The 449,665-nt window shown below is 66.7% G+C and carries 390 protein-coding genes, 5 tRNA genes and 1 pseudogene (1 of these 396 only partly in view); 177 read left to right on the forward strand and 219 right to left on the reverse strand.

The window, feature by feature from the left end:
• Positions 1 to 758: the end of a sodium:solute symporter family protein gene (locus VVD47_RS17185; protein WP_327604740.1), read on the forward strand. It extends 1,030 nt beyond the left edge of the window; the window shows 758 of its 1,788 coding nt (coding positions 1,031-1,788); its start codon lies off the left edge, out of view; the stop codon is at positions 756 to 758.
• A 154-nt stretch (positions 759 to 912) separates the two neighbouring features.
• Here the strand turns inward: VVD47_RS17185 and VVD47_RS17190 are convergent, their stop codons facing one another.
• From VVD47_RS17190 to VVD47_RS17200, 3 genes are all read right to left on the reverse strand, one after another.
• A complete protein-coding gene (locus VVD47_RS17190) occupies positions 913 to 1,692 on the reverse strand; it encodes a DUF3750 domain-containing protein (RefSeq protein WP_327604741.1) in 780 nt (259 codons plus the stop codon).
• Between the two features lie 512 nt (positions 1,693 to 2,204).
• A complete protein-coding gene (gene leuS / locus VVD47_RS17195) occupies positions 2,205 to 4,835 on the reverse strand; it encodes a leucine--tRNA ligase (protein ID WP_327605124.1) in 2,631 nt (876 codons plus the stop codon).
• A gap of 219 nt (positions 4,836 to 5,054) precedes the next feature.
• The gene (locus VVD47_RS17200) at positions 5,055 to 8,378 is read right to left on the reverse strand and encodes a PAS domain-containing hybrid sensor histidine kinase/response regulator (RefSeq protein WP_327604742.1); all 3,324 of its coding nucleotides are present in this window, start codon (positions 8,376 to 8,378) and stop codon (positions 5,055 to 5,057) included.
• Positions 8,379 to 8,575: 197 nt separating this feature from the next.
• On the opposite strand from VVD47_RS17200, the gene VVD47_RS17205 reads away from it, so the two are divergent.
• The 3 genes from VVD47_RS17205 (at position 8,576) to VVD47_RS17215 (ending at position 12,096) form a co-directional block, all read left to right on the forward strand.
• Complete coding sequence (locus VVD47_RS17205; protein WP_327604743.1) at positions 8,576 to 10,813, forward strand: 3'-5' exonuclease; 2,238 nt, start codon at positions 8,576 to 8,578, stop codon at positions 10,811 to 10,813.
• 124 nt (positions 10,814 to 10,937) lie between these two features.
• Positions 10,938 to 11,402 carry a DUF6644 family protein gene (locus tag VVD47_RS17210; protein ID WP_327604744.1) on the forward strand — a complete coding sequence of 155 codons (465 nt, stop codon included), beginning with the start codon at positions 10,938 to 10,940 and terminating at the stop codon, positions 11,400 to 11,402.
• A gap of 214 nt (positions 11,403 to 11,616) precedes the next feature.
• Positions 11,617 to 12,096, forward strand: coding sequence for a DUF6152 family protein (locus VVD47_RS17215; protein ID WP_327604745.1), 480 nt, complete (start codon positions 11,617 to 11,619; stop codon positions 12,094 to 12,096).
• A gap of 21 nt (positions 12,097 to 12,117) precedes the next feature.
• Here VVD47_RS17215 and VVD47_RS17220 read toward each other — a convergent pair whose 3' ends face one another.
• Complete coding sequence (locus tag VVD47_RS17220) at positions 12,118 to 13,314, reverse strand: hypothetical protein (RefSeq protein ID WP_327604746.1); 1,197 nt, start codon at positions 13,312 to 13,314, stop codon at positions 12,118 to 12,120.
• 201 nt (positions 13,315 to 13,515) lie between these two features.
• Here VVD47_RS17220 and glnE point away from each other — a divergent pair, with 201 nt between their 5' ends.
• The 7 genes from glnE (at position 13,516) to VVD47_RS17255 (ending at position 23,452) form a co-directional block, all read left to right on the forward strand.
• Entirely contained in the window at positions 13,516 to 16,185 is a 2,670-nt protein-coding gene (glnE, locus tag VVD47_RS17225; protein WP_327604747.1) for a bifunctional [glutamate--ammonia ligase]-adenylyl-L-tyrosine phosphorylase/[glutamate--ammonia-ligase] adenylyltransferase, read from the forward strand.
• Between the two features lie 2 nt (positions 16,186 to 16,187).
• Positions 16,188 to 16,481 carry a hypothetical protein gene (locus VVD47_RS17230; RefSeq protein ID WP_327604748.1) on the forward strand — a complete coding sequence of 98 codons (294 nt, stop codon included), beginning with the start codon at positions 16,188 to 16,190 and terminating at the stop codon, positions 16,479 to 16,481.
• 35 nt (positions 16,482 to 16,516) lie between these two features.
• Positions 16,517 to 17,134: a CatB-related O-acetyltransferase gene (locus tag VVD47_RS17235; RefSeq protein ID WP_327604749.1), complete on the forward strand. Its 618-nt coding sequence runs from the start codon at positions 16,517 to 16,519 to the stop codon at positions 17,132 to 17,134.
• 258 nt (positions 17,135 to 17,392) lie between these two features.
• The gene (gene nirB, locus VVD47_RS17240) at positions 17,393 to 19,846 is read left to right on the forward strand and encodes a nitrite reductase large subunit NirB (RefSeq protein ID WP_327604750.1); all 2,454 of its coding nucleotides are present in this window, start codon (positions 17,393 to 17,395) and stop codon (positions 19,844 to 19,846) included.
• Between the two features lie 143 nt (positions 19,847 to 19,989).
• Positions 19,990 to 20,301 carry a nitrite reductase small subunit NirD gene (gene nirD / locus VVD47_RS17245; RefSeq protein WP_327604751.1) on the forward strand — a complete coding sequence of 104 codons (312 nt, stop codon included), beginning with the start codon at positions 19,990 to 19,992 and terminating at the stop codon, positions 20,299 to 20,301.
• A 157-nt stretch (positions 20,302 to 20,458) separates the two neighbouring features.
• Positions 20,459 to 21,673, forward strand: coding sequence for a nitrate/nitrite transporter (locus VVD47_RS17250; RefSeq protein ID WP_327604752.1), 1,215 nt, complete (start codon positions 20,459 to 20,461; stop codon positions 21,671 to 21,673).
• Positions 21,674 to 21,733: 60 nt separating this feature from the next.
• A complete protein-coding gene (locus tag VVD47_RS17255) occupies positions 21,734 to 23,452 on the forward strand; it encodes a bifunctional protein-serine/threonine kinase/phosphatase (RefSeq protein WP_327604753.1) in 1,719 nt (572 codons plus the stop codon).
• 21 nt (positions 23,453 to 23,473) lie between these two features.
• Here the strand turns inward: VVD47_RS17255 and VVD47_RS17260 are convergent, their stop codons facing one another.
• On the reverse strand, positions 23,474 to 24,190 hold the full coding sequence (locus VVD47_RS17260; RefSeq protein WP_327604754.1) for an META domain-containing protein: 717 nt from the start codon (positions 24,188 to 24,190) through the stop codon (positions 23,474 to 23,476).
• A 203-nt stretch (positions 24,191 to 24,393) separates the two neighbouring features.
• Between VVD47_RS17260 and VVD47_RS17265 the strand changes: the two genes are divergently transcribed.
• Positions 24,394 to 24,597, forward strand: coding sequence for a (2Fe-2S)-binding protein (locus VVD47_RS17265; protein WP_327604755.1), 204 nt, complete (start codon positions 24,394 to 24,396; stop codon positions 24,595 to 24,597).
• A 78-nt stretch (positions 24,598 to 24,675) separates the two neighbouring features.
• On the opposite strand, the gene VVD47_RS17270 is transcribed toward VVD47_RS17265, so the two are convergent.
• Positions 24,676 to 26,295 (reverse strand): methyl-accepting chemotaxis protein, encoded by a 1,620-nt coding sequence (locus tag VVD47_RS17270; protein ID WP_327604756.1) that lies wholly within the window; start codon positions 26,293 to 26,295, stop codon positions 24,676 to 24,678.
• Positions 26,296 to 26,436: 141 nt separating this feature from the next.
• On the opposite strand from VVD47_RS17270, the gene bfr reads away from it, so the two are divergent.
• Complete coding sequence (bfr, locus tag VVD47_RS17275) at positions 26,437 to 26,916, forward strand: bacterioferritin (protein ID WP_327604757.1); 480 nt, start codon at positions 26,437 to 26,439, stop codon at positions 26,914 to 26,916.
• A 382-nt stretch (positions 26,917 to 27,298) separates the two neighbouring features.
• On the opposite strand, the gene VVD47_RS17280 is transcribed toward bfr, so the two are convergent.
• The 5 genes from VVD47_RS17280 to VVD47_RS17300 all read right to left on the reverse strand — a co-directional run bounded on the left by VVD47_RS17280 (position 27,299) and on the right by VVD47_RS17300 (position 29,992).
• Entirely contained in the window at positions 27,299 to 27,562 is a 264-nt protein-coding gene (locus tag VVD47_RS17280; protein ID WP_327604758.1) for a hypothetical protein, read from the reverse strand.
• A gap of 13 nt (positions 27,563 to 27,575) precedes the next feature.
• A complete protein-coding gene (rpsD, locus tag VVD47_RS17285; RefSeq protein ID WP_327604759.1) occupies positions 27,576 to 28,187 on the reverse strand; it encodes a 30S ribosomal protein S4 in 612 nt (203 codons plus the stop codon).
• 20 nt (positions 28,188 to 28,207) lie between these two features.
• Complete coding sequence (locus VVD47_RS17290; RefSeq protein ID WP_327604760.1) at positions 28,208 to 28,483, reverse strand: hypothetical protein; 276 nt, start codon at positions 28,481 to 28,483, stop codon at positions 28,208 to 28,210.
• A gap of 16 nt (positions 28,484 to 28,499) precedes the next feature.
• A complete protein-coding gene (locus tag VVD47_RS17295; RefSeq protein ID WP_327604761.1) occupies positions 28,500 to 28,685 on the reverse strand; it encodes a hypothetical protein in 186 nt (61 codons plus the stop codon).
• 386 nt (positions 28,686 to 29,071) lie between these two features.
• Complete coding sequence (locus VVD47_RS17300; RefSeq protein ID WP_327604762.1) at positions 29,072 to 29,992, reverse strand: helix-turn-helix transcriptional regulator; 921 nt, start codon at positions 29,990 to 29,992, stop codon at positions 29,072 to 29,074.
• Between the two features lie 265 nt (positions 29,993 to 30,257).
• Here VVD47_RS17300 and VVD47_RS17305 point away from each other — a divergent pair, with 265 nt between their 5' ends.
• Positions 30,258 to 30,545, forward strand: a complete 288-nt coding sequence (locus VVD47_RS17305; RefSeq protein ID WP_327604763.1) for a DUF2218 domain-containing protein — start codon at positions 30,258 to 30,260, stop codon at positions 30,543 to 30,545.
• Between the two features lie 2 nt (positions 30,546 to 30,547).
• On the opposite strand, the gene VVD47_RS17310 is transcribed toward VVD47_RS17305, so the two are convergent.
• The 13 genes from VVD47_RS17310 to VVD47_RS17370 form a co-directional block, all read right to left on the reverse strand.
• Positions 30,548 to 31,642 (reverse strand): DUF1513 domain-containing protein, encoded by a 1,095-nt coding sequence (locus VVD47_RS17310; protein WP_327604764.1) that lies wholly within the window; start codon positions 31,640 to 31,642, stop codon positions 30,548 to 30,550.
• A gap of 152 nt (positions 31,643 to 31,794) precedes the next feature.
• Entirely contained in the window at positions 31,795 to 32,889 is a 1,095-nt protein-coding gene (locus VVD47_RS17315; protein WP_327604765.1) for an imelysin family protein, read from the reverse strand.
• Complete coding sequence (locus tag VVD47_RS17320) at positions 32,886 to 34,358, reverse strand: di-heme oxidoreductase family protein (protein ID WP_327604766.1); 1,473 nt, start codon at positions 34,356 to 34,358, stop codon at positions 32,886 to 32,888. The genes VVD47_RS17315 and VVD47_RS17320 overlap by 4 nt, the downstream gene beginning before the upstream one ends.
• Before the next feature lie 93 nt (positions 34,359 to 34,451).
• On the reverse strand, positions 34,452 to 35,594 hold the full coding sequence (locus VVD47_RS17325) for an imelysin family protein (RefSeq protein WP_327604767.1): 1,143 nt from the start codon (positions 35,592 to 35,594) through the stop codon (positions 34,452 to 34,454).
• A 182-nt stretch (positions 35,595 to 35,776) separates the two neighbouring features.
• Positions 35,777 to 36,133, reverse strand: a complete 357-nt coding sequence (locus VVD47_RS17330; RefSeq protein WP_327604768.1) for a GNAT family N-acetyltransferase — start codon at positions 36,131 to 36,133, stop codon at positions 35,777 to 35,779.
• Between the two features lie 33 nt (positions 36,134 to 36,166).
• Positions 36,167 to 36,847, reverse strand: a complete 681-nt coding sequence (locus tag VVD47_RS17335; protein ID WP_327604769.1) for a Fe2+-dependent dioxygenase — start codon at positions 36,845 to 36,847, stop codon at positions 36,167 to 36,169.
• Positions 36,848 to 36,976: 129 nt separating this feature from the next.
• Positions 36,977 to 39,280 carry a catecholate siderophore receptor Fiu gene (locus VVD47_RS17340; RefSeq protein WP_327604770.1) on the reverse strand — a complete coding sequence of 768 codons (2,304 nt, stop codon included), beginning with the start codon at positions 39,278 to 39,280 and terminating at the stop codon, positions 36,977 to 36,979.
• A 645-nt stretch (positions 39,281 to 39,925) separates the two neighbouring features.
• Positions 39,926 to 41,332: an efflux transporter outer membrane subunit gene (locus VVD47_RS17345; RefSeq protein WP_327604771.1), complete on the reverse strand. Its 1,407-nt coding sequence runs from the start codon at positions 41,330 to 41,332 to the stop codon at positions 39,926 to 39,928.
• A 72-nt stretch (positions 41,333 to 41,404) separates the two neighbouring features.
• Positions 41,405 to 43,414 carry a MacB family efflux pump subunit gene (locus VVD47_RS17350; protein WP_327604772.1) on the reverse strand — a complete coding sequence of 670 codons (2,010 nt, stop codon included), beginning with the start codon at positions 43,412 to 43,414 and terminating at the stop codon, positions 41,405 to 41,407.
• Positions 43,411 to 45,252 carry an efflux RND transporter periplasmic adaptor subunit gene (locus VVD47_RS17355; protein WP_327604773.1) on the reverse strand — a complete coding sequence of 614 codons (1,842 nt, stop codon included), beginning with the start codon at positions 45,250 to 45,252 and terminating at the stop codon, positions 43,411 to 43,413. The genes VVD47_RS17350 and VVD47_RS17355 overlap by 4 nt, the downstream gene beginning before the upstream one ends.
• Positions 45,253 to 45,469: 217 nt before the next feature.
• Positions 45,470 to 45,886, reverse strand: a complete 417-nt coding sequence (locus VVD47_RS17360) for an ExbD/TolR family protein (protein WP_327604774.1) — start codon at positions 45,884 to 45,886, stop codon at positions 45,470 to 45,472.
• 26 nt (positions 45,887 to 45,912) lie between these two features.
• Complete coding sequence (locus tag VVD47_RS17365) at positions 45,913 to 46,650, reverse strand: MotA/TolQ/ExbB proton channel family protein (RefSeq protein WP_327604775.1); 738 nt, start codon at positions 46,648 to 46,650, stop codon at positions 45,913 to 45,915.
• A 16-nt stretch (positions 46,651 to 46,666) separates the two neighbouring features.
• Positions 46,667 to 47,353 carry an energy transducer TonB gene (locus tag VVD47_RS17370; protein ID WP_327604776.1) on the reverse strand — a complete coding sequence of 229 codons (687 nt, stop codon included), beginning with the start codon at positions 47,351 to 47,353 and terminating at the stop codon, positions 46,667 to 46,669.
• Positions 47,354 to 47,581: 228 nt separating this feature from the next.
• On the opposite strand from VVD47_RS17370, the gene VVD47_RS17375 reads away from it, so the two are divergent.
• Entirely contained in the window at positions 47,582 to 47,728 is a 147-nt protein-coding gene (locus tag VVD47_RS17375) for a hypothetical protein (protein WP_327604777.1), read from the forward strand.
• Positions 47,729 to 47,809: 81 nt separating this feature from the next.
• Here VVD47_RS17375 and VVD47_RS17380 read toward each other — a convergent pair whose 3' ends face one another.
• Entirely contained in the window at positions 47,810 to 48,454 is a 645-nt protein-coding gene (locus VVD47_RS17380) for a c-type cytochrome (protein ID WP_327604778.1), read from the reverse strand.
• A 92-nt stretch (positions 48,455 to 48,546) separates the two neighbouring features.
• On the opposite strand from VVD47_RS17380, the gene yihA reads away from it, so the two are divergent.
• Both yihA and hemB read left to right on the forward strand, forming a co-directional pair.
• Complete coding sequence (gene yihA, locus VVD47_RS17385; protein ID WP_327604779.1) at positions 48,547 to 49,272, forward strand: ribosome biogenesis GTP-binding protein YihA/YsxC; 726 nt, start codon at positions 48,547 to 48,549, stop codon at positions 49,270 to 49,272.
• A 182-nt stretch (positions 49,273 to 49,454) separates the two neighbouring features.
• The gene (gene hemB, locus VVD47_RS17390; RefSeq protein WP_327604780.1) at positions 49,455 to 50,474 is read left to right on the forward strand and encodes a porphobilinogen synthase; all 1,020 of its coding nucleotides are present in this window, start codon (positions 49,455 to 49,457) and stop codon (positions 50,472 to 50,474) included.
• Positions 50,475 to 50,495: 21 nt separating this feature from the next.
• On the opposite strand, the gene VVD47_RS17395 is transcribed toward hemB, so the two are convergent.
• Positions 50,496 to 50,828, reverse strand: a complete 333-nt coding sequence (locus VVD47_RS17395; RefSeq protein WP_327604781.1) for a TfoX/Sxy family protein — start codon at positions 50,826 to 50,828, stop codon at positions 50,496 to 50,498.
• Positions 50,829 to 50,847: 19 nt separating this feature from the next.
• Positions 50,848 to 52,110, reverse strand: a complete 1,263-nt coding sequence (locus VVD47_RS17400) for a D-amino acid dehydrogenase (RefSeq protein WP_327604782.1) — start codon at positions 52,108 to 52,110, stop codon at positions 50,848 to 50,850.
• Between the two features lie 291 nt (positions 52,111 to 52,401).
• On the opposite strand from VVD47_RS17400, the gene VVD47_RS17405 reads away from it, so the two are divergent.
• The 3 genes from VVD47_RS17405 (at position 52,402) to VVD47_RS17415 (ending at position 56,448) form a co-directional block, all read left to right on the forward strand.
• Positions 52,402 to 53,415 (forward strand): class 1 fructose-bisphosphatase, encoded by a 1,014-nt coding sequence (locus tag VVD47_RS17405; protein ID WP_327604783.1) that lies wholly within the window; start codon positions 52,402 to 52,404, stop codon positions 53,413 to 53,415.
• A gap of 17 nt (positions 53,416 to 53,432) precedes the next feature.
• Complete coding sequence (locus VVD47_RS17410; protein ID WP_327604784.1) at positions 53,433 to 55,166, forward strand: autotransporter assembly complex protein TamA; 1,734 nt, start codon at positions 53,433 to 53,435, stop codon at positions 55,164 to 55,166.
• Positions 55,167 to 55,395: 229 nt separating this feature from the next.
• Complete coding sequence (locus VVD47_RS17415) at positions 55,396 to 56,448, forward strand: porin (protein ID WP_327604785.1); 1,053 nt, start codon at positions 55,396 to 55,398, stop codon at positions 56,446 to 56,448.
• A 114-nt stretch (positions 56,449 to 56,562) separates the two neighbouring features.
• Here the strand turns inward: VVD47_RS17415 and VVD47_RS17420 are convergent, their stop codons facing one another.
• The 5 genes from VVD47_RS17420 to rplU all read right to left on the reverse strand — a co-directional run bounded on the left by VVD47_RS17420 (position 56,563) and on the right by rplU (position 60,741).
• A complete protein-coding gene (locus VVD47_RS17420; protein ID WP_327604786.1) occupies positions 56,563 to 57,735 on the reverse strand; it encodes a glycosyltransferase family 4 protein in 1,173 nt (390 codons plus the stop codon).
• A 32-nt stretch (positions 57,736 to 57,767) separates the two neighbouring features.
• On the reverse strand, positions 57,768 to 58,898 hold the full coding sequence (proB, locus tag VVD47_RS17425) for a glutamate 5-kinase (protein ID WP_443080995.1): 1,131 nt from the start codon (positions 58,896 to 58,898) through the stop codon (positions 57,768 to 57,770).
• Complete coding sequence (gene cgtA, locus VVD47_RS17430) at positions 58,888 to 60,042, reverse strand: Obg family GTPase CgtA (protein ID WP_327604787.1); 1,155 nt, start codon at positions 60,040 to 60,042, stop codon at positions 58,888 to 58,890. Before cgtA ends, proB begins: the two co-directional genes overlap by 11 nt.
• A 96-nt stretch (positions 60,043 to 60,138) precedes the next feature.
• Positions 60,139 to 60,408 carry a 50S ribosomal protein L27 gene (gene rpmA / locus VVD47_RS17435; RefSeq protein ID WP_327604788.1) on the reverse strand — a complete coding sequence of 90 codons (270 nt, stop codon included), beginning with the start codon at positions 60,406 to 60,408 and terminating at the stop codon, positions 60,139 to 60,141.
• A 21-nt stretch (positions 60,409 to 60,429) separates the two neighbouring features.
• A complete protein-coding gene (rplU, locus tag VVD47_RS17440; protein WP_327604789.1) occupies positions 60,430 to 60,741 on the reverse strand; it encodes a 50S ribosomal protein L21 in 312 nt (103 codons plus the stop codon).
• Positions 60,742 to 60,894: 153 nt separating this feature from the next.
• Between rplU and ispB the strand changes: the two genes are divergently transcribed.
• Both ispB and VVD47_RS17450 read left to right on the forward strand, forming a co-directional pair.
• The gene (gene ispB / locus VVD47_RS17445) at positions 60,895 to 61,863 is read left to right on the forward strand and encodes an octaprenyl diphosphate synthase (protein WP_327604790.1); all 969 of its coding nucleotides are present in this window, start codon (positions 60,895 to 60,897) and stop codon (positions 61,861 to 61,863) included.
• A gap of 24 nt (positions 61,864 to 61,887) precedes the next feature.
• A tRNA-Pro gene (locus VVD47_RS17450) sits at positions 61,888 to 61,964 on the forward strand.
• 93 nt (positions 61,965 to 62,057) lie between these two features.
• Here the strand turns inward: VVD47_RS17450 and VVD47_RS17455 are convergent.
• Positions 62,058 to 62,948 (reverse strand): LysR substrate-binding domain-containing protein, encoded by an 891-nt coding sequence (locus VVD47_RS17455; RefSeq protein WP_327604791.1) that lies wholly within the window; start codon positions 62,946 to 62,948, stop codon positions 62,058 to 62,060.
• A 160-nt stretch (positions 62,949 to 63,108) separates the two neighbouring features.
• Between VVD47_RS17455 and VVD47_RS17460 the strand changes: the two genes are divergently transcribed.
• The 8 genes from VVD47_RS17460 (at position 63,109) to VVD47_RS17495 (ending at position 70,902) form a co-directional block, all read left to right on the forward strand.
• A complete protein-coding gene (locus tag VVD47_RS17460) occupies positions 63,109 to 63,771 on the forward strand; it encodes an FMN-dependent NADH-azoreductase (protein ID WP_327604792.1) in 663 nt (220 codons plus the stop codon).
• A 131-nt stretch (positions 63,772 to 63,902) separates the two neighbouring features.
• Positions 63,903 to 64,604, forward strand: a complete 702-nt coding sequence (locus VVD47_RS17465) for a pirin family protein (protein ID WP_327604793.1) — start codon at positions 63,903 to 63,905, stop codon at positions 64,602 to 64,604.
• A gap of 258 nt (positions 64,605 to 64,862) precedes the next feature.
• Entirely contained in the window at positions 64,863 to 65,120 is a 258-nt protein-coding gene (gene grxC / locus VVD47_RS17470) for a glutaredoxin 3 (RefSeq protein ID WP_327604794.1), read from the forward strand.
• A 37-nt stretch (positions 65,121 to 65,157) separates the two neighbouring features.
• Complete coding sequence (gene ribA, locus VVD47_RS17475) at positions 65,158 to 65,808, forward strand: GTP cyclohydrolase II (RefSeq protein ID WP_327604795.1); 651 nt, start codon at positions 65,158 to 65,160, stop codon at positions 65,806 to 65,808.
• Between the two features lie 275 nt (positions 65,809 to 66,083).
• A complete protein-coding gene (locus VVD47_RS17480) occupies positions 66,084 to 66,737 on the forward strand; it encodes a hydrolase (protein WP_327604796.1) in 654 nt (217 codons plus the stop codon).
• Between the two features lie 114 nt (positions 66,738 to 66,851).
• Positions 66,852 to 68,732, forward strand: coding sequence for an amidohydrolase (locus VVD47_RS17485; RefSeq protein ID WP_327604797.1), 1,881 nt, complete (start codon positions 66,852 to 66,854; stop codon positions 68,730 to 68,732).
• 63 nt (positions 68,733 to 68,795) lie between these two features.
• Positions 68,796 to 69,221: a DoxX family membrane protein gene (locus VVD47_RS17490; protein ID WP_327604798.1), complete on the forward strand. Its 426-nt coding sequence runs from the start codon at positions 68,796 to 68,798 to the stop codon at positions 69,219 to 69,221.
• Positions 69,222 to 69,252: 31 nt separating this feature from the next.
• A complete protein-coding gene (locus VVD47_RS17495) occupies positions 69,253 to 70,902 on the forward strand; it encodes an MFS transporter (RefSeq protein ID WP_327604799.1) in 1,650 nt (549 codons plus the stop codon).
• Positions 70,903 to 70,944: 42 nt separating this feature from the next.
• On the opposite strand, the gene VVD47_RS17500 is transcribed toward VVD47_RS17495, so the two are convergent.
• Positions 70,945 to 71,343, reverse strand: coding sequence for an OsmC family protein (locus VVD47_RS17500; protein WP_327604800.1), 399 nt, complete (start codon positions 71,341 to 71,343; stop codon positions 70,945 to 70,947).
• Positions 71,344 to 71,712: 369 nt separating this feature from the next.
• Between VVD47_RS17500 and VVD47_RS17505 the strand changes: the two genes are divergently transcribed.
• From VVD47_RS17505 to VVD47_RS17515, 3 genes are all read left to right on the forward strand, one after another.
• Positions 71,713 to 72,333 (forward strand): polysaccharide lyase family 7 protein, encoded by a 621-nt coding sequence (locus VVD47_RS17505; RefSeq protein WP_327604801.1) that lies wholly within the window; start codon positions 71,713 to 71,715, stop codon positions 72,331 to 72,333.
• Positions 72,334 to 72,467: 134 nt separating this feature from the next.
• Positions 72,468 to 73,556, forward strand: a complete 1,089-nt coding sequence (locus VVD47_RS17510; protein WP_327604802.1) for an NAD(P)H-dependent flavin oxidoreductase — start codon at positions 72,468 to 72,470, stop codon at positions 73,554 to 73,556.
• A complete protein-coding gene (locus tag VVD47_RS17515; protein ID WP_327604803.1) occupies positions 73,553 to 73,933 on the forward strand; it encodes a hypothetical protein in 381 nt (126 codons plus the stop codon). Before VVD47_RS17510 ends, VVD47_RS17515 begins: the two co-directional genes overlap by 4 nt.
• 36 nt (positions 73,934 to 73,969) lie before the next feature.
• Here the strand turns inward: VVD47_RS17515 and VVD47_RS17520 are convergent, their stop codons facing one another.
• A complete protein-coding gene (locus VVD47_RS17520) occupies positions 73,970 to 74,158 on the reverse strand; it encodes a hypothetical protein (protein WP_327604804.1) in 189 nt (62 codons plus the stop codon).
• Positions 74,159 to 74,472: 314 nt separating this feature from the next.
• On the opposite strand from VVD47_RS17520, the gene egtB reads away from it, so the two are divergent.
• Positions 74,473 to 75,879, forward strand: a complete 1,407-nt coding sequence (egtB, locus tag VVD47_RS17525; protein WP_327604805.1) for an ergothioneine biosynthesis protein EgtB — start codon at positions 74,473 to 74,475, stop codon at positions 75,877 to 75,879.
• 11 nt (positions 75,880 to 75,890) lie between these two features.
• Positions 75,891 to 76,961 (forward strand): L-histidine N(alpha)-methyltransferase, encoded by a 1,071-nt coding sequence (gene egtD, locus VVD47_RS17530; protein WP_327604806.1) that lies wholly within the window; start codon positions 75,891 to 75,893, stop codon positions 76,959 to 76,961.
• 54 nt (positions 76,962 to 77,015) lie between these two features.
• Here the strand turns inward: egtD and VVD47_RS17535 are convergent, their stop codons facing one another.
• Positions 77,016 to 77,453: an OsmC family peroxiredoxin gene (locus VVD47_RS17535; RefSeq protein WP_327604807.1), complete on the reverse strand. Its 438-nt coding sequence runs from the start codon at positions 77,451 to 77,453 to the stop codon at positions 77,016 to 77,018.
• A gap of 70 nt (positions 77,454 to 77,523) precedes the next feature.
• Entirely contained in the window at positions 77,524 to 78,621 is a 1,098-nt protein-coding gene (locus tag VVD47_RS17540) for a flavodoxin family protein (RefSeq protein ID WP_327604808.1), read from the reverse strand.
• 186 nt (positions 78,622 to 78,807) lie between these two features.
• Between VVD47_RS17540 and VVD47_RS17545 the strand changes: the two genes are divergently transcribed.
• Positions 78,808 to 79,290 carry an iron chaperone gene (locus VVD47_RS17545; RefSeq protein WP_327604809.1) on the forward strand — a complete coding sequence of 161 codons (483 nt, stop codon included), beginning with the start codon at positions 78,808 to 78,810 and terminating at the stop codon, positions 79,288 to 79,290.
• Between the two features lie 63 nt (positions 79,291 to 79,353).
• On the opposite strand, the gene VVD47_RS17550 is transcribed toward VVD47_RS17545, so the two are convergent.
• The 4 genes from VVD47_RS17550 to VVD47_RS17565 form a co-directional block, all read right to left on the reverse strand.
• Complete coding sequence (locus VVD47_RS17550) at positions 79,354 to 80,553, reverse strand: lipid A deacylase LpxR family protein (protein ID WP_327604810.1); 1,200 nt, start codon at positions 80,551 to 80,553, stop codon at positions 79,354 to 79,356.
• 210 nt (positions 80,554 to 80,763) lie between these two features.
• Positions 80,764 to 82,893, reverse strand: coding sequence for an elongation factor G (fusA, locus tag VVD47_RS17555; RefSeq protein WP_327604811.1), 2,130 nt, complete (start codon positions 82,891 to 82,893; stop codon positions 80,764 to 80,766).
• Between the two features lie 131 nt (positions 82,894 to 83,024).
• Positions 83,025 to 83,756 (reverse strand): MOSC domain-containing protein, encoded by a 732-nt coding sequence (locus VVD47_RS17560; RefSeq protein WP_327604812.1) that lies wholly within the window; start codon positions 83,754 to 83,756, stop codon positions 83,025 to 83,027.
• A gap of 4 nt (positions 83,757 to 83,760) precedes the next feature.
• Positions 83,761 to 84,456, reverse strand: a complete 696-nt coding sequence (locus VVD47_RS17565) for a glutamine amidotransferase (RefSeq protein WP_327604813.1) — start codon at positions 84,454 to 84,456, stop codon at positions 83,761 to 83,763.
• Positions 84,457 to 84,770: 314 nt separating this feature from the next.
• On the opposite strand from VVD47_RS17565, the gene VVD47_RS17570 reads away from it, so the two are divergent.
• The 11 genes from VVD47_RS17570 (at position 84,771) to VVD47_RS17620 (ending at position 101,032) form a co-directional block, all read left to right on the forward strand.
• Positions 84,771 to 87,242 carry an NAD-dependent epimerase/dehydratase family protein gene (locus tag VVD47_RS17570; protein ID WP_327604814.1) on the forward strand — a complete coding sequence of 824 codons (2,472 nt, stop codon included), beginning with the start codon at positions 84,771 to 84,773 and terminating at the stop codon, positions 87,240 to 87,242.
• A 77-nt stretch (positions 87,243 to 87,319) separates the two neighbouring features.
• On the forward strand, positions 87,320 to 87,871 hold the full coding sequence (locus VVD47_RS17575; RefSeq protein ID WP_327604815.1) for a DUF924 family protein: 552 nt from the start codon (positions 87,320 to 87,322) through the stop codon (positions 87,869 to 87,871).
• 165 nt (positions 87,872 to 88,036) lie between these two features.
• Positions 88,037 to 88,255, forward strand: a complete 219-nt coding sequence (locus tag VVD47_RS17580) for a hypothetical protein (RefSeq protein WP_327604816.1) — start codon at positions 88,037 to 88,039, stop codon at positions 88,253 to 88,255.
• Between the two features lie 491 nt (positions 88,256 to 88,746).
• Positions 88,747 to 91,539 carry an aconitate hydratase AcnA gene (acnA, locus tag VVD47_RS17585; protein ID WP_327604817.1) on the forward strand — a complete coding sequence of 931 codons (2,793 nt, stop codon included), beginning with the start codon at positions 88,747 to 88,749 and terminating at the stop codon, positions 91,537 to 91,539.
• Between the two features lie 256 nt (positions 91,540 to 91,795).
• A complete protein-coding gene (locus VVD47_RS17590) occupies positions 91,796 to 93,115 on the forward strand; it encodes an alginate lyase family protein (protein ID WP_327604818.1) in 1,320 nt (439 codons plus the stop codon).
• A 107-nt stretch (positions 93,116 to 93,222) separates the two neighbouring features.
• A complete protein-coding gene (locus VVD47_RS17595; RefSeq protein ID WP_327604819.1) occupies positions 93,223 to 95,325 on the forward strand; it encodes a heparinase II/III domain-containing protein in 2,103 nt (700 codons plus the stop codon).
• Between the two features lie 88 nt (positions 95,326 to 95,413).
• Positions 95,414 to 96,883: a tetratricopeptide repeat protein gene (locus VVD47_RS17600; RefSeq protein ID WP_327604820.1), complete on the forward strand. Its 1,470-nt coding sequence runs from the start codon at positions 95,414 to 95,416 to the stop codon at positions 96,881 to 96,883.
• A 180-nt stretch (positions 96,884 to 97,063) separates the two neighbouring features.
• Complete coding sequence (locus VVD47_RS17605) at positions 97,064 to 97,651, forward strand: ANTAR domain-containing response regulator (RefSeq protein ID WP_327604821.1); 588 nt, start codon at positions 97,064 to 97,066, stop codon at positions 97,649 to 97,651.
• A 272-nt stretch (positions 97,652 to 97,923) separates the two neighbouring features.
• Positions 97,924 to 99,174 carry an ABC transporter substrate-binding protein gene (locus tag VVD47_RS17610; RefSeq protein ID WP_327604822.1) on the forward strand — a complete coding sequence of 417 codons (1,251 nt, stop codon included), beginning with the start codon at positions 97,924 to 97,926 and terminating at the stop codon, positions 99,172 to 99,174.
• A 77-nt stretch (positions 99,175 to 99,251) separates the two neighbouring features.
• Positions 99,252 to 100,196 (forward strand): nitrate ABC transporter permease, encoded by a 945-nt coding sequence (ntrB, locus tag VVD47_RS17615; RefSeq protein ID WP_327604823.1) that lies wholly within the window; start codon positions 99,252 to 99,254, stop codon positions 100,194 to 100,196.
• Positions 100,197 to 100,228: 32 nt separating this feature from the next.
• Positions 100,229 to 101,032 carry an ABC transporter ATP-binding protein gene (locus VVD47_RS17620; RefSeq protein WP_327604824.1) on the forward strand — a complete coding sequence of 268 codons (804 nt, stop codon included), beginning with the start codon at positions 100,229 to 100,231 and terminating at the stop codon, positions 101,030 to 101,032.
• A gap of 106 nt (positions 101,033 to 101,138) precedes the next feature.
• Here the strand turns inward: VVD47_RS17620 and VVD47_RS17625 are convergent, their stop codons facing one another.
• Both VVD47_RS17625 and VVD47_RS17630 read right to left on the reverse strand, forming a co-directional pair.
• Complete coding sequence (locus VVD47_RS17625) at positions 101,139 to 101,468, reverse strand: hypothetical protein (protein WP_327604825.1); 330 nt, start codon at positions 101,466 to 101,468, stop codon at positions 101,139 to 101,141.
• A 192-nt stretch (positions 101,469 to 101,660) separates the two neighbouring features.
• The gene (locus tag VVD47_RS17630; protein ID WP_327604826.1) at positions 101,661 to 101,993 is read right to left on the reverse strand and encodes a hypothetical protein; all 333 of its coding nucleotides are present in this window, start codon (positions 101,991 to 101,993) and stop codon (positions 101,661 to 101,663) included.
• A gap of 417 nt (positions 101,994 to 102,410) precedes the next feature.
• Between VVD47_RS17630 and dnaX the strand changes: the two genes are divergently transcribed.
• From dnaX to VVD47_RS17660, 6 genes are all read left to right on the forward strand, one after another.
• The gene (gene dnaX / locus VVD47_RS17635) at positions 102,411 to 104,282 is read left to right on the forward strand and encodes a DNA polymerase III subunit gamma/tau (RefSeq protein ID WP_327604827.1); all 1,872 of its coding nucleotides are present in this window, start codon (positions 102,411 to 102,413) and stop codon (positions 104,280 to 104,282) included.
• A complete protein-coding gene (locus VVD47_RS17640; protein ID WP_327604828.1) occupies positions 104,279 to 104,602 on the forward strand; it encodes a YbaB/EbfC family nucleoid-associated protein in 324 nt (107 codons plus the stop codon). Before dnaX ends, VVD47_RS17640 begins: the two co-directional genes overlap by 4 nt.
• 33 nt (positions 104,603 to 104,635) lie before the next feature.
• Positions 104,636 to 105,151 carry a hypothetical protein gene (locus tag VVD47_RS17645; RefSeq protein ID WP_327604829.1) on the forward strand — a complete coding sequence of 172 codons (516 nt, stop codon included), beginning with the start codon at positions 104,636 to 104,638 and terminating at the stop codon, positions 105,149 to 105,151.
• 51 nt (positions 105,152 to 105,202) lie between these two features.
• Positions 105,203 to 105,793 (forward strand): recombination mediator RecR, encoded by a 591-nt coding sequence (gene recR / locus VVD47_RS17650; RefSeq protein ID WP_327604830.1) that lies wholly within the window; start codon positions 105,203 to 105,205, stop codon positions 105,791 to 105,793.
• A 268-nt stretch (positions 105,794 to 106,061) separates the two neighbouring features.
• Complete coding sequence (locus VVD47_RS17655) at positions 106,062 to 107,834, forward strand: ABC transporter ATP-binding protein (protein ID WP_327604831.1); 1,773 nt, start codon at positions 106,062 to 106,064, stop codon at positions 107,832 to 107,834.
• A 161-nt stretch (positions 107,835 to 107,995) separates the two neighbouring features.
• The gene (locus VVD47_RS17660; protein ID WP_327604832.1) at positions 107,996 to 108,556 is read left to right on the forward strand and encodes a dihydrofolate reductase family protein; all 561 of its coding nucleotides are present in this window, start codon (positions 107,996 to 107,998) and stop codon (positions 108,554 to 108,556) included.
• Between the two features lie 89 nt (positions 108,557 to 108,645).
• On the opposite strand, the gene VVD47_RS17665 is transcribed toward VVD47_RS17660, so the two are convergent.
• The 4 genes from VVD47_RS17665 to ubiU all read right to left on the reverse strand — a co-directional run bounded on the left by VVD47_RS17665 (position 108,646) and on the right by ubiU (position 111,922).
• Positions 108,646 to 109,365, reverse strand: a complete 720-nt coding sequence (locus VVD47_RS17665) for a pseudouridine synthase (protein WP_327604833.1) — start codon at positions 109,363 to 109,365, stop codon at positions 108,646 to 108,648.
• A gap of 140 nt (positions 109,366 to 109,505) precedes the next feature.
• Positions 109,506 to 109,931, reverse strand: coding sequence for a ubiquinone anaerobic biosynthesis accessory factor UbiT (ubiT, locus tag VVD47_RS17670; RefSeq protein WP_327604834.1), 426 nt, complete (start codon positions 109,929 to 109,931; stop codon positions 109,506 to 109,508).
• A complete protein-coding gene (locus tag VVD47_RS17675; RefSeq protein ID WP_327604835.1) occupies positions 109,918 to 110,850 on the reverse strand; it encodes a U32 family peptidase in 933 nt (310 codons plus the stop codon). Before VVD47_RS17675 ends, ubiT begins: the two co-directional genes overlap by 14 nt.
• 34 nt (positions 110,851 to 110,884) lie before the next feature.
• Positions 110,885 to 111,922, reverse strand: a complete 1,038-nt coding sequence (gene ubiU / locus VVD47_RS17680; RefSeq protein ID WP_327604836.1) for a ubiquinone anaerobic biosynthesis protein UbiU — start codon at positions 111,920 to 111,922, stop codon at positions 110,885 to 110,887.
• A gap of 241 nt (positions 111,923 to 112,163) precedes the next feature.
• On the opposite strand from ubiU, the gene VVD47_RS17685 reads away from it, so the two are divergent.
• On the forward strand, positions 112,164 to 113,327 hold the full coding sequence (locus tag VVD47_RS17685; protein WP_327604837.1) for an oligogalacturonate lyase family protein: 1,164 nt from the start codon (positions 112,164 to 112,166) through the stop codon (positions 113,325 to 113,327).
• 83 nt (positions 113,328 to 113,410) lie between these two features.
• Positions 113,411 to 114,118: a DsbA family protein gene (locus VVD47_RS17690; RefSeq protein ID WP_327604838.1), complete on the forward strand. Its 708-nt coding sequence runs from the start codon at positions 113,411 to 113,413 to the stop codon at positions 114,116 to 114,118.
• A gap of 27 nt (positions 114,119 to 114,145) precedes the next feature.
• On the opposite strand, the gene VVD47_RS17695 is transcribed toward VVD47_RS17690, so the two are convergent.
• Genes VVD47_RS17695 through VVD47_RS17710 form a run of 4 tightly spaced genes read right to left on the reverse strand, consistent with a single transcriptional unit; the run spans position 114,146 to position 117,431 of the window.
• Positions 114,146 to 114,925, reverse strand: coding sequence for a fumarylacetoacetate hydrolase family protein (locus VVD47_RS17695; RefSeq protein ID WP_327604839.1), 780 nt, complete (start codon positions 114,923 to 114,925; stop codon positions 114,146 to 114,148).
• A gap of 11 nt (positions 114,926 to 114,936) precedes the next feature.
• The gene (locus VVD47_RS17700; protein WP_327604840.1) at positions 114,937 to 115,851 is read right to left on the reverse strand and encodes a polysaccharide deacetylase family protein; all 915 of its coding nucleotides are present in this window, start codon (positions 115,849 to 115,851) and stop codon (positions 114,937 to 114,939) included.
• Positions 115,848 to 116,597: an aspartate/glutamate racemase family protein gene (locus tag VVD47_RS17705; protein WP_327604841.1), complete on the reverse strand. Its 750-nt coding sequence runs from the start codon at positions 116,595 to 116,597 to the stop codon at positions 115,848 to 115,850. Before VVD47_RS17705 ends, VVD47_RS17700 begins: the two co-directional genes overlap by 4 nt.
• Positions 116,598 to 116,642: 45 nt before the next feature.
• Positions 116,643 to 117,431: a GntR family transcriptional regulator gene (locus VVD47_RS17710; protein ID WP_327604842.1), complete on the reverse strand. Its 789-nt coding sequence runs from the start codon at positions 117,429 to 117,431 to the stop codon at positions 116,643 to 116,645.
• Between the two features lie 444 nt (positions 117,432 to 117,875).
• On the opposite strand from VVD47_RS17710, the gene VVD47_RS17715 reads away from it, so the two are divergent.
• From VVD47_RS17715 to VVD47_RS17745, 7 genes are all read left to right on the forward strand, one after another.
• The gene (locus VVD47_RS17715) at positions 117,876 to 118,895 is read left to right on the forward strand and encodes a TRAP transporter substrate-binding protein (protein ID WP_327604843.1); all 1,020 of its coding nucleotides are present in this window, start codon (positions 117,876 to 117,878) and stop codon (positions 118,893 to 118,895) included.
• 46 nt (positions 118,896 to 118,941) lie between these two features.
• Positions 118,942 to 119,493, forward strand: coding sequence for a TRAP transporter small permease (locus VVD47_RS17720; RefSeq protein ID WP_327604844.1), 552 nt, complete (start codon positions 118,942 to 118,944; stop codon positions 119,491 to 119,493).
• Positions 119,490 to 120,770, forward strand: a complete 1,281-nt coding sequence (locus VVD47_RS17725; RefSeq protein ID WP_327604845.1) for a TRAP transporter large permease — start codon at positions 119,490 to 119,492, stop codon at positions 120,768 to 120,770. Before VVD47_RS17720 ends, VVD47_RS17725 begins: the two co-directional genes overlap by 4 nt.
• The gene (locus VVD47_RS17730) at positions 120,770 to 121,567 is read left to right on the forward strand and encodes a maleate cis-trans isomerase family protein (protein ID WP_327604846.1); all 798 of its coding nucleotides are present in this window, start codon (positions 120,770 to 120,772) and stop codon (positions 121,565 to 121,567) included. The genes VVD47_RS17725 and VVD47_RS17730 overlap by 1 nt, the downstream gene beginning before the upstream one ends.
• Before the next feature lie 203 nt (positions 121,568 to 121,770).
• Entirely contained in the window at positions 121,771 to 122,817 is a 1,047-nt protein-coding gene (locus VVD47_RS17735; RefSeq protein ID WP_327604847.1) for a TRAP transporter substrate-binding protein, read from the forward strand.
• Between the two features lie 125 nt (positions 122,818 to 122,942).
• The gene (locus VVD47_RS17740) at positions 122,943 to 123,593 is read left to right on the forward strand and encodes a TRAP transporter small permease subunit (protein ID WP_327604848.1); all 651 of its coding nucleotides are present in this window, start codon (positions 122,943 to 122,945) and stop codon (positions 123,591 to 123,593) included.
• Positions 123,590 to 124,894, forward strand: coding sequence for a TRAP transporter large permease (locus VVD47_RS17745; RefSeq protein ID WP_327604849.1), 1,305 nt, complete (start codon positions 123,590 to 123,592; stop codon positions 124,892 to 124,894). The genes VVD47_RS17740 and VVD47_RS17745 overlap by 4 nt, the downstream gene beginning before the upstream one ends.
• 85 nt (positions 124,895 to 124,979) lie before the next feature.
• On the opposite strand, the gene VVD47_RS17750 is transcribed toward VVD47_RS17745, so the two are convergent.
• The 3 genes from VVD47_RS17750 to VVD47_RS17760 form a co-directional block, all read right to left on the reverse strand.
• Complete coding sequence (locus tag VVD47_RS17750) at positions 124,980 to 125,438, reverse strand: MaoC/PaaZ C-terminal domain-containing protein (RefSeq protein WP_327604850.1); 459 nt, start codon at positions 125,436 to 125,438, stop codon at positions 124,980 to 124,982.
• A gap of 27 nt (positions 125,439 to 125,465) precedes the next feature.
• Positions 125,466 to 126,230: an enoyl-ACP reductase FabI gene (gene fabI, locus VVD47_RS17755; protein WP_327604851.1), complete on the reverse strand. Its 765-nt coding sequence runs from the start codon at positions 126,228 to 126,230 to the stop codon at positions 125,466 to 125,468.
• A 97-nt stretch (positions 126,231 to 126,327) separates the two neighbouring features.
• Positions 126,328 to 126,978 (reverse strand): DnaJ domain-containing protein, encoded by a 651-nt coding sequence (locus tag VVD47_RS17760; protein WP_327604852.1) that lies wholly within the window; start codon positions 126,976 to 126,978, stop codon positions 126,328 to 126,330.
• 145 nt (positions 126,979 to 127,123) lie between these two features.
• On the opposite strand from VVD47_RS17760, the gene VVD47_RS17765 reads away from it, so the two are divergent.
• Positions 127,124 to 127,783, forward strand: a complete 660-nt coding sequence (locus VVD47_RS17765; RefSeq protein WP_327604853.1) for a hypothetical protein — start codon at positions 127,124 to 127,126, stop codon at positions 127,781 to 127,783.
• Positions 127,784 to 127,825: 42 nt separating this feature from the next.
• On the opposite strand, the gene VVD47_RS17770 is transcribed toward VVD47_RS17765, so the two are convergent.
• Positions 127,826 to 128,626 carry an HAD-IIA family hydrolase gene (locus VVD47_RS17770; protein WP_327604854.1) on the reverse strand — a complete coding sequence of 267 codons (801 nt, stop codon included), beginning with the start codon at positions 128,624 to 128,626 and terminating at the stop codon, positions 127,826 to 127,828.
• A gap of 347 nt (positions 128,627 to 128,973) precedes the next feature.
• On the opposite strand from VVD47_RS17770, the gene VVD47_RS17775 reads away from it, so the two are divergent.
• From VVD47_RS17775 to VVD47_RS17805, 7 genes are all read left to right on the forward strand, one after another.
• Positions 128,974 to 132,540, forward strand: a complete 3,567-nt coding sequence (locus tag VVD47_RS17775) for a PAS domain S-box protein (protein WP_327604855.1) — start codon at positions 128,974 to 128,976, stop codon at positions 132,538 to 132,540.
• Position 132,541: 1 nt separating this feature from the next.
• Positions 132,542 to 132,994: a response regulator gene (locus VVD47_RS17780; protein ID WP_327604856.1), complete on the forward strand. Its 453-nt coding sequence runs from the start codon at positions 132,542 to 132,544 to the stop codon at positions 132,992 to 132,994.
• Positions 132,995 to 133,163: 169 nt separating this feature from the next.
• The gene (petA, locus tag VVD47_RS17785) at positions 133,164 to 133,796 is read left to right on the forward strand and encodes a ubiquinol-cytochrome c reductase iron-sulfur subunit (RefSeq protein ID WP_327604857.1); all 633 of its coding nucleotides are present in this window, start codon (positions 133,164 to 133,166) and stop codon (positions 133,794 to 133,796) included.
• 3 nt (positions 133,797 to 133,799) lie between these two features.
• Positions 133,800 to 135,188 carry a cytochrome b gene (locus tag VVD47_RS17790; protein WP_327604858.1) on the forward strand — a complete coding sequence of 463 codons (1,389 nt, stop codon included), beginning with the start codon at positions 133,800 to 133,802 and terminating at the stop codon, positions 135,186 to 135,188.
• Positions 135,185 to 135,955, forward strand: coding sequence for a cytochrome c1 (locus VVD47_RS17795; RefSeq protein ID WP_327605126.1), 771 nt, complete (start codon positions 135,185 to 135,187; stop codon positions 135,953 to 135,955). Before VVD47_RS17790 ends, VVD47_RS17795 begins: the two co-directional genes overlap by 4 nt.
• A gap of 101 nt (positions 135,956 to 136,056) precedes the next feature.
• Positions 136,057 to 136,653, forward strand: coding sequence for a glutathione S-transferase N-terminal domain-containing protein (locus tag VVD47_RS17800; RefSeq protein ID WP_327604859.1), 597 nt, complete (start codon positions 136,057 to 136,059; stop codon positions 136,651 to 136,653).
• A gap of 80 nt (positions 136,654 to 136,733) precedes the next feature.
• On the forward strand, positions 136,734 to 137,201 hold the full coding sequence (locus VVD47_RS17805; protein ID WP_327604860.1) for a ClpXP protease specificity-enhancing factor: 468 nt from the start codon (positions 136,734 to 136,736) through the stop codon (positions 137,199 to 137,201).
• Positions 137,202 to 137,244: 43 nt separating this feature from the next.
• On the opposite strand, the gene VVD47_RS17810 is transcribed toward VVD47_RS17805, so the two are convergent.
• The 6 genes from VVD47_RS17810 to rpmB form a co-directional block, all read right to left on the reverse strand.
• Positions 137,245 to 138,450, reverse strand: coding sequence for a glycosyltransferase (locus VVD47_RS17810; RefSeq protein WP_327604861.1), 1,206 nt, complete (start codon positions 138,448 to 138,450; stop codon positions 137,245 to 137,247).
• Positions 138,451 to 138,513: 63 nt separating this feature from the next.
• Entirely contained in the window at positions 138,514 to 139,602 is a 1,089-nt protein-coding gene (gene hisC, locus VVD47_RS17815; protein WP_327604862.1) for a histidinol-phosphate transaminase, read from the reverse strand.
• 19 nt (positions 139,603 to 139,621) lie between these two features.
• Positions 139,622 to 140,860, reverse strand: a complete 1,239-nt coding sequence (locus tag VVD47_RS17820) for a DUF1015 domain-containing protein (protein WP_327604863.1) — start codon at positions 140,858 to 140,860, stop codon at positions 139,622 to 139,624.
• 37 nt (positions 140,861 to 140,897) lie between these two features.
• On the reverse strand, positions 140,898 to 141,971 hold the full coding sequence (locus VVD47_RS17825) for a 3-deoxy-7-phosphoheptulonate synthase (RefSeq protein ID WP_327604864.1): 1,074 nt from the start codon (positions 141,969 to 141,971) through the stop codon (positions 140,898 to 140,900).
• A gap of 161 nt (positions 141,972 to 142,132) precedes the next feature.
• Positions 142,133 to 142,300, reverse strand: coding sequence for a 50S ribosomal protein L33 (gene rpmG / locus VVD47_RS17830; protein ID WP_327604865.1), 168 nt, complete (start codon positions 142,298 to 142,300; stop codon positions 142,133 to 142,135).
• Between the two features lie 24 nt (positions 142,301 to 142,324).
• Positions 142,325 to 142,561 carry a 50S ribosomal protein L28 gene (gene rpmB / locus VVD47_RS17835; protein ID WP_327604866.1) on the reverse strand — a complete coding sequence of 79 codons (237 nt, stop codon included), beginning with the start codon at positions 142,559 to 142,561 and terminating at the stop codon, positions 142,325 to 142,327.
• Between the two features lie 103 nt (positions 142,562 to 142,664).
• On the opposite strand from rpmB, the gene tsaD reads away from it, so the two are divergent.
• Positions 142,665 to 143,705: a tRNA (adenosine(37)-N6)-threonylcarbamoyltransferase complex transferase subunit TsaD gene (gene tsaD / locus VVD47_RS17840; RefSeq protein ID WP_327604867.1), complete on the forward strand. Its 1,041-nt coding sequence runs from the start codon at positions 142,665 to 142,667 to the stop codon at positions 143,703 to 143,705.
• Positions 143,706 to 143,740: 35 nt separating this feature from the next.
• On the opposite strand, the gene VVD47_RS17845 is transcribed toward tsaD, so the two are convergent.
• The 3 genes from VVD47_RS17845 to plsY all read right to left on the reverse strand — a co-directional run bounded on the left by VVD47_RS17845 (position 143,741) and on the right by plsY (position 145,767).
• Complete coding sequence (locus tag VVD47_RS17845) at positions 143,741 to 144,394, reverse strand: 3-oxoacid CoA-transferase subunit B (protein ID WP_327604868.1); 654 nt, start codon at positions 144,392 to 144,394, stop codon at positions 143,741 to 143,743.
• A gap of 4 nt (positions 144,395 to 144,398) precedes the next feature.
• Positions 144,399 to 145,046, reverse strand: coding sequence for a CoA transferase subunit A (locus VVD47_RS17850; protein WP_327604869.1), 648 nt, complete (start codon positions 145,044 to 145,046; stop codon positions 144,399 to 144,401).
• Between the two features lie 109 nt (positions 145,047 to 145,155).
• Positions 145,156 to 145,767 carry a glycerol-3-phosphate 1-O-acyltransferase PlsY gene (gene plsY, locus VVD47_RS17855; protein WP_327604870.1) on the reverse strand — a complete coding sequence of 204 codons (612 nt, stop codon included), beginning with the start codon at positions 145,765 to 145,767 and terminating at the stop codon, positions 145,156 to 145,158.
• Positions 145,768 to 145,868: 101 nt separating this feature from the next.
• Between plsY and VVD47_RS17860 the strand changes: the two genes are divergently transcribed.
• Complete coding sequence (locus tag VVD47_RS17860; RefSeq protein WP_327604871.1) at positions 145,869 to 146,279, forward strand: dihydroneopterin aldolase; 411 nt, start codon at positions 145,869 to 145,871, stop codon at positions 146,277 to 146,279.
• 60 nt (positions 146,280 to 146,339) lie between these two features.
• On the opposite strand, the gene VVD47_RS17865 is transcribed toward VVD47_RS17860, so the two are convergent.
• The 7 genes from VVD47_RS17865 to radC form a co-directional block, all read right to left on the reverse strand.
• The gene (locus VVD47_RS17865; protein WP_327604872.1) at positions 146,340 to 146,699 is read right to left on the reverse strand and encodes an H-NS histone family protein; all 360 of its coding nucleotides are present in this window, start codon (positions 146,697 to 146,699) and stop codon (positions 146,340 to 146,342) included.
• 117 nt (positions 146,700 to 146,816) lie between these two features.
• Positions 146,817 to 147,722 (reverse strand): site-specific tyrosine recombinase XerD, encoded by a 906-nt coding sequence (gene xerD, locus VVD47_RS17870; protein WP_327604873.1) that lies wholly within the window; start codon positions 147,720 to 147,722, stop codon positions 146,817 to 146,819.
• Entirely contained in the window at positions 147,719 to 148,186 is a 468-nt protein-coding gene (locus VVD47_RS17875) for a methylated-DNA--[protein]-cysteine S-methyltransferase (RefSeq protein ID WP_327604874.1), read from the reverse strand. Before VVD47_RS17875 ends, xerD begins: the two co-directional genes overlap by 4 nt.
• 214 nt (positions 148,187 to 148,400) lie before the next feature.
• Complete coding sequence (locus VVD47_RS17880) at positions 148,401 to 149,030, reverse strand: chalcone isomerase family protein (RefSeq protein ID WP_327604875.1); 630 nt, start codon at positions 149,028 to 149,030, stop codon at positions 148,401 to 148,403.
• A 163-nt stretch (positions 149,031 to 149,193) separates the two neighbouring features.
• A complete protein-coding gene (locus VVD47_RS17885) occupies positions 149,194 to 149,403 on the reverse strand; it encodes a hypothetical protein (protein ID WP_327604876.1) in 210 nt (69 codons plus the stop codon).
• Positions 149,404 to 149,411: 8 nt separating this feature from the next.
• On the reverse strand, positions 149,412 to 150,689 hold the full coding sequence (locus tag VVD47_RS17890; protein ID WP_327604877.1) for a glutamate-5-semialdehyde dehydrogenase: 1,278 nt from the start codon (positions 150,687 to 150,689) through the stop codon (positions 149,412 to 149,414).
• A 106-nt stretch (positions 150,690 to 150,795) separates the two neighbouring features.
• Positions 150,796 to 151,470 carry a RadC family protein gene (gene radC, locus VVD47_RS17895; protein ID WP_327604878.1) on the reverse strand — a complete coding sequence of 225 codons (675 nt, stop codon included), beginning with the start codon at positions 151,468 to 151,470 and terminating at the stop codon, positions 150,796 to 150,798.
• 55 nt (positions 151,471 to 151,525) lie between these two features.
• Here radC and coaBC point away from each other — a divergent pair, with 55 nt between their 5' ends.
• Together coaBC and dut are read left to right on the forward strand one after the other, a co-directional pair.
• The gene (coaBC, locus tag VVD47_RS17900; RefSeq protein ID WP_327604879.1) at positions 151,526 to 152,719 is read left to right on the forward strand and encodes a bifunctional phosphopantothenoylcysteine decarboxylase/phosphopantothenate--cysteine ligase CoaBC; all 1,194 of its coding nucleotides are present in this window, start codon (positions 151,526 to 151,528) and stop codon (positions 152,717 to 152,719) included.
• 73 nt (positions 152,720 to 152,792) lie between these two features.
• Complete coding sequence (gene dut / locus VVD47_RS17905) at positions 152,793 to 153,242, forward strand: dUTP diphosphatase (protein ID WP_327604880.1); 450 nt, start codon at positions 152,793 to 152,795, stop codon at positions 153,240 to 153,242.
• A gap of 18 nt (positions 153,243 to 153,260) precedes the next feature.
• Here dut and VVD47_RS17910 read toward each other — a convergent pair whose 3' ends face one another.
• From VVD47_RS17910 to sodC, 3 genes are all read right to left on the reverse strand, one after another.
• The gene (locus tag VVD47_RS17910; RefSeq protein ID WP_327604881.1) at positions 153,261 to 155,246 is read right to left on the reverse strand and encodes a site-specific recombinase; all 1,986 of its coding nucleotides are present in this window, start codon (positions 155,244 to 155,246) and stop codon (positions 153,261 to 153,263) included.
• Positions 155,247 to 155,428: 182 nt separating this feature from the next.
• Positions 155,429 to 156,112, reverse strand: coding sequence for a hypothetical protein (locus tag VVD47_RS17915; RefSeq protein WP_327604882.1), 684 nt, complete (start codon positions 156,110 to 156,112; stop codon positions 155,429 to 155,431).
• The gene (sodC, locus tag VVD47_RS17920; protein WP_327604883.1) at positions 156,112 to 156,651 is read right to left on the reverse strand and encodes a superoxide dismutase [Cu-Zn] SodC; all 540 of its coding nucleotides are present in this window, start codon (positions 156,649 to 156,651) and stop codon (positions 156,112 to 156,114) included. Before sodC ends, VVD47_RS17915 begins: the two co-directional genes overlap by 1 nt.
• 294 nt (positions 156,652 to 156,945) lie before the next feature.
• On the opposite strand from sodC, the gene VVD47_RS17925 reads away from it, so the two are divergent.
• Positions 156,946 to 159,165 (forward strand): NADP-dependent isocitrate dehydrogenase, encoded by a 2,220-nt coding sequence (locus tag VVD47_RS17925; protein ID WP_327604884.1) that lies wholly within the window; start codon positions 156,946 to 156,948, stop codon positions 159,163 to 159,165.
• A gap of 65 nt (positions 159,166 to 159,230) precedes the next feature.
• On the opposite strand, the gene VVD47_RS17930 is transcribed toward VVD47_RS17925, so the two are convergent.
• The 9 genes from VVD47_RS17930 to VVD47_RS17970 form a co-directional block, all read right to left on the reverse strand.
• Positions 159,231 to 159,806: a hypothetical protein gene (locus VVD47_RS17930; protein WP_327604885.1), complete on the reverse strand. Its 576-nt coding sequence runs from the start codon at positions 159,804 to 159,806 to the stop codon at positions 159,231 to 159,233.
• A 98-nt stretch (positions 159,807 to 159,904) separates the two neighbouring features.
• The gene (locus VVD47_RS17935; protein WP_327604886.1) at positions 159,905 to 160,570 is read right to left on the reverse strand and encodes a hypothetical protein; all 666 of its coding nucleotides are present in this window, start codon (positions 160,568 to 160,570) and stop codon (positions 159,905 to 159,907) included.
• A gap of 286 nt (positions 160,571 to 160,856) precedes the next feature.
• Positions 160,857 to 161,783 (reverse strand): helix-turn-helix domain-containing protein, encoded by a 927-nt coding sequence (locus VVD47_RS17940; protein WP_327604887.1) that lies wholly within the window; start codon positions 161,781 to 161,783, stop codon positions 160,857 to 160,859.
• A 340-nt stretch (positions 161,784 to 162,123) separates the two neighbouring features.
• Positions 162,124 to 163,626, reverse strand: a complete 1,503-nt coding sequence (locus VVD47_RS17945) for a tripartite tricarboxylate transporter permease (protein WP_327604888.1) — start codon at positions 163,624 to 163,626, stop codon at positions 162,124 to 162,126.
• Positions 163,627 to 163,639: 13 nt separating this feature from the next.
• Complete coding sequence (locus VVD47_RS17950; RefSeq protein WP_327604889.1) at positions 163,640 to 164,119, reverse strand: tripartite tricarboxylate transporter TctB family protein; 480 nt, start codon at positions 164,117 to 164,119, stop codon at positions 163,640 to 163,642.
• Positions 164,116 to 165,090: a Bug family tripartite tricarboxylate transporter substrate binding protein gene (locus tag VVD47_RS17955; RefSeq protein ID WP_327604890.1), complete on the reverse strand. Its 975-nt coding sequence runs from the start codon at positions 165,088 to 165,090 to the stop codon at positions 164,116 to 164,118. The genes VVD47_RS17950 and VVD47_RS17955 overlap by 4 nt, the downstream gene beginning before the upstream one ends.
• Positions 165,091 to 165,160: 70 nt before the next feature.
• A complete protein-coding gene (locus tag VVD47_RS17960; RefSeq protein WP_327604891.1) occupies positions 165,161 to 166,345 on the reverse strand; it encodes a CaiB/BaiF CoA transferase family protein in 1,185 nt (394 codons plus the stop codon).
• Positions 166,342 to 167,286 carry a hydroxymethylglutaryl-CoA lyase gene (locus VVD47_RS17965; protein ID WP_327604892.1) on the reverse strand — a complete coding sequence of 315 codons (945 nt, stop codon included), beginning with the start codon at positions 167,284 to 167,286 and terminating at the stop codon, positions 166,342 to 166,344. The genes VVD47_RS17960 and VVD47_RS17965 overlap by 4 nt, the downstream gene beginning before the upstream one ends.
• On the reverse strand, positions 167,283 to 167,990 hold the full coding sequence (locus tag VVD47_RS17970) for an IclR family transcriptional regulator (RefSeq protein ID WP_327604893.1): 708 nt from the start codon (positions 167,988 to 167,990) through the stop codon (positions 167,283 to 167,285). The genes VVD47_RS17965 and VVD47_RS17970 overlap by 4 nt, the downstream gene beginning before the upstream one ends.
• A 137-nt stretch (positions 167,991 to 168,127) precedes the next feature.
• Here VVD47_RS17970 and VVD47_RS17975 point away from each other — a divergent pair, with 137 nt between their 5' ends.
• Entirely contained in the window at positions 168,128 to 168,772 is a 645-nt protein-coding gene (locus VVD47_RS17975; protein ID WP_327604894.1) for a MarC family protein, read from the forward strand.
• A 154-nt stretch (positions 168,773 to 168,926) separates the two neighbouring features.
• Here VVD47_RS17975 and aceB read toward each other — a convergent pair whose 3' ends face one another.
• Positions 168,927 to 170,522 carry a malate synthase A gene (gene aceB / locus VVD47_RS17980; protein ID WP_327604895.1) on the reverse strand — a complete coding sequence of 532 codons (1,596 nt, stop codon included), beginning with the start codon at positions 170,520 to 170,522 and terminating at the stop codon, positions 168,927 to 168,929.
• Positions 170,523 to 170,637: 115 nt separating this feature from the next.
• On the opposite strand from aceB, the gene VVD47_RS17985 reads away from it, so the two are divergent.
• Positions 170,638 to 171,348: a hypothetical protein gene (locus VVD47_RS17985; RefSeq protein ID WP_327604896.1), complete on the forward strand. Its 711-nt coding sequence runs from the start codon at positions 170,638 to 170,640 to the stop codon at positions 171,346 to 171,348.
• On the opposite strand, the gene VVD47_RS17990 is transcribed toward VVD47_RS17985, so the two are convergent.
• Genes VVD47_RS17990 through VVD47_RS18015 form a run of 6 tightly spaced genes read right to left on the reverse strand, consistent with a single transcriptional unit; the run spans position 171,349 to position 178,348 of the window.
• Positions 171,349 to 175,131: a pilus assembly protein gene (locus VVD47_RS17990; RefSeq protein WP_327604897.1), complete on the reverse strand. Its 3,783-nt coding sequence runs from the start codon at positions 175,129 to 175,131 to the stop codon at positions 171,349 to 171,351. It lies immediately after the preceding gene.
• A gap of 12 nt (positions 175,132 to 175,143) precedes the next feature.
• Entirely contained in the window at positions 175,144 to 175,692 is a 549-nt protein-coding gene (locus VVD47_RS17995; protein ID WP_327604898.1) for a hypothetical protein, read from the reverse strand.
• Positions 175,689 to 176,834, reverse strand: coding sequence for a prepilin-type N-terminal cleavage/methylation domain-containing protein (locus tag VVD47_RS18000; protein WP_327604899.1), 1,146 nt, complete (start codon positions 176,832 to 176,834; stop codon positions 175,689 to 175,691). The genes VVD47_RS17995 and VVD47_RS18000 overlap by 4 nt, the downstream gene beginning before the upstream one ends.
• Positions 176,835 to 176,844: 10 nt before the next feature.
• Positions 176,845 to 177,312, reverse strand: coding sequence for a prepilin-type N-terminal cleavage/methylation domain-containing protein (locus tag VVD47_RS18005; protein WP_327604900.1), 468 nt, complete (start codon positions 177,310 to 177,312; stop codon positions 176,845 to 176,847).
• A complete protein-coding gene (locus VVD47_RS18010; RefSeq protein ID WP_327604901.1) occupies positions 177,312 to 177,887 on the reverse strand; it encodes a GspH/FimT family pseudopilin in 576 nt (191 codons plus the stop codon). The genes VVD47_RS18005 and VVD47_RS18010 overlap by 1 nt, the downstream gene beginning before the upstream one ends.
• Complete coding sequence (locus VVD47_RS18015; RefSeq protein ID WP_327604902.1) at positions 177,887 to 178,348, reverse strand: type IV pilin protein; 462 nt, start codon at positions 178,346 to 178,348, stop codon at positions 177,887 to 177,889. The genes VVD47_RS18010 and VVD47_RS18015 overlap by 1 nt, the downstream gene beginning before the upstream one ends.
• Positions 178,349 to 178,703: 355 nt before the next feature.
• Between VVD47_RS18015 and VVD47_RS18020 the strand changes: the two genes are divergently transcribed.
• The 3 genes from VVD47_RS18020 to VVD47_RS18030 all read left to right on the forward strand — a co-directional run bounded on the left by VVD47_RS18020 (position 178,704) and on the right by VVD47_RS18030 (position 179,031).
• A tRNA-Ala gene (locus VVD47_RS18020) sits at positions 178,704 to 178,779 on the forward strand.
• A gap of 20 nt (positions 178,780 to 178,799) precedes the next feature.
• Positions 178,800 to 178,875 (forward strand) — tRNA-Glu (locus VVD47_RS18025).
• 79 nt (positions 178,876 to 178,954) lie between these two features.
• A tRNA-Asp gene (locus tag VVD47_RS18030) sits at positions 178,955 to 179,031 on the forward strand.
• Between the two features lie 76 nt (positions 179,032 to 179,107).
• Here the strand turns inward: VVD47_RS18030 and moaC are convergent.
• Positions 179,108 to 179,608, reverse strand: a complete 501-nt coding sequence (moaC, locus tag VVD47_RS18035; RefSeq protein ID WP_327604903.1) for a cyclic pyranopterin monophosphate synthase MoaC — start codon at positions 179,606 to 179,608, stop codon at positions 179,108 to 179,110.
• A gap of 60 nt (positions 179,609 to 179,668) precedes the next feature.
• Here moaC and VVD47_RS18040 point away from each other — a divergent pair, with 60 nt between their 5' ends.
• The 3 genes from VVD47_RS18040 to VVD47_RS18050 are packed head-to-tail and all read left to right on the forward strand — an operon-like array spanning position 179,669 to position 181,909.
• On the forward strand, positions 179,669 to 181,132 hold the full coding sequence (locus VVD47_RS18040; protein ID WP_327604904.1) for a M48 family metalloprotease: 1,464 nt from the start codon (positions 179,669 to 179,671) through the stop codon (positions 181,130 to 181,132).
• A gap of 10 nt (positions 181,133 to 181,142) precedes the next feature.
• Positions 181,143 to 181,373, forward strand: coding sequence for a sulfurtransferase TusA family protein (locus VVD47_RS18045; RefSeq protein ID WP_327604905.1), 231 nt, complete (start codon positions 181,143 to 181,145; stop codon positions 181,371 to 181,373).
• A gap of 2 nt (positions 181,374 to 181,375) precedes the next feature.
• A complete protein-coding gene (locus tag VVD47_RS18050; protein WP_327604906.1) occupies positions 181,376 to 181,909 on the forward strand; it encodes a YaeQ family protein in 534 nt (177 codons plus the stop codon).
• A 77-nt stretch (positions 181,910 to 181,986) separates the two neighbouring features.
• Here the strand turns inward: VVD47_RS18050 and VVD47_RS18055 are convergent, their stop codons facing one another.
• Together VVD47_RS18055 and VVD47_RS18060 are read right to left on the reverse strand one after the other, a co-directional pair.
• Positions 181,987 to 183,039 carry a hypothetical protein gene (locus VVD47_RS18055; protein ID WP_327604907.1) on the reverse strand — a complete coding sequence of 351 codons (1,053 nt, stop codon included), beginning with the start codon at positions 183,037 to 183,039 and terminating at the stop codon, positions 181,987 to 181,989.
• A gap of 2 nt (positions 183,040 to 183,041) precedes the next feature.
• A complete protein-coding gene (locus tag VVD47_RS18060) occupies positions 183,042 to 183,836 on the reverse strand; it encodes a caspase family protein (RefSeq protein WP_327604908.1) in 795 nt (264 codons plus the stop codon).
• Between the two features lie 255 nt (positions 183,837 to 184,091).
• On the opposite strand from VVD47_RS18060, the gene VVD47_RS18065 reads away from it, so the two are divergent.
• Complete coding sequence (locus VVD47_RS18065; RefSeq protein ID WP_327604909.1) at positions 184,092 to 185,432, forward strand: DNA recombination protein RmuC; 1,341 nt, start codon at positions 184,092 to 184,094, stop codon at positions 185,430 to 185,432.
• A 97-nt stretch (positions 185,433 to 185,529) separates the two neighbouring features.
• Positions 185,530 to 186,768: an MFS transporter gene (locus VVD47_RS18070; RefSeq protein ID WP_327604910.1), complete on the forward strand. Its 1,239-nt coding sequence runs from the start codon at positions 185,530 to 185,532 to the stop codon at positions 186,766 to 186,768.
• A 66-nt stretch (positions 186,769 to 186,834) separates the two neighbouring features.
• On the opposite strand, the gene VVD47_RS18075 is transcribed toward VVD47_RS18070, so the two are convergent.
• The 5 genes from VVD47_RS18075 to VVD47_RS18095 all read right to left on the reverse strand — a co-directional run bounded on the left by VVD47_RS18075 (position 186,835) and on the right by VVD47_RS18095 (position 191,227).
• On the reverse strand, positions 186,835 to 187,551 hold the full coding sequence (locus VVD47_RS18075) for a UDP-2,3-diacylglucosamine diphosphatase (RefSeq protein ID WP_327604911.1): 717 nt from the start codon (positions 187,549 to 187,551) through the stop codon (positions 186,835 to 186,837).
• Between the two features lie 173 nt (positions 187,552 to 187,724).
• Positions 187,725 to 188,225 (reverse strand): peptidylprolyl isomerase, encoded by a 501-nt coding sequence (locus VVD47_RS18080; protein WP_327604912.1) that lies wholly within the window; start codon positions 188,223 to 188,225, stop codon positions 187,725 to 187,727.
• Positions 188,226 to 188,315: 90 nt separating this feature from the next.
• On the reverse strand, positions 188,316 to 188,948 hold the full coding sequence (locus VVD47_RS18085; RefSeq protein WP_443080996.1) for a peptidylprolyl isomerase: 633 nt from the start codon (positions 188,946 to 188,948) through the stop codon (positions 188,316 to 188,318).
• The gene (locus VVD47_RS18090) at positions 188,945 to 190,156 is read right to left on the reverse strand and encodes a L,D-transpeptidase family protein (RefSeq protein ID WP_327604913.1); all 1,212 of its coding nucleotides are present in this window, start codon (positions 190,154 to 190,156) and stop codon (positions 188,945 to 188,947) included. The genes VVD47_RS18085 and VVD47_RS18090 overlap by 4 nt, the downstream gene beginning before the upstream one ends.
• A 9-nt stretch (positions 190,157 to 190,165) precedes the next feature.
• Positions 190,166 to 191,227 (reverse strand): YybH family protein, encoded by a 1,062-nt coding sequence (locus VVD47_RS18095; protein ID WP_327604914.1) that lies wholly within the window; start codon positions 191,225 to 191,227, stop codon positions 190,166 to 190,168.
• A 227-nt stretch (positions 191,228 to 191,454) separates the two neighbouring features.
• Between VVD47_RS18095 and cysS the strand changes: the two genes are divergently transcribed.
• The 7 genes from cysS to VVD47_RS18130 all read left to right on the forward strand — a co-directional run bounded on the left by cysS (position 191,455) and on the right by VVD47_RS18130 (position 198,496).
• Positions 191,455 to 192,846 (forward strand): cysteine--tRNA ligase, encoded by a 1,392-nt coding sequence (gene cysS, locus VVD47_RS18100; RefSeq protein ID WP_327604915.1) that lies wholly within the window; start codon positions 191,455 to 191,457, stop codon positions 192,844 to 192,846.
• Positions 192,847 to 193,029: 183 nt separating this feature from the next.
• Positions 193,030 to 193,650, forward strand: coding sequence for a ParA family protein (locus VVD47_RS18105; protein ID WP_327604916.1), 621 nt, complete (start codon positions 193,030 to 193,032; stop codon positions 193,648 to 193,650).
• A gap of 57 nt (positions 193,651 to 193,707) precedes the next feature.
• A complete protein-coding gene (locus VVD47_RS18110) occupies positions 193,708 to 194,229 on the forward strand; it encodes a GNAT family N-acetyltransferase (protein ID WP_327604917.1) in 522 nt (173 codons plus the stop codon).
• A 252-nt stretch (positions 194,230 to 194,481) separates the two neighbouring features.
• A complete protein-coding gene (locus tag VVD47_RS18115) occupies positions 194,482 to 195,873 on the forward strand; it encodes a circularly permuted type 2 ATP-grasp protein (protein ID WP_327605128.1) in 1,392 nt (463 codons plus the stop codon).
• A gap of 1 nt (position 195,874) precedes the next feature.
• Positions 195,875 to 196,819, forward strand: coding sequence for an alpha-E domain-containing protein (locus VVD47_RS18120; protein WP_327604918.1), 945 nt, complete (start codon positions 195,875 to 195,877; stop codon positions 196,817 to 196,819).
• Between the two features lie 39 nt (positions 196,820 to 196,858).
• Positions 196,859 to 197,650 (forward strand): transglutaminase family protein, encoded by a 792-nt coding sequence (locus VVD47_RS18125; RefSeq protein ID WP_327604919.1) that lies wholly within the window; start codon positions 196,859 to 196,861, stop codon positions 197,648 to 197,650.
• Positions 197,651 to 197,764: 114 nt separating this feature from the next.
• The gene (locus VVD47_RS18130) at positions 197,765 to 198,496 is read left to right on the forward strand and encodes a proteasome-type protease (protein WP_327604920.1); all 732 of its coding nucleotides are present in this window, start codon (positions 197,765 to 197,767) and stop codon (positions 198,494 to 198,496) included.
• Positions 198,497 to 198,537: 41 nt separating this feature from the next.
• On the opposite strand, the gene VVD47_RS18135 is transcribed toward VVD47_RS18130, so the two are convergent.
• From VVD47_RS18135 to VVD47_RS18145, 3 genes are all read right to left on the reverse strand, one after another.
• Positions 198,538 to 199,185: a hypothetical protein gene (locus VVD47_RS18135; RefSeq protein ID WP_327604921.1), complete on the reverse strand. Its 648-nt coding sequence runs from the start codon at positions 199,183 to 199,185 to the stop codon at positions 198,538 to 198,540.
• A 247-nt stretch (positions 199,186 to 199,432) separates the two neighbouring features.
• The gene (locus VVD47_RS18140; RefSeq protein ID WP_327604922.1) at positions 199,433 to 200,278 is read right to left on the reverse strand and encodes a sulfurtransferase; all 846 of its coding nucleotides are present in this window, start codon (positions 200,276 to 200,278) and stop codon (positions 199,433 to 199,435) included.
• 20 nt (positions 200,279 to 200,298) lie between these two features.
• Positions 200,299 to 201,249, reverse strand: coding sequence for a transglutaminase family protein (locus tag VVD47_RS18145; RefSeq protein ID WP_327604923.1), 951 nt, complete (start codon positions 201,247 to 201,249; stop codon positions 200,299 to 200,301).
• Positions 201,250 to 201,506: 257 nt separating this feature from the next.
• Here VVD47_RS18145 and VVD47_RS18150 point away from each other — a divergent pair, with 257 nt between their 5' ends.
• Positions 201,507 to 203,132, forward strand: a complete 1,626-nt coding sequence (locus tag VVD47_RS18150) for a methyl-accepting chemotaxis protein (protein WP_327604924.1) — start codon at positions 201,507 to 201,509, stop codon at positions 203,130 to 203,132.
• A gap of 42 nt (positions 203,133 to 203,174) precedes the next feature.
• Here the strand turns inward: VVD47_RS18150 and VVD47_RS18155 are convergent, their stop codons facing one another.
• The 4 genes from VVD47_RS18155 to VVD47_RS18170 all read right to left on the reverse strand — a co-directional run bounded on the left by VVD47_RS18155 (position 203,175) and on the right by VVD47_RS18170 (position 212,413).
• Entirely contained in the window at positions 203,175 to 205,634 is a 2,460-nt protein-coding gene (locus VVD47_RS18155) for a circularly permuted type 2 ATP-grasp protein (RefSeq protein WP_327604925.1), read from the reverse strand.
• 171 nt (positions 205,635 to 205,805) lie between these two features.
• On the reverse strand, positions 205,806 to 209,243 hold the full coding sequence (locus VVD47_RS18160) for a transglutaminase family protein (protein ID WP_327604926.1): 3,438 nt from the start codon (positions 209,241 to 209,243) through the stop codon (positions 205,806 to 205,808).
• Positions 209,244 to 209,475: 232 nt separating this feature from the next.
• Positions 209,476 to 210,591 (reverse strand): DUF6607 family protein, encoded by a 1,116-nt coding sequence (locus VVD47_RS18165; protein ID WP_327604927.1) that lies wholly within the window; start codon positions 210,589 to 210,591, stop codon positions 209,476 to 209,478.
• Between the two features lie 295 nt (positions 210,592 to 210,886).
• Positions 210,887 to 212,413, reverse strand: a complete 1,527-nt coding sequence (locus VVD47_RS18170) for a DegQ family serine endoprotease (RefSeq protein ID WP_327604928.1) — start codon at positions 212,411 to 212,413, stop codon at positions 210,887 to 210,889.
• Positions 212,414 to 212,759: 346 nt separating this feature from the next.
• Here VVD47_RS18170 and VVD47_RS18175 point away from each other — a divergent pair, with 346 nt between their 5' ends.
• The gene (locus VVD47_RS18175) at positions 212,760 to 213,371 is read left to right on the forward strand and encodes a DUF4136 domain-containing protein (RefSeq protein ID WP_327604929.1); all 612 of its coding nucleotides are present in this window, start codon (positions 212,760 to 212,762) and stop codon (positions 213,369 to 213,371) included.
• 71 nt (positions 213,372 to 213,442) lie between these two features.
• On the opposite strand, the gene VVD47_RS18180 is transcribed toward VVD47_RS18175, so the two are convergent.
• The 8 genes from VVD47_RS18180 to VVD47_RS18215 all read right to left on the reverse strand — a co-directional run bounded on the left by VVD47_RS18180 (position 213,443) and on the right by VVD47_RS18215 (position 223,556).
• Positions 213,443 to 214,894, reverse strand: a complete 1,452-nt coding sequence (locus tag VVD47_RS18180) for an ATP-binding protein (RefSeq protein WP_327604930.1) — start codon at positions 214,892 to 214,894, stop codon at positions 213,443 to 213,445.
• Positions 214,891 to 215,550 (reverse strand): response regulator, encoded by a 660-nt coding sequence (locus VVD47_RS18185; protein ID WP_327604931.1) that lies wholly within the window; start codon positions 215,548 to 215,550, stop codon positions 214,891 to 214,893. Before VVD47_RS18185 ends, VVD47_RS18180 begins: the two co-directional genes overlap by 4 nt.
• A 188-nt stretch (positions 215,551 to 215,738) precedes the next feature.
• Positions 215,739 to 216,047 (reverse strand): hypothetical protein, encoded by a 309-nt coding sequence (locus VVD47_RS18190; RefSeq protein WP_327604932.1) that lies wholly within the window; start codon positions 216,045 to 216,047, stop codon positions 215,739 to 215,741.
• Between the two features lie 243 nt (positions 216,048 to 216,290).
• Positions 216,291 to 217,352: a VWA domain-containing protein gene (locus tag VVD47_RS18195; RefSeq protein WP_327604933.1), complete on the reverse strand. Its 1,062-nt coding sequence runs from the start codon at positions 217,350 to 217,352 to the stop codon at positions 216,291 to 216,293.
• Positions 217,349 to 218,311 carry a DUF58 domain-containing protein gene (locus VVD47_RS18200; protein ID WP_327604934.1) on the reverse strand — a complete coding sequence of 321 codons (963 nt, stop codon included), beginning with the start codon at positions 218,309 to 218,311 and terminating at the stop codon, positions 217,349 to 217,351. Before VVD47_RS18200 ends, VVD47_RS18195 begins: the two co-directional genes overlap by 4 nt.
• Positions 218,295 to 219,305: an AAA family ATPase gene (locus tag VVD47_RS18205; protein WP_327604935.1), complete on the reverse strand. Its 1,011-nt coding sequence runs from the start codon at positions 219,303 to 219,305 to the stop codon at positions 218,295 to 218,297. Before VVD47_RS18205 ends, VVD47_RS18200 begins: the two co-directional genes overlap by 17 nt.
• Positions 219,306 to 219,388: 83 nt before the next feature.
• Positions 219,389 to 220,432 (reverse strand): S1C family serine protease, encoded by a 1,044-nt coding sequence (locus VVD47_RS18210; RefSeq protein ID WP_327604936.1) that lies wholly within the window; start codon positions 220,430 to 220,432, stop codon positions 219,389 to 219,391.
• 460 nt (positions 220,433 to 220,892) lie between these two features.
• Positions 220,893 to 223,556, reverse strand: a complete 2,664-nt coding sequence (locus VVD47_RS18215) for a chemotaxis protein CheW (protein WP_327604937.1) — start codon at positions 223,554 to 223,556, stop codon at positions 220,893 to 220,895.
• A gap of 432 nt (positions 223,557 to 223,988) precedes the next feature.
• Between VVD47_RS18215 and VVD47_RS18220 the strand changes: the two are divergent.
• Positions 223,989 to 226,034: pseudogene (locus VVD47_RS18220) on the forward strand (DEAD/DEAH box helicase); the annotation flags it as partial.
• A 748-nt stretch (positions 226,035 to 226,782) separates the two neighbouring features.
• Here the strand turns inward: VVD47_RS18220 and VVD47_RS18225 are convergent.
• The 11 genes from VVD47_RS18225 to grpE form a co-directional block, all read right to left on the reverse strand.
• A complete protein-coding gene (locus VVD47_RS18225; protein WP_327604938.1) occupies positions 226,783 to 228,279 on the reverse strand; it encodes a methyl-accepting chemotaxis protein in 1,497 nt (498 codons plus the stop codon).
• Positions 228,280 to 228,319: 40 nt separating this feature from the next.
• Positions 228,320 to 228,463 carry a hypothetical protein gene (locus VVD47_RS18230; RefSeq protein WP_327604939.1) on the reverse strand — a complete coding sequence of 48 codons (144 nt, stop codon included), beginning with the start codon at positions 228,461 to 228,463 and terminating at the stop codon, positions 228,320 to 228,322.
• 292 nt (positions 228,464 to 228,755) lie between these two features.
• Positions 228,756 to 231,326, reverse strand: coding sequence for a pectinesterase family protein (locus tag VVD47_RS18235; protein WP_327604940.1), 2,571 nt, complete (start codon positions 231,324 to 231,326; stop codon positions 228,756 to 228,758).
• Positions 231,327 to 231,735: 409 nt separating this feature from the next.
• A complete protein-coding gene (locus tag VVD47_RS18240) occupies positions 231,736 to 232,851 on the reverse strand; it encodes a beta-ketoacyl-ACP synthase III (RefSeq protein ID WP_327604941.1) in 1,116 nt (371 codons plus the stop codon).
• A 166-nt stretch (positions 232,852 to 233,017) separates the two neighbouring features.
• Positions 233,018 to 233,902 (reverse strand): DUF2950 domain-containing protein, encoded by an 885-nt coding sequence (locus VVD47_RS18245; RefSeq protein ID WP_327604942.1) that lies wholly within the window; start codon positions 233,900 to 233,902, stop codon positions 233,018 to 233,020.
• An 11-nt stretch (positions 233,903 to 233,913) separates the two neighbouring features.
• Positions 233,914 to 235,275, reverse strand: a complete 1,362-nt coding sequence (locus VVD47_RS18250) for a DUF3300 domain-containing protein (RefSeq protein WP_327604943.1) — start codon at positions 235,273 to 235,275, stop codon at positions 233,914 to 233,916.
• Between the two features lie 298 nt (positions 235,276 to 235,573).
• Positions 235,574 to 236,773, reverse strand: a complete 1,200-nt coding sequence (locus VVD47_RS18255; RefSeq protein ID WP_327604944.1) for an MFS transporter — start codon at positions 236,771 to 236,773, stop codon at positions 235,574 to 235,576.
• Between the two features lie 153 nt (positions 236,774 to 236,926).
• Positions 236,927 to 238,060, reverse strand: coding sequence for a molecular chaperone DnaJ (gene dnaJ, locus VVD47_RS18260; protein ID WP_327604945.1), 1,134 nt, complete (start codon positions 238,058 to 238,060; stop codon positions 236,927 to 236,929).
• Positions 238,061 to 238,093: 33 nt separating this feature from the next.
• Positions 238,094 to 238,456, reverse strand: a complete 363-nt coding sequence (locus VVD47_RS18265) for a four helix bundle protein (RefSeq protein WP_327604946.1) — start codon at positions 238,454 to 238,456, stop codon at positions 238,094 to 238,096.
• A gap of 17 nt (positions 238,457 to 238,473) precedes the next feature.
• Positions 238,474 to 240,402: a molecular chaperone DnaK gene (dnaK, locus tag VVD47_RS18270; protein ID WP_327604947.1), complete on the reverse strand. Its 1,929-nt coding sequence runs from the start codon at positions 240,400 to 240,402 to the stop codon at positions 238,474 to 238,476.
• 114 nt (positions 240,403 to 240,516) lie between these two features.
• A complete protein-coding gene (gene grpE, locus VVD47_RS18275) occupies positions 240,517 to 241,077 on the reverse strand; it encodes a nucleotide exchange factor GrpE (RefSeq protein ID WP_327604948.1) in 561 nt (186 codons plus the stop codon).
• A gap of 208 nt (positions 241,078 to 241,285) precedes the next feature.
• On the opposite strand from grpE, the gene VVD47_RS18280 reads away from it, so the two are divergent.
• Positions 241,286 to 242,650: a serine/threonine-protein kinase gene (locus VVD47_RS18280; protein ID WP_327604949.1), complete on the forward strand. Its 1,365-nt coding sequence runs from the start codon at positions 241,286 to 241,288 to the stop codon at positions 242,648 to 242,650.
• A gap of 190 nt (positions 242,651 to 242,840) precedes the next feature.
• Here the strand turns inward: VVD47_RS18280 and VVD47_RS18285 are convergent, their stop codons facing one another.
• Positions 242,841 to 243,854: a VCBS repeat-containing protein gene (locus tag VVD47_RS18285; protein WP_327604950.1), complete on the reverse strand. Its 1,014-nt coding sequence runs from the start codon at positions 243,852 to 243,854 to the stop codon at positions 242,841 to 242,843.
• A gap of 287 nt (positions 243,855 to 244,141) precedes the next feature.
• Here VVD47_RS18285 and VVD47_RS18290 point away from each other — a divergent pair, with 287 nt between their 5' ends.
• Positions 244,142 to 244,621 carry an AP2 domain-containing protein gene (locus VVD47_RS18290; protein WP_327604951.1) on the forward strand — a complete coding sequence of 160 codons (480 nt, stop codon included), beginning with the start codon at positions 244,142 to 244,144 and terminating at the stop codon, positions 244,619 to 244,621.
• A gap of 111 nt (positions 244,622 to 244,732) precedes the next feature.
• On the opposite strand, the gene VVD47_RS18295 is transcribed toward VVD47_RS18290, so the two are convergent.
• The 4 genes from VVD47_RS18295 to VVD47_RS18310 all read right to left on the reverse strand — a co-directional run bounded on the left by VVD47_RS18295 (position 244,733) and on the right by VVD47_RS18310 (position 256,694).
• Positions 244,733 to 247,507, reverse strand: coding sequence for a hypothetical protein (locus tag VVD47_RS18295; RefSeq protein WP_327604952.1), 2,775 nt, complete (start codon positions 247,505 to 247,507; stop codon positions 244,733 to 244,735).
• Positions 247,508 to 247,515: 8 nt separating this feature from the next.
• Positions 247,516 to 253,437, reverse strand: a complete 5,922-nt coding sequence (locus tag VVD47_RS18300; RefSeq protein WP_327604953.1) for a porin — start codon at positions 253,435 to 253,437, stop codon at positions 247,516 to 247,518.
• A gap of 87 nt (positions 253,438 to 253,524) precedes the next feature.
• On the reverse strand, positions 253,525 to 256,170 hold the full coding sequence (locus VVD47_RS18305) for a beta strand repeat-containing protein (protein WP_327604954.1): 2,646 nt from the start codon (positions 256,168 to 256,170) through the stop codon (positions 253,525 to 253,527).
• On the reverse strand, positions 256,167 to 256,694 hold the full coding sequence (locus VVD47_RS18310; RefSeq protein WP_327604955.1) for a hypothetical protein: 528 nt from the start codon (positions 256,692 to 256,694) through the stop codon (positions 256,167 to 256,169). Before VVD47_RS18310 ends, VVD47_RS18305 begins: the two co-directional genes overlap by 4 nt.
• 313 nt (positions 256,695 to 257,007) lie before the next feature.
• On the opposite strand from VVD47_RS18310, the gene VVD47_RS18315 reads away from it, so the two are divergent.
• Complete coding sequence (locus VVD47_RS18315; RefSeq protein ID WP_327604956.1) at positions 257,008 to 257,754, forward strand: HesA/MoeB/ThiF family protein; 747 nt, start codon at positions 257,008 to 257,010, stop codon at positions 257,752 to 257,754.
• Positions 257,755 to 257,864: 110 nt separating this feature from the next.
• Here VVD47_RS18315 and ribD read toward each other — a convergent pair whose 3' ends face one another.
• The 4 genes from ribD to glyA form a co-directional block, all read right to left on the reverse strand.
• Complete coding sequence (gene ribD, locus VVD47_RS18320; RefSeq protein ID WP_327604957.1) at positions 257,865 to 258,962, reverse strand: bifunctional diaminohydroxyphosphoribosylaminopyrimidine deaminase/5-amino-6-(5-phosphoribosylamino)uracil reductase RibD; 1,098 nt, start codon at positions 258,960 to 258,962, stop codon at positions 257,865 to 257,867.
• Between the two features lie 13 nt (positions 258,963 to 258,975).
• Positions 258,976 to 259,368, reverse strand: coding sequence for a YkvA family protein (locus VVD47_RS18325; RefSeq protein ID WP_327604958.1), 393 nt, complete (start codon positions 259,366 to 259,368; stop codon positions 258,976 to 258,978).
• A gap of 14 nt (positions 259,369 to 259,382) precedes the next feature.
• A complete protein-coding gene (gene nrdR, locus VVD47_RS18330) occupies positions 259,383 to 259,862 on the reverse strand; it encodes a transcriptional regulator NrdR (protein ID WP_327604959.1) in 480 nt (159 codons plus the stop codon).
• Between the two features lie 133 nt (positions 259,863 to 259,995).
• Positions 259,996 to 261,246: a serine hydroxymethyltransferase gene (glyA, locus tag VVD47_RS18335; protein WP_327604960.1), complete on the reverse strand. Its 1,251-nt coding sequence runs from the start codon at positions 261,244 to 261,246 to the stop codon at positions 259,996 to 259,998.
• Positions 261,247 to 261,847: 601 nt separating this feature from the next.
• Here glyA and VVD47_RS18340 point away from each other — a divergent pair.
• From VVD47_RS18340 to VVD47_RS18350, 3 genes are all read left to right on the forward strand, one after another.
• Positions 261,848 to 263,329: a vWA domain-containing protein gene (locus VVD47_RS18340; protein WP_327604961.1), complete on the forward strand. Its 1,482-nt coding sequence runs from the start codon at positions 261,848 to 261,850 to the stop codon at positions 263,327 to 263,329.
• A gap of 153 nt (positions 263,330 to 263,482) precedes the next feature.
• On the forward strand, positions 263,483 to 264,082 hold the full coding sequence (locus tag VVD47_RS18345) for a sigma-70 family RNA polymerase sigma factor (RefSeq protein WP_327604962.1): 600 nt from the start codon (positions 263,483 to 263,485) through the stop codon (positions 264,080 to 264,082).
• Positions 264,079 to 265,383, forward strand: a complete 1,305-nt coding sequence (locus tag VVD47_RS18350; RefSeq protein WP_327604963.1) for a hypothetical protein — start codon at positions 264,079 to 264,081, stop codon at positions 265,381 to 265,383. Before VVD47_RS18345 ends, VVD47_RS18350 begins: the two co-directional genes overlap by 4 nt.
• A gap of 87 nt (positions 265,384 to 265,470) precedes the next feature.
• On the opposite strand, the gene VVD47_RS18355 is transcribed toward VVD47_RS18350, so the two are convergent.
• Positions 265,471 to 266,949 carry a pectinesterase family protein gene (locus VVD47_RS18355; protein WP_327604964.1) on the reverse strand — a complete coding sequence of 493 codons (1,479 nt, stop codon included), beginning with the start codon at positions 266,947 to 266,949 and terminating at the stop codon, positions 265,471 to 265,473.
• A gap of 370 nt (positions 266,950 to 267,319) precedes the next feature.
• Here VVD47_RS18355 and VVD47_RS18360 point away from each other — a divergent pair, with 370 nt between their 5' ends.
• Positions 267,320 to 269,320, forward strand: coding sequence for a DEAD/DEAH box helicase (locus VVD47_RS18360; protein ID WP_327604965.1), 2,001 nt, complete (start codon positions 267,320 to 267,322; stop codon positions 269,318 to 269,320).
• 833 nt (positions 269,321 to 270,153) lie between these two features.
• Complete coding sequence (locus VVD47_RS18365) at positions 270,154 to 271,206, forward strand: aromatic ring-hydroxylating dioxygenase subunit alpha (RefSeq protein WP_327604966.1); 1,053 nt, start codon at positions 270,154 to 270,156, stop codon at positions 271,204 to 271,206.
• A gap of 58 nt (positions 271,207 to 271,264) precedes the next feature.
• On the opposite strand, the gene VVD47_RS18370 is transcribed toward VVD47_RS18365, so the two are convergent.
• The 5 genes from VVD47_RS18370 to VVD47_RS18390 form a co-directional block, all read right to left on the reverse strand.
• Positions 271,265 to 271,642: a VOC family protein gene (locus VVD47_RS18370; protein ID WP_327604967.1), complete on the reverse strand. Its 378-nt coding sequence runs from the start codon at positions 271,640 to 271,642 to the stop codon at positions 271,265 to 271,267.
• Between the two features lie 34 nt (positions 271,643 to 271,676).
• On the reverse strand, positions 271,677 to 272,150 hold the full coding sequence (locus tag VVD47_RS18375) for a DM13 domain-containing protein (protein ID WP_327604968.1): 474 nt from the start codon (positions 272,148 to 272,150) through the stop codon (positions 271,677 to 271,679).
• 122 nt (positions 272,151 to 272,272) lie between these two features.
• Positions 272,273 to 275,965: an ATP-binding protein gene (locus tag VVD47_RS18380; RefSeq protein ID WP_327604969.1), complete on the reverse strand. Its 3,693-nt coding sequence runs from the start codon at positions 275,963 to 275,965 to the stop codon at positions 272,273 to 272,275.
• Between the two features lie 342 nt (positions 275,966 to 276,307).
• On the reverse strand, positions 276,308 to 277,060 hold the full coding sequence (locus VVD47_RS18385) for a hypothetical protein (RefSeq protein ID WP_327604970.1): 753 nt from the start codon (positions 277,058 to 277,060) through the stop codon (positions 276,308 to 276,310).
• 141 nt (positions 277,061 to 277,201) lie between these two features.
• The gene (locus VVD47_RS18390) at positions 277,202 to 278,296 is read right to left on the reverse strand and encodes a LacI family DNA-binding transcriptional regulator (RefSeq protein WP_327604971.1); all 1,095 of its coding nucleotides are present in this window, start codon (positions 278,294 to 278,296) and stop codon (positions 277,202 to 277,204) included.
• A 341-nt stretch (positions 278,297 to 278,637) separates the two neighbouring features.
• Between VVD47_RS18390 and VVD47_RS18395 the strand changes: the two genes are divergently transcribed.
• The 3 genes from VVD47_RS18395 to VVD47_RS18405 all read left to right on the forward strand — a co-directional run bounded on the left by VVD47_RS18395 (position 278,638) and on the right by VVD47_RS18405 (position 284,443).
• Positions 278,638 to 281,088 carry a DUF4962 domain-containing protein gene (locus VVD47_RS18395; RefSeq protein WP_327604972.1) on the forward strand — a complete coding sequence of 817 codons (2,451 nt, stop codon included), beginning with the start codon at positions 278,638 to 278,640 and terminating at the stop codon, positions 281,086 to 281,088.
• 50 nt (positions 281,089 to 281,138) lie between these two features.
• Entirely contained in the window at positions 281,139 to 283,058 is a 1,920-nt protein-coding gene (locus tag VVD47_RS18400; RefSeq protein ID WP_327604973.1) for an ABC transporter substrate-binding protein, read from the forward strand.
• Positions 283,059 to 283,264: 206 nt separating this feature from the next.
• Positions 283,265 to 284,443 carry an alginate lyase family protein gene (locus VVD47_RS18405; protein WP_327604974.1) on the forward strand — a complete coding sequence of 393 codons (1,179 nt, stop codon included), beginning with the start codon at positions 283,265 to 283,267 and terminating at the stop codon, positions 284,441 to 284,443.
• On the opposite strand, the gene VVD47_RS18410 is transcribed toward VVD47_RS18405, so the two are convergent.
• Positions 284,440 to 284,985: a hypothetical protein gene (locus tag VVD47_RS18410; RefSeq protein ID WP_327604975.1), complete on the reverse strand. Its 546-nt coding sequence runs from the start codon at positions 284,983 to 284,985 to the stop codon at positions 284,440 to 284,442. The two genes, VVD47_RS18405 and VVD47_RS18410, sit on opposite strands and share 4 nt — an antisense overlap.
• A 176-nt stretch (positions 284,986 to 285,161) precedes the next feature.
• Here VVD47_RS18410 and VVD47_RS18415 point away from each other — a divergent pair, with 176 nt between their 5' ends.
• Positions 285,162 to 285,494 carry a hypothetical protein gene (locus VVD47_RS18415; RefSeq protein WP_327604976.1) on the forward strand — a complete coding sequence of 111 codons (333 nt, stop codon included), beginning with the start codon at positions 285,162 to 285,164 and terminating at the stop codon, positions 285,492 to 285,494.
• A 69-nt stretch (positions 285,495 to 285,563) separates the two neighbouring features.
• Here the strand turns inward: VVD47_RS18415 and VVD47_RS18420 are convergent, their stop codons facing one another.
• The 10 genes from VVD47_RS18420 to VVD47_RS18465 form a co-directional block, all read right to left on the reverse strand.
• Entirely contained in the window at positions 285,564 to 287,783 is a 2,220-nt protein-coding gene (locus tag VVD47_RS18420) for an EAL domain-containing protein (protein WP_327604977.1), read from the reverse strand.
• A 414-nt stretch (positions 287,784 to 288,197) separates the two neighbouring features.
• Positions 288,198 to 288,506 (reverse strand): hypothetical protein, encoded by a 309-nt coding sequence (locus VVD47_RS18425; RefSeq protein WP_327604978.1) that lies wholly within the window; start codon positions 288,504 to 288,506, stop codon positions 288,198 to 288,200.
• Positions 288,507 to 288,632: 126 nt separating this feature from the next.
• Positions 288,633 to 289,904, reverse strand: a complete 1,272-nt coding sequence (locus tag VVD47_RS18430) for an MSMEG_0569 family flavin-dependent oxidoreductase (protein WP_327604979.1) — start codon at positions 289,902 to 289,904, stop codon at positions 288,633 to 288,635.
• Between the two features lie 495 nt (positions 289,905 to 290,399).
• Entirely contained in the window at positions 290,400 to 290,684 is a 285-nt protein-coding gene (locus VVD47_RS18435) for an MSMEG_0570 family nitrogen starvation response protein (RefSeq protein WP_327604980.1), read from the reverse strand.
• Positions 290,685 to 290,951: 267 nt separating this feature from the next.
• Entirely contained in the window at positions 290,952 to 292,172 is a 1,221-nt protein-coding gene (locus VVD47_RS18440; protein WP_327604981.1) for an MSMEG_0565 family glycosyltransferase, read from the reverse strand.
• Positions 292,162 to 293,163: a sll0787 family AIR synthase-like protein gene (locus tag VVD47_RS18445; RefSeq protein ID WP_327604982.1), complete on the reverse strand. Its 1,002-nt coding sequence runs from the start codon at positions 293,161 to 293,163 to the stop codon at positions 292,162 to 292,164. The genes VVD47_RS18440 and VVD47_RS18445 overlap by 11 nt, the downstream gene beginning before the upstream one ends.
• Before the next feature lie 19 nt (positions 293,164 to 293,182).
• Positions 293,183 to 293,809 (reverse strand): MSMEG_0567/Sll0786 family nitrogen starvation N-acetyltransferase, encoded by a 627-nt coding sequence (locus VVD47_RS18450; protein WP_327604983.1) that lies wholly within the window; start codon positions 293,807 to 293,809, stop codon positions 293,183 to 293,185.
• Positions 293,810 to 293,819: 10 nt separating this feature from the next.
• Entirely contained in the window at positions 293,820 to 294,893 is a 1,074-nt protein-coding gene (locus VVD47_RS18455; RefSeq protein WP_327605129.1) for an MSMEG_0568 family radical SAM protein, read from the reverse strand.
• The gene (locus VVD47_RS18460) at positions 294,856 to 295,977 is read right to left on the reverse strand and encodes a Nit6803 family nitrilase (RefSeq protein ID WP_327604984.1); all 1,122 of its coding nucleotides are present in this window, start codon (positions 295,975 to 295,977) and stop codon (positions 294,856 to 294,858) included. Before VVD47_RS18460 ends, VVD47_RS18455 begins: the two co-directional genes overlap by 38 nt.
• 1 nt (position 295,978) lies before the next feature.
• On the reverse strand, positions 295,979 to 296,461 hold the full coding sequence (locus tag VVD47_RS18465) for an MSMEG_0572/Sll0783 family nitrogen starvation response protein (RefSeq protein WP_327604985.1): 483 nt from the start codon (positions 296,459 to 296,461) through the stop codon (positions 295,979 to 295,981).
• 391 nt (positions 296,462 to 296,852) lie between these two features.
• On the opposite strand from VVD47_RS18465, the gene VVD47_RS18470 reads away from it, so the two are divergent.
• The 9 genes from VVD47_RS18470 (at position 296,853) to VVD47_RS18510 (ending at position 303,376) form a co-directional block, all read left to right on the forward strand.
• Complete coding sequence (locus VVD47_RS18470; protein ID WP_327604986.1) at positions 296,853 to 298,244, forward strand: aminotransferase-like domain-containing protein; 1,392 nt, start codon at positions 296,853 to 296,855, stop codon at positions 298,242 to 298,244.
• A 123-nt stretch (positions 298,245 to 298,367) separates the two neighbouring features.
• The gene (locus VVD47_RS18475; RefSeq protein WP_327604987.1) at positions 298,368 to 299,354 is read left to right on the forward strand and encodes an SDH family Clp fold serine proteinase; all 987 of its coding nucleotides are present in this window, start codon (positions 298,368 to 298,370) and stop codon (positions 299,352 to 299,354) included.
• Positions 299,355 to 299,426: 72 nt separating this feature from the next.
• Complete coding sequence (locus VVD47_RS18480; protein WP_327604988.1) at positions 299,427 to 299,957, forward strand: REP-associated tyrosine transposase; 531 nt, start codon at positions 299,427 to 299,429, stop codon at positions 299,955 to 299,957.
• A gap of 58 nt (positions 299,958 to 300,015) precedes the next feature.
• Positions 300,016 to 300,459 (forward strand): HIT family protein, encoded by a 444-nt coding sequence (locus tag VVD47_RS18485; RefSeq protein WP_327604989.1) that lies wholly within the window; start codon positions 300,016 to 300,018, stop codon positions 300,457 to 300,459.
• A gap of 32 nt (positions 300,460 to 300,491) precedes the next feature.
• A complete protein-coding gene (locus VVD47_RS18490; RefSeq protein WP_327604990.1) occupies positions 300,492 to 301,073 on the forward strand; it encodes a YdeI/OmpD-associated family protein in 582 nt (193 codons plus the stop codon).
• A 130-nt stretch (positions 301,074 to 301,203) separates the two neighbouring features.
• Positions 301,204 to 301,662 carry a GNAT family N-acetyltransferase gene (locus VVD47_RS18495; RefSeq protein WP_327604991.1) on the forward strand — a complete coding sequence of 153 codons (459 nt, stop codon included), beginning with the start codon at positions 301,204 to 301,206 and terminating at the stop codon, positions 301,660 to 301,662.
• A gap of 79 nt (positions 301,663 to 301,741) precedes the next feature.
• Positions 301,742 to 302,377, forward strand: a complete 636-nt coding sequence (locus VVD47_RS18500) for a hypothetical protein (protein WP_327604992.1) — start codon at positions 301,742 to 301,744, stop codon at positions 302,375 to 302,377.
• 76 nt (positions 302,378 to 302,453) lie between these two features.
• Positions 302,454 to 302,801: a DUF2200 domain-containing protein gene (locus tag VVD47_RS18505; protein ID WP_327604993.1), complete on the forward strand. Its 348-nt coding sequence runs from the start codon at positions 302,454 to 302,456 to the stop codon at positions 302,799 to 302,801.
• A gap of 143 nt (positions 302,802 to 302,944) precedes the next feature.
• The gene (locus VVD47_RS18510) at positions 302,945 to 303,376 is read left to right on the forward strand and encodes a DUF1579 family protein (protein ID WP_327604994.1); all 432 of its coding nucleotides are present in this window, start codon (positions 302,945 to 302,947) and stop codon (positions 303,374 to 303,376) included.
• A gap of 7 nt (positions 303,377 to 303,383) precedes the next feature.
• On the opposite strand, the gene VVD47_RS18515 is transcribed toward VVD47_RS18510, so the two are convergent.
• Positions 303,384 to 304,220 carry a phosphatase PAP2 family protein gene (locus VVD47_RS18515; protein WP_327604995.1) on the reverse strand — a complete coding sequence of 279 codons (837 nt, stop codon included), beginning with the start codon at positions 304,218 to 304,220 and terminating at the stop codon, positions 303,384 to 303,386.
• Between the two features lie 399 nt (positions 304,221 to 304,619).
• Between VVD47_RS18515 and VVD47_RS18520 the strand changes: the two genes are divergently transcribed.
• The 9 genes from VVD47_RS18520 to VVD47_RS18560 all read left to right on the forward strand — a co-directional run bounded on the left by VVD47_RS18520 (position 304,620) and on the right by VVD47_RS18560 (position 314,507).
• On the forward strand, positions 304,620 to 304,778 hold the full coding sequence (locus VVD47_RS18520) for a DUF3309 family protein (RefSeq protein ID WP_327604996.1): 159 nt from the start codon (positions 304,620 to 304,622) through the stop codon (positions 304,776 to 304,778).
• A gap of 585 nt (positions 304,779 to 305,363) precedes the next feature.
• A complete protein-coding gene (locus VVD47_RS18525) occupies positions 305,364 to 306,380 on the forward strand; it encodes an ABC transporter substrate-binding protein (RefSeq protein ID WP_327604997.1) in 1,017 nt (338 codons plus the stop codon).
• A gap of 400 nt (positions 306,381 to 306,780) precedes the next feature.
• Positions 306,781 to 307,791, forward strand: a complete 1,011-nt coding sequence (locus VVD47_RS18530) for an ABC transporter substrate-binding protein (RefSeq protein ID WP_327604998.1) — start codon at positions 306,781 to 306,783, stop codon at positions 307,789 to 307,791.
• 56 nt (positions 307,792 to 307,847) lie between these two features.
• Positions 307,848 to 308,870, forward strand: a complete 1,023-nt coding sequence (locus tag VVD47_RS18535) for an aromatic ring-hydroxylating dioxygenase subunit alpha (protein ID WP_327604999.1) — start codon at positions 307,848 to 307,850, stop codon at positions 308,868 to 308,870.
• Between the two features lie 201 nt (positions 308,871 to 309,071).
• Positions 309,072 to 310,112 (forward strand): aromatic ring-hydroxylating dioxygenase subunit alpha, encoded by a 1,041-nt coding sequence (locus VVD47_RS18540; protein ID WP_327605000.1) that lies wholly within the window; start codon positions 309,072 to 309,074, stop codon positions 310,110 to 310,112.
• Between the two features lie 76 nt (positions 310,113 to 310,188).
• Positions 310,189 to 311,031 carry an ABC transporter ATP-binding protein gene (locus tag VVD47_RS18545; protein ID WP_327605001.1) on the forward strand — a complete coding sequence of 281 codons (843 nt, stop codon included), beginning with the start codon at positions 310,189 to 310,191 and terminating at the stop codon, positions 311,029 to 311,031.
• Positions 311,032 to 311,042: 11 nt separating this feature from the next.
• Positions 311,043 to 311,837 carry an ABC transporter permease gene (locus VVD47_RS18550; RefSeq protein ID WP_327605002.1) on the forward strand — a complete coding sequence of 265 codons (795 nt, stop codon included), beginning with the start codon at positions 311,043 to 311,045 and terminating at the stop codon, positions 311,835 to 311,837.
• A gap of 280 nt (positions 311,838 to 312,117) precedes the next feature.
• Positions 312,118 to 313,545, forward strand: a complete 1,428-nt coding sequence (locus VVD47_RS18555; protein ID WP_327605003.1) for an amidohydrolase family protein — start codon at positions 312,118 to 312,120, stop codon at positions 313,543 to 313,545.
• Entirely contained in the window at positions 313,545 to 314,507 is a 963-nt protein-coding gene (locus VVD47_RS18560) for a PDR/VanB family oxidoreductase (protein ID WP_327605004.1), read from the forward strand. The genes VVD47_RS18555 and VVD47_RS18560 overlap by 1 nt, the downstream gene beginning before the upstream one ends.
• 12 nt (positions 314,508 to 314,519) lie before the next feature.
• On the opposite strand, the gene VVD47_RS18565 is transcribed toward VVD47_RS18560, so the two are convergent.
• On the reverse strand, positions 314,520 to 315,401 hold the full coding sequence (locus VVD47_RS18565; protein WP_327605005.1) for a LysR family transcriptional regulator: 882 nt from the start codon (positions 315,399 to 315,401) through the stop codon (positions 314,520 to 314,522).
• 111 nt (positions 315,402 to 315,512) lie between these two features.
• Here VVD47_RS18565 and VVD47_RS18570 point away from each other — a divergent pair, with 111 nt between their 5' ends.
• The 4 genes from VVD47_RS18570 to VVD47_RS18585 all read left to right on the forward strand — a co-directional run bounded on the left by VVD47_RS18570 (position 315,513) and on the right by VVD47_RS18585 (position 318,792).
• Positions 315,513 to 315,923, forward strand: a complete 411-nt coding sequence (locus VVD47_RS18570) for a hypothetical protein (protein ID WP_327605006.1) — start codon at positions 315,513 to 315,515, stop codon at positions 315,921 to 315,923.
• A 90-nt stretch (positions 315,924 to 316,013) separates the two neighbouring features.
• Positions 316,014 to 317,003 (forward strand): TerC family protein, encoded by a 990-nt coding sequence (locus VVD47_RS18575; protein WP_327605007.1) that lies wholly within the window; start codon positions 316,014 to 316,016, stop codon positions 317,001 to 317,003.
• Positions 317,004 to 317,307: 304 nt separating this feature from the next.
• Complete coding sequence (locus VVD47_RS18580) at positions 317,308 to 318,102, forward strand: hypothetical protein (protein WP_327605008.1); 795 nt, start codon at positions 317,308 to 317,310, stop codon at positions 318,100 to 318,102.
• A 171-nt stretch (positions 318,103 to 318,273) separates the two neighbouring features.
• A complete protein-coding gene (locus VVD47_RS18585) occupies positions 318,274 to 318,792 on the forward strand; it encodes a YciE/YciF ferroxidase family protein (RefSeq protein ID WP_327605009.1) in 519 nt (172 codons plus the stop codon).
• Between the two features lie 160 nt (positions 318,793 to 318,952).
• Here the strand turns inward: VVD47_RS18585 and VVD47_RS18590 are convergent, their stop codons facing one another.
• The 5 genes from VVD47_RS18590 to VVD47_RS18610 all read right to left on the reverse strand — a co-directional run bounded on the left by VVD47_RS18590 (position 318,953) and on the right by VVD47_RS18610 (position 322,560).
• Positions 318,953 to 319,453, reverse strand: coding sequence for a CinA family protein (locus tag VVD47_RS18590; protein ID WP_327605010.1), 501 nt, complete (start codon positions 319,451 to 319,453; stop codon positions 318,953 to 318,955).
• Between the two features lie 71 nt (positions 319,454 to 319,524).
• Complete coding sequence (locus tag VVD47_RS18595; RefSeq protein ID WP_327605011.1) at positions 319,525 to 320,259, reverse strand: glycosyltransferase; 735 nt, start codon at positions 320,257 to 320,259, stop codon at positions 319,525 to 319,527.
• Positions 320,214 to 320,885: a class I SAM-dependent methyltransferase gene (locus VVD47_RS18600; RefSeq protein WP_327605012.1), complete on the reverse strand. Its 672-nt coding sequence runs from the start codon at positions 320,883 to 320,885 to the stop codon at positions 320,214 to 320,216. The genes VVD47_RS18595 and VVD47_RS18600 overlap by 46 nt, the downstream gene beginning before the upstream one ends.
• Positions 320,882 to 321,613 carry a PIG-L deacetylase family protein gene (locus VVD47_RS18605; RefSeq protein ID WP_327605013.1) on the reverse strand — a complete coding sequence of 244 codons (732 nt, stop codon included), beginning with the start codon at positions 321,611 to 321,613 and terminating at the stop codon, positions 320,882 to 320,884. Before VVD47_RS18605 ends, VVD47_RS18600 begins: the two co-directional genes overlap by 4 nt.
• Positions 321,601 to 322,560, reverse strand: coding sequence for an acyl-CoA dehydrogenase (locus tag VVD47_RS18610; RefSeq protein WP_327605014.1), 960 nt, complete (start codon positions 322,558 to 322,560; stop codon positions 321,601 to 321,603). Before VVD47_RS18610 ends, VVD47_RS18605 begins: the two co-directional genes overlap by 13 nt.
• A gap of 24 nt (positions 322,561 to 322,584) precedes the next feature.
• Here VVD47_RS18610 and VVD47_RS18615 point away from each other — a divergent pair, with 24 nt between their 5' ends.
• Positions 322,585 to 323,037, forward strand: a complete 453-nt coding sequence (locus VVD47_RS18615; protein ID WP_327605015.1) for a hypothetical protein — start codon at positions 322,585 to 322,587, stop codon at positions 323,035 to 323,037.
• Positions 323,038 to 323,114: 77 nt separating this feature from the next.
• Here VVD47_RS18615 and VVD47_RS18620 read toward each other — a convergent pair whose 3' ends face one another.
• A complete protein-coding gene (locus VVD47_RS18620) occupies positions 323,115 to 325,643 on the reverse strand; it encodes a hypothetical protein (RefSeq protein WP_327605016.1) in 2,529 nt (842 codons plus the stop codon).
• Between the two features lie 338 nt (positions 325,644 to 325,981).
• Between VVD47_RS18620 and VVD47_RS18625 the strand changes: the two genes are divergently transcribed.
• Positions 325,982 to 327,730 carry an ABC transporter ATP-binding protein gene (locus tag VVD47_RS18625; protein WP_327605017.1) on the forward strand — a complete coding sequence of 583 codons (1,749 nt, stop codon included), beginning with the start codon at positions 325,982 to 325,984 and terminating at the stop codon, positions 327,728 to 327,730.
• Positions 327,731 to 327,752: 22 nt separating this feature from the next.
• On the opposite strand, the gene VVD47_RS18630 is transcribed toward VVD47_RS18625, so the two are convergent.
• From VVD47_RS18630 to VVD47_RS18655, 6 genes are all read right to left on the reverse strand, one after another.
• Complete coding sequence (locus tag VVD47_RS18630; RefSeq protein WP_327605018.1) at positions 327,753 to 329,570, reverse strand: ATP-binding response regulator; 1,818 nt, start codon at positions 329,568 to 329,570, stop codon at positions 327,753 to 327,755.
• A gap of 4 nt (positions 329,571 to 329,574) precedes the next feature.
• The gene (locus VVD47_RS18635) at positions 329,575 to 330,294 is read right to left on the reverse strand and encodes a response regulator transcription factor (protein ID WP_327605019.1); all 720 of its coding nucleotides are present in this window, start codon (positions 330,292 to 330,294) and stop codon (positions 329,575 to 329,577) included.
• Between the two features lie 96 nt (positions 330,295 to 330,390).
• Entirely contained in the window at positions 330,391 to 331,167 is a 777-nt protein-coding gene (gene pdeM / locus VVD47_RS18640) for a ligase-associated DNA damage response endonuclease PdeM (RefSeq protein WP_327605020.1), read from the reverse strand.
• The gene (locus VVD47_RS18645) at positions 331,164 to 333,905 is read right to left on the reverse strand and encodes a ligase-associated DNA damage response DEXH box helicase (RefSeq protein WP_327605021.1); all 2,742 of its coding nucleotides are present in this window, start codon (positions 333,903 to 333,905) and stop codon (positions 331,164 to 331,166) included. The genes pdeM and VVD47_RS18645 overlap by 4 nt, the downstream gene beginning before the upstream one ends.
• A gap of 5 nt (positions 333,906 to 333,910) precedes the next feature.
• The gene (locus VVD47_RS18650) at positions 333,911 to 335,623 is read right to left on the reverse strand and encodes an ATP-dependent DNA ligase (RefSeq protein WP_327605022.1); all 1,713 of its coding nucleotides are present in this window, start codon (positions 335,621 to 335,623) and stop codon (positions 333,911 to 333,913) included.
• Positions 335,620 to 336,753 carry a ligase-associated DNA damage response exonuclease gene (locus tag VVD47_RS18655; RefSeq protein WP_327605023.1) on the reverse strand — a complete coding sequence of 378 codons (1,134 nt, stop codon included), beginning with the start codon at positions 336,751 to 336,753 and terminating at the stop codon, positions 335,620 to 335,622. The genes VVD47_RS18650 and VVD47_RS18655 overlap by 4 nt, the downstream gene beginning before the upstream one ends.
• Before the next feature lie 492 nt (positions 336,754 to 337,245).
• Between VVD47_RS18655 and VVD47_RS18660 the strand changes: the two genes are divergently transcribed.
• From VVD47_RS18660 to VVD47_RS18675, 4 genes are all read left to right on the forward strand, one after another.
• On the forward strand, positions 337,246 to 338,082 hold the full coding sequence (locus tag VVD47_RS18660; protein ID WP_327605024.1) for a hypothetical protein: 837 nt from the start codon (positions 337,246 to 337,248) through the stop codon (positions 338,080 to 338,082).
• Between the two features lie 321 nt (positions 338,083 to 338,403).
• Positions 338,404 to 339,441: a pectate lyase gene (locus VVD47_RS18665; RefSeq protein ID WP_327605025.1), complete on the forward strand. Its 1,038-nt coding sequence runs from the start codon at positions 338,404 to 338,406 to the stop codon at positions 339,439 to 339,441.
• Positions 339,442 to 339,841: 400 nt separating this feature from the next.
• A complete protein-coding gene (locus VVD47_RS18670) occupies positions 339,842 to 340,252 on the forward strand; it encodes a DUF4124 domain-containing protein (protein ID WP_327605026.1) in 411 nt (136 codons plus the stop codon).
• 186 nt (positions 340,253 to 340,438) lie between these two features.
• Positions 340,439 to 340,873 (forward strand): hypothetical protein, encoded by a 435-nt coding sequence (locus VVD47_RS18675; RefSeq protein WP_327605027.1) that lies wholly within the window; start codon positions 340,439 to 340,441, stop codon positions 340,871 to 340,873.
• Between the two features lie 70 nt (positions 340,874 to 340,943).
• Here the strand turns inward: VVD47_RS18675 and VVD47_RS18680 are convergent, their stop codons facing one another.
• Positions 340,944 to 341,831: a DUF2272 domain-containing protein gene (locus VVD47_RS18680; RefSeq protein ID WP_327605028.1), complete on the reverse strand. Its 888-nt coding sequence runs from the start codon at positions 341,829 to 341,831 to the stop codon at positions 340,944 to 340,946.
• On the opposite strand from VVD47_RS18680, the gene VVD47_RS18685 reads away from it, so the two are divergent.
• Positions 341,830 to 342,075 carry a hypothetical protein gene (locus tag VVD47_RS18685; protein WP_327605029.1) on the forward strand — a complete coding sequence of 82 codons (246 nt, stop codon included), beginning with the start codon at positions 341,830 to 341,832 and terminating at the stop codon, positions 342,073 to 342,075. The genes VVD47_RS18680 and VVD47_RS18685 overlap by 2 nt on opposite strands.
• Positions 342,044 to 342,496, forward strand: coding sequence for an NAD(+)--rifampin ADP-ribosyltransferase (arr, locus tag VVD47_RS18690; protein ID WP_327605030.1), 453 nt, complete (start codon positions 342,044 to 342,046; stop codon positions 342,494 to 342,496). The genes VVD47_RS18685 and arr overlap by 32 nt, the downstream gene beginning before the upstream one ends.
• Positions 342,497 to 342,581: 85 nt before the next feature.
• On the opposite strand, the gene VVD47_RS18695 is transcribed toward arr, so the two are convergent.
• Positions 342,582 to 342,707, reverse strand: a complete 126-nt coding sequence (locus VVD47_RS18695) for a hypothetical protein (RefSeq protein WP_443080998.1) — start codon at positions 342,705 to 342,707, stop codon at positions 342,582 to 342,584.
• Positions 342,708 to 342,985: 278 nt separating this feature from the next.
• Here VVD47_RS18695 and VVD47_RS18700 point away from each other — a divergent pair, with 278 nt between their 5' ends.
• From VVD47_RS18700 to VVD47_RS18710, 3 genes are all read left to right on the forward strand, one after another.
• A complete protein-coding gene (locus VVD47_RS18700; RefSeq protein ID WP_327605031.1) occupies positions 342,986 to 344,026 on the forward strand; it encodes a DUF262 domain-containing protein in 1,041 nt (346 codons plus the stop codon).
• A gap of 10 nt (positions 344,027 to 344,036) precedes the next feature.
• On the forward strand, positions 344,037 to 344,660 hold the full coding sequence (locus VVD47_RS18705) for a hypothetical protein (RefSeq protein WP_327605032.1): 624 nt from the start codon (positions 344,037 to 344,039) through the stop codon (positions 344,658 to 344,660).
• Positions 344,661 to 344,738: 78 nt separating this feature from the next.
• Positions 344,739 to 345,119, forward strand: coding sequence for a hypothetical protein (locus tag VVD47_RS18710; protein ID WP_327605033.1), 381 nt, complete (start codon positions 344,739 to 344,741; stop codon positions 345,117 to 345,119).
• 118 nt (positions 345,120 to 345,237) lie between these two features.
• Here VVD47_RS18710 and VVD47_RS18715 read toward each other — a convergent pair whose 3' ends face one another.
• From VVD47_RS18715 to VVD47_RS18725, 3 genes are read right to left on the reverse strand one after another with little or no spacing between them, the layout of a single operon-like run.
• Positions 345,238 to 346,035: a metallophosphoesterase family protein gene (locus VVD47_RS18715; protein WP_327605034.1), complete on the reverse strand. Its 798-nt coding sequence runs from the start codon at positions 346,033 to 346,035 to the stop codon at positions 345,238 to 345,240.
• The gene (locus VVD47_RS18720; RefSeq protein ID WP_327605035.1) at positions 346,032 to 347,039 is read right to left on the reverse strand and encodes a diacylglycerol/lipid kinase family protein; all 1,008 of its coding nucleotides are present in this window, start codon (positions 347,037 to 347,039) and stop codon (positions 346,032 to 346,034) included. Before VVD47_RS18720 ends, VVD47_RS18715 begins: the two co-directional genes overlap by 4 nt.
• Positions 347,040 to 347,075: 36 nt before the next feature.
• Complete coding sequence (locus tag VVD47_RS18725; RefSeq protein WP_327605036.1) at positions 347,076 to 348,188, reverse strand: DUF3616 domain-containing protein; 1,113 nt, start codon at positions 348,186 to 348,188, stop codon at positions 347,076 to 347,078.
• Between the two features lie 224 nt (positions 348,189 to 348,412).
• On the opposite strand from VVD47_RS18725, the gene VVD47_RS18730 reads away from it, so the two are divergent.
• Both VVD47_RS18730 and VVD47_RS18735 read left to right on the forward strand, forming a co-directional pair.
• On the forward strand, positions 348,413 to 348,604 hold the full coding sequence (locus VVD47_RS18730) for a hypothetical protein (protein ID WP_327605037.1): 192 nt from the start codon (positions 348,413 to 348,415) through the stop codon (positions 348,602 to 348,604).
• Positions 348,601 to 349,200: a lipocalin family protein gene (locus VVD47_RS18735; RefSeq protein WP_327605038.1), complete on the forward strand. Its 600-nt coding sequence runs from the start codon at positions 348,601 to 348,603 to the stop codon at positions 349,198 to 349,200. The genes VVD47_RS18730 and VVD47_RS18735 overlap by 4 nt, the downstream gene beginning before the upstream one ends.
• An 85-nt stretch (positions 349,201 to 349,285) precedes the next feature.
• Here the strand turns inward: VVD47_RS18735 and VVD47_RS18740 are convergent, their stop codons facing one another.
• From VVD47_RS18740 to VVD47_RS18780, 9 genes are all read right to left on the reverse strand, one after another.
• Positions 349,286 to 349,879: a PEP-CTERM sorting domain-containing protein gene (locus VVD47_RS18740; RefSeq protein ID WP_327605039.1), complete on the reverse strand. Its 594-nt coding sequence runs from the start codon at positions 349,877 to 349,879 to the stop codon at positions 349,286 to 349,288.
• A 251-nt stretch (positions 349,880 to 350,130) separates the two neighbouring features.
• The gene (locus VVD47_RS18745) at positions 350,131 to 351,183 is read right to left on the reverse strand and encodes an adenosine deaminase (protein ID WP_327605040.1); all 1,053 of its coding nucleotides are present in this window, start codon (positions 351,181 to 351,183) and stop codon (positions 350,131 to 350,133) included.
• A gap of 40 nt (positions 351,184 to 351,223) precedes the next feature.
• Positions 351,224 to 352,150, reverse strand: a complete 927-nt coding sequence (locus VVD47_RS18750) for an ABC transporter permease (protein WP_327605041.1) — start codon at positions 352,148 to 352,150, stop codon at positions 351,224 to 351,226.
• On the reverse strand, positions 352,147 to 353,253 hold the full coding sequence (locus tag VVD47_RS18755) for an ABC transporter permease (RefSeq protein WP_327605042.1): 1,107 nt from the start codon (positions 353,251 to 353,253) through the stop codon (positions 352,147 to 352,149). The genes VVD47_RS18750 and VVD47_RS18755 overlap by 4 nt, the downstream gene beginning before the upstream one ends.
• Positions 353,240 to 354,823, reverse strand: a complete 1,584-nt coding sequence (locus VVD47_RS18760) for an ABC transporter ATP-binding protein (RefSeq protein WP_327605043.1) — start codon at positions 354,821 to 354,823, stop codon at positions 353,240 to 353,242. The genes VVD47_RS18755 and VVD47_RS18760 overlap by 14 nt, the downstream gene beginning before the upstream one ends.
• Positions 354,817 to 355,806: a xanthine dehydrogenase accessory protein XdhC gene (xdhC, locus tag VVD47_RS18765; protein WP_327605044.1), complete on the reverse strand. Its 990-nt coding sequence runs from the start codon at positions 355,804 to 355,806 to the stop codon at positions 354,817 to 354,819. Before xdhC ends, VVD47_RS18760 begins: the two co-directional genes overlap by 7 nt.
• Positions 355,807 to 356,251: 445 nt before the next feature.
• On the reverse strand, positions 356,252 to 358,579 hold the full coding sequence (gene xdhB / locus VVD47_RS18770; protein WP_327605045.1) for a xanthine dehydrogenase molybdopterin binding subunit: 2,328 nt from the start codon (positions 358,577 to 358,579) through the stop codon (positions 356,252 to 356,254).
• A 14-nt stretch (positions 358,580 to 358,593) separates the two neighbouring features.
• Entirely contained in the window at positions 358,594 to 360,075 is a 1,482-nt protein-coding gene (gene xdhA / locus VVD47_RS18775) for a xanthine dehydrogenase small subunit (RefSeq protein WP_327605046.1), read from the reverse strand.
• Between the two features lie 81 nt (positions 360,076 to 360,156).
• On the reverse strand, positions 360,157 to 360,696 hold the full coding sequence (locus tag VVD47_RS18780) for a nucleoside deaminase (RefSeq protein ID WP_327605047.1): 540 nt from the start codon (positions 360,694 to 360,696) through the stop codon (positions 360,157 to 360,159).
• Positions 360,697 to 361,001: 305 nt separating this feature from the next.
• Here VVD47_RS18780 and VVD47_RS18785 point away from each other — a divergent pair, with 305 nt between their 5' ends.
• The 5 genes from VVD47_RS18785 to VVD47_RS18805 all read left to right on the forward strand — a co-directional run bounded on the left by VVD47_RS18785 (position 361,002) and on the right by VVD47_RS18805 (position 366,920).
• Positions 361,002 to 362,087: a BMP family ABC transporter substrate-binding protein gene (locus VVD47_RS18785; protein ID WP_327605048.1), complete on the forward strand. Its 1,086-nt coding sequence runs from the start codon at positions 361,002 to 361,004 to the stop codon at positions 362,085 to 362,087.
• 318 nt (positions 362,088 to 362,405) lie between these two features.
• Positions 362,406 to 363,770: an 8-oxoguanine deaminase gene (locus VVD47_RS18790; RefSeq protein WP_327605049.1), complete on the forward strand. Its 1,365-nt coding sequence runs from the start codon at positions 362,406 to 362,408 to the stop codon at positions 363,768 to 363,770.
• Between the two features lie 171 nt (positions 363,771 to 363,941).
• Entirely contained in the window at positions 363,942 to 364,442 is a 501-nt protein-coding gene (locus VVD47_RS18795) for an REP-associated tyrosine transposase (RefSeq protein WP_327605050.1), read from the forward strand.
• Positions 364,443 to 364,631: 189 nt separating this feature from the next.
• On the forward strand, positions 364,632 to 365,963 hold the full coding sequence (guaD, locus tag VVD47_RS18800; protein WP_327605051.1) for a guanine deaminase: 1,332 nt from the start codon (positions 364,632 to 364,634) through the stop codon (positions 365,961 to 365,963).
• A 54-nt stretch (positions 365,964 to 366,017) separates the two neighbouring features.
• The gene (locus VVD47_RS18805; protein WP_327605052.1) at positions 366,018 to 366,920 is read left to right on the forward strand and encodes an alpha/beta hydrolase; all 903 of its coding nucleotides are present in this window, start codon (positions 366,018 to 366,020) and stop codon (positions 366,918 to 366,920) included.
• Between the two features lies 1 nt (position 366,921).
• Here the strand turns inward: VVD47_RS18805 and VVD47_RS18810 are convergent, their stop codons facing one another.
• The 8 genes from VVD47_RS18810 to VVD47_RS18845 all read right to left on the reverse strand — a co-directional run bounded on the left by VVD47_RS18810 (position 366,922) and on the right by VVD47_RS18845 (position 374,216).
• The gene (locus VVD47_RS18810) at positions 366,922 to 367,239 is read right to left on the reverse strand and encodes a DUF5710 domain-containing protein (RefSeq protein WP_327605053.1); all 318 of its coding nucleotides are present in this window, start codon (positions 367,237 to 367,239) and stop codon (positions 366,922 to 366,924) included.
• A 318-nt stretch (positions 367,240 to 367,557) separates the two neighbouring features.
• Entirely contained in the window at positions 367,558 to 367,863 is a 306-nt protein-coding gene (locus tag VVD47_RS18815) for a TFIIB-type zinc ribbon-containing protein (RefSeq protein WP_327605054.1), read from the reverse strand.
• 384 nt (positions 367,864 to 368,247) lie between these two features.
• On the reverse strand, positions 368,248 to 369,234 hold the full coding sequence (locus VVD47_RS18820; protein ID WP_327605055.1) for an isopenicillin N synthase family dioxygenase: 987 nt from the start codon (positions 369,232 to 369,234) through the stop codon (positions 368,248 to 368,250).
• 31 nt (positions 369,235 to 369,265) lie between these two features.
• Positions 369,266 to 370,246: an ABC transporter substrate-binding protein gene (locus tag VVD47_RS18825; RefSeq protein WP_327605056.1), complete on the reverse strand. Its 981-nt coding sequence runs from the start codon at positions 370,244 to 370,246 to the stop codon at positions 369,266 to 369,268.
• Between the two features lie 139 nt (positions 370,247 to 370,385).
• A complete protein-coding gene (locus VVD47_RS18830; protein WP_327605057.1) occupies positions 370,386 to 371,279 on the reverse strand; it encodes an ABC transporter permease in 894 nt (297 codons plus the stop codon).
• Between the two features lie 14 nt (positions 371,280 to 371,293).
• Entirely contained in the window at positions 371,294 to 372,073 is a 780-nt protein-coding gene (locus tag VVD47_RS18835) for an ABC transporter ATP-binding protein (RefSeq protein WP_327605058.1), read from the reverse strand.
• Positions 372,074 to 372,090: 17 nt separating this feature from the next.
• Positions 372,091 to 373,122 (reverse strand): ABC transporter substrate-binding protein, encoded by a 1,032-nt coding sequence (locus VVD47_RS18840; protein WP_327605059.1) that lies wholly within the window; start codon positions 373,120 to 373,122, stop codon positions 372,091 to 372,093.
• Between the two features lie 257 nt (positions 373,123 to 373,379).
• The gene (locus tag VVD47_RS18845) at positions 373,380 to 374,216 is read right to left on the reverse strand and encodes an SIR2 family NAD-dependent protein deacylase (protein WP_327605060.1); all 837 of its coding nucleotides are present in this window, start codon (positions 374,214 to 374,216) and stop codon (positions 373,380 to 373,382) included.
• Between the two features lie 425 nt (positions 374,217 to 374,641).
• Between VVD47_RS18845 and VVD47_RS18850 the strand changes: the two genes are divergently transcribed.
• On the forward strand, positions 374,642 to 376,027 hold the full coding sequence (locus tag VVD47_RS18850) for a hypothetical protein (protein ID WP_327605061.1): 1,386 nt from the start codon (positions 374,642 to 374,644) through the stop codon (positions 376,025 to 376,027).
• A gap of 121 nt (positions 376,028 to 376,148) precedes the next feature.
• Here the strand turns inward: VVD47_RS18850 and VVD47_RS18855 are convergent, their stop codons facing one another.
• Positions 376,149 to 379,157 (reverse strand): ATP-binding protein, encoded by a 3,009-nt coding sequence (locus VVD47_RS18855; RefSeq protein WP_327605062.1) that lies wholly within the window; start codon positions 379,155 to 379,157, stop codon positions 376,149 to 376,151.
• Positions 379,158 to 379,513: 356 nt separating this feature from the next.
• Between VVD47_RS18855 and VVD47_RS18860 the strand changes: the two genes are divergently transcribed.
• Positions 379,514 to 381,856, forward strand: a complete 2,343-nt coding sequence (locus VVD47_RS18860) for an SLC26A/SulP transporter family protein (protein WP_327605063.1) — start codon at positions 379,514 to 379,516, stop codon at positions 381,854 to 381,856.
• A 90-nt stretch (positions 381,857 to 381,946) separates the two neighbouring features.
• Here VVD47_RS18860 and VVD47_RS18865 read toward each other — a convergent pair whose 3' ends face one another.
• From VVD47_RS18865 to tsaE, 5 genes are all read right to left on the reverse strand, one after another.
• Positions 381,947 to 383,089, reverse strand: a complete 1,143-nt coding sequence (locus VVD47_RS18865; RefSeq protein ID WP_327605064.1) for a M14 family metallopeptidase — start codon at positions 383,087 to 383,089, stop codon at positions 381,947 to 381,949.
• Positions 383,090 to 383,093: 4 nt separating this feature from the next.
• Complete coding sequence (locus VVD47_RS18870) at positions 383,094 to 384,044, reverse strand: alpha/beta hydrolase family protein (RefSeq protein WP_327605065.1); 951 nt, start codon at positions 384,042 to 384,044, stop codon at positions 383,094 to 383,096.
• A gap of 118 nt (positions 384,045 to 384,162) precedes the next feature.
• Positions 384,163 to 385,392 carry a dienelactone hydrolase family protein gene (locus VVD47_RS18875; protein WP_327605066.1) on the reverse strand — a complete coding sequence of 410 codons (1,230 nt, stop codon included), beginning with the start codon at positions 385,390 to 385,392 and terminating at the stop codon, positions 384,163 to 384,165.
• 10 nt (positions 385,393 to 385,402) lie between these two features.
• Positions 385,403 to 386,788, reverse strand: a complete 1,386-nt coding sequence (locus tag VVD47_RS18880; protein WP_327605067.1) for an N-acetylmuramoyl-L-alanine amidase — start codon at positions 386,786 to 386,788, stop codon at positions 385,403 to 385,405.
• Positions 386,764 to 387,312 (reverse strand): tRNA (adenosine(37)-N6)-threonylcarbamoyltransferase complex ATPase subunit type 1 TsaE, encoded by a 549-nt coding sequence (tsaE, locus tag VVD47_RS18885; protein WP_327605068.1) that lies wholly within the window; start codon positions 387,310 to 387,312, stop codon positions 386,764 to 386,766. Before tsaE ends, VVD47_RS18880 begins: the two co-directional genes overlap by 25 nt.
• A 3-nt stretch (positions 387,313 to 387,315) precedes the next feature.
• Between tsaE and queG the strand changes: the two genes are divergently transcribed.
• From queG to VVD47_RS18905, 4 genes are all read left to right on the forward strand, one after another.
• On the forward strand, positions 387,316 to 388,395 hold the full coding sequence (queG, locus tag VVD47_RS18890) for a tRNA epoxyqueuosine(34) reductase QueG (protein ID WP_327605069.1): 1,080 nt from the start codon (positions 387,316 to 387,318) through the stop codon (positions 388,393 to 388,395).
• Between the two features lie 142 nt (positions 388,396 to 388,537).
• Positions 388,538 to 388,867, forward strand: a complete 330-nt coding sequence (locus VVD47_RS18895) for a DUF2322 family protein (protein WP_327605070.1) — start codon at positions 388,538 to 388,540, stop codon at positions 388,865 to 388,867.
• Between the two features lie 68 nt (positions 388,868 to 388,935).
• Positions 388,936 to 389,397, forward strand: a complete 462-nt coding sequence (locus VVD47_RS18900; RefSeq protein WP_327605071.1) for a c-type cytochrome — start codon at positions 388,936 to 388,938, stop codon at positions 389,395 to 389,397.
• A 320-nt stretch (positions 389,398 to 389,717) separates the two neighbouring features.
• Positions 389,718 to 391,649 carry an ABC transporter substrate-binding protein gene (locus VVD47_RS18905; RefSeq protein WP_327605072.1) on the forward strand — a complete coding sequence of 644 codons (1,932 nt, stop codon included), beginning with the start codon at positions 389,718 to 389,720 and terminating at the stop codon, positions 391,647 to 391,649.
• Positions 391,650 to 391,739: 90 nt separating this feature from the next.
• On the opposite strand, the gene VVD47_RS18910 is transcribed toward VVD47_RS18905, so the two are convergent.
• From VVD47_RS18910 to tgt, 5 genes are all read right to left on the reverse strand, one after another.
• The gene (locus VVD47_RS18910) at positions 391,740 to 392,435 is read right to left on the reverse strand and encodes a cytochrome b/b6 domain-containing protein (protein ID WP_327605073.1); all 696 of its coding nucleotides are present in this window, start codon (positions 392,433 to 392,435) and stop codon (positions 391,740 to 391,742) included.
• 178 nt (positions 392,436 to 392,613) lie between these two features.
• Positions 392,614 to 393,552, reverse strand: a complete 939-nt coding sequence (gene secF / locus VVD47_RS18915; RefSeq protein WP_327605074.1) for a protein translocase subunit SecF — start codon at positions 393,550 to 393,552, stop codon at positions 392,614 to 392,616.
• A gap of 21 nt (positions 393,553 to 393,573) precedes the next feature.
• Positions 393,574 to 395,418: a protein translocase subunit SecD gene (gene secD / locus VVD47_RS18920; RefSeq protein ID WP_327605075.1), complete on the reverse strand. Its 1,845-nt coding sequence runs from the start codon at positions 395,416 to 395,418 to the stop codon at positions 393,574 to 393,576.
• A gap of 89 nt (positions 395,419 to 395,507) precedes the next feature.
• Positions 395,508 to 395,840, reverse strand: a complete 333-nt coding sequence (gene yajC, locus VVD47_RS18925; protein ID WP_327605076.1) for a preprotein translocase subunit YajC — start codon at positions 395,838 to 395,840, stop codon at positions 395,508 to 395,510.
• Positions 395,841 to 395,915: 75 nt separating this feature from the next.
• Complete coding sequence (gene tgt / locus VVD47_RS18930; RefSeq protein ID WP_327605077.1) at positions 395,916 to 397,025, reverse strand: tRNA guanosine(34) transglycosylase Tgt; 1,110 nt, start codon at positions 397,023 to 397,025, stop codon at positions 395,916 to 395,918.
• A gap of 313 nt (positions 397,026 to 397,338) precedes the next feature.
• Here tgt and VVD47_RS18935 point away from each other — a divergent pair, with 313 nt between their 5' ends.
• Genes VVD47_RS18935 through VVD47_RS18945 form a run of 3 tightly spaced genes read left to right on the forward strand, consistent with a single transcriptional unit; the run spans position 397,339 to position 400,532 of the window.
• Positions 397,339 to 397,839 (forward strand): DUF3302 domain-containing protein, encoded by a 501-nt coding sequence (locus VVD47_RS18935; RefSeq protein WP_327605078.1) that lies wholly within the window; start codon positions 397,339 to 397,341, stop codon positions 397,837 to 397,839.
• A 1-nt stretch (position 397,840) separates the two neighbouring features.
• The gene (locus VVD47_RS18940) at positions 397,841 to 399,064 is read left to right on the forward strand and encodes an HlyD family secretion protein (RefSeq protein WP_327605079.1); all 1,224 of its coding nucleotides are present in this window, start codon (positions 397,841 to 397,843) and stop codon (positions 399,062 to 399,064) included.
• Positions 399,065 to 399,077: 13 nt separating this feature from the next.
• Positions 399,078 to 400,532, forward strand: a complete 1,455-nt coding sequence (locus VVD47_RS18945) for a TolC family protein (protein WP_327605080.1) — start codon at positions 399,078 to 399,080, stop codon at positions 400,530 to 400,532.
• A 4-nt stretch (positions 400,533 to 400,536) separates the two neighbouring features.
• Here the strand turns inward: VVD47_RS18945 and VVD47_RS18950 are convergent, their stop codons facing one another.
• The gene (locus VVD47_RS18950) at positions 400,537 to 400,884 is read right to left on the reverse strand and encodes a potassium channel family protein (RefSeq protein WP_327605081.1); all 348 of its coding nucleotides are present in this window, start codon (positions 400,882 to 400,884) and stop codon (positions 400,537 to 400,539) included.
• Positions 400,885 to 400,899: 15 nt separating this feature from the next.
• A complete protein-coding gene (gene queA / locus VVD47_RS18955) occupies positions 400,900 to 401,925 on the reverse strand; it encodes a tRNA preQ1(34) S-adenosylmethionine ribosyltransferase-isomerase QueA (RefSeq protein ID WP_327605082.1) in 1,026 nt (341 codons plus the stop codon).
• A gap of 87 nt (positions 401,926 to 402,012) precedes the next feature.
• Here queA and VVD47_RS18960 point away from each other — a divergent pair.
• From VVD47_RS18960 to queF, 3 genes are all read left to right on the forward strand, one after another.
• Positions 402,013 to 402,097: transfer RNA gene (locus VVD47_RS18960), tRNA-Leu, on the forward strand.
• Positions 402,098 to 402,235: 138 nt separating this feature from the next.
• On the forward strand, positions 402,236 to 403,198 hold the full coding sequence (locus tag VVD47_RS18965; protein ID WP_327605083.1) for an alpha/beta hydrolase: 963 nt from the start codon (positions 402,236 to 402,238) through the stop codon (positions 403,196 to 403,198).
• 11 nt (positions 403,199 to 403,209) lie between these two features.
• A complete protein-coding gene (gene queF, locus VVD47_RS18970) occupies positions 403,210 to 404,061 on the forward strand; it encodes an NADPH-dependent 7-cyano-7-deazaguanine reductase QueF (protein ID WP_443081000.1) in 852 nt (283 codons plus the stop codon).
• Positions 404,062 to 404,082: 21 nt separating this feature from the next.
• On the opposite strand, the gene cobA is transcribed toward queF, so the two are convergent.
• Positions 404,083 to 404,853, reverse strand: a complete 771-nt coding sequence (gene cobA, locus VVD47_RS18975; RefSeq protein WP_327605085.1) for a uroporphyrinogen-III C-methyltransferase — start codon at positions 404,851 to 404,853, stop codon at positions 404,083 to 404,085.
• A 533-nt stretch (positions 404,854 to 405,386) separates the two neighbouring features.
• On the opposite strand from cobA, the gene VVD47_RS18980 reads away from it, so the two are divergent.
• The 10 genes from VVD47_RS18980 (at position 405,387) to VVD47_RS19025 (ending at position 419,206) form a co-directional block, all read left to right on the forward strand.
• Complete coding sequence (locus VVD47_RS18980; RefSeq protein ID WP_327605086.1) at positions 405,387 to 406,769, forward strand: TIGR03013 family XrtA/PEP-CTERM system glycosyltransferase; 1,383 nt, start codon at positions 405,387 to 405,389, stop codon at positions 406,767 to 406,769.
• A gap of 59 nt (positions 406,770 to 406,828) precedes the next feature.
• Positions 406,829 to 408,898: an XrtA/PEP-CTERM system histidine kinase PrsK gene (gene prsK / locus VVD47_RS18985; RefSeq protein ID WP_327605087.1), complete on the forward strand. Its 2,070-nt coding sequence runs from the start codon at positions 406,829 to 406,831 to the stop codon at positions 408,896 to 408,898.
• A gap of 4 nt (positions 408,899 to 408,902) precedes the next feature.
• A complete protein-coding gene (gene prsR / locus VVD47_RS18990; RefSeq protein ID WP_327605088.1) occupies positions 408,903 to 410,288 on the forward strand; it encodes a PEP-CTERM-box response regulator transcription factor in 1,386 nt (461 codons plus the stop codon).
• A 60-nt stretch (positions 410,289 to 410,348) separates the two neighbouring features.
• On the forward strand, positions 410,349 to 413,135 hold the full coding sequence (gene prsT, locus VVD47_RS18995) for an XrtA/PEP-CTERM system TPR-repeat protein PrsT (protein ID WP_327605089.1): 2,787 nt from the start codon (positions 410,349 to 410,351) through the stop codon (positions 413,133 to 413,135).
• Positions 413,136 to 413,186: 51 nt separating this feature from the next.
• Positions 413,187 to 414,467 carry a nucleotide sugar dehydrogenase gene (locus VVD47_RS19000; protein WP_327605090.1) on the forward strand — a complete coding sequence of 427 codons (1,281 nt, stop codon included), beginning with the start codon at positions 413,187 to 413,189 and terminating at the stop codon, positions 414,465 to 414,467.
• A gap of 25 nt (positions 414,468 to 414,492) precedes the next feature.
• Complete coding sequence (locus VVD47_RS19005; protein WP_327605091.1) at positions 414,493 to 415,449, forward strand: lytic transglycosylase domain-containing protein; 957 nt, start codon at positions 414,493 to 414,495, stop codon at positions 415,447 to 415,449.
• Positions 415,450 to 415,520: 71 nt separating this feature from the next.
• Positions 415,521 to 416,282, forward strand: a complete 762-nt coding sequence (locus VVD47_RS19010) for a S1 family peptidase (RefSeq protein WP_327605092.1) — start codon at positions 415,521 to 415,523, stop codon at positions 416,280 to 416,282.
• A gap of 97 nt (positions 416,283 to 416,379) precedes the next feature.
• A complete protein-coding gene (locus VVD47_RS19015; RefSeq protein WP_327605093.1) occupies positions 416,380 to 416,631 on the forward strand; it encodes a hypothetical protein in 252 nt (83 codons plus the stop codon).
• Between the two features lie 68 nt (positions 416,632 to 416,699).
• Complete coding sequence (locus VVD47_RS19020) at positions 416,700 to 418,160, forward strand: NAD(P)H-hydrate dehydratase (RefSeq protein WP_327605094.1); 1,461 nt, start codon at positions 416,700 to 416,702, stop codon at positions 418,158 to 418,160.
• Positions 418,161 to 418,303: 143 nt separating this feature from the next.
• Entirely contained in the window at positions 418,304 to 419,206 is a 903-nt protein-coding gene (locus tag VVD47_RS19025) for a DMT family transporter (RefSeq protein WP_327605095.1), read from the forward strand.
• A 13-nt stretch (positions 419,207 to 419,219) separates the two neighbouring features.
• Here VVD47_RS19025 and VVD47_RS19030 read toward each other — a convergent pair whose 3' ends face one another.
• A complete protein-coding gene (locus VVD47_RS19030) occupies positions 419,220 to 420,695 on the reverse strand; it encodes an FMN-binding glutamate synthase family protein (protein ID WP_327605096.1) in 1,476 nt (491 codons plus the stop codon).
• A gap of 108 nt (positions 420,696 to 420,803) precedes the next feature.
• On the opposite strand from VVD47_RS19030, the gene nadC reads away from it, so the two are divergent.
• Positions 420,804 to 421,652, forward strand: a complete 849-nt coding sequence (gene nadC, locus VVD47_RS19035; RefSeq protein WP_327605097.1) for a carboxylating nicotinate-nucleotide diphosphorylase — start codon at positions 420,804 to 420,806, stop codon at positions 421,650 to 421,652.
• Between the two features lie 118 nt (positions 421,653 to 421,770).
• Entirely contained in the window at positions 421,771 to 421,908 is a 138-nt protein-coding gene (locus tag VVD47_RS19040) for a hypothetical protein (protein ID WP_327605098.1), read from the forward strand.
• A 110-nt stretch (positions 421,909 to 422,018) separates the two neighbouring features.
• Here VVD47_RS19040 and VVD47_RS19045 read toward each other — a convergent pair whose 3' ends face one another.
• A complete protein-coding gene (locus VVD47_RS19045; RefSeq protein WP_327605099.1) occupies positions 422,019 to 422,600 on the reverse strand; it encodes a superoxide dismutase in 582 nt (193 codons plus the stop codon).
• Positions 422,601 to 422,749: 149 nt separating this feature from the next.
• Positions 422,750 to 423,967, reverse strand: coding sequence for a pectinesterase family protein (locus VVD47_RS19050; RefSeq protein ID WP_327605100.1), 1,218 nt, complete (start codon positions 423,965 to 423,967; stop codon positions 422,750 to 422,752).
• 227 nt (positions 423,968 to 424,194) lie between these two features.
• On the opposite strand from VVD47_RS19050, the gene VVD47_RS19055 reads away from it, so the two are divergent.
• From VVD47_RS19055 to VVD47_RS19065, 3 genes are read left to right on the forward strand one after another with little or no spacing between them, the layout of a single operon-like run.
• Positions 424,195 to 426,711 carry an ABC transporter permease gene (locus tag VVD47_RS19055; RefSeq protein ID WP_327605101.1) on the forward strand — a complete coding sequence of 839 codons (2,517 nt, stop codon included), beginning with the start codon at positions 424,195 to 424,197 and terminating at the stop codon, positions 426,709 to 426,711.
• Positions 426,712 to 426,763: 52 nt separating this feature from the next.
• On the forward strand, positions 426,764 to 427,495 hold the full coding sequence (locus VVD47_RS19060) for an EI24 domain-containing protein (RefSeq protein ID WP_327605102.1): 732 nt from the start codon (positions 426,764 to 426,766) through the stop codon (positions 427,493 to 427,495).
• Between the two features lie 7 nt (positions 427,496 to 427,502).
• Positions 427,503 to 428,264 (forward strand): competence/damage-inducible protein A, encoded by a 762-nt coding sequence (locus VVD47_RS19065; protein ID WP_327605103.1) that lies wholly within the window; start codon positions 427,503 to 427,505, stop codon positions 428,262 to 428,264.
• A gap of 88 nt (positions 428,265 to 428,352) precedes the next feature.
• On the opposite strand, the gene VVD47_RS19070 is transcribed toward VVD47_RS19065, so the two are convergent.
• From VVD47_RS19070 to VVD47_RS19090, 5 genes are all read right to left on the reverse strand, one after another.
• The gene (locus tag VVD47_RS19070) at positions 428,353 to 428,913 is read right to left on the reverse strand and encodes a phasin family protein (protein WP_327605104.1); all 561 of its coding nucleotides are present in this window, start codon (positions 428,911 to 428,913) and stop codon (positions 428,353 to 428,355) included.
• Positions 428,914 to 429,223: 310 nt separating this feature from the next.
• Positions 429,224 to 429,784 carry a lipopolysaccharide transport periplasmic protein LptA gene (gene lptA / locus VVD47_RS19075; RefSeq protein ID WP_327605105.1) on the reverse strand — a complete coding sequence of 187 codons (561 nt, stop codon included), beginning with the start codon at positions 429,782 to 429,784 and terminating at the stop codon, positions 429,224 to 429,226.
• Positions 429,781 to 430,350: an LPS export ABC transporter periplasmic protein LptC gene (gene lptC, locus VVD47_RS19080; protein WP_327605106.1), complete on the reverse strand. Its 570-nt coding sequence runs from the start codon at positions 430,348 to 430,350 to the stop codon at positions 429,781 to 429,783. Before lptC ends, lptA begins: the two co-directional genes overlap by 4 nt.
• A complete protein-coding gene (locus VVD47_RS19085; RefSeq protein WP_327605107.1) occupies positions 430,347 to 430,868 on the reverse strand; it encodes a KdsC family phosphatase in 522 nt (173 codons plus the stop codon). The genes lptC and VVD47_RS19085 overlap by 4 nt, the downstream gene beginning before the upstream one ends.
• Positions 430,868 to 431,899: a KpsF/GutQ family sugar-phosphate isomerase gene (locus VVD47_RS19090; protein WP_327605108.1), complete on the reverse strand. Its 1,032-nt coding sequence runs from the start codon at positions 431,897 to 431,899 to the stop codon at positions 430,868 to 430,870. Before VVD47_RS19090 ends, VVD47_RS19085 begins: the two co-directional genes overlap by 1 nt.
• A gap of 115 nt (positions 431,900 to 432,014) precedes the next feature.
• Here VVD47_RS19090 and VVD47_RS19095 point away from each other — a divergent pair, with 115 nt between their 5' ends.
• Positions 432,015 to 433,982, forward strand: a complete 1,968-nt coding sequence (locus VVD47_RS19095; protein WP_327605109.1) for a cation:proton antiporter domain-containing protein — start codon at positions 432,015 to 432,017, stop codon at positions 433,980 to 433,982.
• A gap of 33 nt (positions 433,983 to 434,015) precedes the next feature.
• Here VVD47_RS19095 and VVD47_RS19100 read toward each other — a convergent pair whose 3' ends face one another.
• Positions 434,016 to 434,651 (reverse strand): prepilin-type N-terminal cleavage/methylation domain-containing protein, encoded by a 636-nt coding sequence (locus tag VVD47_RS19100; RefSeq protein ID WP_327605110.1) that lies wholly within the window; start codon positions 434,649 to 434,651, stop codon positions 434,016 to 434,018.
• Between the two features lie 207 nt (positions 434,652 to 434,858).
• Between VVD47_RS19100 and VVD47_RS19105 the strand changes: the two genes are divergently transcribed.
• Positions 434,859 to 436,610: an ATP-binding protein gene (locus VVD47_RS19105; RefSeq protein WP_327605111.1), complete on the forward strand. Its 1,752-nt coding sequence runs from the start codon at positions 434,859 to 434,861 to the stop codon at positions 436,608 to 436,610.
• Here the strand turns inward: VVD47_RS19105 and VVD47_RS19110 are convergent.
• Genes VVD47_RS19110 through mshL form a run of 10 tightly spaced genes read right to left on the reverse strand, consistent with a single transcriptional unit; the run spans position 436,576 to position 448,197 of the window.
• Positions 436,576 to 437,886, reverse strand: a complete 1,311-nt coding sequence (locus VVD47_RS19110) for an adenylate/guanylate cyclase domain-containing protein (RefSeq protein WP_327605112.1) — start codon at positions 437,884 to 437,886, stop codon at positions 436,576 to 436,578. The genes VVD47_RS19105 and VVD47_RS19110 overlap by 35 nt on opposite strands.
• A gap of 55 nt (positions 437,887 to 437,941) precedes the next feature.
• Positions 437,942 to 438,571 (reverse strand): type II secretion system protein, encoded by a 630-nt coding sequence (locus VVD47_RS19115; protein WP_327605113.1) that lies wholly within the window; start codon positions 438,569 to 438,571, stop codon positions 437,942 to 437,944.
• A complete protein-coding gene (locus tag VVD47_RS19120; RefSeq protein ID WP_327605114.1) occupies positions 438,564 to 439,592 on the reverse strand; it encodes a hypothetical protein in 1,029 nt (342 codons plus the stop codon). Before VVD47_RS19120 ends, VVD47_RS19115 begins: the two co-directional genes overlap by 8 nt.
• 47 nt (positions 439,593 to 439,639) lie before the next feature.
• Positions 439,640 to 440,011 (reverse strand): hypothetical protein, encoded by a 372-nt coding sequence (locus VVD47_RS19125; RefSeq protein WP_327605115.1) that lies wholly within the window; start codon positions 440,009 to 440,011, stop codon positions 439,640 to 439,642.
• A 17-nt stretch (positions 440,012 to 440,028) separates the two neighbouring features.
• Complete coding sequence (locus tag VVD47_RS19130) at positions 440,029 to 440,655, reverse strand: hypothetical protein (protein ID WP_327605116.1); 627 nt, start codon at positions 440,653 to 440,655, stop codon at positions 440,029 to 440,031.
• Positions 440,652 to 442,223 (reverse strand): hypothetical protein, encoded by a 1,572-nt coding sequence (locus VVD47_RS19135; protein WP_327605117.1) that lies wholly within the window; start codon positions 442,221 to 442,223, stop codon positions 440,652 to 440,654. The genes VVD47_RS19130 and VVD47_RS19135 overlap by 4 nt, the downstream gene beginning before the upstream one ends.
• Positions 442,224 to 442,235: 12 nt before the next feature.
• Positions 442,236 to 443,435: a type II secretion system F family protein gene (locus VVD47_RS19140; protein ID WP_327605118.1), complete on the reverse strand. Its 1,200-nt coding sequence runs from the start codon at positions 443,433 to 443,435 to the stop codon at positions 442,236 to 442,238.
• Positions 443,436 to 443,448: 13 nt separating this feature from the next.
• Positions 443,449 to 445,167 carry a GspE/PulE family protein gene (locus tag VVD47_RS19145; RefSeq protein ID WP_327605119.1) on the reverse strand — a complete coding sequence of 573 codons (1,719 nt, stop codon included), beginning with the start codon at positions 445,165 to 445,167 and terminating at the stop codon, positions 443,449 to 443,451.
• A 13-nt stretch (positions 445,168 to 445,180) separates the two neighbouring features.
• Positions 445,181 to 446,368 (reverse strand): tetratricopeptide repeat protein, encoded by a 1,188-nt coding sequence (locus VVD47_RS19150; protein ID WP_327605120.1) that lies wholly within the window; start codon positions 446,366 to 446,368, stop codon positions 445,181 to 445,183.
• Positions 446,365 to 448,197, reverse strand: coding sequence for a pilus (MSHA type) biogenesis protein MshL (gene mshL / locus VVD47_RS19155; RefSeq protein WP_327605121.1), 1,833 nt, complete (start codon positions 448,195 to 448,197; stop codon positions 446,365 to 446,367). Before mshL ends, VVD47_RS19150 begins: the two co-directional genes overlap by 4 nt.
• Before the next feature lie 244 nt (positions 448,198 to 448,441).
• On the opposite strand from mshL, the gene VVD47_RS19160 reads away from it, so the two are divergent.
• Positions 448,442 to 449,458: a Fe(3+) ABC transporter substrate-binding protein gene (locus tag VVD47_RS19160; protein ID WP_327605122.1), complete on the forward strand. Its 1,017-nt coding sequence runs from the start codon at positions 448,442 to 448,444 to the stop codon at positions 449,456 to 449,458.
• Positions 449,459 to 449,665: the final 207 nt, after the last annotated feature.

Below are 449,665 nucleotides of genomic sequence, written 5' to 3' on the forward strand. Positions count from 1 at the left end.
ACGCCGGCATCTTCGTGCGCAGCTTCTACAAGCCTATCCTCGCGAAGAACCGCGATGTGTCGGACAAGACGCTGCTGCAGATCGGTGGCGTGGTGACGGTCGTCAATGGGCTGCTGGTCATCCTGATGGCGCAGTTCTTCCAGTCGCTGAAGGGCTTCTCGCTGTTCGACCTGATGATGCAGGTGGCGACGCTGCTGCAATCGCCGATCCTGGTGCCGCTGTTCTTCGGCATGTTCATCCGTCGCACGCCGAAGTGGGCGCCGTGGGCCACCGTGGTGTTCGGCCTGGCGGTGTCGTGGATGCTCGTCACCTGGCTGAAGCCGGCGCTGTTCGCCGACCTGCTGGGCATCACGCTGAGCAAGCGCGAGACCGGCGACTTCTCGGTGATCATCAACATCGCCGCGCACCTGGTGCTGACCGGTGGCTTCTTCTGCCTCACCACGCTGTTCTACAAGCGTGAGGAGAGCGCCATCCAGCAGGAGACCGATGCCTTCTTCGCCGACATGGAGCGTCCGGTGGTGACCGACGACAGGCCGACGGCGTCCGACCTGGAGCAACGCGCCAAGCTGGGCTGGATCGTGACCGCCGGTGGCGCCGGCATGCTGGCGATGATGCTGATCCCCAACCCGATGTGGGGCCGGCTGCTGTTCGGTGCCTGTGCGCTGGTGATCCTGGCGATAGGCCTGCTGTTGTGGCGCAGCTCGCGCCACGACCCGGTGGATGACGAGGCCACGCTTCTCGCGCCTGCAGCGCGCTGAGGCCAGGGACTCCGGGACAGGACCCGGGCTTCGACAACCATCGGTGGAGACGGGGAGCCTGCGGGCTCCCCGCTTTCTGTGCGTCGCGTTCTTCTGTTGCGTCTTTCCTTGCGACCCAGTGCCGCGGCGTTGGTGTTGCGTGCCGGCGCAGGGCTCAGTCGTGTTCCGTGTAGCGCGTGTCGCTCATGCCCAGGCGGCCGATGAAGGGCAGGCGCAGGGCAGGGCGGTTGAAGTCGATGCCGAAATCCAGGCCCAGCAGGTTCAGCTCGATGCCCTCCTCGACGCCGACGTTCATGCCCAGCAGGCCCAGCAGCGACAACTGCACGCCGCTGCCGGAGGGGCTCAGGCCGACCGGGCGGGTCAGCGGCCGGTAGTCCTTGCCGATGGCATTCGCCGGCAGGTCCAGGCGCAGGTCCGGCACCTCGCGGCCGATGTGGGCGACGAAGGTATTGCTGTTCGGGCCCGGGTAGGCGTCGTAGGTGCTGCCGTAGGGGTAGCTCGCCACCGCGGCCTCGATCTGCTCGATCATCTTTCCCACGCCCGGTCCGCGATGGTCCACCAGCAGCTGCGGATGCGCGCCGAACCACAGGCCGTCGGGCACGGCGTAGTTGCGCTGCACCGCGTCGCTGGCGCGCCAGCCGATGACGTCGTAGCGCGTGTAGGCAGTGTCACCGGCGCGCTTGTAGATGATCCAGGAGTGCACCGCGAAGCGCCCGCGCCAGCCCCAGGTGGAGGCGGCATACACCTGCACGATGGCGGTGTCGGCAATCTGCTCAGGGTCCGGCGCGAGGCCGGCGGAATGGCTGGGGGCGTCGAACCAGCTGAAGCGGGGGCGGCTGTCGTCGCTGAGGGCGCTCCTGGCGAAGCTCAGGCCGAGGGAGACGACCGCCACCGACAGCACGGTGGCGCCGGCGCGTTTGAGGTGTTTCTTCATGCTTGCGATCCTGCGGGGCGGGCGACGACAGGTGCCTGCGTCGTGCAGGATGGTAACGGCGGGCGTGGCCGGATGTTTACGGGGTTGCGTATATCGACATGCCGGCTACGACACGGAACGCTGGCGATCGATGCCTGTCGCGCGGGGCTGGGAGTCACGCCATGACGTAGGTCGGGTTAATCGCAGCGACTGGTGCTGGGCCTGCCGAAGAAAGCCCGACACCCACCGACACCTGGCTCGAACCCATGCGCAGATGGAGTGCGACCACCCTCGCTCCGTCGCTCCTGCCCGGTCCCCGAGCTTGTCGAGGGGCAGGGACGACGAGGCGGGGGCTTTGCGCTTGCGAGTGGCATGTGCCCATGGCGATGCGCGAGATGTTGGGCTTGCTTCGACGGTGCTCAGCGCAAGTCGCGGCACTCAACCCAACCTACCCCTCGATGTGAGTGTCTGCGTGAACGACGAAGGCGCCCGCGGGCGCCTTCGTCGTCATCGATGCGTGAAAGGCCGAGGCATTAGCAGACGATGTTCACCAGCCGGCCCGGCACCACGATGACCTTCTTCGCAGGCTTGCCTTCCATGAACTTCTGCGCGGCTTCCGAGGCGATGGCGATCGCCTCGATGGCCTTGTTGTCGGCGCCGGCCGGCACCTTCACCGAGCCGCGGGTCTTGCCCAGCACCTGCAGCACCAGTTCGATCTCGTCCTGCACCAGCGCGGCGTCCAGCGGCTGTGGCCAGTCGGCGGCGAGGATGTCCTTGCCGTAACCGAGTGCATCCCACAGGTAGTGGGTGATGTGCGGGGTGATGGGGGAGAGCGCGCGCAGCAGGATGCCAAAGGCTTCCTCGATGACTTCTGCGGCTATTGCAGAGTCACGCGGTGCCTTCTCCAGCGCGTTCAGCATCTTCATGCACGCGGAGGCGACGGTGTTGAACTGCTGCTTGCCGAGGTCGTAGTTGGCCTGCTTCAGCAGCAGGTGGATGTCGCGACGCAGGGTGGCGAGGTTCTCCGGCAGCTTGGCGCTCGCCAGTTCGCGCGTGGTGGGCAGCTTGCCGCGCAGTTCGCTGGCGAAGACGTTGCCGAAATTCCACACGCGCTTGAGGAAGCGGTACGAGCCTTCGATGCCCGCATCGCTCCACTCCAGCGTCTGCTCGGGCGGGGCGGTGAACATCATGAAGAAGCGCGAGGTGTCGGCACCGTACTGCTCGATCATCGCGTTGGGGTCCACGCCGTTACGCTTGCTCTTCGACATGGTGCCGTAGCCGCCGTACTCGACCGGCTGGCCGTCGCGCTTGGCGGTGGCGCCGGTGACGCGGCCGGAGGCGTCGTGGGTCAGGTCGACTTCTTCCGGCGCAAACCACTCGATGCCGGTCTTGTCGCTGCGGCGCGAGAACAGGTGGTTCAGCACCATGCCCTGCGTCAGCAGGCGCTTGAAGGGCTCGCGGTATTTCACCAGACCCAGGTCGCCCATCACTTTCGTCCAGAAGCGCGAGTACAGCAGGTGCAGGATGGCGTGCTCGATGCCGCCGATGTACTGGTCGACCGGCATCCAGTAGTCGACGCGCTGGTCGACCATCGCGGCGTCGTTGCCCGGCGTGGCGAAGCGCGCGTAGTACCAGGACGAATCCACGAAGGTGTCCATGGTGTCCGTCTCGCGGCGCGCGGCCTTGCCGCACTTCGGGCAGGCGCAGTTGAGGAAGTCCGGGCGCTTGTGCAGCGGGTTGCCGGAGCCGTCCGGCACGCAGTCTTCCGGCAGCACGACGGGCAACTGATCGTCCGGCACCGGCACCGAGCCGCAGTCATCGCAATGGATGATGGGGATCGGGCAGCCCCAGTAGCGCTGGCGCGAGATGCCCCAGTCGCGCAGGCGCCACTGGGTCTTCTTTTCGCCGATGCCTTTGGCGACGAGGTCTTCGGCAATGGCGTCGACGGCGGCGGCGTAGCCGAGGCCGTCGTACTTGCCGGAGTTGATCGTGACGCCGTGTTCCTTGTCGCCGTACCACTCCTGCCAGGCGTCGGCGGAGAATGACTTGTCGCCGACCTTGATGACTTCCTTGATCGGCAGCTCGTACTTCTTCGCGAAGCCGAAATCGCGCTCGTCATGCGCCGGTACGGCCATCACGGCGCCATCGCCGTAGCTCATCAGCACGTAATTGCCGACCCACACCGGCACCTGTTCGCCGGTCAGCGGATGGGTGACGAAGAGGCCGGTGGGCAGGCCTTCCTTCTCCATGGTCGCCATGTCGGCTTCCATGACCGAGCCGCTCTTGCACTTCTCGATGAAGGCAGCGAGTTGCGGGTTGTTCTTTGCGGCGTGCGTGGCGATGGGATGCTCGGCAGCGACGGCGCAGAAGGTGACGCCCATGATGGTGTCGGCGCGGGTGGTGAACACCCACAGCTTGCCGTCGTTGATGAGCGATCCGCTGTCATCCTTGATGTCGTGCGGGAAGGCGAAGCGCACGCCGGTGCTCTTGCCGATCCAGTTGGCCTGCATCAGGCGCACGCGCTCGGGCCACTGGTCCAGTGTGTCGAGGTCGTTCAGCAGTTCATCCGCATATTGCGTGATGGCCAGGTAGTAGCCGGGAATCTCGCGCTTCTCCACCACCGCGCCGGTGCGCCAGCCGCGACCGTCGATGACCTGCTCGTTGGCCAGCACGGTCTGGTCGACCGGGTCCCAGTTCACGACCTGGGTCTTCTTGTAGGCGACGCCTTTTTCCAGCATGCGCAGGAACAGCCACTGGTTCCACTTGTAGTAGTCGGGCTTGCAGGTGGCGAGCTCGCGGCTCCAGTCGATGGCGAAGCCCAGCGACTTGAGCTGGCCCTTCATGTACTCGATGTTCGAATACGTCCACTGCGCGGGTGGCACCTTGTTGGCGATCGCCGCGTTTTCCGCCGGCAGGCCGAAGGCGTCCCAGCCCATGGGCTGCATGACGTTGTAGCCCTGCATCTTGTGGAAGCGGGTCAGCACGTCGCCGATGGTGTAGTTGCGCACGTGGCCCATGTGCAGCTTGCCGGACGGGTAGGGGAACATCGACAGGCAGTAGTACTTGGGCTTGCTGGTGTCGTCCGGCGCCAGGAAGGACTGGTGGTCGTTCCAGAATTGCTGGGCGGATTGCTCGACCGCGGTGTGGTCGTACTTATCGGACATCTGCGACATGGTGGGTGCGGGAGGTGAAGGTCGGCCGAGACGGGGCGCCCGTCGCGGCTAAACGATTGAATTTGCGAAGCCCGCCATTGTAATTCAGGCAGGGGGCGTGGACCGAGGCGCCAGGCCTGCCGGGCCGGCGAGGGTTCCGGTGCGCAAGGGGTGCATGGGTACGCGAAGCCCACGCCTGCCGGGCTGCCCGGGGAGCTCAGCCCGCCGGGGTCAGCCCAGTGAATCCGCCGTGATCAGCGCCAGCAGTTCCTCGCGCAGCAACGGCGCCAGCGCGGCGATGCGCGCCTGCTCGCCGCGGTCGGCGGCTTCTTCCAGCGTGGTGGACAGGCTCAGCACCCGGTCCACCCCCATGAAGCCGGCACTGCCGCGCAGGCTGTGGAAGAGCTGGGCGAGCGCCTGGTGGTCGTGCGCGGCCAGGCCGGCGTCCAGTTCGCTCACCCGCTGCGGCAGGCTGTCGATGAACAGGCGCTGCACCCGCTCCGACACGGGGATGCGTTGCGGCTTCGCTGCGTCGCTGGCGTCCTGTGCCGGCGGGGCCGGCATGGGCGGGAGCGTCACGCCGCGCTGGCGCTGGCGGGTGATGGCCATCGCCAGGGTGACGTGCAGGCGGCTCTCGTCGATGGGCTTGGCGATGTAGTCGTCCATGCCGGCTTCCAGGCTGGCGGTCTGGTCGTCCGCGCTGGCGTTTGCCGTCAGCGCGACGATCAGCGTGTCGCGACGGCGCACAGGCGCGTCCGGCAGGCCACCGGCACGGATCGCGCGGGTGGCCTCCAGGCCGTCCATGTCCGGCATGCGGCCGTCCATGAGCACCAGGTCGTAGTCGTGCTGGGCCAGCGCATGCACGGCGGCGCGGCCGGACTCGACCATGGTCACCTTGTGTCCCATGCGCTCCAGCACCGTGCGGATGATGAACTGGTTGACCGGGGTGTCCTCGGCGCACAGCACGTCGAGCTGGTGCGTGTGGCGCGCCTGTGGCGCGACTTCCTTGGTCTGCGGCGCCTCGCCGAGCGAGAAGGGCAGGCAGAACTCGAAGGTGCTGCCGACATCCACCTGGCTGCTGACGCTGATGCTGCCGCCCATGGCTTCCACCAGTTCGCGGCAGATCGCCAGGCCCAGGCCGGTGCCGCCGTAGCGGCGGGTGGTGGAGCTGTCGGCCTGCTGGAACTTCTGGAACAGGCGTGGCAGGGCTTCGGCGGGAATGCCGATGCCGGTGTCCTCGACCCGGATGCGCAGGCGGCAGCGGTCCTCGCCGGCGTCGTCGCCGAAATCGTGCGTCAAGGGCACCACCCGCACGGCGACGCTGCCCTGGTGGGTGAACTTCAGCGCATTGCTGGTGAGGTTGAGCAGCACCTGGCGCAGGCGCGTGGGGTCGCCGCACAGGTAGCGTGGCAGCGTGGGATCGAGGTCGACGGTCAGCTTGATCGGCCGGTTGACGAGTTGCTCGTCGAAGCCGCGCAGGGCGTTGCGCACCAGCGCCGGCAGGTCGAAGTCGATGTGCTCCAGCGTCATCTGGCCGGCCTCGATCTTCGAGAAGTCCAGGATGTCGTTGATGATGGTGAGCAGCGACTCGGCGTTGGACAACGCGGTGGCGGCCTGCTCGCGCGGCGCGCCCTGCAGGCTGCGTTCGCGCAGGGCGATGCGCAGGGTGCCGATGACGCCGGACAGCGGCGTGCGGATCTCGTGGCTCATGCTGGCCAGGAATTCCGACTTGGCGACGCTGGCATCCTCCGCCGTCTTCTTGGCCTGGGCGAGGTGGGCCTCGGTCTCGCGCAGCGAGGTGATGTCGGTCAGCACCGCCACGCGCACCGGCTGGCCTTCCATGCCACGGCCGGCAGCGGCACGCAGCACGAAGTAGCGGCTGGGCGCCGACGAGCCGGGGGGCGGCGCAATGGTGATCTCGCTCTCGTACGGTTCGCCCTCGCGCAGCAGGGTCATGGCGTGCTGCTGCGCGTCCAGCACGTCGGACAGGCCGGCGATGCGCAGGTCGCGCGGGCTGTGGCCGAGGATGGCGTCGATGCGCCGGCCGCACAGCGCGGCGAAGGCGCGGTTGGCCATCAGCAACTGGTGGTTGCTGTCCTGCACGAAGAGCGGCGTGGGCAGCATGTCGAACAGCGACTGCAGGAACTCGCGCAGGCGCGACTGGCTGGCCAGCATGGTCTGCAGCTCGCGCTCGGCCAGGCGCAGGCTGGTGACGTCCACGTTGGCCACCACGATGACCGGGCGCCCTTCGGCATCCAGGCAGCGGCCCTTGGAGACGATGCGGTAGCGATCCTTGCCGGTCAGCTTGTGCGGCTTGTACTCCTCCTTGAAGACGTACTTGCCGGCCAGGGTGGCGGCGTCCTCGTCCAGCACCTGCTTCAGCTCCACCGGGTCGTCGATGATCTCGTGCGGCCCCTTGCCCAGCAGGTCGGCGGCGGTGACGTTGCGCTCGCGCTCCAGCGCCTTGTTGATCATCAGGTAGCGGCTGTGCGCGTCCTTCACGTACACCGGGTTGGGCATCACGTCGATGAGGCGCTGCATGTAGGCCTGCACGCGCAGGCGCATGGCGGTCTCGCGCTCCAGCGTGACCTGCAGCTCGCGCTCGGCGATCTTCCACTTGGTGAGGTCGAAGTGCGCGCCGACGATGACCGGGCGGTCGTCGGCGTCGTGGCACAGGCGCTTGGAGACGATGCGGAACACCTCGTGCCCGCTGATCGGGTGGCGGGTGTGCTGTTCCTTCAGCACTTCGCCGCCGGACAGCACGTGGCGGTCCTCGGTGGCGACAAGCTCCTTGGCGGCCTCGTCGGCGGTGATGTCGAAGGAGGTCATGCCCACCATCTGGCTGGCCTGCATGCCGCGTTCGCGGGCGAACGCCTCGTTCACCAGCAGAAAGCGGCTGTTGGCGTCCTTCACGTACACCGGGTCGGGAATCACGTCGATGAGGCGCTGCACGAACACCTGGGTGCGCTGGCGTAGCGCCGTCTGGTGGGCCAGCGCCGCGTGCAGCTCGCGCTCCGCCAGGTGCCAGCGGGTGACGTCGAAGTGCGTGCCCACCACGATGGCGCTGCCGTCGGGTGTCAGGCAGCGGCGCTTGGACACGATGCGCCAGCAGGGGCGGCCCGACAGCGGGTCGAACGCTTCCTCCTCCTTCATCACCGGCGTGCCGGCCAGCACGTGCAGGTCCTCGTCCAGCACGCGGTCGACGTGTTCCTGCGCCGGGAAGAGTTCATGCGTGGTCTGGCCCAGCATGCTCTCGACGGTCATCTTGCGTTCCTGCGCGAAGGCATTGTTGGCCAGCAGGTAGCGCCCCTGGCGATCCTTCAGGTACACCGGGTGGGGAATGACGTCGATCAGCGAGCGCAGGAAGTCCAGCTGGTCCGCCAGCGGCATCGGCCGGCCGGGGCGCAGCAGGTGCAGCAGCGGCAGCACCAGGCTGGCGGCGGCCACGAACAGGGCCTCGGCCAGGGTCGGGAAGCTCAGCATCTCGGCCAATGCCACGGCCAGGCCGGAAACGAGCGGCCACAGGATGAGCATGCGAAGCGTGTAACGGGACATTTGGAACTGCCTTTTCCGGTCTTGTGTCGTGTGGCAGGCCTGGCGGCCGGTGCCTCCTCCGTCAGGCAAGCCTACGCGTTTCAGGGCCGGCGTAAAATGGGCGTCTTTACGCCATCCGTGCAGGATGAGCGTTGTTGCGCCGCACACATGCCGTGCCTCTCCACAATTGCCTACCTGCGGCTTCCGCTTTTTCCTACATGCCTGCCTTGCTCGACTCGCTGAACCCCGAACAACTCGCCGCCGTGACGCTGCCGGCGCAGTCCGCGTTGATCCTTGCCGGTGCCGGCTCGGGCAAGACACGGGTGCTCACCACCCGCATCGCCTGGCTGCTGCAGAACGGCGTAGTAGGGCAGAGCGGCATCCTTGGCGTGACCTTTACCAACAAAGCAGCAAAAGAAATGCTGACGCGCCTGTCAGCCATGCTGCCAATAAATACCCGCGGCATGTGGATCGGCACCTTCCACGGCCTGTGCAACCGCATGCTGCGCGCGCATTACCGCGAGGCCGGCCTGCCGCAGACCTTCCAGATCCTCGACAGCGGCGACCAGCTGGCGGCCATAAAGCGGCTGCTGAAGGCGCTGAACGTCGACGACGAGAAATTCCCGCCACGCGAGCTGCAGCACTTCATCAACGGTAACAAGGACGCCGGCCTGCGCGCACCGCAGGTGGAGGCCTGGGATGAGTTCACCCGTCGCAAGGTGGAGCTGTACGCCGAGTACGACGCGCAATGCCAGCGCGAGGGCGTGGTGGACTTTGCCGAGCTGCTGTTGCGCAGCCATGAACTGCTGGCGCGCAACGAGCCGATCCGTCGCCACTACCAGTCGCGCTTCCGCCACGTGCTGGTGGACGAATTCCAGGACACCAATCGCCTGCAGTACCTGTGGCTGAAGCTGCTGGCCGGCCACGGCACGGCGGAACAGGCGGCGGTGTTCGCGGTGGGCGACGACGACCAGAGCATCTACGCCTTCCGTGGCGCGGAGGTCGGCAACATGCGCGACTTCGAGCGCGAGTTCAGCGTGAAGAACGTGATCCGCCTGGAGCAGAACTACCGCTCGCAGGGCAACATCCTCGATGCCGCCAACGCGCTGATCGCCAACAACACGCGCCGCCTCGGCAAGAACCTGTGGACCGACGCCGGCCACGGCGAGCCGATCCGCATCTACGAGGCCGGCACCGACATGGACGAGGCGCGCTGGGTGGTGGAGGAAATCCAGTCCCTGGTGCGCGATGGGTCATCGCGCAGCGACATCGCGCTGCTCTACCGCAGCAACGCGCAGTCGCGCCTGCTGGAGCACCAGCTGTTCGCCGCCGGCATTCCGTACCGCGTGTATGGCGGCCTGCGCTTCTTCGAACGGCAGGAAATCAAGCACGCGCTGGCTTACCTCCGCCTGCTGGCGAATGCCGACGACGACACGGCCTTCGCCCGCGTGGTGAACTTTCCCACCCGCGGCATCGGCGCACGTTCGGTGGAGACGCTGCAGGACACCGCGCGGATGTTCAACACCAGCCTCTATGCCACCGTGCCGCACCTGTCGGGCAAGCCGGCGGCCAGCATCGGTGGCTTCGTGCGGCTGGTCGAAGAGATGCGCCGCGACACCCGCGGCCTGCCGCTGCCGGAGATCATCGAGCATGTGCTCGACAAGTCCGGCCTGCGCACCCACTACAAGAACGAGAAGGAAGGCGAGGAACGCCTCGCCAACCTGGACGAGCTGATCAACGCCGGCATGAACTTCCAGGCCGAGAACGGCGAGGGCCCGACGCTTGATGCCGACACCGGCGAAGTGAGCGTCAGCGAGAACGTGCTGGCCGACTTCCTGGCGCATGCCTCGCTGGAGGCGGGCGAGCACCAGGCCGACGCCGGCCAGGAGGCCATCCAGCTGATGACGGTGCACGCCGCCAAGGGCCTGGAGTTCGACGTGGTGTTCGTCACCGGGCTGGAGGAGGGGCTGTTCCCGCACGAGAACAGCATCACCGCCGAGGACGGCCTGGAAGAAGAACGACGCCTGATGTACGTGGCCATCACCCGTGCCCGCAAGCGCCTCAACTTCACGCTGGCGCAAAGCCGCATGCTGCACGGCCAGACGCGTTACGCGCTGAAGAGCCGCTTCCTCGACGAGGTGCCGGAGGCGCTGCTGAAGTGGCTGACGCCGCCGCGCACGCAGGGCGGCTACGGTGGCTTCGGTGGCCACTGGACGCCCAGCCATGCGCGCCCGCAGGCCTTGCCGGAAGAATCCCGCGCCGTGTCGCCACGCCTCAACGGCCGCGACCTGGGCGGCTTCCGCATCGGCCAGAGCGTACGCCACGCGCGCTTCGGCGAGGGCATCATCGTGTCCGCCGAAGGCAGCGGCGCGGACGCCAAGGTGCAGATCAACTTCGGCTCCGGTGGCGGCATGAAGTGGCTGATGCTGTCGATGGCCAAGCTGGAGCACGTGTGAGGTTGTTTTCGAGCCTCCGGCGTGCTGGCTTCGACGGGCTCAGCCAGCGGTCGCGGTGGTCGCAAGGCTCGTTGGCTGAGCCCGTCGAAGCCAACCCCTCGCTAGCGCCCAGATTCCGCAGCGCATGACCACCCCCATACCCATCCTCGACGCCCTGCACCAGATGCCCCTGGCTGTCTGGCTGCGCACCTCGGGCTGGGTCTATCCCGCGCTGGAGGCGGTGCACATCGTCGCCATCGCCCTGGTGTTCGGCACACTGTGGATCGTCGACCTGCGCCTGCTCGGCGCCATGCGCCGCATCGACCTGCAACTGCTCGCCCGCCACGTCATTCCGTGGACCCTGGCCGGTTTCGCGCTGGCCGTGTGCAGCGGCCTGCTGATGTTCATCACGCAAGCAGGCGATCTCGTCGGCAACCGCGCCTTCGTCATCAAGATGTGCCTGCTCTTCGCCGCCGGCACCAACGCGGCGCTGCTGCACAGCCGTGGACCGCTGGATGATGGCGACCGGCTGACGCATGTGCAGGCAATCGCCTCGCTTCTGATCTGGCTAGCGGTCATTGCATGTGGTCGCTGGATCGCCTACGTGTAAAGCGCGGCAAGCGTAGCGCCGCGCTCTTGCCGTACCGTCGTTCCGGCGGAGTCGATCCCAGAGCCCCGTCGCTCCTTCGCAGGCAGGAGCCCAGCGTCGTTCATCTTTACGTTCGCCGACGCACCGACGCCCGAACCCGCTACCGCTTCACGCTGTCTCACCACCGCCCGGCCACGCGCGGGCGCTCACCGCAAACGACTCGAAGGGGATTGCCATGAACCGACGCAGCTTCGTCCTGGCCCTGCCGGCCACCTGTGCAGTACTCACCCTGCCACGCGCCTTCGCCCACCACGGCTGGAGCAGCTTCGATGACAACCGGCCGATCTACCTGGAAGGCACGGTGAAGAAAGCCAGCTGGCAGAACCCGCACGTCGAACTGATCCTGGAAACCCCCGCCGACCTGAAGCTCCCCGCCGACCTCGCCAAACGCAGCGTCCCCGCCCAGAGCACCAGCCTCGATGCCGCCGGCATCCTCGGCAAGACCACCGTGCCGCGTCGCAAGGACCGCACCTGGGAAATCGAGCTCGCCCCGCTGACCCGCATGAACCAGTGGAAGGTCCCCGAGATCAAGGCCGGAGAGCAGATCGCGCTGGTGGGCTACACCTTCAAGGATGAGCAGGGCGAGGCGATCCTGCGGGCGGAATACCTGTTCCGTGGGAATAGCGTTACGCCGCTACGGTCGGGGCCGGTGTAGGTGTCGCGCACAAAACGAGCTCTAAATCGCCCCTAGTAAAAGCCTGGTCCAATCCGGTCTGCCGTTGCAGATCAACTTCTTCAGAGCTCTTTCCGCGATCCGACAGTACTTTGGGAAGGACTGCTGAACTGCTTGAATCTTGTCGCGCCTCCCGCCGCAGAGAATTCCGCTGTGCGCGACCTGGCTTCTATAGCTGTACATGAGATTGACGTCGTCATGAATGGAAACCCGCTCGTCCGGCGTCTCCGCAATGAGCCAACTCCCACGCAGACGAAGACTTTGCGCGAGCTGTTGGCTACTCTTGTTGTCGTCGAGCAGCGCCATTTCTAGCGCAATGCCGAGATCCAGAATTTTGTCTTCAATCTGATGACGTCTTTTTGATTGACATAGGCGCGAAAGGGCTCGGCCAAGCCTAGACTTTTCTGTTTCTTGGAGCGTTAGGAATGCGCACAGCAGTGTATTTATTTCATCAACGCTGCTTTCCGTTAGGGCTGATGTCGCGTGGCCCGCTACGTCATAGATCGGGACCCCGCCACCTGATGCTCCGAACGGACCCAAAGGAGTGCCTGGCAGGTTGTACGAGGTGTGGAAATGTGGAGTGCATGAGATGTCTTCCACCGCGTTCAGCACCAGTGCAAGGTCATTGATGAGCTTGGATGAAGCAACCAATTCGTCGTCCCACACCACATTCCAATCGCTACGAGACCGGCTAATCGTCGCCAAATGAGTGATTGCAGCTTTGGGTCTTGGGGACTGATGCAGGCTGAAGTTCATCGGATGCATCAAGTACTGCTCCTTCTCGCGGGAGTCCGGCATGTCTTCCACTGGCGTTATGCGCAATCCATGAGTCAGCTTGATCGGGTTTTTAGGTTCTAGGCCCAATACCCACAATGTGTTGATGATCGTTATCTCTTCGGTATTGAGAAATGCCTCCAATCCTCTCTCTGCCGCATCTTGCCCAATCTCGTTGGCTGCCCATAGGAACCACATGGCTAGTGTGGTTGGATCGAAGCGTCTTGCGGACGATCCCTTGAGAATCATTTGACCCTCAAGATCGGCAACCCGAGGGTCGGCCTCTAGGGCCGACAGGATTGCCTTGCCCTGTGCCGTTGAGCTAATGATTTCGTGGTACTGCACGAAGAGTCGCGTCTCGATGTCGGGGATGTAAGAGAACTGCTCAAGTGCGGGCTTCGGTATCTTCAAGTGGCCGAGTTCCATTCCTGTCCCTGTTCCTCTTCTGGTGGTTGCTAGAAGGCAATAATTGCCCATTGTGACGGGCTTGGCGCCGTGCAATGCATGGCACGACTCCGGCAGGACGTTTCCAGAAAGGCAGGAGGTTTGACAAGTGGCTTTGGGAGGCCTTAGTGGTTGTCGACGTTGGCAACGCGGTTGGCGCATGCCCACTGGTATCCTGCCGCCATGCTTGACATCGACCGCCACCTTTCCCTCGCCGCCGCGCACAGCCGTTACCTGAGCCGCCAGTTTTCCGCGCGGCCGGAGCTCGTGCCGATGCTGGCGGCGTCCATCGACCGTGCGCTGACGCGCCAGGATCTGGAAACCTTCCTGTCCGTTTCGCCGCTGGATGACAACACCCTGGGGCCGCGCCTGCGTGGTTTGCGGGCCTGGGTGTATGCGCATGCGATGGTGCGCGACCTGGCCGGGCTGGCGCCCTTGCCGGAAGTCACCGGGGCGATGACCCTGCTGGCCGAGGTGGCGGTGGAGACGGCGCAGCGCGTGCTGACCGCCCAGCTCGCGACCCGCCACGGCCTGCCGCGCAATGCGGCGGGCGAGGTCATCGAGATGGTGGTGGTGGGCATGGGCAAGCTCGGCGGCGGGGAGCTGAACGTGTCCTCCGACATCGACCTGATCTTCCTGTATCCGGAGGACGGCGAGACCGATGGTGCGCGGCCGGTCGGCGCCTTCGAGTTCTTCACGCGGCTGGGGCGCGCGATGATCGCGGCGCTGTCCGAGCTGACGGCGGAGGGCTTCGTGTTCCGCGTGGACATGCGCTTGCGCCCGAATGGCGACTCCGGCCCGCTGGTGGCCAGCTACGACATGCTGGAGCAGTACTTCATCGCCCAGGGTCGGGAGTGGGAGCGCTACGCCTGGATCAAGGCGCGTGCGCTGACAGGCGTACGCCACGACGAGCTGGCGCAGATCGCGCGGCCCTTCGTGTTCCGCAAGTACCTGGACTTCGGTGCCATCAACGCGATGCGCGGACTGCATGCGCAGATCCGCCAGGAGGTGGCGCGCCGCGAGATGGCGGAGAACATCAAGCTGGGGCCGGGTGGCATCCGCGAGATCGAGTTCATCGCCCAGGTGTTCCAGCTGATCCGTGGCGGGCGCGACCCCGGCCTGCAGATCCGCCCGACCGTGCAGGTGCTGAACGCGCTGGAGGCGCGCGGCCTGTTGCCGAGCGCGACGGTGGACGAGCTGTGCGCCGCCTACGATTTCCTGCGCCGGCTGGAGCACCGCATCCAGTACTTCGAGGACGCGCAGACCCACAACATTCCGTCCGATGCCTCCGACCGCTCGATGCTGGCCGCCGGCATGGGCTTCGATACCTTCGAATCGATGATGGTGGTGCTGGACCGTCACCGTGCGCAGGTCGGCCGCCATTTCGACGACGTGTTCTCCGACCCGAACGCGGACGAACACGAACTGGACGCCGTGTGGCAAGGCCCGCCGGATGCGGAGCAACTGCGCGACCGCCTGGAGGCGCTGGGTTTCGCACAGCCGGAAGCCTGCACCGAGCGCCTGAACGCCTTCCGCCAGGGTAGCCGTTACCGCAGCCTGGGTGACGACGCGCGCAGCCGCTTGCGCGCGCTGATGCCGCGCGCGCTGGAGCTCTGCGCGGCCTGCCCGAACCCGGACGAGACCCTGCAGCGCGTGCTCGACCTAATCGAGGCCATCTGCCGCCGCGCGGCCTATCTGGCCCTGCTGCAACAGTACCCGGCGGCGCTGGGGCGCGTGGTGGCGCTGATGTCCGCATCGAGCTGGGCGTCGAAGTACCTGACCCGCCATCCCTTGTTGCTCGACGAGCTGCTGGACGCGCGCCTGCTGGAGCAGATGCAGGACCGCAACGTCTTCGCCGCCGAACTGGCCGCGCGCATGGATGCGCTGGGTGACGACACCGAGCGGCAGATGGACGTGATGCGCGAGATGCACCACGCCCAGGTGTTCCGTCTGCTCAACCAGGACCTCGCCGGCGTACTGACCCTGGAGCGCGTGTCGGATCACCTGTCCGACCTGGCCGACATCATGCTGGCCGAAACCTTGCGCCAGTGCTGGCGGCGTCTGCCCAAACGTCATGTCGAGGTGCCGCGTTTCGCGGTCATCGGCTACGGCAAGCTGGGCGGCAAGGAGCTGGGCTACGCCTCGGACCTCGACCTGGTGTTCATTTACGACGACGACCACGAGGACGCGCAGCCCAACTACGCACGGCTGGCGCAACGCATCAGCACCTGGCTGTCCAGCCAGACGCCGTCCGGCATCCTCTTCGAGACCGACCTGCGCCTGCGGCCGAACGGCGACTCCGGTTTGTTGGTGTCCTCGCTGGAAGCCTTCCAGCAGTACCAGCGCGAGTCTGCGTGGGTGTGGGAGCACCAGGCGCTGACCCGGGCGCGGTTCTGCGCGGGCGACGCGAAGGTGGGCAGCGCCTTCGAAGGCATCCGCCACGAATTGCTGACCGAGCCGCGCGACGTGGCGAAGCTGCGCGCGGAGGTGCTGGCGATGCGCGTCAAGATGCGCGAGGCCTTCGCCAACAAGAACGAAGGCTTCCACGTGAAGCACGACGCCGGCGGCCTGGTGGACGTGGAGTTCATCGTGCAGTACCTGGTGCTGGCGCACGCGCCGACCTGGCCGGAGCTGACCGGCAACATCGGCAACATCGCGCTGCTGCGCCTTGCCGGCAACATCGGCCTGATTCCCGCCGACACCGCGCACGAAGCGGCGGACGCCTACCGGGCCCTGCGTCGTGCCCAGCACCTGCAGCGCCTCAACGAGCAGAAGAACGTGGTGGACGAAAGCGCCCTGCAGGAGGCGCGCGAGGTGGTGATCCGGCTGTGGAAGCTGGTGTTCGGGGAATAGGTATGGCTCGTCTGCGGCGATACACCATCCACGTAGAGCACGATGGCGGCTCGTACATCAGCCAGGTCACTGCAGAAGATGAGGATCAGGCCATCGCGGAGTGGTGTTTGTCCGTGAAGCGGTTGCGCGTGTATGAACGTGGAAGCAAGGGGATGGCGAAGGCCGTTGCACTGGGCGTGGCAAACACTGGACTCACCGAAGTGGAGACCACGCACAAGGTCTGGTGCTTTACGGCTATGCATGCCGACAAGCTTGTGCTTGGATATGTGATCTACTCAGGCGCCGCGAAGAAATGAGCGTTGGCGCGTTGGCGCGGTGAGGTTTGAGAGAGATGCTGCGCCGGTTCATCAAGACTCACTACGACCGTTGGCTGATCGCCCGTCGCAAGACGCTGGCGCAGCGCTACCCGCAGCACTGCTTCGGCACCGGCAGCTACGCCGACGATGACTTCGAGGTGCGTGCCTGGGGCGAAGGTGCACGGCTGGTGGTGGGCAACTACTGCTCGATCGCCGCCGGGGTGCGCATCCTGCTCGGGGGCAACCACCGCACGGACTGGGTGAGTACGTTTCCCTTCGCGGAAAAGTGGGCGGGCGTGCCGCGGCCGGTGGGCTACCCGGCGACGCGGGGCGATGTGCTGATCGGCCACGATGTATGGATCGGCGCCGATGCGCTGATCCTGTCCGGCGTCACGGTGGGTGATGGCGCGGTGATCGGCGCGCGTGCGGTGGTCAGTCGTGATGTTCCGGCCTATGCTGTAGTGGTGGGCAACCCGGCGCGCGTAGTGCGGCATCGCTTCGACGAGGCCACCATCGCGCGACTGCTCGCAGTGCAGTGGTGGCATTGGGACGAGGCGCGCCTGCGCGCGCATCTGCCACTACTGCTTTCCGACCGCATCGAGGACTTCCTGCAAGTTGTCGAAAGCCCAGCGGAGGCCGCTACCGGCCCCTGACCGCGGGCCTTATGCGTTTGCGCCAATAAAGTTCATACGTGCTTTCTTATGGTGCGCAATGCACCGCGCCGACGCTTTGTCGCGTTCTGGCCTAAGTGTTTGTTCTGCATAGGGGTTGCCCCGTATCCGGAGCGGGTGCCCGTCACGCTACGCAATGCCTTTCCCGGCGTAAATCAATGTCTTTCAATGATTTGCGTCTAATGGCACGGACGCTGCTTTTGACTGGCCCATGAGCGTACTTCGCCAGGGTGCCCGGAAATGAAGAAACTGAAACTCGTGATGGTCGGCAACGGGATGGCCGGCGTCCGCACGCTCGAAGAGTTGCGCAAGATCGCGCCGGACATGTACGACATCACCGTGTTCGGCGCCGAGCCGCACCCGAATTACAACCGCATCCTGCTGTCGCCGGTGCTGGCCGGCGAGATGACCATCCAGGACATCATCCTGAATGACCTGGCCTGGTACAGCGACAACGGCATCAACCTGCACACCGGCAAGAAGATCGTCACCATCGATCGCAAGGCCCGCAAGGTCATCGCGGAAGACGGCACGGAAGCCGAGTACGACCGCCTGCTGCTGTCGACCGGCTCCAACCCCTTCATCCTGCCGGTGCCCGGCAAGGAGCTGAAGGGCGTCATTTCCTATCGCGACATCGCCGACACGGACGCGATGATCGACGCCGCTGCCAAGTACAAGCACGCAGTGGTCATCGGTGCCGGCCTTCTGGGCCTGGAGGCCGCCAACGGCCTGGCCCTGCGTGGCATGGACGTGACGGTGGTGCACATCGGCAACTGGATCATGGAGCGCCAGCTCGACAAGACCGCCGGCACCATGCTGCAGAAGGCGCTGGAAGCCAAGGGCATGAAGTTCCTGCTGCCCAAGCAGACGGCAGAGCTGATGGGGGACGAGGGCGGTCGCGTCACCCACGTGAAGTTCAAGGATGGCGACATCGTGCCGGCCGACCTGGTGGTGATGGCCGCCGGCATCCGCCCCAACACGGAGCTGGCCGAGAAGGCCGGCCTGCACTGCAACCGCGGCATCGTGGTGAACGACACCTTGCAGACCTACGACCCGCGCATCTACGCCGTGGGTGAGTGTGCGAACCACCGCGGCATCGCCTACGGCCTGGTGGCGCCGCTGTTCGAGCAGGCCAAGGTCTGCGCCAACCACCTGGCGATGTACGGCATCGGCCGCTATCAGGGTTCGGTGACGTCCACCAAGCTGAAGGTCACCGGCATCGACGTGTTCTCGGCCGGCGATTTCAGCGGCGGCGAGGGCACCGAGGACATCGTGTTCTCCGACCCCGGCATCGGCGTATACAAGCGCGTGGTGATCCGCGACGACAAGATCGTCGGCGCCGTGATGTACGGCGACACGGCGGACGGCTCCTGGTACTTCCAGATGCTGCGCGACGGCCAGAACGTCGCCGACATCCGCGACCACCTGCTGTTCGGCAAGAGCCACCTCGGCGATGCCGGCCACAAGGGCCAGAACATCGCGGCCAGCATGCCGGACAGCGCCGAGGTCTGCGGCTGCAACGGCGTGTGTAAGGGCACCATCGTCAAGAGCATCAAGGAGAACGGCCTCTTCACGCTGGATGACGTGCGCAAGCACACCAAGGCGTCCAGCTCCTGCGGTTCCTGCACCGGCTTGGTCGAGCAGATCCTGGCTTCCACCATCGGTGGCGCCTACACGCCGGCGGACTCCAACAACAAGCCGGTGTGCGCCTGTACCGACCACTCGCATGGCGAAGTGCGCAAGGCCATCGTCGACCTCAAGCTGAAGTCGATTCCGGAAGTGATGCACGCCATGGAGTGGAAGACGCCCAACGGCTGCGCGAGCTGCCGCCCGGCGCTGAACTACTACCTCATCTCCTCCTGGCCGCACGAGGCCCAGGACGATCCGCAATCGCGCTTCATCAACGAGCGCGCCCACGCCAACATCCAGAAGGACGGTACCTACTCGGTGGTGCCGCGCATGTGGGGTGGCCTCACCACGCCGAACGAACTGCGTGCCATTGCCGACGCTGCCGAGAAGTACAAGGTGCCCACCGTGAAGGTGACCGGCGGCCAGCGCATCGACCTGCTGGGCGTGAAGAAGGAAGACCTGCCGAAGATGTGGGCGGACTTCGCGGACGCCGGCATGGTGTCCGGCCACGCGTATGGCAAGAGCATCCGCACCGTGAAGACCTGCGTCGGTGCCGAGCATTGCCGCTTCGGCACGCAGCGCTCCATGGACCTCGGCGTGAAGCTGGAGAAGATGCTGTTCGGCATGTGGAGCCCGCACAAGGTGAAGCTGGCCGTTTCTGGCTGTCCGCGCAACTGCGCCGAGGCCGGCATCAAGGACGTCGGTGTCATCGGCGTGGATTCCGGCTACGAGCTGTATGTCGCGGGCAACGGCGGCATCAAGACCGAAGTCGCGGAGTTCTTCTGCAAGGCGAAGGACGACGACGAAGTGATGGAGTACTCCGGTGCCTTCCTGCAGTTGTACCGCGAAGAGGCCTTCTACCTGGAGCGCACGGTGCACTGGGTGCAGCGCGTCGGGCTGGAGTACGTGAAGAGCAAGGTCGTCGACGACGCGGACAACCGCAAGGCCCTCTACGAGCGCCTGCTCTACGCCCTGCAGGACTACAAGGACCCGTGGCTGGAGCGTGCGTCACGCGGCGGTGAGGCCGGTCTGCGGCAGGCCTTCGAGGACATCACCATCCAATAGAAAACGACCGGACACAAAGACGTGGGGAGGCAGGTGGAGAAACCTGGCCTCTGCCTGCAGCCCCGCGCTCTTTGTGTCTTTGGCTCCAGAACAACAAGCTCTAACAAGCCGTACAACACGCTTCGCGAATCAGGGTTGCAACCATGGCCGACTGGAAAAAGATCTGTGCGCTGACCGACATTCCTTCACTGGGATCGCGCGTCGTGAAGAGCGAGCAGCATGGCGACATCGCCGTCTTCCGCACCTCCGACGACGAAGTGTTCGCGCTGCACGACAAGTGCCCGCACAAGGGTGGCCCGCTGTCGCAGGGCATCGTGCATGGCAGGCAGGTGACCTGCCCGCTGCACAGCTGGAAGATCCAGTTCGAGTCTGGTGAGGCGGTGGCGCCCGACGTCGGCTGCACGAAACCCTTCGCCGTGAAGGTGGAGGAGGGCACGGTGTTCCTGTCCGTCTAGCCGTTCAGTTTCTCTCTCCTCCGCCTTGTCGGAGGAGGGCCAAGGGGCCAGGTCGCGCATGCCAGGGCCCTGCGGATTCCGATGGCGCGCCGGCGATGAAGCCGGGGTTGCCGATCAGCGTCGAACCGACGCGCAATCTCCAACGATGGAGCGTTTCATGGACAGAAAGTCCTTCCTGCAGGCTGGCCACACTCCCACGCTGCTGGCCGCATTCCTCTACTTCGACCTGGCCTTCATGGTGTGGGTGCTGCTCGGCCCGCTGGGCGTGCAGATCGCCGCCGACCTCGGCCTCACGCCCGCGCAGAAGGGCCTGATGGTCGCGACGCCGCTGCTCACCGGCGCGCTGCTGCGCATCGTCATGGGCGTGCTGGTCGATCAGTTGAAGCCGAAGCTCGCCGGTGCCATCGGCCAGGTGATCGTGATGGCCGCACTGTTCTTCGCCTGGCACTTCGGCATCCACAGCTTCAACGAAGTGCTGGTGCTGGCAGCCTTCCTCGGCGTGGCCGGTTCGTCCTTCGCCGTCGCGCTGCCGCTGGCCTCGCGCTGGTATCCGCCGGAGCACCAGGGCACCGCGCTGGGCATCGCCGGGGCCGGCAACTCAGGCACCGTGCTGGCCGCGCTGTTCGCACCCAGCCTCGCCATGGCCTTCGGCTGGGGCAATGTGTTCGGCCTCGCGCTGATTCCGCTGGGCATCGTCTTCGTGTTCTACCTCATCGTCGCCAAGGATGCGCCCGACTGCCCGCCGCCGAAGCCGATGTCGGACTACTTCAAGATCCTCAAGGATCGTGACGCCTGGTGGTTCATGTTCTTCTACTCGGTGACCTTCGGCGGCTTCTCCGGCCTGGCCTCGTCGCTGACCATCTACTTCAACGCGCAGTACGGGCTGGACGCCAAGACCGCCGGCTTCTTCACCGCCGCCTGCGTGTTCGCCGGCAGCATGGTTCGTCCGATCGGCGGCAACCTGGCCGACCGCGTAGGTGGCATCAAGAGCCTGTCGCTGATGTACGCGCTGGCTGCCACCTTCCTGGTCATCGTCAGCTTCGGTATGCCGACGGTATGGGCGGCAGCGGGTGTGTTCGTGTGCGCAATGCTGGCACTCGGCATGGGCAATGGCGCAGTGTTCCAGCTGGTGCCGCAACGCTTCCGCAAGGAGATCGGCGTGATGACCGGCCTGGTCGGCATGGCCGGCGGCATCGGCGGTTTCTACCTGGCCTCCAGCCTGGGTTACTCCAAGCAGGTGACCGGCAGCTACCAGACCGGCTTCCTGATCTTCGCGGCGCTCGCCGTGCTGGCCCTGATCGGCCTTACCGGCGTGAAGACGCGCTGGCGCACCACCTGGGGTGCCGCGCACCTCACCGCCGCCAAGATCTGACCGGTTTTTCCATCCGCCTGATGGCCCTGCTTCTTGCGAAGCAGGGCCTTTTCACATGAAATGCCTGCCACCGAAATGCCCGCCACCATGACCAACGCCCTGATCGCCCACTTCGGCCATGCCTCGCTGACGGGACCGCGCGCGCGCAACGAGGACTTCCTGGGTGCCGTCACGCCGGAAGGTGCGGAGCTCGACAACAAGGGCCTGCTGGCGGTGGTGGCCGACGGTGTCGGCGGGCATGCCGATGGCCGCGAAGCCGCCGAGTTCACCGTGCGCAGCCTGCTGTCCGACTACTACGCCACGCCCGACACCTGGGCCGTGCCGCAGGCGCTTGACAAGGTGATCGGCGCGGCCAACCGCTGGCTGTTCTCGCAATCGCAGAAGCGGCAGCAGGCCGCCGGTATGGCCACCACGCTGACCGCATTGGTGCTGCGCGGCCGTCGCTGGTACGCCGCCCACGTCGGCGACTCCCGCTTGTATCTGTTGCGCGATGGCCAGCTCAAGCGCCTGTCGCAGGACCACGTGTGGGAACACCCGGAACTCGACACCGTGCTGTCGCGCGCGGTGGGGCTGGATGCGCGGCTGAGCATCGACTTCATGGAAGGCGAGCTGGTGGAAGGTGACGCCTTCATCCTGCTCACCGACGGCGTGTGGGCGACACTGCGCGATGCGCGCATCCAGGCTATCGTCGAGCGTTTCACCGACGCGCAGGAGGCTGCCTTCGCACTGGCCGACACCGCGGTGGCCTCCGGCAGCCAGGACAACAGCAGCGCGCTGGTGCTGCGCGTGGCGCAACTGCCGAAGGACTCCCTGCGTGACGCGCTGGCCCGTGTGAGCGAGTTGCCGCTGCCGCCGTTGCTGAAACCAGGGCAGGAGATGGACGGCCTGACGGTGGTGGACAGCCTGCACGAGTCGCGGGTGACGATGCTCTACCGGGTGCGCGCGGCGGATGGCGCGTTGCATGTCATGAAGACCCTGAGGCCCGAGGCGGATGCGCAGGACATCGCGGCGCTGGCGCACGAGGAGTGGCTGACGCGACGGGTCGTCGATGCCGCATTTCCGCAGGTCATCACCTGGCCGCAGCGCGCGCACCTGTACTACCTGATGAGCTGGCACGAGGGCGAGACGCTGAAAGCGCGGCTGGCACGCGGCCATCGCTTCTCGGTGGCGGAGATCGGGGATCTCGGTGCGCGACTGCTCAAAGGGCTGGCGGCGCTGCATCGCCTGTCCATCGTCCACCGCGACATCAAGCCCGACAACATCCACCTGGGTGCCGACGGGCGCCTGCGCATCCTCGATCTCGGCGTCGCGGCGTCGGACTCCGGTGCCGACGAGCAATTCAACGAGATCAACAATCCGGGGACGCCGAGCTACATGGCGCCGGAGCTGTTCAACGGCGGCAAGTGCAACGAGGCCAGCGACCTCTATGCGGTGGGTGTGACGCTATATGAGCTGGCCACGCGCAAATACCCCTATGGCGAGGTGGAGCCCTTCCAGCGTCCGCGCTTCGGCGACCCGGTGCCCCCCACGCGTTACCGGCCGGATCTGCCGGAGTGGCTGGAGTCGGTGCTGCTGAAGGCCTGCGCGCGCGATACGGCGCGGCGGTTCGAGACGGCGGAGGAATTCCTGCTGGCGCTGGAACACGGCGCCCATCGGCCGCTGCAGGTGCCGCGCAAGCGTCCGCTGATGGAACGCGACCCGCAGTTCGGGCTGAAGCTGCTGGCCGCGTTGTCCCTGTTGCTCAACCTCGTGCTGGCCGCGCTGCTGTTCCTGCGCTGAGCTGCGGTCGACGAAGCTGCCTCAGCGCGGATCGCCAACCTGCCGGCAATCGCTGAAGACCTTGACGCCGTTGCGCTCCACGAAGGCGTCGCGCCCCTTGCTGTGGAACGCCGTGCCGCCATTGACGAAAAGCTCACCCGAGGCGGCGGGACTGCGCGTCAGTATTTCGAAGCCTTCCGCGGACCACAGGCGCAGCGTGTCGCCGTTGATCAACGCGACCGGAAGGTCAGCCGTACCGGCGCAGCGGTACACCGCCATGCGGGTTTTCGGGTCGCGCGAAAAGTAACTGACATTGCCGATCTGTGTTTGCTCGACACGCATCACCGGTCCACGGACTTCGGCCTGAGCCAGCAACTCCAGATCGTTGAGGTAACGCGCGTCCTGTGAGCCGGGTGGGCACATGGCGCGGCTGAGTGCGATCTTCTCGATCCAGATACGGCCCTCGTGGCTGGTGTCGGATTTGCCGGTGCCGCGGTTGCAGTCGGCACGGATCTGGGCCTCCGTTCTCATCAGGACGCGGCTGCCCGTCAGTTCGAGGGAGTAGAGACTGGGATCGGCAATCGTCACGGAGTTGGCCAGGGTGGCGCTCCCCAGCCAATACCAGACGGTATTGGTGGTGATGATGCCCGGCGCGTCCGGATCCACAGGATTGCTGGCGCAGGCGCTCAGCAGCGCCAGGGCGCTCGTCAGCAGGCCGATACGGGCGGCCAGACGGGAAAGCAGGGCAGAAGCAGGCATGGGGAAGGAAACCGGGCTGGCGGAGCAGGCATTCTCTCAGCCTTGGACGGCCTTGCACTGGCGCGCGGACGGATGGACAGCGAGGTCCGGTGGGGCAAGATTTAACGTTCCACCCGACCCGTGGACTTGATTTTATCAATGCGAATTATTATCGTTACCGTACTTGATCGCCGTACGGGCTGATCCGTACCAGGGTTCGACAAATGATTGTCTGTGTCTGCAAACGAGTTTCCGACCGCCAGCTGCGCGCCTTGGCACGCGATGGGGTGACGTCCGTCTGCGAGATGCAGCTCGAAACCGGCTGCGGTACCTGCTGCGGCAAGTGCCTGCCGATGGTGCGCGAGATCGCCGACGAGGCCCAGCAGCGCGAGATGGCCGGTTTCGGCATGGGCATGCTGGCGGCCTGAGCGCCCCGGAGACTCCAGGAAAAAGGCCCCATCCGGGGCCTTTTGCTTTTTGTGGGTCTGGTGCGGGCAGCCGCCTGTTCAGATCCTGAACTTGCCGACCGACTTCGCAAGGCTGTTGGCTGCGACACTGGCACGATCCACCAGCGTACCGACCTGACGCGCCGCATCCGCGTTGCTGTGCGATGCCTCGCTCATGCGTTCTATGACGCCGCCGATGGCGCGCGCGCTGTCGCGCTGTACGGCGAGCGCATCGCGGATCTCCTGCATGCCTGCCACCACCTCGGCTGCCGCCGCCGGAATCGCCGCCACCGCGTCGGCCGACGCACCTGCTGTGCGCACGTTCTCCTCCACGCGGGCGACGTTGCGCTCCATGGTGGCGACGGCGGACGCACTCTGCTGGCGGATGCTGTCGATGACGGCGAAGACTTCTTCGGTGGACTTGGTGGTGCGTTCGGCCAGCTTGCGTACTTCGTCGGCCACCACCGCGAAGCCGCGGCCCTGCTCGCCGGCGCGCGCGGCTTCGATCGCTGCATTCAGCGCCAGCAGGTTGGTCTGGTCGGCAATCTCCTTGATGGAGATCACCACGCTGGAGATGCGGTTGGCTTCCTCGGCCAGCGAGCTGATGACCTGGGCCAGTTCATGCACCGACTCGTTGAGCCCGTTGAGTTCCCCCACGGCCTGGCGCACGGACTCCGCGCTGGTGGTCGAGCGCGTGCCGGCGTCCTGCGCTGCGGTCACTGCGCGCTCGGCGTTGCCGGCCACCACCTCCACCTGTGCACTGACGCCAGCAAAGCCTTCACGTGCCTGTTCGGCGAGTTGATCCTGGCGTACCGCCTCGGCACTCACGCTCTGGCTCAGCGCGTGCAGGGCGCCGACGTCGCGCTGCACGCTGTCGGCAGCCTCATGTGCCTGGGCGACGATGGCCCGCTGGGCTTCGAGAAGGCGGCGGAAGGCGTCGGCCACCTCGGCGACCTCTCGGCTACCGGTGCTGGCGACGGCGCGAGTGAGATCTCCGGAGCGGGCGATCTCGCTGGCCTCGTGCGCCAGGGTGCGTAGCGGAGGCACCGTCTGGCGCATCACGATCACGGTGGCTACCAGCAACAGCAGGGCGCCGGCGATACCGGTCAGCAAGGTGATCTGCATGCTGCGCCGGGCGTTCGCGGTGGCGGTCTCGCTCAGCTGGCGAGCATCGTCCTGCAGGGCGTCGGTGAGCTTCTCCAGCTCTTCTTCCAGGGTGTCGAAATCTGCATCGAAACTGGCCTTGCGCGCCAGGATGTCTCCCGGCTCGCGCCCGATGATGGCCTGTGCCGAGGCGATATAGCGCTCGGTGAGCTTCTCTGCCGCAGTCGCGGCGGTTCGCGCGCTTTCCGGTATCCCGGCGCGGTTGGCGGCAATCTGGCTGCGCATGCGTTCGGCATGTTCCGCGAACTGCTTGCTGGCGGCCTCCGCCTGTTCGGCATTGGCGTTGCTCATCGCCATCATCGAAGCCAGCACGTCGCCCCGGATACCGTCGTGCATCATGTCGATGTCCGCCTGCACCCGCACCCGTCCCTGCGCTTCCAGCACCTGGTGATCGACGCTCACCAGCCGCTCGATGTTGAACACCGCGAGCGCGGAAATGATCGCCACCGTGGCGACCCCGATACCAGCCAACACCATCATCATGGCGTTGAAGGACATTGCTGAACGCGAGCGCATCTCGATCTCCTTTGGAGAATGCGAATGAACACCGGGTTAACGACTGCAGGATACGTCTCTTCAGTCGGGTTTTTCTCGCATGTCCTGCATCGGGCGGCCATAATCGGAGCGTCTTTCACCGACAAGAACAGGAGTTCCGCCATGAAGGGTGACGTACAAGTCATCGCTCACCTCAACGCCCAGCTCAAGAATGAACTGACCGCCATCAACCAGTACTTCCTGCATGCACGCATTGCCGGCCACTGGGGCCTCAAGGCGTTGGGCAAGAAGGAGTACGAGGAGTCGATCGGCGAGATGAAGCATGCCGACAAGCTGATCGAGCGCATCCTGTCGCTGGATGGTCTGCCCAACCTGCAGGACCTGGGCAAGATCAACGTGGGCGAGGATGTCAGCGAGATACTCAATGCCGACCTGAAGCTGGAGTACGGCGCACAGTCGACCATCAAGGATGGCATCGCGCATTGCGAGAGCGTGCGTGACTACGTGTCACGCGACCTGCTGCAAGCCATTCTGGATGACACTGAAGAGCACATCGACTGGCTGGAAACGCAGATCGACCTGCTTGCCCGCGTCGGCATCCAGAACTACCAGCAGAGTCTGATCGGCGAGCTGGAAGCCTGATTGCTGTTTCGCAGTTCACCCGCGCGCTGAGGCGTGCGTCACTCCACCGCCCATGGCGGTGCGTCCCAGAGTATTAATACGAATCATTTTCAGCAAGTTTCCCGGCACGATTGCGGAAGTTTTGTTGTGTCGGATCGACACTTGCGGTTCGCGATCGGGAAATACGCGGCTACAATGGCGCCGCGGTGACGACCCCTATGCAGCCTTGCGCTGTGGGCGGGGTGGTGCCGAAGAAAAGGGCGCCGCGCAATCGCCGGATCGCGCGGCCGGAACCAAGCCGCTCCTTGAGCTTCGCCATTCCTTCCAAGGTGGCGGTTCCGAAACGGGCGCTGTGAACGCCCTCAGCCTAAAACCAAAAAACCTGTTGCGAGGCGGCCACGTACTAGTGCGTGGTCGCCGTCGCATGGGCCTTGCGCATCCGCATGGCCCAGTGGTCGGCAAGCTCCAGGCAGGTTTCGCGCGATACGTTGCCGAGTTCGCCCCGTTCGCCCAGTTCCTGGAAGTGCGCGCAGATCGCGTCGGAAAGACGCTCCTCGCAATTCGCACAGTGCTCACCAACAAAATACAGATGCAGCATGCACAGCAGGTTGGCCAGCGCCTGATCGGTAGAACAGTCCTGACATTCCGGCGGGCGTACATGCTGCATGCTTGCTCCGCTATCAGCCGCGGGTCGCGTAATACTCGACGACCTTCTGCATTTCCAGCGGGAACGGCTGGGCATCACCCGGGGGCACGTGTGCCAGGGTGGCGCGCTTCTGCGTACCGTCGAAGGCGATCCACTCCGGACGGGCCAGTGCGGGTTCAGCCAGGCTCTCGACCACGGCCGGAACCTTCTCTGCCTTGGAGCCCAGCGACAGGACGTCGCCCGGACGGACGCGCTGTGCCGGCATGGTGACGCGGCGGCCGTTCACCTGGATGTGGCCGTGACGCACCAGTTGGCGTGCGCAGGGAATGCTGGGGGCGAAACCGGCACGGAAGACGACGTTGTCGAGACGACGCTCCAGCAGCTCAATCAGCTTTTCGCCGGTCGGGTTCTTGCCCTTCTTGGCTTCCTTCATCAGCGTGCGCAGTTGCACTTCGCTGACGCCATAGTGGTAGCGCAGCTTCTGCTTTTCGATCAGCTGCTGACCGAATTCGGACTTGCGCTGCTGCTTGCCGCCGTGTTGACCGGGCGGTTGCGTGCGGTTGTTCGGGGTCTTGCGGGTCAGACCGGGAAGGTCCGTGCCCAGGGCGCGCAGGACGCGCACGCGGGGGCCAGTGTAACGAGCCATTTCAGAGATACTCCGATTTATTAGTGGTGAAATGCCGATCCGGGCACTGCCGAAGCAGGGCACAGATGGCTGGCGTGTCCTTGCCATCGCTGGGCAAGGGCATGAGCGATCTCCCGGATGAGAGGATCGCTACGCTCGTCCTCGGCAACGGTCTCCAGGTGTTGAATGACCTGGGCGGCCGTGTCGGGGTCGGGCGATTCGGCGAAGCGCGTCATCATGGACAACGCCGACGCGGCCAGCATCGCGGGGCTGGCTTCGTTGTCGGTGCTCTGCAGGGGCAGATCGTGCGTGTTCATGAGTTCTCGCTGTAATTCAGTGTCCGGCTTCCCGTCGGCTCTGCGCATTGCGGGCGACGATCCAGTCGCGCCAGCGCAGGGCCAGCTGGTTGCTGATGTCACGTAGCTGCGCATCTGCAGCTGCATGTTCGGCCAAGCAATCAAGATGGCGTGCCACGAGGGCTGCCAGTTCGTTGCTCGGCGCTTCGGCAAATCGGGTCATCGCACACAGTGCTGCGCTAGTCAGTCGCGGGGCGCTGCCCTGCGGGGTGACGTTTGACGCGTCGTGCATGCGTTTCTCCCTTGCCGATGTCACTGTGACGTCAGGCTATAGCAAATGGGAATGATTCGCAATAAATTTTTGCTGCTCTGCCAAAAGGCGGGCGCGAATTTTAGCTGGAAATCGGGCCAAGCGCGAGAGGGGCCGGATTGTCAAGTGTGACTTGTGATGGCAGCCAGCTGGCACGCGGTTTCCGGGGGGGGGGGGGCGTGCGGTGCCCGAGGCTCCGGTTGCGCGTCGCTTGATCGCGGCTCAGGCCCGAATCTGTGTCGTGTTCTTGTGCCGTGTGAGAGGTGATTAGGCCCCTCGCGGCAATGAAGCCCGACCGCTCAGTTTCGTGGCTGAGCCTGGCGTGGAGTGAGGCCGAAGCGGCGACGGAACGCGGTGGCAAAGTTCGCCGTACTGCCGTAGCCCGCCTGCCAGGCGGCCTGCGCGATGCTGACAGCCTGCGTTTCGAGCGTCAGTCGTGCGACGTCGAGGCGGCGATTGCGCTGGTACTCGAAGATGGTACTGCCGAAGGCGGCGCGGAACTGCTGTTGCAGGCTGTGAGCATTCAGACCGGCGTGGCGGGCGATCTGGTCGAGATTCAGCGTATCCGCGGCGCCGCTGTCCAGCCATTCGCGCAGCGCGTTCAGACGCGTGCGGCTGCGCGTGTCCAGCGCAGTCGTATGTCGTGATGGTGCATCGACGAAGCGTCCCATTGCGTCCGCGACGAGTTCGAGGGCACGACTCTCCAGGTACAGGCTTTCCAGGCCGTTGGCATACACGGGCGGGCGGATCATCTGGCTGGCGATGTTCTGGGCGCGAACGGATGGCTTCCATTGCGCGATGGAAAGGTGCTCACGGCGGAACCTGTCGAGTGCGGCGCAGGCGATTCCGCTGTCTGCGAACCATTCCGGCTTCAGCGTGACGCCGACCTTCCGTTCATAGCGGCCACGCTGCGAGCGGCGGACAAAGCGCTCGGGCTCGGCCAAGGAGATCAGCGCGGCATCGGCGCCGCCGTCACGGGTGCCGATGCGCACCTGACGGTCGCCGAAGCGGGCTTCGGCATGCCCGTTCAACAGCACCACGAGGCTGAGGCATTCGCCCAGCTCCGCCTCGGTGGTCATGTCGTGCAGGTCGCGCAGTTCGGTGCATTTGATCTGCAGGCCGCTACGCGGGCTGACGACGGCAAGGTGGCCGGCCAGTACGGGCGCCTCGGTCGCGACGTCCGGCCTGAGCACGCGGTACTCGCGCGTGCATTGACCCATGCGTGCGACCAGTTGTCCTCGATCCACCCAAGCTTGCGAGCCCTCATCCCGGCTTGCCATGTCCATGCCCGACTCCCGTCAACGCGACCCGAATGCCGGATGTCCGCAAACAAGTTTCTTGCTTGCGCAAAACCCTGCCGGAGATCGATGGCGCATATTAGCGCCGCACCGCGCAGACGAAAACCATTCTCATTGAGCCGCCCGACTGACTCTGCCGTAGCGCGGGCCTTGCGCCTTTGGCCGGCATTCCTACGAGGAGAACCGCATGATCGTGCAGGAGGCACGCTTCGCCACCGCCCTGCCTGGACGCTTGATCCTCAAGCTGTGCAAGCACTTCCGCCACAAGGTGCCGGCCGAGTTCGACGAGCAGCATGGTCGCGTCGAGTTCCAGCCGGGACTGTGCTTCCTCACCGCGGAAGCGGGTGCGCTACACATCCGCATAGAGGGAGCGGACGATGGGCAGATCGACCGCATGCATTACATTCTGGAAGATCACATCCGGCGCATGCAGCGGCTGGAGACGCTGCAACTCGGCTGGCAAGTGGCTGGCTGAAGTCAGGTGCGCAGCAGGCGGGCGTGGTTGTCCCAGGCGACATTGCCCGGCCTTGCTTCCCGCAGCTGGGCGGTCGTGTCCAGTAGCCAGCGCCGACCGTTGTCGGCCGTGAGCTGCCAGCCGTCGTGCATGGGTGTCAGCGCGCATACGCGGGGCGTGGATGAGTCACCGATGACTTCGCCGCGGCTGTTCCACACGGCGGCGCTACCTGCGCTGGTGCAGCTCACCACGAAGACGTTGCCTTGCACCGCAATGTCGCCGGCATAGGTGCCGCCGCGCTTCAGCATGGCGTCGTCGGCTTCCGCGTAGCGCAGGGTCTGGCCGTCGAACAACGAGAGTAGTGGGCGCAAGTCGGCGCCTTCGTTCTGCATGGCAATGCCCAGTGTGCCGTCGGGGGCTTCGGCGATGTGGCGGATGCTCATGCCGGGGTCGGGCAGGCGGTACTGGCCGAGCAGCCTGCCGTCGGCGGCGGGGTCGAGCAGCACGAGTGACGGATCCATGCTGCCGAGGTTGCGCTTGACGCGGCCGGTCTCGGGCACGATCAGGATGCCGCCGTTGGCCACCGCGAGACGGCCATCGCGCAGCCACAGCAGCGCATGCGCACCGACGCCGTGCGACGGCCAGGTGGCGACCTTCTCCAGCGTTCGGGTGTCATACACGCCGACCTGGCTCTGGTCGGTGGTGAGGTCGGTCTCGGTCGCGAAGAGGCGACGGCCTTCCGGGTCCAGCGTGATGTGGCCTTCATAGCGGGTGGCCTCGTCCGCCTCCACGCGCGCGACCACCTGGCCGCGAGCAGGGCGGAAGGCGACGAGGAACTGGCCGGGACGACGTGCGGCGACGTAGGCGAGGTCGCGCTCGCGTGGGTGCCACTGCACGTCATGGCCGCGCGCCGGCAGGCTGATTGCGCGTTGCGGATGCGCGCTGAGGCCGGCGAAGTGCGCACGCGGACGGTCAGCCCTGTCGCTCCAGCAGGTGAGCAGCTCGGGGGGCTCGACAGGCTTGTCCGAGGCGGCGCCTGCCGGGGCGACGAGCCCGATTGCGGCGAGGCCGGCGCTGCCTAGCAGCAGGCGACGGCGCGAAGGATCGTGGTCATGCATGGTGGTGTCCTGCCCGGTCCTCAATGTGCGTCGAGGTGCCTGGAGGCATGGCGTCAACGGCGCTGGGTTCCCGCTGTGCGAGCTTTCGGTACTCGCCGAAATGCCTGCTTGCCCCTCTGCGCGGGAATGACGAGTTCAAGGATGGGGCCGGCTTAATCACCGTCGGTTTCGCCGAAGCCGACAGATACCCGCATGGCATCGGCGACGTCTTCCGCAAGCAAGGTCTTCAGCTTGCCGATCTGGTTCGCTGCCTGCTTTACGGCGGCGCGTCCTTTGGCGTTCGACAGGTCGGTAGGCAGCGCATCGAGCGCGCGCTGTCCGTGTGCGGTGGCGTCGTCGATACGCTTCGCGAGGTCCAGCATGCCCTGGCCGCGCAGCATGCCGGTGAGGCCGGTGCCGAACACGCTGCCGGTCGGGCCCCCTTGCAGGCCGTAGCGGAGGCCTTCGTAGTAGGCGCGCAGATGGGCGCGACTCTCGCCGCTGCGCCAGGCATCGAAGGCGGGCTTGCTGCCGGCCGCAGGCTTGGCCATGTACTTCAGCAGCAGGCCGTCGGTGGCGCCGATCAGGATGTTGAGCGCGTCGGCCATGATCTGGTCCTGCGCTTCGCCGTCGGCACTGGCCAGTGTGTCGCGCCAGGGTTGCCACGCCGGCGTCAGCGCGGCGGCCTCCTTCGCGGCCTGCGTGGCAATTCCTTTCGCATAGGTGCAGGCGCGTTCGTCGCGCGTCAGCGGCGTGCGTGCCTTGTCGAACAACAGGTACTCCAGCGCCGGCAGGCCGCGGGCGGTGACGCCGATGGCCTCCATCGAGGCCGGTGGTCTGGCGATGGTGCTGTCGATCTGCGGCGGGCGCGTCGGCCAGAAATCGATCTGGCGGAAAGTGCGCTGTTCCAGCAGCGGGCCGAAGGGCAGGGCGCTGATGTGGCGCAGCGCCAGCGCGCTGCGTTTCCACTGCGCGCGCGCATCGTCCAGCGCGGCCGGCGTGCGTGCGCTGCACAGCGTGTCGAGGCGGGTGACCAGCGTGGCGAGTTCTTCGTTGAGTTTCGCGCTGCCGGGCACCAGGCGGTCCTGCGCGAGACGCTCCAGCCATACGTTGGGATTGAGCACGGGCGCGGGGTTGTCGACATCCTGCGCGGCGACTCCGCCTACCCCGAGCAGCAGACAGAGACTGGCTGCCTGCAGCGAGACCCTGCGTACTGCACGCGCGGCGATGTGCCGCCTGCCGGCCCCGCCAGCCTTGGCATCGTTCATAGCGACTCCAGGAACTTGATGAGCGCGGCGCGCTCGGCCTTGTCGAATTTCAGCACCTTCTGCTTGCTGGCTTCCGCTTCGCCACCGTGCCACAGCACCGCTTCCATGAGGTTGCGGGCGCGGCCATCGTGCAGGAAGAAGCTGTGGCTGTTCACCGTCGGGACGAGGCCCAGCCCCCACAGTGGTGGCGTGCGCCATTCGCGGCCATCGGCCTGGAAGTCCGGGCGGCCGTCGGCGAGGCCTTCGCCCATGTCGTGCAGCAGCAGGTCGGTGTAGGGGAAGATGGTCTGCTTCGACAACTCCGGCAGGCCGGCGAGATCGCCGGTCACGTACTTCGGCGTGTGGCAGCTGGCGCAGCCGGCGTCGTTGAACAGGCCCTTGCCGCGCAGCACGGTGGCGTCCTGCGGGTTGCGGCGCGCCGGCACCGCCAGCGTGCGGGTGTAGAACACCACGTTGGCCAGCGTGCGGTCGTCGATGTCGTGCGGCGAGGCTTCGCGGGCCTTCGACTTCGCGCGCCATTCCGCTTCCTGTCGCTGGCGGGCGATGCAGTCGGCCTGCGAGGGCATGCACTCCTCGTTGTGGAACAGCGAAGACGTGATGCCGATGTCGCCGTTGAACGCCGCTGCGGTCTGGTGGGCGATGGTGGCGACGTTGGCCTTCCAGCCGAAGCGCCCCAGCATCCATTGCTGGCTCGGCGTATCCCACACGCGGTTCGGCCTGCCGCTGATGCCCTGAGCCTCGGCCTCCTGCCGCGTCGCGTTGGCGAGGATGTCCTCTTCGCGGATCGCTTCCAGCAGGCCCAGGCCGATGACCTGCGGGCCGACGCGCGGCGAGACCTGCACCTGCGGATGCAGCGGGCCGTAGGCGGGCTGGGTGATGCGGTAGGTGGGCGCGCGCAGGCTGTACGGCGTGCCGTCGGCGAAGCGGCCGCGGACTTCCTTGTAGCGGATTGACACCTTCGCCTCCGGCCTCACGCCGGTGACGGCGAAGTTGTCGAGCTGACCGCCATAGGTCGGCTCCGCCACGATGCCGTCCTTGCCGCCATCGCCGGGAATGGACAGGCGCAGCAGCAGGCCGACCGGCTGCTCGATGCTCTGGCCGTTGCGGGTCTTGGGTGGCGCGCCGCGTCCGTCCAGCGCGTGGCAGCCGGCGCAGGAGCGCGTGATGAAGTGGGGGCCCAGGCCGTCGCGGCCGGTGGTGGAGGCGGGTGACTCCACCCAGTTCTTCTTGAAGAACGAGTTGCCGATGAAGAACGGCGTCTGCCGGTCCACCGACAGGTTGGCTGCCGGCATGGAGAAGGCGTTGACGCCGTCGTCCGGGATGGTGGTGTCGCCGCCGGGCAGGGCTTCGGCGGGATCGAACGCGGCGGACGTGGATTGCGCGAGCGAGGCCAGCGTGGCGCCGCCGGTGGAGATCAACAGCGTGGCGAGCAGTGCGAGCAACTGGGCCTTGTGGCTCGGGCGGATCATGCGGTGTTCCTGTGCATCGGGTGCCTGGAAGGCACAAGGCGGATACCGCTCGGTATCCGCCTCTGGGTGAAGCATGAAGCTGCGTGGCGCCGATTATTCCGGCAGCGCGGTGTTCAGGCGCTTGATGCCGAGCACGCCAGCGGCTTCGACCAGGCCGGTGGCCTGCGTCTTCAGCGCGCTGACCACGGCTTCCACCTTCGGGCGGTTGGCGTTGCCCTTCAGGATGGCCTGGTCGAACGGTGCCGGCACCGCCTCGGCGGCCTTCACGGTGGCGTCCATCTGGCCGTCCACCTTGCTGGCGACGGCGGCGTCCTTGGCATTCACCAGATCGCGCAGGCTGGGGCCGGTCAGCGTGCTGCCGTCGGCGCGTTTGTATTCGCCACGCCACACGTTACGGATGCCGACAGCATTGGCGACGACGTCGCGATGCGTGTTGTCGGCGAAGCAGGAGTGCTCGTCTTCCTGGCTCTGCGAATCCAGCGCCACTTCGATGCGCTCGCCGGCCAGTTCGCCGCGGGTCAGGATGCCGATGGCGGAGATCATCTTGGTGAGGTTGGCCTGGTTGCGCACGAAGTTCGCGCGGTAATTCCTGGCCTTCGGCGCCCAGGCCTTGGTGACGCTGCCGATGTCGTCGACCAGCAGGTCGGTGACGACCTTCAGGTACTGGCGGCGACGGTCGGCGTTCGGTGCCTGGCCATCCACGAAATCGGTGTAGGCGCGCTTGCCCGGGCCGTTGGCGTCCAGGTCCTGGCCCCACAGCAGGAATTCGATGGCGTGCCAGCCGGTGGCGATGTTCTCTTCGCCGTCCTTCTCGTTCAGCGCGGCCAGCGACTTCTTGCTGATGCCCAGCTTGCGGTTGTTGATGATGCCGGCGCCGGCCTTGCCGTCCACGCTGTCGACATAGGCTTCATCCATCGGCCAGGCGTTGATCTGGCCCTCCGGGCCGTTCTTGCCGTCGATGGGACCGCCGTAGAAGCGGAAGGCCTCGGTCTGGCCGTACCACTCGCGGGCGTCCAGCCAGGCCTTGCGGGCAGCCTGCAGGCCCGCGTCGGAGGGGGCGGCGACGAAGTCGTTGACGGCTTTCTGCAAGGCCTGTGCGCCGCTCAGGGCGTCGCTGTAGTTGGCGTACACCAGGTCGCCATAGTGGTTCAGCACTTCCGATGTCTTGACCTGGGCCGAGGCGGTGGTGAGGCAGCCGAGGGCTGCGAGCGTGACGAGCAGGGACTTGATACGCATGCATGAACTCCGGATTCGAGGGGCGGCCGGGTGTGCGCCATGCGGCAGGAGAAACCTGCCGCGAGCCGAGCCGCATTGGCGTGAGGATGCGGAAATATAGTTGATAACCGTTCTCAACAACAGGCTTGCGCCTGTCCCGCAGGTGTGCGGGGCGCCGTCACTGGCTTGCGATAGGGCGGCGGCTACTGGCCGTCGGCGCCCGGTTCCGTGAAACGGAAGTCCGGTGCGAGCAGGTCCTGTGTTTCCGGGTGCTTGCGCATGAAGGCAGCGAACACCGCGCACTGTGGCACTACCTTGAGCGCGCGTTGGCGGGCAGCTGCCAGCCCGGCGTTCACCACGCTGCCGGCGAGCCCGCGGCCACGCAGCGCTTCCGGCACGACGGTGTGGGTGAAGGTGATGACACTGCCATCCGCGGACAACTCGTAGCGCGCCACGGCAACCAGGCCGTCCACCTGCAACTCGAAGCGGCTCCTGGCCGGGTTGTCATGGACTTCGGGCGGAGAAGTGTCGGAAGAGGTGCTGGAAGAGGTCTCGGACATGGAGGGGCTCCCGTCTGTGGCGGTGCTACCGGGTCACAGCTCCGCCCACTGACGCAGCAGGTTGTGATAATGACCGGTCAGCGCGATCACTTCTTCGGTATCACCTATACGTGCCCTTAGCTTCTGGATATTTACGTCCAGTTCGAAGAGCAGACCACGGCGCGTATCGTCACGCACGATGCTCTGCGTCCAGAAGAAAGAACCGAATCGCACGCCACGGGTTACTGGTTCGACGCGATGCAGGCTGCTGCTTGGATAGAGGATCATGTCACCGGCAGGTAGCTTTACTTCATGCATGCCGTAGGTATCCACCACGACCAGCTCACCGCCGTCGTACTCCTCCGGGTCAGAGAAAAATAGCGTAGAGGACAGGTCGGTGCGGATGCGGTCCAGGCTGCCGGGAATCGGGCGGATCGCGTTGTCGATGTGCAGGCCGAAATGCTCTCCGCCTTCGTAACGGTTGAACAACGGCGGCACGCTCTGGTGCGGGAGCGCTGCAGACAGAAAGGTGGCGTTACGCGCCAGGGCCATGGCGATGACTTTCCCCAGTTCCCGCGTGACCGCCGCCTCCAGCGGCAACTGGCGATTGCGTTTGGCCTGTGCCGCCTGCGGGCCGGAGGTTGCATTGCCATCCTCCCAGTCGGCGGCTTCGAGGACGCGGCGGCAGTGTGCGACTTGTTCGCGGGTCAGGACGTTGGGGACGTGAAGCATCATGGCGGCGAATCTCTGAGGCGTAGTGACCGGAGGAGCATTGTGCGCGCCCCCGTGAAAAAGCAAAAAGCCTCCCCTTGCGGGGAGGCCGGTCTTTCCACGCCGTGCCCGGCGCGGGTGAGGAGACCCGGATCAGAAACGGATGTTGGCGGTCAGCTGTGCCGAACGCGGAGTACCCGGGGTGTAACGGGAACCGGCGTTGTTCAGCGAAGCCATGTACTCCTTGTCGAACAGGTTGTAGATGTTCAGTTGCAGGTCGAAGTTCTTGTTGACCGCGTAGTTGACCATCGCGTCGGCTACCCAGTAGCTGGGCATTTCCGGCGTGTTGGCGAACTGTGTCGTATTAGCGGTCGTAGAGCGCTTGACCATGTCGACATAGCGGACGCCGCCACCGACCGTCAGGTTGAACGGCAGCTTGTAAGTGGTCCACAGGTTGGCAGTCAGCTCCGGCGACCACTGGATGATGGCGCCAGCCGTGCCCGGGGCCGCTTCCAGCACCTTGGTCTTCATGGTGGCCAGACCGGCGGTCACCGCCCAGTTGCTGGTGATGTTGCCGACTGCGGACAGCTCGATACCTTCGACGCGGCGCTTGCCGTACTGGGCGTAGGTGTTGCTGGCGGAATCGATCAGCACCGGCTCGTTCTTGTTCTCGCTGCGATAGAGGGCAGCGTTGAACAGCAGGGCATTGTTGAAGAACTCCCACTTGGTGCCCAGCTCGATGTTCGTCGCTTCCTGCGGATCAAGGGCGGCGTTGTTCGTGTTGCCGGCCGAGTTCGACAGGCTGAAGTTCTCGTTGCCGGGGGGGCGCTCGGAGGTCGAGTAACCGGCATAGATGCTGCCGTTCTCCACTGGCTTGAACACCGCACCGGTCTTCCAGCTGAACAGGTTGCCGTTGGCGTTGAGGGAGGTGGCGGGGGTCGTGGTAGTCGACATGTAGTCCGTGCTGTAGTGCTCCAGTCGACCGCCGAGGTTCATCAGCCATTGCTTGGTGATTTCCACGGTGTCGAACAGGTAGATCGCCGCGGTGGTGGTTTCACCGCGGGTAGAGGTGCCTGTGGGCCCGACGTTGATCGGTGTCGTCAGCACCGGATAGCCCGGGTGCGGGTTGTACAGGTTGTTGCCGGCCGCTGCGGCACCGAAGCCGCCGTAGGTCGGGGTGAACTGTTCTTCGTAGATGAACTCGACACCGCCGGACATGGAGTGCTTGAGCGCACCGGTTGCGAAGTCGGAGGTCACGTTGGTCTGGTTGGTCAGGATCTCGTTCTCCTGGAACAGACCCTGGCGCGACATTGCAACGGTCCACGACGACGGGTTGTTGATCGCAGCACCCGTCGGCGTGTTGACGTTACCGACGCCGGTGAGGACGCGCTCGATGCTCGACTTGCCGTAGCGCGACAGGTTGCGGATCGTCGTACCGGGCATCAGGTCATGTTCCAGGCGCACGGTGAGCATGTCCGCGCTCTGGTTTTCGTAGTCGCTGTCCAGACCGTAGTAGTTGGACGCGTCGACCTTGGCTGCGTTGTTCAGTGCAACTTCGCCGGGCGTCTGGACACCAGCGTTGGTGCCTCGGTAGTAGCCATCCCAACCGATAGTGGGGACGCCGCCGTCCGGGCGACGGTTGTTGTGGCGGATGATCTGCGCGTAGGCATAAGCACGGGTGCTGGTGCCGAGGCCCAAGGCCAGCGCGGGCGCGAAGCCCCAGCCTTCTTTCTTCACGTCGTCACGGCCAGCGACGCCACCGTTCTGCCCCATTGCGTTGAGGCGGATGGCGTTGCCGGAATCACCCAGGCGTTCGTTGTAGTCAGCGGTGATACGGGCCAGGCCGCCGCTGTTGTAGCTCAGGCTGCCGCTGGAAAAATCCTCGGCGTAGGGCACCTTGCTCGACAGGTTGATGTAGCCGGAAGTCGCGCCACGGCCGACGTCGGCGCCGGAGGGGCCCTTCACCACTTCGATCTGTTCAGTGTTGAACACGTCGCGGGTAATGCCGCCGAGGTCGCGCACGCCGTCCACGAAGATGCTGCTGGTGGCCGAGAAGCCGCGCATGAAGAAGGTGTCGCCAGCCGAGGTGTTGCCGTTCTCACCCAGCTGCATGGTGATGCCCGGGGTGTTGCGCAGCGCTTCGGTCAGCGTGCTGGCGCCTTGTTGCTGCAGCACTTCCTTGGGGATGATCGTGATGGTCTGCGGCGTGTTCACCAGGGGTTCGGTGAACTTGGGCGAGGACATCTGTTCGACCTTGATCTCGCTTTCCTGCTTGCCCGTGACAGTGACCGGAGCCAGTTGTTGCTCGGCGGCCTTCGGTGCGGTAGCCGGGGTGGCCGGCGCGGTGTTCTGGGCCAGGGCTGCGGCGGGCAGCGCGGCGATCATCAGACCGAGGGCGGCGTTCTTCAGTTGGGGGGCAGCCGCGACGGCGTGCTTGCGGCTGGTAATGTGAGCCATGTTCTTATCTCTCCGTAAACTACTGATAAATCTGCTTTTTGCCTGTGAGGACGCCAGCAGGAGCCATAGATTCTACGAAGGGCAATGATAATTATTCTCATTTTTGACGGCAATCAATTCTTACAACTGAATGAGAATCTTTACGTTTGTAAAGACTCGATTGTTGCGGTAAAGCAACACATGCGATGGGAAAGACCCTTACGCCCAAAGTCGTAAGGGATGAAGCCCGGGGGACGGGACAGGTCGAAGGGGCCGCCCTTGGTAACGATGAGGCCGGCCGCAGTGAAGGGACGCGATAGCGCTACCAGGCGTAACGCAGGCTCACCACGGCCTTGCGACACGCGCAGTACAGCAGGTGCCACGTGACGGGCAGGTGGCCATGTACTTCTCGTCGTGAGGTCGCTGATGTCGAGCGCGGCGCGCCAGGCGGCGAACTGGAGGCCATCGCGGGGCGAGCAGCGCATCGGACGGGACTCGATGGATCGGCGCCGTCGCTGGTCTTGCCGGCATAGCGCAGATCCACGCCGGTTTTCAGCGTCGGCAGATCAGGGGCGACGAACCGGCAGCTGGGTCTGTCGTTCTCCCTGGCCTCCGCCGGGGTTGTTGCCGACGAAGTCCCAGGTGTCTGCGCAGCCCCGCAGGCGGCTACTGCGTCTGCGTCGGCGCTACCGAGCCATCCCAGCCCCCACCCAGGGCCTTGTAGAGGTCGACGGCCGTGGTCAGGCGCGACTGGCGCAGCTGGGCGAGGCTGTCTTGGGCCTGGAACAGGCTGCGTTGCGATTCCAGCACCGACAGCAGGTCGTCCGCGCCTTCCTTGTAGCGCAGCAGGCCCAGTTCCAGTGCGCGGGCGGAACGCTGGCGGGACTGCTCCTGCAGCGCTTCCTGTCGCGCCGTGCGGTCCACGCTGCCCAGGGCGTCCTCGACTTCCTTCAAGGCGGTGAGAATGGCCTTGCGATAGTTCTCCACCAGTTCGATGCGACGCGATTCGGTGATCGACACCTGGTTGCGCAGCCGGCCACCGTCGAAGATCGACTGGGCGAGGCCCAGCCCCAGGCCCACGCTGCCGGCCGGGCTGGCTAGCGACAGCAGGTTGCCGGTGGAGATGCCGGCCGAGCCGGTCAGCGACAGCGACGGCAGCAGGGCGGCGCGCGCCGCCGTGATGTTGGCGTCGGCCGCACGCAGGCTGGCTTCCTGGCTGGCGAGGTCCGGGCGTCGCGTCAGCAGCTCGGCAGGCAGGCCGGCGCCTACTTGCGGCACGGTCAGCGGCATCAGCTCGCGTGCGCCGATCTGCACGGTGCCGGGGGTGCGGCCAAGCAGCAGGGCCAGCGCGGTGAGGGCCTGGCGTTCCTGTTGTTCCAGCGGCAGCAGGGCGGCGCGCGCGGAGATGACGGCGTTCTCCTGGCGGGCGACGTCCAGCGACGAGGCCACGCCGTTGCGGTAGCGCGCATCGACGACGGTCATCACCCGCTCTGCGATCGCCAGGCTCTCGCGCGTGTAGGCGATGCGCGTACGCAGGCCGACTACCTGGAAGTAGGCGTTGGCGACGCTGGACGCGAGGGTGAGGCGGGCGGTCTGCTGGTCGAAGCGGCTGGCGTCGAAGTTGGCGCTTGCCGCGTCGGATTGGGCGGCCAGGCGTCCCCACAGGTCCACCTCGTAGCTCGCGCCCAGGCTCAGCGAAGTGCCCTCGCTGTCGGTGCCGCCCCCGCCGCCGGACGGGAAGTTGCGGCGCCAGTTGGTGCCGCCGGTGGCGTTGACGGAGGGCAGTTGCGCCGCGCCGGCGTTGTTCATGGCGAGCTCGGCCTGCCGCACACGCTGGATCGACACCTTGATGTCCGGGCTGTTGCTCAGGGCTTCGCGCACCAGTTCGCTCAGTTCGCCGGAGCCGAAGTTCTGCCACCAGCCCGGGTCGATCGCCCGCGCGGCGGCCTGCTGGCCCTGGTCGCTCCATTGCGCAGGCATGTCGACCTGCGGGCGCAGCGGGGCAGTGGTGGTGCAGGCACTGAGGGCCAGCGCGATGGCGATGCCCAGCGGTTTGATGAATGTCGGATGCATGCTGCGTCGGATCTTGCGTGTGCTCATTTCGTTGCGGCCTTCATGTGCCTTCATCGGGCCTTTATCGGGACTTCACTCCGCCGCGAGGGCGACCACCGGGTCCAGGCCGGCGGCCTTGCGGGCGGGCAGGAAGCCGAAGATCAGGCCGGTGGCGAAGGCGCAGCCGAAGGCCAGCAGCACCGGGGCGAGGGTGTACTTGATGGGCGTGCCGAAGCTGGCGATCAGCGCCGCGACACCGAGACCACCTGCCACGCCGATGGCGCCACCGATGGCGGACACCACCACGGCCTCGATGAGGAACTGGTGCAGGATGTTGCCGCGGCGCGCGCCAGTGGCCATGCGGATGCCGATCTCGCGGGTGCGCTCGGTCACCGACACCAGCATGATGTTCATGACGCCGATGCCACCCACCAGCAGCGAGATGGCGGCGATGGAGCCGAGCAGGATGGTCATCGTGTTCTGCGTCTCCGACGCGGTCTCGATGATCGAAGCCATGTTGCGGATCTGGAAATCCACCGTGCCATGTCGCTCGGTCAGCAGCTTCTCCACCTCTGCCTGGGTGTCGTCGATGCGGCTGACGTCCTGCACGGCGACGGTCACGTTGCGCAGGAAGCGCTGGCCGAACAGCCGCATGCTGCCGGTGGAATAGGGCACGAAGATGATGTCGTCCTGGTCGCGGCCGAACATGGCTGCGCCCTGCGCACGCATCACGCCGGTGACCTTGAACATCGCGTTGTTCAGCACGATGTGCTGGCCCACCGGGTCCTCGTCGCCGAACAGGGCTTTCGCCACAGTCTGGCCGAGGACTGCAACGGGCGCGTACTCCACTTCGTCGATGCTGGTGAAGAAGGCGCCGCGCTCCACCGGCCAGTCGCGCGCCAGCACGTACTCCGCGCTGGTGGCGTTGATCTCGGTGCGATGGTCGTTGCCGCCATAGCGGGCGGTGACGTTGCTGCTCTGTTCCGGCACGGCGGTGATGACGTTGTCCAGCGTGCGGATCGCGTCCACGTCGGCCGGCACCAGCGTCGCCGGCGTGTCGCGGCCGCGCGTGTTCGGCGCGCCGGGGCGCACCGTCAGCAGGTTGCTGCCCATCGCCGAGATGCGGTCGATCACCACCTGCTTGGCGCCATCGCCGATGGCCAGCATGGAGATCACCGAGCCGACGCCGATGACGATGCCGAGCAGGGTCAGCACCGTGCGCAGCAGGTTGGCGCGCAGGGCACGCAGGGCGGTGCGGGTCGCCTCGAAGAGATCGGCCAGGGGCGAAGTGCGGTCGCGGCTCGGTTGGAAGTCGGGCGTGGCGTGGTCCGGCAGGCGCGGGCCCGGGTCGGCCAGGATGTCGCCGTCCTTGATCTCGATGAGGCGGTGCGCGTTGGCGCCGACTTCGGCCGAGTGGGTGATGAGGATCACCGTGTGGCCTTGTTCGGACAGCTCGTGCAGTAGCTTCATCAGCGCCTCGCCGCTCTTGCTGTCCAGCGCGCCGGTCGGTTCGTCGGCGAGGATGACGTTGCCGCCGTTCATCAAGGCGCGGGCAATCGACACGCGTTGCTGCTGGCCGCCGGAGAGCTGGTTGGGGCGGTGCTCCATGCGCTCGGCGAGGCCCAGCGTGGTGAGCAGTTGCTCGGCGCGCACGCGGCGTTCTGCCTGCGGCATGCCGGCGTAGACCGCCGGTACTTCCACGTTCTCGCGTGCGTTGGCGGTGGCGATCAGGTTGTAGCTCTGGAACACGAAGCCGAAGGCCTCGCGGCGCAGGGCAGCCAGTTCATCGGCCTCGAACTGCGACACGTCGCGGCCGGCGAACAGGTAGCGGCCGGTGGTCGGGCGGTCCAGGCAGCCGAGGATGTTCATCAGCGTGGACTTGCCGGAACCGGAGGCGCCCATGATGGCGACGAACTCGCCGCGATAGATCTTCAGGTCGATGCCGTGCAACACCTCGACTGCCATCTCGCCGTTGCGGTAGGTCTTGGTGACCCCTTGCAGCTCGATCAGCGGCACCGCGGCGCTTTTCGCCTGAGTGGTCGCCTGGGCGACCTGCGGCGTGGCGGTTGCGGCGGCGACGCCGCTGCGGTCCGGGGCGTTCATAGGCGCGGCATGCCCATCGGCGGGCCGGACGGACGATTCTGTCCGCCCTGCTGGCCCTGGCCTTGTTGTCCGCCACGGTTGGCGGCCGGGTCGGCACGCTTGCCGGCGATGACCTTCTCGCCCTCCTGCAGGCCGGAAAGCACGACGGCCTGGATGCGGTTGGTGGCGCCGATGGTGACTTCGCGGTCTTCGATCTTGCCGGTGGCCTCGTCGATGACGCGCACCGTCGCCTTGCGGATGCGCGGCTGCTCCGGCATCGCGCTGCCCGGCGCACCACCTGCGTTGGCATTCGTCGCGTTGCGGCGGCGGGCGGGGGCGGTGCTGTCGCCCTGGCGTGGTTCGCCGTTGCGTGCACCAGCCTGTGCCGTGCGGGCCGGGGCAGGACGTTCGCCCGTCGTGGCACCTGCTGCATTGCCTTCGCCTTCACGGCCACGTTCGGCCATGCGTTGCTGCCAGGCGGCACGGCGTGCCTGCATTTCCTCCGGGGTGAGGTCGCCACGTGGCTCGCGGCTCATGCGCTCGCCACTGCCCGGCGTGCCTTCCGGTGCGCTCTGTCCATCGCGGATGCGGCGACGCGGGCGCTCTTCGCCGCTGCCGTTTTCCTCGCTGGCTGTCGTGGGCGTGTTGGCGCCGGCGATCCGTTCGCGGCCTGGCCCGCCAGCCTGCTCGTCGCGTGCAGTGCGCGGACGCTCGGCGTTCGCCGCCGCGCTGCCCTCGTTCTTGCGTGGCGCATTGTCCGCGCCGGTGTTGCGCGCGACGGCCTCGGCGCTGCGGGGCGTGGCGGCGGACTGTTCGCTGGCGGGGGCGGATTGCTCGGCATGCGAATCGGCGCCCTGGCGGCGGCGCGGCACCGTCTTGATGGCGCCGGTCGGGATCAGCAGCGCATCGCGTGCCGACGCGACGACGAAGTAGACCTGCGCGGTCATCTGCGTCATCAGCGCCTGGTTGGGGTTGGGGACGTCGAACAGCGCGTTGTACAGCACCACGTTGTTGGTCACCGTGGGGGTCGGCTCCACCTTGGTCAGCGTGCCGTAGAAGCGGCGCTGCGGATTGCCCAGCGTCGTGAAGTAGGCCTGCATGCCGTTGCGCAGGCGGTTCACGTCGGCTTCCGACACCTGGGTCTGCACCGTCATGGTGTTGAGGTCGGCAATGCGCAGGATGACCGGTGCCGACTGGTTGGCGTTCAGGGTGGCGCCTTGTCGCGCGGTGATGGACACCACGGTGCCGGCGATCGGCGCGTAGATCTGTGCGTAGTTGAGGTTGGCTTCGTCCGAGCGCAGGTTGGATTCGGTCTGCTCGATCTGCGCGCGCAGCGACTCCAGCTGGGCGCGGGCGGAGCGCAGTTCGGCTTCCGCCTGCTGCACAGACTCGGTGGTGGTGGCCTCGGCCTGGATCAGGTTCTGCTGGCGCTTGTACTGCAGCTCGGCCAGCGACAGCTTGGCGCGGCGCTCTTCCAGCTGGGCCTGCTGGTTCTTCAACTGGGCACGGCTGGCATCGACCTTGGCGCGATACACCGTGGGATCGATCTCCGCCAGCAGGTCGCCGACTTCCACCTGGCTGCCGATCTCGACGTGGAATTTCTTGAGCTGGCCGGACACCTGCGCGCCCACGTCAACGTAGTTCTTGGGTTGCAGGGTGCCGGTGGCGGTGACGGAGTCCTCCAGGTCACCGCGCTGCACGGCGACGATGACGAATTCGTCCTGCGGCGTCTTCTTGTTGGCGAACTTCTTCCAGCCCCAGTAGCCGCCTGCGGCCAGGACGAGCACCAGCGCGGCGATGACGGCGGGGTGGAATACAAGACGGCGCTTGCGGCGGGACGGAGTGGGAGTCGTGTTCATTTGGGGCGAAGCGGATGAGCGGACGTGATCCGGTCTGGATCGGTGTTCCGGATTTTGTTATGTAGCGCGCTGGAGCAGAAGGCAAGGCCGCGTAAATGCGCGTAAAGCCGGTACAGGGAAATGTAACAACTTGAAAGCCTGCCGTGCCGGGCGTCCGTAAAACAAAGAAGGGGCGGACGGCATGTGCCATCCACCCCTTCTCGTCGAGCGATGTTGCTTACTGGTCGGGCTGGCTGACGAAGCCCACCTTGGTGAGGCCGCCCTTGGAGGCGTCGGCCAGCACTTCGGCGACGTACTTGTAGGGGGCCTCGCGGTCGGCGCGCAGGTGCACTTCCGGTTGCGGCTGCTTGGTGCCTTCGGCAGCGAAACGTTGTTGTGCGGTCGCGCGGTCCACCGGCTCGCCGTTCCAGTACAGCGTACCGGTGGCGTCGATCGCGAATTCGATCTTCTCGGCCTTCTGCTGGTTCACCTGCGAGCTGACCTGCGGCAGGTCCAGCTTTACCGAATGGGTGAGCAGCGGAGCGGTGACGATGAAGATCACCAGCAGCACCAGCATCACGTCGATGAGCGGAACCATGTTGATTTCCGCCATCGGCGCGCCAGCGCTCTTGTTGTCGAAACTACCGAATGCCATGTGAATGCTCCGTCCGGGCGCGCCGCTCAGTGGTTGGCGGTGCGCGGCACCATCGGCTGCACGTTGTTGTCGGTCTTGGCCATCGGCTGGCCCAGCGACAGGAAGGTGAAGAGGTCGTAGGCGAAAGCGTCCAGCTTGGCCAGCAGCACGCGGTTGCTGCGGGTCAGCCAGTTGTAGCCCATCACGGCGGGGATCGCCACGGCCAGGCCGATGCCGGTCATGATCAGCGCTTCGCCCACCGGGCCGGCAACCTTGTCCAGTGTGCCGGCGCCGCTCATGCCGATGGCGATCAGCGCGTGATAGACGCCCCATACCGTGCCGAACAGGCCCACGAACGGTGCGGTCGCACCGATGGTGGCCAGCATGGTCAGGCCGTTCTCGACGCGGGCGGTTTCCTCGTCGATGACCTTGCGCATGGTGCGGGTCAGGAATTCCTGCGGCGAGCCGGCTTCTTCCAGCTTGGCGGCGCCGTAGCGGGCGTGGTGACGACGGGCGTGCAGGGCGTGCGAGGTCAGGTGCGAGAACGGATCGCGCGCGCCATGCGTGGTGATCTCGTCACCCACTGCGTCCAGCGAGGTGGCGTTCCAGAAGAAGCCGAGGAATTCGTCGCTGCGGCGCTTGCGCAGGTACAGCGTGATGCCCTTCATGATGATCAGCGTCCAGGAGATGGCGGACATGATCACGAGGATGGCCAGCAGGCCCTTGCCCACGACATCGCTCTGCGCGATGAAATGGCCGAAGCCCATGGCGGTTGTTTCATTCATGACGAATTCCTAAAGACTAGTCGAGGTTGAAATCGAAGGGAGCGACCACCCACACCGGGATGGCCTGGCCGTTTTCTTCGTACGGATAGAACGACGCGCGACGGATGCCGGCGATCACCGCGTCGTCCAGGCGGCTGAAGCCGGAGGACTTGGAAACGACCACCTGCTGCGGGTTGCCGTTGGTGCCGATGAGGATCCGCACCAGGACGCGGCCTTGTTCGTTAAGGCGGCGCGACTGGGCCGGGTACTGGATGCTCGGTTGCACGCGATAGCGCACTTCGGAAGCCGACACTGTCTTGGGCTGGGCGGCGACCGCCGGCGCGGGCGAGGGCGGGGCGAGGTTCACCACCGGCTCCACCGGTTGCGGCACGGGCTCGGGCGGCGGAGGCGGCGCGACGAATGCGGGCGCGGCATCCGGCTTCGGCGCCGCGGCGATGACGGGCGGCGGCTCGGTGATCTTCTTGATCTTCGGGGGAGGCGGCTTGGGCGGCTCCACGACCGGCTTGGGCGGCTCCGGCGGGGCGACCCAGGACACGAACAGCGGGCCAAGCTCCTTCGCCTTTTCGGGCGTGATCACCAGATGCATGAGGCCCCAGCCAGCCAGCAGGTGCAGCGCCACCGCGACGAGACCGATGCCCAGTTTTGCCGGCAGGGGCAAGGCCTGCCCATCGGCGTGGAAGTGGAGTGCGGGACTGGACTGCATGGCGGAAGCGGAAAAGGAGCAGAAGAACAGGAAGAGCGAAAGACCGGCGCAAGGAAAGCAAAAGCACGTTAATGGGAATTGTTATCATTTATGGCCGATGTGTCAAGTCTTCATGCAACATTGTTGCGTTTTTCGCGCAAGGACTTGCGCGACCGCACGCCATGTGGAAAATGCACAAATCAAACAAGAATCATTTGCGTTTGTGGGGTGCATAGGGAGATGCCGAATATGGCCACACATGAGGTCGCGACAAGGGGATCAGGGCTCCAGCGCAGGGCGGCGTGGCCGCGCGAGGTGTGGCACTTGCAGCTCGGCATCGTCGTGGTGCTGGCGCTTTGCGCGATGCCCTTCGTCTATTTCGCGCGGGTGATGTGACGCTTGAGGCGAATCCGGCGTTCGGAAACGCAACAGGGCAGCCGAAGCTGCCCTGTCGTGATGTTTCGCGAAGCCTGTTGATCAGCGCAGGCCGGCTGCGTAGTCCGCGACGGCCTTGATTTCGGCATCGGTCATCTTGACGGCGATCATGCGCATCATGCTGGCCGGGTCGTTGGCGCGATCGCTGAGGCGGAAGGCCTTCAGCTGCGTTTCGGTGTAGTCGGCAAACTGGCCCTGGATACGCGGGTACTGCGTGGGCAGGCCGGCGCCGGCAGGGCCATGGCAGGCGGCACAGGCAGGCAGGCCGCGGCTGGGGTCGCCGGCGCGCCAGAGCTTCTGGCCACGGTCCAGCGTGGCCTTGTTCTTGGCAACTTCCGGCTTCAGCTTCTGCTCGCCGTAATACACGGCCAGGGCGCGGAGTTCGTCGTTGGACAGCGGTGCGACCATGCCGCCCATGACGGCGTTGTTGCGTTCGGCCGGCTTGCCGCCTTGTGGCTTGAAGTTCAGCAACTGCTTGTAGAGATAGTCCACGTGCTGACCGGCCAGTTTGGGATTGGCCGAAATCTGGCTGTTGCCATCCAGGCCATGGCAGGCAGCACATACGTTTTCGGCGGTCTGCTTGGCCTTGGCCATGTCGAGCTGCGGTGAGGGTTTGTCCGCCGCGATGGCGGTACCGGCAGCGACGGCGAGGGACAGCAAGGTTGCGCGCGAAATCTGGGTCAGCATCGATTCACCTTTGGGGCTGGGCTTGCTCAAACCTGATATTCTATAACAGCCCCGCCGTGCGCCGCACTCCAAGCTTTGCGGCGCTTCTCCAGATGCCTTCCGACACTTCCCGCCCCGCTTCCTCCTCGACGCCCGCCAAGGTTTCGACGAAGGTCTCGATCTTCCGTCACGCCCAGTTCGAGATCTCGATTGCGCGTCCGCAGGACCTGCCTCCGGCCCGCACCCCCGAGATTGCCTTCGCGGGTCGTTCCAATGCCGGCAAATCGAGCGCGATCAACGCGCTGGTCGGCCATACGCGGCTGGCCTACGTCAGCAAGACGCCCGGCCGCACGCAACTGATCAACGTCTTCCGCATGCGCAACGGCGCGGCGCTGATCGACCTGCCTGGCTACGGCTATGCCCAGGTGCCGGAAGCGGTGCGCAAGCAATGGGTGAAGTTGCTGGAAAACTACCTGACGCGACGCGAGAGCCTGCTGGGGCTCATCCTCATCATGGATTCGCGTCATCCACTGACGCCGCTGGACCGCCAGATGCTGGACTGGTTTGCGCCGTCCGGCCGGCCTGTGCATGTGCTGCTGACCAAGAGCGACAAGCTGACGCGCAGTGCGGCCGCGCAGGTGCTGGCTGCGGTGCGGCGCGAACTCCCGCAGTGGGGCGAGCGCGTCAGTGTGCAACTGTTCTCCAGTCTCAAGAAGAGTGGGCTGGAGGATGTCGAACTGGCGGTGGCTGGCTGGCTGGACGAGGTGGCCGATGCAACGGCGCCCGCAGATCCGGACGGAGATGAAAAACCGGAAGCACAAAAAAATTCCCCGGCGTAAGTTACGCCGGGGCTGAAACGCCGGTGACGCCGGGGGAGGCAAACACCGGTTCCCGCTCAGGGAGGTGAAGCGGGGGATGGTGGGGCCATCCGTGCATTGAGAGTGCCGGGCTTCGCGAACAGTTCCCCGGCGATGTGGATTTTTGTCAGATCGCTTTCCAGACAGAGCAGACAGAGGATCGAATGAGCGCACAACTGCCCCCGTCCCGCTTTCCGATGACCCGCATGCGTCGCATGCGTCGCGACGACTTCTCGCGTCGCCTGATGCGCGAGTCGCGTTTGTCGGCGGACGATCTGATCCTGCCGGTGTTCGTGCTGGACGGTCAGGGCCGCAGCGAAGCAGTGGCTTCGATGCCGGGCGTGTCGCGCTTGTCGATCGACAAGCTGTTGCAGGTCGCCGAGCAGGCGCAGATGCTGGGCGTGTCCGCGGTGGCGCTGTTTCCGGTCATCGAGTCGGGCAAGAGCGACGACGCCTCCGAGGCGTGGAATCCGCAGGGCCTCGCGCCGCGTGCCGTGCAGGCACTCAAACAGCATTTTCCGGAGCTGGGGGTGATCACCGACGTGGCGCTGGATCCTTACACCAGCCACGGCCAGGATGGCTTGATCGCCGCTGGCGATCCGCATGCGTACGTGCTGAACGACGAAACCCTGGTCGCGCTCGAACGACAGGCCCTGTGCCATGCGCAGGCAGGGGCCGACGTGGTGGCGCCTTCCGACATGATGGACGGCCGCATCGGCCACATACGCCGCGCGCTGGAAGCAGCGGGCTACATCCACACGCGCATCCTCGCCTACTCGGCCAAGTACGCCTCGGCCTTCTACGGCCCTTTCCGTGATGCGGTCGGGTCGGCCGGGAATCTCGGCAAGGGCAACAAGTACAGCTACCAGATGGATCCCGCCAACAGCGACGAGGCGATTCGCGAGGTGGCGCTCGACATCGCCGAGGGCGCCGACATGGTGATGGTGAAGCCGGGCATGCCGTACCTGGACATCGTGCGGCGCGTGAAGCAGGAACTCGCAGTGCCCACGTTCGCGTACCAGGTCAGTGGCGAATACGCGATGCTGAAGGCTGCGGCGCAGAACGGCTGGCTCGACGAGCGCTCCAGCGTGCTGGAGTCCCTGCTGGCGTTCAGGCGCGCCGGCGCCGATGGCGTGTTGACCTATTTCGCACTGGATGCCGCACGCTGGTTGCGCGAGGGCTGAGCCAGCGCACCAGCGCGTGGATTACTTGCGGCTGCGCAGCGCCGCAGCCAGCGCCCCGCGTGCCCAGTCACGCATCAGCGCGGGTGACTCAAGCGTTTCATCGGGAGCCCGGCTGTAGCTCATGCGTGTTGTCTTGCCGCGCGCCGTGTAGGTGAATGGTTCCAGCCCCGCTGCTTCGAAATCCGCCCGATTGCCGTCGTCGGTCTTCAGGTACAGCACGTCGTCGGCGACGAGCGCGATCATGACTTCTCCGCAATAGATGCCGGCGCCGCCGAACATCCGCTTGACGCGCACTTGTCCCAGCGGGGCGAACAGCTCGGCGATGTGATCGAGGAACTCGCGCGAGGCGGCCATGCGGGGAATCGGCGCTCGTTCAGACGCCGTTGCGCAGGAAAGGGAAGTCCGGTTCCGGCGGACGGCCGTCGATGATGTCCGCGAGTGCCTGCGCGGTACCGCAGGCCAGTGTCCAGCCCAGCGTTCCATGCCCGGTGTTGTAGAGCAGGTTGTCGATGCGGCTGCGGCCAACCAGCGGCAGGTTGCTCGGCGTCGTCGGACGCAGGCCGGCCCAGAAGTGCGGGCTGGACAGGTCGCAGGCGCCCGGGAACATGTCTTCGGTCCAGTCGAGCAGGGCCTGGCAGCGGACCGGGTCCAGGCTGAGATCGAAGCCGTTGAGTTCGGCCGTGCCGGCAACCCGTAGCTGGTTGCCGAAGCGGGAGCAGACGATGCGTCGCGACTCGTCGGTGAGGCTGGTCTGCGGCACGCGTTCCGGCCGGCGCAGGTTGAGGGTCGCGGAGTAGCCCTTCACCGGATAGATCGGCAGCTTTTCGCCCAGCGGCGCCACGAGCGCACCGCTGTAGCTGCCGGCAGCCATGACGAAGGCATCGCCACCGAGGGCGCCCGTGCGACCGCCCGCGTCGGTGATGTCCACCGCGCCGATGCGCTTGCCGCTGAGGACCAGCCGGTCGGCCCGGCAACCGAAATGGAACTGGACACCGGCAGCGGCGGCCTTTTGCGTCAGCGCCTGGGTGAAGGTATAGGCGTCACCGCTTTCGTCCTCCATCCCGAGCATCGCGCCGTGCAAGCGGCCGCGTAGTTGGGCGAGGGAGGGTTCGATGCCGATGCATTCATCGACGCTGAGCATGCGTGCGCCGATGCCATGCTTTTCCAGCAGGCGTTGCTGCTGGCGCCCATGCCTCAGTTCGGCCGGTGAAAAGTAGAGGTGCAGGATGCCGCGACTGGACTCGTCGTAATGAAGGTCCAGCGTGCGTCGCAAGTCGCGCAGTCTGCGTGCGCTGTAGGTGGCCATCCGCGCAATCGCGCGCGTGTTGCGGCGGGTGCGGCCGGGCATGCATTCACGCAGGAACGACAGGCCCCAGCGGATGCGCGCGGCTTCGGCCGGGAAGCGGAACAGCAACGGCGCGTCGCGGCGGCCCAGCCAGCGCAACAGAAGCAAGGGGGCGCCCGGGTTGGCCCAGGGCTCGGGATGACTGACGGAAATCTGGCCGCCGTTGGCAAAACTGGTTTCCAGGCCAGCGGCCTCGCGGCGCTCCACCACGCTCACCGCGTGGCCAGCCTCGCGCAGGCTCCACGCGGCAGTGACGCCCGCAAGGCCTGCGCCGATGACAACTATATGCATCTAGGTTCGAACTTTCTTTTCTCGCTTTCGCGGTTCCATCGCCGCCACGTCGGGGAAGGACGACGTAGCGACGACGCAAGGCTACACGTTCCCTACCGGGGCCGCTTGAGCAATTGCGGCAGGTTTGAGGCGCATTCAGATCTGTCGCTGAGTTGCGACGTCGTGCGGATGTGACTGGTCCCGAAGGGCAGGAGTTTCAGCTTTCCACCTGAAACGTCGGCAATCCGTGAGAAACGGCGCGATAATCGCGGCCAGCATCGGCAGGCATAGCCGTTACCTCAGGAAATCACGATGGCCCGCGTCACTCTTACCCAGTTCCTCATCGAACAGCAGCGCTCCGCGCAGCACATTCCCGCCGACCTGCGTCTGCTCATCGAAGTGGTGGCGCGCGCGGTGAAAGTCATCAGTGTTCACGTCGGCAAGGGAGCGGTCGCTGGCCTGCTGGGCTCGGCAGATAGCGAGAACGTCCAGGGCGAAGTACAGAAAAAGCTGGACGTCATCACCAACGAGCTGCTGCTGCAGGCCAACGAATGGGGCGGCCACCTGGCGGCGATGGCGTCGGAGGAAATGGAAGAGCCTTTCCCGATTCCGAACCGCTACCCCAAGGGCGAATACCTGCTGGTGTTCGATCCGCTGGACGGCTCCTCCAACATCGACGTCAATGTCTCCGTCGGCACCATCTTCTCGGTGCTGCATTGCCCCGAGGGCGTGACCGATCCGACCGCAGAGGCCTTCCTGCAGCCGGGGAGCCGGCAAGTGGCGGCGGGTTATGCGATCTATGGTCCTGCGACCAACCTGGTGCTGACCGTTGGCACCGGCGTGCATGGCTTTACGCTGGATCGTGAATTCGGTGCCTGGGTGTTGACCCACAGCGACATCCGCATTCCCGAGGACACCAAGGAATTCGCCATCAACGCTTCGCGCTCCCGCTTCTGGGAAGCGCCGGTCAAGCGTTACGTGGATGAACTGATGGCGGGTCGCGATGGTCCGCGCGAGCAGGACTTCAACATGCGCTGGGTGGCGTCGATGGTGGCGGACGTACACCGCATCCTGGCGCGTGGCGGCATCTTCATGTACCCGATGGACGAGAAGAACCGCGCCAACGGTGGCCACCTGCGCCTGCTGTACGAAGCCAATCCGATGGCTTTCATCGTCGAGCAGGCGGGCGGCGCTGCGTCCACCGGGCACCAGCGCATCCTGGACGTGCAGCCCAAGGGCCTGCACCAGCGCGTGCCGGTGGTGCTGGGTTCGAAGAACGAAGTCGAGCGCGTGGTGCGCTACCACGCGGAGCCCGCCGCACGCTGACGTCGCGCTGACTCCGCGTGCGCGTTCCGCGTCTCCTGCTGGCGCTGGCCCTGCTGGGTCTGACCGGGCTGCCGGCGGTGGCGCAGGAGCGCTGGCGCCTGCAGGCCCCGGACGAGGTTGCGCCACTGCTGCGCCGCTTTCTTCCGGACCCGGAGGTGGCCAGCGAGCAGCCGGACCGCGCAGCGCGCCTGTTCCTGGCGCGCCGCCTGCGTAGCGAAGCGACCGATCTGCTCGCCACCGAAGGCTATTTCACGCCCGAACTGAACACGGACGTCGATGACGGCGTGGTGGTGCTGGACGTCCAGCCTGGCCGGCGCACCGAGGTGCGCAGTGTGGAGATCACCTTCACCGGTGCGATCGCGTCGGATCCCGCCTATGCCGCACGGATGGCGGCATTGCGCGAAGCCTGGGCGCTGCCGGCTGGCCGTCCGTTTCGCCAGCAGGACTGGACGAGTGCCAAGGAACGCCTGTTGCAGGAGTTGTCGGCGCAGGACTTCGCGATCGCCAGCCTGCGGGAGAGCGTGGCGGATATCGACACCGAAGCCTCCGCGGCCCATCTCCGGCTTACGGTGGATAGCGGCCCTCCTTTCCTGCTGGGGCCTTTGCAGATCGAGGGGCTGGATCGCTACGAAACGGATCTCGTGCAGCGCTACAACCCGCTACGGGTGGGTGAGCCCTACAGCCGTGAGCGTTTGCTGACCCTGCAAAGCGCCTTGCAGAACACCGCCTACTTTTCGGCGGTGGAGATCGACCTGCAGCCAGGTGCAGACCCTGCGCAGCCCGTCCCGGTCCGGGTTCGCCTGACCGAGAACAAGCCCCGGCGCGGCAGCCTGGGCGTCGGTTACAGCAGCAATACCGGTGCCCGCGTGGAGGTGGGCTACCGTGATGCCGACCTCTTCAACAAGGCATGGCAGCTCAACTCCGGCGTGCGCGTCGAACAACGCCGGCAGTCGGCCTTTGCGGATGTTTACTTTCCGCGCGGCGAAGAGGGGCAGCGCTACGGCGTGGGCGGGCTGATCAACAACGAGAAGATCGAAGGCTTGCAGATCTTCAAGCAGCAGATCGGCGCCGTACGCAGCCGTACTCGCGGCAACATCGACCAGACCATAGGCTTGAGCTACCAGCGCGAGAAGAGCCATCCGGATGGTGCGGACGAGGCCGTCAAGACAGCTCTGGCGCTCAACTGGGGGTGGACCCATCGCAAGGTCGACAACCTGCTGGACCCGCGCAAGGGCTATGTGATGCAGGTGCAGATCGGGGGGGGCGCGCAGGTGCTGCTGTCCGACGGCAACTTCCTGCGCAACTACGGACGGCTGCACGGCTGGTGGCCGCTGAGCCCCCGCGACGTGTTGCTGGGTCGTGTCGAGGGCGGCTACACGATCGCCAAGACCCGCGACTTCGTTCCGGAGGACTTCCTGTTCCGGACCGGCGGATCGCAGACCGTGCGCGGCTACGACTACCTCAGCCTGGGGGTCAAGGAAGGGACTGCCACGGTCGGCGGGCGCTACATGGCCATCGGCTCGGTGGAATACAACCACTGGTTTGCGCCCTCCTGGGCCGGGGCGGTGTTCATGGACGCCGGCAACGCCGCGGATGAGCTGGAGGGCTTCACCGTGCGTTACGGCTACGGGCTGGGCGCCCGCTGGAAGAGCCCGGCCGGCAACATCGCCTTCGACGTCGCCTATGGCCAGGGTGGCGGGCAGGACGAATCGGGCGTCAAAGCCCATATTTCCATCGCCTTCGCCTTCTGAGCCGGGCGCGGCGCATTGGTCGGGTTTCGGGAAGTGTTTGCCTCATTGCTGCGAGCTTGTTGCACGCACGCAACAGTTGTCAGCGGAATCCCATACTCGTTTGGGCGTTGGCTTGCCCCTGTAAAAGCCGCTTTGCCAGAATCGCCTTCAACTTCTCGATTCGAGAGGTAGGCAGGGTTCGCGGTGCTCCTGATCGCCCGCACCCTTGTTCAACTGTGAGGAGAAACCTATGCAGAAGAAACTGATCGCCGCGGCGATTGCTGGCCTGGTTGCAGCACCGGCCTTCGCTCAATCCAACGTGACCATCTACGGTCGTATCGACCTGTCGGTCGTGGCCGCCAACGGCGAATCGCAAGTCGACGGCATCGGCCTGCGTCAAGCCGAAGGTTCCAGCAGCCGTTGGGGCCTGATGGGCGAAGAAGACCTGGGCAATGGCTGGTCGGCATTCTTCCAGCTGGAAAACCGCTTCTACCCGGGCACCGGCAACATCAACAGCAACAGCTCCGGCACCGCCATGTGGAAGGACAAGTCCTGGATGGGTCTGGCGAGCAAGCAGTTCGGCTCGATCAAGATCGGCCGTCCTGACACCTCGTTCGACACCACCCACGGTGGCAGCAACACCGAAATCTGGGGCGGCGACACCATCGGTGCCAACCCGAGCCGTCGTGCTCGCGCTGCGACCCGTTTCGACCAAGGTCTGCGTTACGACACCCCGACCTGGGGCTTCTTCAAGGCCTACGCCGCTACCCGTCTGGAAGGCGGCGACGGTTCGACGTCCGTTCAGGGCGCGACCAGCACCACCGCTCCGACCGAACAGCGTAGCGCATACGACGTCGGTACCGAGCTGAGCTTCGGTTTCGTGAAGTTCACCGGTGCTTACCAGAAGGACTACGGCACGGGTTACGAAACCTGGGGTATCGGCACCCGTATCGTTCCGATCGCTCCGCTGACCATCCTGCTGTCGTGGGCTGACTCGAAGGGCTTCGACGCCGAAGGTGGTGTCAACCCGACCGGTGACAGCAAGCAGAAGGCCGGTGGTATCGGCGTTGGCTACAAGCTGGGCAATGCTGAACTGCGCGCCAACTACGGCCGCGTGTGGACCAACGTTGTCGGCGGCACTGCTGCTGCCAACGGTGACGTGACCCACATCGCCGGCGGCGTGTGGTACAGCCTGTCCAAGCGCACCCAGCCGTTCCTGGTGCTGGCTCGCGACAAGGGTTCGTACGCTGCTACCGAGCGCACGATCAATGCCGTGCAGCTGGGCGTGCGTCACAACTTCTAATCGCGAAAGTATCCGCGCTTAGTAAAACGGGCAGCTTCGGCTGCCCGTTTTGTTTCATGCGCTAGGGAGGCGGATCGCCTTATCCAAAGGCCGGCTTCCGTGTGGTGAGTTTGATCAGGCGAGCGAGAGTATCCAGTCCTGCAGTTCACGGGCGTGGGTTTGCCAGTTCCGGCCGCGCTCGATGAGTGATGTGCGGCTGCGTGCGCCGATGCCGGCGGCAGTCGCGCGCTGGGTATAAGCAAACTCGAGCGCGCTGATGATTTCGTCCACGTCGCTCTCTCCCCAGCCTTCTGTCTGCCCGTAACCTGCGGGCAGGGTGACCAGGTTTTGCTGCGTCAACAGGATGCAGTTGTCGTCCTGGAGCAAATCGTGCATGCCGGTGTTCGCACCGGCGATAACCGGAACGGCGCAGGCCATTGCCTCCTTGGCAGGCATGTTGGTACACGCTTCGGCTCGGGAAGGTTGCAATGCGACATCCATCTCGCGCAGGATCGGCGCCATCAACGGGTTCTGTACCGGACCGAGATCGATGAACTGCGACGGATTGATGCCGTTGTCACGCGTCCACTTCGCAACATCCAGGTTCCCTTGTGGCGTCAGCGTCAAGGCGTGGTCCAGCTTGCCTTTGAAGCCGGCGGCCATGCGTGGCCAGGGAGAGTGCCAGGCGGCAACCAGTACGGCATCCGGATGGCGTGCGGCGAACGTCCTGAAGGCCAGCAGGACAAGATCCTGCGCCTTGCGGAACTCGATCTTCCCGCCGGTGAAGACGTAGAACCGATCCGGATCGAGCAGGCCCGAGCGCGGGCCGGGGCAGAAGAGCGAGGTGTCCACGCCTTCGAAGATGATCTTCGCCTTGCGGCCTGTTGCAGCCTCCAGCAGCTGTGCGTTCCAGTGCGAGGCCGTGAGCAGCTCGTCGTACTTGCCCAGCTTGTCCAGCCGGCCCTTCAGCGATGTCTCCTCGAAGATGTAGCGGCCGACATTGCATTGGCCGATCAGCTCATGCTGCGGGAAGTAGGCGCCCGGCGCATCGATCACCACACCCTTGATCTTCACCCGGCCCTGCGCGTCCGGTTGCAGCCGGCTCATGAACTCATTGGATTCGGTCATGGCCGCGCGCGCCGCATGCAGCCGCAGCGGATCGGTCATGAAGACCTGTTCATTCTTGATGGCGGCCCCCATCAGGGGCCGTATCCCGGGCTGATTGGCCCAGTGCATGAAGACGTTGAGGCCCAGTAGCCCCCATCCGAAATTGTTGCCCAACTGCCAGTTCAGACAAATGTTGCGCATGTTTCACCGAAGGGAGTGAACGGGGGAGGGGGTCAGCGAATCACCAGGTTGTCGCGATGGATCAGTTCGGGCTCGTCGACGTAGCCGAGGAGCGCCTCGATTTCCGCCGAGGGCCGGCGCGCGATGCGGCGTGCTTCGGAGCCGGAATAATTGACCAGGCCGCGAGCCACTTCGGCTCCTTGAGAATCACGGCAAGCGATGACGGCGCCGCGTTCGAATTCGCCTTCCACCTGGGTGACGCCGATCGGCAGCAGGCTGGCGCCACCGCGAAGGGCGCGGATGGCGCCATCGTCCAGGATCAGCGCGCCCGCCATCTGCAGGTGATCGGCCAGCCATTGCTTGCGGGCGGCCAGCGGGGTGCTGGAGGCGTGCAGCAGGGTGCCCAGCGCTTCGCCGGCGGCCACGCGCAGCACGGCATCCGTCTCACGGCCACTGGCGATGATGGTGTGGGCGCCGCTGCGCGCTGCGCGCTGGGCGGCGCGGATCTTGGTGATCATTCCACCGCGCGAGATGCCGCTGCCGGCGCCGCCTGCCATGGCTTCCAGCGAGGTGTCCTCGGCGCGCGCACTGGAGATCAGCGTCGCCGTCGGGTCCTTGCGCGGGTCTGCCGTATAGACGCCTTTCTGGTCGGTGAGGATCAGCAGGGCGTCGGCTTCGATCAGGTTGGCGACGAGCGCGCCCAGCGTGTCGTTGTCGCCGAACTTGATCTCGTCGGTCACGACGGTGTCGTTCTCGTTGATGATCGGTACGACGCCGAGTTGCAGCAGCGTGGCCAGCGTGCTGCGTGCGTTCAGGTAGCGCAGGCGGTCGGCGAGATCCGCGTGGGTCAGCAGGATCTGCGCGGTCCGCAGCCCGTACTGGCTGAACGCGCCCTCGTACACTTGCGCGAGGCCCATCTGGCCGACGGCGGCCGCGGCCTGCAGCGAATGCGTTTCGTTCGGACGGGTGGTCCAGCCCAGTCGCTGCATGCCGGCAGCGATGGCGCCACTCGACACCATCACGATCTCCCGTCCTTCAGCGCGCAGCGCCGCGATCTGGCGCCCCCAGTCGGCGATGGCCGCGGTGTCGAGGCCCGCACCGTTGTTGGTCACCAACGCGCTGCCCACCTTCACGACCAGGCGGCGCGCGGTGCGCAAGGTGTCGCGCAGGCCCTCAGCGGGCATAGATGATCTCGCCTTCGAAATCGTCGTCATCGTCATCTTCGTCGTCGCTGTCGGCACTCTCACCGATCTCTTCGCGCGGTTGTTCAGCCGGTCCGCCGGCGATGGCTGCCAGTTTTTCTTCGTCACTCAGGCGCGGTTGTGCGTCCAGATAGTCCTGGATGGCGAAACACAGCTCGCGACAGCCCTGGCCCTGGATGCCGGAGATGGCGAAGTGTTTTTCCGGCTCGCCGTAAGCGTCGAGGAAGGCGCGCACGCGTTCCGCGCGTTCTTCTTCGGGAATCAGGTCCAGCTTGTTCAATACCAGCCAGCGCGGCTTCTGCCACAGCAGCTCGTCGTACTTGCGCAGCTCTTCGACGATGGCGCGGGCTTCGTATACGGGATCGGTGTCGGGATCGAACGGCGCCAGATCGACCAGGTGCAACAGCAGGTGCGTGCGCTGCAGGTGGCGCAGGAAGCGGTGTCCCAAGCCTGCGCCCTCGGCAGCGCCTTCGATCAGGCCGGGGATGTCGGCGATGACGAAGCTGCGGCCTTCATCGGTTCGCACGACGCCCAGGTTCGGCGCCAGCGTCGTGAAGGGGTAATCGGCAACCTTCGGTTTGGCGGCGGATACGGAACGGATGAAGGTGGATTTGCCGGCGTTCGGCATGCCGAGCAGGCCGACGTCGGCCAGTACCTTCAGCTCCAGGCTCAGTGTGAAGCGTTCGCCGGGCGTGCCGGGCGTGTGCTGGCGCGGAGCACGGTTGGTACTGGACTTGAAATGCAGGTTGCCCAGTCCGCCAATGCCGCCCTTGGCGATGACGACCTGTTTGCCGTCGAAATCCATGTCGGCGACGATCTCGCCGGTTTCATGATTCTTGATGAGCGTGCCGACCGGCATGCGCAGCGTCTTGTCGTCGCCGCCCTTGCCGTAACGGTCGCTGCTGCCGCCGCGCTCACCGTTCTGGGCATGGAAGGTGCGGGTGTAGCGGAAGTCGACCAGCGTATTGAGGTTGCGGTCGGCCACGGCGATCACGCTGCCACCACGGCCGCCGTCGCCGCCGTCCGGCCCGCCCTTGGGGATGTACTTCTCACGGCGGAAAGTAGCCGCACCGACACCGCCGTCGCCGGCGATCACGTCGATGCGCGCTTCGTCAAAGAATTTCATGATGAGGGTTCCTCACTCCGCCGGCGCAGCCATGGCTGCAGAAACAAAAAAGCCCCATCCGCGAGGACAGGGCTTTTTTCGACCCGCGGCGGAGCGTCAGGCTTGTTGCTCGACCGGGACGATGTTCACGGTGCGGCGGTTCTTGACGCCCTTCACGGTGAATTCGACGCGACCTTCGATCAGCGCGAACAGGGTGTGATCCTTGCCGATGCCGACGTTGTTGCCCGGGTGGTACTCGGTGCCACGCTGGCGAACGATGATGTTGCCGGCTGCAACCAGCTGACCACCGTAGCGCTTGACGCCAAGTCGTTTCGATTCCGAGTCGCGGCCGTTACGCGAACTGCCGCCTGCTTTTTTGTGTGCCATGTTGCTTGACTCCTGTCCTGCTTACGCCGAGATGGTCTCGATGCGCAGCTCGGTGTAGTTCTGACGGTGACCTTGATGCTTCTGGTAGTGCTTGCGACGACGCATCTTGAAGATCTTCACCTTGTCGTGACGACCTTGGGACAGCACCGTGGCCTTGACACTCGCACCTGCCACCAGCGGCGCGCCCACTTTCACGGACTCGCCTTCGCCGACCAGCAGGACCTGGTCGATGGTGATTTCAGTGCCAACGTCCGCCGGTATCTGTTCTACTTTGATTTTTTCGCCAGCGGCAACGCGATACTGCTTGCCACCGGTTTTTATGACCGCGTACATGTTGAACCTCTTGTTTACAAAGAGCTGGAAAAGCGCGCGATTATGCAAGCCTTCCGCGGACAGGTCAAGTCCCGGGCTCGCTTGACGCTGTCAGGGGCGGCCCCTACCATCGCCGCTTCCGCTGAGTAGCTCCCACCTTTTCCCGTTCCCATCTTGTCGCTCGACCAGCTCTACGCGCCCATCGCGTCCGACATGGAGGCGGTCAATCGCGTCATCCGCGCCCGCCTGCATTCCGACATCGTCCTCATCCGCCAGGTGGCCGAATACATCATCGGTGCGGGGGGCAAGCGCCTGCGCCCGGTGCTGCTGCTGCTGGTGGCACGCGCGCTGGGCTACGAAGGCAAGTCGCATCACGAACTGGCCGCGGTGGTGGAGTTCATCCATACCGCCACCCTGCTGCATGACGACGTGGTGGACGAGTCCTCGCTGCGGCGCGGCCGCAGCACCGCCAACGCGATGTTCGGCAACGCTGCCGCCGTGCTGGTCGGCGACTTCCTGTATTCGCGCTCCTTCCAGATGATGGTGGAAGTGGACGACATGCGCGTGCAGCGCGTGCTGGCGGATGCCACCAACGTCATCGCCGAGGGCGAGGTCCTGCAGCTGCTCAACATCCACAACGCGGACGTGAGCGTCGACCAGTACCTGCAGGTCATCAACTTCAAGACTGCCAAGCTCTTTGAAGCCGCCGCCCGGCTGGGGGCGATCCTCGGCGGGCTGGACGAAACCGGGCAGGCGCAGCTGGCGGCATTCGGCCGGCACATCGGCACCGCGTTCCAGCTGATCGACGACGTGCTGGATTACTCCGGCGACGAAGAGGCGACCGGTAAGCATCTCGGCGACGATCTGGCCGAAGGCAAGCCGACACTTCCGTTGATCCACGTCATGCAGCATGGATCGGCCGAGCAGTCGGCGTGCGTCCGCCAAGCCATCGAGCAGGGCGGCCGCGACGAGTTTGCCGCGGTCATCGCGGCGGTGCGTGCGACCGGTGCGCTGGAAGTGACGCGCAGCCATGCCGAGCGCGAGGCGAAGCTCGCGAAAGATGCGCTCTCCATCCTTCCGGCTTCCCAATTCAAGGAAACGCTGCTAGAATTATCGTCCTTCGCAGTGACCCGGGACTTCTAGCGGTCGTTGCGAAAGCAGGAAAAACGGGGTGTAGCTTAGCCTGGTAGAGCGCTACGTTCGGGACGTAGAGGCCGGAGGTTCGAATCCTCTCACCCCGACCAGGATCCAGAAAAGGCCGTGCAGCGATGCACGGCCTTTTTGCTTTTCTCCCGCGTGTTTTTCGCGGCCGCCAGGTCCGGCGGCCAACTCCTGACTCAATTGACGCCTTTGCTCGCAAAGCCTTCGACCAGCGCGTCGATCAGGCTGCGCACGGCCGGCACCATGCCGCGTCGCGACGGAAACACCACGTGCACCAGGCCCTCGGCAAGGCTGAAGTCGGGCAAGACGTGTTGCAGGTCGCCGCTATCCACCGCATTTCCGCAGTTCAGGCTGGGCAGGTAGGCGATGCCCACGCCGGCGCGTGCCGCTTGCAGTAGCGCCTTGAAGTCGTCGGTGATGAGTCGCGGGAAATGTTCGATCTCCAGCGCCTCGCCGGCCTCGTCACGGAACAGCCACGTGTAGCGGTTGCGGCCCGGCGCGGTGAAGGCCAGCGTGGGCAGTACGGACAGCTCGGACGGATGCTTCGGCCGCCCGATGCGGTCGAGCAGGGCGGGGCTGGCGACCAGCATCGAGCGGCTGGTGCCCAGCATGCGCATCGCGAGATCACTGGGCGCCAATGGCGGCATGCGCACGCGCAGCGCGAGATCGAAGCCTTCTTCCACCACGTCGACGCGACGGTTGATGGCCTCCATATGCACCTGTACGCCGGGGTTGTCGGCGAGGTAGCGCGCCAGGATGGCGCCGACGTGGCTTTCCACCAACCCCACCGGACAGGCCACATGCACCAGCCCCTGCGGCGCGGCGCGGGTGCGGTCGATGGTGTCCTGCGCGGCGCGGGCCTCTTCTTCCAGCGCGACGCAGTGGCGGTAATAGGCCTGGCCGATCTCGGTGACCGACACCGCGCGCGTCGTCCGCTGCAGCAGGCGCACGCCCAGATGCTCTTCGAGCTGCTGGATGCGCCGGGACAGGCGCGAGGTCTGCATGTTCAGCACCCGGGCGGCGGCGCTGTAGCCGCCATGTTCCACCACCTTGGCGAACAGCAGCATGTCGTTGAGGTCCTGTATGGCGACTCCTGATGGAAAGGTGATTGTTCTATTAATGGAATGGTAATTGATATTTTTGGCTATTTTTATCTGATTGTTGCGTTCATACACTTCAGTCATCGCAGTGAGTTGCACTGCGGCAACGAACAGAAGGAAGACCGCCATGAACATCCTCCACATCGATTCCAGCGCCCTGGGCGGCGCCTCGGTTTCCCGCCAGATCACCGCCGAAGTGGTGCGTGCCATCCAGGCCCGCAGTGGCGAAGCCAGCGTGCAGTACCGTGACCTGTCGGCGAAGCCGTTGTCGCACCTGAGTGGCGAGTTGCTGGCCGGTCTGCGTCCCGCACCGGGCACCAGCGCCGCCCCCAGCGAAGAGATCCGCGCCGAACTGGCCGAAGCCGAGGAAGTGCTGACCGAGTTCCTGGCCGCCGACGTCATCGTGGTGGGCGCGCCGATGTACAACTTCAGCGTGCCGTCGCAACTGAAGTCGTGGATCGACCGCATCGCCCAGGCCGGCCGCACGTTCCGCTACACCGCCAACGGCCCGGAAGGTCTGGCAGGTGGCCGCAAGGTGATCGTGGTGTCCTCGCGTGGCGGCATCCTCGCCGGCCAGGCACATGAAGCGGCGCTGGATCATCAGGAGGCCTACCTGCGCACGGTATTCAACTTCATCGGCATCACCGACGTGTCGGTGGTGCGGGCGGAAGGCATCGGCTACGGGCCGGAAGCGCGCGACGCGGCAATCGCCAAGGCGCTGGAGCGCGCCCAGTTCGTCGGCGAGGAAGTGTCCGAGGAGTGTGCAGGCAAGGCAGCCGTCGCGGCTTGAAGCCGCCGGTAAGCAGGAATGACGGAATGCGCGCCGCGAGGCGCGCAGCGACTGCCCGGTGTCGGGCGCCGCAGGCAAGCCGTGACGGCACATCGCCCTCACGCAGCAACGTAAACGAAAGGAGCAGCAAAATGATTGACCGCAGACCCTTTGAATCGCTCGGTGGCGCAGACCACGGATGGCTGCGCGCCAAGCATCACTTCTCCTTCGCCGACTACTACGACCGCAGCCGCATGGGCTTTGGCGCGCTGGTGGTGTGGAACGACGACGAGATCGCGCCGGGTACCGGCTTCCCGCCGCACGGCCACGCCGACATGGAGATCATCACCTACGTGCGCGAAGGCGCCATCACCCACCAGGACAACCTGGGCAACCAGGGTCGTACCGAAGCGGGTGACGTGCAGGTGATGAGCGCCGGCACCGGCATCCGCCACGCCGAGTACAACCGCGAGCCGGGTGCGACCCGCATCTTCCAGATCTGGATCCAGCCCGACCAGGAGCGCGGCAAGCCGTCCTGGGGCGCCAAGCCCTTCCCGAAGGGCGACCGCTCCGGGCAGTTCGCGGTGCTGGCCAGCGGCATGAAGGGTGACGAGGACGTGCTGCCGATCCGCGCCAACGCGCGGGTGCTGGGCGTGACCCTGAAGGCGGGCGAGCGCGCGGAGTACACGCTCGGCGCCGGTCGCAAGGCCTACCTCGTGCCTGCCGTGGGCGAGGTGGAGGTGAATGGCGTCGTCATCCAGGCCCGTGACGGGGCGGCCGTGCAGGACGAATCACGCATCGTCGTGACCGCCCGCGCGGATGCCGAAGTCGTGCTGGTCGACGTCAATCCGTGACGCGCGATGCCGGCGGAGCTGAAACGTCGGCGGCGGCGCTCATGGCCAGAGCGTCATAGGCAGAGGGTACGGGGGCGATAGTTGTCTCAGGACTTGTCCCCGCTATCTTTGGCCCGCATATGGCTGACATGCGGTGGCGCGGCATAAGGGTATGCCGGCCTGCCGCTTTCCCGCCCGCCAGCGGCGCGGGACAATGCAGGAGCTGGACATGGACAGCAACATCAGCAGCAAGACGAGCGACGAAGTCGGGGGCGCAACATGAGCAAGGTCAGGATGTACAGCAGCCGGGTGTGCCCGTACTGCGTCCGTGCCGAGCAGTTGCTGACCCGCAAGGGCGTGACGGAGATCGAGAAGATCAACGTCGACGTCGACCCCACGCAACGCGAGGCGATGATGACTCTGACCGGTCGCCGTACCGTGCCGCAGATCTTCATCGGTGAGCGCCACGTGGGCGGCTTCGACGACCTCGCTGCGCTGGAACGCGCGGGTGAGCTCGACGCCCTGCTCGCGGCGTGAGGCCGTTGCCATGCAAGCATCGAAGACAGGAACCGACATGAACGACCGCATCGTCAAGATTGCACAGGCCCGCCTGCCCACGAAGCACGGCGAATTCGAATCGCATGCCTTCCGCAACGCGCAGACCGGCGTGGAGCACCTGGTGCTGACGAAGGGTGATGTCACCGGTGCCCCGGTGCTTGCCCGCCTGCATTCGGAATGCCTGACCGGCGACGTGTTCGGCTCCCTGCGTTGCGACTGCGGCGAGCAGCTGGAGCTCGCGCTACAACGTATCGCCACCGAGAAGCGTGGCGTGCTGGTCTACCTGCGTGGGCAGGAAGGACGCGGCATCGGCCTGGCCAACAAGATCCGCGCCTACCAGCTGCAGGATGTCGGCCTGGACACCGTGGATGCCAACCTTGCGCTGGACCTGCCGGTGGATGCACGCAGCTACAAGGATGCCGTCGACATGCTGCGCATGCTGGGCGTGCAGGAGGTGCGCCTGATGAGCAACAACCCGGAGAAGGCGGCCTCGCTGGAAACCGGTGGCATCCGCGTGGTGGAGCGCGTCGCCCACTACCTGCCGGTGACGGTGGAGAACCATCGCTACATGGAGACCAAGCGCACCCGCATGGGCCACGCCCTTTCGCGCAGCGAGCTGCCGGCGTCGGCGGGCGCGGTGAGCGAGGACGGGCTGATCGGCGCCTGAACACGGGGACGCGTGACCACGACGCTGATCGTGGTCGAGGCAGCAAGAATGGCGCGGTGACACCGCGCCATTTTTTTCGCCCGTCGCAACCGTGTCCGCGCCGGCCGGCGGATCGCCGCGGAGGGCTGTCCGGCGTGCGCGTCTCTGCCTTTGGAGAGAGGACCGGCAGGTACTTACAGGAGTGTTTCCCCGGGGCCCCGGCAGCGAGACTGTCGCCACACCATCGCGTTGCCGCGAGGTTGCAACCCCGACCCCTGAATTCCCTGGAGACCACCATGGCCAAGGCGACCGCCGTACCCGGCAAGAAACTGCTTTTCCCCCAGGATCACACGCTGATCATGATCGACCACCAGTCGCAGATGGCATTCGCCACCAAGTCGATCGACGCGGTGCTGCTGCGTAACAACGCCGGGCTGGTGGCCAGCGCGGCGAAGGTCTTCAACGTATCCACCATCGTCACCAGCGTGGCCGAGAAGAGCTTCTCCGGCCCGGTGTTCGACGAGATCAAGGATGTCTTCCCGAAGGCCGAAGTCATCGACCGCACCACGATGAACTCCTGGGAAGACCCCAACATCGTCGCCGCGGTGAATGCCATCGGCAAGTCGCGCATCGTGCTGGCCGGTTTGTGGACCTCCGTGTGCATCGTCGGCCCCGCACTGTCGGCGCTGGACCAGGGCTTCGAGGTCTTCGTGATTGCGGACGCCTGCGGCGACGTGTCCGACGAGGCACACAAGCTGGCGATGGACCGCATGATCGCGGCTGGCGCACAACCCATGACCTCGCTGCAGTACCTGCTGGAACTGCAGCGTGACTGGGCGCGTGGCGAGACCTACGATGCCACGGTGGCCGCCTCGGTGAAGCATGGCGGTGCCTACGGCCTCGGGCTGATCTACGCCAAGAGCATGTTCAACGCCCAGGAAGGGCACTGAGCACGCAGCCACCCGCAGGGGCGGGAGACGCCTGTCTTCCGCCTTCAACGAGTTTCAATCACGCTCAACCACCTTCGACCGCTTCCATTTCGGAGCCCCCGCCTGGAGAACACCATGCAGCCCAGCGTCGCTGATCGTCCAAGCCCTGCCGACAGCCTGTTCCACAACGGTCGCATCACTACGCTGGACCGCAGCCGGCCCGAGGTGCAGGCCCTGGCGGTGAAGGACGGCAAGGTGCTTGCTGCCGGCAGCATGGAAGACCTGCAGCCCTACGTCGGGCCCGCGACGCGTCGTATCGACCTGCGAGGGCGACGCGTCATCCCCGGGCTGAACGACAGCCACACCCACCTGATCCGCGCCGGCCTCAACTACAACATGGAGCTGCGCTGGGACGGCGTGCCTTCGCTGGCCGACGCGCTGCGCATGCTGCGCGAACAGGCGCAGCGCACGCCGGCGCCGCAATGGGTGCGCGTGGTCGGTGGTTTCAGCGAATGGCAGTTCGCCGAGAAGCGCCTGCCCACGCTGCAGGAAATCAACGAGGCGGCACCGGACACGCCGGTGTTCATCCTCCACCTGTATGACCGTGCCTTGCTGAACGCCGCGGCCCTGCGCGCGGTGGGTTACACGAAGGACACGCCCAACCCGCCCGGTGGCGAGATCCAGCGCGATGCGCGTGGCGAGCCTACCGGCCTGCTGGTGGCGAAGCCCAATGCGATGATCCTCTACGCCACGCTCGCCAAGGGGCCGCGCCTGTCGCCGGAGGACCAGGAGAACTCCACCCGCCTGTACATGCGCGAGCTGAACCGGCTCGGCATCACCTCGGTGATCGATGCGGGTGGTGGCTTCCAGAACTACCCGGATGACTACGGCATCATCCGCAAGCTGGCGAATGCGGGCGAGCTGACCGTGCGCGTCGCGTACAACCTGTTTACCCAGCGGCCGAAGCAGGAGAAGGACGACTTCCTGCAGTGGGCACGGCTGGTCCGCCCCGGCGACGGCGAGCGGGAGACGGCGGGCTTCTTCCGCCACAACGGCGCGGGCGAGATGCTGGTGTTCTCCGCCGCCGACTTCGAAGACTTCCGCGAGCCGCGCCCGGACCTGTCCACAACGATGGAGCAGGAGCTCGTCGAGGTGACGCGCGTGCTGGCCGCCAACCGCTGGCCGTTCCGCATCCATGCCACCTACGACGAATCGATCACCCGCGTGCTGGACGTGTTCGAGCGCGTGAATGCCGAGGTGCCGCTGACCGGCCTCAACTGGATCATCGACCACGCCGAGACCATCAGCGAACGCAACATCGAGCGCATCCGCGCGCTGGGCGGCGGCATCGCCATCCAGCACCGCATGGCCTACCAGGGCGAATACTTCCAGGAGCGCTACGGCCGTGCCGCCACCGAGCGCACCCCGCCGGTGAAGAAGATGCTGGAGGCCGGCGTGCCGGTGGGCATGGGTACCGACGCCACCCGCGTGGCCAGCTACAACCCCTGGGTGGGGCTGCAATGGCTGGTCACCGGCGAGACGGTCGGCGGTACGAAGCTCTATCCGCAGGCCAGCCTGCTGGACCGCGAGACCGCGCTGCGCCTCTACACCGAAGGCAGCGCCTGGTTCTCCACCGAGCAGGGGCGCAAGGGCGCGCTGATCGCCGGGCAATACGCGGACTTCGTGGCCCTGAGTGCAGACTACTTCGCGATTCCACAAAGTGACATCAAGGGCCTGTCCAGCGTGCTCACCGTCGTCGGCGGCAAGGTCGTGCACGGCAGCGACGGCTTCGACGAGCTGGCGCCGCCCTTGCCGACGCCCAGCCCGGACTGGTCACCGGTGCGCTACCGCGAGTTGCAAGCGCCGCGCGCCACGGCAGCCGTCGCGCGCACGGCATGTTGTGCCACGCCGTGTGGCGTCCATGGCCATCGCCATATGTTCGCCAGCCAGGCGGCCGTGCCGGCCAGCGACCGCAATGCATTCTGGGGGGCCCTGGGCTGCGGCTGTGCGTGGTGACATGCCCCACGACCCCTGCGAGCCGCGCGACCGCCGCCTGCCTCCCGACGCACGAGGACTGCCATGCCAGTCGGCGACGCACTGAGCCATGCCGTGCAGGCAGGGTTGGCGCCGGACATCGTCGCGCGCCTGCTCATCGCAGGTCTGTGCCTGCCGTTCCTCATCAGCGGCGTGGTGAAGAGCTTGCGCTTCGCGGGCGCGGTGGAGGAGTTTTCCAGCCTGGGCTTTCCACGGCCGGCGCTGTTCGCGGCGCTGACGATCGCGCTGCATCTGTGCGCATCGCTGTCGGTCATCGTCCTCGCGGGCTGGCCGGCCGCGCTGGGCGCGCTGGCGCTCGCCGCATTCACGCTGGTCGCGTCGCTGATGGCGCACGCATTCTGGAAGAAGCGGGGCGTCGCACGCTTCCAGCAGACCAACATCTTCGTCGAGCACGTGGCCCTTACCTGCGGTCTCCTGTTCGTGGCGTACTGGCACCTGCACCGGGTGTGAGCGGCAGGCATCCCGTGAAGGAGACCCAGGCATGAACGACACTTCGCTCGCCACCACGGCGGCGCCGGCCACCTCATCGCCCTGGGCGCCATTCCGCCAGCGTGTGTTCACCGTCATGTGGTTCGCCATGCTGGTCGGCAACATGGGCACCTGGATGCGCGACGTGGGGGCCGGCTGGCTGATGACCACCTTGTCGCCGTCGGCCACGGCGGTGGCGATGGTGCAGGTCGCCACGACGCTGCCCATCTTCCTGCTGTCGCTGCCGGCCGGTGCGCTGGCCGACATCGTGGACCGCCGTCGCCTGCTCATCGGCATCAACGTCGCGCTGGGCGTCGTCGCGGCAGCCCTGGGGGTGGTGACGCATCTCGGCGCGATGACGCCGGTCCTGCTGATCCTCGGCCTGATGTGCGCCGGCATCGGCGTCGCCCTGACCCAGCCGGTGCAGCAGTCGCTGACGCCCCTGCTGGTGGCGCGCCCGCTGCTGCGCTCGGCGGTCGCGCTCAACAGCATGGGGCTCAACGTTTCGCGCGCCATCGGGCCGGCGCTGGGCGGGGTGGTGGTGGCGAGCCTGGGCGTCGCGGCGACCTTCTACCTGGATGCGGCGAGCTATCTCGCCGTCATCGGCGCGCTGTGGTGGTGGAAGGGGGCCAGTGCCCCGGCCGCGGCGGGCACGCCGGAGCAGATCGGCGCCGCCATGCGCGCCGGCCTGCGCTACGCCTGGCACGCACCGGCATTGCAGCGCGTGCTGTTGCGCGCCGGCAGCTTCTTCATCTTCGCGAGCGCGTGGTGGGCCTTGCTGCCGATCATCGCCCGCCGCGAGCTGGGCGGCGGGCCGGGCTACTACGGGGTGCTGCTGAGTTGCGTGGGCGCGGGTGCGGTGGCGGGCGCCATCCTGCTGCCCACGCTGCGCGCGCGCTGGTCTGCCGAGACGAGCCTGCGCGGTGGCCTGGCCGCCACGGTGCTGGTGCTGGTGCTGCTCGCCGCCGTGCGCGAGCAGGTGGCGGCGGCAGCGGTGATGGTGCTCGCCGGCGGGGCATGGATCGTCGTGCTGACCATCGCCAACGTCACCGCGCAGACGCAGTTGCCGAACTGGGTGCGCGGGCGCGGCCTCGCGCTGTACCTCAGCGTCTTCTACGGCGCCATGGCGCTGGGCAGTTTCCTGTGGGGGCAGCTCGCCGACCTGGCGGGAGTTCCGGCGGCGCTAGGGTGCGCCGCAGGCGTCGGCGCCCTGTCCTGTCTGTTGGCCTGGCGGCGTCCGCTGCCGGAAGGCGAGCCCGACCTCAGCCCGTCCGGTCATTGGCCGCTACCGGTGCTGGCGCCGGAAATGGCCCACCGGCTGGATGGCGAGCAGGCGGAGCGGGATATCGGCCCGGTGCTGATCACCGTCGAGTACCAGGTGCGGCCGCAGGATGTCGCAGGCTTCCTGCGGGCCTTGCACGCGTTCTCGCCACAGCGGCTGCGTGACGGCGCGTGGCAATGGGGCATCTACGAAGATCTCGCGCGTCCCGGCATCTTCGTCGAGCACTTCCTCGTCGCGTCCTGGGCGGAGCATCAGCGCCAGCACCACCGCGTATCGGTGGCGGATGCCGACCTGCAGGCGCATGTGCGCGCCTTCCACGCCGGCAGCGAGCCGCCGCAGGTCAGGCACCTGATCGCAGCGAACCCGCCGACGCGACCCTAGGCGGCAGGCCGCCCGGGTCGCGTCAGGTCGCATCGGCCGTATTCAGGCCGCGTTCAGCGCGGTGGCAGTGTTGATCGTGATGTCGCCGACGAGCGTCTTATGCACCGGGCAGGCGTTGGCGATGCGCAGGATGGACGCCTGCTGCTCCTCGTCCAGGTTGCCCGTCACGTGGATCGTGCGGGTCATCGTGAAGCCGGCCTCGGTCTTGCCGTGCGTCACCTCCACGCGCAGGACCTGTATGTCGTAGCCCTTGCGTTTGACATACAGCTCTAGCGTCAGCGCCGTGCAGGCCGCCAGCGCGCCGTCCAGCAGATCGTGTGCCGAAGGGTGGGGGCCGCCGCCGGCTTCCGCATCGAGATCCACTTCGATGCCGCCGTGATCGAAGCTCACGTCGCAGGCGGTCTTGCCGCTGGCGGTCGTCCAGAGGGCTTGTGTCGTCATCAGGTTCTCCTGTGTTCGGTCAGCTGTGTGGCGCCACACCTTAGCCGAGGCCGCGCCGGCCGTCATGCCCCCTGCGAGAGGGGCGGGGCCGGCGAAGGGTGTCTCACGTGGCAGGCATTGGCGGTGGTGGACCCGCACTGCACCAAGACGACTGCACGGCTTGTCAGACGAAACGAATTTCCCGTTGTCAATCGTTTAACCTGATGTCGGCTCCTGCTCGGCAGGGCAAGACTGTGTAGCGACGCAATCCCGGTCCGGATGACGGGAGTCCCCGGCAGTAGCGACGGGGAAAGGAGTGCGTCGCGGACCGCCGGCTCGAACCGGTGGCCCATAAATCGAACACAGACAAAACCACACAAGGAGCCAAACATGAACAAGCCGACATCTGGCACAACCCGCCTCGCCTTGCCCGTCCTGGCGGTATCGCTGTGCCTCGCCAGCACGCTGGCGATGGCCTCGACCAACGCGCAGCACACCGACATCCGCAACGGCGGGTCGATCAACTCCGGCGATGATCCGAACGCGGATTCGCCGATCTTCTCGATCGTGAACCAGTCCGCCAGCCGCGCGGAGTTCCGCTTCCGCACCTACACCAGCGGCACGCACACGCTGGAGGGCACCTTCAAGCTGCTGGCCCGCTCCGGCGGCAACACCAGCATCGCGCAGACCTTCTCCGAGACCGGCGGCAACCCGATCAGCCAGCTGGCCATCGATACCAACGGCTACTTCTACGAAGTGCAGCGCAGTACCGGCGACAGCAGCAGTGCGCGCAGCTGCAACCTGCCGAAGATCAACGTCGGCAGCAGCGTGAAGATCCGCATCGTCTACAACGCGGACAACGGCACCAGTACGTCGTACATCAACGGCGCCAAGTGCAAGACCATCACCAAGTCCGGCTGGCGCAACCTCTACACCAAGATCGGCGCGTACCACACCGCCAGCGGTTCCGGCAGCATGAGGGTGCAGTGGACCAGCTTCACCGTGCAGTAAGCGAAGGCACCTGTCACAGCCCGCAATGGCCGCCGGCAGGCGGCCATTTTTCATGGGCAAACCAGTGGGCGCGGCCTCGCTGCGCTGCGCCGGCTGGCGTACAGTGCGGGCATCTTTTCCCGCGGAGTGCCGTCATGTCTTCCTGGCCAGACACACGCATCCTCGATCTGTTCGGCATAGGGCTTCCGATCCTGCAGGCGCCGATGGCCGGCCCCAACCTGCACGAGCTGGCCGTGGCCGTCGCGCAGGCCGGCGGGCTTGGCGCGCTTCCCTGCGCGTTGCTGACTGCGGAGACCGTGCGTGAGCAGGTGGCGTTGTTCCGCCAGCAGCTGCGCGCGCCGCTGAACCTCAACTTCTTCTGCCACCACCCACCCGTGCCGGACCCCGCCCGCGAGGCGGCCTGGCGGGCGCGCCTCGCGCCGTACTACGTGGAGCTGGGCCTGGACCCGGCGATGCCGGCACCGGCCGGAACGCGCGCGCCTTTCGACGATGCCTTCTGCCGTGTCGTCGAGGAGCTGCGGCCGGAGGTGGTGAGCTTTCACTTCGGTCTGCCCGAGCCCACCTTGTTGGCGCGGGTGCGGGCCGCCGGCGCGAAAGTCATTTCATCCGCCACGACGGTGGCCGAGGCGCGTTGGCTGGCGGAGCGCGGTTGCGACGCGATCATCGCGCAAGGCTTCGAGGCAGGCGGCCACCGCGGTGTGTTCCTGCAGGGTGAGGACATCAGCACGCAGGTCGGTACCTTCGCGCTGGTGCCACAGGTCGTCGATGCGGTGGATGTGCCGGTGATCGCTGCCGGCGGCATCGCGGATGCCCGTGGCATCGCCGCGGCTTTCGCACTCGGTGCTGCGGCCGTACAGATCGGCACGGCCTACCTCTTCTGCCCCGAGGCGCGTGTGCCGGCACCGCACCGTGCGGCGCTGGCCAGCCTGCAGGCCGAGGACACGGCGCTGACCAACCTGTTCACCGGCCGCCCCGCGCGCGGCATCGTCAACCGCCTGATGCGCGAGCAGGGGCCGATGTCCGCGTCGGCACCCGCCTTCCCGCTCGCGGGCGGGGCGCTAGCACCGTTGCGCGCAGCCAGCGAGCCGGAAGGCTCCGGTGACTTCATGTCGCTGTGGGCGGGGCAGGCAGCGCGACTCGGTCGCCCCATGCCGGCCGGCGAACTGACGCGGACGCTGGCGGCCGAGGCGCTGGCACGCATGCAGGGCGGAGGCGCGGCATGAGCATCGAGCTGGACCACAGCATCGTGTCCTCGCGCGACAAGGCTGCCGGCGCGCGCCGGCTGGCAGAGATCCTCGGCGTGGCGAGCGGTCCCGCCCGCTTCGGCCCCTTCCACGCGGTGTATGTGAACGAGGGCCTGACGCTGGACTTCATCGATACGGACGAGGACTTCCCGGTGCAGCATTTCTGCTTCCGTGTCACACCGGCGGACTTCGAGACCATCCGCGTCCGCCTCGACGCGATGGGCATCCCCTGGCGCGGCACCGTGTCCGGGCCGATGGACAGGAAGGTCGGCGCGCACTTCGGCAACATCTACTGGAACGAACCCGACGGCCATCAATGGGAGTTGCTGACCGTCAGCTACGCGCGCGCTTCCTGATCGCGTGGCGCGCCGGGCTGCTTGCGGCAGGGCGGGTCAGCAGCGCGATTTCCACTCGCGGAGTTCCTTTTCGAGCAGGCGACGACCCGCTTCGTGGGCACGTGCGATCAGCGCATCGACGTTGCCGTCGTTCACGTGCTCGTGTCCGAAACCGCGCTTGAGTTCATCGAACACCTGATCGAGGTCGTCCGGGTCTATCGGGCTGGAGGGGTTCTGCAAAGACATGACGATCTCCTTCTCTTGAGGATCGGGGTACGTCGAGTCTCACCCGCTGTTGCCGGTCGGGCGTGAGCGGGGAGTGGGTCACTCCATTCAAGCGATTTCCGGCGGCCCGGTGACTCCTCAAGCTTCCCGACCGCATGTAGGAAGCCTCCCGCGCGCCGCGAACGTGCTGCCATGCGGGCTGGCGACGGCGTAGTCCTCCTCCCACGCCGGCTTCAGCGGATACCGACGAAGGGGCGTCCGGCGCGGGTCGTAATGTCTGCATTCCGCCGCGCCGCTCCATCGACTGCGGCCGGGCGATAGCGGGGGCATCGGACATGGGCGTCGTGACGGATGTGCAGCGGGCTGGGCGGCGGGGCGTGGCGGTGGAAGAGATGCCGGAAGAGATGCCGGAAGACGTGCCGGAACGTGGATCGCCCCGTGACGTGGCCACCCGCTTAGACGCGGTGCGCAGCCGCAGCCTCGCGCTGGCGGCGCCCCTCTCCGCGGAAGACCTGTGTGTGCAATCGATGCCGGATGCCAGTCCGGGCAAGTGGCACCTGGCCCACAGCACCTGGTTCTTCGAGACCCTGGTGCTGGCGACACACTGCGGTGGCTACGAAGAATTCCATCCGCATTTCCGCTTCCTGTTCAATTCCTACTACGAGTCCCTAGGCGCGCGCCACGCACGCAACGAGCGCGGCCTGTTGACGCGGCCGGCGCTCGCCAGCGTGCTGGACTACCGTCGTCACGTCGACGCGGCCGTTGCCGGACTGATCCACGACGCCGACGAAGACACCTGGCGGCGCGTCGCACCGCTGCTCGAACTGGGCCTGCATCACGAACAGCAGCACCAGGAACTGCTGCTCACCGACATCAAGCATCTGCTGTCGTGCAACCCCTTGTTGCCGGCCTATGTCGACGATGTCCTGCCTGCAGGCGGTACGGGACATGCGGCCGTATCCCTGCAATGGCTGGCCTGTGCGGGCGGCGAGGCCGAGGTCGGCCACGCCGATGCGGCGGGCTTTGCCTTCGACAACGAGATGCCGCGCCACCGCGTGCTGCTGCAGCCCTTCCACATCGCCAACCGCTGCGTGACTTGCGGCGAATACCTGGCCTTCATGGAGGACGGCGGCTATCGACGACCCGAGTTCTGGTTGTCGGACGGCTGGGCCCTGGTCAAGGCGCAGGAATGGCGGGCGCCGATGTACTGGCACGACGCGGACAGCCTGGCCGCGCGCGGCTGGCCATCCGGTGCGGGGCAGGGCAGCTGGCAGGTGTTCAGCCTGTACGGACTGCGGTCGCTGGACCATGCCGGGCCCGTGTGCCACCTGAGCTTCCACGAGGCGGTGGCGTATGCCAACTGGGCAGGCGCGCGCCTGCCCACGGAGTTCGAATGGGAAGCGGCGGTGACGGCGCACGGCGTGCAACCGTCTTTCGCCGCGCGTGACGGGGTGGGGTTTCTGCATCCGCGCGCCGCCTCGCATGGCGGTGGTGGGGACCTGCTGCAGGCCTTCGGCGACGTCTGGACGTGGACGCGATCGTCCTACGAGCCCTATCCACGTTACCGCCCCTTGCGCGGGGCGGTCGGCGAATACAACGGCAAGTTCATGGTCGGCCAGGTCGTCCTGCGCGGCAGCAGTTGCGCCACGCCGCCAGGGCATGCCCGCACCACCTACCGCAACTTCTTTCCTCCCGGCGCGCGCTGGCAGTTCTCGGGCATCCGCCTCGCGCAGGACTTCTGAAAGGCTCGCTCATGTTCCTTGCACCTTCCGTCGCCGACAACGCGCAGGTCCTCCGTGACATCGGCATGCCAGGGCTTCATCCGCCCACGACGCCTCCTGTCGTGGAGGAAGCGGCTGGTGTGGCCGCTTTCCGTGCCGACCTGCTCCGCGGGCTGGCGGCCACGCCGCGCTCGGTGTCGCCCAAGTACTTCTACGACGCGGCGGGCTCCGCGCTGTTCGAGCGCATCTGCGAACTGCCGGAGTACTACCCGACGCGCGTGGAGCTCGGCATCCTGCGACGGCACGCGGCGGACATGGCTGCCTGCATCGGGCCGGACGCGGAGATCATCGAGTTCGGCGCCGGGGCCAGCGTGAAGATCCGCGTCTTGCTGGATGCGCTCGCCCAGCCACGCCGCTTCGTGCCGATCGACATTTCCGGCGAGCATCTCCATGACGCGGCCGCCCAGCTCGGGCAGGACTACCCGTGGCTGGACATCGCGCCGATCGCCGCCGACTTCACCGATGCCGCGTTTCACGCACGCCTGGGAATGCACATCGACGCGGCGGGTAGCGGCGAAGAAGCACGGGGAAGGCGTGTGGGCTTCTTCCCCGGCTCCAGCATCGGCAACTTCGATCCGGCCGAGGCGCGCAACTTCCTGACGCTGGCGCGACGGTCGCTGCGCGGCGGCGGCCTGCTGATCGGCTACGACCTGGTGAAGGACCCCGCCGTCCTGCACGCTGCCTACAACGACGCAGCCGGCGTCACCGCGGCCTTCAACCGCAACCTGCTGGTGCGCGCCAATAGCGAGCTGGATGCCGACTTCCAGCCGCAATGCTTTGACCACTATGCGTTCTACAACCCGGTGCGCCAGCGCGTGGAGATGCACCTGGTGAGCAGCGTGCCGCAGCTTGTCCGCATCGGCGGTGAGTGTGGTGGGGACGTCGAGTTCGCGGAAGGCGATTCGATCCACACCGAGAACTCGCACAAGTTCACCGTCGAGTCCTTCTCCGCGCTCGCGCAGGCCGCGGGGTTCATTCCCGGTCCTGTCTGGCACGATCCGTCGCGCTGGTTCTGCGTGCAGTGGCTGCGCGCGCCGGAATGAGAAGAGGGGCGTGCCGTCCGGCCGGACGGCACCCCCTCGTGACGCAAGCCGGATTCAGTTGGTCAGGTGCGCTTCCAGGCTGATGTCCTGGACGCTCGCCAGGGCCTTCGACAGCGGGCATTCGCGTTTCGCGGTCAGCGCGATGTCCTGGAAGCGGGCTTCATCCAGTCCCGGCACGCGTGCATCCAGATGCAGGGTGATGCGGTCGATGGCGAAGCCTTCGCCCTGCTTGACGAGATTCACCCTGGCGCGCGTCTCGACCTTCTCGGTCGCGAAGCCGGCCTTGTCGCACGCGAACGAGAACGCCATGGTGAAGCAGGCGGCGTGGGCGGCGGCGAGCAGCTCCTCCGGGTTGGTGCCCTTGCGGTCGTCGCCGAAGCGGCTGGCGAAGCCGTAGGGGTAGGCGCGCAGTGCCTCCGTCTCGGTACTGATCTCGCCGCGGCCTTCCTTGCCACGGCCCTGCCACTGGATCTGTGCAGTCTTTTCACTCATGGTCGTACTCCTTCATCGGTGGGTGAGTGGAACCTGGGGGATTGCTGAAACCGGTCGCGTTGCCGCTGGCTCACTTCGGGCGCGGGGGCCGGACATGCGTATCGGGCGGCAGCAGGCGGCCGCTGCGCAGGTCCTTGATCGCATAGGCCAGCGCGCGGCCGACGTTGCGCACCTCCTCCTGCAGCGCCTCGTCGGCGTCCAGCGTGTCGTGGCTGTTGTAGTAGGGCTCGTAGTAGCCGACGTAGCGGTCGAGCCGCGCGGCGGCACCTGCGTCGATCAGGCCCATCCAGTCCAGCCAGTCGGTGAGGTTGCGCCGCAGTGACTCCACGCCGGCCACGTCGCCGTGCACGACCACGCCATAGGCGCGACCGGCGAGGTGCTTGGGGTAATGCCAGCCGTTGGCTTCGATGACCTTGGCTTCCAGCGCTTTCTTGCCGTGGGTGCTGGTGGGATCGGGATTGCCACCGTCCGCGCAGACCAGCCGGTCGATCATCGCCTTCAGCGGGCCGGGCGCCTGGTACCAGTAGGTAGGCGTCACGATGACGATGCCATGTGCCGCCACCCAGCGTTCGTAGATCTCCGCCATCCAGTCGTCCGCCTGGTCCAGCGCGTGGTTCGGGTAGCAACTGCAGGGCCAGTGGCACAGCGGCATCGCGGTCGCCACGCAGCCCTTGCACGGATGGATCGCGCGGCCGTACTCGGATGTCACGCGGCTGAGGTCGAGGATGTCCACCTCGATGCCGAGCGCTCGCGCCGATTCTTCTACCAGCCCGGCCATCCGCCAGGTCTTCGACACTTCCCCGGGGCAGGAGCCTTCGTTGCGTGCGCCACCGGCGATCACCAGCAGGCGATCCGGCGTCTGCGGGTCGGCCCAGCGTTCCTGTGCGACGCGCAGGCGCTCACGCGTCGCCAGCCAGTCCACCGAGAGGTCGTACTCCGGGGCTTCGAATTCCGGGCCGGCCTTGCGGGTCACGGGGGCCTTGCGGCCATCCTGGTAGGCCTGCCACGCGATGTCTTCCAGCCGTTCGATGGCGTCGCGCTCGACGGCGAAGGCCGGGTCCGCGAACCGTTCGTGGAAGCGGATGCGGAACGTGCCGCGGTCCAGCTTGCTGGACGGCTGGCCGTGGCGGACCTCGATGTCGGCGGCGATGTCGGCGTACTTCGGCATGGGTGCACGAACTGCAGGCGGGAACATCGACTATGCGCCGTCCCCGAACGAACATTAGTGGGAGCCGTCCCCGCCGACGCGCGGGAGATGTCCTACGCGTCGTCGCAGCGACGCCCGTGGCCTGTACGCGTGCGCGGCAGCGGGCTAAGCTGCTCGCGCCTGCAACGCCATGCGAGGAGTGCCGGAATGAACGCCACCAGGGCTGCCAACGCCACAGGAGCCACCAAGGCCACAGAAGCCACGAAGGCCACCCGGGCCGACACGCCGGACGCCTACATCGCGGCATGTGCGCCGGAGGTGCAGGGCATCCTCCAGCGCATCCGCGAGATCGTCCGCAGGCTCGCGCCGGATGCGCAGGAGAAGATCAGCTACCGGATGCCGGCGTTCACGCTGGATGGCGACCTGATCTACTACGCGGCCTTCAGGAAGCACATCGGCATCTATCCGCCGGTGCAGGGCGACGCTGCGTTGCGCCGCGATCTGGCGCCTTATCGCAACGAGCGTGGCAACCTCGCTTTTCCGCTGGATGCCGCCATTCCCTACGAGCTGATCGAGCGCGTGGCCGCGGCGCGGCTGCAGGAGCATCGCGCGCTGCTCGCGGCGAAGGCGGGAAAGCAAGCGGCGAAGAAAGCGGCGCAGAAGAAAGAGAAGCGGGCACGCGCGAAGTGAGGTGACGAGACCGCCGCTGCGCGTGCCCGCTCCCGGGAGCACGGCCGCGCGCGGGCTGGCTGATCAGAACTTGTAGCTGGCGGTGAAGTTGCCGTAAACCGGCGTCTCTTCCTGGCCGTCGAATTCGCGGCTGCGGTGATAGCGGGCCAGCTTGAAACTCCACAGGCCGTGGGTGACCACGAAGCCATAGCCCACGTCGCCGACGAAGGGCCGTTTGTCCACGCCGTGGCTGTCGCGGAAGCTGTTGCCGTCCAGCGTGATGTCGTGCGCCACGAAGCGGCCGTCCAGGCCCACGAAGAAATGCATGTTCCAGCCGGCCGGCGGGGTGGTCAGGGTCGGCGTGGTGCCGATGTCATTACCGGCGAAGGTCAGGCTGCCGAAGTCGTCGGGCAGGTAGCTGCCGATGCGCCATTCGAAGCCGCCGTTCAGGTAGGTGCTGAAGTTGCCCAGCGCACCGCCCCAGTGGCCGACGGTTTCGTGCTGCCACCTGCCCAGCATGCGACGGGGCGTCAGCTTGCGGACGTGCACGTAGTAGGCCTGCAGGACCGGTTCGTCATGCAGCTGGTTGTCCCAGCCTTCCGCGGTGCCGGTGCCGATCAGCGTGTGCGTGCCGTTCTGGACGGGCTCGCCCAGTGCGGACGGGCCGACCATGCCGGCGGCCAGGCCGAAGCGATGCAGGCGATCATTGTTGCGCACGTTGTAGAACATGCCGGCCATCACTACGCCGGCATAAGGCCTGTCCTGCGGGTCCAGGTCCTGGCGCGTCAGATCCTTGGGTGTGTACAGGCCGTGCGTGAGCCACCAGGTGGTGTTCTGCAGGCTGTCCTCCGCGATGCGCCCGCCGATGCCCTGGTCGAGCGCCTTCTCGAAGCCGGACAGGCAGCCGCCGTCGCTGCGCCGGAAGGTCGGCGTCGTGTAGTTGAGGATCACGCCGCTGGTATAGCCCTGGTCCTGCGAGTAACCGCCGAGGAAGTCGTTGTCGACGCGCAGGGCCATCTGGCCCAGCCGGTTGTCCGCCGGGTCTTCGGTGCAGGCCTGCGCGGCCGCGGTGGAACCGTAGAAACCGGCACCGACGCAGATGAGCGCGGCGAGGACGGTGCGGCGAGGCGTATGGCGGGGACGTACGGTGCTGCGGGTCGTGCCGTGGATCGCACTGCGGGTTTCGCCGCGCGTGGTGTCGACTTGCGTGGTGCCGGCTTGCGCGACCGTCTTGTTGGTGTTGCCGGCAGTGTTGCCTGCGGCAGGATGGCTGGCGTTTCGCATGATGCGGTCCGGTTTTCAGGAGTTGTTATTCCTGCTGGACTCGCCGTGAATTTCACGGGTTCCGGAGTTTCCGGCAAAACGGAATGCGCCTACAACCCGCGTCGGAGCTGGCTGACAGGGCCAAAAGAAAGCGGCGCGCGCCCGGGGTTGCCGGGACGCGCGCCGCTGTCAGTCAGCGCGTAGCGGAATTACTTCCGCTACTCGTGGCTGTTACTTCGCTTCCTTTTCCATCAGCTTGTCGACCATGCTGGCCGGCACTTCATCGTAGTGATCGAACTCCATCGTGAAGGTGCCGCGGCCGCTGGTGGCGGAGCGCAGGAAGTTGATGTAGCCGAACATTTCGGCCAGCGGCACGAAGCCCTGGACGTAAGCGCTCGGGCCACGCTGGCCCTGGTCGGTGACCTGGCCGCGACGACGGTTCATGTCGCCGATGACATCGCCGAGGTAGTCCGGCTCGGTCACGACTTCGATCTTCATCGCCGGCTCCAGCAGCTTCGGACGGCTCATCTTGTGCGCTTCACGGAAGCAGGCGCGACCGGCGATTTCGAAGGCGAGGGCGGACGAGTCCACATCGTGGAACTTGCCGTCGATCAGGCGTGCCTTGAAGTCGACCACTTCGTAGCCAGCGATCTGGCCCTTCAGCGACTCGGTGCGGATGGCGTGTTCAACGGCCGGGATGAACTCGCGCGGCACGCGGCCACCGGTCACTTCGTCCGAGAACTGCACGCCGGCGCCGACTTCCAGCGGCTCGAAGATCATCTTCACTTCGGCGAACTGACCCGAACCACCCGACTGCTTCTTGTGGGTGTAGGTGTGTTCCACCGGGCCACCGAAGGCTTCGCGGAAGCTGACCTTGGGCTTGCCCATGTTGGCTTCCACGCCCAGCTCGGTACGCATGCGGTCGATGGTGATTTCCAGGTGGAGTTCACCCATGCCGCGCAGCACGGTCTGGCCGGTTTCCTTGTCGACTTCCAGGCGCAGGGACGGGTCGGCCTTCACCATCTTGTAGAGCGCGGTGGACATCTTGTCGATGTCGTTGCGCGACTTCGGCTCGACCGACACGCTGATCACGGGGTCGGGGAAGCGCATGCGCTCCAGCAGCACCGGGCTGGCCGGATCGCACAGCGAGTCACCGGTCTCGGTGTCCTTCATCGACACGAAGGCGCAGATGTCGCCGGCGCGCACTTCTTCGATGTCCTTCATGACGTTGGCCTGCACTTCCACGATGCGGCCGATACGTTCCTTCTTGTCGCGCGTCACGTTCATCAGCGTGTCGCCCTTCTTGATCACGCCGGAGTAGACGCGCACGAAGGTCAGCGTGCCGAACTGGTCGTTGATGACCTTGAAGGCCAGGGCGCGGGCGGGAGCGTCGTCGGTGACTTCCTGCACGCCGATGTTGTTACCGTCCACGTCCACCAGCGAGATGCCGCCGTTTTCGCCCGGGAAGGGCATGTAGTCGACGACGGCGTCCAGCAGGTGCTGCACGCCCTTGTTCTTGAAGGACGAGCCGCAGAACACGGGGACCAGCTTGCCGCTCACGGTACCCTTGCGGATCAGGCCCTTCAGTTGAGTCGGGTCGTACTCGCCGGTCTCGACGAAGTGCATGAAGATGTCATCGTCCATGGCCAGCGCGGTTTCCAGCGCTTCCTGGCGCAGTTCCGGCAGGCGGTCGATCCAGTCGTTGTCGGCGGAAGCCTGGAAGTTGAAGCGTGCGCGCAGAGACTCCAGCGGCACGGTTTCCCACGGGCTGTCCTTGTCTTCTTCCTTCCAGATGTAGGCCTGGTTGGCGATCAGGTCGGCCATGCCGCAGAACTCGCCGTAGCTGCCCAGGGGGATCTGGCACAGGATGACGTTGGCGCCCAGGCGCTCCTTGATGCCCTTCACGCAGTGGGCGAAGTTGGCGCCCATGCGGTCCATCTTGTTCACGTAGCACATACGCGGAACGTTGTACTGGTTGGCCAGGCGCCAGTTCGTTTCGGTCTGCGGTTCCACGCCGGCCACGCCGTCGAACACCACGATGGCGCCGTCGAGTACGCGCAGCGAACGGTTCACTTCGATGGTGAAGTCAACGTGTCCCGGGGTGTCGATCACGTTGATCTGGTAACCCTTCCACTCGGTGGAAACAGCCGCGCTCTGGATGGTGATCCCGCGCTTCTTTTCCTGCTCCATGTAGTCGGTGGTGGTGGAGCTCTTGCCGTCCTTGGTGTCATGGACGTCGATGATCTGGTGCTTCTTGCCGGTGTAGTACAGCACCCGCTCGGTGGTCGTGGTCTTGCCCGCGTCGATGTGCGCGATGATCCCGATGTTGCGGTAGAGCTTGAGTTCCTTCTGCCTTGCCATGATTTCGTTCCGATTGGGTGGTGATGTGGGGGCCGGCCACAAGACCGACAGCCCGCCATTATGAAGGGGAAACGTGAAGGTTCAAACCCTTGACGGGGTGGCCGGGCTCCCGGATCCGGGGCGGGCGGGTTTCAGGGCTGGCGGCCCACCATGCGGGAAGCCCAGTCTTCCACGGTTCCGGACTCGAGGCGCCGGCTGAAAAGCCTTTGCCAGGAAGGCGGCAGCGGCAGGCGCAGGACCGCTGCCAGCGTGCTGGCGTCGGTGTCCCGGTCGCGGATCAGCCCCAGCAGCCGGGCGATGCTCCAGTCGGGATGCAGGCGTTCCAGCAGGGCCCAGGTATCACCTGCCTGAACGTCACCCGGGGCCAGTACCCGCATGTACCAGCCGGCCATCAGGCTGTCCTGCACCCGCCGGGCCATGTCCGGCACGCCGAAGCGCTGGTTGAGCTTCCAGCACGGCTGGCGGCCCTGTGAGACTTCCATCACGGAATGGCCGATCTGCCAGCGGTCGCCGATGCAGACGCCGTGCTCGTCCAGGCCCTCCACGCTCAGGTTCTCGCCGAAGGCGCCCGGCGCCTGCAGCAGGGCCAGCGCCGCGTCGGAGGCGGCCAGCGCCTGTCGCCAGCGCGCGTAGTGCTGCCAGGCATAGCAATGCACGGCCTTGTCGGGGCCGCCATGGACGCGCAGGTCGCCCTGTTCGTCCCCCGTGAGCCCCAGCTCGCCGGCCATCACGGGCCCGGCGACTGGCTGCTTGGCAATGCCGCTGCGCACGCCGGGGCGGCCGAACGCCACCGCGCGGCCGACCAGTACGGCATGGTTGCGGCCGTTCGCCGGGGTGTGCGGGCGCTCGCTGGCTTCTTCCATGCGTCTATTCCAGTGCGCCCAGCCAGTCGTCCATCAGGGCCTGCAGGGCCGGCTCCAGCAGCGGGCCGCAGCGTTGCGCCTCGGCACGCAGGGCGGCGATGTCGATGCCGGCCTGGCCGAGTTCGCCGGTGTGGCCGATCAGCCATTGCTCGATGCGTCGCCAGTCCGCTTCGGCGTGGAACTGCAGGCCCAGGCCGTGGCGCCCCACCATGAAGGCCTGGTGCGGGCAGACGCCGGTGGCGGCCAGGCTGGGCGAGCCCTCGGGCAGGCCGAACTGGTCGCCGTGCCAATGCAGTACCGCGACGCCCTGCAGGTGGCGCAAGGGCGTGGCAAGGCCGGCCGCGGTGATCTCCACCGGGGCGAAGCCGATCTCCTTCACGCCCATAGGGCGTACGGGTGCGCCCAGCGCGCTGGCCATCAGTTGCGCGCCCAGGCAGATGCCCAGCGTCGGGCGGCCGGCGTCGAGGCGGGCGCGGATCACCGCGCGTTCGCGGGTCAGGAAGGGGTAGAGGGCATCGTCCTCGGCGCCGATCGGGCCACCGAGGACGACCATCAGGCTGTCGGCGAGCGGCTCGACGGCGGCGAGGTCGTCCACGCCGAGGTCGTGATAGCGCAGCGCGTAGCCGCGGGCAGTAAGCAGCGGGGCGAGGAGGCCAAGGTCTTCGAAGGCCAGGTGACGCAGGACGAGAGCGGTTTTCATGGCGAGGAGGTGAGCGAGGACGGAAGCGAGGACGGAAGCAAGGGTGGAAGCGTGTGGCGCGAAGCCGGCAGTGTGGGCCGAAACCGCGTCGGCGCGCATCTATCGCAAGGATAGGTACCGGGGCGGCCGCACGCGGAGGAACGATGCGGACATCCCGTTGAGGGCGTCGCCACGGACATCGCCAAGTGGCCGAGAAAGTCTCCGCTTCCGGACATTCCCTACATGTCTCCCAGTCGCCGGACTACAGCGGCGGTGGGCTGCGGCCGGGTATTACTTGCGGGGTGATCGCAGTCGCCACGCGGAGGAAGCCCGGCATGCCAGCCAGCAAACCAATTGTCATCATCACCGGCGCGGCGGGAGACATCGGCAGCGCGCTGAGCGCCGCGCTGGCTGCGTCCTTCCAGGTGGTCGGGCTGGACCGCAAGACCGACACGGGGATCGTGGCGGTGGACCTGGCGGCGGCCGACTCGGTGACGGCGGCGCTGGCCGGCATCCGCGCCGGGCACGGCAAGCGCATCGCGGCCGTGGTCCATCTGGCGGCCTTCTTCGACTTCACCGGCGAGGACAACCCGCTGTACGAGCAGGTGAACGTGCAGGGCACCCGCCATATGCTCGACGCCCTGCAGGGTTTCGAAGTCGAGCGCTTCATCTACGCCAGCACCATGCTGGTCCATCGCGCAGGCGAGCCGGGCGACGTGATCCGCGAGGACACGCCGATCGAACCCGGCTGGGCCTACCCGGCCTCCAAGGCCAGGGCGGAGGAGGCGGTGCGCGTGCATCACGGCCGCATCCCGTACGTGATCCTGCGGCTGGCCGGCCTGTACGACGACACCACGGCGGTGCCGACGCTCGCCAACCAGATCGCGCGCATCTACGAGCGGGATTTCCAGAGCCACCTGTATCCCGGCGACAAGCGCGCCGGCCAGGCCTTCCTGCATCGCGACGACATGATCGACGCCTTCCTGCGCGTGATCGACCGTCGCGACACGCTGCCGCCTGCCGCCGCCATCCTCGTCGGCGAGCCGGAGGCGATGAGCTTCGAGGCGCTGCAGGACCGGATCGGCAAACTGATACATGGCGAGAAGGAATGGGGCACGCTGCGCATTCCCGCGCCGGTCGCCCAGGCGGGGGCGTGGCTGCAGCAGAAGGCGGAGCCGGTGGTGCCGGATGCGCTGGATGCCGGCGAGCTGCCCTTCATCCGTCCGTTCATGGTGCGCATGGCCGAGGACCACTACGCCATCGACATCACGCTTGCGCAGCGACTGCTTGGCTGGGCGCCGCGCCACGACATCCGCCGCGGCTTGGGGGCGCTGGTCGCCTCGCTGAAGGCCGGGCCGGGGGACTGGTACCGCCGCAACAAGGTGTCGCCGCCGCAATGGCTGGCCGCCGCCGAGCAGGCCGACACGGACCCCGAGCAACTGCGGCGGCGCCACGAGCGTTGGCAGACGCACGCGCATGGCAGTCACCGCTGGACGCACTGGGCCAACATCGCACTCGCCGGCTGGCTCATCGCGTCGCCGCCGGCACTTGGCTACCAGTCCGGCTGGCTGCAGTTCAGCGACGTGGCGAGCGGCCTGCTGCTGGGGCTGTTCGCCAGCCTGTCGCTGCATCCGCGCGCGGGCTGGGCGCGCTGGGCCTGCGCGGCCATCGGCTGCTGGCTGATGCTGGCCCCGCTGGTGCTGTGGACGCAGGACGCATCGGCCTACCTGAACGGCACCCTGGTCGGCATGCTGGTGGTGGCCTTCGCGCTGCTGTGGCCGCCGACGCCGGGCGTCAGCCCGCTGGCGGAGATGCACGGGCCCACCACGCCACCCGGCTGGGACTTCTCGCCCTCGTCATGGGGGCAGCGACTGCCCATCGTGGTGCTGGCCTTCGTCGGCTTCTACATCTCGCGCTACCTCGCCGCCTACCAGCTGGGACACATCGACGGCGCCTGGGACCCGTTCTTCGACGGCGGGCCGGACCCGAAGAACGGCAGCGAGGAGATCGTCACCTCGTACGTGTCCGAAGCCTTCCCGATTCCCGACGCCGGGCTGGGCGCGCTGACCTACGCGCTGGAGATCCTCACCGGCCTGCTTGGCTCCGCGCGGCGCTGGCGCACGCAGCCCTGGCTGGTCGTGTTGTTCGGCATGATGATCGTGCCGCTGGGCGTGGTGTCCATCGGCTTCATCATCATCCAGCCCATCCTGCTCGGCACCTGGTGTGCGCTGTGCCTGGTGGGCGCGGCGGCGATGCTGGTGCAGATTCCGTATTCGCTGGACGAGCTGGTGGCGACTGGCCAGTTCCTGTTACGCCGCCAGCGCGCCGGCCAGCCGGTGCTGCGGGTGTTCTTCACCGGCGATACCGACGTGGTGGAAGGCGCCGATGCCAAACGCGACGCGGCCGACCGCGTGGCCGCCAGCGACCTGTCTGCCACCGCGCTCGCAGACAGCCTGCGTGGCGGTGTCGGCCTGCCGTGGAACCTGGTCCTGTGTCTTGCCATCGGCATATGGCTGATGTGCACCCGCCTGACCCTGGGGGCCGAGGGCGCGATGGCCAACGCCGATCATGTCATCGGCGCGCTGGTGCTCACGGTGACGGTGACCGCACTGGCCGAGGTGGGGCGCATCGTGCGCTGGGGCAACGCCGTGCTGGGCGTAGCGCTGGTTGTCACCTCGCTGATGCTGGGCGAGGATGCGGTGGGTATCGGCGCCGGAATCGCCTGTGGCGTGGCGCTGGTCGCGCTGAGCTTCCCGCGTGGCGCCATCCGTGGCCGCTACGGCAACTGGCAGGCTTTCATCCGCTGAGCCCTGCCGATGTGCGGCGACGGGCGTGCGCCACCGACTTTCTACCTGACTCTGCCACTTTGACTCTGGAGCAAAGGATGACCCAGGAATCTTCTTCCACCGCCGCCGAGATCGTGGCGTTCTGGCGCGAGGCCGGCCCCGATCGCTGGTTCAAGAAGGACGAGGCCTTCGACCGCCGCTTCCGCGAGCGCTTCCTCGTCGCCCACGAGGTGGCCGCCGCCGGCCAGCTTGCGCACTGGCAGGGCGAGCCGGACGGCGCGCTGGCCTTGCTGCTGTTGCTCGACCAGTTTCCGCGCAACGCCTTCCGCGACACGCCGCGCATGTACGCCACCGACCCACTGGCTCGCGACGTCGCCCACGTGGTGCTGGCCGCCGGTATCGACCAGCGCGTCGCCGCGGATCTGCGGCTGTTCTGCTACCTGCCGTTCTCGCACGCCGAGGATCTGGCCGAGCAGGACCTGGCGGTGCGCCTGCAGACGCCACTGGGCGAGGAATACCTGAAGCACGCCGAAGGGCACCGCGACATCATCCGGCGCTTCGGCCGCTTCCCGCATCGCAACCGCACCCTGGGGCGCACGAGCACGCCGGAAGAGCAGGCCTTCCTGGACGCCGGCGGTTTCGGCGGCTGATCGACCCGCGGGCGTCGTGCGTCGCCCGTCGTTGTAGGCATGTGCTGTCACGCGAATCGGTGCCGTCCGCCACGTGGGTTTGCGGGCAGCCGCGACACTGTCCGCAAGCCGACCGTCCTGCATGAGACGGCCTCCAGCCACATACCGATCGCGGAGGAAACAACGATGACACCCCCAAGCTCCTTCCTGCGTACCCGCACGCGCAAGCGCCACAAGCACGACCAGCCTGCCCACGTTTCCGACGACGATGTCTTCGAGGACGGCACCGCGCCCGGCGGTGGCGGCGTGGAACTGTCCCCGCCGGGTAAGGATCTCGGCGACCAGGACGAACCGGGAACCGGCTTCAGTAACGTGCCGGGTGCGGGGCCCAACCCGACCCGCTGAACCAGCTCGCCCGGTTTGATCTCGCAATCCCCCGTGAATCGCGCAGGGGATTGCGTGCGCGGGCGGATGGAGGATGAAGATCGTCGTCATCAGCTTCATCGGCTTACCCGCACCACCTTTCGGCAGTCCAGTACCCACTGCGGCGTGTTCATTCCCGGCATGGAGGCCTTCAGGGCCACTAGCCGAAGCCGGTGCCGGTGGTCAGGTGCCTTCCCGACGCTGAAGCCGCCAGCGGCCGGCTGGCCCCATCCCGCTTGCGCGGCCGCCGGCGCCGTTTTCTCCCGGAACTATCTCCAAAGACAGAGTCTGTGTTCACAGTGCTCGGATAGGCTCGCGGCCTGAGGTCCTGACGGGCCGTCGAACGCGGGCGCGGGCCGTTGTCTGGCATGTGGCTTGCATTCCGTCCGTGATGGCCGAAGATAGCGTTCCGGTCATCGAGTCGGCCGCGCCAGAGCCGAACCCGTCCCTTCGCCACGGATCACGGAGTCCCCATGCCGCACAACCTGTTCGACAGCCTGAAAACCCTTGAACTGCCGTCGGGGAAGCTCCTCGACTACTACAGCCTGCCGGCGCTGGAAGCGGCCGGGGTGGGGCCGGTGGGCAAGCTGCCGGTATCGATCCGCCTGGTACTGGAATCGGTGCTGCGCAACTGCGACGGCAAGAAGGTCAGCGAGGCGCACGTCCGCCAGTTGGCCAACTGGGCGCCGGATGCGCTGCGCACCGACGAGATCCCCTTCGTGGTGGCCCGCGTGGTGCTGCAGGACTTCACCGGCGTGCCGCTGCTGGCCGACCTCGCGGCGATGCGCAACGTTGCCGACAAGCTCGGCAGGAACCCCAAGACCATCGAGCCGCTGGTGCCGGTGGACCTGGTGGTCGACCACTCGGTCATGATCGACCACTACGGCACGCAACTGGCGCTGCGCCAGAACATGGAGCTGGAGTTCCAGCGCAACCAGGAGCGCTACCAGTTCATGAAGTGGGGCATGCAGGCCTTCGACACCTTCAAGGTGGTGCCGCCGGGCATCGGCATCGTGCACCAGGTGAACCTGGAGTATCTGTTCCGCGGCGTGCAGATCCGCAACGGCGTGGTGTTCCCGGACACCCTGGTCGGCACCGACAGCCACACCACGATGATCAACGGCGTGGGCGTGGTGGGTTGGGGCGTGGGCGGCATCGAGGCGGAAGCCGGCATGCTCGGCCAGCCGGTGTATTTCCTGACGCCGGACGTGGTGGGCGTGGAGCTGCAGGGCGCGCTGCGCGACGGCATCACCGCCACCGACCTGGTGCTCACCGTCACCGAGCTGCTGCGCAAGGAGAAGGTAGTCGGCAAGTTCGTCGAGTTCTTCGGCGAGGGTGCGGCCAGCCTGACGGTGGTGGACCGGGCGACGATCGGCAACATGGCGCCGGAGTACGGCGCGACGATGGGCTTCTTCCCGGTCGACGACAAGACCGTCGACTACCTGCGCGGCACCGGCCGCACGCTGGAGGAGATCGACGCCTTCGTCGCCTACTTCAAGGCGCAGGGCCTGTTCGGCATGCCGCTGGCCGGCGACATCCAGTACAGCAAGACGCTGACGCTGGACCTCGCCACCGTGGTGCCCAGCCTGGCGGGCCCCAAGCGCCCGCAGGACCGCATTCCGCTGCCGGGCATGCGTACGACTTTCGAGAAACTGTTTTCCGCGCCGGTCGCCGACAACGGTTTCGGCAAGCCCGCCGCCGCGCTGGGCGAGCGCTTCGCGACGCGTCGCACCGCGGTGACCGATGTGCCGCCGCTGCGCCAGAGCACGCCGGACCTGCACGTGGTGGAGATGCTGGACCACGCCACCGCGGCCGGCAGCGACACCAACGGCATCGATCTGGGCCACGGCGACGTGCTGATCGCCGCCATCACCAGTTGCACCAACACCTCCAACCCCGGCGTGCTGCTGGCGGCGGGCCTGCTCGCCAAGAAGGCGGTGCAGAAGGGCCTGGGCGTGCACCCGCGCATCAAGACCAGCTTCGGCCCCGGCTCGCGCGTCGTCACCGAGTACCTGCGCGAGACCGGCCTGCAACCCTGGCTGGATGCGCTGGGTTTCAACATCGCCGCCTATGGTTGCACCACCTGCATCGGCAACGCGGGCGACCTCGCGCCGGAGTTCAACGAGACCATTGTCGCCAACGACCTGGTGTGCGCGGCGGTGCTGTCGGGCAACCGCAATTTCGAGGCACGCATCCACCCCAACCTGCGTGCCAACTTCCTCGCCAGCCCGCCGCTGGTGGTGGCCTTCGCGCTGGCCGGGCGCGCCAACATCGACATGGAAACCGAGCCGCTGGGCATCGGCAGCGATGGCGCGCCGGTGTACCTGCGCGACATCTGGCCGAGCAGCGACGAGGTGTACGAGCTGATGCACTACGCCATGAATCCGGCGGTGTTCCGCGAGCTGTATGGCGATTTCACGCGCGACCACGACCTGTGGAACGCGATTCCGGCGCCGACTGGCCAGGTGTATAGCTGGCCGGCCTCCACCTACATCGCGCGGCCGCCGTTCTTCGAGGACTTCTCGATGCAGCCGGGCAGCTTCGGCGAGATCCACGGTGCGAAGGCACTGCTGATCCTCGGTGACTCGGTGACCACCGACCACATCAGCCCGGCCGGGTCGTTCAAGGAAAGCACGCCGGCGGGCCAGTACCTGATCGAACACGGCGTGCAGAAGGCGGACTTCAACAGCTACGGCAGCCGCCGCGGCAACCACGACGTGATGATTCGCGGCACCTTCGCCAACGTGCGGGTCAAGAACCTGATGCTGCCGCCGCGTGCGGACGGCACGCGCATCGAAGGTGGTTTCACCCTGCTGGATGGCAAGCAGACCACGGTGTACGAGGCGGCGATGGAACACATCCGTCGCGGCACGCCCACCGTGGTGCTGGCGGGCGAGGAGTACGGCACCGGCTCCAGCCGCGACTGGGCCGCCAAGGGCACCCAGTTGCTGGGCGTGAAGGCGGTGGTGGCGCGCAGTTTCGAGCGCATCCACCGTTCCAACCTCGTCGGCATGGGCGTGTTGCCGCTGCAGTTCAAGAGCAGCGACAGTGCGGTCGCCCTGGGCCTGGACGGCAGCGAGACCTACGCGGTGCTGGGCGTCACCGACGACCTGCGCCCGCAGCAGGACCTCGTCTTGCGGATCACCCGCGCTGACGGCCGCGTGCAGGACATCGGCGTGCTGTGCCGCATCGACACGCCGATCGAGGTGGATTACTACCGGCACGGCGGCATCCTGCCCTTCGTGCTGCGTGAGCTGATGGCCTGACGCCAGGCGCCTGATCTGCATAGGAGCGGGGCCGGAGATTATCCGGCCGCTCCCGCTGTGCTTCCCGCGCCGGTCCCGCCGCCGCCGGGTGGCTGCCGACAACAAATTTCCGTCAGTAAACGATATCTTCCCCGTGGAAAGAAATTTTCCAGGATTAAGTAGTTTCCATAAGGTAAACGATTTACTGCTATCCTATACTCGCTTGGCCAGTATCCGGGCAAGGCTGTCCGGATCGTTCCACCAAGGAGATTCAAGGATGTTCAAGAACAGCATGTTCAAGACGGCTGCGCTGGGGCTGGCGGCCCTGTCGCTGCCTTTCATGGCCGGTTGTGCCGCCCAGGCCACGCGTCCTGCCGTCAGCAGCGCACCGGCAAAGGTCGTGACGCTGGACGATCGCTATCTCGCCGTCGCCAAACAACGTGTCGCCGCCAGCGATGCCGCACTGAAGCCGGCCTACGACGCGCTGATCGCCTCGGCCAACAAGGCCCTGGCTGCGCCGCTGGAAACGGTGACCGCCAAGGACATGACGCCGCTGTCCGGTGACAAGCGCGACTACATGAGCATGGGGCCGTACTGGTGGCCCAACCCCAACACCCCGAACAAGCTGCCCTACGTGCGCCGCGACGGCCAGACCAACCCGGAAGTGCGCGGCAACGGTCTGGATTCGGCGCGCATGCAGCGCATGAACACCAACGTGCGCGACCTGGCGCTGGCCTACTACTTCACCGGCGACAAGAAGTACGCCGACCGCGTGGCCGCGCAGCTGCGCATGTGGTTCATCGATCCGAAGACGCGCATGAACCCGAGCCTGCGTTTCGCGCAGGCGATCCCGGGCGTCGTGGATGGTCGTGGCATCGGCCTGATCGACACCCGCAACATGTGGATGGTGATCGACGGCGCCGCGCTGATCGCACCCAGCGGCAGCTTCAGCGCCGCCGAGCTGCAGTCGCTGCGTGGCTGGTTCGCCGAGTTCGCCGACTGGATGGTCAACAGCGAGACCGGCCACGAGGAAGACGTCTGGCACAACAACCACGGCATGTTCTACGACGCCCAGCTGGTGAACTACCTGCTGTTCGTCGGTGACGTGGACGGCGCCGCCCGCCGCACCTTCGACGCGCAGATGCGCCGCATCGCCTCGCAGATCGCCAGGGATGGCCGCCAGCACATGGAACTGGAGCGCACCCGCCCGTTCCACTACAGCGCCTTCAACCTGGAGGCCGCACTGCGCATCGCCCGCTACGGCGAGCAGGTGTCGGTGCCCGGCATGTCCCTGAAGGCGGATGACCCCCGCTGCGTGCACCCGCAGTACCGCTGCGCCATCGACGTGTGGAATTTCGAGATCGACGAGCGCTCGCTGAAGCGCGGCATCGACTTCCTGGCCAATGCCACTGCGAATCCTTCGTCCTGGACGCTGGCGACCAAGGAAGAGCCGAAGCTGAACTTCGAGCCGGTGGTGCCGGTGCTGCTGATGGCCGAGCGCGCCTACAAGACCGGTGGCTACGCGAAGATCGCCGCCGGCCTGCCGGCGGAAACGAAGAGCAGCCTCGACAACCTGCTATGGCCGGTCATCAAGTAAATCCCTGACGTATGCGGGACGCGCCCCGTGGGCGTGTCCCGTTTCCCTGAATCGAACCCGGATATAGTTTCTTTCCCATGTTTGGCGCCTACACCCCGGAAATCCTCATGGCCGATCCGCAGCAACCGGAAAGCCCGCGCAGCACGAGTGCGGAGCAGGGGCCTGCCGCAGTCTTCCTGACGCAGACCGAAGCGAAGGCGCTGCGCGCGCAGGCCGAGGCGGACAGCCTCATCGGCCGCAGCATCCGCGCGGAGCGCGCCCAGGTGGACGCCTGGCTGCGCTCACCGGTGAGCGTGCCGGGCAGCGGCGCTGGTGGCGGGGTGGAGCATGAGCAGCACAAGCGCAACTACCTGATGATCTTCGCGGCCGGTCGCCAGCATCTCATCTGGCAACAGCCGGAGTATGCGAAGCGGATAGCCGAGGTGCTTTCGGTGTACGCCGAGCGCTACACCACGCTGCCCTTTGCCAAGCCGTATTCGCACAATCCGCCGGGACGGCTGTTCCACCAGATCCTCAACGAGCACATGTGGCTGCTGTTCGCCGCGGCCGGCTACAGCTGCGTGCGTCCCGGCCTGCCGGAGGCGCTGCGCCAGCGCATCGACGAAGGGGTGTTCGCGCCGATGGTGGAGATGTTCACCCGGACCTATCGCCACCACTTCGACATCATCCACAACCACGGCATGTGGGCCTGCGCCGCGGTCGGCGTGGCCGGCATCGCCTGCGAGCGGCGCGACTGGCTGGAGCTTGCCGTGCGCGGCCAGTTCGGCGACAGCGAGACGGCCGGCTTCCTGGCGCAACTCGCCAACCTGTTCTCGCCCTCCGGCTACTACGAGGAAGGCCCGTACTACCAGCGCTTCGCCATCCAGCCGATGCTGTTCTTCGCCGAGGCGATCGAGCGCGCCTGGCCGGAGCTGGGCATCTATCGCCACCACGACGAAGTGGTGCGGCGCGGCTTCTACGCGGCCTTCCTGCCGTCCTTCCCGAACGGTGCGCTGGTGCCGTTGAACGACGCCATCAAGCCGATGAACATCAAGAGCCTCGGCTTCGTGCTGGGGGCGAGCTTCATGTACCGCCGCTACGAGGCGGATGCGCGCCTGCTGTGGCTGGCCAACCTGCATGGACAGGTGTGGCCGGATGCGGCCGGTGTGGCGCTGTCCGACGCGGTGCACACGGCGGGGGCTGAAGCCCTGCATTGCGAGCTGCCCAGCGTCGAGCTGCTGTGTGGCCCCAAGGGTGACAAGGGTGCGGTCGGCATCCTGCGTGCCGAGGGCCGCCATCACGAGCAGGCGGTGCTCACGTTCGACGCCGGTTCGCACGGGCTGGCCGAGCATGCGCACTTCGATGCGCTGACCCTCGGCTACTTTGCGCGCGGCCAGGAAGTGCTGCGCGACTACGGCTGCGTGCGCTGGATCAACATCGAGCCCAAGGGCGGCGGTGCCTACCTGCCGGAGAACGTCAGCTTCGCCAAGCAGACCATCGCGCACAACACGGTGAGCGTGGACGGCCGTTGCCAGCACGAGGCGGACGCCGAACTGGCGGTGGCCAACCCGTCGCACCGACTGGCCTTCCACGGCAGCGGTGATGCGCAGTGGATGCGGGGCGAGACGGTGGGTGCCTACCCCGGCGTGGCGATGCGTCGCACCGTCGCGCTGCTGCGCCATGCGGACTTCGAGCATCCGCTGCTGGTCGACCTGTTCGCCATCGAGGCGGATGCCGACCACGTCTACGACTACGCGCTGTACTACGACGGCCAGGTGGTCCGCACCGACTTCGACTACGCCGTTTCGCGCAACCTGTCGCCGCTGGGCACGGACGCGGGCTACCAGCACCTGTGGCGCGTCGGCGCGGCCAACCTGCCGGCGGGGCGCGGCCTGTTCTCATGGCTGCAGAAGAGCTGCTATCACTCGCTGAGCTTCGCGACCAGCGGCCCCAGCGAGTTCATCTTCACCCGCATCGGCGCCAATGATCCGAAGTTCAACCTGCGTGCGGAGCCAGGCCTGATGTTGCGACAGGCCGGACGGGACGTGGTGTTCGCCAGCGTGCTGGAGACGCACGGCGACTTCGACGAGTCGCGCGAGTTTTCGCAGGGCGCGCGCGGCCGCCTGCTGGCGCTGGAGATCGAAGACGGCGGCGCACGCCTGCGCCTGCACGGCACGGATGCCGACTGGGTGGTCGAGCTGGGCGACAACGTGGCCCTCCGCCGCATCTAGGCGCCCGGCCGGCACGGCCCGCACAAGGACTGCCGGGCGCAAGTAGAATCCGGCCCTTTGGTTCCTTCGGGCCCGGCCCGGATTCGACATGGACGCCTACGCCAAGGCGGAAACGCTCTACAACCAGGCGCTGGAAAGCCTGCAGGCCGGACAGCCCGGCGCGGCCGAGAAGAAGCTGCGCAAGGCGCTCGCGCTGCTGCCGGAGCATGTCGCCATCCTGATGCAGCTGGCCGGCGTGCTGTTCCAGCAGCGCCGCTTCGCCGACAGCGAGAAGCTGCTGCGCCAGGTCATCCGCCTGGAGCCCCACAACCCCGAGCCGCGTTTCAACCTGGCGCTGTCGCTGGAAGAGCGCGGCGAGCGCAATGCCGCGCTGGAACACTACACGCGCTACCTCGAGGCCTGCCCCGACGACGCTCGCGCGCACAACAATCGCGGCAGCCTGCTGGCTGATCTCAAACGCCCCGACGAAGCCCTGCCGAACCTGGAGCGCGCCTGTCTGCTGGCGCCGGGCGACGCCAGGGCGCAAGCCAATCGCGCCCGCGTCCTGCAGGCCCTGCACCGCGATGAAGAGGCGTTGTCCGCCTACGAGCGCGCCCTGGTGCTGAACCCCACGCTGGACAAGCTGGAGTTCGAGTGGAGCCAGCTCAACATGGCGCTGGGCCACTATCGCAAGGGCTGGCCCGGTTTCGCGCGTCGCTGGGGCGTGGAGCGGGGCGCCGTACGCCACGGCGATGCATTGTGGCTGGGCCACGAGGACGTAGCCGGCAAGACGGTGTTGCTCATCTCGGGCCTCATTGGCTTCGGCGACACAATCCAGTTCTCGCGCTTCGCGCCGATGGTCGCGGCGCGCGGTGCGCGCGTGGTGCTGCAGGTGCAGCCGCCGCTGCAACGCCTGATGCAAAGCCTCCCCGGCGTCGACCAGGTGGTCACGCGGCCGGAGGAGGCGGGTGGTCACGACTGCTATTCGCACATCCTCTACGGCCTGCCCATCGCGTTCGACATCGAGCTGGACAGCGTGCCGACGCCCATTCCCTACCTGCGTGCTCCCGCCGAAGCGTCTGCCCGCTGGAAGGAGCGGTTGGATGTCTTCCAGGGCCTGCGCATCGGCCTGTCCTGGTCGGCCCACCACGACGAGGAGAACGTCCGCTCGATTCCGCTGCAGGCCCTGCAGGCGCTGTTCGACAGCGGCGCCACCTTCTTCACCCTGCAGAAGGAAGTGCGGGCGGCGGACAAACCGGTGTTCGACGCGCTGGTGGCGCGCGGGGTGTTGCAGGACGTGCGCGAGGAGCTGCACGACTTCGCGGACACCGCGGCGCTGGTCGATGGCCTCGACCTCGTGATCTCCTGCGATACGGTGGCGGTGCACGTGGCCGGCGCGCTCGGCCGGCGGGTGTGGGCGGCGCTCAACCACTACGCCGACTGGCGCTGGCTCAGAGGGCGGCAGGATTCGCCCTGGTACCCGGATGCGCGCCTGTTCCGCCAGCCCCGTCCCGGCGACTGGGCCGGCCTGGCGCAGGCAATGGCTGGCGAACTCGTCGGTCAGGCCAGGCGTAGCTGAGCAACGAGCCGTAGCTGGGCACCACGCACCGTGCCGGGCGCGCGGCTACCCAGGTGGCGCCCGGCATATTGCAGCGCGACGCCACAAAAACCTTTCGGGTCAAAGCCATTCCCTGCCACGCCAGAAAGGCGGTACGGCTGGCACAGCCTTTGCTGCATTGCAGGGCAAAGGAGAGTAATGATGCTCAAGGTACTCGTAATCGACGAGTTGGGTTCGCGGGCAAGGGAGCTCTGCGAGGGTCTGGCCGAAGCGGGCTATGGCGTGTCGGCGATATTGCGTGACATGGCCTCGGTGGCGGATTCGATCCGCGACCATGATGCGGACCTGATCCTGGTGCATACCGACAGCCCCCGGCCCGACGGCCTGGCGCAACTGGCCACCCTGCAACACGCCACGCCGCGGCCGGTGCTGATGTTTGCCACTGACAGTTCGGAAACGGCGATCCGCGCCGCCATGCGGTCAGGCGTTTCGGCCTACATCGTCGACGGGCTCTACGTCGAGCGTCTGGCCGTGCTGGTGCGGGTGTCGATGGCCCGTTTCGACGAATACCAGACCCTCAAGCGCGAGCGGGACGACGCCGCGCGCAAGCTCTCCGAGCGGGTGACCATCGAGCGTGCCAAGGGCGTGCTGATGAAGGCCCGCGGCCTGGACGAGGACGAGGCCTACCACTCCCTGCGCCGGCTGGCGATGGAGCGGGGCAAGCGCTTGGGCGACGTGGCCAACGACGTACTGGCCACCGCCGACCTGTTGCTGGGCCGCGCGACCTGAGGGTTGTGCGGTCGTGGTGCGCGGCAGGTGCCCGGCGCACCGCTGCAGTGCCAGGTGTTGTATGGCGGAAGACGAATAATCGTTAGTTTTAGGTGTTTATGGAAACTGGCATGGACTGTGCATAAGAGAGGCTGAGTCCGGGCAACGGCGCCCGGAACAGACAGAGGCGTCGAACGAGGTCTGCGCATTGCGCGGCACTTCGTTCCGACGCCTTTTTGTTTTTCCAGCTTCGCTGTCCGCCCCCACTCAACATGCCATTAACGGAGATGCACATGAGCGACAAACCTGCCCCCAACACCTTGCGTCGTGACTTCCTGAAGCGCAGCGCCGCGCTCGGAAGTGCCGGCGCATTGAGCGCACTGCCTTTCGGAGGCGTGTGGGCACAGGGCTCGGACAAACCGGAACTGGCCGAGGTGAACATCGGCTTCATTCCGCTGACCGATTGTTCGTCCGTCGTCATGGCCAGCGTGATGGGCTTCGACAAGAAGTACGGCATCAAGATCACCCCCACCAAGGAAGCCTCCTGGGCGGCGGTGCGCGACAAGCTGGTGAATGGCGAGCTGCACGCGGCGCACGTGCTCTACGGCCTCATCTACGGTGTGCACCTGGGCATCGGCGGGCCGAAGAAGGACATGGCCAACCTGATGACGCTGAACAACAACGGCCAGGCCATCACCCTGTCGAAGGAGCTCAACGGCAAGGGCGTGACCGATGGCGCATCGCTCGCCAAGGTGATCGCCAAGAAGGACAAGGAATACACCTTCGCGCAGACCTTCCCGACCGGCACGCACGCCATGTGGCTGTACTACTGGCTGGCGACCTACGGCGTGGATCCGTTCAAGGACGTGAAGACCATCGTCGTGCCGCCGCCGCAGATGGTCGCCAACATGCGCGTGGGCAACATGGACGGCTACTGCGTGGGCGAGCCCTGGGGCCAGCGCGCGATCGTCGACAAGATCGGCTTCACTGGCGTCACCACGCAGGACATCTGGCCCGACCACCCGGAGAAGATCCTCGGCACCACGGCCGAGTTCGTGCAGAAGTACCCGAACACGGCGCGCGCCATGATCTGCGCGATCCTCGAAGCCTCGATGTGGATCGACGCCAGCCCGATGAACCGCAGCAAGACCGCCGACGTCGTGTCCTCGCGCGCCTACGTCAACACCGATGCGGACGTGATCCGCGGCCGCATGATCGGCCAGTACGACAACGGCATCGGCAAGAGCTGGTCGGAGAAGAACTACATGAAGTTCTACAACGACGGCGCGGTGAACTTCCCCTGGCTGTCCGACGGCATGTGGTTCCTGACCCAGCACCGCCGCTGGGGCCTGCTGAAGGAAGACGTCGACTACGTGGCGGTGGCGAAGCAGGTCAACAGGATCGACCTCTACAAGCAGGCCGCCGGCATCGTCAAAGCCAGTGTGCCGAAGACCGACATGCGTACGTCGAAACTCATCGACGGCACGGTGTGGGACGGCAAGGACCCGAAGAAGTACGCCACCAGTTTCAAGATCAAGGCCTGAGCAGAGATTCCCTCCCCGGGTAGTCGACAACTCGCGCTTCGTGATGAAGCGGAGCGCGGGCAAGAAAGGAAGCAAGCATGAGCGCAGCAGCCAGCATGACCCCGGCCTCCATCGCGGAGACCACCAGCACGACGGTGAAGAACGTGAGCGCCGTCGCCACCGAGATCGCCAAGACCGACGCCATGAACGATGCGACGCCGGCCGCAGCGGCAGCCCCCGTCGCGACGGCACGCTACAGCGTGGCGGAGATCGCCGCGGGCATCCTGAAGAAGGTGCTGCCGCCGGTCATCGGCTTCGCCGTGCTGATCGGCATCTGGGCCATCGTCGCCATGAAGGCCCAGGGCTTCCCCGGCCCGGTGGAGGTCTGGCACGCCGCGGTGGAGATCTTCTCCGACCCGTTCTACAAGAACGGCCCGAATGACCAGGGCATCGGCTGGAACATCCTCAGCTCGCTGCAGCGCGTCGGCATCGGCTTCGGCTTCGCGGCGCTGGTGGGGATTCCGCTGGGCTTCGCAATCGGCCGCTTCGACTTCCTCAACCGCGCGCTGGACCCGATCATTTCGCTGCTGCGTCCGGTGTCGCCGCTGGCCTGGCTGCCGATCGGCCTGCTGGTGTTCAAGAAGGCCGACCCGGCCGCCACCTGGACGATCTTCATCTGCTCCATCTGGCCGATGATCATCAACACCGCGGTGGGCGTCACCCGCGTGCCGCAGGACTACATGAACGTGGCCCGTGTGCTGAACCTCAGCGAGTTCAAGATCATCACCAAGATCCTGTTCCCGGCCGTGCTGCCCTACATGCTGACCGGCATCCGCCTGTCCATCGGCACCGCCTGGCTGGTGATCGTGGCGGCAGAGATGCTCACCGGCGGCGTCGGCATCGGCTTCTGGGTGTGGGACGAGTGGAACAACCTGAAGGTGGAGCACATCGTCATCGCCATCTTCGTCATCGGCATCGTCGGCCTGCTGCTCGAACAGGCGCTACTGCTCATCGCGAAGAAATTCAGTTACGGCAACACCTGAGCCACGTCCGGCACACGACAAGGAACCTGAACATGACGAACACCAGCAAACCCATCGTCAAGGTCGAAGACGTCGGCATGAGCTTCGACACCAAGAGCGGCAAGTTCATCGCGCTGCGCGACATCAACCTCAACATCCACGAGGGCGAGGTCATCACCCTGATCGGCCACTCCGGCTGTGGCAAGAGCACGCTGCTGAACCTGATCGCCGGCCTCACGCTGCCGAGTTCGGGCGTGATGATCTGCAATGGTCGCGAGATTTCGGGCCCCGGCCCGGAGCGGGCGGTGGTCTTCCAGAACCATTCGCTGCTGCCCTGGCTGACCTGTTTCGACAACGTCATGCTGGCGGTCGAGCGGGTGTTCGGCCAGAAGGAGGGCCGCGAGAAGCTGAAGGCGCGTACCAAGGCGGCGCTGGAGATGGTCCACATGGATCACGCCATGCACAAATACCCGCATGAGATCTCCGGCGGCATGAAGCAGCGCGTCGGCATCGCCCGCGCCTTCGCCATGGAGCCGAAGATCCTGCTGATGGATGAACCCTTCGGCGCCCTGGATGCGCTGACCCGCGCCAGCCTGCAGGACGAGCTGATCGGCGTGATGGCCAAGACCGGTGCCACCGTGGTGATGGTGACCCACGATGTCGACGAGGCCGTGCTGCTGTCCGACCGCGTGGTGATGATGACCAACGGCCCGGCCGCCACCATCGGCGAGATCCTGGAAGTGAAGCTGGAGAAGCCGCGCAACCGCCTGCAGCTGGCGCACGACCCGCGCTTCGCGGCCTATCGCGCGTCCATCCTCGAGTTCCTCTACCAGAAGCAACTCAAGAAGGCTGCCTGAGTCGGGTTGGCAGGCTGGAAAGACAGAGGGCCGCAAATGCGGCCCTCTGTCTTTTTCATTGCGGGTGTTGCGGGGTGTGTCCTGCCCGGAGTCGTCCCGCGACGGCTCAGGCGCCGGTCGGCCGCGTACGCGCCGGTGCCAGCGAGCCCCAGCCGATGGTCTCCAGCAACTGGGCCATCATGCTGCTGGCTTCCTGGGTGCTGCAGCCTCCCGGAATGCTGAAGTCACCCGGGCCGGCCAGTTGTTCCCGTTCGGGGGCGCGGTCCCCGGCGTGACGAAAGATGTAGAGGCCGCGGCCTTCCTCGTCCGTACCGACGATGCCGTAGCGGCCGGCCTCGTCCACCCCGCGCAACCACCAGGTCCAGCGCGGTGCCACGCCACTGGGGCAATGGCCTACGGATTCAATGAGGTAAACATTGCTGCGGCGTGTTTCCATGACTGCGAATCTATACCGAAAGTCGTATATACGGATAGGCGACCGCCTTGATCTGACGGCGTTCTCCGCGAAAAAAATCACTCATCCGGGCACGCGCAGCAGCGATCGGAGCAAATTTGTCCGGAAAAAGAAGGAAAACGATTTCCTGTGCTGCAGCGATCCAGGGCGCCCACCGGAACGCGCTGCAGGACGTCAGTTGGCCGTGCCCAGCGGCCTCGGGCAAAGTGCCTCGCTCGCAATCCGTCCGAGATTGCCCCAACCCAAGCCCTGCAGCACCGGGGCCAGACGCAGGCAGGCCTCGCGCTTGCTGATGCCGCCCGGCATGGCGAAGGACTCCGGTCCCAGCAGGCGCAGGCGTTCCGGCGCGCGGTCGCCCGCATGGCGGAAGAGGTAGAGGCCGCGGCCGTCCTCATCCGTCCCGAGGATGCCGAAGCGCTGTGTCCTGGCGATGCCTTGCAGCCACCAGGACCAACGCGGTGACAGGCCGTTGTCGCAGTAAGTGGCTGATTCGATGTGAAACAGCATGATGCTCGAAGAATATATTTCAGCTCGTCGAATTGTCAGGGAAAACCCCTATTCGTTCAACTATTTTGTTGAATTTGAAGAATTTATCGGATGAACGGGTGTCGCCGTCACCGCTGGGCGAGGGGGCCTTGCCTTGGTCTGCGAACGTGACCCGCGAAGGCCGGAGTGCTTACGGAAACTCCGCAAAAGAACGCGGGAACGTGTGGGCCGATCAACCCGAGGGCGCCGATCCATCGGCAATCGGTCCGCGCCAGACAGGACGACTGAGCAGAGGCGATCAAAGCAATCCGGAATCCGCCGGCGTGGCGGGCGGCAGCCGGTCTTCACGATGCCGGGGCTCCGGTGTCGGACTCGAAGAGCCTCCGGTTCGACCCACCACCGGCATGCCGCCAGCCCATCCCGGCTACAATTCGGGCCATGAGCTATCAGGTCCTCGCCCGCAAGTGGCGCCCACGCAGTTTCGAGACCCTCGTGGGCCAGGATCACGTGGTGCGTGCCCTGTCGCATGCGCTGCAGACACAGCGCCTGCACCACGCCTACCTCTTCACCGGCACCCGCGGGGTGGGCAAGACCACCATTTCGCGCATCCTCGCCAAGAGCCTGAACTGCGAGACCGGCATCACCGCCACGCCCTGCGGCCAGTGCGTCGCCTGCCTGGAGATCGACGCCGGCCGCTTCACCGACTACGTGGAGATGGACGCCGCCTCCAACCGCGGCGTGGACGACATGGCCTCCCTGCTGGAGAAGGCTGCCTACGCGCCGGCCCGTGGCCGCTACAAGGTCTACATGATCGACGAAGTGCACATGCTGACCGGGCATGCCTTCAACGCCATGCTGAAGACCCTGGAAGAGCCGCCGGAGCACATGAAATTCATCCTGGCGACCACTGATCCGCAGAAGATCCCGGTCACCGTGCTGTCGCGCTGCCTGCAGTTCAACCTCAAGCAGATGCCGCAGACCCACATCGTCGACCACCTCACCCGCCTGCTGCAGGCCGAGGCCGTGCCCTTCGAGCCGCATGCGCTGCGCCACATCGCCAAGGGTGCCAATGGCTCCATGCGTGATGCGCTGTCGCTGCTGGACCAGGCCATCGCCCACGGCGCCGGCAAGGTGGAGGAGGAGGGCGTGCGCGACATGCTCGGCACGGTGGGCGAAGACCATCTGTACGAGCTGCTCGACGCCTTGCGCGCGCAGGACATCGCCGCCCTGCTGGCGGTGGCCGACGGCATGGAAGCGCGCAGCCTGAGCTTCGACTCCGCGTTGCAGGAGTTCGCCGTGCTGCTGCACCGCGTGGCGCTGGCGCAGTTCGCCCCGCAGGCCGTGGCCGATCCGCTGGAGCGCGAGCGCCTGCAGCCTTACGCAGAAGCCTTCGACCCCGAATTCCTGCAGCTCGCCTACCAGATCGTCACGCACAGCCGCGAGGAACTGGCGATCGCCCCGGACGAGTACACCGGCTTCACCATGGCGCTGCTGCGCCTGCATGCCTTCCGCCCCGAAGTGCCGGGTGCGGGTGGTGGTGCCCGGGCAGCGGGCGGCGGTGGCGGACAGGCGCGTGGCCTGCCGGCTGCATCGCGCCCGGTCGCTGCCGCGCCGGTGTCGCAGGCTTCCGCCGCTTCCGCCCCCGCTGCGCCCGCCACGGCGGCCGCTGCCATCGCTGTGCCGGCTCCCGTGGCGCCTGCCGCGCCGGTTGTCGTGAAACCTGCCGCAAGCGCGCCACCTCCCGCGAGCCGGGCTCCGGCTGCGCAGCAGCAGGACGAGCCACCCGCCTACGAGGCCGAGCAACCGCCGCTGGCCGCCTATGCCGACGAGCCCGGCATGTCGGCCGGCTACGCTGGCGAGCCACCGTCTGCCCAGCGCGACCTCGCCCCCATTGCTGCCACCCCTGCCGCGGACGACGTGACCGACTGGCACGAACTCATCCACCGCATGAGGCTGGGCGGCATGGTGCGCGAGCTGGCGCAGAACTGCGAACTGCTGCGCATGGATGGCGCTGCGATGCAGCTGCGTCTCGCCCCCGAGCACCGTCACCTCGCCGCCATGGCGATCAACACCCAGAAACTGCAGGAAGCGGTGACGCAGCACTTCGGCCGCCCCATGCGGGTCAACATCGAGATCGGCGCCGTGCAGAGCGAGACGCTCGCCCAGCGCAACGACGCCGACAAACGCCAGCGCCATGCCGAGGCGGTCGCTTCGCTGGAAGCCGACCCCTTCGTGCAGGAACTCATAGAACGCTTCGACGCCACGCTGATCGAAGCCTCCGTCAAACCTTTGCAAGGAGCAGCACCATGATGAAAGGCGGCCTCGCGGGCCTGATGAAACAGGCCCAGCAGATGCAGGACAACATGAAGAAGATGCAGGACAGCCTCGCCGACATCGAAGTCGAAGGCTCGGCCGGCGCCGGCATGGTCAAGCTGACCATGACCTGCAAGTACGACGTGCGCCGCGTCAGCATCGACCCCGGCGTGATGGACGACAAGGACATGCTGGAAGACCTCGTCGCCGCCGCGATGAACGATGCCGTGCGCAAGGTGGAAGCCACCACGCAGGAAAAGATGGCGGGCTTCACGTCCGGCCTGAACCTGCCGCCCGGCTTCAAGATGCCGTTCTGATCGCGGCGCAGGCCCGCCACGCAGGCACCTCCCGTGTTCCCCACCACCCGGCGTCTTGCGCTCTGCACACTGCTGCTCGCCCTCGCCGGGTGTGCCGGCCTGCAGGGCGTGCCGGGGCTGGGGCCGGACGTCAGCCTGCGTGAAGTCGGCGCGGCCTCGCCCGAGATCAGGAAGTACAAGCAGCTCACCGTCTTCGTCAGTGGAGCGGCGATGGCCATGCGCTCGTCCGGCTGGTCGGGCACTTCGACCGCGCTGGAAAAAGCCTTTGTGGCCGATGTGCGCAGCAGTGGTCGCTTCAACGTGGCGGAAGACGGCATGCGCCCGCAGCAACTGGTGGCGCAACTGAACGTCGACAGCCTGCGCTATGTGGCCAGCGGCAAGCCGGGCGCGCCCACGCTGAAGGTCACGATGACGCTGAAGGATCGCCAGAATGGCCGCGTGCTGGGCACGGTGTCCGCCAGTGCCGGGGACGGCAAGAGCGAGGGCAGTACCGAAGCTCAGGTCGACGCCGTCGCGTCCGGACTGGCCGACTATCTCGCGGCGCGTTGAGCGCTGCACCCTTCGTCCCATTCCTGGTCACATCTCTTCCCCTCTGATTCCATGAGCATGCCGCTGGATTCCCTCATCGCCGCGCTGCGGGCCCTGCCCGGCGTCGGCCCGAAGTCGGCCCAGCGCATGGCTTACCACCTGTTGCAGCGCGACCGCGGCGGCGCGCAGCGGCTGGCGCAGGCACTCGCCGACGCGCTGCTGAAGGTGCGCCATTGCCGCCGTTGCAATACCTTCACCGAAGAGGACGTCTGCGCGCTGTGTGCCAATCCGCGCCGTGACGCCACGCAGCTCTGCGTGGTGGAGATGCCCTCCGACCTGTCGATCATGGAGCAGACCCAGAGCTACACGGGCCTGTACTACGTGCTGATGGGCCGCGTGTCGCCGCTGGATGGCATCGGCGCGCGCGAGCTCGGCTTCGACAAGCTGCTGGCCCGCGCCACGGACGACGTGGTGAGCGAAGTGATCCTCGCCACCAACTTCACCAACGAGGGTGAGGCCACTGCGCACTATGTCGGCGAGATGCTGCGTGCCCGCGGCCTCAAGGTGAGCCGCATCGCGCGCGGCGTGCCGGTGGGCGGCGAGCTGGAGCACGTCGACCTGGGCACCATCGCCCAGGCCATGGTCGAGCGCCGCGGCCTCTGAGAAGGCGTCACAACCCGCTTGTGGCGTCGTTGCGTCGCCTTGCCGTATTTGCATGCACCGTCGGTGTCGGTGTGCCTGGGCCGGAACCGTTCTGTGAAAGTTTCCAGAGCCGGATTCGCAGAATGCATCGTGTCCCCGCCTTCGTCGTGCCGACAAAGACTTGTCATCCGAATCGGAGGATAATCGTTTGACTCTGTAGCACCCCCGCGCGCAGTACCTTGCCAGGCCGACCTCACCGGCTTTCCGGCATGCCTCCACAGAGACCTCCATGACCGCCGCAAACCGCACCGACAGCAAGTTCACCTTCCTCGATCTGCCCCGCGCCATCTGGTTCTTCCTGGCGGAGGAACGCTGGAAGTTCCTGGGCTTCCTCGGCGTGCTGATCATGGTGCTGTTCTACAACATGGTGCCGCCGCTGATCATCGGCAAGATCGCCGACTTCCTGGTGCGCCAGGGGCAGGGCGAGGGGCAACCGCTGGCGCAGCTTTACACACTGATCGGCGTGCTGGTGGTGAGCTTCGTGGTGGTGTCCATCGTGCGCCTGTCGTCCAAGCGCATGCTCGGCAAGATCAGCCTCAACGCGCGCTACCGCGCCAAGGTGTGGGGCTTCGAGCGCCTGCTGGATTCCTCGCTGGCCTGGCACCAGACCGAGAGCACCGGCAACAAGGCGCAACGCGTGCTGACCGGCAGCGAGTCGATCCGCGAATGGACCGGCGACCTCATCAACAACATCTTCCCGGCGCTGACCGCCTTCATCGGTTCGGCCATCGCCTGCATGTACCTGCACCCGGCCTTCGGGTTGTTCTTCGTGTATTACCTCGGCGGCCTGCTGGGCGTGGAGTTCTTCTTCGACCACCGCATCTCGAAGATATCCGACCGCATCAACAAGTCCATCGAGAACGCCAGCGGTACTTTCGTGGAGAGCGCGTCCAACATCCTCGCCGTGAAGGCCATGGGTGCCGCCGGTGGCATGGCTGGCACGGTGGCGGCGCGTGAGGAGATGGCGCGCACCCTGGCCTACGAGCGCCTGCGCCTGACCAACACCAAGTGGATGTGCTTCCAGATCCACAACGGCATCGCCTGGGGCATCTACATCCTGGCCATCGCCTACATGGTGCTGCACGACGTGCTGGCCGTCGGCTTCGTGCTGACCTACGCGACCTACTACAACCAGTTGCGCGAATCGGCCACGCAGTTCACCGACCAGATCCAGATGATGATCGAGCGCAAGAGCAACCTCGGTCGCATGATGCCGATCTTCTGGCAGGACAACCGCCTGCATTCCGGCGATGCGCCGTTCCCGACGGACTGGGACGGCATCCATGCCGAGGACGCGCGCTTCCGCTACGGCGGCGACGCAGCCGGCGAAGTGGGGCCGTTCAACTTCGACATCCGTCGTGGCGAGAAGATCGGCGTGGCCGGTCACTCCGGCTCCGGCAAGAGCACCCTCATCAAGCTGATGTTGGGCCTGTACCACATCGAGAAGGGCGTGCTGCGCGTCGGCGCGACACCGGTCAGCGACATCCGCCACGAGGCACTCACCGGCAACGTCGCGGTGGTGCTGCAGGAAACCGAGATGTTCAACTTCTCGCTGAAGGAGAACCTCACGATGATGCGCGACGTGGAGCCGTCACTGCTGGCCAAGGCGCTGCGTATCGCCTGCCTGGAGGACGTGGTGGCGCGCCTGCCGGACGGACTGGAGACGGTCGTCGGCGAGAAGGGCCACTCCCTGTCGGGTGGCGAGCGTCAGCGCGTGGGCATCGCCCGCGCCATCTGCCGCAATGCGCCCATCATGCTGCTGGACGAAGCGACTTCCGCACTGGACTCCACCACCGAGCAGAAGGTCATGGAAGGCCTGATGCACGAGTTCGCCGAAGACCGCACGATGATCATCGTCGCGCACCGCATCAGCACATTGAAGGAAGTGGATCGCGTGTTCGTCTTCGAGCGCGGCCTGCTGGTGGAAGAGGGCAGCTTCGACGCGCTGGCGGCGGACCCGGCGACGCGCTTTGGCCAGATGTACGCGATCCAGGCGGCGTGACACGCGGCAGAAATGATTCTGGCGTCGTTGCGCCGGCTTGCCGTACCAGCGCGTACTGTCTGCGGCGGCGCGCCTAGCCAGAACCGCTTCGCTTCATTTCTGCCGCGTTTCAGTCGCGCGAGCGCCAGCGGTCCCCGCCCGCCCGAAGGAGATTCATCCTCATGGGAATCCTGACCTTCAGCCTCAACCTCACCCTGGACGGTTGCGTCGACCACCAGGAAGGAATCGCCGACGACGAGACGCACGCCTTCTTCACCGGGCTCATGGATGCGCACGGGGCGATGCTGTGGGGCCGCGTCACCTACGAGATGATGGAGGACTACTGGCCGGCGGTCGCCCGCGGCGACGTGGAGGCGCCGGCAGCAGTGCGCGAGTGGGCGGTCAGGCTGGAGTCCAAGCCGAAGTACGTGGTGTCCTCGACGCGAAAAGACTTCCCCTGGACCAACAGCCACCACATCGCCGGTGATCTGCGTGCGGGCGTGCAGCGGCTCAAGGACGCGACCCCGGCCGGCGTGCTCCTCGGTAGCGGCAAGCTCGCGACCGAGCTGGACCGGCTGGATCTGATCGACGAGTACAGGTTCCTGGTCCACCCCAGGATCGCCGGCCACGGCCCGACGCTGTACGAGAGCGGGCTACCCGGCACGCGAAGGCTCGAACTGGTCTCGGCGAGGCCACTCGGCAACGGCGCCGTGGTCATGCACTACCGGCGCGGGCGGGGCTGACCCGCTCGCAGCGGACGCTCCGCTGCGCGGCCCCTCTGTGCAGCCCCTCTGTGCAGCGCCTCGTTTTCCTTCGCGCCTGCCACGACGGGTCAGGCGCGTCCCAGGTCCATCGCTTCACACACGCGCCGGAAATCTCCGGCAGGCGGACAGTCGATCACCAGTTCCCCGACCTCGTGCGGATGCCGCAGGCGTAGTTGCGTGCATGCCAGCATGAGGCGACGTTCGCCACTCAGCGCCGCGATGGCGCGGTTGTGCATGCCCTTGCCGTAGGTGGCGTCGCCGACGATCGGATGTGCGATGTGCTTGAGGTGGCGGCGCAACTGGTGACGTCGTCCGGTCACCGGCGTCAGCGACAGCAGCGCGTAGCGGCTGGTCGGGTAGCGGTCGATGGCCAGCGGCAGCTCACAGCGGGCAAGGCTGCGGTAACGGGTCTGCGCAGGTTGCGGCGTTTCGTTGGCGGAAACCGGGCGCTGTTCCGCAGTGTCGCGGATGCGTGCAAGGGGATGGTCGATGAAGCCTTCGTCGGCCGGCCAGCCGCGCACCACGGCGACGTACTCCTTGCCGACCGAGCCTTCTTCGAACTGTGCCGCGCAGGCTGCCAGCGTCTGCACGTCCAGCGCGAACAGCAGCACGCCGGAGGTGCCACGGTCCAGCCGATGCACCGGCCAGACCGGCTGGCCGATCTGGTCGCGCAGCAACTGCACGGCGAAGCGCGTTTCGTGGCGGTCCAGCTCGCTGCGGTGGACCAGCAGGCCGGCGGGCTTGTGGATGGCGACGAGATGCGGATCGCGATGGAGCACTTCCAGCATGGGCGCAGCGAAGATGGACGGCGGGGCGGGGCTGCGATTCTACGCGCAGGCCGGGCTGTCCCATGAGGACCGTCCCCGCATGCCGTCCCGTTGCTGGCGGCCGCTGCGGGAGGGCTTCCCGCGTCGCGATGAGCCCGCGTTCAACCGCCCAGCAGGCGCAGCAACCAGGCGGGCGGTTCGATGCTGTCGAGCTGGTTCTTCAGCGTCAGCCCCAGTTCGGTGTCGCCCTCGATGCGCAGGCGGCGCTGGAAGAACAGGGTGTCCGGGTCTTCGCGCCGGGTCAGCAAGGCCAGCAGGTTGGCGGCGGTGGCGCGGAAGCAGACGTCGCCCTCGCTGCCTGCCGGCCGGAAACTGCCTTGCTGCACGCGAATGCTGGCGCTGGCGCCGAGGTCTTCCACCACCACGCGCAGGCTGCGGCCTTCCAGGTAGTCCAGGTCGATATCCAGCGCGCCTTGTCGGCGTGCCAAGGTGAGGGCGAGGCACAGCGCGACCGACAGCGGCTGCTGCGGCAGTCGCGTGCCGATGCGGGCCAGCACGGCGGGGAAACGGAAATCAGCAGGGAGCATGGAATTCTCCGGTCAGGGCGCCACGCGATGCCTCGCGCAGCAGCTGGATGCCAGGCTGACCATGCCAGTAGCCGTCGCACAACGCCGTCGGCGCGAGATCGGCCAGCGCCGCCAGCGCCACCTCCTCGCCATCGAGCGCGGCGCGGTGCAGGGCCACGATGCGCTGGGTGTGCACCGACTGCGGGCTGATGCGCAGGGCGCTGACGCCGAGTGCGGCCAGCGATGCATGCTGCGGCAGCAGGCACTGGGTGGCGGCCGACTGCGTCTGGATGCCGTTGATGACCAGGAAGGGCGTGTCCTCGCGTGTGCGCAGCGTCATGCCGTCGGGATCCTCCAGGCAGCGGAAGCGGCAGTCGTCCTTCTTCAGGTTGTGGTGGCGTGCCGTGAAGCAGCGCGACGAAAAGGCCAGCGGCAGCCGGCCCCAGGCGAACACCTCGGTGTGCACCGGCGGTGCGCCCAGCTGCGCGTACTCGTTCAGCAGGGTGGCCAGCGCGCGGCCGGACATCTCCAGCGGCGGCATCCAGCGCACGGCGCCCAGCTCGGCGAACATCGCCAGCGTGCTGGCGTTGTAGATGTTGAGGTGCGGTCCGGCCATCCAGCGGCCGCCGCGCAGCAGGCGTACGGCCGACAGGTCGTTGGCCTCGACGAGGAAGCGGCCGTTGCCGGTGATGCGGCGCAGGGTGCGCAGCTCGCTCTCCGACTCCAGCAGTGCCTGGCAGGACATCACGACTTCCTTGCCGGCGTCGGCGAGATCACGCGCCATCGCCAGCCAGTCGTCGGTGCGCAACTGGTGACGGCGGCTGCAGACCACCTCGCCGAGATGCACGGTGTCCACCGGCCACTCCATCGCGTCGGCGTAGAAGGCCTGGACATGCTCGCGCGGCCAGAAGTAGAGCAGGGGGCCAAGGGAGAGCTTCATGTTCGATGCCATATCGGGTGCCGTCCGCGCGGCTTCACTTCCACGGGCGCGAGTACGCGCCCAGCGTGACCTGCTGCCCTTCGGACAGTTTTCCCAGTGCCTGCTGCCAGGCCGGCTGCACGTGGAAGCGCTGCGGTTGCGCGCAGGCATGGTCCAGCGCCTCGCGCAGCACGCGGGTCACCTCGCGCACGTAGGCGGGGCTGCGCTGGCGGCCCTCGACCTTGATGGCGGCCACGCCGATGCGCAGCAGCTCCGGCAGCATGCCCACCACGTTGAGGCTGGTCGGTTCCTCCAGCGCGTAGTAGGTGTCCTCGCCGACGGCGAAGCGCCCTTTGCACAGCGTGGGGTAGCCGGCATTTTCCTCGGGGGCGTAGCGATCGATGAGGATGCCCGCCAGCCGCGCCTCGGTGCCCTGCTCGGTCTCGTGCCAGCGCACCGCGCGCGCCGGGGAGCACACGCCCGCGCCGTTGGGCGAATCGCCGGTGGCGTAGCTGGACAGCTGGCAGCGGCCTTCCACCATCACGCACAGGCTGCCGAAGCCGAAGACCTCGATCTCCACGCTGGTGTGCTGGATGACGTGTTCCACCTGAGCCAGGGTCAGCACCCGTGGCAGCACCGCACGGCTGATGCCGAAGGCCTCGCGGCAGAACTCGATGGCCTCATAGCTGGTGGCGGAGCCCTGCACCGACAGGTGGCGCCGCATGTGCGGATGGGTCTTCGCCGCGTACCGCAGCAGCCCGGGGTCGGCGAGGATCACCGCGTCGACGCCGATGTCGGCCGCCGTGTCGATGGCCGCACGCCAGCGGGCCTCGTGGCCGGGCTGGGGGTGGGTGTTGATGGCCATCAGCAGCTTGCGGCCATTGCGGAGCGTGAATTGGGCGGCTTCCCTGGCGCTGGCCAGGTCGAAGTTCATGCCGCCGAAGTTGCGCGCGTTGGTCTCGTCCTTGAGACCGATGTACACCGTGTCGGCACCGGCCTCGACGGCTGCGCGCAGCGCCGGCAGGCTGCCGGCCGGGCAGACCAGCTCGGGGCGGCGCGAGGCGCCGCTTGCAGGGGTGGCGTGATCGCTCATGCCGCGCAGTCTAGGCGGCGGGCTGTGGCCGGTTCTTGCCCTGCATCAAGTTGGCGGCCGCGGCGCCGTAAAAATGGACATCCGTGCTGCAGGACAGCATGTGAGCTTCGTCAAGCCGGGCCGCCGCAGGAACGGGCCGCCGGTGCACTTGTCGTACAATTAGCCCCTGCGGCAGCCCACGGGAAGGGCGCGCGGCACGACGAACATACATACATAGATCATCCCGAGAGGACTCTCCAAAATGGCAAAAGGCGACATCGTCCAGCTCAAGTTCGAGGACTTCAAGGACCCGTCGACCGGTGCACGCGTCACGCGACTGACCCCCACCGACGTGACCTGTCATCGCAACTATTTCTACCAGAAGTGCTTCACCAACGACGGCAGCAAGCTGTTGTTCGGTGCGCTCTTCGACAACGAGAGCTGGAACTGCTACCTGCTGGATCTGAAGACCCAGCAGGCCCGCCAGCTCACCGACGGCCCGGGCAAGATCGACAACACCTTCGGCTGCTTCCTGTCGCCGGATGACAAGTGGCTGTACTACACCAAGGCCGGCCGGGAACTGCGCCGTGTCGACCTGGCGAGCCTGGAAGAGCACGTGATCTACACCGTGCCCGCCGGCTTCAAGGGCTACGGCACCTGGGTGGCCAACTCCGAATGCACCAAGCTGGTGGGTATCGAAGTCGTCGACGGCGACCTGATGCCGCTGACCAGCTGGGAACAGTTTGCCGAGCAGTACCACCGCAATCCGCGCTGCCGCCTGATCGTCATCGACATCGCTTCCGGCACCAGCAAGGTCATCTACCAGCAGGCCAAGTGGATGGGCCACCCGCTGTACCGCCCCTTCGACGACAACACCGTGGCCTTCTGCCACGAAGGCCCGCACGACCTGGTCGATGCCCGCATGTGGCTGATCGACGAAGACGGCAGCAACGTCCGCAAGGTGAAGGAACACGAGGAAGGCGAGAGCTGCACCCACGAGTTCTTCGTGCCGGACGGCTCGAAGATGATGTACGTGTCGTACAAGAAGGGCAGCACCGAACGCTGGATCTGCGCCGCCGACCCGGTGACGCTGGAGAACGAAGCGCTGCTGACCATGCCGCCGTGCTCGCACCTGTACAGCAACTACAACGGCACCCTGGCCGTCGGTGACGGCTGCGACACCCCGCCGGACGTGCAGGACACGGCAGCGCACACCCACGAGAACGATCCCTTCATGTACCTGTTCGACCTCAAGAACAAGACGACGAAGAAGATCTGCGAACACCGCACCTCGTGGAAGGTCTACCGCAATGACCGCCAGGTGACGCACCCGCACCCGTCCTTCACACCGGACGACAAGCGCGTGCTGTTCACTTCCGACTTCGAAGGCGAGCCGGCGATCTACCTCGCCGATTTGCCTGCCTGAGTTCGGGGTGCTGTAATGCAAAAGCGGGCTGCGGCCCGCTTTTCTTTTTTGTCGTACTTACTGTTTCGCCGAAGGAGCCCGTCATGGCCGCCACCCTGCATTACATCTACGACCCGCTGTGCGGCTGGTGCTATGCCGCTGCGCCCTTGATCGAAGCCGCGGCCGCGCTACCCGGCCTGCGTATCGACATGCATGCAGGCGGCATGATGGCGGGCAGCGCGCGGCGACCGGTGACGGAAGGTTTGCGCAACTACGTGCTGCCGCACGACGAACGCATCACGAAGATGACCGGCCAGCCCTTCGGCGACGCTTATCGTGATGGCTTGCTGCGCGACACCACCGCGGTGCTGGATTCGGAGCCGCCAATCACCGGCATCCTCGCTGCGGAACGGCTGGTCGCCGGTGGTGGCTTGCGCATGCTTCATCGCGTGCAGCAGGCGCATTACGTGGAGGGACAACGCATCGCGGATGCGGCTGTTCTCGAAGCCTGCGCGAAGGACATTGGCCTGGATACGACAGCATTCTCGCAGGCCTGTGCGGAGCAGGCCGGCGCGAAAACCCAGGCGCATATCGATGCCAGCCGACGCATGCTGGACGAGGTGGGTGGCTCCGGCTTTCCCACGGTGGTGCTGCAGACGAGCGAAGGGGTGGGGCGTGTGGAGCTGGGTGAATTCCTGGGCCAGCCGCAGGTCTTCGCGGAGAAGCTCGGCGAATGGCTGGACAGCCTGCCGGCCAGCGAGATCACCGTGGCGGACGGACCTGCCTGCGACCTGGATGGTCGAAACTGCTGAGGCGCCTCTGGTCCCGGCGTTGCAGGGTCAGCGATACAACCGGACGCGCGTGCTGCCGACACCTTCGAAGCTGACCGCGACGGTGACACCGCTCGCATCCGGTTCCACCCACTGCATGCCGCACCAGCTGCCGGTCGTCACCATGCATCCCTTGCGGGCGACGCCTGCCTGCGTGGCGACGTGACGCAGCCAGTACGGCAGCACCCAGGTGGGCCGGCTGCAGGGATGGCCGCCGCGTTGCGCGACGATCCCGTGTTCGCCGGCGGTGACGCGCAGGGCGATCGCCTGCCAGTCGTGCGCGGAGTTCGCCACCCAGTCGCCGATCACCAGGCCGCCATGCGACTGGTGGTCGGCAAGCTTGAAGGCCTCCGGTGCGTCCATGCCGATGCGCCAGCGTGAATCCACCAGCTCGATGCTGACGCACAGCGCGTCGAACGCGGCCAGTACCGCGGCATCGTCCATCGCCGCCGCCTCGGCTGCGCTCACGTCGCGGCCAAGGCGAAAGCAGATTTCCGTCTCGACGCCGACCCGCGGCAACAGGCCGCGCCGGTAGCTGCCGTTCTGGGTGCGTACCGCCGTTTCCGGCAGCGGGATGCAGACCGGGCTGCCGTCGCTGATAGCACCGGCCTTCCATACGGTGGCAGTGCTGCGCGGCGCCCAGCCCAGCTCCGCCGACAAGGCATCCTGGATGGCAGCGATCTGCTCGCCGTCGGCGGGCGCGACCAGGCCGGTCAACTCGGCACCGGCGTGCTGGTGACGTGCCCTCAGCAAGGTCTGCAGGACGGCGTGGCTGTCAGCGTCGAGCATCGTGTGTCTGCTCATCGCGTGGCCGGCACCTGTTGCGCGAAATGCGCGGCGATCTGCTCCGCCGTCGTGACCCAGCAGGCCTCGCGGTGCTGTGCGATATGCGCCAGCGCGCGACGCAGGTGGCGCAGGCGGAAGGGCTGGCCGATGATCATGGCATGCAGGGCGATGCCCATCGTCAGTGGTTGCTCGGCGGACTGCGCGAGCAGCTCGTCGAACTGGTCGACGATCATGTCGGCGAACTCGCTGGCGCTCACCTGGCGGCCCATGATGGCGGCGCTGTCGTTGATCTCCTGCGGGTAGGGCAAGGCCAGCAGCGGACCATTGTGGGTGCGCAGCCACACCGGCTGATCGTCCATGCACCAGTCCATGATGTAGCGATAGCCGGCCTGCTGCAGCAGTTCCGGCGTGCGCAGCGTCTCGGCGATCCACGGGCTCAACCAACCACGTGGTGCCACGCCTTCGTGCAGTGCGATGGTGTGGGTTACTTCCTCGATCAGCTCGCGTTCTTCGCCTTCGCTGAAGTCGGCCTGGTGTTCGGAGTTGGTGCGGCCATGCGCGGCGATCTCCGCACCATAGTCGCGGAAAGCGGTGACCAGTTGCGGGCAGGCCGCGTACAGCTCGGAGTTCACCAGCAGCGACACCGGCAACTGGTGCGCGCGCAGCACGTCAAGCAGGCGCCAGGCGCCCACGCGGTTGCCGTACTCGCGCCAGGAGTGGTTCAGCACGTCCGGGCTGGGCATGTTGGGCACCAGGTCCTCGCGCATGCCTTCGTCGAAGGCGTAGTGCTCCAGGTTCAGCGCGATGTACACCGCCAGTCGCTTGCCGTTGGGCCAGTTGAAGTCCGGCCGCTCGACGATGGGCGAGTAGGGATAGCGGCCGTGTTCGCGCAGCGGGAAGTTGAGGCGGGGGGAGCGGGGGGCGGTCATGCCTGGCCTCCGTCGAAGTAGCGGGACAGTTCAGGGCCGAGGCCGACGACCTCACGCCTGGGCAGTGCAGAGAGGCTGCCCGTGCGGGCCTTCGGCTTGGCCAGCCGCACCAGTGTTTCCGCCTGCGGCACCGCGCAGGACACACCATCGAGCAGCGGCACCGGGACCTGATCCTGCAGGCGCAAAGGCACGCCGGCCATCACCGCGCCAGCGAGGATGACGACCTCGGCGTAGTCGCGTTCCACCAGCTCCTTCGCGGCGGCGACGGTGAGGCGGTCGGCCTCCGCCTGGTCGCCCTGGCCGTAGGGCGAACTGCTGTCCACCACGCGCCAGCCGGCCACGCGTGCATCCATGCCGTGCAGGCTGACGACCTCCTGATACAGCGGCAGCACGCGGCTGCCGAACACCACGATGCCGACGCGGCTGCCCAGCATGCAGGCGGTGAGCAGGGCCGCCTCGGTGATGCCGACCACCGGGATGTCCAGCATCTCGCGCGCGGCACGCAGCGCGCTGTCGTAGGACACGGCGATGACGACCGCGTCGCAGCCATCCGCATGCTGCGCCAGTGCATCCAACGTGGCGTGCTCGCCGATCGCCACCTCGCTGCGGGTGGTCATCACCCGCGCGCCGAAGCGGCCGGTGGCGGGAACGATCTCGGTGTCCGGTCGCGCCACGCGGCGCGCTTCGGCCGCCACCTTGTCGGTGACGAACTGCGAGGTATTGGAGTTCAGCAACAGCAGGCGCATGGCGGTTCCAGTGAGGGAGCGTTCGGGTGGAGTTCTTCGGGGCGTTCAGTTGAAGATGTCTTCGAGCGCCACCGGCTTGTCGTCGGTGGGGCCGAGTCGTACGGAATGCTCGATGTGTTCCAGGTGATGCAGCATCAGGCGCACGGCACGTTCCTCGTCGTGCGCGGCGATGGCATCCACCAGCTGGGCGTGGTCGTCGTCGGGGCAGGCGTCGCTGTAGGGCGCGCTGAACAGGATGATGATCAGCACGGTGAGCATCTCCAGCTCGCGGATGGTGCGGGCGAGGATGCTGTTGCCGGACATGTCCGCCATCAGCAGGTGGAACTCGCCGGTCAGCGGGATGATCGCGTGCGGGTTGTCGCTGTGGCGTGCGGCTTCCTCGCGCCGGACGTGGGCCCGCAGCGTTTCGATCTGCGCCGGCGTCACCGTGCGCGCCAGTTCGCGGATCAATGCCGGTTCGATCAGCCGGCGCGCAGCGAACACTTCGCGCGCCTGCTCCGGCGTGGGGCTGGCCACGAAGGCGCCGCGATTCGGGATGTTGATGGCGATGCAGTCATGCACCAGCCGGCCGATGGCTTCGCGCACCTTGGTGCGGCTCACCTTGAAGATGTTGGCCAGGCGCTCCTCGATGAGTTGCGTCCCCGGCGGCAGCTTGTGCTCCATGATCGCCAGCAGGATGCGGTCGAAGATCTCGTCGGAACTGAGCGCGCGCGTCCTGGCGGTCGCCGTTCTCGAACGCGGTGTACGTGTTGCCGCAGCGCGCGTCGATGCCGCATCCGCCGTCGCAGGTTTCGTGCTCCGTCTGTCTCCGGACTTGCCTGTGTTCTTTGTCACGGGTGTCGCTCCTCTCGTCGTTCATGCAGCGCCATGAAGGCCGCTGTCGCCGATGCGCCGTTGCACTGTCGCGGTGCCATCACGTCGTCGTCGCTGTGCGCTCGCCGCATTCCGCGCAACACCCGGCAGATGCTGGGCGCGCTCCGTTCTGGACGCCTGCCGCAGGGCAGATGGCGCGTATACGACAAACCAACTGATTGCATGCAATCCGCACCATCGTGTTGCGTCGACGCATGTCAATGCACCGAATTGGTGTTGATAACATATTGAATATTAACTGAAAAATTGCTTGACGCGTCGCATGCAATGTTTATAGTGGATTGCATACAACGACACAAGGCCGTGTCGCGCATTGCCGGCAGAGCCGCTGGAAGCCAGTTTCCCGGTCCGGGTATTTCACCGGGCCTCCTCATCTTCCAACGTGCCTTCAACGGAGTCCGAGTCATGCGTGCTGTCGTTCGTACTACTGCTGTCCGTACCACCCTCTCCGCGCTCGTCCTGGCGCTCGGCGTTTCCTTCGCCGGCGGCGTGTCCGCCCAGACGCGCCTGCGCATCGCCGGCAACTTCGCGTCCGACCACTCTTCGTCGGTCGCGATGCAGCAGTTCAAGAAGGAAGTCGAGTCCGCGTCCAAGGGCGCGCTGGTCATCGACGTCTTCGACAACCAGCAACTCGGCGGCGCGCAGGAGAACGTCACGCAGACGCGCGCCGGCACCATCGACATGACCTGGGTGGGCATGGCCTTCCTGTCGCGCACCGTGCCGGAGCTGGAGGCAGTGAGCCTGCCCTTCATGTTCCCGACCCGCGAGATCGCCTACAAGGTGATGGACGGCCCGGTGGTCGACCTCATCGAAACCAAGATGGCCGACAAGGGCTTCACCTCGCTGGGCTTCATGGAGCTGGGCCTGCGCCAGGTGACCAACAGCCAGAAGCCGGTGAAGGGCATGGCGGACCTGAAGGGCATGAAGATCCGCATGCAACCGATCGAGACCCACCTCGCCACCTTCCGCGCGCTGGGTGCCAACCCGATCGCGATGGACATCAAGGAGGTGTACTCCGCGCTCGACCAGAAGGTGATCGACGGCCAGGACAACCCCTTCGCGCTGATCCTCGCCAGCCGCTTCTTCGAGGTGCAGAAGCACGTCAGCAACACCGGCCATTTCTTCGACTTCATCGCGGTGGCCGCCAACAAGAAGAAGTTCGAGGCGCTGCCGGCCGACCAGCAGAAGATCCTGCGCACCGCCATGAGCAATGCCATCGCCTGGCAGCGCAGCGTGTCGGCGAAGGCGGATGCCGACGCGCTGGTCGAGCTGCAGAAGAAGGGCATGACCTACACCGAGATTCCTGCCAGTGAGCGCGACGCCATGAAGAAAGCGACCGCGCACGTGGTGGACGACGTGAAGAAGCGCCTCGGCGCCCCCTTCGTCGATCAGGTGCTGGCCGAAGTGAAGAAGGCAGGCGGCTGAGCGCTCCTCACATCCCGATGATCGAGCGAGGCAGGGAGGCCGAGCGATGACCACCGATACACGAACCGCCGTGGCGGACCTGCCGACGAGCGTGGCGCACTACTGGTTGCGCCAGCTGACGGTGCTGCTGGACGTGCTTCACCGCATCAACTACTGGACGCTCGCCGGCCTCACCGCACTCATGGTGCTGCTGGTGTTCGCCCAGGTGGTGGCGCGCTACGTGTTCAACAGTTCCTTCGACTGGGCGGATGAACTCTCGCGCCTCGCCTTCGTGTGGTCGGTGTTCCTCGCCATCGCCATGGCGGTGCGCGAGCGCCTGCACATCGGCATGGAGATCCTCACCTCGCGCATTCCCGAACCCTGGCGCCACCAGCTCGCACGGCTGATGGACGGCGTCGCGGCCGGGCTGATGATCCTGGTGTGCTACCAGTCGGCCAAGCTGGCCTACGAACAGTGGGACGAGAAGCTGGCGTCGATGGACGCGAGCGGCGCCTGGTTCGTGATGGCCATCGTCGTCGGCGCCGGCCTGTCGGCGCTGGAGCTGATTCGTCTCGCCATGCTGGGCCAGCCGGCCAGCGGAGAGGTGGTGATCGAATGAGCGGCCTGATGACCTGGGGCTTCGTGCTCTTCGCCCTGCTGGGTATGCCGCTGTCCTTCGCCATCGGCATGGCGGCGCTGGGTGGGCTGGCGGCCAGCGACATCGACTTCAACATGCTGCCTTCGCGCATGGTGGCGTCGCTGGACTCCTTCCCGCTGCTGTCGATCCCGCTGTTCATGGCGGCTGGCGAGCTGATGATCAAGGCCGGCCTGATGGAGCAGATGATCGCCTTCGCCAACGCCTTCATCGGCCGCGTGCGCGGTGGCCTGGCCCAGGTGGCGATGCTGGCCGGCGCCATCCTGTCGGCGGTGTCCGGCAGCGCGGTGTCGGACGCCAGTGCGCTGGCCTCCACCATGCACCCGTCGCTGAAGAAGAATTACGACGAGCGCTTCTCCACCGCGGTGATCGCCGCTTCCGCCAACCTCGGGCCGATCATCCCGCCCTCCGGCGCGATGATCGTTTACGCCTTCATGGCCGGGCCCAGCGTGTCGGTGGGAGGCCTGTTCATGGCTGGCACCATCCCCGGCATCCTGCTGACCGCGATCTTCATGTTCCAGTGCTGGTACATCGCCAAGAAGCGTAACTACCCCCTGACTGGCGAGCCGGTGTCGGTGAAGAACATCGTGGTGCAGACGCGGCGTTCCTTCATCACCCTGCTGATGCCCATCGTGTGCATCGGCGGCATCGTCGGCGGCGTGTTCACCGCCACCGAGGGCGCCGGCATCGGCGTGGTGTTCGCGCTGTGCATCGGTTTCTTCGTCACCCGCACGCTGAAGATGAAGGACCTGCCGGAAGTCTTCGTGCGCGCCGCACTGATGACGGCGGTGGTCGGCGCGATGATCGCCTTCGCCTCTACCGTCACCTTCCTGATGACGGTGGACATGGTGCCGCAGCAGCTGTCGGCGTGGATGAAGAGCGTCACCACCGACCCGCTGATGTTCAACCTGCTGGTGGCCGTCGTGCTGCTGCTGGTGGGCACCGCGATGGAGTCGAACGCGGCCTACATCATGCTGGTGCCGCTGCTGCATCCGCTGGCCTTGCAGTACGGCATCGACCCGCTGCTGTTCGGCTTCCTGTTCGTCTACAACCTGGTCATCGGCATGCTGACGCCGCCGGTGGGCGTGGTGCTGTTCGTGGTGTCCGGTGTCACCAAGGTGAAGATGGGCGAGATCACCTGGGCGGTGCTGCCCTTCATCGCGTCGCAGTACGCGCTGCTGCTGGCCTGCATGCTGTACCCGCCGATCGTCACCTGGTTGCCGAAGGCGATGGGCTACTGATGGCGGGGGCGCTGGCGAGCCACGCACCAGTGCTGTCGGGCGGCGACGTGTACGCCGCGATGAAGGCCTACAGCCATCAGTACAGCTTCATCGGCGTCATCACGCCCTCCGGCAACTCGGTGGTGGAGCGCATCACGCTGGGCGTGGTGCGCCACCTGCCGCAGGTGTCGGTGCATTTCTCGCGCACGCCGGTGTACGGCAGCAGCGATCCGTCGCCGGACAGCTACGCGATGGACGGGCCGCTCGCCGCGGCGAGGCTGCTGGCCCACGCGGCGCCGCAGGTGCTGGTGTGGAACGGCAGCAAGGGCGGCACCATCGGCTTCTCCCACGACCGCCAGCTCGCGACCGCCATCACGCAGGAGACGGGCATCGCCGCGACGACGTCGATCCTCGGCCTGGAGTCGGTGCTGCGCGAGCGCGACATCCGCCGCATCGCCGTGGTGACGCCCTATGGCGATGCCGGCCAGGCGAAGACGGTGGCCTGCCTGCAGGCCGAGGGCTACGAGGTGGTGGCGGAGGCGCACGCCGGCTACAGCGACAACCTGTCCTATGCCAGCGTGCCGTTCTCGCTGATCACCGACATGGCGCGGCAGGTCGCGCTGGCGCGACCGCAGGCCATCGTGTCCCTGTGCACCAACTTTCCGGCCGCGGTGCTGGCGGCGCCGCTGGAGGCCGAGCTGGGCATTCCCTTCTTCGACACCACTGCGCTGGGCGTGTGGCGTGCGCTGACGCTGTGCGGCGTCTCGACATCGCCCGCCGCGGCGCAGTGGGGCTCGCTGTTCGCGGGGCCGGCATGATGGTTATGCCTGTCCGCTACCTGTCTTCAACCGCATTCGCCGTAAGGTCAAAACCTGAAAAATGCGGGCAACGAAGTTACGCATCCCCATCCGGCCGACCGCGCCTTGCGGCCTGGTCGGCCGGGCTTCACCACGCCGTGCGGCAGCCCGTGCCGTCCGGCATCGATCCCGAATCCCGATCCTTAGTTTCCAGGAGTTGCACCATGAAATCCGCCCTCCCGCTGGTGTTCGCCGCCGCCATCGCCACCGCTTCGACCGCAGCGTTCGCCGAGCCGACCTCGATGCGCATCGCCGGCAACTTCTCGTCGAACACCAAGCACGTCGACAACATCGAGCGCCCGTTCTTCACCAACATCCCGAAGATCCTCGGCGCGCCGATGTCCATCAACTACAACCCGATGGATGCGGTGGGCGTGCAGGCCGCCGATGCGCTGCGCATGCTGCGCTCCGGCACCTTCGACGTGATGAGCGTGCAGATCGGCATGGCCTCGCGCGACGACCCCTTCTTCGAAGGCGTGGATCTCATCGGCGTGTCGACCAACATGAAGGACCTGCGTGCCGCGGTGGATGCCTACCGCAAGGTCTTCGACGAGCGCCTGCAGAAACGCTTCAACGCCAAGGTGATGACGCTGTGGCCCTTCGGCCCGCAGGTCTTCTACTGCAACAAGCCGATCAAGACGCTGGATGATCTCAAGGGCCTCAAGGTGCGCAGCTTCACGCCGTCGATGGCGGCGCTGATCCAGAGCCTGGGCGCCACGCCGGTGACGCTGCAGTTCTCCGAGGTGTATCCGGCGCTGCAACGCGGCGTCGCGGATTGCGGCGTGACGTCGCCGACTTCCGGCAACGCCGGCAAGTGGCCGGAGGTGACCAGCTACTTCCTGCCGCTGTCGGTGTCGGGCTCGGTGCAGGGCCACTTCATGAACCTGGACTACTGGAACAAGATGTCGCCGGCCATGCAGCAGAAGACCCTGGCCGCCTTCAAGAACATGGAGGACCAGATGTGGCAGCTCGCCGAGACGGCGAATACCGACGCGATGAACTGCAACGTCGGCGCCGAGCCCTGCACCCAGGGTACGAAGTTCAAGATGAACCTGGTGAGCGTCACGCCGGCCGATGACAAGAAGGTGAAGGACGCCGTCGGTGCGGTGGTGCTGCCGCTGTGGAAGGAGAGCTGCAACAAGGTCGATCCGACCTGCACGGCGACCTGGAACGCCACCGTCGGCAAGGCGCGCGGCTACGTCATCAAGTAAGCCGGCGCCGTAGTACGAACTGCGGCGAGGCTGCACGAAGCCGCACGAAGTCACGCCAAGCCGCCCGAAGCCGTACGTCCATGTGCGCCGCGTTCCCCGGGAACGCGGCGCATGCAGGTGACACCATGCACTCCAATCTCCCGCCCAATCCCTTTTCCGGCTTGCTGAACCGGCTGGTCGACCTGCTGGTGATCATCACCGGCTGGTGGCTGGTCGCGCTGTCCATCCTGACCTGCGTCGAGATGGTGGGGCGCAAGCTGTTCAGCTTCAGCTTCCAGGGGATCGACGAGGTCGGCGGCTACACGCTGGCGATCACCGCAGCCATCGGCTTCAGCTACACGCTGATCACGCGCGGCCATACCCGCATCGACTTCCTGGTCGGCAAGCTGCCGGAGAAGGCGCGCTCGGCCATCAATGTGCTGGCGATGCTGACGCTGGCCGGCATGGCGGTGTTCGCGATCTGGCGCGCTTGGGTGGTGCTGTCGGAATCCATCGAGTTCCAGAGCCATTCGACGACGCCGCTGCAGACGCCGATGTGGATTCCGCAGTCGCTGTGGTTCATGGGCTGGGCGTTGTTCACGCTGGTCTGCGTGTACCTCGCGGGGCATGCGCTGGTGCTGTGGCTGCGTGGTGATCACGCGGCGGTGAACAAGGCCTACGGTCCGCAGACGCTGGAAGAGGAAATCGAGAGCGAGGCCGGCGAGGTGCTGGAGCAGGTGAAGATGGAGCAGCGGCTGGCGCAGCAGCGGCAACAGGCGAAGGAGGGCGCCGCATGATCGGCGCGACCGAAATCGGCATCGGCTTCCTCATCATGCTGGTGCTCATGTTCCTGGGCCTGCACGTGGCCACTACGATGCTCCTCACCGCCATCCTCGGTGCGGTGCTGTACCTCGGCATGCCGGCGGTGAACGCCGTCGGCAACCAGCTGTGGGCGGCCAACGAGGACTACGTGCTGCTGTCGATTCCGCTGTACATCCTGCTCGGCGAGATCCTCGTGCGCGCCGGCACCACCGACAAGATGTACAAGTCGCTGTCGGACTGGCTCAACTTCCTGCCCGGCGGCCTGTTGCACACCAACATCGGTTCGTCGGCGTTGTTCTCCGCGGTGTCGGGGTCGTCGGTCGCCACGGCTGCGACCATCTCCACCGTGGCGCTGCCCACCTTCAAGACGCGGCGCTACGACCAGCGCCTGGTGCTGGGTTCGATTGCTGCCGGTGCCAGCCTGGGCAACCTGATTCCGCCGGGCATCGCCTTCCTGGTGTACGGCGCGATGACCAATACCTCGGCAGGCCGCCTGTATGCCGCCGGGGTGATTCCCGGCGCCATCATGACCCTGCTGTTCATGGGCTGCATCCTCGCTATCTGCCTGTACAAACCGGGACTGGCCGGCGCGAAGGAAGCCGAGCCGCCGCTGCGCGAGAAGCTCGGCCGCCTGAAACACCTGCTGGCGCCGCTGGTCGTGTTCGGCGTGGTGATGGGCTGCATCTACACCGGCTGGGCGACGGTGACCGAGAGTGCCGCGCTGGGCGTCGTCGTCGCGCTGCCGATCGCCTGGGCCTACGGCAATCTCAGCGTGGCGATGATGCACGACGCCTTCCGCGCCACGCTGCGCCTCACCGCGATGAGCCTGCTGATCCTCACCGCGGCCTTCTACCTAAACTTCGTGATGGGCCTGCTCGGCATCACCCAGACGCTGTCCGCGCTGGTGCAGGGGCTGGACGTCAGCCCGGTGCAACTACTGTGGGTGCTGGCGGTGTTCTACCTGTTGCTGGGCATTTTCTTCGAGACGCTGCCGATGCTGGTGGGCACGGTGCCGCTGGTGTTCCCGGTGATCACCGCGGCGGGGATCGATCCGGTGTTCTTCGGCGTGTTCATCGTGCTGATGTGCGAGATCTCGCTGATCAGCCCACCGGTGGGCATGACGCTCTACGTGATCCAGGGGGTGCGTGGCGAGGGCACGATTGCCGAGGTGTTCCAGGGCACGGTGCCGTTCTTCCTGACCATGATCGTGATGACCGCGATCCTCATCCACTTTCCGCAGATCGCCTTGTGGTTGCCGAAGCTGAGCTTCGGATAGCGCGACTGCCCTAAAGAGATAAAGACAAAGGGCGCCGCGAGGCGCCCTTTTTTTGTGTGCATCCGCCTTCACGGCGGCAAGGCCGTCAGATCGTGGCCTTGGGTACCCGCATCTTTTCGGTTGGCGCGACCACCTCCGCCTCGCCGACGGCGACTTTCTTGCCGTCCTGGTTCACGGCTGCGCAATCGAGGATCACGCGCTTCTTCTCGTCCTGCTTATCGCGGCAGGTCAGGGTCACCGTCAGCGTGTCACCGGGTCGTACCGGCCGCGTGAACTTCAGCGTCTGGCTGACATAGATGGTGCCCGGCCCGGGCAGCTGGGTGCCGAGCACGGTGGAGATCAGCGCGCCGGTGAACATGCCATGCGCGATCACGCCGCCGAAGGGCGTGCCGGCCGCGTATTCCGGGTCGAGGTGGGCGGGGTTGAAGTCACCGGACACCTGCGCGAAGCGGTTGATGTCCTCGTGCGTGACGGTGCGGGTAAGGACGGCCGTCTCGCCGATGGCGATGTCGTCGTAGGGCCGGTTTTCGATCCATTCAGTCATGTCGGTTCTTCTTTGCAGAGGCGTCGTTCAGGCCAGGATGTTGTAGCCCGCGTCGATGTGGAGGGTGCTGCCGGTCAGCGAGCGGGCGCCATCGCTGACCAGGAAGGCGCACAGCGCGCCGACGTCGGAGATGTCCACCAGCTTCTGCAGCGGCGAACGCTGCACGGCGTCGTACATCAGCTCGTCGAAATCCTTGATGCCGGAGGCGGCACGGGTGGCCAGCGGGCCGGGCGACACCGCATGGACGCGGATGCCCTGCGGGCCGAGTTCGGAGGCGAGGTAGCGCGACACCGACTGCAGCGCGGCTTTCACCGGCCCCATGATGCCGTAGTTGTTGACCACCTCGTCGGCGCCCAGGTAGCTCATGGTCAGCAGGGTGCCGCCGTCCTTCATCAACGGCTCGGCCAGTTTCGCCATGCGGATGAAGGAATGGCAGGACACGTCCATCGCGCGGGAAAAGCCCTCGCGGGAGCAGTCGGTGACGCGGCCGTGCAGGTCGTCGCGTGGCGCGAAGGCAATGGAGTGCAGCAGGAAGTCCAGCCGGCCCCATTTGTCCTGGATGGCCTTGAAGACCTCCTCCAGCGCGCCTTCCTGGTCGACGTCCAGGGGCAGGATGAGGGGCGACTGTACTTTCTCCGCCAGCGGCCGGACGTGGGGCTCGGCCTTGGCGTTCAGGTAAGTGATCGCGAGACTGGCGCCGGCCTCATGAAATGCGCGGGCGCAGCCCCAGGCAATGCTGTGTTCGTTGGCGACACCGACAACTAGACCGACCTTCCCTTGCAGACTGAACATGGCAACGTTCTCCCCGGGTTGGATTGTGCATGTGCACAATTATGGGTGAGGACTATTCGCCATTCCATGTTTCAGCGCAAGCTCGGCCGCAAGAGGCTCAGGGCGACAGCCCCAGCCGCTCGCGGGCACGGCGCCGTTCGGCGTCGCGGGCGGCCTCTTCCATGGCGGCCTGGTGGCGGGCCATGCGTTCGTCGGATTCGCGCTGGATGATGCGGCGTTCGGCGTCGCGGTCCAGTTCGCGGCGTACACGTTCCAGCTCGGCCTGCCGCTTCTGCTCTTCGCGCTCCTGCGCCCAGCTTTCGTCGCGGGCTTGCCGTTTGGCGGCTTCCGCCTCGCGCGCTGCCTCTTCCTCGGCGTGGCGGGCGAGCAGGCGCTCGCGGTCGATTTCGGCCTGGCGCTGCAGCTCCGCGTCGCGCTTCGCCTGCATGCGCTGGTAGGTCGTCAGGCTGCCCGCGAAGATCAGCGCGGCCAGCACCAGGAGCACCCACTTCAGCATGCCGCCGCCACCACGCGTCACCGTGGCACGGGGCTCCGGCTGCAGGGAGTTGTCGTAGCGCGCGCGCTGGGTGCGGTCGCCGAGTACGGCATAGGCCTCCTTCAGCGCCTTGCTGCGGATCTCGGCATCTTCCCGGCTGAGGGCACCGGCTTCTTTCGCGAGGCGGGCCACCTGCTGCCGGTAGGCGCGCTCGATGGCGTTGTCATCGGCGTCTGAGGTTACGGACAGCACGTCGTAAAGCGTCTTTCTCATCGGAGTTCGGCCTCGTGGCGGTGAGGAGGTCCGGCATTCTGGCAGAGGCCCGCAGTGTGCGTGACGCCCGGTCGGGCAGGCGCCAGCACAGCTCCGATCTGCGGCTAACATGCGGCCTCCAAACAAGAAAACGGGGGAGGATGGTATGCAGCAAAACTTCTGGCGCCTGGCTTTGTGTCTGATGGTGTCGGCCGGCGCCGTGCTCATTGCCGGCGTGGCGAAAGCGAGCGAGCCGGGCAAGTACGGCAAGACCCTGCTGGCGACCGTGGTGCTCGATGACAAGGACGTACAGCGCTTCCGCGACCACAAGCCGTCGCTGCGCGACGCGCACGAGGCGCCGGTGGTGGCGGCGCTGATGGCCGACAGCGAGGACTGGACCGGCAAGCTGGAGCCCTGGGTGGTCCGCAACAATCCCCACACCCTGGTGGTGAAACTAACCGGCCGTGCGCTGAACGATGGTGCAGCCAGCAGCATGTGGCTGTCGGGCTGGCACCTGGAGGCGGACGAGAACGGCCAGGAGCAATCCACCATGCAGCCACTGGCCGGCCTGACGGAACTGAAAGGGAAGGCGGGTCAGCCATTCCGCATCGAGGCCACGTCCGGCCCGGTGACCTTCAGCCGCGACCGCATGGCGGCGCCGGCGCTGTCCTTCGTCAATTCCAGCAACATGCAGATCGACAAGGTGGAAGTCGAGGTGTGGGGTGGCATGGCGGAGACGCCGACCCACAAGCTCTTCCTGTCCGCGCCCTGGCTATGGATGGGCGGGATCCTGCTGCTGGTGTTCTGGTGGTGGCGCCGCAACTGAGAGCCGGACCGGAACGATCCAGCGTCGTCGCGGCGCCGTGTCTCAGAGCTTGTCGAGCTCGATCTCGCCGACGTTGTTGAAGACGTGGTCGGGCCGATAGGGGAAGTGCGCCATGATCTCCGGCGTGGTGACACCGGAGAGCACCAGCGCAGTCTTCATGCCGGCCTCCAGGCCGCCGACCACGTCGGTGTCCATGCGGTCGCCCACCATGACGGCTTCTTCCGGGTGCAGGCCCAGCTTGCGGGCGGCCAGCATCATCATCAGCGAGTTGGGCTTGCCGACGATGTAGGGCCGCTTGCCGGTGGCCGCCGAGATGGCGGCCAGCAGCGTCCCGGCGGCGGGTTCCAGGCCACCTTCCACCGGGTCGATCATGTCCGGGTTGGTGCCGATGAACTTGGCGCCCTGGTCGATCAGGCGCACCGCGCGGCGCAACTGCTCGAAGTTGAAGCTGGTGGACTTGGCGACCACCACGTAGTCCGGGTTCGATTCGGTGATGGAGAAGCCGACCTTGTACAGCTCCGCCATCAGGCCGCCGCCGCCCACCACATAGGCCGTGCCATGGGGTTTCTGGTTGCGCAGGAACATGGCCGTGGCCATGGCGGCGGTGATGAAGTTGTCTTCGGTCAGGCCGCCGATGCCCAGGTGCTCGAGCTTGAGTTTGAGGTCGAGGGGCGTCTGTTCCGCGTTGTTGGTGAGGAACAGGAAGGGGGTCTTGTTGGCCAGCAGGCGCTGCACGAAATCCAGCGCGCCCGGGATGAGCTGCTTGCCACGGTAGATGACGCCATCCATGTCGCAGATGACGCCTTTGACATTGACCTTGCCGTCGAGCTCGGGGGTACCCATGTTCTGCCTGCTTGTGTTGTTGTTGCGGGAAAGACAGCATATCAGTCCCCGCCGAAGACCTTTGCGCCCGGCCCGTGCGGTTCAAGAAAACCGCGTGCCGGGCCGTGAATCCGGGGGCGGTCTGTCGGCCGTCAAGGTTGGTAGTCAACAATTCCCGTTCCGTATCACGCGAGAAGCCGTAACAAAATGATGCAGCGCCCGTTGCACCATCCTGTCTCCGCTGGCTGTAGTGTTGGCGGCTTCCGGGCTGGCTCGCCCGCTTGCCGCCCTTTCCAGTTCCCGCCATCCATGCTCCAGTTCCCGTCTTTCCGCACCGGTGCCGCCGCTGCAATCTGCCAGGAGACGGCATGACCCGGCCGCCGGTTGCGCTGCGTTATCTGCTGGGCCTGCTCCTGCTGGTGCTGGCCTACCTGGTCAGTGGTCGTCTCGGCCTGATGCTGGCGACGCCGCCGGACTACGCCACGGCCGTCTTCCCCGCCGCCGGCATCGCGCTTGGCGTGCTGCTCGTCGGTGGCTGGCGCCTGTGGCCCGGCGTGTGGCTGGGCGCCGTGTTCCTGCAGACGATGGCCTTGCCGGTTGCCGGGGAGACGAGTTCATGGGGCGTGGCGTCGCTGATCGCCACCGGCGCGACGCTGCAGGCCCTGGCCGGGCAGTGGCTGGTCCGCCGCTTCAGTGGCTATCCGCAGCCGCTCCAGCGTGGCTGGGCGATCTTCCTCATGCTGTTGCTGGGCGGCCCGGTGAGCTGCCTGCTCTCGTCCAGCATCGGCGTGGTCGTGCTGGCCAGGATGGACATCCTGCCCGTCGATGCCCTGCTGTGGAACTGGCTGACCTGGTGGGCCGGCGACAGCCTGGGCGTGCTGACCTTCATGCCGCTGGTGCTGTGCCTGGGCGGGAAGCCCGTCGAGGAGTGGCACCGCCGCCGGTGGACGGTCGGCCTGCCCGTGCTGGCGAGTTTCTGCCTGGCGGTGATGGTGTTCCTGTGGGTCGATGGCGCCGAACGGCAACGCATCGCGCTGGAATTCCAGACCGAGACCGCTGCGTATGCCCAGGTGATGCAGGCCGAGGTCAGCCAGACCATCGACATCACCGAGGCGCTGGCCAGTCACGGTGGCGTCGGCGGTGGCCCGAGCCGTGGCGATTTCGCGCGCATGTACCAGCGCAACCTGCGCAGCCTCGACAGCATCCAGGCGCTGGCCTGGGTGCCGAGGGTGCCGGCGGATCAGCGCGCCGCATTCGAGCGTGCAGCGCGTGCCGAAGGGCTCGCGAGCCAGGACCCGAGAGTGGTCGAGGCGATGCGGGACTATGCCATCCGGGTGGTGCCGGACTCGCCGGCCACGGGCTTGCGCGACGAGGGCGAACACGAACACTACCCCTACCTGTTTCTCGAACCGCTGGCGAGCTACCCGAACGCGCTGGGCCTGGATCTGGCGGCCAGCGCCGAACGGCGCGACACGGTGCTGGCGGCGCGCGATCGCGGCCAGACGATGATGAGCCCGCCGCTGAACTTCCGCGTTGGCGACGGCAGGAGCCAGGGTGTGCTGATCGTCAGCCCGGTGTATAGCGGGGACACCGTGCCGGCCAGCCTGGCCGGGCGTCGCCGCGACCTGGCGGGCGTGATCGTGAGCGTGGTGCGTATCGATCGCGTGGTCAGCAACGCATTGCCCAGCCTGCAGGTGCGCGGCGTCGGGCTGGAGATCCTCGACGAGGCCGGGGGGACGCCGCTGCACAGTTTCTTCACCGCTCATCCGCCGGTACCGGTGACCGGCGAATTGCGCAGCGTGGTGGGGCGCCCGCGCACCGAACACCACATCGATCTCGGTGGCCGCACCTGGCGCTTGCGTTTCGAGGCCTCCGCGCAGTACGTGCTGGCACGCCAGGGGCCGGTGCCGATGCTGACCCTGCTGGCCGGCATGCTCATCACCGCGCTGGTGGGTGGCGTGATGATGTTCGTCACCGGGCGCATGTTCCGCACCGAGGCGCTGGCCGGGGAGCTGGTGCTGTCGGGTGCCGAAGTCAGTCGGCAGGCCATCGAGCTGAGCGAGGAGGTCGAACAGCGCAGCAAGACCGAGGAGGCGCTGCGCCGTAGCGAAACGCAGCTGCGCCTGCTGACGGACTCCATCCCGGCGCTGATCGCCTACCTGGACAGCGATCTGCACTACCGCTTCATCAACGCCACCTACGAGCGCTGGTGCGGCATACCGCAGTCGGAGATCCTCGGCATGAGCTTGCCGGCGCTGCGCGCCGAAGGCTATGCACGCCTGCGCCCGTATGTCGAACGGGTGCTGGCTGGCGAACGGGTGATGTTCAATACCCGCTTCCACGACCACTCGCGCGGCGTCGACATCGACGTGGAGGTCAGCTACGTGCCACACCGGCAGGTGGACGGCGTGGTGGTCGGCTTCTTCGCGATGGGTGTGGATACCACCGACCGCCTGCGCGCGCAGAACAACCAGCAACTGGCGATGATCGTCGAGAGCTCGTCGGACGCCATCATCGGCATCGACGCGGACGGCCTCATCACCGCCTGGAACCCTGCCGCCGAGCGGCTCTACCGCTACACCGCCGGCGAGGCGGCCGGCCAGCCGCTCGGCATGCTGATGTCGGAGGCGCGCCGCAAGGCGTTCGAGACCTCGCTGGCGGCCGTCCGTGCCGGCCAGCGGGTCGACCAGAGCGAAGCCCAGCATCGCCGCAGTGACGGCCACCTGGTCGAAGTGGCGCTGTCCATGTCGCCGATGGTCGATGAAATCGGCCGGGTGACCGGCGCGGCCCTGGTGATCCGGGACATCGCCGAGCAGAAGCGTGCCCAGGCCCTGCTAGTGCAGGCGATCCTGGCCGCTCCGTATGCCACCCTCATGACCGACGAACAGGGCAAGGTTCAGCTCGCCAACCGCGAGGCCGAGCGCCTGTTCGGCTACAGCCGCGACGATTTCGTCGGGATGCAGGTTGAAGAACTGGTGCCAGAAGCCCAGCGCGGTGCCCACGCCGAGTTGCGTGGCGGCTACACGCAGAGTCCGCGTGGGCGGGCCATGGTCGGGCGTGAGCTCAAGGCCCGTCACCGGGATGGGACAGAGATTCCGGTGGAGATCGGATTGAGTCCCATCGATCGCCCGGAGGGCCGTGTTTTCGTCGCTGCGTTGATCGACACCACGACGCGCAGGCTTGCCGAGCAGGCCCTGGCGGAGCGTTCGGCTGCGCTGGAGCGGGTGAATGCCGAACTGGCGCGCAGCAACCGCGATCTCGACGACTTCGCCTACGTGGCCTCGCACGACCTCAAGGCACCGCTGCGCGCAGTGGACAACCTGTCCTCGTGGATCGAGAAGGACGCCGCCGGGCTGCTACCGGAAAAGTCGAGCCGCCATCTGCAGTTGCTGCGTAGTCGCGTGCGGCGCATGGACCACCTGCTCGACGATCTGCTGCAGTACGCGCGCGCCGGCCAGCCCGAGGGCGCGGCAGAGGAGGTGGACCTGCGCGAGATGGTGCGTGAGCTGCGCGACCTGCTGGGGCCGCCGCCGGGTTTCCGGCTCGACGTGGTGGGCGAATTGCCGAGCCTGCAGGCCTATCGTGTGCCGCTGCGGCTCGTCCTGCTCAACCTCGTCAGCAATGCCTTCAAGCACCACGACCGCGAACAGGGCTGCGTGGAGATCAGTGCGCGCGACCAGGGCAGCCATATCGAGGTGGATGTCTGCGACGACGGCCCCGGCGTGGCACCGGAACATCACGAACGCATCTTCGGCATGTTCCAGACCTTGCGTCCGCGCGATGAAGTGGAAGGCAGCGGCATGGGGCTGGCGATCGTCAAGCGGACCGTGGAGTCACATGGGGGCAGCGTGCGGGTCGACTCCTGGTCCGGCCGGGGCGCCTGTTTCCGCTTCACCTGGCGCAAGCTGGCGCCCTCGCGTGCGGAGGAGGGCTGACATGAGTCCGTCACGACGCCCCGCGCTGCGCCTCCTGCTGGTGGAGGACGATGAGGTCGACCGCGAGGCCGTCGAGCGCGCCGTCGAGGAGGCGGCGCAGCTCGGGCTGGAAGAAGGTTTCGCCTGCCAGGTCCATCATGCCCGTGACGGCGACGAGGCCCTGGCCCTGCTGCGCGGAGGATCCCAGGCGCCGCTGCCGCATCCCTGCCTGATCCTCCTCGACATCAAGCTGCCGCGCATGGGCGGGCTGGAGTTCCTGGCCTGCCTGCGGGCGGATCCGGACCTGACGGATTGCGTGGTCTTCGTGCTGACCACTTCCGAAAAACCCGAGGACCGCGCCGGCGCCTATCGCAGCCATGTCGCAGGCTACGTCAGCAAGCGGCGCGTGTCCGAAGCGCCGGGCGCGCTGGCCGGCCTCTTGCTGGCCTACTGGCGCCTCGTCGACCTTCCCTGAGCGTTTTTCACGCCTTTCCGACCCCGGGGCGTCTGTCCGTCTTTCCGCGCAAACCCAATGGCAGTGCGGCTTTGAGGGGGGCAGACGCAGTCAAGGCTTTAATCTGGTGGGGCGATCTCGCTATAATCCGGCAGTTTTTCGATAACAAGTAACCTTCTCGGGGTAACCGATGAGCGACGCCAAACTTGACGCACCCGGCGAACACGCTGGCTGCGCCTGCAGTCTTGATGCCTCTCGCCGTAACCTGATCGCGGCGACAGCCGTGGTTGGCGGCGCAGCAGGTCTGGGTGCAGCTGTACCCTTTGCAGTTAGCTTTGCGCCATCCGAGCGTGCCAAGGCCGCTGGTGCTCCGGTGGAAGTGGACATCGGTGGCATGCTGCCCGGTGAGTTGAAAACCGTTGAGTGGCAAGGCAAGCCGGTGTGGATCCTGCGCCGAACGCCGGAGATGCTGGCTTCGCTGAAAAAGACCGACGATCTGGTCGCCGATCCCGAGTCGCTACGTGCGAAGCAGCCTGCCTATATCAAGGGTGAGGCTCGTGCGATCAAGGATGAGTTTTTTGTCTGTGAAGGTATCTGTACGCACCTGGGCTGCTCCCCGACTGCCAAGATGGCGTTGGGTTCCGAGAGCGGCATCAGCGACAGCTGGCAGGGGGGGTTCCTGTGCCCCTGCCATGGCTCGCTGTTCGATCTGGCTGGTCGCGTCTACAAGAGCATGCCCGCACCGGACAACCTAGTGGTGCCGAAGCATACTTATCTCTCCGACACCCGCCTGCTGATCGGCGAAGACAGCAAGGAGTCCTGATCCATGCAGAAGCAAGCCCAACAACTGCTGGACTGGGTCGACGCCCGCTTCCCCCTGACCTTCCTGTGGGAGAGCCAGTGGGGCAAGTACGTCGCGCCGAAGAATTTCAACTTCTGGTACATCTTCGGCTCGCTGGCGATGCTGGTGCTGGTGATTCAGATCGTCACCGGCATTTTCCTGGTGATGCACTACAAGCCGGATGCCTCGTTGAATGCGGCGGGCGTGCCGGTGGCCTTCGCCAGCGTCGAATACATCATGCGCGACGTGCCCGGTGGCTGGATCATCCGCTACCTGCACTCGACCGGGGCCTCGGCGTTCTTCGTCGTCGTGTACCTGCACATGTTCCGCGGTCTCATGTACGGCTCGTACCGCAAGCCGCGCGAGCTGGTGTGGCTGTTCGGCGTGGCGATCTTCCTGTGCCTGATGGCCGAGGCTTTCTTCGGCTATCTGCTGCCCTGGGGACAGATGTCCTTCTGGGGGGCGCAGGTGATCGTGAACCTCTTTGGTTCTGTTCCGCTGATCGGTGAGTACTTGTCACTCTTGATCCGCGGCGATTACGTGGTGAGCGACGCGACGCTGAACCGCTTCTTCAGCTTCCACGTCATCGCCATCCCGCTGGTGCTGATCGGCCTGGTGGCGGCCCACCTCACCGCGCTGCACGAGGTCGGCTCGAACAACCCGGACGGCGTGGAAATCAAGAAGCAGCCCAAGGATGCGAACGGCATTCCGCTGGACGGCATCTACAGCCACCCGTACTACACGATCAAGGACATCTTCGGTGCCGTGGTCTTCCTGTTCGTGTTCGCGGCGGTGGTGTTCTTCATGCCCGAGGGCGGTGGCTACTTCCTGGAGTTCAACAACTTCATCCCGGCCGATCCGCTGAAGACGCCGCCGCACATTGCGCCGGTCTGGTACTTCACGCCGTATTACTCGATCCTGCGTGCCACGACCTCCGACTTCATGCTGTGGCTGGGAGTCTTCGTGCTGATCGTCGGTGGCCTGAGCTTCTTCTCGCTGCGCCACAAGCTGGCGAAGCTGGCCGCTGTCGGCGTCACCGGTGTGCTGGTGCTGGGCTTCATCTTCCTGGACGCCAAGTTCTGGGGCGTGGTGCTGATGGGCGTGTCGGTGCTGCTGTTCGCGCTGCTGCCCTGGCTGGACCGCAGCCCGGTGAAGTCGATCCGCTACAAGGGCTCGCTCTACAAGGCCGTCCTGGCGGTGTTCGTCGTGTGCTTCGTGGTGCTGGGCTACCTCGGCATCCTGCCGCCGACGCCGGTGGGCACCATCGTGTCGCAGATCTGCTCGATTCTCTATCTGGGCTTCTTTGCGTTCATGCCGTGGTACACGGCGATGGACAGGACGCAGCCCGAACCGGAAAGGGTCACTTGGCAATGAGCTTCAAGAACAAGATCCTTCGCGCACTGATCGCGACGGTTGCCTTCGCCACGGCCGCGGCCACCCATGCCGCCGGCCCCGAACTGCGCCTCGACAAGGCGCCCCTGCAGTTCGACAACGCTTCGCTGCAGCACGGCGCCAAGTTGTTCATCAACTACTGCCTGAACTGCCACAGCGCCAGCTACCTGCGCTACAACCGCCTGCAGGAAATCGGCCTGAGCGACCAGCAGATCAAGGACAACCTGCTGTTCACGGCCGACAAGGTGGGTGACCTGATGACGGTGGGCATGCGTCCGGCCGAAGCCAAGCAATGGTTCGGCGCAGCCCCGCCCGACCTGACCGTCATCGCCCGCTCGCGTGCCTCGCACTACGGCAGCGGCGCCGACTGGCTGTACACCTACCTGCGCCAGTTCTACCGCGACACCAACCGGCCGACCGGCTGGAACAACGTCGTGTTCGAGAACGTCGGCATGCCGCACGCGCTGTGGGATCTGCAGGGCGAACAGGTGGCCCATTTCGTCGAGCGCGAAGACGGCCATGGCGGCAAGGCCAAGCATCTGGAGCGCCTGGAGATCGTCAAGGCCGGCAAGATGCCGAAGGAAGAGTATGACGAGGCTGTCGCCGATCTCGTCTCCTTCATCACCTGGATGGGTGAGCCGTCCCAACACAACCGCAAGTTGATCGGCGGGTGGGTGCTGGCCATTCTGGCCGTTCTGGGTGTCCTGACCTACCTGCTGAAGCGTTCCATCTGGAAAGACCTGCATTGAACGGGTGTGTCACTGAAATGTTAGTTTCCCGTCGTGAGCACGATGTGGCGCCTACGCGCCGTATCGTGCGTGATTCCGAGTATTCCTGGAGTAACTCCGCAATGATGAATCTCTATTCCGGTACAACGGACCCCCTTAGCCACCGTTGCCGGATTGTGCTCTTCGAGAAGGGCATGGACTTTCAGGTCATCGATGTTGACCTGTTCAACAAGCCCGAAGACATCGCCGTCATCAACCCGTACAACCGCGTGCCGGTGCTGGTTGATCGCGATCTCGTGCTGTACGAGCCGAACATCATCAACGAGTACATCGACGAGCGCTTCCCGCATCCGCAGTTGATGCCCGCCGACCCGATCATGCGCGCCCGTGCCCGCCAGCTGCTGCACTCGCTGGAGCAAGAGCTGTTCGTGCACATCGAGGCCCTGGAGAAGAACCAGAAGGGCGTCGAGAAGGTGCGTGCCCATGTGCGCGACCAGTTGCTGCAACTGGCGCCGATGTTCACCAAGCAGAAGTTCATGCTGGGTGACGAGTTCTCCATGCTGGACGTGGCCATCGCGCCGCTGCTGTGGCGCCTGGAGCACTACGGCATCGAGCTGGGCAAGAATGCCGCCCCGCTGATGAAGTATGCCGAGCGCATCTTCACCCGCCAGGGCTTCATCGATGCCCTGACGCCGTCCGAACGGGCGATGCGTCGCTAAGCTTCCCGCGCGGCACCTCGGTGCCGCGTGGCGTATTTGCCGTCATCCAACACCGATCCACCCGCGATCCGTTTCCGGTCATGTCAGCGCCCGCTTCCTCCAAGCCCTACCTGATCCGTGCCATCTTCGACTGGTGCGTGGACAACGGCTTCACGCCGCACGTGGTCGTCATCGTCGACACGACCACGCGCGTGCCCAATGCCTACGTGAAGGACGGGCAGATCGTGTTGAACATCGCGCCTTACGCGACCAACGGGCTCACCATCTCCAACGACGACATCACCTGCCAGGCCCGCTTTGGCGGTGTCGCGCACAGCCTCTTCGTGCCGATCTCGAACGTAGTGGCTATCTACGCCCGCGAGAACGGGCAGGGCATGGCTTTCGAGCTCGGCAATGCGGCTGGCAGCGGTGGCATCGAGCTGGACGGCTCGTCGGAGGCTTCACCGCAGCAGGTGGAGCTGGATTCGCCCGCTGCTGGTGAGGATGGCGATGCGGACGACAAGCCGCCGACCCCGCCGGCGCGCGGTCACCTGCGCGTCATCAAGTAGCTTCAGGCCATCCGCCCGCGCGAGCTCGCAGCGCGGCTCGCCATCAGGCGGCGGCGCGCTGGGCGCCCGCCACCTCCAGGCTTGCCGATGGCTTGCCCGCACAGACGTTGTCGTACAGCCGCGCCACCCGCTCGGCCATCGCACGGGCTTCCCACTGGCGTGCGTAGCTGCGGGCTTCTTCGCCCAGTTGCGCCAGGCGCGCCGGGTTCTTCAGCAGCGCAACGGCCTGGTTGGCGAAGGCGGAGGCGTCTTCCGGCGCGGTCATCTCGCGCGGGGCGGGCTCCAGGATGTCGCGTGTTCCCATGATCGACAGCGCCAGTGCCGGCGTCCCCAGCGCCATGGCTTCCAGCAGGACGAGTCCCTGCGTTTCCGTTCGCGAAGCGAATACGAAGAGATCCGCTGCGCGATAGCAATCGAGCAGTTCGTGGCGGCGATCCAGGTAGCCGAGGAAGCGCACGTTGTCGTCCAGGCCCATGCTGCGGGTGCGCTCGCGCAGATCGGCCAGGGCCGGACCCTCGCCGGTCACCAGCAGCAGGACGTCGGGAATCTGCTGGCGGATGCGGGCCGTGACCTCGAACAGGAAGGGAATGTTCTTCTCGAAGGCGACTCGTCCCACGAAAAGCAGCAAGGGGCGATCCTTCGGGATCTGGTAGCGGTTGCGGAAGTAGTCGCCATCGCCTCCCTGGTAGCGGTCGGCTGGCAGCCCGGTCGGCAGGATGTGCATGGGCGAGGTGACGCCGTAGCCACGCAGGGTGTCGGCCATGGCGCGCGAGGGCACGATCAGCGCGTCGAGCGCATTGCACTGGCCGCGCGAAAACCTGCGTGCCAGCCCGCGCAGCCATTCGCGCCGCAGGAAGGGAATGTAGTGGTACAGGTACTCTTCGAAATAGGTGTGGTAGCTGGCGATCACCGGCAGCTTGAGCATGCGTGCGATCTCGATGCCCATGTAATGAGCAACGAAGGGCGTCTGGATATGTACGAGATCGAAGGCAGGGCCGCGGTAGTCGCGTAGCCAGGCGCGGATCGCCGCACGCTTCATCATGCGGTCCTCCGGGTCCATCGGCAGGTAGCGCGCGGGAATGCGGACGATGCCGTCCTCCCGGCTGTCATCCTCGCGTTGTGGATACTCGGGAGCGATCAGTGTGCTGCGCACGCCGATGGCATGCAGGTCACTGCGGAAGGTTTCGATCGACGTCGATACCCCGTTGATGCGGGGGAAGTAGACGTCGGAGATCATCAGGACGTTCATGCGATGCCGTCAGTGGCCTGGATGGCCCACTGTAGCGGCGTGCAATGAACGTTTTGTTGCAGCTCAGGCCGTGGTGATGGCGGCCAGCGCGTCCACCAGCAGGCCGCACTGCGTTTCGGTACCCACAGTGATGCGCAGGAACCGGGCGATACGCTCCGGTTGCCGGAAGTGGCGCACGATGATGCTGCGCTCGCGCAGCGCTGCAGCCAGTCCGGCAGCGTCGTGACCAGGATGATGTGCGAAAACGAAGTTCGCGGCCGAGGGCTGCACCTCGAAACCGAGCCCGGTCAGTGCCGAGACCAGCGCCTCGCGGCTGCGAACGACCCGCGCGCAACAGTCGCGAAACCAGGCATCGTCCTCGATCGCGGCAACGCCGCCGACGATGGCAAGCCGGTCGAGCGGATATGAGTTGAAGCTGTTCTTGACCCGCTCCAGCGCCTCGACCAAGGCGGGATGGCCCAGCGCGAAGCCGACCCGGAGGCCCGCCAGCGCACGCGACTTGGAGAAGGTCTGCACGACAAGCAGGTTGTCGTGCTCGGCCACCAGCGAGGCTGCGCTTTCGGCACCGAAGTCGACATAGGCCTCGTCCACCACCACGACGCAATCAGGTCGTGCCTGCAGCAGGCGACGGATCTCGGCCAGCGGCAGGGCGCGGCCGGTCGGTGCGTTGGGGTTCGGGAAGATGATGCCGCCGGCATCCCCTGCTACGTCCGGCAGGTAGTCATCGATCCGGATGCCAAAGCCATCATCCAGCGGCACGACGCGCGGCTCGATGCCGTACAGCCCGGCATACACCGGGTAGAAGCTGTAGCTGATGTCCGGGAACAGCAGCGGCGCGTCGTGCTGCAGCAGGCCCATGAAAGCGTGCGCCAGTACTTCGTCCGAGCCGTTGCCGACGAACACCTGCGTAGCCTGCATGCCGAAATGTCGGGCGATGGCCTGCTTCAGCAGATCGGCATTCGGGTCCGGGTAGAGACGCAGACGCTCGCCATCGCCCGCGGCGAGTTCGGCCTGGATCGCCGCAGCGACGCGGGGCGAAGGGCCGTAGGGGCTTTCGTTGGTGTTCAGCTTGACGAGGTTCGGCAGCTTCGGCTGCTCGCCCGGCACATAGGGGGTCAGGCGGTGGACCAGCGGGCTCCACAGGCGGCTCATGCGGCGATTGCTTTCCTGCTCAGTCGAGAACGTGCGACACCATGCCGTCGGCCAGCTTCGGTTCGAACCAGGTCGACTTCGGCGGCATGATCTGGTCGGCGTCCGCGACGGCCATCAGATCGCTCATGGTGGTGGCATACATCGCGAAAGCCACGGCCATCTCGCCGCTGTTCACGCGCTTCTCCAGTTCCGGCAGGCCGCGGATGCCGCCGACGAAATCGATACGCTTGTCGCGACGCAGGTCGGCGACGCCGAGGATGGGGTCGAGGATGTGCGTGGTCAGCAGGCTGACGTCCAGGCGGGCGACCGGGTCCTCAGGCACCAGGGCCGGCTTGATCGACAGCTTGTGCCACTTGCCGGCGACGTATACGCCGACCTCGCCGTGGCGCGACGGCTTCACCGGCGTGCTGCTCGGCTCGACGGAGTAGGACTCACCGACGCGCGCCAGGAAGTCCTCGACGCTCAGGCCGTGCAGGTCGGTGACCACGCGGTTGTAATCGAGGATCTTCAACTGGTGGTCGGGGAAGATCACTGACAGGAAGTAGTTGTAGCTTTCATCGCCGGTGTGCGCAGGGTTAGCCGCCTTGCGCGCCGCGCAGACGCGCGAGGCTGCTGCGGAGCGGTGATGGCCGTCGGCGATGTACAGCGCCGGCATGGCGTCGAAGGTGGTGCTGATCTTGGCAATGGTCTCTGCATCGCGGATCGCCCACAGCGTGTGGCGGATGCCGTCGTCGGCGGTGGCATCCGCGTCCGGCGTCAGGGCCGTGGTCTTCTGCAGGATCGTGTCGATGTCCGCGGCGTTGGTATAGGCCAGGAACACCGGGCCGGTCTGCGCGTTCAGCGCTTCGATCTGGCGTACGCGGTCGTCTTCCTTGTCCGGGCGGGTCAGTTCGTGGCGGCGGATGCGGTTGGTGTCGTAGTCCTTGCAGGATGCAGCAGCGACCAGACCGGTCTGAACGTGGCTGCCCATGACGATGCGATACACGTAGTAGCAGGCCGTTGCGTCCTGGGCGATCACGCCGGCGGCGAGCATTGCGTCCAGGTTCTCGCGGGCCTTGGCATACACCTCGGCGCTGTAGAGATCGGTGCCCAGCGGCAGGTCGATTTCCGGCTTGGAGATGTGCAGGAAGCTCCAGGGCTTGCCGGCCACGCGCTGGCGCGCCTCGTCGCTGGACAGCACGTCGTAGGGCGGAGCGATGATGTCGGCGGCACGGCCAGCGGCGGGGCGCAGGCCTTTGAAGGGCTGGATCAGGGGCATCGTTGTTCCTTGTTCTGGATTCGGTTCGGCAGGGGGCTCAGGCTTTGCGGGCGGCAATGACCGGACGCAGCACCTCGCGCGCCTGGCGCAGCATCTCTTCGGTCGTGTTCCAGCCCACGCAGGCATCGGTGACCGAGCACCCGTACTTCAGTTGCGACAGATCGGCGGGAATCGGCTGGTTGCCGGCTTCGAGATGACTTTCGATCATCACGCCGACGATGGAACGGTTGCCGTCGCGGATCTGGTGCACCACGTCCTTCATCACCAGCGGTTGCAGCTCCGGCTTCTTCCAGGAGTTGGCGTGCGAACAGTCGATGACGACGTTCTGCGGCAGCCTGGCCTTGGCCAGGGCCTGTTCGGCGAGCGACACGGACACGGTGTCGTAGTTCGGGCGGCCACCGCCGCCACGCAGCACGAGGTGGCCGTGCTTGTTGCCGCGGGTGCGGATGACGGCCGTCGAGCCCTGCTCGTTGATGCCCAGGAAACTGTGTGGCGCGGCGGCTGACAGGATGCCGTTGGTGGCGGCGTCCAGCGAACCATCGGTGCCGTTCTTGAAGCCGACCGGTGTCGACAGGCCGGAAGCCATCTCGCGGTGGGTCTGCGATTCCGAGGTGCGCGCGCCGATGGCGGTCCAGCTCACCAGATCGCCGTAGTACTGCGGGGCGATGGGGTCGAGGGCCTCGGTCGCGGCCGGCAGGCCGATTTCCGCCACGTCGTGCAGGAAGCGGCGGCCGCGCTCCATGCCTTCCTCGATGTGAAAGGAGTCGTCCATGCGCGGATCGTTGATGAAGCCCTTCCAGCCCGTGGAGGTGCGCGGCTTCTCGAAATACACGCGCATCACCACGTACAGGGTGTCGGCGACTTCCTCGGCCAGTGCCTTCAGGCGACGCGCGTAGTCCAGCCCGGCTTCCGGGTCGTGGATGGAACAGGGGCCGACGATCACGAAGGGGCGCTGGTCGGCGCGGTCGAGGATGCGGCCCAGCGTAGTGCGGCCAGCCAGCACGGTGGCGGCGGCCTTGTCGGACAGCGGCACGCGATCCTTGATCTCGGCCGGCGAGGGCATGCGGTCGAAGGATGCGACGTTGAGGTTTTCGGTGCTCGGATGGCTCATCACCAGCTCCTTGCAAAGGTTCGGATCGAGGAACAGTTCAGAGGCCGAATGCGTGTCGGCCTGAAAACACAAAGGCCCGCGTGCAGCGGGCCTTTGTGTTCGGGCGTGAGCCCGTGGGAACCAGCAACTCGGCAACGGGCTGCGCCGTTACCGGGTGGGCATCACTTCAGCTTGGTTTCCTTGTAGACCACGTGCTTGCGGGCAACCGGGTCGTACTTGGTGAACTCCAGCTTTTCAGGAGTGGTGCGCTTGTTCTTGTTGGTCGTGTAGAAGTGGCCGGTGCCCGCAGAGGACTCCAGCTTGATCTTTTCGCGTCCGCCTTTAGCCATGATGTTCTTCCTTGTCGCTCAGGCTCAGACGCGTTCGCCACGAGCACGCAGCTCGCTCAGCACGACGTCGATGCCCTTCTTGTCGATCAGGCGCAGACCGGCGTTCGAGACGCGCAGGCTGACCCAGCGGTTTTCGTTTTCAAGCCAGAAGCGGCGGTTCTGCAGGTTCGGCAGAAAACGACGCTTGGTCTTGTTGTTGGCGTGGGAAACGTTGTTCCCCACCATCGGGCCCTTGCCCGTAACTTGACACACTCGAGACATATCTCGCTCCAGATGCTGGTTCCGTGAAGCCCGCGATTCTATACCATTTTTCGTTCACAGCTCAAGCGCCCCGGCTGCCCGATCCGGTAAACTGGCGCTCATCATGACGTTCCCCGCTGTAAACAAGCTGGTCCTGGGCATCGAAAGCTCATGCGACGAGACCGGCATCGGCCTGTGCCATACCGAGCACGGCCTGCTGGCCCACCGGGTATTTTCCCAGATAGACCTGCATGCGGCCTACGGCGGCGTGGTGCCGGAGCTGGCTTCCCGCGACCATATCCGCCGCATCGTGCCGCTGTTGCGCGAGACTGCGGCCGCTGCGGGGCATCGCCTGCAGGATGTCGACGCCATCGGCTACACAGCAGGTCCCGGGTTGGCCGGCGCATTGCTGGTCGGTGCCAGTGTCGCGGAAGCCCTGGCGCTGGCGCTGGACGTGCCGGCCTATCCGATCCATCACCTCGAAGGCCACCTGCTGTCGCCGATGCTGGCGCCGGAGCGCCCTGAATTTCCCTTCGTCGCCCTGTTGGTCTCCGGCGGACACACCCAGTTGATGCGCGTCGGCGGCGTCGGTGATTACCGGTTGCTGGGTGAAAGCGTGGACGACGCGGCCGGCGAAGCCTTCGACAAGACGGCCAAGCTGATGGGGCTGGGCTACCCCGGCGGGCCGGCGCTGGCGAAGCTGGCGGAGCAAGGGGAGGCGGGGCGTTTCAGGCTGCCACGGCCGATGATCAACTCGGGCGACCTGGATTTCAGCTTCAGCGGCCTCAAGACCGCCGTGCTGACGGCCATGAAGCAACCGGCCTACGACGAAAGCCAGGCTTCCGATCTGGCTGCCGAGTTCCAGGCTGCCGTCGTCGATGTGCTCGCGAGCAAGGCGCTCGACGCGGTGAAGCGGGCCGGCCTGAAGCAACTGGTGGTCGCTGGCGGCGTTGGCGCTAACCTGGCATTGCGTGAGCGCCTGCATACCGCCATGCAGCGGCGCGGCGGCCAGGTGTTCTTCCCGCCGCTGGAATTCTGTTCGGACAATGGCGCGATGATCGCTTTTGCCTGTGCGCTGCGGGTGGCGCACGCGCAGTTGCCGGCTAACGGAGGGGGTTTCCGCATCCGGCCACGCTGGCCGCTGAGCGAACTGGCTGAGGCCTGAACGCGCAGTCGGCGGGTGGCGGCTAGGGTGTGGCCTTATTGCACGGCCATCGTGGGCACTGCGTCCGGGATGTCCAGTTCGGCCTCGGTCGCCGCCACCACTTCCGCCACGCTGACACCGGGCGCTGTTTCCAGTAGGCGCGCGCGCCCGCCTCCGAAGCCAATGACGGCCATGTCGGTGACCAGCAGGTCGATGGTTCTCACCGAGGTCAGTGGCAGGCTGCATTGGCGCACGATCTTCGGCTTGCCCTTCGCGGTGTGCTGCATCGCGACCACTACGCGGCGTGCCCCGGTCACCAGATCCATCGCTCCACCCATGCCGGGCACCATCTTGCCGGGGATCATCCAGTTGGCCAGGCGGCCGGCGGCGTCTACCTGCAGGCCACCCAGTACCGTCATGTCCAGGTGTCCGCCACGGATCAGCGCGAAGGACATCGCACTGTCGAAGGCGCAGGCGCCGGGCAAGGCGCTGACCGGGCGACCGCCGGCGTCGGTGAGGCGCGACTGGACCATGCCGGGTTCCGGCACCGGGCCGGTGCCGATGAGGCCATTCTCCGACTGGAAGAACACATTCACCCCGGCCGGTACGTGATTGGCGACCTGGGTGGGAATGCCGATGCCCAGGTTCACCAGCATGCCGTTGCGCAGTTCCAGCGCAATCCGTTTGGCGATCAGTTGCTGTGCGTCCATGGGCTCACTCGTGTCCGATCAGGTAGTCCACCAGCACGCCGGGCGTCATGACGTGATCCGGTGCAATGACGCCGGTGGGGACGATGTTCTCAGCGTCGACGATGACGGTGTCGGCGGCCATCGCGCACAGCGGATTGAAATTGCGGGAAGTCAGCGCGTAGGTAAGGTTGCCGAGGTAATCGGCGAGGAAGGCGCCAACGAATGCGAAGTCGGCCCGCAGTGCGACTTCCAGTAGGTAGTCGCGACCGTTGACGGCGATCTTCTGCTTTCCTTCTTCCACGATGGTGCCGACGCCGGTAGGGGTCAGCACGCCGCCCAGGCCACAACCACCCGAGCGGATGCGTTCGATCAGCGTGCCTTGTGGCACCAGTTCGCATTCGATCTCGCCTGCGATCAACTGTTGCTGCGTCACCGGATTGAGCCCGATGTGGCTGGCAATCACCTTGCTGACGAGGCGCGCATCGATGAGCTTGCCGATGCCCTGTCCGGGGGTGCAGGTGTCGTTGCCGATGATGGTGAGTCCGCGCTTGCCCTGGCGGACCAGTTCATCGATGAGGCAGTTGGGCGTGCCCACGCCCATGAAGCCCCCCACCATGATGCTTGCCCCGTCGGGAATCATGGCCACCGCGTTGGCGGCAGAGACGATCTGCATGCAGCCCCCTTGTCTGTCCGGCGCATGTGCGACTGCCGGATCGTCCGCAGGCTACGCGCTGTGCATCAAGCTTAGATGACAACGGCAAGCATGGGGCAGGCGTTGCGGTTCAGGAGGGTTTTTTCTTGCCGAGGCGGCCCTCGGTGCCGGCCAGCAGGCGGCGGATATTGTCCTGGTGGCGCCAGATCAGCACGGCGCTCATGAGCGCCACGGCCACCGTCCACGCGCCGCCCAGGCCGAACAGGTGCGCGAGAATCGGCGCGGCCACGGCAGCGACGATGGCTGCGAGCGAGGAGTAGCGGCTGATGGCCGCCGTGGCGATCCACAACACCAGCACGCTGCAGCCCAGTGCCCAGTGGATGCCGAGCAGAACCCCGGCTGCCGTGGCGACGCCCTTGCCGCCTTTGAAGCGCAGGAAGATCGAAAACACGTGTCCGAGGAAAACGGCCAACGCCACTGCCGCGATATGGGCAGTTTCCAGGCCCGCCTGGTCGCCGAAATGGCGGGCCAGCACGACGACGATCCAGCCCTTGGCCGCATCGCCGATCAGCGTGAGCAGTGCGGCCAGCTTGCTGCCGCTGCGCAGGACATTGGTCGCCCCCGGATTGCCGGAGCCAAAACTGCGAGGGTCCTGCAGTCCCATCGCGCGGCTCACCACGACCGCGAAGGGAATGGATCCGATCAGATAGGCAAGGACAAGTGCGGCTAGAATCGTCAGCATGGTTTGCAATCGGCGGGATTCAATGTGGCTGGATTGGTGAAGGGCATTCGTGACCGGGCACGCGCTCCGGGTGTGAAAGGCGTGACGGGAGTGGCCCGGACATGAGCGACAGCGATCATATATTCATTGAGGGGCTGCGCGTCGAGGCGCAGGTCGGTATCTATCCCCGTGAGCGGGTGCTGAAACAGCCGCTGGAGATCGATCTTCGCCTGGGCATGGCAGCGCATGCCGGGCGGCGCGACGATATTGCCGACACCATCGATTACGACAAGACGGTGCAGCGCATCCGCCAGGTGCTGGCAGAGCGGCAGTTCAATCTGCTGGAAGCGCTGGCCGAGTTTCTCGCCGGCATGCTCATCGAGGAATTCGGAGCGCGCTGGGTGCGGCTGGCAATTGCCAAGCCCGGCGTCATCCGCGGTGTGAGGCGGATCGGCGTCAATATCGAACGTTATGCGGTCGAACGTCATGCGGTCGAACGCCACGCCGATTCGGTAACTCAGGCGCGCCCCTGAAATCATTCAAGCTGCCGGCCGGGACCTGCCGGCAGCTTCATTACGCCTGATCAGTCTTGCTCAGCTGATCAGCAGGCCATCCAGCGGCTTGCCGTTGGCGAGCCATGCAGCCACCCATTGCGGCTTGCGGCCGCGGCCGGTCCAGGTCTGGTTGGCGTCGTTGGGATTGCGGTATTTGGGCTTGACCTTGCCACGCGAACCGCCAGCGGCTTTCTTGGGCGCCTTGCTGCCGCTGCTACGGGCGGGGCTGGCAGGCTTGCTTCCCAGCAGATCATTCAGGGATACGCCGGCTTCGCTGGCCAGTTTCTGGACCTTCTTCAGCAGCGTCTTGCGGGTGGTGTCGTCACGGCGGGCGATTTCCGCGTCGACGCGGGTTTTCAGGCGCTTGAGTTCGGTGACGGAAAGCTTGCTCAGTTCCATATCTCGATTATCCCTATGGTTGTAATGCGGCAACCGGTTGCCTGTTTCAACAAATACGCAATCAGCCGAAACAAGTCAAGAAAATAACCGGATAAACAATGTTTAATCTCGTGTGATTCAACCGCGCGGATGGTGATGGGCGTGCAGTTGTTTCAATCGTTCGCGCGCGACATGGGTATAGATCTGTGTCGTCGATATATCGGCATGGCCCAGCAGCAATTGCACGACCCGCAGGTCGGCGCCGTGATTGAGCAGATGGGTGGCGAAGGCGTGGCGCAGGGTATGCGGCGAAATGCGCGCCGAGGCAATGCCGGCCTGCACCGCGTGCTGCTTGATGATGCGCCAGAACATCTGGCGGCTCATGCCATTGCCGAAACGGTTCAGGAAGAGGGTGTCATCGCGTGCGGACGTCGCCAGTATTGCGCGCGACCCGGAAATGTATTTCCTGATCCATTCGAGCGCCCATTCGCCGAGTGGGATCAGCCGTTCCTTGGAGCCCTTGCCCATGACCTTGACGACACCTGCCGTGAGGTCGATTTCGAACATCCTGAGGCTCACCAGTTCGCTGACGCGCAAGCCGGTGGCGTAAAGGGTCTCGATCATTGCGCGATCGCGCAGCCCGAACGGTGTGTGGATATCCGGCGCAGCCAGCAGGGCTTCGACTTCCTTCTCACTGAGCGTCTTCGGAAACCGCGTCGGCATGATGGCCGTGTCGATATTCAGGCTGGGGTCGACGGCAATATGACTTTCGGCCAATGCCCAACGGAAAAAGCGGCGCATCGAGGAAATGGCACGGCGCTGGCTGCTGGCCTTGCTGCGCTGGCTCAGGTCGCGAACATAGGCGTCGAGCCTGGCTTTGTCGCAATGCGCGAGATCGCCCCCTTGGCTGGTCAGCCAGGCGCTCAGGCCCTTGAGGTCGTTGCGATAGGCGTCCAGCGTGTTGCGCGACAAACCGTCTTCCAGCCATACCGTGTCGATAAAGGCATCGACCAGCGCGATATCGGTGGCTGCCGCCTGGCTCATAAAGCCCGTTCGTGGTGCAGCAGCCAGCGCTTGGCGTCCAGCAACCAGCCGTCGCGCGCATGCGCGAACCCGCCCAGGCCGGTGCGCGCGACGACGCGGTGGCAAGGCACGACGAGAGGATAGGGGTTGTTGCCGCAGGCCTGTCCGACGGCGCGCGCGGCGCTGCCCAGTTCGTCCGCCAGTTCGCCATAACTGCGCGTACGGCCACTGGGAATGGCAGCAATGCCTTGCCAGACGCGGTTCTGGAAGGCCGTGCCCTGGGGCGCGAGAGGCAGGCACGGCAGATTGCGGGCATCGGCCAGGTAGCGTTCGATCTCGGCCACGAAGACCTCGGCCAATGCGTCCTGCGCGGGTTTCAGTGCAGTGTCCGGCGGCAGGTAGACGATGCTGCGGAATTCGTCGGCCGCGTATCGGGCACCGAGCTTGCCGAAGGGCGTGGCGATGACGACATCGCAGGCAATCATGGGCTCATGCGGAGAGGGGTGACGAGCGGATTATGCCGGGCATCGCCCGTCATGGGCGGCAGGCGATCGGAAACAGGAGGCCGGAAATAGGAGGGCCGGCAGTACTTGCGCACTGCCGGCCCGTCGCTCTACCCCAAGAGCGAAGAAACGCTGAATTCGATTAAACGATAACGTCAGTTGGCGATTTTGGCAAATTATTTTGCGTTGCAACCAACTACTGTGGCTTGCCGAGCAGTGCAGCGCGCAGGTCTTCCTGCGCCGGCTGGGCTCCCAGCCAGATGCGTAGTAGCGCCTGGTAGAACTCGGCGCCCGGAATGTCCTCACCACGCTGCGTCTCCGCCACGGTGAGGCGGGTGCCGCGTTCTGGCAGATAGTCCAGCCGGATGACCGTCTTCTCCGGCGCCTTGCCAACCGCCAGCATCGTCTTGCGGAAGCTCTCGATCCGGCTGCCCAGGGCTTCCAGCTCCGGCTTCGAGAGGTTCTTCTGCAGGCTTTCGACGAGGCTGTCGGCGAGTTGCTCGCCCGACAACTCGCGCAAGGTCACGATCTGTACGCGTCGGGGCGGGTTGCCAGCCAGTGCGGTCGAGGCGCTGTCCGTCTTCACCGGCAGGTAAAGACCGATCACGTAGACCTTGAACATGAGCCGGGTGCGCAGGCCGGCACCGTTGAGCACCAGCTCCTGGCCAGCCACGCTGACCTTGTCGTCGAGCTTGACGCCCCCCACCTCTGTCGCCTGGCTGTTCTGCACCAGCAGGATCGCGATGGCAACGAGCAGGACGGACGAGGCCCGCAGGAGTTTGCTGATACCGGTGCGGGCGGCGTTGCGGGCAGCGACAGTGCGCATGGAGGCCTCCGTTGGCGACGATTCCCTACGCTAGCGTATGGATTGAGGTTGCGAAAGGAGGGCTTGCCCTTAGGGCCAGGATGAACGCCCGGATGAAAAAAGCCCCCGCAAGCGGGGGCCCTGGATGCGTATCGCCTGCCAGCCGAAGCGGGCCGCAGAGCGATCAAGACCAGCGCATGAACACCCCAGCCAGCGCGACGACGATACCCAGCCACCACAGCAACACGCCCAGTGGCTGCAGGTATTCATGCACTCGCGTGGCCGGCGCGAACTGGGCGAAGGGCACACCGGGCTTGCGGAAGACGGTCCAGCCAATCAGCGGCAGGGCGATGCCGACGAGGATGCACAGCGTGATGAGGTTTTCCTGGCTCATGTCTGGTCTTATTTCCGCACTTCGCCGTTGCCGAACACCACCCATTTCTGGGAGGTCAGGCCTTCCAGTCCGACCGGGCCACGGGCGTGGAACTTGTCGGTGGAGATGCCGATCTCCGCGCCGAGGCCGTACTCGAAACCGTCGGCGAAGCGGGTAGAGGCGTTGATCATCACCGAGGCGGAATCCACCTCGCGCAGGAAGCGCATGGCGTGCGTGTAGTTCTCGCTGATGATCGCGTCCGTGTGCTGCGAGCTGTAGCGGTTGATGTGCGCGATGGCCTCATCCACGTCCGCCACCAGTTTCACCGAGATGACGGGCGCGAGGTACTCCTCGCTCCAGTCCTGCTCGGTGGCCTCGCGCAGCTTGTCGGCGGGGACGCCGGCTTCGCGCAGGATGGCCAGCGATTCCGGGCAGGCGCGCAGCTCCACACCCTTGCCGGCCAGCATCTGGCCGACGGCGGGCAGGTGGATGTCGGCCACGTCGCGCGACACCAGCAGCGACTCGGCGGTGTTGCAGGTGCCGTAGCGCTGGGTCTTGGCGTTCTCGACGATGGGCAGCACCTTGGCGGGATCGGCCTCGTCGTCGATGTACACGTGGCAGTTGCCGTCCAGGTGCTTGATGACCGGCACGCGGGCGTCCTTGCTGATGCGCTCGATCAGCCCCTTGCCACCGCGCGGCACGATGACATCCACGTATTGCGGCATGGTGATCAGGGTGCCGACGGCGGCGCGGTCGGTGGTCTCCACGACCTGCACCGCGGTGGCCGGCAGGGCTGCGGCGGACAGGCCGTCGCGCACGCAACGGGCGATCACCTGGTTGGCGTTGATGGCTTCCTTGCCGCCGCGCAGGATGGACGCGTTGCCGCTCTTGATGCACAGGCCGGCAGCGTCCGCCGTCACGTTGGGACGCGCTTCGTAGATGATGCCCACGACGCCCAGCGGCACGCGCATGTGCCCGACCTGGATGCCGCTCGGGCGGCGCTTCATGTTGGTGATCTCGCCGATCGGGTCGGGCAGGGCGGCGACCTGCTCCAGGCCGGCAGCCATCGACTCGATGGTCTTCTCGGTGAGCGTCAGGCGGTCGATCATCGCCGGCTCCAGGCCGTCGGCGCGGGCCTGTTCGAGGTCGCGCCCATTGGCGGCAAGCAGCTCGGCGCGGCGTTCGCGGATCAGGCGGGCGATGTGGCCGAGGGCGTTGTTCTTGGCGTCGGTCGAGGCGGCAGCCATGGCGCGCGAGGCGTCACGGGCGGCGCGGCCCAGATCGAGCATGTATTGCTGGACGTCCATGATGACTTTCTGTGTCTGCAAGGCACGGCGGCCGTGGCTGCCGGAGACCCGACAGATTACCGCGAGCGGGTAGCCCGGGCCAAGCTATCAGGCCCCCTGCCTTGCGCTATAGCAGGCCGCGCTCAGCGAAAGACACCACGCTGTTGCCGCCCACGACGAAGTGGTCCAGCACCTTGATATCCACCAGCCCCAGTGCCTCGCGCAGCGTGGCGGTGAGCAGCTCGTCGGCGCGGCTGGGTTCGGCCAGGCCGGAGGGATGGTTGTGGGCGAAGATCACCGCCGCGGCGTTGTGGGACAGCGCCAGTTTCACCACCTCGCGCGGGTAGACGCTGGTCTGCGTCAAGGTGCCCTCGAACAGGTCCGCGCTGTGCAGCAGGCGGTTCTGGTTGTCGAGCAGCAGCACGACGAAGACTTCGCGCGGGCGGCGGGCGAGATGCAGGCGCAGCCAGTCACGCACCGCGCCGGGAGAGTCGAACAGATCGCGCTCGCGCAGCGTCTCGCCCAGCGCGCGGCGCGCCATTTCCACCACCGCCTGCAGCTGCGCGAACTTGGCTTCTCCCATGCCGGGGAAAGCCTTGAACTCCTGCACCGTGGCGGAGAAGAGGCGGGACAGGCTGCCGAAATGGCCGATCAGGTCGCGGGCGAGGTCCACCGCGCTCTTGCCGCGCACTCCGACGCGCAGGAAGATCGCCAGCAGTTCCGCGTCCGACAGCACGCCGGCGCCTTGCGCCAGCAGGCGTTCGCGCGGGCGCTCGTCTGCCGGCCAGTCTGTGATTGCCACGGTATGATCCCCACCTTCATGTTTTCCGCGATTCTGTTGCAAACGGGGCGTTGCCATGACTGAACTCACGGGCAAGAAGATCGTCGTCGGCGTGACCGGTGGCGTGGCGGCGTACAAGGCTGCCGAACTGGTGCGCCTGCTGGTGAAGGCGGGCGCCGAGGTGCACGTGGCGATGACAGAAGCCGGCGCACGTTTCGTCACGCCGGTGACCTTCCAGGCGCTGTCCGGCCGCACGGTGTGGGTGGATGCCTGGGACGCGCGCATGCCCAACAACATGGCGCACATCGACCTCACGCGTGGCGCCGCGGCGCTGATCATCGCGCCTGCAAGTGCCGACTTCATGGCCAAGCTGGCGCACGGCATGGCTGACGATCTGCTGTCCACGCTGTGCCTCGCGCGCGACTGCCCCCTGCTGGTGGCACCGGCGATGAACCGCCAGATGTGGCAGAGCCCACCGACCCAGCGCAATGCGGCGCAACTGCGCGCGGATGGCGTCGCCGTGCTCGGCCCTGCCGCCGGCGAGCAGGCCTGCGGTGAAACCGGTGACGGCCGCATGCTGGAGGCCGAAGAGCTGTTTGCCGCATTGCTCGCCCACGTCACGCCCAAGCGGCTGGCGGGCCGTCGCGTGCTGATGACGGCCGGCCCAACCTTCGAGGCGCTGGACCCGGTACGCGGCCTCACCAACATCAGTTCGGGCAAGATGGGCTACGCACTGGCAGCCGCCTGCGCGAATGCCGGCGCGGAAGTCACGCTGGTGAGCGGCCCCGTGTCGCAGCCCACGCCCTGGGGCGTACAGCGCATCGACGTACGCAGCGCGGCCGACATGCACCGCGCGGTGATGCAGCACCTGGCCAGGCAGGACATTTTCATCGGCGTGGCGGCGGTGGCGGATTTCCGCCCGGCGCGCGTGGCCGGCGACAAGATCAAGAAGACCGCGGGTGCGCCGCCGACCATCGAGCTGCTGGAGAACCCCGACATCCTCGCCGACGTGGCGGCCCAGCCGGTGCCGCCCTTCTGCGTCGGCTTCGCGGCGGAAAGCTGCGAGCTGGACACCTACGCCACCGACAAGCTGCGTCGCAAGCGCCTCAAGCTGGTGGTGGGCAACCTCGTGCAGGACGGCATGGGCGGCGATGACAACGTCGTCGTACTGTACGACGCGACGGGGCGCCATCCGCTGCCACCGGGGCCGAAGGCCGCGGTCGCGCGAGGCATCGTCGATCACCTCGCGGCACTGTTGCCGCCCGCCTGAAACCGTTTCCGATTCCTGCGTCGCGCAGCTTCGCCGCGCGACGCCTCTTCATTGCCGACAGAAAGAACCGCTCATGCATCGCATCGACGTCAAGATCCTCGACCCCCGCCTGCACGACACGCCCCCGCAGTACGCCACGCCCGGCGCTGCCGGCCTGGACCTGCGTGCCTGCCTGGATGCACCGCTGGTCCTGCAGCCGGGCCAGACGCATCTGATCCCGACGGGCATGGCGATCCATCTCGCCGATCCGGGGCTGGCCGCCATCATCCTGCCGCGCTCGGGCCTTGGCCATAAGCACGGCATCGTGCTGGGCAACCTCGTCGGGCTGATTGACTCCGACTACCAGGGGCAGTTGTTCGTGTCGACCTGGAACCGCGGCCAGACCGCCTTCACCGTCGAACCGATGGAGCGCATCGCGCAACTCGTGGTGGTGCCGGTGGTGCAGGTGGCGTTCAACATCGTCGAGGACTTCGATGCCAGCGAACGCGGCGCTGGCGGCTTCGGCAGCACTGGCAAGCAGTAGGGCCGGCGGAGGTCTGCGTCAGGCCTTCGGTGCACCCGGTGGCCACAGGAAGTCCGCGGGGCGGCGACGGAAGCGTCGCCACAGCTTGCCGATGAAGGCCATCTTGTTGATGCGTTCGGCATTGCGCGCGCGCAGTGCCACGTTCAGGGCCAGGCCGAAGCTCACCGCCAGGTTGGTGAAGCCGATGGCCGCAATGCCCGTGGCGCTGATCAGCAGCACGTGGGCCGACAGTTCGCGCCCGAACTCGCTCCAGGCGTAGGCGAAGTTGGCCGCGGCGAAGGTGACGTGGCGGATGTCCAGCGGCAGGCCCAGCAGGAAGCCGATGGTGCCGGTGCAGCCCAGCATGCAGCCGAACAGGAAGTTGCCCGCCAGTGCGCCCAGGTTGTGCTCGATGTAGCCGGCCAGCCGCACCTGTGCGCGCCCGCCGATCACCCGTCGCAGCCATTTCAGCTCGCGGATGCGTTCCGGGATCTGGTGGTAGATGGCCTTGTTGTCGTAGTAACCGGTGATCAGGCCTGACAGGAAGAGATACACGCCGGCAATCGCGGCGTGGAAGATGCCGTAGCCGAAGATCGGCCGCAGGTCCTGCAGCATGTGGCGCGCCTTCTCCTCGCCGACCGGCCGCCATTCCAGCAGGTGCATGCAGGCCATGGCGATCGCGAACGAGGTGGCCATCGCCAGCAGCACGTTGCCGGCGATGGCGACGATCTGGGTCCGGCAGACGCGTGCGGTGAGATCCACCAGGGTGTTGATCTTGTCGGCCTCGCTCTGCTTGCCGTCCAGCGCCGCGGCCAGGGTGGCGGCCGTCATCGCGGGCTGCTTGGTGGCGATGGTGAAGTGCAGCAGGTGCACCAGCACGAAACCGAGGCCGTAGTTCAGGCTGAAGGCCACGGCCTCCCAGATCAAGGGCAGGTGCAGCTTGCCGATCAGCACCTTGAAGAGTGCCATGAAGCCGATGATCACCCCGGCGCCGGCCGCGGCACGGAACATCTGCGCGTACTCGCTGCGGCTGTCGGTGACGTAGTGTTCGCCGGTGCGGCTGGCATGCTCGGTGACCTGGCGCGCCAGCAGGTTGGTGGAGGCGCGCAGCAGTTCGCTGACGCTCTTTTCGCGTTCCACCTCCAGCATCAGCAGGCGGATGAAGTCGAGGGCGTGGCCGGTCCAGATCGCGCCGCGCTCGACGACCAGCAACTGCATCAGCACCTGCATGCGTTCGATGATCTGCGTCATGCGGGTGAGTTGGTAGGTCAGGCCCACGCTGGCACCGGCCTCCTGCGACTTGCGGCGGATGCGCTCGATGTAGCCCAGGCACTGCGACAGCAACACCTCGATCTGGCGCTTGTCGTGCTCCGTCGCCGTGTTTCCCTCGTTGTGCAGGCTCTTCACGAACTGCAGCACCTCCGCGCTCTGGGCGAGGAAGGGCGAGTCGTACTCGGTGAGCTCGGGGAAGTAATAGACCAGCTCGCGCTCGATCCCCAGCGCGGCGAGCCGGTGCGACAGCATGCGCAGGGCCTCCTGCGTTTCCGCCCAGATGTGCCGGCGTGCCGGCGCGAAGTGTTCGCCCTTCAGGCCGACGGCATCGCGCAGGGCATGCAGGTCTTCCTCGTCGATGCTGCTCAGCCAGTGGGCATCGCGGCCGCCATCGAAGACGCGCTCGAAGAAGTCGTGCAGGAAGGCCTCGTTGTAGGCCGGTGGCAGGATGCGGGCGCCCACCCGGCGTGTCAGCGCGCTGCCGAAACTCTCGCTGCCAAGGATGCCGGCGTCGGCGTAGAACGTGCTGTGGCTGCGCGCGCCGAGCAGGTCGGAGAGGTAGCGCGCCAGTGCTTCGGCCAAGTCCGGGTGCGCGCGCAAGCTGTCGACCAGGCCGCGCACGCGGGCTGCCGCAGCGCCATAGGTGTCGTTCCGCCTCGGCCGCAGCGAGGCCATCAGCTGTTCGAGCAGTTCGATGTTCTGGCAGGGCTGGTTGCGGGCGATGCTTTCGAGAACCTGCTTGGCGGAGCGCATGGCAGACCTGGGCGTGGGGACCGGTCGATTCTAGCGACTCGGCGCACCGGCTGCCGGACGGCATAACCGTCGTGAGGTGGTGCTCAGTGGTGGAGAGCGGTCGGCAGCAGGGCGACTGGTGGGTGCGCGGGACGCGATGGCGCACCGCCGCCAGCAGCGCAGGGTCGCGCAACTGTCGCTGACTATCTGCGCACGACCGATGACTGCGTCGACGCGGGGGACAGCCACTCGTCGTCATCGCGACGGGGCTTGGCCGGCGGGGTGTCGCCGACGTGTCGGTGGCCCTGGCGCCGCCAGCGCAGGCGCACGATGAGGCCGCAGGTCACGGCGCACATGAGGGTGTTGAGCGCGGTCACCGCCACCAGCATGCTGTGCATCTGCGCGCCCTGTTCCAGCAGCATCAGCGCGAAGGCCAGGTGACTGAGCGTCCACACGACCCAGGTCAGCAGGGAGTAGTCATCACCCCGCGCGTGCTTGCGCAGCAGCAGGCGCAAGGTCGGCAGGTAGGCACAGATGCGCAGGTAGCTGAGGGCTGCGAAGCACCACTCCAGCACGAGGGTATAGAGGGTGTGGGGATCCACGGTGTCGTCGAGCGGGGGCGTGTGCGGGAGTGGCGCGGGGCGGCCGTTCAGCGCGGGCCGTCGTCGGGACGCTGCATGCGACGTGGCGGTAGCCGGCAGCACGAAGACCAGGATCGCCACGCCCAGCACCATGGGGCCGCGCAACAACGCGTAGGTGGTGCCAAGATGCAGCGCCCACGCCAGCAATTCAAGGCCGAGGATGGCGGCCGCGCAGACGAGCGCACGGATCGCGAAGGGACGGACTGCGAAGGGCCGGGCGCGCCGCGGCATGGTGCGGGCCGGCATCAGTCGATGACGCCGCAGGCGATTCGCGTGCCGCCACCGCCGGCAGGCGCGGGATGGTCCGCGTGGTTGTCGCCGTTGGCGTGGATGACCAGCGCGCGCCGCCGCAGGTCGGCCAGGCTGAGGCGGGGGGCCAGCACCGGGCGGGTGGCGCGACCCGTGCCGTCCGCCTGCAGCGGGGGCAGGTCGCCAAGGTGGCCGTCACCGTCGGGCTGGCCGTGGCGCTTGCTGCCGAACGGGTCGTAGTGCGCGCCAGCGGCCATCGCGGGCACCGCACGGCCATCCTGTGAAGCCGGCGCGCAGCTCGGATTCTCGTGGACGTGGAACCCGTGCAGCCCCGGGCTCAGGCCGCTCAATGCCGGTGTCAGCAACAGGCCGCGCGGTGTCTCGGTGACCGCGATGCTGCCGATGGCGCGGCCGATGCCCTGGCCATCGACCTCGTACATCGTCACCGCCATGTCCTGGGCCTGCACTGCGGCGTAGGGCCACAAGGTGGCCAGCAGCAGGATGGCGGGGAAGGCGGAACGCGTTGTCGTGTCCATGAATGACGGCCTCCGGGCGGACGGGCAGGCACCCAGCCTAATGCGGGATGGCATCCGCCATTCCCCCCGCCAAGGGGGGAGGTGAGCTGTCTTGCTTTTCCGGGCAGGGGCAGTCGATGCGGCGCTGCGGCATCTGCCGCCGTTCGCGTTGCGCTGCGTGGCACGCGCATCCCGGGAGACCCCCGCAGCAGGGTGTTTGCCCGAAGCGCTTGATATACTTCTGGTTTCCCCTCATCGGGACGCGCCAGGCACCGTCCCTCCCACGATTCCGGAAAGAAACAGGAAAGAACAGCAATGAGCGAAGCGAAGATCATCTACACCCTGACCGACGAAGCACCGGCACTGGCCACCTATTCTTTCCTGCCCATCGTCCAGGCGTTCACCAATTCCGCCGGCATCAAGGTCGAGACCCGCGACATCTCCGTGGCCGGCCGCATCCTGGCGAATTTCCCCGAATTCCTGAAGCCGGAGCAGCGCGTAGCCGACGCCCTGTCCGAGCTGGGCGAACTGGCCAAGACGCCGGAAGCCAACATCATCAAGCTGCCGAACATCAGCGCTTCCGTGCCGCAACTGAAGGCCGCCATCAAGGAACTGCAGGCCCAGGGCTACGCCGTGCCGGACTTCCCGGAAAACCCCGCCAACGAGGAAGAGCAGAAGATCAAGGCGCGTTACGCCAAGGTGTCCGGCAGCGCGGTGAACCCCGTGCTGCGCGAAGGCAACTCGGACCGTCGCGTCGCCAACGCGGTGAAGCAGTACGCCAAGAAGCACCCGCACTCCATGGGCAAGTGGAGCGCCGACTCCAAGTCGCACGTGTCCAGCATGGCTAGCGGTGACTTCTACGCCAACGAGCAATCTGCCGTGGTGCCCGCGGCCGGCACGCTGAAGATCGAATTCACCGACAAGGCCGGCGCCACGAAGCTGCTGAAGGAAGTGAAGGTCAAGGACAACGAAGTCATCAGCGCCACCTTCATGGATGTGGGCGCACTGCAGGCCTTTTATGCCGCACAGGTGGCGGACGCCAAGGCCCAGGGCGTGCTGTTCTCGCTGCACCTGAAGGCCACCATGATGAAGGTGTCCGACCCCATTCTGTTCGGCTACGCCGTCAGCGCCTACTACAAGGACGTGTTCGCCAAGCATGCCGACGCGTTCGCCAAACTGGGCGTGAACGTGCGCAACGGCATCGGCGACGCCTACGCCAAGATCGCCTCGCTGCCGGAAGCCGACAAGGCCGCCATCGAAGCCGACCTGCGCGCCGCCGAGAAGGCCGTCGCCGTCGCGATGGTGGATTCCGACAAGGGCATCACCAACCTGCACGTGCCCAGCGACGTGATCGTCGATGCCTCCATGCCCGCCGCCATCCGCAGCTCCGGCTGCATGTGGAATGCCGAAGGCAAGCTGCAGGACACCAAGTTCGTCATCCCCGACCGTTGCTACGCCGGCATCTACCAGGCCGTCATCGACGACTGCAAGAAGCACGGCGCCTACGACGTCACCACCATGGGCACCGTGCCCAACGTCGGCCTGATGGCCCAGGCGGCCGAAGAGTACGGCTCACACGACAAGACCTTCGAGATCCCCGCCGACGGCGTGGTGAAGGTGCTGGCCGCCGACGGCAAGGTGCTGACCGAGCATGCCGTGAAGCAGGGCGACATCTGGCGCATGTGCCAGACCAAGGACATCGCGATTGCCGACTGGGTGAAGCTGGCTGTCGGCCGCGCCCGCGCCACCGGCGCCACCGCCATCTTCTGGCTGGACGAAGCGCGCGCCTACGACCGCAACCTGATCGCCAAGGTCAATGCCTACCTGAAGGACCACGACACCGCCGGCCTCGACATCCGCGTGCTGTCGCCGGTCGAAGCCACCAAGGCTTCTCTGGAGCGTATCCGCAAGGGCCAGGACACCATCTCGGTGACCGGCAACGTGCTGCGCGACTACAACACCGACCTGTTCCCGATCCTGGAACTCGGCACCTCCGCCAAGATGCTGTCCATCGTGCCGCTGCTGGCCGGTGGTGGCATGTACGAGACGGGTGCCGGCGGCTCCGCGCCGAAGCACGTGCAACAGTTCCTGGAAGAAAACTACCTGCGCTGGGACTCGCTGGGCGAATTCCTCGCGCTGCAGGTCTCCATCGAGGAGCTGGCCGCCAAGACCGGCAACAAGGCCGCCGCCGTGCTGGCCGAAGCGCTGGACGCCGCCAACGCCAAGTTCCTGGAAAACGACAAGTCGCCCGCCCGCAAGGTCGGCCAGATCGACAACCGCGGCAGCCACTTCTACCTCGCGCTGTACTGGGCCCAGGCCCTGGCCGCGCAGACCAAGGACGCCGCGCTGGCAGCCGTGTTCAAGCCGCTGGCCGAATCGCTGACGGCCGACGAAGCGAAGATCGTCGGTGAGCTGATCGGTGCGCAGGGCAAGGCGGTCGACATCGGCGGCTACTACCACCCGGCACCGGAGAAGTGCTCGGCCTCGATGCGCCCGAGCACGACGCTGAACGCGGCGCTGGCGTCGATCAAGTAAGCACTGGTCGCAGCCCGACAAAAAGCCCCGCAGTTGCGGGGCTTTTTGTTTGGAGCCGGTTTGTGTCAGGGCAGGGTCTGCACATAGCAGCGGGCACAGTTGTTATTGCCGTCGTTGCCGCTGTAGCTGTAGATCGAACAGGACAGGCCGTTCTCGGCTGTTTCGGCCGGGAACGTGGTGCCCAGGGTTGTGTACATGCTCCCTTGGTACACCGTGTGACGATCGCTCCTGACGATCTGGCGTGTTCCGGTGAACCGGCAATAGCCGCCGCTCAATGCGCAGAACTCATAGCCAGCAGGGGGGCTACTGCACGTCACACGATAACCACCGCTCGACGAACTGCTCGAAGAGCTTGATGAACTGGACGAACTCGACGAGACCACCGATTTGAGTACCGAGCATTCATTGACTCCGCCTGGCACGCGTTGCCCCAGGTAGGCCTCTGTGCAGACGAAATTGCCGGTAATGGTGCGGTAGTGGAACTGGCCGGCGCGCCCGAACGCCACGGTGGTTCTCGTTGGCACGTTGCAGGTCTTGCCTTCGTTGCAGATGGTCACGTATCCGTCAGGCCGGTTGCCGGCCTGTGCGCCAAAGGATGCCGCCCCCAGCGCAAGTGCTGCGATGATGATCCTGAAATTCATTGCTTGTCTCCAGAGTTGCTGCGTTGTTATAGGTGTGTCGGCGACACACCGGCACTGCAAAGCTGTCGGTGGGCTTGTGGCCTGTTGGCGGCATGCAGCTAGGCCCGGAGCGGTAAGGATGCGTGACCAGCGGATCCCAGCTCGGGAATCGGCAGCGCATAGCAACGATCCGTTCTTGCCGTGACGCCGAAGTCGCGCGCGTTGGGAAAGTTGGCCATGGCGCAGTCCACGCCGTTGGTGAATTGCATGGGCGCGGAGGTGTGGCACTGGCGTACCCATTCCGTGATGCTGCCCACGCGGTAGCAGCCACCGATCACCACGGTGCGGGTGCCGATGAAGCTGCAGCGCTGGCCCTGCAGGGCGCATTCCAGGTAGGTGCTCTTCGAGCCGGTGTCGTAGGGCGGGGTCGGGCCTTCCTGTGGCCTGGGTTCGGGATCGTCCGTGGCACTCGACGTGGCGGGGGCGCTGGCTGCGGGGGGCGGCCTGGTTGCGACCACGATCTTCGGCACCGAGCATTCGTTGATGCCGCCCGGGGTTCGTCCGCCGAAGGTGGCTTCATCGCAGACGAAGGCTTCTGACAGCTGGCGGTAATGGAACTTGTTGGCCCGCCCGAAGGCCACGAGGGCGCCACCTGGCGGCTTGCAGGCTTTGTCTTCCTTGCAGTAGGTGACGTAACTCTTTGGCTGGTCGGCGGCGTGGCCAGGAGGCGCGGCGACGATGGCAAACGCGAAGAGGGGGCCGACAAGTGCGGTGGGTCTGTGCATCGTGGCTCCTTTCTGCGGGCGGGGTGCAGCGGTGCGACGGATTGCGCGGGCGTGGAACGGTAGTCCGCTACGTTACCCGCGCGGCGGGAGACGAAGTTGTGCCGCGGCTTGCTCCAGTGGTTCCGGGAGGACGTGGGCCTGCATGACTTGTCTCCATGTTCTTGTGTGGCCGACTTGTCGGCGGCCTGTCGGCAGACTACTGCCAAGCCTGTTGCGTTCGCGTGCGTCGGCTTGTCTGGTGATGCAGGTGCCTGTCTGTGCGTGCAGCGTTTGCGGCGCCCGGCGTTCAGGTTTGCCAGCGCGACGGCGGCACGCCGAAGCGCTCGCGGAAGCGGCGCGAGAAGTGCGCGGCCGAGCGGAAGCCGCAGCGCCGCGCCAGTTGCTCTACCGAGAGTTCGGTGGCGCTGGCCTGCAACAGGTGCCGCGCGAGCGTCAGGCGCAATTCCATCAGCGCATTCATCACGCTGCAGCCACTCGCCGCGAAGGCCGCGTGCAGTGCGCGGGTGGACACGCCCAGGCGGCGGGCCAGTTCCTGCGGGGCGAGGTCGACCTCGCTGATCCGCTCGCGCATCAGTACCCGTGCGCGTTCGACCAGTGAGCCGTTGTGCCGCAGGGCGATGTCGTCGTCGGGCAGCCACATGGCCTGTGCCAGATCCAGCAGGACCTGGCTGCAGCGCGCCTGCTGGGTGGTGCTCATGCAGTCCAGGCTCCCGGCCAGACTGTGCAGGCTGGCGGTCAGTACCCGCGCCACCGGCAAGGTCTCGTTGAGGTGGGTCGCGCTGGCGGCCTCGATACGGCTGCGCGCGTCGGCCAGCATGTGCAGCGGCATCTGCAGGCACAGGGCCTGGGTGTGCCGGCTGAAGCGCAGCGAGAGCGGGGCGAGGCTGTCGAAACAGCCGAGCTGGCCGACGTCGTGGCTGGCCGAACGCCCGCGTTGCTCGATGCCGAGTTTGCCGCCCAGGGGGAGTGTCAGGAATGCGCTGGGCAGGTCGCTGATGCCCAGTTCCGCCTCGCCGCGCGACAGCAGGTGGGCATCGACACGAAGGTCATGCAGGCGCAGGCCGAACAACTGGCGTGTCGTGAGCGTGGCGTCGAATGCAGCCGGGTTCATCGGGGCCACCGTCATCGGCTGGATGGCCTGGGATACCGCGTCCTGCCAGAAGGCGGCCTGGCGGGCGGGGGGCAGCAGCGTCGTGCTCCATCGGCGAATCATGTCGCTCTCCAGCGGGCGCTCGCAGCCTGGGCTGCGCGGCCGGGCATGCCTGACGGCATTCTGCAAATGGTGCTGCGTGGATGCTACGTGGCGATGCGTGGGTGCTGCCTCTCCTGCGTGTGCTGCTGCGGGGACACTACCAAACCACGCAGGGGTTCGTGGCCGTCCCGAAGGGCAAGCCGGGCTCCGGCAGATGAGCGGTGCAGCAGGCGATGCAGCGAGCGCTGAAGGAAAGCACCGCCATGGTCGACGGGCTGCGATGGAGGGGAGTTGAAGCGACGCGTCCGGCACATGGCACGGCGCCCTCGGCGGGGCGCCGTGCCATGTGTCCGGCGACGGGTCAGCCGACGCGTACGCGGGCGCGCTTGCGCAGTTGTGCGATGGTCTTGGGCAAGACCATCAGGGTGATGGCGATGACCAGCACGGTGGCCGAGATGGGACGGGTGAAGAAGGTGCTCCAGTCGCCCTGGCTGATGACCAGCGCCTGGCGCAGGGACTGCTCCAGCAGCGGGCCGAGGATCAGGCCGACGATGACCGGCGCGGTCGGGAAGTCCAGCCGGCGCATGGCGAAGCCGACCAGGCCGAAGACGAACAACAGGCCGACATCGAACAGCGAATTGCTGGCGCCGTAGACCGCCACGGTGGAGATGACGAGGATGCTGGCGTACAGCCAGTGCGGCGGGATCTTCAGCAGCTGCACCCACAGCTTCACCAGCGGCAGGTTGAGCAGCAGCAGGATGACGTTGCCGATGTACAGGCTGGCGATCAGCGTCCACACCAGGCTGCTCTGCGTGGTGAACAGCAGCGGGCCGGGCTGGATGCCGTAGCTCTGGAAGGCGGACAGGATGACCGCCGCGGTGGCGGAGGTCGGAATGCCCAGCGTCAGCAGCGGCATCAGCACGCCCGCCGCGGCGGCGTTGTTGGCCGCCTCCGGTCCCGCCACCCCTTCGATGGCGCCGTTGCCGAATTCCTCGGGGTGGTCGGAGAGCTTCTTCTCCGTGTAGTACGACAGCAGGGTCGGCAGCTCTGCCCCGCCAGCGGGCAGGGCGCCGATCGGGAAGCCGTAGGCGCTGCCACGCAGCCAGGGCTTCCAGCTGCGCTTCCAGTCCTGCTTCGACATCCACAGGCTGCCGCTCATCTTCATCACCTCGCCTTCGCCGAAGCGTCCCTGCCAGGCGAGGAACAGCGCTTCGCCGACGGCAAAGATGCCGACGAGCATGACGGTCACCTCGATGCCATCCATCAGTTCGGCGTGGCCGAAGGTGAAGCGCGGTTGCCCGCTCTGCAGGTCGATGCCGACGAAGCCCAGCAGCAGGCCGACCGCCAGGGCGATGAGGCCGCGCAACTCCGAGTTGCCGAGCACCGATGACACGGCGACCAGCGCCAGCACCATCAGCGCAGCGTATTCCGCCGGGCCGAAGGCCAGCGCCACGTCGACGATCATCGGCGAGAAGAAGGTCAGCGCGATGGTGCCGATGGTGCCGGCGATGAAACTGCCGATCGCGGCGGTGGCCAGCGCCTGCCCGGCACGCCCGCGCCGCGCCATGCGGTTGCCTTCCAGCGACGTGACGACCGACGCGGATTCGCCGGGCGTGTTGAGCAGGATAGTGGTGGTGGAGCCGCCGTACATCGCGCCGTAGTAGATGCCCGCGAACAGCACGAACATGGCTTCCGCCGGCACCTTGAAGGTCAGTGGCAGAAGCAGGGCGACGGTCAGCGCCGGGCCGATGCCGGGCAGGACGCCCACCAGGGTGCCGATGAAGCAACCGGCCAGGCCGTACAACAGGATGGACGGTTGCAGTGCGGAGGCGAATCCGGCGAGCAGTGCGTCGAAGGTACCCATGGGTTCGGGAGCCTCAGAGTAACTTGATGAAGGGGCCGAGCTGCACGCCCAGCAACTTGTCGAACAGCGCCCACACCGCCAGCGTCAGCAGCGCCCCCACGATCAGGTCGTTGAGCGGCTTGCGGCTGTTGAAGGCACGCGCGAACAACACGAAGGCGAGAGTGGCCGCCGCGCCGATGCCCGCCAGCGGAATCAGTACGAGCAGCACCAGCAGCCCGGCGATCAACCAGGCGCTGCGCCCCAGGTTGCCGGACAGCGGCGCGTCGTCCTCGTCGTTGGCGACGTCGGGACAGCGGTCCTGCCAGGCGGCCTGCGTGTAACCCATGGCAAGGATCAGCAGCAGGCCGCACAAGGCCGCCGGCATCAGCCGTGGGCCCAATGCGTCCTGCATGATCGGCGCCGGGATCAGGCTGGACTGCACGCCCATCAACGCCGTGAAGGCGAACAGCAGCAGCCCGGCGATGACGGCGAAGCGCCTGGAGGGCAGGTTCATGCCAGCCCCAGTTCCTTCATGACGGCCTCGGTGTCGGCGATGTCCTCGGCAACGTCCTTCACGAAGGCGTCACCTGCGAGGAACACGTCGACCCACTTGCGCTGCTCGAGCTGTTCCTTCCACTGCGCGGAGTTGCGCATCGCCGTCATCAGGTCGCCCAGCGCCTTCACCTGTGCGGGGGAGATGCCGGGCGCACCGAACACGCCGCGCCAGTTGGCGGTCGCCACCGGGGTGCCCATCTCCTTCAGGGTGGGGACGTCGACACCCGGGATGCGCGCGTTGCCGGACACCGCGATGGCACGCAGGCGGCCGGACTTGATGTGCTCGGCGAACTCGGAATAGCCGGAAATGCCGGCAGCCACCTGGCCACCGATCACGGCAGCCACCGCCGCGCCGCCGCCGGCGAAGGCGACGTAGGCGGCATCCTTCGGGTTGGCGCCGAGGTTCTTCAGCAGCATGCCGAGCAACAGGTGGTCGGTGCCGCCGGCGCTGCCGCCGGCGACGCTGGTGCCCTTCGGATTGGCCTTCAGTGCGGCGGCGAAGTCCTTCCAGGTTTTATGCGGGCTGTTGGCGGGCACGACAATGACGCCTGCCTCTTCGGTGAGACGCGCGATGGGCACGACGTCCTTGATGGTGATCGGGCTCTTGTTGGCGATGCCGGCGCCGACCATCACGGAGCCGCCGACCAGCAGCGCATTGCCCTGGCCTTTGCGCTGGCCGACGAACTTCGGCAAACCGACCATCCCGCCGGCGCCGCCGACATTCTCGAACTGGAAGCCACTGACCAGCCCGGCCGCGCGGCACACCTGCTCGATGACGCGGCCCGTGGTGTCCCAGCCACCGCCTGGCGCAGCGGGGATGAACATGTTGATGGACTCGAACTGCGGTGCAGCGCTGGCCCAGCGCGGCAAGCCGGCAGCGAGCGGGGCGAGGCCGGCAGCGATGGCGAAACGACGACGGTTCATGTTCATGGTGGGCTCCTCCTGAGTGTGGCGATGTGTGGCGGCGGTGCTGGCGCGACGATGCACCTGGCATCGTCGTTCATGGGCCCGCAAGCTTGCCAGCGTCGGCAAGTTCGTCGATGCGGGAATCTGCGTAGCCCAGCTCGCGCAGGATCGCGCGGCTGTGCTGGCCTACGGCGGGCAGGTCGCGGCGGGTGCCGAAGCGTGTGCCGTCCATGACCAGCGGCAGGCGGGGTACCGGGGTGGTGTGATGGCCTTCCAGGGTGATGTCGGTGAAGCCCTCCGAGGCCAGCAGGTGCGGGTCATCGAAGAGATCCTGCGGGCGCGTGATCGGCGCGAAGGGAAGGCCCGCCGCCTCGCAGCGACGCATCACCTCTGCCTTGCCCAGGCGGGCCATGCACTCGCGGATGCGCGGCATGAAGCGCTCGCGCGCGGCGACACGCTGGTTGTTGGTGGCGAGCAGGGCGTCCGCTGCGAGGTCGTGCAGCTCGAAGGCGTCGACGAACTTTCGCCACTGCGCGTCGCTCACTGCCCCGACGAAGACCTGTTCTCCGCCAGCGCATCCGAACACGTCGTACACCGCCCACGCCGAGAGGCGGTTGGGCATGGGCGAAGCCGGCTTGCCGGTGACCGCATGCTGCATCATGTGCTGGGCGACGAGGAACACGTTGTTCTCGAACAGGCCCGATTGCACGAGTTGCCCCTGGCCGCTACGCTGGCGCTCGACCACGGCGGCGAGGATGCCGATGGCCGCGAACATGCCGCCCATGACATCGTTGACCGAGGCGCCGGCGCGCAGCGGGCGTCCTTCGGGGCCGGTCATGTAGGCGAGGCCCCCCATCATCTGCACTACTTCGTCCAGCGCCGGGCGCTGCTCGTACGGACCGGGCAGGAAGCCCTTCATGGAGCAGTAGATGATGTCGGCGCGCAGGACACGCACCGCGTCGTAACCCAGGCCCAGCTTCTCCATGGCGCCGGGGCGGAAGTTCTCGGTGACGATGTCCGCCGTGGCAAGCAGGGCGCGCACGGCCTCGATGCCCTCGCCGGATTTCAGGTCGATGGCGAGGCTCTGCTTGTTGCGGTTGTAGGTCGGCCAGTAGCCGGCTCCCGATCCGGTGAGGTGGCGGGTGCTGTCGCCTTCCACGCCCTCGACCTTGATCACCTCGGCGCCGAGGTCGGCGAGGATCAGGCCGCAGGCCGGGCCCATCACCATGTGGACGAACTCGACGACGCGCAGGCCGGCCAGCGGAAGCGGCTTGGTCATGGGCGTGCTCCACTTGCGTCGCGTGCGTAGTGGAAGCCCTTGGTCAGGCCCGCTTCCGGCAGGTGGCCGTAGAGCGGTTCGTCGGGCAGGGCTTCGGCGACGATCCGTCGCGCGGCGATCAGCGCTTCCAGGTCGATGCCGGTATCCAGCCCCATGCTCTCCAGCAGGAAGACCAGATCCTCGGTCACGATGTTGCCGCTGGCACCCGGCGCATAGGGGCAGCCACCGAGGCCGCCCTGGGAGGCGTCGAAGGTGCTGACGCCGACGTCCAGCGCCGCCACGACGTTGGCCAGGCCCTGGCCGCGGGTGTTGTGGAGATGGGCGCCGCCGGCCTTGTCGCCGAGCTCTGCATGCAACTGGCGGAACAGGCGCCGCACCTGCGCCGGGTTGGCGTAGCCGGTGGTGTCCGACAGGCCCACGGAATCGACGCCGGCCTCTGCCAGCATCACGGCCAGACGGATCACCCACTGCTCGTCGATGGCGCCTTCCATCGTGCAACCGAAGGCGGTGGAGATGCCGATCTCGATGCCGAATGAACGGGGGCTGTCCTGCCGCAGGGCAACGACGCGGCGGACTTCTTCGACGGCCTCCTCGGGTGTCTTGCGGAGATTGCTCTGGCTATGCGCGCGCGAGGCGGACACCGGCAGGGTGAGCTTGTGCGCGCCGGCCGCGACGGCGGCCTCGGCGCCACGCAGGTTCGGCACCAGTGCCAGCACCGTGATGCTGGGTATGCGGATTGCATCCGCCACCACGTCGGCGGCGTCGGCCATCTGCGGCAGCAGTTTCGGGGGGACGAATGAGGCGACCTCGATCTCGCGTAGCCCGGCCGATGCCAGCGCGCGTATCCAGCCTTGCTTGGCTGTGGTGGGCATGGTGCGCGTGATGCTCTGCAAGCCGTCGCGCGGCCCCACTTCGCTGATCAGTACGACGGGATCGGTCATGAACGTGCGGCGGGTTGCTCGCCACCGATCTGGCGGGTGAGGGTGCTGGCGGCTTCACGCAGCAGCGGCGCGCAGCGGGCGACCTGTTCGTCCGTGAAGCGTTCGCGTGGACCGGACAAGGCCAGTGCGCCTTGCAGCGTGTTACCCGGACCGAATACCGGCGCAGACATGGAGGCCGCTGCCGGGTCGCGGTCGCCCAGCGTGCAGGCCCAGCCGTCGTTGCGCACCTGCTCGAGATCGGCCCCCGTTTCGTTGGCGAAGGCGCGCAGCACCTTGCCGGCGGAGCCGCGGTCGATCGGCAGGCGGTCACCTTCGCGCAGGGCGATGACGATGCTGCGCGGCGACTCCACGCGACGCAGGCAGATGCGGGTATCGCCGTCGCGCACGAAGAAGGACGCGGTCTCGCCGCTGGCGTGGGCGAGTGCCCGCAGGGCAGGGCGTAGCACTTCGTCCAGGCTGAAGCCTTCCTGGTAGGCACGGGCCAGTTTCAGGGGGGCTGCCCCGGCGGCGTAGTGTCCGTCCGGCATGCGACGGGCATAGCCGGCGCGTTCCAGCGAGGCCAGCAGTCGCAGGATGGTGCTCTTGTACAAGCCGGTCTGGCGGGACAGGTCGGCGAGCGAAACACCTTCGGGATGCTCGGCGACACGGGAAAGGATGAGGAGGGCGCGGTCAACGGCGGCCACACCGGTCTGGCTGCTGCTCATGTTGTTCTATCCAGTGAAATGCTATTTCATTATGATAGTTCCTGGTCATGAATTCAGCTTGAGGGCTTCCCTGATGCGGTTGTCCCGTTGACACGGCACATCGGAGCCCCGCCCCTTGTTTCAGCCACAATGACGCCATGCTTGCCGAGATATTCAAGAACACCGTGGCCCTGCTGGCCATCGTCGAGCCGCTGGGCGTGATCCCGCTCTACCTGCAGGCGACCGTCGGCTACAGCGATACCGAGAAGCGCGCGTATGCGCGTTTCCTCGGCATGGTGGTCATCGTTGCGCTGGTGATTGCGGGTCTGGCCGGCGACGAGCTGCTGCAGGCACTGTCCATTTCGCTGGGCGCCATGCGCGTGGGTGGCGGGGTCATCGTGCTGATGGTGGCGATTGCCATGGTGCTGGGGCAGCAGAACGCCGTGAAGCGGACGCCGGTGGAGGCCGAGGCCGCCGAGGAGGCCGCAGGCCGCGGCCTGGTGCCACTGGGCATCCCGCTGCTGGTGGGGCCGGCGGCGTTTTCCTTCATGCTGGCGCATAGCCAGTGGCACTGGCAGGCCCCGTTGAGCCTCGTCACCGTATTGCTGCCGCCGATCATCGTCGGTCTGCTGGTGTGGCTGACCTTTGCGTTTGCAGGGCGACTGCAGGCGAGGCTGACGCCGGCGATGATGGTGGTGATCGAGCGGATCGCCGGCTTCCTGCTGGCGGGTATTGCCGTGGAGTTGATGGCGGGTGGCCTGCGGGAGCTCTTCCCCTTGCTGGCGTCGCCGGTCGTGCCGTAGGTGACTGCGGGAATGCGTGCATCATGTTGCGACCACGGTGTGCGCCACGCAGCTTGAGCTGAGCGAAACCCTGCATCCTGCCGGCCGATCTGGTCCCAGCCACAAAGAAAAGGCGCCCTCGCAGGGCGCCTTTTCTTTGGACCGTCGACGCCCCTTACTGCAAGGCTTCGTACAGCGGCAGGGTCAGGAACTCCGCAAAGTCGTCCGCCGTGCTCATCGTCTCGAAGATGCCGGCGGCCTGCTCATAGCTGGCCGTTGCCTCGCCGGCAGCGGTCACGGTCGCCTTGACCTTGGCAAGCTCTTCCGGAATCAGCGCGCGCACCAGTTCAGCCGTGACCTTGCGGCCATCCTCCAGCTTGCCCTTGGGCGAGCGGATCCACTGCCACACCTGCGAGCGGGAGATCTCCGCGGTGGCAGCATCTTCCATCAGGTTGTGGATCGGCACGCAGCCGTTGCCGGCCAGCCAGGAACCGAGGTAGTGGATGCCGACGTTGATGTTGTTGCGCAGGCCGGCCTCGGTGATGGGGGCCTCCGGTACGAAGTTCAGCCAGTCCTTCGGCGCGAACACTTCGTCACGTTGCTTCTCCCACTGGTTGGGCCTGTCGCCTAGTACAGCCTTGAACTCTTCCATCGCCACCGACACCAGTCCCGGGTGCGCCACCCAGCCGCCATCGAAGCCATCGTTGGCATCGCGCTTCTTGTCGTGGCGGATGCCGGCGATGGCCTTCTCGTTGGCGACGGGGTCGCTCTTGATCGGGATCAGCGCGCTCATGCCACCGATCGCGGGTGCGCCGCGCTTGTGGCAGGCCTGCACCAGTGCCAGTGCGTAGCTGCGCATGAAGGGCACTTCCATCGTGATCTTGCTGCGCTCGGCCAGGCAGAAATCGCTGTTGCGCTTGAACTTCTTGATGCACGAGAAGATGTAATCCCAGCGCCCGGCGTTCAGGCCGGCACTGTGGTCGCGCAGTTCGTAGAGGATCTCTTCCATCTCGAACGTGGCCAGCACGGTTTCCACCAGCACGGTCGCCTTGATCGTGCCGCGCGGGATGCCCAGCGCGTCCTGCGCCATCACGAAGATGTCATTCCACAGGCGCGCCTCCAGATGACTCTCCATCTTCGGCAGGTAGAAGTAGGGCCCTGCTCCGCGCGCCAGTTGCTCCTTCGCGTTGTGGAAGAAAAACAGCGCGAAGTCGAAAATGCCGCCCGACACCCGCTGGCCGTCGACCAGCACATGCTTCTCATCCAGATGCCAGCCGCGCGGCCGCACCAGCAGCGTCGCCACCTTGTCGTTCAGCTTGTACGACTTGCCTTTCTGCTCCAGCGAAATCGTGCCGCGCACCGCCTCGAACAGATTGATCTGCCCTTGGATCTGGTTGAACCAGTTCGGCGTATTCGAGTCCTCGAAGTCGGACATGTACGAGTCCGCTCCCGAGTTCAGCGCATTGATGATCATCTTGCGCTCCACCGGCCCGGTGATCTCCGCACGCCGGCAGTGCAGCGCGGCCGGCAGCGGCGCAATCTTCCAGTCGCCATCGCGGACCTGCTTCGTCTCCGGCAAAAAGTCCGGCATCTCGCCAGCATCGATCTTCGCCTGACGCGCGACACGCGTCTTCAGCAGCTCCTGCCGACGCGACTCGAAAGCCCGATGCAGCTTGGCCACCAGGGCCAGCGCTTCAGGGCTGAGAATCTCTTCAAAGCCCGGGGCGAGCGGGGCGCGGATGTCCAGGCCGGACGGAAGGGTGAGGCTCATGTTCTCTCCTGGTTTGCGCGAATTATTGCGATGCAGTATAGCCCGCACAGTCTGGCGGACAGCGTGGGTCGGCAAAGATACGCGTGTCCGCCGCGTCACTCAGTAAGATTCCGTTATGAAGGAAATTGTTGAACGGAGTGGGGCGTCGAGTGTTCGTCCAGGCTGTGTTGCGCTGGCTCGCGAGAGAGGGGCGGTGCGCGGTGGTCTGCTGGTGGCACTGGGCGTATCGCTTGGCCTGCACGGGTTGCTCCTGGGCTGGCCCGACGGAACGGCATCCCAGCCGGAGCCGGTGGTGGGCTGGAAGCTCTCCGGCGTCAGTACTCCGCTCGCGGTCCGGTTTCACGCTGTGGCGGAGCCAGTTCCCGTGCCCCGCCTCCCGCCTCCCGCCGTATCGCTGCACGGCGACGTCGCGCCTACGGCTCCGCTGCCGCTTGAACCGGACCAAGTTACGCAGGAGAGATCGCATCCTCGGCAAGAGGAACCCGCGCGGCCTGCTGCGCTGATCGTGGAAGAGCCACCGCGATTGCTCACGCCAGTTTACGTCGATACCGTGATCGGCCCCGATACCGCGGGTTTCGTGATCCGCTTTCGGATTCACGTGAGCGCCGTCGGCCGGGCGGAGCAAGTGGAAATACTCGACAACTGGCTTGATGCTGCTGCCACCAATCAGTTGAGCCAATCCCTGATGGATGCCGACTACCAACCTGCGCGGCGCGCAGGCATGGCGGTGGCGGGCATCCTTGAAGGCGGATTGGCGATAGAGGCACCAGACAAAAAAGAAGGGCCGGCAATTGCCGACCCTTTTTCCATTATTCCGCCGCGCTGATCAGCGGTAGATTTCTCGCCAGCCGTAGCGCTGGAGGTCGCCGCCGGATACGACTTCAGGCGGTGGAACCGCAATCACGATCGATTGGCCATCCGCGCCTGATGTGCCGATCGGAACACCACCCATTACGGGTGCCGAGTTGGCCCCACCAGAGGTGATGACACCCGAACCGGTGAGTTGGCTTGCCTCTACGCCTTTCATGCCCACCGTGGCGATGAACTTGCCGTCCGGAAGAATCGCAATGACCGGCTCCGTGGCAATTCCGAAGCCCATGTTGACCCGGCTGGTGGCGCCCAGGGCGCCGCCCTTGTCTGCGCCCATGACGTACATCGCGCTATAGGCGGCTTCGCAGGTGCCGGCTGCCGTATGGCGGGAGTCAGTTTTCATCGTCGTAGTGAAAGTGACGGCGCCGTTGATGAACACCGGCTTGCCGATTACGCGCTCGCCACCGGTTTCAGAGAAACGGACGTACCAGCCGCGCTTGACGCGTTGTACGCCGTTCAGGTTGAAGGAGTGCTGGTCGGCCACCCACCACTTGGTCAGGCTTGCGTTGGAAGGGGAACTCCAGTTGTTGAGGCCAAGGCTTGCGGATGTTTGCCCAAGACCGACCTGGACCAGACAGCCCAGGCTGGCACAGCCATCGGCACCGATTACAAGGTTGTCGTCGGCATCCTCGATGGCATAGAAGCCGTTATTCCGGTCATCGGTGCTGAAGTCACTACCGTGCAGCAGCTTGCCGTTACCCACGAACACCATGAGCCGGCTTGTCTTGGTGTCGGCTGAGTTCTGGTAGGCAGGGAAGGGGCCGGGGGTCGAGATGATGCCGACGGCAGGTGCTGCAGTGATAGCCGTAGCGCCTGCCGTGCCATTGATGTTCAGGTTGGCGGCCAGCAACTTGGACGACCAGTTGTTGCTGTCCGCATCGCCCAGGTTGAAGCGCCACAGGTTGCCGTTGAGGTCGCCGCCATAAACGTACTTGACGGTTGCGCCACGCTGCGGGGCTGCCTGGTCAGCCGTGTCGATGGTGGCGGTAACTTCTGCCAGACCGACCTGCGAGTACGCACCAGCGGTGAGGTTGACCGTAAGCTTCTTTACTAGCTGGCCGGTCTGGATGCTGACCACGTACAGGTGGCCATTGCCGGTGTTGTTGTAACCGGAAGGAAGCAGGGCAACCCAGCCGTAAGACTTGGTCTTGACGATCTGCGGCTTGCCGTAGCTCAGGCCCATATCGGCGTCCGTGAACTCCCACAGTACCTTGCTGGCAAGTGCCGTTTCGCTGGCGGCCTCGGGGGATGTGACGTCGATGGCGTAGTAACCCTTGCCACCACCACGCAGCCCACCGATCAGCACCGTTTTCCAGGTCGTAGTTGCGGTACTTCCAGACCCGGAGGTGAACTCCACGTCCCAAGCGGTCAGTTTGCCGTCGACGGTGAACTGGTTGGTATAGGCGGGCTGCGCCAGTGCATTGAGCTTGTTGTGCACCAGTCCGGGAACGTATGCCCACAGTTCTGCACCGGTGTCGGCACGGAAGGCATGCAGCATCCCGTCGTTGGCACCGACATAAACAACGTCAGTTCGCGTCCTCACGCTTTCAGCGAATGCCGAGTAGCCCGCATAGCCGTACTTTGCGAATGCTTCATTCACGTAAGCAGGTGAGGAGTTGACGATTGCGCCGAGCAGGTGACCGCGCTTGCGGTAGCGCGTGCTCTCGAGGCTTCGATCACCGCGCAGCCAAGCCACCACGTCCGCACCATCGTTGGCCGCGCCTGTATTGAACAGGTCCAGTCGTCCGGCACCGGTGAGCGCTGCGCTTGTAAAAGGAATGCCTGCACTCGTGGTCGGGTTCCAGGTGGCGATGATGCGACTGGCGGCAGTACGCGAATCCAGTTGGCCCTGCGCAGACCACTTCAGGTTGGAGTAGTTGATCAGGCCGTTAGCAGGGAAGACACCATAGGCCCGCAGTTCGCCACTCCAGTCACCAGAGTTGTAGTTCGCTTGCAGCGCGGTTGTCCCGCTATCGATGTAGGGGTCGTCCAGGCTGATGTTCGAACCGGTGCCGGAGTTGAACATGTCCGTGATGATCTGGTTGATCTTGGTGTCCAGTTCGGTCGGGTTGGTCGCTGACAGCAGCGTGCCCTTAGAGTACTTAGTGGCTCGCCACAAGTCATCGATGGCGGTCGGTTGACCACCCGCGGGTGTGGGCCACGGGTTCGGGTCCGCAGCGTTCGCATCACCTTGGTACGCCTGGCCTAGCGCCCCTAGCGTGATCCCGTAGGTATTCATCGTCTTGCCGATGTTGCCGCTCGTGGGGTTCCACCAGCGCAGATTGTCGTAGTACGTCTTTGCGGTGCTGTAGATGGTGTTCGTGCCGTCATACACCGTCGCGTACCCGTCTGTCAGGACGAATGCGGTATTCGCGGAACAGCGAAGTGCCGCTTGGGCGGTGGTTTCGTCGGTGATGCTGTCCGTGGAGCTGCGACTGGTCAGGTAGTTATTGAACGGGCCACTATAGCCGTAGGTTTCGCCCGCGCGATTCAGTGCTGCCACGGTGGGCGTGCCACCAGCCGTACGCATCTTGTACAGATGGCCGATGAGGGGTAGGCCGTTTACCGCATTGTCATTCTTGGTGAAGTCGTACAGCGTGGGGGATGTGTTCGACAGCGTTGGCAGCGAGTGCATAAACACCGGAGCAGCCGAGAACTGACGGAAATTCTTCTGCACGCTCGAGAGGCTGGTGCCCATGCTGGACGCCATCATCAGCTTGCGCTTGCGGTAGTACGTAAACCAGTTAGCGAAATTCTGCAGTTCCTGCGCTTTCGTTCTGGAGATGACCGTGCCGTCGGGCAGCGTGTAGCTGGAGCCCGTCATGGCATTGATGTCGTACAGCCGGTAGTTTGTGCTGCCGGGCCCCGTCCCGCAGGCGGGCCATGCGGCAGTACACGTGGCGTCCCTCATGAAGAACGTCGCAGGTCGATACGGAATTGCAACTTCAAGATCGCGCTGTACGACCCCTGCTGCATTGATGTCGGCGCTATTCCCAGACGTGTTCGTCGCTTGCCACGCGACGGTGGACGTCATGTTCCAGCGGCGATAGCAGGTGCTCGCATCTCTCGGCAGGGTCATGCCCTGAAAAACCCTGAACGTCCAGTTGCGGTTGTCGGTATTTGCTGTCGTCGCCATGGCAGCACAGTTAGCGGGCGACGTGGTATTGGGGCCGTAGTAGGTCGCAGTCAGGTTCACTACGGTGGCCGTGCCCGTATTACCCCAGGTGCCACCCGAAGTCAGGTACGGGTGGCTACGGGCCGCTGCGGGCGGTGCGTCGGCAAACGTGACCATATTTCCGTCAACGACAGCGCTAGGCCACGGCGTGTAGGTGATGCGCGGGTTGTAATAGATAGGGTTGTAATCGGCGCTGCGCAGGTATGCGTACTCGGCCAGGTAGGGAACGGCGTAGTGGTCCGCAAGGTTCATGTCCCCGACAAAGAAACCTGACCCGTTGCCGTCCCAACCCAAGGGGAAGAGGAACGGGCTCTTGGACCCGCTGCCAGTTCCGTTGTAGGAGCCATTGTTCCAGTACAACACGCCGTCACTGTTGGCGCTCAGGATCATCTCGAAATCCATCGAGCCGGAGTCGTCGATCACCATGACGCTGTTGGCCTGGTTGAGCGCGACGTCGAGCGGAACCGTGGAGATCGGAATGTCTGCAGCATGGAGCGCCGTGCCGCCAAGAAGTGCTGCGATGCTGACGGGAAGCAGAGCCCGGCGAGGAGAGAACTTGTTCATGGGTAACTCCGCTTACTTGCCGTAGATGGCTTGAACGTAACTGGTCGTACCACGTGGGGCCGTGATCTGAACGGTGATACGGTACATGTCGATGAATGCAGACAAGGGGGTGGGGCTCTGGTCATTGACTTCGATCGATGTGTTGCCCGAGCCGCCACCGATGACTGCTCTGGCGCAGACCGCGCCGGTGCCCGTGCCGGAGCACAGCTTCTCGATCAGGTAGGTGTAGCTGTAGCCGTTTTCAGCACTGGTGCTTGCGCTCCACGTCGCACCATTGGGCGGCGTGCTTGGGGGGATGCCGTACTCGTCGAGCGTCAGCGCGGTGGGTGAGTAGCCCGCGCCACTCGGACTTCCCGTGTCCACCCGGGTCTGGGCCACCACAAGGCCGACATTGCCGGCCTGTGATGCAGCCTGTTTGATCGCGGCATTACCGGCGATCAAACCGGCCGTGTCGGCCGATCGGAAAAGCGCCATGCCTGCAAGGAGCATGATGGTCAGCAGGATGAGGACCGTCAGCAGGGCGAAGCCGCGCGGTCCGCGACTGTTGATGCCGCGCTTCATGCGCCGCCTCCGGTAAAGAGATAGTTCTTGAGGGGGATGGTGATTGTCGAGGTGCGGTATTCGAAGCAGCGGGCTTCGCCGGGGCTGGCGACGCCTACGTTCAGACCCCGGGCGGTATCGTCAACGCCGGTTACGGACGTCCATGGCAGCGCAGGGTTGACGGTTGTAGTGAGGCAGGCGCCGGTACTGGCACCGGTGTCGGTATTCTGAAGGCTTGCTTGCGGCGAACGGGTCACCACGGCAATGCGGATCGCACGCAGCCGATTAGCCGTGGCTTCGGCGTTGCCTGGATTGACCCACTTGCTGATCCCCAGGTCGGCAGGCGTTGCGCTGATACCGTATTGCGCACGCAGGATGAGGGCGTTCTCCGCGATTACGGTGGTGCTGCCATTCCGGTCAGGGTCGCCATCCGGATCGGAAACGAGATTCACCGTTTCGAAGTTGCCGTTGACTACCCGATACAGCGCACTGCGCACAGGCCCGAAGCTGTAGACCAGGCTGTTCGCGGCGTAGTTGTAGTTGGGGGTTGCACCTGCTTGCAAGGCGGCGATGGTTACGTCAGACCCGGCGATGGTCGTGACCTTTCCGAGGAAGCACTCGCCAGCGGTGCCAGAAGGCGGTGCGATTGCAAGGACGTCGCCGACGATGATCTCGCTTGTTGATTGAACCTTTAGCGTCGTTGTTGTGGCGGGGTGGGTCAGAGTGGTCGGTACGCCGACCAAGCGGCTCAATCCATTAACGGTGATTGAATCAGATGTGGCTTCGTCCGTTATTGACGCTGCAGTGATGATGGCTGGCGGGCCGATGTGTCCTTCGGTCGAAGTCGCGACCGCAGTTTCCCAAGCGCCGCTGCCGCTCGATCCACCGGCGTTATAGGTCCAGATGGACGGGCAGGGGCCATTGACTCCCCACAGCCCGGCAGACTGGACTTCGCGCTGGATGTCGAAGGCAACGGCGATTCCGTTTTCCAGTGCGCTGTTGTTACCGATGGTGGCGCGTCGGCTGCGTTCGAACAGTGCCGCACCGCTGGTGGCGGCCAAGAGAACCAGAATGGCGACTACCATCGTGACCATCAGTTCAACGAGGGTGACGCCAGTCTGGTGCTTCGCGCGGGGCTCTGGTTTGATGGGGGTGCGGTACATTGTTAGCGGCCTATGAGCCAATGAGGTTCAGGTCTGACCTGGTCTTGTAAATCGGTGTTTCACCGGTGCTGGCGCCCGGCATTCCTTTCCAGGGGATGGACACGTCCATGACACCCGCCGTGACAGTTACCGTAATGCTTGAGCCGGATTGCGCCGGCAGATCCCTCTGCACGCGGGTCACCCAATCAGTGCAGGCCGCCCAGGAGGCGTCTACACACACTGAGTTGGTAACTGCGTATTTGGCGCGATTGCCCGTGTCGGCGAGGGCAGCGCTGATGAGCTCTTCCGCGTAATAGCTGGCAATGACCCGGTACCGGGATTGCTGGCCGTTCTGCATGGCGGTCAACATGAAGGCGGCTTGCCCCAACATGCCCAAGGCAAACACAACAACCGCCACGAGAACTTCCACGAGGGAAACGCCTTGTTGCTTGCGGGAGGTGGCTCGGCGCTTGTGCGATTTCATTGTGCTGCGTTCCATCAAGTAGGTCCGCCAGAGGACGAAGATGCTCCGCCGGAAGAGGACGCAGAGGCGGATGCGGTACAGGCCTGCGGGCCGCTGGTAATGTTCTGACTGCAGTTCCTGATCATGCCGCCGGCGGAAACTTCTACACGCATGGAGACGCAGTCGTCACCACAGGTACCGCTCCAGCCGACATCCAGCGTTGTCAAAGTAGTGCCTGCAGCCGCTGCGGCTCGTCGCCCGGTGCCACTGAATGTCACGGTCAGCGAAGTTGGAGACAGCGTCACGCTACTTGCGTCACTCGCGCTGGCGGGGCGGCTGCGCAGGGACGTTCCTCCGGTGCAGCTCGTGCCTGTGAGCACATCCCAGCCGGTACCGGTCGCCGCTGCCATGCAGAAGGTAACGCTTTCATTGCGGCGAATGGCTTCCATGCGTGCGTACTGAAGGCCGTCATGCACTTCGCTGGCGACCGCTCTGACCCTGCTGTTGTTCAGGTACTCCCTGAAGTTGGGCAGGGCCGCTGCCAGCAGGAGCGCCAGGACAGTGACCGTCACCATCAGCTCGATAAGCGAGAAGCCGCGGGCGGTGCGCATCAGCACGTACCACTTTTACGGGATTGCCAGCAGGTGGCTGCCGTGACGCCACCATTGGCAAAAGCCGTGGTTGCGCGAGCCCCGTTACCGTTGATGGTGTATGTGTAGCCGTTCACTCTGCTCTGGCCTGTTGCGGTTGCCACGTATCCCACTGTGGCATCAGTCGCACATGTGATTGCGAAGTCGGCGGTGTCGTACCGCGTATCCGGATTGACCCCGCAGCTACCTCCGCTCGCGTAGCTGTTGTGGTTCTGGAAGTACTGCTCCATTGCCAATGCATACGTGGACAGGATTTTCTGGCCGTCGGTGAGCCGCCCTCGTGTGACATAGTCTGAATACGCCGGCAGTGCGATGCCAGCCAGGATGCCGATGATGGCGACGGTGATCATCAGCTCGATCAGCGTGAAGCCTTTGGATTTCTGTTTCGATTGGCTGTGTTGGTGCGTGCGTGTGCCGGTCATGGTGCGGATTCCGTCAGTCATACAGTGTGCAAGAGGCAATACACCGCAATCTATTTGCTTAGGGTGGCGAAGCGGGTATTGGTTTTCAATATACGTGCGACAGAGGGGCAAGCGTCTGGGATGGGCGGGACGCACTTGGCACTGTGTCACGCTCGGTCAGTCTTGAGGTTTTCGTTAGGAGAGGCGGGCCATGAAGGATGGGCTCTTAATCGCGTAGCGACACTTATCGGCAGTAGCTGAAAGTATCTGAATGCTATGCGACGAATCCTTGCCAGAGGCGACATTTTCGAGAGTTGTCGCTTGTCGATGTTGACGAGCGGTGAGTTGTCTTCTATAGTGCGGGTCTTCGCTGTTCGGGGGTATAGCTCAGCTGGGAGAGCGCTTGCATGGCATGCAAGAGGTCAGCGGTTCGATCCCGCTTACCTCCACCAACACGAAGAAGTTGTTCAGGGTCCCCATCGTCTAGAGGCCTAGGACACCGCCCTTTCACGGCGATAACCGGGGTTCGAATCCCCGTGGGGACGCCAGAGTTCCGGGAGTTGCATCGCAGCTTCCAAAATTCTCTGGTGTATGAGACTTGCGACTGAACGGGTCTTGTACAGAGAAGGAGTGGTAGTTCAGTCGGTTAGAATACCGGCCTGTCACGCCGGGGGTCGCGGGTTCGAGTCCCGTCCACTCCGCCAAACTCGCAAAAAGCCGCCTTGTGCGGCTTTTTGTCTTTCTGCGCCCGCCGCTGCCGCTTGGCCTGAGTCTGCGCTGTCAGACGGCTTGCCAGTGGCCGGATTTCCCGCCCAGTTTCTCGACCAGGCGCACACCCTCGATGCGCATGCCCCGGTCGACGGCCTTGCACATGTCGTAAATGGTCAGCAGGGCGACGCTGACAGCGGTCATCGCTTCCATCTCGATGCCGGTGCGGCCGACGGTTTCGGCGCTGACGCTGCATTCGATGGCGTTGTCGGGCTCGATGAGCCGGAACTCGACGCTGACGCTGGTCAGCGGGATCGGGTGGCACAACGGGATGAGCTCGCCGGTTCGCTTGGCGGCCTGTATCCCCGCGATGCGCGCCACGCCAAGAACGTCGCCCTTGCGCGCGTCGCCGTCGCGGATCAGCGCGAGCGTTTCCGCCTGCATGACGATGCGGCCGCGTGCCGTGGCGCGCCGGTGCGTTTCCGGTTTGGCGCCGACATCCACCATGTGGGCTTGGCCCTGCGCATCGAAGTGGGTGAGCGGTGAAGGCGGGCTGTCGTGCGGTGTGCTCATGCGGGTGTAAGCAGGTGTAAGCGCCGGGAACGGCGCGATGGAGCCAAGTATCATAGCGCGATGCGTTTCCGTCGCACTTTCCGTCACGCCACGCTGCTGTCGCTGGTGACCGCGCTTGCGGTGCCGCCGGCGCCGGCCCAGCTGGTCTCCAACCTGCCGGACCTGGGGGATTCCTCACAGGCCGAGCTGTCGCCTGCCATGGAGCGGCGTGCGGGCGAGCAGGTCATGCGGGAGATCCGTTTCCGCGAACGTAGCTACGTGGATGATCCGGAGCTCGAGAACTACCTGAACGCGGTGGGCGCGCGTCTGGTCATCGCGGCCGGTGCCTCGCCGCAGGACTTCACTTTCTTTGCGCTGCGTGACAGCACCATCAACGCGTTTGCCATGCCTGGCGGGCTGATCGGTGTGCACACGGGCTTGTTGCTGACCACCCAGACCGAATCGGAACTGGCCTCCGTGCTGGGCCACGAAATCGGCCACATCCAGCAGCGTCACATTGCCCGCATGCTGGCGCAGCAGGGCAACACGTCCATCCTGGTGGTGGCATCGCTGATCGCGGCAATCCTGGCGGCCCGTTCGAATTCCAACGTTCCGGTCGCGCTGGCTTCGGCTGGTCAGGCGGCCGCGATCCAGCAGCAACTGAGCTTCTCGCGCGATGCGGAAATGGAGGCCGATCGCGTCGGCTTCAACATCCTGCAGGCAGGTGGTTTCGATGTGCAGGGCATGCCGAGCTTCTTCGAGCGCATGCAGCGTGCCAATCGTTTCAACGAAGGCAATGCGCCGAACTATCTGCGCACCCACCCGCTGACCAGCGACCGGATTGCCGATACCGCGGCACGTGCTCATGACGCGCGCCACCGGCAGGTGACCGATACGCCGGAGTTCGCATTGTTGCGCGCCAAGCTGGATGCCGAGCGGGGGAACTCCAGTGATGCGCTGGTGCGTTTCCAGAGCCAGGGCGGCACGAGCCTGAGCGAGCAGGCAGCGCGCTGGTACGGGCTGACAAGGGTGCATATCCGCGACCGCCAGTTCGACGAGGCGGCCACGTCGTTGGCGAAACTGCGCGAGTTGCGCTACCCGAGCTACATGGTCGAAACCTTGAATGCCGACCTGCTGCGGGCGCAGGGCAAGCACGCGGAGGCCGCACGCGTCTGTCACGATGCCCGCACCCGCTGGCCGGCACAGTCTGCGCTGATGTACTGCGAGACGCAGGCCTGGCTGGCAGCCAATGAACCGCAGAAGGCGCTGGATGCCACGGGTGGGCGTATCCTGCCGGACAGCCAGGACTACCGCCGCTACGCACTGCAGGCGCAGGCCTACGAGGCGATGGGCAAGCCGGCCCTGCAGCACCGTGCGCAAGCCGAGCTGTACGTCCTGCAAGGTGCGCTGCCCGCCGCCATCGACCAGCTGCAGATGGCGCAGAAGGGGGGCAGTGGCGATTTCTACGAGCAGTCGATCATCGACGCGCGCCTGCGCGAACTGCGTGGCCGCCTGCGTGAAGACATGGAGCGCAACCGGCGCTGACGGAAAGAAAATGGACTACGACGACGAACTGGACGTGCGCGGACTCAAGTGCCCGCTGCCCATCCTGCGCACCAAGAAGGCCCTGGCGGGAATGGACACCGGCAAGGTGTTGCGCGTGGTGGCGACCGACCCGAGCACGGTGAAGGACTTCGAGGCCTTCGCGCGCCAGACCGGGCACGACTTGCTGTCGCGCAGCGAGCCGCCGGCTGACGAGTTCGTCTTCCTGATCCGTCGCAAGTAGCCGTGGCGCTGCGTTCCACGGTTTACCGCGCCGAGTTGGGCGTGGCGGATATCGACCGGTCCTACTACGCCGAGCACTCGCTGACGCTGGCGCGGCATCCTTCCGAGACCGACGAGCGCATGATGGTGCGCCTGCTGGCCTTCGCGCTGTTCGCAGCCGAGCGCCTGGAGTTCGGCCGCGGCCTGTCCTCGGAAGACGAGGCAGACTTGTGGGAGAGGGATCTGACCGGTGCGGTCACCCACTGGATCGACGTCGGCCTGCCGGACCCGCGTGACGTGCGCAGGGCCTGCAGCAAGGCCGGCCGCGTCACCGTGCTGGCCTATGGCCGGACGGCATCGATGTGGTGGGACAAGGCTGCCGGCGATCTGCAGCGCTTCGATCACCTGGAGGTGTGGCAGCTGTCCGCGGAAGATGGCGCTGCGCTGGCGGCGCAGGCCGCAAAGACGATGGCGTTGCGCTGCACGATCCAGGAGGGCGTGCTGTACTGGTCGGGCGGCGATGCCGATCTGCAGATCCAGCTCCAGCGCCTGAAGTAGCGCGGCGGCGGAATCCCCTGAACGAAGAGCCCCGTCGCGACGGGGCTCTCTTCGTTCAGCAGGCCGGAATCGCAGGTTCAGCTGCGGAAGTTGAACATCGGATCGAGCTGCACGCTCTTCATCTGTACCCGGAACACCGCGTAGGTCAGCGCATTGAGCGGGTTGTCGCGGCCGAGGTTGGCAACGTCGCGCACATCCAGCCTGGCCGGCGCCAGCAGGCCGAAGGTGGGATAGAACACGGCGTCGGCCGCCGCCAGTGCGGCATGGTCGCGTCCCCGCGCCAGGATGCAGTAGCCGGGGTTCAGCGCGCCCAGGCGGATGCGCGGATTGCCGCCGGTGAACTCGCCGTGCGCGCGCTGCGTCAGCGCCAGGCGCATCGGTGCGCTCCTGAACAACACCTCGTGATCGTCGTCGGCCAGGCGGCCCAGCAACTCGTCGATGAGGCCGATGGCTGTCGTGGTGACGGCCGGAAACCCGAGTACCGAGGTCAGTGCCGTCCCGGCGCCGCTGCCCAGGAAGCCGAACAGCCGTTTCCACCATGCCGGTTCTTCGTGCTTCACCACCTCGAAGCTCAGGTTGCCGAGGCCGCCCGGAATCTCGATCGGCCGGTTGCCGAAGGCGCGGTTCAGGTCGGCCTGCAGTTCCTTGGTCTGCGCCGGGCGGGCCGACTGCTCGTCGTACAGCTTGAGTCCGGCCGCGACGGCCCAGAAGGCCGTGTCGAAGTAGCGGTCGATCGACTCCGGGTCCTTGCCGAAGTTGATGCGCATCGTGGCGCGGGTGCCGGGCTCCACGTCCTCGCCGGCACCGAGGTGGAAGGCCGTCAGCGACAGGCGGGTGACGATGTCCGGCGCGGCATCGCTGCCGGCGAGCTGGGGGGCGACGGATTCCGCGGACAGGATGGCCGGGCCGGCCGGGTCGTTGCCGAGCTGGAAGACGACGAACTGGTTGGCCAGGTCGTCATCGGACGGGCGCGCGCCGTCGTCGCGGCGGAAGGGCAATTCCTCGGCCGGGTTGCCGTCGTCACCGCTACCGAAGCGCGGGCTGCGTGCGCCGCGCGCAACCGGTGCGCTGCCCGTGTCGGCAATGCCGGTGAGCGTCTGGTCCAGGCGGTGTGAAAACAGTGCCGTCATGATCAGTCCAGCACCTTGAACTTGCGTGCGCCGCGCGAGCCGTAGATCTGCGGGTTCTGCGGCAGGCTGGTGGAGGGCAGGTAGCTGCGGACTTCCTTGAACCACGCTTCGTACGTGGCCGGCTTGCGCTCGGCCAGCACCTTCAGCGCGTAGTAGGTGAAGGCGCCGTTGGGGCGGCCGCGGAAGCTGGTGTCCCAGCTGAACTCCACGTCGGTACAGCCGGACAGCAGCAGGTCGCCACCGGTACGGCTCATGCCGCCGCTCAGGAGCGAGGGCTTCACCGGTTTCAGCAGCGTGACCTGCGCGGGCTTCATCCATGCGGCAGGCGGGGCGAAGCGTGCCTTCGGGGCGCCGGCATCCACGTCGCTGTCGTCGCCACGCGTGACGGAGCCGGAATGGCAGCTGTCCGAGATCAGCACGATGCGCACGCCTGCCGCGCGGGTGCCGAAGATGGCGTGGATCTCGTCGTCCAGCAGGGCGCCCGCCGTCATCAGGTCGTGTGGGCACCAGCCTTCGTCGCGTGCGTCGGTCTCGTCGCCGGATTCGTCAGGCACCCAGGTGCCGTGACCGGAATAGGTGATGACGACGGTGTCCCCTTTCTTTGCGCTGCCGATCAGGCTGGACAGCCCGTCGACCAGTGCGGCGCGGGTGGCCTGTGCATCCAGCAGGGTCTTCACCGCGAAGCCGCGGCCGGAGAGCATGGCCGACCAGTCGTGCGCGTCATTGACGCAGCCGGCCAGCTTGCCGACGGCGGAGGGATAGTCGTTGATGCCGATGCACAGTGCGCTGCGGGCCATGGTTGTCTCCTGGAGGACGCGTGGACGTTGCGTGGAAGGGATGCGCTATTGATAGCCAGCCGGGCATCCGGCGTCAAAGACCTTAAGGGCAGGAGCGGTGCAGTAACGAGGCGGGAGCACGAGGCGGGGGCGAGACTGAGCAGGGCAGCGACTGCGCTATCAATGGGCGGGGAAAGGGTGGGCAAAGGGCGGGCTGCCCTGATGGCTGCTGCGTGGGGCACGTATACTGCGGGCCTGCCAATCCGGGAGCAGGGTGTGGAGCTGTCTGTCGTTGCTGTGTTGGGCCTGGTGGCCGTCGGTCTGGTGTGGCTCATCGTGCTGGGCCTGCTGGCGGGGAGGCGTGCGCAGGCGCAGGCTGAAGCGCTCGGGCGTCGGGTCGAGGAATTGCTGGCACAGGGGCATCGCGCGATGCTGTCCGACCTGCATGCCGGCCTGGACCGCCAGGGCGATCGCATCACCGCGGCGCAGACCGACAACGCGGAGCGCCTGCGCGCGCTGGTGGGCGAGGAGCTGCGCGCGACCCGCGAAGGCATGGCCGGCCTGCAGCTCAACCTGACCCGCCAGCAGGAAGCGCTGAAGACCGCGATGATCGGCCAGACCATGGAGAAGCTGGGCGAGGTGTCGCGCGCCGATCGCGAACTGCTGCAGGATGGCCTGCGGCAGGCTTCCATGCAGCTCGGCGCCAGCGTGGAAGTGCTGACGCGCACGCTCAACGAGCGCCTGGACACCATCTCCGGCGTGGTGCACGAGCGGCTGGACGAAGGCTTCAAGAAGACCAACGAAACCTTTGCCAGTGTCATGGCGCGGCTGGCGACCATCGACGAGGCGCAGAAGAAGATCGGCGACCTCACCACCAACGTGGTCAGCCTGCAGGAGTTGCTCGGCGACAAGCGCTCGCGTGGCGCCTTCGGCGAGGTGCAGCTGGAAGCGCTGATCCGCAACGTGCTGCCGCCGGATGCGTTCAGCTTCCAGTACACCCTGTCCAACGCGGCACGCGCCGACTGCGTGCTGCGTCTGCCTGAGCCGACCGGCATGGTCGCGGTGGATGCCAAGTTCCCGCTGGAGAACTACCACCGCATGTTCGACCAGGGGCTCGCCGAGTCCGACCGGAAGGCGGCGCAGGGCGCCTTCAAGGCCGACGTCAGGCGCCATGTCGATGCGATTGCCAACAAGTACATCATTGCCGGCGAGACCTCCGATGGCGCGGTGATGTTCCTGCCGGCCGAGGCCGTGTTCGCCGAGGTGCATGCGTATCACGCGGACCTGGTGAGCCATGCGCAGGGAAAGCGCGTGTGGATCGTCTCGCCCACCACCCTGATGGCGGTGCTGAACACGGCGCGCGCGGTGTTGAAGGACGTGGAGACGCGCAAGCAGATCCACCTCATCAAAGATGCGCTGGGCAAGCTGTCGAAGGATTTTTCGCGCTTCGACGACCGCATGGCGGCGCTGGCGCGGCACATCGAGCAGGCCCACAAGGACGTGCAGGATGTGCACGTATCCAGCCGCAAGATTTCCAGCCATTTCACGCGCATCGAATCCGTGCAGCTCGAAGACGTGCCGCAGGCGCTGGCAGCGCCGGACGAACCTGTGTCCTGACACTGCGCTGTAACAACCCTGGCGTGATTGCCGATTGCATGGTGGTCGCTGCGCGATCATGCTGTCCGCCAACATCGCGCAGGGCGGGAGGCCCGACATGAACGCTCAGTCCAGCACACGCTCCGGCCAACCCGCTTCCGTATGGCTGTGGCTCACGCTTGCCGCGGCCGCCATCATGGTGGTGACCATGGGCTCGCGGCAGTCGCTGGGGCTCTTCCTGTCGCCGCTCAACACCGCGACCGGGCTGGGCATCGCCAGCATCAGCCTCGCGATGGCGGTAGGGCAGTTCATGTGGGGGGCGGTGCAGCCGGTGGCCGGTGCGCTGTCGGAGCGTTACGGGCCGGCGCCGGTGCTGGTCGGCGGGCTGGTGGTGCTGGCTCTCGGCAATGCGCTGACACCGTTCATGGATTCCACCTGGGGGCTATGCCTGAGCATCGGCGTGCTGACTGCCGCGGGTTCCGGCGCCGGCAGTTTCTCGGTGCTGATCGGTGCCGTGGCGCAGCGCATCCCGGCGGAACGCCGCGGCATGGCCTCCGGCATCATCAATGCGGGGGGCTCCTTCGGCCAGTTCATCTTCGCGCCGATCCTGCAGGGCCTGATCCTGGCCGTCGGCTGGATGGGCGCCATGTGGTCGCTGGCGCTGGTGTCGCTGGCAGCACTGCCCCTGATCCGGGTGCTGAAGCCGGGCGTTCCCGCTGCGCAGGCCGCGGCGCAGACCCCCGCTCCGCCGGGCGGGCTGCGCGCCGCCGTGCGCGAGGCGCTGCGCGACCGCAGCTATCTGCTGCTGCATGCCGGCTTCTTCACCTGCGGCTTCCACATCGCTTTCCTGGTGACCCACCTGCCGGGAGAAGTGGACCTGTGTGGCTTGCCTGCCACCGTCGCCAGCTGGTCGCTGGCGATCATCGGCGCGGCCAACATCTTCGGCAGTCTGCTGGCGGGATGGTGGGTGCAGCGTTACCGCAGCAAGATGGTGCTGTTCTGGATGTACGCCTCGCGCGCCGTGCTGGTGCTGATCTACCTTGCGGCACCGAAGACGGAACTGACCTTCTACCTGTTCGCGGCCGGACTCGGATTCACCTGGCTGGCAACGGTGCCGCCCACCGCGGGCGTGGTCGGCAAGCTGTTCGGCACGCGCTACCTTGCCACGCTGTTCGGGCTGACCCTGTTGTCGCACCAGATCGGTGGTTTCCTCGGGGCCTGGCTTGGCGGCATCGCCATCACAGAGCTGGGCAGCTACGACGCGATGTGGTGGATCGACGCCGGCCTGGCGGCCGTCGCCGCGCTGTGCAACCTGCCGATCCGCGAGGAGAAGATCGTCAGGGTTGCGACCGCCTGAGGGCGGCCCGCCAGGATGCCTGCCGAGACGGTTCCATGGCCCCGGCGTCGCGCCGGGTGTGACAGCTCAGGCCTCGCGCGCCTGTAGCGCCTGGCCGTTCCACTCCAGCCACGTCGCCTTGTCGTGCCAGTCCGCCAGTACCCAGCGCACCCGTGCCTGGCCGTCCACCACCAGATCGTGGCGGGCGGGGCGGTGAGTGTGGCCGTGGATCATCCAGCTGGCGCCGCTGTCCCGGAACACCTGCGCGATGGCGTCGTCATTGACGTCCATGATGCGCATTTCCTTGAGTTGCTTGGCGTTGCCGATCTGGTTGCGCACGCCGCGGGTGATCTTCAGGCGTAGCCAGAACGGCAGCCGGCAGAACACGAACTGCCGCCAGGGCGAGCGGACTTTGGCGCGGAATCGCTGGTAGGACACGTCGTCCGTGCACTGGGCGTCGCCATGCAGGAGCACCGTCCGGTGCCCGCCGAGGTCGATCTGTGCCGGCTCGTCGACGATCTGCAAGCCGCATCGTTTCGCGAATTGCCGGCCGAGCAGGAAGTCGCGATTGCCGATCACGAGCTTGATGTCGACGCCGGCGCCGCGCAGGGCCGACAGCGCGTCGGCAATCCGGCGGTTGAAAGGCGTGTCCACCTCTTCGTCACCGGTCCAGAACTCGAAGAGATCTCCCAGTATCCACAGCGCCTGCCCCTGGCGTACCGGCCCTGCGAGGAAGTCCAGGAACGCCTGGGCCGTGGCGGGGCGCGATTCGTCGAGGTGCAGGTCGGAGATGAAGTAGATCACGACAGGTCTGGTCCAGATGCGTGTGGCGCGGCGCGCCGACATCGGGGAAGGGGCCGGGAGAAACGCGGCCGGAAAAAGGGGCCGGGAGGAACGGGGCCGGGGGCCCCGGTAACAGCAACGCCGGCACTGGGCCGGCGTCCGGGGCAATGCGACAAGCCTTGTCGGCAGTCGCGTCAGGCGACCACTTCGGCCTTCTCGATGACGACCGCTTCGGCGGGTACGTCCTGGTGGAAGCCGCTGCGGCCGGTCTTCACGCCCTTGATCTTGTTCATGACGTCCAGGCCTTCGGTGACCTTGCCGAACACGCAGTAACCCCAGCCTTGCACGCTCTCGTTGCGGAAGTTCAGGAAGTCGTTGTCGGCCACGTTGATGAAGAACTGCGCAGTGGCGGAGTGCGGGTCGCTGGTGCGCGCCATGGCGACGGTGCCGATGTCGTTCTTCAGCCCGTTGCTGGCTTCGTTCTTGATCGGGTCCTGGGTGGACTTCTGCTCCATGTCGGGCGTGAAGCCGCCGCCCTGGATCATGAAGCCGGCGATGACGCGGTGGAAGATGGTGCCGTCATAGTGGCCGGACTCGACGTAGGACAGGAAGTTCTTGACTGTTTCGGGTGCCTTCTCGGCGTCCAGTGCGATGACGATGTCGCCGTGGTTGGTGGTGAGCTTGACGGTGGACATTGGGGTTCTCCTGTCGATCTGTGAAAAAAGCTGAGGGCCGCTGATGCGGCCCGGGGGCAATCAAGGATAGGCGCAGATGCGTGTCTGCGCTCAGCGTTTCTGTGGCGCGTCTTTCCCGGCTGCGGCGGCATCAGGCAGCACGCGCGCGGTGGTGACGATGATCGGCGTGCGCGGTACGTCGCCCATGCCGCCCGCGTTGCCGGTGGGCACCGTGGCCATCTTGTTCACCACGTCCATGCCGTCCACCACCTTGCCGAACACGGCGTAGCCGTGGCCGTCCGGTTGCGGGTGGTTGAGCATGCCGTTGTTGTTCAGGTTGATGTAGAACTGCGACGTCGCCGAATTGGGGTCGCCGGTACGCGCCATGGCAAGGGTGCCGGTGTCGTTCTTCAGGCCGTTCTTCGATTCCAGCGCGATGGGCTTGCGCACCGGCTTCTGGTTCATGCCCTTGTCGAAGCCGCCACCCTGGGCGACGAAGCCCGGGATCACGCGGTGGAACACCGTGCCGTCGTAATGCTTGTCGTCCACGTACTGCAGGAAGTTGGCGACCGACAGCGGCGCCTTCTCCGGGTACAGCTCCACCGTGAAGCTGCCCAGCGTGGTCTCGAACTTCACGCGCGGGTCGGCGGCGTGGGCGACGAAACTGGCAAAGGCAGTGGCACAGGCGGCTGCAGCGCACAGCAGGTGCGCAGCGAAGCGTTTGGTCACGTGGGACAGGCTCAAGAGGCGACTCCTTCGTAGATGATTTTCCAGGCGCTGCCTTCGCGCACCCAGTACTGGCGCTTGCGGGCAACGTTGCTCAGGTTGTTGCTGCGGTAGTCCTGCTCGAAGGCGACGACCACCATGTCCTTGCCGGGGTTGCGGAACATGCTCATCGCGCGCAGATCGACCTCGATGAAATCCTTGCCCGCATTGACCTGCTGCTTCTGCTTCGACCACGCCGCGAAGTCCTGGTTGCCGCTCTTGAACTCCTTCGAGTAGTGGCTGAGGTAGCGCGCGGTGTCGCGGCTTTCCCAGTCCTTGCGCCATTGCTCGATGGTGGCGTTGAGCGACGTGCGCTCGCTCTTCCAGTCGTCCAGCGACAGCCATTCCACGCCGTCGCTGATGATGAAGGGGGTGCGGCCGGCCTGCATGTAGCCGGAGATGGCGCGGAAGTCCTGGTTGGAGATCACCACGCAGCCTTCGGACGCCAGCGGCGGGCGGGCATAGGTGTCGGACGGCACGCCGTGCAACCAGATGCCATAGCCGGTCTTGCCTTCGCGCTTGTCCCATTCGTTGGGATAGTTGATCGGGAAGGCGCCGGCCCCGTAGAAGTCGCCGATCTTCTCGCGCGGGATGAAACCGGTGACGTGATAGACGCCCAGCGGCGTCTTGTTGTCACCTTCGCGCATCTTGTTGGAGCCGGCCTTGCCCTGGCTGGCGTAGTAGTCCGCCACGAACACCGGGCGGCCGTTCTCGTTGCGGTAGATGTACAGGCGCGAGCGCTGGGTATCCACCACCACGGCGTATTTCTGGTCCGCTTCCATCTGCAGCAGGTAGCGCGGCACCTGGGTGTCGGCCGGGCGGTTGCGGTACCCTTTGAGGCGGGCGATCGCTTCCAGCCGCAGGTCGCGCAGGCGGTCACCGCCTTCCGGGACGTTGCCGAAGGTGGTCAGCGGGCGGGCGCGGGCCAGCAGCAGGTCGCCCTGGATCAGCCAGCCGAGGCGGAAATTGGGGTAGGCCTTCAACAGCGCGTTGGTGCGGTCCAGGGCCACGTCCAGCTTGTTGTTGTCGATGTCGCGCAGGATCAGCGTCAGCGTGGCGTCGGGGCCGGCGTCGGAGACGCCGGCGCGCAGGCCGGTCGGTGCGCCGGTGGGGCCGGCGACGAGCAAGGCAAGGCAACCCAGCACCATCGGCAGCAGCCGGCGCAGGGATGGGGTGATGCGGCTCATGCGTTGCAATTAGTTCACGCGTTCCTGCTGGATCTGCCAGCGTCCGTTGCGGCGCACCAGCTCCAGCGTCTTGTTGCTGTTGGCGTTCAGGCCGGGGGCGCTGTACGCCTGGCGGAACTGGGCGGTGGCCCGGTCGCCATCCACCTTGATACGGAGATTCGACAGGCCGACTTTAATCGTGCCGGGCTTGTCGATACGCGTGCGGCGCTCTTTTTCCCAGTCGGCGCGGCTGGTCTTGCCGGGCACGGCGAAGTCCCGCGCATAGAACGCCAGGTAGTCCTTGACGTCCTTGCGCGACCAGGCGTCGGCCCAGGATTGCACCATCTTGCGGGCGTCGTCTTCGGCGTCGGCCGTTGCCACGGCTGGCTTTTCGGCCGGTGCCGGGGCGGGTGTGGCGATCGGCCTGGTGGCCGGCGCAGGGGCAGCAGCAGGGGGCGGCGGAGGCACCGGAACCGGCTTGGCAGCCGGCGCCGGAGCGGCGGGAGTGGGGGCGGGCGGTGCAGCCGGCGTCGGCGCGGCGGCGACAACCGGCGGCCTGGCCGGTTGAACGGCAGCTGCCGGCGGGGTGGCGGCTGCCGGTGCACCCGGCTTGGTGCCCACCGAGATGATTTCGCGGATCAGGCCCAGCTTGGCCTGGGTGCTGGGGTTGGCGGCGTCCAGTTGCAGGGCGCGGTCATAGGCCTGGCGCGCCATCTTGGTGTACAGGTCGCCGAGGTTCTCGTGGGCGATGGAATACGACGGATGGGTGCGGATCGCCATTTCCAGCGCGGCCTTGGCCTTGTCGTACTGCTTCTGCTGGGCGTAGATCACCGCCAGGTTGTTGTAGGGCTCGGGCAGCTCGGGCGCTTCCTCGGTCAGCTTGAGGAAGACCTGGGCGGCTTCGTCCAGCCGGTTCAGCTCGGTCAGCGCGACGCCTTTCAGGAAGCGGGTCTTGCGATCCTTGGGGTTCGCCACCAGGTCGCGGTCGGCGCGGTCCAGTGCCTGGGTGAACTGGCCTTGCTTGATCAGGTTCTGGACGTCTTCCGGCGCGGCCGCGACAGGCGATGCAGACAGGGCTACGGAAATGACCACGAAAAGGGCCGGGAGGCAGGCTGCAACAGGCTTGTAGCGGCGGCTGGTCATTGAGCGCATTGTGGTAGAGTCGGTCGCAGGTTGCCGGGAGGCTGTCCCGGCAAATGGCGCGATTCTACTGTAGTCGCGGGGGCGCGCCCATCGGCGCTTGCCACCCTGCCGACACTCCGGGCGCCGGTGTGCGCCTCGCGCAACACGGCGGTCGGGAAGACACAACACCGATAAAAATGCTGCGCATCTACAACACGCTCAAGCGCGAAAAGCAGGACTTCACTCCTCTGGAACCCGGCAAGGTCCGCATGTATGTCTGCGGCCTGACCGTCTACGACTACTTCCACGTCGGCAACGCCCGCACCCTGACCGTCTTCGACATGGTCTTCCGCTGGCTGCGCGCCACCGGCTACGACGTGAAGTACGTGCGCAACATCACCGACGTCGATGACAAGATCATCGAGCGCGCCAACAGGAATGGCGAGTCCATCGAGGCGCTGACCGAGCGTATGGTCGCCGCCATGCACGAGGACTGCGACCGCCTCGGCATGCTGCGCCCGAGCGCCGAGCCGCGCGCCACGGCGCACATCGACAACATGCTGGGCATCATCGGCGAGCTGGTGGAGAAGAAGCGCGCCTACCCGGCCGACAATGGCGACGTGTATTACGCGGTGCGCGAATTTCCCGGCTACGGCAAGCTTTCCGGCAAGTCCATCGACGACCTGCGCGCCGGTGAACGCGTGGCGGTCGACGGCCACAAGCGCGATCCGCTGGACTTCGTGCTGTGGAAGGCCGCCAAGCCGCAGGAGCCGCACTGGTGCTCGCACTACGGCAACGGCCGTCCCGGCTGGCATATCGAGTGCTCGGCGATGAGCCGCGCCGAGCTGGGCGACACCCTGGACATCCACGGCGGTGGCTGGGACCTGCAGTTCCCCCACCACGAGAACGAGATCGCCCAGAGCGAAGGCGCCAGCGGCAAACCCTTCGTGAATTACTGGATGCACGCGGCCTTCCTCAACATGGACAACGAGAAGATGTCCAAGTCGCTGGGCAACGTGTTTACCACCCGCGAGATCCTCAACAAGCTGGACCCGGTGCAGGGCGGCGAGGTGCTGCGCTACTTCCTGCTGCGCGGCCACTACCGCAGCGAGATCAACTACACCTGGGACACGCTGCAGGACGCCCGCGCCTCGCTGCTGGCCTTCTACAACACGCTGCGCGAAGTGCCGCCGGCCGCCGCCGGTCCGGATGGCGTCATCGACTGGAGCCTGCCGCAGGCCAGGGCCTTCCGCGACGCGATGGACGACGATTTCCACACCGCCCAGGCCTTCGCCGTGCTGCACGAGCTGCGCGGCGAGGTGAACCGCACGCGATCGCCGGAACTCGCCGGCCTGCTGCGCGCGCTGGGCGGCACCGTCGGCCTGTTGCAGCAGGATGCCACCCGCTTCGTGCAGGGCGGCGCCGCGCAGGGGGACGATGCGGCCGAGATCGACGCGCTGATCGCCGCGCGCAACGACGCCAAGAAGAACCGCAATTTCGCCGAGGCCGACCGCATCCGCGACGAGATCAAGGCGCGCGGCATCGTGCTGGAAGACAGTCCGCAGGGCACGACCTGGCGACGTGCCTGAAGCCTGACGATCCGGCGTGCGGTGCGTGCGCTGGAGCAAGCCGGAATGCCGTAGCGCCCGGCCACGCTTCATTTCGCCAGGCTGCGGCCGCTAACTCCGGGACACTGCATCGCGGTGTTCCGACCCTGCGCAGGGTGGTGGATCAGGTGTACTTGTCGCTGTCATCTTCGGGAGAACGTGGGCATGCAAGTGATTCTGGTGGCGAACCCCAAGGGGGGCGTGGGCAAGAGCACCCTGGCAACCAACCTCGCCGGCATGCTGGCGCATCGCGGGGAGGATGTCCGCGTCATGCTGGGCGACACCGACCGCCAGCAATCCACCCGGTATTGGCTGGCGCGCCGTCCCAAGGCCCTGCCCACCATCTCCAGCTGGGACATCGAGGCCGGCCAGCCGGCCAAGCCGCCGAAGGGCACGACCCACGCCGTCCTGGATACGCCGGCCGCCCTGCATGGCGGGGCGTTGAAGGATCTGCTGAAGCGCGCCGATCGTCTGGTGGTGCCGCTGCAGCCATCGATGTTCGACATCCTGGCGACCCGCGACTTCCTGAACGAGCTTGCCGAGTTCAAGGCCTCGCACGGGCTGCCGATCGGGCTGGTCGGCATGCGCCTGGATCCGCGCACCCGTTCGGCCGAGCAGTTCCTGCGCTTCGTGCAGACCACCGGCCTGCCGCTGGTCTCCGCATTGCGCGACACGCAGAACTATGTCCACCTGGCGGCCTACGGCATGACGGTCTTCGACGTCGGCACCGTCCGTGTCGAGAAGGATCGCGAGCAATGGCAGGCCATCGATCACTGGGTGCCCTAGCCCGCATGACGCATCAGCTGTTCTCCTGACTGACTTCCGGACCGCCACGCCCCCTTCATGCAGTTCGTCCCCTGTTCGCTGGACACCCACGGTGCGGCCATCCTGGCCATCTTCAACGAAGCCATCGTCACCTCCACCGCGCTCTACGACTACCAGCCACGGCCGCCCGAAAGCATGGTCGGCTGGTTCAAGGCCAAGGAAGCCGGGCACTTTCCGGTCATTGGCGCTGTCGATGAATCAGGAGCCTTGCTGGGTTTCGCCAGCTACGGGAGTTTCCGCGCCTGGCCGGCCTACAAGTATTCGGTCGAGCACTCCGTGTATGTGCACCACGCGCATCGCGGAAAGGGCATTGGCCGGGCCTTGTTGCAGGAACTGATCAAGGCGGCTGTCATGCAGCAGTATCACGTGATGGTCGGCGGCATCGACATGGAGAACCGCGGCAGCATCGCCTTGCATGAGTCGCTGGGTTTCACGCATGCGGGCACCATCCGGCAGGCGGGTTTCAAGTTCGGCAGGTGGCTGGACCTCGGCTTCTACCAGTTGTTGCTGGAGACACCGGCCCGGCCGGTAGACGGCTGAACGACAGCACCGACGCCCGCCAGTACCAGCGGCCATGCACCGTTCTGGTCGGTCTTGCCATCGGTGGCTCCCTGCGATGGTGCGGTAACACGGTGGTTCCGCAAGTCCTGCACCGGAAACGGCAGGTGGATTGCTTGGCACAGTTCTCGCTGTTACAAAGCCAGATGTGCAGCGCAGCATGAGGAGGAGTCCTTGAGCCCCACGGCAAACCGCAAGGAGGCGTCCGCCTCCTATTCGAAGTTCTACGACGAGATGCACCTGCCGGATGGCAGCGTCCGTCCGTACTACGCCGGCTACCAGAAATGGCTCGACGGCGTATCTGCCGAGCGTATGGCCCGCAAGCGCCAGGAAGCGGATGCGCTGTTCCACCGCTTCGGCATCACCTTTGCCGTCTATGGCGAGGAGGAGGGGGCCGAGCGCCTGATCCCCTTCGACGTGATCCCCCGCATCATTCCCGCGGACGAGTGGCAGAAGCTCGCCGCCGGCCTGCGTCAGCGCATCAAGGCGCTCAACGCCTTCATCGCCGATATCTACCACGACCAGGAAATCATCAAGGCCGGCAAGATCCCGCCCGAGCAGGTGCTGTCCAATGCGCAGTACCGGCCGGAGATGCAGGGGGTCGATGTACCCAATGGCATTTACGCGGCCATCGCCGGGGTGGACATCGTGCGCGCCGGCGCCGGCGAGTTCTACGTGCTGGAAGACAACCTGCGGGTGCCTTCCGGCGTCAGCTACATGATCGAGGACCGCCGCATGATGATGCGGTTGTTCCCGGAGCTCTTCAATCGCCACCGCGTCGCACCGGTGGAGCACTACCCGGACCTGCTGCTCGACACGCTGCGCAGCGTCGCGCCCAAGGGCGTGCCGGACCCGAACGTCGTGGTGCTGACCCCGGGCAGCTACAACAGCGCCTACTTCGAGCACGCCTTCCTCGCGCAGCAGATGGGCGTGGAGCTGGTGGAAGGGCAGGACCTCTTCGTGCGCGACGGCCAGGTCTTCATGCGTACCACCCAGGGCCCGCAGCGCGTGGATGTCATCTACCGCCGCATCGACGACGACTTCCTCGACCCGCTCGCCTTCCGTCCGGACTCCATGCTCGGCGTGCCCGGCCTGCTCAACGCCTACCGCGAAGGCGGCGTGACGCTGGCCAACGCCATCGGCACCGGCGTGGCGGACGACAAGTCCATCTATCCCTACGTGCCGGACATGGTGCGCTTCTACCTGGGCGAGGAGCCGCTGCTCAACAACGTGCCCACCTACATGCTGCGCAAACCGGACGACCTGGCCTACGTGCTGGAACACCTGCCGGAACTGGTGGTCAAGGAAGTACACGGTGCCGGCGGCTACGGCATGCTGGTCGGCCCGGCCTCCACCAAGGCGGAGATCGAGGCCTTCCGCGAACGCATCATCGCCTCGCCGGAAAAGTACATCGCCCAGCCGACGCTGGCGCTGTCTACCTGCCCGACCTTCGTCGATGCGGGCATCGCGCCGCGCCACATCGACCTGCGGCCCTTCGTGCTGTCCGGCAACGAGGTGCGCTTCGTGCCCGGCGGGCTCACCCGCGTGGCGCTGAAGGATGGTTCGCTGGTGGTGAATTCCTCGCAGGGCGGGGGTACCAAGGACACCTGGGTTCTGGAGGCCTGACATGCTGAGCCGCACCGCCGACCACCTGTACTGGATGTCCCGCTACGTCGAACGCGCCGAGAACCTCGCGCGTCTGCTCGACGTGAACAACCGCATGTCGCTGATGCCGCAGAGCGAGCGCGAAGTCGAGCGCATGTGGATCGCCACGCTCGACTCCATCGGCCTGCTGGACGCCTATCACCAGCGCCACGAAGAAGTCACGCCCAACGACGTGCTGCGCTTCATGACGCTGGACCGCGACAATCCCGGCAGCATCTTCAGCTGCCTACGCAGCGCGCGCGAGAATGCGCATGCCGTGCGCGGCACCCTGACCAGCGAGCTGTGGGAGATCACCAACGCCACCTGGCTGAAGCTGCGCAGCTACTCGCTGGACCAGATGGACGTGGATGGCGCCGAGCAGTTCTTCGAATGGGTGAAGATGCGCTCGCACCAGTCGCGCGGTTGCACCTTCGGTACCATGATGCGCGACGACTCCACCAGCTTCCTGCGCCTCGGTACCTTCGTGGAGCGTGCCGACAACACCGCGCGCCTGCTTGATGTGAAGTACCGCTTCATCAGCGAGGCGCCGCGCCGCGACGAGGCCGGCGAGTACTACCAGTGGAGCGCGCTGCTGCACTGCGTGTCGGCCTTCGAGATCTACCGCCGCGTCTATCGCGACCAGATCACCCCCACCCGTGTGGCCGAGCTGCTGGTGCTGCGGCAGGACATGCCGCGCTCGCTGGCCTACTGCATGGACGAAGCCTACGGCTGGCTGCAACGCGTGGCCAACCAGCGCTCGCGCGAGACCGAAAGACGCGTCGGCGAGCTGGCCTCCCAATTGCGCTTCGGCCGCGTCGAGGACGTCTTCAAGGGCGGCCTGCACAGTTTCCTGACGACCTTCATCACCCGCGTCAACGATCTGGGCAACCGGATCGCCAGCGACTTCCTCGTTCCGATCACGAGTTGAAACGAGTACCGAACGACGACTGCCAGAAGGAGAGTAACGATGCTCTACCAGATCCGTCACGAAACCCGCTGCCGCTTCGACAGCCCCGCCAGCTACAGCATCCACAAGCTTCGCGTGACGCCGCGTGAGGACGCCGGGCAGCGTCTCAAGCGCAGCCAGATCATCGCGCCGGCGCGCTGTAGCAAGAGCCACGATGTGTGGGGCAACACCGCCCACCTGATGACGCTGACCGCGCCGCATGACGAGATCGACGTCATCTCCCTGTCCACGCTGGAGACGGTGGACGCCGGCCCGCAGCTCGCGGCGCATGGCGGCCTGGCGCCATTGGCCTTCCTGGCAGAGACGCCGCTGACCGCGCCGGACGAAGCCCTGCGCGAGTTCGCCATGCAACACCTGGGGGGCGGGAGCAGCAACCGCCTCGGCGCCGTGCGTGAATTCCTGTCCGCCGTGACCGAGCGTGTGCCGTTGGCCGCAGTGCCCTGCGAGGGGGCCCGTCCGGCCTTCTCGCGCGGCAACGGCGCGGCCTGCGACCAGACCCATGTCTTCCTGGCGGCCTGTCGTACCGCCAGCATCCCGGCGCGTTTCGTCAGTGGCTACCTGCTGTCGGAACTGGACCACGCCACCGGCCATGCCTGGGCGGACGTGTGGCTGGGCGTCGACTACGGATGGATCAGTTTCGACGTCAGCAACGCGCGCCTGGCCGACGGCAATCTCGTCCGCCTCGCTGTCGGGCGTGACCGGCTGGAAGCCTGCTCGCTGCGCGGCTCGCACCAGGGCGGCGGCGTGGAGGCTGTCGAAGAGCGCATCAGCGTGACGCGGGTACGCAACTAGACCGCAGCGTTACGGACTAAGCTTCCATGCAGGATGACGGGGCGCCGCAGCAGGTGCCCCGTGTTTTTGTAGACGCCCGTTGCGCGATGGGCGCTTCGACGAGAGAGGCCAAGGATGACCTACTGCGTGGGCATGAACCTGGATGCGGGGCTGGTGTTCCTGTCGGACTCCCGCACCAACGCGGGTGTCGACAACATCAACACCTTCCGCAAGATGAACGTGTTCGAGCGGCCGGGCGAGCGGGTCATGCTGTTGATGACTTCCGGCAACCTCGCCATCACCCAGACGGTGGTGTCGCTGCTCAAGGAGCAGATGGCCTCGCACGATGCGAATCTCAGCCTGTGGAACGTGCCCAACATGTTCGAGGCCGCGCGAGTGGTGGGCGATGCGATGCGCGAGGTGTACCGCCGCGACGCGGAGGCCCTGCAGCACTTCGGTGTCGACTTCTCCGCCAACGTCGTGCTGGGCGGGCAGATATTCGGCGAGCCGCCACGCCTGTTCCAGGTCTATTCCGCGGGCAACTTCATCGAGTCCACCGAGGAGACGCCGTACTTCCAGATCGGCGAGACGAAGTACGGCAAGCCCATCATCGACCGGGTGTTGCGTCGTGAAACGCCGCTGCCCGTGGCGGCCAAGTGCGCGCTGATCTCGATGGATTCGACGATCCGTTCCAACCTCTCGGTCGGCCTGCCGCTGGACCTGGTGGTGGTGCGCACCAACGAATGCAAGGTGTCGATCCACCAGAAGATCGTGGCCGAGGACCCTTACTTCCGCATGATCCGCAACCACTGGGGCGAGGCCTTGCGCGAGGCCTTCGTCCACCTGCCGGAGCCGGACTGGCAGTAACGCCAGCACTTGCCCCGCAAGTGCTGGCGTGACGAGCGGCCTCAGCCGAGCACCAGCACGCCGACGAGGATCAGCACGCCGCTGAGCATCATGTAGGTCGGCGCGCGGTTCACCGGCTTGCGGGGCTTGGCGGCGCGAACCCGCGCCTGCTTTTCCATCTGTTCCTTCAGCGAACGCTGGCGCTTGCCCTTGGGCGTCGGTGCTTCGTCCGGCACGACCTCGGTCGGCGGGGCGGTGGTCACCGAGGCCGGCACGGATCTCACGAAGGAGGTGACCGGTTCCGGCGCGGGCGCGGCGGCGGCCAGCTCGGCGCTGTTGTAGGCCGCGGCGTAGAAGGACAGCGCGTGGTCGAGCTGGGTCGGCGTGTACATGTCCGCCTTGTCCGGATCGAAGCCCGAGTCGGACAGTGCGCGCGGTGCCGGCGGGGCGGCGACCGGCGTGGAGGGCGGTGCGCTGACTGCTTCCGGCTCGCGCTCGATGCGCACATGCAGGCCGATGGTCAGCAGTTCCTTCACATAGGATTTCGTTTCATCGGCCGGCAGGTTGCGCTTCAGGTACAGCGTGCGGCCCGAGAAGAGCTGGTCGACCTGCGTCGGGGCCAGCCCGAGGCGCGAAGATGCGCGCGTGCGGACGAGTGCCGGCCGCCGTCCGGGCAGGATATCGCCCCGGAATACGATTCTGTAAAGCACGGTCATGGTGGTCTTTGTTGTTGTAGTGGTCTGCGCAAGGCTCCGATCGCGTTGCCTGACGATCCCCCCTTCGCCTTGCGCGAACAGAGTCTGCCACCACCCATGACGACTCTGCGAGTCACGCTGATCAGCGGATGCAATCTGTCACATTGTGTTGCCGCCGGTCCCCGGAAGCCGACCGCACGCCGCTGGAAGTGTTTGTGGAAAGCCTTGCTGGCAGGGCTTTACGGCCAGTCCGGCGAGTTGCCTAGGCGCGTTCCACCGGACGCGAAGGCTCGCTGCACCATTCGCTCCACGACCCCGGATAGAGCATGCCGCCAGCCAGCCCGGCGACCTCCAGTGCCAGCAGGTTGTGGCAGGCCGTGACCCCCGAGCCGCACTGGTGCACCGCCTCGGTGGGCGGCGTGGCGCCGAGCACCTGCTGCCACTCCTCGCGCAGTTGCGCGGCGGACTTGAAGCGGCCGTCACCCTCCAGGTTGTCCTTGAAGAAGCGGTTGCGCGCACCGGGAATATGGCCACCGACCGGGTCGAGCGTCTCGTTCTCGCCACGGAAGCGATCGGCTGCGCGTGCATCGACGATGAGCTGCGTGGCATCGCCGAGTCGCGCCAGTATTTCGTCGGCATGACGAACGGGTACGCGGGAGGGGGCCTCGTACTGCGTGGCGGCGCTGCGAGGCGCCGGGGCATCCGTGTCCAGCGCGTGGCCGGCGCCGGTCCATGCGGGCAGGCCGCCGTCCAGGACCGCGACGGCTTCGTGGCCCAGCCAGCGCAGCATCCACCATAGCCGCGCGGCGAACATGCCACCCTGGGCGTCGTAGGCGACGACCTGCGTGGCGGGGGTGAGCCCGAGCGCGGCCATGCGGGCGGCAAAGTCCGCGCGGGCGGGCAAGGGGTGGCGTCCGTTGCGGCCGTTCTTCGCGCCGGACAGGTCGCGGTCAAGATGGAGGAAGAACGCGCCGGGGATGTGCCCTTGCGCATAGGCTTGCTCGCCTGCCGTCGGGTTCGCGAGGTCATGGCGCACGTCGAGCAGCAGCCAGTCTGCGCGCGGATCGCGCGTGGCCAGCGTGTCGGCGGAAACCAGTCGGGTGTGCATGTTCGTTCAGTCCGTTTCCGTCACGCCGCTTCGGACTCGGCGGCTTCCTGCCGGTCCCGCACTTCTTCGATCAGGGAGTCCAGCGAACGCAATTCCGCCGGCATGACGGTGACTTCCACGTCCACCTCGTGGTCGGAGCCGCCGAGGATCACGCCACGCATCGGCGTCACGTCGGTGAAGTCGCGGCCCCAGCCGAGCACGATGTGCTCGTCCTGCGGCTGGCAGTCGTTGGTGGGGTCGAATTCCACCCAGCCCTGGCCGGGGCACCACAGGGCGATCCAGGCGTGCGAGGCGTCGGCGCCGATCATGCGCGGCTTGCCGGGGGGCGGCGTGGTCAGCAGGTAGCCGCTCATGTAGCGCGCTGCCAGACCCAGCGAGCGCAGGGCGCCCAGCATGAGGTGGGTGAAGTCCTGGCAGACGCCGCGCTTCTGCTGCAGCACCTGCAGGACCGAGGTGCCGACCGTGGTGGCCTTCGGGTCGAAGGTGAACTCGTCGAAAAGGCGGCTGTTCAGCTCCCTTGTCGCTTCCAGCAAGGGGCGGCCCGCGGTGAAGCTGGGGCCGGCCCACGCCCGGAGCGCGTCCGCGGTGGGCACCAGGGGCGAGGCCTGCGTGCATTCCACGGCATCCAGCGGCGCGTCGCCCGGATACCGCGCCAGTTCGGCCACGACTTCTTCCCAGGCCGGGCCGGGCGCCTCCCGGTGGGCGGCCGGGCGTCCCTGCAGTTCCACCGTGCTGGCGGCCAACACGCGCAGGGTGTCGTGCGGTTCGCTCAGCGTGACATGGACTTCCTCGGTACCGAACCAGTTCTGCCGCACGCGCCGCTCGGCCGGTGCGGGGCTGATCGCCAACTGGTGGTGGAGTACGCGCTGTTGTTCCGTCTCGCGCGGGACGAGGTGCAGCAGGTGCTGGGCCAGCGAGACGAACGCGCCGTAGCGGTAACGCGTGTCGTGGAGGACGTGGTAACAGGGCATGCCGCTACTTTACGCGAGGGCGTGCGTGGCCGCCTACGGGTGTTCTGGCGGGCGCTACGCTGCACGGCACCGTACGGTGGCGTCTGGCTCTGCAACTGTCAAACAGCGTGAGAAAACGTTGTTTCCGGGCCCCGGGCCGGGGTGATGGCTCAAGTATGACAAAGCGGTGTCGTTGTGCTTCCGGGCAGGCGGGACAGGCGCCGGCTGCGGGCAATGCAGCCCGCGGCGCGCGGTTCTGCCAGATCGGGGAGGCAGTCATGTGGTTCGATCATCTGAGTTTTCGTAGCAAGCTGGGCCTGAATTTCCTGCTGGGCAGCGGCACCCTCGTCATGGCGTTGCTGTTCTGCATCTACGAGATCGGCACCATCAACGCAACGGTCGACGAGCTCGGCGAGGACTCGGTGCAGTCCCTGCGCTCCGCGTCGATGGTCTCCCAGCTGCGCCTGCGCTACCGCGTGCGCAGCTTGGAGGTGATGACGGCTGCATCGGACGCCGAGCGCGAGAAGCTGGCAACCTCGATGCGCGAGCTGGACGCGCAGCTCAAGAAGGAGCTGGAGGCGCAGCGCGCACTGGCCGACGACGACAACGACCGTGCCCTGGTCGGCAAGATCGACGAAGCCGCCGCCGCCTATGCGGCAGCGGTGGAGCGGGGCACTTCCCTGTTGCAGGCGGGCAACCGCGACCAGGCCCTTGCCGTCGCGCTGGGAGAGTGGCCGAAGCTGGCCAACGCAACGCGAGACGCCACCGATGCGCTGGAGAAGTTCAAGCAGGAGGAAGCCCTGCAGCGCGCCGCCCTGGCGCGTGCCGCGGGCAAGTCCGCGCAGACCTGGGGCTGGGCGGCACTGCTGCTGTCCACGTTGATCGCGGTGGGCTTCTCCATGTGGTTCTCCGCAAGGGTTTCGCGGCGCCTGACCGGCGTGGTGCAGGTGACGCGACAGATCGCCGACGGCGACCTGTCGGTGGATGTGCGCGAGGGCGGAAGGGATGAGATCGGCCACCTGACCCAGGCGATGCGCGCGATGCGTGACGCGCTGCGGACCTCGGTGGCCGAGACCCGCAGGCAGGCGGACGAAGTGGCGGAGGCCTCGCAACTGCTGACCAGCAACGTCGGACAGATGGAAGTGAACAGCCATGCGCAGAGCTCGGCGGCATCGGCGATCGCTGCCAACATCGAGGAACTGACCGTTTCGATCACCCACGTGTCGGACAACACCAACGATGCCAGCGCGCTGGCGGCGAATGCCGACCAGAAGGCGGCCGACGGCGCCAGGACCATCGCGCGCGTGGTGTCGGAGATCCAGAACCTGGCCCAAGTCGTGACGGCGGCGGCCACGCGGATCGCGGACCTCGAAGGGCAGTCCGCGCGCATCTCCAACATCATCGTGGTCATCCGCGAGATTGCCGACCAGACCAATCTGCTGGCCTTGAACGCCGCCATCGAAGCCGCCCGCGCCGGTGAGCAGGGCCGAGGCTTCGCCGTGGTGGCCGACGAAGTGCGCAAGCTGGCCGAGCGGACTGCGATGTCCACCTCGGAGATCAGCCAGATGATCGGCAACATCCAGACGACCACCCGCGAGGCGGTGACCGAGATCCAGCACGGCGTGCGCTCGGTGGACCAGGGTGTGGGCCATGCCAACTCGGCGGGCAGCGCGGTGGAAGAACTGCGCACGATCGCCCGGCAGGTTGCCGATCTCGTCGCCGAGATTGCCACCGGCCTGCGCGAGCAGTCGGCGGCGTCGACGGACGTGGCGACGAAGGTGGAGCAGATCGCGGTGCATGCGGAGGAGATCAGCGCCGGTACCGGCTCCACCAGCGAGGCCGCCCAGCGTCTGAGCAGCGTGGCGCAGAGCATGCAGAGCACTATCAGCCGCTTCCGCGTCTGAGCGGAGCACAGCCCGGGCGACCCGCGACCCGGGAGGTTCGCTTCAGGCGCTGATGCGCGTGCTGCGCACGTGGCTGAAGAAACGCAGCGACAGTTCGTCCGACAGGTTGGAGGTGGCGTCGCGCATGCTGTCCAGCAGGCTGGCCAGGGCCGATGAACCGTGTTGCAGGTCGAGGTCCGGGTCCAGTCCGAGCAGGGCCTTGTGGGCCTCGACGAGCGGCCTGCCCGGCATGGGGCCGAGGCTGCCCGCCAGGCGGCTGAGGTATTCGGTGAGCCCCAGGCTCTGGAACACCAGCGCCCGCGGATTGGACTCGTCGCGCACCAGCAGGTCCAGCACGGCCAGCCATTCCGGCTGGGCGAGGTAGCGCGAACGGTAGGTCACGATGCTGTCGGACACTTCCAGCAGCCATTCGGGGCTGGCGTCCGCGCTGCCGGCGAAAGCGCTTTCGATGGCCAGCGACTGGAACTGCAGGCGCTCGATGCGCCGGCCCAGCGACAGGAAACGCCAGCCGTGGTCGCGGGTCATGCCGTCCAGCGCGAAGCCGGACAGCGTCATGAAGCGGTTGATCAGGTCGTCCAGCATCGCCAGCGCCTCGAACACGCCCATCTGGTTGTGCGGTTTGCGGGCGATCCGCGCCGTCAGTGCATTGAGGGTGCGCCAGTTGTCCAGCGACAGGCGCTCGCGCAGCGAGAAGCCCACGCGCGACAGGTACTGCACGTGGCAGGCCAGGCCGGCCGCCATCTCCACGTCGGTCACCGCGCGCACCAGCTGGCGCGGCACGGCCCAGCGGCTGGTGGTCTCGGCATCGATGATGCCCATGCGCTTGCCCAGGGTGTCGATTCCTTGCCAGGTGGCGGAGCCCTCGCTGTCATCCACCACGCGGGCGAGGGCGACGCGCAGGTAGCGGGCGAGGTTGTCGCAGCGCTCCGTGTAGCGCCCGAACCAGAACAGGTTCTCGACCACGCGGCTGGACAGGCCGGCACCGCTGCGCACCAGGTCGGTCGCGCGGACCGGCCGGTGCAGCAATGACAACTGGGTGGGCGGCTCGTCGCCCAGCACCCACACGTCCTTGCTGCCGCCGCCGCGCTGGCTGGACAGGATGCGCAGGTCGTCTTGCGACGACGTGCGGGCCAATCCACCCGGCATCACCACGTAGCCCTGCGGCGTGGCCACCGCGAACACGCGCAGGCCGACCGAGCGGGGCAACAGGCGGCGGCCGTGCTCGCGGTCGAGCACCGGTGCGCGCGACAGCTGCACCAGTTCCTGCGCCACCATGTCCTGCGGCGCGCTGCGTACGCGGCGTGCCAGGTCATCCATGCGGCCGGCATCCAGCTTGTCGCCGAAGACCGGGCCGAAGGGCCGCTGCGGCATGGCGCCCTTGAAGACCAGGTGGTCGGCCTGCTGCAGGGCGTCTTCCATCGCGGCGTTTTCGCCACACCACCAGGTGGCGACGTTGGGAATCGCCAGCGATTCGCCCAGCAGGTGTTCGCACAGGCCGGGCATGAAGCCGTTGAGCGCGCCGGACTCCAGCACGCTGGTGCCCAGCGCGTTGGCGACCATCACGTTGCCACGGCGGATCGCCTCCACGAGGCCGGGAATGCCCAGCGCGGAATCCGCGCGCAGTTCCAGCGGGTCGCAGTAGTCGTCGTCCAGGCGGCGGATGATGGCGTGCACCCGCTGCAGGCCGGACAGTGTCTTGAGCCACACGCAGCCCTCGCGCACCGTCAGGTCGTGCCCTTCCACCAGCGGGAAGCCGAGGTAGCGCGCCAGGTAGGCGTGCTCGAAATAGGTCTCGTTGTACGGCCCCGGCGTCAGCAGCACCGTGCGGCAGGGCTCGCCGTTGCGCGGCGCCAGCTGCTCGAAGCTGTCGCGCATGGCGGCGAAGTAGCCGGCCAGGCGGCGCACCTTGAGGTCCTGGAACAGGTCTGGCAGCAGGCGCGAGACGATCAGCCGGTTCTCCAGCGCGTAGCCGGCGCCGGACGGTGCCTGCGTCCGGTCGCCGATGACCCACCAGTGGCCGTCCGGCGAACGCGCCAGGTCCACCGCATAGGTGTGCAGGAAGATGCCGCCGGCCGGTTCGATGCCGTGCATCGGCCGCAGGTAGCCCGGGTGGCCCAGCAGCAGCGAGGGCGGCAGGCGGCCTTCGCGCAGCAGGTCCTGCGGGCCGTAGAGATCGGCCAGCACCCGGTTGAACAAGGTGGCGCGCTGGGTCACGCCGCGTTCGATCTCGCGCCATTCCGCGGCCGGGATGATCAGTGGCAGCGGGTCCAGGTTCCACGGGCGGTCCGCACCCTGCGCGTCGCCGTAGACGTTGTAGGTGACGCCGTTGTCGCGGATCTGGCGGTCCACCTCGCCGAACAGCGAACGCAGTTGCGGCGGCGTCTGCGCCAGCAGGCGCTCGTACAGGCGCTGGTAGTGGCCACGCGCGCTGCCGGCGGCCGCGAACATCTCGTCGTGGCGGTCATCGTCGGGAGGGTAGTGCGCGAGCAACTGCTGGGGCATGGCGGCGAAAGGTCTTTTGCAGCGGCGCTCTTGTCGCGAAGGGCTGCAGGGCCTTCTGCGGGGCGCACATCGGGAGCACGCAGGCTAGCACGGCCTTCCGCCGGGCCAATACGCAAGAATACGCAGGCGGCTGCAATTTGCGGCCGCCTGGCGCCCCGGGTGCCAGCCTGGCTAGCCGGGCACTGCCCGCCGCAGGTCCAGCGTGAACGGGAAGTCCGGGTTGCGTGGTTCCTCGCTGACCTGCACCTTGCCCGGCGTGTGGCCCATGCGGAAGAAGCGGTTGAGGCGGCGGGCCTCGGCTTCGAAGGCGTTGATCGGGAAGGTGACGTAGTTGCGGCCGCCGGGGTGGGCGACGTGGTACTGGCAGCCGCCCAGCGAGCGGTCCATCCAGGTGTCGACCAGGTCGAAGGTCAGCGGGACGTGCACGCCGATGGTGGGGTGCAGCGAGCTGCTGGGCCACCAGGCGCGGTAACGCACGCCAGCGACATATTCGCCGACGTTGCCGGTGGGTTGCAGCGGCACGATGCGGCCGTTGCAGCTCAGCACGTGGCGGTCGCCGACCAGGCCGTCCACCTTCACCTGCAGGCGCTCGACAGAGGAGTCGACGTAGCGCACGGTGCCGCCGGGTGCGCCTTCTTCGCCCATCACGTGCCAGGGCTCCAGTGCCATGCGCAGCTGGACGTCGACGCTCTTGGCGGCGAAGTCGCCCAGCTTGGGGAAGCGGAATTCCAGGTGCGGGGCGAACCAGTCGGACTGCAGCGGGTAGCCGAAGTCCTGCAGTTCGGTCATGACGTCCTGCAGGTCTTCCCATACGAAGTGCGGCAGCATGAAACGGTCATGCAGCTCGGTGCCCCAGCGCTTGATGCGCGGCGGCTGGTAGGGGTGCTGCCAGAAGCGGCTGACCAGTGCGCGCATCAGCAGTTGTTGGGTGAGGCTCATCTGCGCGTGCGGCGGCATTTCGAAGGCACGCATCTCCAGCAGGCCGAGGCGGCCGCTGGACGAATCCGGCGAGTACAGCTTGTCGATGCAGAACTCGGCGCGGTGCGTGTTGCCGGTCACGTCGATGAGCAGGTTGCGCAGCAGGCGGTCGACCTGCCAGGGCGGCGCGGCACCGGCCCATTGCTGCGACAGGCGCTGCATTTCCCGGAAGGCGATCTCGATCTCGTACACCGAGTCGTTGCGTGCCTCGTCGATGCGCGGCGCCTGGCTGGTCGGGCCGATGAACATGCCGGAGAACAGGTAGGACAGCGCCGGGTGGTTGTGCCAGTAGGCGATCATGCTGGCCAGCACGTCGGGCCGGCGCAGGAAGGGCGAGTCGGCCGGGGTGGCACCGCCCAGCACGAAGTGGTTGCCGCCCCCGGTGCCGCTGTGGCGGCCGTCGAGCATGAACTTCTCGGTCGACAGGCGCGTGTGGTGGGCGGCGTCGTAGAGGTGGGTGGTCTGGTCGACCAGCTCGGTCCACGAGGATGCCGGGTGGATGTTCACCTCGATGACACCCGGGTCTGGCGTCACGCGCAGGGTGGTGAGGCGCGGATCCTTCGGGGGTTCATAGCCTTCGAGGACGACCGGCAGGGCCAGTTCGTCGGCAGTCGCCTCGATGGCGCTGACGATCTCCAGGTAGTCCTCCAGCGCGGCGGTCGGCGGCATGAAGAGGTAGAGCTTGCCGTCGCGTGGCTCCGCGCACATGGCGGTGCGGGTGATCCAGCCGGCGGACCGGAAGGCGGCCGGTGCGGCATCGGGCGAAATGTTGCTGCGGCTGCGCAGGCGGTCCGCCTCGCGACGCTTCAAGCCGGCCACGCCCCCCACGCCTCCGAGGCCCTGGGGGTCATCCAGCTCTGCGTACGGGTCGTGCTGCAAGGCGTTCCAGGCTGCGCCGTTGGCGTCCTCCGCACGGTTCAGCGTGCGCAGGCGGCGGTAGGGCGGCAGCGGCGGGAAGCTCTGGGTCGGGTCCGGCTGGTGGATCCACGGGTAGTCGCCCTGCTTGGCCCAGGGCTGCGAGTCCAGCGGCAGGCGGTAGCCGAGCGCGGAGTCGCCGGGAGTCAGGTAGCAACGTTCCTCGCGCAGGAACCACGGACCGGTCTGCCAGCGATCGGGGGCGGTGTGGCTGCGCGCGATCGGCAGCACCCAGCCGACGGTCTTGTCCAGCCCTTCGGTGAACACCTTGCGCAGGCGCTCGCGCTCCAGCGGGTCGGCCAGGCGGGCGTCGAAGGGGTCGACGTTGGTGGGGAGGCGGCGCTCGCGCCACAGGTAGTACCAGACGTCCTCGAAGGCGGGGAAGACGTATTTCGATTCCAGCCCGAGTTTTTCGCTGAGGGCACGCAGGAAGCCGGCGGCCTGTGCCTCGGTGACGCCGTAGTCCTTCTTCTCGTCGGCGAAGAGTTCCGGCTTGCTCCACACCGGCTCGCCGTCCTTGCGCCAGAACAGGTTGAGCGACCAGCGCGGCAACTGCTCGCCGGGGTACCACTTGCCCTGGCCGTAGTGCAGCAGGCCTTCCGGCGCGTACCTGGCCTTGAGCTTGGCCAGCAGCTCGGCGGACAGGCCGCGCTTGGTCGGGCCCAGCGCGTCGGTATTCCACTCGGCGCCGTCACGGTCATCCACCGACACGAAGGTGGGTTCGCCGCCCTGCGTGAGACGCACGTCGTGGAGGTTCAGGTCGCTGTCGATGCGCAGGCCCAGTTCGCTGATGTCCGCCCACTGTTCGTCCGTGTAGGGTTTGGTCACCCTTGGCGCTTCCCAGATGCGGTCCACGCGCATGTGGTGTTCGAACTCCACTTCGGCCTGCTCCAGCACGCCGGTGATGGGCGCGGCGGAGGAGGGCTCCGGCGAGCACGCTAGCGGGATGTGGCCTTCGCCGGCCAGCAGGCCGGAGGTGGGGTCGAAGCCGATCCAGCCGGCACCGGGCAGGTATACCTCGCACCAGGCGTGCAGGTCGGTGAAGTCGACCTCGGTGCCGGAGGGGCCGTCCAGCGACTTCACGTCGGGCTTCAGCTGGATCAGGTAGCCGGACACGAAACGCGCGGCCAGGCCGAGGTGGCGCAGCAACTGCACCAGCAACCAGCCGGAATCGCGGCAGGAGCCGAGCGCCTTGTCCAGCGTCTGCTCCGGCGTCTGCACGCCTGGCTCCATGCGGATGGTGTAGGCGATGTCCTTCTGGATCATCTGGTTCACCGCCACCAGGAAGTCGATGGTGTGCTGCTCGGTCTTCGGCACCTTGTCGAGGTAGGCGGCGAACTTCGGCGTCAGCGGTGCCTTGACGAGGTAGGGCGCCAGCTCGGTCGCCAGCGATTCGTCGTACTTGAAGGGGAAGTTGGTGGCGCCGGGTTCCAGGAAGAAGTCAAAGGGGTTCAGCACCGCCATCTCGACCACCAGGTCGATCTCCACGCGGAACTCGGTGGTCTTCTCCGGGAAGACCAGGCGCGCCAGGTAATTGCTCTGCGGGTCCTGTTGCCAGTTGATGAAGTGCTTCTCGGGCGTCACCCGCATGGAATAGCTGAGCACCCGCGTGCGCGAATGCGGCGCAGGGCGCAGGCGTACGACCTGGGGGCCGAGCTGGATCGGCCGGTCGTACTTGTAATGGGTGATGTGATTGAGCGCGACGTGGATCGACATGGACTCTTCTCCGGGAGACTGCCTGGTACGTAGCAATTAGCGTGCACAGCGACGATGCCCCGGCTCGCGACGCTGGCACCGGCTTCTGGCACCAAAGCGAGGCCGGGTATCCGGGCCTGGGGGGATTGTGCACTGCAATGAGGCAGAGCGTGCGCCCCGGCTGTTACGGCCGTGGCGGGCGAGGGGGCGGGCAACGAGTCGGAACGTGGTGGCTGGCGCCTGCACCGGGCTTTCAGCCGGCACCGCTGCCGAGGAAGGGCGCGATGATCGCCCGCACCTTTGCCTCCGCCGCGACGGCGTCGAAGGCCTTGCCCTCGTTGTAGGCGTCGGCCTCGGCGAACAGCGGCTCGAACAGCGCCTGCTGGCCGATCCGGTCGTGCAGTACCAGCCGGTCATGCCTGGCCTGCAACTCGCGGAACACCCGGCGCACCACCGCCCAGTAGGCGGCGGTGTTGCGCCAGTATTCGTCGCCGGCCGCCAGGCTGGGCGCGGTGATGCGCTCGTAGCGGTCCAGCCCGAGTTCCTCGGCGATGTAGCGCGGCTCGCCCGCCGCCGGGCCGGCCACCCGCTTGCGGTTCTCCTGCTGGTGCAGCCAGCCGGCACTGGTGAGGATGATGCGGTGCTCGCCTTCCATCACCGTGTAGTCCTTGCGCGTGGTGTGTTCGCGACGTGGCAGCGGACGCAGTTCGCGCGAGCCCGTCCATTGCGACAGGTTGCCGCGGTGCTCCCATTTCCCGTAGGCCTCGTAGCGTGGCGAATCGTCCACCTGCGACACCGCTTGCGACCAGGTGCCGGCCGCCTCGCCGGCGGCCAGCTTGCGGCGTACCCAGGTGTCATCGCCGTTGTAGACGTGCAGGTCGGTGTCCTCGAAGGTCCAGTCCTGTCGCCAGTGCTTCATCACCATCGGCCCGGCGACCGTGCCGTCGGGCTGGCGGAAGTACATCACCAGCATGTGCTGCAGGCTGATGAAACGGCCGGTGTCCTCGATGACCCGCACCTGTTCCGTCGCCCAGGAGTGGTAGGGCCGCGCGAGCTTGAAATCCTGCGTGAGGCCCAGGGTCTCCATGAAATGAAAGCTGGTCTTGTAGTCACCGGCCAGCGACAGGATGGCGGCACGGTCGCGCTCGAACGGTGTCTTCGCTGCGGCGATTTCGGCCAGCGGCAGCGCGCGGGGTGGCGCCAGCGTCACCGGCGTGCCATGCGTCATGCCGCCACCGGGCCGGGCCTGTGCCACGGGCAGTTCGCCCCAGCCGAACAGGAAATCGGTGGTGGGCGCAGGCGTGGTCTGCGCGGGCGTGGCCGGTGCTGGTGAGGATTGCCCGGTGCCCGGGTTGGCGACAGCCTGCATGGCATGTGCGAGCAACGCAGCGCTGACGAGCAGGGCGGGAATCCGAGTGGAAATCAGGGAGGGAGTTCGACGTGCGGCCATGATGCGACAGCCAGAAGCGGGAGGACCGTCAGTGTCGCGCGGAAGCGCATCCAGGCCAAGCCTGCAGGACCGCCGCGCCCGCCCTGTGCCGCGGATGGCCGGGCAAGTCGGGGGGCAATGTGAGGGGCAAGGCGAGGGGGCGGCGCCCGAAGATCGCCGCCCCGCCTGCCACAAGGCTTGAAGGCCTGCCCGGCACGTGGCCGGGCTGCCGGCATCAGCCGATGCGCACCGGCACGAAGATGCGTGCGTCGCCGCGCTGGATCAGCAGCGCCACCGACTTGCCGGCGTCGGCCACGATGTTGCGCACCTGCTCGGCGCTGCGTACCGGCGCGCCGTTCACCGACAGCAGCACGTCGCCCGGTTCGATACCCGCGCGTGCTGCGGCTCCGCTGACGTTCTCCACCACCAGGCCGCCGCTCTGGCCGTCCTGGCGTTCGTCCGGCTGCAGGGGCCGCAGGGCCAGCCCGAGGCGGCCCTTCTGCGGCTCGGCGGCGGCCTGCTTCGCGGCCTTGCCTTCGTCGAGCGCCGCCAGGGTGGCGTCCAGCTTCATGGCTTTGCCGTCGCGCCAGACATCCAGCGTCACCTTCTGGCCGGGCGAGGACGCGCCGATCAGTGCCGGCAGGTCGCCGGAGCCGACGATGGGCTGCCCGTTCACGCTGCGGATGACGTCGCCTTCCTTAAGGCCGGCTTTGGCTGCCGGGCCCTTGGCGTCGACCCCGGACACCAGCGCACCGGCCGGCCGGTCGAGCTTGAAGGAATCGGCCAGCGACTGGTTGACCTCCTGCACCGAGACGCCCAGGCGTGCATGCGTGGCGTGTCCGCTGGCGACGATCTGCTGCTGCACCCGCATGGCGACGTCGACGGGGATCGCGAAGGACAGGCCCTGGTAGCCGCCCGAGCGCGAATAGATCTGCGAGTTGATGCCCACCACCTCGCCACGGCCGTTGAACAGCGGCCCGCCGGAGTTGCCGGGGTTCACCGCCACGTCGGTCTGGATGAAAGGCACGTAGTTCTCGTCCGGCAGGCTGCGGCCCTTGGCGCTGATGACGCCCGCGCTCACGCTGTTCTCGAAGCCGAAGGGCGAGCCGATGGCCAGCACCCATTCACCCACGCGCAGGTCGTCGGCGGCAGCCAGCTTCACGGTGGGCAGGTCCTTCGCGTCGATGCGGATCACCGCCACGTCGGTCTTCGGGTCGGAGCCCAGAACTTTGGCGCGGAACTCGCGACGGTCGGTCAGCTTCACCGTCACCTCGGTGGCATTGCGCACCACGTGGGCGTTGGTCAGGATCAGCCCGTCACTGCTGATGATGAAGCCGGAGCCCAGCCCGTGCTGTGGCATCTCCGCCTGCGGATCGCGCGGGCGCCCGTCCGGCGTCATGAAGCGGCGGAAGTACTCGAAGAACGGGTCGTTGCCGAAGGGGTCCTGCGGGGTCGCGACAGCGGGCGCGTCGTCCTCGTCGTCCTGTTGTGCCATCTGTGCCTTGCTGGTCACGGTGATGTTCACCACGGCCGGGCCGTAGCGCTGCACCACGCCGGCGAAATCGGGCGCGCCGGCAAGCGGTGCGTTGCTGGCCGCCTGGTTCGCAGCGGGTGCGGCCGGTGCAGGCATTGTCGCCGCCGCGGCAGGGGTGATCGGCGAGGCGTCCACCGAGTGGTAGGCGACCATGCCACCGGAGACCACCAGGCCGGTGACCAGCAGGGCGACGAGTGTCTTGCGGGGTGTGACGGTTGCGGCGTTCATGTGAGTCTGCTCCTTGTGTCCGTGTCGATTCAACAAGCCCGGCGTCTTCTCGCATCGGGCATGGGGTGAGTCTGGCGGAGCAGACTTAGGCGGAGCTTAGGAGCGCATCAGGAACACCTCAGGAACCCGGTGGGGGCGCCAGCGAACCGTCCGCGAGCAATGCCGCTGCACGCCATCACGTTTCGCACGGGAATGTCCATGGCATCGGAAGGGGCATGGCGAGCGGTGAATTCACCTATCATCAACAACGGGGTTTCGCCGGGATCTCCACAGTCGTTTCCACGGCAGGGCGCAGGGTTTCCCGCCGCTTCTGCCATCGTTCCTGAACCAGCCTTTGGAGTTGAGCATGAATGTACGCAGGAAGATTCTGGTCACCGCGATGGTCCTGGCCGGGGGCCTGACCCTCGGCGCCTGTTCCACCTTCAGCCTCGGCAATGCCTGGCGCGCGCCGGACTTTGCCGGCCCGCCCATGAAGAACGTCCTCGTCCTGGGCGTCAGCAACAGCGATGCCAGCCGCCGCATCTTCGAGGACGGCATGAGCCAGGCCCTGAAAGCGGCCGGCGTCGGTGCCACGCATGCGTACGCCACGCTGCCGGAGGGCGGCAGGATCGCCGATGAAAAAATCAAGGCCGCGGTTGCCCAGACCAAGGCGGACAGCGTGCTGATCACGCGCCTGCTGCGCGTGGACCAGAAAGCCGAAGTGACGCAACCCGTGGTGGCCGGCGGCTACTACCGCGCGGGCTTCTATGGCTGGTACGGCTCGGCCTGGGGTGGCATGCCGGCAAGCGTGAGTACCTACAACGTGCTGACGCTGGAGACCACCTTGTGGGACACCCGCAAGGAATCGCTGATCTGGAGCGCGACGACGGAGGCGATCCAGCCTTCCGACATTGCGAAGGCCACGCAGGACATGGCCAAGGTGCTGATCGAGCGGATGAAGAAGGACGGCGTGATCTGACGTCACGACAGGGCGCAGGCGTCCGGCCGGGGGGCTTCTCCTCGCCCGGCTTCCTGCGCGCTGACCCCCGTCTACTGCTGTCCGGCAGGCACCGCCTCCAGGCGCAAGCTCGCGCGCAGCCCGCCGAGGCGGGGCGAGCGATCCAGCACGACGCGGCTGCCATGCCGCTCGGCGATGGCCTGCACGATGGACAGCCCCAGCCCGCTGCCGGCGATGCCGGGGTTGTCGCCGCGGTGGAAGCGGCTGAACACGCGGCCGCGCTGGTCCTCCGGGATGCCCGGGCCGCTGTCCTCCACCTGCAGCAGGGCCGCGTCCTGTCGCCCGCCTTGTGGCAGATCTCCGCCCGTGGGGGCCGGGCGCAGCGACACGTCCACCACGCCGCCTTCGGGCGTGTACTTCACGGCGTTTTCCATCAGGTTGCGCAACAGGATGCGCAGGGCTTCCGCGTTACCGGTCGTCGCCAGCGGTGTGTTCTCACTGACGCCCAGGTCGATGCCGCGTGCCTGGGCCTGCGGCAGCACGTCACCGAGTGCGAGCTGCAACACCTGGCGCAGGTCGACCTGCGTCACCTCGCCGTCGGCGGCCTCCGCGCGCGCCAAGGCCAGCATCTGCTCCACCAGCCGCGTGCTGCGGTCGATGCCTGCCAGCAGGCGCTCACCGGCGACGCGCCGCGCCTCGTCGTCCGGCGCACGTTGCAGTCCTTGCGCCTGCAGGCGCAGCGCGGCCAGCGGCGAGCGCAGCTCGTGAGCGGCATCGGCAACGAAGGCCTGCTGGGCGTCCAGGCTGGCGCGCACGCGGCCGAACAGGGTGTTGATCTCGTCCACGAACGGCAACAGCTCCTCCGGCAGGCCCGTGGTCGGCAGCGGACGCAAGTCGCTGGCGCTGCGACGCGCCACCTGTTCGCGCGCCTGCGCGATGGGCGTGGTGGCGTGGCTGATCAGCCACCACACGCCGAGCAACAGCAGGGGGACGACGATCAGAAGGGGCGTCACCGTGCGCAGGGCGAGCTGGCGCGCCTGGCCATCGCGTGCGGCCATGTCGTGCGCCACCTGGATCACGTGGCCGTCGCCCTGCAGGGACAGCACGCGGAAACTGCGGCCGTTCGCCTGCACGGTGGAGAAGCCGAGCACCGCCTGCTGCGGCAGGATGCCGCTGGCGGCGGAGCCGAAGATGCGCACGCCGTCGTCAGACCAGGCCTGGATGAACAGGTCGAAGCCGGCACCGTTGCTGCGCGGGCTGAGGTCCTGCGGAGCCGGCGGCAGCGGCTGGCCGCTGCGGATGGACAGCGCGATCTGCTGCATGTGGTAGTCGGAAATCCGGTCCACCTCGGTCAGCGCCATGCGGTACACCACGGCCGCCTGCACCAGCGTCGCCGCCGCGATGGCGGCGAAGAGCAGCCATAGCAGGCGGCGGCGCAGGGAATAGGCCGGCAAGGCCTGGCCCGTCGTCGCGCTGGCGGGCAGCACGGGCCCTTCCGCGGTTGTTGGCAGGTCGTTCGGGCGATCGTTCGTGTGGTCGTTCATTCGCGGGGTGTCAGGTAGCCGAGTCCGCGCACATTCTGGATCAGGTCGGCGCCCAGTTTCTTGCGCAGGCCGTGGATGTAGACCTCCACCGCGTTGCTGCTGATCTCGTCCTTCCAGCTGAACAGCTTCTCCTCCAGCTGGGCGCGCGACAGGATCATTCCCGGGCGGGCGATCAGGGCTTCGAGGATGGCCCATTCGCGTGCCGACAGCGGCACCGCCTCGCCGTCGCGCAGCACTTCCTTGGTGCCGGGGTTGATGCTCAGGTTGCGGTAGGCGTAGACCGGCTCCGCCCGGCCGGCGCTGCGGCGGATCAGTGCGCGGATGCGGGCGAGCAGCTCGTCGATGTCATAGGGCTTGACGATGTAATCGTCGGCACCGGCGTCCAGACCGGCGATGCGTTCGGCCACCGCATCGCGCGCGGTGGCGATCAGTACCGGCATGCGCTGGCGGCGGGCGCGCAGGCCACGCAACACGTCCAGCCCGTCACGACGCGGCAGGCCCAGGTCCAGCAGCACCAGGTCGTACTGCTGGCTGCCGAGGGCCGTGTCGGCCATGACGCCGTCGCGCACCCAGTCCACCGCGTAGCCCGCGGCGCGCAGCTGGTCGAGTACGGCTTCGCCGATCATGCCGTCGTCTTCCACGAGCAGCAGTCGCATGGTCCGGGCGTCCTTGGTGAGGGTTGATGCGATCCGACGCGGTCGTCGACCGCCACGGCCGTGGCGATCGACATGCAGGCGGGATGCTGGGCCATGTTGGCGTCGGCGTCCATGCCTCCGCATGAGGCCTCGCACAGGCGGCGACGCAGGCAGTGAAGCGTGACCGCCCGTGCGGGGAGGGCTTCACCTCATGACTTCTGCGGGGTCGGGCTGCGGTGTGCCTGGGCCTTCGTCGCCCTGACGTGGGACTTCTGCGCCTTGGTCGCGCTCGCGTGCGGCGATGCCTTGGACTTGGCGTGGGGCGCAGCGGTCTTCTTGTGTTGCGTCTTGCCCGGGTGGGATCTGGCGGGCTTGCCTGAGACCGCGGGAGCTGCCGTGGGAGCTGCACTGGGCGAAGTGGCGCTGGCCTGCGCGGGCATGTCGGCAGCCATGGCGCTGGCGCCAGCGACGGACATGCCAAGGGCGAGGAGCAGGGCGGAAAGGCTCGTGTATTTCATGGCGACCTCCAGGTGTCAGGTGACGGCAGCGATGTGCTGCCGTTGATGTGACTCTGGGCCGCCAGACTTAAGCGAATCTTAGAAACCATCACAGAGCTGTTCTGGCTTTGTTTGTTCTGGCGTTGTTGCATCTCCTTGCCGTACCACGTGCACTGTCTGCGTCGATGCGCCTGGCCAGAACAGTTCCGTGAAGGCTTCTTGAAGTGAGGGGCAAGAACGCACACCCACGGAAGGGCTGCTCCGTCACATCACCCGCCCGTACCACCACAGCGAAAGCGCCGCAGCCAGCGTTGCCAGCAGGGCGGCGGCGGCGGCGAACAGGGCGCTGACCTCGGTGTTGCGCTTCTCCAGGGTCAGGCGCGAGTTCAGCGTCTGGTACACCTTCTTCAGGTCCACCGCGCTGCCGGCGTAGAAGTACTCGCCGCGGGTCATCTCGGCGATGCCCTTGAGGCTTTCCTCGTCCAGGCGCACGCGCATCGACCAGCCTTCGAAGCCGATGGTGTCGCCGTCCTTGGTGCCGATGCCCACGGTGAACACGCGCACGCCACGGTCTGCGGCCATCTTGGCGGCTTCCAGCGGGTCGGGCCCGGTGGTGCGTGCGCCGTCGGACAGCAGGATGACGGCGGCCGAGGAGTAGGAACCCGGCGGCACCGGCTTGAACTCCTCCTTCGCTTCGCCGTTCTGGCCACCGATCGGGCGGTTCTCGTTGTCCCTTTCGCGGCGCGGGTCGTCGCGGCCGTAGATCAGGCTGCTGATGTCGATGCCGGCGCGCGGGAACAGTGTGGCCAGCGACACCACGATGCCGCTGCCGGTGGCCGTGCCGCGTTGCAGCTGGAAGCGGTCGATCGCGGAGATCAGGTCCTCGCGGTTGGTGGTCGGTGCCTGCACGACGGACGCCGTGGCAGCGAAGGCGACGATACCCACCTTGGTGTAGGTGGGCAGGTCTTCCAGGAAGGCCTTGGCAGCGGCCTGCGCGGCTTCCAGCCGGTTGGGCTCGACGTCGGCCGCGCGCATGCTGCCGGACACGTCCATCGCGAGGATGATCGTCTCCTGCTGCATGGGCAGCGTGATGGTCGCCACCGGGCGGGCGACGGCGACCAGCATGGCGGTCAGCGCGCCCAGGAACAGCAACGGGGGCACGTGGCGCCGCCAGCGCTGGCCGCGGCCCAGCGCCTCGCGCACCAGGCCGAGCTGGGCGAAGGGCAGCACGCTCTTCTTCTTGCGGCGCATCAGCAGCACGTAGAACAGGATCAGCAGTGGCAACAGCAGCAACAGCCACAGCATGTGGGGCCAGTTGAAGGTCATGTGCGCGCCTCCAGGTGAGCAGTCACGTCGCTTTTGGGTTTCGAGACAGCGCCACCGGACAGCCGGCTGCGGCTGCGGCGCAGGTCGGCGAAGCGGCTGATCGCTTCGGCCAGGTCGTCGTCGGTCGCCAGTTCCAGCGTGTCCACGCCGGCGGCGGCGAGGCCTTCGCGCAGGGCATCCTCGCGTTCGGCGGCGAGCTTCGCGTAGCGGCGGCGGAAGCCCTTGTCGTGCGTGTCGACGAAGAGCTGTTCGCCGGTCTCCGGGTCCTGCATCCACATCAGGCCGATGTCGGGCAGCTCCATCTCCAGCGGGTCGTAGAGCCGCACGGCAATCACCTCATGCCGTTGCGTCAGCCGTCCCAGTGCGGCTTCCCAGCCGGGCTGGGTGATGAAGTCGGAGATGACGAACACCAGCCCGCGGCGCGGCATGCTGCGGTTGGCTTCGTTGATCAGCGTCGCCAGGTCGGTGGCGCCGGCCTGCGGTGGTGGCCGGTTCATCAGCAGGTGCATCAGGTGCAGCACATGCTGGCGGCTGCTTTTCGGCGGCAGCACGGTGTCCACCCGGTTGCCGTACAGCAGGGCACCGACGCGGTTGCCGTGGCGGGTGAGCAGGCGCGACAGCACGGTGACGAAGGCGGTGGCGACCGACAGCTTCTGCACCTGGGAGCCGAAGGTCTGCGAGGCGGACAGGTCGAGCAGGAACCAGGCGGTGAGGTCGCGATCCTCGTTGTACTCGCGCACGTAGGGCGTCTGCAGCCGCGCGGTGACGTTCCAGTCGATGTGGCGCACGTCGTCCTGGTACTGATACTCGCGCAGGTCGGCGAGGTCCAGCCCCGGGCCACGGAACAGGGTGCGGTAGTCGCCGTGCAGCAGCCCGTCCAGACGGCGGATCACCGTCCATTCGAGCTGGTGCAGCAGCTGCGCTGCGTCCCCTGGGACCACGTCAGGAGGTGGTGGCATCGGGCTGGCGCTCCAGGGGTTTGTCGGGCAGCGGCACGTGCTGCATGAACTTCTGGATCAGCGCGTCCGGCGTGATGCCTTCGGCCAGCGCCTGGTAGGACAGCACGATGCGATGGCGGAACACGTCCGGCACCAGCTCGCGTACATCGGCCGGCAGCGCGTAGTTGCGACCGCGGATGAAGGCCAGCGCACGCGCGGCCTCGATGAGGTGGATCGGCGCGCGCGGGCTGGCACCGAAGGTCAGGTAGGGCGCAAGGTCCTTCAGGCCGTGCTTCGCCGGGTCGCGCGTCACGGCGGCGAGCTTCACCGCGTACTGCATCAGCGCCGGTTCCACGAAGCCCTTGCGGCATTCGCGCTGGAGTTCGGCCAGCTCGTCCGTGCTGCACACCTCCGACACGCCGGGCAGGGTGCTGGTCACGCGCTCGACGATGACGAACTCTTCTTCCTCGCTCGGGTAGCCGACGATCACCTTCATCATGAAACGGTCGACCTGCGCTTCCGGCAACGGGTAGGTGCCTTCGGTCTCGATCGGGTTCTGCGTCGCCATCACGAGGAAAGGCGCGGGCAGTTTGTGCGTCTCGCCGGCGATGGTCACCTGGCGTTCCTGCATCACTTCCAGTAATGCGCTCTGCACCTTGGCCGGCGCGCGGTTGATTTCGTCGGCCAGCACGAGGTTGGCGAACACCGGGCCCAGCGTGGTGGCGAACTCGCTGGTCTTCTGGTTGTAGATGCGGTTGCCGACCAGGTCCGCCGGCACCAGGTCGGGCGTGAACTGGATGCGCTTGTGGCTGCCGCGCAGCGTGCTGGCCAGCGTCTTGACCGTCAGCGTCTTGGCCAGGCCGGGCACGCCTTCCACCAGCAGGTGGCCGCCGGCCAGCATGGCGACCAGCACGCGTTCCAGGAAGATGTCCTGCCCCACGATCACCTTCTTCACTTCATACAGAATGCGTTCCATCAGCGAGGCGACGTCGGCGGCTTGGTTTTCGCGTGTCATGAAATCTCCTTCAGTGAGTCCTTGAAGTGGCGGGACGGATCGGAAGACGGGCTACATGGGACCGGGATGCAGTATCGGCAGGATCAGAACGGCGGCACGCCGATGGCGCCCGCCGCGTTTTCGATGGGCACCGCGAAGCCGACGCCGGCGAACACACGGGCGCCGCTGGGATTCACGATGGCGGTGACGATGCCGACCACTTCGCCTTCCATGGTCACCAGCGGGCCGCCGGAGTTGCCGGGGTTGGCGGCAGCGTCGAACTGGATGAGGTTGGTCAGCAGCTTCTCGCCCTTGGGCGAGCGGAATTCCCGCTTGAGGCCGGACACCACGCCGCTGGACACCGAGGGGCCGAAGCCGAAGGGGAAGCCGACCGCGATGACCTCGTCGCCCGGCGCGAGGTCGCCCGTGGAGCGCAAGGTCGCCGGCTGCAGGTCGTCCGGCAGCTTGGTGGCGCGCAGCACGGCGAGGTCATGCTCCGGTTCCATCGCTACCACGTACGCACCGGCCTCGGTGCCGTCGGCGAAGGTCAGGGTGATGCGCCGGGAGCCGGCCACCACGTGCAGGTTGGTCAGGATGTCGCCGCGTTCGGTGATCACCACGCCGGTGCCGATGGCGGTGTTCTCCTCGGTTTCGGACTCCGCCTGGCCTTTCGGGCGCGCCTTGTTGCCGTCCTTCTTCGGATCGGTCAGCGGCGGCTTGGCGGCCTTGGACTTCACTTCCTCGCCGTCCGGCATGCCGTGGCCGAGCACCCGCACGATGGAGGGGCCGATGGCCATGGCGGCCTTGGTGGCCTGGGATGGCAGGGGTTTCTTCTCCAGGCTGGTGCGCACTGCCTGGTCGATGTCGCGCTGGGTGATCTCGCGCGGTGCACCACTGATGTAGTGGCGGTCGATCTGCAGGCCGGCCAGCACGGCCGCCATGCCGCCGACGAACAGCAGCAGGCCGCGATGGCGGCCAGCGGCATTGCGAAGGCGGGCGAAGCGCCTGGGGCGGGGGGGAGGGGATTGCGCCGCGGCGGCTGCGGCGGACGATGGTGGCGGGGCAGCAGCCTGTGTGGCTGCGACGGTCTGCGTGGACGCAGCCGACTGGGTCCGACCGGACTTGCTGTACAGCGCCACCCGTTTCATAGGCACCTCCCTGTCAACCAGCTTAGTCGTTGCCTGCGCAATCGAGTTTCGCGGTGGACGAAAAAAGCCCTGCTGCCACACTGCCGTGGCCCATTGCCGTGATGCAAGAACCGGCCCATCGGCGGCACGCTTGCCTGCAGCCTACTGCAGACCGGACCGTCTGGCGATGGCGGAAACCGCTGCCCCGACATATGCGTGAGGCGATAAGCAGCGCCGGTCGGACTGCCCGGCAGGGCGGCTGCGGACCGCCGTATCTCCGTCCTTGTCGCTATCCCGTCGCCATCCCGTCCCCATGCAGTCTGCCCGTCAGTACGCGCGGCATGCGCGAGCTTTGCGCAGCTTTGCAATGGAGGCAGCCGCAGCGCGCCGCTGCCCCGGGGCTGCCGCCGTCACCCTGTTGATTTCTGCGCAGCCTGCACAGCTTCGGTGCGCGGGCAGGGTGGCCCGGCGGCTTCAGTGCTTAGCGGCGTACCGCCTGGGGCGCGGCCGGGGTGACCAGTTGCAGCTTGCTGCGGTCCGGTTCGGCGCTGCCCATGCGCTGGGCGATGCGGGCTGCGCACAGGATGGGCAACAGTTGCTCGGCCTCGTCGGTCGGCACGATGGCCTCGCTGATGACACTGGCACCGGCAATCATGCCGGGCACCGGCTTCATGCGCGCGACGGGCAGTTCGGGGATGGGGCCGAGTTCGTCGGCCAGCACCCCCAGCCAGTTGCCGGGGCCGTTGTTCAGCAGGATGACCTGCGGCTGCGCGCCGTCGGCCTCGCTGGCCTCGGCGGCCTGGGCGATGTGGCGGATGTCGAACACCGGCACCGGCGTGCCTTCGTGCATCAGGTAGCCACCGAAATCGGGCCCCGCACCCGGCGCCGTCGACAGCTTGCGCGCCGGCAGGGCCTCGACGATCTCCTCCGGCTTCAGCGCGAACCACTTGTCGCCGACCCGGAAGGTGGCCAGCTCGATGCACGCGCCTTCGTCGCTCTGGCGGCGGCCATGCAGCTGCGGCCGGTTGACGGCAGGCGCGGTGCGGGCGGCTGCCTGCGCGTCGCCCACCGGCACCATGACGAGCGCGGTCACTTCGTTGCGGTAGGCGTCGCCTTCGCCCTTGTACTCGCGGTAGCCGGCCGAGCGGCGGGTGCCGACGGCATGCAGGCGGCCCTGCCATTCGACGATGCCGCCGGCGGTCGTTCCGTCGGCAAGCCGCAACAGGTCGGCCGGCAGGCGGGCGCCGACCTGCAGGCGGTCATCGGTGGTGGACAGCACGCGGCCCTGCGCGTCGATGAAGGCGGCCAGGCAGTCCTGGCGCGTCGCACCGGACTCGTCGCGGGGCAGGGCGTCGCGCAGCATCGCGGCGAACTGCGGGCTGCCATCGAAGACGATGCCCACGCCGCCCACCACCCGGCTGCCGTCGGGCGAGCGGATGGCCGCGCCATAGATATAGGTCGGCGCACCGCCGTACAGCGGCGAGGCGCCGAAGTCCGATACCGCGTAGCCCTGCGAATCTTCCAGCGCCAGCACCCGGTGCACCCATTCCTCGCGCAGGGTTTCGTCGGGCGCCTCTTCGCGGTGGCTGTGCGAGCTGGCGACGACGCGGCCTTGCGTGTCGAACACGACGAGATCGCTGTACACGGTGTACAGCCCGTTGACGTAGCGGAGCACCTCGCCGATGCGATGGCGCTTGTCCGCATCCGGGCTGCCTGCCGCCAGCAACTCGCGGAAGGCACTGGTCAGCGCCCACCAGCGGCAGTCGTTGGCGCGCTCGTAGAGGTTGCGATCCATGATGTCGATGGCCAGTGCCGCCAGGAAGGCGCTGTCATGCAGCACCGCCGACACCACGGTCTCGTGCAGGTCGTTGATCGATTCCGCGAACAGCGCCTTGGTGCGCTCGCCGCTGTTGCCCACCTCCTGCAGCAGTACCTTGGCGAAGGAACTGTTCACCGCGGCGCTCCCGTTCTGCTGCTGGCGGCTCATGCGTACATGGCCATTCCAGATGGAGCGGTTGAGCGCGCGCTGGATCTCGTCGGCCTGCAGCGGGATCTGGCGCAGGCGCTCGCCGAACATTGCCGGGCTGCGCATCACCGCCTGCAGCACCTGCGGGTCGATGTGCCGCAATGCCTCGCCGCGCCGGCGCTCGAAGGCATGTTGCAGCGGCAGCATCACGTGTCCATGCCAGCCGGGGCCGCCGTAGCCCTGGTAGGGGGTGGCGGTGGCGCTGGCGGCCAGGTATTCGTGCGGGCCGAAGCGCTGCACGCGGAAGCCTTCGCCCAGCACCGGCGCCAGCTGCACGCCGGTGGGGATGTGGTGATGGTCGGAGCTGGCGATGACGCGGCCGTCGGCATCGGTCAGCAGGATGACCGACCAGTCCTGGTCGTGGTCCTGTTCGCGCAGGTTGGCGAAGATGCGTTGCGTCTCGTCGTCGAAGCGGAAGCACAGGCACAGCACGCCCAGCGGCTCCGTCTCGCCGGGCTGCTCGACGCGGTAGGCATACACCAGCGACTGCCCGTGCGCCGGCAGCAGGTCGATGTGGCGGAAGGCTTCGACGTATGCAGCGCGCGTGCCGAGTGCCTCGGCCACCAGCGCATCCCGGCTGGACTCCACGCTCACGCTGTCGTCCAGGCGCAGCAGGACGCGGCCGGCGGTGTCCAGCAGCACGATGTCGTGATAGACCGAGTACTTGGCGACGTACTCGCCGAAACGCGCGCGCAGCAGGTCCATGTCGTCCTGCAGCTCGCGCCGCGCGGCGTAGTGGCTGCGCAGTTCGCGCTCCCGCAACAGGAAGGCGCGGATGTCTTCGTCGGTGGCCAGGAAGCCGATGTCGGCGGTGCGCTCGAAGAGATTGCGCACCATGATGTCGACCGCCACCTGCGCCTTGGCGCGCATCGCCAGCACCGTCTTGTCCAGCACCTCGTGGCCCAGGTGCTCCAGCAACTGGCCGGTGAGTTGCTGGAAGGCCTGGCGCGTCTGGCCGGTGTCGATGCCGGTGCCGGACAGCTGGCCGAGCAGGGTGAGGTTGTCCCAGCCGGTCTGCAGGCCCTGGAAGGATTGGCCGTAGGCCTGCACGGCCTCCATGTGGCGGCTGATCCGGGCGAGGCCGGCCTTGGCTTGCTGGGTGTCCTGGTGACTTGCCATGGGCAGCTCCCTTTTTTGCGCACGGTGGGCGATTCGTCCGACTGCTATCGGCAGTGCGGTGGCGGGCTTGATGGCGGATGCCCCGATGTCATGGGTGCTTGCCGACAATGTCACGGAAAGGCCGGCCGGACGGCGCTTCTGCGGGACAGGACGACCCGCCGTCGGGGCGTTCGCGTTCCTGTACGTGGAACAGCGACAGCGGCCGGTGGCGGGAGGGCAGACCACCTGCCGGATCGGCCGGCGCGGGAGGATGCGCTGCGCATCGCTGGCCGCTAGCCGTGGCCTCGGGGATAATCGCGACTTCCCTTAGCGAAACGGCGCAGCAGGCTGCGCCCGACCGGACTGCCCGGTCGCGTCTCCGGTCGATTGCCCCGTCCGCCCCCGTGACGGCCCGGCCCCGGATCCTGTTTCATCTTCCAGGTAGCACACGCCATGTCCGATACCCCCGCCAGCTTTGCCGAGCTTGCCCTGTCCACGCCGCTGCTGCAGGCGCTGGCCGAGGTTGGCTACGAGACGCCGTCGCCCATCCAGGCGGCCTGCATTCCCCACTTGCTGGCCGGCCACGACATCCTGGGCGAGGCGCAGACCGGCACCGGCAAGACGGCGGCCTTCGCCCTGCCACTGCTCAACCGCCTGGAGCCCGGCGTGCGCACGCCGCAGGTGCTGGTGCTGACGCCGACCCGCGAACTGGCCATCCAGGTCGCCGAGGCCTTCCAGCGCTACGCGCGCTACGTGCAGGATTTCCACGTCATTCCCGTGTACGGCGGGCAGAGCATGGTGGTGCAGTTGCGTGCGCTGTCGCGCGGCGCGCAGGTCATCGTCGGTACCCCGGGCCGCATCATGGACCACATCGAGCGTGGCAGCCTGAAGCTGGACGACCTGCGCGCGCTGGTGCTGGACGAGGCGGACGAGATGCTGCGCATGGGCTTCATCGACGACGTGGAATGGATCCTCCAGCACACACCCGCGACGCGGCAGACCGCGCTGTTCTCCGCCACCATGCCCTCGCCGATCCGCCGCGTGGCGCACCAGTACCTGCGCGAGCCGAAGGAAGTGAAGATCGCCGCGGCCACCACCACCGTGTCCACCATCAGCCAGCGCTACTGGCCGGTGCGCGGGGTGAACAAGCTGGACGCACTGACCCGCATCCTCGAAGTGGAAGAGGATTTCGACGCGGCGATCGTCTTCGTGCGCACCAAGACCGCGACGGTGGAACTCGCCGACAAGCTGGAGGCCCGCGGCTACGCGGCTGCGGCGTTGAACGGCGACATGACCCAGGGCCTGCGCGAGCGCGTCATCGAGCAGTTGAAGAGCGGCGCGCTGGACATCGTGGTGGCCACCGACGTGGCCGCGCGCGGTATCGACGTGCCGCGCGTGTCGCATGTCATCAACTACGACATTCCCTACGACACCGAAGCCTACGTGCACCGCATCGGCCGCACTGGCCGCGCGGGTCGCCAGGGCAGCGCGATCCTCTTCGTCGCCCCGCGCGAAACCGGCATGCTGCGCGCCATCGAGCGTGCGACCCGCCAGCCGATCACCCAGATTGCATTGCCGACGCGCGAGGCGGTGGCCGACCGTCGCGTGGCGCAGTTCAAGCAGCAGGTGGTGGAGGCACTGGCGGAAGAAGACCGCGACCTGTCCTTCTTCGAGGACGTGGTGAGCCAGCTCGCGGTAGAGCAGGAGCTGGACACCCACGAGATCGCCGCTGCGCTCGCCTACCTGCTGCAGCGGGAACGCCCGCTGCAGATCGACGAGACCGGCTCGGGCTGGGACGTGGCGACGGCACCGGTGCAGCAACGGGACGGTGGCCGCGATGGTGGCCGGGACAGCACGCGTGATGCACCGCGCGAACGCCGGACTTTTGAACGCTCGCATGAGAGCGAGCGCAGCGAGTACCAGCGCCCGCCGCGCGAGGAACGCCCGCAGGCGCACGCGCCTTTCGAGCGGCCCGACAACGACAGGACGCGTCGCGAGAACCGCGACGAGATCCTGGCCAAGCGGCGCGATTTCGCCTCCGGCAACATGCAGCGCTACCGCATCGAGGTCGGCCGCAACCAGGGCGTGACACCGAAGGAAATCGTCGGTGCGATTGCCAATGAAGGTGGCATCGAAGGCCGTCAGATCGGACAGATCAACCTGTTCGACGACTACAGCACTGTCGAGCTGCCGGAACTGCCGGATGACCTTCTCAACTTCCTGAAGCGCACCCGCGTGCGCCAGCTGCCGATCAACATCCGCGTCGCGGAGGCCGGCGAGGGTGGCCGTCCTGCACCGCGCGACTTCCGTGCGGAGCGTGGCGAACCGCGCTTCGAGAAGAAGCCTTTCGAAAAGAAGCCCTTTGAGAAAGGCTCCTTCGAGAGAAAGCCCTACGACAAGAAGCCGTACGAGAAGAAGCCGTACGAGAAGAAGTCCTATGCGGGCAAGGACGATGGGGCGGAGCCGCGTGGCAGCTGGAGGGAAGACGGCGCACGGCCGACCGCGACCAAGCCATGGGACAAGAAACCCTGGGAGAAGAAGGCTTGGGACAAGAGCGCGGCACCGGCGTCACGCAAGCCGGACGCAGGAGGCTTCCACCGCGATACGCGCGAAGACAATCGCGAAGCACGCCCACCCAAGCCGTGGGAAAAGGACGCCCGTGACCAGACAGGAGCCCGTGACCAGACAGGAGCCCGTGACCAGAAGCGTGACCCCGCGCCGCGCCCTGCCAGCAACTGGGACAAGCGCGCCAAGGCGGACCCTTCCAATCCCGGCAAACCGGCTTACCTGCCCCGCACCGAAGCCGGCGATGCACCGCCCAAGCGCAGCTTCAAGGCGGCCGGTGGCAGTGGGGAACAGGACTTCTCACGTGGCAATGCGCCAGCGAAGCCGCCGTATCGTGACGAGCAGGGTACGAAGCCACCCTTCAAGTCCGGGCCGAAGCAGGATGGCCGCAAGTTCGGCGGCAAATCCGACGGCAAGCCTTTTGGTGGTCCGCCGAAGACGGGCCGTCGCGGCGGTTGATTGGCTGATGCGTGCTGCGGTCGTCGCTGGCGACGACCGCAGGCAGCTCGCCATAGCCCGCTCACAGTAGCGTGGCGGATCGCGTCGGGCTATATGGCTCGCGCTACGCTACGCGCGGTGAAGGCAATAGCGGGCCATCTCGTCGAGCTGCGCAACAAGGTAGCGGGGGCCGTGCAGCCCAACCCTCCGGGCTTGGCGACCGGCGCGCTACTGTGAATGGCCCCTAGAGCTGGAAGCGGCCCAGCGACTCCTTCAGCTCGCGGGCGATCTGGTCCACGCCCTCGGCCTCCTGCGCGATCTCGCGCGTCGTCGCCGAAGTCTCATCGGCCATGCGGGCGATCTGCTCGACGTGGCGGGCAATCTCCTCGGCCGCGGTGGACTGCTCGTGCAGCGCCTGGGAGATGTCTTCCACCACGCCGCCCACCCTGTTCGCCTGGGTGGTGATGGCGTCGATGGATTCGCCGGCGCTACCGGCATGCGCCACGCCTTGCTCGACGCGCGACACGGCGTCGCTGATGGTGCTCAGCACCGATTCCTTGGCGCTGCGCATGTCGGCCATCATCACGCCGATCTCGCTGGTGGCGCTGGTGGTGCGCTCGGCCAGCTTGCGCACCTCGTCGGCCACCACCGCGAAGCCGCGGCCGGTTTCGCCGGCGCGCGCGGCCTCGATGGCGGCGTTGAGCGCCAGCAGGTTGGTCTGGTCGGCGATCTCCTTGATGATGTTCACGATCTGCGCGGCGCGCTCCGACTTCTCGCCGAGTTCTTCCACGCGATGCGAGGCCTGGCTGATGGTGTCCGCGATGCCGGCCATTTCCTGGACCGCGGCACGGACGACCTCGCTGCCGGTCATGGCGGAGCGGTGCGAGCCCTCGGCCAGTTCGTGCGCGTTCTGCGCGCTGTCGCTGATGTGCGCGATGGAGGTGGTCATCTCCTGCACGGCGCTGGCCATGGAGGCGGTGGAACTGCTTTGTTCCGAGGCGCCGTGGGCGATGCCGTCCGCCGTGCGGTTGAGGCGTGCAACCAGTTGCGCGAGGCTGTCCGCGCCCTGGCGCACGGCAGCGATCGAATCGCCGAGTTGCGTCTGCATCCGGCTCACCGCCGCGATGACCGGGCTGGCCGCGACGCGCTCCGCTGCGAAGGGGTAGTCCAGCCGGCCTTCGGCCACCCGTTCCGCGAAGCGCGACACCTCGGCGCCATCCAGCACCATCTGCCGCAGCATGGCGGCCATGAAGCACAGCAGCGCGGTTTCCAGCACCACGTACAGCGCGTGGACCAGCACGATGTTGAGGCTGCCCGTCTGCGGAAACACATACACGCCGGCACCGCCGGCCTGCAGGAAATGGAAGCCGAGGTGATGCACGGCGATCACCGCGGCGGCGGCGAGCAACGGGCGCCAGTCGCAGTACAGCAGCAGGAAAGCCAGCAACACGAAGATGCCGAAGTGCGCCTCCAGCATGCCATGCGACTGGTGGATGAGGAGCGCCGAGAAGATCATGAAGGCGCAGGCCACGGCGATGCGCGACACCAGTTGTCCCGGCAGGCTGCGCGACAGCGCGAATGGCAGCAGCGCGGCGGGCAAGCCCACCAGCAGCGCGGGCAGCCACTCGCCGGTATAGGCCGCGACGCCCAGGCAGACCAGCAGGTGGGCGATCAGCACGTTGGCAAGCAAGCGATCGGCGCGGGCGCGGAAGGATTGCAGGGCATCGTTCTGGGCGGACATGGCGGTTACCTCGCTGAAGGTTGGATGCGACGGGGCGGCTTCAACCGCCGATGCAAAGGATGCCGGCGCGCAGGGCGTCGAACTCGAAATAGAGCAGGGCGCCCAGCGACGCGAGCAGCCACAGGCCGAGCGCGATCCACGCGCTTGCCTGCTTGTGCGGAGAATGGCTGGGGGCGACGATCATGACGGCATCAATGCCGGGGGCGACCTGCCCTGCGGCATTCCAGTGGACTCGATACCGCGGCTATCGGCCGGGCGCTGGCCGGCTTGATACGGATCGACCGCAGGGGCACCCCGAAAACCGGGAATCTGGCGATCAGGAGCCGTCAGGCTGCCTGGCGGGATGCGGGTGCAAACGAGGCGCGGCGGGGCTGAGGCGTCGGCACCAAAGAAAACGGGGTGGCAGCAGCCACCCCGTTTCGTTTGTTACACCTTGCTTCGCGCACGCAGCGCGAAGCTGGCTGCCGGACAGTCGCTCAGGGCGTGGGATTCCAGCCCGCGCCTGAATTGAAGGCCGAGAACACCGCTGCGCGCGTGTCGAACGCCGTGGCTTCCCCCGTGTTCAGCGTACGTGCCACGGTGGAGCGACCGCTGATGTCGAGCGGGGAGTTGTCCAGCTTGGTGCTGCCGTACTCCTTCCAGCCGCTCGTGGCGGTTGCCGTACCCGGGTTGGGCACCGGGCTGGTGGGTTGCCAGCCGGCGGCGGCGATGTGGGCATCCATCTTCACGTTCACGTAGGTGACGTTGTCGAAGCTGCCGTTGCCGGCGCTGCGGCCCAGCACGGTGGCGCCGTCCGGCACCGCCGGCTCGCGGGTCAGCGAGCTGTTGAGGAACACGTAACCCTTGTCGCTGGCGGAGGCCACGCGCGCCTGGATGATGTAGCCACCCTTGAGCGCATCGGTGGAATCCACGCGGGTGCGGATCTCGCTGTTCTCGAACAGTGCAGCCTTGGCGCTGCCCCAGATGAAGTCCACGTCACCGGCGATCAGCGTGTTGTAGAACCAGGCGAAGCCGTTGGTCTGGATCGTGTCCTGCCGGCTGATGAAGTTGGCGTTCTTGGCGACCAGGCGCTTGGCTGCACTGTTGTAGTACAGCACCTCGGCCTGGCCGGCCACACCGATCACCTTGAGGTGGGTGTTCTCCATCGTCAGGGTGTCCAGCGTCAGCAGGTCGGCGTCCTCGATCAGGAACAGCGAACGACCACCGCCGGCGGTGACCGTTGCCGTCGTGCTGCCGGCACCCGAACCGGTGTTGCGCGAGTCGTAGTTCTCCGCCGCGATGACGGTGCCGCTGCGGCTCTGGCCACGGATCGTGACGTTGTCGCGACCGCGCAGGTACAGCAGTTCGTTGTAGGTGCCGTCGTTCACGTTGATGGTGGCGGCCGTTGCGGGCGCACCGTTGGCCATCACGTAGTTGAGCGCACCCTGCACGCTGCGGAAATCCGCGCTGCTGCCGTCGTCATCCACCAGGACGGTGGCGAGGCCGGCCGTCGGTGCTGCGCGGGTGGTGAAGCTCCAGCCGGTGGTCTTGCCGACGCCGGTGAAGGCCGTGCCGTTCAGGGTCACGCTGTTGGTCACCACGTCGCCGGCCACTGCCACGTAGTACTGCGTGTTGTACGCCAGCTTGTTCATGTGCGGACGCACCAGCAGCTTGTTGCCGGACACGCGCACCAGCGGGGTGGCGACACCACGGTAGTAGTTGCCGACGGCCGGGCCGATGGTGTTGGCTTCGCCGGTCAGCTTGATGGTGTCCACCAGGCTGTCGTCGCTGGACTTGAAGATCCGCACCGAACCATTGCTGCCGATGGTGGGCGGGCTGTCGAAGGTCAGTGCCAGCGTCTCGTCCACATAGGCGCCCGTGCTGGCTGCGGCGGGAACCGTCTTGCCGGCAAAGCCGGAGTAGGTCGCCGTCGGCATCACGAAGGCCGGCGAGATGGTGGCGCTCACGGACTTGGTCAGCGAGGCCTTGGAGCCGCTGGTGAAGGTGACCGTGGCCGAGCCTGCGCCCACTGCCTTCAGCACCGTGGTGCCGCCGGTGGCGTTCGGCGTATTGGTGACGGCGATGACCGAGGGATTGCTCGACACGGCGGTATAAGTGTCCACCGTGGTGTCGGACTTGGTCGCCGTGACCGCGATGCTGCGATCGGCGTCGCCGACCTCCGCGATCCAGGTGGTGTTCGGCGAGACCGACAGCAGCACCGGCTTGATGGTGGCATCTCCCACCACGATGTCATCGATGGCGAAGGAACGGTTGTCCAGCCAGATGCCGATCTTGCCGGCTGCGCTGTTGCTGGTATCCACCTGGGTGCCGACCAGTTCGTCGTCGATGTACAGCGTCATGCTGGAGCCGACCATTTCCAGGCGCAGCTTGTACCAGACGTCGTTGAGGATCACGCGGTTGGGCGAGAACTGCTTGGTGCGGTTCCAGCCGCCAGCCGTCGTGGCCTTGTGGAACTCCACCTTGGAACTGGCGCTGTTCTGCACGTTCAGGCAGCCGCCGTTCCAGTTGTTCGGGTCGACGTAGCGACCCAGCAGGCAGATGTACTTGTTGGTGGTGGAATTGTTGATCGGCTTGATGCGCGCTTCGACGTAGTAGTCGGCGGTGGCGCGGCCGGTCACGCCGGTGAAGGCGGCATCGGTCACGACCGCCACGACCCCCTTGCTGCTGCCGGCGTCGTACTGGAAGGAGGTGTTGGTGCCGTCCTGCGGGAAGCTGATCGTGCCGTTGGCGGTGCCGATGGACGTGGCGCCACCGCTGGGCAGCGTGGTCCACTTGGCCGACGTGCCAGACTGGAAGTCCTCGCAGAACCATTCGGTTCCGGAGCAGGTGAAGGTCACGCCACCCGACGAGGACGAAGAGGACGAGGAGCTCGAGGAGCCCGCCCCGGAGGAGCTTGAACTCGACGCAGCGACGCCGCCGGAACTGGAACTGGAACCCGTGGCGCCGCCGCCAGTGGCAGGCGCTGGATCGCTACCACCTCCGCAGGCAACCAGGAACGGCAGAAGGGCCGCGAGCATCGTGCCGCGGACCAGTGACTTCGGTCTCATACATCCTCCTCTGGTGAACGTCTGTAGCCACCGGATCCGGGTGGGGGCAGGCGAGGCGTTCTCTGCGGGACGCTCGTGCCGTCTGTTGCGGCTGGGGGATGCCTGCTTCCGGTCAGGGGCTACGGAAAAGCGGAGGGGATGCTAATGGTCTGCACTTAGAAAGTACGACAAACAAAAAAATATAGATTCGATGTGCGTACGCAGCAGCCGTGCTCTTACTAAAGGCCTAGATGTCTTCTGTGGGGTCGAAGCGGGAATGGCTTGGTTTGCAGGGGTTATGGCGCGGCGGGGGCGATCCGCCACAAGGCATGACGCACGAATCCCGCCGCTAGTGCACCTTATGTGTTGCGGCGCAAAAAAACCTGTGTTTGTTTTGTTGTCGGCGCAATTGAGCCGATGGCGTGGGGGGCTATCTCTTTCTCAGGACGGCGCTGCCCACCGAATAACCGGCCCCGAAGGAGCAGATGACGCCGACGTCGCCACCCGCCAGATCGCTGCGATGCTCGTGGAAGGCGATGACCGAGCCGGCGGAGGCAGTGTTGGCGTAGCGGTCGAGGATGACCGGGGACTCGTCCATCGTCGCATCCCGGCCCAGCAGGCGTTTGCCGATCAACTGGTTCATGCCGATGTTGGCCTGGTGCAGCCAGAAGCGGCGCACGTCGCCGGCTTGCAGCGCCAGGCTGGCGAGGTGGTTCTCGATATGCGCGGCGGCAATCGGCACCACTTCCTTGAAGACCTTGCGGCCTTCCTGCCGGAACAGCTTGTCGCGCGCGGCGGGGTCGCCGTCCTCGCTGCGGTTCAGGAAACCGAAGTTGTTGCGGATGTTGTTCGAGAACTGGGTGGCGAGCTTCGTGCCGAGTACCTGCCAGCCGCTGGCTTGGCCTTCGTCGCGTTCGACCAGGATCGCGGTGGCGACGTCGCCGAAGATGAAATGGCAGTCGCGGTCGCGCCATTCCAGGTGGGGGGAGGTGATCTCGGGATTGACGATCAGCACGCAGCGCGCGCTGCCCGCGCGCACCGCGTTGGTCGCGTACTCCAGCGCGAAGGTGGCGGAGGAGCAGGCCACGTTCATGTCGAAGGCATGGCCGCCGGCGCCCAGCGCGTGCTGGATTTCCACCGCCATCGCCGGGTACATCCGCTGGTGGGCGGAGCAGGCGCACAGCACGGCGTCCACCTCGCTGCCTTCGCGGCCGGCCTGTGCCAGGGCCTGCCGGGCGGCGGCAACTGCGAATTCGGCCTGCAGTGACAGCGCGTCGTCCGCGCGCGCGGCGATGCGCGGAAACATCCTCGCGGGGTCCAACAGGCCGCTCTTGTCGGCAACGAAGCGCTGGCGGATACCGGATGCCTTTTCGATGAACTCGGCGCTGGACGGTTGCAGGGCCGTGACCGTACCACCGGCGATGGCGTCTGCGTGGGCGGCGTTGTGGCGCGCCACGTAGTCGTTGAAGGCGACCACCAGCTCTTCGTTGGTGATGCGTTCGGCGGGCGAATGCACGCCGGTGCCGGTGATGAGGGCGTCGAACATGGGTTTTCCTGTGCCGCGGAGACGCTACACGCTAGCACAGCGTCGCGTGCGGACGCAGTGGGACTTCCCTCGCCAGCACGGGCACGCAGGTGTCATCGGCCTGCATGGCGGCCGGTCGCTCAGCCGCGCGGCTTCCGTGCCGCGTGTCGCGGCCCGGGGGCCAGGGTCAGGGTTCGATGCGCTGCCAGGACTTGTCGGGATCGAAGCGGGTCATCGCCGTGGCGACGCGTCCGGTCGACGGGCCGAGGTCGCGCTCGTACACCACGCCGTCCTGGTTCACGATGAAGCTCATCACGCCGGTGACGCCGTACTGCACCGGCCAGGCGACCAGTGCGAAGCCGCTGAGCAGACGCTTGCCGATGAGGTAGCTGCGGGCTCCGCCCGGGGCGGCCGCACCCTGGGCTTCCAGGATCCTGAATCGATAGCCGTGGTAGCCGGCGCCTTGTTGCCGCGGCAGGAATGCCTCCCCGAGCGGGCTGTCGTTGCCTTGGGCGGCGGCCCAGATCAGGCCGTCGCGCTTGCCCGGCGTGCTCAGCAGCTTGCGTGCGTACTCCAGCACGCCGTCGCCGTTGCGATCCTGCGCGGCGTACTCGAGCTGGGCGTCGACATAGGCCAGCGAGGCCTGCATCGCGGCCAGTTCGTTGGCGCCGATGCGGCGGGTGGCAATTTCCTTGCGGGCGGCGACAGGGTCGAAGCGCCAGCCGTCTCCGGCGCGGACCAGCGGGATGGGCAGGGCCCATTCGTCACGCCCGACGACGACGGTGCCGCGGCCCTCGGCCTGCACGACCTTGCGCGACTGCGCGGCTTTCTCGAGGAAGAGTGTGCGGGCGGTGCCGCCACGGCTGGGCGTGGGCAACAGGCGCTGCCAGTCCTTGCCGAGGACGTGTCCCAACGCCGCATCATCGTGGGTGGCCAATGCGCCAACCAGCGCGTCGGTGGCCGCCTCGGGGCTGGGGTAGCTGGCTTGTGCCAGGGCCTGTGCGCTGGTCAGCGCGCACAGCATGGACAGAGCGGCGACCAGCAGCCGCTGCATGCAAACCGGATGCTTCATCGTCATCTCCCTCAACGCCTGCGTCCGCCACCACCACCGCCGCGCGCGCCACCTCCGCCGAAGCCACCGCTGCGAGCACCCCCGCCGCCGTGAGCGCCGCCGAAGCCGCCACCGCCGTGCTGTGACATCGAATTGCGTGCGGCCTGTCCGCGGTCGGAAGCCGCGCGGGAATTGTGGTCGCCGATATGCGATAGCGCGTTGTCGCGGGAGCCGCCCGAGCCGCGGTCGAAACCACCCGAGTCGCCACGGCCCGAGTCGAAGCGGTCGCCACCCCCGCCGAGGCGGTCACCGCCACCTGCTGCGCGGTCGGACGCACCAGGCCGTTCGCCGGCGCGGTCCCGGCTGGCATCACGCGGATGGTCGCGCGTGGCGGCCGGTTCGAAGCCGCGTTGCTGCAGGGCGTCGTTGGCGCGGGCACGCTGGTCGTCGCGGCCATCCTTGCCGCGATAGGCCTCGCGGCTGTCACGACCGGCCGGGCCCTTGTTGCCGAACTGCTCCCGGCTGCGCTGGTCGCGATACGGCACGTTGCCGCGACGCTCCGGGTTGTGCTTGAAGCCGGTGTTGCCGATGTCCAGCTTCTTGTTGACGTTGATGTTGTTGAACTTGTTGACGTTGATGTTCACGTCGCCATGGCCCCAGTTGAAGCCACCCCACAGGCCGTTGCTGATGCCGACGATGGCGGCCCCCCACACCATGCCGGCGACGAAGCCGCCGGTGGGGTAGTAGTAGGGGGGTGGCGGCCAGTAATACGGCGGGTAGCTGGGCCACCACCACGAGCCGTACACCACGGTGGGCTGGTACACCGGCACGTACACGCTTTGCGGCTGGGCGGGTTCGACGACGATGACCTGATTGCTGCCCTCGGTCTGCGTGGAGACTTTCTGGTGTTCGTTCGATTTCAGGTTGCCGGCTTCCTCCGCCTTCTTGCGCAGGAACTGCACGCGGTCCATGACGCGGCCCGGATCGGCCAGGAAGGCGTCGCCCAGGTTCTGCACGTCGTCGGGCTTGGCGCCCATCATCGACAGGACTTGCGGAAAGGCCACCAGCGACTGCACCGACGGTTCCCAGGATTCGTTTTCCACCTTCTTCACGGCGGCGTCACCCTTGTCGTCGGGATGCGCCTTGGACCATTCGACCGCGGCCTTCACGTCGGCGGGGTAGGTCGAGGCCATCAGGACCTGCGACAGCAGCGCATCCGGGTAGAGGGCGATCGGCGCCAGCATCTGGTCGAGCTGGGCATCGGAGAACGTCGGGGAACTGCTTGCCGGTGGGTTGCCGGTTTGCTGGGCGTAGGCACTGCAGCCGACGCAGATTGCCAGGATGGCGAACAGCTGGCGGAACACGCCAGGCCACCAGGCGTGTGTGGTCGGCAAGCGTGAGAAAGCGGAAGAACCCGGGCCCATTGGCGACTCCTGCATTCCGTGGGCGCGTCTGCCGCCGGGTTGCCGGCGTCATGTCAGGCGCGCGTTCAGAAAACTGATGCCCTTTGCATCTCCGCCTGTTCAGGCTGCGGTCGTGCCTCGGGGCGCGGCGAACTTCGTCAATGCTTTGTCATTCGTGTTGGGACGAACTTTCCCGTTAGTTATACGCAGGATTTGTGGGAATGGCTACTGGCGGTTTGCGGCCATGCGGCACGACCGATGCCGGCCCCGGCACGGCTTCAGGCGGCGTTCACGACACGGCACGTACGCGGTACGCCAGCCAGATCGCCAGCATGGTGCCGGCAGTGCTCAGCAGGCCGACCACGGGGAAGCCGATCAGCTCGCCCTGCGGGCCGCTGCTCATCATCGCGCCGGCCACGAGGGCGGCCGATCCCGAGGCGAGGTTCTGCGCGGCCGACGTGGCAGCCATCAGACGGCCACGCAAGGCCGGGCGTGTCGCACCGGTGGCCAGTGCGGAGGCCGGGATGAAGCGGCCGGACACCAGCACGAAGAACAGCACCGAGATGGCGATCTGCCACGGCAGGCCCAGCTGCAGGGTGTTCGCCACGATGTTGATCGGCAGCAGGCTGGCGAGCGCCAGCAGCGACAGCACATGCGCGTGACGATGGCGGTCGGTCTGCTGGCCGATCCATGGCCGGGTCACCAGCGTGGCCGCCCCCCCGGCGAGGTAGATCCAGATGAGGTCGACGGGCGCCAGCCCGATGTTGGCGACCATCGACGGCGCGATGTACGGAATGATCAGGAAGCCGCTGAACATCACCGTCGCGGACATGGCCAGGGACCACAGGTGGTTGCGCTCGCGCAGCAACTCGGCGTAGCTCGCGAAGAAGCCGGTCGGCGCGGCCGACAGATGTCCGCGCACATGCGGCACCACGCGCGCGGCCACGACCCATACGAGCGCGCAGAGCACCGCGAGCACCACGAACGGAGCGCGCCAGCCCAGGTGATTGGCGACGATCAGCCCGAGCGGGACGCCGGCTACCGTCGCCAGCGAGAAGCCCAGCATCACCAGGCCCATCGCGCGGCCGCGCCGTGCCGGCGGAATCACGTCGCCGACGATGGAAAGGGTGATCGAGCCCAGCACGCCGCCGAACAGGCCCGCCACCGCGCGGGCCACCAGCATCATATGGTAGCCCTGCGCCAGTGCACAGCCCAGCGTCGCGACCGTGAGGCCGACGTAGGTGGCAAGCAGCGCGGTGCGCCGGTCGAAGCGGTCCGCCAGCGACGCGGCCAGCAACGAGGACGCGCCGGCAGCGAACGAGTAGGCCGAGACCAGCAGGCCGAAGGCCGTGGTGTCGATGCGCAGCTCGCCCATCAGGATGGAGGACAGCGGCATCATGATCATGAAATCCACGATGACGGTGAGCTGGACCAGCATCAGGATGATGAGGAGGGCCCGCTCGCGGGCTTCGGACAACGGAGGGTTCATGCTGCGCGGGTGATGCGGAAAAGAAACGGGCCGTCCGACGATGGACGGCCCGAGAGGATGATTCTAGCGCCTGCGTGTGGCCGCCAGATTGCGGCCGCGCCATAAGCGGTATGGCGGGTCGGCGGCGCCCTGACGGCGATCAACCGAAGACGATCAATCGAAAAAATCCCGCACCTTGTCCATCCAGGATTTTTCGCGCGGGTTCTGCGAGCCTTCGCCGCGGCCGATCTCCTCGAATTCGCGCAGCAGCTCCTTCTGTCGCGACGTGAGGTTGACCGGCGTCTCCACGACGACGTGGCAGTGCAGGTCGCCGAAGTGGCCGGAGCGCACGTTCTTGATGCCCTTGCCACGCAGGCGGAACACCTTGCCGCTCTGCGTCTCGGCCGGAATCTTGATGGCCGCCATGCCGTCCAGCGTCGGGATCTGCACCTCGCCGCCCAGCGCCGCAGTGGCGAAGCCGATCGGCATCTCGCAATGCAGGTCGTCGTTGTCGCGCTGGAACACCGCGTGCTGCTTGATGTGGATCTCGACGAACAGGTCGCCCGCAGGCCCGCCGTTCACCCCCGCCTCGCCGAAACCGGCGTGGCGCAGGCGCATGCCGTCGTCGATGCCGGCGGGGATCTTCACTTCCAGCGTCTTCTGCTTCTTGGTACGGCCGGCGCCGTGGCAGGTGCCGCAGGGGTCGCTGATGATGTGGCCCGAGCCCTGGCACTTCGGACAGGTCTGCTGGATCGAGAAGAAGCCTTGCTGGATGCGCACCTGGCCGCGACCGCCGCAGGTGCCGCAGGTCTTCGGCTGGGTGCCGGGCTTGGCGCCGCTGCCGTGGCAGGTCTCGCATTCCTCCATGACCGGGATGCGGATGGTCTTCTCGACGCCGCGCGCCGCTTCTTCGAGCGAGATTTCCATGTTGTAGCGCAGGTCGGCACCGCGGTAGACGCGCTGCCCGCCACCTCCGCCGCCACCAGCGCGGCCACCGAAGATCTCGTCGAAGATGCCGCCGAAAGCGCCGGCGAAATCGCCGAAATCCGCGCCGCCCGGGCCGCCGTGACCGCCCGCGTTCGGGTCGACGCCGGCGTGACCATAGCGGTCGTAGGCCGCGCGCTTCTGGTCGTCGGACAGCATCTCGTAGGCCTCCTTGACCTCCTTGAATTTGTCCTCGGCTTCCTTGCTGTCCGGATTGCGGTCCGGGTGGAACTTCATCGCGAGCTTGCGATAGGCCTTCTTGATGTCATCGTCGCTGGCGTCGCGATTGACGCCCAGCACTTCGTAGTAATCCCGCTTGGCCATAGGGGTGAAAAGTGAAATGTGAAATGTGAAACGTCAGGACGTCGCCCGTTGCCGCAGGCTTTTCGCTAACGCCAGCAGCAGGGCAGATACTTCGTCGATCTTGAGCTTTATCGACTCCGTGTTATTTCCCAACCCCAGTCTTATCGATATTTCCACCAAGGTATCCAGTTCTGAAAGTGACCCGGACGCAATACTCAGGAAGTGCAGTAGTTCTTTGGTGCCGTTGCGGGCGCAGCCTTCAGAAATGTTTGCGGGCACCGATACCGATGCCCGCTTCATCTGGCTGATTAGCCCGAATTGTTCTGACTTCGGAAAGGCTTCAGTGAAACGGTAGATCAACTCCACCAGCACGATGGATTCTTGCCACACGCGCAGGTCGCGATGTCCCCGTTTCACTTGTCACCTTTCACGTTTCACTTCTTGTCATTCACTTCGGTGAACTCGGCATCCACGATGTTGTCATCGCCCGGCTTCGCGTCGGCGCCAGCACCGGCGGCCGCTGCGTCACCGCCTGCGGCGGCCTGCTGCGCGTACATCGCTTCGCCCAGCTTCTGGCTGGCCAGTGCCAGGGCCTGTGCCTTGGCTTCGATGTCGGCCTTGTCGTTGCCCTTGATGGCTTCCTCGGCATCCTTCAACGCGGCTTCAATCTTGCCCTTCTCTTCCTCGCTGACCTTGTCGCCGTGCTCGGAGAGCGCCTTCTTCGTGGTGTGGATCAGCGCGTCCGCCTGGTTGCGGGCGTCGACCAGCTCGTGCAGGCGCTTGTCTTCCTCGGCGTTCGCCTCGGCGTCGCGCACCATGCGTTGCACTTCGTCTTCGGAGAGACCCGAGTTCGCCTTGATGGTGATCTTGTTCTCCTTGCCGGTCGCCTTGTCGGCGGCCTTCACGTGCAGGATGCCGTTGGCGTCGATGTCGAAGGTGACCTCGATCTGCGGCATGCCGCGCGGGGCAGGCGCGATACCTTCCAGGTTGAATTCACCCAGCATCTTGTTGCCGGCGGCCATCTCGCGCTCACCCTGGTAGACCTTGATGGTCACCGCGGGCTGGTTGTCGTCGGCCGTCGAAAAGACCTGTGCATGCTTGGTCGGGATCGTGGTGTTGCGCTTGATCATCGGGGTCATGACGCCACCGAGGGTTTCGATACCCAGCGACAGCGGCGACACGTCCAGCAGCAGCACGTCCTTCACGTCGCCCTTCAGCACGCCGCCCTGGATGGCTGCGCCAACCGCGACGGCTTCGTCCGGGTTCACGTCCTTGCGGGCTTCCTTGCCGAAGAACTCCTTCACCTTCTCCTGCACCTTGGGCATGCGGGTCTGGCCGCCGACGAGGATCACGTCGTCGATGTCCGAGACCTTCAGGCCGGCGTCCTTCAGGGCCTTGCGGCAGGGCTCGATGGTGCGCTCGATCAGCTCGTCCACCAGCGACTCGAACTTGGCGCGGGTGATCTTCATGGTCAAGTGCGCCGGGGCGCCGTTGGCCATGGTGATGTAGGGCTCGTTGATCTCGGTCTGTTGCGAGGACGACAGCTCGATCTTGGCGCGTTCGGCTGCAGCCTTGATGCGTTGCAGGGCGATGGCGTCCTTCGACAGGTCGATGCCGTTGATCTTCTTGAACTCCTCGACGATGTAGTCGATCAGGCGCTGGTCGAAGTCCTCGCCACCCAGGAAGGTGTCACCGTTGGTGGCCAGCACTTCGAACTGCTTGTCACCGTCGACGTCGGCGATCTCGATCACCGAGATGTCGAAGGTGCCGCCGCCGAGGTCGAACACGGCGATCTTCTGGTCGGCCTTGCCCACCTTGTCCAGGCCGAAGGCCAGTGCGGCGGCGGTCGGCTCGTTGATGATGCGCTTGACGTCCAGGCCGGCGATGCGGCCGGCGTCCTTGGTGGCCTGGCGCTGGCTGTCGTTGAAGTAGGCCGGCACGGTGATGACCGCCTCGGTGACTTCTTCACCCAGGTAGTCTTCGGCGGTCTTCTTCATCTTGCGCAGCACGTCGGCGGAAATCTGCGGCGGGGCCATCTTCTTGCCACGCACTTCCACCCAGGCGTCACCGTTGTCGGCCTTGGTGATGGTGTAGGGCATCATGTTGATGTCCTTCTGCACTTCCTTCTCGTCGAAGCGGCGACCGATCAGGCGCTTCACGGCGTACAGGGTGTTCTTGGCGTTGGTGACGGCCTGGCGCTTGGCCGGTGCGCCGACCAGCACTTCGCCGTCTTCCATGTAGGCAACGATGGACGGGGTGGTGCGCGCGCCTTCGCTGTTCTCGACGACCTTGGGGCTGCCGCCTTCCATGATGGCGATACAGCTATTGGTGGTGCCCAGGTCGATGCCGATGATCTTTGCCATGTCGTAGTCCTTTCAAATTCGATTCGGGGGATTCTTCTCGCGGAAATCCTTCAATCCCGCTGATGCTTCGCAAATGGGGCCGTAGCCGGCGTTTTCAAGCCGGCCGGACGAGCGTCACGCCGGCTGTGCCACCGCCACCAGGGCAGGGCGCAGCACGCGGCCTTCGAGCTGGTAGCCCTTCTGGAACACCTGCACGACGGTGTTGGCGGGCTGGTCCGAGGGCAGGGCCGAGATGGCCTGGTGCTTGTGCGGATCGAACTTCTCGCCCACCGGGTTGATCTCTTCCACGCCGCTCTGCTCGAAGGCCTTGACGACGTTCTTCAGCGTCAGGTCGGCGCCTTCGCGCAGCGACTCCAGCGTGGCGTTCTCGACGGCCAGCGCCTGTTCCAGGCTGTCCTTCACCGGCAGCAGGGCGTTGGCGAACTTCTCGATGGCGAACTTCTGCGCCTTGATGACGTCTTCTGCAGCGCGGCGGCGGATGTTCTCGCCTTCGGCCTTGGCGCGCAGCCAGGCGTCGTGGTGTTCGGCGGCCTTCTGTTCGAGGGCGCGGATCTGCTCTTCCAGGCTTGTCAGGGTGTCGGCCTCCTGTGCGGACGCGGCGCTGGCGGAATTGCTTGCCTCAGTGTCCGGGGTGGCAGTGCCCAAGTTTTCCTGGGTGGACGGGTTTTCCTGCATGGGGAAAGGCTCCGGTTTTCAAGGGAATCCGGGGTCAACTGGGGGCGTGGCAATGTATTTCAAGAGCCTTTACGCAAAAATCCCGCCGTTTGTCAGTCCACCGGCGCGCAATCCCTACGGAACCCGCGCCAGCGGGCGTTAAGATGGGTTATCGTCTGGACACATTGTTTGCCATATTTCCCGCCCCATTGTTTGCCCTCCGCGGAACATGCCCGACCAACCAGAGCGCATAGGCAAGTACAAGATCATCCGCGAGATCGGCCGCGGCGCGACCGCAACCGTCTACCTCGCGGAGAATCCGTTCTATCCCGAGCCGGTGGCGCTCAAGCACATCTCCTTCCGCGACCGCAGCAAGGACGAAGCCAAGTGGAACCGCCGCCTGCTCAAGCTGTTGCGGGCCGAGGAGTCGGTGGCGCGCAAGCTCGAGCACCCGAACATCATCAAGATCTTCGAGGCGGTGATCGGCGAGGAAGAGTCCTACATCGTCATGGAGTATTTCCCCGGCAAGACGCTGGAGGATTTCTGCAGCTACGAGAAGCTGCTGCCCGTGCATCGCAGCGCCAGCATCGTCTTCAAGGTGGCCATGGCGCTGGACCACGCCTACCGCCAGGGCATCGTCCACCGCGACATCAAGCCGGCCAATATCCTGATCGACGAGAACGACAACGTGAAGATCACGGACTTCGGCCTCGCGATGAACGTCCACAAGAAAAGCGACATGGACTCCACCTTCATCATGGGGGTGGGCTCGCCGGCCTACATGTCGCCCGAGCAGATCAAGAGCTACCCGCTCAACCAGAAGACCGACCTGTATTCGCTGGGCGTGGTGCTGTTCCACATGCTGACCGGGCGCCTGCCGTTCCGCGCCAAGAACCCGGCGCAGCTGGTGTACAAGATCATCAACACCGACCCGCCGTCGGCCTCGCAGCTGAACCCGGACGTGCCGGAAGCGATGGACGTGGTGATCCGCAAGGCGCTGGAAAAGGACCTCTACTCCCGCTACAAGAACGGCGCCGAGTTCGCCAAGGACATCACCTCGGTCCAGTTCAAGATCTATGACGAGAACGAGCGCGTGCCCGACAGCTCGCGCTTCGGCCAGATCCGCAAGCTGCAGTTCTTCACCGAGTTCGAGGACATCGAGATCTGGGAAGTGGTGCGCTTCTCGCAGTGGCGCGTCGTCGAGCCGCTGACCCAGCTGGTGAAGGAGGGCGGTACCGACCAGCGCTTCGGCATCATCCTGGAGGGCCAGGTCGAGGTGTCCATCGGTGGCCGGCAGGTGGTCATCCTGGGTCCGGGCGACACCTTCGGCGAGTCGGCCTACATGGACCAGGTGGACCACAAACAGCACGCCACCGTGGTGAGCCTGAGCCCGGTGCGTTACCTGGAAGTTTCGCCCGCGGCGCTGGCGCTGGCTTCGGAAGAATGCTCGGAGCACTTCCAGAAGCGGCTGGTGACCTCACTGGTCCGGCGGCTGGCGCAAACCGAAACCGCCTTGTCCAAGGGCGGGGCGACGGCGGCGAGGGCGGCGAACATCACCGCGTTCGGCATGGAACTCCAACTCCTCGACTCCTGAGCTTTGCGCGCAAATCTACTGCGCGAACCGATCTTGGAACTCCGGTGCTCAACGTACTGTTCGTACGTCTCCGCTCCTCGTTCCAACCTCGGCCCGCTCGCTACGATTTTCGCGCCAATCTGAGCTCAAGCGTGTTGAGTTGTGGGCTTCTTCGTAGGGTGGGTTCGCGAAGCAACCCACCACTGTCCCGCTACACCACCAGATCGATCTGCTGCACTGTGCCCACGCTGCCGTCTTCGTTTAGGAAGACGCCGGTGGTGCGCACTTCGCCGGCGATGGCGCCGTTGCTGTCCTTCAGCGTGAAGGGCGTGGCGCGGCGGTCCAGCGCGATGGCGCCGACGCCGGCCTCGGCGAGTGACACCATCTGCTCGCCGGCGCGCCACAGGCGCAACTGCGTAAAGGCGGCGTCGCTCTCGTCGATCCAGCCGTTGCCATCGTCATCCAGCGCTGCCAGGTCGGCGAAGCCGTCGCCGCTCAGGGCGCCGAACAGTTCGCGGCCGTTGTCCACCTGGCCGTTGGCGTTGCGGTCCAGCGCCAGGAAGGCGCTGCCGCTGCCGAGGCGCGCGATGGAGTCGGTTTCGCCATCGGCGTCGAGGTCGAAGTCGAAACGGCCGGCTTCCAGGCGCACCCGGTCGCTGGTCAGGTTCAGTACCAGCGGGTCTTTCTTGCGGGGCGTGCCGATCTCCACCGAGATGCTGCTTTCCTCGCGTTCGTAACGGGCCATCTCCAGGTCGAGCGCGAAGTCGATACGGCGACCGTCGGCCGTCGTCACCTGGCCGCGCGCGCTGTAGCTGGCGATCTCCGCCTCCTCGCGCACCTCGTGGTAGTCGTAGCGCACGGTGATCTCCGCTGCGGGCGGGCGCGCACGCTCAGCCGGTGCGGGGGCGTCTGCCTTGCCGGAGACGCTGGTCTCCACGGCCTTGCCGGCCTCCTCGGGTGATTCGCCGTAGAACCGGACCTTGCGGCCGGTCAGTGCCTCGACGATGCGGATCAGCATCTCCAGGCGTGGGTCCATGGTCTCGCCGGATTCGTCGGTGGCGCCCACGGCCGAACTGCCACTGGCGCTCAGGGCGGCGTCCGACAGGCGCACCTGTTCTGCCGGTTCGGGCAGGCGGACTTCGATTTCCAGCGCTTCCCGCTGCTGGCGGCGCTGGTATTGCAAGGCACTGCTGGCAGTCTGCAGCGCCGATTCGGTGATCTTCATGCGTTTCTCCTGCTGACCTTCGTGGAAGCCAAGGTCTTGCAGGCAATACCGTCCGGATTGCCGGAAGCTTGAGCGCCAGACGGGGGGACGGCCCCTTGCAAGGCAGGCCGGATGAGGGGTGGCCCCTATGCCGAAAGGTGCATGCCGCCCGACCGCCTTTGGTACGAAGCCTAAAGTTTTGTGAATTCCGGTCGAAAACTGCTCTATCGCCGCCCTCAACCTAATGTCGCAGGAGGACTGTCGTGAGCCGAGGCAGTGTTTATGGAATCAGCCGAGTAGACAATGAAGTGAGCCGCACCCACGGGTGGCTGGTCACGATTCAGCGTCGCGGGGTGATTCACCGGAAGCATTTTTCCGACGGGGTTTACGGAGGCAAGCAGAAGTCGTTCGTCGCGGCCAAGTCCTTCCGTGACGAGATCATCAACAAGAATCCGCCCTTCTCGATGCGCGAGTACTCGAACATCGTGAAGAAGAACAACCGTTCCGGCGTGGTGGGCGTGTGCCGCTACTGCGCATCGGAAACCCGTGACCTGCCCGAGGACAAGCAACGCTGGTTCTGGGTGGCCTCCTGGCCGCTGCCGGATGGCCGTCGCAAGCGCGTCAAGTTCTCCGTGAAGAAGTACGGTGAGGACGGCGCCTTCAAGATGGCACTGAAGGCCCGCAAGGACGCGTTGAAGGAACTGGATGGCGAGTTCGACCCGGGGGCCGTGCGCCGCAAGCCGGCCCGCCGCACGCGCGCTACCGCAGGACGCAGCGCGCACGCCTGAGGCGTTTCATGGATGTCCCGGAAAGGGTGGCCTCGGCCACCCTTTCCTGTTTTCGGGGCATGCGTTTCGCGCGGGCTGCTGTCGTGCAGGCCGGCAGCATGATGGAGCCGCCTACTGCACGACTACGCTGTAGGTCACGGTGCCGAACAGCCCTGGCGACAAGCTGCCGGTCAGCGTCCAGTTCACCGCACCACGGGCACCGACGGCAGGCTGGGCCGTCACCTGGCAATTGCTGATGCCGCTGGGCACCGTGCCGCAACTGGCCGCCGCGAAGACGGTGTAGGCGGGGGTGGCGTCGTACAGCTTCAGGTTGCCCAGCACGCCGGAGCTGCGGTTCTCGTAGCGGATCACATACACCAGTGTTTCACCGGGCTGCGCCGTGGCCTTGTCGACGCTCTTGATCAGCACCAGTCCGGCGTCGCTGGCATTGCCGACGAAGGTCAGGTCCTGGCGGCTGCCGCTCCAGCTCAGCGCGCTGTTGGCATAGCTGAAGCTGGCGGCCAGGGTCTGGGCGTACTGCGCGTTGTAGGGCGCGTTGGTCGGCGCCGTGGCCCGCACGATGAAGCACAGGCGCTGGTCGGCCACCACCGCGATGGGGGCACTGACCTGCGGTTCGCCGGCGTCCAGCGTGGCGTTGCAATTGCTGTCGCGGAACAGCACGCCCGTCCAGCTGCCCGCCGGGGTTGCCGTGCCAGTCAGGTTCAGGCTCACCTGGCCGGCGGAACCCGCGATGAAGTCATGCGGGTGGGAGGCCACCGCGCCGGGCAGGATGGTCTGCTGGTTGTCCTCGTTGAAGACGTTCGCCGGCACATCGGCAAACAGCACGCCGCTGTACAGGCTGCCCACGCTGTGGGTGAAGCTCAGCGTGTCCTGCGCAATCGCATAGCTGCCGCCCGTGTTGCCCGCCGAACCACCCACCGAGGTGTAGGAGGGCAGGTTGGTCTCCACGATCTTCACCACGCCGGCGCCAGCGCTGGCCGGAATCCACAGGGTGAAGCTGCCGCCGGCATCGCTGGTGCTGCTGTCATGCGTCGTCGTGCCCGCGTTGTCGGTCGCGCGCAGGGCCACCCCGGCAAGCAGGCTTTCGCCGGCCTCGCGCACGCCGTTGTTGGCGGTGCCGCCACCGCTGCCGTTGTCCTTGAACACCGTGCCGCTGAGCCGGCTGCCGTTGAACAGGCCGAAGTTCTGGACCGGCAGGTCGGCCGCCCCCAGGGTGACGCCGCGGATGCCGGTCGGTGCCTCGGTGCCCAGCCAGCCGGCCGGGTTGCCCGGCGTCACGTCTGCCAGCGTGGCGTTGGTGTCGAGCACCACGTTGTAGCTGCCCATGACGACGGTCGCGAAGCTGTAGAGCCCGCTGCCGGCATCCACGCTCACCGCCTCCAGCGCCGGGCCGGAGGGTGAGGCGGCGGGGACAAGCTTGGCCCACAGGGGCTGGCCACAGCCCGCCTCGCCGCCGTCGCGGGCCGCGCTGTGATTGGCATCGTTGTAGGCGTAGCCGGACAGGGTGCAGGCGTAGCTGGCGCCGGTGACCGTCACCTGCATCTGGCCGAGCTGCACGCCGAGCAGACCCAGCAGCGGGTCGACCAGGCTGCTCAGCAAGGTGCCCAGTGGCCCGTTGAGCACGGTGACCAGGATCGGCTTGAGCGGCGCCAGCAGCAAGGCGTCGATGGCCAGCGTGGGCGACAGTTGCAACTGCAGGTTGGTGAGCAGGGAACTGAGCAGGTTGGAGACGAAGAATGCCGATGTACTGGCCGTCTGGGTCTGCGGCCACGGGCCGTTGAAGTTCAGCGCCGTGCTGGATGAATTGCCGTGCGCGTTGCTCTTCGCCTGGATGGCGAGGTTCACGGTTCCCACGATTGGCAGGGTGACGGAAAGGGCGCCGATGTTGGCGAACTGCACCACCCCTGCCGTCAGCGGTGTGTCGCTGGCGAACACGGCGTCGGACACCTGCCCGAGGTAGATGTCTGCGACGCCGGGCGAGGCCTGGATGCTCAGTGCATTGGTCAAGGCGTTGAGCGTGTTGATGGTGCCGTTGGCGCGCGCCACTTCCACGTAGAGCTGGATCTGCGCGAGCGATGCACTGGCGCCGAGCACGCCGCCGACGCCGATCAGCGATGACACGTCGAGCGCCACGTCGACCAGGTCGATGTTCAGCTTGATGCGCACCGCGGCCGTGTGGAACGTCGTCCCTGCGGCGCCACAGCGCATCACCGGCGGCTCGATGATCTGCGCGTACAGCGCCACGCTGTTGAGGATGCCGGAGAGGCCCAGCGCAGTGCCCGTCAGGTTGATCGGCGCCGGCGTGGTCAGCATGTTCTGGTAGTTGAGCAGCTGGATGTTGCCGGTGACCAGATCCAGCAGGTTGACCCGCGTGTCGGCCAGCATGCCGGTCGGCAGGCTGACGTTGAGCATCTGCCCGACCGCGATCGTGCCGCTCAGCGCATTGACCTGCCCGGACAGCGAGTTCAGCGCCGCCGCCGCCGTGGCGTTGTCGGCGGTGGCGGCGGTGGCGCCCGCGGTCAGTATCTTCGCCAGCGTCGTGCTGGCGCCCAGTGCGGCGGTGTGGCTGGCGGTGCTGGTCTGCGCCTGCAGCGCATTCAGGAAGAGGCCCAGCTTCACGTTGGTCTGCGCCACTGCCGTCCAGTCCGCCGCCGACAGGTTGACCGAGCTGTTGAGCAGGCTGCCGAGCAGGGCGTTGAGCAGGGCGCCGCGGGTCGAGTCGATGCTGGCCAGCCGCGGTCCGGCGGACACGCAGGCGCCCTGGTTGCAGGCCGCCAGTGCCTGGCCGGCGCCGATGCCCAGCCACAGCATCAGACCGCATGCCAGCAACAAGAGGCGTGCCTGGCGCCGGACGGAAGCAAGAGCGTGGCGGATTGTCTGGATCATGGCCTGGCTCATGGCGATGTCATGTCCTCGAAGAGCCCCTCGTCGAACTTGAAGCGCAGGCGCAGGTATATGCCGCGGTTGCTGCTGTCATCCTCCACCAGGTCCCTGTCGCGGAAGCCGAGGAAGTTGTAGCCGACCGATACCCACATGTCCTTGCTCATCAGATAGCCGACCTCCGCACCGGCCGCCGTCTCGCTCTGCCGGTTGCCCATCGAGAACATGCGGCTGAGTTGCAGGCCTACGTCCCAGTCGCGATTGAGCTCGTACACGGCGCGGCCGGACAGCAGTTGCGTCACCATCCGGGTCGACAGTCCGAAGGCCTCCTCGTCGGCCAGCTTGGCCGCATAGCGGCCGGTCAGCACCAGCTTGCGTTGCGGCTGCACGTTGGCGTGGGTGGAGAGGATGTGCACGCGGCGCTCGTAGGCGCGGCCCGGCGTGTCGTCTTCCTCGATCTTGTACTCGTAGCGGCCCAGGCCGTTCCACACGTTGGTGTCGCGATCGCGATAGGCGAAGCCGGCCTGGAAGCGCTGCTGCACGCGGTCGCCCATGCTGGCGACCTCGGAGTCGCTCAGGCTGTAGATGCTGCGCCCGAGGAAGGTCCAGCTCGGATCGATCTTCACCGCCAGGCCCAAGGTGTTCAGCCAGGTGTCATTGGTTGGGCCGTCGCGCCACTCGAAGCGGGCAGTCGCCTTCCAGTCGGCGTTGAAGGTGTAGGCCACCGCCGCGGTGATGGCGGTGGACTCGTTGCGCAGGGTCTGGCCCGAGCTTTCCAGCGACTCGATGCGCTCGATGCTGGTGTCCAGGCGCAGGCCGTCGCCTACCCGCCATCGGTTGCGCAGCCCCATCGCGGCTTCCGCCTCGCGGCCCGAGAATGCGTCGCGCGCCCGGTACTCGCTGAACGCCTGGCCGTCGTCCATGTAGGCGGTGTCGATGCCGAAGATGGCCGTGTTGCGGCGCTGGTCGCCCTCGACGGCATAGGCGCTCTCCAGGTCGGAGACGAACTCGTAGCGGCCGTACAGGCGGGTCTGGCTGCCGATGCGGTAGTCGCCGCCGACGGCCAGCAACTGTCGGCTGGCGTCACCGATGGCCTGCTCCACTTCCGTGAACAGTGACAGTTCATCCATGCCGGGGACGGGGGCGGCGATGCGCACGCGCACGCTGTTGGTGTCGTCGGCGTTCTGCCCCAGGGCGGGGTTGGCATCCTGCTGGAAGCTGCGCAGGCCGATATCCAGCTTGAGCCGGCCATCGAAGCTGTGCTCGACGCCGACCAGCACGTCGCGGCGCCGGGCGCCGTTCGCCTGGTCCTCCGAGGCGCGCGCCTCGACTACGGCGAGGGTGCTCTCGGCCAGCTTGTAGCCGATCTTCGCGCCGGCCTCGCCACGGCCACGCGACAGCGTGGAGGAGGGGTTGTCGAAGTTCTCGTCGGTGCGCGCGTAGTAGACGCGGCCCTGCAGGTCACCGCTGTCGCGACGGATCTCGATCCGGCCGGCATTGCCGCGCCCGAGGGTGTCGCGGCGCGTACCGGCCACCTCGCCGACGATCACGAAGCCGTGGCTCTTCAGCGTGACATTCGCACCGCCCAGGCGGGAGGCGTCCTGCGGATTGCGGTCGTCGACCAGCACGCCGCCGACTTCCGCGCTGAGGCTCTCCGACTCCCACAGCATGTAGCGCAGGTCGGTGCCGGCGATCCAGTAGCGGTCGCCGCCCTGGTCCACTTCGTAGGTGACGCGGATGAAGTTGTCGTTCAGGTCCGGGTCGACCGTCGGCACCGGAGCGCGGAACAGCAGGCTGCCGCTGAACGCCTCCAGCGTGTAGTCGGTGAAGCGGGCCTGCGGCACCGTGCGCAGCACGATGGACGGCTGGCGGCGATCGCGGGTGATGATCTCCACGCGCTCGCTGTTGGTGATCAGGCTGCCCAGGCGCAGTGCGTACGGACCCGAGGTGCCATTGGCGGGAATCTCCTCGACGATCTGGCGCGAGTTGGTGTGCGAGGCAAAACTGTCCGCCACGAAGCCATTGGCATCGTAGTGATGGCGCAGGCCGTTGAGGCTGCGGTTGTAGGCGGCCAGGCTGCGCGCCGGGGTGACCATGCCGCCCAGCACGACCGACGCGGTGCTGGCAGTCTGGGTGTTGAAGTCTCCCCACAGCAGCCAGGACTTGTCCTTGTCGACGCGGACATACAGGTGGCCGGTGGACTGCGCGTCGAAGCCCTTGATGGACGAGTCGCCGTACACCGGATAGAAGCGGTCCGGCTGGATGTCCCGGAACAGGCGCTCCTGCGTGTCCTTGTCCGAGTCGTAGCCCAGGGTCAGCAGGTACTCGCCCTTGATCTTGCCTTTCAGGAACAGGGCGGCACGCGCGCCCGCGTCGCGTCGTGTATCGCCGGATTCACTGCTGCTGGCGAAATGGGTGATCGCGTCTTCGAAGCCGTCCTGCGCGCTCGCGGACTGCAGGGCCCCGCGTCCCAGCTTGCTGAGGCTGAGCGTGCCCTCCAGCACGCCGACGGCGACCATCTCGCGCAGCACCGGCAGCACGGCGAAGCTGGTCTCCTGCACCGCCTTGCCGCTGCTGGCACGCAGGCGCAGCTCACCGGGCTCGATGGGCATGCGCAGCGCAAACTCGCCGACGCCTCCTTCCACGAAAACCTGGAAGCCGGGCTGTGTCGGATCGAGATCCTCCACCAGCCATTCGCCCGCGCTGGATTCGAGCGTCACCGGCGTGCGTGCGGCAATGCTCAGCCCCTTGTCGTCCTGCACGCGGACACGGACCTTCATCTGCGAAATGCCGTCGGCGCGCGGTGGCGTGGCGGCCTCGATGACCAGCCGCTGCAGTTCCCCCGGGGCCTGCACGACGATGCGTCGCTCGCCCATCGGATTGCCGAAGGGGTCGTACTGCACCAGGCGCAGCGTATTCGGGCCGGGCAGCAGGGACACGCCGATGTACTCGTGGATCTCCAGTTGCTGCGCGTCGCGCAGTACGCGTGCGCCGACCTGGCTGTCCGGCAGCGGCTTGTCGTTCACGACTAGTTGCAGGCGCGTGCCGGCCTGTCCCTTTACGCGTACCGGCAGCTGGCGCGCGGCCAGGCGCATGCCGTCCTCCAGGCCGAGGAAGTCGAGGCGGTTGTCCAGCTCGACCTTGCTCAATTCTTCCAGCGAAGCCGTGAGCAGCAATACCTTGCCGGGCGGCTGCTCCTGCGCGCTGCCGGCGGGCGTTGCACCCGCCGGCGTCGGTGCCGCAACCCGCGCAACGGCATTGCTACCGTCGCCCATCGTCGGTTGTCCGACGATGCCTGCGGCGGCCCCGGAGGGCGTGCTCTGCGGGGGCGGGTCGAGGCTCAGCGCCTGGACGGCCGCGGCGTCGCCGTCGCTGCGCGCCGCGGCGGCGAGGCGGCGACGGTTGTCGACGTCCTCCATCACGCCGGGATCGCAGCCATCGATGGCGAAGTCCGCGCGATGCAGTTCGCCGTTCTTCATGTCGATGAAGCGGCTGTCGCCGCTGCCTGCGTTGCGGTTGGACAGGGGGCGCATGCGGGCGCCGGTCGGCAAAGTGGTCGCATCCAGCTTGGCGACGTGCGTCCGTGGCGATACGTTGTAGAAACTGAATTTCCCTTCGCCGTCGCTGAGTGCCCAGGTCCCGTCCTCAAGCCAGACGCGCACGCCGGGAACGCCGGGCTCGCCGCTGTCCTGGATGTCGTTGGCATTGCAGTCGGCGAACACCTTGCCGAGGATGAAGCCCTTGGTGTCGAAGACGCCGCCTTCGACGCGCACCGCCGCAGAGGCCAGGTTGCTGCTGCGTCCCAGGGGCGGGGCGCTGGTGGCGCGTGCCCTGCTGACGGCTTCGCCCTCGCGCGCACCGGGGCCCACCTTCATGCGGTAGCTGATGCGCGTCGTGCCGGCGTCGGGAATGTTGCCCAGCGGGAACTGCAGCCCCCGTGTGCTGCGCACCGGCTGCAGGGCAGCGGCGCGGTCTTCCTGCCGGAAGCTGCCGTCCTCGTAGCTGAACCCCGGGGGGGGCTGTGCCGCCACGGTGACGCTGGTCAAGGGCATGCCGCTGACGTTCTTGACGAGCAGGATGTAGTCGATGGACTCGCCGATCTCCACCGCGGTGCGGGATGCGCGTTTCTCCACCATGATGCCGTTGGCGATGGCATCGGCATCGACCGGCACATCCAGCATCACGGCGCCCGTGTCGAGGTTGACCGGGAAGATGCCGCCGTAGGAGCCGGCCGCGTCCACGCTGCGGCCCGCGGGCAGGCGATCGGCCTCGACGATGGAGGGGAAGCCGTAGGTATCCGGCGGCTGGATGGCCAGCCGGTAGGAGCTGGGGGCCACCTGCGGAAACTGGTAGCGGCCTGCGGCGTCGGTGGTGACGGTGGAGGGCGCGGGCGTGATGCCGTCCGGCATGAAGACGCGGGCCGCGCCTCCCGGGCTGCCGCCGTTGCCGCTGCCTGCCACGTCGATCAGGCTGACGCTGACGCCCGCGACCGGTTCGTTGCTGACGCTGTCGAAGACCACGCCGTAAGGGTCGATCAACAGGTCGGCCTCGGCATTCCCGCAACCCAGGGTCGTCGCGGTGACGTGGTCGCTCTTCAGTGTCTCCAGCGTGCCATTGCCGGGGATGGCCGAGGAGACGCGCGCTTCCGCCGTGGGTATCGCCTGCTGCACACGGAAGATGCCGGTGTTGGGGCCGGTTTCCAGCGCGGCGAAGTCTTCGGTGTCGTTGGTCTTCTGGCTGGCGACGCGTACCGTGAGCGTCTCGGCGACGGAGGCGTCGGTGTTGCACAGGCCGCTGTCCGCCTGCAGGAACAGCGACTCGCCAAGCTCGCGGAAACTGGTGGGGCTGTGGAAATCCGGCGCGGTATAGAAGGCCAGCCGGGTGGCCTGCGGATCGACGTTCAATGTCAGCGTGTTGGCGAACATGTCCACGCCGGAACTCTGGCCGGGAAAGGTGTACCAGCCCCAGGCGTCGTTGAGCAGTTGGCCCTGGGCGATGTTCTTCACCAGCACGTCCATGGCGAGGTCCAGGCTCGCGCCGGTTGCCAGCGCGTCGAAGGCGTAGGCCACGGCGTCCACCAGCGAGAGATCGGCGGGTGGATTGAGTGAGAAGCTCATCGCGGCGTCGCCCGCGCGGTGATAGAGCAGCGCCACGCCGGCTGGCACGCTGGCGGAGACGAACTGGGTGTTGGCGGGGATGGACTGGATGGCGAGTACGTGGTCCATCGGCATCCCGTCCACCGTGAATGGAATGCCCTCCGCATCACGGTTGCCGACGTTCCGGATGAACAGCCGCAGGCGCACCGTGTCGCCGCGTTCGGGGGTCGTGTCGGATGCGCTCTGCGCCATCAGCAGCACCGGGCCGTCGGTGGCCATCACGGTGTCGGTGCTGGTGACGACCAGGCCGGCAGCGGTGGCGGCACGCAACAGCAATCGCGCGGCCCCGCCGCCCACGTTGAGCGGCAGGCGGCCGAGGACGACCACGTGCAGGACCTCGTCGGGCGCGAGGTTGAACTGCGTGATGACCGGCTCGCCGGCATCGGCCAGGGCATTGGCATTGAGGTCGTGGATGATCGTCAGGTCGTAGAGATCGAACTGGTCACCCGGCAGGTTGCTGATGCCCAGCAGGAACAGCGCCGGGGTGTTGCCGGTGTTGGTGAGCACATGGGCCATCTGCATGGTGCCGCCCACGGGGTAGCGCTGGGTCTGGTCGGGCGTCAGGTCGCCCGCTTCTACCGGCTGCAGGATCACGCGCACGATGTTCGATTGCAGCGTCTGCATCTGCCCGGTGGCGCCGTCCAGGTAGTGCAGCGTGGCGCGGCTCTCGATGACCGTTCCCGCTGCCGGTTGGGCGATCGCCGGCAGTGGCAGGAGGGTGGCCGCCAGCATGAGCAGGCCGGCGGACAGCCAGGCGATCAGCCGGACTGCGAACGGCATGGGGCGGGGTTCGCAGGGGGCGGTTGGTGCCAGCGCCCTCATTTCTGCCTCGCCATCGATGTCTGGCCGGGTGTCCGCGCTCCTCGCTCAAGGATTGATGCGCACGCCGAAGCTCAGCGTGACCACCTGCCCGGGCGTCATCGTCCCCACCACCGCCTGCACCGTGCCGGCGGTGCCCGCAGGTGGCGCCGTCACGCTGCCCTGGCTGGTGGCGGCGGCGACGGTGGCGTGATACGTGGTGTTGGGCGGCGTGGCATCGCTGACCACCACCGAGGTGACGTTGGCAATGCCCGCGTTGGTGGCGGTGACCTGATAGCGCACGCAGGCACCGGGCACCGCGCCGGTGGTGATGGTGACCGGACTGAACGGCGTGTCGGCGGTGCCGTCGCAGGCGGCGTCCAGTGCCTGCGATTTCTCCAGCCGGACCTGGCCGGCGATCACGCTGCTGCCGGCGGTCGCTGACACCGGTGCCGGTGCCGCCACGCCGCCGATGGTGCCGGTCGTGGTGGCGGTGAGCGTCATCGTGTCCACCGTGCCCGGCAGCGCTCCCGACGCGGCGAAAACCTGCACGAACAGCGTGGCGCTTTCACCCGCGTCCAGACCCGCCGCGGTGCTGGCACCGTTGCTGCCACCCGTGAGCTGGCTGAGATCGGTGATGACCGGATCACCGGGATCCAGCACGCCGTCGTTGTTGCGGTCCCAGCGCACGACGCTGGTGAAGCCCGCGCCGGTATTGGTATTGCCCAGCACCACCTGGCCGACGCTGCCGCCCTCCAGCGCATTGCCGCTGTTGCGGATGGTGTAGGTGTAGGTCACCGAGCCGCCGGCCAGCACCTGACCACTGTTGTTGGGGCCCAGCGTCAGGCCGCGGGTCGTACCGACCTGCACGGCGTCATGCACCGTGTCGGTCGCATTGGTGACGGGGGAACGCGCACGGAAGTACAGCGAGGTGGTGCCCCCCGCCACGCCTGCCGGCACCGTCACGTCGGCATACACGACGCGATTCGAGCTCGCGTTGATGATGCCGGTGTTGGTGATGACCGCATCGCTCGCGTCCTTGAAGCTCACGGTCCATCCCGCCGGCAGTGTCGTCGTGGCGAAGCTGCTGTCGGTGCTGGCCTGCAGGTTGAAGGCATCCGCCACGCCGCTGCCATTGGCGACGTACAGGGTGAAGCGGGTGGTGCTGCCCGGGCTGGTCGGGTTGGTCACCACCGGCGAGCCTTCCGGGCCTGCCCCCAGCCCCGGCGCTCCGCCGCCCGCGGAGTTGTTGGTGATGTCCACCACGCTGGTGGTGATCGTCGTCAGCCTGTCCGTCGCACTCTGGAACTTGGTCGGGTCGAGCCGCGAGGTGGCGGTCTTGGTGACGTCGTACGGTCCACCACCCGACACACCTGCCGGCAGCGTGGCCTTCAGGATGACGTTCAGGCTTGCGCCAGCCGCCATGGGCCCGGTGTCCGGAATGCCATTGGCGTTGGTGTCCAGCAGTGGCGTGACGCCGTCGGCCTGGAACAGCACGAAGCTCGTGCCGGCCGGGAAGACGCTGCCGGACAGGGTGATGTCGAAGCTGTCCACCCCGTTGCCGTTGTTGGTCACCGTGTTGGTGAAGCTGGCCGTCCCGCCCTGGGTGACGAAGGGAACGACCGCGCCCAGCAGTCCCACCGCCGAGCCCTGGGTGACCACGAACTGCACGGCATTCGTCGACGTCGCCGGAACCGTGATGGCACCGTTGTTGTAGCTGAACGTGGCGGTGTTGAGGGTCGTCGGGTTGATGCCGGGAGCGAGACCCGCGTTGATGTTGACCTGGAAGCTCAGGGTGCCCGACGCGCCGGCCGGCACCGAAGCGATCACTGCCGTGACCCGCGTGCCGGCGGTCACGTTGTAGTCGTAGACGATGCCGCTCTGGTTGTCGCTGGCATCGGCATCGGACAGCGTCGTCGCGCCGGTGCCGCTCCATCGCCCGCTGCCGGGTACGTAGGTCATGCCGGAGGGAATGACGTCCGCCAGCATCACCGCGGTGGCGGTTCCCGTGCCGGTGTTGGTGTAGGTCAGCGTGAAGGTGCGTGGCCCGCTTCCTGCCGCGCCACTGGCCAGGTCGATGGACTTGGTGACATTGACGACGGCATTGCCGGAGACGGTGGTCGTATCGGTATTGGAGGCCGACTGACCGGGTGTGAAGGTGCTGGTGGCCGTCACGGTCATGGTGTTCGTGTTGGTGGCGACGGCCGTCGGCGGCACCGTGGCGACGACGACGAAGCGGAACACGCCACCGGCCGCCAGCGTGCCGCTGGAGGTGATCGGCGTGGCGTTGTCCGGCACGCCGTCGCCATTCGCGTCGGCGTACATCAGGATCGTCAGCATGTTGAAGTTGCCACCGGTGTTGGTGGCAGCGAGGGTGAAGCTGTCGTTGCCGTTACCGGTGTTGGTCAGCGTGTGCGGATAGCTGACCAGCCCGCCCAGCGCGACCTGTCGCGTGCCGTTGCTGGTCAGGGTGAGGCTGGCGACCTGCTGCACCACGGTCACCACCGCGTTGCTGGTCACCGTGCGTACGGTTGCCGACGAATCGGAGTAGGTCGCGGAGGCCTGGTTGCCGATGTTGGTGCCGGCAGCGGGCGCGGCGTGAGCGCTGCCCGGCATCGCGCTGGCCAGCCATGCGGCAAGCAGGATGAATGCAGCGCGGATCAGCAGGGCCGGCGATGGCTGCGAATGGCCAGGGCAATGGTGGGGGCTGCTCATGGCTGACCCCCTTGCGCATTGCGCGAGGGCGGCAATGGATCAACGCGCATGCGCGATACCACCGTGGTGCTGGCGCCAGCGGCGAGATCGCCCAGCTGCCAGCGCAGGAAGCGGTACTCCGCAGGCGGAACTGTCTGCACCTGCTGCCTGCCATCTGCCAGCTTGACCGTGCGCTTCAGCGGGGCCGGCTCGAATCGCTGCCCGTCCAGGCTTGCCAGCACCCGTTGCGGCCGCGCGCTGTCGGCGATGTAGGCGATGTTGCCGGCCGGCACCGGCAGCGTGGCTTCGAGTTTGCGGGCGGTCGCGTTGCCACGGTTACGGTAAGTCGCCCGGTACTCCAGCACGTCGCCCGGCATGGCGCGCTCGGCGGCGCTGAAGGTCTCCTCGCCACCGTCGCGCTTCTGTACGGCAAAGACTTCCAGTACGACGACGACATCCTCGGCCGCCCGGGCGGTGATGCTCGCGCCGAGCAGGGCAAGCAGCATGAACATGCTGCGTGGAAAGCGACTGTTGCGGTTCGGCATGGGCCTGCCTCCTAGAAGGTCTCACCGGCCCGGACGCGCAGAAGGTGCTGCGATCCCGGCCGTTGAATCGGTCATCGGTGCTGCACCAGCGCTCTCGTGGCATCGCCATTCATTTGTGGGATGCCTTGTTGTGTTTATGCAAAATTACTCATATGGAATTTGGTGTCAACAGGTGGACTAATAGCATCGTCATAAAGTGCGGGGCCATGCCCGTCAGGGTATGTATTTGGCATTGTCATGATTGTTGCGGCCTGGCCTTTTGGTGATGAATGCCGTCCTGCGCTAAGCTCAGGGCTTACCCGGATACGCAACCATGAACGACGACCAGCTTCTCCGTTACTCACGCCACATCCTCCTGCCCGAGATCGATGTCCCGGGGCAGCAGGCCATCGTCGACAGCACCGTGCTGGTGATCGGTGCCGGCGGGCTGGGCTCGCCCGCCGCGATGTACCTGGCGTCCGCCGGCGTCGGCACCCTGTTGCTGGCCGATGGCGATACCGTGGACCTCACCAACCTGCAGCGACAGATCCTGCACACCACCGAAGGGGTGGGGCGGCTGAAGGTGGAATCCGGCCGCGACACGCTGGCGCGCATGAATCCGGAAACGCGCGTGGAAGTGCTGGCCGAGCGGCTGGAAGATGCGGCGCTGGATGCCGCCGTGGCGCGGGCAACGGTCGTGCTGGACTGCTGCGACAACTTCGCCACCCGCCACGCGGTGAACCGTGCCTGCGTGAAGCACCGCAAGCCGCTGGTGTCCGGCGCCGCCGTGCGTTTCGACGGACAGGTGTCGGTCTTCGACCTGCGCGAAGCCACCAACCCCTGCTACCACTGCCTGTTCCCTGAAGGGGAGGACGTCGAGGAAACCCGTTGCGCGGTGATGGGCATCTTCGCGCCACTGACGGGAATCGTCGGCAGCCTGCAGGCTGCCGAAGCGCTGAAGCTCATCGCGGGCTGCGGCGAGCCGCTGGTGGGGCGGCTGCTGATCATCGACGGCCTGTCGATGAACCTGCGCACCGTGCGCTATGGCCGCGATCCGGCCTGTGCGGTCTGCGCTGCCTGAACGCCACGCCGTTCCGGGCGAAAGCGCATCACGTCACCCGGATGCCCCGGCATGACGATGCCGACGACGCACTGGATCGTCGCCTTGCCCCCGGAAATCCGGGTTGCTGGTCAGCCCGCTGAAGCGGGGCGGGCGAGGATGCGCAGGTCTTCGCCGACCCGCATCACGTCGGTGAATCGCAGGCGTGGCACCTGCTGCATCGACCCGAAGTCCGGCAGCATCGCCAGGCCACGTGCCGGGTCGCCCAGCAGGGCGGGCGCGAGGTAGACCAGGTACTCGTCCACCAGGCCGCTCTGGATGAAAGCGGCATTCAGCGTGGCGCCAGCTTCCACCAGCAGTTCGTTGATACCCCGTGCCGCCAGCGTGGTGAGCAGTTGCGGGATGTCGATGCGACCGTTTTTCTCTTGGGCGAGCAGCACTTCCGCGCCCTTCGCCTGCAGGGGCGCGTGGTGGGTGGTGTCGGTGTGCAGGGTGACGATCAGGGTCGGGTGGTCCTGCAGGATGCGCGCGGTGTGTGGCGTGCGCAGCGCACTGTCCAGCACGATGCGCAGCGGCTGACGGCTGGTCGTCACCGCGCGCACGTTCAATTGCGGATCGTCCGCCAGCACGGTGCCCACACCCGTCATCACGGCACAGCTACGCGCGCGCCAGTGATGCGCATCGGCGCGTGCCGCTTCACCCGTGATCCATTTGCTCTCCCCATTGGCGAGCGCGGTCTTGCCGTCCAGCGAGGCGGCGACCTTCAGTCGCACGAAGGGACGGTTGCGCTCCACGCGGGACAGGAAACTTTCGTTGAGCGCGCGCGCCTCATCGCTCATCACACCCACATCGACCGCGATACCGGCCTCGCGCAGGCGCGCAAAGCCCTGGCCAGCGACCCTGGGATTGGGGTCTTCCATCGCGGCGACCACGCGCGTCACGCCGGCACGCACCAGCGCATCACAGCAGGGCGGCGTGCGGCCGAAATGGCTGCAGGGCTCCAGCGTGACGTAGGCGGTGGCACCGCGCGCCTTGTCGCCTGCGTCGCGCAACGCATGCACTTCGGCATGCGGCTCGCCGGCACGCTCGTGCCAGCCCTCGCCGACGACGATGTCATCCTTGACGATCACGCAGCCGACGCGCGGGTTCGGCGTGGTCGTGTAGAGCGCGCGCTCGGCCAGTGCCAGCGCGCGTTGCATGTACTGCAGGTCGTCGATGTCGTCGCTCATGATGAATTGAGGTCTACCGCGTCAGCGTGTCGTGGAGCCACCACGCCAGTAGCGCCAGCGTGAGTAGCCAGAGCGCGACGATACACGCAGCGGCGATCCTGCTCACGGGTCGCTGCGCCACAGTGCTGGCACGCTGACGCGCATCGACGAGGACGGCTGGCGGCGTCAGGCGGATCACCAGTGCGAGGCCGAGCGGTATCAGTATGAGATCGTCGAGATAACCCAGCACCGGGATGAAGTCGGGAACCAGGTCGATGGGGCTCAGTGCGTAGGCCGCCACGCAGAGCGCGAGGAGACGGACGAACCATGGCGTCCGCGGATCACGGGCGGCGAACCAGACGGTAAGGGTGTGCTGCTTCAGTGTGCGTGCCTGCCCCCGCAACCGGTCAGTCAGGGAGATGGGCATCGCGACGGGGAGACTCAGCTGCGCGTACGGGTGCGCGGCTTGGCCGGTGTGCTGACTTCGCGGATGACTTCGGAGAACTCTTCGGCGTCTTCGAAGTTGCGATACACCGATGCGAAGCGGATGTACGCCACCTTGTCGAGGCGCTTGAGTTCGCGCATCACCAGTTCGCCCAGCTTGTCGCTGGGGACTTCGCGCTCGCCCAGCGACAGCAGGCGGCTTTCGATGCGGTCCAGCGCGTGTTCGACGCTCTCGGCGGTGACCGGGCGCTTGCGCAGTGCGAGCTTCATGCTGCCCAGCAGCTTCTCGCGCTCGTACTCGGCGCGGCTGCCGTTCTTCTTCACGACCTGCGGCAGCTTCAGTTCGATGCGCTCGTAGGTGGTGAAGCGCTTGTCGCAATCACCGCAACGGCGGCGGCGGCGGATGATGTCGCCTTCGTCGTTCTCGCGGGTGTCGGTGACCTGCGTGGAGGCGGCACCGCAGAAGGGGCATTTCATGCAGGACGCTCCGCTCTGGAAGAGGCAGCAGACGATAAAGAAAAGGCGCAGCCATGGCTGCGCCTCGTCGTGGCAACGGGGGAGGGCGCGGTGGGCACCGCGCCTGCGAACAGACTCTCCCCGTCATTCATCCTCAGTCTCCGTAGACCGGGAACTTGCCGCACAGGGTGGCGACTTCGCCACGCACTTTCGCCAGCACGGCTTCGTCGTTGGGTGCGTCCAGCACGTCGGCCACCAGGTGGGCGATGCGCTCGGATTCGATCTCGGTGAAGCCACGCGTGGTCATCGCCGGGCTGCCGATGCGGATGCCGCTGGTGACGAAGGGCTTTTCCGGATCGTTCGGGATGGCGTTCTTGTTCACCGTGATGTGGGCCTTGCCGAGTGCGGCTTCGGCTTCCTTGCCGGTGATCTTCTTGGCGCGCAGGTCGACCAGGAAGACGTGACTCTCGGTGCGGTTGGACACGATGCGCAGGCCGCGCTGTTCGGTCAGCACGCGGGCCATGACACGGGCGTTGGCGATGACCTGTTCCTGGTAGTTGCGGAAGGCCGGGGTGGCGGCTTCCTTGAAGGCCACGGCCTTGGCGGCGATGACGTGCATCAGCGGGCCACCCTGCAGGCCCGGGAAGATGGCGGAGTTCAGCGCCTTCTCGTGCTCGGCCTTCATCAGGATGACGCCACCACGCGGGCCGCGCAGCGTCTTGTGGGTGGTGGAGGTCACCACGTCGGCGTGTGGCACCGGGTTGGGGTAGTAGCCGGCGGCGATCAGGCCGGCGTAGTGGGCCATGTCCACCCAGAAGATGGCGCCGACGTCCTTCGCCACCTTGGCGAAGCGTTCGAAGTCGATGCGCAGCGAGTAGGCGGAGGCACCGGCCACGATGATGCGCGGCTTGTGCTCGTGGGCCAGGCGCTCCATCTGGTCGTAGTCGATCTCTTCCTTCTCGTTCAGGCCGTAGGCGACGGCCTTGAACCACTTGCCGCTCATGTTGAGCGCCATGCCGTGGGTGAGGTGGCCGCCTTCGGCCAGGCTCATGCCCAGAATGGTGTCGCCCGGCTTGGCGAAGGCCATCAGCACGGCCTGGTTGGCCTGCGAACCGGAGTTCGGCTGCACGTTGGCAGCTTCGGCGCCGAACAGCTTCTTCAGGCGGTCGATGGCCAATTGCTCGGCGACGTCAACGTACTCGCAACCACCGTAGTAACGCTTGCCGGGGTAGCCCTCGGCGTACTTGTTGGTGAGCTGCGAGCCCTGCGCTTCCATGACCGCGGCGCTCACGTAGTTTTCGGAGGCGATCAGTTCGATGTGGTCTTCCTGGCGCTTGTTTTCGTCCGCGATGGACGCGTACAGCTCGGGGTCGACCTTGGAGAGGATGTCTTTGCGGGAGAACATGGTTGTCCTGGGGGCAGGGTGTTGATTAAGCGCGGATTGTAGCAAGACGCCCTTGCCCGGCGCGGGCTGTATGGCGGTTCTGGCTGGGTGAAATGTTCTCATCGCGCCATGAACGCCGCTCAGGGACGGGGGGCTAAGTCGCTGATTTTCATGGGGACGGAGATTTCCGGGCTGGTTTGACCCCGGAATCCCGGCTGGTTCGTTCAAGTGACAGGGACGCAGTGCACGGCGGCTCCCGACCCTGACCGACTTCACCGGAGAACCGAAAATTCCCTCCAGCACGACTTCAACTTCGCCTTCGACCGCGCCACGCCTCGGCGCGCTGGGCCTGGCCCTGCTGCTCGCCGCCTGCGCCAACGGGCCGCAGGACAGTGCCGTCGCCCCCCAGGCCGCTGCGCCCGAGAGCCTGGGGCAGACGCAGCAACCCCGCACCCTTCCGGCACCCCTGCCTACCCCTGTGGAGCGCCAGCACACCCTCAAGGCGGAACCGGCCCCGCCCGTGCCGGCCGCGCCGCCTGCCACCAGGCTGCGCGAGGACGCCCGTCGATCGGCCGCCGCCGATGCCGGCCGTGAGTTCGCTGCGCCCGCTCACATCGCCGCAATGCCCGCACCGTTTCTGCACCCGGCGCAGCCGGAGCAGCGCGAGCGCTACCAGTCGCTCACCGCCAACCCGGTGCAGCAGGTCGCGCAGGCGCCGGTGTCCACCTTCAGCATCGACGTCGATACCGGCAGCTACAGCAATGTGCGCCGCCTGCTGAACGCCGGCCAGTTGCCGCCCGCCGACGCGGTGCGCGTGGAGGAGCTGGTGAACTACTTTCCCTACGACTACGCGCCGCCGCAGGGCAAACATCCCTTCGCCGTGCACACCGAGCTGGCCGCCGCGCCGTGGAAGAGCGGCAACCTGCTGATGCGCATCGCCATCAAGGGGCAGGACCTCGCCAAGGCCAGCCTGCCGCCGGCCAACCTGGTGTTCCTCGTCGACGTGTCCGGCTCCATGCACTCGCCGGACAAGCTGCCGCTGCTGCAGTCCTCGCTCAAGCTGCTGGTGAACGAACTGCGGCCGCAGGACCGCATCACCCTGGTGACCTACGCCGGCAACACCAGCGTGGTGCTGCCGCCGACGCCGGGTAGCGAGCGCTCGCGCATCGCCGCGGCCATCGACGGCCTGCGCGCCGGCGGCAGCACGGCGGGTGCCAGTGGCATCGCGCTGGCCTACCAGGCGGCGCAGCAGGCCTGGATTCCGGACGGCATCAACCGCATCCTGCTGGCCACCGACGGCGACTTCAACGTGGGCGTCACCGATTTCCGCCAGTTGAAAGGCATGGTGGAAGAAAAGCGCCAGTCGGGCGTCGCGTTGTCCACGCTCGGCTTTGGCGGCGGCAACTACAACGAGCAACTGATGGAGCAGCTCGCCGACGCGGGTGACGGCGCCTACAGCTACATCGACAACCTGATGGAAGGCCACAAGGTGCTCGCCAACGAGATGAGCAGCACGCTGGCGACGATTGCGCGCGACGTGAAGATCCAGGTCGAATTCAACCCGGCGGCGGTGAAGGAATACCGCCTGATCGGCTACGAGAACCGTACGCTGAAGCGCGAGGACTTCAACAACGACCGCGTGGATGCCGGTGACATCGGCGCCGGCCACACCGTGACCGCGCTGTACGAGCTGACACCGGCAGACGGCAAGGGGCTGGTCGATGAACTTCGCTATGGACGCAGCGGTACCGTCACCGCCGGCAGCGCGAACGAGCTGGCCCACGTCAAGCTGCGCTACAAGCAGCCGGGCGCGCAGAGCAGCCAGTTGCTGGACAGCGTGGTGACGCGTGATGCGGTGAGAGCCGCGACGCAGATGAGCAGCGAGTTCCGCTTCGCCACCGCCGTGGCCGGCTTCGGCCAGTTGCTGCGCGGCGGCGAGCACACCGGTGCCTGGCGTTACGACGACGTGCGCGCGCTCGCCACGCAGGGCGTCGGTGCCGACCGCTACGGCTATCGCGGCGAATTCCTGCGCATGGTGGATTTGGCGAAGTCGCTGTCTACGCGCGCACCTGTCGAGGTGCAGGCGCGGGCAGAGGAGCGCTGACGCCACAGTCGAGCCACACGACAGGAGTTCCGTCGCCCCTGCGGAGGCAGGGGCCCAGTGACGCTTCTTTTTGCATAGCTGCTTTCGTGACGCAGCGACACTGGAGTTCTGCTTCTCAGGAACGACGAACAGAGGGCTGTCTATACTGCGCGCATGTCCCAACCTGAACCCGGCGACCTCAGCGACCTGAGCGATCTCTCCGCCATGGCTGACGAGGAACTGATGCTCCTCGTCGCCAACGGCCTCATCGAAGAGCCGGCCACCGAGTTGTTCCGCCGCCACAACCGGGCGCTGTTCAACTTCGTGGCGTGGCTGTGTGGCGGTAATACCGGCGAGGCGGAAGACCTCACGCAGAAGACCTGGGTCAAGCTGATGACCCGCTGCGCCGACTACCAGCCGGGCGAGGCGGCCTTCCGCAGCTTCCTGTTCCAGATCGCGCGCAATGCCTGGATGGATGCGCGCCGCGGTGCCTACGAGGCTACGCGTGTCGAGCTGGACGAATCGCACCATGACATTCCGTCCGAGGATCTCGGCGCTGAACAGCTGGCCGGATTGCGCCAGCAGCAGCACCGTGTGCGTGCCGCCGTGCTGGCACTGCCGGCCGCGCAGCGCGAGGTGGTGGTGCTGCGCTTCTTCAGCGACATGAGCGTGGAGGACATCGCCGCCGTGGTGGGCGAGGGCTTCGAGACCGTCAAGAGCCGCCTGCGCTATGCCTTCGGCAAGTTGCGACGCGAACTGGAGGGCGTGGCATGAAGCCTGTGAACGACGCCAGCTTCGAACGCTTCCTGCAGGGCGAGGACGGCCTGTCCGCGCTGTTGCGCGAGCTGCCTGCCTTCGAGCCACCGACTCGCATGGAGGAGGATTTCGCGCAGGCAGCCCGTGTGGCGCAAGCCTCGCACGACGCACCGTCCGCGGCGCTGACCGACGACATCCTGTCCTTCGAGCCCCCCGCCGGCATGCAGGCCGACTTCGCACGCATGGCCGCAAAGCTGCAGGCAGAGCAGGCACCCCGTCGCGAGGCAGTGATCGCACAACTGGCGCGCGGTGACGATGCGGCCGCGGTGCTGGGCGGCGACATCTCCGCGCGTACACGCGAGTGGCTGGACAGGCAGCAGGCGGCAAAGAGCGAACGCCCTGTCGTGGTGGTGGCGCGCAAACCGCGCTTCCGCTGGCTGCCCGGTCTCGGCCTGGCGGCGAGTGCCGCCCTGGTTGCCGGCGTGGCGACCCAGTGGCTGATGCGCGGCGAGGCGCCGGCCGACAACGTGGCACTGAACGAAGTGCCCGCCGCCGCGCCAGCGCAACTGGCCATTGAGTCTGAAAAGCCAGTTGCACCTGCGGCCGAGCCCACCGTGCGCAACCGGTCCGCCGGAGCGCCTGTCGCCTCCGCGCAGGATCGCCAGGCGTCCGCGGAGCGCGAGGCATCCCGCACTCGCGCGCAGGACGAGGAGAAACGCGTTGCGTCGCAGCCTGATGCAGTGGCAGACGCGACAAAGGCGCGAGAGGAAATCGCCGCCGCATCGGCCTTTGCCGAACGTCGACTGGCAGCACCCGCAGCAGCGCCTGCGCCAGTCCCGCCACAAGCGCTGCCACCACCGGCCGTGATCGTGGAAGTGCCGGCTGCCGAGCCGATGCCGGAAAGCCTGGCCGCCGCACCACCTCCTCCCGCGGCACCTGCACCGGCCGCCAAGGCAGCACCCATGCGTGAGCGCGCCGCCAGCGATGCCGCCATGGCGTCGGCACCCCAGTCACCCGCCGTCCAGCGTGCGACCGCCGCCGCGCTGGCGCCGGTACGCAGCGACCTGCCGGTGGAGTCCGTGCCGCTCGCCAGTTCGCCGGAGCAATGGCTGCAGGCCCTCGTGCGTCGCACGCCCTTGCCACCCGCCAGCCTGCGGCTGCACGTGCAGTCAACGACGCAGGAGGACGCGATGAAGTTTGCGGAGGGTTTGCGCGAGGCGCTGCGTCGTCGCGACATTGCGACCCGTGTCGAGCTGACGGCGGACGAGGGTATTCCGGCCGACACCGTACGCATCGACGCGGCGGGCTTTCTGCCCTGAAGGACCAGGCGGCGTCACACAAAGAAAAACGGGCGCCGCAGCGCCCGTTTTTGTGAAGCTCGCTTCAGAGCCTTGGTGCCTCAAACCTCACTGCGCGGCACCTGCACCGGTGTTGCGGTATTCGCCGAGGTAAGGCGACGAAGCCGAGCCGTAGTTCACCGGGTTGGAGCTGCTCCAGTCCTTCCACGGTGTCGCCGTACGGATGTGGCTGCCGATGTTGGCACCGCGGATGATCATCTTGCCGATGGGGTTCGACAGGCTGCTCTGCGGCCACTGGCGTGCGAAGTACACGTTGCTGGCGCCGTTGGAGCCGGTGAAGGAACCACCGTTGAACAGGAAGCCCATGTTGCCCGCCAGGGTGCTCGGCGCGGCAATGGCGCTGCCGTTCTTGCGCACGGCCGTGTAGTTGATCTGGCAGTTGTCGAACACGCCGGTGCCATGGCCGAAGATGAAGTCCACGTCACCTTCGACATAGCAGTTCTGCGCGTAGAAACGACGACCCGCACCGCTGACCCACAGCGTGTCCTGGTTGCCGTACATGCGCACGTTGTCGAAGTGCACCTGGTCCGCCTCGGTGTAGACGGCCACGGCCTGCGCGGTGTCGTTCACTTCCTGGTAGGTGTTGGTGATGGTCAGGTTCTTCGCCTGGAAGCCGGTGTTCTGCACGATGAAGCCCGACGAGCAGGTGGTGCCGATGGTGCTCTTGCCCGCGCAGTTGTTGATCCACGACTGACCGGTGCTGGTGTAGTTGCTGGCCTTCACCATCGAGGCGTAGGCGCTGCCGGTCATCGGCGCATTGGTGCCGATCTGGATCTTCACCTCGGAAGCCGCACCCGCGCCGTACAGGGTGATCGGCGTGCCTTCCGGCACGAACACCAGTTCGATGTAGGTGCCGGGGCTGACCAGGATGTACTTGCGCGCCGAGCCGCCAGCGTTGATGGCGGCATTGATGGCCGACTGCACGGTCTTGTAGGTGCTGCTGGAACCCACCGTGTAGTTCGGCGACGACGGCGTGGAGATCGTGCCCGGCGTCCAGCTGCCGAGGAAGCTGGCGATCGTGTAGTTGGCGGCCACGCTGTCGGACAGTTGCGGGCGGGTGGCGGTGGAGGGGGCGCCACCACCGGTCGAGGAGCTGGAACTGGACGAGCTGCTCGAAGACGAACTGCTGGAGGAGCTGCTCGAGGAGGAACTGCTCGACGAGGAGCTCGATGAAGAGCTGGAAGAGGAGCTCGAAGAAGAGGAGCTGGAGGACGAGCTCGAAGAAGAACTCGACGAAGAACTGGAGCTCGACGAGGAACTACTCGTCGTATTGCTGTACGAACACCAGGCCGAGGTCGTGAAGCTGTTGCTCGGGAAGTTGCCGCTGCTGCATACGACGCTGCTGGTGAAGGTCCCGTAGACGAAGCTGCCGGACTTGCCGAGCGCGACGGAGCGGGTGCCGCTGAACGAGCACAGCGCGCCGGTGTTCTGGACGCACTTGGTGTAGCCGCTGGGGTAGTCGGTCGCGGCGTGTGCACTGGCCATGAATGCCAGCGCCAACGCACCGATAAGGTGGGTGTGACGCATGAAACCTGCCTCCTGAATCGCCAGAAACTGGCTTGTTTTAGGTGTTTCCGCACATCGCCTGGTGGGTGTGCAGTGAGCGGATTCTAGAAAGCGGCATGCAGGGCGTCGCGTAAAAACCCTTACAAATCAAAAATATATTTAGTTCGACCGATGGCTGTACCAAATTTGGCAACAGTTTGCGGTGAATTTGACGAATAAGTGGGATTGCCAAAACACAGTGGCTTTCCGCTAGACTCTGGCGCGCACGACAACCAAAACCAGTCCCCTGTCGTGCGTCTGTCCTTCTGAATCTGCTTCGTCCTCCTTGACTGGTGTTGCCGGCTCCCCGCCGCAACAGGTCGACGCAGTGCTTATCCCCCAAGGGGTTTTAATGTCCTTTTCGACACTGGGGCTCAGCGAGCCCATTGTTCGTGCTGTATCCGAACGCGGCTACACCGAACCCACGCCCATCCAGATGCAGGCCATTCCGGCCGTGCTTTCCGGGGGTGACCTGATGGCCGGCGCACAGACCGGCACCGGCAAGACCGCCGGCTTCACGCTGCCCATCCTGCAGCGTCTTTCCACCACTTCCGCCCGCCGCGAAGGCGCCATCCGCGCCCTGGTGCTGACGCCCACACGTGAGCTGGCCGCCCAGGTGGAAGAGAGCGTACGCCGCTACGGCCAGTACCTCGACATCAATTCCATGGTCATGTTCGGCGGGGTCAGCATCAACCCGCAGATCGACCAGCTCAAGGGCCGCGTCGACATCCTGGTATGCACGCCGGGCCGCCTGCTGGACCACGTGCAGCAGAAGACCGTCAGCATCGCCGACGTGGAAATCCTCGTGCTGGACGAAGCCGACCGCATGCTGGACATGGGCTTCATCCGCGACATCAAGAAAGTGCTGGCCCTGCTGCCCAAGCAGCGCCAGAACCTGCTGTTCTCCGCCACCTTCTCCGACGAGATCAAGGAGCTGGCCGACGGCCTGCTGAACAGCCCGGCGATGATCGAAGTGGCGCGCCGCAATGCCACCGCCGAAGCGGTGGAGCAGAAGGTCATCTTCGTCGAGCAGCCGGTGAAGCGTGCCGTCCTGGCCCACCTCATCAAGGAGAAGGCCTGGTTCCAGGTGCTGGTATTCACCCGCACCAAGCACGGTGCCAACCGCCTGGCCGAGTACCTGGCCAAGCAGGAAATCCCCTCGCTGGCGATCCACGGCAACAAGAGCCAGAACGCCCGCACCCGTGCGCTGGCCGAGTTCAAGAGCAACAAGCTGCAGGTGCTGGTGGCGACCGACATCGCCGCACGCGGCCTGGATATTTCCGAACTGCCGCACGTGGTGAACTTCGAGTTGCCCAACGTGCCGGAAGACTATGTGCACCGCATCGGCCGCACCGGCCGTGCCGGCGCCAGTGGCGAAGCGCTGTCGCTGGTGAGCCGCGACGAGAAGAAGCTGCTCGCCGACATCGAGAAGCTGATCAAGCGCGAACTGCCGCGCATCGAGGTGGAAGACTTCGACATGGAGGCTGCGCTGGCGACGGCTGCGGCCAACCGCCAGCAGGACGAAGCCCGTCCGCCGCGCGAGCCGCGCCAGCGCCGCGAAGGCCAGGGCAAGGGTCAGGGCCAGCAACGCCGTGGCGAAGGCCAGCGTGCACGTGGCGATGCCCAGCCGGTCGCGCGCGCCGAAGGCGGCCAGCCGCGTCCGGAAGGCCCGCCGCGCCGCGAAGGCCCGCCCAAGGGTGATGGCCAGCCGCGTCGTCGTGGCGGTGGTCAGGGCGGGAACGGGAGCAATGCGAATGCAAATGGCGGCGGTGCCAACGGTGGCCAGCGTCGCGAACGCGGCGAGCGCGGCGCGCAAGGTGGCATGCCGCAGAACGTGCAGCAGCAGTTCCCCAGTTCCGGCGACATGCCGGCGGCCGGTCGCCGTGCCCGCCCTGGTCGCGGTGGCGCCGGCAACAAGCAGAAGGGGCCGCGCATCGTCTATCCGCGTGACGAGAACGGTGACGTGAATGGCAACGTGGTCCTGCCGGAATTCGAGAAGCCTGAAGTCAACGGCAACGTCATCGGCCGGCCGGAGCGCACCCCGCCCGAGGTCAATGGCAATCGTGCCGATGGTCGCCGTGGCAATGGCGGTGGTGGTGGCCGCCAGGGTGGTCAGGGCGGACAGCGCGGCAATGGTGGTCAGGGCGGCCAGGGTGGTGGCCAGGGCGGCAATGGCGGCAACGGTGGTGGCAACGGCAATCGTCGTCGTCGCAGCGGCAAGGGTGGCGAAGGCGGTGGTCCGCGTAACGACGGCCAGTCGGGTGGCGGCCAGCCGCAGGGCGAGAAGAAGAAAAGCGGCTTGCGTGGCGCCATCTCGCGCGGCATCAATGCCATCCGCCGCCTGACGGACTGAGCACTGCACCAGTAGCAATGACGGAACGGCCCTGCGGGGCCGTTCTGCTTTCTGGTCGCCCGGTGTTGTCTGTTGAATGTGCGGGCCATCGGCTGGTCGGATCGAGCATCCCGGGAGGGCGCACGTGTCGGGCTTTGCTGCGCTCAATCCAACCTGGGCCCACAGCGTGGCGCAACACTCCGGCGGTAGGTTGGGTTGAGCGCAGCGAAGCCCAACAACAGGCCTGAGCAATGCTGGACGAGAGCGCCTGTCAGGCACACGGGGTATCTGCTCGGCGCAGCTCCGGTCCAGCCTGAACCCGGCCCAAAGGCGCGAGCGGCGAGGCAGGGCGCGTCGATGCCCTCGGACATCGTTTGTGGTGCGGGCACGCTCGCCAACGGTGCGCGCGATGACCGGTGACGCGTTCAAGCGCCTGGCCCGGCGCCGCAATGGCAGCGGCCGTCTGCTGCTCAACCCGCCGCCAACCCATGGCTGGCGCGGCTCTCCCGCCCGCTGCCCGGCAGGCATGAGGCTTATCACCCACCGCACGCCGGCATGGCATGTGGTTTGCTCGACCACGATCAGAGTAGAAGCAGACAGAGGCGGCTTCGCTGCATGCCGGGTGACCGGCACGCCATTCCCGCCTCAGGACATTGCTCTCGCAGCCACCGCGTTCGCGCAGCGGCTTGCGCGCCTCAGGGCGGCTGCATGGGCTTCCATGCGGCAGGGGATGTCGGCACGTGCTTCGTACCCCTCCGCAGGTTTTCCCGAGACAGGCGTCCGGCAGGCACTGGTCTTCATGTCCGGCCGTCGCGTGCCCATCGCGCTGCCTCAACATCAGAAAAGGGAAAACCATGCTCATCACTCGCCAACCCGCCCTGCGCAAGTTCTGGTACGCCGTCATGCCGGCGGCCATGCTCGCGGCCGACCGTCCGCAAGCCTTCACCCTGCTGGGCGAGAAGATCGTCCTGTGGCGTGATGCCGATGGCGTGCCGGCGGTGGCGCAGGACCGCTGCTGCCACCGCACGGCGCAACTCTCGAAGGGCTACGTCGAGAACGGCAACATCGTCTGTGGCTACCACGGCTGGCAGTACGACTGCAGCGGCACCTGCGTGAAGATCCCGCAATTCACCAACGAGAAGATCCCGCCCGGCGCGCGCGTCATGGCCTACCGCATCGCCGAGCGCTACGGCTACCTGTGGGTGGCGCTGGACGAGCCGCTGGCGCCGATCCCGGAGCTGGCCGAGGACGGCGACCCCGCCTACCGCCGCATCGACCAGTTCTACGAAGAGTGGAACTGCGGTGCGCTGCGCTTCATCGAGAACACCTTCGACTTCGCGCACCAGGCCTATGTGCACAAGGCGATGCATGGTCTCAACGACAGGCCGCAGCCGCCGCTGGGCAAGGTGACCCGTCACGAGCATGGCCTGGTGATGCACATCACCCAGCCGGTGCGTAACCCGGATGCCGGCAAGGCGCACATCGGCATTGCCAGCGACGAGACCGTGCGCACCGTCGTCATGGACTGGTACATGCCCTGCGCGCGGCGCATGCACATCACCTATCCCACCGGGCTGGTGCAGAGCATCATCTCCGCCGCCACGCCGATCGACGACACCCGCACGATGGTCGTGCAATGGAGCTACCGCAACGACACCGAGGAACAGGTGCCAGCCGCCACCATCAACGCCTTCGACCGCAAGATCCTCGACGAGGACAAGGACATCCTGGCCTTCGTGGACGACGACCTGCCGCTGGACACGCGCATGAACCTCGAACAGCACATGGCCTCCGACCAGCCCGGCATCTTCATCCGCCGCGCTTTGATGGAGGTGCTGGCCCGGCATGGCGAGCAGGAGGTGATGCGGACGGCGACCCTGCAGGACGCGCGCCGCGCCGCCGCGTGAGGGCCGACTGACGGTGCAACCTGCCCGGCGCGGCGCGGCCGGGCAGGCGCCGCGCAACTCAGAAGTTGTAGAACACGCGGATTACGTTGCCGTCCCTGTCCTCGGCGACGAACTCATGCAGGCGGGACCAGGACTTCGATTCCGGTGCATGGGTGATCCTCGCGCCGGCGGCCAGCCACCGCGCATGCAGTGCGTCCACCTCTTCCTTGCTGTCGAGGTTGAACCACGCCACGACCGGCGGCGCGTTGCGGAAGTACTCGCGGAAGGCGGTGTCGGTCAGGAACAGGCGGCACTGCCCCTGTGACACCTGCGCGATACCACCGCCCTCGCGTCCCCAGTCCACCGTGAAGCCCAGGCACTGCTCGTAGTAGCTGAGCGCGACGGCCATGTCGCTGACCGGGATCTCGGTCACCACGGCGGGAAAGGGTTTCTGCATGGCCGGCACCTCCTTGCGGGTTGGGCGGAAAAGGTCAGCGGTACTTCGCCGCGGTGATGAACTGCGAGAAGGACTCGCACCACACGACCACCGTGTCGTAGCGCGCGAGATCCACGCCGTCGGGCAGGGGCACGATGAAATTCTCGAAGGTCTTCACATCGCCGACGCGCAGCATCTGCGGCTTGATGCGCTCGAAGTCCGCCTCGGTCTCCACGAAGACCGGGGAGAGGTACAGCTTGTAGTCCGGCCCCGGCGCCAGCCGCCCCGCCAGCGCGATGCCCTGCGGGCCGAGTGACACCTCGCCTTCACCCCAGTGCAGCGCGTCGCTGTCCTTCAGGTCGCGACGGAACTGGCCGCGGTACGTCGATGCGGCACTTGCCCGCGTGATGGCCTCGGTACCGGGAGCCGCAGGCGCGGTGAGCAGCGGCAGGGCGTAGATGCCCGCCGCGAATCCCGTGCCGAGTGCCAGCAGATGAGTGACGGTGAGCAGCAGGCGGCGCATCCACATGACGTGAACTCCGGTTTCCGGGACTGCGCGACTTTACCCCGGCGGTGCCGTGACCGCGATCCGTCGGCGCGCCATCGGCCTCAGTCCAGTCCGCACTCCGCAGGCTGCGCTCCGGCGTCGGCTCATGTCTCCCCGACCGTCGCCGCACCGGCGGACGCCGCCTCGCGCAGCAAGCGGTTGAGCTCGTCGACATCCAGCGGCTTGACCAGGTGGGCGTCGAAGCCTGCGGCGGCCGAGCGCTGGCGGTCCTGGGCCTGGCCCCAGCCGGTCAGGGCGACGATCATCGGCGGGCGGGGCCAGGACAGGGCGCGGAGCTGGCGACAGGCTTCGTAGCCGTCCATGCGTGGCATGCCGATGTCCAGCAGCATGACGTCCGGCTGCGCCTCGCGGGCCAGGCTGACAGCCTGCTCGCCGTCGTTGGCCACCACCGTGTCGTGGCCGGACAGCTCCAGCATGACGGCCAGGCTGGAGGCGGCGTCCTCGTTGTCGTCCGCGATCAGGATGCGCAGGCGCGTGCTCACGGGCGTTGCCGGTGGCAGGCCTTCGTCGGGTGCGATGCTGGGCTGCTGCAGCGGCAGCTGCACCACGAAGCGGCTGCCCAGGCCCTGGCCGTCGCTGTGGGCGGTCACCGTGCCGCCGTGCAGCTCGGTGAGGCGGCGCACCAGCGTCAGGCCGATGCCGAGGCCGCCCTGCGACTGGCCCGCGCTCTGCGGCACCTGGGTGAACATCTCGAAGATGCGCGGCAGCATGTCGGGCGGAATGCCATTGCCATCGTCGGACACGCTGATCATCACGCTGTCGCCGGTGCGCGCCGCGGCGAGGCTGATGTGCCCGTTGGCGGGGGTGTACTTCGACGCGTTGTTCAGCAGGTTGGCGAACACCTGCGCGAGGCGCACGTGGTCGCCGGAGATGATGGTCTCGCCCAGCGGCACCGTCACCGTCAGTTGCTGGCGCTTGGCGTCGATCAGCGGCTGGCTGGTCTCCACCGCGCTGCGGATGACGGTGGCGATGTCCAGGTCGCGCCGTTCCAGCTCCAGCTTGTTGCGGCTGATGCGGCTGACGTCGAGCAGGTCGTCGACGAGGCGGACCATGTGCTGCAACTGCCGCTCCATGATGGCGCGCGCCTGGGTGGCCATCTCGTTGTTGCCGCGCTCGCCGGCCAGTTGCAGGATCTGCAGGCCGTTGCGCAGCGGCGCCAGCGGGTTGCGCAACTCGTGGGCCAGCGTGGCGAGGAACTCGTCCTTGCGGCGGTCGGACTCTTCCAGTTCCGCCATCACGCGGCGGCGCTCGGTGACGTCGCGGTAGTAGATCGAGATGCCGCCGTTGCGGCTGGGGTACACGTCGAGGTCGAACCAGCGCTGCCAGGGCTCGTAGAGGCTCTCGAAATGCTGGGCGACGCGCTCTTCCATGGCAGCGCGGAAGTGCCGCTCCAGCGCGGTGCCCAGCGTGTCCGGGTACACATCCCAGTGCACGCGCCCGAGCAGTTCGCTGCGCTTGACGCTGTTCAGGCGCTCCGCCTGCGCATTGACGTAGGTGAAGCGGTACTCGCTGTCCAGCGCCGCGAAGCCTTCATCGATGCTCTCCAGCACCGCGATGGTCTCCGCCTGCAGCTCGGCTTCGCGGGTGCGGGATTCGAGACGCTGGCGGGACAGCGCCAGGATGCTGTCGACGCGTGCCCGCAGTTCGCGCGCATGGAAGGGCTTCACGAGGTAGTCGTCCGCGCCGGCGCTGAGGCCCTCTACGCGCGCCTCTTCGCCCGCCCGGGCGGACAGCATGATGACCGGCGTGGATAGCGTCTTGCCCTCGGCGCGCAAGGCCTTCAGCAGGCCGAAGCCGTCCAGCTTCGGCATCATCACGTCGGTGATCAGCACGTCGGGCGGCGCCTGCATGGCGGCCTGCAGGGCCGCGTCGCCATCCGCCACCGCGGTGACGTCGTAGCGTTCGGCGAGCAGGCGGCTGATGTAGTCGCGCATGTCGGCGTTGTCGTCTGCCACCAGCACGCGGGGGCGTGGCCCGGCGTGGGGCAGGGCGGGCAAGGCAAGCAGGGCGTTTCTTGGCGCCGCGCCTTCGCCCAGCCAGCTCGCGGCCTCTTCCACGTAGGCGCCGTGCCGACCGCCGGCCCTGTCGGTGGCGGGACGTGCGTCCAGTGGCGCCTGCTGCTGGAGGGGGATGGACACGCTGAACACCGTGCCCCGGCCGGGTTCGCTGTCCACCTCGATGCGGCCGCCATGCAGCTTGACGAGCTCCTGCACCAGCGCCAGGCCGATGCCGGTGCCCTCGTGGGTGCGGGAGCGGGCGCCGTCGACGCGGTGGAAGCGGTTGAAGATGCGCGGCAACTCGTCGGCCGCGATGCCCTCGCCGGTGTCGCGCACCTGCAGGGTGGCCATGCCGTGCTGCGCTTTCAGCGTCACCTCGATGCCGCCCTCGAAGGTGTGCTTGAAGGCGTTCGACAGCAGGTTGAGGATGATGCGCTCCCACATGTCGGGGTCGAGGCTGGCCGTCTCGTCGATGGGGCCACAGTCCACGCGGAAGGACAGGCCCGCGCGTTCCACCACTGCGCGGAAGTTGCTCGCGATGTCGGCGGTGAGCTGGCACAGGTCCACCGGCTCGAACACCGCGCGCACGCGGCCGGCCTCGATGCGCGAGAAGTCCAGCAGGGCGTTCACCAGCTTGAGCAGCCGCTCGCCGTTGCGCCGGACCAGCCGTACTTCGTCGTGCAGTGCTGCCGGCAGCAGGCTGTTGCCCAGCAGGTCGTCGAGCGGCCCGAGCATCAGCGTCAGCGGGGTGCGCAACTCGTGGCTGACGTTGGAGAAGAAGGCCGTCTTGGCGCGGTCCAGCTCGGCCAGCGTCTCTGCGCGCTGGCGTTCGCGTTCGTAGGCCTGCGCGCTGGCGATGCTGGCCGAGATCTGCGCGGCGACGAGGCCGATGAAGCGCTGGTAGCTGGCGTCGAAAAGGCGGAAGCGGTTGAGCCCCGCGACCAGCACGGCGGCCTGGCCGGATTCGCCGGAGGTGCCTATCGGCACCACCACCGCGTGGCTGGGCGGCTCGGGCCACGGCCCGCGCGGCAACTGCTGGAAGTGTTCCTGCAGCGGACCGACGACCTGGTGCGCGTGTGAGTCCAGCACTTCCATCAGCGGCCAGGGCGAGGCATCGCCCGCCGCGATGCGCGCGGGTGCGGCCGGGTGGTCGGCGCCGATGCCGGCGGCGCCGGCGAGTTCGAACACGCGGCTGCGGGCATCGAACAGATAGATGAGCGCGAAGGGCGCATCGCCGGCGTTCTCGCCCAGCGCCAGGGCGGCGCGCTCGCAGGCTTCGCCGAAGGTCTGCGCCGAATTGCTCTGCGCGGCCAGCGCCTGCAGCACGCGCAACTGGCGCTCGCCGATGATGCGCGAGGTGTCTTCGCTGTTCGCGCAGATGATGCCGCCGATGCTGCCGTCGTCGTTCGGGATCGGGCTGTAGGAGAAGGTGTAGTAGGTCTCCTCGCGATAGCCGTTGCGCTCCATGATGAGGAGCAGGGCTTCGTCGTAGGTGCCTTCGTTGCGTTCGATGGCGTAGGCGGCGCGGGGGCCGGCCTCGTCCCAGATTTCGCGCCATACCTCGGCGGCCGGCTGGCCCAACGCCTGCGGGTGCTTGCCGCCGACGATGGATTTGTAGGCGTCGTTGTAGAGGTTGATGAGCTGCGGCCCCCACCACACGAACATCGGCTGGCGCGAAGTGAGGATGATCCGCACCGCCGTTTTCAGGCTGTTGGGCCATTGCGCAGGTGGACCGAGCGGTGTCTGGCGCCAGTCCTTCCCGCGTATGCGGGCACCCATGTCACCGCCGCCACTCAGAAAACTGATGGCGTCGGCATCTCCTCGTGGAACGGATGCTTCCATTGGCCCCCCTGGTTGTCGTGCGAGTCTGCCATGCGGACTGTCGGCCGTGCGCCCGCGCTTTTCTGCCGGCAAGGGTCAAGCCGCGCACGGTGTTGGCAGCCGCAAGCATTTGCCCCAGGTCGCAAGGCCCGGAGGCGCAAGGGATTTCTTTGCGGTCCGCGTGGCCAGCGTCTTGTGGGCGATGCCAGTCGTAAGCATCGGCCTACGGGCTTATCAGATGCGTCCTACAGGGTGCGCAGGCGGGCGAGCCTGCCGTACCGATCGACGCGATGCACCGAATCAAAGCCAGTACCGCAGCGACGTCTTGCCGTCGTAACGATTTGCCCAGCGCCAGATCCGCGGCGTGACGGCCGCGCAGGCCAGCATGAGTCCGAATAGCACGCCAGCGACGGACACAGAGAAGAACAGCGCGATCAGCGTCGCCAGCAGAAGGACCATGCAGGCCGCGATGGGGGCGCATGTCAGCGCCACGGAGAGCGCGCGATTGCCCTCGTCCGCATCCGATTCCATGCGTGCGAGCTTGGCGTGCTCCCTGATGAAGTCGCTGCGCTCGCCGGCCTGTCGGTGGAACAGCGCTTCCAGCTGTTTCAGGTCGCCGGCGACGGTCCCGTCCGGTTGCGGCAGAGGCCCCGGATGAAAGCGGTCCGCGACATTGCGGCGCCAGTCCCTTGCGCGGATTGCATCGATCACGCCCGGCAGGTCGGCGATGGAGGCCAGGTCGAGCACGGGCACCTCGCAGGAGGCTGCGCGTTCAAGCTCGGGCAGGATCCAGTCGGTGGGCGGTCGGCCGTTCGAGAACCACACCACGCAGGTCGATGACGCCGCCAGCGCGTGCATCTCGTGGATCGGGTCGTCCCAGGGCTCGTGGGGGTTGTACATGGCGACCGCGATGTCCGACTGCCACAGGCGTCGCGCGATCTTGCGGGCCTTGAGCACATCGGGCCGGGTATAGCTGAGGAAGACGGTGGCGATCGCCGGCTTGCGCGTTGGCCGTTCGTGCGTGCGCGGATGGCTGCGGGCGGCTGCGTACATGATGTTCCACCGGGACCGGATGGCCGCATTGAAGCAGGCAGCAAGGCGGCTGCAATCTGCCCTCGCGGGCACCGGTGGTCATCGACCGGGTGGGCCAACCCGGGGCCGGCTCGGGGTCCGCCCGGCCGTGCCGCCACGCGGCTACTGGGGGGGCGCCGGGCGGCTCTTCACGCTGCTGCGCTGGCTCAGGTGTGCGCCGATCTCGATGCTCTGGGGCGGCTCGTCGGGGTGCTGGAAGCGCTCGACCAGGCGGCGCACCGCGACGCGGCCCAGGTGGGCGCGGTCCACGCCGGCGGCGGTGAGGGGCGGGCTGCACAGCGCGGCGATCGGCAGGTCGTCGAAGCTCACCACCGACATGTCGTCCGGCACGCGCAGGCCGGCGCGGGTCAGCCCCTGGATGGCGCCGAAGGCGGTGTAGTCGGACACGCAGTGCAGGGCGGTGGCATTGAGCGTGCCCGCCTTGCTGCGGGCGTAGATCACCGCTGCCGCGCGCTCGGACGAGAACACCTGGCTGTCGATGTTGATGACGTGGCGTTGCGGGTCGAAGCCGATGCCGGCTTCTTCCAGCGCATCGCGAAAGCCCTCCAGGCGCTGCTGGATCAGCGGGCGGAACAGGTGGGTAACGTGCACGATCTCGCGATGCCCGCAGGCCAGCAGGTGTTGCGCGGCCAGCTTGCTGCCGCGCCGGGCGGCGGGCGACACGTTGTCCAGGTAGGCCACCGGGTCGGCGCCGTTGACGATGACGGTCGGTGCGCCGCTGGCACGCAAGGGGCCCAGCAGCTCGGTGGTGTCGATGCCGACAGCGAGGTGGGCGTCGGCCTTGCTGCGCTCCAGTTGCTGGCGGTAGGCCGACACGTCGTTGGGATGGTCGCGGTCCAGCAGCACCGTTTCCAGGCGGATGCCCAGGCGCGCGCATTCGGCGGTGATGGCGCGGATGACTTCGGCATGGAAGTAGCTGCCGTCCAGGGTGAGGAACTGGAAGAAGGTGACGAGGTTCACCTCGCGCGGAATGGCGCCCAGCTTCAGGTGCGCCTCGCCGGGGCGGAAGCCCAGTTCCAGCATGCTGGCCAGCACGCGCTCGCGCAGCGCCGCGCTGATGCCGGCACCGCCATTGATCACCTTGGACACCGTTCCCGGCGACACGCCGGCGCGGCGGGCGATATCGGCCTGGCGTGGACGGCCGGTGCCCGATGCGCTTTCAGGCCGGTGGGCCGGTGGGGAAGGGCTTGTTTTCATTGGACGGGGTCTCCAGGCGGCGTAGCCAGGATTTAGTAAAACATTTTACTTGTGTGGATGGAAAGAGGGATCATTGCCGGTGGAAAGGCGTGTCCGGCAATGTCCGGTGGTCCTTCTCTCCATGTTTCTCATATTTTTCATTGGCTTGAACGAAGGAAAGCAGTTTCCTGCAGGAAATTTGTTTCCATTCACCTAGGGGTTTCCGCCAGCAGGTCGCTAGGGATGCGGCCTATCATATGGATTGAAAGTAATCGATTAACTTTCGGCTGAGCAGCCGGGACGAAGGGGTCGCAGGTGACGCAGGGCAGGACAGGGGAATTTCCAGGCGGAGGCTCGCAACCATGAGTGCACCGCAGGATGGTGGCCCGGGTGCCGGCGTGTATCCGCTGGTCCTGGATGAACCGGTCGAAGGCTCCCTCACCTTGCGCTATCAACCCGCGCACGACGCCGTGGTGGAAGAGAATCCTCCGCGCTTCGCCTGGCTGCCCGAACTGGATGCCGACGCCTGCTACGTGCTGCGTGTGACGCCGCTGGTGCAGGGCGGATCCGCCGCGGCAGCGGGCACGCGTGGCGAGATGCCCGGCCAGACCCCGCACGGAACCTCGGGCAAGACCTCCTCGGGTGAAACTTCCTCGGGCGAGACCTCCACGAGTGAAACCCGTTTCGCCGGCATCACGCGCAACTTCTTCACGCCGGACACCGCACTGGCACCGGGCCGCTATCGCTGGGCTTACGCGGTGCAGGCGAGTGAACACGAAGGATCCGCGCCGCCTGCGTCCGCCTGGAGCGCGGAACGCGAGTTCGAAGTGCCCGCCGGGCTGGCGCCCACGCCTGCCATGCGGCGCGATGAACGCTGGGCGGCGGCTTCGGCGTCGGCGCATCCGCGCATCTGGCTGGACGCGCAGCGGCTGGCGGCTTTGCGCACAGCCGTGAAGGCCGACCCCGGCATCCACGGCTGGGACCGCTTCATGCAGCAGGCCGTTGCCCCGTGGGCGGACCGCGCGCCCGTCGACGAGCCGCCGCCTTACCCCGGCCACAAACGCGACGTGGCCGCCTGGCGGGCCTCGTACATCGCCTGCCAGGAGGCGCTGTATGCCATCCGGCACCTGGCCGTCGCAGGCGCGGTTGCCGATCCGGCATTGCGCGAACAGGCGCGCATCCACCTGCTGGCCACCGCGCGCTGGGATGCCCGCGGCACCACCTCGCGCGAGTACAACGACGAGGCGTCCTTCCGTGTCGCCTCGGCGCTGGCCTGGGGCTACGACTGGCTGCACGACCTGCTGAGCGAGGACGAGCGCGCCGAGGTGCGCGGCGTGCTGGTGCAGCGCGCGACGGAGGTCGCCACCCACGTCATCGACCGCGCGCGCATCCATGTCTTTCCCTACGACAGCCACGCGGTGCGCGCCATCGGCTCGGTGCTGGTGCCGGCCGGCATCGCCCTGCTGGGCGAGGAGCCGGCCGCGCAGACCTGGCTGGACTACGCCGTCGACTGCCTGGACGGCCTGTACCCGCCCTGGGGCGGTGCGCAGGGCGGCTGGGCGGAAGGGCCGGGTTACTGGACCACCGCGATGGCGGTGTTCCTCGACGCCGCAGGCCTGCTGCGCAACTTCTGCGGCCACGACCTGTTCCGTCGGCCCTTCGTGCAGAACACGGGGGACTTCATACTTTACTGCCGCGCGCCGGACACGCGTCGCTCGGCGTTCTGCGACGAATCCACGCTGGGCAACCTGCCTAGCCTGAAGGTCGCCTACAACATGCGCGTGCTGGCCGGCGTCACCGGCCGCGGTGAGTACCAGTGGTACTTCGACACCGTGCTGGCCGCACAGACCGGACCCTCGCGCGAGTTCTACGACTACGGCTGGTGGGACTTCGATTTCGACGAGCTGGTGTGCCGCCACGACTACCCGGCGGTCACCGCCACGCCCCCGGCGGAGGACACGCAGCTGAAGGTGTTCCGCGACATCGGCTGGGTGGCGGTGCAGAACCACCTGGCCGAGCCGGCGCGCCACCTGCAGCTGCTCGCCAAGTGCAGCGACTACGGTTCCATCAGCCACAGCCACGGCGACCAGGGCAGCTTCACGCTGATGGCCTTCGGCGAGGAGCTGGCGTTCCACAGCGGGCACTACGTCAGCCACGGCAGCAGCATGCATCGCGACTGGCGCCGCCAGACCCGTTCGCGCAATGCCATCCTCATCAACGGCAAGGGCCAGTACGCCGGTGACGACAAGGTGCTGTGCAAGCGCGCCGGTGGCGACCTGCTGGGCGTCGAGCGCAGCGACGAAGCCATCGTCATCCGCATGGATGCGACGCGCGCCTACCGGTTCACCGCGCCGGAGCTGCAGCGCTGGCAACGCGACATCCACTTCGTGCACGACCGTTACCTGGTGATCGTCGACGAGGTGTCGCTGGCGCAGCCGGGCACGGTGGAATGGCTGCTGCACACGCGCGGCATGCCGCGCACCGCATCGCAGAGCTTCCGCCACGAAGGTGTCGCGGCCGGCCTGACGGGCGAGTTCGTGTACTGCTCGTCGGGTCCGTTGAGGCTCGCCAGCCGCGAGGGTTTCGCCGGCGTGAACGAGGCGGAGCTGGCCGGACTGGAGCGCCATGCACACCTGTCCGCCACCACCGCGATGGCAGCCCATCACCGCATCGTCACCGTGCTGGTGCCGTACCGCATCGGCAAGCGCGAGCGGGTGCTGCACTTCATCGACGACCAGGGTTTCAGCAGCAACTTCTACTTCCAGGACGCGGGCGACCGGCTGTACCGCCTGAGCCTGGACAAGCGGTTCTGACAAGCCGCGCTTTTCTTGTGACGACCACCACCAAAGGACAGGTACTCATCATGAACGCAGTAAGAGCAAAAGGCTTGGGCGGCGCCTTCATCCTCGCCGCCGCCTTGAGCGTGCCAGCCACGGCTCAGGCTTATACGGAAGCGCCTGCGCTGCAGAAACTGGCGCAGGAAAAGAAGCTGCCGCCGCTGGCCGAGCGCCTGCCGGAGAAGCCCGAGGTGGTGAAGCCGGTGGACCGCAACGGCGTGTACGGCGGCACCCTGCGCACCGCCATGCGCGGCAGCGCCGACCAGAACAGCATCACCCGCCTGGTGGGCGTGCAGGGCATGACGCGCTGGAGCATGGACTTCAACAAGGTGGTGCCCAACGTGGCGGAAAGCTGGACGGTCAGCACCGACGCCACCGAGTACACCTTCAAGCTGCGCAAGGGCATGAAGTGGAGCGATGGCTCGCCCTTCACGTCGGACGACGTGCTGTTCGCGATGAACGACCTCGTCTACAACAAGCAGTTCTTCGGCCTGGTGCCGGACCAGTACGTCGCGCGCGGCCAGAACGCCGTGGTGACGGCACCGGATGCCTACACCGTGAAGTTCAAGTTCCCGGTCGCCAACCTGCTGCTGCCGGAGCAACTCGCCACCGGCCTTGGCCAGCACCCGGTGATGTACCAGAAGAAGTACTGCGCGCAGTTCCACCCCAAGTACAACGCGGCGCAGATCGACGGTCTGCTGGCGAAGGAGAAATCCAAGGACTGGCCGTCGCTGATGCGCCTGAAGTGCGGTGACATCGAGGTGAACACCCGCTGGGCCAACCTGGAGCGTCCGACGCTGGACCCGTGGGTGCTGAAGGAGCCTTACCTCGCGTCGTCCACCCAGGTGCTGGTGGAGCGCAACCCGTACTTCTGGCAGGTCGACGAGAAGGGCCAGCAACTGCCCTACCTGGACCGCATCCGCTGGTCGGTGATGTCCGACATCGAGGGCATGGTGCTGGCCACCATCAACGGCCAGTTCGACTACCAGCACCGCCACATCTTCCCGATCCAGAACCGTCCGGTGCTGGCCGAGAACGCGCAGAAGCAGAACTACAAGGTGGTGGTGTTCCCGGGTACCGCGGCCAATGCGGTCGGCATGTACCTGAACCAGACCACGCGTGACGCCAAGCTGCGCAACTTCATCCGCCAGAAGGATTTCCGCGTGGCGCTGTCGCTGGCGACCGACCGCAAGGAGATCAACGACGTGGTATTCCTCGGCCAGAGCACGCCCTGGCAGAACGGCCCGGTGCCGGAATCGCGCTGGTACAACAAGCAGCTCGGCTCCCAGTTCCTGGAGCTGGACCTGAAGCGGTCCAACGAGCTGCTCGACAAGCTGGGCCTGACCAAGCGCGACTCCGACAACTACCGCACCTACCCGGACGGTGGCCGTGTGCGCCTGAACACCATCGTGTCGCTGGCGCAGGGCGCGCAGATCGACACCCTGGAACTGGTGCGCCGCCAGTGGGCCAAGGTCGGCGTGGAGATGGTGATCCTCGCTTCCGAGCGTTCGCTGTTCTACGACCGCGCCACCAACAATGACTATGACATCAGCGTGGACAACATCTCCGGTGGCTACGACATCAACCTGAACCCGCGTTCGGTGGTGACGGTGAACCCGACCGAGTCGCGCACCAGCATCCCCTGGACGCGCTGGGCCTTGTCCGACGGCAAGCAGGGTGAAGAACCCAACGCCAGCATGAAGAAGCGCCTGGCCCTGTACGACACCTACCAGGGCGCGAAGACGCAGGCTGAAGCCGACGCTTCCTTCAAGGAACTGCTGCAGATCGCCGCCGACGAGTTCGAAGTCATCGGCACCGTGCGCACCTATGGCGAGAACGCGATCCGCAGCAACAAACTGATCAACGTCTACGACAAGATGCTGGCGAGCTGGACCTATCCGAACCCCAGCCCGGCGCTGCCGCAGCAGTGGTTCCTGCAGCCCTGAGACCAGGGCGGGGCCCGGCGCCGGAGATGTCCGGCGCTGCGCTCCGGAGCCTGTCTCTGGCCAGCGGGTTTGTCCTCCTGTCCTTCGACAGATTGCAGGGCCGTTGCCGCGGCCCTGCTTTTCTTGATCCCCTCTCCGCTTTGATCCCACCTCCGCTTTGCTGATCCTGCGGCCAGCCGGGGTCAGATCCAGCAACGACGAGCGTCATGATCCTGAATCCAGACCCCACGCGCCCCACTCACCCCGCCAGCGAGCAAACCCTGCACTTCGACCTGCATGCCCACGAGCGTCCGCGGCTGCTGCGTGCCGCCGAGGCCGTGTCGCGCAAGGCGCCGCTGACCATCGTCAGCGTACGCAACCCGCGCAGCGCCGGCGGTGCGCACGACTTCTCGTCGGAGGCCGACTACTGGTGGCCGGACCCGGACAATCCCGGCGGGCCGTACCGCCAGCGCGACGGCCTGAGCAACCCGGACAACTTCACCGCCCACCGCGCGCTGCTGCTCGACTTCTCCGAGAACGTCGGGGTCCTCGCCGCCGCCGCGCTGGTGTGCCGCGAGCCGGAGCAGCGCTGGCGCTACGCGGATGCCGCGCTGGCGCACCTGTACGCCTGGTTCGTGCAACCGGCCACGCGCATGAACCCCAGCCTGCTGTACTCGCAGGCCATCGGCGGGGTGTGCACCGGGCGCGCCATCGGCGTCATCGACACGCTGCACCTGGCAGAGGTCGCCGTCGCCGTGCGCCGCCTGGACGAGGCCGGCCTGATCCACGCCGACGCGCTGGCCCCGCTGCACGAATGGTTCGCGACCTACCTCGACTGGCTGTGCACCCATCCCTATGGCGTGGAGGAGCGCGACTGGCACAACAACCACGGCACCTGCTGGGCGCTGCAGGCAGCCGCTTTCGCGCGCCTCACCGGCAACGCCGAGGTGATCGCCGATTGCCGGCGCCGCCTGTTCGAGGTGTTGCTGCCCGACCAGATGGCGGCGGACGGCAGCTTTCCGCAGGAGCTGTCGCGCACCAAGCCTTACGGCTACTCGATATTCAACCTGGACGTGATGTGCGCGCTGGCCGTGCTGCTGACAGAGCCGGGCGAAGACCCGCTGCGCCATGCCTTGCAGGACGGACGTTCCCTGCTGCGCGGCGTCGGATTCCTCGCACCGTACCTCGCCGACAAATCCGCCTGGCCCTTCGCACGCGACGTGATGTACTGGCCGGAATGGCCGGTGCGCCAGCCCGCGCTGCTGTTCGGCGCGCTGTCCGCCGGCCGCGAGGACTGGCTGCAGGTGTGGCGCTGCCTGGACCCGGCGCCTGCCGTGATGGAAGTGCGCCGCAATTTCCCGGTGCGCCAGCCGGTGCTGTGGCTGCCCGGCTCCGGAGCGTTCTAGTCCAGCGTGAAGCTGCGCGACAGCGGCATGCGCACGCCGGACACGCGATCGATCACCGTGACGTCGACGCGGTAGACGCCCGGCATGTCATTGGCTCCGAAACCCAGGTCGAGTGAGGCGTCACCCAGCATCAGCTGATCGGCCACCGGGGCAATGGTCCACAGGCTGGTGCCCCCGGCAGATACGCGCTTGCCGTCAGGCAGGGTCACGCTGAACTCCGCGAACAGGTTGCACTGCTTGTCCGCGGCGGCCTTGCAGCCGTAGAAGATCACCATGCCGGAAATGGTCCCTCCGCGTCTGACCTGCTGCACCTCCGGCAGACGAGGGGGTGTCACCGACACATTCCAGACTTCACGGAACTGCGCGAGGTTTTCGGTGAAGACCAGATGGGCGCCGAAATCCCCGGCACTGCGCATGTGCGGGGTATCGGGAACGGGCTGGCCGTTGCCGTCCGTCCAGCCGGCGAGCGACGGGGATGGACCCAGCATGAGGACGGGCAGCACGAGCAGCGCAAGCGGTGATCCAGTCAGGCGGTGACGCATCTAGGAGCTCCTGTTCAGTGTCGAACGGGAGAATACGTCATGGGCATGTCAGCCGGGCTGCGCACGGGGCGGCCTATACTGACTCCGGGTTGCGGCGCGGCAAGCGAAGTGAGCCCCGACATGCCGGTGCTGTGCTGCGTGCCGGCCTTCCTGCCATTTCCTGCGAAGGAGTCACCATGCTTTCCGCCTTGCGCTGTCGCCTGACCCTCCTGCTGGCCAGCCTGTCGCTGGCTGCTTGCGTCGTCTACGAACCCGTGCCGGTGCCGGCACAGCCTTCCCAGTACGACAGGGTGTGGAGCGCGGCGGTCGGTGCGCTGCAGGATGCCGGCGTATCGGTGGCGTCGGCCGATCCCGCGTCCGGCCAGATCCGCGGCAGCAGGAACGGCGTGCCCGCGACGGTGGACGTTTCGCGCCAGGCGGATGGCAGCGTGCAGGTGCGCTTCGACTCGAAGGACGCGCAGCTGGCCGAGCTCTTCAAGCAGACCTACGCGCGACGCATGGGCCGCTGAGGGAGAGAGGGCGGAACGAGGGCGGAAGAGGGCTTTCCGTCCCTGCCGCCCCTTCCGTGCTAATCCCTCTCAGGGCAGCAGTTCGGCGACCGGCACCGGACGATCGATGACGAAGCCCTGCGCGTAATGGATGCCCAGCTCGCGCAGCCGGTCCAGTGCGTGGGCGTCCTCCACCTGGATGGCCACGGTCTGCATGCCCAGCGCGAGGGACACGTCGCGCATGTAGCGCAGGGTGGCTTGGCAGATGGGGTCGGTGTCGATGTGGCGGGTGAAGTGGCTGCCGATCTTCAGGTAGTCCACAGGCATGTCGCGCAGATGGCGGAACGGCGACACGCCGTGCCCGAAATCGTCCAGCGCGATGCGCACCCCGAGCTTCAGCATCTCGGTTGCGAAGCGGCAGGTCTCCTCGGGGCGGGCCAGGGCGACACTCTCGGCGAACTCGAAGCACAGGTGGCGGCTTGATTCACCGCCCGCGATGAGGCGGCGGCACAGCCTCTCCAGGAAGCCGCTGTCTGTGACCGACTCCTGGCAGAGGTTGATGCTGACCATCCCGATTCTGTCCGGCCGCGTGGCCCGTCCTTCCAGTTGCTGCAGCACGCGGTCCACCACCCAGTAGTCGATGTGGCCCGCCAGCTTGAAGCGTTCCGCTTCCGGCAGGAACGCGCCGGGTGGAACCAGCGTGCCGTCGCTGTCGCGCAGGCGCAGCAGCACCTCGACACGCGTGCCGGAGTCGTCGGCCCGCAGGGACGTCATGGTCTGCGCGAACAGCTCGAAGTGATCGTTCTCCAGCGCCGACACCAGGCGCAACGACCACGCCTCGCGCTGCTGGATGTCCGCCACGTCGTCGCTGTCGAACCAGGCGTGCACGCGGTTGCGGCCGGTCTGCTTGGCGGTGTAGCAGGCGGCGTCCGCTGCAGCCAGGACGGATTCCGCATCGCTCCAGCGGCCATCCATCGGCACCACGCCGATGCTGCAGCCCACCCGGAAGCGGCGGTCCTCATGCACGAAGCGGTAGTCGTTGATGCGCTCGCACAGCAACCGCGCGTGCCGCTGCGCCTGTTCCAGCGAGCAATGCTCCATGATCAGGCCGAACTCGTCACCACCTAGCCGCGCCAGCATGTCGCGCACGCGCACCGATTGCTGCAGCACCGCCGACAGCTGGCGCAGCAACTCGTCGCCGGCGGCGTGGCCGCAGGTGTCGTTGACGGTCTTGAAGTGGTCGAGGTCGATGAACATCAGCGCGTGCTCGGCCTGCCGCTCCCGGCTGGTCTCCAGCAGGCGGCCGAGACGGCCTTCGAACTCCGAGCGGTTGAACAGCCCGGTCAGGGGATCGTGCGAGGCACGGTAGTTGATGTCGCGCGAGCGCTGCCGCTGCTCGGTGACGTCATGGAACACCAGCACGGCACCGAGCTGCGCGCCACCGGCGGCGCGGATCGGCGCGGCGGAGTCGGCGATGTCGCGCTCGCTGCCGTCGCGCGACACCAGCAGCGTGTGCTCGGAAAGCGCGATCACGCAGTCGTTCTCCAGGCAACGGACCACCGGGTTGGGCAGCATCGTGCGCTTGGTGTCGTGGATGGTGTTGAACACCTCGCGGATGTGCGCACCCTGCGCCTCGGACGCCAGCCAGCCGGTGAGCCGCACCGCCACCGGGTTCATGTAGTCGATGATGCCGCGCGTGTCGGTGGTGATCACCGCGTCGCCGATGGAGTGCAGCGTCACCCGCAGGCGCTCGTGCTGCTCCGCCTCGTGGCGCTGCTTCACGGCCAGCGCGATGACGGTCTGTTCGCGGGCGACAAGGGCCTGCGCGGCAACTTCCGCCAGGCCGGCGAGCTGGCGGCGCTGCTGCGGGTCGAGCTGCCGCGCTGCGTGGTCGATGACGCACAGGGTGCCCATGGCATGCCCGCCGGGCAGGACGATGGGCGCGCCGGCATAGAAGCGGATATGGGGGGCGCCGACGACCAGGGGGTTGAGCGCGAAGCGCGGGTCGTTCGTGGCGTCGGCCACTTCCATGACGCCGCGGCCGAGGATGCTGTGCGCGCAGAAGGCAATGTCGCGGGGCGTCTCGCTGACGCCGGGCAGGCCGGTCGCCGCCTTGAACCACTGGCGCCGTGCGTCGACCAGGCTTACCAGTGCGATCGGTGCGCCGCACAGGTCGGCCGCCAGCCGGGTGATGGCATCGAACACCGGCTCCGGCGCGCTGTCGAGCACCGCCAGCGCCTGCAAGCGTGCCAGCCGCTCCTGCTCGTCCGCCGGAAGTGCTGCGGGTACTGCTCCGTCCATGCTGTCCATGCCGCTGTCCTGCGCCACCGTACCGCCTGTTCCAGCCTCTTCCCCCGGAAATGCCGACGGTTTACTGGTTTGCAACGGTCAACGGCCATTGTCGCGGCACCTGAGTAGGGGGCAGCCCGCAAATTTGTAAGGCAATGTCACGTCTACCGGGCAAGGCGACGCGAGCGTGGCGGACTGTGTCCTGGAAGGTATGGGGTGGATGTCGGCAGGGGTGGGGTGCGGTGGACTGCGGTGCCGGGATCGGCGGCAGCGGGGCGCGGCCGCATCAGGCGGCAGGAAGCAGGCGATCGACCGGCAAGGTGTCACCCGCCAGTGCGCGGCTCCCATGTCGCGGGCCTAAGGCGACGCAGCCCCGGACTGGGGGACTGCCTGGCGCGCTTCGGTTGCGCGCCCGGAATCTTGCCCGGGATCTGGTCAGCGCGCCTTCCCGGCGGCGGAGCGCGCGGGAACGTCGGCGATGCTGGCGAGCGGGTCTTCCTCCCCGGTCTGCGGCGGCGTGTGGTCGCGCGGCGCGGACTTGGCGATGGCTTTGCGCGAGGCTTCACCACGCAGGTCGGTGTCCTGCTTGCCGGTGGCGAGGTCACGGTGGGCCTGGGCGATTTCCGGCTGGATCGGCGCGGCCTGCTGGCGCGTGGTCTGGTCGCGCTCGTGCGGCAGGGGGGGCTGATGCTCGGGCTCTGCCGGCTGCGGCACTGTCTGCGGCGAATTCTTGGCGGGTTTCATGGCACACCCCTCTGTACTGGAGATGATCCAGTGTGGCGGCATGCCGCGGATGCCGCCGCAGGACGGCCGCGCGAGCCGCTGTAGGAATCGCGGAAGGCCGCCGTCCCCTGGCAGATGTGCAGGCGCTCAGGCCGCTGCCCGGCGCGCTTCCGGCGCCTGTGCCGCAGCCAGGTCCTGCTGCGCCACGATCCGCTCGGCGAGGTACAACGCATCCCGCGCGATGCCGGAGAAGCGCCCCGAACCCCAGGTGTGCAGCCAGGGCAGGCCCAGGAAGTACAGGCCGGGCACGTCGGTGACGCCGCGATGGTGGCCGGGGTAGCTGCGCCCGTTGAACACCGGGATGTCGACCCAGGAGAAATCCGGCGTGAAGCCGATGCACCACACGATGGCGGCGATGCCGGCAGCCTGCAGGTCCAGCGTCGTGCGCTCGGCAGCTGGCTGCCACACCGGTTCGTATGTCGAAGCCGGCGGCGCGTCGATGCCGCGCGCGGCGATGAACTTGTCGATGCTCGCGTTGATGCCGTTGTAGATGTCGTCGCCGTGCTGCAGGTTGGCGGCGAGGTCCGGCGCGAACTGCAGCGTGGCACCTTCCAGCCCGTGCAGGCGGCCGTAGAGTTCCATGCCTTCCAGCGCGAAGCGGCGCAGGTCGATGTCCCGCCCGCCGTCGCGGCCGGTCACGTAGTGGTTGGTGTTGTCGCGCACGCCTTCCTTCAGCGGATGCTGCTCCACCGGCATCTCGTAGTAATTCATGTCGGCCAGCCAGTCGACCACGTCCTTGCCGCGGTAGAAGCGCGCGCAGCGTGGCGCGTCGCCGGTGGCGAGGTGCACCTTGCGGCCCGCGAGGTGCAGGTCCTCGGCGATCTGCGCGCCGGACTGGCCGGAACCCACCACCAGCACCGGGCCGTCCGGCAGGCTGGCCGGGTTGCGGTACTGCGCGGAATGCAGCTGCACGATGTGCGCCGGAATGCGCTCCGCCATGCGCGGCACGATGGGCGCATGGTAACCACCGGAGGCCACGACGACCTGCGTGGCGGTGAAGCGCCCGGCACTGGTGTCGGCCGTGAATCCTTCCTCGCCACGCGTCAGGCGCGTGACCGCGACACCTTCGCGCACCGGCGCGGCGACATGCAGCGCGAAGCCGTCCAGGTACCCGATCAGCTCGTCCTTCTTCATGAAGCCGTGCGGCTCGCTGCCCGTGTAGGGGTAGTCGGGCAGGGCGCACTGCCAGTTCGGCGTCACCAGGCAGAAGCTGTCCCAGCGCTGCGAGCGCCAGCTGTGCATCACGCTGTTCTTCTCCAGCACCACATGGCTGAGGCCGCGCTGTTGAAGGTAATAGCTCATCGACAGGCCGGCCTGGCCGCCGCCGATGATGAGGACGTCGAAGTGGGTGGTGTTCATGGTGTGGGTCTCGGTGGGTAGCTTGTGATTGGTGTGCCTGTCAGGGGCGGTCTGTCATGAACCCGAAATGCAACGACACTGAATTCCCGGACGGTCCCCGAGCCCGTCGAGGGGCGCGGGAATGACGGAGTTGGGAGCGTCTGCAGAAGCGCGATGTTGTTTGTCGGCCGTGACCTCCGCACTCGTCATTCCCGCGTAGTGGGTCTCGCAGGCATTCCGGCGAACGCCGGAAGCTCGCAAAGCGGGAATCCAGCGACGTTGTCTTTGCTTTGCAAAGCTGGCGCGCTGCAGGGTTGCTTCGGGAGGCAAGGGCAGCGCACGTAGGTTGGGTTGAGCAACGCGACGCCCGACACGCACCTGGTACCTGCGTCCCTTGATGGCGCGCCGGGTGTTGGGCTTCGCTGCGCTCAACCCAACCTACGCCCCGCGCAACGGACGTTCCTGCGCGAACGGCGCGTGGCGAGGGAAGGTCTATATCTGCGGGGCGCATGGCGTTCAATCGAATCTCACGACCTGCACGCTCGCATCCGGCTGCTGCGCGAATCGCGCCGCTGTGGCCTCCAGTCGCGCCAGTTGGTCCATCGCCGACGAGCAGGCGAAGCCGTACTTGGCGCGCACGCGTTCCGACGCGATGTTCAGCGCCTCGCGGCTGCGCTGCATGAAGTCCGCCAGCGGGTAGTGCTGGCCGGGCGTGAAGTAGTCCTTGATGACCAGCGAGGGCGAGTAGCAGTCGTTCTCGCTGTCGTCCGGCCAGCGGACGCGGAAGTGCATTTCGGGCATGGCGTTCGTTACCTGTGGAGGAATGGTTTTCGTTGGGTGGGTTCGCGAAGCAACCCTCCGACGGACCGTTGCTGTGGCTCCGGTGCGCTGGCTTCGTACCCTTCGGCAAGTTGGCTTCGACCCCTTCGACAGGCTCAGGGACCGCAGCCAACGGCCGTGCGTGATCGAAGCCTCGTGCCCTGAGCTTGTCGAAGGGCGGTCTACGAACTCGTCGGAGGGGTGGGGCGAGCGGGAGTGAGGGAGCGCATCGGAGCGAAGACAACAGCCTCATGCCTGAACCTCCTGGGGAACACGCGCCTCGCCGTTCATCGTCGCGGCACGTTCGAGATGCCCGCGATAGATCTCCACGTGCCGCTGCGCGCTGCGCGACCACGCGTAGCGATCCAGCAGGCCGGCCGCACGCATGCGCAGCGCTTTGCCGCGAGGCGCACCCAGCGCGGCCTGCAGGGCCTGCGCAATGCTGTCCACCGACTGCGGATCGGCCCACTGGCCCAGGCTGTCGTCCAGGTGTTCGGTGAACGGTGCGATGCGCGAGACCACCACCGGCACGCCGCTGGCCAGTGCTTCCAGCACGACCAGGCCGAAGCCTTCGCGCAGGGACGGCATGGCCAGCACGCTGGCGCTGCGGAACACGGCGGGCATGTCGGCGTCCGCCAGCGGACCGGTGAGCAGCACGGCATCCGGTGGCAGTGCGCTGGTGGCGAGTGCCTCGCGGAAGGCGTGTTGATAGTCGTCGTGGTCCAGCAGGCTGGCGCCCCCGGCGATCACGAGACGAGCAGTCGGCACACGTGCACGCAACTGCATGAAGGCCTGCAGCAGCCGCAGGCTGTTCTTGCGAGCCTCGACGCCGCCGACTGACAGCACCACGGCGTCGCCGTCCCGCAGGCCGAGGCGTTGGCGTACTTCAGCGTCGCCGGGCTTTGCCTCTACGCTGAAGCGCACCGCATCCACACCATTGCCGACCTGTTGTGGCTGCACACCGTGGTCGCGCGCCATCGCCTCGCACCACAGGCGGCTGACGCACAGCACCCTGTCGGCCTCCTGCCAGGCGATGCGCTGCCATTGCGCGAGCTGCGGGTCAGCGAAATCGTCCAGGTGATGCACTGTGCGTACGAAGTGCGGAATCACGCCTTGCTGCTTCAGCACCGCCAGTGCGTTGCCGCTGATGCTGTCCTGTGCGTGCAGGATGTCGAAATGCTCCAACTCGCGGTGGGCCAGCAGTGCCGTCAGGTGCGCGACGTAGGCGGCTATGCGCTGCGCGACCATGTCCACCACCGAGGCCGGCGTCGCGCCGATCGGCACTAGCGACACCTCGCAGGGCGTGTCACGGAAGAAGCGCTCGCCGGGCCTTGCGGGCGCCAGCAATGTGACCTGGTGGCCGGCCTCGTGCAGCGCCTGGCCGAGTTCCAGCGTATGCACCACACCGCCGCGTGGGTTGATGGAGTGGGTGAGGAGGGCGATGCGCAGCGAGGGTGTCTCAGGCTGCATCACGCACCTCCGGCCTGCGCTCGCCGATGAAGGAATCCAGCGCGAAATCCCACAGCAGGCACTCCTCGTCGCCCTGCGTCAGCACCACACGCGAGCCTGACAGCACCTCGCCAATGGCGGCGCAGGCGATGTCGCGTGCTGCGAACAATTCACGCACCGCATCCACCTTCTCCGACCGCACGCTCAGTACGAAGCCGAAGCTCGGAAACGCCGTGAGCCAGCGCGTTAGCGGCACGCCGTCGGGGATGGGCAGTGCGTCGAGGTCGATGCATGCGCCGACCTGCGAGCACTCCAGCAACATCATCGCAGTACCGACACAACCGGCCATGCTGATGTCCTTGGCGGCGTCGCACAGGCCGGACTCGGCGAGTTGCGGCAGCAGGGCGAGGTCGTCGCGCAGGCGCTTTGCCGGTGCGTGGCTGGAGGCGTTCCACCACGGGTAGGGTTCCTCGAAGCGGCCGCGCAGGTCTACCGCCATCATCAGCACGTCGCCGTGCTGCGCGTTGAAGCTGGACAGCAGCTTCTGCGCGCGACCGAGGACGGCGACGGCGAGCTGGCCGCGTGCGCTGCGGTTGTTGCTGTGGCCACCGACGATGGGCACGCCGTAAGCAGTGGACGCAGCGGCCATGCCGCGGATGACTTCGGCGGCCGGGTCCATGCCGTCGCTCCACAACGCATTGACCACCGCCAGCGGGCGGCCACCCATCGCGGCGATGTCGCTGATGTTCACCATCACGCCGCTGTAGCCGGCGAACCAGGGCATCTTCGCGACGAAGTCCTCGGTCATGCCCTCGATGGCGAACAGCAGATAGCCGCCCGCGCCATCGGGAATCGCGGCGCAGTCATCGCCCAGTGCCACCGCCTGCGCGGTGTCCTGCAGGCCGCCGGGGAGCGACGCCGCCAGCGCGGCGGCGATGTCGCCGATGTCGCGCTTGTGCTGGAAGCCGCGGCTGTCGCGCAACTGGCTGACGAGTTCGCTGAGCGTGTTCATGGTTGTGCAGATCAACCGTTCAGGCCGCCACGCGCGTGGACGACTGCGTAACGAAGCCGCTCTTCGGGTCGAAGCAGGGCGGGTAGTGCGCGAGGTCCGCCTGCATCAGCGTGTGCGGCCGCCCGAGCAGCGTTTCCTCGGCCAGCGTATCCCAGTGCAGGCGGCGGAACAGCGGTGCGTTCTGGCTCTGCACGTGAGCGAGGAAAGTGCGGCAGCCCAGCGCATGCGCGCTGGTGACTGCCAGGCGGATCAGCGTGGCACCCAGCCGGCCATGCTTGCGGAAGGCCGCATGCACGGCGAGGCGCGAGCCGTACCAGAGGTCTGGTTGCGCCGCCGTCGATTCGTCGTGGATGCGCACGGTGCCGACCACCTGGTCCGGCATGCCGGCGACGCAGGTGAGTGCCACCAGCAGCTGTGCACGATCATCGATGGCATCGCGGTCGTCGCCGACGAAGATGCCTTGCTCCATGCAGAACACCGCGCGGCGCAGCTTGTGTGCCTCGCGCGCCTCCCAGTCCTGGGTCACCCACTTGATGCGGAATTCGGTCGGCATGAAGGCGGACGGCATGAAGGCGGCGGGCGGATGTTCGTCGTCTGGCAGCAGGGCGTCGGCGACGTACAACTTCTCGATGGCTTCGCAGAGCATGGCTATCTCCTCACGCGGCTTCGTAGGTGGATTGCGACGAGCAGGCGCCGCACTTGCCGCAACCGGCCTTGATGTCGGCCGCGCGCAGGCCGCCGCCGGTGACCATCGCGCCCAGCGGTTCCAGCACGCTGCGCATGAACTCTGGCGTGGGGGCAGGGTGGTCCTGCAGCGGCGTGCCGCTGATGGGTACGAAGGGCACCACGAAGGGATAGACGCCGATGGCGACCAGCTTCTCGCACATGGCGAGGATGGCTTCGCGCGTGTCGCCCAGGCCGGCGAGGATGTAGGTGTTCACCTGGCCGCGGCCGAACACCGCCACTGCCGCCTCGAAGGCCTTCATGTAGCGCGCCAGCGACACGGTGGCCTTGCCGGGCATGATGCGGGCGCGCACTTCGGGCGTCACCGCCTCCAGGTGCATGCCCAGGGTGTCGATGCCGCTGGCTTTCATGCGCGCGAACCACTGGTCGTCGTTGGGCGGTTCGCACTGGCCCTGGATCGGCAGGTCCACCGCTGCGCGGATGGCGAAGGCGCTGTCGCACAAAATCTTCGCGCCACGGTCCGACGTTGGCGGCGTGCCGGTGGTGAGCACCATGTGCCTCACGCCGTCCAGCAGCACGGCAGCGCGCGCCACCTCGGCGAGCTGCTCCGGCGTCTTGTGCGGGATGGTGCGCTTGCCAGCCAGCGACTGGCCGATGGCACAGAACTGGCAGGCGCTGTCGCGGTGGTCGTAGCGGATGCAGTGCTGCAGCACCGTGGTGGCCAGCACGTCGCGGCTGTGCAGCGTGGCGATGTGCGAGTACGGAATGCCGTCGAAGGTCTGCAGCGCGTAGAAGCGCGGCTGCTTCGGAAAGGCCACGCTGGCGATCGGAATCGCGTTGCGGGTGATGGTGCTGCGCCCCGACGCGTCCGGCGCGCCGGCCACGAAGGGTGAGTGGCGCGCGCTGCCGGTGTGCACCGGCACCATGATGGTGTGCCCGTCGACCGTCACAGCCTTGTGGTCGGACGGCCCCGCGCCACCACGCCGGCTGGCGGCGCCGGCGTCCGGTTCAAGCAGCCGCAGCCCGTACGACTGCAGCTCCGTCATGAGTTGCTGCGCTGGCAGGGGATTGGTCAGCAGACCGTTCGGGGAGCTGGCTTCCGTGATGTCCAGGGTGGGCGTCGGTGTCATGGCGGGACTCCTGCGTAGTGGCTTCCATCGCGTTCGTTGCGTGCATGGATGCGATGGGCGTGGCGGGGCGGTCGTTGATCAGCAGGCTGAGGAGTTCGGGGCGCGCGTAGTGGCCCACCGAATCCATCATGCGTTTGCGCTTGGTGATGAGGCTCATGTCCAGGTCGGCGATGACCATGCCTTCGCCCTCGCGCAGCGGCGGGGCCAGATGGTTGCCTTCCGGCGACACGATGGCGGTGTTGCAGCCGCCGCGCAGCGCGCGTTGCAGGCCGGTGTCCGGCGTGATGGCGGTGATCTGCTCATCCGTCAGCCAGCCGGTGGCGTTCACCACGAAGCAGCCGGACTCCAGTGCGTGGTGGCGTATCGTCACCTCGATCTGGTCGGCGAACACCTGGCCCACCATCGAGCCGGGAAACTGGCTGCAGTGGATCTCCTCGTGCTGGGTCATCAGCGCGTAGCGGGCCAGCGGGTTGTAGTGCTCCCAGCAGGCCAGCGCGCCCAGCTTGCCGACAGCGGTGCCCACCGCCTTCAACCCGCTGGCGTCACCCTGGCCCCACACCATGCGCTCGTGGTAGGTCGGGGTGATCTTGCGGCGCTTCAGCACCAGCGCGCCGTCGGCGTCGAACACCAGCTGCGTGTTGTACAGGCTGCCGTGGTCGCGCTCGTTCACCCCCAGCACCACCACGACGCCGCGCGCGCGGGCACGCTCGGCCACCGCCTGTGTCACCGGGCCGGGCACGGTGACCGCCAGCTCGTACAGACGCATGTGGTCCGCGCCCATCGCCACCGCCGGCTTCACGAAGGAGAAGTAGGGGTAGTAGGGCACGAAGGTCTCGGGGAAGACCACCAGTTGCGCACCCTGCGCGGCGGCGCGGTCGATCGCGTCGCACACCTTGTCCAGCGTGCCGGTGGCGCTGTCCAGCACCGGGGCGATCTGCACCGCCGCGGCGCGGACCACCCGCGCCGCCGGCTTGATGAAGGGCGTCGTGGGGGCCGACATCTCAGAGCGTCCAGGTGTCGAGGATGAAGGCGTTGTCCTTGCGGTGGAGCAGGATGATGTCCAGCACGTCCAGCGGGTTGATCGGGCGGATGCCTTCGATCAGCGCGCCTTCGCCGTGGCCGTACAACGCCTGCAGCGCGAAGCGGCACGCATACACCTTGCCGCCTTCCTCCATGAACTTGGTGATCTGCTTGTTGAAGTTCTGGTGGCCGGGAAAGGCTTCGTCACCCAGCGTCGGGAAGCCGCGCTGCACGCCCAGCGTGACGCCGGGGCCGTACAGCAGCACGGAGGTCTCGAAGCCCTTGCGTTGCAGGCGGGTGGCCTGCAGCAGGTTTACGAAACCGATGGAGCCTTCGAAGGCCACGGTGTGGAAGGTGACCAGCGCTTTCTCGCCGGGATCGGCCTTCACATCCTCGAAGACCTTCTCTTCGTAATCGACCAGGAAGTCGCCTTTGACGTTGGCGGGTTTGGTGACCTTGGGCATCTCTGTTCTCCGTCTGCGTGTGAGGTGGGCACTGCGGTATCGCGCCGCCAGGCTTTCTGCAGCCCAGCCGGCACGCTTTCCCTTTAGCAGCAGGCATGCCATCAAGTCGGAGATGTGATGCGATCAAGTTGCAATCAAAACGTCTGAGCGGGGTCGCGCGCGATAAAAATTTTTTCGTGCCGACTGATCCACGTCAGAAGCCGCGCCGGCATTACGTGTTTGTCCACCAAATCAATGCACTGCGATGGTGTGGAAGACGGTGCATGCACACCGGATGAGTGCATCGGCGTAGCCAGAAAACGCACCGGAACGGCGCGCGGATCGACTTGATATGCGATCAAATCCGTGATTTGATGCGATCAATCGATCCGACCGACAGGCTTGATCCACCATGCCCCGCAACCTCCAGCACTGGCTCAAACAGCTCGCCGACAGCAACAAGCCGGCTTATCTCCTGATCGCCGACCTGATCGCCGAGGACGTGCGCACCGGCCGCCTTGTGGCCCGTGATCGCCTGCCCACGCTGCGCGAGCTGTCCGCCGAGCTCGGCCTCAACTACACGACGGTGGCGCGCGCCTATGCCGAGGCGCGTAAACGCGGCCTGATCGACGCGCGTGCCGGCATGGGCAGCTTCGTGCGCGGCAGCGCGCCTTCACTGCCGCTGCGTGGCGGCAGTGGTGCAGAGATGACCATGAACCTGCCGCCGGAACCGCAGGACACCGCGCTGCTGGCGCGCCTGCACGAGAGTGCGGCGGTGGCGCTCAACAGTGGCGACTACTACGAGTTGCTGCGCTACCAGGATTTCGGCGGCACGCCGGACGAGCGCGAGGTCGCTGCCGAGTGGTTGCGCCGCTACCTGCCGGACGCCAGCGCTGACCGCCTGCTCATCTGCCCCGGCATCCACAGCGTGCTCACCGCCCTGGTGTCGCAACTCGCGCGGCCGGGCGAGCTGATCTGCGTGGAGTCGCTGACCTATCCCGGCATCAAGGCCATCGCCGCGCAGCTGGGCGTGAAGCTGCACGCGCTGCCGCTGGACGACGACGGCCCCAGCGCCGGCGCCTTCGAGGACGCCTGCAAGCACCTGCAGCCCAAGGCCCTCTACTGCAACCCCACGCTGCTCAACCCCACCACGCTCACCATCTCCCGCGCGCGGCGCGAAGCCCTGGCCGACGTCGCCCTGCGCTACAGCGTGCCGATCATCGAAGACGACGCCTACGTCATGCTGCCGCGCCAGATCGGCAAGCCGCTGGCGCAACTCGCGCCGGAACTCACCTACTACATCAGCGGCTTCTCCAAATGCTTCGGCGCCGGCCTGCGCGCCGCGTACGTGAGCGCCCCCAACGCGCGCCTCGCGCAACGCCTGGCCGGTGCGCTGCGCGCCACCACCGTCATGGCATCCCCCATCACCAATGCCATCGTCACCCAAGCCGTGCGCGACGGCAGCGCCGACGCCATGCTCGACGCCGTGCGCGACGAATCCATCGCCCGCCAGTCCCTCGCCGCCCGCCACCTCGCCGGCCGCGGCTACGAAGCCCAGCCCGAAGGCTTCCACCTGTGGCTACCCGTGGGGGATTCCTGGAGCGTCGTCGAATTCGCGTCCTGGCTACGCACGCAAGGCATCGGCGTCGTCGCGGCCGCGGCGTTCTCGACGGATGGCGATCCGCCAGCCGCCGTGCGCGTCTGCCTCGGCGGACCGGGGACGCGGCTGGAGTGTGATGCGGCGTTGAGGTTGATTGCGGATACGCTGGATCATCCGCGGCATCCGCATGCGACGGTCATGTGACGGATTCATCGTTTGGCCCGAAGGGGCATATTGCCCTGGGAGCAACTGCGGCTGATGCTCTTTTGCAGAAGGAATAGGTGGAAGTGCTGCGACGTAACTGTTCCTCAATCCAAGGAGCTATTAATGGCGACAACTGAAGGTCAAGCGCTTAGGCCTGTGTTCGAGAATGCTGCTGAAGATTCTGGGAGTGCCGAGGGGCCTGGAACTGAGTCCCAGGAGAAGGCTGTAGCCCCTGACCTCTCCGATTTCTCAGAGCTTGTTAGGTTGGGGCGGAGTGGGTCAGAGGAGGAGATTAAGGATGGAGTGCGAAATCACCTAGATCGGTTGGCAGACAGGCATGGTTTGTCGCACTACCACGTTTTGTATCTATTTGATCCAGAGGCTTCAATCTCTTCATATCACTCAAACGAACTTTATGAAGCTGCCGCTTCTGCGGATAGGAAGAAAGACATTCTTCTGGTCGTCCAAAGCTCTGGTGGAAAAATTGAGCCTGCTTATCTAATAAGCAAAACCTGCAAGCGACTTTCGTTGAAAAAATTCGTAGTTGCGGTGCCTAGGCGAGCGAAGTCGGCAGCGACGCTTCTTGCGCTAGGCGCTGATGAAATACATATGGGACTAATGAGCGAGCTCGGCCCCATTGATCCCCAAATCGGAGGTTATCCAGCGCTAGGTCTCACTAATGCGTTGAATAAGGTGGCAGAGCTTTCCGCAAAATTCCCGCGTTCATCTGATATGTGGTCCAAGTATCTTGGAAACAAATTGGATTTGAATGACCTGGGATATTTTGATCGTGTTACCGAGTCCGCTGCTCAGTATGCTGAGCGACTTATACGGGGGAAGACTCTCCCTTCTACGCAAAGTCCAGGTGCCTTGGCTAATCATTTTGTCAATCACTATAAGGATCATGGTTTTGTTATTGATTCTGACGAATGCATTACCCTTCTCGGGCCTGAAATCGTAAAAACGGATACATCGGAGTATTTGTTCTCGAATGAAGTTTACAGGTTTCTCAATCTTGTTGAGATTGTGTTGTCTGCCTTTCACAAGAAACTCTTCGCTATTATTGGAGAGTCGTCAGGAATGAGTATTCGATCAAAAGACCAGGACTGATAATTGTGCTTCCCAGTAGCAAGCGTAGGGCGCAATAACCGAAGGGCATTGCGCCGCATGTAAGCTCTACCTATGCCCGACTACCGACGCGCCTGGCACGCTGGCGGAACCTGGTTCTTCACCGTCAACCTGCTGGAGCGGCACGACAACCATCTGCTTGTCCAGCACGTGAATCTGCTGCGCGAAGTCGTCTCGGCGGTGCGGGCGCGTCACCCTTTCCGCATCCACGGCTGGGTGGTGCTGCCGGAGCATCTGCACTGCGTCATCGAGCTACCACCGGGCGATACGGATTTCGCCAAACGGTGGCGGCTCATCAAGTCGGATTTCTCCAAGGCGCTACCGATCACGGAGTGTCGTTCCGCCGTTCGCCAAAAGCGTGGCGAGCGTGGCATCTGGCGACGGCGTTACTGGGAGCATCTGATCCGCGACGAGCGGGACTACGCGGCGCACATGGATTACGTGCACATCAATCCGGTGAAGCACGGCTTGGTGCAGAGGGTGGCGGACTGGCCGCACTCGACTTTCCATCGGCTGGTCGAGGAGGGCGTTTATGCGGCTGACTGGGCTGGTGGGGCGGAAGGCTTGCTCGGGTATGCTGACTGACGTTCATCCGGCGCAATGCCCTTCGGTTATTGCGCCCTACGAGATGTCCTGAATCCTTATGGAAATAGACAGCGCCTGTCCGTTTTGTGAAATCGTCGCCGGCCGTGCGCCGGCCAGCGTCGTGTATGCGGACGACGTGATCATCGCCTTCACGACCATCCGGCAGACACGGGCGGGTGAGTGTCTGGTCATTCCGAAGGCGCATATAGATCACTTCACCGACATCCCCGATGCGCTGGCAGCGCACATCATGGTAGTGGCACAGAAGCTGGGTCGTCGGATGAGGGAGGCGTTCGATCCATTGCGCGTCGGGATGGTGGTGCATGGCTTCGGGGTGGCACATGCTCATCTCATCGTCGTTCCCCAGCACGATCCAAGCGACATCGTTTCCGGACAGCACGCGTTCCTTGACGATGGTGTCATCCGCTTTGACGGTAACCTCATTCCGCCGACGCAGAGAGATGAGCTGGATGCCATTGCCGCCAGGCTGGCGATTGCTTGACCGGTGCCTTTCCAGTCCCCAGCAGACCCGACATGCCGAAACCCGACGAACAGGTAATCGAACCCGCCAACGCCACCGAATGGCAGTCCTGGCTGGCGCGTCACGCCGGTGAAGCCACCGGCGTCTGGCTGATGATCGCCAAGGCGGGGTCGGGGCAGGTGTCGGTGAGCCTGTCCGACGCGCTGGATGTGGCGCTATGCCATGGCTGGATCGACAGCACGCGGCGTCGCCATGACGATGCGTTCTATCTGCAGCGCTACTCGCCGCGACGTACAAGGAGTCCGTGGTCGAAGCTGAATGTCGACCGGGCGGAGGCTTTGATCGCAGCGGGGCGGATGCAGGCGGCGGGGTTGAGGGAGATCGAGGCGGCGAAAGCGGACGGGCGCTGGGACGCGGCCTATGCGCCGCAGCGGGACTTCAGCGTGCCTGCGGATTTCGAGGAAACGCTCAAACAGAACCCGGCCGCGGCAAAGGCCTTTGCCCGGCTCGACAAGAGCGGGCAGTACGCGGCGATCCTGCCGGTGCTGAAGGCGAGCAGCCCTGAGCAGCGGGTACTCCGCCTGGGCAAGGCGGTGGCTGCGCTCGAAGGAGCGGCGCGGGCGTCCAGCGACTGACTGCTGGCTTGCTGACAGCGTTGGGCGTGTGCGTGGGCCAAAGGCGTCGGGCCTTGCTCGGGTATGCTGACTGACGTTGATCCGGCGCAATGCCCTTCGGTTATTGCGCCCTACGACAGGTGCCCTGCAAATGCCGGTCCATAGCCAGTACCTCGACTACGAAATCTCCACCGACCCTGCACGACTCGACGTCACGGTCATCCACGCCTTCCTGTCGCAGACCTACTGGTCGCCCGGCGTGCCGCGCGCGGTGGTGGAGCGGGCGATCAGCGGGTCGCTGTGCTTCGGGCTGTATCACCAGGGCGAGCAGGTGGGCTTTGCGCGCGTGGTGACGGACAGGGCGACGTTCGCCTACCTGGCGGACGTGTTCGTCCTCGACGCGCATCGCGGCAAGGGGCTGTCGAAGTGGCTGGTGCAGGTGATCGTGGAGCATCCGGACCTGCAGGGCCTGCGACGCTTCCTGCTGGCGACGCGGGACGCGCACGGGTTGTACCGGCAGTTCGGTTTCACGGAGCCGGGCAATCCGAAGGTGTTCATGGAAATCCTGCGGCCGGATGTGTACAAGCAGCAGTCGTCCGGCCGCGACTGAGGACACCGTCGTGGAGCAGCGCATGGAGGTAGTTGCCTGCACTTGCCCGGTCTGCGGCAGGTCGGTACCGCAACTGGCGGTGAGCACCGAGGTGCTCGATGTCGTGGTGAACGCGCTGGAGGCGGGCTCGCCGACGCTCGCGGGGCTGGAGTTGAAGGAGCGGCTGTCATGCCCGGAGGCGGCGGCGCAAGCGTGGGTGTCGCACCTGCTGTCGTGCGTGGCAGCGTGGCCCACGTACGCCGCGGACGAAGATGTGCTGCGCAGCGTGGATGCGGCGTTCGCGGATGTGGCGCGGCCCGAGCACTTCACCAACTTCACGCACTGCGATGAATGCCGCGAGCACGACGACACGTTGCGTGCCCGCACGCGTGACACGCTGCAGCGGCAGGACCTCGGCACTGCGGGCTGGGACCCGATCAGCTTCTGCAGTGCAGAGGGCATTGGCTACTTCTTTCCCACCCTGGCGCGTTTCGCCTTGCTGCCGGCAGTGTGGCGTGACCGGGACTGGTATGCCGACCAGCTGCTGTCGCATCTGGCTTGGGAGGGGGCGGAGAACGGCTTCCGGTCATGGTGCACGCCCGTGCAGCGGCAGGCGGTGGCGGAGCTTCTTCGCCATATGGCGCAGACCCGTGCTGCGATGCTGACCCGCCATGGCTGCGAGGGCGCGCTGGCCGATGCGGTGCGGGTGTGGTGCGACACCAGCGAACAGGCTTGAGCCGTCAGGCTGAAGGGCGGCGTGACGACATGCGCATGTGTGGTTGATGCCCGAGCGACGCGGACAAGGAGTGGCGATGTCCAATCGAATATTCACGATGGCGTTCTCGAAGGTCTATCCGATGTACGTGCAGAAGGCCGAACGCAAGGGCCGCACGCAGGCGGAGGTGGATGAGCTGATCCGCTGGCTGACCGGTTACGACCAGGCGGGGTTGCAGCGACAGATTGAGGCTGATGTCGACTTCGAGACCTTCTTCGCGCAGGCCCCGGCGATGCATCCGAACACCGTGCTGATCAAAGGCGTGGTGTGCGGTGTGCGCGTGGAGGAGGTAGAGGACCCGCTGATGCAGAAGATCCGCTGGCTGGACAAGCTGGTGGATGAACTCGCCAAGGGCAAGGCGATGGAGAAGATCCTGCGGCGATAGTGACTGAGGTGACTGAGGTGACCGAGGTGACCGCGCGGCGGGCTGCTGCGGCTGGGGCGGAACGATGCTGAGGCTGCGCAGTCTTCCGGAGACGTGCTGTCGGGCCGGCCGACAGCAGCAGTGGCCATCGATGGAGTGCGCGCATGCCGAAGAACAGGATGTCCCGTTTCGAGGTCTTCATCGGCACCTGGAACACCTCGGGTGAAGTGCTGGCAACGGAAGCCGGTCCGGCAGGTGTCCTGCGCGCGACCGACACCTATCGCTGGTTGCCGGGAAAGCACTTCATCCTTCATGAGGTCGACGCGCGCTTCGATGACCAGCCGACACGTTCGGTGGAGGTGGTCGGGTACGACCTCGCCACGAAGGGCTACTTTGCCCGGTCGTTCGATGATCAGGGTGTGTCCGGCCTCTATGCTGTGGAACTCAGAGGGCTGCGCTGGCGCATCGACAGCGAATCGATGCGTTTCGACGGCCGCTTCAGCAAGGACGGCGACCGCCTGAGCGGATTATGGGAGTTGAAGGGCGCCAGCGGGCGCTGGCAGCCCTGGATCAGGCTGATGCTGGAACGATCCTGAGCGCGGTTCAGGCCGGCCGCAGGCTGCGTGCCCGCGTGGCCTCGCACACGATGATGCACATCGTCATCCACGTCAGCCCCGACGCGTAGCCGGCCAGCACGTCGCTGGCGAAGTGCACGTGCAGGTAGATGCGCGAGAAGCCGATGGCCATGACCAGCATGCAGGCGGCGCCGAGCAGGGGCGCGCGGGCGCCGGCGGGCAGGGCGCGCAGCAGCAGGTAGCTGAGCATTCCATACACGACCAGCGAGCCGGAGGCGTGGCCGCTGGGGAAGCTCCAGCTGCTGACGCTGACGAGACCATGCTCGAAGGCCGGCCGTTCGCGCTGGAAGAAGTGCTTCAGCAGGCGGATGAGCAGGCCGTTGCCGAGCGTGGCAGCGGTCCAGCAGGCAAGGTCGAGGTAGCGGCGCTTCGCCAGCAGCACGATGCCGACCAGCACGCCGACGCCGACCAGCACCTCCACGTCGCCCAGGTGCGTGAGCGTGGCGAAGAAGCGTTGCCACGCGGGTTCCGCATGCGTGCGCAGCGCCTCGGCCAAGGCGATGTCGAAGCGCGTCAGTTCCTCGTGCTCGCTGATCTCGTCGGCCAGCGACAGGAAGGCGGCGCTGGTGGCGAGCGCGAAAGCGAAGCCCAGTGCCAGCAGCAGCGCGACCTGCGTGGGCGGCAGACGCCAGCGTGGCGCCAGCCAGGACCAGCCGCCGAGCAGGGCGCGCAGCAGGGCATCGCCATGGCGCGACAGGATCAGCGACAGGCCGGCGCCGGTGCATGCCAGCGTCAAGGCGATGGCGGCGAGCGCCAGCGATGCGTGGCGGGCAAGCAGGAGGGCCAGTTCTTCGGGCGTAGGCATGCGCGCAGTATCGCAAGCAGCGACGATGCTGGATGCGGACACACCCGGAATCAGCGCTGTCCTACAAGCCGGGTCGCGTGCTGCGGTGCCGGTCGGGGGGGCTGCCGGAAACCGGCTGCGACAGCCCGCCCTGGCAGGTCGCCGGAGGTGTGAGGGCGCGTTCGGGCAGGGTGATTTCACGGCTGGACTTTCGGGTCAGGGGAGGGGATCGGTCAGGCGTGGATGACGCAGTAATCAGACGGTGCCGACAAGGCGGGGCCGGCCGCAACGGCAAGAATCTGCTTCAAGGCGTGCGTCAAGGGTCCGGCATACGGATACCGGTGCACGACCGGACGCGCGACGCAGTGGCATTCACGCGACTGACGCGACTGCTCAGACCCCCGAAAAAGGAGAATAACCATGACCCTCGGAACCATCCTGCTGATCGTGCTGATCCTGATCCTCATCGGCGCCATTCCCGCCTGGCCGCACAGCTCCAGCTGGGGCTACGGCCCCAGTGGCATCGCCGGCGTGCTGCTGGTCGTCGTGATCGTGCTGCTGTTGCTCGGCCACATATAAGGCCTGTCGCAAGCAGGCCTGCTGCGGAGGCCCGTTGCACGCCATGAAGGCCGGCGTCCCCGTCGAGGGGCGCCGGCCTTTTCCGTTCACGGCGGCGTTCGCACGCTTACGGGGCGGCGCCACGGCTTGCCGTGCCCCGTAAGCGTGCGCGGCCGCCGGTGCGGGTAGCTGGTCGGCGCAGACCAGCGATGAAGGCCGCTAGCAGCAAATCCTTGCCGGCGCTTGATCTGCATCAGATTTCTCCGATTGGCCACACTGCTGGCATGGGCGTTGCTAAAAGAGAAGCGGAGTAGAAGCAGTCAATGGCGTGATCCCTTGCGCCATGGGTCATTGCTCCGGTGGCGTCATCCAGTCCTGGTTGGCGTCGCGTGCTCAACCGAGCGCTTGTGTCTTTGCTGGGGACACAACGGGGGAATGACGATGCTGGATCGGCGGTTTCTGTTTCGTTCAGTTTGCGGCTTGCTGCCGTGTCATTGGTTGTCTCCTGTTGGTTACCCCACTTTGCCGTCCTGCGCCGAAAGGCGCAGGCGGATTGTTTTGCGTGCTTCGCCCACGCTCCACAAACTGGTTCCCAGGAGATCCGACATGCTTCGCCACGCTCGCCCCTCACGTCATTCCCGCTCCGCCGTCGCGTCTCCGCTGCTACGCCTCGCCAGCGCGGCCCTGCTGTCCGTGTCCGCCTTCGGCGCTGCCGCGCAGGACAAGGTCACCTTCCTGACCTCGTGGTATGCGCAGGCCGAACACGGCGGCTTCTACCAGGCGGTCGCCGCCGGCATCTACAAGAAGCACGGGCTGGACGTCACCATCAAGATGGGCGGGCCGCAGGTCAATGGCATGCAGCTGCTGACCGGCGGACAGGCCGACTTCATCATGGGCTACGACATCCAGGCGCTGAACTCGGTGGAGAAGGGACTGCCGGTGGTCACGGTGGCCGCGTCCTTCCAGAAGGACCTGCAGGGCATGATGACCCACGACGACGTGAAGAGCCTGGCGGACCTGAAGAGCAAGACCATCCTGGCCGCCACCTCGGCGCACACCACCTGGTTGCCCTGGCTGAAGGCCAAGTACGGCTACGGCAACGACCAGATCCGCCCCTACACCTTCAACCTGCAACCGTTCTTCACCGACAAGAACGTGGTGCAGCAGGCCTATCCGTCGTCCGAGCCCTTCCAGGCCGCGAAGAACAACGTGCCCGCGAAGTTCTTCCTGTTCGCCGACGACGGCTACCCGCCGTACGGCACCACCATCGTCACGATGCAGAAGCTGGTGGCCGAGAAACCGGACCTCGTCGCGCGTTTCGTGCGTGCGTCCATCGAAGGCTGGAAGAGCTACCTCGCAAACCCTGCGCCGGGTAACGCGCTCATCAAGCAGGACAACCCCAAGATGGAAGACGACCAGATCGCCTTCGGCGTGAAGCGCATGAAGGAACTGAAGGTCTTCGACGGTGGCGATGCCGCCACGATGGGGGCCGGCGTGATGACCGATGCGCGTTGGGAACAGACCTACAAGTTCATGGTGGCGGCCGGCCTGCTGAAGCCGGAGACCGAGTGGAAGAAGGCCTACACCACGCAGTTCGTGAAGGATCTGAAGGTCATGCCCTGATGGCGTGACCGGCAGGTCTGCCGGTTCGAGAGGGCGGGAGCACGGTTCCGTGGAACAGGGAAAAGCCACCGGACTCCGCGGCCCTCTCACCTGATGTACTCCCGCTGTGAACGGGAGCGATGAGGCAGGACGATTGAAGTCGCAGTGCGCAGGCCGGGCTTCGCTTTGCTCGGCCCGGGCCACCCGGTGATCGATCCGCCGACAGCAGTTTGAAGTGCAGTTGCAGTGGCATGAAGTCGCACCCCACCGGTGCGACAGGTGTGCGGAGGATGCAGGGGCGTCCGTCGCGTACCGGCGAAGGCGACCATCCTGGCGCGCCGGCCGACCAACCGACCAAGAACCTTTGAACGGAGGCCGGCCGCCGCGCATGCAGCGCTGCGCCCTCCCCATGGAGCATGCAATGACAAAACGATATTTCGCCCAACCCGCTTCGGCCTTTTCCCGCCTCGCCATCGGCGCCGGCGTCGCGCTGGCCAGCGCCTTCGCCAGCGTTTCCTCCTTCGCGCAGGACAAGGTCACCTTCCTCACGTCCTGGTACGCGCAGGCCGAGCACGGCGGCTACTACCAGGCTGTCGCCAAGGGCATCTACAAGAAGCACGGGCTGGACGTCACCATCAAGATGGGTGGCCCGCAGGTGAACGCGGTGCAACTGCTCGCCGCCGGCCAGGCCGACTTCATGATGGGCAAGGACTTCCAGGTCCTGTCCGGCATCGAGAAGGGCATCCCGATGGTGACGGTGGCCGCGCTCTTCCAGAAGGAAGGGCAGGGCATGGTCACGCATGACGACGTGAAAAGCCTCGCCGACCTGAAGGGCAAGACCATCCTCGTCGCCACCAGCGGCCGCAGCACCTGGTGGCCGTGGCTGAAGTCGAAGTACGGCTTCACCGACGAGCAGTCGCGCCCCTACACCTCCAGCATGCAGCCCTTCTTCGCGGACAAGAACGTCGCGCAGCAGGGCTACCCGACTTCCGAGACCTTCATCGCCGACAAGGCCGGCGTGAAGACGAAGTTCTTCCTGTTCGCCGACGAAGGCTACCCGCCCTACGGCAACACCATCGTCACGTTGACGAAGATGACGAAGGAGAAGCCGGACGTCGTGGCGCGCTTCGTCAAGGCCACCATCGAAGGCTGGCAGAGCTACCTGGCCGATCCGGCCGCCGGCAACGTCCTCATCAAGCAGGACAACCCGAAGATGGAAGACGAGCTGCTGACCTACGCCGTGCGCCGCATGCGCGAGATGAATTTCTTCATGTCCGGCGACGCCGCGAAGTACGGCCCCGGCGTGATGACCGAGGCGCGCTGGAAGGCGACCTTCGACTTCATGGTCGCCACCGGCCAGCTCGGCCCGAACGTGGACTGGAAGCAGGGCTACACCACTGCCTTCCTCAAAGACCTGAAGCCGATGCCCTGATGGCGCACGCACCGTCCCCGCACGGGGACGGTGCGACAGACACGGAGAAACAAAGCATGCTCGTTACCCAACAACCCGTCCTGCGCAAGTTCTGGTACGCCGTCATGGAGATGTCGAAGCTCGACGCCGGCCCCCAGCCCTTCATGCTGCTGGGCGAGAACATCGTGCTGTGGAAGAAGAGCGACGGCACGCCGGCCGCCGCGCGCGACCGCTGCTGCCACCGCACCGCGAAGCTGTCCAAGGGCTATGTGGAAGGCGACAACATCGTCTGCGGCTACCACGGCTGGCAGTACGACTGCAGCGGCGCCTGCGTGAAGATCCCGCAATTCACCAACGAGAAGATTCCGCCCGGCGCACGCATCGACACCTATCGCTGCCAGGAGAAATTCGGCTACGTGTGGGTCGCGCTGGACGAGCCGCTCGTGCCCGTCATGGATACGCCGGAAGAGGGCAATCCCGAGTACCGCCGCATCCACCAGTTCGACGAAGCGTGGAACACCGGTGCGCTGCGCCTGATGGAGAACTCCTTCGACACGGCGCACTTCAGCTTCGTGCACAAGGGCACCTTCGGCCAGTTCGAACAGCCGAAGCCGGAGTTCTTCGACATCCGCGAGACCGACTACGGCTTCGAGGCGGAAACCATCATCACCATCAACAACCCGCCGCAGTCGCACCGCATCACCGGCAGCACCGAGCCGACCACCAAGCGCCACTTCAAGAACCAGTGGCACCTGCCTTTCATGCGGCGCCTGGGCCTGGTGTATCCGAGCGGCATCCACCACACGATCTTCACCTGCGCGACACCGATCGACGACCGCCGCATCCAGATCATCCAGTGGCTGTACCGCAACGACACCGAGGAGCAATGCCCCGCCGCACTGCTCAACGAGTGGGATGTGAAGGTGGTGGCCGAGGACAAGGTGATCCTGGAATCGGTGGACGCCGACGCGCCGGTGGATGTCAGCCGTCTTGCGGAAGAGCACATGAAGAGCGACCGCCCCGGAATCATCATGCGCAAGCGTTTGCTGGCGCTGCTGAAGGAGCACGGCGAGAAAGAGGTTTTCTCGCAGGCGGCGTAGCGCTCCGGCCCGGTCCCTGAGCCTGTCGAAGGGCGCGGGAACGACGAGTCCGATAGTCGCGCGAGCGACGAGAACGAAGCACCTGCGGCGCTCCCTCACCGGAGCGCCGGAACCGACGAAGGCGACCCTCCTGGCACGCCGGTCGGTGGCGCAAAGCTTGCATACGGAAAGCAGGCTCGCGTCGAGCAAGGAGTAGAGAACATGCTGGTCACCCAACAACCCGTGTTGCGCCGTTTCTGGTACGCGCTGATGCGCATGGATGAACTGGACGACGGCCCGAAGCCCTTCACCCTCCTGGGCGAGAAGCTGGTCATCTGGAAGAACGCCGAAGGCCAACCGGCCGCGCTGTACGACCGCTGCTGCCACCGCACCGCGCAACTCTCCAAGGGCTATGTGGAGAACGGCAACATCGTCTGCGGCTACCACGGCTGGACCTACGACTGCAGCGGCGCCTGCGTGAAGATCCCGCAGTTCACCAGCGAGAAGATTCCGCCCGGCGCGAAGGTGGCTGCGGTGCATTGCAAGGAGCGCTATGGCTACGTGTGGGTCGCGCTGGAAGAGCCGCTGCGCGACATCCCGGAATTTCCCGAAGACGGAGCGCCGGGCTACCGCCGCATCTTCCAGTTCCACCAGCACTGGAAGACCAGCCCGGTGCGGATGATGGAGAACAGCTTCGACAATTCGCACTTCAGCTTCGTGCACAAGGCCAACTTCGGCATCTTCGACCAGCCCGCGCCGTCGCCCTACGAATTCCGCGACACCGACTACGGCTTCGAGGCCGAGACGCGCGTGCCGGTGCGCAACCCGGAAGCGAGTTTCGCCATCACCGGCAGCACCGCGCCGATCACCGAGCGCCACCTCATCAACCGCTACTACCTGCCGTTCTGCCGGCGCTTCGGTTGCCATTACTCCGAGAGCGGCATTCACCACATCATCTACAACTGCGCCACGCCCATTGATGACGAGAACATGATCCTGGTGCAGTGGCTGTACCGCAACGACAGCGAGGAAGCCTGCTCCACGCAGAAGCTGATCGACTGGGACGAGGCCATCACCGCCGAGGACCGCGACATTCTGGAGGCGACCGATCCGGACGCCTGCATCGATACCCGCCGCCGCGTGGAATTCCACATGCCCTCGGACAAGCCCGGCCTGATGATCCGCAAGCAGCTGCTGGACCTGCTGCATGCGCATGGCGAAGAAGAGATCCACCGCGGCAACGTGCCTGCCGCGTCCGCCTGAACCCGCCGATGAACGACAACGGGAGCCACTCGCCCGCAAGCTTGATTCGCGAGTAGGCTCTCCAGGAGAAAAGAACATGCTCATGAAAGCGGAACCCGCCATGATCGAACCCGCCGAGGTGGAGCGTCCAGCGCCGGACGCCGACACCCTCCTGTTCGCCAACAGGATCGAGAAGACCTATCCCAACGGCACCCGCGCGCTCGACGAGATGAGCTTGCGCGTGCAGCGCGGCGATTTCATCTCGCTGCTCGGCCCGTCCGGCTGCGGCAAGAGCACGCTGCTGAAGATGTACGCCGGCCTGGAGGCACCGTCCCACGGCCACCTGCGCTGGGCGGGTGCGGATGCGCCCGGCAAGTCCGGCCTCAAGATCGCGATGGTCTTCCAGGAAGCCACGCTGATGCCCTGGGCCGACGTCGCCACCAACGTGCGCCTGCCGCTGGACCTCGCCGGCGTGCCCAAGGCCCAGAGTGAAACGCGCGTGCAGCGCGCGCTGGAGAGCGTGGGCCTGGGCAAGTTCGGCAAGAGCTATCCGCGCGAACTCTCCGGTGGCATGCAGATGCGCGTGTCGATCGCCCGCGCGCTGGCGACCGAGCCCGACGTGCTGCTGATGGACGAGCCCTTCGGCGCGCTGGACGAATTCACCCGCAACAAGCTGGACGCCGACCTGCGCGCACTGTGGGCGCAGAAGCAGGGCCGGCTGACGGTGGTGTTCGTCACCCACAGCATCTACGAGTCGGTGTACCTGTCCAGCCGCGTGATCATGATGGCCGCGCGGCCGGGCCGCATCGTCGCCGACCTGCCGATCGCCGAACCGGTGCGCGACGAGGAGTTCCGCCTCTCCGCGCGCTTCACCGACTACTGTCGCGACCTGTCCGCCCGCCTGCTCGCCGCAAGCGGTGGCCAGCTCGACCACGATTGAGAAGAGCCAGCATGACGACTCCCATCCTGAAACGTCCCGGCGCCATGAAGATCGCCGCGCCCACCGCCTTCGGCATCCTGCTGCTGCTGGCCTGGCAGATCGTATGCACCGTGGGCAAGGTGCCGGTCTACCTGGTGCCCGCGCCCAGCGACATCATCACCGCCTTGTGGAACGACGGCCCCGGCCTGCTGCGCGCGCTGGGCGTCACGTTGAAGATCACCTTCCTCGCCTTCTTCGTGGCGGTGGTGCTGGGCGTGGTGTCGGCCTTCCTGTTCGTGCAGAGCAAGGTCATCGAGGCCAGCCTGTTCCCCTATGCGATCCTGCTTCAGGTGACACCGGTGGTGGCCATCGCGCCGCTGATCATCATCTGGTTCAAGAACCCGACGGTGGCGCTGGTCATCTGCGCGACGCTGGTGGCGCTGTTCCCCATCATCTCCAACACGGTGCTCGGCCTGCGCTCGGTGAATCCCGGCCTGCTCAACCTGTTCCGCCTCAACGGCGCGACCCGGTGGCAGACGCTGGTGCGCCTGCGCATTCCCAGCGCGCTGCCGTACTTCTTCGGCGGCCTGCGCATCTCCAGCGGCCTCGCGCTGATCGGCGCGGTGGTGGCGGAGTTCGTCGCCGGCACCGGCGGCACCGGGGCAGGGCTGGCCTACGAGATATTGCAGGCCGGCTTCCAGATCAACATCCCGCGCCTGTTCGCCGCGCTGGTGCTGATCTCGCTGACCGGCATCGCGCTGTTCCTGCTGATGGCCTGGCTCGCGAAGCTGTCGCTGTCGCATTGGCATGAGAGCGAACTCGCATAGGCTGGATCAGGGGTAGGTTGGGTTGAGCGCAGCGAAGCCCAACACAAAACGGTCGTGCATGAATGATCGTGGCGCCATGTGTTGGGCTTCGCGTTGCTCAACCCAACCTACTGCCTCCTGCAACCGTCATGCCCTACCGAACCGTCGCTCCTGCGAAGGCAGGAGCCCAGCGACTTTCCGCTTGAGCGACACTGGATTCCCGAACGTTCCCCGAGCCAGTCGAGGGGCGCGGAAATGACGGTACGTGAGGGGCCGGTCGCATGAACGAAAGACACACACCATGAACACCCTGCTCATCACCAATGCCACAGCCATCCTCACCGGCCTGTCCGGTGAGGCGGCGCGCACCGCCGGGCCGGACATCCGCATTGCCGACGGCCGCATCACCGCCATCGGTGCGCTCACGCCGCAGCGTGGCGAGTCCATCATCGACGCCAGCGATTGCGTCATCTACCCGGCCTGGGTGAATACCCATCACCACCTGTTCCAGTCGCTGCTGAAGGGCGATCCGCTGGGCATCAACGCGACGCTGACGCCTTGGCTGGGCAAAACGCCGTACCGCTACCGCTCGGCCTTCGACGCGGAGACTTTCCGCCTCGCGGCGCGCATCGGTCTGGTCGAGCTGGCGCTGTCCGGTTGCGGCACGGTGGCGGACCATCACTACCTGTACTACCCCGGCATGAACTTCGACGGCGGCGACATCCTGTTCGAGGAAGCCGAAGCACTGGGCCTGCGCTTCGCGCTGTGCCGCGGTGGCGCCACCATCACGCGCCAGCTGGAAGCGGATTTGCCGCAGGCGCTGCGGCCGGAGACGCTGGACGTCTACCTCGCCGACGTCGAGCGCCTCGCCAACCGCTATCACGATGCCGCACCCGACGCGATGCGCCGCGTCGTCGTCGCGCCCACCACGCCGCCGCACTCGATGCGGCCGGACGAGTTGCGCGAAGTGGCGGCTGTCGCGCGCGGCATGGGCCTGCGTCTGCACTCGCACCTGTCGGAGACGGTGAGCTACCAGGACGCCACGCAGGACAAGTTCAAGGCCTCGCCGGTGCGCTTCTGCGAGAGCATCGACTGGCTGGGCAGTGACGTGTGGTTCGCCCACCTCGTGCATCTGGACGAGGACGAGATCGCGCTGCTCGGCGCCACCGGCACCGGCATCGCGCACTGCCCGCAGAGCAACGGACGACTGGCCAGCGGCATCGCCCCGGTGCGCGCGCTGGAAGCGGCCGGCGCGCCGGTGTCCATCGGCGTCGATGGGGCTGCGTCGAACGAGGCCGCCGACATGATTTCCGAAGTGCATGCGGCCTGGCTGATGCAGCGCGCGAAGTTCGGCGAACGTTCCACCGCGCTGTATCGCGGCGGCGCCGGCGAGCAGGGCGCGGATGCCGCCACCGTGGAAGACGTGGTGCGCTGGGGCAGTGCCGGCGGCGCACGCATCCTCGGCCTCGACGATGTCGGCACGCTGGAGGTCGGCAAGGCTGCCGACATCGCCATCTACGCGCTGGACCGCGACCCGCGCTACTTCGGCCTGCACGACCCGGCCATCGGCCCGGTGGCCAGCGGCGGTGCTGCGCACCTGCGGGCGCTGCTGGTGGGCGGGCGCGTCATCGTGCGCGACGGCGCGCTGCCCGGCGTCGACATGGGTGAGCTGGCGCACGCCGCGCGTCACGCCGTGAAGACGCTGATGGCGCGCGCGGAGGTGGTGTGATGGACATGATCATCCGCGGCATCCGCATCGAGGCGGAAGGTATCCGCAGCTTCGAACTCGTGCCGGCCGATGGCGCCACGCTCGCCCCTTGGCAGCCCGGTGCGCACGTCCAGGTTTCCGTCAACGGCAGTACGAAGCGCGCCTACTCCCTGTGCAACCGCGCGCAGGACAGCGACTGTTACCGCATTGCCGTGAAGCTGGAACCGGCCTCGCGCGGCGGCTCGCAGGCGATGCACCAGTTGCAGGTGGGCCAGCGCATCGCCATCGACGCACCGCGCAATGCCTTCGCGCTGGACGAAGGCGCACGCCGTCATGTGCTGCTCGCCGGTGGCATCGGCATCACGCCGCTGCTGTCCATGCTGCACGCACTGCGCACACGCGGTGCTGACGCCGCCTTGCACTACTTCGTGCGCGGGGCGACGCATGCAGCCTTTTCCGCGGAGATCGGCGAGCAGGGGCAGCTGCATGCAGGCCTGGATGCCGTGGCGACGGCCTCGGCACTGGCGGACATCGTTTCCGCACACGCGGGCGACGCGCACACGACCTACTACGTCTGCGGCCCCGAGCCCTTCATGGCAGCCGTCGAGGCAGCCCTGAAGGACGCGGGCGTGGCGGAGACGCGACTGCGCAGCGAGCGCTTCGGCGCTGCGCCGGCAGCGCCGTCAGTGGCACCACCCGCTGCGACCGGCGCGGCCTGCACCTTCCGCGTGCGCTTCGCGCGCTGCGGCAGTGAGTTCGACGTGCCGGCCGACGAGACCATCATCGGCGCCGCGCGTGCCAACGGCCTCGACATCCCGACCTCCTGCGAGCAGGGCGTGTGCGGCGCCTGTCTCAGCGACGTGATCGACGGCAGCCCCGAGCACCACGACGACTACCTGTCGGCCGCCGAGCGTGCCGGCGGCAAGATGATCCTGCCCTGTGTGTCCCGCTGCAGCAGCCGCTTGCTGGTGCTGGACCGCTGAACCCCGGCTGGGTCAGCCCTGGGCGGCGGTGACGATCCGCTGCACCAGCGGATGATGCAGGCCGCGGCGCGAGCGGATGGCGTGGATTTCCTCCTTCACGTCGTCGCTGCGGCCGAGCAGGCGCAGGCCGCGCAGCAGGCCGACGTCACCCGCGCCGAGCTGGCTGACCGGGAAGACGCCGAGGCCGCGTGCAGCGAACACCGCCATCAAGGCGCTGTCCTCGAACTCGCCGACGATGCGCGGCCGTAGCGACTGCGCGTCGAACCACCGGTCCAGCGAGGTACGCAGCGCGGAGTGCCCGGTGGGCAGCAGCACCGGCAGGTCTTCCAGCGATTGCGGGAAGCGGTCGCGCTGCGCCTTGCTGACCAGCGCGGCGGGGCCGTACCACTCCACCGACGACTCCGCCAGCCGTTCGCTGCCCAGGCGCAGATTGGGGTTGCGCGGGGCGGGCTGGCCCGCCAGCACAACGTCGAGGTGATGCAGCGCGAGTTCGGTCAGCAATTGTTCGAACTCGCCGTCGTGACAGACCAGCCGTAGCTGTGCAGTGCCCAGCACCGGCTCCAGCAGGGCGTGGGCGGCCAGCTTGGAGATGCCGTCCGACAGGCCGACCGCCAGCCGTGCCACCTTGCCGGTGGCGGCCTGGCGCACTTCGTCGGGCAGGCACTGGCCGAGCTGGAAGATCTCCTCCGCACGCGCGAACGCCGCCTGGCCCGCCTCGGTCAGCGTGACGCCGCGCCCGGCGGGTTTCAGCAACTGGTGGCCCAGCGATTTCTCCAGCTCGCGCACCTGCGCGCTGACGGTCTGCACCGCCATGTCCAGGCGCTCGGCGGCCCGTGCGAAGCCGCCTTCCTTGGCGACGACCCAGAAGTAGTGAAGGTGCCGGTAATTCAGCATGTGTTCTCCCGCTTCGGAAAAAACGAAGTAAGAGTGAGATTTAAGCTGGTTTATCCGAAAGCTGTCCATCGTGATACTCGCGGCCTTTCCATCGCCCGTGGAGGCGCAACGATGCTCTACCTCATCAGCTGGGCCGTCATCGGCGTGCTGCTGGCCTTGTGGTCGGTGGCCGCCTGGGCGGCTGACGCGATCCTGGGCTGGACGCTTGCCCATGCCGGCAGCCTGGGAACACAGGTTCCGGGCGCAGCCGGCAGCGAGCTTCCGGCCTGGTTGGCCCCGTGGCTGGGTGCCGAGCCCGCGCAATGGCTGTCGTCGATGGCCGCTGCGCTGATGCAGCTCGTGCAGGGCCTGTTGCAGTTCGCGCCGGCCCTGGCGGATGGACTCAGCCTGCTGGTTTGGGGCGCCTGGGCCCTCGGCAGCCTGCTGCTGGTCGCCCTCGGCATTGCCGCCCACATGCTGATCGCCGTGTGGTTGCGCCGTCGCCGTGCGCATGCACGACTGCCGCGGCCCTACGCGGTGTAAGTCGCCGTCGTCGATTCGTTGAACCTGCTGCGGTCGCCTCCGCAGCGTCTCTTTACCGCTTCCTACTGACTACCCACTACAAGAACCAACATGGAAACCCTTGCCCCCTTTCTCTTCGCCGACTTCCTCGGCACCGCCGTGTGGATATGGCTGTGCTTCATCGGCATCGTCGTCTCGCTGCTGGCCTTCGACCTCGGCGTCCTGCACAGGGACGAGCGCGAAATCGGCGTGCGCGAAAGCCTGCTGCTGTCCGCCGGTTACATCACCGCAGCCGTGCTGTTCGGTGCCTGGGTGTGGTGGTACCTCGGTGCGCAGAGCGGCATGGACTACTACACCGGCTTCATGATCGAGAAGTCGCTGTCGATGGACAACGTGTTCGTCATTGCGCTGATCTTCAGCTTCTTCGCGATCCCCCGGCAGTCCCAGCACCGCGTGTTGTTCTGGGGCATCCTCGGGGTGATCGTGCTGCGCGCGCTGATGATCGGCCTGGGCGCCACCCTGGTCAGCCAGTTCAGCTGGGTGCTGTATCTCTTCGGTGCCTTCCTGGTCTTCACCGGAATCAAGATGTGGGTCATCGCCGACCACACGCCCGATATCGCGACCAACCCGCTGCTGAAGTTCCTCAAGCGCCACATGCGGGTGACCGACGGCCTGCGTGGCAGCGCGTTCTGGGTGAAGGAGGCCGATCCGGCCACCGGCAAGGTGGAGCGCTTCGCCACGCCGCTGCTGCTGGCGCTGATGCTGGTGGAGTTCGTCGACCTGATCTTCGCGGTGGACTCCGTGCCGGCGATCTTCGCGATCACCACCGACCCCTTCATCGTCTACACCAGCAACATCTTCGCGATCCTCGGCCTGCGTGCGCTGTACTTCGCACTCGCCGCGATGATCCATCGCTTCAAGTACCTCAAGTACGCGCTGGCCCTGGTACTGGTGTTCATCGGCAGCAAGATCTTCCTGGTCGGCATCATCGGCAAGATTCCCGCCGTGGTGTCGCTGTCGGTGACCTTCGGCCTGATTGCCGGCGGCGTGCTGGTGTCGCTGTGGAAGACGCGGGGCGAGGCGGCGACGGTCAACTCCTGATCTGCGACGAGGCGTTGCTGCGGGTCCCACCCGTGGCAGCGCATACGTGCTACCGGATAGTCCCCATACCGTGACGCAATTCGCGCTCGGGCCACTGTCGTGACTTTAGGCACTGGTCCGTCTGCTTGTGTGCGGCCAGTATCCGTGGCAGGTCCGGGTCGCGCTTCGGCGGCGGCCCGACACCTGAACATGATCTGGAACCGGGGGATGTATGCAGCAGCGAGACACTGTGTTTTCCGGCGGGCGCCTGCTTGCAGCAGCCCTTGTCGCGTCGGCCACGCTTTCCACCTTGCCGGCGCATGCCGTGCCACTGACGATCGGCAGTGGCTTGCCGGTCGGTCTGGTGAGCACCGGCGGCAGCCTGTCCGGTTCCTTCGACATCAATCCTGCCTTGTCGGCGGCGGGGCTGGGTACTTCGGCCAGCCTGTCGAACGCGACGCTGTCCTTCCGCTTTGCCGACAACTTCGATACCCGCGTCGATACGGACCAGGATGGCGGAACGACCAGCCGGCGCGTCAATGACGTGTGCAACGGCAGCATCTGCTCGCCGCAGTACATCCTGATCCAGGACATCTACCGGGTGTCGGTCGATCCGCTCGAAACCGCCGGGGTGACCGTCGGCTCGCAGACGGGCAGTGCGTCATCGGCCTATCGCGAGGTCTACACGCCGGGTTTCGAGCAGCCGGTGGGCAGCACGGTGTGTGGTGCCTTCGGATGCGGCTTCGTGCCGGTCACCCTGCCGCGTTGCGTCGACATGTTCGGCACGGGCGCATACGTGTGCGACGGCCCGTGGCCGTTGTACCAGCGCATCACCCACGAGAGCCGCCTGAACGATGGCGCGTTCTCGCTCGATATGATCCTGGATGCAAGCTCGCTCGCCGACCTGGCCAGCGACGGCCTGCTGGGCTTCACGATCGATGCGCTGGTCGGCAACTTCTCCTTCCTCGGCGCAAGCCTGTCGCTGGACGCGGTGGCGCGCGATCCGCAGGAGCCGCCTACCGGCGTGCCGCTGCCGGGCAGTGCTGCGCTGGCGATGGCCGGGGTGGGCACGCTGGCATGGCAGCGACGCCGGCGTACGGCGGGCGCCGACGCGATTTGAGCCGGAGGCAGGAAGGCGTGCACGCTGCCTTGCAGCCTGTGCGTCACTTCCTACATCGGTACGCAGCATCGACCGATAACGGCCGACAGGTGTGATTCCTATGATCGTGGACACGACAGCGGTGCAATCGCGCGCTGTCGCCAACGACCCCACGCATCGAAGGAGATCACCATGTCCATCAAGACCCTGGAAGAGCTGTTCGTCCACGAACTGTCCGACATCTACAGCGCCGAAAAGCAGCTGACCAAAGCGCTGCCGCGCATGGCTCGCGCGGCCACCAACGCACAACTGGTTGCGGCCTTCGAATCGCACCTGGAAGAGACCCATGGCCAGGTCGAGCGCATCGACCAGGTGGTCGAGGCGTCCGGCGTGAAGCTGAAGCGCATCAAGTGCGCGGCCATGGAAGGCCTGGTCGAGGAAAGCAAGGAAGTGATCGAGGAGATCGAGAAGGGCGCCGTGCGCGATGCCGCGTTGATTGCAGCTGCCCAGCGCGTGGAGCACTACGAGATCGCCGGCTACGGCACCTTGCTGGCCCTGGCTCGCCAGCTGGGCTACGACAAGATCGAAGGCCTGCTGAAGGCGACGCTGGACGAAGAGAAGGCCGCCGACAAGAAGCTCACCGAACTGGCGCTGGGCGGTGCCAACCAGGCGGCGCAGCGCAGTTCGCCGACCCAAAGCAAGGCGGCCTGAGCACACACGGCCTCACCAAGCCGGCAGCCTATGCGCTGGTTGGCGGGCGCTGGCCATATAAGCAAAAGGGAGCATGTGTGCTCCCTTTTGTTTGTGTCTTGCTTCTTGGGGCTGCATCCGGCATCGGTGCCAACCGACTGGCGATGGTGCGTCACACGTGTCAGGAGGACGCCAGCATGCCGAGCAGGCGCTCGTGCATGAGCGGCAGCGCACTCAGCGCATGGCGCGCGGCGGCTATCCTCACTTCATGCCGATCGCCACTGAGGCGCAGGGTTTGCGAGGTTACGGCGACGGCTCCGCCGGAGTCTGCTCGCAGAGCCCAAGCGAAGCACTGGGTGCCCGCGGGTACGGCCGGTTGGGAGCCGTCCGCGACGCCGGTGTTGGCGATCGCGAGAACAGCCGGGCTGTGACGCAGAGCGCCGCCCGCCATCTCGGCGGCCACTGCCTCGCTGGTCAGGCCGTGGGTGTCGATAGTGGCAGCGTGAACCCCTAGGCAGCGCATCTTGGCTTCCGGCGTGTACGCCACGAAACCGCACTCCAGCACTTCCCCGGCGCCCTCCACATCTGCCAGCAGCGCTGCAATGAGGCCGGCAGTACAGGACTCCGCCGATGTGACCGTTACTTGTCGTGCCCGCAGGTAAGCCACCACGTGACGGAGCACGACGTCTTCTCCTCGCCTCTCCGGGCTACCGTGTTCTTCGGCGAACGATGGAGCGATTGCGGACATCAAACTCAACTTGCCTTCGCCACCGCTGGGCCACTCAGCCAGTCGCGGTAGGCCAGCAGGGTGTCACCGAAACCGCCACGGGCCCGCGCGTCGGTACGCGCGCTGGTGACCACGCGTGGTGCGGCGCTCCAGGCGATGCGGGCGCCGTTGCGCTGCAGGGCTTCGACCAGCGCCACGTCCTCGCTGCATGCCAGGGGCAGGAAGCCACCGGCGGCGAGGTAGGCGGCGGCGCTGACGCCGAGGTTGGCGGCATGGATGTGCCGGTGTCCATCCGCGTGGAGGTAGCGCTCCAGGAAGTGCAGGCGCAGGGCATCCGACAGTGCGCCGTGTGCGGACCAGTCCTCCACGCTGACCGGACCGCATACGGCATCCGCTTCCAGCGCGAGCTGGGCGGCCAGCCAGTCCGGATGCACCTTGCTGTCCGCGTCGGTGAATGCCAGCCAGCGTGCGCCACGTGCGATCAGTGCGGCGGCGCCGAGGGCGCGGCTGGCGCCCACGTTGCGCATGCCGGTCTCGATGACTTCCACGCCACGCTCGCGCGCGATGGCTGCCGATTGATCGCAGCAACTGTCGGCAACGACGACGATTGCCACCGGCTCCGCGTCAAGCGCCGGGTGCTGCGCGGCCAGCTTCAGCGCAGCGAGGGCGCGCGGCAGCAGGGCCTCCTCGTTGTGCGCGGGCACCACCACGCCGATCATCGCGGCACCTCGCTGGCCGGGTCGGCATAGTTGCGTGCCCATGTCTCGATCAGCAGGTCGGCTTCTTCGTAGCGTGACAGGCGGCGCAGCGGCGCCTCGTCGAACAGCGCGTGCACCGATTCCGAAGTCTGCTGGCGGTCGTCGAAAGGCTGGCGCCAGTGGCAGGCGACGACATGACCATCCGGCGCGAGCGAGGCCAGGCATTGCTGGTGCACGTGCCGGGCATCGGCGTCGTCGAAGTAGTACAGCAGCTCGCTGAACACGATGAGATCGAACGGGCCATGTTCGCGCGGCCAGTCGTGGGGCAGCTCGTGGTCGGCGACGGTGACGTTGGGATAGTCGGCAAGCCGCTCGCGGCAGGTCGCCCGTGCGCTGGGCGAGAAGTCGCTGATCAGCACGCGGTCGCTGCGGGTGGCCAGCTCCGCGCTCAGCTCACCGATGCCGCAACCGGGTTCGAAGGCATTGCGGTAGCGGGCGCGCGGCAGCATCGCCAGCAGCAGGTCGCGCTTGCGCTGTTCGTACCACTGGCTGCGTACCTGCCAAGGGTCGCCCTGTTCGCGATAGAGCGTGTCGAAGTGCGACTGCCGCGCATCCGCCATCAGCTCGGCCGGGGGCGGCGCAAAGTCGGATGGCCGGGCGGGGGAAGGGGGCTGGGCAGGGGATTTCATGTGAAGAAGATCTCCTCCGCGCGCAGCAGCGGCACCAGGGCATCCGGGTGCAGGATCGGCGGCTTGCCGGTGCTCTCGTCCGGCTGGATCTGGCTGTCGAATGCGTGGATGGCGCGCAGCTTGCGGATGCGCACCGGCATCGGCAGCGGCAGGCGGACCGCGCGCTCGCGCTTGGCATCGTCGGCCGTCAGCCAGTCCCAGCTCCAGATCGGCGTCTCCAGCAGGCGCACCTCGTGGGCCGCGGCGACCTCCGCGCAGACTTCGCCAACCGCCTGGTGGTCGGCGTGGCGATCTTCGCGCCAGGTGGTGATGACCACGTCGCCCTCGCGCAGGTGCTCGTGCAGGCACTGCCGCAGCACGTCGGCATGCGCGGCGATGGCACCGTCCGGCAGGCCCAGGCGGACGACTTCCGCATTCACGCCCAGCAGGCTCAGCGCATAGGCGGTTTCGGCAGGGCGTATCAGCGCCAGCCGGCCCACCGGCCACAGTGCCGAGCCCGGGTGGCTGGCCGTGCCGTCGGTGACGGCGATCAACAGCGCCTTGCAACCTTGTGCGCAGAACTGCGCCAGCAGGCCGCCGGCACCGAGCACCTCGTCGTCGGGATGGGGGGCCACCACCACGGCACGGCTGCCGGATGGAATCAGCGCCTCGTGGGTCACCACGGGCAGGTCGTAGAGGGCGGCCTCCTCGACGGAGAGGCGTTCCGGGCGGGTGCTTACGGCATCCATGGTGGCTCCTTTTCCGGGTCGGCGGAGGTGTCGCGCAGTTGCGTGCCCAGCGCGGCGAAGTCGCGGTCGCCGTGGCTCTGGCGAAGATAGATGGGCAGGTCCGCCACCAGCCGCGCGACACGGGAGTCGTTGCACAGCGGGGCGGAGCCGAGCGCAAGGCTGGCGTGGGCGATGACGGCGCTGGCCGCGGTTTCGACGCCGAGGCGGGCGCGCAGGGCTACGTGGCGGGCGTCGCCATGCGGGTCGGCGTCGATGGCGGCCGCGGCTTCGCGCAACAGTGCGGCGGCGGCGTGCAGCGCCACCTCGCACTGGCCCAGCCTGGCCAGGCCATGCACGTCCAGTCTGGCGGAATGCAGCAGCGCCTGGGCGATGCCGCTTGCGCCGCCGAACCAGCAGGCCGCGATGCCGGCGCCGCCCTGCCAGAAGCCGGGCCGTTCGACATAGGCAGCGGGTGCGCCGACTTGGGTGCCGAGTGCGCCGGAGAAGTGGATGTTGCTGGTCTGCGTCGCCACCATGCCGACGGCATTCCAGCCGTCGTGGTTCACGCGCACGCCGGGCTGGTGCATCGGCACGGCCACCAGGCATTGTTCGCCGGCTTCGTTCCAGGCGCTGACCAGCCCCTGGTCGACGATGCCGGCGCCGGAGCACCAGCGCTTGGTGCCGTGCAGGCTGACCATGCCGTCGGCGTGGCGGATCATGTTCACCCGGCCATCGGGTGGCTCGGCGCACCACACGCCCCACAGCTCGCCGTCGCGCATGGCAACGGCGCCGCCCAGTTCCGCCAGGATGGCGTGGGCGTCGGTGTGGGCTTCGTAGAGCTTCAGGAGCGCGAGGTCGACCGAGCCGACCTTGATCAGGGCCCGCCAGCGTTGCAGCGTCTGGCCGCTGCCGGGCAGCGGCAGCCTGCCGAGGCCTGCGACGAGCAGTGCCCGAAGGCTGCTTGCCATGCCACGGAGATCGGAGCCTGGCCGGTGCTGTTGCAAGGCTGCGTCGACACGGCGATACAACTCGTGTGCGTCTGCGTCGGCATCAACGTGAGCGTGGGTCTGAGGGTAAAGGTCGGAGGCCGCGGGTGTGTCTTGCTGCGCCTCGGTCAGGCGTTCTGCCAGATGCTGCCTGATCGGCACCGCATGCGCCTCGGCGGTGGAGGCGCCGGGCAGGACGCGATCGCGCAGAAGCCGGGATGCACCGTGGGCAGCACCCTGGGTGGCCGCCACACGCGCGCGCTCGAAGTCATTCACCACGGGGGGCCGGAGCAGGGTTGGCATGAGCGATATCCGGTTCGTTCGACGGGCCAGGCAGGATGTCTGGCCGGACCGTCTGAAACCGTCTCACGCCATGCCCTTGCCATGGCTTACATGGTCATCGGAAGCCGGCTTGCCGCAACTCGGATGAGCGCGGGTTGTGAAGTCAGTTTTCTCTGACAGGGCAGGGTGGCAGAGGGCAGCGCGCGGACGGATCGCAACTCGTCCGCGCACCGCCCTGTGCCGGCGGCGCGCCCCTACCGGAACACCGCCGCGCGCAGGTTGGTGTCCGCGCCCTCCGTCTGCACCCATACGGCAATGCCGTTGCCATTGGCATCCACCACGACCTTGGCCGCGCTGACTCCGTGGCTGTCGTCGTTGGTCTCCAGCAGGGCCGGCGTGCGCCATCCGCCGCTTGCGCGGTCGCTGGCGTACAGGTCGGCGCGCGTCGAATCGGGGGCCGAAGGCCACACCACGAGGCTTTGCCCGAGTGGCGACAGGGCGGCGGAGATGCCCAGGCCGCCCGCATAGTTCGGCCCCTGCAACTGCTGGCCGGCCTCCCAGCCGCTGCCCGGCGTGTAGCGACGCACCCACGGGAAGTCGGAGTCGGCCTGGATGTCCAGCCAGGCCGCGGTGATCTGGCCGCCGGCATTCATGGCGAGGTCGTGGCGGCCCACGTAGTCATGCGTGCCGGAGGACAGGGTTTCTTCCGCCTGGAAGCTGCCCGACACGTAGCGCCGTGCAATCAGCCCGCTCTGGCTGACGGACACCGGCTGAGACCAGGCGACCACGGCAGAGCCGCTGTCGTTGCCGGCCAGGCTGGGCGAGGAGATGCTCCAGCCGCTGTAGGCGCTCAGCGTATTGGCACTCGACCAGCCGGTGCCGTTGAAGCTGTTGTACTGGATCTCCGGCGCGCCGGCATTGGGGATGCCCAGCCAGGTGGCCAGCGCCGTGCCGCTGGCGAACACCTTGACCTGCACGTCCGAGGCCGTGCTGCCGCCGCTGCTGACCAGCCAGTCCTGGCCCCAGCTGCCCGCACTGAACTGTCGTACGCGCACCTGGAAGCCACCGCCGCCCTGGCGCTCGATCCAGGCCGCCATCGCGGTGCCGCTGGCGTTCATGGACAGGCGTGCCTCGTTGGCGTCCTCCGCCGTCACGCCGATCTGCTGCGCGCTGCCCCAGGTGCCGCTGCTGAAGCGGTTGCTCCACACCGCCATGTGCGTGCCATTGGACTGATGCCAGACCACCAGCGCGTTGCCGCTGCCGTCGGCGGCCACGCGCGGGCGCTGGGCGCTGGTCGCGGCGCTGTCGATGCGTTGCGGCGTGCTCCAGCCGGACGCCGGCACGTAGCGGCTGGCGAACACGCTCCATTGCGATCCGCTGGAAATCTGCGTCCATACCGCCACCGCATTGCCCTGGCCGTCGAAGGCGACATCCATCGCGTCCACCGAGCTGGCCAGGTTGTCGACCAGGGTGCCCGGCTGCCAGGCTCTGGCGGGCGAGCCGGCCACGCAATCCACCGCCACGTTGCTGACGTCCGCGTTCAGCGTGCCGCTGCCGTTCGTCACCGAGCAGGCCTGGCCGGTGGGGTGGGTCAGCACGGTGACGTTGTACGGCGAACCGGCGCCCGGCCGGGTCGCGAAGGTGAATGCACCGTTGGCGGCTACACCCAGGTTGTCGCCGCCGTTGTTCTGCAGCATCAGCCCCGTGCCGGTGAGCCCGGTGACCGTGCCACCGAGGCTATGGGTCACCGAGGGCGCCGGAATCTCCACCCTCAGGGTCAGCGTGTCGCCCACCTCGTAGGTGTGGCCACCGCGCGTGCAGGTGATGCGCACGCCGATGGCATACACGCCGTTGTCCGCGTGGGTGAAGGCCAGCGGCGCGAAGCTGGTGCTGCCCACGTAGGCCGCGCCTAGCGGCCCGATGCCGTTGGGAGTCAGGCTGGCCGAAGTCTCGTGGATCGTCTGCAGCGGCCCCATCGGCGTGGTGTCGATGCGGCGGCGGAAGAAGCGCACCGGGCCCACCGCGCAATCGATGCGGAACTGGTACTGGGTGGCGAAGGCCAGCGTGGCAGGCGCCACCAGCCGCCGGATGCCGGCCGAGCTGCTGTCGCTGCGCGCGTACTGCACCGTCTGCATCGCATTGGCCGGCGTGGCGACCACACCAGTGGCGCCGCGGTTGATCGCGCAGGCGCCTACCGGCGGCGGGTTGGGCACCGCGCAGCCCAGCCCGGTGAGGCCCCAGGAGAAAGTACTGCGCCACACCGTGGCCACGCCGCCGGCCACCGTCGCATCGACGAGCTGCCAGCTGCCGTCCTCGCTGGCGAACGCCACCTGGCCGAGCTCGGTGGTGCCCGCGGGTGCAGCGGCCACCGGCAGGTGGATCGCCACCGGCACGGCGAAGCTGATGCCGTGCGGGGTGAAGGCATAGACCTGTCCGCCGGCGCGCAGGTCGCTGTCCAGCGGCGGTGCGCCGGCGCTGCTCTGGGTGATGGCGATGGTGGTGTCGGCACTGAGCGCGCCCGGCGGAATCTCCACCTGCACGCCACCGGGACCGTTCAGCGTGCCGCCCGCGGGGCCGATCACCGCGCTGGCGGTGGGCGTTGCGGCGGGGGGCGTGGAGGGTTGCGCCGGGGACGACGGAGCCGGATCGTCGCTGCCGCCGCAGGCCGCCAGCAGGACGGTGACTGCCGCGACGCACAGCGTCGTGCGGAGGTGGCGCCAGCGCGCGCTGGCGCTGGCCGGGGTGGCGGGAAGGTCCTGCTGGGGGGCGCGACGGCAGTGCATGGCATGTCACCAGGGCGAAAGGCTGTGCGCATCAGACTAGGAGCGCGACACACTCTGCAACAGTGCCGAAAGTCATGGTCGCGGCTGTCTGTGCGGGCACCTGTCACTGCCGCGTGCCGGAAGCGGGGAAGCCGGCGGGGCGTGAAAGCCGCGGCATCACGCCATTGGAGCGCGCTTGCCGGGCACCTGCCCGTAAGGTCACGAACGCGCTTTCCAGTCGCCTGTCATCTAGCATCCCGCCCCCGCCGGCGCTGCCCGGCGGTACCTCCAACCGGACGCCCTGCGCCCACGGCCCGGCCTGCAGGGTCGCTCCACGACGGATGCCAATGGTCAAATCAATGCTCAGATCCCTTCGTGCATTCCGGACCTCCGCGTCCGGTGGAATCGCCGGACGCTCCCTGTCCACCCTCTTCCCGCCCATCCAGGCCAGCATCCTCGCCGACTGCATCAGGCGGTCAAGGCTGCTCCTCGTCGCCTTCCTGCTGGCGACCGTACTCTCCTCGCTGTGCACGATCGCCGGCCCGCTGCTCTTCGCACACGCCATCTCGCAGGTCACCGCCGGCACGGCCACCACGCCGGGGCTGCTAGGGACCTTCGTGCTGTTCGCATCGACGGTGGCAGGCACCCGCGTGTTGCAGAACCTGAAGGGCCTGCTGTGCAACCGGCTGGACCAGGCGGTGCGCAACGAGAGCAACAAGGTCGCCCTGTCTGCCTTGCTCGATGCCCGCAGCGCGATCTTCATCGTCAACAACCCGGCCGCGATCACGACCCTGGTCCACAACCTGCTGCGCTCCAACTCCATCTACGTGCAGGTCCTGCTGATGATGGTGCTGGCCGGTGCCGCGGACATCCTCGTCGCCTTCCTGGCCATCACCGGCTACGTGAGCGGCACGGTGGCCATGTTCGTGCTCGCCTACGGGGTCATCGAGGTGTGGCTGACCTTCCGTGGCAACGCCGCGACGCGGCAGTCGCTGCAGGCTGCGCAGGACCGCTCGGTGGAAGGCGCCAACCTGTTCGGCAACGTCCTCGGCAACATCGTGACCATCCGCGCGTTCCGCGGCCGGCGCTGGATCTCCGGCCTGTATGACCGCTGCTGCGACGACGTGCAGCACCAGTGGAACCGCTTCTACGGCGTGCAGATCCGCTACACCAGCCTGCAGGCGCTCCTGCTGGGCGTGCAGTACGCCAGCATCCTGGCCATCCTCGTCCTGACATTGAACGGCCCCGATCTCGTGAGCCAGCTCGTGATGGTGAGCATGGTGCTATTGCTGCTGAACCAGCCGTTCGAGCTCATCGCCTATTCCCTGCGGGAGTGCGTGGTGGCACGGGGACTGGTGCGGCCGCTGCAGGACCAGCTCGACAAGTACCGGCGGGCAGACGCCGTCACCGCCACCCTGCCGCTGCCCGGCGAAGGTCCACCCGACTTCGAGCTGTCGTCGCTGGCATTCGGCTACGACGCCGGGCGCAAGGTGCTGGACGGCCTGTCGGCCCGTTTCCGCCCGCGCAACCTGAACTTCATCGTCGGGCCGTCCGGTGCCGGCAAGTCCACCCTGTTGCAGATCCTGCTGCGGCTGAACGAGTCGTACGAGGGCGAGGTGCGTGTGGACGGCACCGAGCTACGCGCCATCGACGAGCATGCCTACCTGTCGGCGGTGGGTTACGTGCCGCAGGACTCGCTGCTGATGAACATGAGCATCCGCGACAACGTCAGCTTCGGTCGCGACTGCAGCGATGCGGAGATCCTGGAATCCCTGTCGCTCGTGCGCCTGGACGAGAAGCTGCAACAGCTCGCGGAGGGCATGGACTTCGTCATCGGCGAGCGTGGCCAGCTGCTCAGCGGGGGCGAGCGCCAGCGGCTGGCCATCGCCCGTGCGCTGGTGGCGCGGCCGAAGATACTCATCCTCGACGAAGCCAGTTCCGCGCTGGATGAGGCGACCGAGCGCAGCATCTTCAAGGCCATCCGCATGATCGCAGGCAGGACGACGGTCATCGCGGTGACCCACCGGGTGGGTGTGATCGAGCCCCAGGACCACGTGCTGGACCTCGGCGCGACTGCCACGCAACAGGACGACTCCTTGCGCGCTTGAGCCGGCGGCGGCAGTGCGACGCTCAGTCCGCCGTCGCTGTCGCGGCAGTTGTTTCCGCTGTGGCCTCCGGCACGCGAAGTTCGCCGAGCATCTGCAGCAGGCGCTCGGCCTGCACCGGCTTGAACAGCACCGGCACGCCGGAGTCGCGCACCCGTTGCAGACGCTCCGGCGAGGTCTCGCCGGTGACCAGCAGCAACGGCAGGCTGGGGGTGGCGCGTGCGCGCAGGCGTTGCGCAGCGGCCAGGCCGTCGGCGCCTTCGGCCAGGCGGAAGTCGCAGATCAGCAGGTCGAAGCGCTCGCCGCGGGCGCGCGCCTCGTCGAGCAGGCGGATGGCGCCGGCTTCGTCGCGCGCCGAGGCGGAGGCGATGCCCCAGGCGCCGAGGAAGGCCGACAGCGCGTCCGCGATGTCCGACTCGTCGTCCACCACCAGCACGCGGCGTGGCAACTGCAGCGGCGCCGGCGCTTCCGGCAGGGGCGCGGGCAGGGCGGCGGGCGCGGCGGCCGGCACCACCACGCGGAAGCGGCTGCCCTTGTCGGGGTGCGAGCGGACGTGCACCGGATGGTCCAGCAGCAGCGACAGCCGGCGCACGATGGACAGGCCGATGCCCAGGCCGCGGGTGCGGTCGCGCCCGGCGTTGCCGACCTGGTAGAACTCGTCGAAGACGCGTTCCAGGTGTTCCGGCGCGATACCCACGCCGGTGTCGATGACGTCGATCCACACCTGCGCGCCGCGCGCACGCGCCACCACCACCACGCCGCCGTGCGGCGTGTACTTGATGGCGTTCTCGATGAGGTTGGCCAGCATGCGATGCAGCAGGTGCGGGTCGGTACGCACCCACAGCGGCGTGGCACGCAGGCGGAACTGCAGGTTGCGCTCCTCCGCCCGCGAGGCGAACAGCGGCTGCAGCGATTGCATCACTGCGTTGAGCGGCACGTCGTCGGGCCGGGCGTCGATGACGCCGGCGTCCAGCCGCGACACGTCCAGCATGGTGTCCAGCGAGCTGCCCAGGGAATGCACGGCATCCATCAGGCGCTGGGCATGTACATGGGCGGGCTGGTCGCGCAGCGCCTTGTCCAGCACCGCGCCGAACAGCGCGATGGCATGCAGCGGCTGGCGCAGGTCGTGGCTGGCGGAGGCGAAGAAGCGCGTCTTCTCCTCGCTGGCGCGCCGGGTGGCGACGACCTGCTGGGCGAGGTCGTCGGCCAGCGCTTCCTTCTCGAAACGCATGTGCAGGGCAGCGGTGAGCAGCCGGTGCTGGCTGCGTGCGAAGTGCAGCGTGACGGCGAGGTAGATGGTGCAGCAGCCGGCCAGGTAGAGGTGGGTGGTGCCGCCGTGCCACAGCAGCGCGGTGATGAGCCCGATGTTCATCGGCAGCACGAAGGCCAGCACCGAGGCCCAGCGCGGCGCCACCGAGGGCACGCCGCCGCTGGACAGCCCCAGCATCACCAGCACGATGACGGCGGTCAGCGGCATGTCGTCGCGCGGCAGGCACAGCCACGGCGCGAGGCCCCAGGTGGCGCTGTAGTACAGCAGCTCGCGCCACTGGCGACGCGCCCAGAAGGCGCTGCGCTCCGCCGCCAGCGGATCGCGGAAGTAGGCGTACAGGATGGGGAAGCGCAGCACCTGGAAGGCGTGCAGCGCCAGCCAAACGAGGATCAGCGGATCGCGCAGCACCCAGTACAGCACGCCGCACAGGCCCCAGGCGATGCAGGTGTCGGCGATGGTGGAACTGAGCGAGGTGCTGAACAGTGCGCCCACCTGCTCGCGCAGGATGCGGCGTTGCGTCGGGTCGGTCGGCTCGGGCGGATCGGCAGGTGACGGGGCAGGCGGGGCGAACATCCGTTCAGCGTAGCAGGCTGATCAGTTGCGCACGCGAGCGCACGCCGAACTGCAGCAGCAGTGCCGACACATGGTTCTTCACGGTGCCTTCGGTGAGGTGGGCGCGCAGCGCGATCTCGCGGTTGGACAGGCCGGACAGGATCCAGTCCAGCACCTGCGCCTGGCGCGGCGTGAGCTGGGCCATGATGCGGGCATCCACCCGCAGGTCCGGGCGTGCGCCGAGGGGCGCAACGGCTGGCAGTGGTGCGGTGGGCGATGCGGCTGCCTGGGGCATGTCCACGCCGGTGGCGCCCAGCAGGCCGAGCGAGGCGATGTAGTGGATCACCGCGTCGAGGTCGGCGGACTTCGCGAGGAAGGCGGAAGCGCCGTCGGCCAGCGCCTGGCGCATCAGTGCCGGGTCACTGTTGCCAGACAGCACGACCACGCGGGCAGCGGGGAAGGCCTGCAGGAAGCGCTGCAGCCCGCCCAGCCCTTCGGCGTCCGGCAGGTGCAGGTCCAGCAGCACCAGCCCGATGTCGCTGCCGCGTTCCCGGTAGCAGTCCAGCGCGTCGGCCAGGGTTCGGGCCTCCCACACCGTGGCGGAGCCCGGACCGTTGGGACTGTGGGGACTGTGCGCGACGTGGGCCTGTATCAGCGTGCGCAGGCCCAGACGGACCAGGTCATGGTCGTCGACGACGAGGATGCCCCGCGGGGCCGGCGTGTCGCGATGGATCGGCGCATGCATGGCCGGATGTTAGGCGTGGGGCGCTGGGCGGGGAAGTGACCAAAGTCATCCTGCCGCGATCATTGCCTCATTCGTTTGCCACGCGTTGGTCACCGCTCACGGGCGGACGCCCTGCACCGGTAGCGGCCCGAACACCCGCTCCGGCGTCACCGGGTAGCAGGCATCCCCGTTTCCGGGCGAAACGACGTGCAGGCCGGTGAAGGCGCCGAAGGCCGGCAGCAGGCCCTCCCGCTCGCCGAACAGGAAGCAGGGCAGGCGCAGTTTGTCGCCGTGCGCCTCCAGCAGGACGCCGGGATGCACGTGGCCCGCCAGGCGGTAGCCGTCCCGGGTCGGCGCCGGGTCGCGCAGGAGAGGGGCATGCAGCTGAGGGGCACGCAGCTGAGGCTCGTGCAGATCGTGGCAGAACAGGAAGGGTGGCTCGGCCAGCACGTCGTCATGGACCTGCAACTGCAGCGTCGCAGGGACGCCGGCGTGGCGGTCGTGGTTGCCGCGCACCAGTTCGATGGCGAGGCCGGGGTGCTGCCCGCGCCACGCCGCCAGGCGGGCGAGCAGGCGGTCGGTGTGTCCCGCGGCGGCATGCGTCAGGTCGCCCAGGCACAGCAGGCGGCGCGCCGGGTAGCGCTGCAGGCAGGCGTCCAGGCGGCCGAGGTTCTCGTCGGTGCTGCCGGCGGGCACCGGCAGGCCGTGACGGCGGAAGGTGGCGGACTTGCCGAGATGCACGTCGGCTACCAGTAGCGTGCGCGCGCGCGGCCACCATGCGGCGCGCTCGGGCAGCAGTACCAGCGTTTCGCCGGCCACGGTGATGGCGGTATCGGTGGCGGAACCCATGGCGAACCCCGCAACGGAAGGCGAGCCGGCTTGGGCGTCGTTCATCGCCTGTCCGCCGCTTTCTCCAGCGCCGTCACCATGCGTGCCACGCGGTCGGCCAGCTTCTCGGTGCTGAGCCGCTCGCGTAGCCGCTCGATCATCAGCGGAAAGGCGAAGGGCGTCGCGTGATGCGTGGCGCGGATGTCCAGGCGGCGCTGCTGCAGGGCCTGCATGGCGTGGCGCAGCCGGTCCATGTCCAGCTCCTGGGCGAGGGCTTCCTCCTGCGCCTGTCGCAGCAGGCGGTTGTCGGGGTCGTAGCGGGTGAACACGTCGAACAGCAGGCCGCTGCTGGCCTGCAACTGGCGCGCGACCTTCATCGCCCCGGGAAAGCCCTGGAATACCAGCCCGGCGACGCGTGCGATCTCGCGGAACTTGCGGCGCGCCAGCTCGCCGGCGTTGAGGCTGGCGAGGATGTCGGCTTCCAGCGCGTCGGTGTCCAGCAGGCCAGCGGCGAAGGCCGCGTGCCAGTCCACCGGCGCATCGCTGAGCAGCTCGAAGCCGTAGTCGTTGAAGCTCATCGAGAAGGTGCGCGGCGTCTGGCGCGCGATGCGCCAAGCGAACAGCGCCGCCATGCCGGTATGGGCCTGCCGCCCGGCGAACGCGAAGAAGAAGGCGTGGTGGCCCTCGCGGCTTTGCAGCGTCTCCACCAGGAAGCGGTCGCTGCCGGGCAGGGCCGACCAGCGCGCCTGCAGGTCGAGCAGGGGGCGCAGCAGGCGCGTTTCTGGTTCCGCGTCGCGGCCGTCCGCCACTTCGTCCAGCAGGTCGAGGACGGACTGCGCCAGCTCCGACGACAGCGGCATGCGCCCGCCCTGCCAGCGGGGCACCGCAGGGCGGTTGGCGCGGGCGGCGCGCACGTAGGCCGTCATGTCGCGCACGCGCACCAGCTCCAGCAGGCGCCCGCCGAAGAGGAAGAAGTCGCCCGGCTTCAGGCGTGCGATGAAGGATTCCTCCACCGTGCCGAGGCGGCTGCCGCCGAGGAAGGAAACGGTCATCGCGGAATCCGCGGTGATGGTGCCGATGGAGAGGCGATGGCGTCGCGCGATGCCGTCGTCGGCGACGCGATGGATGCCCGCGTGTTCGCCATCGGCGTCCACCACCACGCGGTGATACTCCGGGTAGGCGCCCAGCGCCGCGCCGCCGTACACGACGAAGCTCAGCGCCCATTGCCAGTCCTCGTCGCCCAGCTCGCGATAGGCGTGGCTGCTGCGCACCTCCGCCAGCAGGTCCTGGTCGCGGAAGCCACCACCCAGCGCGATGGTGACCAGGTGCTGCACCAGCACGTCCAGCGGCGCACGCGGGCTGTGGCGTGCCTCGATGTGCCCCGCCAGTGCCGCACGGCGCGCGGCCGCGGCTTCCAGCAGTTCCAGCCCTTGCGCCGGCACGCAGGTGACACGCGACACGCGGCCCGGCGCATGGCCGCTGCGGCCGGCACGCTGCAGCAGGCGCGCGACGCCCTTGGGGCTGCCGATCTGCAGCACACGCTCGACGGGCAGGAAGTCCACGCCGAGGTCCAGGCTGGAGGTGCACACCACCGCCAGCAGCGAGCCCTCCTTGAGGCCGCGCTCCACCCATTCGCGCAGTTCGCCGTCCAGCGAGCCGTGATGCAGCGCGATCAGCCCCGCCCAGTCCGGCCGCGCCGCGAGCAGGGCCTGGTACCACTGCTCGGATTGCGCGCGGGTGTTGGTGAACACCAGCGTGCTGCGGCTCTGTTCCAGTTCCGCGATGACCGGCCCCAGCATGTTGAGACCGAGGTGGCCGGCCCACGGGAAGCGTTCGGCGGAAGCGGGCAGCAGCGAATCGATGACGACAGGCTTGGCGATCTCGCCCCGCACGATGACGGGTGACGGGCCCGAGGCAGGCGTTGCGTGCGTCGGCACCAGCACGTCCAGCGCATGCGGCAGGTCGCCGAGCGTGGCGGACAGTCCCCACACCACGAGGCCGGGGTTCCAGCGACGCAGCCGTGCGAGCGCGAGCTGTGCCTGCACGCCACGCTTGTTGCCCAGCAACTCGTGCCATTCGTCGACGACGATGGCGGCGACGCCAGACAGGCGTTCGCGCGCGTCCGGGTAGCTCAGCAACAGCGACAGACTCTCCGGCGTGGTGACCAGCGCGTCCGGCAGGCGGGTGCGCTGTCGTGCGCGGTCGGCCGACGAGGTGTCGCCGGTGCGGATGCCGACTTCCCAGTCGATGCCCAGCGCGGCGAGTGGCTCGGTGAGTGCGCGCGCCGTGTCCTGCGCCAGCGCGCGCATTGGGGTGATCCACAGCACGCGCAGCGATGCAGTGTCAGTGTCGCGCGCGTGCAGGCTGGCGCGCAGCAGGGCGGCGCCCCACGCGGCCCAGGTCTTGCCGGCACCGGTGGTGGCGTGCAGAAGTCCGCTGCGCCCGGCCTCGGCATGCGCCCAGACGTCGCGCTGGAAATCGAAGACCCGCCAGCCGCGCGCGTCGAACCAGGCGTCGAACCCGGCGCGCAGCGCAGCCGCGTCCGGCAGGCGGCCCGATGCGCGCTTGCGCCGCGGGCGGGGCGCTTTCTCTTCGCCAGTGTCGGCCCCGGTCTCCGCCTTGCGCATGCGTGCGCGGGCGCGGCGGATCTGTTTCGTGAGGCTGCTGGCGCGTACCGGACCCAGCCAGCCTTCGCGGCCCTCCACATCATTGGATGTCTCCGCGCGATCGGGCTGCGAGCGCTCGTCATCCCCTGTGGATGCCGGGGGCGAGTTGGCCTGCCTGTCTCTGTCGGCGGTGCGCATCGGCGTCAGTCCTGGGTCACCGCCACGGCGGGTGGCTCGGCTTCATCGCAGGCGATGTCGGCGCCGGGTTCGGTCAGGGTCATCAATGCCGCCAGCTCGGCCAGCGAGTCGGCTTGCTCGATGGTCTTGTCGTGCCGGATGCGCAGGATGCGCGGGAAGCGCACGGCAACCCCGCTCTTGTGCCGCTTGCTGGCCGCGATGCCCTCGAAGCCGATCTCCATGACCAGCGCCGGCCGCACCGTGCGCACGGGGCCGAACTTCTCCAGCGTGTTGGCGCGGATGAAGGCGTCCACCTCGCGGATCTCCGCGTCGCTGAGGCCGGAGTAAGCCTTGGCGAAAGGCGTGAGCTGGCGTCCCGCGGTGCCGGCGGGCGCGTCCCACACGGCGAAGCTGTAGTCCGTGTACAGGCTGGCGCGGCGGCCGTGGCCGCTCTGCGCGTACACCAGCACGGCGTCCACGCTCATCGGGTCGAGCTTCCACTTCCACCATTCGCCACGGGTCTCGCGCTTGCTGCGGCCGACGCTGTAGGCGCTGTCGTGGCGCTTCAGCATCAGCCCTTCCGCGCCGCGTGCGCGAGCCTCCGCGCGCGCTGCGGCCAGTGCCTCCCAATCGTCTGCATCGATGACCGGCGACAGGCGCAGCCGCGGCTCGTCGATGCGCGTGACCAGCTCCGCAAGCCGTGCACGCCGCTCGCGCAGCGGTGTCGCGCGGATATCACGGCCATCGACTTCCAGCAGGTCGTAGGCGATGAAGACGATGGGCGTTTCGGCGAGGAACTTGGCGCTCAGCCGCTTGCGGCTCATGCGCGTCTGCAGGCGCGCGAAGGGCAGGGGGGCGCCTTCGCCTGCCGGCGTGCCCTCCCAGCCGATGACTTCGCCATCCAGCACGCAACCGTCCGGCAGGGCCTGCGCCATCTCCATCAACTCGGGAAAGCGTTCAGTGATCAGCTCGTCGCCACGCGACCACAGTTGCGCTGCGCCACCGCGCCGCACCAGCTGGCCGCGCATGCCGTCCCACTTCCATTCCGCCTGCCAGTCGCGCGCCTCTCCCAGTTGCGTCGCCGGCGCCACCTGCAGCGATTGCGCGAGGAAGAAGGGGTAGGGCTGTGCACCGCTGGCGATGTCCTCCTGCGGGTCGACCAGTGCGCGCCAGGCGTTGGCGTCGGGCTGCGCGTGGCTGGCGAGGTAGGCGATCATGCGCTGGGCGATGCGCTCCTTCGGCACGCCGCTGACCCGCGACAGCGCCTGCGTCACCATCAGGCGCGACACGCCGACGCGGAATGCACCGGTGATCAGCTTGTTGAAGACGAAGCGGCTGTCGGCGTCCATCTCCTGCCAGGCCGCGTGCAGCCCTGCGGCCTGTGCCTCGGGCGGCTGGCCGCGCAGCGGCAGGATGCGCTCGCGCAGCGTGCGGTCCAGGCTCAGGCTCACATCCTGTGCCGGTGGCGGGAGCACCAGCGCGATGGTTTCCGCCAGGTCGCCGACCGCGTCGTAGCACTCTTCGAACAGCCAGTCCGGGATGGCCGCGGCCTGCGCAGCCGCCATGCGCAACACCCGCGTGTTGACCGCCTGGCGCGGCTTGCCGCCCGCGAGAAAGTACGCGGCCCAGGCGGCGTCCTCGGCCGGCGCGGCCGAGAAATAGCGGACCAAGGCCGCCAGCTTGCGGGCGGTGGAGGTCGCGCTGTCCAGTTCGAGGTAGAGGGCTACGAAGGACTTCATGGCGCGTCCGTGCCCCTGGTCGTATCTCTTGGCGCATCCGCATCCGCATCCGCATCCGCATCCGCATCCGCCGAAGCGCCCGTGCCCGCATCGGTCGTCGTCACGGCGGCGGTGTCCTTGCCGCTCGCCTCGTCATCTTCCTCGCCGAAGCGCGTCTCGAAGCTGCGCGCGTCCAGGCCGTTTTCGCGCAGCCAGCGCACCAGCGGCTCGACATAACCGTGGGTGACGTAGACCTGCCCGGCACCGGTGCCGCGTATCGCTTCGTGCAGCCCGGGCCAGTCGGCGTGGTCGGACAGCACGAAGCCGCGGTCCAGCGCACGCCGCCGTCGCGTGCCGCGGATCTGCATCCAGCCGGAAGCGAAGGCGTCGGAGTAGTCGCCGAAGCGCTTCATCCACGGCGAACCTTGCGCCGATGGGGGCGCCAGCACGAGGGCGCGTGACAGCTCGCCGGCCGGCAGATCGGTCACCGCATGCGTGTCCGGCAGTGGCACGCCGCTGTCGCGATAGGCGCGGTTGAGTACCTCCACCGCGCCGTGACACACGATGGGACCGATACCCGGGTCGATGCCGGCCAGGATGCGCTGTGACTTGCCGAAGGCGTAGGCATGCAGCACCGAGGCGCGGCCCTGCGCGGCGTTGGCGCGCCACCAGTCGTTGATTTCCGCCATCGCCACCGCTTCGTCGCGCCAGCGATAGATCGGCAGGCCGAAGGTGGATTCGGTGACGAAGCTGTGGCAGCGCACCGGTTCGAAGGGCGCGCAGGTGGGGTCGGCCTGGGTCTTGTAGTCGCCGGACAGCACCCACACGCAGCCGCCCACCTCGACGCGTACCTGGGCGGAGCCCAGCACATGGCCCGCCGGGTGCAGCGACACCGTGGCGTCGCCGATCCGCAGGGGTTCGCCATAGCCCAGGGTCTGCAACGCGATGTCGCCGAGGCGTGCGCGCAGCACCGTCTCCGACTCGCGACTGGCGAGGTAATGCGCATGGCCCCAGCGGGCGTGATCGCTGTGGGCGTGGGTGATGACCGCGCGGTCCACCGGCCGCCAGGGGTCGATGTAGAAGTCGCCGGCCGCGCAGTACAGGCCAGCGGGGCGCAGCTCGATCAGCGTGTCGCAGTGGGCAGTGGGCATGGCTGCAAGTGGTTGGTGGACGGACGCAGACCAAGGTAGCGACCAGGGTGGCCCTCCACGGTGGCGATGAAAAATGGATCGGCCCCTGGGCGTTTCGTTCCGTCGTACGGAAAAGCCTCCTGACAAGAAGGCCTGTGGCAGCTGCGCAACACTCTTGTATGCAAGAACGTATACGGGTCATCCATAAGGAGTGGGTGCGCTTGCCCCCTTGTGGGCAAGCAGGCGGGCGACGCCGATGCATGAGCGCCGGAACGCCGTCGCCGCAAGGCTTGCAGCCGGATGCCGGGACGTCCGCTTTGGTGCGGGGCGCGACGCGCACGCCTGCTCGCAGGGCATTACCAAAGCCGTATTGCCGGCATACGCGCGCCGGCATGTCCGGCCCCGGATTTCCCACGCAGCATCGGTCGCGTCTGGCCGTGCAAGAGCGTCCGTTGCACTTGCGGCCCCATGACTGTGGCCCGCGCAGCGGGTCGAGCATCCAGGGAGAAAGCAATGAAGAAAAGCCTGTTGGCCACCGCAGCGACGCTGGCGTGTGGTGCCGTGATGAGCAACGCCGCGCACGCGGCCGACTGGAGCGACACCTCGCTGAGCTGGCGCTACGGCCCCGACTTCACCGAGCCGGGCAACCCCAGCGACATCCGCAAGAACATCGTCGCCCTGACGCATGTGAGCGGCTACAAGTACGGCAGCAACTTCTTCAACGTGGACGTGCTGACCTCCGACAAGAAGGACCCGGCCAACAACTCCACCAACGGCGCGCAGGAAATCTATCTGGTCTACCAGACCCAGCTGCATCTCTCGAAGATCAGCAGCGTGAAACCCGCGATGGGCCCGATTGCCGACTACGCGCTGTCCGCCGGCTTCGACTTCAACGCCAAGAACGACGCCTTCGCGCCGCGCGTGCGCAAGTTCATGATCGGCCCGACCGTCAAGTTCGGCGGCGAATGGGGCTGGGCCGACCTGTCCCTGCTGTACTACAAGGAGAAGAACCACAATGGCATCGTCGGCGTGGCGGTGGACTTCGACCCGACTTGGCGTGTCGCTGGCGCCTGGGGCGTCAAGCTGCCCACCGGTCCGGTGCCGTTGTCCTTCAACGGCTTCTTCGCCGTCACCGGTGAAAAGGGCAAGGACGGTTTCGGCAACGACACCCACACGGAAACCCTGCTCAACATGTACCTGATGACCGACGTGAGCACCTATGCCGGCGCGCCCGGAAAGGTGTTGATCGGCCCCGGCTACGAGTACTGGAAGAACAAGTTCGGTTCCAGTCCCGACCTGCCCGGCAGCAAGACCAGCACGGCGATGATCAGGGTGGAATACCATTTCTGACCGTCTGCCAGCAGGGGTGTAGGCACTGGCTGCCACGTCGGCGGCCGTGCCTCGCGGCAGCGGCCCGCCGTGTGCGGGTGGCTGTCCTGGCACGGGCCTGCAGATAGGCGCCGCGCCATGGCCGGGATTGCTTTCGGCCACCGCTTTTCTGCCGCTGCCTGCAGCGGTTTGTCCCCCGGCGCAGGTCCATGCGCCTGCCGCCCTGGTGTTACGCGCGCATTCCTGTCCGCATGCCTAACATGCGGGCGGGGGCACCGGCGTCATCCACAGGTTGTTGTCCGCGTGTCTCCACCCGACCAGAACAACGAGGAGACAGGACACATGAAGACGGGACTCATCTGGCTGATGGCGATTGCCATCGGGGCGCTTGGCACCAGCAGCGCTTTTGCCGCCAACCGGCCGAAGAACTTCACCACGATATGCAACGAGGGCAAGACCTGCACGGTGCCACCATCGACCAACGTGGCCTTTGGTCGCGCTGACCAGTACTACTACAAGGTGCTTTCCGGCAGCTTCACCTGCGATGCGCAGACCTTCGGCGGGCGCGTCGCGGGTGGCGTCAACGAATGCTCGGTGCCGAACACCACCTGCGGCCTGCCCGGCAAGCCCGCCTGTGTGCCGATAGTGGAGGCCTACCCAGGCTGCGAGAAGCCGGTTGCTACCGCGAACGTGAACCTGACTTCGCCCATCATCGTTGCCGCCGGGCAGACCTTCGACGGCGGTAACCGCCGGTACACCTACCTGGGCGACGGCAGCCAGGGCGAAACCATGCCACCCGTATTCGTGCTGGAAGACGGCGCAACGCTGAAGAACGTCATCGTCGGCGCTTCAACGCCCGAGGGCATGGTGTGCAAGGGCAACTGCAACATCGAACACACCTGGTGGGAGAACCACGCAGCCTGGGCCGTGCGCGCGGATGGCGCTGCCGGCACCGTGGTCAACCTGTCCTGCGGTGCCGTGGCACGCGTGGAGAACGCGGTGCGCAATGACGGTCGCAGCCAGGTGAACATCAGCCGCTTCTTCGTCGGACCGGCCACCCGTCTGTACTCGTCGTGCGGCGCGTGTACCGACAACGGCGGACCACGCAGGCTGAACCTGACGGACGTCATCACGCGTGGCGTCGGCACCATTGCTGCCGTGAACGCGAACTACGGTGATGTCGCCACCATCCGCAGGCTGACCCTGCGCAACACCACCGGGTCGCCAACGACGGTGTGTCGCACGTTCAACGGCGTGGAACGCGGCCAGGGTGCGCCGGTGGCGCTGGCCGTGGAGTTCGGCACCGCGTCCTGCGACGTGATGCCGGCTGACGTGACGCGCATTGCGCCCAGCCAGATGACGCCGGCGACGACGCAATAGCGCTCATCGCCCGGCGAGCGTTCATCCTGGCGCTTGCGCCGGTTCGCATGAGTGTTCCAGCCGCACTGCGCCATGCAGGCGCAGTGCGGCCGGCAGCAGGACCCGTACCACGATGATCAGGGTCGAGTACCACTTCTGAGCCTGTACGGCCCGGCAAGAGAAGCCCGCCATCGGCGGGCTTTTTTCGTAGTGAGCAATCGTCTCCTGTGAAAGGCCGCAATGTGTTTATGGGGCCCGAGCCCTTGCTGTCCTTTCCTGCGCACCGCGCCAGCGGTCGCCCGGAAAAACGCGAATATCCCGGAAAAACATCAAAATGATGGTGTAGAGCCGTACCATGGGCCGTGAAGTGGGGGAGCGTCCCCTGCTTTCGTCAGAGCCCTGTCGTCCTGTGGAGCAACCGGTGAAAAAGGCCAGCCTGCTACTTCTTCCGTTTTTCGCTTTTGCCGCCAACGCCCAGGTGTACAAATGCACGAGCGCCAAGGGCACAACCACCTATCAATCGACGCCGTGCGTCGATGGCGAAACGGCGTCCGTGGCGAAGCCGGCTGCATCACCGTCTTCGCCGCCCTCCACCTCGCCCTCCACGTCGCCGTCCGGCTCCACACAAGGCCGATCCGCGCAAAGCGTCACTGTCGTGCCTGCCGGCCCCGGTGAGCGTCGCGTGCAGGTCCGTTACAGGACGAACGACGCCAACGCGGCTTGCGACGGCGCCCGCGCCATGCGCACTGCGGCGCTCGGTGCCGCCGGGGCGGCGGCCGACGCCGACCTGCGCAATCGACTGGACCGGGACGTGCAGAACGCCTGCAAGTAGGACGCCTTCGCTGTCTCCCGAAAGACGCCCCGCACTTGCCACTCACCGACATGCGTGGCGCAAGCAAGGCCCGCCCGCTGAGGCGGGCTTTTCTTTGTCATGCGCCGCTGCAATCATCACGGCAAACGCTGACGAGGAGCGGTGATGAAAGCGGAAGCGCAAGCGCAAACATCGGTACAAACGCCCATGCAGATGCAGACGCCGGCCAGCACGCCAGCCAATACGTCGCCAGGGGGCGAGGTCGACACCGCCACCGAGTACAGCGAAACGCTGACCAGCCTGCGCCACTACAGCAACCTGCGCTTCGCCATCTTCAGCGTGTTCGCGGCCATCACCGCTGCGTTGCTGGCCGCTGTCTATGGTCGTGACACGCCGCTGCCCGGCCCGGTCGACATCGCGCTGCGCCTCTTCGGCGTGCTCGTCACCGCGTCCTTCTGGTGGATCGAATTCACGCTGGACGGTTACATCTCCGCTTTTGCCCGCAAGGCGACAGCGCTGAACCCGCGTTCCCACCTGGCGGACCGACCGTCATTGCGGCGACGCGGCGTGCCCTGGGCCACCATGTCCTTGCATGTGGGTACGGCGGTGTTCTGGTTGCTGTCGATTGCGTGGGCAGCCTGACGCCACGACCGCGAACCACCGCTCCCCGGACCTGCCGCAGCACCGGGTGGGGACTCCGCTTCGGCCGCTGCTATTGCTTCAACTGGTAGCGCATCACCAGCAACCAGGGCTGCTGCAGGAGCGGTGGCGCTTCGTCGGGTGGTGCGTCCGCCATGTCCGTGGCGCCGGGGTTAGCCGCGATGAGGTGTATCGGCGCGGCGGGCGTGGGTGGCGCATCCGTCCAGCTGATGACACTCATCGATACCGCCTGCTGCACATTGCCGCCGATTGCGCGCACCGTGCGGCTGGCCGCATCGGTCGCGATCACGATGTCGCAATGCATGGGTGTGCGCCCGAACAGGATCTGCTGCGGGTTGCTCACCGGCACGGCCGCGTCGCGCGCACTGCAGATCATGTCGCCCGCCACCGGCATCGCCGGAAACGCCTCCACGCGATACGCCGGGTCCGGCAGGATGCCGTCGCGCGCATCTGCCACATACATGCTGTGCGCCTGCCCGGTCAGGAACTGGTCTTCACCCAGCCCTGCCTGCCGCAACACCCACGAGATGAACGCCGCCGACCACGCCCAGCGCGCCCCGGTGATCTGCACGCAGTCCGGGTCGCGCCCCAGCAGATGCCAGTAACGCACCGCCAGCGCGCAACCGTCAGCCGTCGCCTCCATGCCGCTGCCATCCGGGTAGCGCAGGCAGGGCACCTGCGTCGTCAGCCCCGCATCCGCCGCCGCACGGGCAGCCATGTACTCGGGCGGCAAGGGCAGGTTGCTCTCCGTCACGCAGGCCTGCCCTTGCGTCACATCCACCACCTGCCCACCCCAGCGCAGCCATTCCTGCAGCGCGATGTCGACGATGCGCTCGCGCGGTGTCAGCTCCGGCTTGATTGTCGGTGGCAGGCTGTCGTCGGCAATGGGGCGTGCCTGCGGCCGCACTGTGGTCGGCACCGTGCTGCAGGCGGCCAGCATGAGCAGAGAGGCGGCGACCACAGCATTGCGAAACGGAGCGAAGGACCGGTGGGTGATTGATTCCAAGGGCAATCAGGAAGTGGCAGGAGAGACAGGTCTGACGGCGTACACCGAGCAAGGGTTCAGCCAGCTCGTCCGAATGGCAATTCAGCTTGGCAATTCAGGTAAGGTCACAGCGACCCCGGATTTCAACAAGCTCAAGGAGCCCACGAATGTCGGACGATTGGATTCCCGTCACTCATGAGAATTGCGCACAGGTGCATGGCCCGTTCTACCACGGCACAAAGGCCGGGCTGGCCGTCGGCGATCTACTGACCATCGGGCATCCGTCCCATTTCGACAACGGGCGTGCGCTCAGGCACATCTACTTCTCGTCCCTCATGGAGCCCGCCATATGGGGAGCTGAGCTCGCAGTGTCCTTGTCGGGACTGGACGGCCGTGGCTACATATACATCGTCGAACCCACCGGGCCATTCGAGGACGATCCGAACGTCACGAACAAGAGATTCCCCGGCAATCCGACCAGGTCCTATCGCACCCACCAACCGCTGCGGATTGTCGGGTCGGTCGAAGACTGGCAAGGGCATCCCCCGGATGTGATCCGGAAAATGCTGGAGTCGCTGGACGAGCTGAGGCGCCGGGGCCTTGCCCTAATCGAGGATTAGATTGAGCGGGGTGTCCGCGCCGGCAGGAAAAGCAGCGCCGACGCCGCCTGACTGTGCGTCGCGGCCGACACCTTCCGCTCGTTCGCTAGCTACGCCAGGAACTGCCCCACCTCCGTCGCCGCCATCTCCCCGGGATGCCGCAGGCGATGAACCTGATGTAGGCTCGCACCCAGTACACATAAGCTTCTTCTGTGCGCAGGCTGTAGTGCATGTAGCGGATGCGTTCGCGCAAGCGGTCCAGCAGTCGCGCGGCCGTCAGAGGTCTGTTCTGTGAAGTGAGGTTTTTTCACGACTGTGCTGTGTAGAAATAATGCGGAATAGTCGTGAAGATGGAGACTGCAAGCGGGATGCAGAGGGTTGCTGGCGCGATCTTAGGGAGCACGCGCCGATGTTAGGCAGCAAAGCTGTTCCCTAAAACAAGTTAGGCACCAAAACGGGTGCGCCTCGCCATCGAAACAATCGCAGGCAATATGCCTCTGGAGAACGTACGTGAAGAGCTACGACTCACGAACCTACAGCATCAATGACTTTGTCGAGTGGGACGCTGCTAAGCAACTAGAGCTCAATCCAAAGTTCCAGCGCCGGCCAGTCTGGACCGACAAAGCGAAGAGCTTCCTCATCGACACAATTCTTCGCGGCAAGCCTATCCCGAAGGTCTTCATCCGCCAGAAGATCAATGTCACGACCAAGACTTCGATGCGCGAAGTCGTCGATGGGCAGCAACGCTTACGCACAATCCTCTCCTACATCAAGGATGGGTTCGTCGTGAGCAAACGACAAAACTCAACCTATGGCGGAATTCCGTTCAGCCAGCTGCCTGAAGAAGTCCAAGCGCAAGTCCTCGCATACGAAGTCTCAGTTGACCTGCTGATCAACCTTCCCGATGCCGAGATTCTTGACATCTTCAGCCGCCTCAATTCTTATGCTGTCGTCCTTAATGAACAGGAAAAAATAAACGCAGATCACTTTGGTCCATTCAAGGTCTTGGCTGACCGCATCGGCCACAAGTACTACGACTACTGGACGAAGCAAGGCATTCTGACTTCAAAGCAAATCATGCGAATGCTTGAGGTAAATCTAGTCGCTGACCTACTGATCGCGATGCTTGAAGGAATCAAATCGAAGAAGCAAGTCAAAAAGTTCTACGATCAATATGAGACAACTTTTGACCACGACACGGATGATCTTGAACAGAAGTTTGATCAGGTGGTCGTTTCAATTGGCGCTATTTATCCCGAAGGTTTGTCTGACACCGAATTTCGTCGCCCGCACCTGTACTACTCGCTCTTCACAGCCGTAGCACACCGCCAGTTCAATCTTCTTGGGTTGCCACCTGGGCCACATGGCGGCTACTCGGCTCCGGAGGTCGCTCGGAACGCACTTGAGCGAGTCGACGAGATATTCGCCGCCGCGGATCAAGATGAACTCTCCAAGAATGAAATCGCCTTCCTACGAGACTCTAGGCGAGCAACAACCGACGAAAAGGTTCGACTGCAGAGAACCGAGTTCCTCCTTGCGCTGATGAAGTGAGCCCACCATCGTGCCGATTGCCTTGGCGGTTGCCACCCTCACCGCAAATTGCACGCAGTGTGCGGCATTAATTTCCAATGCCCATCGACTTGATGCTGCTGGCGCTTTTATTTTCCCTCAGATTGATCGCGAACAGATCACCGAAGCTGGATTCCTAAACCTCTTTGTTGCATGGGAGAGCTTCCTAGAATCTGCATTTGGCCATCTCATGGTAGGAGCAGCAACCTTGTCCGGCGCCCTACCTGTTCGCTACGCCTCACCTCCGGGCAAAGACGTCGCTTTGCAGATGCTCACAGGGACGAATCGGTATTTCGATTTCGCTAATCACGACTTCGTCCGAAAGATGGCAGGGCTGTACTTTCAGAACGGACACCCCTTCGAACCTCATCTGAGCGCAATCGCGACCGACCTTGCAGATCTGAGAACAATGCGAAACGCCTCGGCGCACATATCCACCACAACTCAACGCGCACTAGAAGCACTTGCGCAGCGTATCTTTGGCGCTCCGCAGCCAGGCGTCAGCTTGTACACGGTGCTGACACGTGTCGACCCAAGGTCGGCAACAGGCAACACCGTCTTTGCAGAGGCCAGCAATAAGCTTCTAACAACAGCGCAGTTAATCGCCCAAGGGTAGTCTTCTCGTGCGAGTGGTTGCCTAACCCTTCAAGGGGACTGGCCTGCGGCCAGCCCGCTTACGTCAAACGGTAACAAGATGCATACCGTTCTTGACTCCCTGCACGAGCTCGAACTGGTGAGTACGACGTATGACGGTGTCAGCCTCACGGCACTCGTCGTTGAACTGGTTGTTGATGGTGGGGGACGCGTAAGTCAGGGAAGTCGCCGTTACGTCGTGAGCTTTCCAGCGCCGATTGCTTATGCCTTGACGGAGGAGTTTCCCGCCTCCTGTGCCGACTGGATCCGGGGGGAGGACGATGGTTTTCTCCGGAAGATCGACAATCCGTCATTGCGGGCCTCACTGGGACTGGATCTTGAACAGTTCCAGGGCAGTAAAGGTTACGCACTGATCACTGCACACGAAGTCCTCGTTGCGTACTGTGGCGGTGAGCCCGTCATCGTCGAGCAAGCTGGCTGACTCTTCGCGCCGCAGCCTTGCCTCGGCCGTCACTCATCACCGCCCCGGGCGTTGAGCCCGCTCGCGGGCCGTGCCTCATCTGCGCATCAGCTGGATGTGATTGATCCCGCGTGCCGGCTCACATCCTCGCTGGTTGGATCTCGCTTCCTTTCCCCCGGACGAAGGCTCCTGTTCCAGCGGCGTAGTCCCATCGCTCGACCTGACAGACGCCCGGTGTGGCGTGCTGACCCCAGCGCAGCAGGTTGACGGAGTTGGGGGCGCCGTCGCGCACGCGTGACGAGACGGCCGTGCCGGCCTGTACGGCCCACATCGGCCGCGCCAGATTGTCGAGGGGCATGACGTACGGCAGGTGGATGTGGCCGCCCATGACGATGTCGGCGCCCGCGGCGGCCCAGCGCTCCTGTGCGATGGAATGGCCGCGCAGCAGGTTGGGAATGTCCTCCGGGCGGGTGATGGCGATGGGTTGATGCACGACTACCACGCGCAGTTGTGCCGGTGCCGCCTGTTCCAGCAAGCGGGCTACGCGGTCGATCTGCGCTACGGAGACTTCGCCGTTCTTGTGGCGCCAGGCGCGTGTGGTGTTGACGCCGACCACCAGCAGCTCGGGCGAGCGGAACACGGGCTCCAGGTCATCGCCGAATGCGGCGGTATAGCGTGCGTAGGGGCGGCTCAGGCGCGTCCACAGGTCGAACAGCGGGATGTCGTGGTTGCCGGGCACGGCCAGCACCGGCACGCCGATGCGATCGGTGAAGGCGCGCGCTGCGCGGAATTGCGCGCGCCGCGCGCGCTGTGTGATGTCGCCGGACAGCACCAGCAGATCCGGTTGCTGCTGGTGCGCCAGCGCGACCAGTGCTTCGACGACCGGGGGCTGCTCGGTGCCGAAGTGGGTGTCGGAGACCTGTAGCAGGATGCTCATTGCGTGGCCCTGGTGTCGGCCATGGTGCCGGGGTCGGGCGAGGTGACGCCGTCATTACGCTGTGGCTTCAGCAGGTAGAGCGGTTGTTCCAGCACGCGCAGATCCAGCGGTGCGCGCATCTTCGTCACCTCGCCGTCGAAGGCGACCTTCATCCAGCGACGGCTTGTCGATCGCCTGGGCTTCACGACGAGGTGGTCGAACTCGAAGCTGTCGAGGGCGTCCGCTTTACCCAGGCGTGCCTGGGCGCCACTGAAGAGCAGGCGCAGCAGGGACAGCAGGCCGACCGGGCGCAACATCAGCGCGGCGAGGGTGCCATGGCCCGGTGTGCCGGCCAGGGTGTCGGGCGGTTCGGCGCCGAACTGCTGCAACTGCAAGCGGTTGTTGCCGACGAAGAGGGCCAGGGTCTGCACGTCGCGGACGCGGCCGCCCATTTCGATGTGCAGGTAGAGGCATCGCCGGGCGCGCAACAGCGTGGCGCAGGCGGCGACGAGTGCAATCCAGCGCTTGCGGCCGAAGCGCTGCTTGAAGGCTTCGCGGTCCTCCAGCAGGTCGGGGTAGAGACCGAGGCTGGCGTTGACCAGGAAGACGCGGTCGTTGATGCCGGCCACCTGCACCGGCATGGGGGCGGCGCGCAGCAGTTGCCGCACGGCCTCGGCCGGGTCTTCCGGGATGCCATGCGTGCGGGCGAAGTAGTTGAAGGTGCCCAGCGGCACCACGCCCAGGGGACAGCCCGCGGCATGGATGACCTGCGTCACGGCGTTGAGCGTGCCATCGCCGCCGACCGAGACGACGGCCGTGCGGGTAGCCAGCGCCCGCTGCACCGCGTCGCGCGCCACGTCGGTGATCGCGTCGGGCGAGCAGAAGTGCAGCTCGCCACGTCGGCCTTCCGCCTGCAGCGTGGACTCGATGATCTGGCGCATGGCGTCGGCATCCTTGCTGCCGGCTGCGCCGTTGATGACGAACTGGACGGGGGCCGAGGGGTCGAGCTGGAGATGGTCAGCCATAGGTAGCGACGGTAGCGGCGAGTGTGGGGGAGGGATTCAATCGCGTTGCAGCAGGTCGCCGAAGACGGCTTGCGCGCCGTCGCGGCGGTCCTCGCCGGGTGCGTCGTACAGCACCAGCCAGCGGGTCGTGCCTGCACTCAATGCGGGCGGCAGTTCGCAGATGGCCTCGGCCTTGTTGGTGCCGCGGCCATGGGGCAGGGAGGTTGACTCGATGAGGGATCCCGCGAGCGCCGCGCCCAGCGCGTCGCCGAAAGTCACCGGCTCACGGTTGCCGGCCAGCGCGGCGCGCGCACCGGTCCACTTGAACAGGCGGACCTCGCCATCCAGCACCATCGTCGGCCCGGCAAGGATGTAGAGGTCGTCACCCGCGAAGTTCAGGTCGCGCACGCCCAGGCCCTCCAGTTGCAGGAAGTGCTTGCGGACCAACGTGCCATCGTCATCCAGCGGGGCGAGCCGCAGCTCGTCGTCGCAGGTGTCGACCTCGATTTCCAGCAACGCAGACCAGCCGCGCAGCACCGGGCCGCGCAGGCCGAGCAGCAGCCGGTTGCCGCACACTGCCAGGCCTTCCACGTCGAAGCCGTTGTCCTTGCCGGGGATGGCCATGTAGGGGCCGAAGTGCGGGTCGTCGGCCAGCGCGCGGGTCAGCAGGTTGGCCTCGGCGTCGCCCTTCAGGCGCTGCGCCTTGCGCCCGTCGCGGGCACGCCGTACCAGGGGGGGGGCGCCCTGTTCATCCGGCTCGATGGGCAGACGGGCGAGCAGGCGCCGGTTGGCGTCCAGCGTCACCCTGGCCAGGCGTTTCGCGTTGTCGGCATGGCTGCGGCCGGCCTTGGTGTTCTTGCGCTTCAGGCCGTGCGAGCCCACCACCCACAGAAAGCCGTCGGCCACCGCCATGCCTTCGATGTCGGCTTCTTCGTCGGCGTCGCCGGGCAGGTCGAGCAGGGCGGCGAGCGGAAAGTCGCGCACCTCGCCAAAGCGCAGCGACTCGTCGCCCACGGGGTCGAGCTGGCGCAGGCGGTCCACGCCGCAGGCCTCGTCGCCGGCCACCCACAGCCAGTTGTCGGTGAAGGCCGCGGCGGACAAGTTGGACTGGACCAGCGAGCCGGGCGCGAACTCCAGGCGGACGGCGTTGGCGGATCGGGAATTCGGCATGGGTGCTTCTCCACGTGGGTGACCGTCATGCATCGGGTTAAGGAGTGATGGGGTGATGCGGCCACGGGTTCAAGATCAGGTTCACGGTCATTCTCCCCGGACGATGCGCACAGTGCCATCGGACGCCGCTGACATCCGATTCCGCCGCCGATTACCGGCAAGCCGGCGGCGGACGGCCAAGCTTCATACATGTTCTAACAACACCCATGAAAGCGGGGCACATCATGTTCGGTTACCTGGCCATTGCCATTACCGCCGTCCTTTCCGGATGGCTCGGCTTCCACACGCTGGAGATCGGTTCGCCGGTGCTGGCCGCGGTGTGGTTCTTCATCGCGGGCATCCTGGCCAGCTTCATGCTGGCCTTGGCGATGCGCGACGCCGTGGATCTGCATCATCACCAGAGCCGACATTCATGACGGGCCGCGCAGCCGGCTGGCGCCCGTCGCGTAGTCTGGCGGCGCGCCTGTGTGCCGTGGTGGCGAGTTTCGGTCTGTGCCTGGCAGGTGCCAATGCGCAGCAACAAGCGCCGGGCGAGGCGCGCGAACCTGCGTCGGTGACCAACTTCCAGCCGAAGCGCTACCTGGGCCGCTGGCACGAGATCGCGCGCCTGCCCAACCGCTTCCAGAAAGAGTGCGCGGCCTATGTAACCGCCGATTACGCGGCGCTGGAGGATGGCGACATCCGCGTGACCAACCGCTGCCAGAAGGCGGATGGCTCCACCATCGTGGCCGAGGGACGCGCGCGCCAGCCTGACTCCCGGCTGGCGCAGCTGCGGGTGAGCTTCCTGCCGGACTGGTTGCGCTGGCTGCCCTTCACCGAGGCGGACTACTGGGTGCTGGCCCTGTCGCCGGACTACCGGTACGCGCTGGTGGGGACACCGGGCCGTGACTACCTGTGGGTGCTCTCGCGCACGCCGACGCTGCCCGCGGAGGTGACGCAGGCGCTGTTGCTGGAAGCGGCCGCGATGGGTTATCCGGCCGACCAGGTGCAGATGACGAAGCAGACACCGTAGCGCGCCCGATCGGCCTCGCGCTGAAGACAAAGGCCGCTGGTTTTGCCAGCGGCCTTTGTCATTTCAAGTTACCTGGGGTGCGCGCTCAGTGGGCCGGCTGGGCCCGGCGGCGCCACCACAGGCCGAGCCCACCCGCCGCCAGCAGCGCCAGCGACGCGGGTGCCGGCACGTTGCCACCGCCGTTGCCGTCGTCGGGCAGCACGTTGATCCGCAGCGTGCGGTCCGGCGTCCAGGACACTTCTTCACCGGCGGCGTCTAGCGCAGTGATGGTGAAGCCGTCGCCGAAGTACTCGCCGATGGGCGCATTGCCGCCCAGCGGGTTGTAGGTGCCCAGCAGGAAGTCCATGCCCTGGCCCGGGTTCAGCACCACACCGGCGAACTGGCCGAGGATGTCGGCAAAGCTGAAGCTGTAGGGCAGGTCCACCGGCGGACCCATGAAGGCGCCCAGGATATTGCTGCCGAGCAGGGCCTCGGTCGAATACACCGGGTTGTGCAGCCGGGCCGTGAGCTGCACGCCCTGGCTCTGGGTGACGGTGTGCTCGTAGCTGTCCAGGCCCCATTCGAGGTACAGGGTGGCTCGCGCCGGGGTGGCCGCGAGCAGCGTCGCGGCCAGCAGGCTGCCAGCGCAGAGGCCGCGGGTGAGGGTGAAGGTGAGGGTGAGGGTGTTGCGAAGGGTCATGATGCTCTCCATGTTGATGAAAACTCCGGGGGTGCCAGGCACCGCGCGGCGGAGTATGGAGAGAGACGGGCAGGCGCTCATCGCCCGGACGGGCCATTAGGAAATTCTTAGGCAGCCCCTGCCCGAAGGGCCGCAAGCCTTAGGGATTCCGTACCGCTTCCTTAGGGATTGCTTAAGGATGACCGCTGGGGAACGGGGCTGCACAAGGCGCCGTCGAGGGGCAGGGACGACGTGGCTGCGGCCAGCCCAGCTCACTCGTCGAGCGGCCCGTTGCTGTCGCTGGCGGCACCCGGTGCGCACAGGCTCGCGTCCAGCGTGGCCAGCCAGCGGGCCTTGTCGGCAGTCGACGCAAAACTCGCGTCGATGCTGTTGCGCGCAAGCTGGTACCACACCGTGCGGTCGAAGTTGAACGCAGCCTGCACGGCGCGGATGTTGTCGCCGAGGTAACCCCCGAAGTACGCCGGGTCGTCGCTGTTGATCGTCACGCAGGCACCGGCCGCCAGCAGCTTCGGCAGGCTGTGCTGGCGCATGTCGTCGAACACGCACAGGCGCACGTTGGACAGCGGGCACACGGTGAGCGGTACACGTTCGCGCGCGACGCGCTCCAGCACCGCGGGGTCGTCCACCGAGCGGACACCGTGGTCGATGCGGTTCACCTTCAGCAGGTCCAGCGCCTCGGTGATGAAGGCGGGCGGACCTTCCTCGCCGGCATGCGCCACCACCGGCTTGCCGAGCGCGCGGCAGGCCGCGTACAGGCGCACGAACTTCGATGGCGGATGGCCGACTTCAGACGAGTCCAGTCCGAAGGCCAGCACGTGCTGCATGAAGGGCTTCGCCTCCTCCAGCGTGGCGAGGCATTCGTCTTCCGACAGGTGGCGCAGGAAGCACAGGATCAGACCGGTGCTGATGCCGTATTCCTTCTCGCCCGCCGCGATGCCAGCGAGGAAGCCGTCGAACACCACCTGCATCGGAATGCCACGCGCGGTATGCGTCTGCGGATCGAACATCACCTCGGCGCGCACCACGCCATCGGCATGCGCACGACGCAGGTAGGCCAGCATCAGGTCGTGAAAGTCCTGCTCCGTGCGCAGCACGTCGGCGCAGGCGTAGTACAGATCCAGGAAGCTTTGCAGGTTGCTGAAATCGTAGGCGGCGCGCAGGGCATCGACCGACGCGAACGGAAAATCGATGCCGTTGCGCTGCGCCAGCGCGAAAGCCAGCTCGGGCTCCAGGCTGCCTTCGATGTGCATGTGCAGTTCGGCCTTGGGGGCGCGAAGTGCGAAGTCGAGTACGGAGTCGGACATGGCGATTCCTTTCTTTATAGAGGCGTGCTGCGTGCGGGACTCAGCCGCCTGGCATGAAGCTCTTGCCCAAGGATGCGGGCAGGTTGAGCTGCAGCAGCTTGCGGTCGCGCGAGATGAGCACCAGCACCAGCACGGTGGCGGCGTAGGGGATCGCGGACATCAGTTGCGAGGGCACGCGGATGCCCAGGCCTTGCGCATGCAGTTGCAGGATGGTCATGCCACCGAACAGGTAGGCACCCAGCATCAGGCGACCGGGCTTCCAGGTGGCGAACACGACCAGCGCGACAGCAATCCAGCCGCGGCCGGCGCTCATGTTCTGCACCCACAGCGGGGTGTACACGGTGGACAGGTAGGCGCCGGCGATGCCCGCCATCGCACCGCCGAACAGCACCGCGCCGTAGCGGATGGCGATCACCGGGTAGCCGATGGCGTGGGCGGATTCCGGCGACTCGCCGACCGCTTTCAGCAACAGGCCGAGGCGGGTCTTCGCCAGCACCCAGGCGACGATGACGGCGACCGCCCAGGACAGGTACACCACCCAGTCCTGGTGGAACAGGATGCGGCCGATGACCGGGATGTCGGACAGCAGCGGGATGTCCAGCGGCTTCAGGCCGGGCAGGCTGTAGCTGACGAAGCTCTGGCCGATGAAGGCCGACAGGCCGATGCCGAAGATGGTGAGTGCCAGCCCGGCCGCAGCCTGGTTGGCACCCAGCGACAGCGACAGAATGGCGAACAGCGTGGCCGCCAGTGTGCCGGCCGCGGCACCGGCGATCAGACCGGCGCCGGCACCGCCACCGGTCTGCGTGGCGAAGGCGAAGCCGGCGATGGCGCCGATCAGCATCATGCCTTCCACACCCAGGTTGATGACGCCGCTCTTCTCGGCCACCAGTTCGCCCAGGCCGGCGAACACCAGCGGCGTGGCGGCGGCCAGGGTGCCGGCGAGGATGGGGATGAGGTGGTCGATCATGCGGCCTCCTGGACCGGGACGGCGGGCTTGGTGGCGACGACGGCGCGGCGTTTGCGACGGCGCAGGCGGTAGTCGATGAAGGCGTCGCAACCTAGCAGGAAGAACAGCAGCATGCCCTGGAACAGGCCGGTGATCGCGGCCGGCAGTTGCAGCGCGAGTTGCGCCTGTTCGCCGCCGAGGTAGAGCAGCGCCATCAACAGGCCGGCGCCGACGATGCCGACCGGATGCAGGCGGCCAATCCACGCCACGATGATGGCCGCGTAGCCATAGCCCGGCGAGATGTTGAGGTTGAGCTGGCCGATGGGGCCGGCCACTTCCGCGATGCCGGCCAGGCCTGCGGTGAGGCCGGACAGGGTGAGGGCGAACCACACCGTGCGCTTCGACGAGAAGCCGGCGTAGCGTGCCGCCGCCGGCGCTTCGCCGCCCACCGTGATGGCGTAGGCCAGCAGGCTCTTCTTGGTGAACAGGTAGAACGCCGCCACCGCCGCCAGCGTGATGAAGATGGAGGTATTGATGCGCAGGCCGTCGGCCAGCATGGAGAACTGCGAGGTGGCGGCGAACATCACCGTCTGCGGGAAGTTCATGCCGCCGGGGTCTTTCCACGGCCCGCTGACCAGCCAGGACAGCAGGAAGCTGGCGACGTAGGCCAGCATCAGCGTGGTGAGGGTTTCCTCGGCGTTGAAGCGGGTCTTCAGCAGTGCGGGTAGCGCCCCCCACAGTGCGCCGCCCAGCGCGCCGGCCAGCACCATCGCCGGCAGGGCGAAGCTGCTGCCGGTGCCTTCGAACAGCAGGGCCACGCCACCGCCGAAGATGGCGCCCATGATGAGCTGGCCTTCCGCACCGATGTTGTAGATGCGCGCCTTGAAGCCGATGGCCAGGCCCTGCGCGATGAGGATCAGCGGGCTGGCCTTGAGCAGCAGCTCGCTCCAGCCATAGGCGGAATTCAGCGGATCGATGAAGAACACGCGGAAGGCTTCCAGCGGGTCCTTCTTCAGCGCGATGAACAGCAGCGAACCGACGAACAGGGTGAGCAGTACCGCCAGCGCGGGCGAGGCCCAGCGCATGATGACGGACGGGTTGGCACGGGGCTCAAGCAGGTGCATGGCTGCCCCCTTGCGCGCTTTGGCCAGAAACGTGATCGGCGAAGAGGCCGGACATCTTCAGGCCGATGGCCTCGGCATCGGTCTGTTGCTTGGGCACGGCCTCCGACAGCTTGCCGCCAGCCAGCACCGCGATGCGGTCGCAGATCTCGAACAACTCTTCCAGCTCCTCGGAAATCACCAGCACCGCCACGCCCTGGCGCGACAGGTCGATCAGCGTCTGGCGCAGGAAGGCCGAGGCGCCGACGTCCACGCCCCAGGTGGGCTGGGCGACGATCATCAGCTTCGGGGTCTGCATGATCTCGCGGCCGACGATGAACTTCTGCAGGTTGCCACCGGACAGCGAACGCGCTGCCGATGCCGCGCCACCCGTGCGCACGTCGAAGCGCGCGATGTCGCGGGTGGCGAACTCCTTCGCTGCGCCGTAGTTCACCAGGCCGTTCTTCACCATGCCCTGGCGGTGCGCCGTCAGCAGTGCGTTGTCGGTCAGGCTCAGCGAGGGCACGGCACCGCGGCCGAGACGCTCTTCCGGCACGAAGACCAGGCCGAGGTCACGGCGTTGGGCTGCGTTCATTGCGCCCACCGCCTTGTCGCCTAGCCTCACCATGTCGTTCGTGACCGGCACTTCGCCGGACAGCGCGGCCAGCAGCTCCGCCTGGCCGTTACCGGAGATACCTGCGATGCCGACGATCTCGCCGCTGTTCACCGTCAGGTCGATGCCTTCCAGCGGCGTGCCGAAGGGGTCGTCGGTGGGTTGCGTCAGCCCGCGTACCTGCAGCACCGGTGCGGACACGCCGGTGTAGGGCTCGGCATGGCAGACCGGCAGCTCGCGGCCGATCATCATGCGCGCCATGCTGGCGGGGGTTTCGTTGCGCGGCGTGGCGTGGCCGGTCACCTTGCCACCGCGCATCACGGTGGCGGTGTCGCAGAGCTCCTGGATCTCGTGCAGCTTGTGGCTGATGTAGAGGATGCTCACCCCCTCGCTGGCGAGCTGGCGCAGCGTCTCGAACAGCTTGCGCACCGCCTGCGGCGTGAGCACCGAGGTGGGCTCGTCGAGGATCAGCAATTGCGGGTTCTGCAGCAGGCAGCGCACGATCTCCACGCGCTGGCGCTCGCCCACCGACAGGCTGTGCACCAGGCGGCCGGGGTCCAGTGGCAGGCCGTATTTTTCCGACACGCTCTTCACGCGTTCGGCGAGTGCCGGCAGGTCGAATTTTCCACCGATGACCAGCGCGATGTTCTCCACCACCGACAGCGTCTCGAACAGCGAGAAGTGCTGGAACACCATGCCGATACCCAGCGCGCGGGCGGCCGCCGGGTTGGCGATATGCACCTGGCGGCCGTTCCACATGATCTCGCCGGCGTCGGCATGCACCGCGCCGTAGATGACCTTCATCAGCGTGCTCTTGCCCGCGCCGTTCTCGCCCAGCACGGCGTGGATCTCGCCGGGCATGACGGTCAGGCTCACGTCGTCGTTGGCGACGACGCTGGGGTAACGCTTGGTGATGTGCAGCAGTTGCAGGCGGGGTTCGCCGGCGGGCGGCGGATGGTCGAGCGGCGCTGTGGTCAGCATGAGTTCCGTTCAGTCGTGGCTGGTGCGGCGGTGGACGGGGCGGCAGGACTTCCGTGAATTTGCAGCAACTGCGCGGCGACTGCAACGGCAATTGCTTCGGGTCGCTTGCTGGTGATGCCGGCCACGCCGATGGGGCAGGTGAGGCGCGAGGTGTCCAGGCCCCGCGCCTGCAGGCGGCGCAGGAAGCCGACACGTTTGCTCTGCGAGCCGATCAGGCCGCAGAAAGCGTAATCGTCGCGGCGCAGGATGCGCGCCACCACGTCGAAATCGATGGCATGGCTGTGCGTCATCACCAGGAACAGGCTGCCGGGTGGCGCGGCATCGACCTCGCGCGCCGGATCCTCGCTGACGACGTGGTCGACGCCCGGAGGCGGCGGGGTGTCGAAGGCATCGTCGCGTGAATCGATCCAGGTGAGCTGGGCGCCCAGGGGCGGGAGCAGTTGCGCCAGGGCCTTGCCGACGTGGCCTGCGCCGAACAGCCAGACCGGGAAGGGCTGCAGCTGCAGCGGTTGCGACAGTTGCCAGTCATCACCCATCTGCAGCAGGGTGCCGGCGCTCACATCGGTGTGCTCCCCGGCATCCCGCCCGGAACTGAATTCACTGGCGCGGTCGTGTGCCAGCCGGCGCACCACCCGCTCGCCACGCGACACGCGGGCCGCACAGCCCTGCCAGCCGAGGATGGCGCTGGCTTCGATGCGCTCGAAGGCCAGCCACACCACGCCGCCGCAACACTGGCCCAGGCGTGCGCCCAGCGGGAAGCGATGCAGGTCGGTATCAGTACGCCGCGCCAGCATGTCGCGTGCGTGCGCAATGGCCTCCCATTCCAGGTGGCCGCCACCGATGGTGTCCGCCGTGTCCTGCAGGCTCACCAGCATGCCCGCACCTTCCTCGCGCGGCGCGGAGCCCTCGGTGTGCGCCACCGTCACCAGCACCTGGGTGCCCTGCAGGCGCAGGCGGGGGAGCAGGGTGCGCAGCCAGTTCATGGGGTGACCTCACTGGAGGAAGGGTGAACGTGGCTAGGGCGAGGAATGCATGTGTTCGGGAACTGCCCTTCGACAAGCTCAGGGCACGGCGTGGCCGTTGGCTGCGGTCCCTGAGCCTGTCGAAGGGGTCGAAGCCAACCTGCCGAGGCCCTACGCTCTGGCGGTAATGACGAGGGTGTTTGACCGTCGTCGCACGTTCGATGCGCTGTGGTCCGCCTGCGCTGAATCGCAGCAGGGTAGGTTGGGTTGAGCGTAGCGAAGCCCAACACCAGACCCTCGCATGGTGTCGATGCCGTCGATCTGGCAACCGCCGGTGTTGGGCTTGCTTCGACACGGCTCAGCACAAGTCGCTTGCATTCAACCCAACCTACGCCCTCCGTCGAGGGTGTGGGTGTGCAGGACGACGGCCCTTCGACAGGCTCAGGGCACGGCCTGCGTAACCCGCTCACGCCGCCGCCCCCAGCGCCGGCAGCTCACCCAGCGCGCGCAGGATCGCCTCCGGCGTGGCCGGGGCGTCCAGGCGCGGGCAGCCACCGGTGCGGGCGGCCACGGCGTCGCGGATGGCGAAGAAGACGGAGAAGGGCAGCATCAGCGGCGGCTCACCGACGGCCTTGGAGCGGTGGATGCTGTCCTCCACGTTGCTGTTGTCGAACAGCTTCACGTTGAAGACCGGCGGGCAGTCGGAAGCCGCGGGAATCTTGTAGGTGCTGGGCGCGTGCGTCATCAGCTTGCCGTCCGGGCGCCACCACAATTCCTCGGTGGTCAGCCAGCCCATGCCCTGGATGAAGCCACCCTCGATCTGGCCGATGTCCACCGCCGGGTTGATCGACTTGCCGACGTCATGCAGCACATCGACCCGCAGAACCTTGGTTTCGCCGGTCAGCGTGTCGATGGCGACTTCGCTCACCGAGGCGCCGTAAGCGAAGTAGAAGAAGGGGCGGCCCTTCATGGTCTTGGCGTCGTAGTGGATCTTGGGCGTGGCGTAGAAGCCGCTGTCCCACAGCTGGATGCGCGCGCGGTAGGCCTGCGCGGTGACTGCGCCGAAAGGCAGGCTGACGCCGTCGGCGGTCACCATGCCGTCGGCGAACACCACGTCCTGCGGCGCCACGTTGTGCAGCGGGCCGAAGAAGGCGGCGATGCGTTCACGCACCGCCTGCGCGGCCTGTTGCACGGCCTTGCCGTTGAGGTCGGTGCCACTCGACGCCGCAGTGGCGGAGGTGTTGGGCACGCGGCTGGTGTCGGTGGGGGTGAGGCGCACGTCGTTGACCGGCAGGCCGAACTCGTGGGCGGCGATCTGGCGGATCTTGGTGTACAGGCCCTGGCCCATCTCGGTGCCGCCGTGGCTGACCGTCACCGTGCCATCGGCATACACATGCACCAGCGCGCCAGCCTGGTTGAACAGCGTGGCGGTGAAGGAGATGCCGAACTTCAGCGGCGTCAGCGCGATGCCGCGCTTCACCACCGGGCTTTTTTCGTTGAACTGGGCGATGGCGACGCGACGCGCCTCGTAGTCGCTGTCGCGCGCCAGTTGCGCGACCAGTGCGGGGGCCACGTTGTCCTCGATGGCCATGCCGTAGTGCGTGAGGTTGCGCGGGCCGGCCGGGTCGGTGCCGTAGAAGTTGCGCTGGCGCACCAGCAGCGGATCGAGGTCCAGCGTGCGGGCAATGTCGTCGATGACGTACTCGATGGCGAACATGCCCTGCGGGCCGCCGAAGCCGCGGAAGGCGGTGTTGGACACCGTGTTGGTCTTGCCGCGCAGGCTCTTCACCGCGATGGCGTCGAGGTAATAGCAGTTGTCGGCATGGAAGATGGCGCGGTCATTCACGGGACCGGAGAGGTCGGCCGAGAAACCGCAGCGCGAGCTGAGCTCGAACTTCACGCCGAGGATCATGCCGTCGTCGTCGAAGCCCGCTTCGTAGCCGATGTCGAAATCGTGGCGCTTGCCGGTGATCGCCATGTCGTCGTCGCGGTCCAGCCGCAGCTTGACCGGGCGTTGCAGCTTCCACGCTGCCAGCGCGGCGGCGCAGGCGATCTGCGCGGACTGCGACTCCTTGCCACCGAAGCCGCCGCCTATGCGCCGGCATTCCGCCGTCACCTGGTGCTGGCGCCAGCCCAGCATGTGGGCCACCACCTGCTGCATCTCGGTGGGGTGCTGGGTGGAGGTGTGGACGTGCAGGGTGTCGTCCTCGCGCAGTTGCGCGCTGGCGATCTGTCCTTCCAGGTAGAAGTGCTCCTGCCCGCCTAGCAGCACATTGCCACGCAGGCGGTGCGGCGCGCGGGCCAGTGCCGCGTCGGCGTCCCCTCGCGCGACGTTCACCGGGGGCAGCACGAAGTTGCCGGCGCTGGCGGCTTCGGCCGCGTTGCGGATCATCGGCAGCACTTCGTAATCCACCTTCGCAATGCGCGCGGCACGGCGCGCGGCGTCGTGACTGCGCGCGACGACGATGAAGATCGGCTGGTTGTAGAACTGCACCAGTTCGTCGGCGAGGATGGGGTCGTCGTGCAGCACCGGGCCGCAGTTGTTCTCGCCGGGAATGTCGGCGGCGGTCAGCACCGCCACCACGCCGGGAGCGTGGCGCACGTCGTCCAGGTCCAGCTTGCGGATGCGGCCGTGGGCCACGGTGGCGAGGCCGAAGGCGGCGTGCAGGGTTCCGGCCGGCTCGGGCAGGTCGTCGATGTAGGTGGCGCGGCCGCTGACATGCAGGGCCGCACTTTCGTGCGGGACATCGTCGCCTACTTTATGGATGGGCGGCGAGGGATGTTCATGTTTCATCGTGGCTCCTTTGCTCAGGCGGGCAGGCGCACATCCGCCTGCACTGCTCCACGCATTGATTCTGTTTCCAGCCACATTCTCCAAAGCAGGTTGCGGGCCACCTTGCTGCGATAGGCTGAACTTGCCCGCATGTCGCTCAGCGGAGCGTAGTCGCCATCCAGTGCGTCCATGGCCTTGCGCACGGTTTCCTCGCTCCACGGCTGGCCGCGCAGGGCGGCTTCGCAGGCGCTGGCGCGTTTCGGCGTGGCGGCCATGCCGCCGAAGGCCACGCGGGCATCGCGGATGTGGCCATCGCCATCGGTGTACAGCGCGAAGGCGGCACTCACGGCAGAGATGTCCTGGTCCTGCCGCTTGGACACCTTGTAGCTGCGGAAGATTCGCCCCGGTTGCGCACGCGGCACCTTGAGCGCGCGGACGAACTCGCCGGGTTCGCGGGCGGTTTTCTGGTAGGAGAGGTAGAACTCGTCCAGTGCCATTTCGCGCAGGCGTGCACCGTGCTGCAGCACGATGCGCGCGCCCAGTGCAATCAGGCCGGGCATGGAGTCGCCGATGGGCGAGCCGTTGGCGACGTTGCCGCCCAGGGTGCCGGCGTTGCGTACCGGCACCGAGGCGAAACGGCGGGCCTGTTCGGTCCAGTCCGGCTCATCAGCCACCAGCGCGGCGAAGGCGTCGGTGAGGGTGACACCGGCGCCGATCTCCAGCACGTCGTCATGCACCTGCACCTGCCTGAGTTCCTCGCAGGCGCCCAGGTAGATGATGTTGCCTAGTTGCTTCAGGTGCTTGGTGACCCACAGGCCGATGTCGGTGGAGCCGGACAGGATCTGCGCGTCCGGCTGGGCGGCGATGGCGGTGCCCAGTTCACTCACCGCGTGGGGTGCCTGGAAGCGCTGGCCGTTGTGCGAGTAATCCAGCGAGGGCAGGTGCGACAGGGTCTCCAGCACCTCGCGGATCGGGTTGCGGTCGATGTGGGCCGGCGCCATGTCCCAGGCCTTCTGCGCGGCGTCCACGATGGGACGGTAGCCGGTGCAGCGGCACAGGTTGCCGGACAGGGTGTCGTTGATCTCCTCGCGCGTCGGGCACTGGCCGGAATTGGCGCGGCTTTCGTAATCGGCCCACAGGCTCATGACGAAGCCCGGCGTGCAGAAGCCGCATTGCGAGCCGTGGCAGTCCACCATCGCCTGCTGCACCGGGTGCAGCTTCGGGGTGCTGCCCTGTTTATCGGCGAGATCCTCGACCGTGAACAGGGCCTTGCCGTCCAGCGTGGGCAGGAACTGGATGCAGCTGTTCACCGCGCGCAGGCGCACGCCGCCGGGAGCCTTGTCGTCCAGTTCCCCGATCGTGACGGTGCAGGCGCCACAGTCACCCTCGCCGCAGCCTTCCTTGCTGCCGGTGGCATGGACGTCCTCGCGCAGCCATTGCAGCACGGTGCGCGTGGGCGACACCTCGCTGACGGATTGCAGGCGGCCGCGGAACCAGAACTGGATGGGGCGTTGCATGGCTGTCCTTCGTGTCGTTCTTGTTGTCGTGCTGGGTGTTGCCGATTTGCTGCGGGTTACGACGTCTGCGACGTCTGGGTGCTACGGCTTCGTCCAGAAGCCGGCGTGGCTGCGCGCGGCTTCGTCCTCCATCACCGGCCCCAGCACCTCGATGCGGCGCTGGCCGCGGGCGAAGACTTCGCGGCAGGGCAGGGCGAAGGTCGGGTTCTCCGGATGATCGCCGGTGAGCCCCAGCAGATTGTGCTCCGACAGCGCATACACCACGCGGCCGATGCCGCACCAGTAGATCGCGCCGGCACACATCGCGCAAGGCTCGGCGCTGGTGTAGAGGGTGGCGGTGGCGAGTACTTCGGGCGACGCAACGCGGGCGGCCAGCGCGGCGGCCACCAGCTCGGCATGGCGGGTGGGGTCGCCGGTCGGTGGCAGGCTGTCGTTGCCGGCCTCGGCCAGCACGCGGCCGTCCTGGGCCAGCACCAGGGCGCCGAAGGGGTGGTGGCCTTCGCTGCGTGCGGTGTCGGCCAGCTGGATGGCACGGCGCAGCCAGCGCTGGTCGTGGTCGCTGAGGGGCGGGCTTGCGGTCATGGTGTGCGGGAAAAGCGGGGCTGCTGATTTGATCGCCATGCTGGGTCACGCGACTTGATGTCGATCAGGGTTTACGGGGCCGCTTCCGGCGTCAGATTCCAGTTTAGAGCGACCGCGGGAGGATTATCATCGCCGGGTTTCTGCACCGCGTCATGAACGGCGTATACGCCGCATAACATGGCCGGGATGGCTGGCATCCGGGCCGTTGCTAGGATGCCTTCACCGGTGCGCCAGGCTTGGTGCGCCCGATACTTGGGAGAGATACGTCAATGCGATCCATGCGTTTGTTGTCGGTACCGGGGGGTAAAAGTGCACGTGCGTGGGCAGCTGCGCTGACCCTGTCCATGCTGGCCCTGGCGGGCTGCAGCAAGAAAGAGGAAGCCGCGCCTGCCGCAACGGCCGAACAGTCCGCGCCCGCGCCGGCTGCCGAGCCCACCAGCCTGGGCTTCGTGTACATCGGCCCGACCGGTGACCACGGCTGGACCTACTCCCACGACCAGGGCCGCAAGGCCGTGGAAGCCAAGCATGGCGACAAGGTGAAGACCGCCTTCATCGAGAACGTGCCGGAAACGGCCGACGCCGAGCGCGTGTTCCGCGACATGGCGCAGAAGGGCACCAAGGTCGTCTTCGCCACCTCCTTCGGCTACATGAACCAGATGGAGAAGGTCGCCCAGGCCTTCCCCAACACCGTGTTCATGCACGCCACCGGCTACAAGACCGCCAACAACCTCGGCGTGTATGACCTGCGTACCTACGAAGGTGCCTACATGCTGGGCGTGGTCGCCGGCAAGATGACCAAGAAGAACAAGCTGGGCGTGGTGGCGTCGATCCCAATTCCGGAAGTCATCCGCAACATCAACGCCTTCACCCTCGGTGCGCGCAGCGTGAACCCGAAGGTGACCACCAGCGCGATCTGGGTGAACTCCTGGTTCGACCCGGGCAAGGAGCGTGAGGCCGCGCTGGCGCTGATCTCGCAAGGCGCCGACGTGCTGATGCAGAACACCGACTCACCGGCCGTCGTGCAGGCCGCGGAAGAGAAGGGCGTGTATGCCTTCGGCTGGGACTCCGACATGAGCAAGTTCGGCCCCAAGGCCCACCTGGCCGCGTCCATCCTGCACTGGGGCGTGATCTACAACGAGGTGACCGAGGCCGTCATGGCCGGCACCTGGAAGACCGGCGACATCTGGTACGGCGTGAAGGAAGTCGGCGTCACCATCGACGCCTTCGGCCCCGACGTGCCGGAAGACGTGAAGAAGCTGGCCCTGGAGCGCCAGGAAGCCATCAAGGCCGGTACCCTGCACCCCTGGACCGGCCCGATCAAGGACCAGTCCGGCAAGGAAGTCGTGGCCGCCGGTGCCACCATGGACGACAAGACCATGCGCGGCATCAACTTCTATGTCGAGGGCGTGACGGGTTCGATCCCGAAGTGATGGGTGGCGTTGCGCTGATGTGATGAAACGGGCGCTGCGGCGCCCGTTTTGTTGTGGCTGGGTTTACTGTGTCCGTGAGCGGTACCGCAAAAAAAGCGCAGCGGATTTTGAATCCGTTGTCGGTTGGCGCGCTTCTTAGGTCATGGCCCGGTCGCGGGCAGGTTGTTCCGGCACTTATCATCGCACCGTCGTTCCCGCGAAGGCGGGAACCCAGTGACGTTCAACAACATCCAGCAACGACGCTGGATTCCCGCTTCCGCGGGAATGACGGGCTTCCTGTCGCATGGTCCGCGCGGCAATCGCTCTGGAGGATCGCTCATGCCCACTCTTCTTCTCCGCCACGCCGACGTCCTCGTCACCATGGACGACACCCGCCGCGAGATCCGCGACGGTGCAGTCTTCGTGCGCGATGGTGTCATCGAAGCCGTCGGCGCCACCGCCGACCTGCCACTCGATCTGCAACAAAGCGCTGACGAAATCATCGACCTGCGCGGCCAGGTGCTGCTGCCCGGCCTGGTGAACACCCACCACCACATGTACCAGAGCCTGACCCGCGCCATTCCCGCCGCGCAGGACGCCGAGCTGTTCGGCTGGCTGCAGGCGCTGTACCCCATCTGGGCGCGGCTCACGCCGGAGATGGTGCAGGTGTCCACGCTCACCGCCATGGCCGAGCTGATCCTGTCCGGTTGCACCGCCAGCAGCGACCACCTGTACCTGTACCCCAACGGCAGCCGGCTGGACGATTCCATCGAGGCCGCGCAGCAGATCGGCATGCGCTTCACCGCCTGCCGCGGCAGCATGAGTGTGGGCCGCAGCAAAGGCGGCCTGCCACCGGACGAAGTGGTGGAGGACGAGGCCGCCATCCTCGCCGATACCCGCCGTCTCATCGAGTCCTTTCACGACGCCAGTCGTCACTCCATGCTGCACGTGGCGGTGGCGCCGTGCTCGCCGTTCTCGGTCAGCCGCGAGTTGATGCGCGACGCCGCGGTGCTGGCCCGCAGCTACGGCGTGCGCCTGCATACCCACCTCGCCGAGAACGACAACGACATCGCCTACAGCCGCGAGAAGTTCGGCATGACCCCTGCGCAGTACGCCGAGTCGCTGGGCTGGACCGGCAGTGATGTATGGCACGCCCACTGCGTGAAGCTGGATGACGAAGGCATCGCGCTGTTCGGTCGCAGCGGCACCGGAGTCGCGCACTGTCCGTGTTCCAACATGCGTCTCGCCTCCGGCATCGCGCCGGTGGGCCGCATGCGCGCCGCCGGTGTGCCGGTGGGCCTGGGCGTGGATGGTTCCGCCAGCAACGACGGTGCCCACATGCTGGGCGAGGCGCGCCAGGCCATGCTGCTGGCGCGTGTCGGCTTCGGCCCCGCAGCGATGAGCGCGCGCGACGCGCTGGAGATCGCCACACGTGGCGGAGCGAAGGTGCTCGGCCGCGACGACATCGGCCACCTCGCACCCGGCATGAGCGCCGACATGGTCAGCTTCCGCCTGGACGGCGTCGGCCACGCCGGCGGCGCGGTGCATGACGCCGTGGCGTCCCTGGTGTTCTGCACGCCGGGCGCGGTGGACACCAGCGTCATCAACGGGCGAGTGGTGGTGCGTGACGGCAGCTTGCAGACGGTGGACCTGCCGGTGGTGCTGGAACGACACAACGCATTGGCGCGCAGTCTGGTTGCTTGATGGTGAGGTGATGTTTGTGGGGCTGCGTGTTGGGCTTCGCTGCGCTCAACCCAACCTACCGCTTCTTGCGGACGCTTCGTTGTCTCTCCCAGCCTTACCCATCAGGGTAGGTTGGGTTGAGCGCAGCGAAGCCCAACATCGCCGCTCGCACAACCACAAACCCATATCGTCATGTACTACCGACGCAGCTTTTTTCCCGGGGGCACGTTCTTTTTCACCGTGACGTTGGCGGACCGGAGAAGCGATCTGTTGGTCCGCTATGTCGACGCCTTGCGTCTGGCCTTCCAGACAGTACGAGCACGCCATCCCTTCGACGTCACCGCCATCGTCGTCATGCCCGACCACCTCCACACCATCTGGCAACTACCTGATGGAGACGACAACTATGCGCAGCGCTGGGCGCTCATCAAGTCTGCGTTCTCGCGCTCGATTCCGTCGAGGGAGTCGGTGTCGCCCTCGCGGCGTATCAAACGCGAGCGCGGTATCTGGCAACGCCGATGCTGGGAGCACCAGATCCGCGACGAGCAAGACTTCGCGCGCCATGTGGATTACATTCACTTCAACCCTGTGAAGCATGGTCATGCGTCACGCGTTGTGGATTGGCCGTATTCGTCTTTCCACCGTTACGTGAGAGAAGGTTTGCTGAGCGTGGATTGGGGTGGGGAGCGTTGATGGGAGGTTGTCTGTTGGGCTTCGCTTCGCTCAACCCAACCTACCGCATCCTATGTGGCGCTTCGCTGTGGACGTAGGTTGGGTTGAGCGCAGCGAAGCCCAACACCCCCCAATCAACGCACCACCTGACCCACCGAACGACGCATCGACCACCGCACTGGCACGACCTAATACAAGGAAGGAGTCCGTATGCACCCGCAACCGACCGCACGCCTGATCCGCGGCAGCATCCTGCACTTCCTGTCCGATCCGGGCGAGGAGGTCGACCACAGCGCCTGGGAGTTCTTCGAGGACGGCGCGCTCGTCGTCGATGACGGCAAGGTGCTGCAGGTCGGGCACTGGAACGACGTGCTGGAGAAGCTCCCCGAGCTCACCCGCCAGACCGCGCGCTACCACGACTACTGCGGCAAGCTCATCACGCCGGGCCTGATCGACGCGCACGTGCATTACCCGCAGATGTCCGTCATCGGCTCTTACGGCCGCCAGTTGCTGGACTGGCTGGAGCACTACACCTTTCCCACCGAGGCAGGCTTTGCCGACCTGTCTGTCGCGCAACGCACGGCGGCTTTCTTCTGCGACCGCCTGCTGGCGCACGGCACTACCACGGCCTCCGTGTATGCCACCGTGCATCCGCATTCGGTGGATGCGCTGTTCGAGGCCGCCCAGTCGCGCAAGCTGCGCATGCTGAGCGGCAAGGTGATGATGGACCGCAACTGCCCGGAGAACCTGCGCGACACCGCGGAGAGTTCCCGCGTGGATTGCGAGGCGTTGATCGAACGCTGGCACGGCAAGGACCGCCTGCTGTACACCGTGACGCCGCGTTTCGCGCCCACCTCCACCGAAGCGCAATTGCAGATTGCCGGCGAGCTGTTCCGCAGCAAGCCCGGCATCCGCCTGCAATCACACCTGTCGGAGAACCGCAGCGAGATCCGCTGGGTGGAGGAGTTGTTCCCGGATTGCAAGGACTACCTCGCCGTCTACGAGAAGTTCGGCCTGCTGGGGCCGGGCGCCATCTACGGCCACGGCATCCACCTCAGCGACAAGGAACGTCGCCGCATGGCCGCCAGCGGCGCTGCCATCGCCCATTGCCCGACCTCCAACCTGTTCCTCGGCAGCGGCTTCTTCGAACTCGACGCCACCCTGTCCGCCGGCATCCCGGTGGCATTGGCCACCGACGTCGGCGGCGGCACCAGCCTGTCCATGCTGCGCACGATGGAAGCCGCCTACGAAGTCAGCCAGACCCTGCACGCCCCGCTGTCTGCCTACCGCACCTGGTACCTCGCCACCCTGGGCGGCGCCAAGGCATTGCAGCTGGATGACGTGATCGGCAACTTCCTGCCCGGCAAGGAAGCCGACTTCACCGTGTGGCAATTCGACGCCACGCCGGAACTCGCCTGGCGCATGGAGACGACCACCTCGCTGGACGAGCGCCTGTTCGCCATGACGATGATGGGTGATGAGCGCTGTGTGGCGGCGACGCACATCCTGGGGGAACCGGTGAATGCCTGGGCGGCGGTTTGACGGAGTTGGCCAGCGTTGACCAATGGGTCTCTGCTCGCTTCAGGTAGTGATGACATGACTGGCGTATTCGATGAAGATTTTGCCTGGCCCTTGTGGTCAGGCCCCGTTGCCGAGACCGACGATGCCGGCACCGCCCTTGAAGATCCGACAGCCATTGCCACCGAGCTTTTGATTGTTGATGTGCATCGCCCGCAGCTGCTGGGGTTTCGGCCACCGCGGCCCAACGGGCGCGCGGTGATGATCATGGCCGGAGGCGGGTACACGAAACTCGTGATTGGCAAGGAAGGGATCGAGGTCGCGCGCTGGCTGACCTCCCTGGGCTTTCATGCTTTCGTGCTCGTGCATCGCCTCCCGTCGTCCCGTTTCAACGACGGGAATCGTCTGGGTGAGCAGGCGCCGGTCGACGATGCGATCGAGGCCATGCGCCTTATTCGCGCTCGCGCTGCCGGACTCGGTATTGATTCGCGGGCTGTCGGCGCTTTGGGTCTTTCATCGGGCGGGCATCTGGCTGCTTGCCTTGCCGCAATGTACCCCGCGTCCTGGAAAGCGCCCGAGTCTCTACATGCGTCGATCAGTGCGCGTCCGGACTTCCTGATCGTCGGCTACGGCCCGATTTCCACCAACGCCGCAGGCCGCACCGTGGTTGCGGACAAGCCGCCGTTGTCGCCGCCGGAGAAGCAGGCGCTGTATGACGCCATGCAGCCCGACGCACAGATGATCGGAGCACCGCCTCCGACCTTCATTGTCTACGCAGCGGACGATCCGGTGATTCCGGTTGCTAACGCATATCGACTGGCTGATGCCGTGCGCACCCGCGGCGTCGCGCCGGAGCTGCACGTCTTCGCAAGCGCACCACACGGCTTCGCTTTGCGTGCGAGCGCCTTGCCGGTTGGAGCATGGCCCCAGCTATGCAGCGCGTGGTTACGTCAGCAGGGTTTTCTGGACCAGACCGCGTGAATCAGACCGGCAAGGCCGTAGCCCGGCACTTGTCGCACACATCCCACGGCAGGCAGTCGCAGACGCGCGGCGATTCCACATACTTGCTGCCGACACACAGCACGCCGGCAGATTCCGTTTCGACCTTCGCGGCAGGGCGCTTTGAGACAGCGGACGCCGACGCTGAAGATGCATCGCGCGGCGTGGGACTCCATTTCGCGAAGGGCGCCATGTCCGCCTTGTCGACCACGTACCACAGCTTCTTGGCCGCGTCCCAACGTGCGCCCAGTTTCTTGGCGTCGTCCTTCTCGGCGAACGGGACTTTCAGATCGAATCTCATGATGTGGCGGGTGTGGATGCGGAGGGCGGGATGATACGGGCGAGTGGGGGTGGCAGGTTGCTTCGCTAAGCCGTCCTGCGCGATGCCTCGCTTCGCAGGCCAGGGTGGGCACGATGTGCCCACGCGTGGTGGTGACGCGAGATCCGCGTGGGCTCGCCGAGCCCACCCTGCGTCCTGCAAAGGAAGGGGCGCGGAGAGAGTCCAGTTTCTCCGCGCCCCTTGGTGTCATGCCTTTACCGGAGCGGCGCCCTTCGACCCCTTCGACGGGCTCAGGGGCCGACGCTCAGGGCATGGCTATCAGCTGATGAGGGGTTGGCCTCAGTCGAAGAGGTCTTCCAGGAAACTCTTCCTGCGCTTCTGCTTGTAGTAGTCGTCGCGGCGGTACTGGTCGCCGTGTTGCGGGTACGGTTGCTGGGGCGGGTAGGGCTGTTGCGGCGCGGCCTGCGGGGCCGGGGCGGGTGCGGCGGCGACTTGCGGTGCCTGTTCGGAGGCAGAGCGCTGGATGATCTTGTCCAGTTCGCCACGATCCAGCCAGACGCCGCGGCAGCCGGGGCAGTAGTCGATCTCGATTCCCTGTCGTTCGCTCATGACGAGCGTCTTGTCGGTGCAGACGGGGCATTGCATGCGTATCTCCTTGACGTTGGGTAGCCATGTGGTGGCTTGAACGTCTGGGACAGCGTCGCCGGCGGCGGGTTCTCGTCAGATGGTGAAACGAAACCTGGCGGGATGGTGGCTTACTGGCCTTGCGGCGCAGCGCGCGCAGACCAAAGCGTATCAGAGTGGCGACGGTCCACCACCTTCGTCATTCCCGCGGAAGCGGGAATCCAGCGTCGTTGGCGGCCCTGAACGTCACTGGGTTCCCGCTCGGGCGCAGCCCGGTTCACCTTGAGCTTGTCGAAAGGCGAGAACGACGAAGCTCTGGAATCCGGTCGCAAGAACGTGCGGTTCATTCGCGGCCCTTCGTGCTTCTTCGTGGTGCTCGCCTGCCGTTGAATCTTTCCCGGCCGATCAGGCCAGCGCCGCCGCACGCGCGCCGTAGGAGCGTTGGTACATGAGGTCCAGGTGCTCGCCAGCGGTGCGCGGCTCGGCCACGGGCTGGCCGGCGGCGGGGCGGAAGGCGTCCAGGCATTCGACGCGGGCGTGGTAGTCCAGGTCCATGAAGAAGGCGGCGGAGTAGCGGTGGCGCTCGGGCGAGCGGTTGCGCACGCGGTGGGCGTTGGAGTGGTACGCGCCGTTGGTCCAGATCGGCATCATGTCGCCGATGTTGACGATGAAGGCACCGGTCATCGGCGTGGCATACAGCCATTCGCCACTGGCCGCCTGCACTTCGAGTCCGCCGGTGTCGTCCTGCATGAGGATGGTGACCGCACCCCAGTCGGTGTGCGCGCCGCAGCCGAGCTGGTTGTCGACGACCTCACCGGGTTGCGGCGGGTAGTGCAGCATGCGCAGCGTGGCCATGGGTTCGCGCAGCACGGGCAGGAAGTGGTCTTCCGGCAGGCCGGCGACGGTGGCGAAGATGGCCATCAGGCTCTCCGAGATCTGCCGCGCGCGGCCGAAGTAATCCATGCAGGAACGCTGGAAGCCGGGCAGGGCGTCGTCCCCCAGCCATTTGTTGGGGCCGTAGTTGGCGAGGCCGGCGCGCACGTAGGGATGCTCTTCGTCCTGGCCGGGGCCGATGAGGAGGGACTCCTTGAGGTCGGGCGGCGAGTCGGGGTCGAGTGCCTGGAAGGCCATCGGCTCGTAGCCGCGGCGGCGGCTGTCGATCATCACCGAGCGCTTGGTCGGCTCGTCCAGCGCGAAGAAGCGTTCGCCCTGCTGCAGGATGCCCTGCATCTGCGCGGCCGGCATGCCGTGGCCGATGAGGTAGAAGAAACCGATCTCGCGGCAGATGCGGTCGAAGCGCCGCGCCACGCCCGCCTTGTCGTCGCCGTTGAGCCAGGGGCCGATGTTCAGCACCGGGGTGAGGGCACGGGTGGGGGCGAGGTAGGCGACCATGGCGATGTCCTTCGTGTGGCGGTGGCGGGCGCTACTTCGCGGGCAGTGGCAAGCCCGTGACGTACTTCAGCGTGTAGCCCTTGCGGTAGTCGACCTCGGCCTTCAGCAGCCCGGTCTTCACCATCGTGTCGTAGGTGGCCTTCCAGCGCGCGTCGGTCATCACGCCGATGCCGAGCTTCGCGGCGTCGCCGCCATCGACCAGGCCGAACTCGCGCATCTTGTTGATGCCGTAGGCGATCTGCGCGTCGGTCATCTTCGGGTTGTCGCGCTTGATGAGCGCATTGCCCGGCGCGGGGTCCTTCAGGTAGCTGACCCAGCCTTCGGCGCTGGCCTTCACGAAGCGGGCGATGACGTCGCTGCGGGTGTCGACCGTCTTCTGCATCGCCACCACGGTGGTGGCGTAGGGCGGGTAGCCGGCGTCGGCCAGCAGCAGGATGGTGGGCTTCACGCCGGCCTGTTCGATGGCATAGGGCTCGGAGGTGGCATAACCCTGCTGGGCGGAGTTCTTGTCCATCAGGAAGGGCTGCACCGTGAAGGCGTAGGGCCGCTTCTGCGAGTCGTTGTAGCCGTACAGCGCCTTCAGCCAGGGCCAGAAGGAGGAGTCGGAAGCGGCGCCAACGAACAGTGTCTTGCCCTTCAGGTCCTCGAAGCGCTTCACGTCCGGGTGGCCCAGCATGACCTGCGGGTCCTTCTGGAAATAGGCCGCAACCGTGGTGACCGGTACCCCCTGCTCGATGGCCTTCAGGGTCTGGAAGTCGTAGCCCATCCACAGGTCGATGAGGCCGCCGGCCAGCACCTGCATGCCACTGACCTGCGGGCCGCCCATCTTGATCTCGACGTCGAGGCCGTGCTTCTTGTAGATGCCGGTGGCGATGGCCTGGTAGAAGCCGCCGTGCTCCGCCTGGGCGTACCAGTTGGTGCCGAACACCAGCTTGTCGGCGGCGTGAGTGGGCGCAGCGAAGAACGACAGCGAGGCAAGGACAGACAGGCAGCGAAGCAGGGTGGTACGCATGCGGGTTCTCCTGGACGTGGGGCAGTGGATGAGCCGGCGGATGACGCAGATATCCGCCTGCCATGTTGCCACGCACATCACGCACATGGGGCAGGCACACGCGGCGGCGTGCCTGCCCTGAAGGCCGTCGGGCCAGCTGTCACATCCCGCTGTTCGGCCCGCGGTGCGCCCACTTGGTGAGGCGACGTTCCAGCCACGCGAACAGCTCGTACATCACTACGCCCATGGCGCCGATGACGATCAGGCCGGCGAACACCAGCGGGATGTTCATCGACGAGCTGGCGCTCATCATCAGGTAGCCGATGCCGAGGTTGGAGGCCACCGTTTCGGAGATGACCGAGCCGACGAAGGCCAGGGTGATGGCGATCTTCAGCGAGGCGAAGAAGTAGGGCATGGCGCGCGGCAGGCCCACCTTGCGCAGGATGTCCAGGCGCGAGGCGCCCAGCGAGCGCAGCACGTCTTCCAGTTCCGGTTCCAGCGTGGCCAGTCCCGTGGCGACGTTCACCAGCACCGGGAAGAAGGAGATGGTGAAGGCGGTGAGGATGGCCGGGATGGTGCCGATGCCGAACCACACGACCAGCACTGGCACGAAGGCCACCTTCGGAATGCTGTTGAAGCCGATGAGCAGCGGGTACAGCGCCTTGTAGATGATGGGCGAAGAGCCCACCAGCGCACCCATCAGCACGCCGACCACGACGGTGATGGCGAAGCCGGCCAGGGTGGTGAAGCTGGTCTGGCCCGCGTGCAGGAGGATGGGTTGCCAGTATTCCTTGCCGGCGGCCCACACCGCGCTGGGCGCGGGCAGCAGGAATTCCGGCACGTCGAAGCCGCGGCAGACGATCTCCCACACGATGAACAGGCCGAGCACCACCAGCCAGGGGGCGGCGGTGATCAGGTCGATCTTGAAGCGGCGTGGCGGCGCCTCGGGCGCCAGCGGTGCGGGGACGGGGTCTTCCACCTTCACGTCGGGCTCGCCGGCGTTGGGGGTGAGGTGGGGCAGCGCGCGTTCTTCGTGGGTGGCGAGGGTGCTCATGGGCGGCGCTCCTGTCAGTGCGAACGCACGTGGCCGATGTGTTCGCGCAGCACATGCACATGCGCGGAGAAGGCATCGGTGTAGGTGACGTCGAGGTCGCGCGGGCGCGGCAGGTCGATCTCGCGCTTCACGAGGATGCGGCCCGGCCGCTTGCTCATGACATACACGGTGTCGGCGAGGAACACCGCCTCGCGCAGGTCGTGCGTCACCAGCACGACGGTGAAGGGCGACTCCTGCCAGAGGTCGCGCAGCATGCACCACAGCTCTTCGCGGGTGAAGGCGTCCAGCGCGCCGAAGGGTTCGTCCAGCATCAGCAGGCGCGGCTTGTGCACCAGCGCGCGGCAGATGGAGGCGCGTTGCTGCATGCCGCCGGACAGTTCCCACGGGAACTTGTCCTCGAAACCAGCCAGGCCCACGCGCTTGATCAGCGCACGCGCCTGTTCCTCGAACTCCTTGCGCTTGCTCTTCAGTTCGGAGCGGAAGGGCTCGACGATCTCCAGCGGCAGCATCACGTTTTCCAGCGTGGTACGCCAGGGCAGCAGGTTGCTGGCCTGGAAGGCCATGCCGACGATCTTCAGCGGGCCACCCACCTGGCGGCCGCCGACATACACGTAGCCGCCGGTGGGGGCTTTCAGGCCGGTCACGAGCTTCATCAGCGTCGATTTGCCACACCCCGATGGCCCCACCACCGAGATGAACTCACCCTCCTGGATGTCCAGGCTCACGTCCTGGATGGCCAGCGGGCTGCCCGGCGTGTAGGCCAGGCTGACGTTCTCGAAGCGTACGAAACTCATGACTGTGGCCCGGTCGATTACTTGAACAACCGGTCGGCCTTGGCCGGCAGGAAGGCAGCGTTGAACAGCTCGGCGGTCGGCGGCGTGGCCGGCAGGCCGTAGGCGTCCACCGTCTCGGCGATGGCGCGCTTCAGGCGTTCCGGATGCACGTCACCCAGGCCGATGCTCTTCACCTCGTCGGTGACGATGTTGGAGTCGATCGCCATCTTCAGGCGACGGGCTTCCAGCGGTTCGTTGGCCAGGGCGTCCTGGGCCTTCACGAAGGCGGCGGAGGCGGTCGGGTTGGCGATCACTTCCTTCAGGGCTTTGTTGAAGGCACGCAGGAAGCCCTTCACCGCTTCCGGCTTCTCGGTCATGAACTTGTGGCTGACGATGATGGCGTTGCCATAAGCCTCGACGCCCATCTTGCCGTACTCCATGACGGCGATGTCTTCCGGCTTCACGCCGCGCGCTTCCAGGTTCAGGAAGCTGGTGAAGTAGAAGCCGGTGATGGCGTCCACCTCACCCTTGGCGAGCATGGTTTCGCGCAGCACCGGGTCGACCGACTGCCACTTCACGCCGTCGACGGCGATCTTGTTGGACTTGGCGAAGGCCGGCCAGGCCTTGCGGCCGGCATCGAACACCGGTGCGGCCAGCGTCTTGCCGAGCAGGTCCGACGGCTTGGTGAAGCCGGACTTCTTCAGCGACAGCACGGCGGCCGGCGAGTTGTTGTAGACCATGTACACCGCCACGACCTTGGAGCCGGGCTGCTTGGCTTCCTGCTCCACCAGTGCGTTGAAGTCGGCGAAGCCCATCTCGTAGGCACCGGTGGCCACGCGGGTCACCGCACCGGCCGAGCCGCTGCCGGAGTCAATGGTCACGTCCAGGCCTTCGGCGGCGTAGTAGCCCTTGGCCTTGGCCAGCAGGAAGGGGGCGGCCGGGCCTTCGAAGCGCCAGTCGAGCGTGAACTTGATCTTCTCCTGGGCGAAAGCCGGTGCGGCAGAGAAGAGGGCGGAAAGGGTGAAGGACAGCGCGGCAAACAGGCGGCGGCGCGACAGGCTGATGTTCATTGCGGAAAGCTCCGTGGAAGGAAAAGCACTTCTCTTTTAGCAATCGCCATGCCGAGGAAATGCCGTCATGAAATCGTCAAAATCGCCAATTTGTGCCTCCGCTTGGTGCATCGGCCGGACGACTTCAAGCGGGAAGCGGCCTGGCGAAGGGGGCATGGGCACTGGCCCGGTGCAACTGGTCTGACCAGTGGTGTGCTGGTTGAAGAGGGTTATGCCTGGGGGCGCATGAGCCGGCCGGAATCCGCGCTGGCAAGGCTTCAGAGGGTGCCCAGGGCCCCGTCGATGGCCTGCAGTCCAGCCAGTGCACCGCAGGCCATGCCGATGCCGCGACCGTCGCCGACGCGGGCCTCGGTGGGGTTGATGCGCAGCAATGGTGCGTCCTGGCTCTCGCTGAAGTAGCGCACCGTGGCGATGTGTGTCCCCGCGCCGAGCTCGATGACCACCGGCGCGCTGACCGCCGCCCGCCAGGCGCGGTAGCGGCGGTGCTGCTCCGCCGTGCGGGCCTCTACCCAATCCGCATCGCCGAACATCAGCACGTTGGGCCGTGCCATCGCGCCGCAATGCGGACAACGCGGCAGGGGCGAGCGGAGCTGGCAGGCGGTTGCGTCGACATCGGGCAGGAAGGCGTCCGCCGGCCACAGTGCGTCGCTGCACGGCGCGCTGCATTGCAGGTGATGGATGCTGCCGTGGCACTCCAGCACGCGCGCGCCGCTGAAGCCCGCGCGCTGGAACTGGCCGTCCACGTTGCTGGTGAATACGAAGGCGCCGCGCGGCATGCGGGTGGTCCAGCGTTGCAGGATGTGGAACCCCTCGTGCGGGACGGTGTTGCGGTACAGCGCCAGGCGGTGGCCGTAGAAGCCCCACGCAAGTTGTGGGTCGCGGGCGAAGGCATGCGGGCTGGCGATTTCCTCGAAGCGCAACCGCGCCTGCGCGAGGGCCGGGTAGGCCTGCCAGAAGCCTTCGGTGCCGCGGAAGTCCGGCAGGCCCGAATCCACGCCCATGCCGGCGCCGGCCGCGATGATGAGGCTGTCGGCCTCGGCGATCAGGGCGGCAGCGACCTCTGCCTGCTGCGTGATGTCCTGGTGGGTGTGCATGGGCGTTGCCGGTGTGCGGGAAGGCCGTGAGCTTGGCACAGCGTGGCGGCATTGCGCGATGCGTATCGGCGGTGAGCCATCAGGTACGACGGAAAACTGCCGATAGCAGAGCGGTCCGCTTTGTGTCTCGCTGGGGTGTCCCGATCTTGCGTCCCACTTCGCATGACAGGACCCGTGGCCGCGTAACAGGTGGGTGGAAGTATCGAAGCATCCAGCGGCAATCCGCGCCGCAGTCCATCGCGCACTCCACGCGGCGGATGTGCAAGCGGCAGATGTGCAAGTGGGTAACCGTGTGGCAGGCTCCCACATGCTTCACTGCGGGAACGACCAGCCCGGCGACTGCGTAGCGGCCGTCCGGGACTTTTGACAATGCGCGGCCGTCATACATGCCGGGGGGCATCGGCTGCGATCCGGGGGAGAAAGAAATGAAGCGTCGTCTATCGCGCCCAGGGCGCCATCTTGCCGGCGGCCTGGCCTGCCTGGTCTTTGCCGGAACACTGAGCGCCGGGCAGCCCGATCCGTTCGCGGGCAACAACACCGTCTATCCACCACCAGCAGACTGGAACGGGACCTTCCGTCCCAGCAACTACGAATACCCGCAGGCACCCACGAAGGCGCAGTGGCTGCAGGTGCGGCCGTCCGGCCGGCTGACCAAGCAGAGCGCGCCCGCCTATGCGGCGGCGATGAAGCGCTTTATCAGCAAGGACATGTCGGGCCTGGTCAACGATCCGATGAAGTGGACGCCGCAGCAGGCCGGCTGGTACGACATGCCCTGGGGCGGGCAGGGTTCGCCGATGAGCAACGGCAATATCGATCCGACATCGGGGCGCGAAGCCCTGCTGGGCTCCTACACCGGGCAGGTCCTGCAGCCGTACTCCTACCCCTCCAACCCGCCGGCCGTGCAGTTCCAGAACCACGCGGTGGTGTATTACAACGACGTGGCGGCGGCCAAACTCGGCGAGATATGGCGCAACCCCTTCAAGCCGGATGTCACCTCCACGCAGTTCCCCGAAGGCTCCATCGTCGTCAAGGTCGAAGGTGCGACCCTGACCGAGGAGCAATGGCCGGTGCTGAAGAACTCCTCGGTGTCCTACATCTACCGTCCGCCCGTTGCATCCTTGTCCAACCCGGACCCGACCAAGCGGCTGCCGGTGGTCACGCCGATGCGCTTCCTGCAGATGGCGGTGCGGGTGAAGGACAGGGTGGCCTCGCCGGAGACCGGCTGGGTGTTCATCGCCTATGCCTACGACACGCGCTCCAGCGGTGCCACGGTGTGGGACCGCGCCATCCCGGTCGGCGTCATGTGGGGTAACGATCCGAAGCTCGCGAAGTACCCGGACGGCCTGGGGCCGAAAGGCGTGCTGGAGCAGACCTGGGTCAATCCGGCAGTGCCCGCCTTCGTCATGGACGGGCTGGGCTGGGGCGGGCGCCTGGCAGGGCCGCTGGATGTCGGCATCCGGCACAACGCCGTCACCGTGTCCGGCCAGCGTTTCGGGAAGGACAATCCGCTGCCGGCCACCAGCTGCGTGAGCTGCCACAGCGCGGCGCAGTACCCCTTCGCCGCCAACCTCTATCCCTCGCCGAACATGAGCTTTCCGTCGGAAGGCCAGCAATTCCTGTTCTTCGATCCGGGCTCGCCGCAGTGGGCGCAATGGTTCCAGAACCGCCCCGGCACGGCGGCGCTGTCCGGCGGCGGGCGCAAGGGCATCGTCGGTGTCGACTACGACATGATGCTGACCTTCGCGCTGATGCGGGCCAACGGCTCCGCCGACACGGACGCCTTCATCCGCAATCCGATGGCGGGACACTGAGGCGTGATGCACTGAGGTGCGAGGCGCGGCGAAGCGAGGCGCAGCGCAGCGTCGCAACCACGGGGGCGGGCCTGAGATCCGACCCCGCGGTCGCGCCTCGCAATCCAGCCAGCCCTGCGGTTCAGCCCAGGGTCTGGCGTCGCCGGCGGGCGATGCGCGCGCTCCACCCGGCAGCGCCCTGCTGCCGGGCCAGTGCCTCGGCGCGGTCGAATTCCGCCGCGGCCTCGGCACTGCCGCCGGCCGGTGCCGGCAGCGCGGCAAGGGCGGCGGCGCGCTCGGCCATCAGCGGGCTCTTGAACTGCAGTTCGCCGTTGCCGGCGATGCGCGCCAGTTGCTGGTCGATACGCTGCAGGGCGCGGGCCTGCTGCCCGAGCTGGCCCATGATCTCGGCCTCCAGCGTGGTGAACCAGGGTTGCCAGTTCTCGAAGCCGGTCTGTGCCCAGCCTTCGAGCCCGGCCTGCACGTCGGCCAGCCCCTCGGCCCAGCGTTGCTGGCCGTGCGCCAGCGCCCAGCCGCGCGCGACCCGTGCCATCGCAATGAACTCCGGAAAACCGAACTGGCTGGAGAACTCGATGCAGCGCTCGGCCATGGTCAGCGCGTCTTCGGTATCGCCGCGCATCACCGCGGTGTTGAAGTTGGCCAGCATCGCGAAGCCCATCGTGTGCGGCTGGGTCAGGGTCTCGGCCAGCAACAGCGCTTCGCCGGCGATGCGGCGCGCGGTGTCCGGAAAGCCGAGCACCTGCGTCGCCAGCGCCAGGTAGAAACGGCCGAAGACGCCGAAGTCCATCAGGTACACCGGGTACAGGGCGGCGTCGCGCTGCGGGTTGTAGAGCGCGGTCGACACCGACAGGTGCTTGTGTGCCGCCTGGGCCTGGCCGATATGAAAGTGCACCATGCCGGCCATGTTGTTCGCTGCCATCGCGGCCTCGGGGTCGCCCTCGCGTTCGGCGCTGGCGTGCAGCAGCTGGTCGACCAGGCGCGTGGTCGTCTTCAGGCGCGCGCGGCCCCAGTTGAACAGGCACCAGCCGTAGCTGGTCGGGAACAGGCGCGGCTGGCCCGGCAGGATCTGGCTCAGGCCATAGGCGCGTTCCTGCACCTCGCCGAATTCGGCGCTGCCGGGGCCCAGCAGCACCATCGTGGTCGGCCCCAGCATCGACAGCAGTCCCAGCTCGGCGGCATCGCGGTCGAGCCCGGCGGGTGCGCTCTTCAATGCCTCGACGCCGGCGCGCAGATGGCCCGCGGCTTCACGCGGTGCGCCGCGCGACAGCGCCTGTCCGCCGGCGGCCTGCCACCACGGGGCGGCGCGCATCGCGTCGCCAGCGCGGCTGAGGTGGCGTGCCGCCAGTTCCGGCTGCAGTTCGACGCGATCGGTGAAGCGGCTCAGCAGAGCCTCGGCCACGCGGCCGTGGAGTTCGGCGCAGCGCTTCGGTGGTATCGACGCGTAGGCCGTGTCTTCCACCAGCGCATGCTTGAACCGCAGGCGTTCGCCGTCGGCACTGCTGGGGAGCACCAGGCCGCTCTCTAGCATCGAGCGTAGCCCGTCCTGCAGCAGGATCTCGCTGTCCGGTGCGGCCGCCGCGGCCAGCAGGCCCCGGTCGAATTCGCGGCCGATGATCGACGCGAGCTGCATCATCGCCTTGCCATCGGGCGGCAACCTGTCCATGCGCTCGGTCAGCAGGTCGACCAACGTGTCGGGCACGTCACCGGCAGACGGGGCGCGCTTCTTCTCGACCAGCATGCGCGTCATCTCTTCGATGAACAGCGGCACGCCGTCGGTGCGCTCGACGATAGTGGCCAGCCACTGCGGCGGCAGTTCGACCAGCGTGGACTGCTGCGCGACGATGGCCTTGGCGTCGGCGTCGGACAGGCGCTGCAGGGGCAGGCGGACGAAGTCCTCGCTCTCTGCCCAAGGGGACTCAAAGCCGGGGCGGGCCGTCATCAGCAGCAGGATGGGCGCGGTGCCGCCATTGGCGAGCAGCAGGCCCAGCAGCTCCAGCGAGGTCGGGTCGATCCAGTGCAGGTCCTCGACGATGACCAGCAACGCCCGCTCTTCGGCGAGGCCGAAGAAATAGCGCGTCAGCGAATGCTCGCTGGCCGTGCCCACCTGGTGGTGGGCGAGGCCGGCGAAGTAGTGCTTGAGCGCTTCCTTGGTGAGCTGCAGCTGCATCGGAGGCGGCATGCCCAGCGGCGGATAGCGTTCGCCGAAGGACACGCCGAGCAGGGCGGCGACCAGCGCACATTCGCGCGGCTCGTCGATGCCGGCGATCGCCAGCTGTGCCTCCAGCTTGTCGAGTTGTTCGTCGGGCGTGTCGTTGCCGGTCAGGCCGGCCGCCGTCTTCATGTGCTCGACGAAGGGCTGCAGCGCACTGTTCACATGGAAGGGCGAGCACTGCAGGCGCAACAGCGTGTGGCCCTGGGCCGGCAGCGTGTCGTCGAAGGCGGTGATCAACCGCGACTTGCCCAGCCCCGGATCGCCGACCACCAGTGCGCCACAGGTACGGCCGGCGATCACGCGTTGCCAGTGCTGCTGCAAGGCGGCGAGCTCGGCGTCGCGGCCCACCATCGGCAGGCTGACATCGCGGCCGCGCCAGGCCGAGCGGCTGTCCAGCGAGCGTGCGCGACGCAGCGCACTGATCGCCACCGGCTTCTCGAAACCCTTCAGCACATGCTCGCCGAGTTCCTCGAACTCGAACTGCCGCCCCGCGATGCGCCGCGTGCTCTGGGCCACGCCGATGCAGCCGGGCGGCACGGCGGCCTGGATGCGCGAGGCGAGGTTGGGGGTGGCGCCGGCCACCGCCACGCCTTGTGTGACGCTGATCGCCACCATGCCGGTCGCGATGCCGATGCGCAGCGCCAGCGGCTCGCCCGGCGCGGGTTCGATGCGCGGCACCTCGCCGGCCAGGGCCAGCGCGGCATGCATCGCCCGGGCCACGTCGTCCTCGTTGGCAACCGGGTAACCGAAATAGACATCGACGCCGTCACCGGCGATGCGTGCCACGAAGCCGCCGAAGCGCGCGGCGATGAGGCGCACGGTGTCGTGGTAGCGCTGCATGGTCAGCAGCACGTCGTCGGGATCGATGCGCTGCGCCAGCTCGGTGGAGTTCACCAGGTCGCAGAACAGCACCGTCATCTGCCTGCGTGTCGTGCGCGGCGCGTCCCCGGCTGTCAGCGGCGCACCGCAATGCGCGCAGAAACGTCCACCGGACGGCGAGACGGCTTGGCAGCGGGGGCAGGACATTCAGGGCTCCTTGGCGAAGGCGGCCGAGGCACGGTCACACCGACCATGCCCCTCCAGCCCGGCAGCAGCCGCGAGCCTAGCAATGGCCTGCGTTCCGGGCAAGCCTCACGCCGCCGCGCCGCAAGGCTGCGGCAGGTGCACGCCCGTGGCCCCGCACCTGCGTCGCCTTGCCCGTCGATGCAACGGGCGAGGCGCCGAAAGCCTTACTATGATTGGCACCACGACCTGCACGAGGTGCCGGCAAGGCCATGCGTCTCCCCGCTTTCGCCCCTCCGTTTACCGGCTTTCTGGAAAGCTGGCGCTCACGGCTGGCAGTCGGTGTCTCCGCGGTGTCGAACGCGTTCGAGCATGCGCCGGAGAACATGGCGTACGGGCTGCTCGCGTTCGCGGCACTCGACCCGGCCTTCGGGCCGACGGCCATGGCGATGGTCCTGCTCGGCACCGTGATTGCCAACGTCATCGCCTCGACGCTGGGAAGCGGGCGCCTGGTCAGCGGGCCGCGTGCGGCCCTGTCGCTGTTGACCGGTGGCTTCGTCGCCGCACTGTCCTCGATGTTGTCCTCGATGCTCGGCTCGGCGGGCCAGGCTTCTCCCGCGCAGGTGTTGACGCTATCCGCGCTGGGCGTGGCCTGCGCCGGCGTGTTGCAGGCCGGCTTCGGCATGCTGAAGCTCGGCAGCATCGTGAAGTACACGCCGCATCCGGTACGCGTCGGCGTCACCAGCGGGGTGGGGCTGCTGCTCGTGATCACCGCGCTGCCGGTGGTCACGGGGCACGCTTTCGGAACGGCCTTGCGGACGACGTTCGAATCCCCGCAGGACGGTGCCATCGCCGTCGGCCTGTGCGCGCTGGTGTTCACCGGCCTCGCCACGCGCCTGAAGACGCGCATCCCGCCGGTCATCATCGGTCTTGGCGTCGCCACCGCACTGCACTTCGCGATGAGCCGCTGGCTGCAGGGCGCCGATGCCGGTGCGCTCATCGGTGCGCCGGTGCTGGCGGCGGGCGGGTTCATGGCACTCGATCCGGCTTCGCTATTCCGCGCCGACTTCCTCGACCCTCGCCTGATGGCATTGATCGGCTCGTACGCGATCACGGCCGCGGCGCTATGCAGCCTGGATTCGCTCATCGCCGTGTCGGTGGTGGATGGCCGCCTGCGGCGCAGCCGCGATGCCAATCGCGAGTTGTGCGCACAGGGGCTGGCCAACATCGCCGCCGGGCTGGTCTCCGGCCAGCCGTACTCGCCGTCGATGCCGCGCACGCTGTCCCTGGTGATGCCCAACCCGGACCATCGCCATGTCGTGGCGGCGTATGCCGTGGCGATGCTGGCCCTGCTGCTGTTCGCGCCGCAGGTGATCGCGCAGGTGCCGCGCAGCGCCGTGGGCGGGGTGATCCTGCTGCAAGGCCTGGGCATGCTGCTGCCGGTCTTCTGGCACGCGCCGCTGGAGCGCTGGCGCCAGCGCGGCCAGTATCGCCAGCGCCTTGCCGACGCGGGCACGGCCGCCGCGCGGTCGCCCCTGCGTCTCGCCGACTGGGCGGTGGAGCTGGCGGTGGCGATCGGTGCCGTCGTCTTCGGCCTGGGTCCGGCCGTGCTGATCGGTGCCATGTGCGCAGTGCTGCTGTTCGTGCGCGCCAACATGCGCGACGTGGTGCGCCATGAATGGTCCGGCGAGACGCGCCACTCCCTCAAGGCACGCCCTCCCGCGCTGGCTGGCGTGCTCGCGCGGGAGGGGTCGAGGATTGCGGTGCTCGAACTGCAGGGGGCGTTGTTCTTCGGCACCGCCGACGGGCTGCGGACCCGCCTGGAAGGCATCGAGGCCTCGGTGGACATCGCGATCCTCGACCTGCATCAGGTCACCGAGATCGACGTCACGGCCGCACGGATCCTCTTCGAGATTGCGCAACACTGGCGACGCGTGGGGCGGGCGCTGGTCTTTGCGGAATGGCCGGCGGGTGACGCGCGGCGCGGCCTCGTCGAAGCCGCGGGGCCGGCTGCCGATCGCAAGGCGCTGCTGTTTGCCGATCACACCGACCTCGCGCTGGAGCAGGCCGAGGACCGCCTGCTGTCCAGCCTGAAACCGGATGGCGAGTCCGGCGCGGCCCTGAGCCTCGCCGACACCATGCTCGGGCGCGACCTCACGCCGGATGAGATCGCGTCACTCGCTGGCGTCCTGGTGACGCTGCATTTCCGGCGCGGCGAGACCCTGTTCAAGCTCGGCGACCCCGGCGACGGCCTGTACGTCAGCCTGCAGGGCGACATCGGCCTGCGCATCCCCGGCAGTGCACGCCGCCTGGCGTCATTTGCGCCCGGCGTGATCATCGGCGAGATGGCCAGCCTCGCGCGCAGCACGCGCTCGGCCGAGGCCGTCGCCGAGTCGGATGTCGTCGCCCTGAAGCTGCCGCTGGATGTCTTCGACCGCTTGCTCGTGGAGCAGCCGACGCTCGCGACCAAGCTGCTGAAGAACATGTCGCTGCATCTGGCCGACCGGGTGCGCGCGCTGACCAGCGACCTGTCGCACTGGGTGGCCCGTGCGGCCGCAGGGCGGGTCGGCCCGCCGGCCGGCGCAAATCTCCACGACGCCGAGTCGATCGGCTAGCGACGGTCCTCGTCAGGTGCGGGGGGTGGGGGGTGACAGGAATGGCAATGGCATTCCTGCTCGTGCCTTGGCGCGTGTCGCCCGCCGGGGTTACGCGCCGAGCGCCTTCAGGTGCTGCAGGATCGGCCCCAGCAGGGCGGCACCCGTCTGGCGGCTGCGTTCGCCGTTCCAGCCATGCCGGGTGTCCGGTGCATTGGCGTTGTCCTTGAACGGCATTTCCAGCGTGAGCGCCACGCAGCCGAAAGTGCGGGCCGTCCACTTCGACGCCAGGGTCAGCAGTTCCTCGTCGAAGCGGTTGTCGGCATAGCCGTGCTCGGTCTGGAAGTCCGGGCAGGCGGTGCGCAGGTTGGCGAGGAAGTCCGCCTGCAGCTGCAGGTTGCGTTCGCCATAGCCGGGCACCATGTGGCTGCCGTCGATGAACACGTAGGGCAGGGTCTCGTCGCCGTGCAGGTCGAGGAACAGCGACATGCCGGTGGCACGCATCGCCGCCTGGATGTGCCACACCTCGGGGCTGCGCTCCATGGACGGTTGCCGCCACTCGCGGTTGAGGTTGGCACCGGCGGCGTTGGCGCGCAGGTTACCCAGCGTCGCGCCGTCCGGGTTGGCGTTGGGGACGATGTGCAGCGTGGCGAGCCGGCGTACTTCGCGTGCCACCGCGTCGTGCGGATCGAGCAGGCGGGCGAGCAGGCCCTCGGCGCACCACTCGGCCATGCTCTCGCCGGGGTGCTGGCGGGCCTGGATCCACACGTGATGCGCACCGCTGCCCGCGTGCACGCAATCGAGGTCGCGCCCCTGCAGGCTGGTGCCGATGCGTTCCACGCGCGCCAGCGGCGAGGCGTTGCAGCGGCCGACCAGCTCCTGGTGGCGCTCATGCGAGTAGGGCTCGAAATACGCCAGCCACAGCGTGTCGTGTTGCGGCGTGACTTCGATGGTCAGCGCATGGCCGTCGTAGAAGGTGGTGGGGATGCGGAACCAGTGCTGGCGGTCGTAGCTCGCCGCGCAGGCGTAGCCGTGCCAGCCGTCGGCGTAGCTGCAGTCGCCGGCATTCTCGATGCACAGGCGCAGCGGCACGCCGGCCGCGTCACTGATGCGGAAGTGGAACCACTGCATGAATTCGCAGTGCGTGTCGCGGCGGATCGCCAGACGCACGTGGCCGGGCTGGCTGGCGTCGAGGACCTGGATGTTGCCGCTGTCGAAGTTGGCCGATATCTGCACGGTATGCTTGGTCTGCATGGGTTCAGGGTCCGCGGGAGGGCGTGGAGTGACTGGAGTGACTGGAGGGGCCGAGGCCGGACTCGGCCAGCCAGACGTCCAGGATGGGTTGCCACACTGCATTGCCCTGCGCGAACAGCTTGTGGCCGTCGTCGCTGAAAGGCGGCAGCAGGCGGTACTCGGCGCGGCCACCGTTGGCCTGGTAGGTCGCGTGCCAGGCACGCGTGGTGGCGGGGTCGAAGTACTGGTCGTTCTCGGTGTACAGCCACAGCATCGGCGCGTTGGCACTGCGAGCGAGCCGCGCGATCTCGCGGTCCATGTTCTGCGGTGCGCAGGGCTTGCCGGGGTGGCGCTCCGGGCTGCCACCGCTGCCGCCGGCGAAGTTCACCGCGGCCACCAGCCCGGCAATGCCGCGCGACGTGGCCGAGATAGTGGCGATGCCGCCGACCGACTGGCCGACCAGCAACAGGCGCTGCGGATCAGCCCAGGCCTCCTGCCGCATGCGTGCGACGACTGCCTGCACCTGTGCGCCACTGGCTTCCACCAGCGCGCTGTAGTCGTTGTTGCTGCAGCCGGCGCCGCGATCCTCGGGGTCGCCGGCGGTGATCGTCTCGCCGTAGCCCAGGCGGGTCGGCACGGCGACCGCGAAACCCTTGCGTACGAAGTAGCTCGCGGCGGATTCGAAGCGCTGGCGGGCGGGCCTGGCGCGTCCATCGCGGCTGCCGGCGCGCCCGTGGCTGATGACCACCAGCGGGAAGGGCCCGTCGCCCTGCGGGCGGAACACGGTGACCGGGATGTCGCCCGCGATCTCGCGTCCCTTGATGTCCCGGGCGCGGACCGGCAGGTGCCAGACCTCCTCGCGCAAGGCGTGATCGAGCGTCGCTGCCTGCGCCCGCGCGACCGGACCGGAGGGCAGGCCCGGCAGCAGGCAGATGAGCAGGGCGAAAAGGAAAGAGAGCTTCAGGCAGGCACGCATGGCCGCATCCGGGGGCGCGAGGCACGACAGGGCAAGGGCCCCACAGGGTAAGCCGAAAGGATGGAAAGAACGAGGACGAAGGGAGAGGAAGGTGGCGGGAAGACGGCGTGAAGGCGGCTTACCAGACCACGCTGTCGTCCACCGCGTAGAGCCGGCAGGCGGTGTCGCGTTCGCGCCGGCACAGGGCCAGCGAGCGTGACATGGCGTCGTCGCCGGCAATCGCGGCGTAGCGTCCGCCGGGGCCGACGGCGAAGGCGCGCGGCATCTTCATCTCCAGGAACTTGCGGTACTGCTCCACGCCGCCTTCCGGCAAGGCGGGAAGGCGCTTGATGTCGTCGAGCGCGGCATGGTCGGTGGCGGCGGGACGTTTCAGCGCGCCCGCCTGCGTGAAGCCGTGGCGCGCCAGTTCCGCGTCGAACATCGCCTGCCACTGGTCGTTGGCCAGCACGAACCAGGCGTGGCCATCCTCGCCGAAGGGGGGCAGCATCGTCAGGCTGGCGCGGGCGCCACCGGCCTTGTAGGCGTCGAACCACATCTGCGCGGCGGGCGGCGCGAAGAACATGTCGTTCTCGTTGTAGATCCACCAGGACGGCGCGCGTGCCTCGCGGCCCAGGCGCGTGAGGTGGCCGGCGAGTTCCTCCGGCACGCAGGGCGCGCCGGGGTGGCTGCCGGGGCTGCCGGCACGGCCACCGGCGATGGCGATGGTCAGCATCAGGCCGGGGATGTCGCGCGAGCCGGCAGCCAGCGCAGCCAGTGCGCCGGTGGAGTGGCCGAGCACGATGGTCTTGCCGGCATCCACCCAGGACTCCTGCTGCAGGCGTCGCGCGATGGCCTCGTTCTGGCTGGCCTGTGCATCCAGCATGGCGCCGCTGTCGAGATTCTTGCAATCGTCGCTGTGGTCTTCCGGATCGCCGGCGTCCGCGGTCCAGCCGTAGCCGAGCCGCGTCGGCACGGCGACGGCAAAGCCCTTGCGCACGAAGTAGCGCGCGGCGAATTCGAAGCGCACGCGCAGCGGCTTGCCGCGTCCTTCGCGGCCGGTGGTGCGGCCATGGTTGATGATGACGAGCGGGAAGGGGCCGTCGCCATCCGGCCGGAACACGGTGACCGGGATGTTACCGTGCGACGGCTTGCCGAAGCGGTCCTTGGCGGCCACCGGCAGTTCGACGATGTGCTCGTGGACGTCGGTGTTGAACACCAGGGCGCGGTTGCCGACCGGCTTGGCGATCACCAGTGCGATGCAGGCAAAGACGACCGCCAGCAGGTTGCGCAGCCAGTGCGAGGACGGCGGCCCGTCATCGCTGAAGAGGTGGAAATTGCTGCGTGGCTGGAAGCTGGCGTACGCAGGCATGGACCGGGCGTCAGATTCCGGCCAGGCGCGACTTGGCGAGTGGCGGGTTCCTGGCGAAGTAGCGCTTGATGCCGCGTAGCAGCGCGTCCGCCATCTTGTCCTGGTAGGCCTCGTCGGCGAGACGCTTTTCTTCGTCCGGGTTGGAGATGAAGGCAGTCTCGACGAGGATGGAGGGGATGTCCGGCGCCTTCAGCACCGCGAAGCCGGCTTCCTCAACGTGCGCCTTGTGCAGCCGGTTGATGCCGCCGATCTCGTCCAGCACCACCTTGCCCAGCTTCATGCTGTCGTTGTTGGTGGCGGTCTGCGACAGGTCCATCAGGGTGCGGGCGAGGTGGCCGTCCTTGACGCCGATGTTCACGCCGCCGATGAGGTCGGCTGCGTTCTCCTTCTGCGCCAGCCATTTCGCGGCGGTGCTGCTGGCGCCGCGGTCGGACAGCACGAACACCGAGCTGCCATGTGCATCCGGCTTGATGAAGGCGTCGGCGTGGATGGACACGAAGAGATCCGCCTGCACGCGGCGGGCCTTGGCGACGCGCTGGTTCAGCGGCACGAAGAAGTCGGCGTCGCGCGTCATCATGGCGCGCATGTTCGGCTCGGCATCGATCTTGGCCTTGAGGCGGCGTGCGATGGCGAGGGTGACGTTCTTCTCGTAGGTGCCGCGACGACCGACTGCGCCGGGGTCCTCGCCGCCGTGGCCGGGGTCCAGCGCGATGGTGATCATGCGCGTGACCGGCACCGCCTTGTCGGAAGACTTCGGTTCGCGGGTGACGATGTCCGGCACGGGGCGCGTCGGTTCGCGCTGGATACCCGCCTGCGCATCACCCGGTACGGCGCGCGGGACGTCAGCCGGCGCGGATGCGGTGTTCGATGCGATCTGCGGTGCCGGGCCGTCCGGCTCGCCTGCGGCAGCGGCTTCCGGCGAGCGCTTCTCGATCAGCGCCATCAGCGGGTCGACCGGCTCGGTCGGGTACAGGTCCAGCACCAGGCGGTGGCCGTATTCGCCCACCGGCGGCAGCGTGAACACCTGCGGGTGGACTTCCTTCTTCAGCTCCACCACCAGGCGGACCACGCCGGGTCGGTTGCGGCCGGCGCGGATCAGCTTGATGTAGGGGTCGGCGTCGGTGATGCGTTCCGGCAGGCCTTGCAGGATGCTGTTGAACTCCACGCCTTCGAGGTCGACCACCAGGCGCTCGGGGTTCTTCACGATCTGGTGCGAGAAGCGCAGCAGGTCGCGCGCCTCCAGCGTGATGCGGGTGTAGTCCTGCGCAGGCCATACGCGCACCGCGAGCACGCGGGATTCGGCGGCGGCGAAACTGGGGGTGACGTTGAGCAGCAGGGCAGCGCCGCCGAAGCGCAGCAGCGCGCGCCGTGTCAGATCGTGGTTCGACTCAGACATGCACGGCCCCGCTCGGTGAGGGCGAGGCATTCGATATCACGCCCGTCGATCCCGCCGCCATGGGCGACGACATGCAGCCGCAGCTCGATGTCGGGCAGCGGAACGTGCGGACGGGCCTTGTCAGCCCATTCCACGAGACAGGCGCCAGTGCCGGTGAAGTATTCGTCCAGGCCGGCTTCGAGAAATTCGTCGGCATGTGTGAACCGATAGAAATCAAAGTGATACAGAGGGATTCTAGAAACTGTATAAGGTTCTAGCAAGGTGTAAGTGGGGCTTTTTACATTTCCGGTGTGGCCCAGCGCACGCAATAACCCCCGCGTGAGCGTGGTTTTGCCGGCACCGAGGTCGCCGCTCAGCCAGACCACCAGGCCGGCTTCCATGGCCGGCGCCAGCGCCGCGCCGAAGGCCTCGGTGGCGGCCGGATCGGCCAGGTGGCGCCTTATCGGTTCCTGCCCCGGCCCCGCTGGCTGCGCGGTGGAGGCGGGCTTGGCACTATCATCGGCGGCGTGAGCGGAGTCGGACATCCTGTGGAATCTCGAGAGCAACAAGTGCGGCTGGAAGGCGAGGCCCTGGCGGCGCGTATCCGCGCCTGGGGCTTCGAGCTGGGCTTCGATGCGGTGGGCTTTGCCGGGGTGGATCTGAAAGGGGCCGAGCAGGGCCTGCTGGACTGGCTGGCGGCCGGCTTCCACGGCGAAATGGATTATATGGCCCGCCATGGCGTGAAGCGGGCGCGCCCGGCGGAGCTGGTGCCGGGCACGGTGAGCGCCATTTCCGTGCGGATGAACTACTGGCCGGAGCGCGAGCTGGGCGATGCCGAGGCGGCGCTGGCCGACCCGCAGCGCGCCTACGTGTCCCGCTACGCGCTGGGCCGCGACTATCACAAGGTGTTGCGCAACCGCCTGCAGAAGCTGGCCGATCGCGTGGCGGCCGAGGTCGGCGCCTTCGGCCACCGGGTGTTCGTGGATTCCGCGCCGGTACTGGAAGTGGCGCTGGCCACGCAGGCCGGGCTGGGCTGGCGCGGCAAGCACACGCTGCTGCTGAACCGCGATTCGGGCTCCTGCTTCTTCCTCGGCGAGATCTACACCGACCTGGCGCTGCCACCCGATTCGCCGCCGGAGGAGCACTGCGGACGCTGCACGCGCTGCATCGATGCCTGTCCGACCCAGGCCATCGTGGCGCCGTACTCGGTGGACGCGCGGCGCTGCATCTCCTACCTGACCATCGAGCTGAAGGGCAGCATCCCGGAGGAATTCCGCGGCGCGATGGGCAACCGCATCTACGGCTGCGACGACTGCCAGCTGGCCTGCCCGTGGAACCGTTTCGCCCAGGTCACGCGCGAGGGGGATTTCTCGCCCCGCCACCGGCTGGACAGCGCCTCGCTGGTGGAGCTGTTCGGCTGGAGCGCGACGGACTTCGCCGAGCGCACCGCCGGTTCCGCCATCCACCGCATCGGCCACGAACGCTGGCTGCGCAACATCGCGGTGGCGCTGGGCAATGCACCGACGTCACCGGAAGTCCTGGCGGCGCTGCGCAGCAGGGTGGACGACGCATCGGCCCTGGTGCGTGAGCATGTCGCTTGGGCGCTGGACCGGCATGGTGGCGGCTGAAGGTGGCAGGTAAGGGGAGGTGGGTGGCAGGTGAGGGGGCGCATTCCGCCCGTCACGAATTCGTTAGACTCTCGTCGCGCCGCCGCTCGCTGCCGGCGCTTCGCCCTTCATCTATCTTCATCTTTCACGCCCCACCACGAATATGGCCTTCGCAGACAACCTCAAGCACCTGCCCGGCGTCTCCCACCTCTCCGCGCTGCAACTCCTGGATGCCGACGGCAAGGTCGTGGCGACCATCGAACACAAGCAGGGGCAGATCGGCTCGCTGACGCTCTACAACCACCTCGCGCAGACCTACGGCTCCATCACGCCGGACGCCGCCCGCAAGGGCCTGGAGTTGTACGCCGAGCACACCGAGGACGCCCGCGCCAACCCCGGCAAGCACCCCAACATCGACCGCCTGTTCGCGCTGGAAGCCAGCGGGAACCCGCTGCGCGTAAAGCACGTCTTCGTCGGTGGCCAGGCGGAATAAAGCACGGCCTGCCAGCGTTCTACCTCTGCATCCGTTCCATCCCACCACCAGAGAAAGGGAGTTCTGCAATGCAGCTTCGCCATGTAATCGTCCTGACCGCCGCCGCCCTCGGCACCGTTGCGGCCACCGCCCAGACCTTCAAGCCGGAAGACCAGATCCGCTATCGCCAGTCGGTGATGCAGGTCACCCAGCGCAGCCTGGGCGCCCTCAACGGCATGATCCGCGGCGATACGCCGTACAACAAGGAACTGGCGGTCAAGCACGCCGAGACCATCGCCAACCTCATCGCCTGGTCGGGCACGTCCTTCGGGCCGGGGACCGACAAGGGAGCGCCGACGCGCGCGGATGCCAAGATCTGGAGCGAGCCTGACAAATTCAAGGCGCTCTACGACAGGCACATCGCTGAAGCGGGCAAGTTGCCGGCCGCCGCGGCAGGCGATGCCAATACCCTGAAAGCCCAGTTCGCCGAGGTCACGCGCAACTGCAAGACCTGCCACGACGACTACCGCAGCCGCGAGTATCGCAACTGAGCCGGAACTGAGCCCGAGCTGTGTTGCACTGAGCCGTAGCCGGGCCCCCGGTTGATCGGGGATCGGCCGCAACAAATTTCCGTAAACGGTTGTTGTAAATCGTTTTCTGTCACGGCGCTGTCCGCGCCGTGACATCTGGAAACATTCCCTAGGTAGTTCCCTCCATCAAGGCTTGCAGGCCTTTCCCGTAGTTTCCTGGTGTCGTCGTTTCCGTCGTTCTGAGGGTGTCCCCGCTTGACAACTCGGATGGAAAAGTAAACGATTAACTTGTGAGCCGGCGAGTAGCGGCTCGCCATCATTCAGTCCAAGGAGGAAGACATATGTCCCAGAAAACCCACAGCCGCAGCGCGTTGCATGCCGTGTTCGGCACAGTGGCGTTCGCTTCCGGCGCGCTGCTGGCCCTGCCGGCAGCGGCTTACCAGGAAGCGCCGCAGCTCGCGGCGCTGGTGAAGGAGGGCAAGCTGCCCACCGTCGACAAGCGCCTGCCGGAAAAGCCGGACGTCGTGAAGCCGGTCGACAAGGTCGGCAGCTACGGCGGCACGCTGCGCAGCGCCCTGCGCGGCAACGGCGACCACAATGCCATCCTGCGTCTGGTGGGTAACCAGGGGCTGGTGCGCTGGAACCTCGACTTCCAGGGCGTATCGCCCAATCTGGCCGAGAGCTGGACGGTCAGCAAGGACGGCAGCGAATTCGTGTTCAAGCTGCGCAAGGGCCTGAAGTGGTCCGATGGTTCGCCTTTCACCGCCGACGACATCCTGTTCAGCATGAACGACGTGGTGGGCAACAAGCAGTTCCTCAGCCAGGTGCCCTCGCAATACACGGCCGACGGCAAGTACGCCGAGATCACCAAGATCGACGACACCACCGTCAAGTTCAAGTTTGCCGGTTCCTACCGCAGCTTCCTGGAGCAGTTGTCCACGCCGCTGGGCCAGCACCCGACGCTGTACAGCAAGAACTACTGCCAGCAGTTCCACCCCAAGTACAACCCGAAGGTGCAGGAACTGGTCTCCGCCGCCAAGGCGCAGGACTGGGCCGCGCTGTTCCGTGCCCGTTGCGGTGACATCGAGATCGTGACCCGCTGGGGCAACCCGGACAAACCCACGATGGATCCGTGGGTGATCGCCGAGCCGTACTCCGGTGGTGCCACCCGCGTGGCCCTGCGCCGCAACCCGTACTTCTGGCAGGTCGACACCGCGGGCAACCAGCTGCCCTACATCGACAACCTGCAGCTGCCGATCATCTCGGAAGTGGAAACCATCGTGCTCGCCGCCATCAATGGCCAGCTCGACTTCCAGGTCCGTCACATCGACAACATCCAGAACCGTCCGGTGCTGGCCGAGAACGCCGCCAAGGGCAACTACAAGGTGCTGAGCCTGCCGGGTACCGGCGCGACGTCCATCGGCGTGTTCCTCAACCAGTCGACCACGAACCCGAAGCTGCGCGAACTGATGCGCAACAAGGAGTTCCGCATCGCGCTGTCGGAAGGCATGGACCGCAAGGAGATCAACGACATCGTCTTCCTCGGTCAGGGCGAACCCTGGCAGATCGGCCCGCGCAAGCAGCACAAGTACTACAACGAGAAGCTGGCCAAGCAGTTCACCGCCTATGACCCGAAGGACGCCAACGCGCGCCTGGACAAGATGGGCCTGACGCAGCGTGATCCGCAGGGCTTCCGCCAGTACAAGGACGGTGGCCGCATCGCCATGAACGTGATCGCCAGCCTGGCGTATCCCTCGCACATCGAAGCGCTGGAACTGATGCGCAAGCACTGGGCGAAGATCGGTGTCGAGCTGGTGATCCGCGCCTCCGAACGCACGCTGTTCTACGACCGCGCCAACAACAATGACTACGACATCAGCGTCGACGCGCTGGCCGGTGGTCTGGACCCGACGCAGAACCCGCGCGGCTTCCTGGCGGTGCATCCGCAGGAGTCGCGTCAGAGCCTGCTGTGGGTGCGCTGGTACGAGAGCAAGGGCAAGACCGGCGAAGAGCCGCCTGCCAGCATGAAGAAGCGCCTGGACCTGTACGACCAGTGGAAGGATGCCGCGACCGACAGCGAAGCCGATTCGCTGTTCCGCCAGATCCTCGCCATCTCGGCCGACGAGCTGGAAGTGCTGGGCACCGTGGCGCCCCCGGGCATCACCGGCGTGCGTAGCAACAAGCTGATCAACGTCTACGACCGCATGCCGTGGAGCTGGGTGTACCCGACCCCGGGCCCGGCCCTGCCGCAGACCTGGGCATTCACGCGCTGAGAGCAGTAGCGCTGCAATGAAAAAGGGCCACGCAAGTGGCCCTTTTTTTGTTGGCTGGTCAGGTTAGCTGACGGCTGTTCAGCCCTGGGTTCAGACCTGGGTCACGAGGTACCACACCGAAATGCCTGCCAGAGCCGCCAATACGATGCCGACGAGCAGGTTGCCGCCTTGTGCGTCGCTGGCCGCCGATCCAGCGGGATACTGCTTGCGACCGCTCAGCATCGCGCTGACCAGGCGTTCGCCCTTCACCACGCGGTAGAACAGCAGGGCGGCCAGGTGCAGCAGGATCAGCACGATCAGCAGCTTGCTGTTCCAGTCATGTAATTGCGCCATCAGCAGGGCGGTGTCGCCGTCGACCAGCTTGTACAGCGGCGCTTCGAAGAGCACCTCGTCGGTCAGGAACAGGCCGGTGACGGCCTGTACGAGGCAGCACGCGAGCAGGGCCAGCACCGACAGTGCACCGAGCGGGTTGTGTCCCCCCACCACGGGGCCGCTGCCCTTCAGGTAGGCGAGGATGGTGCCGGGGCCGCGTATGAAGCTGGTGAATCGCGCGTGCGTGCCGCCGACGAAGCCCCACAGCACGCGGAAGATCAGTAGCGTCAGGATGGCGTAGCCGATGCGCGCATGCCAGGTGAGTGGATCATCCATCTTCAGCGCTTCGCTGAATTCCGCGATGACGATGTTGGCGACGATCAGGCTGGCGAACGCCCAGTGGAACAGGCGAAGCGGCAGGTCCCAGACGAGCACGCTGCGAGTGGTGGCGGTGGAGGCTGGCGAGGCGGACATGGCGGAACCCCTTCTGTGAGAGTCTGTTGCGCGGAGCAGGCCGGGCGCGAAATGGCCGGATGGCGTCCGGCAGCCCGCTATTCTGCGCCGGCCGCCGGGAAACGAAAAAGGCTCCCGCAGGAGCCTTTTCGTGTTTTTGCGAAGCGGGTCTGTAACCCAGACCACGCTCAGACCACGCTCAAACCACCGCCTCTTCCTTCGGCTTCACCGGCTTGACGAACTGCTCGCGCGACACGCCCAGCCACATGACCAGCGGGCAGGCCACCAGCACCGACGAGTAGATACCGAAGCAGATGCCGATGGTCAGCGCCATCGCGAAGTAGTGCAGGGCGGCGCCACCGAACAGCAGCATCGAGCACACCATCAGCTGCGTGCTGGCGTGGGTGATGATGGTGCGCGAGATGGTGCTGGTGATGGCGTGGTCCAGCACCTGCGGCACGGTGAGGTTGCGCACCTTCGAATTGCGGAAGGTTTCGCGCACCCGGTCGAACACCACCACCGATTCGTTCACCGAGTAGCCCAGCACGGCGAGCACCGCGGCCAGCACGGGCAGCGAAAACTCCCACTGGAAGAAGGCGAAGAAGCCCAGGATGATGATGACGTCGTGCAGGTTGGCGATGATCGCCGACACCGCGAAGCGCCACTCAAAGCGGAAGGCCAGGTAGATGACGATGCCGAAGATCACCAGCATCAGCGCCAACGCGCCGTCCTCGGCCAGTTCGCGGCCCACCTGCGGGCCCACTGCCTCATTGCGGCGCAGTTCCGGCTGCTCGGCGCTCAGGCCTTCGATGGCCTTCAGTACCTGCGCCGGCACTGCGTTGGGGTCGACGCCTTCGCGGTTGGGCACGCGGATCATCACGTCGCGCGAGGTACCGAAGTTCTGCACCTGGGCGTCCTGGTAGCCGATCTTCGTCATGGCTTCGCGGATCGGCTCCAGCTGCGGTGCTTCCTTGTAGGCCAGCTCCATGACGGTACCGCCGGTGAACTCCACCGACAGGTGCAGGCCGCGGCTGAAGAGGAAGAACACCGCGAGCAGGAAGGTGATGAAGGAGATCGCGTTGAAGATCAACGCGTGCTTCATGAACGGGATGTCTTTACGGATGCGGAAAAATTCCATGGTCCTTGTCTCCTGCGCCGGTCAGACGCCGGGTTTCCACACCGTGCCGATCGAAAGCGATTCGACCTTGCGGCGACGGCCGTAGATGAAGTTGGTGATCATGCGGCTGACCAGCACGGCAGAGAACACCGAGGTCAGGATGCCCAGGCAGTGCACCACCGCGAAGCCGCGCACCGGGCCCGAACCGAAGGCGAGCAGTGCCACGCCGGCGATCATGGTGGTGACGTTGGAGTCGAGAATGGTGGCCCAGGCGCGGTCGTAACCGGCGTTGATGGCCGCTTGCGGCGACATGCCGGCACGCAGTTCTTCGCGGATGCGCTCGTTGATCAGCACGTTGGCGTCGATGGCCATGCCCAGCGTGAGTGCGATGGCCGCGATGCCCGGAACGGTCAGCGTCGCCTGCAGCATCGACAACAGGGCGATCAGCAGCACGACGTTGGCGGTCAGGGCGAGCACCGACACCACGCCGAACAGCATGTAGTAGGCGACCATGAACGCCGCGATGGCGACGAAGCCCCACAGCGTGGAGTGGAAGCCCTTGTTGATGTTGTCTGCGCCGAGGCTCGGGCCGATGGTGCGTTCCTCGATGATCGCCATCGGGGCGGCCAGCGCGCCGGAGCGGATCAGGATGGCCAGGCGGTTCGTCTCTTCGGTGCTGAACGAGCCACTGATCTGGAACTGGTTGCCGAACTCGCCCTGGATGGTCGCCACCGAGATGGCCTCACCACGACCCTTTTCGAACAGGATGATGGCCATCCGCTTCTTCAGGTTCTCGCGGGTGGCGTCGCGCATGATGCGGCCGCCGGCCGAGTCCAGGCGCACCGAGACGATCGGCTGCTGGGTCTGCTGGTCGATCGAGGCCTGGGCGCCGACGAAGCGGTCGCCAGTGAGCACGACCTGCTTCTTGGTGGCCACCGGCATCTGCACGCCGCCGCGCATTTCCGGGAAGACATCCACGGTGATCGGCGGGGCGTTCGGGTCGGCGTCTTCGTCCACCATGCGCACCTGCAGGGTGGCGGTGCGGCCGACGAGGTCCTTGGCCTTGGCGACGTCCTGCACGCCGGGCAGCTGCACCACGATGCGGTCCACGCCCTGTTGCTGGATCACCGGCTCGGCCACGCCCAGTTCGTTGATCCGCTTGTGCAGCGTGGTGATGTTCTGGCGGATCGCATCGGACTGCGTCTCGCGCTGGGCGATCTGCGTCTGGCTGGCGATCAGCAGGAAGTCGGAACCGTCCGTGCGCTCGGTGAATTGCAGGTCGCTGCGCGTGTCGCTGATGGCGTAACGCGCCTTGGTGCGGGTGTCCGCATCGCGGAAGCGCATTTCCAGCGTGTTGCCGGCGCGCGCCACGCCGTTGTGGCGCAGGTTCTTCTCACGCAGCAGGCTGCGCACGTCGCCGCCCAAGGAGTCGAGTTGCTTCTCCAGCGCGCCCTTCAGGTCCACCTGCAGCAGGAAGTGCACGCCACCGCGCAGGTCCAGGCCGAGGTACATGGGCAGCGCATGGATGCGGGTCAGCCACTGCGGGCTGGCGGACAGCAGGTTGAGCGCGACGATGTAGCCCGGATCGTTGGCATCCGGGTTCAGCGCATGTTCCAGCGCGTCGCGGGCCTTCAGCTGCGTGTCGGTGTCCGACATGCGCACGCGCAGGCCGGTGTCGTCGCGGAACAGCCCGTCATGGGTGATCTGCGCGCCCTGCAGCACGTCGAGCACGCGCGCTTCCAGCGCAGCGTCGACCTGCACGGTCGCGCGGGCGGAAGAAACCTGTACTGCAGGCACCTCGCCGTAGAAGTTCGGCAGGGTGTAGAGAACCCCGATGGCCAGTACGGCCAGGATCAGCAGGTTCTTCCAGAGGGGATAGCGGTTCATGGTGTAGGACGGAAAGAGCGGTTGGCGGGCAACCTGAACTTAAGCGAAAGGGGGCTGGCGCCCCCTTCGATTGCTTTGCTTCAGCCGGATCAGGCGTTCTTCAGCGTGCCCTTGGGCAGCACTGCGCTGATGGTCGGCTTCTGCACCAGCACTTCGACGCCGCTGGCGATTTCCAGCTTCACGAAGCCGGTGTCGGAGGTTTCGACGACCTTGCCGGCGATGCCGCCGGCGGTGACGACCTCGTCACCCTTGGCGATGGCGTCCAGCATGGCGCGGTGTTCCTTGGCGCGCTTCATCTGCGGACGGATCATCAGGAAGTACAGCACGACGAACATCAGGATGATGGGCAGGAAACCCATCAGGCCGCCCGTGGGGTCGGCGGATGCGCCGGCTGCTTGGGCATAAGCGTTGGAAATCAGCACCTTGTTGCTCCAGGTAAGGAATGGAAAGACGGAAAGTCAGTCAATTTTTGGACGCGAGAGTATATCAGCGCGTCCCTACGCGCCGCGGTTGCGCCGCGTCACGAACTCGGACGTGAATTCGGCGAATCGGTTCGCGTCGATGGCCTCGCGCATTTCGCGCATGAGCTGCTGGTAGTAGTGCAGGTTGTGGATGGTCATCAGGCGCGCGCCGAGGATCTCGTTGGCGCGGTCCAGGTGGTGCAGGTAGGCCCGTGAGAAGTGGCGGCAGGCGTAGCAGCCGCAGGCTTCGTCGATGGGGCGGGTGTCGGTCTTGTGCTTTGCGTTGCGGATCTTGAGGTTGCCCCACTGGGTGAAGATCCAGCCGTTGCGGGCGTTGCGGGTGGGCATCACGCAGTCGAACATGTCGATGCCGCGCGACACACCGTATACCAGATCCTCGGGGGTGCCCACGCCCATCAGGTAGCGCGGCTTGTCCTGCGGCAACTTCGGCGTGGTGTGGGCGAGGATGCGCTCCATGTCCTCCTTCGGCTCACCCACCGACAGGCCGCCGATGGCGAAGCCGTCGAAACCGATTTCCTGCAGGGCCTCGCGCGATTCGTCGCGCAGGTCTTCGTACATGCCGCCCTGCACGATGCCGAACAGCGCGTTGGGGTTCTGCAGCCGGTCGAACTCGTCGCGCGAGCGCTGCGCCCAGCGCTTCGACAGGCGCATCGATACCGCAGCCTCGGTGTGGGTGGCCGGGTAGGGCGTGCATTCGTCGAAGATCATGACGATGTCGGAGTTCAACCCGCGCTGGATGCGCATGGATTCTTCCGGCGTCAGGAACAGCTTGTCGCCATTGACCGGCGAGGCGAACTTGACGCCTTCCTCGGTGATCTTGCGCAGCGCCCCCAGCGAGAACACCTGGAAGCCTCCCGAGTCGGTCAGGATCGGCTTGTCCCAGCCCATGAAACCGTGCAGTCCGCCGAACTGGCTCACCACCTCCATGCCCGGGCGCAGCCACAGGTGGAAGGTGTTGCCCAGGCAGATCTGCGCGCCGATCTCCACCAGCTCGTGCGGGCTCATCGCCTTGACCGTGCCATAGGTGCCCACCGGCATGAAGACCGGGGTCTCGACGGTGCCATGGGTCAGTTGCAGGCGGCCACGGCGGGCGCCGCCCGAGGTGTTGAGGAGTTCGAATTGCATGGGTGACGCGGGAGGAATGATTGCAAGCAGAAGGCGACGCGCGGGGCCCGGAGCAGGGGTGGTTCCGGGCGGCGCGCAGCCCGGCACATTACAGGATTCGTGTCCATGGCGGGGTTGTCGCCCGGATCAGACACCTTTCGTCTTGTCATTCCGGTCAGGTTTTGCATCGACACGCATTTTCAACACGCATACTGGCTATGATGGATGCAAGCAGAGCCATAAGCCGGGGCGTGTCATGTGGGGTGTGACCGCCACCGTTCTTGCGTCAAACGTCGTTTGCGTCAAAGGCCGTATTTCCACTTGGGAGAGTGCTATGCAGTTCGTGTTCCGATGCGTGTTGCGCTGGCTGGTCACGGCCGGGCTTGCGGGGGTGTCGCTGGCTGCGCAGGCCGCGCTCTTCAAGGGGGAGGCGCTGGACAAGGTGGCGGACATCATGGCCATCGTCGTGCTGCTGATCGTGCCGCCAATCGTGATCGCCATCTTCTGGCTGGTGCATGTGCTGCCCGAGAAGATCGCGCACAAGAAGCACCACCCGCAAACCGACGCCATCACCACCTTGTGCCTGCTGTCCCTGTTCTTTGGCGGCCTGCTGTGGCCGCTCGCCTGGCTGTGGGCCTATTCCAAACCCGTGTTGTACAAGGCCGCCTACGGTACCGACAAGAGCGACGAGTTCCATGAAAAGGAGCGTCTGGCTGCGGCGGAAAAGGGTTTGCAGCGCATCGAAGCGGCCGAGAAAGCCGACATTAATCTGCTCCTGCAACGTATCGCGGCGCTCGAAGCGCGGCTGGACCAAAAGCAAGGCGGAGTGAACTGAGATGGACATCATCCTGCTGGGTATTTATTCGGCCATCGTCTGGTTCGTCTTCATCAAGAAAAAGTGGCTGCCCTGGAACCTGACGTCCCAGGTCATCGTGGTGACCATCCCGATCATCGCGCTGACGGTGATGATCCTGACCCTGAACGTGGTGGCGCCGTCCTCCGCGGATGTCCGTGTCTTCAAATACACCGTGCCCATCGTGCCGCAGGTGCGTGGCCGGGTCATCGAAGTGGCGGTGGAGGAAGGCAACCGCCCGGTCAAGAAAGGCGATGTGCTGTTCCGCATCGACCCCACGCCGTATCAGCAGACCGTGCGTGGCCTGGAAGCCCAGCTTTCCAATGCACAGGCAGGGCAGCGTGAGCTGTTCGAGCAGTTGAAGGCCGCAAAGGGCAAGGTGACTGAGAGCCAGGGCGGTATCCAGGCTGCCAGCTCCCGCGTGCGGGAAGTGCAGGCCAAGCTTGAGCTGGCCCGCAAGCGGGTCGAGCAGAACAAAGAGCTGGTGAGCACCGGCGCCGGCAACCGCTTCGACCTGGAGAAGGCGGAGACGGACCTCAAGGAGGCCGAAGCCAACCTGGATGCGGCGCGCAGCGCCGAGGCGCAGAGCCGCAGCGCCGAAGTGCAGTCCCTGGCCAGCGAGCAGCAGATCCAGCAGCGCCTGTCGGCCAAGGTGGGCCCGGATTACGCCCAGGTCGTGCAGATCCAGGCACAACTGGACAACGCGCGCTGGGAACTGGACCAGACAACCGTGCGTGCGCCGGTCGATGGCCATGTCATCAACCTGGCATTGCGCCCCGGGGCGTTCGTGGCGAGTCTGCCGGTGACGCCGGCCTTGAGCCTCGTCGAGTACACCGGGCAAGTCATTGCCTTGTTCCGGCAGAACGAGCTGCACCAGATCAAGTCGGGGAATGAGGCGGAGTTCATCCTGTCGACCAATCCCGGCCATGTCATCAAGGCCAAGGTCGATTCAGTCATCTGGGCGCAGGGCCAAGGCCAGATGCAAATCAGCGGGACGGTCCCGATGACCAGTGTGCTGACCATGCCGCCCAGTGGCTTCGCGGTGAAATTCGATGTGGCGGAGAAGGACAGGGACCTGTTCCTGGCCGCTGGTGCAGCGGGGCAGGCGGCGATCTACACCGACTCGGTCACCTTCCTGCACATCCTGCGGAAGATCTTCATTCGCGTGAGCGCCTACACGAGCTACCTCGTGCTGAAGCTGCACTGAGCGGGAGAACGCCATGCGTAACCCAAACTTCCTGCCCCGCGCGCCGCTGGCCGCGAGCATGGCGGCGCTCGTGCTGTCGGCGTGTGCGCTGACCAAGCCTCCCGAGACGGCGGAGCTGTACCGGCAGGCGCTGCCCGCAGCCCCTTTGCCTGAGCGCTGGCAAAGCGCGCCGAACACGACTGGCGCGACGAGCACGGCACCTGTTCCGCCGGGTTGGCCCGCCACCTTCAAGGATCCCGCGCTGGATGCGCTGATTGCGGAGGCGCTCGCCAACAACCCGGACCTCAAGGTGGTGGCCAGCCGCGTCGAGCAGGCGGCGGCCTACGCCAAGGTGGCCGGCGCGGCCCTGGCGCCGCAGGTCAACCTGATTGCCAAGGGCGGCCTCGGCCAGTCCGGCGGCGACGGTGGCGGGGTCAATATTTTCGGCCTGTTCGTGAGCTGGGAGCTGGACCTGTGGGGACGCGTGCGCGGCGGGCGGGAGTTTGCCGTGCAGCAGTTTGCGTCCGCCCAGGCGGATGCCGAGTTTGCCCGCCAGTCCTTGATGGCAGCCGTGACCAAGAACTACCTGCTGGCGATCGAAGCCAGCCAGCAGCGGGCCCTGGCCGAGCGCATGCAGACTGCCGCCGAGCAGTTGACGGCGCTGGCGCGTGACCGGGAGCGCGTCGGACGTGGCGACGGTTTCGACGTGGCCCAGGCCGACGCGAGCCTGCAGACCTACCTGGACGTGGTGCAGCAGCTTGCGCAGGTGGAATCGCAGGCGATCCGCGCGCTGGAACTCGTGCTCGGTCGCTATCCCGGCCAGGCCATGACCGTGCCGACCAGGCTGCCTGATGTGCAGGGTGACATTCCGGCCGGCCTGCCGTCCGCCTTGCTCGAGCGCCGTCCGGACGTGATTGCCGCACAGCGTCGCGTGGCGGCGGCGTTCGCCCGCGTGGACGAGGCCAAGGCCGCGCGTCTGCCGCGGTTGTCGCTGACGGCCAACCTCAATGCCATCTCCAGCGACATCTTCGTGCTGAAGGATCGCGACAACCCCGTGTGGGGCCTGGGCGCCAACCTGCTTGCACCCATCTTCACCGGCGGCGCCTTGCAGGCCCAGGTGGAGGTGCGCACCGCCGAGCAGAAACAGGCCATCGCCGAATACGCGCGGGTGGGTTCGCGTGCCTTTGGCGAAGTCGAGAATGCCCTGTCGGCGGAGATCTTTGCGCGCAAGCGCAGCACCATCCTGTCGCGCAGCGTCAGCGAGAACGAGCGCGCACTGGAGCTGGCGAAAGTCCGCTACCGCGTCGGCAGCGCCGACTTGCGGGCCCTGCAGCAGCAACAGCTGGCCAGTTTCTCGGCGCAGTCCGCGCAGTTGCGCATGCAGAGCGAGGCGCTGGTGCAGCGGGCCAATCTCTATCTCGCGCTGGGCGGTGGTTTCGACGCGGCATCCGCGCCGGCCGCAACCGGCCAGCCGGTCGCCAGCCGCTGAGGCGTCACGCCCGCGCGGCGAAGTCGCTCTTGCAGCGGCTCAGTGCCTGGACGGCCACCGCCCCGAGCAGGGCCGTCAGCAGGATGCCGGTAAAGCCGAGGCTCACGGCCAGTAGCTTGGTCGCCGGCTGGGTCGGCGACAGGTCGCCGTAGCCGATGGTCAATCCCGATACATAGGCGAAATACAGCGAATCGCCCAGGCTCCAGTTCTCCAGCCAGCCGACCAGGCCGCCGATGATCGCCATGATGGCGAGCAGGCCCCACAGAATGGGCCACACGATGTGCAGGCTCGCCCACAGCTCACGTAGGAAGGCACGCCGCAGCGTACGCGCCGGGCTGGGTTCGGTATGCATGGTCTTCCTCCCGTTCTAGGGCTGCCGGCTCAGCAGCATGGCGTCGCCATAACTGAAGAAACGATAGCGCTGTTCCACCGCGTGGGCGTAAGCGGTGCGGATGCGCTCCACGCCGGCCAGTGCGCTCACGAGCATCAGCAGCGTGCTCTTCGGCAGGTGGAAGTTGGTGATCAGCGCATCGGCCACGTGGAAGCGGTAGCCGGGGCGGATGAAGATGTCGGTCTCGGCGCTGCCGGCGACGGGGGCGCTGCCTTGTGACGCCGCCTCCAGCGCGCGCAGGCTGGTGGTGCCCACGCAGATGACGCGTCCGCCGCGCGCGCGCGCGTCCGCGATGGCGGCGACGGTTTCCTCCGGCATCACGTAGCGCTCCCGGTGCATGCGGTGCTCGTCCAGGTTGTGCACCCGCACCGGCTGGAAGGTGCCGGCGCCCACGTGCAGCGTGACGTAGGCGAGGCGTGCGCCGCGTGCGCGCACCTGTGCCAGGATGTCTTCGTCGAAATGCAGGCCGGCGGTGGGCGCCGCCACCGAACCAAGATGGCGGGCATAGACCGTCTGGTAGCGGGCTTCGTCTGCTTCCGCGGCCGCGCGGTCGATGTAGGGAGGCAGCGGCAGCTTGCCGTGGCGCTCGATCCACTCCACCACCGTCGCCCCCGGCGGAAAGCGCAGGTGGAAGAACTCGCCGGCACGGCCCAGCACCTCGACCTCGAAAGCGTCGGCCAGCCGCATCCGCGTCCCGGGCTTGGGCGACTTGCTCGCGCGGACCATCGCCAGCGCTTCATGATCGCCGATCGGGCGCTCGACCATCACTTCCACCTGGCCGCCGCTGTCCTTCACGCCATGCAGGCGGGCGTGCAGCACGCGGCTGTCGTTGAATACCAGCAGGTCGCCTTCGCGCAGCAGCGCCGGCAGGTCGCGGAACCGCAGGTCTTCCAGTGCCGTGTCACCCACGTGCAGCAGGCGGCTGTCGCTGCGGGAGGCAAGTGGTGCCTGCGCAATCAGTTCCGGGGGCAGGGAATAGTCGAAATCGTCGAGGGTCAGCATGGGAGCGATCTGGCGCCCCGGCCGCACAAACAGGCAGGATCAGATTGCCGGGGGGCGTAGCTTAAGGGATAATCGCCGGCTTTCCGCGCCGGGATGGCGGAATCGGTAGACGCAGCGGATTCAAAATCCGCCGCCGCAAGGTGTAAGGGTTCGAGTCCCTTTCCCGGCACCAGTTACGCGGAATTGCCCTGACCCGAGGTGGTCGGGCGGCTGTGCCTTCGGCCAGCCAGTTTCTTCTCTTGTTCCATTGTTGTTTCGCCGTCCGCGGCGGACCCCGCTGGCCAAACTGGCCATCCCTCAGGGGCCTTCGATGCCGCTCGATCCTCGCGCCCGCAGCCTGCTTGAGATGCTCAACCGCATCGACGCCCCTCGCCTGCAGGAGTCGCCGCTGGATGCGGCGCGTCGCAACTTCCACAAGCTGCTGTTCGCCTACCGGGAGGAGCCGCAGGCGGTGGAGTCGGTGCAGGATCTGGCCATGCCGCGTCGCTCCCACGAGGGTGGCCCCCTGCTTGGCCGCTTGTACAGGCCGGCAAGCCATGGCGACACGCCTTTGCCGGCGCTGTTGTGGATGCACGGTGGCGGCTGGACGCTCGGCGACGTGGCCGGCTACGACAGCCTGTGCCGTCGTATCGCCAACGATGCGGGCTGCATCGTACTGTCGCTGGATTACCGGCTGGCGCCGGAAAATGCGTTTCCGGCCGCGCTGGACGATGCCTTGTTTGCCTGGCGCTGGCTGCAGAAACAGGCTGGTGAACTGGGGGTGGACGCGCTTCGTGTCGCAGTCGGCGGCGATTCGGCAGGGGGAAATCTCGCCGCGGTGCTGTGCCACCTGCTGCGCGATGCCGGTGGGCAGCAGCCCTGCCTGCAATGGCTGGTGTATCCCGCCACCGACATGCTGAGCGAGCGGACCAGCCATGCGCTGTACGGCGAGGGACATTTCCTGGATCGGGCTTCGATTGCCTGGTTCCAGCACAACTATCTGCCGTCCGAGTCGGACTGGCGCGACTGGCGGGCCTCGCCGATCTACGCGCCGCGCTTCGACGGCCTGCCACCGGCGCTGCTGATGACGGCGGAATGCGATCCACTGACCGATGACGGGGTGGCCTACCTCGAAAAGCTGACGGAAGCCGGGGTGGCGACGACTCACCTGGGCTACGCCGGCATGATTCACGGCTTCCTGACCATGGGCCGCATCCTGCCCGCGGCGGGCGAGGCCCTGGATGCCGCGGCAGCGGCCCTGCGCGCTGTCTTCCGCATGGAGACAAGGCAATGAGTACTGACAACATGTCGAAGGACATCGACGACGCTGGCGGCGTGGCCGCTTCCCCGCTGGGACGCGCTGTCAGCTATCGGGACCAGTACGCGCCGGAGCTGCTGTTCCCGATTGCCCGGATCGGCAAGCGCGAGGAGATCGGCGTGGGCGGTGGCAGCTTGCCCTTCGTGGGCGAGGACATATGGAACGCCTACGAGCTGTCCTGGCTGAACGCGCGCGGCAAGCCGGTCGTGGCGATCGGCGAATTCCGCGTGCCGGCGGCCTCACCGAGGCTGGTCGAATCCAAGTCGCTGAAGCTCTACCTCAATTCCTTCAACCAGGAACGCTTCGGCAGCCGCGAAGCGGTGGAGCAGACCATCGCGCGGGATCTGTCGGCGGCAGCCGGCGCGGAAGTTGGCGTACGCATCGCCACACTGGACACCCGCCCGGAGCGGGTCATCGCCTATCCCGAAGGTGAGCTGCTCGACACGCTGGACATCGACATCGACACCTACTCGCCCGTGGCAGGACTGCTGTCCGCCGAGGAAAACGGGGAGGAGGCCAGCGAGGTGCTGTTCTCGCACCTGCTCAAGTCGAACTGCCTGGTGACCGGGCAGCCCGACTGGGGCACGGTGATCGTCGCCTACTGCGGGCCGAGGATCGACCGCGAAGGCCTGCTGCGCTACATCGTGTCGTTCCGCCAGCACAACGAATTCCACGAGCAGTGCGTGGAGCGCATCTTCATGGACATCACCCGCCAATGCGCCCCGAAACGGCTGGCCGTGTGGGCACGCTACACGCGTCGCGGCGGACTGGACATCAACCCCTTCCGCGCTTCGCACGAAGGCTGGTTGCTGGAGAACGTTGCCGAGGTGCGCCAGTAGGCAGCCCGACGGCAGGGCGGCTCAGTCGCGGCTGGGGTTGAACCAGTTGAGGCGCTGGCGCAGGCTCACCACGCCGCCGATGATGAGCAGGGCCGGTGGCTTGATGGCCTCCGCTTCCAGTCGCGCGGGCAGGGCGGCGATGCTGTCGACGATCACCTGCTGGTCGGGCAGGGTGGCATGTCGCACGCAGGCGGCCGGCGTCGTGGCAGGCATGCCGTGGGCGATGAGCTGGCGGCTGATCTCCGGCAGAGATGAAATACCCATGTACACGACGAGGGTCCGGCCGGGACGTACGAGCTCGGGCCAATCCAGATCGTAGCTGTCGCCCTTCAGGTGACCGGTGACGAACAGGCAGCTTTGCGCATGGTCACGGTGCGTCAGGGGAATGCCGGCATAGGCGGCAGCGCCGCTGGCCGAAGTGATACCGGGCACCACCTCGAAGGGCACGCCGGCGTCCACCAGCTCTTCCACTTCCTCGCCGCCCCGTCCGAAGATGAACGGGTCTCCCCCCTTGAGCCGTACGACCAGCTTGCCGTCCCGGGCCAGGCGGACCAGCAGCTTGTTGATGTCCTCCTGCGGCACGGCGTGGTTGCCCGCCTTCTTGCCGACGTAGATGCGTTGGGCGTCGGCGCGGGTCAGGGCCATGACAGCGGGGCTGACGAGATTGTCGTACACCACGCAGTCGGCCTGGCCGATGAGCCGGGCAGCCCTGACCGTCAGCAGGTCCGGATCGCCCGGGCCGCCGCCGACCAGGCACACCTTGCCACTCACAAGACTTGATGCAGCAGTCACTTCCGGCTTTTCCGTTTCTCAGCAGGCGCGCAGTCTAGCGCAGCCTCGCCTTCGGCGGGCTCAAGGCTATAATTCAATTGCTGCGAAGCACAATATTTGTGAAAACATATGCACGGAAGATTCATGACAAAGTGCTGAGCAGGCTGTCAGGAGGGCCTCGCCGGAAGTAAAGCGCCGGCGGTGCGTCCGGGTTCAAGGTGTCAGATGGTCTTTATGGCGGCGGCGCCCCGCCAACCCTCTGGATCCAATGAAATCCGTTTCAAACGGTTTCGCGCACAAGGACGCGCTTTGACAGATTCATGCCCATGCGGGCAGGAGTGCCCGGTCGGACACCGTGCTTTGCAGTGAGCGTGAAGGCCTTCACGGCATCATCCGCACCCGATCCGATAAGGTTCGCAGCGGTAAATGCGCTGCACAAAACAGCGAAACGGCGGGAGTCATAAGCCGTTCATGGTCGACAGATAAATTCTCGGGAACCCCCGAGCGAGTACCCCAGCGCACTCCCCCACGGTGCGATGACTCGGAGAATCAGAATGCTCAGGCTGTTCAATCATTACTTCCCGTCGAGTGCCGTCTTCCAGGTTCTGGTAGACGCCATTCTCCTTTTCGTCGCCACGCTGGTCGCCGGTGCCTGGCTCAGCGGTGCCGCCGCCAACTGGGCCGTCGTGGCGCCCGCAGCCCTGCTGTTCGCGGTCGTCATGGTGGTGCTGGGCAGCGCGTTCGGTCTCTACCGTTCGCAGCGCGACCGGCTGCTGCGCGACATGGTGGCGCGTGTCGTGCTGGCCGTGTTGTTCAGCGTGCCCGTTGCTTACGTCATCTTCCATGAGTTGCCCTGGGCCCGTCTGCAGCCCGAGCAGATCGACGGCATCGTCGTCGGCCTGCTGGGTTTCGTTCTGCTGATGCGTGGCGTTTCGCGCCGCCGTGCCACTGCCACTTTCCTCACCCGCCGCGTCCTTGTCATCGGTACGGGGCGGGAAGCTGCTTCCGTCGAACATACCCTGACCCACCACGGGCATCCGGGCATCAGCATCGCCGGTTTCTACCCGGCGCCCGGTGTCGAGGACACGCTGGTGAACCACGCCCGGGTACTGAGCTCGTCCCGCTCGCTGATCGACACCGTGCGTGAGTTGGGCATCGACGAGATCATCGTGGCTGTACGTGAGCGCCGTGGTGGCACGCTGCCGCTGGCCGAACTGCTGGATTGCAAGCTGGCTGGCGTGAAGGTGCTGGACCTGTCCTGCTTCTTCGAGCGCGTACGTGGTCAGGTACGTGTCGATTCGCTGCGCGCCAGCTGGCTGATCTACGGCGAGGGCTTCCGCCAGGGGCTGATGCGCAGTTTCGTGAAGCGCACTTTCGATATCGTGGCCGCCAGCATCCTGTTGATCCTGGCTGCGCCGGTCATGCTCTTCACGCTGATCGCCATCGCCATCGAAGACGGCTTCCCCGTGCTGTACCGCCAGGAGCGCGTGGGGCAGGGCGGTCGTACCTTCAAGGTCATCAAGTTCCGCAGCATGCGCCGTGACGCCGAGAAGGATGGCAAGCCGCGCTGGGCCAGCTCCAACGACAACCGTGTGACGCGTATCGGCAAGCTGATCCGCAAGGCCCGCATCGATGAACTGCCCCAGCTGTTCAACGTGCTGATCGGTGACATGAGCCTGGTCGGGCCGCGTCCGGAGCGTCCTTACTTCGTCGAGCAACTTGCCGCGGAAATTCCCTTCTACGCCGTCCGCCACAGCCTCAAGCCGGGGGTGACCGGCTGGGCCCAGGTGCGCTACGCCTATGGCGCATCGGTGGACGACGCCGTGCAGAAACTGCAGTACGACCTGTACTACGTGAAGAACCACACCTTGTTCCTCGACATGCTGGTGCTGGCCGAGACGGTGCGCGTGGTGATGACCGGCGAAGGCGCCCACTGAGCGGCCTCGTCGTTTCCGCGTTGCCCTGCGCCTGAACCGCGGCGCAGACTTCGTTTCCAATGGAAACCGACTCCCTTCAGATAGCGCGCTGGGCCTACGGCTTCGCGGCTATCGTCTTCACCGCTTTCGCGGCGTATCTCTGGCAAGGCTGGCGCGGTGGTCGCCTCGGCGGGCGCGTGCTGCTCGCGGTCGCGCTGTCGGCCGCCTGGGCCGTCGCCGAGTTTTCCGGGCTGCTCTGGTGGTCCGGTCGCTACAGCCACTTCCTTGCCAGCGCCCTTGATTTCGCCCGCCTCGCGGCCTGGGCCTACTTCCTTGCTGGCTTGCTCGCCGTAACCGAGGTCGAGCAGCACGTCAGCGCCCGGCTGCGTGGATTCCTGCCCGCTGGCGCCGTGTTGTTCGCGCTGGCATGCCTGGGCGGTCTGATCGAACCCTCGTCTGGCGCACAGCTTCGCTGGCAGCCGCTGGGCCATCTGCTGCTGGCGATATGGTTCCTCGCGCTGCTCGAGCAGATCTACCGCAACTTTCCGGCGGGCTCCCGCTGGGGTATCAAGCCGGTGATCATCGGCCTGGCCAGTTCGCTGTGCTTCGACATCTACCTGTATGCCGACGCCGTCATGCTCGGGCGCCTGGACGACGAGGTGATGGCGATCCGCGGCGCGGTGCATGCCATTGCGATGCCGCTGGTGGCGATGTCGGCAGTGCGTAGCCGGGACTGGACCTTCCGCATCACCCTGTCGCGCGAACTGGTGTTCCACACCGCGACGCTGGCCGCGTCCGGCGCGTATCTGCTGCTGATTGCCGCGGCGGGCTACTACGTGCGCTGGTTCGGCGGCAACTGGGGACGCGCCCTGCAGGCAGGCCTGTTCTTCTGCGGGCTGGTCCTGCTGGTGTTTCTTGTGTTCTCCGGCTCGGCTCGGGCCAAGCTGCGGGTGCTGATCAACAAGCACCTGTTTGCCTATCGCTACGACTACCGCAATGCCTGGCTGCGTTTCACCCAAGCGCTGACCGACGTCTCTGCCGAGCGCTCGCTGGGGCAGCGCGTCATCAGTGCACTGGGTGATTTCGTCGAGAGTCCTGGTGGCGTGTTGTGGTTGCGCAGCGAGGACGGCCTCATGCGCCCACAGGCCCAGCTGAACCTGCGTGCAGAGAACTGGGAAGAGCCTTCGGACAGTGCGATGTGCCAGCTGATGGCAGAGCGGGGCTGGATCCTCAACCTCGAGGAGTGGCGCAGCCGTCCCGATCTGTATGGCGAGGCGAGGATGCCCGACTGGCTGCGCGAACTTCCCGAGGCCTGGTTGCTGGTACCGCTTGGGGCGAGCCAGAAGCTGGGAGGCTTCGTGCTGCTGGCCAACGCTCGGGTGCCGGTCGAGGTCAACTGGGAGGTGCTGGATCTGCTGAAGACCGCGGGCGCCCAGGCGGCCAGCTACCTGACGCTGGCACATACCACCGAGGCATTGCTCGAAGCGCGCAAGTTCGATTCCTTCAACCGAATGTCCGCTTTCGTCGTCCACGATCTCAAGAATCTCGTCGCCCAGCTTTCGCTGATGCTGAAGAACGCGGATCGCCACAAGGCCAATCCCGAGTTCCAGGACGACATGCTGATGACGGTGGCCAACGTGGCGGAGAGGATGCGCGGGCTGATGCAGCAGCTGCAGAACAAGACACCGATCGAAGCGCGCCGCAGCCTGGATCTCGCGGTGTTGTGCCGCACCGCGCAACGCCTCGCGCGCAATGGCGCCGCCGAACTGGACTTCGATCTCGCGGAAGGCCTGTGGGTCAATGCCCATGCAGATCGTCTCGAACGTATCATCGGGCATGTCGTGCAGAATGCACTGGAGGCGACACCCTCGCATGGTAAGGTTGAAGTCCGCACCTTCGAGGGCGCCGGCGCAGCACTCCTGTCCGTCAGTGACAACGGCTGCGGGATGAGTCCGGAGTTTGTCCGCGAGCGCCTCTTCCGACCTTTCCAGACGACCAAGAACACCGGGATGGGAATCGGCACCTACGAGGTGCAGCAGTACGTGGTCGAACTGGGCGGGCGCGTCAGCGTAGACAGCGAACCGGGTCGCGGAACCACCTTCACAATCCAATTGCCGCTCGCCTCGCGTGCCGAGTCTGCGGCGGCCTGAAGCCATGTCGGATAACGCGCAGGAAAAACGGGTATTGCTCATCGTCGAAGACGACCCCGCGCTGCAGAAGCAGATGAAGTGGGCCTTCGATGCGTTCGAGGTCGTGACGGCCTCGGACCGGGATTCGGCGCTCGCCGCCATCCGCCGTCACGAGCCGGCGGTCGTCACCATGGACCTGGGCTTGCCGCCTGCGCCGGATGGCGTGACCGAAGGCTTCCGCCTGCTGGGCGAAATGCTCTCGCTGGCGCCGGACACCAAGGTCATCGTGCTGACCGGCCAGCATGACCGCGAGAATGCGGTGCGTGCCGTCGGTGCAGGGGCCTACGACTTCTTTGGCAAGCCTTTCGAACCGGAGTTGCTGGCGCTGACCATCGAGCGTGCCTTCCGTCTGCATGACCTGCAGGCCGAGAATCGTCGCCTGCAGGTGCAGCAGGGTGGTGGCGTATTGGCCGGGTTGCTGACCCGGGACCCCGGCATGCAGAAGATCTGCCGCACCATCGAGAAGGTCGCGCCAACCAATGCAACCGTCATGTTGCTGGGCGAGAGCGGTACCGGCAAGGAGCTGCTGGCCCGAGGCCTTCATGAGCGCTCTTCCCGCAAGAACGAGCGCTTCGTCGCAATCAACTGCGCGGCGATTCCCGAGAACCTCCTTGAGAGTGAGCTGTTCGGCTACGAGCGCGGCGCGTTTACCGGCGCGGTAAAGCAGACGCCCGGCAAGTTCGAACTGGCGCACAAGGGCACCCTGTTCCTGGACGAGATCGGCGACCTGCCGCACGCGCTGCAGGCCAAGCTGTTGCGCTTCCTGCAGCAACGTACCGTGGAACGTATCGGTGGTCGCGAAGAAATCCCGGTTGACGTGCGGGTGGTGTGTGCGACCCACCAGGATTTGATGGCGCGTAGCCGTGAAGGCCTGTTCCGCGAAGACCTCTATTACCGCCTCGCCGAGATCGTGGTGAACATTCCCGCACTGCGCGAACGCGAGGGCGATGCCAGCCTGCTGGCGCACGCCTTCGTGCAGCGGTTTGCACAAGAACAGAAGCGCGGCAGCATGAGCCTGACCGATGATGCCGTGGCGGCGGTGTCGATCCACCGCTGGCCGGGCAATGTCCGCGAACTGGAAAACTGCATCAAGCGTGCGGTCATCATGGCTGACGCCAACCGCATCACCGCAGAAGACGTCGGTCTGGCCGTGGCCAGCGAAGACGAAACGGATGCCGCGCTCAACCTGCGCCAGGTGCGCGAGGATGCGGAGCGTCGCGCCGTGCTGCGGGTGCTCGCCCGCGTCAATGGCAACATTGCGCGCGCCTCCGAGGTGCTCGGCGTCAGTCGGCCCACGCTGTATGACCTGATGAACCGTTTCGGCATCCAGAAGAACCCGGCCCAAGGCTGAGTCTCTGCACGCCGGACGCTTCGGACCGAACCAGATTTACAAAGATCCAGGAGAGACTCGATGAACCCGCGACCCAACTCGCTGCGTGCGCTCGCCACGGCATCCCTGCTGTGCCTCGCGCTGTCCGGCTGCCTTGGCGACGACCCTGCCAAGATGCTCGCCGATGCGCAGGCTGCCTTCGACAAGCGGGACTTCAATACCGCGACCATCCAGGTGAAGAATCTCCTGCAGGAGAACGCCGGCAATGCTGAAGCGCGCTTCCTGTTCGGCCGCATCCTGCTGGAGCAAGGCGACTCTGCGGCTGCGGTGGGAGAGCTCCGCAAGGCCTTGGAAGCGGGTTACCGTCGCGAACGGGCCGTACCGTTGCTGATCCGTGCAATGGTGGAAAGCGGCGAGGGCAAGAAAGCGGTGGAGGAGTTTGCTGGTTTCCAGGCCAGCGATCCGACCGAACAGGCGGCCTTCCTCACGGTGCTGGGTCGCGCGCACATGACGCTGGGCGATCGCGCCAAGGCCGGTGAGCGTTTCGAACAGGCCCTCAAGCTCAAGCCGGATCAAGCGGATGCGTTGCTGGGCACAGCAGTATTGCAAGGCATGGATCGCAATGCCGACAGCGCCCTCGCGATCGTCGACAAGGTGCTGGCGGCCGATGCATCGAACAGCGATGCCTTGTTGCTCAAGGGCGATCTACTGAGCTACAAGGCCCAGCGTGATGAGGCCGAGGCGGCATTCCGCGCCGCGGTCAAGGCGCGGCCGGACTCCGTGCGTGCGCATCAGCGGCTGGTCGGCTATCTCATCAGCCTGAACAAGCTGGACGAAGCAGCTGCCGCACTGGCCGAAACCAAGAAGGTGGCCCCGCGTTCCCTGCAGACGATTTATCTCGATGCCTTGCTGGCATTGCAGCGTAAGCAATATCCCCAGGCGCGCGACCTGGCGGCGCAGGTGCTCAAGGTGGCTCCCGATCATGCTCCGTCGATCATTGTTTCAGCCACGGCACAGATCCGTCTTGGACAGCAGTTGCAGGCGCAGACCCAGCTCGAGAAGCTGTTGAGCAGCAACCCGAATTCCAGTGTGGCGCGCAGGCTGCTTGCAGAGTCGCTGCTTGCAGTGCCTGATCCGGCGCGTGCCCTGGACGTGCTCAAGCCCCTGCTGGCGGGTGAGATCAATGACCCCGGCCTGCTCGCGCTTGCCGGGCAGGCCTACCTGCTCACCGGCGACTCGGCCCGCTCGACCGAGTACTTCTCGAAGCTCGCGGCCCAGCGCCCGGACAATGCCGAGGTCCGGACCCGTCTGGCCATGGCCCGCATGGCAGGTGGCGACGACGCCCGTGCGATGCAGGATCTGGAAGCTGCGGTGAAGATGGATGACACCAGGCTCGATGCTGAAATCGCACTGATCTCCGCGCACCTGCGTAAGCAAGACACGCAACAGGCGCTGGCTGTCGTAAGCGAACTCGAAAAAAAGCAGCCGGAGAATGCGCTGGTACAGAACATCAAGGGTTCCGTGATGCTCGCCACGAAGAACATTCCGGCTGGCCGTGCCGCGTTCGAGAAGGCGCTGAGCCTGCAACCCGGGAACATCGGTGCCGCTCGCGAGCTTGCGCGTCTCGATCTGGCTGACGGGAAACCGGAGGTCGCCCGCAAGCGCTTTGAGGACATCCTCGCCAAGGAGCCCAAGAACGTCCGGGCTTACCTGCTGCTTGCCGTGTTGCTGGGGGATACCGGAGGAACGCCGGAGCAGATCAAGGCCACCCTTGAAAAGGCCATCGCGGCTGAGCCGACGCAGATCGAAGCCCGCCTCGTGCTCGTGCAGACGCTGCTTCGCCTGGGCGACAACAAACGGGCGCTGGAAGTGGCGCAGGAGGCGCAGGCCGCTGCCCCGGACAATCCCGAAGTGCAGCGTCTGCTTGCGCGCACCCAGCTGGCTGTCGGCGAGCGCCAGCAGGCGATCTCCAGCTTCAGCAAGCTGGTTGCCGCGCAACCCGGGAATCCGCAGGCACATGTCGATCTCGCCGACGCGCAGCTCGCCAACAAGGAACTCGGCGCCGCCGAGCAGAGCCTGCGCAAGGCGCTCGAACTGAAGCCGGATCTGCGCGATGCGCAGCAGCGCCTGGTCGGGTTGCTGGCGGGCAACCAACGTAGCGAAGAGGCCGTGAAAGTGGCCCAGCAGATGCAGAAGCAGCGCCCGGACGAGCCGCTTGGCTATGCACTGGAGGCCGATATCCATGTGCTGGGCAAGCAGTGGCCCGCGGCCGTGAATGCGCTGCAGCAGGCTTACAAGCGAGCACGCAGTCCGCAGATCGTCATTGCGCTGCATAACGCCCAGTTGCAACTCGGCAAGAAGGCCGAGGCCGAGGCGGTGGTGACCGAGTGGTACAAGAGCGCACCGCGCGATACCACGGTGCGCGCCTCCCTGGCGGAGCGCGCGATGCGCGAAGACCGTTACGCAGATGCTGTTGGGCAATATCGCGAGATGCTCAAGCTGGTGTCAGAGCAACAGCGGCCCTACGTGCTGAACAACCTGGCCTATGCCGCGCAGAAACAGGGTGATGCGAACGCGGTCGAGTATGCCGAGCAGGCCCTCAAGCTTGCGCCCAAGTCGGCGGACATCATGGAAACGCTCGGCACCATCCTCGTCGAGCGTGGACAGACGGCGCGAGGCGTCGAGCTGTTGAAGCAGGCGGCCGGCGCGGCCCCCAAGAAGCCGGAAATCCAGCTGGGCTACGCCAGGGGACTTGCGAAAGCCGGCGACAAATCGGCAGCGAAGAAGGCGGCGACCGAGGCGAGCGAACTGGCGCCCAAGGATTCCGCGCTGAAGCGTGAAATCGATGCTTTCACCCAGACGCTGTGATTGAAAGAATCCGCTGACAAAATTCCCAACCCGTTTTCCGGATCTACCCCAATGACCACCATCGCTGTTATCGGCCTGGGCTATGTCGGCCTGCCGCTTGCCGTGGAGTTCGGCAAGAAATTCAAGACCCTTGGCTTCGATCTGTCCGAAGAGAAGATCGCTGCGTACCGTGACCACGTCGATCCGACCGGCGAGGTCCTGAGTGCCGACCTGAAGGCCGCCACCCAGCTGAGCTTCAGCACGAACCCGGAAATCCTGCGCGAGGCGGACTTCATCGTGGTGGCGGTGCCGACGCCGGTGGACGATGCGCACAAGCCCGATTTCACGCCGCTCGTGAAGAGTTCGGAGAGCGTGGGCCGCTACCTGAAGCGTGGCGCCATCGTGGTGTATGAGTCCACGGTTTACCCGGGTGCGACCGAAGAGGTCTGCATTCCCATCATCGAGAAGTTCTCCGGCCTGAAGTGGAAGCAGGACTTCTTCGTCGGCTACAGCCCCGAGCGCATCAACCCCGGTGACAAGGAACGTACCGTCACGAAGATCACCAAGGTGGTGTCCGGTGATACGCCGGAGACGCTGGCCAAGGTGGCCGAAATCTACGGCGCGGTCATCACCGCCGGCGTCTACCCGGCCAGCAGCATCAAGGTGGCGGAGGCCGCCAAGGTCATCGAGAACACCCAGCGCGACCTCAACATCGCGCTGATGAACGAGCTGGCGGTGATCTTCCACCGTATCGGCATCGATACCGTCGAGGTGCTGAAGGCAGCCGGCACCAAGTGGAACTTCCTGCCGTTCCGGCCCGGCCTGGTCGGTGGCCACTGCATTGGCGTCGATCCCTACTACCTGACCCACAAGGCCGAGATGCTGGGCTACCACCCGCAGGTCATCCTGGCGGGCCGTCGCATCAACGACAGCATGGGCAAGTACATCGCCGAGCAGACCATCAAGCAGATGATCGCCAACGATCTGCCGGTGCGTGGCGCCAACATCATCGTGCTGGGCATGACCTTCAAGGAAAACTGCCCCGACCTGCGCAACAGCAAGGTCATCGACGTGGTGCGCGAACTGCAGAGCTACGGCGCCAACGTGCTGGTGCATGACCCGATCGCCAACAGCGAAGAGTGCCAGCACGAGTACGGTGTGGGCCTGACCGCCTGGGAGTCGCTGCCGCAGGCCGCCGCCGTGGTCGCGGCCGTCGCCCACAAGGAATACGCGGACATGGGGACTGCCCAGGTGACCGGCAAGCTGGTGCCGGGCGGCATCTTCGTAGACGTGAAGAGCTTCCACGACGCTGCGCAGGTCGGTGCGACCGGTGCGACGCTGTGGCGCCTCTGATCAGCCGGATGTCATAGGTGGAGCCATGGCGCGCGGTCGGGTCCTGCTGCTCCTCGCCGCCATGTCTGCATTGCCCGCGGCGCCCGCGCTGGCGCAGCTGAGCGAGGGCGGCCGCCAGGTCCTCGCCCGCAGCCTGCTGGAACAGGCTGTCGCCGCTGAGCATGGCGAAGGCGCGCCGCGCGACCCGGAGCGTGCCGCTGGCCTGTACTGCGAGGCGGCCCGGCTCGGTGACGCCGAGGCGCAGTACAGCCTGGGCTGGATGTATGCCAACGGCCGCGGCGTTGCCCGCAGTGCGACCTATGCGGCATCCCTGTTCGCGACGGCGGCGGCACAGGGCCATGCCGGCGCGCAGAAGGCGCAGGCCATGGTGGGAGCCAGTTCGGGTGAAATGCCCGCCTGCCTCACTGCGACGACGGCCGCTGCTTCGGCGAAGCCCGCGCAGGCGGATGCCGACAGTGCCATCGATCGCGAAGAAATTACGCGCGCGCAAGCCGAGGACCTCAACGCCTATCTCGCCACGCTGGCGCCGGACCGGCGCCGTATCGCCGAGCTGATCTCGCTGCTGGCACCGAACTACGGCATAGAGCCGCGCCTCGCGCTGGCGATCGCAGCGGCGGAGTCCAACTTCAACATCATGGCCCGCTCCCCCAAGGGGGCGCTGGGTGTCATGCAGCTGATCCCGGACACCGCCGCGCGTTTCGGCGTCAAGAAGCCTTTCGACCCGGGCCAGAACATCCGTGGCGGCCTCAGCTACCTGCGCTGGTTGCTCGCGTACTACCAGGGCGATGTGTTGCTGGCCGTCGCGGCCTACAACGCAGGGGAAGGAGCGGTCGACCGCTACCGTGGCATCCCGCCGTACCTGGAGACGGTGTTCTACGTCAAACGCATCTACGGTTTCCATCGCCAGCCGCGTCACGCCTTCGATGCCGCTGTCACCGCACCGTCGCCCATCGTGGGCAAGGCGGCGGTGGCGGGGCGTTGAATCCTGCCCGTGCCGGGCAGGACTGTGTCTGTCCGGCTCGCCAGAGCAATTTCTTCCGCAGGAGTCGTTTCATGAAGTATCTGCGCCTCGTCGTTCTTGGCTGGCTGATCGCGGGTTTCGCTCCACACGCACTCGCGGATCTGCCGGATGCGATTGCCAGGGTGAAACCTGCCCTGGTCGGAATCGGTACCTTCCAGGTTGCCCGCAATCCGCAGTTCCGTTTCCTTGGCACCGGCTTTGCCGTCGGCGATGGCAGCGTCATCGCCACCAACGCGCACGTCGTGCCGGTAGCGCTGGATGCGGCGCGTGACGAGCGGCTCGTGGCCGCCATTCCGCAGGGCGGGCGCGCTGCCCAGATACGTCCGTTGAGCAAACTCGGCGTCGACGACGTGCATGACCTTGCCTTGCTGAAGGTGGAAGGCGCCCCGCTGCAACCGGTGGCGATGGCGCAGCGCGTGCTGCGCGAAGGCGAAGCAGTCGCTTTCTCCGGTTTTCCGGTGGGCGAGGTGCTGGGGCTGTACCCGGTCACGCATCGCGGCATCGTGTCGGCGATCTCGCCCAACGGCATCCCGGTGCCGCGTGCCAACGACCTCACCTCCACCGCCATCCGCCGCATCGGTGGCAGCACGTTCGACATCTACCAGCTCGATGCGACGGCCTATCCCGGTGGTAGTGGCAGCCCTGTCTTCGATCCGGACAGCGGGGAAGTGATCGCCATCATCAACATGGTGTTGGTGCGTGGTGGGCGGGAGAGCGCGCTGTCCTCACCCACCGGCATCACGTACGCGGTGCCGGCACGGCATCTGATGGATCTGCTCGCCCGGCCACGCTGAGCAGGCGGAGAGGCAGGAGCGCAGCTAGACTTCCTCCAGGGCATGACGAAAACATGCGGCCGGCCCGCGCCGCACCCTGTCCATCGAGGAGTCATCCATGTCGGTACAACGTCGCCTGACCATCCACTTCAACGATGGCAACCGGCTGTCCTTCGGCTTCCCCGGCTTGCCGGAGAACGCCAACCTGGCTGCGCAGATCGAAGGTCTGCTGCGTGACCAGTACCTGATGATCGAGGCGGAAGGGCGCCTGCTGATGTTTCCCTTCGCAAGCATCAAGTACATCGAATCCTCGCCGGCGCCCTCGCGCCAGCTGCCCAATGTCCTGCACGGCGCCACCATTCTTGGCTGAACGTTGAATTGTCCTGGCGGGCGCAGTAGCGTAGCGGGAGTTCCATTCACGCCATACGCTGCCCAGGCATGTCCACGCTGCTGTCTTCCACTGCCATCCGGTCCGTCGAGGCCCGCCACAGCGACCTGCATCCGCCCCTGATGGAGCGCGCCGGCCGTGCGGCGGCCGAGGTGGCGCTGCGTATCCTGGGCGAGGCGAGCAGCTGCGTACTGGTGGTGGCCGGGCCGGGCAACAACGGCGGGGACGGTTTCGTCGTCGCGCGTCTGCTCAAGGAAGCCGGTCGCGACGTCGTCGTGGCGTGTGGCAGCGATGCACGGGTGCTCCCCCCGGACGCAGCCATCGCGCGTGAGGCCTGGGATGCCGCGGGCGGCAGGACCGTCGCCGATTTCGTCGGCAGTCAGTGGGGGCTGGTCGTGGACGCCCTGTTCGGCATCGGCCTCAAGCGGCCGGTGGATGGCCGTCATGCCGAATGCATCGCCCGTATCAATGCCATGGGGTGCCCGGTGCTGGCGCTTGACGTTCCGTCCGGGCTGGATGCGGATACCGGGGCAGTGCGGGGCAGCGCGGTGCGCGCCACCCACACCGCCAGTTTCATTGCGCTCAAGCCCGGCCTGCTGACGCTGGACGGCCCCGACCATTGCGGTGAGCTGAGCCTGCACGATCTGGGGCTGGAGGTTCCGGAAGGCGAGGGCGCCTTGCTGGAACGCGCCATGTTCGCCGCCTACCTGCGTGCGCGGCCGCGCAACGCGCACAAGGGCATGTTCGGCGACGCAGGCGTCATCGGTGGTGCTGCCGGCATGACCGGGGCCGCGTTGCTGGCGGCCCGCGCCGGCCTGAAGCTGGGCGCCGGTCGGGTCTTCCTGGGACTGCTCGACGCAGCGGCCCCGGGCTTCGATCCGGCTTGCCCGGAACTCATGCTGCGCCCGCCGGGCGATCTGCACCTGCTGTCGTCGGCGCTGGCGGTGGGGCCCGGTCTGGGCCAGTCCGAGCAGGCCCTGCAGCAATTACGCCGGGCGCTGGGTTTCGCCGGCCCGTTGTTGCTCGACGCCGATGCCTTGAACCTGCTGGCGGCGCATCCGGGCATGCAGCAGGCGCTCGTCCGGCGTGAGGCAGCCACCGTGCTCACCCCGCATCCGGCAGAGGCCGCACGCCTGCTGCAGTGTTCCACCGCCGAGGTGCAGATGGACCGGGTGGCGAGCGCGTGCGAAATGGCGCGACGCTTCCAGGCGGACGTAGTGCTTAAAGGCTGCGGCAGTGTCCTCGCGACGGCAGAAGGACGCTGGTGCATCAATACCAGCGGACATCCCGGCATGGCCAGCGCCGGCATGGGGGATGTGCTGAGCGGTCTTGTCCTTGCCCTGCTGGCACAAGGCTGGCCGGCCACCTCGGCGCTGGCGGCCGGGGTGCATCTGCATGGTCGTGCGGCGGAGCGACTGGCCCATGCGGGTATCGGCCCGGTGGGCCTGAGTGCCAGCGAATTGATCGACGCGGCGCGGGCCGAGTTCAACGACTGGTTGCCCACCCGCTGAGGCTCGGCGCTTTGGCCCGTCTGATACGGCGTTCGTGCACGGCGCTCATGCAAATCCGCGCATGACTTGGCGTCCCATGGCGCTCACGCACAGTCGACATTTTGGGCGCCATATAATGACGCCTGACCCGCCGGAAGCCCGCCTTGTCCTCACCCTCCACCGTCGTACCGCATGCCGCCCACCCCGTGCGCGGCGTGATGTTTTTCAGCATCGCACTGTTCCTGTTCGCCTGCCTCGACACCTCGGTGAAGTACCTGGCGCAACACCATCCGGTGCCCTTGATCGCCTGGGCACGCTACATCGTGCACCTGCTGCTGATGGTCGTCCTGCTCGGGCCGCTGCAGGGGCGCCTGCTGTTGCAGACGCAACGTACCGGCTTGTCCATCCTGCGCGCCTTCTGTCTGGTCGCGATCACGCTGTGCATGATGTTCGCGCTGCGCCGCCTGCCCCTGGCGGAGGCGACATCGCTGACCTTCGTGGCACCCATGCTGGCCGTGCTGCTGGCGCGTCCGCTGTTGGGCGAGCGCATCGGCCGCTTGCGGGCAGTGGCGGTCGTGGTGGGCTTTCTCGGCGTGCTGCTGATCGCACGTCCGGGCGGCAGCGTCGACGTGACGGGGTTCGTGCTGGTGATGGGCGTCGCGCTGGGCAGCGCCGGCTACCAGTTGCTGTCGCGCGTACTGATGCGCACCGAGCGCACCACGACGCTGTTGTTCTACGCAGCGCTTGCCGGTGCTGGCGTGTTCAGCCTGATGCTGCCGTGGTCGCTCGGTGGGCCGACTCCCAGCCTGCTGGAGTGGGGCCTGCTCATCGGCGTCGGCTTGAGCGGTGGCATCGGGCACTACTGCTACACCCGCGCCTATCGCGATGCGACGGTGTCGCTGCTCGCCCCCCTGTCCTACCTGCAACTGGTGTGGGCGGCGCTGCTGGGCTGGCTGGTTTTCGGCCAGTACCCGGATGGCATGAGCCTGGCAGGGATGGGCATCATTGCGGTGTCCGGCATCGTCGTGGCACTCGAGAGCCGGCGCCGGACCGAACCCGCCGACTGAGCTGGCGACCTGGTCAGCGACTGATCCCGGGATAGGGGTAGAGCACGTTGAGCGCTTCCGAGCGGCCGAAGGTCTGCACGATGCGCACATGGTGGCGCTGGAACTCACGGGCGTGATGCAGGCCGCAGGAGTGGGCAATCATGTCGATCTCGTGGTTGATCCCGCTGGCGTAGTTGGCCACCCGTTTCCATTTTTCTTCCACCACGAGGCCACGTTGCAGGCGTGGATCGTGGGTGGTGACGCCGGTGGGGCAGGTGTTGCTGTGGCAGCGCAGTGCCTGGATGCACCCCAGTGCGAACATGAAGCCCCGCGCGGTATTCACGAAATCTGCCCCGCAGGCCAGCGCCCAGGCGGCACGTGCGGAGGTGACGATCTTGCCGGAAGCCACCACCTTGATGCGCTGCTTCAGATTGGCGGCCAGCAGTGCATCGACCGCGCGCGGCAGGGCTTCGTCGATGGACAGGGCAACGTGGTCGGCCAGCGCCTGCGGCGCAGCGCCCGAGCCGCCCTCGCCACCGTCGATGACGACGAAATCCGGCGCGCAGTCCAGGCCGCGCCGCACGATGGCTTCGGCCAGGTCGTTCATGAAGTACCAGCCGCCCAGCGCTGTCTTGATGCCCACCGGCTTGCCGGTGATCTCGCGCACGCGTGACACGAAATCCAGCAGTTCCTCGATGTTGCCGATTTCCGGATGACGGTTGGGACTGATCGAATCCATGCCGGCCGGGATGCCGCGGATATCGGAGATTTCCGGCGTTACCTTGCTGCCGGGCAGCACGCCGCCCTTGCCGGGTTTGGCGCCCTGCGACATCTTGATCTCGAAGGCGCGCACGGTCTCGTGGGCCGCCAGTTCGCGCAACCGCTGCTCGCTCAGGCGGCCGTTTGCGTCGCGCACGCCGTACTTGGCGGTGCCGATCTGCATGATGAGGTCACAGCCACCTTCGAGGTGGTAGGGCGACAGGCCGCCTTCACCGGTATCCATCCAGCATCCTGCGTCGCGGGCCCCGCGCGACAGGGCCTGCACGGCGGGCTTCGATATCGCGCCGAAGCTCATGCCGCTGATGTTGACGATGGAGCAGGCCTGGAAGGGCTTGTCGCAATAGTCCTCGCCGATCAGCAGTGGCGGGGTGGGGGTACGTTCTTCTTCGAGGATGGCGAAAGGCGCATTGACGAAAATGAGCGCGCCCGGCTGGCGGATGTCATAGGTGGAGCCGAAGCCGATGATGCCGCCTTCCTGTTTTGCGAGCCGGTACACCCAGGAACGGGTGGCGCGGTCGAAAGGCATCTCGTCGCGGTCACCGAGAAAGAAGTACTGCCGGAAGTACTCGCCGAGATTTTCGAAGAAGTAGCGGAAGTGCCCGATGATCGGGTAGTTGCGCAGGATCGTGTGCTTCTTCTGGGTGATGTCCTGCACGTACCAGTAGACGAGGAAGCCCGCGATCCCGAGCGCCACGAGGGTGCCGAGACTGACGCTGAGTACGGTTAGCATTCCGTCGGACATGGCTTTCCCCGGCGTGTACAATGGTTCGGCGCTGTGGCGAGCCCCGCCCGGCGCTGCGGACGCAAGCATGCACGAAACAGGGGAAGGTGGGTCAACATGGAATTTGCAAACCAGTTGAGAGTGGAGATCCAGCGCGGGGTAGCCCAGGCGCTGGCCGAGGACGTCGGCACGGCCGACCTGACCGCGCAACTGATTCCGGCCGAGCGCAGCGCCAGCGGTCGTGTCGTCACCCGCCAGGAGGCCGTGCTGTGCGGCTCGGCCTGGTTCAACGCGGCGTTCCAGATGCTGGACCCGGAGTCCACCATCGTGTGGCATGCGCAGGATGGCGATCGCATCGAGTCCGGCCAGGTGCTGTGCGACGTGTTCGCCAATGCGCGCGCATTGCTGACGGCGGAGCGCACCGGCCTGAATTTCCTGCAGCTGCTGTCGGGCACGGCCACCGTCACGCGCCGTTTCGTCGATGCCATCGAAGGCACGCGCGCCAGCATCGTCGACACCCGCAAGACGCTGCCCGGCCTGCGCCTGGCGCAGAAGTACGCGGTGAAGACCGGCGGTGGCGTCAATCACCGCACCGGCCTGTATGACGGCGTGCTCATCAAGGAGAACCACATCATTGCCGCCGGTGGCGTGCGCGAGGCGATGCGTACCGCCCGCGAGATCGCGCCGTCCAACGTGTTCATCCAGATCGAGGTGGAGAACCTCCACCAGTTGCGCGAGGCGCTGGAGAGCGGTGCGCGCATGGTGCTGCTGGACAACATGGACCTGGCGGAGATGCGCGAAGCGGTAGGGATCACCGCGGGTCGTGCGCAGCTGGAGGCTTCCGGCGGCGTCAGCCTGGAGCGGGTACGGGCGATTGCCGAGACGGGCGTGGATCGCATTTCCATCGGCACCCTGACCAAGGACGTTCAGGCGGTGGATTTCTCCTTGCGTCACATCGAAGAGTAACCACGACATCGACGGGCCGATACTCGCGGCCTGTGTGGCTGCCAGAGGGCGGCGCTACGACGACAACCACGAAGAACACGTTCCAGACAGAACGACCAGAAGAAGAAAGCCCGGATCCATGCTGTTTGCCCTGTACTACGTCGTTGCCATCATCGTGCTGATCCTGCATTTCACCGGTTTTCTCGCCCGCCATCGCGTCGAATGGCTGGTCTACGTACTGGCGGTGACGGTCTTCCCGGCAGTGCTGTATCTCTAGACCCGGGCTGCAAATGAAAAGCCCTGGCACCGTGAGGTGCCAGGGCTTTTTTGCGTCCGCTTGTCGTGGGCCCGGGGCCTGGATATGTCGATCAGGCGATCAGGCGTCGATCAGGCGAAGTTGGCGGCAGCGAAGTCCCAGTTGGCGAGATTGTTCAGGAAGGTCTCGACGAACTTCGGACGGGCATTGCGGTAGTCGATGTAGTAGGCGTGTTCCCACACATCGATGGTCAGTAGCGCCTTGTCGGCGGTGGTCAGCGGCGTGCCGGCGGCGCCGGTGTTGACGATGTCGACGGTGCCGTCCGGCTTCTTCACCAGCCAGGTCCAGCCGGAACCGAAGTTGCCGACGGCGCTCTTGGTGAAGGCTTCCTTGAAGGCATCGAAGCTGCCCCACTTGGCGTTGATGGCGTCGGCCAGCGCGCCGGTGGGAGCACCGCCGCCGTTCGGCTTCAGGCTGCTCCAGAAGAAGGTGTGGTTCCACACCTGGGCGGAGTTGTTGTAGATGCCGCCGCTGCTCTTCTTGATGATGTCCTCGAGCGAGGCGTTCTCGAATTCGGTGCCCTTGATCAGGTTGTTCAGGTTGGTGACGTAGGCCTGATGGTGCTTGCTGTAGTGGTAGTCGAAGGTCTCTTCCGAGATGTGCGGAACGAGGGCGTTCTTGGCAAAGGGAAGGGGCGGCAGAGTGTGTTCCATGGTATGGCTCCTTGGTAACTTGGAAGGATCTGCGAACGCAGAAGAACCTGGCGAAAACCCGAGGATTTTAGTCGGGAAAGCAGGAGCCTGACAACCTCGTGGCGCCTTTGCGACGCCACGAGATCTTCATTTGGATATACCCGGAACCCTTACTGCGCGCCGCTTCCGAGGCCGGTGTTGTTGAACTCGAAGAAGCGGTTGGCGCTGTACGGACCTTCCACCGAGCTGTAGGGGCGACGCGCCGTCGACGGACCCCAGGGCTCGGCCACCCGCACGTGCTTGCCGATGTTCGACTCGCGGATCACCAACTGGCCGTTGGGCGACACACCGTTGTTGTACACCGCCAGCGAGGCGACGCCTTCGTCCCAGGCCCGGCCCAGGTAGCTGCCGTTCGGCGTGGTCAGCGTGTCGGTGTCGAAGGTGCTGGTGACGAACAGGAAACCGTACTGGTTGCGCGGGTCCGTGCTCGGGGCCAGCCCGATGCCGCTGACCTGACGGTTGCCCAGGTGACGGATGCGGGTGCTTTCGAACACCGCCGTGCCGCGACCGAAGATGAAGTCCACGTCGCCTTCCACGTAGCTGTGCTTGAAGTAGCTGCGCGCCACGGTGTTGATGTTGGCGCTCTTCACGTACAGCGTGTCCTGGTGGCCCAGCACGCGCACGTTCTCGAACTCGTTGCGGTCACCGTTGAGCATCAGTGCCACGCCTTGCTGGCTGGTGGTGCCGTAGGTGCCTTCCACGTAGTCGTTGGCGAAGGTGAGGTTCTTGGCCTGGAAGTGGCCGGCGTTCACCGCGAAGGTGGCGCTGCCGCTGGTGCCGAAGGTGGCGCCGGACAGGTTGGCGTTGCAGGGGTTGGCGCTGCTGCCCACCGGCTTCGGCGTGGGGTTGGCGTTGTTGTAGACGATGACCGTCTTGGCGGCGTTGCTGTCGGTGCTGTACAGGGTGATCGGCGGCGCAGCGGCCGGGATGCACACCACCTCGCGATAGGTGCCCGGCTTCACGCGCAAGTACAGGCGGGTCGTGCCACCTTGCAGCACGGCGGCATTGACGGCCTCCTGCACGGTGGCGTGCGTGCCGCTGCCATCGGCCGCGATGGTGGCGAAGGGCTTCTTCGAACTCACCGAGCCGACCCCCGCGGTGGGGTTCCAGTTGTCGGTGACCAGTGCGCCCAGCGTGCCGCCTTGCGCGAGGTACTTCAGCGGCGTGTGGTTCTTCGCCTCGGCCGCGCTCAGTTGCGGGCGATTGGGCGTGCTCGGGATTTCCGCCTGTGCCAGACTGCCGAACGCGGTGGCGGCGGTCGTGGCGGTGATGACGGCGAGGTGAAGCGTGTGGCGCGCGAACGCGTGCCGACGGCAATTTGCAGCCATGCTGAACTCCTCCAAGAGTGGATTTATCGACGCGATGTGCACGCGTCGGATGCGCGATATGCGGAGCGGATCTCTGTCCGTTTGCGCCGATTCTAGGAGCCGGAATTGCCGGCCAATCCGCGCCATCTCGCTGCGTATGAAATATATTTCCAGCCAAGCGTTTTCCCGCTGCCGGAACCAAGCGCGGACAGCCCCGGTCTGTCCGGCACCTCCATGACGATCCCGACATGAACTCCCTGCGACTGTCCCTCACCATGCTCCGCCGCGACTTGCGCGCGGGCGAATTGACGATGCTTGCGATCGCACTGCTGGTGGCGGTGGCGGCGCTGACCAGCGTGGGCTTCCTGACCGACCGGGTGCGGATCGGGCTGGAGCGCGATGCCAACCAGTTGCTCGGCGGCGATCTGCTGGTGCTGTCCGACACCCCGTTGTCGCAAGCCTGGCTGGACGAGGCGCGTCAGCGCGGCCTGCGCGCCCAGACCTCGATGCTCTTCAACAGCATGGTGAGCACCGACGACGTCGCGCAACTGGGCGCGGTGAAGGCGGTGGAGCCGGACTACCCCTTGCGCGGCAGCCTGAAGATCGCCGAGCGCATGGGCGACACCGGTGCCGAGGCCGGGCGCATTCCCGCCAGCGGCGAGCTGTGGCTGGAGGAGCGCCTGATCTCTGCGCTGTCGGTGAAGGTCGGCGACACCGTGCAACTGGGGCAGATGAACTTCCGCGTCGGCGGCATCGTGACCTTCGAGTCCGATCGTGGCAGCAGCTTCTTCGCCTTCGTGCCGCGCATCCTCATGAACGCCGCCGATGTGCCGGCCACCGGCCTGATCCAGGAGGGCAGCCGGGTGCGCTACCGGCTGCATGCGGCCGGCGAGCGCCGGGACGTGGCCGCGGTGGATGCGTGGATACGTCCGCAGCTCGGCCGCGGGCAGAGCCTGGAGAGCATCGACAACGCGCGGCCGGAGGTGCGCGAAGGCATGGACCGCGCGCAGCGTTTCCTGCGTCTCGCCGCCATGCTGGCGGTGGTGCTGGCCGCCGTGGCCACCGGGCTGTCCGCGCGACGCTACCTGCAGAGGCACCTGGACGGTTGCGCGGCGATGCGCTGCTTCGGAGCCACCCGCGGACAACTGCTGCGCCTTTTCCTCGGGGAGTTCCTGGTTTTCGGCGTCGTCGTGGCGGCGCTGGGTTGCCTGGTCGGTTTTCTCGTACAGGCTGCGTTGGGCGGCATCGCGGCCAACCTGCTGAACGCCGATCTGCCGGCACCGGGGCCGCTGCCTGTCTTGCATGGACTGCTGGTCGGCATCGTGCTGGTGCTGGGCTTCGTCGCACCGCAGTTGTTGAGACTGGCGCAGGTGCCGCCGGTGCACGTGCTGCGCCGTGAATGGGGCGGCGCGGATGCACGCAGCCTCGCGGCCTGGGGCGTCGGCGCGCTGGCGCTGGCCGGGCTGATGTTGTGGATCGCCGCCGACCTGCGCCTGGGGCTGTACGTGATTGCCGGCTTCGCGGTCGCCTGCCTGGTTTTCGCGCTGGTCGCGCGTGGCCTGCTGGGGCTCGCCGCGAGGGGGCGGATGCGTGGCGCCTGGGGGCTGCGCTACGGGTTGGCGGCGCTGCATCGCCGTCAGGCCAGCAGCGTGGTGCAGGCGGTGGCACTGGCGCTGGGCGTCACCGCCGTGCTGTTGCTGACGGTCACCTCGGCCGATCTGCTGGATGCCTGGCGGCAGCGGCAACCGGCCGATGCGCCCAATCGCTTCGTGCTGAACATCCAGCCCGAGCAGCGCGAGCCGGTACAGGCCATCCTGCGCGAGCATGGCTTCGACGACGTCCCGCTGTTGCCGATGGTGCGCGGTCGGCTGGTCGGCGTGAATGGCACGCCGATCAAGACCGAGGCGCTGGAGGAAGAGCGCGCCCGCCGTCAGGCCGAGCGCGAGTTCAACCTGTCATGGGCCGCGCAGTTGCAATCGGGCAACCGCATCGTCGCCGGCCGCTGGCATGGCGAGGGGGCGAACAACGAAGGCGGGACCAACGAAGGTGGGAACAACCAATGGTCGGTGGAAGAGGGGCTGGCCAAGCGGCTGGGCATCAAGCTCGGCGACCAGCTCGCCTTCGAGATCGCCGGGCGCCGCATCGAGGCGCCAGTGACCTCCATCCGCAAGCTGGAATGGGATTCGATGCGGGTGAACTTCTTCGTCACCGGCACCCCCGGCATGCTGGAAGACTACCCGGCGAGCTTCATCACCAGCTTCCACCTGCCGGCCGGCAAGGAGGCGCTCGTCACTGCGCTGGTGTCGAACTTCCCCAACCTCACCGTCATCGACGTGACGGCCGTGCTGGGGCAGGTGAAGGCGATGACCGACCGCCTGATCCAGGTGGTGCAGTTCATCTTCGGCTTCGCGCTGCTGGCCGGCGTGGTGGTGCTGTACGCCGCCTTGCAGTCCACGCACGACGAGCGTCGGCGCGAGCTGGCCGTGCTGCGCACCCTCGGCGCGCGCAACGTGCAGCTGCGCCAGGCGATGGTGGCGGAGTTCGCCGTGCTCGGCACCCTGGCGGCGGCACTGGCGGTCATCGCCACGCTGGGCATCGGCTTCGTGCTGGCCGAGTTCGTGTTCCGCCTGCCTTTCGATCCACGCGCGCTGGCATTGCTGGGCATCGGTGTCCTCGCGGCGGGGGCCATCACATTGCTGGGATGGCTGGGGGTGCGGCGCCTGTTGCATCACACCGTGGTCGAGGGCCTGCGGGCCAGCGCCTAGGCGGCAGGCCCACGGCAGGTCCACGACACTTACAGGCGGCATAATCCAGCCCATGCAAGCCATCCTCCGTGCCTACGCGCGCGCCCTGCGCAGCCTGTCCCAACCCGGCCTGTTGTGGCACCTGGTGTGGCCCACCTTGCTGGCCATCGCCTTGTGGGTGACGGTGGGCATCCTCTTCTGGGCCGACGCCACCGCTGCGTTGCTGTCGATTCTGCAGCGCTGGCCGGTGGTGGGTGGCTGGTTGAACGATGGGGAAACGGTGCGCGTGGCCACCGGCTTCGTCATCAACCTGCTGCTGTTCCTGCTGTCGGTGCCGCTGATCTTCGTCACCGCGGCGATCATCGTCGCCGTCGTCGCCTTGCCCTTCATGCTCGACCGCGTGGCGCGCAGCGACTATGCCGACCTGGAGCAGCGCCGTGGCGGCAGCTTCGCCGGCAGCGTCTTCAACGCCTTGTGGGCCTTGCTGGTGTTTCTGGTGGTTGCCTTCTTCACCCTGCCGCTGTGGCTGGTGCCGGGTCTGGGCATCCTCCTGTCCGTGGGCCTGTCGGCCTGGCTCAACCAGCGTTGCTATCGCTACGACGCGCTGATGGCGCATGCCGATCGCAATGAAATGAAGGCTGTGCCGCGGCGCCACCGCGGCAGCCTCTACCTGCTGGGCATCGGTGCCGGGGTCCTGGCTTTCGTGCCGGTACTCAACCTCTTCGTGCCGGCCTTCACCGGGCTCGCGTTCGTCCACTACCTGCTGGAGGCCCTGCGGATCGACCGTGGGGCAAGACCGGTCTGAGGCCACCATGGACTTTGGCGTCCTGATCATCGGCGACGAGATCCTGTCGGGGCGTCGCAAGGACGTGCACCTCGCACGCAGCATCGAATTGTTGTCGGCGCGGGGCCTGCGCCTGGCCTGGGCGCGATACCTGGGCGACGACCGCGACGCCTTGTCCGCCGTGCTGCGGCAGACCCTGGCGGGGGAGGACGTCGTGTTCTCCTTCGGCGGCATCGGCGCCACGCCCGACGACCACACGCGGCAGGCCGCAGCGGCCGCGCTGGGCGTGCCGACCGTGTTGCATCCGGAAGCCGCGGGCTTGATCGAGGCGCAGATGCAGGCGCGCTGGGGCCGCGCAGCCACGCCGCAGCAACTGGCGATGGGCGAGTTCCCGCAAGGCGCCGGGCTCATTCCCAATCCGGTGAACCGCATTCCCGGCTTCTCGCTGCGGGACCATCACTTCGTACCCGGTTTTCCGCAGATGGCCCATCCGATGGTGGAGTGGGTGCTGGACACGCATTACGCCCATCTGCACCACCGCGACGACCGGGTGGAGGATGCGCTGCGTGTGTACGAGGCGCCGGAAAGTGCGCTGGTGGACCTGATGCTGGCACTGGAGCAGCGCCACGGCGTCACGGTTTTCAGCCTGCCGCACCTGGGCAGTGAAAGCACCCGCCGGCATATCGAACTGGGCGCCAAGGGGCCGGCCGAGGCCGTCGCGGCAGCGATGGCGGACATGCGTGCGGAACTGCAACGACGGGGCCATCCGGTGGAGGACTTGCCGGACTGAGGTTGCTGCGCTTGTCGTGGCACAAACGAAAAAGCCCGCGACTCGCGGGCTTTTTGCTGGCCGGTTGTAACGCCGGCTTACTTCACGTTCAGGCTGCGGCCTTCTTCGCCTTCGACGCGGTGACGCCGACAGCCTTGACCGTCGCGTCAGTGGCGGCAGCCATGTTGGCTTCGGTCATCTCGGCAACCTGCTTGGCGGCCTTGCTCATGCTGTCATAGGCCGAGTTGGCAGCGGCGATGGCGGACTTCATGGCAGCCACGGCCACGTCGGAACCAGCCGGAGCGGACTTGGCAGCCTTGTCCAGCACGGCCGAGACGTTCTTGTTCACTTCGGACAGTTGCACTTCGAAGATCTTCGACAGCTCGCCCTGCAGTTCCGAGCTGATTTCGTACAGGCTGCGGGAGTAGGCCACGACCTTCTCGACAGCCGGCTTGGCCAGCGAGGATTGCAGGCTCACCAGCTCCTGCACGTCCTTGGCGCCCAGCAGCGCCTTGGAGCTGGCGACGCTGTCTTCCAGGATGGAACGGGCGGTATTCAGGTTCAGCGCGGCGATGCGCTCGGCACCCGCGAAAGCGGTATTGGCCAGGGTGAGCAGCGTTTCGACACCGGCTTTGTTCGTCGCAGCGAATTGCTCAGGGGTAGCAAACATGACGTTTCTCCTATGTAGGTAAGACTCTTGGTGGGACATCACTCGCTAGGCGCCCCCGCTGCAGCCGGGTTTGTTGCGCCGCACAATTCAAATTATAGAGACGGGAAAGTCAATGTCAACGCAGCTTTGTGCATTGCGATGCGGGCAGGGGATTGCCTGTTCCTATCGGAAACAGGCGCTTAGCGTGCCTGCGAAGAGGTATTCATGACGCCGTGCTGCGCTGCCGCGCGAACCAGGCGGCGCGCAATGGCAGGCGCAGCCTTGCATTGCGCAAGGCTGCCGTGCGTGTCTGTGGAACTGGGGGTGTGGATCAGGGGCGCGCGGCGGGCGCCGAGGCCGCCGGCGTGCCGGCCTTGGGCTGGATCACCGCGCGGACCCGTTCGCCGGTGCTGACGACCTTGGCGTCCGGGCCGTTGGTGACGAGATAGTTCTCGGTCAGGCCGTCGTACTCGATGTACTGGCCGCGCACTTCGTCGCGTCCGCTTTTGACATGGGCGCGCTGGAACAACTGGGCCTTGTCGCGACGGCCGTCGTATTCGATGCGCTCGGCCTCGCCTTCGATGTACTCGTTGCTGGCCTCGCGCTTCTGGCGGAAACGGGCAAGCCCGCCTTCGCCGCCGGTGGCCACGCCCTTCTGGAAGCCCTCGGCATCCTGGGTCACCACCACTTTGTCGGCGAGGATCTGCATGGTGCCCTGGGTCAGCTTCACGCGGCCCTCGAAGGTCTGCACCTTGTTCTTGTCGTCCACGCTGAGGCGGTCGGCCTCGATGTTGACGGGCTTGCTGCGGTCGGCCCGCTCCGCATGGGCCGGAGACGCGAGCAACGCGACGAGGGCAAGCAGGGCGGCATGGGCGAAGGAGGTTCTGATCATGGCGAAGTCTGTCTGGCCAGGGTGGCACGGGCCTGATTGAGCTTGAGCAGGCCGTTGAGGTTGTCCCATTCACCGCCGATGCCGTCGATCCGGCTCGTGCCCTGGGTCATGGTAAGCGGCGCGTCGGTACGCGCGATCTCGTCGTCGGTGAGGATGGTAAGGCGTTCGGTCACCAGTGTCTGCGGGGCAGAGCCATCCTTGCCGTGCTTGGTGCCGACCACCCGGCCGGTGAGCTCGACGATGCGTGACTGGTCGCTGAGGTGCGCGGCGTCGGCCGACCAGTCCATGGTGGCGTCGGTGCCGGTGAAATGAAGCCGGGGTGCCACGAGGTCGGCGGTGTCGTCGTCCGGGTAGTGCAGGCCGCGTTCGGCGGTCAGCAGGAACTGGGCACTGCCGTCCACGTTGAAGCGTTGCACGCGGAAGCCTTCGACGATGGCGTCCGGGTCATGGCGATCGAAGCTCGGGCGCGTCTGCGGGTCGCCGCTGACGAACTGCTCCAGCCAGAATGTCGCGGCGGCCAGCAGTGCTGCGAGGATCAGAGGGAAAAGGGTGTAGAGCCGTTTCATCCCAGGTAGACAGCGTGCATCGCGTCCAGTTTGCCCTGCGCGCCGAGGATGAAGTCGCACACTTCGCGGGCCGCGCCACGGCCGCCGGCGCGGGTGCTGACGTAATCGACGTGGCGATGCACCAGCGGATGACCGTCGGCCGGGCTGGCGGTGAAGCCGCAACGGCGCAGGATGGGCAGGTCGACCACGTCGTCGCCCATGTAGCCGGCGTGCTCGGCGGGAATCTGCAGCTTGTCGAGCAGTTCGCCCAGCGCAGCCGTCTTGTCGTGCACGTTCTGGTACAGGTACTGGATGCCCAGGCTGGCGGCGCGCAGTTCCAGGCCACGGCTGCCGCGACCACTGATCACCGCCACGACGATGCCGGCCTCCTGCAGCATCTTCAGGCCGTGGCCGTCGAGGGTGTGGAAGACCTTCAGCTCTTCACCCTGCGGGCCGAACAACAGGCTGCCGTCGGTGAGCACGCCGTCGACATCGAAACCCATCAGGCGCACTTGCGCCGCTTTCTGTTGCGCACGCATCAGATGACCTTTGCGTTCAGGAGGTCCAGCGTATTGAAGGCGCCGACGAGCAGCCCGTCGCCATCGACGACCAGGATCTGGCTGATGCGGGCCTGGTCCATCACCGCGGCGGCCTCCGTGGCCAGCGCTTCGGGCCCGATGTGGCGTGGATTGGCATGCATCACGTCGACGACCTTCAGGCCCTTGATGTCGCCGGCCCGTTCCAGCAGTCGGCGCAGGTCACCGTCGGTGAAGATCCCGACGGCGCGGCCGGCGTCGTCGACGACGGCCGTCATGCCCAGGCCCTTGCGGCTCATTTCCAACAGCGCCTCCGGGAAAGTGGCAGTCACGCTGACGCGGGGAATCGCGTCGCCGCTGCGCATGACGTCGCGGACATGGGTCAGCAGGCGACGGCCGAGCGCACCACCGGGGTGGGAGCGGGCGAAATCCTCCGGGCCGAAGCCGCGCGCATCCAGCAGCGCGACGGCCAGCGCGTCGCCCAGTGCCAGGGCGGCGGTCGTGCTGGCGGTCGGGGCGAGGTTCAGCGGGCAGGCTTCCTCGGCCACGCCTGCGTCCAGATGTACGTCGGCCAGTTCGGCGAGCGGCGAAGCAGGGTTGCCGGTCATGGCGATGACGCGGGTGCCCAGGCGCTTCACCACTGGCATGATGGTGAGCAGCTCGGCGGTGGTGCCGGAGTTGGACAGGGCGATGACGACGTCGTCGCTGGTCACCATGCCGAGATCGCCGTGGGCGGCTTCGGCCGGGTGGACGAAATAGGAAGGGGTGCCCGTCGAGGCCAGGGTGGCGGCCATCTTGCGCGCGATGTGGCCGGACTTGCCGACGCCGCTGACGATGACGCGGCCGCGGCTGTCGAGGATGAGCTGCAGGGCGCGCAGGAAATCGGCATCCAGGCGCTGGGCCAGGGCGGTGACCGCGGCGGCTTCCACGTCGAGTACACGGCGGGCCAGCGCCAGGGCGCCTTCACCGGCAATCAGGCGCGGGCGGTCGTCGGCTGCGGCGTGCAGCGGGGAGGGGCTTGAGGACAAGGGCATGACCAGGCTTGGGCGGAAAACGCCCTACGGTTACACTGCCGGCGGAGTATAACAAAACACCCTCCAGCCCCCGCGTTGGCGCGGCTTGCGAGCGGATCACACCACCGTCCCGTCCATGAATCACCACGCCCTGGAACTGCTGTTGCTGCTGCTGGCGGTCGCCGTCGCGGTGGTGGCGCTGTTCCGCTCGCTGAACCTGCCCACCGTGCTGGCCTACCTTGCGGTGGGCGCGGTGCTGGGGCCGCATGCCGCCGGCGTGGTGCCGGACAACGACAGCGCACGCTACCTCGCCGAGTTCGGTGTGGTGTTCCTGATGTTCTCCATCGGCCTGGAGTTCTCGCTGCCGCGCCTGTTCGCCATGAAGCGCACGGTGCTCGGCCTGGGCGGCCTGCAGGTCACGGTATCGCTGGCGGTGGGCACCCTGCTGCTGTGGATGGCCGGCCTGGCGCCGGCGGCGGCCTTCGCGGCGGCCGGCGCGGTGGTCATGTCTTCCACCGCCTTGCTGTCCAAGCTGCTGACCGACCGGCTGGAGCTGGACGCACCCCATGGCCGCGCGGTCATCGGTGTGTTGCTGTTCCAGGATCTGGCGGTGGTGCCGCTGCTGATCCTGATCCCGGCGTTGAGCCGGCCCGCCGAGATGCTCGCCATGACCCTGGGCGTCGCGGCCCTGAAGGCGGCGGTCGTGCTGTTCATCATGCTGTACCTGGGCCAGCGCCTGATGCGGCCCTGGTTCACCGTGGTGGCGCGTCGCAAGTCATCCGAGCTGTTCATGCTCAACGTGCTGCTGGTGACGCTGGGGCTGTCCTGGATCACCGAGAAGGCCGGCCTGTCGATGGCGCTGGGCGCCTTCCTGGCCGGCATGCTGATCTCGGAGACCGAGTACCGCTATCAGGTGGAAGAGGACATCAAGCCCTTCCGCGACGTACTGGTCGGCTTCTTCCTGGTCACCGTTGGCATGCTGCTGGACTTCGACGTGCTGGCCGAGCATGCGTGGCTGGTGCTGGCCGCGTTGTCGGGCCTGCTGGCGATCAAGTTCGCGGTGATCTTCGGCGTGTCGCGCGCGATGGGGGACTCCACCAGCACGGCCGTGCGCAGCGGCCTGTGGCTGTGCGCGGGCGGCGAGTTCGGCTTCGTGCTGCTGGGCCAGACCGGTGGCCTGCTGTCGGCGTCGGCCTTCCAGATTTTCGTCGCGGCACTGGTGTTGTCGCTGCTGATCGCACCGCTGCTGGTACAGGTCAGCGACAAGGTGGTGATGCGCTTCGTGGCGTCCGAGTGGCTGATGCGCTCCATGGAGCTGACGCGGGTGGCGGCGCAGAGCATGCGCAACGAGCGCCACGTCATCTTGTGCGGCTTCGGCCGCAGCGGCCAGTACATGGCGCGCTTCCTGGAGCAGGAAGGCATCGGCTATATCGCGCTGGACATCGACCCGGACCTGGTGCGCGAGGCCGCGGCCGCCGGTAGCACTGTCGTGTTCGGCGACAGCGCACGGCGCGAGAACCTGGTCGCCGCCGGCATCATGCGCGCGAGTGTCGTCGTGGTGTCCTTCAACGACCTGCAGTCCACGTTGCGCGTGATGCATCACGTGCAGGCCATCCGGCCCGAAGTGCCCATCGTCGCGCGCGCCGCCGACGAGAATGAGATGGAGCGCCTGCTCGATTCAGGCGCTACCGAAGTGGTGCCGGAAATGCTGGAGGCCAGCATCATGCTGGCCAGCCACACCCTCGCGCTGTCGGGCGTACCGCTGTCGCGCGTCATCCGCCGCATGCGCGACATCCGCAGCCAGCGCTACGCGCTGATGCGCGGTTTCTTCCACGGGACTTCCGAATCGGCCGACCGGCCCGAGGCGCAGCAGGAGCGCCTGCAGTCGATCTCCCTCACGCCTGGCGCCTGGGCCATCGGCCTGACGCTGGGTGACCTGCATCTGGAAGGATTGGGCGTGACCGTCTCGGCCGTGCGCCGCCGCGGCATCCGCGCCACCGAACCAGGCCCGGAGACGCGGCTGGCAGCGGGCGATGTGCTGGTCCTGCTGGGTGGGCCAGCGGATCTGGCGCTGGCGGAGTTGAGGGTGTTGAAGGGGGGCTGAACACCCCTTGATTCGGACGCAGTCGGCTTCGTGTCAGAAGCTTGCGCAGACGGTGAAAAGGTCGGAATCCGCCACGGGGCCAGAGGCTGTGGAGGCCGCCGTCAGCGTACCGCCGCTCATGGTGCCGAAGCGTACCGAGCCAGTCGCCGGATTGCCATCATCCATGGTGGTATCGGCCTGTTGAGATACTCGGCCGGAGACGTTGCCCTGACACACGAAAATCCGGCCATTCATGTTGGTGGCCGGAGCCCCACTTTGCACACCGATCCGGCCTCCCTCGCTGTTCCGCGGTTGCCAGTCACCTGTAAGCGTGCCGTCACCAGAGGCAAGGTTTGCACGACGCAGATGAGCCCAGACCTTGCTGGATTCATCCGTGACCGTTGATGAGTTCCAGTTTCCTTCAATGAGACCGTCTCCGTCGCCGTTTTCGCCCGCGACAGTGTTTTGCAAGTGGGTGTTTGCGCTGGGATCATCGCCCGGCAAGGCCCTGAAACGATCCTGATATGCGGCGATCATCGTGGCGGTATTGCGGAAATCATTGACCACAGCTTTTGACTTCGCGCTGTTGATCAACTCCTGCCCCTTCAACACTCCGCCCAGCAGCAGACCGATGATGACCAGTACGATGGCGACCTCGACCAGCGTGAAACCGGATTGTTGTTTTCTCATGACTCTCTATCCGTTTGTTCTGTGATTTGGCGTGCCTTGCATGAGCAAAGTTGATGCCACGCCTTGGGGCACGCCAAGGCTGTCTATTTCAAAGCATTTGCGCAGCGCACACTGTCAGGATTTGGGCAGGGTGTGGAATTGGTCACACCGCTTGCCGGCATGTGTGCGGATTCTGTCAGGCAGATCATGAGACCGGCGCTGCCCGCGATGCCGACGAGCCTGGATGAAGGACTTGCCCTGCGCCTGGCGCGCCCCTGGTCGCTCGCCCTGGCGCTGGGCCTTTTGCACCTGGGCTTGTTGCAGGACGTGATGACGCCGGTCGGGCGCGGCCTGTTGCTGGCGCACCTGGGCGCGGTGCTGGCCTGGCAGCCACTGGTGAGTGGCGCCCGCCAGTTGCGTCCGCTCGAACTGGTGCTGGGTTTGGCAGCGGCGGCGGCGGCGGGCTGGTGGATGAGCTGGGGGCTCGCGCTGGTGTGGATGCTGATGCTGGCCGGGATGCTGGGCGGCAAGCTGTTCCGTCATGCGCGCGCCCGGGAGCGGGTGCCTTACTGGCTGGCGCTGGGCTACCTGGTGCTGGCGATGCTGGGGCTGGCCCTGCCGCAACTGCTGCCCGGCCATTCGGCGCCGCGCGAGCTGCTCGCCGAAGTGGCGGCCTGGGGCGGCCTGCCGCTGCTGGGCCTGATGCTGCTGACCGGACGTGCGCGGCCGGAACCGCGCGGGCCACAGGCGCTGGATTTCGTCGGCAGCCTGGTGATCATGCTGGTGCTGACCGGGTTGATGCTCGGCGCGGTCGCCCTGATGTACATCGACGACCGTGGCTACGTGGAGGCCTTGCTGCGCAGCCTGATGGCGATGGTGGTCGGCCTGCTGGTGCTGGGCTGGGCCTGGAACCCGCGGCAGGATTTCGGCGGCCTGGGCCTGGCGGTGTCGCGTCACCTGCTGGGCGGCGCCCAGCCCTTCGAGCGCTGGCTGGAGGCGGTGGCCGACTCTGCGCTGCGCGAGGACGCGCCGGCGACGCTGGTCGAGCGTGCCTGCCAGCACATGTTGCTGTGGCCGTCGCTGCGGGCGGTGCGCTGGCAGGTCACGGTGCCGGCGCAACAACAGGGGGCTGCCGGGGATGTCGATGCCGCACGTCACTGGCAACCGCTGACCCAAGGCGCCCTGCGTCTGGAGCTCGGCACGCGGCAAGCGCTGGGGCCTTCGCAGTTGTGGCAGATGGACCTGATGCTGCGGGTGCTGGCGGAGTTCCACCGTGCCGCGGTGCAGGCCCAGCGCCTGCAATCCATGGCCTATGTGCGCGCCGTGCACGAAACCGGCGCACGGGTGACGCACGAGGTGAAGAACCTGCTGCAGTCGCTGGATACGCTGTGCTTCGCCATCAATGAGGCCGACGCGTCGCGCAGCCAGCAGCTCGATGCCCTGATCCGGCGCCAGTTGCCGCAGATCAGCGAGCGCCTGCACCTGGCTTTGGCGAGGATCCGCGAGCCAGCGGCGCCCGCCGCTGCGCCGGCACCGGCTGCGGGCTGGTGGGGGGCGTTGCAGGAGCGCTACGTGCGCGACGACCTGTCTTTCAGTGTCGAGGAAATTCCGGCCGGAGCATTGGGCGCGGCACGCCTGCCGGCCGCCCTGTTCGACGCCGTCGCCGACAACCTGCTGCGCAACGTGGCCGACAAGCGCGCCGCTGCCACCCACACCAGCGTGCGGGTGTCCGTAGTGCTCGGGGTGGCGGGTGAAGTCTGCCGGCTGAGCGTGGAAGACGACGGCGCGCCGATTCCGGCAGAACGGGCGTTGAACCTGATGGGCATGCCGCTGCCATCGGCGAGTGGCTTTGGCGTCGGGCTGTACCAATGCGCGCAACTGGCGCAGAACGCCGGCTACCGGCTGTCGCTGGCGGAGAACCGCGAGGGCTGCGTGCGCTTCGTGCTCAGCCCTGCGTCGGTGCCGGCGCCTGCCGCCTGAGGCTGGTGGCTTCGCTGCAGCCCTGCAGCGGCCACATGCGCACCATGCCTTTGCCCTTCAGCGAGGCGTCGATGGAATCGCTGAACTGGAAGCGGCGGGGCAGGCGGGCGTAGGTGGTCTCGTCGCACAGGACGCCGCCCGGGATGCTCTCATCGGTGATGCGGCTGGCGAGGTTCACCGTGTCGCCCCACAGGTCGTAGATGAACTTGCGCTTGCCGACCACGCCGGCAATCACCGGGCCGGTGCCGATGCCGATGCGCACCGCCAGCTTGTGCCGCTGGCACTCCTCGTCCGTCTTCAACCAGTGCTGGATATCCAGCGCCAGCAGGGCCACCGGCGTGCAGGCGTCGATGTGGCCATCGGTCAGGCCACCGGCCACCATGTAGGCGTCGCCGATGGTCTTGATCTTCTCCAGCCCGCGCGCCTCCGCCAGTTCGTCGAAGCGCGAGAACACCCGGTTGAGCAGGCTGAAGACTTCCGGCGGCCGCATGTGGGCGGCCAGTTCGGTGAAGCGCACGATGTCGGCGAACATCACCGTCACCTCGGCGTAGCCGTCGGCGATGGTCTCGTCCGAGGTGCGCAGGCGATGCGCGATCGGCTCGGGCAGGATGTTGAGCAGCAGCCGCTCGGTGCGCGACTGTTCCACCTTCAGGCGGGCATGGGCGAACTCCAGCATCTCGCGCGCATTCAGCCGCTCCAGCAGCGACAGCCGCAGCAACAGGTAGACGATGGTCGAGATGGTGATGAAGTTGAGCGCGAAGAACAGGATGGAGATGCGGCGTGGCACCGCGTCCTTCACCACCACGACTGCGTCCGCCAGCAGGTAGTCCACCGCGCCGGTCGCGAAGGTCAGCACCACGTAGGCGATGAACCAGGGCATCGACTCGCGCACGCCCAGGCACAGCAGCGCGCCGATGGGCGCCAGCAGCCCCCACAGCACGAGGCCGGAGGCGGCGACGAAGTCACCCATCGCCCACTGCGCCATGAACGGGAAGAACAGCAGGATGCCCAGCTGTGAGAAGCGGAAGAAATTGAAGTTGCCGAAGCGGATGAACACACCCACGTTCAGCGCCACCAGGATCTGCAGCAGGAAGGGCAGGGTGGCCGACAGTTGCGGGCCCATCGCCCAGTAGATCAGCAGCCACAGACCCGCCGCCACGCTCACCAGGCCGCTGATGAACACCAGCAGCGTCTTCTGCAGACGTACGTCTTCATCGTCGCCGGGCGTGATGCCGGCATTGCGGAGGCTTTGCAGGAAAGAAGGACGGTCGCTCACGGCGCCATCTTACTGACGTCGCGGCGCTTGCGGGAAGACCGGCGGGGCGTGGAAATTACGGAGCGCTTTGCGGCACGTCGCGGCCGGCTTCCAACAGCCTGCCGATCAGCACGAAACGCGACAGCCATACGACGATATCGTCGCTGGTCGGGCTCGTGGCAACCACTTCCGTATCGCCTTCGGACGTGTCGCTGGTGTCCGCGCCCCTTGACCAGATGGCAAAGGCCACTGCAGCCGGGTCGGCCAGAGCTACGTCAGCACCTGTGCCGTCCCTGCTGACGATATCCACACTGCCGGGTTCGCTGAGGGACAACGTGGCGGTCGCCGTGAAGTCTCGATGGACTTCGTAGCGGATTACCGAGCCCCAGGTGTCTCGCTGGGGTAAGGCAAGTTGGCGCCAGGGTAAGTCGCCCCGGATGGATCCACCACCTGCACACGGGGCATCCTGTTGTCCGTCTTCGTTGGTGTCGGGGCAGGGGAGCGCGCCGGTAACAGCCGCATAGTTGATCAGCGCCTGGCGAGCCTCCTCCAGCTGCGCGCGTGCCTCGGCAAACTGTGCACGCTGGTTCTGGATGCGGAAAGCTGACAGGGCGCCAGCGGTCAGCAGAGCGATGATTACGAGCACGACGGCGATCTCTGCCAGCGTGAAACCGCTTTCGGCCCTGCCAGGTGCGGGATCAGACATTGGTTCCACAGTTGATTGAACCAGTGCTGCCATTCATCTTGCAGCGATAGGTGGACGGCAAGGGAAGACCAACACTCAGCGACCAGTCGCTGCCGCTGCTTTCATACGAGATCTGTTCATACCAGCCGTTGAAGCACAACCAGGATACGGGATGCTTCGTCGTCAAAGGAGGATGCGTTGCGTCGGCATTGTAGGGACAGGCATTCGCTGCCGTTGCTGGAGCCCCGCTCAGCAGAAATTGATCGAAAGCCAGCGTATTGCCGTTCAGCTCCCGCAACTGCCGGAGATTGCCTGTCGTGCTGGTCATATCGATGCGGCTCTTCAGGTCGGACCGCACCGATGCCGGAGCAAACGTCGTCAAGATTCGGCGCAATAGCGGACGCATGATGTCCTGCTCAGTGATGGCGATCGCATGGTCATTGAAGGACGCGTCGTTTGGCGCACCGACATAGGTTGTGTTGCCGTCGGCGTTGTCGATGCTGTTGGCCGAATCAAGGAATTCGGAAGCTGTCCCGTCAGTGCAAAGATTGTTGCCAGTCGTGCCGCGCAGCTGATTGCCCAGTGCACTGCCGGGTGCGAGCAATACGGCTGCTGCCACAAGGTTGCCATCATTCTGGGCCAGGGACAGGCTGCCAGTCGTGCCCGGATTGATCGCAGGGTAGTTGGTGGTACCCCGCTGACTCACATTGCCATGGTTCTTGTGGCCTGCCGACAAGCCGTACCACAGGCAGTTACCTGTGCCACCAGGGCCGTTCATCATGCCAAGGAAATACCAGGGCAAGCGTCCGAACCCCTGAGTTGCAGGGCTGCCGCAAGTGCCGCTCTTGCCGTCCAGCCTGTCGGTTGGACATGGAAGGGTGCCCGGCGTGTTGTCTTCGATAAGCGCGTAAGCAACGAGCGCCAGTTTTGCTTCGTGCAGGCTGCGCAGCGTATCGCGTTGCGCCTGCCAGTCACTGCGTTGAAGGCTTGTGTTCAGGCCGGTCGCGATAACGCCCGCGGCCAATGTGCTGGCAACCAGCAAGACTGCAATCAGGGCGTAGCCTTGGCTCGGACGACGGCAGTGCATGATCAGCGTTCGCTGCTTCCGGGGGGAGTCACCCGCAGCGACTGCCCGACTTTCACTTCACGTTGCTTGCCATCGCCCACGAACACATCCACCGAACGCTCACCCACGCGCGCCACCGGGGCGGTGCCGCGTTCGTAGGCGCGGCCGTTGATCCACACCGTGCTGGGACCACCGGAGCGGCGCACGATGCCGTCGACGCGCACTTCGTCCATGGGCTGTTCCGGCCCCACGCTGGCGTTGCGGCTGCGCAATTCGTCGAGGATGGCGCGCTTCTGCGGGGTGTTGAACAGGCGGCCGAGGCCGTCGTCGGCGGGTGTCTGTGCGTGTGCCAGCGGGTTGCCCAGCAGGGTGGCCAGGGCGAGCGGCAGCAGCATGCGGGGAGGCCGGTGAGTCATGAGCCGGAGGCAGCGCGGGTTGGAGGCAGGACGGTGATCCAGTCTAGCTCGCAGTGTGCATCCAGTGCAGGCGGCACTTCACGTGGGTTGCTGCGCGCGGCGGACAGCGCGCGTTCCAGTCTGCAGGCGCGCGGCACCACCAGCACGTCGCGGCGGCCCTGCAGGTCGTCCAGCACGCGCAGCAGGTCACCTTCGTGCAGCAGGCCGAGGTCCAGGCGCATGCGCGAGGATTGCAGGTTGTACTGGTCGCTGCTGACCGGGGTGTTGTCGGCGCGGCGCAAGGGGCGTTGCGGCATCAACTCGTAGATGAGGCGCGGCAGGCGTCGGTCGTCGCGCACGGCGCGCAGGTGGTCCGCCCAGTCCAGCCGGCGTTCGGTGCCGATGAGGCCGTGTTGGCGCCAGGTTTCGAAGCGCTGGATGGTGGCGCGGATGATCGCTTCGTCGCGTTGGGTGTCGGCCAGGCGGGTGCGGATGGACTGGCGCGCCTGTTCGCTCTGTTGCGCGTCGCGGCGGGCGGCGTCCAGTTCGCGCTGGGTGGAGCGCAGCAGCAGGCTGCCGACGATGCACATCGCGACGGCGAAAAGGATGGGGGGCAGCAGCGGGCGCAGGAGGTTGGGATTCATCGGCTGGCTCCTCCGGCCTGGCTCGCGGCGGCCGCAGCCGGTGGGCGGCTGGTGATCTGGAAGCTGAACTGCGGGCGGCTGCGCGCGCTGTTGCTGTCGCTCTTCAGCGTCTTGTCGGATTCGATGTCGAAGGGCTGGCGCAGGCGGCTGACCTCGATGCCTGGGTTCTGCTGGAGGTCGGCCACCAGGGCGCGGATGCGCTCGATGGCGCCGCGAGGATCACCGGCCGAACCCTCGGGCAGGCTGGCTTCGACGACGAGGCTGCTCTCGTTGACGGCATGCGGGCTGGTGGTGGTGGCGGGCGTGGTCCCGGTTGGGCCGTCGCCACGGGGGCCGGCCTGCCAGTCCAGGCGCTGCAGTTCGACGTCCGGGAAGCGCTCCAGGGATTGCGACAGGAGGGCCAGAAGCGGACGCGGCCCGTTGCGTTGGGCGGCGACCTGGTCGAGGTTGTCGACCACCCCTCGCAGGGTGTCCAGCGGTGCTGGCAACTTGGGGAGACTGGCCAGCAACTGGTCGTAGCGGCGTTCCTCGCGCTGGGTGTCGAGGCGGGTTTCCTGCGCGTGCAAGCGCAGCTCGCGTGCGTCGAACCAGGCTTTGCCAGCGGCCAGTCCGAAGCCGAACAGGGCCAGCATGCCGGCCGCGAAGACGGCACTGCGTGCCTGCCAGACGCGGAAGTAGCGACGCTCGCTTTCCGGGGCGAGCTGGGGTTCGGCGCGGGCGCGCTGCGCCAGCCGCAGGAACAGCGCACGGCTGTTGGAGTCCGTCACCGGCTCCCGGACGGACAGGCGCTGGAAGACCGATTCGAGGGCCACCGTCTGGAAGTCCAGCGGCTCGCCACCGGCAAGCTGTGGCGTCAGGGCCTGCTCTTCGTTGCGGCAGGCCAGCACGTAGACGGTGAGCGGGTTGTTGCGTGGTATCCACCGCTGGGCGCTGATGTACTGGTAGGTCTTGCGTGCCTCGCGCAGGCAATCCGGACCCCAGTTGGCATAGGGGCCGTCAGGCGCCGGGGACAGGCGGGCGAAGCGCAACTGGCCGTCGTCGAAATAGAGCTGGCGGATGCCGCTGGGCGACAGGGCGATGACCAAGCCGCGGGTCTCCGGCAGCTTGAGGCCGGCGAGCAGGTCGCGGGTCAGCAGGGGCACGGCGTGCACCGCGCGCAGGGCCGCACCGGCGCTGCGCAGCACCGTCAGCCAGGGCTCGATGGCGGCAGGCCGGGTGATGGCGGCGAAGAGCACGCGCTCGTCGCGGCGGCCGGTTTTTTCCCGTCCCAGCGAGATGGCGGTGGCATAGGGAGAGCCGAAGAAGTGCTGCACCAGCTTGCGCTGGATCAGCGCCTTGCGGTCGGCGCCGATCACGTAGGGGATAGGGTCGAGGTGGAAACCCTCGTCGGGCAGGTCGACGACCAGGCTGTGGATGTCGCCGCGGGGGCGTTGCTGCACCCAGTAGCCAAAGCCGAGTTGTCCCTCTTCATCCACCGGGAAATAGTCGGCCAGCGTGAGGTGTGCGCCATCGATGCGGTAGCAGTAGATGCCGCTGTGGTCGACCAGGTGCAGCCAGCGTTTGCTCATTGCCGTCGGCTCTCAGACTTTCATCTTGGTAATGACGTCGTAGATCGGCCCCAGCACCGACAGGGCCACCCACAGCATGAGTGCGCCCAGGATCAGGATCAGCAGGGGCTCCAGCGCCGCCTGCAGGCGGCCGATGGATTCGCGCACGTCGCGGTCGTAGAAGTAACCGACGTTGTGCAGCGCCTGTTCCAGTGAACCGGTGTGCTCGCCCACCCGCAGCATGCGGATGACCAGCGGCGGGAACAGGCCGCTGGCCGAAAAGGCGGCGGTCACGTTGTGGCCTTCGGCGATCAGCTGCTCGACGCGTTCCAGCGCGTTGCGCACCACGCGGTTGCCCACCACGTCCTGGGCCACGCGCACGGTGTCGATGATGGAGATGCCGGAGGTGTACATCATCGCGAACAGCGTGGCGAAGCGCGACAGGATGATCTTGCGATACACGTCCCCGAAGAGCGGCGCAGCCAGTTTTGTGCGGTCCCAGCGGTAGGCCACGCGCGGGTTGCTGGCGATCGCCATCGCCAGCCCGACCACGCCGGCGGCGGCGCCGAAGATCACGGCCGGCCACCAGGCGACCATGAAGTCCGACAGCGCGACGAGGATCTGCGTTTGCAGGGGCAGGGCCTGGCCGGTGGAGCGGAACAGCCGCGAGAGTTCCGGCACCACGAAGATCATGGCGACGAACACCGCGCCGACCGTCACCAGCGCCACGATGCTCGGGTAGATCAGCAGCTTCTTGGTGAAGGAGGTCAGCTCGTCCTGCCGCTTGAGCGACTCGGTGAGTTCGCGCAGCACGTCCGGCAGGTTGCCGCTGGCCTCACCCGCCCGCACCAGTGCGCAGAACACGCCGTCGAAGACGCGGCTGTGTTCCGCCAGTGCCTGCGACAGCGTGCGGCCGCCCTCGATGCTCTCCACCACGCTGGCGATCACTTCGCGAAAGCGCGGGTGCTCGGTGGAATCGCGCAGGTCGGCCAGGGCTTCGATCAGTGGCACGCCGGCGCGCGTGAGCTGCTCGAGGTGGAAGCAGAAATGGATGCGCTCGCGCACCGGGATCTGGCCGCCCAGTGCGAGGTGGCGTCGTGCCGGTGCGCCGTTGATGAAATCCAGTTCCATGCGCTTGAGGCGCATTTCCAGGTCGATGACGTTGATGGCCTCCATCTCGCCGCGCACCGTGTGGCCGGCGTTGTCCATCGCCTTGTACGAAAAGATGGGCATCGCGCGGCGCCCCTCAGTGCTCCGCGCTGACCATGCGTTCGGTCAGGTCGACGACGCGCGCCAGTTCGTCCAGCGAGGTGCTGCCTTCCAGCACGCGGCGCAGGCCGTCCTCGGCCAGCGTGCGGAAGCCCTTGGCGCGGGCGGCGTTGCGCACTTCGCGGTAGGTGGCGCGGCGGGCAATCAGTTCGTCGATGTCCGCGTCCATGCGCATCAGTTCCATGACCGCCATGCGTCCGCGGTAGCCCTGGAAGTCGCACCGCGTGCAGCCCACCGGGTCGTAGAGCGTCGTGACCGGCCGCTCGGTGCTGACGCCCAGCAGGCGCAACTCGTAGGGTTCCGGCGGGCGACCGCGTCGGCAGTGCGGGCACAGCTTGCGCACCAGGCGCTGCGCCACCACGCCGATGATGTTGCCGGCCATGATGTCCGGCAGGATGCCGATGTCCTGCAGCCGCGGAATCGCGCCGATGGCGGAATTGGTGTGCAGCGTGGAGTACACCTGGTGGCCGGTCATGGCGGCGCGGAAAGCCATCTCGGCGGTTTCCGCATCACGGATTTCACCGACCAGGATGACGTCCGGGTCCTGCCGCATCATCGAGCGGATGCCGTTGGCGAAGTCCAGCTTGCTGGCTTCGGACACCGAGGTCTGGCGGATCATCGGCATCGGGTACTCGACCGGGTCTTCGAGGGTCATGATGTTGATGCCCTCCGCGTTGATGTGACCCAGGATCGAATACAGCGTGGTGGTCTTGCCGCTGCCGGTGGGGCCGGTGAACAGCACGATGCCTTCCGGTCGCGCAATCATCAGCTTCATGAGTTCGAGCTGGGTGTCGGTCAGTCCCAGCTTGTCCAGCGACACGATGCCCTTCTGGCGATCCAGCACGCGCAGCACCACGTTCTCGCCGTGGATGGTCGGCTGCGAGGACACCCGGAAGTCGATCTCGCGGCCGCGGATGTTCAGCGAGATGCGGCCGTCCTGCGGCGCGCGGCTCTCGGCGATGTTCATCCCCGCCACGACCTTCACCCGCACGGCCATGGCCGGCCAGTAGCTCTTGTGCAGGACGCGGATCTGTCGCAGCAGGCCGTCGATGCGGTAGCGCACGCGCAGGAAGCTGGCCTCGGGCTCGAAGTGGATGTCGGAGGCTTCGCGCTTCACCGCATCGGCCAGCAGGGCGTCGATCAGGCGCACCACCGGCTGGCTGTACTCGTCGCTGGACGCGGCCAGGGCGCGATAGTCGACTTCGCCGGTTTCGATCTCGGTGAGGATGCCGTCGATGGACAGCTCGAAGCCGTAGTACTGGTCGATGGCGCGGGCGAGGTCACTCTCGCCGGCGAGCAGGCTGTCGATCTCGGCATCTTCCGGCAGCAGGGCGCGCAAGCGGTCCAGCGCCACCACGTCGTCGACGTCGGCCAGCGCGACGGTCAGGCGCAGCTCCTCCTGCTCCCAGCGCAGCGGCAACAGGCGGTGGCGTTTGGCGACCTCCATCGGCACCAGGGCGAGCGCTTCCGGGTCGGCAATCGCATGGCCGAGGTCGACGCTCTGTTTGTCCAGCGATTGCGACAGCGCGTCGCGCAAGGTGGCTTCGGACAGGAAGCCCAGCTGCACCAGCAGCTTGCCGAGCGGCAGGTTGGTGTGGGCCTGCTCATGCAGCGCGATGCGCAGCTGGTCGTCGCTGATGAGGCCTTGCGAGATCAGCAGTTGGCCGAGGGGCTGGCGTGCGGAAGGCGCATTCATGGTGGGCTGCGGGCTACTGTGCAGCCGGCGTGCTCAGGGTCTGCAGGCGGGTTTGCAGGGCACGCGGATCGAAGCTGGCACTGCGTCCCGCGGCGGCTGCCAGGGCCCGCTGGTAGAACTGGCGGGCCAGCGGCAGCTGCTGCAACTGATCCAGGCTGATGGCCAGGTTGTAGAGGAAGTCGGGGTTGTCGACGTCCAGCGTATGGGCCTGGAAGAAGCTTTGCTGCGCCTCGCGCCAGCGCGCCTGGCGTGCCAGCAGGCTGCCCAGTGCGAAGTGCGCGGCGGCGGATTCCGGTTGCGCGGCGACCAGGCTGCGCAGGCGGCTTTCGGCGGCGGTGCTGTCGCCTTCGCCGTAAATGAGCGCGAGCTGTGCGCTGGCGTAGGCGTTGCGCGGATCCACGGACAGGCTCTGGCGGAGCATCCGCTCGGCTTCGTCCGGGCGGCCTGCGCGCAGGGCGAGCGTGGCGAGCGCATCGAGCACGTCGGTATTGCGCGGCTCTTGCCGCAGGGCTTCGCGGTACAGCGTCAGGGCCTGGTCGAAATGGCCGTCCTGGTAGGCCTGGTAGGCGCGCTGGCTGGTGCTCGCCTGTGGCGTTGCATTCGTTGCGCCGCCGCGCTTGAGCGCGATCACGGGCGCGTCACCGGTGTCGGCCTGCGTCGAGGCGGGTGCGGTTTGCGTGCCTGTGTTCTCGCGCGGCCGGTTGGTGAGTGTGCCGGAGGAAGGCGGGGCGGTTTGCGGCGCCGGCTCCACGGCGGGTGCGGGTGGTGCGAAGGCCGGTTCCACCGGCGGCGCGGGCAGTGCTACCTGCGTGCCGGATGGCGATGAGGACGCGAGCGCCGGCCCGAGTTGCATGCCACCGCGCGGCTGGATTGACCACCAGACATACGCGGCACCGAGTGCCAGCGCCAGCAGGCCGACGCCGGCAACGATCAATGGCAGGTGACGTCCGCCGGGTTCCTTGACGGCGAACACTTCGCGCGTGGCGGCGCGGCTGGCCGGGCTTGCCTGCGGCGCGCGGGCTGGAGTGGCGCGCGGAGCGGCAGGGGGATCGACCGGATCAAGCCCGGTGGGCTCGCCGACCGGTGCCGGCGCTGCGATCGGCGTGGCAAGGGGTTCGAGCCGCAGGCCGGGATCGCTGGCCTGTTGCGCCTGCCTGCGTTGCGCTTCGGCCTGCTTCAACGCGTCGATCAGCAGGCTCACGGTGTCTTGCCTCCGGCCCGGTCGGGCAGGGGCGGGATACGGTCCGGACCGACGAGATGCTCGAAGTAGTCACTGCGCGGGAGCGCGCCGCGCTGCGCCGCGTAGTCGCCCACCATGCTTGCGTCGCGCACGATGGTCGGGCGGATGAAGATTACCAGCTCGGTCTTGCGCTGGGTGTCGTTGCGGTTCTGGAACAGGCCGCCGATGAAGGACAGCGATGAGATGCCGGGCACCGCATCCGTCCTGTTGTCGAGCAGGTCTTCCATCAGGCCGCCCAGCACCGCGATGTTGCCGTTGCCGACGCGCATCACGGAATCCATCTCGCGGGCGCGGATGATCGGGATCGTATTGACGATGCCTTTGTCCTTGAGCACCGGATTCGGATCGACCGCCTGGCCGATGACCCGCGACAAGGTCGGGCGCACACCGAGCGTGATGTCGTCGTCGTCGCCGATCTGCGGCGTGATGTTCATGACCAGCCCGACCGGCACGGAATGCACGGTGGTGGTGTAGATGGTGCGCGCCTGGGCGTTCTGGTTGCCCTCGCGCTCGTCGACATCGATGGTGAAGTAGATGTTGTCATCCACCACCTTCAGGACGGCACTCTGGTTGTTCAGCACCGACAGCTTAGGGCTGGACAGCACCTTCACGTTGCCGAAGGACTCCAGCAGCTTGATGGCGCCGTCGAAGTTGCCGCCGCGCGAGGTGTAGCCGAGTTCGATGAACGAGGACGGCGGCGCACTCAAGGCGCCCGCGGCGCCCTGCACGATGCGCAGGCCGGTATCGAAGAGGTTCAGCGTGCTCCAGTTGATGCCCTGCTGGTAGTTCTGCGAAAGCTGCACCTCGGCGATGGTGGCTTCGATCAGCACCTGCCGGCGCGCGCGCGAAGACACCTTGTCGAGGAACTCCTGGATCTTCTCGTGCTGGCGCGAGGTGGCGCGTACCGACAGCACGCCGGTCTCGATGTTGGCGATCACGGAGGCCGCTTCGCGGAAGGTCACCGTGCGCACCGTCGTGCTTTCATTGGCACTGGAGCCCAGCATGGTCGCGGGCGAGGGGCTGTTGGGCGCGGCGTTCTGCCCGAGCGCGGCCGTGATGGCTGAGGTGGCCAGCGGGCTCAGCGACTGGCTGCTGGTCTGCTGGATGGTTGTCTCGCCCTTGCCTTCGGGGAAGATCTTGTCCGTTTCGCGCAGCAGATCCTTCATGTTCTGGACCAGGGATTCCCAGAAGCGGTTCTTCGACGAGTTGTCGATGCGCGACTGGGAGCTGTTGCCTGACGCGGTGGCCGTCTGCTGGTTGCCGCCACTGCCGCTGGAGGTGTTGGCCGAGCCGACCTGTGAGGCGATGGATACCGAGCTGCTGGCGTCCCGGTTCAGGTTGACGTAGTCCACCTTGTAGTTGCGCAGGTAGGGGGCGTCCGGCATCACCACCAGGTTCGGCCCGTCCAGCTCGAAACGCATGTCGGTCTGGCGCGCAATGCGGGTCAGCAGTTGCGGCAGGGTCTGGTCCAGCGCATTGAGGGTGATGGTGCCGCTGATGCCGGGGTGGATGTCGACATTGACCCGGGCGTCCCGGGCCAGCGCGAACAGAAGATCCTGCACCTTCACGTTGTTGACGACCACCGAGTAGGTTTCCGGCTTGGCTTGTGCGCGCGGCGGCGGCAGGCTCAGGCTGCGGGAAACAGGGGGAGGAATGTCGTTGGCCGCTGGCGCGGATTGCGCCGTCGGGGCCGCAATATGGTGCTGGACGGAAGGTTTGACGCTTGTCGGCGAACACGCCACGAGCAGGCTGGCGACAAGGCTGGGGGCTGCGAAACGAAGCAGGGACACGCGCTGACTTCCGTCTGGGCCAAGGAATGCGCCCGATATTAGCTCAAATCCCCAAAAGGCCGCGGCAGACCAAGGTTTCGGAAGATCGATGCTGCCCGATTGGGCGCGGCGGGCCGGGGTGCCGAGAACTGTTTGCACCGTCCGGAGTCGATTTGTACCATCGCCCGTCGGCCTGCGACGGTCCCTTGTTTCGCGGGCCATGTTCCGCCGACCATTGTTCCGACGTTCCAGGAAAGCCCCTTTCATGATCCTCCGTCTCCTTCCGCTAGCCGCGGCGCTGCTTGCTGCGAGCGCGCCCGTCATGGCAGCTGATACCGTACTCAATCTGTACACAGCCCGGCACTACCAGACCGACGAAGCGCTCTACAAGAACTTCGAGCGCGCCACCGGCATACGCATCAACCGGATCGAAGGGCAGGAAGACCAGCTCCTCGAACGCATCCGCAACGAAGGCGCCAACAGCCCGGCCGACGTGTTCATCACCGTGGATGCGTCCCGGCTGGCCAAGGCAGACGAAATGGGCATCTTCGCGCCAATCAGGTCGAAACTCCTCGAAGAGCGCATCCCCGCCAACCTCCGCACGGCGGACTGGTACTCCTACTCCACCCGCGCACGCGTCATCGTCTACAACAAGGCACTGGCCAAGCTCGAAGACCTCCAGACCTACGAGGATCTTGCCAAGCCAGCCTTGAAGGGCAAGGTCTGCATCCGTTCCGGCAGCCACCCCTACAACCTGTCGCTGGGCGCCGCGATGATTGCCCATAACGGGGAGGCAGCGACGGAAGCCTGGGCCAAAGGCCTGGTGGCGAATCTGGCGCGTCAGCCCAAGGGGGGCGACATCGACCAGCTCAAGGCCGTCGCCGCAGGTGAATGCGCGGTCGCGGTCAGCAATACCTACTATCTGGCTCGGCTCATGCGCTCGGACAAACCCGATGAGCGCAAGGCCGCGGAATCCCTCTCGATCGTCTGGCCCAACCAGAAAACCTGGGGAACCCACATCAATATCTCGGGCGGTGGCATGCTCAAGCACGCACCCCACAAGCAGGCTGCGGTGAGGTTCCTTGAATACCTGGCTTCCGACGAGGCGCAGATCTACTTCGCGGACGGCAACAACGAATGGCCCGCAGTGCCTACGGTCAAGGCCAGGAACCCGGCGCTCGAGGCACTGGGCGGCTTCAAGGCTGACAACCTGCAAGTCGGCCAGCTCGCAAAGACGGTCGTCCAGGCCCAGAAGATCTTCGACTGGGCGGGCTTCCGCTGATCACCGACCGACCGTTTTGTTGATTGTCGCGAAACAGGGGTTGACTCACCGTAATCCGTTGTCCATAATCTCGCCTCTCTGCTGCTGAGCAAGCGGGAGTCGCGAAAGCGGCACCGGGTTCGCAGTGGGGAGGAAGTTGGCGGTTAGCAAATTCAGCAGTAAAAAATAATTTGCGAAATTGCTTGACGATCTGAAAGGGGTGTGTAA

The sequence above is a fragment of the Uliginosibacterium sp. H1 genome, from assembly GCF_036017065.1.
In the GTDB taxonomy this organism is placed as follows: Bacteria; Pseudomonadota; Gammaproteobacteria; order Burkholderiales; family Rhodocyclaceae; genus Uliginosibacterium.

Coding starts and splice junctions, on each gene's coding strand:
- VVD47_RS18280 (WP_327604949.1), top strand. CDS start 241,286: ATGCCCGACCAACCAGAGCGCATAGGCAAGTACAAGATCATCCGCGAG.
- glyA (WP_327604960.1), bottom strand. CDS start 261,246: ATGTTCTCCCGCAAAGACATCCTCTCCAAGGTCGACCCCGAGCTGTAC.
- VVD47_RS18440 (WP_327604981.1), bottom strand. CDS start 292,172: ATGCAGCCTGAGACACCCTCGCTGCGCATCGCCCTCCTCACCCACTCC.
- xdhA (WP_327605046.1), bottom strand. CDS start 360,075: ATGCAACGCCCCATCCAGTTCTGGTTCCGCGGCCGCCTGCAATCCGTC.
- VVD47_RS18140 (WP_327604922.1), bottom strand. CDS start 200,278: ATGCACACCCGACTGGTTTCCGCCGACACGCTGGCCACGCGCGATCCG.
- VVD47_RS19030 (WP_327605096.1), bottom strand. CDS start 420,695: ATGCTAACCGTACTCAGCGTCAGTCTCGGCACCCTCGTGGCGCTCGGG.
- VVD47_RS17365 (WP_327604775.1), bottom strand. CDS start 46,650: ATGAATGAAACAACCGCCATGGGCTTCGGCCATTTCATCGCGCAGAGC.
- xdhB (WP_327605045.1), bottom strand. CDS start 358,579: ATGAAACATGAACATCCCTCGCCGCCCATCCATAAAGTAGGCGACGAT.
- queA (WP_327605082.1), bottom strand. CDS start 401,925: ATGCTGACCCTCGACGATTTCGACTATTCCCTGCCCCCGGAACTGATT.
- VVD47_RS18195 (WP_327604933.1), bottom strand. CDS start 217,352: ATGACCTTCAACTGGCCCCACATGCTGTGGCTGTTGCTGCTGTTGCCA.
- VVD47_RS17310 (WP_327604764.1), bottom strand. CDS start 31,642: ATGCATGACCACGATCCTTCGCGCCGTCGCCTGCTGCTAGGCAGCGCC.
- VVD47_RS18410 (WP_327604975.1), bottom strand. CDS start 284,985: ATGCGTCACCGCCTGACTGGATCACCGCTTGCGCTGCTCGTGCTGCCC.
- tgt (WP_327605077.1), bottom strand. CDS start 397,025: ATGCAATTCGAACTCCTCAACACCTCGGGCGGCGCCCGCCGTGGCCGC.
- VVD47_RS18570 (WP_327605006.1), top strand. CDS start 315,513: ATGCTCTACCTCATCAGCTGGGCCGTCATCGGCGTGCTGCTGGCCTTG.
- xerD (WP_327604873.1), bottom strand. CDS start 147,722: ATGAGCCAGGCGGCAGCCACCGATATCGCGCTGGTCGATGCCTTTATC.
- VVD47_RS17810 (WP_327604861.1), bottom strand. CDS start 138,450: ATGAACGTCCTGATGATCTCCGACGTCTACTTCCCCCGCATCAACGGG.
- VVD47_RS18650 (WP_327605022.1), bottom strand. CDS start 335,623: ATGAAGTCCTTCGTAGCCCTCTACCTCGAACTGGACAGCGCGACCTCC.
- VVD47_RS17190 (WP_327604741.1), bottom strand. CDS start 1,692: ATGAAGAAACACCTCAAACGCGCCGGCGCCACCGTGCTGTCGGTGGCG.
- VVD47_RS18515 (WP_327604995.1), bottom strand. CDS start 304,220: ATGCCTACGCCCGAAGAACTGGCCCTCCTGCTTGCCCGCCACGCATCG.
- VVD47_RS19050 (WP_327605100.1), bottom strand. CDS start 423,967: ATGGCTGCAAATTGCCGTCGGCACGCGTTCGCGCGCCACACGCTTCAC.
- VVD47_RS17380 (WP_327604778.1), bottom strand. CDS start 48,454: ATGCTGACCCAGATTTCGCGCGCAACCTTGCTGTCCCTCGCCGTCGCT.
- VVD47_RS18130 (WP_327604920.1), top strand. CDS start 197,765: ATGACCTACTGCGTGGGCATGAACCTGGATGCGGGGCTGGTGTTCCTG.
- VVD47_RS18080 (WP_327604912.1), bottom strand. CDS start 188,225: ATGTCCACCGTCAAGCTCACCACCAACCACGGCGACATCGTCATCGCA.
- VVD47_RS18845 (WP_327605060.1), bottom strand. CDS start 374,216: ATGCACACCCACCAGGACATCACGCAGCAGGCAGAGGTCGCTGCCGCC.
- VVD47_RS17490 (WP_327604798.1), top strand. CDS start 68,796: ATGCCAGTCGGCGACGCACTGAGCCATGCCGTGCAGGCAGGGTTGGCG.
- VVD47_RS17370 (WP_327604776.1), bottom strand. CDS start 47,353: ATGCAGTCCAGTCCCGCACTCCACTTCCACGCCGATGGGCAGGCCTTG.
- hisC (WP_327604862.1), bottom strand. CDS start 139,602: ATGAGCCGCCTGTGGAGCCCGCTGGTCCACCGCCTGACCCCCTATGTG.
- VVD47_RS18145 (WP_327604923.1), bottom strand. CDS start 201,249: ATGCCCTGTTACCACGTCCTCCACGACACGCGTTACCGCTACGGCGCG.
- VVD47_RS19045 (WP_327605099.1), bottom strand. CDS start 422,600: ATGGAACACACTCTGCCGCCCCTTCCCTTTGCCAAGAACGCCCTCGTT.
- VVD47_RS18875 (WP_327605066.1), bottom strand. CDS start 385,392: ATGCCTGCGTACGCCAGCTTCCAGCCACGCAGCAATTTCCACCTCTTC.
- VVD47_RS17890 (WP_327604877.1), bottom strand. CDS start 150,689: ATGGACGTCCAGCAATACATGCTCGATCTGGGCCGCGCCGCCCGTGAC.
- lptA (WP_327605105.1), bottom strand. CDS start 429,784: ATGATCAGAACCTCCTTCGCCCATGCCGCCCTGCTTGCCCTCGTCGCG.
- VVD47_RS18225 (WP_327604938.1), bottom strand. CDS start 228,279: ATGTCCGCCCAGAACGATGCCCTGCAATCCTTCCGCGCCCGCGCCGAT.
- moaC (WP_327604903.1), bottom strand. CDS start 179,608: ATGAGCACACCGCACGACAGCCCGCCTTCACCGCTCACCCACTTCGAT.
- VVD47_RS18520 (WP_327604996.1), top strand. CDS start 304,620: ATGACCCTCGGAACCATCCTGCTGATCGTGCTGATCCTGATCCTCATC.
- VVD47_RS17780 (WP_327604856.1), top strand. CDS start 132,542: ATGAGTCCGTCACGACGCCCCGCGCTGCGCCTCCTGCTGGTGGAGGAC.
- VVD47_RS17485 (WP_327604797.1), top strand. CDS start 66,852: ATGCAGCCCAGCGTCGCTGATCGTCCAAGCCCTGCCGACAGCCTGTTC.
- plsY (WP_327604870.1), bottom strand. CDS start 145,767: ATGCTGACGATTCTAGCCGCACTTGTCCTTGCCTATCTGATCGGATCC.
- VVD47_RS18660 (WP_327605024.1), top strand. CDS start 337,246: ATGAAGAAAAGCCTGTTGGCCACCGCAGCGACGCTGGCGTGTGGTGCC.
- VVD47_RS17340 (WP_327604770.1), bottom strand. CDS start 39,280: ATGGCTCACATTACCAGCCGCAAGCACGCCGTCGCGGCTGCCCCCCAA.
- VVD47_RS18120 (WP_327604918.1), top strand. CDS start 195,875: ATGCTGAGCCGCACCGCCGACCACCTGTACTGGATGTCCCGCTACGTC.
- VVD47_RS17845 (WP_327604868.1), bottom strand. CDS start 144,394: ATGGACGCACAGCAACTGATCGCCAAACGGATTGCGCTGGAACTGCGC.
- VVD47_RS18405 (WP_327604974.1), top strand. CDS start 283,265: ATGATCCTGAATCCAGACCCCACGCGCCCCACTCACCCCGCCAGCGAG.
- VVD47_RS18965 (WP_327605083.1), top strand. CDS start 402,236: ATGCCGCTCGATCCTCGCGCCCGCAGCCTGCTTGAGATGCTCAACCGC.
- VVD47_RS17930 (WP_327604885.1), bottom strand. CDS start 159,806: ATGAATTTCAGGATCATCATCGCAGCACTTGCGCTGGGGGCGGCATCC.
- VVD47_RS18530 (WP_327604998.1), top strand. CDS start 306,781: ATGACAAAACGATATTTCGCCCAACCCGCTTCGGCCTTTTCCCGCCTC.
- VVD47_RS17295 (WP_327604761.1), bottom strand. CDS start 28,685: ATGACCCGATTTGCCGAAGCGCCGAGCAACGAACTGGCAGCCCTCGTG.
- VVD47_RS18370 (WP_327604967.1), bottom strand. CDS start 271,642: ATGCAGAAACCCTTTCCCGCCGTGGTGACCGAGATCCCGGTCAGCGAC.
- VVD47_RS18605 (WP_327605013.1), bottom strand. CDS start 321,613: ATGGATGCCGTAAGCACCCGCCCGGAACGCCTCTCCGTCGAGGAGGCC.
- VVD47_RS18740 (WP_327605039.1), bottom strand. CDS start 349,879: ATGACCCTTCGCAACACCCTCACCCTCACCTTCACCCTCACCCGCGGC.
- VVD47_RS18485 (WP_327604989.1), top strand. CDS start 300,016: ATGGAAATAGACAGCGCCTGTCCGTTTTGTGAAATCGTCGCCGGCCGT.
- aceB (WP_327604895.1), bottom strand. CDS start 170,522: ATGAGCCTCACCCTTCCGTCCGGCCTGGACATCCGCGCCCCGCTCGCC.
- VVD47_RS19160 (WP_327605122.1), top strand. CDS start 448,442: ATGATCCTCCGTCTCCTTCCGCTAGCCGCGGCGCTGCTTGCTGCGAGC.
- VVD47_RS18070 (WP_327604910.1), top strand. CDS start 185,530: ATGAACGCTCAGTCCAGCACACGCTCCGGCCAACCCGCTTCCGTATGG.
- VVD47_RS17495 (WP_327604799.1), top strand. CDS start 69,253: ATGAACGACACTTCGCTCGCCACCACGGCGGCGCCGGCCACCTCATCG.
- VVD47_RS17595 (WP_327604819.1), top strand. CDS start 93,223: ATGGCCGATCCGCAGCAACCGGAAAGCCCGCGCAGCACGAGTGCGGAG.
- dut (WP_327604880.1), top strand. CDS start 152,793: ATGCATCGCATCGACGTCAAGATCCTCGACCCCCGCCTGCACGACACG.
- VVD47_RS17885 (WP_327604876.1), bottom strand. CDS start 149,403: ATGAGCCAGGAAAACCTCATCACGCTGTGCATCCTCGTCGGCATCGCC.
- VVD47_RS18840 (WP_327605059.1), bottom strand. CDS start 373,122: ATGAACATCAGCCTGTCGCGCCGCCGCCTGTTTGCCGCGCTGTCCTTC.
- nrdR (WP_327604959.1), bottom strand. CDS start 259,862: ATGAAATGCCCCTTCTGCGGTGCCGCCTCCACGCAGGTCACCGACACC.
- VVD47_RS18625 (WP_327605017.1), top strand. CDS start 325,982: ATGCTCAGATCCCTTCGTGCATTCCGGACCTCCGCGTCCGGTGGAATC.
- VVD47_RS18295 (WP_327604952.1), bottom strand. CDS start 247,507: ATGATCCAGACAATCCGCCACGCTCTTGCTTCCGTCCGGCGCCAGGCA.
- VVD47_RS18045 (WP_327604905.1), top strand. CDS start 181,143: ATGGACTACGACGACGAACTGGACGTGCGCGGACTCAAGTGCCCGCTG.
- VVD47_RS18285 (WP_327604950.1), bottom strand. CDS start 243,854: ATGAAGATCACCGAATCGGCGCTGCAGACTGCCAGCAGTGCCTTGCAA.
- VVD47_RS17730 (WP_327604846.1), top strand. CDS start 120,770: ATGGCGGGGGCGCTGGCGAGCCACGCACCAGTGCTGTCGGGCGGCGAC.
- VVD47_RS18420 (WP_327604977.1), bottom strand. CDS start 287,783: ATGGACAGCATGGACGGAGCAGTACCCGCAGCACTTCCGGCGGACGAG.
- VVD47_RS17745 (WP_327604849.1), top strand. CDS start 123,590: ATGATCGGCGCGACCGAAATCGGCATCGGCTTCCTCATCATGCTGGTG.
- VVD47_RS17860 (WP_327604871.1), top strand. CDS start 145,869: ATGAGCGACAGCGATCATATATTCATTGAGGGGCTGCGCGTCGAGGCG.
- VVD47_RS17300 (WP_327604762.1), bottom strand. CDS start 29,992: ATGGGTCAATGCACGCGCGAGTACCGCGTGCTCAGGCCGGACGTCGCG.
- VVD47_RS18190 (WP_327604932.1), bottom strand. CDS start 216,047: ATGAAATACACGAGCCTTTCCGCCCTGCTCCTCGCCCTTGGCATGTCC.
- VVD47_RS17970 (WP_327604893.1), bottom strand. CDS start 167,990: ATGAGCAGCAGCCAGACCGGTGTGGCCGCCGTTGACCGCGCCCTCCTC.
- VVD47_RS18455 (WP_327605129.1), bottom strand. CDS start 294,893: ATGACGGAGCTGCAGTCGTACGGGCTGCGGCTGCTTGAACCGGACGCC.
- VVD47_RS18760 (WP_327605043.1), bottom strand. CDS start 354,823: ATGCTGACCACAGCGCCGCTCGACCATCCGCCGCCCGCCGGCGAACCC.
- VVD47_RS18815 (WP_327605054.1), bottom strand. CDS start 367,863: ATGCAATGCCCCGTCTGCACCGACAAGACGCTCGTCATGAGCGAACGA.
- VVD47_RS18745 (WP_327605040.1), bottom strand. CDS start 351,183: ATGTCCGACTCCGTACTCGACTTCGCACTTCGCGCCCCCAAGGCCGAA.
- VVD47_RS17400 (WP_327604782.1), bottom strand. CDS start 52,110: ATGCATATAGTTGTCATCGGCGCAGGCCTTGCGGGCGTCACTGCCGCG.
- VVD47_RS17215 (WP_327604745.1), top strand. CDS start 11,617: ATGAACCGACGCAGCTTCGTCCTGGCCCTGCCGGCCACCTGTGCAGTA.
- VVD47_RS17740 (WP_327604848.1), top strand. CDS start 122,943: ATGCACTCCAATCTCCCGCCCAATCCCTTTTCCGGCTTGCTGAACCGG.
- VVD47_RS17330 (WP_327604768.1), bottom strand. CDS start 36,133: ATGTCCGAGACCTCTTCCAGCACCTCTTCCGACACTTCTCCGCCCGAA.
- VVD47_RS18465 (WP_327604985.1), bottom strand. CDS start 296,461: ATGCCCAAGGTCACCAAACCCGCCAACGTCAAAGGCGACTTCCTGGTC.
- VVD47_RS18215 (WP_327604937.1), bottom strand. CDS start 223,556: ATGGCAAGTCACCAGGACACCCAGCAAGCCAAGGCCGGCCTCGCCCGG.
- VVD47_RS18855 (WP_327605062.1), bottom strand. CDS start 379,157: ATGACGGTGCTGTTCTGCGACCTGGTGAACTCCACCGAGCTGGCGCAG.
- grpE (WP_327604948.1), bottom strand. CDS start 241,077: ATGCAGGAAAACCCGTCCACCCAGGAAAACTTGGGCACTGCCACCCCG.
- VVD47_RS19115 (WP_327605113.1), bottom strand. CDS start 438,571: ATGTCTGATCCCGCACCTGGCAGGGCCGAAAGCGGTTTCACGCTGGCA.
- VVD47_RS17640 (WP_327604828.1), top strand. CDS start 104,279: ATGATGAAAGGCGGCCTCGCGGGCCTGATGAAACAGGCCCAGCAGATG.
- VVD47_RS17995 (WP_327604898.1), bottom strand. CDS start 175,692: ATGAAGCGCGGCATCAACAGTCGCGGACCGCGCGGCTTCGCCCTGCTG.
- VVD47_RS18450 (WP_327604983.1), bottom strand. CDS start 293,809: ATGCTCTGCGAAGCCATCGAGAAGTTGTACGTCGCCGACGCCCTGCTG.
- VVD47_RS19005 (WP_327605091.1), top strand. CDS start 414,493: ATGGCGCGCGGTCGGGTCCTGCTGCTCCTCGCCGCCATGTCTGCATTG.
- hemB (WP_327604780.1), top strand. CDS start 49,455: ATGAGCGCACAACTGCCCCCGTCCCGCTTTCCGATGACCCGCATGCGT.
- rplU (WP_327604789.1), bottom strand. CDS start 60,741: ATGTACGCGGTCATAAAAACCGGTGGCAAGCAGTATCGCGTTGCCGCT.
- VVD47_RS17415 (WP_327604785.1), top strand. CDS start 55,396: ATGCAGAAGAAACTGATCGCCGCGGCGATTGCTGGCCTGGTTGCAGCA.
- VVD47_RS18825 (WP_327605056.1), bottom strand. CDS start 370,246: ATGCGTACCACCCTGCTTCGCTGCCTGTCTGTCCTTGCCTCGCTGTCG.
- VVD47_RS18000 (WP_327604899.1), bottom strand. CDS start 176,834: ATGTACCGCACCCCCATCAAACCAGAGCCCCGCGCGAAGCACCAGACT.
- VVD47_RS18820 (WP_327605055.1), bottom strand. CDS start 369,234: ATGGTCGCCTACCTCGCCCCCACCCGTGCCCTCACCCCGGTGCTGAAC.
- VVD47_RS18545 (WP_327605001.1), top strand. CDS start 310,189: ATGCTCATGAAAGCGGAACCCGCCATGATCGAACCCGCCGAGGTGGAG.
- VVD47_RS17205 (WP_327604743.1), top strand. CDS start 8,576: ATGCCTGCCTTGCTCGACTCGCTGAACCCCGAACAACTCGCCGCCGTG.
- VVD47_RS17770 (WP_327604854.1), bottom strand. CDS start 128,626: ATGGGTACCCCCGAGCTCGACGGCAAGGTCAATGTCAAAGGCGTCATC.
- VVD47_RS18165 (WP_327604927.1), bottom strand. CDS start 210,591: ATGCAGGCTGTCGCCAACCCGGGCACCGGGCAATCCTCACCAGCACCG.
- bfr (WP_327604757.1), top strand. CDS start 26,437: ATGAAGGGTGACGTACAAGTCATCGCTCACCTCAACGCCCAGCTCAAG.
- fabI (WP_327604851.1), bottom strand. CDS start 126,230: ATGTTCAGTCTGCAAGGGAAGGTCGGTCTAGTTGTCGGTGTCGCCAAC.
- secD (WP_327605075.1), bottom strand. CDS start 395,418: ATGAACCGCTATCCCCTCTGGAAGAACCTGCTGATCCTGGCCGTACTG.
- VVD47_RS17465 (WP_327604793.1), top strand. CDS start 63,903: ATGATTGACCGCAGACCCTTTGAATCGCTCGGTGGCGCAGACCACGGA.
- VVD47_RS18940 (WP_327605079.1), top strand. CDS start 397,841: ATGGACATCATCCTGCTGGGTATTTATTCGGCCATCGTCTGGTTCGTC.
- VVD47_RS17620 (WP_327604824.1), top strand. CDS start 100,229: ATGACGAACACCAGCAAACCCATCGTCAAGGTCGAAGACGTCGGCATG.
- VVD47_RS17805 (WP_327604860.1), top strand. CDS start 136,734: ATGTCAGCGCCCGCTTCCTCCAAGCCCTACCTGATCCGTGCCATCTTC.
- VVD47_RS17460 (WP_327604792.1), top strand. CDS start 63,109: ATGAACATCCTCCACATCGATTCCAGCGCCCTGGGCGGCGCCTCGGTT.
- ubiT (WP_327604834.1), bottom strand. CDS start 109,931: ATGCTCCCTGCTGATTTCCGTTTCCCCGCCGTGCTGGCCCGCATCGGC.
- VVD47_RS17305 (WP_327604763.1), top strand. CDS start 30,258: ATGATCGTGCAGGAGGCACGCTTCGCCACCGCCCTGCCTGGACGCTTG.
- VVD47_RS18585 (WP_327605009.1), top strand. CDS start 318,274: ATGTCCATCAAGACCCTGGAAGAGCTGTTCGTCCACGAACTGTCCGAC.
- VVD47_RS19055 (WP_327605101.1), top strand. CDS start 424,195: ATGAACTCCCTGCGACTGTCCCTCACCATGCTCCGCCGCGACTTGCGC.
- VVD47_RS17910 (WP_327604881.1), bottom strand. CDS start 155,246: ATGCGCTCCGCCAAGCAGGTTCTCGAAAGCATCGCCCGCAACCAGCCC.
- VVD47_RS18425 (WP_327604978.1), bottom strand. CDS start 288,506: ATGAAACCCGCCAAGAATTCGCCGCAGACAGTGCCGCAGCCGGCAGAG.
- VVD47_RS18595 (WP_327605011.1), bottom strand. CDS start 320,259: ATGGGCACGCAACTATGCCGACCCGGCCAGCGAGGTGCCGCGATGATC.
- sodC (WP_327604883.1), bottom strand. CDS start 156,651: ATGGACACGACAACGCGTTCCGCCTTCCCCGCCATCCTGCTGCTGGCC.
- VVD47_RS18635 (WP_327605019.1), bottom strand. CDS start 330,294: ATGCATGCGCCGATCCATCGCGACACGCCGGCCCCGCGGGGCATCCTC.
- VVD47_RS18560 (WP_327605004.1), top strand. CDS start 313,545: ATGGACATGATCATCCGCGGCATCCGCATCGAGGCGGAAGGTATCCGC.
- VVD47_RS17685 (WP_327604837.1), top strand. CDS start 112,164: ATGGCAAAAGGCGACATCGTCCAGCTCAAGTTCGAGGACTTCAAGGAC.
- VVD47_RS17630 (WP_327604826.1), bottom strand. CDS start 101,993: ATGCTGTTTCACATCGAATCAGCCACTTACTGCGACAACGGCCTGTCA.
- VVD47_RS17825 (WP_327604864.1), bottom strand. CDS start 141,971: ATGAGCCATCCGAGCACCGAAAACCTCAACGTCGCATCCTTCGACCGC.
- ubiU (WP_327604836.1), bottom strand. CDS start 111,922: ATGAGCGATCACGCCACCCCTGCAAGCGGCGCCTCGCGCCGCCCCGAG.
- VVD47_RS18380 (WP_327604969.1), bottom strand. CDS start 275,965: ATGGGTGCCCGCATACGCGGGAAGGACTGGCGCCAGACACCGCTCGGT.
- VVD47_RS17880 (WP_327604875.1), bottom strand. CDS start 149,030: ATGCGCACTGTCGCTGCCCGCAACGCCGCCCGCACCGGTATCAGCAAA.
- VVD47_RS17605 (WP_327604821.1), top strand. CDS start 97,064: ATGCTCAAGGTACTCGTAATCGACGAGTTGGGTTCGCGGGCAAGGGAG.
- VVD47_RS18735 (WP_327605038.1), top strand. CDS start 348,601: ATGACGGGCCGCGCAGCCGGCTGGCGCCCGTCGCGTAGTCTGGCGGCG.
- VVD47_RS17550 (WP_327604810.1), bottom strand. CDS start 80,553: ATGCGAAACGCCAGCCATCCTGCCGCAGGCAACACTGCCGGCAACACC.
- VVD47_RS17795 (WP_327605126.1), top strand. CDS start 135,185: ATGAGCTTCAAGAACAAGATCCTTCGCGCACTGATCGCGACGGTTGCC.
- VVD47_RS17985 (WP_327604896.1), top strand. CDS start 170,638: ATGAAGGAAATTGTTGAACGGAGTGGGGCGTCGAGTGTTCGTCCAGGC.
- VVD47_RS18935 (WP_327605078.1), top strand. CDS start 397,339: ATGCAGTTCGTGTTCCGATGCGTGTTGCGCTGGCTGGTCACGGCCGGG.
- VVD47_RS19085 (WP_327605107.1), bottom strand. CDS start 430,868: ATGCGTGCGCAACAGAAAGCGGCGCAAGTGCGCCTGATGGGTTTCGAT.
- VVD47_RS17765 (WP_327604853.1), top strand. CDS start 127,124: ATGCAGCAAAACTTCTGGCGCCTGGCTTTGTGTCTGATGGTGTCGGCC.
- VVD47_RS18830 (WP_327605057.1), bottom strand. CDS start 371,279: ATGAGCACCCTCGCCACCCACGAAGAACGCGCGCTGCCCCACCTCACC.
- VVD47_RS17800 (WP_327604859.1), top strand. CDS start 136,057: ATGATGAATCTCTATTCCGGTACAACGGACCCCCTTAGCCACCGTTGC.
- VVD47_RS18810 (WP_327605053.1), bottom strand. CDS start 367,239: ATGAGATTCGATCTGAAAGTCCCGTTCGCCGAGAAGGACGACGCCAAG.
- VVD47_RS17935 (WP_327604886.1), bottom strand. CDS start 160,570: ATGCACAGACCCACCGCACTTGTCGGCCCCCTCTTCGCGTTTGCCATC.
- VVD47_RS17700 (WP_327604840.1), bottom strand. CDS start 115,851: ATGACCGCCCCCCGCTCCCCCCGCCTCAACTTCCCGCTGCGCGAACAC.
- VVD47_RS18235 (WP_327604940.1), bottom strand. CDS start 231,326: ATGAGACCGAAGTCACTGGTCCGCGGCACGATGCTCGCGGCCCTTCTG.
- VVD47_RS17270 (WP_327604756.1), bottom strand. CDS start 26,295: ATGCGCTCGCGTTCAGCAATGTCCTTCAACGCCATGATGATGGTGTTG.
- VVD47_RS17975 (WP_327604894.1), top strand. CDS start 168,128: ATGCTTGCCGAGATATTCAAGAACACCGTGGCCCTGCTGGCCATCGTC.
- VVD47_RS18665 (WP_327605025.1), top strand. CDS start 338,404: ATGAAGACGGGACTCATCTGGCTGATGGCGATTGCCATCGGGGCGCTT.
- VVD47_RS19145 (WP_327605119.1), bottom strand. CDS start 445,167: ATGAATGCGCCTTCCGCACGCCAGCCCCTCGGCCAACTGCTGATCTCG.
- leuS (WP_327605124.1), bottom strand. CDS start 4,835: ATGTCCGATAAGTACGACCACACCGCGGTCGAGCAATCCGCCCAGCAA.
- VVD47_RS18555 (WP_327605003.1), top strand. CDS start 312,118: ATGAACACCCTGCTCATCACCAATGCCACAGCCATCCTCACCGGCCTG.
- VVD47_RS18160 (WP_327604926.1), bottom strand. CDS start 209,243: ATGTCGATCCACGTCGCGCTCAATCACATCACCCATTACAAGTACGAC.
- VVD47_RS18430 (WP_327604979.1), bottom strand. CDS start 289,904: ATGAACACCACCCACTTCGACGTCCTCATCATCGGCGGCGGCCAGGCC.
- VVD47_RS17220 (WP_327604746.1), bottom strand. CDS start 13,314: ATGGAACTCGGCCACTTGAAGATACCGAAGCCCGCACTTGAGCAGTTC.
- cysS (WP_327604915.1), top strand. CDS start 191,455: ATGCTGCGCATCTACAACACGCTCAAGCGCGAAAAGCAGGACTTCACT.
- VVD47_RS19105 (WP_327605111.1), top strand. CDS start 434,859: ATGCCGACGAGCCTGGATGAAGGACTTGCCCTGCGCCTGGCGCGCCCC.
- VVD47_RS17915 (WP_327604882.1), bottom strand. CDS start 156,112: ATGCCGGCCCGCACCATGCCGCGGCGCGCCCGGCCCTTCGCAGTCCGT.
- VVD47_RS17850 (WP_327604869.1), bottom strand. CDS start 145,046: ATGCAGATCGTCTCTGCCGCCAACGCGGTGGCCATGATTCCCGACGGG.
- VVD47_RS17580 (WP_327604816.1), top strand. CDS start 88,037: ATGACACCCCCAAGCTCCTTCCTGCGTACCCGCACGCGCAAGCGCCAC.
- VVD47_RS18110 (WP_327604917.1), top strand. CDS start 193,708: ATGCAGTTCGTCCCCTGTTCGCTGGACACCCACGGTGCGGCCATCCTG.
- VVD47_RS17760 (WP_327604852.1), bottom strand. CDS start 126,978: ATGAGAAAGACGCTTTACGACGTGCTGTCCGTAACCTCAGACGCCGAT.
- VVD47_RS18180 (WP_327604930.1), bottom strand. CDS start 214,894: ATGAACGACCACACGAACGATCGCCCGAACGACCTGCCAACAACCGCG.
- VVD47_RS17960 (WP_327604891.1), bottom strand. CDS start 166,345: ATGACCAAGCCGCTTCCGCTGGCCGGCCTGCGCGTCGTCGAGTTCGTC.
- VVD47_RS18750 (WP_327605041.1), bottom strand. CDS start 352,150: ATGATCGACCACCTCATCCCCATCCTCGCCGGCACCCTGGCCGCCGCC.
- VVD47_RS18540 (WP_327605000.1), top strand. CDS start 309,072: ATGCTGGTCACCCAACAACCCGTGTTGCGCCGTTTCTGGTACGCGCTG.
- VVD47_RS17290 (WP_327604760.1), bottom strand. CDS start 28,483: ATGAACACGCACGATCTGCCCCTGCAGAGCACCGACAACGAAGCCAGC.
- VVD47_RS17625 (WP_327604825.1), bottom strand. CDS start 101,468: ATGGAAACACGCCGCAGCAATGTTTACCTCATTGAATCCGTAGGCCAT.
- VVD47_RS18365 (WP_327604966.1), top strand. CDS start 270,154: ATGCTCATCACTCGCCAACCCGCCCTGCGCAAGTTCTGGTACGCCGTC.
- dnaX (WP_327604827.1), top strand. CDS start 102,411: ATGAGCTATCAGGTCCTCGCCCGCAAGTGGCGCCCACGCAGTTTCGAG.
- dnaK (WP_327604947.1), bottom strand. CDS start 240,402: ATGGCAAAGATCATCGGCATCGACCTGGGCACCACCAATAGCTGTATC.
- VVD47_RS18535 (WP_327604999.1), top strand. CDS start 307,848: ATGCTCGTTACCCAACAACCCGTCCTGCGCAAGTTCTGGTACGCCGTC.
- VVD47_RS18090 (WP_327604913.1), bottom strand. CDS start 190,156: ATGAGCCGCATCACCCCATCCCTGCGCCGGCTGCTGCCGATGGTGCTG.
- pdeM (WP_327605020.1), bottom strand. CDS start 331,167: ATGAACGACGCCCAAGCCGGCTCGCCTTCCGTTGCGGGGTTCGCCATG.
- VVD47_RS17265 (WP_327604755.1), top strand. CDS start 24,394: ATGATTGTCTGTGTCTGCAAACGAGTTTCCGACCGCCAGCTGCGCGCC.
- VVD47_RS18645 (WP_327605021.1), bottom strand. CDS start 333,905: ATGCGCACCGCCGACAGAGACAGGCAGGCCAACTCGCCCCCGGCATCC.
- VVD47_RS18490 (WP_327604990.1), top strand. CDS start 300,492: ATGCCGAAACCCGACGAACAGGTAATCGAACCCGCCAACGCCACCGAA.
- VVD47_RS17735 (WP_327604847.1), top strand. CDS start 121,771: ATGAAATCCGCCCTCCCGCTGGTGTTCGCCGCCGCCATCGCCACCGCT.
- VVD47_RS17455 (WP_327604791.1), bottom strand. CDS start 62,948: ATGCTGCTGTTCGCCAAGGTGGTGGAACATGGCGGCTACAGCGCCGCC.
- VVD47_RS17420 (WP_327604786.1), bottom strand. CDS start 57,735: ATGCGCAACATTTGTCTGAACTGGCAGTTGGGCAACAATTTCGGATGG.
- recR (WP_327604830.1), top strand. CDS start 105,203: ATGAGCATGCCGCTGGATTCCCTCATCGCCGCGCTGCGGGCCCTGCCC.
- VVD47_RS18375 (WP_327604968.1), bottom strand. CDS start 272,150: ATGTGGATGCGCCGCCTGCTGCTCACCGTCACTCATCTGCTGGCACTC.
- VVD47_RS17955 (WP_327604890.1), bottom strand. CDS start 165,090: ATGAACATGAACCGTCGTCGTTTCGCCATCGCTGCCGGCCTCGCCCCG.
- VVD47_RS18895 (WP_327605070.1), top strand. CDS start 388,538: ATGGCCTTCGCAGACAACCTCAAGCACCTGCCCGGCGTCTCCCACCTC.
- VVD47_RS18565 (WP_327605005.1), bottom strand. CDS start 315,401: ATGCTGAATTACCGGCACCTTCACTACTTCTGGGTCGTCGCCAAGGAA.
- VVD47_RS18680 (WP_327605028.1), bottom strand. CDS start 341,831: ATGCTGGCCGCCTGCAGCACGGTGCCGACCACAGTGCGGCCGCAGGCA.
- VVD47_RS19125 (WP_327605115.1), bottom strand. CDS start 440,011: ATGCTGCTGCCGCTCGCCCTGGCCACCCTGCTGGGCAACCCGCTGGCA.
- ribD (WP_327604957.1), bottom strand. CDS start 258,962: ATGAGCGACGACATCGACGACCTGCAGTACATGCAACGCGCGCTGGCA.
- VVD47_RS18790 (WP_327605049.1), top strand. CDS start 362,406: ATGCCCACTCTTCTTCTCCGCCACGCCGACGTCCTCGTCACCATGGAC.
- VVD47_RS17230 (WP_327604748.1), top strand. CDS start 16,188: ATGGCTCGTCTGCGGCGATACACCATCCACGTAGAGCACGATGGCGGC.
- VVD47_RS17925 (WP_327604884.1), top strand. CDS start 156,946: ATGAGCGAAGCGAAGATCATCTACACCCTGACCGACGAAGCACCGGCA.
- VVD47_RS17775 (WP_327604855.1), top strand. CDS start 128,974: ATGACCCGGCCGCCGGTTGCGCTGCGTTATCTGCTGGGCCTGCTCCTG.
- VVD47_RS18240 (WP_327604941.1), bottom strand. CDS start 232,851: ATGTTCGACGCCCTCATCACCGGCACCGGCGTGCATTCGCCCGCCGAA.
- VVD47_RS18385 (WP_327604970.1), bottom strand. CDS start 277,060: ATGTACGCAGCCGCCCGCAGCCATCCGCGCACGCACGAACGGCCAACG.
- VVD47_RS18305 (WP_327604954.1), bottom strand. CDS start 256,170: ATGAGCAGCCCCCACCATTGCCCTGGCCATTCGCAGCCATCGCCGGCC.
- VVD47_RS17665 (WP_327604833.1), bottom strand. CDS start 109,365: ATGCTGGAAGTGCTCCATCGCGATCCGCATCTCGTCGCCATCCACAAG.
- glnE (WP_327604747.1), top strand. CDS start 13,516: ATGCTTGACATCGACCGCCACCTTTCCCTCGCCGCCGCGCACAGCCGT.
- VVD47_RS19070 (WP_327605104.1), bottom strand. CDS start 428,913: ATGTTTGCTACCCCTGAGCAATTCGCTGCGACGAACAAAGCCGGTGTC.
- VVD47_RS18010 (WP_327604901.1), bottom strand. CDS start 177,887: ATGCGCACCGCCCGCGGCTTCTCGCTTATCGAGCTGATGGTGACGGTC.
- VVD47_RS17345 (WP_327604771.1), bottom strand. CDS start 41,332: ATGCATCCGACATTCATCAAACCGCTGGGCATCGCCATCGCGCTGGCC.
- VVD47_RS18685 (WP_327605029.1), top strand. CDS start 341,830: ATGAGCAGAGAGGCGGCGACCACAGCATTGCGAAACGGAGCGAAGGAC.
- VVD47_RS18150 (WP_327604924.1), top strand. CDS start 201,507: ATGTGGTTCGATCATCTGAGTTTTCGTAGCAAGCTGGGCCTGAATTTC.
- VVD47_RS17720 (WP_327604844.1), top strand. CDS start 118,942: ATGACCACCGATACACGAACCGCCGTGGCGGACCTGCCGACGAGCGTG.
- VVD47_RS19020 (WP_327605094.1), top strand. CDS start 416,700: ATGTCCACGCTGCTGTCTTCCACTGCCATCCGGTCCGTCGAGGCCCGC.
- VVD47_RS17545 (WP_327604809.1), top strand. CDS start 78,808: ATGAACGCCACCAGGGCTGCCAACGCCACAGGAGCCACCAAGGCCACA.
- VVD47_RS18695 (WP_443080998.1), bottom strand. CDS start 342,707: ATGCACTACAGCCTGCGCACAGAAGAAGCTTATGTGTACTGGGTGCGA.
- VVD47_RS17250 (WP_327604752.1), top strand. CDS start 20,459: ATGGACAGAAAGTCCTTCCTGCAGGCTGGCCACACTCCCACGCTGCTG.
- VVD47_RS18510 (WP_327604994.1), top strand. CDS start 302,945: ATGCCGAAGAACAGGATGTCCCGTTTCGAGGTCTTCATCGGCACCTGG.
- dnaJ (WP_327604945.1), bottom strand. CDS start 238,060: ATGGCCAAGCGGGATTACTACGAAGTGCTGGGCGTCAATCGCGACGCC.
- VVD47_RS18550 (WP_327605002.1), top strand. CDS start 311,043: ATGACGACTCCCATCCTGAAACGTCCCGGCGCCATGAAGATCGCCGCG.
- VVD47_RS17500 (WP_327604800.1), bottom strand. CDS start 71,343: ATGACGACACAAGCCCTCTGGACGACCGCCAGCGGCAAGACCGCCTGC.
- VVD47_RS18835 (WP_327605058.1), bottom strand. CDS start 372,073: ATGAGTTTCGTACGCTTCGAGAACGTCAGCCTGGCCTACACGCCGGGC.
- VVD47_RS18055 (WP_327604907.1), bottom strand. CDS start 183,039: ATGACGGCACTGTTTTCACACCGCCTGGACCAGACGCTCACCGGCATT.
- VVD47_RS18210 (WP_327604936.1), bottom strand. CDS start 220,432: ATGAAACGGGTGGCGCTGTACAGCAAGTCCGGTCGGACCCAGTCGGCT.
- VVD47_RS19095 (WP_327605109.1), top strand. CDS start 432,015: ATGAATCACCACGCCCTGGAACTGCTGTTGCTGCTGCTGGCGGTCGCC.
- VVD47_RS18575 (WP_327605007.1), top strand. CDS start 316,014: ATGGAAACCCTTGCCCCCTTTCTCTTCGCCGACTTCCTCGGCACCGCC.
- VVD47_RS17725 (WP_327604845.1), top strand. CDS start 119,490: ATGAGCGGCCTGATGACCTGGGGCTTCGTGCTCTTCGCCCTGCTGGGT.
- VVD47_RS18200 (WP_327604934.1), bottom strand. CDS start 218,311: ATGCCACCACCTCCTGACGTGGTCCCAGGGGACGCAGCGCAGCTGCTG.
- VVD47_RS17600 (WP_327604820.1), top strand. CDS start 95,414: ATGGACGCCTACGCCAAGGCGGAAACGCTCTACAACCAGGCGCTGGAA.
- VVD47_RS18600 (WP_327605012.1), bottom strand. CDS start 320,885: ATGAAATCCCCTGCCCAGCCCCCTTCCCCCGCCCGGCCATCCGACTTT.
- VVD47_RS18505 (WP_327604993.1), top strand. CDS start 302,454: ATGTCCAATCGAATATTCACGATGGCGTTCTCGAAGGTCTATCCGATG.
- VVD47_RS17510 (WP_327604802.1), top strand. CDS start 72,468: ATGTCTTCCTGGCCAGACACACGCATCCTCGATCTGTTCGGCATAGGG.
- prsK (WP_327605087.1), top strand. CDS start 406,829: ATGGAAACCGACTCCCTTCAGATAGCGCGCTGGGCCTACGGCTTCGCG.
- VVD47_RS17940 (WP_327604887.1), bottom strand. CDS start 161,783: ATGATTCGCCGATGGAGCACGACGCTGCTGCCCCCCGCCCGCCAGGCC.
- VVD47_RS18470 (WP_327604986.1), top strand. CDS start 296,853: ATGCCCCGCAACCTCCAGCACTGGCTCAAACAGCTCGCCGACAGCAAC.
- nirD (WP_327604751.1), top strand. CDS start 19,990: ATGGCCGACTGGAAAAAGATCTGTGCGCTGACCGACATTCCTTCACTG.
- VVD47_RS18780 (WP_327605047.1), bottom strand. CDS start 360,696: ATGGCGATCAAATCAGCAGCCCCGCTTTTCCCGCACACCATGACCGCA.
- VVD47_RS18865 (WP_327605064.1), bottom strand. CDS start 383,089: ATGCAGACCAAGCATACCGTGCAGATATCGGCCAACTTCGACAGCGGC.
- VVD47_RS17200 (WP_327604742.1), bottom strand. CDS start 8,378: ATGTCCCGTTACACGCTTCGCATGCTCATCCTGTGGCCGCTCGTTTCC.
- rpmB (WP_327604866.1), bottom strand. CDS start 142,561: ATGTCTCGAGTGTGTCAAGTTACGGGCAAGGGCCCGATGGTGGGGAAC.
- VVD47_RS17235 (WP_327604749.1), top strand. CDS start 16,517: ATGCTGCGCCGGTTCATCAAGACTCACTACGACCGTTGGCTGATCGCC.
- VVD47_RS18710 (WP_327605033.1), top strand. CDS start 344,739: ATGCATACCGTTCTTGACTCCCTGCACGAGCTCGAACTGGTGAGTACG.
- VVD47_RS18205 (WP_327604935.1), bottom strand. CDS start 219,305: ATGACACGCGAAAACCAAGCCGCCGACGTCGCCTCGCTGATGGAACGC.
- rpmG (WP_327604865.1), bottom strand. CDS start 142,300: ATGGCTAAAGGCGGACGCGAAAAGATCAAGCTGGAGTCCTCTGCGGGC.
- VVD47_RS17750 (WP_327604850.1), bottom strand. CDS start 125,438: ATGACTGAATGGATCGAAAACCGGCCCTACGACGACATCGCCATCGGC.
- xdhC (WP_327605044.1), bottom strand. CDS start 355,806: ATGAACTGGCTGCGCACCCTGCTCCCCCGCCTGCGCCTGCAGGGCACC.
- VVD47_RS17335 (WP_327604769.1), bottom strand. CDS start 36,847: ATGATGCTTCACGTCCCCAACGTCCTGACCCGCGAACAAGTCGCACAC.
- VVD47_RS17260 (WP_327604754.1), bottom strand. CDS start 24,190: ATGCCTGCTTCTGCCCTGCTTTCCCGTCTGGCCGCCCGTATCGGCCTG.
- VVD47_RS18005 (WP_327604900.1), bottom strand. CDS start 177,312: ATGGAACGCAGCACAATGAAATCGCACAAGCGCCGAGCCACCTCCCGC.
- VVD47_RS17655 (WP_327604831.1), top strand. CDS start 106,062: ATGACCGCCGCAAACCGCACCGACAGCAAGTTCACCTTCCTCGATCTG.
- VVD47_RS18980 (WP_327605086.1), top strand. CDS start 405,387: ATGCTCAGGCTGTTCAATCATTACTTCCCGTCGAGTGCCGTCTTCCAG.
- VVD47_RS18345 (WP_327604962.1), top strand. CDS start 263,483: ATGTCCCAACCTGAACCCGGCGACCTCAGCGACCTGAGCGATCTCTCC.
- VVD47_RS19000 (WP_327605090.1), top strand. CDS start 413,187: ATGACCACCATCGCTGTTATCGGCCTGGGCTATGTCGGCCTGCCGCTT.
- VVD47_RS17790 (WP_327604858.1), top strand. CDS start 133,800: ATGCAGAAGCAAGCCCAACAACTGCTGGACTGGGTCGACGCCCGCTTC.
- prsT (WP_327605089.1), top strand. CDS start 410,349: ATGAACCCGCGACCCAACTCGCTGCGTGCGCTCGCCACGGCATCCCTG.
- proB (WP_443080995.1), bottom strand. CDS start 58,898: ATGCCCGCTGAGGGCCTGCGCGACACCTTGCGCACCGCGCGCCGCCTG.
- VVD47_RS18850 (WP_327605061.1), top strand. CDS start 374,642: ATGAAGCGTCGTCTATCGCGCCCAGGGCGCCATCTTGCCGGCGGCCTG.
- VVD47_RS18860 (WP_327605063.1), top strand. CDS start 379,514: ATGCGTCTCCCCGCTTTCGCCCCTCCGTTTACCGGCTTTCTGGAAAGC.
- VVD47_RS18245 (WP_327604942.1), bottom strand. CDS start 233,902: ATGAAGCATCCGGTTTGCATGCAGCGGCTGCTGGTCGCCGCTCTGTCC.
- VVD47_RS18115 (WP_327605128.1), top strand. CDS start 194,482: ATGCACCTGCCGGATGGCAGCGTCCGTCCGTACTACGCCGGCTACCAG.
- VVD47_RS18310 (WP_327604955.1), bottom strand. CDS start 256,694: ATGCCGAACCGCAACAGTCGCTTTCCACGCAGCATGTTCATGCTGCTT.
- VVD47_RS17965 (WP_327604892.1), bottom strand. CDS start 167,286: ATGACCGATCCCGTCGTACTGATCAGCGAAGTGGGGCCGCGCGACGGC.
- egtD (WP_327604806.1), top strand. CDS start 75,891: ATGTTCCTTGCACCTTCCGTCGCCGACAACGCGCAGGTCCTCCGTGAC.
- VVD47_RS17255 (WP_327604753.1), top strand. CDS start 21,734: ATGCCTGCCACCGAAATGCCCGCCACCATGACCAACGCCCTGATCGCC.
- VVD47_RS18655 (WP_327605023.1), bottom strand. CDS start 336,753: ATGCCCACTGCCCACTGCGACACGCTGATCGAGCTGCGCCCCGCTGGC.
- VVD47_RS17350 (WP_327604772.1), bottom strand. CDS start 43,414: ATGAACGCCCCGGACCGCAGCGGCGTCGCCGCCGCAACCGCCACGCCG.
- VVD47_RS19060 (WP_327605102.1), top strand. CDS start 426,764: ATGCAAGCCATCCTCCGTGCCTACGCGCGCGCCCTGCGCAGCCTGTCC.
- VVD47_RS17325 (WP_327604767.1), bottom strand. CDS start 35,594: ATGCGTATCAAGTCCCTGCTCGTCACGCTCGCAGCCCTCGGCTGCCTC.
- VVD47_RS18185 (WP_327604931.1), bottom strand. CDS start 215,550: ATGCGACTGCTGCTCGTGGAAGACGACGGCATGATCGGCGAAGCCGTA.
- VVD47_RS19015 (WP_327605093.1), top strand. CDS start 416,380: ATGTCGGTACAACGTCGCCTGACCATCCACTTCAACGATGGCAACCGG.
- queF (WP_443081000.1), top strand. CDS start 403,210: ATGTCGAAGGACATCGACGACGCTGGCGGCGTGGCCGCTTCCCCGCTG.
- VVD47_RS17320 (WP_327604766.1), bottom strand. CDS start 34,358: ATGATCCGCCCGAGCCACAAGGCCCAGTTGCTCGCACTGCTCGCCACG.
- prsR (WP_327605088.1), top strand. CDS start 408,903: ATGTCGGATAACGCGCAGGAAAAACGGGTATTGCTCATCGTCGAAGAC.
- VVD47_RS18480 (WP_327604988.1), top strand. CDS start 299,427: ATGCCCGACTACCGACGCGCCTGGCACGCTGGCGGAACCTGGTTCTTC.
- ribA (WP_327604795.1), top strand. CDS start 65,158: ATGAACGACCGCATCGTCAAGATTGCACAGGCCCGCCTGCCCACGAAG.
- VVD47_RS17575 (WP_327604815.1), top strand. CDS start 87,320: ATGACCCAGGAATCTTCTTCCACCGCCGCCGAGATCGTGGCGTTCTGG.
- VVD47_RS17565 (WP_327604813.1), bottom strand. CDS start 84,456: ATGAAAACCGCTCTCGTCCTGCGTCACCTGGCCTTCGAAGACCTTGGC.
- VVD47_RS17535 (WP_327604807.1), bottom strand. CDS start 77,453: ATGAGTGAAAAGACTGCACAGATCCAGTGGCAGGGCCGTGGCAAGGAA.
- fusA (WP_327604811.1), bottom strand. CDS start 82,893: ATGGCAAGGCAGAAGGAACTCAAGCTCTACCGCAACATCGGGATCATC.
- VVD47_RS17875 (WP_327604874.1), bottom strand. CDS start 148,186: ATGATTGCCTGCGATGTCGTCATCGCCACGCCCTTCGGCAAGCTCGGT.
- nadC (WP_327605097.1), top strand. CDS start 420,804: ATGGAATTTGCAAACCAGTTGAGAGTGGAGATCCAGCGCGGGGTAGCC.
- VVD47_RS18785 (WP_327605048.1), top strand. CDS start 361,002: ATGCTGGCCCTGGCGGGCTGCAGCAAGAAAGAGGAAGCCGCGCCTGCC.
- VVD47_RS18435 (WP_327604980.1), bottom strand. CDS start 290,684: ATGCCCGAAATGCACTTCCGCGTCCGCTGGCCGGACGACAGCGAGAAC.
- VVD47_RS17865 (WP_327604872.1), bottom strand. CDS start 146,699: ATGGAACTGAGCAAGCTTTCCGTCACCGAACTCAAGCGCCTGAAAACC.
- VVD47_RS17990 (WP_327604897.1), bottom strand. CDS start 175,131: ATGAACAAGTTCTCTCCTCGCCGGGCTCTGCTTCCCGTCAGCATCGCA.
- arr (WP_327605030.1), top strand. CDS start 342,044: ATGTCGGACGATTGGATTCCCGTCACTCATGAGAATTGCGCACAGGTG.
- VVD47_RS17660 (WP_327604832.1), top strand. CDS start 107,996: ATGGGAATCCTGACCTTCAGCCTCAACCTCACCCTGGACGGTTGCGTC.
- VVD47_RS18675 (WP_327605027.1), top strand. CDS start 340,439: ATGCAGATGCAGACGCCGGCCAGCACGCCAGCCAATACGTCGCCAGGG.
- VVD47_RS18805 (WP_327605052.1), top strand. CDS start 366,018: ATGACTGGCGTATTCGATGAAGATTTTGCCTGGCCCTTGTGGTCAGGC.
- VVD47_RS17570 (WP_327604814.1), top strand. CDS start 84,771: ATGCCAGCCAGCAAACCAATTGTCATCATCACCGGCGCGGCGGGAGAC.
- VVD47_RS18040 (WP_327604904.1), top strand. CDS start 179,669: ATGCGTTTCCGTCGCACTTTCCGTCACGCCACGCTGCTGTCGCTGGTG.
- VVD47_RS18460 (WP_327604984.1), bottom strand. CDS start 295,977: ATGTCGGCCCCCACGACGCCCTTCATCAAGCCGGCGGCGCGGGTGGTC.
- VVD47_RS18910 (WP_327605073.1), bottom strand. CDS start 392,435: ATGTCCGCCTCGCCAGCCTCCACCGCCACCACTCGCAGCGTGCTCGTC.
- VVD47_RS18795 (WP_327605050.1), top strand. CDS start 363,942: ATGTACTACCGACGCAGCTTTTTTCCCGGGGGCACGTTCTTTTTCACC.
- VVD47_RS18415 (WP_327604976.1), top strand. CDS start 285,162: ATGCTTTCCGCCTTGCGCTGTCGCCTGACCCTCCTGCTGGCCAGCCTG.
- VVD47_RS18125 (WP_327604919.1), top strand. CDS start 196,859: ATGCTCTACCAGATCCGTCACGAAACCCGCTGCCGCTTCGACAGCCCC.
- VVD47_RS18720 (WP_327605035.1), bottom strand. CDS start 347,039: ATGGCTGACCATCTCCAGCTCGACCCCTCGGCCCCCGTCCAGTTCGTC.
- VVD47_RS17715 (WP_327604843.1), top strand. CDS start 117,876: ATGCGTGCTGTCGTTCGTACTACTGCTGTCCGTACCACCCTCTCCGCG.
- VVD47_RS18060 (WP_327604908.1), bottom strand. CDS start 183,836: ATGGCCCGCAGCGCACTGTGCATCGGCATCAACGACTATCCCTCCGCC.
- VVD47_RS18945 (WP_327605080.1), top strand. CDS start 399,078: ATGCGTAACCCAAACTTCCTGCCCCGCGCGCCGCTGGCCGCGAGCATG.
- VVD47_RS19140 (WP_327605118.1), bottom strand. CDS start 443,435: ATGCCCATCTTTTCGTACAAGGCGATGGACAACGCCGGCCACACGGTG.
- VVD47_RS17210 (WP_327604744.1), top strand. CDS start 10,938: ATGACCACCCCCATACCCATCCTCGACGCCCTGCACCAGATGCCCCTG.
- VVD47_RS18610 (WP_327605014.1), bottom strand. CDS start 322,560: ATGGCAAGCAGCCTTCGGGCACTGCTCGTCGCAGGCCTCGGCAGGCTG.
- VVD47_RS18395 (WP_327604972.1), top strand. CDS start 278,638: ATGAGTGCACCGCAGGATGGTGGCCCGGGTGCCGGCGTGTATCCGCTG.
- VVD47_RS19130 (WP_327605116.1), bottom strand. CDS start 440,655: ATGAATCCCAACCTCCTGCGCCCGCTGCTGCCCCCCATCCTTTTCGCC.
- VVD47_RS18900 (WP_327605071.1), top strand. CDS start 388,936: ATGCAGCTTCGCCATGTAATCGTCCTGACCGCCGCCGCCCTCGGCACC.
- egtB (WP_327604805.1), top strand. CDS start 74,473: ATGGGCGTCGTGACGGATGTGCAGCGGGCTGGGCGGCGGGGCGTGGCG.
- VVD47_RS18255 (WP_327604944.1), bottom strand. CDS start 236,773: ATGAACCCTCCGTTGTCCGAAGCCCGCGAGCGGGCCCTCCTCATCATC.
- VVD47_RS18620 (WP_327605016.1), bottom strand. CDS start 325,643: ATGCACTGCCGTCGCGCCCCCCAGCAGGACCTTCCCGCCACCCCGGCC.
- VVD47_RS18175 (WP_327604929.1), top strand. CDS start 212,760: ATGAATGTACGCAGGAAGATTCTGGTCACCGCGATGGTCCTGGCCGGG.
- VVD47_RS17515 (WP_327604803.1), top strand. CDS start 73,553: ATGAGCATCGAGCTGGACCACAGCATCGTGTCCTCGCGCGACAAGGCT.
- tsaD (WP_327604867.1), top strand. CDS start 142,665: ATGACGTTCCCCGCTGTAAACAAGCTGGTCCTGGGCATCGAAAGCTCA.
- VVD47_RS18715 (WP_327605034.1), bottom strand. CDS start 346,035: ATGAGCATCCTGCTACAGGTCTCCGACACCCACTTCGGCACCGAGCAG.
- VVD47_RS18315 (WP_327604956.1), top strand. CDS start 257,008: ATGAACGACGACCAGCTTCTCCGTTACTCACGCCACATCCTCCTGCCC.
- VVD47_RS18355 (WP_327604964.1), bottom strand. CDS start 266,949: ATGCGTCACACCCACCTTATCGGTGCGTTGGCGCTGGCATTCATGGCC.
- VVD47_RS17590 (WP_327604818.1), top strand. CDS start 91,796: ATGTTCAAGAACAGCATGTTCAAGACGGCTGCGCTGGGGCTGGCGGCC.
- VVD47_RS17355 (WP_327604773.1), bottom strand. CDS start 45,252: ATGAACACGACTCCCACTCCGTCCCGCCGCAAGCGCCGTCTTGTATTC.
- rpsD (WP_327604759.1), bottom strand. CDS start 28,187: ATGGCTCGTTACACTGGCCCCCGCGTGCGCGTCCTGCGCGCCCTGGGC.
- VVD47_RS18300 (WP_327604953.1), bottom strand. CDS start 253,437: ATGCCGTTCGCAGTCCGGCTGATCGCCTGGCTGTCCGCCGGCCTGCTC.
- VVD47_RS19010 (WP_327605092.1), top strand. CDS start 415,521: ATGAAGTATCTGCGCCTCGTCGTTCTTGGCTGGCTGATCGCGGGTTTC.
- VVD47_RS18340 (WP_327604961.1), top strand. CDS start 261,848: ATGCCCGCACCGTTTCTGCACCCGGCGCAGCCGGAGCAGCGCGAGCGC.
- VVD47_RS19135 (WP_327605117.1), bottom strand. CDS start 442,223: ATGAGCAAACGCTGGCTGCACCTGGTCGACCACAGCGGCATCTACTGC.
- VVD47_RS17280 (WP_327604758.1), bottom strand. CDS start 27,562: ATGCAGCATGTACGCCCGCCGGAATGTCAGGACTGTTCTACCGATCAG.
- VVD47_RS19040 (WP_327605098.1), top strand. CDS start 421,771: ATGCTGTTTGCCCTGTACTACGTCGTTGCCATCATCGTGCTGATCCTG.
- VVD47_RS17610 (WP_327604822.1), top strand. CDS start 97,924: ATGAGCGACAAACCTGCCCCCAACACCTTGCGTCGTGACTTCCTGAAG.
- petA (WP_327604857.1), top strand. CDS start 133,164: ATGAGCGACGCCAAACTTGACGCACCCGGCGAACACGCTGGCTGCGCC.
- ntrB (WP_327604823.1), top strand. CDS start 99,252: ATGAGCGCAGCAGCCAGCATGACCCCGGCCTCCATCGCGGAGACCACC.
- VVD47_RS18325 (WP_327604958.1), bottom strand. CDS start 259,368: ATGCCCATCTCCCTGACTGACCGGTTGCGGGGGCAGGCACGCACACTG.
- guaD (WP_327605051.1), top strand. CDS start 364,632: ATGCACCCGCAACCGACCGCACGCCTGATCCGCGGCAGCATCCTGCAC.
- VVD47_RS17405 (WP_327604783.1), top strand. CDS start 52,402: ATGGCCCGCGTCACTCTTACCCAGTTCCTCATCGAACAGCAGCGCTCC.
- VVD47_RS17315 (WP_327604765.1), bottom strand. CDS start 32,889: ATGAACGATGCCAAGGCTGGCGGGGCCGGCAGGCGGCACATCGCCGCG.
- VVD47_RS17945 (WP_327604888.1), bottom strand. CDS start 163,626: ATGGGTACCTTCGACGCACTGCTCGCCGGATTCGCCTCCGCACTGCAA.
- VVD47_RS17395 (WP_327604781.1), bottom strand. CDS start 50,828: ATGGCCGCCTCGCGCGAGTTCCTCGATCACATCGCCGAGCTGTTCGCC.
- lptC (WP_327605106.1), bottom strand. CDS start 430,350: ATGAAACGGCTCTACACCCTTTTCCCTCTGATCCTCGCAGCACTGCTG.
- VVD47_RS17375 (WP_327604777.1), top strand. CDS start 47,582: ATGGCCACACATGAGGTCGCGACAAGGGGATCAGGGCTCCAGCGCAGG.
- acnA (WP_327604817.1), top strand. CDS start 88,747: ATGCCGCACAACCTGTTCGACAGCCTGAAAACCCTTGAACTGCCGTCG.
- VVD47_RS17480 (WP_327604796.1), top strand. CDS start 66,084: ATGGCCAAGGCGACCGCCGTACCCGGCAAGAAACTGCTTTTCCCCCAG.
- coaBC (WP_327604879.1), top strand. CDS start 151,526: ATGACTGAACTCACGGGCAAGAAGATCGTCGTCGGCGTGACCGGTGGC.
- VVD47_RS18360 (WP_327604965.1), top strand. CDS start 267,320: ATGTCCTTTTCGACACTGGGGCTCAGCGAGCCCATTGTTCGTGCTGTA.
- VVD47_RS18445 (WP_327604982.1), bottom strand. CDS start 293,163: ATGAACACGCTCAGCGAACTCGTCAGCCAGTTGCGCGACAGCCGCGGC.
- VVD47_RS18495 (WP_327604991.1), top strand. CDS start 301,204: ATGCCGGTCCATAGCCAGTACCTCGACTACGAAATCTCCACCGACCCT.
- VVD47_RS18105 (WP_327604916.1), top strand. CDS start 193,030: ATGCAAGTGATTCTGGTGGCGAACCCCAAGGGGGGCGTGGGCAAGAGC.
- nirB (WP_327604750.1), top strand. CDS start 17,393: ATGAAGAAACTGAAACTCGTGATGGTCGGCAACGGGATGGCCGGCGTC.
- VVD47_RS17950 (WP_327604889.1), bottom strand. CDS start 164,119: ATGAACCTGCCCTCCAGGCGCTTCGCCGTCATCGCCGGGCTGCTGCTG.
- cgtA (WP_327604787.1), bottom strand. CDS start 60,042: ATGAAATTCTTTGACGAAGCGCGCATCGACGTGATCGCCGGCGACGGC.
- VVD47_RS18755 (WP_327605042.1), bottom strand. CDS start 353,253: ATGCACCTGCTTGAGCCCCGTGCCAACCCGTCCGTCATCATGCGCTGG.
- VVD47_RS18350 (WP_327604963.1), top strand. CDS start 264,079: ATGAAGCCTGTGAACGACGCCAGCTTCGAACGCTTCCTGCAGGGCGAG.
- VVD47_RS18390 (WP_327604971.1), bottom strand. CDS start 278,296: ATGAAAACAAGCCCTTCCCCACCGGCCCACCGGCCTGAAAGCGCATCG.
- VVD47_RS18870 (WP_327605065.1), bottom strand. CDS start 384,044: ATGCGTGCCTGCCTGAAGCTCTCTTTCCTTTTCGCCCTGCTCATCTGC.
- VVD47_RS17360 (WP_327604774.1), bottom strand. CDS start 45,886: ATGGCATTCGGTAGTTTCGACAACAAGAGCGCTGGCGCGCCGATGGCG.
- VVD47_RS17505 (WP_327604801.1), top strand. CDS start 71,713: ATGAACAAGCCGACATCTGGCACAACCCGCCTCGCCTTGCCCGTCCTG.
- VVD47_RS19065 (WP_327605103.1), top strand. CDS start 427,503: ATGGACTTTGGCGTCCTGATCATCGGCGACGAGATCCTGTCGGGGCGT.
- VVD47_RS18475 (WP_327604987.1), top strand. CDS start 298,368: ATGGCGACAACTGAAGGTCAAGCGCTTAGGCCTGTGTTCGAGAATGCT.
- VVD47_RS17705 (WP_327604841.1), bottom strand. CDS start 116,597: ATGCGCCTGCTGTTGCTGAACTCCAATACCTCGCAGTTCGTCACCGAC.
- VVD47_RS17560 (WP_327604812.1), bottom strand. CDS start 83,756: ATGGAAGAAGCCAGCGAGCGCCCGCACACCCCGGCGAACGGCCGCAAC.
- VVD47_RS18880 (WP_327605067.1), bottom strand. CDS start 386,788: ATGTCTGAGTCGAACCACGATCTGACACGGCGCGCGCTGCTGCGCTTC.
- VVD47_RS18950 (WP_327605081.1), bottom strand. CDS start 400,884: ATGCATACCGAACCCAGCCCGGCGCGTACGCTGCGGCGTGCCTTCCTA.
- VVD47_RS18905 (WP_327605072.1), top strand. CDS start 389,718: ATGTCCCAGAAAACCCACAGCCGCAGCGCGTTGCATGCCGTGTTCGGC.
- rpmA (WP_327604788.1), bottom strand. CDS start 60,408: ATGGCACACAAAAAAGCAGGCGGCAGTTCGCGTAACGGCCGCGACTCG.
- VVD47_RS17820 (WP_327604863.1), bottom strand. CDS start 140,860: ATGCCCCTGATCCAGCCCTTCAAAGGCCTGCGCCCCGCCGCTGGCCGT.
- secF (WP_327605074.1), bottom strand. CDS start 393,552: ATGGAATTTTTCCGCATCCGTAAAGACATCCCGTTCATGAAGCACGCG.
- VVD47_RS18525 (WP_327604997.1), top strand. CDS start 305,364: ATGCTTCGCCACGCTCGCCCCTCACGTCATTCCCGCTCCGCCGTCGCG.
- VVD47_RS17520 (WP_327604804.1), bottom strand. CDS start 74,158: ATGTCTTTGCAGAACCCCTCCAGCCCGATAGACCCGGACGACCTCGAT.
- VVD47_RS17540 (WP_327604808.1), bottom strand. CDS start 78,621: ATGCCGAAGTACGCCGACATCGCCGCCGACATCGAGGTCCGCCACGGC.
- VVD47_RS18730 (WP_327605037.1), top strand. CDS start 348,413: ATGTTCGGTTACCTGGCCATTGCCATTACCGCCGTCCTTTCCGGATGG.
- VVD47_RS17690 (WP_327604838.1), top strand. CDS start 113,411: ATGGCCGCCACCCTGCATTACATCTACGACCCGCTGTGCGGCTGGTGC.
- VVD47_RS18170 (WP_327604928.1), bottom strand. CDS start 212,413: ATGAACGCCGCAACCGTCACACCCCGCAAGACACTCGTCGCCCTGCTG.
- VVD47_RS19090 (WP_327605108.1), bottom strand. CDS start 431,899: ATGCCCTTGTCCTCAAGCCCCTCCCCGCTGCACGCCGCAGCCGACGAC.
- VVD47_RS18230 (WP_327604939.1), bottom strand. CDS start 228,463: ATGATCGTCGCCCCCAGCCATTCTCCGCACAAGCAGGCAAGCGCGTGG.
- VVD47_RS17695 (WP_327604839.1), bottom strand. CDS start 114,925: ATGCTCGACGCTGACAGCCACGCCGTCCTGCAGACCTTGCTGAGGGCA.
- grxC (WP_327604794.1), top strand. CDS start 64,863: ATGAGCAAGGTCAGGATGTACAGCAGCCGGGTGTGCCCGTACTGCGTC.
- VVD47_RS19100 (WP_327605110.1), bottom strand. CDS start 434,651: ATGAGAAAACAACAATCCGGTTTCACGCTGGTCGAGGTCGCCATCGTA.
- VVD47_RS18400 (WP_327604973.1), top strand. CDS start 281,139: ATGAACGCAGTAAGAGCAAAAGGCTTGGGCGGCGCCTTCATCCTCGCC.
- yihA (WP_327604779.1), top strand. CDS start 48,547: ATGCCTTCCGACACTTCCCGCCCCGCTTCCTCCTCGACGCCCGCCAAG.
- VVD47_RS18725 (WP_327605036.1), bottom strand. CDS start 348,188: ATGCCGAATTCCCGATCCGCCAACGCCGTCCGCCTGGAGTTCGCGCCC.
- VVD47_RS18155 (WP_327604925.1), bottom strand. CDS start 205,634: ATGCCCCAGCAGTTGCTCGCGCACTACCCTCCCGACGATGACCGCCAC.
- VVD47_RS18015 (WP_327604902.1), bottom strand. CDS start 178,348: ATGACCGGCACACGCACGCACCAACACAGCCAATCGAAACAGAAATCC.
- tsaE (WP_327605068.1), bottom strand. CDS start 387,312: ATGTCCGACTCCGCTCACGCCGCCGATGATAGTGCCAAGCCCGCCTCC.
- VVD47_RS18630 (WP_327605018.1), bottom strand. CDS start 329,570: ATGTTCGCCCCGCCTGCCCCGTCACCTGCCGATCCGCCCGAGCCGACC.
- VVD47_RS17675 (WP_327604835.1), bottom strand. CDS start 110,850: ATGAAGCTCTCCCTTGGCCCCCTGCTCTACTTCTGGCCGCGCGAGCAT.